Genomic DNA, 452,010 nt, shown 5'->3' with positions numbered 1-452,010 from the left:
GTCCGGAAACCCGTCACGAAGCAGGATTAGAGACAACTCAAGAGAATGGCAAATGTTGGAAGATTTATTTTTGCATCGCGGAAAATGAAAAAGTCCCACGATTCCAATCCATACCGGAGACTGGTTGCTGCGATGCGAAATTTCATCTCTAGGTAGATGAACTCGCCTTTTTGCTGTAGAATAAGAGGTGGCGGGAAGAGGAGGAAGTTATCATGGACTATGTCAACTTCGTTACATCAATCAATCCGGTCATACTTGTCATTCTGCTGGTGGTTCTTCTTGCAGGTGCCTATAGCAACTGGGTTTCGCATTAGATCTTTCGGACGGCATGACCAAATGTGAAGAGGCCCGTTTCCATCTGTGATAGGCATCGGGCCGGAGGAATGGTATCAATCCCGGAGTTGAACAACTTCCGGGAAGCGGCATGTCGAACGAATTCGCATTCACTGATACGTCTGAAAAGCTCAGCACCACGCTTGAAAAGCTGATAGGAAAACTACAGGGCCAGACGATCACATTGCGCGAATTGATGGAAGCGATCGGTGAACAGGGCCTGCTGCTCATCTGTGCCATAGCCTCCCTGCCCTTTCTGATCCCGGTTTCCATTCCCGGAGTCAGCACCGTTTTCGGTGCCGCAATCATTCTCGTCAGTCTCGCGATCACGATGAATCGCCTGCCATGGCTGCCGGCGAAAATTCTCGACCGGCAGATGGAAACGGCAAAGCTGGTCCCGGCGCTGCAAAAGGGTGTGGCGATCGTATCGAGACTGGACCGCTTTATCCGTCCACGCATTCCGGCGCTGACGACGGGCGTCATCGCCAACAGGATAAACGGCCTCGCCCTGATGACGGCGGGCGTGCTTCTGATGATGCCGCTCGGCTTCATTCCCTTTTCCAACACCCTGCCGGGCATTGCGATCCTGCTTTTCTCAGCGGGCATGATCCAGCGGGACGGCGTCACGGTGCTGGGCGGTTACCTCTTTCTAGGGCTGACGACGATTTATTTCGCTGCACTCGCCTATGCCGCCTTCTGGGCAGGCCAGGGCATCAGCAGCTCCATCGGGGCGTAGGAGGACTACTGTCGGTCGCGGGGCTCCCGCCGGTTCCGTCGCGATGCCCACCAGATCACCAGCCTTCGCCGCTGGCGACGAACAGCCGGCAGGTCGTGGGAAAGCACGACAAGGCCGACGGGAACCATCCAGAAACCCAGAATGGGCAAAAAGCCCAGCGTACCGCCCACGACCAGCGCCGAACCCGTTGCGATCCTGCCGACGCGCGAACGCGGCATGGCAAGGCTCCATTTTCCGAGATTGAGACGACCCGTTCTGTGGTCGATTCCGAATTTCATTCCAATCCGCCCTTCAGCATCTGGCCTGTGGATAATTTTTTCAGCGTCGATAAGCCCGGAAAATCGGGACTCCGGAGGGATAAAACAAGAGGAATGCGTTTTTTTTGAAAAAAGCGCTTGGCAAATCGGAAAAGCATTTGTATTACCCCGCTCACACCGCGCCAAGCAGCGCACGTTCCCTGGTAGCTCAGCGGTAGAGCATTCGACTGTTAATCGACAGGTCGCCGGTTCGAATCCGGCCCGGGGAGCCATTTTTCTCAAAAGCGCGTTAGTCGAGCGAAGTGCAGCTGCAATTCGCCCGACGTGACCTGGAAGTTGTCGTGACTTCCTGCTGTGCGGCCGTCAAGCCATCAGCTTTTCTTGACCGCCCGTTTTGTTGCCTTCGTGGCGTTGGTCAATGCCGGTGGATCGCTGGCCGGAAAACTCTCCTCAAGGCTTTCGGTCAAATCGTCTTCCTTGTTCTTGTCCGTGGATTTCTGCTCTTTCTCCAGCGATTTTACCGCAGGAGATTTTGCCTTTGTCGAATTGGCTTTTTTCGTGGGCGACTTTTTTGCAGGCCCCTTCTCCGCTGACGCGGTGGTGGAAGCGGACTTCTTCACGCCATTTCCGCTTTTGGGTTTTGCCGGTTCCGCCTCCGCGGAGATTTCCCGTTCCGCCTCGATCCAGTGTCTTTCATGATGCCCGTCGGGTCTTCCTTCCCTCTCCCATATTGCGCGCGCTTTTTCACGGATTGCGGCTTCGCGGTCGTGGCTCATAACGGACCTCCCTCTTTGCGTTGCACCAGCTTCAATTGTGCCATTGAAAAAACAAAAAAAGCCAGAGTTAGTTCCGCATCGACCTGCGACGAATGAGCATTTTGGCGAGAAAGGGAACCGGCATCGGCTGCCGAGCGTTTGGCCTGCAGAAACCAGCAGGAGATCGCTTCATGAACACCCCGCAGAAGCCGAAAACCGAACCGCTTGATATTGAAGACGACGACGTTGCGCGTTTCGAGACAGACAGCGAGTTGAAAGACAAGGAAGGCGAGATTTATCCGGACGAGAGCATGAACCTACGTGCACGCCGGCAGGCTGCAAGGCAGCACGAGGATGCTTTCATTGTCGCCACCGATCTGGAGGATGACGACCAGCGCGAGGCGGCGCCAGGCACGAGAGAACAGCCTTAAAAGGAAAAGGCGGGTCGAGGCCCGCCTTTATCAAGAGAATGCAGGGAATTTATCGCCGAACCGAAACGATGGCCTTGCGGTTAAAATTCGAGACCTGCACCCTGCCCGATTGGTTGCCGCCCAGGATTTGTGCGGTCTTACCCCTCATGCTCTTTAGAATACCAGCATGATATCCCCGGCCGTTGCGGATGACGACGACATCACCGGGCTTTGCCTGGCCAACTGGGACGGCATAACCGAAGGAACTCCAGGATTTCGCAAATCCGTAGGATTTGGGTGATTGCCGGCCGGCCTTGCTGGCTACGGCATGCAGGAAAAGGCCGCACCACGGCGTACTTCTCGGATTTGCCCCAAGAATGTTCTTCAGGCTTTTGTTGTTCTTGGACTCATGCAGCCCGGTGTATTTCTCAGCCTGGTTCAGCATGCCAGCCGAGGCCGGTGCCACGACTGTAAAAGACAAAGCAACGGATAGAATTAACGCGGATACTCTCAAACGTCTCGCCCTTATGTTAGCGGGCGTTCGTGTATTGTGACAATTTAGCGACAATTTGACGAGAAATGGGCAGAAATCAGACGCCTATTCATGCGGGCTGATCTGTCATTGCTTCAGAACAGGCTGCCCTGCGCATCATCCGCACGGCGGAGAAGCCGCCAAGCCTGCCACCTGCGGCAAGGACCCGGTGACACGGAATGATCAGCGGCACCGGATTTTTCGCCATTGCCTGGCCGACGTCGCGTGCTCTCTCCATGCCAAGACCGAGTGTCTTCACGATGCCGCCATACGTCGTCGTATTGCCCCAGCCGACCTGTCGCGCGACGGCATAGACGTCGAGAAAAAATCGTTCCTGCCCGGCGAGATCAAGGTCCACGTCCTTAAAATCGATTGCCTCACCGCCGAAATAACGGGTGATCATCGCAATCACCTCACGTGTCCGCGTCTCGGGAACGGCGATGGAGGCGGACGGCAGGCGCTTCTGAAGGAGCTTTTCCGTTTCGCCGGCGTCCGCTCCCGGCAATTGCAGACGCACGATACCTCGCCCCGCCCATGCGAGGCCGCAATGGCCAAGCGCCGTTGGAAAAACAATATAGCCGTAGTGGCTGCCCATCACCGTCACTCATTCGCCTTTACGCCTGCACGATGCCATATCCCGCATTCGAAACAACCCGTTTCCTGCCGCACAACAAAAAAGCCACCCGTTTTGGGCGGGTGGCCTTTCACACGTCAGTTCCAAAATCGGCTCAGGATGCGATTTTTTCCGGCTCCTCAACGAGGCAACGCGCCTGCCGGCTGGCGGCGACGAAGGCCGTGCGGGCTATCTCTCCCGCCACATCGCCCATGAGCGAGGCGCGGCACAGGCGAAGCGCCTGTTCGTGCGCCTTGTCTCCCCGCTCGGGCCACTCATGCTGGAGAAAATCGAAGGCTTCGTAAACGCCTGTGAAAATTCGAGGGGCACCGTTTTCAAGGGAGATGGTAACGGGCTTTTCCCACTTAACGTCATTCAGCAACATTGATTGCACTTCCATGCTCTATTAACCCGCGACAAACGCCGGCTCCTCCAGTTGGTTCCCTTCACCTGCGGTTTCAAGAGCGAAAAAATAACCCTCGAGAAACCATGTGCCCCATCTTTCCATTCTAGCCGATTTGCGGAACAAAGCGTTTCAACACTCGTTCAAACGGAAGTGAACCGGGCCCTCCCATGCAGACAAAAGCCTCTCCCGTCATCGTGTGGTTCCGCAAGGACCTGCGCCTTTCGGACAACCTCGCTTTGCTTGCGGCGGCCGACCATAAAGGTCCCGTCATCCCCGTCTACATCAGGGAAAAATGTTGCGGCGCGCTGGGGCGTGCGCAGGAATGGTGGCTTCACCACTCGCTCACTGCGCTTCATGCCGCGCTCAAGAAAACAGGCAGCCGCCTCGTGCTCGCCAGCGGCGACGCCGAGGAGGTTTTGCGCAGGCTGATCGCGGAAACCGGCGCAGACACCGTATTCTGGAACCGCCGCTATGATCCTGAAGGTATTTCGACCGACAAGGCCTTAAAACGCGCGCTCCGGGATGAAGGCCTGACGGTACGAAGCTTTTCCGGACATCTGCTGCATGAGCCATCGAAGCTGCAGACGAAATCCGGTGGTCCCTACCGGGTCTATACACCGTTCTGGCGCGCGCTGGAGGGCGGCGAAGAGCCCCACGCGCCTGCGGATGGGCCAGACAGACTCAACGCGCCCAGGAACTGGCCAAGATCGGAAACGCTCGACGAATGGCAGCTGCTGCCCAAAAGGCCTGACTGGGCAAGGGAGTTTAGCGATATCTGGACGCCTGGCGAAGACGGGGCCCGGGAGAAGCTCTCCGATTTCATAGACGGCGCACTTAAAGGTTATGAAGAGGGCCGCGACCTGCCGGCGAAGGACGCGACTTCCCGGCTTTCACCGCACCTCGCATAGGAGAAATCTCACCCGCCACCGTCTGGCATGCGACGAGGGACTTTCCCGCCACATCGCCTCAAACGATATCAGCCGTTTTCGCAAGGAAATCGTCTGGCGGGAATTCTGCTATCACCTCCTGTTTCATTTTCCCGAGCTGGACGAAAAGAACTGGAACGACAGTTTCGACGCCTTCAGCTGGCGGGACGATGACAAGTCCTTCACGGCCTGGACGCGCGGCATGACCGGCTATCCGATCGTGGATGCCGGGATGCGGCAACTATGGCGCCACGGCACGATGCATAACGCGTCCGCATGATCGTGGCGTCCTTCCTCATCAAGCATCTGCTGATCGATTGGCGCAAGGGTGAGAAATGGTTCCGCGATACGCTCGTGGACGCCGATCCGGCCTCCAATGCCGCCAACTGGCAGTGGGTGGCGGGTTCGGGAGCGGATGCCTCGCCATTTTTCCGCATCTTCAACCCTATCCTGCAAGGCGAAAAATTCGATGGGGACGGCGATTATGTCCGCCGTTTCGTACCGGAGCTTGCAAGGCTAGAGCGCAAATATATTCACCAACCATTCGAGGCCCCGAAAGAGGTGCTGACCAAAGCGGGCATCACGCTCGGGGAAACCTACCCGAACCCCATTGTCGACCATGGCAGGGCGCGGGAGAGAGCACTTGCTGCCTATGCCAGAGTGAAGAAGAAGACATAAAACTGGGTATCGGCAAAATTTTGCGTGGCGAAGCCGAAGCCGGGAAGATAATTTCTTGCCTTGAAGCGGTTGTAACGGGACATAACGGCACCTAATTTCCGCTCAGACAAGAAGGCTCAATCATGACCATTCACCCCTCTGCGCTCAGTGCCATCGGCAATACGCCGCTCATCCGTCTGAAAGCTGCTTCTGAAGCGACGGGGTGCGAAATCCTCGGCAAGGCGGAATTCCTCAATCCTGGCCAGTCCGTAAAGGATCGCGCCGCGCTCTACATCATCCGCGACGCCGAAAGGCGCGGACAATTGCGCCGGGGCGGCACCATCGTGGAAGGCACGGCGGGCAATACCGGCATCGGCCTTTCGCTGGTCGCCAATGCGCTCGGTTACAGGACGGTCATCGTCATTCCCGAAACGCAGAGCCAGGAAAAGAAGGACGCGCTGAAGCTTCTCGGCGCAAAGCTGGTCGAAGTCCCGGCAGCTCCCTACTCCAACCCGAACAATTACGTGAAAGTCTCCGGCCGGCTAGCGAGACAGCTTGCGGCGACGGACGAGAACGGCGCGATCTGGGCTAACCAGTTCGACAATATCGCCAACAGACAGGCTCATATCGAGACCACTGCTCCCGAAATATGGGACCAGACGGATGGCAAGGTCGACGGTTTCATCTGCGCGGTCGGCTCCGGCGGAACGCTGGCGGGTGTGGCGGACGGCCTTCGCGATTTCAATCCCGACATCAAGATCGGCCTTGCCGATCCCGAGGGAGCGGCCCTCTACGAATTCTATAAGAATGGCGTCCTGAAATCGGAAGGCACCTCCATCACGGAAGGCATCGGGCAAGGGCGCATCACCGCCAATCTCGAGGGTTTCACACCGGATTTCTCCTATCGCATTCCGGATGCGGAAGCGTTGCCCATCCTTTTCGATCTGGTAACGAAGGAAGGCCTGTGCCTCGGCGGCTCCACTGGCATCAATATCGCCGGCGCAATCCGGCTTGCCCGTGAGCTTGGTCCGGGGCATACAATCGTGACGATACTTTGCGACTACGGCAATCGTTATCAGTCGAAGCTCTTCAATCCAGAGTTCCTGCGGTCCAAGGGCCTTCCCGTTCCGCAGTGGCTGGCGACGAAAACCGATATTTCGGTTCCGTACGAAACCGTTTGAGGACATGCCGAAATGCCTGTGAATGCCCTGTTCCGTGACGATTTTTATCTTTCCACCGCAGAAGCGATCGTCACGGCGGTGCATGAGGACGGCGGCATCGAGTTCGACCAGACCTGTTTTTATGCCACCTCGGGCGGCCAGCCTGGCGATACCGGCTTTCTCGAGCGCGCTGATGGTTCGCGCATCGCGCTCGGAATTACAAAGCATGGCGCCGACAAGAGCGTCATCATCCATGTCCCGCTTGAGGATCAGCCGTCTCCTGAAGTCGGGGAAAAGCTGACGCTGCATGTGGACTGGCCGCGTCGTTACAAGTTGATGCGCATGCACACGGCCTGCCATCTGCTCTCCGTCGTCTGCCAATGGCCGATCACAGGAGCAGCCGTTGGTGAGGACGAGTCGCGTGTCGATTTCGACATGTCGGAGACTATTGACAAAGACGACGTAACCGCCAGGCTGATGGAACTGGTGAGAGCCAATCATCCCGTTTTCCTGCAATGGATCACGGACGAGGAGCTTCAGGCCAATCCCGGCATTGTCAAATCCAAGAATGTGCGTCCGCCAATGGGCCTCGGTCGGGTCAGCCTCGTCTGCATCGGCGCAAATTCCAGCATAGACAGCCAGCCCTGCGGCGGCACCCATGTATCCGAAACGCAGGAAGTGGGCGATATTCACATTGCCAAGATAGAAAAGAAGGGCAAGGAGAACAGGCGGTTCCGCATTCGTTTCGGCGCGCCTGAAGCTGTTGCCTGAGATCGGGAGAGACATCGTGAGCACGGATAAGAGCCGTTTCGTCGTTTCGGCGGACTGGGTTGAGAAACAGCTCGGCACGCCCGGGTTTCGCATCGTCGATGCCTCCTGGTATCTGCCGGCGCATAAGCGCAACGGCGCAGAAGAATATGCGGCGGGTCACCTTCCTGGCGCCGTGTTCTTCGATCAGGATAAAATCGCCGATCACACGACCGGCCTGCCGCACTCCCTGCCCTCGCCTGAATTTTTCGCGGAACAGGCCGGCGCGCTCGGCCTCAGCGAGACCGATACGATCGTGGTCTATGATGGTCCGGGCTTCTTTTCCGCACCCCGCGTCTGGTGGATGCTGCGGGTAATGGGCGTGCACAAGGCCTATGTGTTGGATGGCGGCCTGGACGGCTGGAAGCGCGAAGGCCGGCCGCTGGAAACCGGCGCGCCGCAAATTGAGCCCACAACCTTCACACCCGATTTCAACGAAAAACGTGTGACCTCGCTTGGCACCATGCGCGGTATTGTCGACAGCGGCGAAAAGCAGATTGCAGATGCTCGCGGTGCCGGCCGCTTTACCGGCGAGGAGGCCGAGCCGCGTGCGGGCATGCGTTCGGGCCATATGCCCGGTGCACGCAGCCTGCCGGCGACAGCCTTTTCCGAAAACGGCCACTTCAAGGACCTTACGGCAATCCGCAAAATGGTGACCGATGCCGGCATCGATCTTACGAAGCCCGTCGTAACGAGCTGCGGTTCGGGTGTGACGGCAGCCGTCATTACCCTGGCGCTGGAATCGCTCGGTCATCAGGACAATTCTCTCTATGACGGCTCATGGTCGGAATGGGGCGGATTACAGGACACGCCGGTGGTTACCGGTCCGGCGGATGCGATCCCCACGCTGTCGCACGGCCCATTGAAGGCGCACGTGACGCAGCTCGAAATGACGGCACCGCCGAAGGTCAGCCTGCCGATCCCCGTCAACATCCAGACGGCGCTGATGCGGGTCAACAATATTCCCCTGCATTTTTACCGCTATCTGTACTGGCGGGTTGGAAAGCGATGGCATTGGCAAAAGCGCATGCGCATGAGCGATACTGAACTTTCCGCCATCCTGCGCGATCCGAAAAACAGCGTTACGGTTCTTTATATGAACGGTGCGCCCGCCGGTTTCTTCGAGCTGAACAAGACAAGCGACGAGGTGACAGAGCTTTCCTATTTCGGGCTGCTCGAAGAAGCGATCGGCGCTGGTGTCGGCAAGTGGTTCCTGTTGCAGGCGCTTTACGCCGCCTGGCAGGACAATCCGCAGCGGGTGACGGTGACGACCAACACGCTCGACCATCCGCGCGCCTTGCAGCTTTACCAGATGATGGGCTTTTCGCCCGTGGGCACCTATGAGGCCTGGGTGGAGCCGTTGGCCGATACGGAGCTCCTGGAGATATCGCTACGCAATTGAGGGGTAGCGGTTTACGCGCCTTATCATCCCGTGTCGTTCACGGGAGGGATGGTAAAAAGGGACGCGGCGCTCACGCTTTGTCGATAATCAGATGTGTCGCGCCCTCGCCCGCCACCGTTCCCGTGCAGCGGTAACCGAGGGCGGGCCAATCCATGCCTTCGAATAATTGCTCGCCGCGACCGAGAAAAACCGGCGCCAGCGCCAGATGCAGCTCATCTATCAGGCGCGCCGCCATATATTGCCGGATAGTGGAAACCCCGCCGCCGATGCGGACATCCCTGCCATTTGCCGCCGCCAGCGCCATGTCGAGCGCCGCCTCGATGCCGTCGGTCACGAAATGGAAGACAGTACCGCCCTGCATCGTGAAGGACGGTCGCGCGTGATGCGTCAGGACGAAGACTGGAACATGATAAGGCGGCTCGTCGCCCCACCAGCCTTTCCAGTTTTCATCCGGCCATGCGCCGCGCACCGGCCCGAACATGTTGCGGCCTAAAATCCATGCTCCGATATTTTCAAAGCTCTTTTCGGAAAAATCCTCGTCGGTGCCGGTCGAGCCGCCGTCTTTACCGAACATGCGGTGAAAGGTGCGGGTCTTGAAGGCCCATTGGTGCAACTCTTCACCCTTCACACCCAGCGGGTTCTGCAGACTTTGATCTGGTCCTGCCCCATATCCGTCAAGCGAGATGGCGAAATTGCGAACGACAACCTTCGGCACGGCACTCTCCTCTATCATGAGGAGGCCAGGCTATCGGCGACTGCAACCCTGGCCTCAGATTTCCCGTTCCAGATTAACCGCGGCAGTCGGGATCTGCCCGCCGGCTGCGCCCTTGTCTTCGGTGACCGTGTTCAATAGATGATCGGCAATGAGTTCCGCCTGGAACTTGCCGAGTTCATAACAATAGGTGATCTCGCGCTTTTCCGCCGACCAGTAGACATCGGGGCGACCGCAGGACTTGGCCGTCAGCTTCACGTCCCCTTTCAGGCCATAACCGCCAAAGCTGCGGCTGATGAGATCGAGGACCTTCGATTCCTTGATCATGATGGCATAGGGTTCAAGTTCCGGATCGCGCGGCGGCACGTAGCTGACGGAGAATCTGGAAGGCGTCTGACTGCGGTGGGGCGCGAGAAAATTCTCCCAGGCCGAAGCGACCGCCGGATAGGCCGCGGCGCATTTGTCAAATTCGGCATTGGGAAGCCCCATCATGGCGGCGAGGTCGCCATAACCGTCCTTGTCGCGGCCCACCATCAGGCAGGCCATGTTGCGGTCGCGGCTCCTGTCGGGCACCAGCGCGGAGAAGACAGGGGCTTCGTGCTCAGGAAGCGTCTCCGCCTCACGTGCGAGATACCAGCTGTCGGTGGCGTTCACGAGCGCGGTGTCAAGCCATTCTTCATTGGCCTGCAGGATCAGCGTTCCTGCCAGTTGGTCGGCCGGGGCCTGCACACTTGCCGTGTCCGCCGTCCCGAAATCCGAGATCAGCATGCGCGCGCCCTCGTGATAGAGCGAAAAAATCGCGTTGCCGATGACGAAATTGACCGCCTGCTGGAGCTGATCGTCGGACAGGCCGTCGATACCGGAGGCGACCTGCGCCTCGGCATCAATCGGAGCCGTCAACGATACGAAAGCCAGCGGAACGGCGGCCAGAAAACGACGGAACATAAAATCAGACCTTCCGGGAACGAGGAGCGTCACTGATTCCCGAACCTAACGAGTCACGCAATGGGCTGGTTGCATCAGCTGTCAAGAATCGGGTGGATAGCAGCGCGTTTCGGGACCATAGCTGCAAAGAAGCAACGCCGATCCCAGCCAGAAGAGGCCGCCATGACCAATATCGTTTTCACCGCAATGCCGGCTAAGGACGCCGAGGATTTCCGCGCGGGCGCCGCCGATGCCTATGGCAATCGACCGGAAACAGCCGTGTCTCCCGGCGGCATGCCGTGTCGCCACTGCCTCGACCAGATCGGCGCGGGTGAAGCCATGCTCGTACTCGCCTACCGGCCGTTTCCCTCGCTGCAGCCCTACGCCGAGACTGGGCCGGTCTTCCTGCATGCCGAAGCCTGCGATCGTTATCCACTGACAGATATCCTTCCGCCGATGCTGGACAGCCCCGATTATATCGTGCGCGGATATGGCGACGATGACCGTATTGTCTATGGCACGGGTGCGGTAACGGCCACCGGCGAGATCGTCTCGCGGGCGCGGGCACTTCTGGGGCGCGAAGACGTCGCCTATGTCCATGTCCGTTCCGCACGAAACAATTGTTACCAATGCCGTATCGCCAAAGCATAATCACAGCATTGTCTAGAATTTTAACCGAACGGCTAAACGGGTTTCAAACTTTTACAGGTTAATCTGCACGCATCGGAAACAATTGATTTGAGTAGAAAAATGACAAACAACCTCAATATGGCGACCCGGACCGCGCCTCGCAGCAAGACAAGGATCTTTGCGACTGTGCATTATTTCAGCCAGTCGACCAGAGGACGTGTCGTCGATCTGTCGGCAACCGGAATGGCGCTCGAGCTGGACGGGCCTTTCGCTGCCGCCAAGGGTAGCCGGGTCAAGGTGCAGAGTGAGGATCTGGGCTTCATCGAGGGCGTCGTGCAGTGGCAGCACATGAACCGTCTTGGTCTGCAGCTCAAGCTTTCCACCAACACGCTGGCGCAGCTCTCTTCCTATTTTCGTTTCTTCCACGAAGACGTGAAACCGACACTGGCCCGCTGATCCGGAGCATTACAATGCGCGGAACAAATGACGCGCATTTTCCAGTGCGGCGGGACCTGCGCCGCACGTTACTGACAAAAAATTTATCAAACGGTTGAAAACCGGCCCATCTGTCATGGGCCTGTCATTTTGGTGATGGACTCCTCTGCGATTGCTTCTACCCTGTCGTCTTTAAAGACAGAGCAAGCTTCATCCGAAGGAGTTCCCATGTCGTCGCTTCTCGCCCTACACCCCATTACCCGGCGCTCACTTCTGGGTGGCATTGCAGCCACTTCGGCGCTCGTGATGTTGCACCCTTTTGCTGCGCGTGCGGCGGCCAACCAGGCGCATCTGCGCATCATGGAAACGACCGACATCCATGTTCACGTCTTTCCCTATGATTATTACGCCGACAAACCGAACGACACGATGGGTCTGGCGCGCACCGCCTCGATCATAGACACCATCCGCGCCGAAGCCGGGAACTCGATGCTGGTGGATAACGGCGACTTCCTGCAGGGCAACCCGCTCGGCGACTATATCGCCTATGAGCGCGGCATGAAGGCCGGCGACAAGCACCCTGTCATCAATGCCATGAACGTCTTGGGCTACGATTGCGGCACGCTCGGCAACCACGAATTCAATTACGGTCTCGACTATATGTCGAACACGCTGGCGGGCGCCGGTTTCCCCTATGTGTGCGCCAACCTCACCAAGGGGCAGCTGGCTTCCGATCCGAAGAACGACGAGCTGTTCTTCAAGCCCTATGTCATTCTGGAAAAACAGATCCGCGATGGCGGCGGCGTCACCAGCCCGGTCAAGGTCGGCATCATCGGTTTCGTGCCGCCTCAGATCATGATGTGGGATTCCAAGAATCTCGAGGGCAAGGCGCAGACGCGTGACATCGTCGAGGCGGCGAAAGCCTGGGTGCCTGTCATGAAGGAGGAAGGCGCGGATATCATCATCGCCCTTTCCCATTCCGGCATCGACGGCAAGGGCCAGACCGAGCGCATGGAAAACGCATCGCTATATCTCGCAGCTGTTGAAGGCATTGATGCGATCTTCACCGGCCACCAGCACCTTGTTTTCCCCGGTCCGAAGACCTGGGACGGCATCGAGGGTGCGGATGCGGTCAAGGGGACGCTGATGGGCAAGCCGGCGGTCATGGCCGGCTTCTGGGGCTCCCATATGGGCCTTATCGACCTGCTGCTTGAAAAGGATGGCAAGAGCTGGAAGATCGTCGACTTCACCTCAGAAGCCCGCCCGATCTACCATCGCGATGAAAATCGCAAGGTCGTTGCTGACTATACCGACAAGCCGGAGGTTCTCGCCGCAGCCAAGGTGGATCACGAAGCGGCCCTTGCCTATGTGCGCCGCCCGGTCGGCAAGACATCCGCGCCGCTCTATTCCTATTTCGCGCTGGTGGCAGACGATCCGTCCGTGCAGATCGTCTCCAACGCCCAGACCTGGTACATCAAGGACATGCTGAAGGAAGGGCAGTATAAGGATCTGCCCGTGCTTTCGGCAGCGGCCCCCTTCAAATCGGGCGGTCGTGGCGGCGCGGATTATTACACCGATGTCCCCGCCGGTGACATCGCCATCAAGAACGTCGCCGATCTCTATCTTTATCCCAACACGGTGCAGGCAGTGCTGATCAACGGGGCGCAGGTGAAGAACTGGCTGGAAATGTCCGCCGGCATGTTCAATACGGTTGAGGCCGGTGCCAAGGATGCGCCACTGCTCAACCCAGACTTCCCGTCCTATAATTTCGACGTGATCGATGGCGTGACTTATCAGATCGACATTTCCAAACCGGCGAAATTTGACAAGGACGGCAAGGCGGTCAACCCGGACAGCAACCGCATCGTCAATCTGCAGTTCAATGGCAAGCCGATCGATCCCGAACAGAAATTCGTGGTTGCGACCAATAATTACCGTGCAAGCGGCGGCGGCAAATTCCCCGATATCGCCGGCGACAAGGTGATCTTTGTGGCGCCCGATACAAACCGCGACGTGATCGTGCGCTATATCATCGATCAGGGCACCATCAACCCGTCCGCGGATGCCAACTGGTCCTTTGCACCGGTGGCAAACACCACCGCCGTCTTCGAGACCGGGCCCAAGGGACGCCATTACGCAGCCGACATCAAGGGCGCCCGGATCGAGGATGCCGGCGACGGCGCGGAAGGTTTCGCGAAGTTCCGCCTGATTCTTTAACGACCGTGCCCTCCCGGCGACCTGTCGCCGGGAGGTATTCTCCTAGTCGCGCCCAGCCAACGCGCGTAACAGCATCGGCAGTTCCTGCGGCGGCTTCTGTTCGATACGCCGATAGTCGCTTCCGTCACGGTTACGGCGGATGAGTCTCAGGCCAACCATGTCGCGCCTCAGCATGGCCGCATCCCCGAACAGGTGCAGGCTATCCAGAAAGCTGCTGAATTCTCGCTCGGAAAAACTCTGCCCCGCGGGAATTTTTGCCCAGAGATACCAGAGGCACAGTTCCTGATGCGACCGGCGGGCCGGCCATTGCATCAGCCGGCCGGCGACATCAAAGACACGAACCGTCTTCAGCACCCTGCCCTCATTGACGGCTGGCAGCAGCTCTGACTTGGAAGGTCCGCTTTCTCCGGACGAGGCCCGGTCAGCGCGCAGATGCTGGAAATTTCGAAAACCGGCAGCCCGGCTCAGAAGATTGAGCATCTCCACATGGCTCGGCTGGCGGTCCAGCCTGCCGATCTGCTCGCGCACGGATTTAGCAAAGGTCGAGAGATCGGCGATATCAATGGAAAGGATCGAACGTGGCATGACTTACCCTCAAGTGCCATTCCGAAAAGGTGTCGCTGATCGCCGGCTTCCGACAAGGCACGGGATAAGTGCTGTCAAACCATACATATGCAGGTTTAGCTTCCCATGCGGGACGGCGATGCCTCGGTGAACTGCAGACCGTGATTAGGTATAGGCAGGCGATCCGCCCACGTCAATTGGTCTCTGCTGGCATAGCGCCGAGGTTGCCGCGCGTTTCCTCTCCCAGCCGGGGCGAAGAAGCAGGCCCGACCGGTCCACATATAATTAGCCAATATCACTCAGCGGCGACAGCAATGGTCCTCTGTTTGCTGGCAGCAAGCATACCGTTGAAATCCTTGTGGTTCGGGCAGGCGGACAGGCGCTGCTGAAAAGCCTCGGCGAGCCATTGCCCCGCCGGACCCGCAGGCGAATCGACCCGTCGCAGTGCAAACAGCGGATATTCCCCCTGCTCATAGGCCTCGAGTTCGAGCGCCTTGAGGCTGCCATTGGTAAGATCGTTGCGGACGATCGATGCGGGCAGACCGCCCCAGCCGAGACCGCCCTTGATGAGCTGGTATTTGGTGGCGATGTCGCTGACCCGCCATGTCTTGTAGGAGAGAACATTGAAATCGCGGCCCTTGGTCAGGCCGGAGGCATCGGTGACGACAAGCTGAACCTCCTCACGCACGTCGGCGAGAACCAGTGGGCGTTCGATCTGCGCCAGCGGGTGATCCGACGCGACGACCGGCAGCATGAAGGAATGGCCCACCTTTTCGACGACGAGCTCATCATCCTGGCGCAGCATCGCCCCGCCAATGCCGATGCCTGCCTTGCGGGAGAGCACCATGTCCATGACCATGCCCAGCTCGCCAACATTGAGAGTGAGGGCTACGGTTGGGAATTGCGTGCGAAAATCCCGCAGCACAGCCACCACGGCCTCCGCCGGCACCATGGTGCTGATAGCTACGGAAAGTTCCGCTTCCAGCCCCTGTTTCAGCCCCTTGGCGCGGGCACGCATTTCCTGCAGGCCAGCGACGATGCGCCTTGCATCCTCCAGCATGGCGCGCCCTTCGTCCGTCAGCTTCGGCTGGCGCACACCGTTGCGCTCAAAAAGCGTAACCTCAAGCTGCGCTTCGAGATTGGCGATGGTGTAACTGACCACCGACTGCGCACGATTGAGCGCTCGCGATGCGGCGGAAAAACTGCCGGTCTCGGCAACCGTCAAGAATACCTGCAATTGATCGAGCGTTGGGTTCGCGTCCATGTCCCATCCATTTCATCGATAGATTGCTTCCACATTATCACAGTTTTCTTGATGGCAGCAATTTTTCATATAGAGCGCAAAGGCAGGGCATCGTGCTCTCCCGCCCTCCCAAGGCGCCCGTCAATTCATCGAATATGCAAGGAAAAGACCATGTCCAACATTCTTCTCATCACTTCCAGCCCGCGCGGCGACGAATCGGTTTCGAACAAGTTCGCCGGTGAGCTCGCCAGCAAGCTGAAGGCCAAGTCGGCTTCCAACACCCTTGTCCACCGCGATCTCGCAGCTGACCCGATCCCGCATCTCGACACCGTCAAGACAGCCGCAATCCGCAAGGCACCCGATCAGCGCACGGCTGAAGAAGCGGTTGCAGCCGATTATTCCGACAAGCTCGTTGCAGAGCTTCTGGCCGCCGACACCGTCGTCATCGGCACCGGCCTCATCAACTTCAACATCTATTCCGGCCTGAAGTCGTGGATCGACAACGTCGCCCGCGCTGGCCAGACCTTCAAATACACCGAAACCGGCCCGGTCGGTCTCGCCACTGGCAAGAAGGTGTACATCGTCCTGGCGGCTGCCGGCGTTTACTCCGAAGGCCCGGCCGTTTCGATGAACCATGCCGTTCCCTATCTGAAGACCGTTCTCGGCTTCATGGGCATGACCGATGTGGAAGTGATCTACGTCGAGGGTCTGGCTTTCGGCCCCGAAGCAGTCGAAAAGGCTGTAGCGGCTGCCGAAGCCAAGGTGGAAGAACTGGCACAGGCCGCCTGAGGCATTCATTCAAAGGCAATCCCGGCATGACCGCCGGGTATTGACCGAACTCCGTACCGTAACGGCCGTGGACCCTGTCCCGGCCGTTATTCTTTGCCACGTAGGTCACGCAACTGATTCAGATAACAAAGCACAGAAATGCTGCCCGTCCCTGAAGGCCGTAGCGTTCAGGCACTCAATGCAGCCGTCATCATTTTCCCGGGAAGAGAGATGAGCCGTTCTGATCGATAATCAGCTTCGCCTTGCGGATGGTGAACTCCACCGCATCATCGAGGCTGGTGAAGACGTCGGCCCGCACGAATTCATGCACCAGCACCTCGTCACCGGCCTTTTTCTCAATACGGCCAGCCAGGCGGAACTGGCCACCTTCCTTGATCGGGGTCGCATAGATCAGATAGTCGCCATGCGCATGCGGTTCTGCCTGCGCCGTCTTCTGCGGGGCGTCGGAAGACGGCTGGCCGGAGCCGAAGGCCGAGAGGATTTTGGAAAAAAACGATGCCATGGCTTGCACTCCCTCAATTCGTGTCACGTTTGAAGGGCGGATGACACCCGCCCTTCCCTGCCTCTTCCGATCAGATGATCAGGTTTGACAGGATGTCATTTTCGGTGATGTCCTCATAACCGAGACCGGCCGCTTCGAAGCGCTCCAGCAGGCCGGCGAAGTTCTCCTTCGCGCTGGTTTCGATGCCGATAAGGATCGAGCCGAAGTTGCGGGCCGATTTCTTCAGATATTCGAAACGGGCGATATCATCATCCGGGCCAAGCAGGTTGAGGAAATCGCGAAGCGCACCGGGACGCTGCGGCAGGCGCAGGATGAAGTATTTCTTCACGCCCGTGTAACGCATGGCGCGCTCCTTCACATCCGGCAGGCGCTCGAAATCGAAATTGCCGCCGGAAACCACGGCGACGACCGTTTTGCCTTCCAGCTTTTCGCGGCCGAGCTTTTCCAGCGCGGCGATCGAGAGCGCGCCTGCGGGCTCCAGCACCACGCCTTCGAGATTCAGCATCTCGATGATCGTCACGCAGATAGCATTTTCCGGGATGAGCTGGACCTGATCGGCCGGGAAATCCTTCAGCGCCTTGAAGTTGAGGTCGCCGATGCGGGCGACGGCGGCGCCATCGACAAAATTATCGATCTTGTTCAGCGTCACCGGTTCGCCACGTTCGAGGCTTTTCTTCAGGCTCGGTGCGCCTTCCGGCTCGCAGAACACGAAGTTTTCCTTGCGGACCGTCCCGGCCAAAAATCCGGACAGGCCAGCCGAAAGACCACCACCGCCGACAGGCATCACGACGATGTCAGGCTTAGTGCCATCCGGGAGCTGGTCCATGATCTCGGCGGCAACCGTCGCCTGGCCCTCGATGATATCCTCATGGTCGAACGGCGGCACCATGTAGCCGTCATTGTCCTGCACGTGCTGGCGGGCAGCAGCGTAACACTGGTCGAATATATCGCCCACCAGACGGATGGAGATGAACTCGCCGCCGAAGATGCGGGTCTTTTCGATCTTCTGCTGCGGTGTGGTCACCGGCATGAACACAACGCCATGAACGCCGAAATGGCGGCAGGCGAAAGCAAAACCCTGGGCGTGGTTGCCAGCCGAAGCACAGACGAAAATCTTGCCCTTGCCGGCCTTGGCCACCGCCTTGCGCAGAAAATTGAATGCGCCTCTAATCTTGTAGGAACGAACCGGGGACAGATCCTCACGCTTCAGCCAAATCGACGCGCCATACCGACGGCTGAGATGTTCATTCAACTGCAGCGGCGTTTCCGGGAATATTTCCCGCACTTCCCGCCGCGCTGCTTCCACAAGCTGCTTGTCCACGATAGTCAATCCATTGAAATTCATAATGGCACCCGCTATGCCATAGGAAGGCGTCCGAGACAAAGACTCATTTCAGCGCGGCCACGAACTCCGGGTTTCATTTCTTGAACAGTAACCTTCTGCGCTCGGTCATATATGTAGCGTCCATCTTCGGGCTTTATCTCGCCACGGCCATGTTCCTGCCCGCACTGACGGATCTTTATTACGGCAATGACGACTGGATGGTATTCGCGCTTTCCGGCTTCATGTGTGGCGGGTTCGCGCTTGCCTGCGCGCTCGCCACGCGCGGGCCGATCGCTTCGTTCAACAAGCGTTTCGGCTTTTTGCTCGTCAACCTGCTCTGGCTGGTGTTTTCCATCGTCGGTGCAGTGCCGCTTTATCTGTCCGAACTCGGCCTGACGCCGGGCCAGGCGCTTTTCGAGTCCGTCTCCGCCATCACGACGACCGGATCCACCGCCATTTCGGGTCTCGACAATGCGCCGCAGGGTATTCTCCTGTGGCGGTCGCTGCTGTGCTGGCTCGGCGGCATCGGTATTGTCGCCCTCGGCCTCTTCATCCTGCCGCTGCTGCGCGTCGGCGGCATGACCTTCTTCCGCATGGAATCCTCCGACACCGGCAACGACCGCCCCTTCGCCCGGCTGGCAAGCTTCACCCGGGCTTTCGTGGCGATCTACATCGTCATGACGCTCGCCTGTACCATCGCTTATGATTTTGCCGGCATGTCGCATTTCGATGCGCTGAACCATGCCATGTCGACGGTTGCGACGGGCGGCTTCTCCACCCATGACGCGTCCTTCGCCTATTTCAACAATACGGCCCTGCTGTGGATCGCCACCATCTTCCTCATCTTCGGCAGCCTGCCGTTCTCGGTCATGATCCTGCTCGCCGTGCGGCGCCGGCTGGAGACGCTGCGCGACCCGCAGATCGCCGTCTTCCTCGGCTACCTCTGCGCGATCTCGGTTGCCGTTGGTGTCTACCACCATTTCAGGAACGGCGTGCCGCTGGATGATGCGCTCAGCCATTCCTTCTTCAACATGACTTCCATCCTGTCGACCGGCGGTTTTGCCAGCGATGACTACACGCTGTGGGGGCCCTTCGTCGTCGTCGTCGCCTTTTTCGCCACTTTCATGGGCGGCTGCTCGGGCTCGACGGCCGGCGGCATCAAGGCCTATCGTTTTCTCATCATCTTCAACGTGGCGCGGGCCGGGCTCAAGAAGCTGATCTATCCGAATGCCGTCTATTCCGTGCGCTACGGCCAGCAGGTGGTCGATCCGGAAACCATCCGCACCATCTTTCTCTTCATCAGCTGTTTCATCGCACTTTGGATTGCCGGCAGCCTGGCCATGAGCCTGATGGGCTATGATTTCCTCACCGCCACCTCGGCTGTGGCGACCTCGCTTGCCAATGTCGGCCCCGGCATCGGTCCGATCATCGGCCCGGCAGGCAATTTCTCCACGATCAGCGAACCGGCGCTCTATCTCCTGTCGATCCTGATGCTGCTGGGGCGTCTGGAAATCCTGACGGTTCTGGTGCTGCTGATGCCGATTTTCTGGAAGAGCTGAAATCACTGGCTTTGGGCGAATAAAGCGCTTGACCTTCCCACGTTGGAATAGTCCAGGCTCTCCCTGTTACGAATTCCCAATCACGGAGAACCGCCTATGTGCACCGCTCACCAGCATCACCCGGAAACCACTGCCGCACCCGTCAATGCCGACCTTTCTTTCCACGTTGAAGACATGACCTGCGGGCACTGCGCCGGTGTGATCAAGGGCGCGATCGAGAAGACCGTTCCCGGCGCTGCCGTATATGCCGATCCGGCAAGCCGCACAGTGGTGGTTGGCGGCATCTCCGATGCGACACGTATCGCAGAAATCATCACCGCGGCTGGATACACGCCGGAAGCACGCGCCTGATCAGACGAGATACCGGCGGCGCTTTCATACAGCCGCCGCCGGATCGCACTGCCTGCCCCGCTTCGCGCTGAATTGTGTGACGGGTTTGGACGGCATCCATCCCTCTCTCCTCCCGGACGGCAAACGCCCTCTCCCTTTCAATCAAGGGTGACGGAGGAGGTTTCCCCAGCTTAATGAATCGAATCCGCCCTCCTCCGTCGTTCCGGCCCTGAACCGGAATCCAGCTGACGTGCGTCTGTACGGCGGGAAGACTCCTTTAAGTCCAAGGACCTGGGCTGGCTGGATTCCGGCACAGGGCCGCAATGACGGCGGAGAGGTTCAGGGGCCTTCTCATAAAAGAGACCCGGCTCTTGCGAACCGGGCCACACCTCGTCAGCAATGTCACATTGGCTATTTCACCGCCAGATCCTTGGTCATGATGAAGTAGTTGATCGGATGCGGCTTGAAGTTCTCGACCTTGTCCGAATAGGCATCGAAAGCCGTCTCGTGGATGAGGTAGACGGTGACCGCTTCATCGTAAACCCTCTTCGCCGCCTCGGCATAGATGGCGTAACGCTTGGCCGGCTCGGCCACCGCATAGGCCGATTTGATCAGCTTGTCCGTCTCTTCGCTGCAATAATGCGAGATGTTGTAACCGCCTGTGCAGGTGTAGTCGGCGTTCAGGAAACCGATCGGCTCTGCAACGTCAGTGGCGTAACCGCGCGACAGAAGAACCATGTCGAAGTTGCCGGACAGGAGATCGGGCTCGATCGCTGTGTAATCGGCAACGCGAACGTCGACCTTGATGCCGATTTCCTGCAACTGGGCCTGGATAACGGCGGCAACATCCTTGAGTTCGGTTCTTTCCGTGTAGGCGAGAAGCGTCAACTTCAGGCTGCCGGGAGCAACTCCGGCCTCTTTCAGCAGAGCCTTTGCCTTCTCCAGGTCATAAGCGGGTGTGACGTCTTGCGGCGCCCACGGCTCACCCGGTGCGAAGGGCATCGTTGCGGGCTTTACCACGCCTTCATAGATGCTGTCCGCAATACCGGCGGTATCGATGGCAGCCCGGATCGCCTGCCGAACCTTGATATCCTTGAAAGGCGCCTTTGAATTATTGAGCAGCATTTCGGTGATCCGCGGCACGGTGATCGGCGCAACCTTGACGCCCTTGGCCGCTTCAACGGTCTTCACCGTCCAGGGCGGGATCATGCGCGAAATCTGCACTTCACCGCTTCTTATCTGGGTGGCGCGCGTATCGGCGTCCGGGATGAAGTTCACGCGGCCGCCCGAAAGCTTCGGCATACCGGCCCAATAGTCATGGTTTGCGGTCAGCTCCATATATTGGTTGGTATCGACCTTGGTAATCTTGAAGGGTCCGGTGCAGGTTCCGATCGGATCGACCTTGCCATCCTTATAGGCTGAAGGCGCGAGGATCGACGTTGCCGGACTTCCCATTTGCGCCGGCAGCAGCACCGATGGCTCGATGGTCGTGATCTTCACGATATCGTCACCATCGGCATCAACAGCGGCGATCAGCTTGGGCGAGAAGGCGCGCGCCGGAACAGGCGCTTTTAGAAGATTGGTGAGTGCATTGACCGCGGCTGCGGCATTGAGCGGCTCACCATTCTGGAATTTCACACCCTTGCGCAGCTTGAATTCCCAGACCTTCGGCGCGGTCTGCGTCCAGGATTCGGCAAGGCCAGGCTCCAGTGTCGCGTCATAACCGACACGAACCAGACTTTCGAAACATCCCGCCCGCGAGCCGAGATAGGCATCGTCGGAAGCCATCTGCCAGCCGGTCTTGACGCCGGTATAATCGTCATAGGTGATCGTTCCGGCTGTCGCCGCATGTGCCCCGAATGAGACAACAACGGCGCACGTCGCCAAAAGTGCGTGCTTCATCATAGAAGATTCCCCTTTTATTTTTGATGACAACGCTCACATCTCTTACATATTCTCGAAAATTCGCTTATTCCATAAAATTACAACAATAATACCCTATGGATATCTTTAGATTATCCATTCGAATATCATCTATTTTACGTTTTATACTCGGAATTTTATTCCGATATTAAGCTTCAAACACACAATTCATCTGTTTTTACAGCATCAGAGAACTGTAGCTGCGTCGTCCTTCAACCCAGTTCCTGCCAGCGGTGGCAACGCGCGAAATGCTCGCCGGAAACGCCTTCCAGAACGGGTTCTACCTCTCCGCATATTGCGGTCGCGTATTTGCAGCGCGTGTGGAATTTGCATCCGTCGGGAGGATTGAGAGGGCTCGGCAGATCACCGTCCAGGAGCATTTCCGGTGCATACAACCCCGTCTCGTCCAGCATCGACGATGCAATGAGGGCCTTGGTGTAGGGATGCGTCGGCGCCCGGAAAAGCTCTTCACGGTCAGCGATTTCAACGACGCGCCCGAGATACATTACCGCGATGCGATCGCACAGATAACGCACCACACGCAGGTCATGGGAAATCATCAGAACCGTCAAACCGTGGCGACGCTTCATGTCCATCAGGAGGTTCAGTATCTGCGTGCGCATGGAGGCGTCGAGCGCCGATGTCGGCTCATCGCAAACGAGGAAACTCGGATTGAGAAGAAGTGCGCGCCCTATGACGACGCGCTGCAATTGCCCGCCGGAACACTGGCTGGGATAACGATCGTAAAATGAGGCATCAAGACCGACCTCTTCCAGCATCCGGAAAACCCGCGTCGCGCGTTCCTCGCGAGAGCCGATGCCGTGCTGGGCAAGCGGTGCTTCCATGCTTTGCCCGATGCGCATACGGGGATCGAGTGCCGAATAGGGATCCTGAAACACCAGTTGCACGACCCGACGCATCCGCCGAAGCTCTTCGCCCTGGATTTGCAGTATATTATGATTACCGATGCTGACCTCGCCTTTCGTCGCGTTCGTCAGCCGCGTTATCAATCCGGCGACGGTGCTTTTGCCGCAGCCGGATTCGCCGACGAGGCCCAGAACCTCGCCTTCGCCGATCGTCAGCGACACGTCGTCAACGGATTTCACCACCCGGTGACCGAAGCCTGATATGGGGTAATATTTGCAAAGATTTTTGGCAATCACATAGGGTCGGCTGTCGCTGCCGACCGATGGCGTGGCCTGTTTCATCGTTGGCGATAACATCGTCACCTCCTTCAGCACATTGCGTGGCCAGCATGATCATGGTTGACCTGCTCGTCACCGACTGCCCAGCACCGGGCCTTGCGTCCTTCCGGCAGGGCATTCAGATTCGGTTCGGCTGCCATGCAGCGGCTGCCCATGCCGGCGGATTTGGCGAGCGAGCAGCGCGGGTGAAACCGGCAGCCGCAGGACATGTCGTGGGCCTGCGAACTGGAGCCGGGGATTGTCAGCAACTGCCCCTCGCCGTCAGTGGTCAGAAGCGAGCAGCTGATGAGCGCCTTGGTATAGGGATGCTGCGGCGCCTTGAGGATCGCCTGGGTGGGCCCTTCCTCCACGATGCGGCCGGCATACATGACCGCGATCCGGTCCGCGAATGCGGCGACAACCGAAAGATCATGGGTGATGAGCAGCGTGGCCAGCCGGCGCTTGCGGCGCTCGTCATCGAGCAGGCGCAATATCTGTGCCTGAACGGTGACATCGAGCGCTGTCGTCGGCTCGTCGGCGATCAGCAGTTGCGGATTGCCCGAGAGTGCTGCGGCGATCATGACACGTTGCGCCATGCCGCCGGAAAGTTCGTGCGCGAAGCATTGCGCCCGTGCAGACGGATCGGGAATACCGACATCGGACAGAAGGCCGACGACCCGATTGAGAGCGGCGTGCCGGCTCATCTTGCGATGGACCCATAGCGGTTCGGCAACCTGCGTCCTCACCCGGCTGGTGGGATCCAGCATGGCCTGTGGCTGCTGAAACAGCATGCCGATATCTGCGCCGCGCAACGCGTCGAGTTCGGCGGATGACAGGGCGAGAATATCACGCCCGGCAAAGGAAATTCGGCCGGAGTTGATTTCCGCACCCTGTGGCAGGAGCCGCATCAGCGATAGCGCCGTCATGCTCTTGCCGGATCCGGACTCGCCGACGAGAGCGACAACTTCCCCGGCATTGACGGAAAGCGTCAGCCCGGAGATGACGAATTTCCGGCCATGTTGCGCCGGCACCGAAACGTGCAGGTCCTCAATTTCCAGAAGCGGTGCGCATTCGGAAGACATGGCCGTGCTGGCATGCGTGTGTCCTTCGATATTCATAAGAGTTCCCCTTATTTTTATTGAATCGGAGGCATTTACGGATTTTCATGCGGCTTCAGACGATATTACTCTCCTTCATTGTCCGTGGCGTCATCTATGTTTGACGGCAGTCAAATCGACCATTGCCCCTTCGCGGGCGTCAATGACCGCTCGTTTTCTTGGTTTCAAGGTTGAGGCCATGGCCGATCCAGGTCACGCTGAGCGCCGCCAGGAAAATCGCCAGACCCGGTGCGATAACCAGAACGGGCATGCGTTCGGCGTAGGCCTGCGCATCGGACAGCATCAGCGCCCAGTCGGCGGCCGGCGGCTGTACGCCGAGCCCCAGAAATGACAGTCCGCCCACCGTGATCAGCTTGTGGCCGAACCGCAGGAACGCGACAGCGGCAATGGGCCAGATCGTGTTGGGAATAATATGCCGGAAGATGATGAAGCTCCGCGTACATCCAAGCACCTCTGCCGCGCGGATATATTCACGGGAATTGATCGAAAGCGTCAGTCCCCGTGCCAGCCGTGCGAAAGGCGTCCAGCCAACGATGGTCAGCGAGGCGATCAGCGTGCCGTATCCGGGCCCGAATATGGCGACGAGGAAAATTGCGATCACGACATCGGGTATGGCTATGAGCAGGTCCACGATGCGCATCAAAATCTGATCGACTATGCCGCGGCTGCGGCCGCTGACGATGCCGATCAAGGCTCCTATCACGACCGAGAGAATGACGGTGATCGCGGCGATGGTAACCGTGAAACGGCCGCCTATGAGCAGACGGCTGAGCACATCACGCCCCAGATGGTCCGTTCCGAGCCAATGGGCGGCGCTCGGCGCGTTCAGCCGCAGGCGAAGGTTCTGCTGCGCCGGATTATAAGGCGAAATCCACGGCGCAATGATGAGCAGCAGGATGATGGCGAGAAAGATCGCCGATCCCGCATAGAAGGTCCAGTGCCGCCGGCGAATGAAATCCGTGAACCGGTTGAGGGTCGAGGGACGTCTGGGCGCGGTCATCGTCATGGCGGCAGCCTGTGGAAAGTGACTAATGGTCATGGCGACCTCGCATTGCCGGATTGATCAGGACATAGAAGCTGTCGGCCAGGGTATTGATCAGGATGGAAAGCGCGACGATGCAGATGAAGCCGCCCTGCAGCATCGGGATGTCGCGGTTGACCACCGCATCGTAGAGAAGCCGACCCATTCCGGGGATGGCGAAGATCACCTCCACCACCACCGATCCGCCCAGCAGGCCCGCAAGCCACAGGGCAAAAAACGTGACTACCGGAAGCGAGCCGTTGCGGATGCCGTGCCGCATGACCGTGCCATGCATGCCCAGCCCGCGGCTGCGCGCCGCCGTGATATAAGGGGCGCGTAAAACTTCGGCCATCGCCGCGCGCGTCACCTGCGTGAAATAGGCGAGCGGTCGCAGGGTCAGCGTCAGCGCAGGAAGGACCAGCGAACGCCAGCTGTCCCATCCCGCGGAGGGCAGCCAGCCAAGATAGAGGGCAAAGACGAGCGCAGACATGGGCGCGAACCAGTATTCGGGCGTGGCGACGAAGGTCTGGATCATCAGCGTCGCGAAATTGTCCAGCCTTCCGCCGGGACGCATTGCGGCAAGCGTGCCGAGCGGCAGGGCAACGGCCACCGCTATTGCCAGCGCCGTCAGCGCCAGTGTCACCGACACGCCGAGGGAACGCAAAAGCTCACCGGCGACGGGTTGGCTGCTGGTGAAGGAGAAGCCAAGGTCACCGCGTAACGCGTTCGACAGCCAGGCGAAATATTGCACATAGAGCGGACGGTCGAGCCCGAGGCTGGTTCTCAGCGCTTCAACGGCGTGTGGATCAAGCGCCGTATCACGCATGCGCGAAAACAGGATGGTACGGGCCGGATCGCCACCGGCCATATAGGGCAAAAGAAACGCGATGACGGAAACGATCGCCAACATCAGGCACAGGATAAGGAAGCGCTGTAATATCTGTATCCACATGGCTGGTCTCCTTCACCGCATTGGCATTTTTACCGCAATCGACGACGTCCGCGATTGGAACGGCCGCTCATTTCGCAAGGCGCTGTAGTTCCGCTACCGCGCCGGACGTGCCCTTCAACATGCCCGACCGTTTCGGCACCACCGCCGCCGGGATGAAATCGGGATCTTCCGATTGCGCCAGATCCTGAATGATCGGACACTCCGGCTCGCCATTATCCGGGCAATAGGTCGCCAGATGGCGGAGCGTATCGGCCATGTCGCGAAGCGTTTGCATCTTGGCTTCGAGATCGACGACGTGTTCCATGACGATGCGTTTGACGTCGCAGGAGGCGCCGCCGGGATCACGCCACAAGGTCATGAGCTGCCTTATCTTTTCGATTGAAAAACCGAGGTCGCGGCTTATAAAGCGCAGTGTTTCCAGATCATTGGCCGTATAGACCCGGTAGCCGGAATCGGTGCGGCTCGCCGATTTGATCAGGCCGATCGTCTCGTAATGTCTGATCATCTTTGCAGAAACGCCGGATGCGGTGGCGGCTGTGCCGATGTTCATGGATCCTGCTCCTATCTTTCCGGGGTGGACAACAGATCTGCATCACTGTCGGAGAGCGCGTCAGCGCCATTCAGCCAGCCGATCACCACGTCGCTTAATGGTATGGCTCGGCATGCAAGCGTCAGGCCATCTGCTTTCTCTTCCTCAGTCAGCGAAAAAGGCGTGTGCTTGAGAAGGTCGACCTCACCGGAGACCAGCCTCGACTTGCGGGCCCCACAGCGGCCCATGCGACAGCCGTGCGGGTAAGCGATGCCTGCTGCCAGGGCGGCCTGAAGGACAGTCTCGCCCTCCGCCACCGCGATGCTGCGATCAATCTGCGGCAAGTGGATGGTCCGGGGGAGTGCCATTGTGTCCCCTCCTATTCCGCTGCTGCGAGCTGCAAGCCCGCGGGTCTGTCCGTGAGCGGCGCACGGAAATTTTTCAGGCGCAGCGCGTTCGTCAGGACGAAGACGCTGGAAAGTGCCATTGCGCCGGCAGCAAGGACGGGTGACAGCAACACGCCGTTGACAGGATACAATATTCCGGCCGCCACGGGAACGAGCGCGGCGTTGTAAGCGAAGGCCCAGAACAGGTTCTGGCCGATATTGCGGATCGTGGCCTTGGACAGGGCGATGGCATTGGCCACACCGCGCAGATCGCCCGACATCAGCACCACATCGGCGCTCTCAATCGCGACATCCGTGCCCGTTCCGATGGCGAGGCCGACATCGGCTGCCGCAAGCGCCGGTGCATCGTTGATGCCATCGCCTACGAAGGCGACCCGGCGCCCACCGGCGGCAAGCCTTTTGACGGCTTCCACCTTGCCGTCCGGCAGCACTTCCGCCACCACCTCGTCAATGCCGAGGCGACGGGCGATGGCCTCTGCGGTGCGGCGATTGTCACCCGTGATCATCGTTACCTTGAGGCCGAGCGCATGCAGCGCCGCGATCGCCTCCGGGGTCGTCTGCTTCACCGGATCGGCCACTGCGATAATCGCGGCCAGCCTGCCGTCGACTGCAGCATAAAGCGGCGACTGCCCTTCCCTGCCCAGCCGGTCTGCTTCATGCGCAAACATCGCGGTATCGTAACCGAGCTTCGCCATGAACCGGTCCGCGCCCGCTTCAACCCTGCGCCCTTCAACCACCGCCGCCACGCCAAAACCCGGCGTTGCCTCAAAACCTTCCGCATCGGCAAGCGCCAGGCCGCCATGTTTCGCGGCTTCGACGATCGCCTCCGCAATCGGGTGTTCGGATCGGCTTTCGAGGGATGCCACAAGGCGCAGCACCTCATCGGCACCGAAGCCCTCGGTCGTTGTAAAATGCACCAGTTTCGGCCTGCCGAGCGTCAACGTGCCGGTCTTGTCGACGGCGATCACCTCGGCATCGCGGAGCGTCTGCAACGCATCGCCGCGCCGGAACAGCACGCCCATCTCGGCGGCGCGGCCAGTGCCGACCATGATCGAGGTAGGCGTGGCAAGGCCCATGGCACAGGGACAGGCGATGATGAGAACCGCAACCGCATTGACGAGCGCGAAGGTCAGAGCCGGATCCGGTCCGAAGAAGAACCAGACGAGGAAGGTGGCGGCTGCGGCCAGCATCACCGCCGGCACGAACCAGTTGGTGACCTTGTCGACCAGCGCCTGAATGGGCAGCTTGTCGGCCTGTGCTTGCTCGACCATGCGGATGATCTGGGCGATCAGCGTATCGGCACCCACCTTGGTGGCGCGGAAGGTGAAAGAGCCGTTGCGGTTCACCGTACCGCCCACGACCTCGGAACCCGCCGTTTTCGTAACCGGCACGGGTTCGCCGGTTATCATCGATTCATCGACATAGGACGAGCCACTGAGGATCACGCCATCGACCGGCACTTTCTCGCCAGGACGGACAATGATCACATCACCGGCGCGCACATCCTGCAACGGCACATCCACGGTTTCGCCGTCGCGCAACACCCGCGCCGACTTGGCCTGCAACCCGAGCAATCGTTTTATCGCCTCGCTGGTGCGGCCTTTGGCGCGCGCTTCAAGGAACCGGCCAAGGAGGATGAGAGTGACGATGACAGCAGCGGCCTCGTAATAGACATTCGCCGTGCCGCGCGGCAATATTTCGGGCAGGAAGGTTGCGACAACCGAAAATCCCCAGGCGGCGGCGGTGCCCAACACGACAAGCGAGTTCATATCCGGCGCGAGCCGCAGAAGTGCGGGTACGCCTTTTTTGAAGAAACGCAGACCCGGTCCAAAGAGTACCAGCGTCGTCAGAACGAATTGCAGATACCAGCTTTCCCGCATGCCAACCGTTTCCATCACGATGTCGTGGATCGCGGGGACAAGATGCGAGCCCATTTCCAGAACGAAGACTGGCAGGGTCAAAGCAGCGGCCACGGCCAGGTTGATTTTCAGGCTGCGCAACTCCACGGCGCGTCGGTCCTGTTCCACGTCGCCGGCCCTGTCGGCGACGATTTCCTTCGCCGTGTAACCCGCCCGTCTGATCGCCTCGCCCAAGGTGGCGGTAGAGGCGGCATTGCCGGCGACGCGGATGGTGGCGCGCTCGCTCGCCAGGTTGACGCTCGCTTCCGAAACACCGGAAACAGCCTTCAGGGCCTTTTCAACACGGCCCACACAGGAGGCGCATGTCATACCCTCAATATCAAGCTCTATGGTTTTTTCTTCGACGCCATAGCCGGCATTCCGCACCGCCGCGATCACGGCCAGCACGTCAGGTGATCCGGAAAAAGAGATGTCAGCGCGTTCCGTCGCAAGATTGACCGAAGCCTTGAGAACCCCGGGCACCCTGGCGATCGCCTTTTCAACGCGGCCGACGCAGGAGGCGCATGTCATGCCATCGATCGCAATCTGATGGCTCGCCCGGATCTCCATTTGTGACATGCGTATGACCCCTCTTTTCTCATTTAAAAAAAAGATAGGGCTTCCCATCGTGGCAAGGTCAATAGGTTCTTTCGGGTGATTTCAACGGAAAAATGCCGCCTGCGTGATCAAGCACACTTTTAAGGCAATCCTGCGGATCTCAGCGCCAACCATGCCGAAAACCTGGAAAATTCGGCATAAAACCCTCCCAGACGCCGGGAAACCGCAGGGAAGCAAAAAAGAAAATTTAATCGGGGTTATGGTGCGGACGGCGGGACTTGAACCCGCAAGACCAATGGTCGGCAGATTTTAAGTCTGCTGCGTCTACCGATTTCGCCACGTCCGCATTGCGGCGCCATGAACCGTTTGGGGTCAAGTCGCTGCAAAAATGCTGTCATCGTTCAGGTGGCCGGCGCAAAGGCCGACCTTAAACACGACCGCGCCTCATCTACACAGTCCGGGCCGTTTCGGTCAACGGGGCCTCAGCCACACCAGGACTGATTTTTTCCCGAGAGCGGATGGGCCAGACCTTCGCGCACGAGCTGATCGGCGAAGGAGACGCCTGAACGCGAAAGGCGTGTCCGTTCCGTAGCTTGCCCGCCCGCAGCACCGGTAGATGCGACATCGAAGGCGCCGGCGTTCAGCATTTCGCGAAGCCTGACTTTCGCAATGAAACCGCGCTGGCGTTCTTCCATGCAGCGCGCCCGGTCGATCTGCGGAACCTCGATGCCGGCGAGCTGCATTTTGACGCCCTTCATCCAGAAGGTGTTGCCATCGGCCACACAATTGTTGAGGCCGGAGCGGCCGCAAAAGGCAAAAGTGCCGCTTTTTTCGCCGAGCGAGACCTTTTCGACTGACGGGCGGGTTTCCGGCAGGATAGCTGCGACCTTGTTCTGAGAGGCCGTGGGTGGCATGGCGATGGAGCGTGGCGGAACCGGTGCGTTGCCGGGCAGGACGGGGGCAGCAGGGCGAATGGCCGCGACTTTCTCGGAGGTAACCGCCTCGCGCTTGGCCGCCGTCGCGACTTTAGGAGCGTTGGCTGCCGAAGACGTCGCCTTCGCAACAGCCCGCTGCGGCAAAAGACTATCGCGATGTTCGTAGGCCTGAATGCCGCCGGCAACCACACCCAGCATCAGCACCCAGGGCCAAACGCTACCGCCACTCGATTTCTTCGCCGTGCGGCGTCGCGCTGTCGATTTTCGGTTGCTCACGGTCGGACTCCTTTTTACGGAGCCGCATTATCGGCCAAAGGGGTTTCTGAAAGGTTGGCGTCCCGAAACAGCTGTGGAAAAGGTTTAGCGAACCTGATCCAGCAGGCGCTTGCATTCGAGCAGATCAAACAGGGCCTCCTGCAAAAGCGCCTGGTCATCCTTGCCAATGCCGGACTTGCCCACCGATATTTCAGCGTCGCTGCCGCCACCGCCAAAACCGAAAAACCGGCCGCTTGGCTTCGCCTTCGGACGGCCGACGACCTCATCGCCATCGGTATCGATAACCCGCGGCTCGTTGACTTCCTTTTCGCCGCTCGCCGCCATGATGGCTTCCATGGTCGCGAGATCACCGGAGGCAATGGCAGCCACGAAGCGGTTGCCATTGGCTTTCAGCAGCTTCTGCACGCCCTTGATAGTGTAGCCATGGTCATAAAGAAGATGACGTATGCCTTTCAGCAGGTCGATATCATCAGGGCGGTAATAACGGCGGCCCCCGCCCCGTTTCATCGGCTTGATCTGCGGAAAGCGCGTTTCCCAGAAACGCAGCACATGCTGCGGCAGGTTTAGCTCATCCGCCACTTCACTGATCGTCCGAAACGCGTCGGGGCTTTTATCCAAATTTCCACTCCCATCCGAACCGGAGCGCCATGCATCCGGCCGGACACTGAACGAGAACGCTTTTCACCCGCCGGCCCGCATATCACGCAAGGTCAGGTCCGACCTTCGCGCCAACACCGGTTGCGGCAGGATACAAATCACTAAAATTGATTATGATGTGAGTCGACCGGATTTCAACGGCTTGCGCGTTGAAATTCAAGCATGTTCACAGGAAGAATGGGAAAAAGGGCTTACGGAGGCGCAAAACCGCGCCATGGCGCTGCTTCGCGCGCAAGCTTACGTACCGGACTTCTGGCCCTTCTGCTTGGCTTTACGAGCGGTATGCGCTTTCAGAATGCGCTGCTTCAACACATTCGAAGCCTTGAAGGTCATGACGCGACGTGGGGAAATCGGAACTTCCTCCCCCGTCTTCGGGTTGCGGCCAATGCGCTCGTTCTTTTCCCTGATCTGAAACGTCGCGAAAGAGGAGAGCTTGACGACTTCGCCGCGGGTGATCGCATTGCATATTTCGTCGATAATCGTTTCGACCAGCTCGGCGGATTCGGTGCGGGACAGCCCGACTTTACGAAACACAGATTCTGCAAGATCTGCGCGTGTCACTGTCTTCCCGGCCATTTTTCCCCACAAACCGTGTCTGAATTCTTCTCTAGGAGACGCCAAGATTATTTCCCTTGTGGCGGCCGGTCAAGGGACTGTTCCAGATTCATTTGCGGCTTTCGGCAATCGCTGCAAGGGCTTAGAGCAACTGATACGGTTTTGACACAGGCCGAGCCGTCAAGGCGCGTCTTATCGGGGCGTGAGCGCGAAAATCACAGCGGATTTCGCTTCACCGCCCCGGCAAACGCTGAAATCGCGCCTTTACCAGCGCAGCAACACCGCACCCCAGGTGAAACCGCCGCCCATGGCCTCCAGCATGACAAGATCGCCCTTCTTGATGCGGCCATCACCTGCGGCAACGGCAAGCGCCAGCGGAATGGAGGCCGCGGAGGTATTGCCATGCTGATCGACGGTAATGACGACCTTTTCCGGGTCGATGTTGAGCTTTTTCGCCGATCCGTCGATGATGCGCTTGTTTGCCTGATGCGGAACGAGCCAGTCCAGATCGTCTGCCGTGGTGCCCGTGGCTTCGAATGCCTGTTCAATCACGTCGGTGATCATGCCGACGGCGTGTTTGAACACTTCACGGCCTTCCATGCGCAGATGACCGACCGTGCCCGTCGTTGAGGGCCCGCCATCGACATAGAGCTTTTCCTTGTGCGAACCGTCGGAACGCAGCTGCGCCGTCAGGATACCGCGATCGGCAGAGGTACCCTCGCCTTCCCCAGCTTCCAGAACAAGCGCGCCGGCGCCATCGCCGAAGAGAACGCAGGTGGTGCGGTCCTTCCAGTCAAGAATGCGCGAAAAGGTCTCGGAGCCGATTACAAGAACGCGCTTGGCCATGCCGCCTCGAATATAGAGGTCGGCGGTAGAGACGGCATAGACAAAGCCCGAGCAGACAGCCTGCATGTCGAAGGCGAAGCCGTGGGTCATGCCGAGGCGGTTCTGGATGTTCACTGCCGTCGCGGGGAAGGTGTTATCCGGCGTCGAGGTGGCGAGGATGATGAGATCGATATCGTCGGGCGCCAGACCGGCATTGTCGAGAGCCGCACGCGCCGCCGCTTCGCCGAGAGACGCGGTGGTTTCACCTTCGCCGGCGATGTAGCGCTGCTTGATGCCGGTTCGCTGCACGATCCATTCGTCTGACGTCTCCACGACGCCTTCGATTTCGCTGTTGGTCATCACACGCTTCGGCAGCGCTGCCCCGAAACCACGAACTATAGAGCGGATCATTCCGTTATTCCTCGTCAGCCACGAGTGCTTCGGGCGCCGGGGGCGGAAGCCGTCTTGCGTGGTAAATCTTGAGATCGTTTTCTATTTTGGCCGTCAGGCCGTTATGAACCATGTCGTAGCCGACATCGACGGCGGAAGCAAAACCGATGGCATCCGTACCGCCATGGCTCTTGATGACAATGCCGTTCAGGCCGAGAAACACGCCGCCATTGACCTTGCGCGGATCCATCTTTTCACGCAGCACGTCGAAGGCGCTCTTTGCGAGAACATAACCGATCTTGGCGAAGAAGCTGCGGGAGATCGCCTCACGCAGCAACGTGCTGATCTGGCGGGCGGTGCCTTCGGCCGCCTTCAGCGCGATATTGCCGGTGAAACCTTCGGTCACCACGACATCAACCGTGCCCTTGCCGATATCGTCACCTTCGACGAAACCGCGATAATCGATGGTGCCGAGATCTGCCTCGCGGATCAGCCGTCCGGCCTCGCGAACCTCTTCCTGACCCTTCACCTCCTCGACGCCAACATTGAGCAGGCCGACCGTCGGACGGTCGATATCGAAGAGCGCGCGCGCCATGGCGCCGCCCATCAGGGCGAAATCCAGAAGCTGCTGGGAGTCGGCGCCGATCGTCGCGCCTATGTCGAGCACGATGCTTTCGCCCTTCAGTGTCGGCCAGATACCGGCGATTGCCGGGCGCTCCACCCGCGCCATGGTGCGCAGACAGAATTTCGCCATGGCCATCAGCGCACCGGTATTGCCGGCGGAAACGGCGACGTCAGCCTCGCCGAGTTTCACGGCCTCAATGGCGCGCCACATGCTGGAGACGTAGCGGCCGCGGCGCAGCGCCTGGCTGGGCTTCTCGTCCATGCTGACAGAGACTTCACAATCGTGAAAGACCGACTTTTCCCGAAGTGCGGGATATTGTGCCAGAATGGGGTCGCATTTGCTCTTCTGCCCGTAGAGCAGAAAAGTTACATCGTTGTGCCGTTCGAGCGCCTTGGCGGCACCCGGGATGGCAACATCTGGGCCGAAATCGCCGCCCATGACGTCAATTGCAATTCTGATCACTCGTCCCTTATCCTTACTTGCCGCCAATCAAGCGGATTTTGCGCGAAAATACCTTTTCCGGCCTTCGTTACAATAAAATTATTTCAGCCCGGCTGGGCCATTCAGTCTTTTTTCCAATCTTTCAGCACGGCAAAGGGCGATGGCCGCTTCTCTTCTTCAGGTTCTTTTTCGGCCGTTTCGGGGAACGCCGCATCCGGTTTGCGCGGATAGGGATCGATGGCAAGGGCGGCAAATTCGGCAACGACAGCGCCGACATCGATGCTGTCGCCGGTGAACTGATCGGGAATGTCGGGACCATCGGGATCGAGCACGATTTCGCCTTCTTCGTTCGTGACCATCCGCGCCAGTTTCGAACCTTCCGGCACGAAAATCTGCTCGACAGTCTCATCGATCTTGCTCGACACCGGCTCCAGCGTCACGACGCAGGACTGGGTCACGGCCGCATGCACCTCGCCTTTTACCTTCACGCCATCCTTCTTCCAGCGGGATACCTGCAGCTCTGCCTTCAGATATTCGACGGAAACCACGTCCCAGAATTTCGCCAGCGCCTTGAGTTCCTCGGCGTCGGCTTCGAGACCAATCCTGACGGGATTGGCGGAAATATGGCCTACCTTCACGGGATAGGAGAAAGGCAGGTCGTCATTTGCGGCGTGTCGCGCGTTCATGTGAACCTCATCGTCCAGGCAAGGGCAGCGTCAGGCTTCCGGTTGCGATTGTTTCTTCGGAACAGGCGGCAAGTGCGGAAGAAGCCTCCATCATCCAGCCCGCCAGCCCATCCAGCGCCGGCGCGTTCTCGTCTGCCTGCGGATATATATTGCGCCGGAGCGCTGCGGCAAGGGCCGCAAGGTCGGACGTATCCAGCGCCGCCGCGTACGATTCGAGACGGCCATAAAACATGCCGGCGAATTTCTTCATGCGTTTTGGCACGCCCTGATCGCCAATGCCAAGCTCACGGATGGAGTGATCAAGGTCCTGAAAGAAGGCGTCGACAATCTCCTGGGCAATCTCCTGCCCGCTGACACCGGAGGATTTGGTGCGGCGGAAATAGAGAATCATCATGACCGACAGCATCTCGAAACGGCCCATTACAGTGTCGGGGACCCCGAGATCGAGATAAAATTCGGGTGTGCGGGCTGCTGCCGTCAAGGTCGCATATTGCCTGTCAACTATGGCGCGATTGTTGTTTTTCTTCTTGAACAGCCCGAATATCATCGTTTTTTTCCGAACGGGACGGGTGAATGCGCTTACCGCCCATCGCACTTGTTGCATGATCGTCAAAGCTGGTTTACCGAAGCATCCACGAATTGCAATGCTGTCGCGGTCACGTTCGTCTTTGCGCTGAAACAGTCGAAGAGAACCGGAGGAGTTCCAAAAGGCCGGGAAAGCATTGAATTTGGGGGGTGATCGGGATTTTCCGTCCCCGGATTGACACAATCATGTGCACAGACACTGTGCACCACGCAATGCCGGAAGGTGCCATTCATGATCGCAGTCGGGGAAAAGCAGTTGAGCAAGCAGAAATCCGCAAGTCACGGCAAAATTCTGAGCAAGACCGCCATCGCAATCGTGCTCGCATCCAGCCTGCTTTCCGCCTGCACCAGCACGACAGATGTATTCCATAACGGCTATGTCATGGACGAGCAGTCGCTCCAGCTGATCCCGGAAGGCTCGAGCCGTGAGCAGGTTCTCCTGACCATGGGCACGCCCTCCACGACCGCGACCTTCGGCAATGAAGTGTTCTATTACATCTCGCAGAAGCGTGTGCGCCGTGCGGCCTTCATGAAGCCGTCGCTGGTCGAACAGAACATTCTCGCCATTTATTTCAACAAGGACGGCGTCATCGAGCGCAAGGCCAACTACACGCTGCAGGACGGCAAGGTCTTCGACACGATTTCGCGCACCACGCCGACAGGCGGCAAGGACCTCACCTTCCTGCAGCAGCTGCTTTCCGGCGGCACCTCGGGCGCCAATATCGCCAAGAGCATTCTCGGCCAGGGTGGCAATACGCCCTGACCTCAGCAGGAACGGAAAATTCAAAGGCCCGGGGATCGCTCCCCGGGCCTTTTCAATTTGTCGAAACGGTAGCCTTCAGTGGGCGAGAACCGCCAGCAGCAGCAGCGCCACGATATTGGTAATCTTGATGGCCGGGTTGACAGCCGGACCCGCGGTATCCTTATAGGGATCGCCAACGGTATCACCCGTCACCGACGCCTTGTGCGCCTCCGAACCCTTGACGTGGCGCACGCCGTCCTTGTCGACGAAACCGTCTTCGAAGCTCTTCTTGGCGTTATCCCACGCACCACCACCAGACGTCATGGAAATCGCCACGAAGAGGCCATTGATGATGACACCGAGCAGTGATGCGCCGAGTGCGGCAAAGGCCGAGGCCTTGGAACCGGAAATCAGCAACACGCCGAAATAGACCACGAGAGGCGCCAGAACCGGCAGAAGCGACGGGATGACCATTTCCCTGATCGCCGCTCTGGTGAGCAGGTCCACGGCCTTGCCGTAGTCAGGCTTTTCCGTGCCGGCCATGATGCCGGGTTTTTCGCGGAACTGGCGGCGGACTTCCTCAACGATGGCGCCTGCCGCCTTGCCCACCGCCGTCATGGCAATGCCGCCGAAGAGATAAGGAATGAGGCCGCCGAACAGCAGGCCGGCAACCACGTAAGGATTGGCGAGGCTGAAGGAAATCTCGCCTATATCCTTGAAATAGGGATAGGTGTCACCGTTGGCTGCGAAATAGGAAAGGTCGTTGGCATAGGCGGCAAACAGAACCAGCGCGCCGAGACCGGCTGAGCCGATAGCATAACCCTTGGTCACGGCTTTCGTGGTATTGCCGACAGCATCCAGCGCGTCGGTCGCCTTGCGAACGTCTGGATCAAGACCAGCCATTTCAGCAATGCCGCCGGCATTGTCCGTGACCGGCCCGAAGGCATCGAGCGCGACGATCATACCGGCGAGACCAAGCATGGCGGTAACGGCAATACCGGTGCCGAACAGGCCACCGAGCTGGTAGGTGCCGATGATGCCGCCGACGATGACGATGGCCGGCAATGCGGTCGATTCGAGCGAAACGGCAAGCCCCTGGATGACGTTGGTGCCGTGGCCCGTCACCGAGGCCTGGGCAATGGAATTGACCGGGCGCTTGTTGGTGCCGGTATAATATTCGGTAATGACGACGATCAGTGCCGTCACGACGAGACCGACAAGGCCGCACAGGAAGAGATTGGTGCCGGTGATTTCCGTGCCGGCCACCGTGCCCACCGTCCCCCAGCCGATCGTCGCATAAGTGGCGACGGCAAGACCCGCGACGGAAAAGATACCGGTGGCGATCAGGCCCTTATAGAGCGCGCCCATGATGGAATTGTTGGTGCCGAGCTTCACGAAGAAGGTGCCGGCAATCGAGGTCAGGATGCAGGCGCCGCAGATCGCCAGCGGATAGACCATTGCGCTTTCGAGTATCGGCGTTCCCGCAAAGAAGATCGCGGCGAGAACCATGGTGGCCACCACCGAAACGGCATAGGTCTCGAAAAGATCGGCCGCCATGCCGGCGCAGTCACCGACGTTGTCGCCGACATTGTCGGCGATGGTTGCGGGGTTGCGCGGGTCATCCTCAGGAATGCCCGCCTCGACCTTGCCGACGAGATCGCCGCCGACATCGGCGCCCTTTGTGAAGATGCCGCCGCCGAGACGCGCGAAGATGGAGATCAGCGAAGCGCCGAATCCCAGCGACACCAGCGCATCAATCACTTCGCGCGAGCCGGGCGCATGGCCCATCACCGAGGTGAGGATGAAATAATAGATGGATACGCCGAGCAGCGCGAGGCCCGCCACCAGCATGCCGGTAATGGCGCCTGATTTGAACGCGATGTCGAGTCCGGCGGACAGGCTGTGCGACGCGGCCTGCGCCGTACGCAGATTGGCCCTGACGGACACATGCATGCCGACGAAACCGGCAACACCTGAAAGGACAGCGCCGATGATGAAACCGATCGCGGCCATGGATGACAGGAGATACCAGGCCAGAACGGCGACGATCAGGCCGACGATGGCGATGGTGAGATATTGGCGGGTGAGATAAGCTTGCGCACCTTCACGGATATAACCTGCTATTTCACGCATGCGCTCGTTGCCCTGATCGGCATCGAGGACGCTCTTGGTTGCCCATACCGCGTAAACCACGGACAGGACACCGCATAAAATGACTATGGGTATTACGGTCATGCGCACTTACCTCCCAAAAGGCCGGGCCTCACTCCCACCCCGGCGTGGCGAAACCATGTGCAGCGGGACGCGGACGGCCTGTCCGAAGTCCCCTATTGGGCATTTGTTCCCCTCCCAAGGAAAAATGTCCTCGACGGGAGATTGCGTTGGCGCGACGTCTCGCGTCAAGCCCACAAATTTGCCTGAAACTTGAAAGGCGTAGCGCCGGCTATGCGACTGAGGCCGCTTTTCTGCGTGCCGTGAAGATGAGCGACAGCACCAGCAGGAGGCAAAGCCCTGAAACGGGCCAGATGACGAGGTTCATGACCGACCAGCCCCATGCCGTGAAGACCTTGCCGGAGGAGAAAGATGACAGGGCAACCGTGCCGAACAGCACGATATCGTGAAATCCCTGCACCTTGTCCGCTTCATGCGGGCGGTAACTTGACGTGATGATGGCGGTCGCACCGATGAAACCGAAATTCCAGCCAAGCCCGAGCAGAATCAGCGCCGTCCAGAAATTCCACAATTCGATGCCCATGTGGGCGACGATGGCACAGGCCATCAGCACGATGAGGCCGGAAGCGACAATCTTTTCCGCGCCGAATCGGGAAATCAGCATCCCGGTGAAGAAACTCGGGCCGAACATGGCAAGGACGTGCCACTGGATGCCGAGCGTGGCGAGTTCGGTCGGGAAACCGCAGCCGACCACCATGGCAAGCGGTGCGCCGGTCATCATGAAGGTCATCAGCGCATAAGAGCCGATGCCGCAGATCATGCCGGTGACGAAACGCTGCGTGCGGACGATTTCAGAAAGCGGCCTTGCCGATTCAACATGGGTGGCGGCCTTGGGATCGGGCAACTTCAAAAACGCCAGAATGGCGATCGAAACGAGCCCCAATGGCACGAGCGCCATGAAAGCGCCGGCAAAGGTGACCGGCGCCAGCAGGTCCTTGCCGAAGATGGCGAGCTGCGGTCCGACAATGGCGGAGATGATACCGCCCGCAAGTATCCAGGAGATAGCCTTGGGTTTGTAGAAGGACGGCGATGCGTCGGCTGCGGCAAATCGGATCTTCTGCGTAAAGCCGCCGGAAATGCCGATCAGCAGCAGGCCGACGGCAAAAAGCCAGAAATCCGACCGGAAGAGCGCGACCGCAGCAACTCCGCCGCCGATCGAGCACATCAGTGCGCCGACCATGAAGCCAGCCTTGCGGCCCAGGAAACGGGATGCGGCCGCCACGCAGATCGCGCCAAGCGCCACACCGATATTAAACCCGGTAAGCGGTGCGGTCGCCAGCGACTTGTCGGCGCCAAGCAGTTGGTACCCTGCGAGCGCGCCGACGGAAAAGCTCATGGGCGCGGCCGATCCCATGATCGCCTGCGCCATGGTGAGGAGGAAGACGTTGCGCTTCGCCTCGTCCAGTTGACCTTCAAGTCCGGGGACGGAAACGGCGCTCATCTCTTCCTCATCTGCTTTTAGTTCAGCGTTTTGCCTCGCCGCGCACCTGCTTGGCAATGCGGTCAAGAACCGCATTCACCAGCTTCGGCTCGTCATGCTCGAAGAAAGCGCGGGCGATTTCAACATATTCCGTGACAATAACGGCGACCGGCACGTCCTTGCGCTCGAGAATCTCGAAAGTTCCTGCACGCAGGATAGCGCGGACGGTGGCATCGAGTCGCGACAGCGGCCAGTCTTCGAGAAGGGCGGAGCGCACCAGCGGGTCGATCTTCGTCTGGTCGCGGACGACGCCCGACACGATCGAACGGAACCACGACGGGTCGGCCTTGAGATAGGTATCGCCATCGACTTCCTGGCCGAGACGATGCGCTTCATATTCAGCGACGACTTCCATAACGCCGGTTCCGCCGACATCCATCTGGTAAAGCGCCTGCACGGCCGCAAGGCGGGCCGCGCCGCGCTGATTGGCGGGCTTTACCGAAGGCTGGCGCGGTTCACCGCCATTTTCCACATTAGACATGCGTTCAGCCACCCAGTTTTTTCTTCAACTCGATCATCGTGAGCGCCGCACGGGCAGCGAAACCACCCTTGTCCTTGTCGGAGCGGCGCACGCGCGCCCAGGCCTGCTCGTCGTTCTCGACGGTGAGGATGCCGTTGCCGATCGGCAGCGATTCGCTGACGGCCAGATCCATCAGGGCGCGGGAAGATTCGTTGGCGACGATATCGAAGTGATAGGTCTCACCACGAATGACCATGCCGAGCGCAACAAAACCGTCATATTCCGTGCCGTCATTGTCGGCGCCATCAAGCGCCATGGCGATGGCGGCGGGGATTTCGAGCGCGCCGGGAACGGTGATGACGTCATAGGTGGCGCCGGCTTCATCAAGCGCGAACTTCGCGCCTTCGAGAAGAGCGTCGGCCATATCATCGTAAAAACGTGCTTCCACGATAAGAAGATGGGGTTTGGACATGTGAGGGTTCCTGGGGATTTTCCCGAAAAGCTTGACGCCGGATCACACCGGCATTTGCGGCGGTCAAACCACGGCTGGCCGTTTTTGGCAAGTAATTTCATGTGTCGGCGGCGCAAGCGGCCGCGTTTGCAGGGCATTTGGCCGGGTTTTGCGCTCCTGGCGCGGCTCCCCGTGAATCAGGTTTTCTGGAAAGCGAGATGGACGCCGAGCCCCATCAGCACCGTTCCGGCAGCGCGGCGGGCAAACACCTGCACCGCGCTAGAACGCTTCAAGCGCCCGACCATTGCGCCTGCCAGAAGCACGCCGACGAGATCGGCGGAGGAGAAAATGAAATTGACGGCGATGCCAAGGATCAGGAACTGCAGCCAGACGGGAAAGGCGGCGGCCGGATCGACGAATTGCGGCAGGAAAGCCAGAAAGAACAGCGCTGTCTTCGGGTTGAGTACATCAACGATGATGCTGTCGATGAAGGCGCGGCGTGCCGATTTCGGCTCGATGGTCAGATTGACCGCCTCGCCTTCCATCTTGCTGCGCAACATCGAGAAGCCGAGCCAGACGAGATAAAGCGCGCCACAGAGCTTCACGGCGAGATAGAGCCACGGAACCGCCTGAAACAACACCGAGAGACCGGCCGTAGAGGCGAAGATGTGGACATAGCAGCCGACATGGATGCCGAGCACTGCCATCAACCCGGCAAACCGGCCGCGCGCCATGGTCTGCGCCGCCGCGTAAAGCATGGCCGGACCGGGGATATAGGCGAACAGGGCGGTGGTTATGAAAAAGGCGGTCAGCAGTTCGAAGGAAGGCATGATGTATTTCCCCTACCCCGTTTGGCTCGCGATCGATTTCAAACGGCCCAAAAGTCCTATAGCGTTTCCAGCTTCATCGGAAGCGGGTGCTTGAGAACAATTGCTATAGGCCGCGATTTCAGGTGTTGGCCACTCCCCTTTCCGTCATTCCGGCCTTGAGCCGGAATCAGTCGACGCGCGTCTGCGCGGCGGGAAAAGTTCTTTCAACCCAAAGACTTGGGCTGACTGGATCCCGGCTCGAGGCCGGAATGACGGAGGAGGCGTCGGTGCGTCCTCCTCTCCAAAGCGTCGTCACATTACGCAGAGGGGAATTCCGCAAGCCGCGCGGCGTAACGCGCCATGGTGTCGACCTCGAAATTGACGAAATCGCCCGGCTGGCGCTCACCCCAAGTGGTGACGGAAAGCGTGTGGCGGATCAGGAGAACGTCGAAATCCGTGCCTTCGACGGCGTTGACGGTGAGCGACGTGCCGTCGAGCGCCACGGAACCCTTGGGCGCCACGAATTTCGCCAGATGTTCCGGCGCGCGCAGGCGGATACGCACCGCCTCGCCTTCCGGCTCGACCGACAGGATTTCCGCCTTGCCGTCCACATGGCCGGAGACGATATGACCGCCAAGCTCATCGCCGATCTTGAGCGCCCGCTCCAGGTTGACGTGCGTGCCCTTCTGCCAGCTGGCGATCGTCGTCAGGCGCAAGGCCTCTTCCCATGCTTCGACCTCGTACCAGCGCTCATTGCTGCCATCATCAGGCAGTCTCGTCACCGTCAGGCAGACGCCGCCATGGGAGATGGACGCGCCCATATCGATGGTCTTGGGATCGTAATTGGTCGCCACGCGCAGGCGGACACCCTCGGCCAAGGCCTCCAGTTCGGAAACGGTTCCGACATCGGTGACAATTCCGGTAAACATCAAATCGGCCTTTCATAATTGAAGCAGCGATCCGGCCCGTAGGCGGTTTCACTGATCAGAGCATAGTCGCCCTTGATGTCGGCACGGCTGAGCGGCGTTTCAATGCCGCCCTTGCCGATCATGACGGGGCTTTCAAACAGCATGATACGATCCACCAATCCAGCTTCAAGGAATGATTTTGCGGCAAAGGCGCCGCCTTCGACCAGAAGTTCCGACATGCCGCTTTCGGCAAGGATGTGGAGGAGGTTTTCGAGCGTGGGGGCTTCGAGGATTTCGACGCCGGCGTTGGTCAGGAGTTGGCGGCGGAGGTCGAGGTTACCCCCCTCTGCCCTGCCGGGCATCTCCCCCTCAAGGAGGGAGATCGGCAAGGGGCTGTCCGCTCGGTCAAATTGCGCCCTAGACGCACCCTCTCCAGCCGTCGATGCAGGGCGGAGCAGCGCTCCATCGATCTCCCCCCTTGAGGGGGAGATGCCCGGCAGGGCAGAGGGGGGTAAGGCGGCAACCACCACCGGAACTTCCCGCGCACTCCGCACCAGTTTCGACGTCAATGGCAATTCAAATTGCCGATCCAGCACGATCCGCACAGGCGAGCGGTTTTCCAGACCGGCAATGCGCACGGTCAGCTCAGGATCATCCGCGATAGCGGTCCTGATACCAACGAGAATGCAGTCGCAGCGCGCCCGAAGTTGGTGCACTGCATGGCGTGACTCAGGGCCAGTAATGGCAATCTGCCCCTCACCTTGCCTGCCGATCATTCCGTCAGCAGAAACCGCAAGCTTCAGAATCACATGCGGGCGTTTTTTTACCTGTCTTGTGAGGTAACCGGCGAGCGCCCGTTGGGCTTCGGCACGCAGCAGACCGGTTTCCACCACGATACCAGCATCGCGCAATATCTGATAACCACGGCCGGAGACGCGCTCATCCGGATCGTCCACCGCCACCACGACTCGGGCAACGCCATATTCCACCAGCGCGTTGGCGCAGGGCGGGGTTTTGCCCCAGTGTGAACAGGGTTCGAGCGTCACGTAGGCGGTCGCGCCGCGTGCGGTCTCTCCGGCCAGTTCCAGCGCCTGGCGTTCGGCATGGGGGCGTCCGCCGATGGCGGTCACGGCTTCGGCGATGATTTGTCCGTCCTTGACGAGAACACAGCCGACCGAGGGGTTGGTCAGCGTCTGGCCCTGGTGGCGAAGCGAAACCTCGATGGCCCGCGCCATGAACCTTTCGTCATCGGCACGGCTCATCACGTCTATGCTCCAGCGTCGGTATCGCGCGCGATCTTGGCGTTGATTTCGGCAATCACGTTCTCGAAATCCTCGGCATGGCTGAAATCGCGATAGACCGAAGCATAACGAACGAAGGCGACGTCATCGAGGCTTTTCAGCGCTTCCAAAACCTGAAGACCGATTTCTTCCGAGGGAATTTCCGTCTCGCCGGAGCTTTCCAGACGACGGGCAATACCTGATACGGCCCGTTCGATCCGGTCTCGATCGACCGGCCGCTTGCGCAGCGCGATCTCGAACGAGCGCACCAGCTTTTCGCGGTCGAAAGGAAGCTTGCGGCCGCTTTTCTTGATGACCATCAGCTCGCGCAGTTGCACGCGCTCATAGGTCGTAAAGCGGCCGCCGCAATCCGGGCAGATGCGCCGCCGGCGGATGGAGGTGTTGTCCTCCGCCGGACGCGAGTCCTTGACCTGTGTGTCTTCGGAACCGCAGAATGGGCAGCGCATCGTCTTCTTTCCTTACATGTACGGATACATCGGGAAACGGTCCGTCAGGCCGACGACCTTTTCACGCACCGCAGCCTCGACGGAGGCATTGCCTTCATCCGAATTGGCGACCTTCAAACCATCGAGAACCTCAACGATCAGCTTGCCGATTTCGCGGAATTCGGCTTCCTTGAAACCGCGCGTCGTGCCGGCCGGCGTGCCGAGACGGACACCCGAGGTAACGAAGGGCTTTTCAGGGTCGAAAGGAATGCCGTTCTTGTTGCAGGTGATGTAGGCGCGGCCGAGTGCTGCTTCCGCGCGCTTGCCTGTCGCGTTCTTCTTGCGAAGGTCGACCAGCATCAGGTGGTTGTCGGTGCCGCCGGAAACGACATCCAGACCGCCTTCGATCAGGGTTTCGGCCAGCGCCTTGGCGTTCTTCACGACCTGTGCGGCATAATCCTTGAACTCGGGCTTCAGCGCTTCACCGAAGGCAACAGCCTTGGCGGCGATGACGTGCATCAGCGGGCCGCCCTGCAGGCCGGGGAAGACGGCGGAGTTGAACTTCTTCGCCAGATCCTCGTCGTTGGTGAGGATCATGCCGCCACGCGGGCCGCGCAGGGACTTGTGCGTCGTCGTGGTTGCGACGTGGCAGTGCGGGAACGGCGACGGGTGCTGGTCACCAGCCACGAGACCGGCGATGTGGGCCATGTCGACCATGAGGTAAGCGCCGACTTCGTCAGCGATTTCGCGGAAGCGCTTCCAGTCCCAGACGCGCGAATAGGCGGTGCCGCCGGCGAGAATGAGCTTCGGCTTATGTTCCTTGGCCTTGCGCTCCACTTCGTCCATATCGAGCAGGTTATCGCCTTCGCGCACACCGTAGGACACGACGTTGAACCACTTGCCGGACATGTTGACCGGGGAACCATGCGTCAGGTGACCTCCCGAGTTCAGATCGAGACCCATGAAGGTGTCGCCCGGCTGCAGCAGCGCGAGGAACACGGCCTGGTTCATCTGCGAGCCGGAATTCGGCTGAACGTTGGCGAAGTTGACGCCGAACAGCTTCTTGGCGCGTTCGATGGCGAGTTCTTCAGCAATGTCGACGAACTGGCAGCCGCCGTAATAACGCTTGCCCGGATAACCTTCCGCATATTTGTTCGTCATGATCGAACCCTGTGCTTCGAGCACGGCACGGGAAACGATGTTTTCCGAGGCAATCAGTTCGATCTCGTGGCGCTGGCGGCCCAGTTCCTTCTCGATCGCGCCGAAAATTTCCGGGTCGACATCGGCAAGCGGACTGGAGAAGAAAGCATCTGTGTTCGACATGGTGAAGGCTCCTGAAACAGTAATGCGATGGCGTCTTAGCGCCCTGCCCGAACAAGAGCAATACGGAGAGCGAGATTTGCCCGTCAAACTGCGACGTCGCGACGAAAAGTGGCAGTTGTTTTTATGAAAGCAGCGATGAGAGGAGAAAAAACCGCACGCAGCGGGAGGATCAGACTTGTGAGGAAAGGCGACAAGCTTTGCTCCCGTCATGCCGGACTAGATCCGGCATCCAGCCACGGCGCGTCTGCGCCGTGAAAGGACTCTCTCGCGATCAAGGACTTGATCGCACTGGACCCCGGATCAGGTCCGGGGTGACGGCGTATGAGGCTACGCCGTACTCGGCGAAGCGCGGCCTTCATTCGTGATAAGAAACTGACAGCAATGCCCGATCAGTTGCGCGGCAGCAGATCGTCGTCCACGGCACCGGCCGGCTGTTCCATGCCCGCCGTCGTGTTCAGCGCCAGTTCGGCATTGCCGTCCTTGCCGTAGATATCGTCGCGGAACTGAACCACGCCGTCCTTCGCCGACCATGCGGTGATGTAGACGAAGTAGACGGGCACTTCTTGTGCGAGCTTGATCGGCGTGTTGACGCGCGAGGCAATGACGCGTTCCATTTCCTGGCGCGACCAGCCGGGCGTATCGCGCAGCAGCCACGACGTCAGGTCGCGCACGTTCTGCACGCGGACGCAACCGGAGGACTCGAAGCGCATCAGCTTGTTGAACAGGCCCTGCTGCGGCGTGTCGTGCATGTATTCGTTGTTCGGATTGTGGAAGTTGATCTTCGTCGAGGACATGGCGTTGATCTTGCCGGGGTCCTGGCGGAACATCAGGTTCGGCGCTTTCGGCGCGAACCAGTCGACCGTGGTCGGCGAGACTTCCTGTCCCTTGCCGTCGATAAGGCGGATGTTGTTCCGCTCCAGATAGGTCGGATCCTTCTGCATCAGCGGCACGATGTCCTTCTCGACGATCGAGCGCGGTGCGGTCCAATAGGGGTTGAGGATGACTTCGTAAATCTTCGAATTGATAACGTGCGTCGGACGGCTGGCGCGGCCGACAACGGCAGTGTTGCGCAGCACGACGCGTTCGTTTTCAACGGCTTCAATGGCGGCGGCCGGAATGTTCACCATCAGGTGACGCTGACCGAGATCGCCGGACATGGACTGGATGCGCACGAGGTTGGTCTGCAGCTGCGCGAGACGGATCTGCGCGGACACATTGAGAGCCTTGGTGGTGTATTCGCCGCTGACGCCGTCAGCCGGAAGGCCATGACGGGCCTGGAAACGCTTCAGCGCGCCATCGACATAGGAGTCGAAGGCGCTGGAAATGCCGGCTTCACGCGGCAGGTCGCCCGATACCATCAGTCGCTGGCGCAGTGCCTGAACGGAGGGATCGGAGACGCCGATCTGCAGACGCTGTTGCGACGCCGGAACTTCCGGCCAGCCGCCATTCTGCACGATCTGCTGATATTGCATGATCGCCTGCTGCATATAGACGGGGGCTTCGCGGCCGAGGACCGGATTGTTGGAAACGACGCCCACAGCCGAACGCGACGTATTGGCGTCGAACTGGTCATCCCAGTTGCCGCGGCGCGAGGAACCCATGAGATCGTTAAACGCGTCCTGCGCCAAGGCCGGCGCAGCGAGCGCGGCGACACCAGCGGAAACGGCCGAGCGCAGAAGCGTGCGGCGCGATACGGAATTGGAAACGGATGTCTTTGTCATTCTACCTACCAGCCACTCTATTCGGCATTCTCTATAATGCCTAAATCAATATGATTAACAAACACGTACAACGTGCCTGCCGGCCTGGAATACTCGACACCCATCGCCTGGGCGCTATTGTCTGGCAGAACGGTCGGGACTTGCCGCGACAGCAGGAGAAACAGCCGGCTCCTCAAGCTTTGCGGGTCCCATATCAATATGGCCAATTCGTGTCACGGGCCATTTCTCACGAAGCTGTGTATGCCCTACAAAACAGGGTTCCTACGAGTTTTGCAGGTTGGGCTTGACATGAAGAAACGGCAGAGATGTAGCCGCCGAATCCGCAGGCCGGGAGCAAGAATGCCCCCGGCCTAAACAGTGAAACCGTCGTGGTATTACAGGCGGTAAGCGATCGAGTCGTTCCAGAAGCGATCGAGGCGCTGCAGCAGCTTGTTCATTTCGGAGAACTCACCGGTGCCGATGCCGCCGACCTTTTCGATCGAGCCGACGTGGCGTTCATAAAGGCGGGCAACCGTTTCGGCGATTTCCTGGCCCTTTTCGGTCAGGCTGATGCGAACCGAGCGGCGATCGACGCGAGAGCGCTGGTGGTTGATGAGACCAAGGTCGACCAGCTTCTTGACGTTGTAGGAAACGTTCGAGCCGAGATAATAACCACGCGAACGAAGCTCGCCGGCGGTCAGTTCAGAATTGCCGATGTTGAACAGCAGCAGGGCCTGAACGGCGTTGACGTCATCGCGACCCTGACGGTCGAACTCATCCTTGATGACATCGAGGAGACGGCGGTGGAGACGTTCCACCAGATGCAGCGACTCCATGTAGAGCGAGCGGATTGTATCTTCATGTGCATCGGCAACAACGGCCTGGGGCTTAACTTTGCTATTGATCATGACTGCCTCACTGTTTTGTTTGGCGGTGTGTTTGTTTGTCTCCCGCCTTGAGTGAGAACCTAATCAATGCGCATAAAATTCTACTTAAAAGCTACGATTAACAAATGGTTACCTGCATTTTGCCTGGAGGCCCCAACTTGTGGCGAAGCGGGAATGCCTGACAGGCAATCGTTATAAATCAATGGGTTAGATATGAAATTCGGCCGCAAATCAGGCCGAATTGCTTTATTCTTATGGTAAATCAATTCTTGCGCGTTCTTCATTCTGGCGCTGATCCAGCCAGAAAGCGACCAGGAATAGTATATAAATGGTTGCCACAAGACCGTGCATGACAGGCACCAGCGTGTTGGCGCCGAAGATGTGCGGCCACACCTTGTACATCGCGATCTGCGTGCCCGCGCCCATCACCCACATGACAGCGCCCCAGGAGGCGCCGAGCCACAGGCCGAGAGCGGCGACCGGGAAAATGACGGCAAGCGCACTTCCGGCCACACGCCAGGGCAGGTTCAGCATATCGAACCTGCCGTGACCGCCCAGAGAATAGCCCGTCAGCATTGCCCAATATTGCAGCCCGAACCAAAAACACGAAACCGCGACCAGCCTCATGAAGACCAGAAACAGGATTTCGGTGAGCGGGCGCTTCGGCAGAGGTTGAGAATCAGGTTCCATGGCCGGAAGATACGGTCTCGACGAACGGGCGACCAGCCCATATTGAATTCCACCGCCTGCCTTGTCAAAGCATCATCGTCATTGCCTGACGGCAATGAGGGAAGATTGTCGCATTCGCATGCGCCGCGCTTCATGGTATGCAGCCTTCCAAATTTGATCGAAGGACATTCTGACATGCAGGACAAAACCCACCTGGTCGACGAGATCACCGGCCATCGCCGCATGCGTCGCAATCGCAAGGCGGATTGGACACGCCGTCTGGTACAGGAAAGCCGCCTCACTGTGGACGACCTGATCTGGCCGGTCTTCATCGTGCCGGGCAGCAATATTCTGGAGCCCATTCCGGCGATGCCTGGCGTCAACCGCATGAGCGTCGACAGACTGGTCGAAGCGGCGAAGGAAGCCGCCGATCTCGGCATTCCGGCAATCGCCACCTTCCCGAATGTCGAGATGGAATTGCGGGACGAGACCGGCTCGAACGCGCTTGAGGCCAATAACCTCATCAATCAGGCGACTGCCGCCGTCAAGAAAGCCGTTCCCAATATTGGCATGATCACCGACGTGGCGCTCGACCCATTCACCAGCCACGGGCATGACGGCATTCTGCGCGGCAACGAGATCGTCAACGACGAGACAGTCGAACAGGTCGTCAAGGCAGCGATCCTGCAGGCGGAAGCCGGATCGGACATTATTTCTCCTTCTGAGATGATGGACGGCCGTATCGGCGCCATCCGCCGCGGCCTTGATGCGGCCGGGCACCAGAATGTCGGGATCATGGCCTATGCGACAAAGTTCTCATCCGGCTATTACGGCCCCTATCGCGAGGCGATTTCCACCGCCGGCCTGCTGAAGGGCGACAAGGCAAGCTATTACATCAGCCCTGCCAACGGCATGGAGGCCATCCGCGACGCGGCGCTCGATGTGGAAGAAGGCGCGGACATGCTGATGGTCAAGCCCGGCCTGCCCTATCTCGACATCTGCTGGCGGCTGAAGGAGAATTTCGGCCTGCCGACCTTCGCCTATCAGGTCTCCGGCGAATATACCCAGATCAAGGCTGCGGCGATGAACGGCTGGATCGACGGCGAGCGGGTGATGATGGAAACGCTTCTCTGTTTCAAGCGTGCAGGTTGCGACGGCATTCTGACTTATTTCGCCATCGAAGCCGCACGCAAACTCAACAGGGGCTAAGGCCAGCGCTTATTGTATTCGGTGGTTCCTTACCCATATTGTTGCTGACACGGCACTCATGCCGAGCTGTCAGTTCTTTCAGGAGAAAACGACCGATGAGCCTCGACCAGAACCCCACCTATGCCGCACCGGATGACTGGCGCGCCTATAGCGGCGTCCTGAGCCGGCGGGTCTTCGCGTTCCTGATCGATTACGCAATCGTTCTCCTCCTGTGCATCCCGGCCGCCGTGATTGTCTTCTTTCTTGGCGTGATCACGCTGGGTCTCGGCTTCTTCCTCTACCCGGCGCTGTTCGTCATTGTGGCGGTACTCTATTTCGGCATGACGCTCGGAGGCCCGTCGCAGGCCACCCCGGGTATGCGGGCGATGGGGATTGCGATGGCGCGCATGGACGGGCGGCGAATCGATTTCCTGCTGTCCACCGTTCACATCGTGCTTTTCTGGATCATCAACTCGGTTTTGACGCCGCTGATCCTACTTGCCGGCCTGTTTACGGAGCGCTCGCGCCTCGTTCACGACTTCCTGCTCGGCACCGTCATCGTCAGAACACGCTAATATTACGGAAAGCCACGGAAACGTGGCTTTCACCCCGCCAAATACCTCATCCCGCAGTTGACGTTTTCCGTCATTTTGCCATTCTGTGACATTATGCATGTCGCTTGAAGCGCCGCCGTCAGCCCCGTGAAATCGCGGCGCGCTTTATAACAGACGCAGGAGGCGATCACGGTTCGATGAACACGCAGGCGACGCCCTCTCCACAATTCTATCTTACGGCGCCGGCCACCTGCCCCTATCTGCCGAACCAGATGGAGCGGAAGGTCTTCACCCATCTGGTTGGCCCGCGCGCCTCGGAAATGAACGACCTTCTGACCCAGGGCGGTTTCAGGCGCTCGCAGAATATCGCTTATCGTCCGGCCTGCGAAAACTGCCGCGCCTGTGTATCCGTACGGATCCTGACCGAGCAGTTTCAACCGACAAAATCGATGCGACGCGTTCTTGCCGCCAACAAGGATGTCGTCGCCACGGTGCATGCGGCCGAACCCTCCACCGAACAGTTTGCCCTGTTTCGCCGCTACCTCGACCACCGGCACCAGTCTGGCGGCATGTCCGACATGTCGGCGCTGGATTATGCGATCATGGTGGAAGACACACATGTGAACACCCGCATCATCGAATACCGCGTCCGCGAGCCCGGCTCCGGCATCGATTCCAGCAAACGCGGCGAGCTTCTGGCCGTGGCGCTCAGCGACGTGATGAGCGACGGCCTGTCGATGGTCTATTCCTTCTTCAACCCGGAACTCGAGAAGCGCTCGCTTGGCACCTACATGATCATCGATCATATCACCCGCACCCGTGCGCTCGGCCTGCCACATGTCTATCTCGGCTATTGGGTCGATGGCTCTGAAAAGATGGGCTATAAGACCCGCTACCACCCGCAGGAGCATCTGACGCCGCGCGGGTGGGAGGTTTACACGCCGGATCCAGTTTGATCGAAATATTGCACTCCGTTGCAACAGAGACTCAGCAATGTTATAACGCGGTTATAACATGGAGTCTCTAGCTATGAACGTGACGGTCCGCAGAATTGGTAATTCCGAAGGCATCATTATCCCCAAGGAAGTTCTGGAACGCATGGGCGTTAAGGCAGGCGACACGCTTGATCTTAACGAAAGCAACGGTGAACTGCGTGTGCGCGTTGCAGACGAAGCCTTCGCACGTCAACTAGAACATGCACGTATCTTCATGGATAAATACAAAGTAGCCTTGAAGAAACTTGCTGAATGACCGAGTTTATTTTCCTAGACGTCAAGACCGTCAAGCAGCTCCACAAAATGCAAATCGACAATTTCGGGGGCATTCATGGACTGCGTGATGAGGGCATGCTGGATTCAGCCTTAAACCGACCCATCAACAAAGCTGGCTATGGCGGCAACCACGTCTGCGATCTCGCGGCGGCCTATCTTTTTGGACTGGCGAGAAATCACGCGTTTCTGGATGGCAATAAGCGGATCGCTATCGTGACCGCCGGTGTTTTCCTGATGGAAAACGGCTTCATGATCCAAACGGAAGAAGCACATCTCTACCAATTCGTTATGGCCGTCGCTTCTGAAGAGATCGATGAGGATGGCGTGAGCCGGTTCCTCAAAGATCATATCGTTCCATACCCGTAACTCTTACCCACCAAACTTCCCGCTGCGCGGAAAGCCCTTCGGCACAATGCGGCCCGCCGTTGCACGGTCGGCCAACCATTCGCGCAGTTCTTCACCCACCTTGTTGAAGAGACGCCCGGCCGTGTCGGACCAGCTGAGGCCGTCGGCCAGCGCGAAACATTTCACATCCACGACGCCGCCGTCCTTGTAACGCTGCAGGCGCACGCCCTTGCCGCGCGACATTTCCGGGATCTGCGCCAGCGGGAACGCCAGGAGCTTGCGGTTTTCGCCGACGACAGCGACGTGGTCGCCTGTAACGGGAACCGCGAGCTTGGCCTCATCGGGCATGGATACGTTCATGATCTGCTTGCCCTTGCGGGTATTCGCGACCATTTCGCTTTCCGCCACGACGAAGCCGTTCCCGGCCGTCGAAACGAGCAGCAGCTTGCGCGACGGATCATGCACGAAGGCGGTGAGGACATCCTGATCGTTTTCCATATCGACCATGATGCGGATCGGCTCGCCATGGCCGCGTCCGCCCGGCAGCTTGTCGGCGCCGAGCGTATAAGCCTTACCGCCCGTCGTCAGCAGCAGCAGCTTGTCGGTCGTCTGCGCCGGGAAGGCAAGCTTTGGACCGTCGCCTTCCTTGAAGGTCAGGGTCGAGGTGTCGGACATGTGACCCTTCAGCGCCCGGATCCAGCCCTTCTGCGAGATAACGATGGTGACCGGTTCCTTTTCGATCATCGCCTGCTGAATGGCCTCGATATCGGCGTCAGGAGCGTCGGCAAACTGCGTGCGACGGCGGCCGAGTTCGGTCGCCTTGGCATATTTCTTTTTGACCTCGTCGATTTCCCAGGCGATGGTTTGCCACTGTTTGTCATCAGAGGCGATCAGCGCTTCGATCTCGGCCTTCTCATTCGTTAGTTCGTCGAATTCCTTGCGGATTTCGAATTCCTCGAGCTTGCGCAGGTTGCGCAGCCGCATGTTGAGGATGGATTCGGCCTGCAGGTCCGTCAGCGACCATTTCGCCATCATCACCTGTTTCGGCTCATCCTCCTCGCGGATGATGCGGATCACCTCATCAAGATTAAGATAAGCGACGAGCAGGCCGCCCAGAATTTCCAGTCTGCGATCAATTGCCGCCAGACGATGGCGCGAGCGGCGGACCAGCACGTCCTTGCGGTGCGCCAGCCACTCCGTCAGCACCTCGTTCAGCGCCATCACCTTCGGCACCTTGCCGAGCGACAGCACGTTCATGTTGAGCGGCAGGCGGCTTTCAAGATCGGAGAGACGGAAGAGCGATTCCATCAACAGCGTCGCATCGACGGTGCGGCTCTTCGGCACCAGAACGATACGCACATCCTCGGCGGATTCGTCTCTGACATCCTCCAGAAGCGGCAGCTTGCGGGCAATCAGCAGCTCGGCGATTTTCTCGATCAGCCGCGATTTCTGCACCTGGAACGGAATTTCGGTAATGACGATCTGATAACCGCCACGGCCCAGATCTTCCGTTTCCCACTTGGCGCGCACGCGGAAACCGCCACGTCCCGTCTTGTAGGCATCGAGAATATTCTCGCGGCTTTCAACAATCACGCCGCCGGTCGGCAGGTCGGGACCGGGAATGAATTCCACCAGCTTTTCAACGGTCGCATCGGGATGCTTGATGAGGTACAGCGCCGCGTCACACAGTTCATGCGCATTGTGCGGCGGGATCGACGTCGCCATGCCCACAGCGATGCCGGAAGCACCGTTCGCCAGCAGATTGGGGAAAGCGCCGGGCAATACCACGGGCTCTGAATTGGATTCGTCATAGGTGTCGCGGAAATCGACCGCGTCTTCCCCGATACCTTCCAGCAGAAGCTCGGCCACCGCCGTCATCTTGCTTTCGGTATAACGCATGGCGGCGGGGCTATCACCGTCAATGTTACCGAAGTTGCCCTGCCCGTCGACCAGCGGATAACGCAGCGAGAAATCCTGCGCCAGACGCGCCAGCGCATCATAGATCGCCTGGTCGCCGTGGGGGTGATAGTTACCCATCACCTCACCGACAATCTTGGCACATTTGCGGAAGGCGGAATTGGGTCTCAGGCCCATTTCGCTCATCGCATAGACAATGCGGCGATGGACCGGCTTCAGGCCGTCGCGAACATCCGGCAGCGCACGATGCATGATCGTGGACAAGGCGTAAGCGAGGTAGCGCTCTTCGAGCGCTGCCTTCAAATCGACCGGATGAATATTATCGTCTCCGCCGGACGGAGGTACAAGATTTTTTCCCATGGTGCTTGACTAGCGGAAATGGCGATTCCCGGCAAGAAACACAGGGGTCGCGGCTGTGGATGAAACCATCCCTTCCATGCGGTTTTTTGTTAACCGCGCTGCAAATGCCGCAATGCCGCCGTCATGGGAATCGATCTAAATACCCTAGACCTTTGATTATCAGCGAATATAAGTATCACCATTAGCATTAAGGCTCGGTTTGCAGCCGTACGTTGAGGGAAGAAACATCATGAGACTGAAATCCACCCGGCAGGTTCTTTTTGCGAGCGCCGCGCTTCTTGCCCTTTCCGCGCCGGCTTTCGCGCTGGATGGTGGGGATGTGCTGAAGAAGATCAATGCGGCCTATGCCGCGCAGGGCGGTCAAATTGATGCAGGCTCCGTCGCCGTCAACGGCTCGACGGTGACGCTGAACGACGTGACCCTCAGCGCCGCTGCCGACCCGGCCAAGAAAATCCCGGTTGGCAATATCACGCTTGATGGCGTCGAGGAAAACAACGGCGGCTACAAGATCAAGAACGCCCGCTTCGACAATATCGACTACAAGCAGGACAAGGTCGAGATCAAGGCCAGCGACATCTACATGTCCGGCCTTGTCATCCCCGCTGATGCCACCACCGGCACGGTCGATGCGCTGATGTTCTACGACGAAGCCCATAGCGGCCCGATTTCCGTGTCCGTCGACGGGAAGCAGGCTTTCTCGCTCGAGGAAACCAGTGCGACGATGTCGGTCAGCGACGACAAGAACTCGATCGGCTTTGACCTCGACGCCTCCGGCTTCAAGGCCGACCTCAGCGACGTCACCGACCCCGCCACCAAGGACGCAATCGAAAAACTGAAGCTGCAGGCGCTTTCCGGCGACATGACCATGAGCGGCAGCTGGGAAGTGGCTTCCGGGACTGTCGATGTCGAGGAATACGCGATCGACCTCGATGATGTCGGCCGCCTGAACATGTCGTTCGGTTTCTCCGGCTACACGCTCGCCTTCATCAAGTCGATGCAGGAAACGGTGAAGGCGCAGGCTGCCAACCCGAACAAGGAACAGGCAGACCAGGCCGCGAGCCTTGCCATGCTCGGCCTGATGCAGCAACTCTCCTTCGTCAACGCCGAGATCAGCTTCGAAGACGCCAGCATCACCAAGCGCGCGATCGATTATGCAGCGAGCCAGCAGGGTATGACGGGCGACCAGCTTGCACAGACCATCAAGGGCATGGCGCCGATCATGATGGCCTCGCTCAACGTTCCAGAATTGCAGAACATGGTGTCGGCGGCGATCAACACCTATATCGACGATCCGAAGAACTTCTCGATCACGGCAGCGCCGGAAAAACCGGTCCCCTTCCCCATGATCATGGGCGCTGCCATGGGCGCGCCGAACACCTTGCCGAAAATGCTCGGCGTCACGGTGACGGCAAACGAATAAGACCACATAAGCAAAACGCAGAGGCCCCGGTCATCGAACCGGGGCTTTTCTTTTGGGCAACTCTCTGCGGTGGAGACGGCGTCATATCTCCTGCACGGGGAGTAGAGTTGACCGGTAAAAGCTAGAGTTTCAGCCGTTCGCGAAAGAAGACCAGCGCTACGGTGACACCGGTCGCGACACCCACGATCACGTCGATGAAGCGGACAAGGCCGGCAACCTGCGGCCCCATGAGGAGCACGAGCATGGCGGAAGCACCAGCCTGTATCGGTACGACTGGCGGCAGGCCGAACATGGAGGCGAGGATCATGGCGATGAAGGTCGCCGAGGCCAGCCTGATTTCGGCGAAATCATGCGGGACCAGGAGGGCTATTTCCCCGACGAGAATGCCGACGGTGACGCCCACCATCAAGCCGAGGCCCTGACGAACATGGCTTGGAATTCCCGGCGCCAGACAGATGAGCGCGCTGATCGCCGCGAAGACGGGTTGCGGGTGGCCTAGCCAGCGATGCGCGACCCAGAACGCAAAAGCGGCCGCAAGTGCGGCCGCCAATGCACGGGTGAAGGCTGCGCGAACACGGTCGAGCAGCGTCTTCAACACGATCAGTCTTTCTTGGATGGAACGACGCGCAGCGCCAGTTCGCGAAGCTGCGTCGGCGTTGCCGGCGACGGCGCGTTCATCAGGAGGTCCTGCGCCTGCTGGTTCATCGGGAACAGCGTGATTTCGCGCAGGTTCTTCGCACCGACCAGCAGCATGACCACACGGTCGATGCCGAATGCGCAACCGCCATGCGGAGGCGCGCCGTACTGGAAGGCGCGGTAGAGACCGCCAAAGCGCTCTTCAACGTCGGTCTGCGACAGGCCAACCTTTTCGAAAGCCTTGACCATCAACTCGGGCGACTGGTTACGGATCGAACCGGAGGCGATTTCGAAGCCGTTGCAGACGGCGTCATACTGGAAGGCCTTGATGGAGAGCGGATCCTGCCCTTCCAGCGCTTCTAGACCACCCTGCGGCATGGAGAAAGGGTTGTGGGCGAAGTCGATCTTCTTTTCTTCTTCGTTGTATTCGAAGAAGGGGAAGTCGACGATCCAGCACATTTCGAAGCGGTCGCGATCGATCAGGTTCAGTTCATCGGCAGCGCGGGTGCGCGCCTCGCCGGCAAACTTGTAGAACTTGGCGGGATCACCGGCAACGAAGAAGCAGGCATCGCCAGCTTCCAGGCCGAGCTGCTGGCGCAGCGCCTCGGTGCGTTCCTCGCCAATGTTCTTGGCGAGCGGACCGGAGCCGCCGACCTTGCCGTCCTCTTCTTTCCAGAAGATGTAACCGAGGCCAGGCTGGCCCTGAGACTGCGCCCAGGCGTTCATGCGGTCGCAGAAGGCGCGCGAACCGCCGGTCTTGGCCGGAATTGCCCAGACCTGAACCTTCGGGTTGGAGGCGATCATGTTCGCGAAGACCTTGAAGCCCGAACCATCGAAATGCTCGGTCACGGCCTGCATGACGATCGGGTTGCGCAGGTCCGGCTTGTCGGAACCGTATTTGCGGATCGCTTCGTCATAGGGAATGCGCGGCCACTCTTTCGTCACCGGCTTGCCTTCTGCAAACTTTTCGAAGACGGCCGTCATCATCGGCTCCATCGTGGTCCAGACATCTTCCTGGGTCACGAAGCTCATTTCGACGTCGAGCTGGTAGAATTCGCCCGGCAGGCGGTCGGCGCGGGGGTCTTCATCGCGGAAGCACGGCGCGATCTGGAAGTAACGGTCGAAACCGGCCACCATCAGAAGCTGCTTGTACTGCTGCGGCGCCTGCGGCAGCGCGAAGAACTTGCCCTCATGAATACGCGACGGCACGAGGAAGTCGCGTGCACCTTCCGGTGAGGAGGCCGTGAGGATCGGCGTCGTATATTCGGCAAAGCCGGCATCGGCCATGCCGGTGCGCATGGCGGAGATGATCTGCGTGCGCTTGACAATGTTCTTGTGCAGCGTTTCGCGGCGCAGGTCGAGGAAGCGGTACTTCAGGCGAACGTCTTCCGGATAGTCAGGCTCACCGAAAACCGGCAGCGGCAGTTCCTTGGCGACGCCGAGAACCTCGATCTCCTGAGCGTAAAGTTCGATCTCGCCGGTCGCCATGCCCTTGTTGACGGTGTCTTCCGAACGCGCCTTGACGAGGCCGTCGATGCGGATGACCCATTCGCCGCGCACGGTTTCCGCAACCTTGAAAGCCGGGCTGTCAGGATCGGCAACCACCTGGGTGATGCCGTAATGGTCGCGAAGGTCGATGAAGAGAACGCCGCCATGATCTCGCACGCGATGAACCCAACCGGAAAGGCGAACGGTTTCGCCGACGTCGGACTTGCGGAGAGCGGCACAGGTGTGGCTGCGGTAACGATGCATTTTTTTATCCTGGAACGTGTCGTGGGCCCGTTGGAGGCCAGATGGGCGGCACTGTCGAAATTTGCCGGAAAAGCGCATGGCCAGCCCGATTTGTCAAGGCAAAGCGCAACAATGTCGCCTTCAGCCTGTCCTTTCCCCCGCCTTGGCTTTAGATAGTGCATATTCAGCCCGCCAAACCGAGTCGGCCCGCAATGAGCCAGATCAGACCCCTCATCCCGCTTCTCGTCACCGCCGGCATCCTGATCGGCGGCAACGGCCTGCAGGGAACCTATATTGCCCTGCGCGGCATCTCCGAAGGTTTTTCCGCCAGCACCATCGGCGTCATCAGCGCCGCCTACAGCATCGGATTCGCACTCGGCTGCATTTCGGTGACGCGGCTTCTGCGAAAGATCGGCCATATCAGAACATTTGCCACCATGGCAGCGGTCGCCTCGGCCGCTTCCATCGCCATGCCGCTCATCATCCACCCGCTATTCTGGATGCTGATGCGTTTCGTCATCGGCATTGCCGTCGCCTGTCTTTTTTTTTGCGGCCATCGAAAGCTGGATCAATGCCCAGGTGACGAATTCCAATCGCGCGCGCACGCTTTCCATCTATCGTTTCGTCGATCTCGGCTCCGTGACGCTGGCGCAATATGTCATTGCCGTGATGGGTGTCGAAGGCCCGGTGGTGTTTTCGCTGATCGCGATAGCGCTGGTGCTGTCTCTGGTGCCGATCTCGCTTGCCGACAAATCCAACCCTGCCCCGCCGAAGCAGATTCCCTTCGACCTTTTCGCCGTCTGGCGCATTTCCCCGCTTGCCGTCGTCGGTTGCGTGGCAGTCGGCCTCAGCATGGCGGCCTTCCGCAACATTGGCCCGATCTATGCCGAACAGATCGGCTTTTCCGTTACCGCCATCGCCACCTTCATGAGTGCGGGCATTATTGGCGGTGTGGTGCTGCAATATCCGCTTGGCGTTTATTCCGACCGTTATGACCGGCGCATCATCATTCTCGCCACCACGGCCGCCTCTGTCATCGTCGGGCTGTTTCTCGCTTTCTTCGCCGGCACGGACGAGTGGAGCAATATCATCGGCGTCTTCATCTTCGGCGCCTTCGCCCTGCCGCTTTATTCGCTGAGTTCGGCGCATGGCAACGACCACGCCAGGGAAGGCGAACATGCGATGATGTCAGCCGGACTGCTGTTCTTCTGGTCGTTGGGCGCAACCGTGGGGCCGCTTCTCGCCTCCGTCCTGATCGATCAGTTCGGTCCGAAGGCGCTGTTCAGCTATACCGCCGCGATCCAGATCGTTTTCATCGCCTACACCATATATCGGCTGCAGGTGCGCGAGGGCGTTCCGCTTGAGGAGAGGAACTGGCGGTTCAGTTCGCTGTTGCGCACCTCGGCCTATTTCCAGAAGCTCGCCGCACCCACACCACCTAAAAAGAATGGGTCGGAGCCCATTCCGCCGGAGAAAAACGATCCTTAGGCCTTCAAAAACGGGCTTTGTATTGACATGCGCCCGGCAAAGGGAAAGTAAGACGGATAATTTTCACGAGTGGCCATTTGCAATGATTGAAACGACTGCCGCCCTCGCCGAGGCCTGCACGGAACTGGCGAAATCGGAATTCATCACCATCGACACCGAATTTTTGCGGGAAACCACCTTCTGGCCTGAACTCTGCCTCGTGCAGATGGCAAGCCCGACTCTCGAGGTGCTGGTCGATCCGCTGGCGAAGGGCCTCGATCTTACGCCGCTTTTCGAGTTGATGGCCAATCCCGACGTCGTGAAGGTTTTCCACGCGGCGCGACAGGACATCGAAATCATCTACCATCTCGGCGGGCTTATTCCGCATCCGATCTTCGACACGCAGGTCGCCGCCATGGTCTGCGGTTTCGGCGATTCGATCTCCTACGACCAGCTGGTGCAGAAGATCAAAAACGTGCAGATCGACAAATCCTCCCGTTTCACCGACTGGAGCCGCCGCCCGCTGACCGAAAAGCAGCTGGATTACGCGCTGGCCGACGTGACCCATCTGCGGGATGTCTATCTCTCGCTGAAAGCCCAGCTCGAGCGCGAAGGCCGCTCGCTGTGGCTGACCGAAGAGATGGATATTCTCGAGTCTCGCGACACCTATGACATGCATCCCGACGATGCCTGGCTGCGGCTGAAATCGCGCCTGCGCAAGCCGACCGAGCTTGCCATCCTCAAATTCATCGCCGCCTGGCGCGAGCGTGAGGCGCGCTCCCGCAACGTGCCGCGTTCGCGCGTGCTGAAGGACGATGCGATCTTCGAAATCGCCCAGCAGCAGCCGAAGGATGCCGAGGCGCTGTCGCGGCTTCGCACCATTCCCAAGGGCTGGGAACGCTCCGCGTCCGGCAACGCCATCGTCGAGACGGTGAATGCGGCGCTGGCGCTGCCGAAAGAAGAAATGCCGAAGGCACCGCGTCACAGCCACGCGCCGGAAGGCTCGGGCGCTGCCGTGGAACTGTTGAAGGTTCTGCTGAAGCTGACGGCTGACAAGCACGGCGTCGCCGCCAAGGTCATCGCCAATAGCGACGATCTGGACAAGATCGCCGCCGAGGGCGAAAAGGCAACGGTGGCAGCACTGACCGGTTGGCGGCGGGAGCTTTTCGGCAATGTGGCGCTGAAGCTCATCAATGGTGAGGTCGCCCTGCGTTTTGCCGGCAAGAAGGTCGAGGCTGTAGAGGTTGCGGCGAACGAGTCGTAACGCTCGCTCTTTCCGCGACCTTCTCATACCGCGTGTCGCCTCATTCGCTAGCGCTGCGCCTGAAGGGCGCTGGCTGAACACCCGAATCGCCCGACAGCGCGTCGGGCGACAAAATCGGTGAAGCCATCGAATACACAATATAAACTTAGGCGGGGTGCGGGCCCCGTCCGTTGCGGCAACCGGGCAACAGGCTTTCCGATCCTTTATGCAACCTTACCGATTGCTCACTTTTTCCAGCGCTTTTTCCACATTAATGTCGCATATGACCTGAACAGAAGCTTTGCCCGCAAGGAGCGACGGGCCTGCCCTTCCCGAGATCAAGAATCGACATGAGAAAATTGCTGCCCATTCTGGATTACGTGGTGCTCTTCGTTGCCGTGGCCGGCAGCGGCGTGGCCTACGCCTTCCTGGAATATGGCGGTGGCGCGCTCATCGGCGCGACCTATGCGCTGTTTGCCTGCGCGCCAATCCTCGCCTTCGAGCGCGGTTACATCATGCCCGGCCTGTCGCGGCAGGTCAGCGCCCTGCCGACACCGGTTTACATTGCCGTCGGTCTTGTCATCTATGCTGTTCTCGTCTTCTGCGGCTTCGGGCTGGGCGGCACGATCCTGTGGCTGAGCGGCATCTTTCCCGGCACCTGGAAACGCGCCGTTCATGCCGAAGTACAGACGCTGGTCTTCACGCTCATCGTCTGCGGCATCATCGTCTTCATCATGCGCGTGCGTGAACTTCTTGGCCGCGATATCTTCATCGACCTCATTCTCGGGCGCTATCGCAGACCGGTGAGCGAAGACCGTGTCTTCATCTTCATAGACCTTGTAGGCTCCACCTCCTTCGCCGAAACTCATGGCGACCTGAAGGCACAGGAGTTTCTCGGCGAAATCTTCGCGAGCTATGCCGCACCGGTCAGGAAACACGGCGGCGTCATCGACGATTACATCGGCGACGCCGCGATCATCACCTGGCCATACCATAGGGCGATACGGCGCGCGGCCTGCGTGCGCTGCGTTTTCGATATTCAGGCGACCATCGAGGAAAAGCGCGACATGTGGCTTTCCCGCTTCGGTGAAGTGCCGCGCCTGCGCTTCGCCATCCATGGCGGACCTGTCATCACTGCGGAAATCGGCGTCGACCATCACAAGATCACCTATTTCGGCGATACGGTGAACACGACCTCCAGACTCGAATCGCTGAGCAAGATGCTTGGCCATCCCGTGCTGATTTCCGCCGACCTCGCCCATCAGCTGGTGCTTCCCAAGGGCGTGCGCAGCGAATATCTCGGCGAGCACGCGGTCAAGGGCCGTGGTCAGACGCTCGGTGTCTGCACGCTCAGCCAGTATCAGGCCCCCGCCGCTTAGGGCGGAGCAACGTCGCCGTCACCTTCGCCAGCAGCGCCGTCATCAAAATTCATCAAAGCTTCAAATGGCAATCACCTCTCTGTCATGTGCTGCCCCTATCGCGTCAATCCTGTCTTCAACAGGTACTGAGAGGGGTCTCAACATGAAGCACGTTCTTTTCGCCTCTTGCGCGGTTCTCGCGCTCGCTTCCGCATCGCTGGCAGCGGAAAAGGAGTTTCCGGCAAAGCTGGTTTCACATGCCATTCTGCCGGCCAACACCATCATCGCCGCGCCTGCCGATGCGCCGGCACATCTCAAGACCTCCGCCAAGTTCACCACAGCCGACCGCAAGCGCGCCGAAGGCCTCGGCACCGTGCCCGGCAAGGACGGCGCGCGCCTGACGGGCCTTTCCATGCCGTTCAACGGCCAGCCCATGCAGGGCTTTTCCGGCATCAAGGCCATGCCGGACGGCAGCTTCTGGAGCCTTTCCGACAACGGTTTCGGCTCCAAGCTCAATTCGAGCGACGCCATGCTGATGCTTCACCATCTGAAGTTCGACTGGGAAGCCGGCAAGGTCAATGCGCTTGAAACCGTGTTTCTCTCCGACCCTGACATGAAATCGCCCTTCCCCATCGTTCTGGAAGGCACGGAAAAGCGCTACCTGACGGGCGCCGATTTCGATGTCGAATCCATTCAGCCTGTTGCCGACGGTTTCTGGGTGGGTGAGGAATTCGGTCCTTACATCCTGAAATTCACCCGCGACGGAAAGCTGACCGATGTGATCTCCACCAAGGTCGGCGATATCGAGGTGAAGTCTCCCGACCATCCGGCTCTCGCACTGCCTGGCAACCCGACTCAGAAAATGCCCGCTTTCAACCTGAAACGCTCCGGCGGTTATGAAGGCATGGCGCTCTCCAAGGACGGCTCAAAGCTCTACGGCCTTCTCGAAGGACCGCTCTATATGGCGGACGGGCAGGTAGAAAAGACCGAAGACGGCGCGACCGCGCTGCGCATCATCGAACTGGACACCGCCAGGAAAGAGTGGACCGGTCGCAGCTGGCTTTATCCGCTGGCGGAAGGCGGCGAGGCGATCGGTGACTTCAACATGCTGGATGAGACCACTGCCCTCGTCATCGAACGCGACAACGGCGCCGGCACGGCCGACAAGGCCTGCGCCGACCCGAAGGCTCCCACTGCGGACTGCTACGCCCGCCCAGCCAAGGTCAAGCGCATCTACAAGATCGAATTCAACGACGCCAATGTCGGCAAGGCCGCCCGCAAGATCGGTTATATCGACCTGATGAAGATCTCCGACCCTGATAACAAGAAGCGCCAGGGCGGCGGCAACGGTTTCTACGACATGCCTTTCGTCACCATCGAGAATGTCGACCGCGTCGATGCCACGCATATCATCGTCGGCAATGACAACAACCTGCCTTTCTCTGCCGGGCGGGCGCTGGACAAGGCTGATGACAACGAATTCGTTCTGCTTGAGGTCAAGGACCTGCTCGAGGCGAAGTGAGGCCACGGCTGCCGTCATTTGCATTGACGGTCACCAATGATCCGGACGGAGCGCTGGCAGACACGAACGTCTGCGCGGCGCTCCTTCCGATTTTCCGGCCGCGACAGAAACATGCTTGCGGAAAAGAAGACGTTTCATGCAGGACCATGCCGAAAGACTGTACTACGCCCTGAAGAGAAGCTGGTCGGGCGAGACCAGCGGCCTCTGGTCGCGCGAAAATCCTGCCAGGGGGCAAGGAAGCGTCACTGCCCTGGTGGTTCAGGACATTTTCGGCGGCGAAATTGCGAAAACCGCTGTCAGCGGCGCGCAACACTTCTACAATATCATTGATGGCGTCCGCTGGGATTTCACCTTCACCCAATTCGATCTGCCGGTGGGTTATCAGGATCATCCCGCCAATCGAACCGAAGTCATGGCGACGATAACGCCGCTGCAATATGCCTATCTCAGCGCCTGCATTCGAAAGGCACTCGGCCATGGCTGAACGGCTTGCAAAAAGGACAGCCCATTGCTGTTCGATCCGCACAGACGGCATGGAGGTCAACCGGCGCGCTACACTTCAAGACCAAGATTTATGTTTCCCGCAAAGCGGACACAATCCACGCGATAATATTGCTTGGCGAAATGGTTGTACCGACAGGAGAGACATTTAATGAGCGAGAGTTGTCCGGTTCTGACACCGGCAGAACGGCAGGTTCAGGATATATTGGAACGCAACGAAGCGGCGATGATGGCGAGTGTTCATGCAGCGGTTGAGCGCGCCAGCAAAGAAGTCGCCGAAGCATTCGAGGCGACCGGGTCAGACATGCAGCCACCACCCCGGGATTATTTTGCCGCGGTCGCGCATCAACAGCTCTTTTTGTTGTTGTGCGGGGCCGATCCGCAGACCTTCGAGGGCGGCGACCCAGAAATCGCCGGTCATATCATTCGGAATGCTCAAAACATAACGGAGCACTACTGGAAACGATAATGCGCCCGAATGTCGCCGGCAGGTGACCCGATCTGGAAGGAGAGAATGTCACACGAAGCAAGAGACGTAATCTGAACTTGACAGGGTATGCCGGTCACGGATGGACTGCTCCGCCGTCTCGCGTCATAGGGCCTTCATCATGCCCGGTTAAGCAGGCGCAAAATCGGGAGACTGCAATGGATTCGACCGCACAGATCAAGCGCCCTAAGCTCGCAGAGACCGTCATTCATGCAACAGCCAGCGTAAGAGACTCGAGCATCGGCAGATGCTGCGAGATTTTGGCCGACACCTCGCTGCATAATGTTGAGCTCGGAGACTACTCTTATCTTGGTCCCCGCTGCATGGTGGGGGATGCGATCATCGGGAAGTTCTGCGCCATCGCCGCGGAGGTCAGGATAGGCGCTCCCAACCATCCGATGGACCGGCCATCCATGCACCGTTTCAGCTACTGCCCGGAATATTACTCTGCCGATGCGGTGCGCGACGATGCCTTTTTCGCGCAGCGGAAGCAGGATCGCGCCGTCATCGGTCACGATGTCTGGATCGGGCACGGGGTCATCGTACTGCCGGGCGTCAAGGTGGGACACGGCGCGGTGCTGGCCGCCGGCGCCGTGGTGACCAGGGACGTACCGCCCTATACGATCGTCGGCGGCGTACCCGCAAAAATCATTCGCGAGCGCTTTTCACGATCGATTGCGCAGAAGCTTACCGCTATTGCCTGGTGGGACTGGCCCTTCGAGACGATCATGGCTCGGCTTGGCGACTTTCAGTCAAACGATATCGAAGCGTTCTGCGAGCGCTGGTCCTAGCACGGGGCCAATGTCGTTTCTGTCGTGAACGGAGACTCCGCCGCTTCTTATTCGAACACGAAGGCCAGCCGCTTGCCCGTCAGCTTCGCCAGTTGCTGCAAACGTCCGTCCAGCCGCTCGCCGGCAAAATCGCAATAATCATGCGGCACCACAAATTCCAGATCGAGATCCGGATTATCTGTCTTGCGGAATTTCAGGTGATCCACGACACCCGGCATGGAGGCTGAAAAAAGATATACGACGCGCAGCAGGCCGCCCAGCAGTTTGGCGAGTTCCTGCAGACGCTCCCCCGCCATCGCGGCAAGCGGCTCGGTGGTGCCGTTGTCGTTCAGGCCTTCAAAGCGGTAATAATTGGCAAGTGCAATATAGGCGCGCCCGGGATGGGTGATCGCCACAAAGGACGAGTGGGCGATGATATTGAGCGCCTGCAGACCGCGGTAATCCGGATGCGCGCGCCAGCTGATGTCGGCCAGCAGGCAGGCGGCCTGCCGATAGCGGCTTTCCTCTTCCGTCTCGTCGATGCCGAAAACCGGGAAGGTGCGACCGCTCCAGTCCGCCAGTTCTCGCGCATGCTCCGGAGAACGGGCGCGCAGAATGGCAAGTTCGTCGGCGGCCACCAGCAGCGGATCGGATTCGCGCTCCGCCTCCGTCAGCAGCGAATAAAGGTAACCCTCGCGTACGCCCTGTGCGGAAAAAGCGATCCTGGCCGGCTTCATCATCTTCAGAACTTCGCGCATGGCGATGGCACCGAATGGCAGGAGCGAGCGGCGGTTCTTGGAGACCGCCTGCCAGGCGGGATCCTTGCTATCCCGGGAGACGATGACCTCCTCGAGGAAATTCAGCATTTCCTCTAGCGGCAATTCATAACCCTGCATCATGTGCAGGGGATAACCGGATATCTCCATGTGCAGCTTGGCGATATTTCGCCAAGTGCCGCCGACGGCGTAAAAGGTGCGCCCCTCACCCGCCGCCAGAAGTTTGGCGAAGGATTTGACGTGCTTTCTGGCAATGGTCGCCGCTTTTTCCAGCGAGCCGTCCGATTGCTCCGAAAGCCGCAAACCGCCAAGCGGCAGGGTGATGCCTTCGCCGCAGCTCTTGCCCTTGATGTCGATCAGTTCCAGCGAGCCGCCCCCGAGGTCGCCGGCGATGCCATCAGGATCATGGAAACCGCTGATCACGCCATAGGCCGAATAAAGCGCTTCCTTCTCACCCGACAGAACCTCGATCTCACAGCCGAGGATGGCTTCGGCCTCACGAATGAAATCGGGACCATTTTCCGCTTCTCGGGCCGCGGCCGTGGCCAGCACATAAAGCTGCTGCGCCTGCGCCTGCTCGGAGAGGGCGTGAAAACGCCTGAGCGCCAGGAGCGCGCGGCTCACACCTTCCTCATGCATGCGCCCCGTCAGCGCCAAACCTTTGCCAAGCCCGCAAAGCACCTTTTCGTTGAACAGCACCGCAGGCGCGCGGGAAAGACCTTCATATACGACAAGACGAACGGAGTTCGAGCCAATATCTATGACGGAAACGGGGGCAAGGCCGGTCAGCCGCCCCTGTGCTTCTGATCGAGTCATTCAGCCTGTTTCTTGCGGGACGAAATCAACCCGGCAATCAATTTGGGCGCACTGGATTTCAGGGCTTCACCACGTCCGGAAAGGCTGGGATTGGTCATGAAATAGTGCTGCGCGTTGAACGGTTCTTCGCCTTTACGCACCTCGATGCGCCTCGACGTTCCGTCCGCAAGTATCTCGTAGCTCTGCTGGTTGTCAATGAGATTGCCCAGCATAATCTGTGAAAGAACCTGCTCATGCACGGTGGGATTGGTCAGCGGCACCAGCGTTTCCACGCGGCGGTCAAGATTGCGCGGCATCATGTCGGCGGAGCCGATATAGACCAGCGCCTTGTCCGACGGCAGGCCGAAACCATTGCCGAAGCAGAAGATGCGGCTGTGCTCCAGGAAGCGGCCGACGATGGATTTGACGCGGATATTGTCCGACAGGCCGGGCACCTGCGGGCGCAGGCAGCAGATGCCGCGCACGACGAGGTCCACCTCAACACCCGCGGCGCTGGCATGGTAGAGCGCATCGATGATCTCTGGATCGACAAGCGAATTCATCTTCATCCAGATCGCCGCCGGCGCGCCGCGCTTGGCGTGCTCGATTTCCTCGTGAATATGCTTGAGGATGCGCGCGCGTAGCGTATAGGGCGAGACGGCCAGCTTCATGCCCTCCTCCGGTTCGCCGTAACCCGTGATGAAGTTGAAGATATTCGCCATGTCGTGGGCGATCTTCGGGTTGCAGGTGAAGAAGGACAGGTCGGTATAGATCTTGGCCGTGATCGGGTGATAGTTGCCCGTGCCAAGGTGGCAATAGGTCCGGAGCTTGCCATCCTCGCGGCGCACCACCATCGACATCTTGGCGTGGGTCTTGAGTTCGATGAAGCCGAACACGACCTGCACGCCGGCGCGTTCCAGATCGCGCGCCCAGCGGATGTTTGCTTCCTCGTCGAAACGCGCTTTGAGCTCGACCAGCGCCGTGACGGATTTACCTGCTTCCGCGGCATCGATCAGCGCGCGAACGATCGGGCTGTCGTTGGAGGTGCGGTAAAGCGTCTGCTTGATGGCAAGTACTTCGGGATCGCGCGCAGCCTGCAGGAGGAACTGCACCACCACGTCGAAGCTTTCATAGGGATGGTGAACCACCATGTCCTTTTCGCGGATAGCAGCGAGGCAATCGCCGGCATGTTCACGAACGCGCTCCGGGAAACGGGCATTGTAGGGCTCGAATTTCAGGTCGTCGCGCGGGGCACGCACGATTTCCGAGATCGTGTTGAGCGCGAGAAGACCGGGCAGAACCGCGACGCGATTATCCGGCACACCGAGTTCGTGCACCACGAACTGCCTCAGCGACTGCGGCATTTCACTGTCGGTCTCGATGCGGATGACGGAACCGCGGCGGCGGCGTTTCAGCGCGCTTTCAAAGAAGCGCACCAGATCTTCGGCCTCTTCCTCCACCTCGATATCGCTATCGCGGATGATGCGGAACGTGCCGGAACCGCGAACGGTATAGCCGGGATAGAGCCGGTGAATGAACAGACCGACCACATCCTCGAGCGTGATGTAGCGGATGGCGTTCTTCTCATCCGGCAGCCGCACGAAGCGGTCGAGCGCCGGCGGCAGGCGCAAAAGCGCCGTCATCGGCTCGCGGCCGTTGACGCTGTCCAGCTGCAGCCCCATGGAAAAGCCGAGATTGGGAATGAAGGGGAACGGGTGCGCCGGATCGATGGAGAGCGGCGTCAGCACCGGGAACATGCGTTCCTCAAACTCGGTCTCCAGCCAGTTGCGATCCTCATCCGAAAGCGCAGCCGGGCGTACGATGTAGATTTCTTCCTTGGCAAGATATTGCTGCAGAACGGCAAGCGAGGCCTGCTGCTCCATCTGCAGGTTGTCGATTTCCTTCAGAATATCTTCGAGCTGTTCTGCCGGGGTCTTGCCGTCCGGGGTCCTGACGGTGATCTTCTGGCGCACCTGGCCTTCGAGGCCGGCGACGCGAACCATGAAGAACTCATCGAGATTGGCCGCCGAGATGGACAGGAAACGCAGCCGCTCCAGCAGCGGGTGATCGGTGTTCAGCGTTTCCTCAAGGACACGGCGGTTGAACTGGAGCCAGGAGAATTCGCGGTTGATGAAACGCGCGGGGCTATCCCAGAGGTTCTCGCCCTCGGTCTGCGGCTGAACCTTGTTGAAATCTTCCTGCGCGACAGCGTCCATGCCCTGTTCCATCCCCTGACCAATTTCCAATCCGTGATCCTGCTGCATCCCGCGATCGTCCTTCTTGCCCGTATAACAGTTTGACGACGGAACTGTGACAGTCAATCGTCGTCCGGTCCGTTATGTCTCTCGGCATTGTCCATCGCGTTGAGGACTTCCGCCACCAGTGGGCGGGTGATCCTCGTTCCGCGCGAAAGCGCCAGCCTGTCGATCCGCTCTACGATCGTCTGCGCCGTATCGAGCGAACGTTCCATTCTGTTGACGATGTAGCCTATGAGTTTGTCATCCATGTAAAGCTGCCGGTCAGCGAAGAGCTTCACCAGCACCTGCGCCAGCAACGCCTCGTCCGGTTCACCCGTTTCCACTACCGTCACGGCCTTGAGGCGCGAGCGCAGATCCGGCAGCGTGACGGGCCAGGCCGACGGCCATTGCCGGCTGGTCATCAGAAGCGTCGTGCCATTCTGGCGTACGCTGTTGATGACATGGAAGAGTTCGGTATCATCAAAACCACGCCGATCGGCATCCTCGAATAGCACCGCCCCCCTTTCGGCCGCGCGCGCGGCATCCGCGCCCGCTTGCGGATGAATCTCGCGGGCCTCGCTGATATTTTTCCAGATATTGGCAAGGTGCGATTTTCCGGAACCGGGCGGCCCTGCCAGCACGACCACCGGCGAGGGCCAGTGCGGCCATGCGTCAACGAGGCTGACGGCGGCCTCCAGCGAAGCCGACACGAGGAGATCGTCCCGGCCGGAGGCGGACGGATGCGAAAATGCGAGCGGCAGCTGCTCGGCCTTCGACCGGGCGTTGTCGGTTTTGATTGGGTCAGTCATTGTCAGCTCTGAGAGTCAACCTTGCCGGAGGACGTTTCCCTTTCTTCCAGGGTGAGGTTGGCTTCCCAGGGAAGGTTGGCGGCGTGCCCGTGGTAAAGATCGCTTTCAAGATACCGCGACAAGGCGAAGCGGACAAGCACGCCGACCGCCGCCGCAGCCGGCACCGCGACGAGAAGCCCGACGAAGCCGAAAAGCGCGCCGAAAGCGAAGAGGGCAAACATCAGCCAGACAGGATGCAGGCCGACGCTGCTGCCGACAAGTTTCGGCTGCAGGATGTTGCCTTCGATGAACTGGCCGGAAAAGAACACGACGAGGGTCAGCACGACATAGAGATAATCCGGCCAGAACTGCACGATGGCGACGCCAACCGCCAGGATCAGGCCGACCATGGAGCCGATATAGGGAATGAAGCTGATGAGGCCCGAAAAAAGGCCGATCAAAAGGCCGAAATTAAGCCCGACCAGCGACAGGCCGACGGCGTAATAAACCCCGAGAATGAGGCAGAGCGAGCCCTGCCCACGCACGAAACCGGCAATGGTCTTGTCCATGTCGCGGGCGATCTGGCGCACCGTGTGCACGTAATCGCGCGGGATCCAGCTGTCGACCTTGTCGATCATCCGGTCCCAGTCAAGCAACAGGTAAAAGGCGACGACGGGGGTGACCACCAGGAGCGACACGACATCGACCAGCGATTTCCCGGAATTCCATATCTGCGTCAGCAATGTGCCGATGAAACCCGCACCTTCGGTGAGGAGTTTCGAGAAGTTCTCCTTTACCGCGTCGATCTGGCTGCTCACCCAGTCCGGCAGGAGATTGGTATCCGCGCCGGCGATCAGCTGCTGCAGCGATGAGATATATTGCGGGATGCGCGTGATGAATTCCGAGGCCTGGGCGGCAATGAGCGGAATGATGATGATGAGCGACAGCGCGAAGACCAGCACGAAGGAGATGAGAATGACGACCGTGGCCATCAGCCGGCTGAGGCCGCGCCTCTCCAGCCAGTCGGCCACCGGATCGAGAAAATACGCAAGCGCCATGCCAGCCACGAAAGGCAGGAGAATGGAGCTGAAGACCATCAGGAAGAGGATAAAGACGGCAAGCACGCCGATCCAGAAAAACACCTGCCGGCGCAGGCTGGTACCGCTTACATGGGGTTGCATCCGTTCATCCTTCTGTCACCGCATCGTCATCCCGCATCATGGAGATAGGATGGGCGTGGGCACATGGTCAAGACTGCGTCGGCAAAGGGATAAGGGGACTGAAAAAGCCGACAACGCAGAATATCCGGTCCCACCTTCGCCGCATTGCGGCAAATGCTGCCGAGAGCGACCATCGCGGAACGTCAAAGCCGTTAAAAACCGGAGGTTTTGCCACGCAAACCCTTGCATCAGGCCCCGTCCCGTGCGAATGGCGACGCCAAAGGAACCAGCGGAGACGAGAGCCATGAGCCAGTCGGGCAAGAACGGTCTTACCTATAGTGACGCAGGGGTGGATATCGACGCCGGCAATCTGATGGTCGAGAAGATCAAACCGGCGGTGCGTTCCACGCGACGTCCCGGCGCGGACGGCGAAATCGGCGGCTTCGGCGGCCTGTTCGATCTGAAAGCCGCTGGCTTCACCGACCCGGTTCTGGTGGCCGCCAATGACGGCGTCGGCACCAAGCTGAAGATCGCCATCGACGCAAACTATCACGACACCGTCGGTATCGATCTCGTCGCCATGTGCGTCAACGATCTCGTGGTTCAGGGTGCAGAACCGCTGTTCTTCCTCGATTATTTTGCCACCGGCAAGCTCGATCCCGACCAGGGCGCTGCGATCGTTTCCGGCATCGCCGCCGGCTGCCGCGAATCCGGTTGTGCGCTGATCGGCGGCGAAACCGCTGAAATGCCGGGAATGTACTCAGATGGTGATTACGACCTCGCGGGCTTTGCCGTGGGCGCGGCCGAACGCGGCCAGCTGCTGCCGGCCGGCGACATTTCCGAGGGCGACGTCATTCTTGGCCTGTCCTCATCCGGCGTCCACTCCAACGGCTTCTCGCTGGTGCGCAAGATCGTATCGATCTCCGGGCTCGAATGGGATGCACCCGCTCCCTTCGCCGATGGCAAGAAGCTGGGCGAAGCGCTACTGACTCCAACCCGCATCTATGTGAAGCCGCTTCTGAAGGCGATCCGAGAGACCGGCGCGCTGAAGGCTTTGGCGCACATTACCGGCGGCGGTTTCCCGGAGAATATTCCGCGCGTTCTGCCCAAACATCTCGCCGCCGAGATCGATCTCGAAGCGATAGAGGTTCCCGCCGTCTTCTCCTGGCTTGCGAAAACCGGTGGTGTCGAAGCAAAGGAAATGCTGCGCACCTTCAATTGCGGCGTCGGCATGATCGTCGTGGTTTCGGCTGAAAATGCCGAAAAGGTCACCGAAGTTCTGACGGCCCAAGGCGAGACCGTCTTCCCGCTCGGCCGCATGGTCGCCCGTGAAGAAGGCGCGCATGGCACGATCTACAAGGGCGCCCTCGCCCTATGATGCCCGCCGCCCTGTCGTCCGGCCGCAAACGTGTCGTCGTTTTCATCTCCGGCAGCGGCTCCAACATGGTGTCGCTGGTAAAGGCCTGCCAGACGGCGGATTTTCCGGCGGAAATCGCCTGCGTGATCTCGGACAAGGCAACTGCCGGCGGGCTGGAAAAGGCACGGGGTTTCGGCATTCCGACCCTCGTCTTCGAACGCAGGACCTATGCGAGCAAGACGGAACATGAGGGCGCCATTCTGGCCGCTCTTGGGGAGATTGCGCCTGACATCATCTGTCTCGCCGGCTATATGCGGCTGATCTCGGGGGATTTCATTGCCCCCTATGAAGGCCGCATCATCAATATCCACCCTTCCCTGCTGCCGCTTTTCCCCGGTTTGCATACGCATCAGCGTGCCATCGACAGCGGCATGAAGATTTCCGGCTGCACGGTCCATTTCGTCACCGAAGGCATGGATGAGGGCCCGACGATTGCGCAGGGGGCTGTGCCGGTTCTTTCCGACGACACGGCAGATACCCTGGCTGCGCGGATCCTCACCGTCGAGCACCAGCTCTACCCGCTGGCGCTGAAATTACTCGCCGAAGGCAAGGTGCGGATGGAAGGCGGAAAAGCCGTTTTCGACAAGAACGAAAGTAAAACCGAGTATTCCATCCTTGTTTCTGCCTCGTGATGTAGTTATTCCTAAAGTACATAGATAAATCAGAATTGGTATCTTCGTTGAAATAAACCGATCATTTACCATAATCGTCTTTAATGACCGCAACGGCCCTTACTTCAGGCCCTCCGGACGCTCAGGAGCGATTATGCGATTTTCGAGATTTCCCCTGCCGCTTTCTGCGGCTTTACTGATGGGTACCTGCCTGCCACTCGCCGCCGAACAAAACGGCATTACGGCTTCACTGGATGCCGGCGTTCTCAATCTCCGGGCGACGGAAACTGTTCATCTCGGTGGCCGCAAGGTGAGCGAACTGGAATGGGAAACGAAGAACGCCGTGGCGTTGCGCGGCTCGCTCGGCCTCGAACTAGCGCCCGGCTGGCGCGTCAAGGCGGAAGGCCGCATCGGTTTTGAAGGCGATGGCTACATGACCGACTACGACTGGGTATGGCCCTTTTCGAAAGACAGCTCCAAGGAGAATTGGAGCGATCGCTCCCAGCATGATGACACACGGCTCGACCATTATTTTTCGGGAGGCCTCGAACTCAATCGCACATTGCTGGAGGATCCGCAGCAATATCTTAGCGCGGGCGTCGGTTTTCGCTACACCGATGTGCAATGGTCGGCCTATGGCGGCAACGCCGTTTACAGTGTTTTCTCCCGCCGCGATTTCTCAGGCAAATTCAAGGATGGCCTCAAGGGAATCACCTATCGCCAACAGATACCGGTTTTCTACGGCAACCTGACGGGCGGCCAGAGATTCGGCAACTGGTCGCTCAATCTCGGTCTCGAAGGTGGCGCCATGGTCTACGCCAAGGCGACTGACGATCACTGGCTGCGCGACATGCGCTTCACTGACAAATTCGACGTTGCCGGCATGTTCGGGGTGAAGGCAGGCGTTGCCTATGACGTGACGGAAAACGCCTCGATCTACCTCGACGGCGCTTACGACTATACCAGCCTCGGGCGCGGGAACACGCATTATAGCGGCGCGGGCGCCGGAAGCCTGTCGTCGGAGAAGAACGCTGGTGGCGGCGACTTACAGTCGATTTTCGTGGGTGCCGGCGTCAGAGGGCGATTTTAGCGTCGATGGCCGTATCCGTGGGTTAGTTCACTGGATATGCTCAAGCCGCCCCGCCTTTAAAGCCGGTCGCGATTAAGCATCGCCCATTGCAGCAGAATGATCGTCTTCGAATCCGTGATTTCACCCGAGGCGATCATTCCGAAAGCTTCGTCGAGACCATAGGTCAGAACCTCGATATCTTCGCCTTCATCCTCCAGTCCGCCACCGCTGCCCGCTTGCACGTCGAGATCGATGCGGGCGACGAAGAGACTGACCTTTTCAGTCAGCGTGCCAGGGCTGGCATACATGTCGAAGAGGTATTCAACCTTTTCGACGGCGTAACCGGATTCCTCCATCGCCTCGCGGCGGATTGCATCAGCGGCATCGTCGCCATCGAGAAGCCCTGCCGGAACTTCGATCATGAAGTTCGGGTCGCCGTTGACGAAGGCGGCGGGGCGAAACTGGCGTACCATTACCACGCTGTCGCGTTTCGGGTCATAAAGGAGAATGGCGGCGGCGAGGCCGTGATCATGGACCTCCCTCACAATACGGATCGTCTTGCCGTCAGGCATGCGCTGGTCAAAAACGAGCTTCTGCAAATGCACGAAGCCCTTCCAGACGGTTTCCTTTTCCACCAGCCGGATCCGGTCAGTCGCGGCAGCGGGCGACTTTAAGAGCGACACGTTCATAAGAGTCTCCGAAAGATGATGAAATCTCAGGCTGTCAGGGAGGCGCGGTTCAAGGCCGCCCATTGCAGCAGCATGATCGTCTTGCCATCGCATATCTCGCCCGTCTCGATCATCTTCATGGCGTCGTCCAGCGGGATTTCCACGACCTCGATATCCTCGTCCTCATGGGCCGCACCGCCGCCTTCTTCGACACGATCCGAAGATTCGACAATCGCGGCGAAGAAATGAATGATCTCGGTGACAGAACCGGGCGACATGAACGATTTGAAGAGGAACCGCACGTCCCTCACGACGTAGCCCGTTTCTTCCGTCACCTCGCGGCGGATGGCTTCGGCCGGATTATCGCCGTCCAGCAGGCCGGCCGGGGCTTCAAGGAGCCAGCCGTGATGACCGTTCACATGGGCCGGCATGCGAAACTGCCGTACCAGAACAATCGTCTGGCGTCGTGGATCAAACAGCAGGATCGTCGCGCCGTTGCCACGGTCATAGGCTTCGCGCCTGATGACTTTCGTTTCGCCACGGGAATTGGTGTAATTGTAGGTTATGTTGCGGAGGTGATACCAGTTCTTTGAAAGCGTTTCGTCTTTCAGAATTTCAATTTTCACGTTGTCGAACTTCGTCATTCAAAATCTTCCGTCAGCTCTTGCGCAGCCAAACCTTGTTGTCGTGAAATGCCGCGCCGCCATAGGGAGCGACGGCGTCGGCACCGGTCAGCACGTTGATGCCCTCGCCGTCCAGATGCGCCTTGTTCGGCCATAGCCCTTCGGCAATGAGCACTCCCGGCCTAGCACCTTCCACGATTTTCGCGTGGAGCCGGACCTCGCCTCGCCCGTTGCCGATGCGGACGATGTCGCCATCAGAAATGCCGTTGATGGCGGCATCCTCAGGACAGATCATCAGTTCCGGGCGACCTTCCTTCTGCACGGAGGTTTTGGTTTCCGCGAAAGTGGAATTCAGGAAGTTGCGCGCGGGCGATGTCGCCAGTCGGAAGGGATGGTCAGCATCCGCAACCTCGATGACATCGACCTGATCCGGGAATTTCGGAAATTCCGACACCGGCCCCATCACGCCGATGTTCTTCGGCGGTTTGTTGGGAGACGGCCCTGTTGCCCAATCGGGGCTGAAACGGAACTTTCCGTCACCGTAACCGAAGCCTTCAAGATAATGCGCGACCTCGAACGGTGGCTGCGCATCGATCCATTTCTCTTCGGCGAGCGTATCGAAGTCGCCCCAGCCACTGACTTTCAGCATATGATCGACATGATCGCGCGCTGAAAGGCCAAAGCCCGGCATGTGGTCGATCCCGAGACGCTTTGCCAGCTCCTCGATGACGAAGAGGTTGGTACGCACCGTTTCGGGCGGCTCCACCAGTTTAGGACCAAGCAAGATGTGATTCTGGCCGCCGGCGCGGTAAATGTCGTCATGTTCGAGGAACATGGTGGCGGGCAGCACGATATCGGCAAGCTCGGCCGTTTCCGTCATGAATTGCTCATGCACGGCGACGAAGAGATCATCGCGCAGGAAGCCCTGCTTCACCAGCCTCTGTTCGGGCGCGACATTGACCGGATTGGTGTTCTGGATGAGCAGCGCCGTCACCGGGCCGCCGTGGCGCAGCGCTTCGGCGTCGCCCGTCAGCACGCGGCCGATCTGCGACTGGTCGAGCTGGCGCACGTCGGGGTCGGCATAGGCCGTGCCCATGAGCTCCGCCTTGTTGAGCCGGAAGATGTCGCCATTATTGTGGAACGCGCCGCCGCCCTCATATTGCCAGGAACCGAGCACCGTGGCGATCGAAAGCGCTGCGTGCATGGCGACCGCGCCGTTGCGCTGTCGGGCAAACCCATATCCGAGCCGGAAGAAGGTCTTCTTCGTGACGCCAACCAGCCTCGCGAAATCCTCGATCTCGTCGACCGAAAGGCCCGTGATCTCTGATGCCCACTGCGGCGTCTTCGTCTTCAAATGCGCCTCGAGCCCGGCTGGGTCGTCGGCGAAGCGCGCCATGTAACCACGGTCGGCGTAACCGTCGCGGAAGGCGATGTGCATCACGGCGCATGCCAGCGCCGCATCCGTGCCGGGTCGGACGACGAGGCGCATATCCGCCTGTTTCATGGTTGGATTGTCATAGATATCGACCACGACGATCTTCGCGCCGCGTTCCTTGCGGGCCTTGACCGCATGGGTCATGACATTGACCTGCGTGGCGACCGCATTGGTGCCCCAGATGACGACGACATCGGCCTTGCCGATCTCGCGCGGATCGGGGCCGCGCAAGGCGCCCGTGCCCATCACATAGCCGGTCCAGGCCATGTTGGTGCAAATCGAGCCGAAGAAGCCCGAATATTTCTTGGCGTGGCGCAGCCGCTCGATGGAGTCGCGCTGCACCTGCCCCATGGTGCCCGCATAGAAATAAGGCCAGATGGCCTCCGCGCCGTGCCGGGCTTCTGCCTTCACAAAAGCGTCGGCGACCTCGTCCAGCGCCGCTTCCCAGGAAATTTCCTGCCAGTCGCCCGCCCCTTTTGCGCCCTTGCGGCGCTTCGGGGTCAGCAGACGACCGGGATGATAGATGCGCTCGGAATACCGCGCCACCTTGGCGCAGATCACGCCGGCGGTATAGGTGTTGGCATTGGCGCCGCGCACACGACCGATGCGGCCATCGGCATTGATATCGACCTCCAGCGCGCACGCGCTCGGACAGTCATGCGGGCAGACCGTGTGTCCGATACGGACTTCGGCCTTCAGGGCGGCTTTTTCAGCGGAAATCGGGGTCGCAACGTTCATGTCTTTTGTATATTGCATCAACGATGCGGCAAAAAGGCCGAAGTGACGTCCATCAAGAATATTCATCCTGACCATTCATCCGGATAAACGGCAAGCGAGACACATCCATGAACTACCGCCACATTTATCACGCCGGCAATTTCGCGGATGTCCTCAAACATGCCGTTCTCGCCCGCCTCGTGCGTTACCTGCAGAACAAGGACAAGGCCTTTCGGGTACTGGACACCCATGCCGGCATCGGTCTTTACGACCTGACGTCTGAAGAGGCGCAGAAAACCGGCGAATGGCAGACCGGCATCGGAAAGCTGATGGAGGGTGATCTGCCCGACCCTATCGCCGAGCTGCTGGAGCCCTATCTTGCCGCCGTGAAGGAACTCAATCCTGAAGGCGGTGTCAAATTCTACCCCGGCTCACCGAAACTCGCGCGTATGCTGTTTCGCCCGCAGGACCGGCTTTCGGCCATGGAACTGCACCCGGATGACAGCCGCGCGCTCGCGCGGCTATTCGAAGGTGACTATCAGGTGCGGGTGACCGAGCTCGATGGCTGGCTGTCGCTTGGCGCGCATCTGCCGCCGAAAGAAAAACGCGGGCTCATCCTCGTTGATCCGCCATTTGAGCTGGAGAATGAATATCAGCGCTTGGCCGATGGCCTGAACAAAGCCTACCGACGTTTTTCCACTGGCACATATTGCCTGTGGTATCCGCTCAAGAAAGGCGCGCCGATCAAGGATTTCCACGAGCGGCTGCAATCCTTCGAGATTCCGAAGATGCTATGCGCGGAACTTTCCGTCAGGAGCGACCGGCTGGATGGGCTGAGCGGCTCCGGCCTCATCATCGTCAATCCGCCCTACACGCTGAAAGAAGAGCTGCACACGCTGCTGCCTTACCTCAAGACAAGGCTGGCGCAGGACAGGTTCGCCTCGCAACGCGCCTTCTGGCTGCGCGGCGAGGAAAAGTCGGAAGACGGCTGACTTACCTCAACCCTTCCCTTTTCTGCGCCGCGGCCAGCTGTGATCGTTCGAAGAAGAGGATCACGAACAGCGCCATGATGAAGGGGATGATGAGATAAAACAGGCGGAAGACCAGGAGCGCTGCGATGACGTCGGCCGGGTTCATGTCCGGCAGGCCGGTGACGAAGACGAGTTCCAGCACGCCCAATCCGCCCGGCGCATGCGAAATGAGCGCTGCGGAAAACGACACCAGAAATATGCCGAGAATGACCATATAGCCGGGATTGCCGGCTTCCGGCAGCGCGAAATAGATGATGCCCGCCGCGCCGATCAGCTCGATGGGGCCAATGACCAGTTGCTGCGCCACAAGCTTCGGCGCCGGGTATGGCAACACGAAGGAGCCGATCTTCAGAGGCTTCAGCCTGAGCAGGCTGCCGAGAACATAAAGGCTGACGAAAAAGAGCAGCACGACGCCTGTCGTGGTTGAGGCTTCGACCGGCAGTATGCCCGTGAACCGTTCAGTGATGTCAGGCTCGTAAAGCAGCACCAGTCCGATCAGCATGATCGTGCCGATGAGAAAGGTGAAAGAGCAGAGGCCGACGAGAACGCCCACTTCCGCCACACTTAGTCCCTTCGACGTATACGCCCGATATCGCACCACGGCGCCCGAAAACACCGACGCGCCGACATTGTGGGACAGCGCATAGGTGGTGAAGGAGGTGAGCGTGATGAAGAGCCAGTTCACCTTGCGGCCAAGATGCTGCAACGCGATGCGGTCATAACCGGCAAGCGCGGCATAGGCCAGCAGGGTGGAGAGACCCGAACACAACCAGTCCCGCACCCGAATGGCCTTCAGGCTGTCCCAGAGATCATCGAGCGACAGGCCGCGCAATTCGTGAAAGAGCAACCAGGCGGAAAAACCGATCGTCGCAAAGCCAACGACGGGCCAGATATATTTCTTGAATTTCATGCGGTCATGCCCGCCTATTTCCTCCAGCTTCACCCCAGCCTGTTCCGTCTTTTGCGGAGATTCGTTCGACTCTATTCGTTATGCGGCGAAGCTTTCAACCTTTTCATCAAAGATTGGCGGTTTGCCCCGTTCACAAGTTGATGTAAGACCGGATCGTCGCCTGCCGGCGATATGAGGTCGTCCATTTTCCGGGGAACGTACACGGAATGAAGCGTTATGCCGGTTTCATCGCCCTGGGCCTTCTGTCGCTCGGCGCCTTATGGTTCGCGCAGCAAAATCCGGCCCCAACCACACCGGCCGACCGGCAGACACAACCCCAATCGCAGACCGCCGGCAATTCCGGGCCGGACGCTCCAGGGCGCGCGGTTTCTCAAGCGAAGCCGGATAAGAGGCCTCCGCCGCGCGGAAGCGGCTTCGATTTTTATGTGCTCTCGCTTTCATGGTCACCGGCATTCTGCGCCAGTTCCGAAGGCTCTGGCAACCGACAGCAGTGCGGCAGCGACAGGCGTTACGGATTCGTGGTGCACGGGCTATGGCCGCAGAACGAAAACGGCTATCCCGAATTCTGCCGAAGCGACGAGCCTGAGCGTGTGCCGGACGCGATCGGCCGCACCATGTTCGACATCATGCCCTCCATGGGCCTGATCGGCCATCAGTGGCGCAAACACGGCTCCTGTTCCGGCCTGTCGCAGCGAGACTATTTCTCGGCGACGCGGGCCGCCTTCGAGGCCATCCGGCTGCCGGAGAGAATCGCTTCCGGCGCCGAAACAGCCACGCTTTCCGCCGATGCGATAGAAACCGCCTTTACCGATGCCAATCCCGGCCTGTCGAAACGCGGCATTTCCATCAGCTGCGATGGCAAGCGCCTCGAAGAAGTGCGCATCTGCCTTAACCGGGACATGACATTCCGCGACTGCCCGGAGCTTGACCGCAAGGGCTGCCGCGCGAGTTCAACCGAAATCATCCCCATTCGCTGATCAACCCACAGGGACCCAACCATGGAACTGCTCTATTCGCCCGCCTCCCCCTACTCCGCCAAGGTGCGCATGGCGGCCCGTCATCTCGACATCGACATAACCTCCGTTCGCGTTGACACCAACGCCGAGCCGGCCACGCTGATGGACAATAATCCGCTGGGAAAGATTCCGGTGCTGCTGCTTGATGATGGCGGATCGGTCTACGACAGCGTGGCCATCATGCATTATCTCGACCGTCTTTCAGGCGGCAAACTCTACCCCAAAAAGAACGGCAAGCGCACGGATGTGGAAATTCTGGAGGCGCTGTGCGACGGCATCATGGATTGCCTGCTGGCCATCGTCTACGAGCGCCGTTTCCGACCGGAAGAGAAAATTCACCAGCCCTGGATCGACAAGCAGTGGAGCAAGGTGGTGCGCGGGCTCGACCATCTCAACGCCAACCTGCCGAAGACCGGCAAGAAGCTGCACGGCGGCCATTTCGCGCTGGCTGCGATGATCGGTTATCTAGACCTTCGTTTTGCGGGCGAGTGGGCCGAAGGGCGCGATGCGCTGGCGGCGTGGCCGGAAACCTTCGGCAAGCGTTTCGACGCCTATACGGAAATGAAGGCCGCCGCCTGACGTGACCGCGCAGAACACCCGGCTTTTGGCCGGGCGTTCAACGGCAAATCACAGACACAAAAAAGCCGGGGCATGACCCCGGCTTTTCTTTGACCGATCCGGAAAGGATCAGAACTTGACGCCGATACCGGCCTTGACCGAGTGGTCGTCATAACCGCGCGAGAAGGCGTCGTTGCCGAGCGTATAGTCCTTTTTCTGGTAATCGCTGTAGCGATATTCCAGACGGGCGGTGATATTGTCGGTCACCATGGCTTCCACACCGGCACCAACCGTGTAACCGAGAGCCGTGGCGCTGTCCTTGTTGACGCCGTCACGAACCTTGTTGTCGGAGACAGCAAGACCGGCCGTACCATAGAGCAGGAACGGGTTCATGTCGTAACCAACGCGGCCACGCAGCGAGCCGTTGACGCCCTGCTTGCCTTCGACCGAGCGACCTGCAACCGTACCGGCGGAACCGCGCTCGTCACCCATGTTGACGTCAGCTTCGGCACCGTAAACGATCTGGCCATTCTGCCAGTTGTAACCGCCGTACAGACCGCCGCCGGCGCCCTTGGCGTCACGGCCGTCGTTGCTGGAGCTGAAACGGCCCCAATCGTAGTTGACGGTACCACCGAGGTAAGCGCCGGACCAGTCCTTGACCGGTGCTGGCTGGTCGTAGGAAACCGGTGCCTGCGGCACTTCGTTTACGGCGTCAGCGGCGTGAGCAGCCGAAAAGCCAGCGGCGGCCATGGTCGAAGCCATAAGGGTTGCTACGAAAATACGCATGTTATTCTCCTTTCAGGACCGCTCTGCACTCAAAACATTGTTTTCAGACGCGGCATAATTCGTCGGGTTGATCGCCCCTCTGGAAACCGAATTTGATGGGAGAATGCGGAGATCAAAGAGCCAAAATGTGAATTGTTTGGGGCAGACGCGTGACTAGAATTAGACGTTGCCTAATTGCCACAAGGGTTTTATTAACCCTAACAGAAGGCTAAACAAAAATAGATCGCCTTTAAACTTCGTTATATTAAAATTAAACCGAAATTGCATTGTGAATAAAAAATCGCCCAATTCTTTTCGGGCCGAGTGACAGCTTGCGATTTGCATTTATATCCAGCAAATAGGGCGTGTAAGAGCAAATGCAGGTCCGCTGTGAAAGAAGATATACCGAAGACAGTCTTGATTACCGGGGCCGCGCGGCGGCTTGGGCGCGCTATCGCCACCGATCTGGCCAGCCACGGCTTTGCGATCGCGGTCCATGCCAATGAATCGATCGCGCAGGCGGAGGAATTCGCTAACGAAATAAGGCAGAAAGGTGGCAGGGCTGCAGCCGTTCAGGCGGACCTGACACAATCAGCCCCGACAGCGGCGCTGATCGAAAAGGCGTCTTCCGCCCTCGGCCCCATCGGCGTCGTCGTCAACAATGCGTCTGTTTTTCTCGGCGACACGGCGGAAGCGCCTGACCCTGATATCTTCGATGCGCATTTTGCCGTGCATGTGCGGGCGCCTTCCCTCATCGCCGCCGCCTTTGTCGAACAGTTGCCCGCCGATAAATCCGGGCTGATCGTCAATATCATCGACCAGCGTGTGCTTGCGCTCACGCCACGCTTTTATTCCTACACCCTTTCGAAATCAGCGCTTTGGACCGCCACACGGACGATGGCGCAGAGCTTCGCGCCGCGCGTCAGGGTGAATGCCATCGGGCCTGGGCCCACCTTCAAAAGCGAAAGACAAGCGCCTGAGGACTTTCAGGCGCAGATCGACGGCCTTATATTAAAGCGTGGTCCTGCGCCGGACGAGTTCGGGCGGACGATTCGCTTTCTTTACGACACGCCGTCGGTCACCGGACAAATGATCGCGCTCGACGGCGGCCAGCACCTTGGCTGGGAAACCCCTGACGTGGCGGAGATACCTGAATGAACGGAAAGAAGCTGCCTGATGGCGGTATTCTCTTCGATGACACCGACGACGAAGATGACGATGCAAGCCTTGCCGCAACGGAAACGGCCGAGGCTCCGCGCGACGTCGCCGGCATGGACTGGAATGCGGGATGGAAGAACGAATCCGGCCTGAAGGGCATGGACCTCATTGGCGAATTCGTCAAACACCTGCCCAATGCGCCGGGTGTCTATCGCATGTTCAACGAGGCGGGCGACGTGCTTTACGTCGGCAAGGCACGCTCGTTGAAGAAGCGCGTCGGCAATTATGCGCAGGGCCGCGTGCATTCCAACCGCATCGCCCAAATGGTGCGTCACACCACGCACATGGAATTCGTCACCACCCGCACGGAGACCGAAGCGCTTCTTCTGGAAGCGAATCTAATCAAGCGCTTGCGGCCGCGATTTAACGTACTTCTGCGCGACGACAAGTCCTTCCCCTATATTCTCATCACCGCCGACAACCGTGCCCCAGCGATCTTCAAGCACCGGGGAGCAAGGGCGCGCAAGGGCGACTATTTCGGACCCTTCGCGTCCGCCGGCGCGGTTGGCCGCACGATCAATTCGCTGCAGCGCGCCTTCCTGATACGCACCTGCACAGACAGTGTGTTCGAAACCCGCACCCGTCCCTGTCTTCTGTACCAGATCAAGCGCTGTTCCGGGCCCTGTACGCATGAGATCAGCGACGAGGGCTACGCGGAGCTGGTCAAGGAAGCCAAGGATTTCCTGTCCGGCAAGAGCCAGAGCGTCAAGACCGCAATTGCCCGACAAATGAACGAGGCTTCCGAAGACCTCGATTTCGAGCGCGCCGCCATCTATCGCGACCGGCTGGCGGCACTTTCGCACGTACAGAGCCACCAGGGCATCAACCCCGCCGGCATTGAAGAGGCGGATGTCTTCGCCATCCACCACGAAGGCGGCATTTCCTGCATTCAGGTGTTCTTTTTCCGCACCGGCCAGAACTGGGGCAACCGCGCCTATTTCCCCAAGGCCGATCCGTCCCTGCCCGGCTCGGAAATTCTCAACGCGTTTCTGGCACAGTTCTACGACGACAAGCCGGTGCCGAAACAGATCCTGCTTTCCGAAACGGTGGAGGAACAGGAACTGCTGGCGGCCGCCCTCGGGGAGAAAGCCGGGCACAAGGTCACGATCAGCGTGCCGCAGCGCGGCGAGAAGAAGGACATTACCGATCACGTGCTTGCCAATGCCCGCGAGGCGCACGGCCGCAAGCTCGCGGAAACATCGTCTCAGGCGCGGCTGCTGAAGGGCTTTGCCGAGACTTTCGGCCTTGCCTACGTGCCTCGGCGGATCGAAATCTACGATAACTCGCACATCATGGGCACTAATGCGGTCGGCGGCATGGTGGTGGCGGGGCCGGAAGGTTTCGTGAAGAACCAGTATCGCAAGTTCAATATCAAATCGACCGACATCACGCCGGGCGACGATTTCGGCATGATGCGGGAGGTGATGACCCGCCGCTTCTCACGCCTGCTGAAAGAAGAAGGAAAGCCGGATCGCGAGCGCATATCGACGGCAGAAGAAGCTGCCGACATGCCCTTCCCCGCCTGGCCGGACGTGATCCTGATCGATGGTGGTCAGGGGCAGATGACGGCGGTGCGGGCCATCCTCGACGAACTCGGCATTCGCGACTGCGTGACCGCCATCGGCGTCGCCAAAGGCGTGGACCGCGAGGCGGGCCGTGAACGTTTCTTCGCGGACGGGCGCAGCGATTTTTCCCTGCCGCCACGTGATCCCGTGCTCTACTTCATTCAGCGCATGCGTGACGAGGCGCACCGTTTCGCGATCGGATCGCACCGGGCCCGGCGCAAGAAGGAAATGGTGCGCAATCCGCTGGACGAAATCTCGGGAATCGGACCGGGGCGCAAACGTTCGTTGCTGCAGCATTTTGGAACCGCCAAGGCGGTTTCCCGCGCGGGCCTCAATGACCTGATGGCCGTCACCGGCATTTCCGAGACGGTGGCGCGGCAAATTTACAATCACTTCCACGAGAGCGGCAGCGATTGACGCAGAACGGCGGGGCTGACCTGCTAAAAAAACATAATCACGTGTTGACGCTATGCCCTAGCGGCGGCATCAAGGCAGCTGATCTCAGACTGACAGGTTTCCCCATGGCTTCGCGCGCATACAGCATTCCCAACCTCCTCACTTATGGCCGGATTCTCGCTGTTCCGGTCATTGTCCTTTGCTTTTACGTTGAAGGAAAACTGGAGAGTTCGGATTTTGCGCGCTGGACGGCACTGTGGCTGTTCATCATCGCCTCGCTGACCGATTTCCTCGACGGTTATCTGGCGCGCATCTGGAACCAGACGTCGAATATCGGCCGCATGCTGGACCCGATCGCTGACAAGCTGCTGGTCGCATCCGTCCTGCTTCTGATGGCGGCCGACGGCACCATTGCCGGCTGGTCGCTCTGGGCGGCCATCACCATTCTCTGCCGTGAAATTCTTGTTTCCGGCCTGCGCGAATATCTGGCGGCGCTGAAGGTCAGCGTTCCCGTCACCCGCATCGCCAAATGGAAGACCACCATCCAGATGGTCGCCATCGCTTTCCTGCTCGCGGGTCCTGCTGGCGACAAGGTTCTGCCATACACGACCGAGATGGGCATCACGCTCCTCTGGCTGGCCGCAGCGCTCACCATGTATACCGGTTATGATTACTTCAAGGCTGGCCTCAAGCACATCGTGGACGAAGAATGATGACACGGATCGTTTATTTCGCCTGGGTTCGCGAGAAGATCGGCACGGATGAAGAGGAGCTGGACCTCCCTTCCTCCATCACTACGGCCGGCGAGCTGATTGCCTGGCTTGCGACACGCGGTGAAAATTACGAGGCTGCCTTCGAATTTCCCAATGTCATCCGCGTTGCGGTCAATCAGGAACACGTCGAGCATGATGAAAGCATCGTCGGCGCGCGCGAGATCGGCATATTCCCACCGATGACGGGGGGATGAGCGAATGCGGCCGACCGTCCGTGTCCAGGCAGAGGATTTCGACGCTGCGGAAGAAACCCGCCGGCTGACGGAAGGTGACAGGAGCATCGGCGCGGTTGTCGCCTTCACCGGGCTCTGCCGGGATGATGGCGGCACGCTCGCGGCGCTGGAACTGGAACATTATCCCGGCATGGCGGAAGCGGAAATGACGCGCATCGCCAAGCTCGCGATGGAACGCTTCGGCCTGCTTGGCCTCACCGCCATCCATCGCCATGGCAAGATCGCCACGGGCGAAAATATCGTCCTCGTCATCGCCGCTTCATCGCATCGACAGGCGGCCTTCGATGGCGCGAATTTCGTGATGGACTACTTGAAGACATCCGCGCCGTTCTGGAAAAAGGAACATGGCAAGGATGGAACGGCGGGCGAGTGGGTTGCGGCAAAGACAACCGACGATACCGCCAGGGAAAAGTGGCGATAACGCCTTGTTCTTCCCGCATGGTCCGGTGGAAGCGGGCACCGCTTTCGTCAATGCCCTAAGGCGCTTCAACCCTGCTGCGCATGATAACCAGCCAGCCGACCAGCATCGCGAGGACCATCGCATCCCGCCAGGCGGCCGGTCCGTAACCGACCCAGAAAGTTTCTGCAAAACCGACAGCGGCGGCTCCCAGCCCACAGATGAGCGGACTGGCATAACCGCCTGCCGCAGAAATCAGCACCACCTTCAGGCCAAAGACCAGACCGGCCCCGAAATCCATGGTGCCGTAATAAAATGTGGCCAGCACGCCCGCGATGGCGGCGACGAGACCCGCCGCGCAATAGGACATGAGAAATATCCGGCCTGCATTTACCCCGCACAAGGCTGCAGCAAAAGCATCGTCCGACACTGCCTTCCAGTGCCTGCCGAAAGCGGAGCGGCCAAGATAAAACGATCCGGCGAAAATGAGCAGGCTGAAGGCCGTCGTATTCAGCATTTGCATCGGCGTCAGCGTCACGGCGAAGCCGCCATCGGCCCAGAAACGTATCGGCTCCGACAAAAGCGGCGGGAGCCATAATTGCCGTGTATCGGCGGCCAGCCTTGCACTTTCCGTCAGCGCTATCAACACCCCGATGGAAGCGACCGTCACCGCGTTGGGAGAGGCTTTCGCTAACGGCCGCATCACCACCCTGCCGATGAAACCCGCCGCCCACAGCCCGCCGAACAGGCCCGCCCCTGCCCCCAGCGCCAATGTCGCCGGCAGAACAAGCCACAGGCGGTTCCAGCCGAAATCGGCAAAAAGCAGGCAGGTCTGGCCAGCAAAGGCGAATATGGCGCCATAGGTGACATCGGCGCGTCTGGTGACTGAAAAGGCGATGGCATAACCAAAGGCCAGAACCGCATAAAGCGCGGCGACCGGCACTGCATTCAGCAATTGTTGCAGGAAATAAGCCAAGCGCGTCCTCCCGCTGTGATTATAACTATTAAAACCAGTTTTGATAGTTATAATGTGCGGCATGACCTTTCGCTGGACAGAACATCGTTTCGCGGGCGGCGCATTGGCGCTGGATGTTGCCAACAGCGTGATCCTGCGTTCAGACGCCGCTAGATCGGTAGACCGCTTCGCCGTGGCCGGGCAGATCGCCACCTTTGCCGAAGCGGCGACACGGCTTGGTGCGGAGCGAGAAAGATTTCCCGCCCTCGTCGCGCCCGACGAAGAGAGACGGCCGGTTCTTTTCGATCTGCGCGAGGCAATCGACGATTATTTTCGCTCGTCCATCGCCGATGGCGGCGAGGACAACGGGAAACTGGCGCAGTTTCTCTTCGCTTGCGGCGCCGCCCTGCGCATGTTCCCGAAGGCAGAACATCTCGCCAATGCCACCGCCCACTCCGCACTGTCGCTGCTTGCGGACGAACCACGGCAGCGGTTGAGGATCTGCGGCAATTGCGGCTGGCTGTTCATCGACCGCAGCAGAAACAGAAGCCGGATCTGGTGCGATATGGCGGTGTGCGGCAACCGGCAGAAAGCCAGCCGGCACTATCACCGCACGAAGGAGACGCGGTCATGAAAAGAACCGGCCTGCCATTGCTGGCAATGGTGGCGATACTCACCCTTTCCGGCTGTCAGCGCGAAGAACCGCGCGAGGTGGCGAAGGTTTCCGGCCGCATGTTCGTCTTCAACTATCGCGTGGCCATTGCCACCTATCTGGTGACGCTGCAGCGTATTGCCCCCATTCGCGACGGCAGCAGCGTTGAAGCAACATTCGAAAACCCTCGCGGAGGGCCCGACCTCACCACCCGCGAGAAGATTTTTCCGAAGGACGAAAAGATCACCGTTCAGAGCCCGCCGGTCGAATGTGTGAAGCAGGATCGGCCCTACAGGGTCACCGTCCGCATCAAAGGGCCGGATGGCGATATTCTGCAGACGATCGAGACCACCATCCGCTCCGATACCGACCAGTCAGCTCTCCCCGCCAAGCCGCTGGTCGTCGGCCCGCTCTATACGCCCAATCCGGAGGTGTTTAAACCTGACGGAACGATTGATATGCGGCCGGCTCAGGGGTGCCCGGTGTCGTAGGGACTGACGGAGCGAGTGCAACCTCTCCTTGTCCCTGTGCTTGTCACAGGAATGATGATGAAGGCGGGTGCGGCGTCCCCTTATCGCAACAAAAAACAAAAAAAACGGAGCCTTTCGGCTCCGCTTCTTCGAGTCTTTTCAGCGGCTTCGAGCAATCGCCTGATAGAGCGATTCAAGCCGTTGAGACTTTGAATCAGCCGACGATTTCGGTTTCGGCGAACCAGTAGGCGATTTCCTGAGCGGCGGTTTCCGGAGCGTCGGAACCGTGAACGGAGTTTTCGCCGATGGAAAGCGCGAAGGTCTTGCGGATGGTGCCTTCAGCGGCCTGGGCCGGGTTGGTGGCGCCCATGATTTCGCGGTTCTTGAGGATGGCGTTTTCGCCTTCCAGAACCTGAACGATGGTCGGGCCGGAAGTCATGCCTTCAACGAGTTCGCCGAAGAAGGGGCGCTCCTTGTGGACGGCGTAGAAGCCTTCGGCTTCGCGCTTGCTCATCCAGACGCGCTTGGAGGCGACGACGCGCAGGCCGTTGTCTTCAAATACCTTGGTGATCGCGCCCGTGAGGTTACGCTTGGTTGCGTCCGGCTTGATCATCGAAAATGTGCGTTCAATCGCCATGTGTCCGTTTCCTTTTCCTTCAGAGAAAGTGGGCGGTCTTTACCCGCCCAAAGGCCCGAAAACAAGGGGGATCAATGAGATTGCGGCACTGACGGCAGACATTTCACGCCGCTGTCACACTGCGGCCCCTTGCATCGTAAAGATCGAGGCACCCTTCGAACCAGTCGCGCACAGGGTCATTATCTGAAAACAGATCAGCACCGGTGGTGATCCTCGCCCATTGCAGCGCGCCGAAAACGATGTAATCCGAAAAAAGCGGCGACGTGCCGCCGATGAAGGGCTGAAAACTCAGCATCCGGCGGATGGGAGCGAGCAAGGCAGGAAAGGCGGCGATCGCGTCTTCGCGGTTGGCGACGACATCCTCGAGCGGGCGGCCAAGCGCCCTTGTCCGGCTTTCGCGGAAATAACGACGATCCGGCTCATCCAGCATATTGTGGATATCCAGCACGGCGATACGGACGATGGCCGGATGCAGCTGGGTTTGGGACCAGCTTTCGACAAAGCGCGCCATGGCCTTGCCGCCTTCCCCATCGAACAACGATGGCCGCTCCGGGTAGGCCTCGTCCAGATAAAGGGCAATCTCGAAACTGTCGCTCACCAGGCGGTCGCCGTCCCGCAGGATCGGCACCGTCTTCGAAAAACCATCCTCCACGGTCGGGATGACGGTGAAGGGCAACGGACGCTCTTCGAAATCCAGTCCCTTATGCGCCAACGAAAACACGGTTTTCCAGCAATGGGGGGAAAATGGCCTGGAGACATCGCTTCCGCAGAGCGAATAGAGGGTTCGGGAATTCGTCATGGGCTGCACCTTCTCTGCAATAACGACCAAGCGATATAAAATCGGCGGGAGCCGGAAATCAAATCAGCATTTGTCATGTTATCAATCAAAGGACGTTTGAAAGGTTCCGTTCGCCAAGGGCCGAAATAAAACCTGGAGGTGATGAATTTCGCTCGCAGGTTTAGCCAATTTTAAGCCGTCTCGCCTATGATTTGGCCATTCAGAAAACGGTTATTTCGTTCGATTGATAAGACCATCGATACTGGAGCTGACAGCGATGACATCTGCTGGCGATAAAAAACGCGAACAGGCGAGAAGTAGTCTTGTCCTTACCAAGGTCGCGCAGTTCATCGCCAGGATGAATATTGCACCCTTGCCGCGCAATTACGAATTGATCTATGAAATATTGTCGGGCCATAACCCGGCCATGGGCCGAGACATCCTGGCGCTCGGTAATGCGCCGCAACAGCACGAGATCGATCTTGTTGGCCAGAGGCACAATTTGCCCGGCTTCTCCCGCATCGAAGCGGAACAGATGGCCAGCGAGGCCTTTGAAACGCTGAAACAGATTTCCGCACGGCTGGAAGCTGGCCAGAGGCGCACGGAAGCCTTCATCGGACGCCTTGGCGAAGACGAAACTGTTGGGTCCCCGGCCACCGACCGCGTCGCCCGATTGCTGGACGACATCCACGAGGAACAGACCAGCTTAAGGCATTTCATCTCCATGGGGCTGATGAAAATACATGACGTCGAAAGGCGGCGCGCCGAACTGCAGGCCGGTTCCCTGCGCGACGTGCTGACGGCGCTGCCCAACCGGGCGGCTTTCCTCGAAAAACTCGGAGAGCTTTTTGCCGGAGACAGGGCCGCCTCCGCGACATCGCTGATGCTCCTCAATATCGACCATTTCCGCGAGATCAACGCCAAATACGGCCCCGCCGCCGGAGACAAGGCCCTGCGGCGGCTTGCTGGGCTCTTTCGCAAGAAGATCAAGAAGGATGATTTTGTCGCCCGCATCGGCGGCAACGAATTTGCTTTCCTGTTTGCAGGCGTTGCGCAAAACACGGCTGAGGCGATCGCTGAACGTCTGCGGCAAAGCGTCGAAGCCTTGCGCTTCGTGACGAGTGAGGGCGGCGGCGAGCATCTGACTGTTTCAATCGGCGTCGCCTCGGTGGACGGCACCGCAACGCCCGCGGAATTCTTCAGCCAGGCTGAATTGGCCCTGCTTTGCGCCCGGTGCGGCACCCGGAACTGCGTCGTCGGTTATTGCAGGGACCTCGCGCAGCATAATCGCGACAGCTATCTCGCGCAGTTGGGTTGCTAGGACATTTCGGCAAGCCTTCAGGATGGGCTTATATCCGGAAAACGAGCTGCCATCCCACGCCTTGTCCCCGTTTGCCGCCTCTTCATTTCCGACCTCATAACTGCCGCGGTGTGGCGTGCCTGCTCTTGCCTTGGTCACACAGTTCGGCCAAAACGACGCCATGATTACGATTACCGATCTTTCGGCCCGCATCGCCGGGCGTCTGCTCCTTGACCACGCCAGCGTGACGCTTCCCGCCGGTGTGAAGGCGGGCCTCGTTGGCCGCAACGGTGCCGGCAAATCCACCCTTTTCCGCATCATCACCGGCGATCTCGCGGCAGAAGGCGGTTCGGTGACCATTCCGAAACAGGCCCGCATCGGCCAGGTGGCACAGGAAGCGCCGGGCACGGAGGAATCTCTCATCTCCATCGTGCTTTCCGCTGACAAGGAGCGCAGCGCGCTTTTGGCGGAGGCGGAGACCGCAACCGATCCGCATCGTATCGCAGAGATCCAGATGCGGCTTGTCGATATCGATGCCCATTCGGCGGAAGCGCGTGCATCGAGCATTCTTGCCGGTCTCGGTTTCGATCATGAAGCGCAGCTCCGCCCCGCCTCCTCCTTTTCAGGCGGCTGGCGCATGCGTGTGGCGCTCGCCTCGGTGCTGTTTGCCGAGCCCGATCTGCTGCTGCTCGATGAGCCGACCAACTATCTCGACCTTGAGGGCACGCTGTGGCTGGAAGAATATATCCGCCGCTATCCGCACACTGTCATTATCATCAGCCATGATCGCGATCTGCTGAACAACGCCGTCAATTCCATCGTGCATCTCGACCAGAAGAAGCTGGCCTTTTATCGCGGCGGCTACGATCAGTTCGAGCGGCAGAAGGCCGAGGCCGACGAATTGCAGATGAAAGCCAAGGCGAAAAACGACGCCGCGCGCAAACACCTGCAGAGCTTCATCGACCGTTTCCGCGCCAAGGCCACCAAGGCCCGTCAGGCGCAGAGCCGCATCAAGGCCCTGGAGCGCATGGGCACCGTCGCCGCCGTGATCGAAGATCATGTGCAGCCGATCACGTTTCCTGAGCCGGAAAAACAGCCGGCCTCGCCGATCGTTGCCATCAATGGCGGCGCGGTCGGCTATGAACCGGGCAAGTCCATTCTGAAACACCTCAACCTGCGCATCGACAATGACGACCGCATTGCGCTGCTCGGCTCCAACGGCAACGGCAAATCCACTTTTGCGAAGTTCATTTCCGGCCGTCTCGCCCCGCAGGCGGGTGATATTCGCGTCGCGCCCGGCCTTAAGATCGGCTTCTTCGCGCAGCATCAGCTCGACGATCTGGTGCCGGATGAAACTCCGGTCGAACATGTGCGCAAGCTGATGCCGCTGGCACCGGAGGCGCAGGTGCGGTCACGCGTGGCGCAGATGGGGCTTGCGACGGAAAAGATGGCGACGGCTGCCAAAGACCTTTCCGGTGGCGAAAAGGCTCGCCTGCTGATGGGCCTTGCTGCCTTCCACGCACCCAACCTCTTGATCCTCGACGAACCGACCAACCATCTCGATATCGACAGCCGCCGGGCGCTGATCGAGGCGCTGAATGATTATAATGGCGCGGTGATCCTCATTTCCCACGACCGCCATCTTATTGAGGCGACCGTTGACCGGCTGTGGTTGGTGGCCGACGGGACGGTCAAGACGTTCGAAGGCGACATGGAGGAATATCGCGATCTCGTCGTTTCCTCCAGTAAAAAGAAGGACGACAAGAGCGACACCGTTGCCGATCAGGCTTCCAAGGCCGATCAGCGCAAGGCAAGCGCGGAAAAGCGTGCCCAACTCGCGCCGTTGAAGAAAAAGATCAACGAAATCGAATCCCTGACGGCAAAACTTGAGAAACTGATTCAGACGCTCGACACCGAACTGGCCGACCCGGCGCTATATGAAAAAGCCCCTGCCAAAGCCGCTCAGAAAGTCAAGGAGCGTGGCGAAGCCGCTGCCAGGCTATCGGATGCAGAAGAGCAATGGCTGATGCTTTCCAGTGAATACGAGGAAGCAATGGCCGGCTGATGCGCAACGGCACAGGAGCGGCGGCCTCTTGCGAAGCCGCCATATCGCATTGACGAAACTTACTTCGCGCCGATCGTGTTCAGACCTTCACGCGCACATTCGGCATCGATTGCACCCGACGGCGCGCCTCCAACGCCAATACCGCCGACGAGCGCGTCGCCGATCTTGATCGGCAGCCCGCCTGCCTGAATGACCATGCGCTCATCCATGTTGCGGAGGCCATCATTGGCGGGCTTGGAGGCGATGAATTCGGCGATCTCGCCGATATCACGGCCGAGCGATGCGGCAGCGAATGCCTTGCCGGTGGCGCTGGAGACCGTGTGCGGACCCGAACCATCTGCTTTCAGGACCGTCTTTACGGCGCCGTCGCGGGCGACGATGGCAACGGTGACAGCGTTGCCCTTGGCCGAGCAGGCCTGAAGTGCCGCACTGGCAGCCTTTTCCGCCAATTCGAGTGGCAGGTAAGGTGCGGTCGGCAGCGTCTGCGCCAGGGCGACCGAAGGAGCGAGCAGAGTGGAAACAACGAGAAGGTTGCGGATCATGAAAAGGTCCTCTTGCTTGATGAGGACTGCAGTTTAAGCGGATGGCGTTGAGCCGCGAATCCGTAAGACTTTCCGGCTGCTCGGTAGTTCTACCGATCCGCACCCGCTTCCAGCCAAAGTCTTGTCATTTCCGCCTGCGAGGTTGTGCCGAGCTTCAGGCCAATGGCGGCGCGATGGCTGTCCACCGTGCGTGGCGACAGACCAAGTCCGTCTGCGATCTGGCGCGAGGTATAACCGAGCGCGATGCGTTCAAGTATCTCCCGCTCCCGCGCGGTCAGCAGCGACAGGAGCGCCAAATTCTCCGCCTGCAGCGCTTTTGCGTCAAGCGTGCGGGCCAATATCCGGTGCGCTTTCTGGATCGCGTCGATGAGATCCTGTTCGTCGACCGGCTTGGAGAGAAAATCCACCGCCCCATTATGGAAGGCTCGGCGGCAGGCTTCGATGTTGCCGTGACCGGAAATGATGATGACCGGCCAGTCTATCCCCTCTTCCGTCAGTTTCTCCTGCAATTTCAATCCGGTTATGGCGGGCATGCGAATATCGAGGATCAGGCAGCCCGGCTCGAGGGCGGCAAGCTGGCTGAGAAACGCCACGGGATCAGCAAAGCCCTTCGCCTTTATGCCGACGGTGGAGAGAAGCAGGATGAGCGCCTTGCGCACGGCGTCATCGTCATCAACCAGATAGACGGGCAGCGTCATGGGTCCCGTGCCTCCGGTGCAAGCGGGAGGACAACCCGGAAATGGGCACCATTCTCACTCGCGACGTATCGGATTTCACCGCTGGCGCGTTCCACCAGCCTCTGGCTGAGGGCAAGCCCCAGCCCCATTCCGTTGTTTTTCGTGGTGGTGAAAGGTGTGAACAACCGGTCGCGCAGCTCGGGCGCTACGCCGGGGCCGTTATCGGCAACATCGAGAACGGCGAAATCACCGTTCCGGCTCAATCTTGCCGTGATCGCACGTCTGCCTTCAATGGCAGTGAGTGCGTCAAGCGCGTTGCGCAGCAAATTGAACATGACCTGTTCTATTTCGACGGGATCGACCCGCACCGGAAGCGGCACTTCCGGCATCGCGATATCAATGCTGGCCTCATGCCGGGCCGCTTCGCCGGCAAGCAGCGCATCGACATTGCGCAGGGCGGCGCGCAGGTCATGCGCCTCGACCGGCTGGCGGTGCGGCAGCGACCAGTTGCGGAACCGGTCGAGCATATTCGCGGCGCACCGCGCCTGATCGATCATATCGTCGAGAGCGCCGGAAAGAGCCGTGACATTCTGACGGGCAAGCAGCCGCCTCCCCGCCTGCGCCTGCGCCAATATCGCCGTCAGGGGCTGCGTAAGCTCGTGGGCAAGGCCGCTCGCCATTTCTCCGAGAGCGTTAACCCGCGAGGCGTGGGTCAGTCTCGCTTCCATGCCGCTCAGTTCGGCCCGTCTTTCGGCGGCGCGCATGCGCGTCCTCTGTCTTGTCATGACGATACAGAGCAAGAAAACGACGCTTGCGCCAGCCACGCCCGCCAGCAGGGCGCGGCCGGGCAAAAGGTCCCACCAGGTGATTGCGAGCGCGACTTCCAGCGTCAGAGGCTGGCTGGCGCTGCTGAGCTGCCGGACATATTGCGGCGCTTCCGGCATCGTGGGTGGGCCGAGAAGGACTGTCCCGCCAGGCATTTTAAGACGGATCACCGCCTGTTTTTCCGACCAGAACGCAGCGTCGGACGCGAGAAGCCGCCCGGCATCGACGGCAAGAAACAACTTGAGAAACGGCCGCCCCGTCAGCGGCCACGGCCCGTCCGCCATGCGCCGGCTGCCTGAAAGGGAATGGGCGGTGGCATCAAGTGAGCGGCCGCCCGCAGCAGCGCCCTTGGCCGCTTCGTTCGGTCGGCGCTCGACCGGCGTTCCGGGCATGTCGTTCCATGCATCGTTTTTTTCAAGCATCGGCTCGCCCGCATGACCGACAGAGCGGATCATGACATTCGTTCAACAGGTGACTTTTCTCAGCACAGACAGTGAGAACATTCAATCCGGCCCCAGCCGAATTTACCCCTGATCATCATTGGCGCGGGAAGATGTGAGCGGCGCCCTTGGCGCTAGGCACACGCCCTGCGGGACTGCAGCCGTGCGAGCGGCACGGCGGGGGAATAAAGATAACCCTGCCCGAAGCGAATGCCCATCTGCATGAGAAGCCTGCTCTGCTCCTCGGTTTCTATACCTTCCGTCACCAGCTTAGCGCCATAACGCTCCGCGCTCTCGAAGGCGAGCGCAATGGCCTCCCGGAACCGCGATTGATCCAGCCTCGACGTCATCCAGTGATCGATCTTGACCTCTTCGAACGGGAACCGCGCCAGCAAAGTGAGCGCGGCATAACCGGTCCCGAAATCATCGAGCGCCAGTCGCACGCCGGCGGCGAACAGCGCATCGAAATTCTGCTGCACGACGTCGTTGGTCGGAATCCTGCTCATCTCCGTCACTTCGATCGCCAGGCGATGCGCCGGCACCGCCATTTCCTGCAGCAGCGACACGACCCGGTCAGCAAAGTGCGCGGTTGCAAAGGACGAAGCGGAAATATTCACCGCGAGATGAAAATCCGCATCGAAATAATGCAGATCGCGAAGGTCGTGCACCACGGCTTCGATCGTCGACCATTCGAATTCCGCCAGCAACCGATGACGTTCGGCGATCTCCAGCACGTAATAGGGCGAAAGCGCCTGCCCCCGCGCATCGACCGCGCGCAGCAACGCCTCAGCACCGATCATGCGGCGATTGCGCATTTCGAATTTCGGCTGATAGCAAATGGGCGGCCTGCCGGATTTGATCCAGTTGACGAGCATCTGCCGCACCGTCTCGTCCAGTGTCGCTTTCTCGGCAAAGGAGAAGGGAAAAATCTGCACCGGATGATCGCTGCCTTTGAGCGCCAGACTGAGGTGCCTGAGGAATGAGGCGACGTTCCCTTGCGAAAGCTTGTCCAGATTTGCCGCGCCGATTTTGAGATGCGGGACCGGCCCTGCCTCCGCCGAGCGACAAAACGTGCTCAAACCGTCATGCAGACGCATTATGAGTTTCGCACTTTCGGACTTTTCAAGTGAAATCCCCTGCATGACGACTGCGAGTGTCGTATCGCCGAACATGAAGCTACAGGGCGCATTCGTGTCGCAAAGGACGCCGTAGTCCCCATTGCATATCTCCCGCGCCAGCCGGGGCCAGAAAAGATCGCTCCAGTCTTCTCCCTCGCAGGCGGCAACATCGGCTATATTGACGATCTCGATCAGAACAAGGGCGTGCGGAACCGCCGGTTCCTGCCGCATGACCTTTTCCATATGGTCCTTAAGCGCCCGCCTATTGGGCAAACCAGTCAACGAATCCGTTCTTGCTGCCTCCTCTCGTTTCCTCACCTCTTCCCGCGCCCGGGCCTCGCTGCGCAAGAGGATGAACAGGCAGACGATCATCGGCAAACCAATGGAGGCGACGCCTATTGTCCGGCGACCGAGTGCGCTTACGTACAGTGCCTGATCGATCAGACCCAGCGCAAACGAAATTGTGATGGCCAGAAGTGCAGTCATAAATCTGGCCGCGCAGATGGTGAGAATATCCCGATTTCCAATATCGGCGAGGCGCCGGTTGCGCATCCAGCCATACATGGCGATGCCGCAGGCCGAAATGACGACCATGTCCTGCAAGGCCGCACCAAACAGCACGGGACCGCCAAAGACGTATCGACCGACCGCAACGAAAACCAGGGTTATCAGCCCGCCCTGCCATGAGCCCAGCACCCCGGCAAGAAACAGCAACTCCGTGCGGATATAGGGCTTGGAGGGAAGTTTGATGAATTCGGAAACGAGCATCGTGAGCAGAAACCCTGCCATGCCGAACACGATGCCATAATAGATCTTATAACGGGGATCCTCGAGGGCGATGTTTCGCCGGAGGAGAATCAGCACGGACACCATGCCGACAACGGCTGCCGCCTGAAGCAGGAGGAAAGGGAGTTCGGCAGCGGATGCTGCCGCTTGTGCGGCGATCAATTCCATCATCTGCATTACCTGTCATCATGTGTTCGGCACCAGAAATTCCGGTTCATGAACCTTGCAAGTCCCGCTCCGTGAAGGAAAAACATCGCTCCGACTTCAACCGCCTATACCGACATTGAGGCTTGGGCGTCATAGAGTCCTGCTGACCCGGCAATCGCTGCCATATGTCCCGAGGCCAGCACCAGCCGGTCTCTTCCCTGGCGCTTGGCCTCGTAAAGCGCGGTATCCGCCCGGTTGACCATGTCGTAGATCACTTCTCCGCCGTCGTCGGAGACTGCGATCCCGAGGCTCACGGTGACGATTTCCCGCCCGTCCGGGCGGTTGAGATGGGGTATTGCCTCGTTGATCACGGCCAATCTCAGTCTTTCACCGATCGCCAGGGCAGCGGAAGTAACGCAATTGTCGAGCAGGACGACAAATTCCTCGCCTCCGTATCGCGCGACGAAACTTCTGTCGCCATCGTCCCTGCGCAGGGCGCTGCGAAGCCTGCCGGCGATCCTGCGCAGGCAGTCATCGCCGGCAATATGGCCCTCGGAATCATTATATTTTTTGAAATAGTCTACATCGAGAAGAATGAGGGCTCGCGGTCCGCCGCTGCCGGCCGAAGCCTCGCTCGCCGCCTCGTCGAAGCTGCGGCGATTGCGGATACCGGTAAGCTGGTCGGTATTGGAGAGCTGCTGAAGTTCGCGGTTTGCACTTTGAATTTGCTTCAGCAACGTTTTTTCGCGCAGCGACGCCAGATAATCGCGCCGTTCCACCTGCTCGATACGATAGGCCGCAAACAGCGAAACGGCGCTGATACCAACGGAGCACATGATTGCCGGCAGCTTGGCAACCTCGCTCGTCACCGTGACATACCGCATGCCGACAATGAAGACCACCATGCACCCGACCGTACCGATGACCGCGAGCGGAAACGGTTTGCGATGGATCGTATTCATGTAAATGACGACGGTGACGATGCCCATGTAATATTCGCTCGCCGATGACGTCCGGGCATTGGCATAGATGAACATGATCGATGCAACGACAAACATGCAGCCCAGCCCGTGAAGCACCTCATGCGCCACCGCGTCCGACCGCAGCCCGATCGCATAATATCGGGCGGGAAAATAAAGAAGCAAAATCGGCGTTACAATTACCAACCGGACGACCAGATCAAGCCAGATGATCTCCGGCACCAGACTGAGATCCACCAATATGTAAAGATTGTACAGGATGACACCAAAAATAAGCCCATACGTATTGAACTGGCGGTTGCTCTCATTGACTTTCTGAACGAAGCCAGACAAGCGGTCATACCTAAACAAAACCACCATTATCCAATCTTATATATATTTATGTTAAATAATTAAAACTCTAATACTTTTAGACTATACATCAAATCCCGCACTAAAACAGTCGTCAAAATTGAAAAAACTCGACTAAAATTGATTATTATCTTCTATATATTCCAGGTCACGCGGAAATTCGCTTTGCCTGCCGGACATTGTCATGACGTCGGGTTCTCGGGAAAGGCCAGTCTCGCCGAAACGATCACCTTGCTCCTGCGGGCGTTTCTGCTAAAAACCTGTAAAAATCACACTTTATCTTAGGCAGCACTCACACACGGGTTCCTCTTCATGTCAGCCACCAACCTTGCCATCGTCGGCGTTGGCAAAATCGTTCGCGACCAGCATCTTCCCGCCATCGCAGGCAATGCGGATTTTGAATTGATCTGCACCGCAAGCCGCCATGGCACGGTGGATGGCGTCGCATCCTACGGCACCATCGAGGCGATGCTCGAGGCCGTACCCGATATCAACGCCGTCTCTCTGTGCATGCCGCCTCAATATCGTTATGAGGCAGCCTATGCGGCACTGAATGCCGGCAAGCACGTCTTCCTCGAAAAGCCGCCGGGCGCGACGCTTTCGGAGGTACAGGATCTCGTCCGCCTCGCGGATTCTAAAGGCCTGTCACTGTTTGCAAGCTGGCATTCGCGTTATGCACCTGGCGTCGAGGCTGCCAAAGCGTTTCTAGCCTCCACGACGATCAACAGCGTCCATGTCATCTGGAAAGAAGATGTGCGCCACTGGCATCCGAACCAGGAATGGATCTGGCAGGCGGGTGGTCTCGGCGTGTTCGATCCCGGCATCAATGCGCTTTCCATCATCACCCATATCCTGCCGCGCGCGCTGTTCCTGACCAGGGCGACGCTTGAATTCCCGGAAAACCGCGACGCGCCGATCGCGGCCGACCTGCATTTCTCCGACGTGACAAAAATGCCCGTCCATGCCGAATTCGACTGGCGTCAGACCGGCAAGCAGAGCTGGGACATCGTGGCCGAGACCGCCGCGGGGCGCATGGTGCTTTCGGAAGGCGGGGCGAAGCTTTCGATCAATGGCGAGGAAAAACTATCCCAGCCGGAACGGGAATATCCCGCCCTTTACGAGCGCTTCGCCGAGATCATCAAGTCAGGCCGCTCGGACGTCGATCTTGCGCCGCTGACTCATGTGGCCGATGCTTTCCTGCTCGGCCGCCACAAATTCGTGGATTCTTTCTACGACTGAGCAGCGAAACGCTTTTCAAGGCAATCTTTCAGAGGGCGCGGCTGACAAACCGGTCGCGCCCCGATTTTTTGGCCTGATACAGGGCTTCATCGACGCTCCGCAGCAGCGTCGCGCGATCCGCGCCTGCCTGCGGCGCGATAGCGCCGCCGATGCTGAGGCGCGCAAGCACGCTCTCACCCTCCACATGAAACGGTTGCCGAAACGCGTGGAGCAGTTTTTCCGCAAGGCCGTTGATGAGCGTGGATGAATCCGGACGCGGCACGAATATTGCGAATTCGTCGCCCCCCATGCGCACCACCACATCATCTTCTCTTACAGCATCGCGGATTCGGGTGGATGCCTCGACCAGCACCCTGTCTCCTGCCGCATGGCCAAGCGTGTCATTGATGGTCTTGAAGCCGTCGAGATCGAGATAGAGAACACCGAAAGTGTCTTTCTCGCAAAGCGCGGCGCCAAGTTCCAGATCAACGATCGCGTCCAGAGCCTTGCGATTATAAAAGCCCGTCAGCGGATCGGTCATGGCCGCATCGCGCAGTTCCCGGGCGGCAAGGCTCATGGTGAAGTTCGCTTTCTGCAATCTCAAAAGCGCGCCCGCGAGTGTCGCAAAATACTGGAGATTATCGACCTCCGCAGCGGTGTACTCCCGAACGTGCGGGTCGAGCAGACAAAAAGTCCCGACCACCAGACCCGGTTCGAGTTCGATCGGGGCGCCAGCGTAGGACCGCAGGTCGGGCGCGCCCTTTACATAAGGCAAAGAGCCGAATTCAGGATGAGCGCTCAGATCCGTAACAGTCAGAATACTCTGCGTGACGACCACACGGTCGCAGATCGCAATGTCACGGGGGCATTCCTGGAACTGCAGCCCTGCCTGCTCGGCAATGTGGAGCCAGTCCTCATCCAGAATATGCACGGCCGCGCGTGCCACCCCGAATACGCCCTGCGCCAGTTGCGAGATCGCCTTCAATTCAGCGGTTTCCGCATTCTTGAAAGCCACAACGGACCGCACTGCTACGAGTCGTTCCAGCTCCAGATCCGGTCGTGGCATCATCTGTCCCATCGCATATCCCCTCTGTCTGCTGATAACGCGTCTGAAAGCGTACATGTTGCATGCGTTCATAAAACAACCGCCACGGGCGACACCACATGCGATTTCTTACCGGCCATTTTCCCGTTGCAAAGGTAGTCAGACGGGGGACGGGTCATGCCTTTTTCTGCCAGCGCCCTTCCGGCGATTGCTGCCAGTAGGTCAGCGAATGCCCCTCCGTTTTCAGCCTTTTCCAGTGGTTTCGCGCCATTTCGGTTTGGTAGGCATCGTATCCGTCGAACATGAAGACGATGCGTTCATAAGTCTCCACTGCCGGGGGCTCGGCGCCATCGACGAGAAAACGAACACTCGCGGCGTTGGCGTTCCCGTCCGATGCCGTCAGGAGAATCGGCTGGTTTTGCGGTACTGGCGAAGTGTCGGTGGCGTGCGGAAGGAAGCTGTCGTCGCGGAACGTCCAGAGATGCGTGTCGAGGAAGTCCCGGCGCTCCTCGCCCACTGTCTGGACCGCGACCTTCCAGCCGCGTTCCAGCGATTTCTCGAGCAGGGGCGGCAGCGCGTCCTCCAGCTTCGATTCCGTCAGGTGATAGAACAGAATTTCAGTCATGCGCTGGCGTGCCGCTCCGCTCGTCTCAATCTTCGTAATGGGCGCGAACGAGTTCGTTCAGAAGACGCACGCCGTAACCCGAGCCCCAGGACTGGTTGATCTCGGTCAGCGGCGAGCCCATGGCTGTCCCGGCGATATCGAGATGCGCCCACGGCGTTTCACCCACGAAGCGCTTGAGGAACTGCGCAGCGGTGACGGAGCCCGCCAGGCGGCCCGAGCTGTTTTTCATGTCGGCAAATTTGGAATCGATGATCTTGTCGTAATCCTTGTGGAGCGGCATGCGCCACAGTTTTTCAGCCGTCACCTCGCCGGCCTGCGAAAGCCGCGTTGCCAGTTCATCGTCGTTGGAGAACAATCCGGCCCGCAGATTGCCGAGCGCCACGGTGATCGCGCCCGTCAGTGTTGCGAGATTGATCATGAATTTCGGATTGAAACGCTCCCTGGTGTACCAGAGCGCATCGGCCAGAACCAGCCGGCCTTCGGCGTCAGTATTGATGATCTCGATGGTCTGGCCGGACATGGAAGTCACGATGTCGCCGGGGCGCTGGGCGTTGCCATCAGGCATGTTCTCGACAAGGCCGATGACACCGATAACGTTTGCCTTGGCCTTGCGGGCCGCAAGTGCATGCATCAAGCCGGTTACGGCTGCAGCACCACCCATGTCACCCTTCATGTCTTCCATGTTGAGGCCGGGCTTCAGCGAAATGCCACCGGTATCGAAAACGACCCCCTTGCCGACAAAGGCAACGGGTTCATCTTTTTTGGAGCCGCCGTTCCATTGCATGACCGCAAGCCGCGGCGGACGGGCCGAACCCTGCGCCACGCCGAGAAGCGCATTCATGCCAAGCTTCTTCAGTTCCTTTTCGCCAAGGACCTCCACCTCGACGCCGAGCTTGCGCAACTCTTCCGCCTTTTCGGCGAATTCGACCGGGCCAAGAACGTTCGGAGGGAGGTTGACGAGATCGCGCGCCAGTATAACGCCGCCCGCAACCGCTTCGGAGACGGCAAAAGCCTTTTCCGCTTCCTGATGGGCGGCTGTGACGATGATGATCTCCACCTTCTTCGGCGTCTTTTCGTCCTCGGACTTTTTCTTTGTCTTGTAGGCATCGAAGCTGTAGGCGCGCAGCAGAACACCAAGCGCGAAATCCGCGGCCGCCTGAGCGCCAACCTCTACGCCCGGCGCATCGAGATAGACAACGACCTTGTCCGCCTTCTTGAAATGGGCAGCCGCCGTACCGCCGGCACGCAGCCAGTCATGGGCGACCAGCTTCGACGGCTTTCCGATTCCGATGACCAGCAGGCGGTCGGCAGCGGAACCCTGCGGCGCGATAACATCGAGCGTCGTCATGGATTTTGCGGAAAAGCCCGCGATCTTCGCCGCCCTTTCGATCACACCACCCGGATCGGCTTCGGAAGCACCGGCGACGGCCTTCGCATCACCCGAGGCCTGCAGCATCACGGCCAGGGCATTTTCCAGCGAGGCGGAATTGGCGAAAGATATATCGAATTTGGCGGACATGTTTTCCTGCTCTTCTTCTACGACTTGCACGATGCGCATGATCATGGCCTTTTCGGCCCGGGCGCAACCCCGCATTCTTTAAAGCCCCACAGCCGTTAAAGGAAATGCATTTTTAGTGAATGCGAACTCCCGTCATGAAACCGACAGCTTGTTCCACAAAAAGACACAGGCGGCGGAAAAATTGTCGCGCAAAACATATTTGTGAGCCTGCCGGAATAGCCAATTGCAAACGATGCGATTAGATAGGCGGAAACTCGGCGAGCGATCGCAGGGAAAAACAATGTCGAACAGGGCCGTATGAAGCTTCTCGAGAACTATATCCTGCGGCGGACAACGCAGATGTTTCTGGTCGCGCTGTTGCCGGTGCTGGCCATCATCTGGACCATCCAGGTTCTCCAGAGAATCAATCTCGTGACCGATACGGGCCAGTCGATGGGTTCCTTCATGGCGCTCGCGACGATGATCCTGCCGACGCTCATTCCCGTCGTGCTGCCTTTCGCGCTCGTCATCGGCATCACCCAGATTTTCACGACGATGAACAATGATTCCGAGCTCGCGATCATCGATGCGGCCGGATCTCCGCGTTCGATCATGTATCGCCCGGTTCTCATTCTGGCCGCCGTCCTGAGCGCGCTTTCCTTCACCATCACCAATTTCGTCGAGCCGCCTGCCCGCAGTTCGGCCCGGCAGATGGTGGCTGCGGCCTATGCCGACCTTCTCTCCTCCGTGATCGAGGAGAAGACGTTCCGTACCATCCAGGACGGCCTTTACGTGCAGATTGCCCAACGGCAGGGCCGTATTCTCAAGGGACTGTTCGTTGCCGACCGCCGCGATCCGAATTTCGATCTCATTTATTATGCCAAGGAAGGCATGATCGACGAAAGCGGTACGTCGCTCACCATGCGCGACGGCGAGGTGCAGCAGAAGACGCCTGACGGCAAGGTCTCGATCGTCAAGTTCCTGTCCTATGCCTTCGACCTTTCGACCATGTCGGAAAAGCAGGATTCGGAGCCTTCGCTCTCTCCGGGCGACGCCAGCCTCGGTTTCCTTCTCTCGCCCGATGAAAACAATGCGAGCTACAAGCGCTCGCCGGAGACGTTCCGCAGCGAATTGCACAAGCGACTGTCGGACTGGATGTTCGCCTTTTCTTTTGCGCTGATATCGCTGGTCATCGCCGCCGACGCCCGTTCGCACCGCGAGGCGCGCATGCATCCGATGGTCGCGGCGCTGGTGACGGCTTTCGTGCTTCGCTGGCTCGGTTTTTACGTCACGAACCAGGTGAAGCAGAGCGCAGCCTTCATTCCTCTGGTCTATGCCGTTCCGGGCCTCAGCGGTGCTGCGGCCGCCTTCGTGCTGATCACCGGCCGTAAACCGAAAATGCCGAGGATGGTAACCGATGCGGCGGGCCGGTTGCGCCGTCTCTTCTCCAGCCGGCTGGCGCGCAATTCGGGGAGCGGCAACGCATGATCTTCAACACGCTCGCCCGGTACTTCCTGAAACGATATCTCATCACGGCCATCTGGTTCGTGATCGGCGTATCCTCGATCATTTACCTTGCCGACTTCAGCGAAACGGCGCGGCGCATGTCCGGCCTGCCCGGCTATTCCGTTCCGGCCGCGCTTGGCCTGACAGCGCTTCGCCTGCCGTTGATCCTGCAGCAGACCATACCATTCATTGCGCTGTTCGTCGGCATGACGACGCTGATCTCGCTCAACCGGCGCTACGAACTGGTCGTGACGCGCGCCGCCGGCATTTCCGCCTGGCAGTTCATTCTCCCCTTCGTGCTCGGCGCGGTCCTCATCGGCATCCTGTCGGTCACTGTCCTGAACCCCATCGCAGCGTGGGGCCAGAACAAGTCGCTCGCCATGGAAGCCGGCCTGCGAAACGAAGCGGGCGGCGGACGCCAGCAGCAGATCATTCCGTGGATGCGCCAGTCGAGCGGCGGCCAGGATACGATCATCGGCGCCAAGAGCTTCGAAGACAACGGAACGATGCTTCTCGACGTGGTTCTCATCGACCTCGACAAGGACGGAAACATCGTCTCGCGGAAGGATGCGAAGTCGGCTAAATTGGAAGATGGTTACTGGCTTCTTAACGGCGTTTCTGAAACGCGGGCCGGACATGTGCCAGTTCGGCAAGAGAGCATGCAGATCAGTACCAATCTGAGACGGGAATTCGTCCAAGAGCGCATGACGCAGACGGAAACCGTTGCTTTCTTTGACCTTTCTCACAAGATCGAAGTTGCAAAGTCCTTTGGACTATCTTCAAAGGCGCTTGAGACGCAGTATCATTTCCTGCTATCGACGCCCCTGCTTCTGGTTGCGATGACCTTGATCGCCGCGACCGTTTCATTAAAGTTCAGCCGCTTCGCCCAGTCGCGCTCTGTGATTCTGGGTGGAATCGTTTCCGGCTTCGTGCTTTATGTAGTAACCGTGCTCGTAAGGGCATTCGGGAGTGGTGGTGTTGTCCCTCCCACCGTCGCGGTCTGGGTTCCAGTCATCGTGGCGTTGGCTTTGGGGGCAACCATTCTGCTTCATCAGGAGGACGGCTAAGTGGCGGTAATTGACCGCGGGAATATCAGGCGGCTTTGGACGGCCCTTCTGACAGGTGCCGCTGTGTGCGCGTATTTGGCATCCAGCCCGGTCGCTTTCGGCCAGGATGGTTTGCTTGCGTCGGCAAGCCAAGACGATTCGAAACTCCTGCTTACAGCAAATGAACTGACCTATAACCGCGATTCCCAGCGCGTCATCGCGAAGGGCGTGGTTCGCATGAAATATTCGGGCTACCGTATGGTGGCCCAGCAAGTGGAATATAACCAGCAGACCGGTCGCGTGGTCGCCCATGGCAACATCGAGCTGATCGAGCCGGGCGGTAACAAGATCTATGCCGACGAGATGGACGTGACCGACGACTTCGGTCAGGGCTTCGTCAACGCATTGCGCGTCGAGACCACGGACAATACCCGTATTGCCGGGGAAAGCGCCGAGCGCCTTGAAGGCGACCTGATGGTCCTCAACAACGGTGTCTACACCGCGTGTCTGCCCTGCGCCGAGCGCCCGGAAAAGGCGCCGCTGTGGCAGGTCAAGGCCGAGCGCGTCATTCAGGACGGCAAGACCCATACGGTGCGGCTGGAAAAAGCACGTCTACAGCTTTTCGGCCATTCGATCGCCTATATCCCGTTCCTGACGGTGCCAGACAATACGGTGAAGCGGAAATCGGGCTTCCTGTTCCCGCAGATGAGCATGACCAACAAGCTCGGCTTCGGTATCGGTGTCCCCTATTTCCAGGTTCTTTCCGATACGTCCGACCTCACGGTCACACCGACCTACTACACAAAACAGGGCCTGCTTCTTCAGGCCGAGTTGCGCCAGCGTTTCGAAACCGGCATGCACACGCTGACGATCGCCGGCATCAGCCAGCAGTCCTCGGATACGTTCATTGCCGGAACGAGTGACGCGCTGAACGATCAGCGCGGCATGGTTGCCAGCAAGGGCGATTTCAGCATCAACCCGCGCTGGGCCTTCGGCTGGGACGCCATGGTGCAGTCGGATAACAATTTTTCGCGTACCTACAGCCTGAAAGGCTACAAGAACGACGTCCAGACCAATCAGATTTATCTGACAGGCACTGGCGAACGTAACAGCTTCGACGCCCGCGGTTATTACTTCAACGTTCAGGACACGGATAATTCCGAGCTCAAGGAACGTAAGCAGGCGATCGTTCATCCGGTCGTTGACTATCGTTACTTCCTGCCGGATCCGATCTATGGCGGCGAGCTCTCGCTGACTACGAACTTCACGAGCATCAGCCGTTCGACGCAGGATTCCTACGCGATGGGCGGCTTCCCGCGCTTCAACGGTCTGGAAGGCTCTTACACGCGCTGGACCACGGAAGCGGAATGGAAGCGCACCATCACGATGGATAGCGGTCTTCAGATCACGCCGATCCTTGCGGCGCGCGGCGACGCGTTGTGGACCGACATGACTGCGGCAAGCTTCACCTCCGGCGGCACATCCTATGCCTATGAAGGCATGATCCATGACGATGCTGCCTTGCGCGGCATGGTCACCGGTGGCCTTGAGGTGCGTTATCCCTGGCTGTTCACGGCTCTCAACAGCAGCCACGTGATCGAACCCATCGCGCAGATTTTCGTGCGGCCGAACGAGCAATATTCCGGTCGTTTCCCGAACGAGGACTCACAAGCCTTTGTGTTCGACGCCACAAACCTGTTTGAGCGCGACAAATTTTCGGGCTTCGACCGGATCGAAGGCGGCACACGAGCCAATCTCGGCTTCCGTTACAACGGTACTTTCGACAATGGTTACGGTGTTCGCGCCATTGCTGGCCAGTCCTTCCATCTCGCTGGCGATAATTCCTTCGCCTCCTATGATCTTCTGAATGTCGGCGCCGATTCCGGCCTCGAATCCGATCGTTCGGATTATGTCGCCATGGCTGCATTCGATGCACCTATCGGTCTTTCGCTGTCCTCGAGCCTGCGTCTCGACAAGGACAATTTCGAAATCAACCGGTCTGAAACGGGCATCAGCTATTCGGATCGCCGCATCAACGGCAGGCTCAGCTATACGCAGGTCAAGGCGCAGCCGAAATACGGCTATAACGAAGACCGCGATATCATCCAGGCATCCGGTTCACTGCGCATGGACGATAACTGGTCGCTGTTCGGCTCGATCAACTACGATCTGAACGGCAAGTTTGCCGCCGAACGCCGGATTGGTATCGCCTATCAGGATGAATGCACGATCTTGACGGTCAGCTATTCCGACGAAGGCAACATCAACTCCAGCCGCCAGGCCGCCAATGACTGGTCGATCAATGCCCGTCTTGCCTTCCGTACCCTTGGCGATATCAGCGTCGGCTCCGCGAACGAAGACTGGAACGACATGGATATTGGCTGGAAGCCGAACAATTACTGAGTTTAAAGGCGGGCCGCACAGCATTGTGGCCTGCCTTTTTGCTATCAGACCAGTAGTAGTCACGGTTTTGCCGCAACAACGCGCCAGTGTCGACCCGGCATGACAGTATCGGGTTTCTTTCAACAAACCGACACATTGCCGTTTTGCGGATCACGATGATATATACGTGGCAAATTCGCGGTGCGGATGCACATGTGCAGGTCTGAAAGGCGGGGGAAGGCAAAATCCCTGTTACCAGACGAACAGATTGGCGGGACAGGGCAACAGGACCCTGCCTGACGAAAGGGAGAAGGATATGATGAATTTCGGAAAGTCGGCTTTGCGTGGCGCTGCTTTTGCCTTTGCGATATTCGCCGTTCCCATGGCCATCGTGCCTTATGCCGGTCAGGCCTTTGCCGATAACACCGTGAAGATCGTCGTCAACAAGACCCCGATCACCAATGACGACATTTCCAAGCGTGTCGCCTTCCTGAAGTTGCAGCGCCAGTCCGGCAACCTCAATGAAAAGGCGCGTGAGCAGCTTGTCGATGAAGCGCTGAAGCGCGAAGAAATCGCCCGCGTCAAAATGTCGGTCAGTACGGAGGATGTCGATGCTGCCTTCGCGCGATTTGCCGGCAACAACAAGATGAAGCCGGAGCAGTTGACGAAGGTGCTGGCGCAGGCGGGCGTTGGCGCGGACCACTTCAAGGCCTTCATCGCTGTTCAGATGAGTTGGCCGCGCCTTGTGAACGCCCGTTATGGCGCGCGCGGCAAGATGTCAACGCAAGATCTGGTCACCCGCCTGAAGGAGCGAGGCGACAAACCGGTCACCACGGAATATTTCCTGCAGCAGGTTATCTTCGTTATCCCGGAAGCAAAGCGCAACGCCATCACCGGCAAGCGCAAGGCTGAGGCTGAAGCCTCGCGCAAACGTTATCCCGGCTGCGACCAGGCGATGAGCTTTGCCGCGACCATGCGCGATGTGGCAATCAAGGACCTCGGCCGCATTCTGGCGCCTGAGTTGCCGGAAGACTGGAAGGCTCTGGTAGAAAAGACCAAGGAAGGCGGCACCACCGGCACACGCGTGACCGAAAAGGGCGTCGAATATCTGGCCATCTGCAAGCAGCGCCAGGTTTCCGACGACTATGCGGCGGAAATGGTGTTCAAGTCCGAAGACCTGATGAAGGCCAAGGAAGGCGAAAACCCGAACGAAAAGAAATACATGGATGAGCTGCGCAAGAAGGCGCAGATCGTCAACACCTGATATTGATACAAGAGCCGGGTCTTTCCGTGACATATGCATCCCTGCCGCTTGCCCTGACACAGGGAGATCCAGCCGGTATCGGCCCCGATATCGCCATTACCGCCTGGGCGAAGCGCCGGGAAAACGGTGTGTCCCCCTTCATCTTCATCGGCGACCCCGATGTGGTGGCAAGCCGCGCGGCGCTGATCGGCGTGCCGCTCAATATCGAGACCTGCGATGCGGACAGTGCCGTTGGCCTTTTCGAAAACGCGTTTCCGATCTTACCTCTTCCCGTCGGCTTCGACGTGCAGGCGGGGCAACCGCATGTCGGCGCTGCCCATGCCACAATCAAGGCCATCGAAACCGCCGTTTCGCTGACGGTCGAGGGCAAGGCTGCGGCCGTTGTCACCAATCCCATCGCAAAATCGGTGCTTTACGAGGCTGGCTTCGGTTTCCCCGGTCATACGGAGTTTCTGGCTGATCTCGCCTTGCGCCAGACCGGTGAACAAGTCACGCCTGTCATGATGATCGCCGGCCCCAAGGTCCGTGTCGTGCCGGTGACGATCCATATTCCCGTGAAAGACGTGCCGGCCGCGCTGACGGAAGAGTTGATCGTCACGACCTGCCGGATCATCGATGCCGATCTGCGACGGAAATTCGGCATTGAGGCTCCGCGTCTGGCGGTTGCCGGGCTGAACCCGCACGCGGGTGAAGACGGCGCACTCGGCACGGAGGATCGCGATATCGTTCACCCCGCGACCATGCGGCTGCGCAAGGACGGGATCGATGCGTTCGGTCCCCTGCCCGCCGACACCATGTTCCACGATGCCGCCCGCAAGCGTTATGACGTGGCAGTGTGCATGTATCACGATCAGGCGCTCATTCCCGCCAAGGCGCTGGGCTTCGACGATTCGGTCAACGTCACACTCGGGCTGCCCTTCATCCGCACCTCGCCAGACCATGGCACTGCCTTTGGTATTGCCGGCCAGGGCATCGCCAATGAGGCGAGCCTCGTGGCGGCACTCAAGATGGCGGCGGACATTTCCCTCCGCAGCCGGGCCGGCGCATAATGGCGGCCATCGACGGACTACCACCGCTACGGGACGTCATCCAGCGTCATGGGCTCGATGCGAAGAAATCGCTCGGACAGAACTTCCTGTTCGACCTCAACCTTACCCAGAAGATCGCCAGAACGGCGGGACCGCTCGAAGGCGTGACTGTCATTGAGGTCGGGCCCGGTCCCGGCGGCCTCACCCGCGCTATTCTTTCGCTCGGGGCGAAAAAGGTCATCGCCGTCGAACGGGACAGTCGCTGCCTGCCAGCGCTCGCGGAAATCGAGGCGCATTATCCCGGACGGCTTGAGGTCATAGAGGGAGACGCCCTGCAGACCGATTTCGAGGCTCTGGTCCCCGTCGGCGAGCCGGTGCGCATCATCGCCAACCTGCCTTACAATGTCGGCACGCAATTGCTGGTCAATTGGCTTCTGCCGAAGCAATGGCCACCCTTCTGGCTCTCCATGACGCTGATGTTCCAGAAGGAAGTCGGGCAGCGCATCGTGGCGGAAGAAGGCGACAACCATTATGGCCGCCTTGGCGTTCTCGCCGGCTGGCGTACGGTTGCCGAAATGGCCTTCGATGTCCCGCCACAGGCCTTCAGCCCGCCACCGAAGGTAACCTCCACCGTCGTGCATCTGCTGCCGAAGGACAAGCCGCTGCCCTGCGACGTCGCCAAGCTCGAAAAAGTGACCGAAGCCGCCTTCGGTCAGCGCCGCAAGATGTTGCGCCAGAGCGTGAAAAGCCTTGGCGGCGAGGCGCTGCTTGAAAAGGCTGGTATCGATCCCACGCGCCGGGCGGAAACGCTCTCAGTGGAGGAATTCGTGACACTGGCGAATTGCCTGTAACATCTGGCAGATGTTCGCCGTTCCGAACGGAAGCAACGGTTCCTGGACACCTGCGAATGGAGGAGCAAGTGCGTGGAGAATGCCGGTTTTCACTATAAGCTTGATATTCCCGCTGAAACGCCGGATTGCGCTGTCATCTTGCTGCATGGATCGGGACGAACGGAAGACGACCTCATTTCTTTTGGCCGCGCCGTCTTTCCCAAGGGTGCGTTATATGCGCCGAGGGGCGCGGTTCCCTGGGAGAATGGTTTCGCATTTTTTCGCAGAAAACCCGACAGAGAACTCGATATCGACGATCTGAAACATCAGGCGACCAGACTGTGCGGCTTCGTTGCCTTTGTATGTCAGCAGACGGCGCAAGAACCCCTTCTCGTCGGATACTCGAACGGCGCGATCATCGCGGCTGAAACCATGTGCCGGGCGCATCATCTGTCGAAAGGCGCCATCCTGCTTCGTCCGTTGTCTCCGAGAAAAGACCAGCCTCTTCCGAACCTCGCGGGGTACCCCGTACTTCTGCTTGCAGGCGTCAACGACGACCGGCGACACCCCTCCGACGCTCCGCATTTGGCCGAGCAACTGGTCTCAGCCGGCGCTGATGCCGTGCTCGAAACGATCAATACAGGTCATGGCTGGGCGGAAGACGCGGCGGACGAGCGATTGTCACGGCGATGGCTGGCGCGCGGACTCATCGCATAAATCAGAGCTTCGGCTCTTCCTCCAGCAAAGCCCGCACGAAATCGAACATGCCATGGCGGCGGTCTCGGCGGACGCGTTCGGCTTTGACGATTGCTTCGACGGCCTCGAAAGCGGCCTGCAGGTCGTCATTGAGAATGACGTAGTCATAGTCGCGCCAGTGCTCGATTTCGGCGCGGGAATTGAGAAGCCGGGTCTTGATCACCTCTTCGGTGTCTTCGGCGCGGCGGTGCAGGCGCGATTGCAGTTCGGTCATGGTCGGCGGCAGGATGAAGATCGAGACCACGTCTGCCTTCATCTTGTCCTGCAACTGCTCGGCACCCTGCCAGTCGATGTCGAACAGCATGTCGCGGCCGGCGGCCATGGCATCTTCCACCGGCTCGCGCGGCGTGCCGTAGAAATTGCCGTGAACCTCGGCCCATTCCAGCAATTCCTCATTATCACGCATGCGCTCGAAATCGCGCTTGGAGATGAAGTGGTAGTGAATGCCCTCGATCTCGCTCTGCCGGCGAGCGCGTGTGGTGACGCTGACGGAAAGGCTGATATTCTTGTCTTTCTCAAGCAGGTTGCGCGCGATCGTGGATTTGCCCGCGCCGGAAGGCGAAGAAATCACCAGCATCAGCCCCCTGCGGGCGATCGTGACGGGAGAAATATTCACCGGGGCCATGGGTCTACTCCAGATTTTGGACCTGCTCGCGGAACTGGTCGATAACCACTTTCAGCTCTATACCTGCTGCGGTTACCGCACTGGCGTTCGATTTGGAACAGATTGTATTCGACTCACGGTTAAATTCCTGTGCAAGAAAATCGAGCTTGCGGCCAGCTGGACCGCCATTGGCCAAAAGCTCCCGAGAGGCCTGCACATGGGCATGCAGCCGATCGATCTCTTCGCGCAGATCCGCCTTGGTGGCGATCAGCGCCGCCTCGGCATGAAGGCGGTCACGATCAAGCCCGTGCATGCCATCGCCAATCAGCGCAATCTGCTGAGCAAGCCTCGCCGCGATCTGCTCCGGGTGACGGGAGGGATCGCTTTCAATGATGTTCACAAGCTGCTCGATCCGGTCGATATGACCGGAAAGGATGGCGAACAGAGATGCCCCTTCCCGCTCGCGCATGTCCTTCAGCTTTTCGACTGCAACAGCGAAGCCAGCCAGCACATCGCCGTTGCGCGCAGCCAGCGCCTCCGCATCGTCTTCCGCCTCGCGAAAATCGACCAGACCGCGCAACGTAAGCAGCGTATCGAAGCTCAATGGCTTGTCGTCGACGACATCGCCCAGTTCCTTCTTGAGCGCCAGAACCGCGGCGAGAGCATCGCGATTGATGACAGCCTCGAGCCGGTTCTCGGCAACTGAGAGCGCCAGTCCCGCCTGGATATTGCCGCGGGAAAGATGCGCCCCCGCGATTTCCCTCAGCCCGGTTTCCAAGGCTTCCAGACCGGCAGGCAGACGCAGGCGCAGATCCAGCCCCTTGCCGTTTACCGAGCGCAATTCCCACGCCCAGCGGTAGCGGCCGGAGGTGCCTTCGCTGCGCGCGAAGCCGGTCATCGATTGCAACGTCATATATGGAATCCCCCCGTCACGCCGCACGAAACCGGGCCTTGTGGTCACAAGGCCCGGCCGTGATTTATCAGTTAGTTATTGGCCGGTTTTTCCGCCTCTGCACCACCGGGCTGACCATCCACGACAACTTCGGGATTCGCTCCGGCAGCCGCCTTTTCTGCCTCGATTTTGCGCCAGCGGCGCACATTGGCATTGTGCTCGTCCAGCGTCTTTGCGAACACATGACCGCCCGTACCATCGGCCACGAAATAAAGATCATCCGTGCGCCATGGGTTGGCAACCGCCTCCAGTGCGGCCCGGCCGGGATTGGCGATGGGCGATGGTGGCAAGCCTTTGATCACGTAAGTGTTGAACGGCGTCTGTTTCTGGAGATCCGATTGATAAATCGGCCTATCCGAAGGTTTACCGTCGCCGCCGAACAGACCATAGATGATCGTCGGGTCGGATTGCAGACGCATGCCCTTTTTCAGGCGGTTGTAGAAGACCGAGGCAACATGGGCGCGCTCGTCATCCTTGCCGGTTTCCTTTTCGACGATCGAGGCCAGCGTCACGAACTCCTCGACGGTCTTGATCGGCAGGTCGGGATCACGCCGTTCCCAGATCATGTCGATCAGCTTGTCCTGCGCCGCGCTCATCTGATTGATGATTTCTTCGCGCTTGGTGCCACGGGTGAAGCGGTAAGTATCCGGACGCAGACTACCCTCCGGTGGCAAGGTGGCGGGAAGTTCACCATCCAGAACCTCGTCGGCAGCAAGGCGGGCGAACATCTGCTTGACCGTCAACCCTTCAGGCAGCGACACGGAATAAAGGATCGACTTGCCCGATTCCAGCAGCATCAGGATGTCCTTCATCGATGCGCCGGCCTTGATCTCATATTCGCCGGTCTTCAACGTCTGGTCCTTTTGCAGATAGCTGCCGGCCATCAGACGGAAAACGCGTGCGTTGGAAATGATGTCGTTGCGCTCGAGATTATTGGCGATCTCAATGAGACCGGCACCATTACGCACGGTGAAATGTGTATTCGTTTCAAGCGGCCCCGGCTCCTGAAACGCATTGATCATGTAATAAAAGGCGGCGATCGCCAGGACGCAAACGGCAACGGCAAGCGTCATCAGGAAGTTCAGGAAGATGACAAGCTGGCCATGGGCCTTGCGGGAGCGCTTCGGCGGCGCCGGCACCTTTTCCGGCCGCAAGGCTTCCGTCGGGGATTTCGGAATGATCGGACCGCGATTGCCTTCGCCCGCGCCGTTTTGTCCGTATGGTCCCTGGCTGTTCTGGTTCGTGTCGCTCACCGTCGGTCCTTTTCAGTTCGGCGTTGTCAGCGCTTTTTGCGCAGGTAATGCGGCAAAAACAGGTTCGGAATGGCTTCCTGCACCACATAAAGACACCGTGAAGCCTTCTTGTTCTGCCTCACGAATATCACCTCGGACAAAGCCGATGGGGGAAAGATACCTGTGGTCCGAAATCGAGCAGACCGGCAAACTCTCCCAATCAATGACTACAATATCGGCGCGAAAACCGGAATGGCTTTCGCAAGCCGAACCACGTTCTTCTAAGGAAAGAACATTCTTTTAAAGCGTCCGGCATTAGAGCGCCGTACCGCCGGGGACGGTATGCGGCGCGGACGCCATCGCGACGGCCACAGCCGCCGCGACTTACGCTTCGTAACGGCGCAGCACGAGGGAGGCGTTTGTGCCACCGAAGCCGAAGGAATTCGAAAGCGCCACATTGACCTGCCGCTTGCGCGCCTTGTGCGGCACAAGATCGATCTTGGTCTCGACATCGGGATTGTCGAGATTCAGCGTCGGCGGAACGATGTTGTCGCGGATTGCAAGCGTAGCGAAGATCGCCTCTATGGCGCCCGCCGCACCGAGCAGATGGCCGGTGGCCGACTTGGTGGAAGACATGGAAATCTTCGAGGCCGATTCGCCGACAAGACGCTCGACAGCTCCAAGCTCGATGGTATCGGCCATGGTGGATGTGCCGTGGGCATTGATATAGTCGATATCGTCAGGCGTCAGGCCCGCCCGCTTCAGCGCCATCGACATGCAGCGGTAGGCGCCTTCGCCATCTTCGGACGGCGCCGTGATGTGATAGGCATCGCCAGAAAGGCCGTAACCGACCACTTCCGCATAGATCTTCGCGCCGCGCGCCTTGGCGTGCTCCAGCTCTTCCAGAACGACGATGCCGGCACCCTCACCCATGACGAAACCATCGCGGTCGCGGTCATAAGGGCGCGAGGCTTTTTCCGGATTGTCATTGTGCTGGGTGGAAAGGGCCTTGCAGGCCGCAAAACCGGCAAGCGCGATGCGGCAGACCGGCGATTCGGCGCCACCGGCGACCATGACATCGGCATCGCCGAGGGCGATCAACCGGGCGGCGTCGCCGATAGCGTGCGCGCCGGTCGAGCAGGCCGTCACCACGGCATGGTTCGGTCCGCGCAGCTTGTGGCGGATGGAAACCTGGCCGGATACGAGATTGATCAGGCGGCCGGGAATGAAAAACGGGGAAATGCGACGCGGGCCCTTGTCGCGCAGCGTATAGCCGGCCTCGACGATGCCTTCCAGACCACCAATGCCGGAGCCGATCAGAACGCCGGTTGCGATCTGGTCTTCGTCGGTTTCAGGATGCCAGTCTGCATCAGCAAGCGCCATGTCGGCGGCAGCCATGCCATACAGGATGAAGGGATCGATCTTGCGCTGTTCCTTGGGTTCCATCCAGTCATCGGCATTGAAGGTGCCGTTGGAACCATCGCCCACGGGAATGCGGCAGGCGATCTTTGCAGGAAGGTCTTCGACTTCGAATTCAGTCACGAGACGGGCGCCGTTCTGGCCGGCCAACAGCCGTTCCCAGGTCACTTCCGTTCCACATCCAAGAGGAGATACCATGCCGGTACCGGTGATAACGACACGCCTCATCGCCAATGCTCCGCCCTTATCCAAATCATCGGTCTTCTGCGACATCGGGCACCACGGGGTGTTCACGCAATGGCGCAGCATTTCAAAATCACGGCATGAGAATCGCGGCTACCGTTCCGGGCCGTAACCTCATGCATCGCCGGGAAACGAGCACCTGTCGGAGCACGTGCCACCGGCCGATAAAACATTGGCCCGGACAAGCCGGGCCAAGACGGGAGGATATTGCACCTCCCCATGCGGGTCGATCAGGCCTGGGCCTTCTCGATGAACTTGACAGCGTCGCCGACGGTCAGGATCGAATCCGCAGCGTCGTCGGGAATTTCAACGCCGAATTCTTCTTCGAAAGCCATGACCAGTTCAACGGTATCGAGCGAATCAGCGCCCAGATCGTCAATGAAGCTGGCGCCTTCAACAACCTTGTCGGCGTCAACGCCAAGATGATCAATTACAATTTTCTTTACGCGTTCTGCGATATCGCTCATGTCGGTTTCCTCGACCTTTATTTTGAAGGGAATGCCTCGCGGCACCCTGCCCTGTTAGAAGCCCTCATGCGCCGTTCAAATCCGGCACTGCGGGCAAACCCGTTCAACCCGGTCCAAGCTAGACATCGTCACGCAAAATCGCAACGGCTTCCTGTCTCTCCGGGACGACTGTTCACAGTCTTGGCCCGCTTAACATGGTTTCAATCGGTCGAAAAGCCTGAAAACGCGCTAAGCACAGCGTATGACAGGCAATTTCGCCGAAAACCGGTCAGCGGGGCCTTGCGGCGCCAGCTACCCAAGAGGGTGCTTAAACAGCGCCGCAATCCTTTTCATGACGGACTTACGTGCCGTCAGATCATCGCCATGCCGCCGTTGACGTGCAGGGTCTGGCCGGTCATGTAGGCCGCTTCGTTGGAAGCGAGATAAAGCACGGCAGAGGCGACTTCGGCACCCGTGCCCATGCGCTTCATGGGAATGGCGCCCATGATGGCGTCTTTCTGCTTGTCGTTGAGCTTGCCGGTCATCGCGCTTTCGATGAAGCCCGGGGCTACGCAGTTGACGGTAACGTTGCGGGTGGCGATTTCCTGCGCCAGCGACTTGGAAAAGCCGATCATGCCGGCCTTGGAGGCGCAATAGTTCGCCTGGCCGGGATTGCCGGTAACGCCGACGATGGAGGTGATGTTGATGATGCGGCCAAAACGGCGGCGCATCATCGGATGCGTCAGCTCGCGCGTCAGGCGGAACATCGCCGTCAGGTTCACTTCGATGACGTTATCCCAATCCTCGTCGCTCATGCGAACGAACAGGCCATCCTTGGTGATGCCGGCGTTGTTGACGAGGATATCGACGCCTTCCAGCTCGGCTTCAGCCTTTTCACCGAGCGCTTTGACTTCAGCGCGGTCGGCAAGGTTGGCCGGGAAAATCTTGACGCGGTCGCCAAGTTCCGTCGCCAGCGCCTCAAGCTTTTCAACGCGGGTGCCGTGCAGGCCGACAGTTGCGCCCTGTTTGTGCAGAAGGCGGGCGATTTCTTCGCCAATGCCGCCGGTCGCGCCGGTTACGAGGGCCTTGCGGCCTGTCAGATCAAACATGTCCTATTCCTTCTTTAGAGCTTCGGACTGAAAATGTTGAGCGTTGTTGCGCCCTGAGGAATGCGGCTGCGGGAGAAATCCCGCCTCAGCCGATAAGCGTGGCGAGAAGCTGATCGATATCGGCAGCACCGTTGACGGCAACGCCATTCACCGTCTTGTCGATACGGCGGGCAAGGCCCGTCAGCACCTTGCCGGAACCGATTTCGTAAAGCTGGGTCACGTTGTTGGCGGCAAACCATTCCACCGTCTCACGCCAGCGCACCTGGCCCGTCACCTGCTCGACCAGCAGGCCGGCGATCTCATTGGCGTCGGAAACGGGGGCGGCACGCACATTGGCGATGACAGGAACGACCGGATTGTGCTTTTCGACTTTGGCCAGCGCCTCGCGCATGGCTTCCGCCGCCGGCGCCATCAGCGCGGAGTGGAAGGGAGCGGAGACCGGCAGCATGATGGCGCGCTTGGCGCCCTTTTCGGAAGCGATTGTCGCTGCCTTTTCGACAGCCGCCTTGCTGCCTGATATAACCAGCTGGCCACCGCCATTGTCGTTGGCGATCTGGCACACGCCGAGAATGCCGGCCTCATCGCAAATGCCGGAAACGGCATCGTGCTCAAGCCCGATGATTGCGGCCATCGCGCCCTCACCCACCGGCACGGCGGCCTGCATGGCATTGCCGCGGATGCGCAGAAGACGGGCGGTATCGGCAACCGAGAAAGTACCGGCGGCACAGAGCGCCGAATATTCGCCGAGGGAGTGGCCCGCGACATAAGAAACAGTATCGGACAGTTTTAATCCACGCGCCTCAAGAACGCGCATGACCGCCATGGAGACGGCCATGAGGGCCGGCTGGGCATTGGCCGTCAGCGTCAGCGTCTCTTCAGGGCCGTTCCACATGATGTCGGAAAGCTTCTGGTCGAGCGCTTCGTCGACTTCCTGAAACACGGCGCGTGCTTCCGGATAGGTATCCGCCAGCTCCTTGCCCATGCCAACAGCCTGGCTTCCCTGACCGGGAAATGTGAATGCAATACCCATGGGATGTCGTCCTTCTTGTCTGGCCTTGCCTTTATTCTTGTCGACTTCCATTCACATTCCCACCAGCGAAGTCAAGGCTTGAGGCCGCCTGCCGGCCCGGTGTGAGGGGTTTTGTCGTGCTGTTTTCCCCTTTCTTTTCATCATATTTTTTCTTGCACTGCGGCAATTCCCCATTACTTTCACACCACCTTCCAAACTATCTGGCCAAGCACCGGGACATTTCCATGAAACAGAGACTATTGGGCCGCACGGATATTTCCGTGTCTGAAATCTGCCTCGGCACCATGACATGGGGCACACAGAATACCGAAGCCGAAGCGCATGCGCAGATGGATTACGCCGTCGAAAACGGTGTGAATTTCTTCGATACGGCAGAGCTTTACCCCACCACGCCCGTTTCCGCGGAGACCCAGGGCCGGACGGAAGATTATATCGGCTCGTGGTTTGAAAAGACCGGAAAGCGCGATCAGGTCGTGCTCGCGACCAAGGTTGCCGGCTCAGGACGCGATTACATTCGTGGCGGTCGCGATATCGACGCAGCCGCAATCCGTGAGGCTGTCGATACCAGCCTCCAGCGCCTGAAGACCGACTATATAGACCTCTACCAAATCCACTGGCCGAATCGCGGCACCTATCATTTCCGCGGCGCATGGAGCTTTGACGCTTCCGGTCAGGACACGGCGCGCACGCTTGCCGAAATCACCGAAAAGCTGGAAACGCTCGGCGAACTGGTAAAGGCCGGAAAAATCCGCGCCATTGGCCTTTCCAACGAAAGCGCCTGGGGCACGCAGAAATATATCGACATCGCCGAAGCCAAGGGCCTGCCGCGAGTCGCCACGATCCAGAACGAATATAATCTGCTCTATCGCAGCTTCGATCTGGACATGGCGGAAGTTGCCCACCATGAAGATGTCGGCCTGCTCGCCTATTCGCCGCTGGCGGCAGGGCTGCTGACCGGCAAATACCAGAACGGCGCCCGTCCCGCCGGTTCACGCGGAACCATCAACAAGGATCTCGGTGGCCGCCTGCAGCCGCTTCAGGAAGCACCGGTCAAGGCCTATCTGGAGCTTGCCGCCGCGCATGGTATCGACCCCGCAAAACTCGCCATTGCCTTCTGCCTGACGCGCCCCTTCATGGCCTCCGTCATCATCGGCGCCACCACGATGGAACAGCTGAAGGTTGATATCGCGGCAGCGGATGTCACTCTTTCCGAGGACGTGCTGAAGGGAATCGCAGCCATTCACCGGCAATATCCAATGCCGATCTGATGATCGAACGGCGCGCTTTTTCGCCTCTGCCCTTGCATTCCGGGCAAAAATCCGTATAAGCGCGCTGTTCACAACACCCGGTCCAATTGGCTGGTGGCTGAACGGAGGGCTGGTTCCGGTGACGGAACAGCAGGAACCATAAGGTTTTTCCGGCCTCCCGTGTCTCCGCTCTCGACCGTCTCGAACAACGCTTTTCTTGCTTTAAGGCTCACGCCTTTTCAGGAGCAGTCGTTGAGGCTTAGCGCCGTTGCCGGGTGAAGGACGAAACGCAAGAAAGGCAAAGCTTAAATGGCTCTTTACGAACACATCTTCCTTGCCCGGCAGGATATTTCTGCCCAGCAGGTCGACGCACTTGTCGAGCAGTACAAGGGCGTTATCGAATCGTTCGGCGGCAAAGTCGGACGCATCGAGAACTGGGGTCTGAAGTCCCTCACCTACCGCATCAAGAAGAACCGCAAGGCTCACTACGCTCTCATGGACATCGACGCACCGGCGGCCGCCATCCATGAAGTCGAGCGTCAGATGCGCATTAACGAAGACGTTCTTCGCTACATGACCATCGCCGTCGAAGCCCACGAAGAAGGCCCGTCCGCGATGATGCAGAAGCGCGACCGTGACGACCGTCCGCGCCGCGATGGCGACCGTCCGGACCGTGGCCCGCGTGAAGATCGTGGTCCCCGCGAAGACCGTCCGCGCCGTCCGCGCGAAGACCGTGCATAAGGAGAATTGACCAATGGCTGACGCATCCTCTTCCCAGGCACGCCGCCCGTTCCACCGCCGTCGCAAGACGTGCCCCTTCTCCGGCGCCAACGCTCCGAAGATCGACTACAAGGACGTACGTCTCCTGCAGCGCTACATTTCCGAGCGCGGCAAGATCGTTCCTTCCCGCATCACGGCCGTTTCCCAGAAGAAGCAGCGCGAACTCGCCCAGGCGATCAAGCGCGCCCGTTTCCTCGGCCTGCTGCCCTACGTTGTAGCGTAATGAATTGAAGCGGGGCTGCGTTTAGCGCGGCCTCGCTTTTCCAGATCCTTCCGCGTTGGGCGCGGATCGATACTCTAAATCCCATGTTGGGGATGAGGCTCTCACGAGCGATCCTCTAACTGCTTAGTTTCAGCAGGACAGCGAAGTGCAAAAGTTGAACCAGACAGTGCTGATCTCCGGCGTTCTCGCCGGCATATGCGCCGCGTTTTTAACGCTTGGCGCAACGGCACAGTCGTCCTTTTCCTTCCTGCTCTATGCCGGTTCCGCCATGCCGATCCTGATCGCAGGCATGGGCTGGGGTAATCGCGCCGCCATCGTCGCCATCATCACCACCGCCATCATCGGTGCGCTGGTCATGTCGCCGCTGTTTGCGCTGACCATCGCGATCTTCACGCTGATCCCGGCGGGCTGGCTTTCGCATCTCGCCAATCTGGCGCGCCCGGCTTCCGAAATCGGCGGCCCGGATGATCTGCTTGCCTGGTATCCGCTCTCCGGTATCGTGCTGCACCTGTGCATTCTGGTTTCGGTCGCCGTCGTCATTCTTGGCTGGATGATCGGTTACGGTCCTGATCTGGTCGCGCGCATGGTCGATATCATGATGACCTCGGTGCAGAACCGCGAACCGCTGTTCGAGCCCAATGCCGAAGCGCTCGCCCAGACGAAATCGCTGCTGGTGCTGATGCTTCCCATTGTTCAGGGTGGTCTCTGGGTCATCCTTCTGTTTGGGGCCTATTATTTCGCGACCCGGCTGGTCGGCTCTTTCGGCAAGGGCCTGCGCCCGCGTGAGGACATTCCCTCGGCACTGCGCATGCATCGCAACGCGATCTTCATTTTCCTGGCCGGCATTCTCGCCATGTTCCTTGGCGGCGTGGCGGCCATGATCGGCGCGGTCATCTGCGGCACATTTGGCGCGGGCTTCCTGATGGCGGGTTATGCCTCGCTGCACAAGCGCGCCCGCGGCAAGGACTGGCGCCTGCCGGTCCTCATTCTCGCATATCTCTCGGCGGTCTTTGTCTTTCCGCTGTTCATCATTCTCGTGTTCGGCCTCAGCGACGTGCGCAGCACGATCTCCCTGACGCCGGCGCGGAAAACCGACACTACGAACGAAACCAAACCATAGAAAGGATCAAGAAGATGGACGTTATTCTTCTCGAACGCATCAACAAGCTCGGCCAGATGGGCGAAACCGTCAAGGTTCGCGACGGCTATGCCCGTAACTTCCTGCTGCCGCAGGGCAAGGCGCTGCGCGCCAACGCCGCCAACAAGACCCGTTTCGAAACCGAGCGCGCAACGCTCGAAGCTCGTAACCTCGAGCGCAAGTCGGAAGCCCAGAAGGTTGCCGAAGCACTCGAAGGCAAGTCCTTCATCGTTGTCCGTTCGGCTGGCGAAACCGGTCAGCTGTACGGTTCTGTTGCTGCCCGCGACGTCGTTGAAATCCTGGCTGCCGAAGGCTTCAACATCGGCCGCAACCAGGTGGAGCTGAACACGCCGATCAAGACCATCGGCCTGCACAACGTTACCCTGCACCTGCACGCCGAAGTCGAGCTGCAGGTCGAGCTGAACGTTGCCCGTTCGGCTGAAGAAGCAGAGCGTCAGGCCAAGGGCGAAAGCCTCACCTCCGCTGACGCCATCTACGGCGTTGACGAAGACGCGCTGCGTCCGGAAGACTTCTTCGATCCGGAAGCTGACCGCGACGGCGACGACGAGTAAGATCTGGCCTAACGGTCAAAGGAAAACCCCGGATGGCGACATCCGGGGTTTTTTGTTTGTTGTGTTGGAGTTTGTGGAGGGCACCCCCCTCTGCCCTGCCGGGCATCTCCCCCACAAGGGGGGAGATCGAATCGTGGCGACCTTCCGGCCATCTTTAACGTAGAAGCTTAGGCGAGGAGCAGGCATCTAGCTGATCTCCCTCCTTGTGGGGGAGATGCCCGGCAGGGCAGAGGGGGGTAAGCCACGCGTACGAGACGTATCGACTACTTCTCCGCCGTCTCCGCCCCATCGGGCGCCTTGCTCTTGTCCACATGCACCACCACGGACATGCCTGGCGAAAGTTCTGCCGCCAGCGGCTGATCCGCGTCGATGGTGATGCGCACACCGAGGCGCTGCGCGATCTTCACGAAATTGCCGGTCGCATTGTCGGGCTTGATGACGGCGAATTCCGAACCGGTGGCGGGCGAAAAACGCTCCACATGGCCGGTCAGCTTGCGGCGATGCAGCGCGTCAACCGAGATCGTCACCGGCTGGCCCACCTTCATCCCGGCAAGCTGGGTTTCCTTGAAATTGGCGATAACCCAGACGTCGTGCGGCACAACGGCCATCAGCTGCGTGCCGGCGGTGACATATTGGCCAGTGCGCACGCCGATTTCGCCGAGCCTGCCATCCACGGGCGCACGGATTTCGGTATTGGCGAGGTCGATCCGGGCAAGCTCGACGGCCGCTTCGGCATTTGCGACCGCAGCCTGCAGCGAACTGCGGTTAACGATGATGGTCTGCAGATCCTGCCGTGAAACCTCAAGGGCGGCTTTCGCCTGCGAGAGCGATGCCCGCGCCTTTTCCAGTGCGGCATGGGCTTCTTCCTGAAGGCTGGAAGTTCCCACGCCGCTTTTTATGAGATTATCCTGCCGGTCGGATGCCAGTTGGGCCTGTTTCAGCGAGGCTTCGGCGCTGTCGACCGCGGCCTGGCTGGAAAGAATATGGGCATTGGCTGCATTTTCCTGCTGGCGGGAATTATCGAGAGCCGCCTTTTGCGTATCGAGCGTTGCTTCCGCCTGCGCCTGTTTCTGGCGATAGATACGGTCATCAATCTTCGCCAGCAAAGCACCCTGCTTCACCTCCTGATAATCCTTCACCGGCACATCCACGACATATCCACTGACCTGCGGGCTCATGGTCGTGACGTAACCGCGCACGAAGGCGTTGTCGGTCATTTCCACGGTGGAGAGAAAGGGCGGCAGACGCCAGGCGTAAAGCACGAGCGCAACACCGGCGAAACCGCCGAGCAGCACGAGAATGGAAACGGGAGTAAAAAACTTCTTCAACATTTTGGCACTCTTGGAAGGTTCAAGACTGGGGGGCCGGTGCGGCATCGATGTCCTCCCGGAAGAGGAAGGGGCGGATGCGCAACCATGCGAGGTGGATCAAAAGCGCGGCCAGCGCCAGCGCGGAAACGACGGAGATGAGCAGGAACGTGTCATTATAGGCAAGCACATAGGCTTCCCGGCTGACCTGCTGGCCAAGCAGCGACAACCCCTCCGCCTTCAGCAATGCCGGATCGGTGATGACATGGCTGTAAGCGCCGGAAAGCTGGGAGACACGCTGGGCAACGAGAGGGTTGGTGAGCAGAATGTTCTCCACCAGCACATTGGAGTGGAATTTCTCCCGCAGCGTTACGAAACTGCCGAGCAGGCCCGTCATCAGCATGGAACCGGTGATCTGCGTAAACAGGAAGATGGTGATGAAGTTCACCAGATAAGGCGCACCCCGGGAGAGTGCTGCGCCGAAACCCTTCGCCATGACAGGCGGCAGGAACATGGCCGCACCGAAGGCGATCATCATCTGGCTGAGATACATCTGTTCGGGGCGGGTGAGGTTCGTCGACTGGCTGTCCATGAAGGAACCAGCCGCGATCAGTGTCAGCGCAATGACATGCGCGGTTTCGACATATTTCGTCAACATCAGCCATGCGCAGGCCGCCCCGCCAAGAATGGTGGCAAGCAGCACGAGGGCATAAAGCATGGTGGTCTGGTCGTTGAGCAAGCCAAGCTGCTGATAGAAGCTGACCGCGGTGGAGGACTGTTCCGACGAGACCGCCCGGTAGACGAGCAGGACGGCAATGGCGTGCAGGTTGGTTTTGGAGAAAATCCAGCGTAGGTCGAGCAACGGGTTCTTACGCGGCAATTCGATGAATGCCATCAGCGTCAGAAGCGCGATGGATGTCGCCAGCAGCGCGCCAAGCCACCAGGTTTCGAACCACCAGTAAAACCGGCCGAGCGTCAGCATGACTGCAAGGCAACCGAGACCGCCCGCAAACAGCAGATAGCTCAGAATATCCATGCGCTCGATGACTTTCGCGCGCGGCGGCGGTGTTACCTTGAGGACGTAGATCATGGCAAGCGAGATCAGCGCAAAACCAACCTCCATCGAATAAAGGGCGTTCCAACCGTCGATCGCCAGCAGCGATGGTGACACCATGCGCGCAAGCGGCGCCGACAACAGCGTACCTGTCAGTGCAATGCTGAATCCCAGCGAGAATTTTCGTGCGGGCGGAAAGGCCTCGAGAATATAGAGAAAGCCGAGCGATGAAATCGGCGCGGCGGCCATGCCGCTGACGAAGCGGATGACGATGGCCGAATGCAGGTCCGTCACGAAGAGGTTGAGGCAGGAAGCAACCACGAAGGCGATGATCGAAAGTTCGGCGAAGGGCCGCAGGCCATATTGCGCGCGCACCTTGAACAAGGCGATGGAAAAGGTGGCATAGGGTGCCATATAGGCAGCGGATAACCAGGCGACCTCGGCCACCGTCGCCGAAAACTCGCCCTGCAGCTGGTAGATATTGGCCATGACGAGGTTCATGCCCAGGCCCTGCGTAATGAAAAACGACAGGCCTGCAAAAATGAAACACAGCCGCAGCCACAATGGCCGCTCCACCGGCTGAGGTGCAGCTGCGGCAGACGGAGCCTGCGTGCCGCTCCCGGCGCCGGCGTCCGGTGATTGAGCCGGGCCCGTCGTCTCTGTGGGGCCATTGGCGGGCCTGTCCTTTTCGGCGGCGTCCGACGCTGCCGTTAGCGGTAAAGAGGTGCTCACGATTGCGCCCTCCCCGCTGCAAGATTTTGCAGATTGGCCGAAAGCCGCCGCATGACATCCAGCGCCATTGCCAGCTCCTGCGAGGAGATATCGGCGGCGATTTCCGAACGCAGCGACTTTGCCATTTCCTGCACCGTCTGCGAGGTTTCTTCGCCCTCCGCCGTCATGTGAATACGTTTGGCACGCCGGTCGTTCTCATCGGATCGGCGTTCGATGAGGTTCTGCTTCTCCATGCCATCAAGCACCCGCACCAGTGTCGGTGTCTCGATTTCCATTTCCTCCGCGAGCTCCGTCTGCGTCAACGGTCCGCGCCGCGAGAGCGCGAAAAGCGCACGCGCACGCGCCAGCGTCAGCCCGCTTTCCCCTACCCGCGCATCGAAAAACGCGCGCAGTTTGCGGGTGAAAGCGGAAACTTCATCGAGAAGCTGTTCCTTGTCGGTCTCGCGGGACATGTCAGCAAGCCTTATAATTAGTACACTACTTATTTTCTGCCTATTTATTCGTAAGGCTGACGATTTTCAAGTTTCTTTCGTGCCGGGTCTGCCATGCGGTAAACTCATGGCGGCGAATCACGTTGCCGGGAAATTTCCCGCTTTGTCCCCATCCCGCCTGTGGATTGCTGGGGACAACTGAAGATGTGATCCGACTTCGCTCAGCGGACGTCGGCCTGCCATGGAGTGTTGCAACAATATCATTGACTGCAATGGCACAGAAAGCCAAACCCGAGGTGTAAGAACAGGCAAAGGGAGATCGCGCAAACCATGAACGACGCTGTGAGAAAGATCACCCCCGCGCAACCGGCGGAACCGCATTACCGCGAAGCGCCGAACAATATCGAGGCCGAACAGGCGCTGCTCGGCGCCATCCTCGTCAATAACGACGCCTATTACCGCGTATCGGACTTCTTGAAGCCCGTGCACCTCTACGAACCGCTGCACCGCAAGATTTTCGAGGTGGCAGGCGATATCATCCGCATGGGCAAGACCGCCAATCCGGTGACGATCAAGACCTTCCTACCGGCCGACGGCAAGATCGGCGACCTGACGGTGGCGCAGTATCTCGCGCGTCTGGCGGCAGAAGCCGTGTCGATCATCAACGCGGAAGATTACGGCCGGGCGATCTATGATCTGGCGCTGCGCCGCGCGCTGATCCAGATCGGCGAGGATGTCGTCAACATCGCCTATGACGCGCCGCTCGACATGCCGCCGCAGGCACAGATCGAAGACACCGAACGGCGCCTGTTCGAACTGGCGGAAACCGGCCGTTACGACGGCGGCTTCCAGTCGTTCAACGACGCGGTGGCGCTGGCGATCGACATGGCGGGCGCGGCCTTCGAGCGCGACGGAAACCTCTCCGGCATCTCCACCGGCATCCACTCGCTTGACGCCCGCATGGGTGGCTTGCAGCGTTCCGACCTTATCGTGCTTGCCGGTCGTCCGGGTATGGGCAAGACCTCGCTTGCGACCAACATCGCCTACAATATCGCCGCTTCCTATGAGCAGGAAGTGCAGCCGGACGGCTCGTTCAAGGCGAAAAATGGCGGCGTTGTCGGTTTCTACTCGCTCGAAATGTCCTCCGAACAGCTGGCAACGCGTATCATTTCAGAGCAGACCGAAGTTTCCTCGTCGAAAATCCGTCGCGGTGACATCACCGAGGCCGATTTCGAAAAACTCGTCGCCTGCTCACAGATGATGCAGAAGGTGCCGCTTTACATCGACCAGACCGGTGGTATCTCGATTGCCCAGCTTTCCGCGCGCGCCCGCCGCCTGAAGCGCCAGCGCGGTCTAGATGTTCTGGTGGTCGACTACGTTCAGCTGATGACCGGCTCCGGCAAGAGCGGCGAAAACCGCGTGCAGGAAATCACCCAGATCACCACTGGCCTGAAGGCGTTGGGCAAGGAACTCAATGTTCCGATCATCGCGCTGTCACAGCTCTCCCGTGCGGTGGAAAGCCGCGAAGACAAGCGCCCGCAGCTTTCCGACCTGCGTGAATCAGGTTCCATCGAGCAGGACGCCGACGTGGTGCTGTTCGTGTTCCGCGAGGAATATTACGTCAAGAACATGGAGCCGCGCGATCCTGCCGATCCGAAATATGCCGAGTGGGAAGCGCTGTTCGACAAGGTAAAAGGCACGGCTGACGTCATCATCGCCAAGCAGCGTCACGGACCGACCGGCACCGTGAAGCTTGCCTTCCAGTCCGAATTCACCCGCTTTACGGACCTGGCCGATCCGAGCTTCAGCCAATACGAAGAACATTGAGGCGGCAATAATGGCCGGGAGGGTATGTTTACCGTCTCGGCTATTTCCCACGTTCCCGAAACAAGGCTCGAGTCCTTTCAAGACGTTTGTGGCTTTTTCTCACAATCCGATTCCACGCAGCAGCGCCACGGCAGCAACACCGAGCGTTGCGGCCGGCAGAAGGCTGAGGCGCAGCGCCGCAACCGCGGTGATTGCGCAGGCGATGGTTTCCGCCGGCCCGCTGGCGAGCGCCGTCGGCGTCACCACGGCCATCAGGACGGCGGGCGGCACCACGCCAAGCGCCTTTTTCAGGCGCGGTGTCAGCGTAAAATGAGTGACCAGCAACAGGCCGCCAAGGCGCGTGGCGACGGTTGCCGCCATCATGGCGAGAATCGTCAGCAGCGTATTGAGGTCGAGGGTCATGCCGGCTGCTCCGCCTGTTCATCATGGCCGAAGGCGGCGACAGCGAGGCCCGCGAGCGCACCGGCGGCGATATACCAGGCTCCGGGTACCAGCGCATGGGTGAGACAGGCGGCGGAAGCGCTTGCCAGAAGCACCAAGCCGGTTTCCCGGCCCTTCCAGAACCCGATGAGCAGCACGATAAACACGGCGGGAAAGGCGAAATCCAGCCCGATGACCGACATGTCGCCCATGACCGAACCCAGCAAAGCACCGGTGAGGGTGGCCAGGTTCCAGACGATATAGATCGACAATGCAGCGCCGGTGAAGAAACCTGCCGTTAGCCTCTTTGCAATGACACGAAACTCCGACAACGCCCAGGATTCATCCGTCAGCACCAGCATGGCCGCATATTTCCGCCAGCCCCGGAAATCGTCCAGCTTGCCGGCGATGGAAGCGCTCATCAGCACGTGGCGCAGATTGACGAGCAGCGCCGCAAAGCCGAGCGCGCTCCAGCTAGCCGGATGGGTCCATAAGTCCATCGCCACGAATTGCGAGCCGCCGGCGAAGACCAGCAGCGACATCAGCGAGGCTTCGAGCGGCGACAGGCCCTTGCCGATGGCGACCGCGCCAAACACGACGCCGATCGGCACCATGGCCACGAGCAATGGCGCGGCGGCCCGTAATCCCGCGACGAATTCCGTCCTTTTGTCCCATATCGACATCGCTTTCTCCCTTTCAGGAGAGCGATTACGCGTAAGACATCCACCGGTCTTGTACGAAAGTGACGTCACACAGGAATGCGTGTGCCGGCATCACCCCATGCGAAACTGGCCCGGGGTAATGCCGGTGCGCGCCTTGAAATGCCGGGTGAAATGCGCCTGGTCCGCAAAACCGCACATCGCCGCCACCTCGGCCGGCATCTCGCCGGCGCGCAGAAGCCGACGCGCCCTGCGGATGCGCACGTCGGTCAGATAGGCGTGCGGGGTGATGTGGAACTCTTTCCTGAAAGCACGGATAAGGTGTGCGCGGCTGAGACCGGCAATGGAAGCCAGTTCCTCAAGGCCGATATCGGTTTCGTAATTGTCGGAAAGATAGTCGCGGGCGGTGTAAACCGCCGTTTTCTCGCGCTTTTCGACCGGCAGGATAATGGCGCTGCCATGCCTGCCGAAAAGGGCGGCGAGAACCGAGAACATGCCCTCATCCGCCTCGAGGGCACCGGATTTCTCCTCCAGACGCCGGTGCGCCATCTGAAAGGCGGCCGCCATCTGCGGATCGCGCGGCAGAAACTTCGGGAATGACGGCGTACCGTGGAAGGCCCTGCCCGTCACATCCTCGATGATATCGCGCAGCAGTGCCGTGTCAGGATAGATCATCCGGTAACGGTAACCGCCGCCGCCTGGTGCACCATCGTGAATCTCGTCGGGATTGATGAGATAGAGATGCCCCGGCCCCGTCTGTTCGGTGGTGCCCTGAATGGTGGAAATCTGCGAGCCGCTTTCGATGGCGCCTATCGAAAACGTGTCATGGGCGTGAGGCGAATATTCATGGGTGAGAAACGTAGCACTCAGGCATTCCATGCCGCCAAAACGTCCGTCCCGCCAGAAACGCGTGGTTTCCGTCGTGGCGACGGGCATGAAATCGAGGGCCTGTTCCTGCGAAACATTGTGCATGAGCGAAGTTTAGAGCATTCGATCCTTACCGTCTTGAACAAAAGTGCTAGGGTCTGGTCGGTTCCAAAATCAACCGGACGCATGGCATGACAGACGACTTCGAGGATACATTCGCTGAAACCGAAACCGACGCTTTCGAACAAGCGCCACTGCGGCTGACCGTCGATCTCGGTGCGCTGGCCGATAATTGGCGGGACATGAGGAGACGCTCCAGCAAGGCGCGGACAGCGGCCGTCGTGAAGGCCGATGCCTATGGCCTCGGCATCGAGGATTGCGGCGCAGCGCTCTACCATGCCGGCGCGCGCGACTTCTTCGTGGCAACGGTTGCCGAGGGTGAGACCCTGCGTTCCTATGCACCTGAAGCACGCATCTTCGTCCTGTCAGGCATCTGGCAGGGCCAGGAACGGCAGGTCTTCGACAATGATCTGGTGCCGGTTCTTGCCTCCGAGGAGCAACTCTCCTTCTGGATGGCGACGGTGGCCGAGCGTGGTGATCACCCCTGCGCACTGCATGTGGACACCGGCTTCAACCGTCTCGGACTGCCGCTCGACGATGCGCTGTTTCTGGCCGACGACGTGACCCGGCCGGCAAGTTTTGACCCGGTTCTGGTGCTGTCCCATCTCGCCTGTGCCGACACGCCCTCCTCGCCGATGAACAGGGCGCAGCTCGAATCATTCCGGACGGTTAGCACTGCTTTCGAAGGTATCGAATCAAGCCTCTCGGCTTCCGCCGGTATCTTTCTCGGCCCGGATTATCATTTCGACCTTACCCGTCCCGGCATAGCGCTCTATGGCGGAGAGGCGGTCAACGACGTTGCAAATCCCATGCGGCCGGTCGCCAAAGCCGAAGCGCGCATCATCCAGATCCGCGATGCGGGCGAAGGCCAGACCGTCAGTTATGGCGGCACCTTTCTGCTGAAACGCGCAAGCCGCCTCGCCATCGCGACTGTCGGTTACGCGGATGGATACCAGCGTTCGCTGTCCGGTTCCGGCATTCCGCTACGCGAAATGGGTCATGGCGGCGCATACGGTGTCGTCAACGGCCACAAGGTGCCGGTTGCTGGCCGCGTCACCATGGACCTTACCATCTTCGACGTGACGGATGTTCCGGCCAATGCCATTCGAACCGGAGACTATGTCGAGCTTTTCGGTCCCAATGTGCCCGTAGACGAGACTGCACGGGCGGCAGGAACGATCGGCTATGAGATGTTGACAGGACTTGGTCTGCGATATGAGCGGCAATATCTGATGGCGGATGACTGAGACGCGCCTTTAGCGCTTGGAAAGCTCACGCGACCTGTGTTAAAAGAGAACAAAAGGAGATCGAAATGCCCGAAATCCATTTGAGCGAGCAGGACGAGAAGTTCATCGAGGAGCAGGTGGCAGCTGGCGTCTATAGCGATGCGGATGCAGTGATTTCTGCTGGACTTCGTTTGCTGGGCAGCGATGAGGGAAAGCTTGTAGAGCTTCAAAGGCTGGTTCAGGAAGGGCTTGACGATGTCGAGGCTGGTCGGGTGATGGAGTTTTCTACGGCGGACGATTTCACAGCGCACATTGTCAAGCTTGCGGAGGAGCGGAATGAAGCGAAGGCGTCTGGTGGTCACCGCTCAGGCGCTGAACGATCTTCTGGCCGACCATGATTATATCTCCCAATTCAATCCTCTTGCTGCCAGACGCTTTTTGGACGACGTCAACGGCAAGATGATCTCGCTGGCGCGAAACGGTATAACCGGTGTTCCTCGGAGCTTCGCGCCGAATTTGCGGGCGTTCCCTTATCGCGAGCGATGCATCTATTTCATCGTCGATGATGATAAAATGTATGTCCTGCGCGTCCTCCACGGCCACCAAGACATCTCCGCAGACCATTTCAAACAAGAAGAAAACTGACATAGATGGCCAAAGCCAAGACTCAATTCGTGTGCCAGAACTGCGGCACGGTTCATAGCCGATGGGCGGGAAAATGCGAAGGCTGCGGCGAGTGGAATACCATCGTCGAGGAAGACCCGATGGGCGGCATCGGATCCGGCCCGGGCAAGGCTCCCAAGAAGGGCCGACCCGTGACGCTCACCTCACTATCAGGTGAAATCGAAGAAGCCCCCCGCATCCCGACCGGCATCAGCGAACTTGATCGGGCGACCGGCGGCGGTTTCGTGCGCGGTTCCGCCGTTCTGATCGGTGGGGATCCCGGTATCGGCAAATCGACGCTTCTCATGCAGGCGGCTGCTGCCCTTTCGCGGCGCGGCCATCGCATCATCTATGTCTCCGGCGAAGAGGCGGTGGCGCAGGTGCGTCTGCGTGCGCAACGTCTGGGGGCTGCGGAAACCGATGTGCTTCTGGCGGCGGAAACCAATGTCGAGGATATTCTGGCGACGATTTCCGAAGGCAAGCGGCCCGATCTCGTCATCATCGATTCCATCCAGACATTGTGGAGCGATATCGCCGATTCCGCCCCCGGCACGGTGACACAGGTGCGCACCGGCGTGCAGGCGATGATCCGTTTCGCCAAGCAGACGGGCGCGACCATGGTGCTTGTCGGCCATGTCACCAAGGAAGGCCAGATCGCTGGCCCGCGCGTGGTGGAGCACATGGTCGATGCCGTCCTTTATTTCGAAGGTGACCGCGGCCACCATTACCGCATTCTTCGAACCGTCAAGAACCGCTTCGGGCCGACCGATGAAATCGGCGTGTTCGAAATGTCGGATCGCGGCCTCAGGGAAGTGTCCAATCCATCCGAACTGTTTCTGGGAGAACGCAACGAAAAATCACCGGGCGCTGCGGTTTTTGCCGGCATCGAGGGGACACGCCCCGTGCTCGTTGAAGTGCAGGCGCTGGTCGCGCCAACCTCGCTCGGCACACCGCGCCGCGCGGTGGTCGGCTGGGATTCGTCGCGACTCGCCATGATTCTCGCGGTACTGGAGGCCCATTGCGGCGTGAAGCTCGGTCAGCACGATGTCTATCTCAACGTCGCCGGAGGCTACCGGATTTCCGAGCCGGCCGCCGATATGGCTATTGCTTCTGCGCTGGTTTCCTCGCTTGCCGGTCTTGCCCTGCCCGCCGATTGCGTCTATTTCGGCGAAATCAGCCTGTCGGGCGCGGTGCGCCCGGTCTCGCATACGGGCCAGCGATTGAAAGAAGCTGAAAAACTCGGCTTTTCCGCCGCACTTCTGCCTTCTGCTTCGGCTGAATTGCCGAAAGGCGGCAAGGGGCGCTGGACGGAAATCGAAAGCCTTCCGGACCTCGTGGCCCGCATCGCCGGCTCCGGCAACCGGTTCAAACAGGTTGAGGACGACGAATATTGATCCTTTCGCCAAAGGAAACAGTGGTGTAAGAGGATCGCAAAATTGGCAAGGCAGCGCCTGACAGGGCGTCGCACCTCCGGAGTTGGTATATGCCCATTACAATTTTCGACGGCATCGTCATCGCCGTTGTTCTTTTCTCCGCCATTCTCGCGATGGTCCGCGGTTTTTCCCGCGAAATCCTGTCGATTGCGAGCTGGGCCGGTTCGGTCGCCGCCGCCTATTATCTTTATCCGGTCCTGCTGCCGTATGCGCGCAACTATACCGATGACGACAAGATCGCCATTGCCGGTTCGGCGGGCGTCGTTTTCCTCGTCTCGCTGATCGTGATTTCCTTCATCACCTCGCGTATTGCCGATTTCATCATCGACAGCCGCATCGGCGCACTGGACCGTACGCTCGGATTCCTGTTCGGCGCGGCGCGCGGCATCCTGCTTCTAGTGGTTGCGGTCGCCTTCTGGAACTGGCTGGTAGATGTGAAGACGCAGCCGGAATGGGTGACCCAGGCCAAGTCCAAGCCCTTCCTCGACGGGCTGGTTGGCAAGCTGGAGGCGGTTCTGCCTGACGATATCGAGCCGCAGATCCGCGCTCGCATCCTTGGAAAACCGCAGGAACAGACGACCACGCAGGCGCCTGCCGAAGATGTGCCAGCAACAAATCCGCCGGCAACGAATAATTGACACAGTGTCGCGTCTTGCAATGCATGCAAGGCGCGCTATTTGTGCTAAATATCAAGCACGACACAGACGGACCGACCGGGAGAGATACTCGCCGGCGAGGTCTTTCTTTTTTCTCGGTAGAGAGCAAGGGCAAGCCGGATGATTGAGCCGCTTTCGCATTCCACATTCCATGGGACCACTTTCAAGGAAGAGATCGACGGCGATACGCTGCATGAAGAATGCGGCGTTTTCGGCATTCTCGGCCATGCCGACGCCTCGGCGCTGACCGCGCTTGGCCTGCATGCCCTGCAGCATCGCGGCCAGGAAGCAGCCGGCATCGTCTCCTTCGATGGCAAGCGCTTTCATCAGGAACGCCATATGGGCCTCGTCGGTGATCATTACACCGATCCGGCAACGCTTGCCCGCCTGCCCGGCTCCATCGCCATCGGCCACACCCGTTATTCCACCACGGGCGAAGTGGCGATGCGCAACGTACAGCCGCTGTTTGCCGAACTGGAAGAAGGCGGTATTTCGATTGCCCATAACGGCAACTTCACCAACGGCCTGACGCTGCGCCGCCAGATCATTGCGACGGGCGCCATCTGTCAGTCGACCTCGGATACCGAAGTCGTTCTTCACCTCATCGCCCGCTCCCGTCATTCCTCCACCGCCGACCGTTTCATCGATGCCATCAGGCAGATGGAAGGCGGTTATTCGATGCTGGCGATGACCCGCACCAAGCTGATTGCCGCGCGTGACCCGATCGGTATCCGCCCGCTGGTCATGGGCGAGCTGGACGGCAAGCCTATCTTCTGCTCGGAGACCTGTGCTCTCGATATCATCGGCGCGAAATTCGTGCGCGACGTTGAAAACGGCGAAGTCATCATCTGCGAGATCCAGCCTGACGGTTCGATCACCATCGATGCGCGCAAGCCCTCGAAACCGCAGCCCGAGCGTCTCTGCCTGTTCGAATATGTCTATTTCGCCCGCCCCGATTCCGTCGTTGGCGGCCGCAACGTCTACACGACGCGCAAGAACATGGGCATGAACCTTGCCAAGGAAGCACCGCTCGAAGCCGACGTCGTGGTTCCGGTTCCCGATGGCGGCACGCCGGCAGCGCTCGGTTTTGCGCAGGAGAGCGGCATTCCCTTCGAATACGGTATCATCCGCAACCATTATGTCGGCCGCACCTTCATCGAGCCGACCCAGCAGATCCGCGCCTTCGGTGTCAAGCTCAAGCATTCCGCCAATCGGGCGATGATCGAAGGCAAGCGCGTGGTGCTGGTGGACGATTCCATCGTGCGCGGCACGACCTCGGTCAAGATCGTGCAGATGATCCGCGAGGCCGGCGCCAAGGAAGTGCATATCCGCGTTGCCAGCCCGATGATCTTCCATCCGGATTTCTACGGCATCGACACACCTGATGCCGACAAGCTGCTGGCGAACCAGTATGCGGATGTCGAGGCGATGGCGAAATATATCGGCGCCGATTCGCTGGCGTTCCTGTCGATCGACGGGCTTTATCGCGCGGTGGGCGGTGAAAACCGCAATCCGGCGCGGCCGCAGTTCACCGACCACTATTTCACCGGCGATTATCCGACCCGCCTCCTCGACAAGAACGGCGAGGCGATGGGCAGCAAGATTTCCATGCTGGCCAGCAACGGCTGATAATCCCGACAGAACAAGCGGCCACCGGTCTCCGGTGGCCGCTTTTTTCTTGCCTTTTATCAGCCCGCGAGCTGCGGCAATTTAATTGCTTGCAGCAGGCGGCTGCGGCTTCGTACAAGGAAGCGCAATCATTTCGGGGGAGACCATGACTATCGATCTCAAGGGCCGCATCGCTCTCGTCACCGGCGCGTCGCGCGGCATCGGCTATTTCACCGCGCTGGAACTCGCCAGGGCCGGCGCGCATGTCATCGCCTGCGCCCGAACGGTGGGCGGCCTTGAGGAACTGGACGACGCCATCAAGGCCGTCGGCGGCACCGCGACGCTGGTTCCCTTCGATCTCTCCGACATGAAAGCCATCGATGCGCTGGGCGCCAATATCTACGAGCGCTGGGGCAAGCTGGATATTCTGGTCGCCAATGCCGGTGTCCTCGGCGTCATCTCGCCGGTCGGCCATATCGAGGCAAAGGTTTTCGAAAGGGTCATGACCATCAACGTCACCGCCACCTGGCGGCTGATCCGCTCGGTCGAGCCGCTGCTTCTCAAATCTGACGCCGGTCGGGCATTGATCCTGTCCTCGGGTGCCGCTCATAGCTGTCGCCCCTTCTGGGGCGTCTACTCCACCTCCAAGGCAGCTGTGGAAGCACTTGCCCGCACCTGGGCGGCGGAGACGCAGAAGAGCGCGCTTCGCGTCAACAGCATCAATCCCGGCGCCACGCGCACGGCAATGCGCGCGCAGGCCATGCCCGGCGAAGATCCCGCCACCGTGCCGCATCCGTCAGAGGTAGCCGCTGCCATCCTGCCGCTTGCTTCGCCCGATCTCAAAGAGACCGGCAAGCTCTTCCTGGTCCGGGAAAACCGGTTCGTGGATTACCGTCCGCCGGAGTGATGCCGGTCGGCGGGTCAGCCAACGTCACGAGAGAAACGCTTGACCGCGCATGACCGCCGCGCCATAACGCAAGTCATGAAAACGACGATCTGCACCTGCTGCTGAAATAATTTTGCTGGTTCGCCACCGGCCGGCTCGTTTTCGTCTCCCGCAAGGTCTTACAGACAAACGGCCCGGTCAGGACAACTGACTGCCTCTAGGGAATTGCCGCATGTCCTTGCGCCTGAAACTTCACAACACGCTGACCCGCGAAAAGGCGGAATTTGCGCCCATCGATCCTGAAAACGTGCGCATGTATGTCTGCGGCCCGACGGTCTATGATTTCGCCCATATCGGCAACGCGCGACCCGTCATCGTGTTCGATGTTCTCTTCCGGCTGCTGCGCCATGTCTATGGCGAAAATCACGTCACCTATGCCCGCAACATCACTGACGTTGATGACAAGATCAATGCGCGGGCGCTGCGGGACTATCCGCATCTGCCGCTCAACGATGCCATCCACGCCGTGACGGAAAAGACGGCTGACCAGTTCCATGCGGACGTCGCGGCACTGGGCTGCCTTCAGCCAAGTGTCGAACCGCGCGCGACTGACAATATCGCACAGATGATCGACATCATCGAGAAACTGATCGCACGCGGCCACGCCTATGCGGCCGGTGGCGAGGTCTTGTTCGACACTCGCTCCATGCCGGATTACGGGCAGCTTTCGAAGCGTCCGCTGGACGAGCAGCAGGCGGGCGCGCGCGTGGCGGTGGATGCCCACAAGAAGAACCCCGGCGATTTCGTGCTGTGGAAGCTTTCCTCCCACAACGAGCCCGGCTGGGAAAGCCCTTGGGGCCGCGGCCGTCCCGGCTGGCATATCGAATGCTCCGCGATGTCCGGCCGCTACCTCGGTGACGTTTTCGACATTCACGGCGGCGGGCTCGACCTCATCTTCCCACATCACGAGAACGAAATTGCCCAGTCCCGTTGCGCGCACGGCACGCATGTCATGGCGAACGTGTGGATGCATAACGGCTTTGTGCAGGTGGAAGGCCGCAAGATGTCGAAGTCCGAGGGCAACTTCGTGACGATCTATGAATTGCTGCACACGGAGAAATTCGGCGGCCGGAAATGGCCGGGCGAGGTTCTGCGTCTTGCGATGCTGATGACGCATTATAGAGAGCCGATCGATTTTTCGGTAAAGCGTCTGGAAGAGGCCGAACGCCTGCTCGCCAAATGGCCGGCGGCGGAAGCCTCCGATGCCGCGCCGGATGAAACCGTGCTCGAGGCGCTTGCCGACGATCTCAACACCGTTGCGGCCGTGCAGGCGCTGCACGCATCGGCACACGCGGCCAATGTGGACCCATCCAAGCTGCCGGCCTTCGCGGCGAGTGCTGCCCTCTTGGGCGTGCTGCCGAAGAAAACTGAAATGGACGAGGCCATCGTTTCGGCGGTCAACGCTCTGGTGGAATTGCGTCTGGAAATGCTGAAGGCGAAGAACTTTGCAGAGGCCGATCGGTTGCGCGATGAGCTTTCGGAGAAGGGCATTCAGTTGAAGGATGGCAAGGACAAGGAGACCGGGGAGCGGACGACGACTTGGGAGTTGAAGCGGTAGGGCTTGCGTCCAGCGCTTGAGGCTGCGGCTTGCGGTTTACCCCCCTCTGCCCTGCCGGGCATCTCCCCCACAGGTGGGGAGATCGACTCGTTGTTAGGCCCCGCATTTCTCTTCGGTCGAAATGGAGCGACGCAGGCGCGTCATGCCGATCTCCCTCCTTGTGGGGGAGATGCCCGGCAGGGCAGAGGGGGGTATCCTCGCCCACCACAATACGCTTGCGATTTTAAGTTCCCTCAACCAATCTAAGGCGAGGCACTAAACGGCGAGCCAGATCATGCCGCATGCAGATGTAGACCCAATGCATCGCAAATACGCGAAGCAGATGCGGAAAGTAATGACGGATGCCGAGCTGAAACTCTGGAACGCAATTCGCGCCCATCGCCTTGAAGGCTTGAGTTTCCGCAGACAAATGCCGATTGCCGGTTTTATTGTCGATTTCGCCTGTTCCGATCATCGACTTATTATCGAGATCGATGGCTCTCAACATATATCCGAGGCAGCATTACACTACGATCATGAAAGAACCGTGCGGCTTGAAAAAGACGGCTGGACCATCCTCCGCTTCTGGAACCACGAGGTCCTCACAGACTTAGATAATGTCTGTTTCCACATTATCAGAACGATCCGGGAGGACCGAAGATGACGACATATACCGGCGGATGCCAATGCGGCGCGGTCCGTTTTCGCGCCACTGGCGACCTGAAAGACAGTTCCATCTGCCATTGCCGCATGTGCCAGAAGGCTTTCGGGGCTTATTACGCGCCACTGGTTTCAGTTCGCAATGTGGAGTTCAAATGGACGCGCGGCGAGCCGAAACGCTTCCAGTCCTCCAGCGTCGTGAAGCGCGGCTTTTGCCCCGAATGCGGCACGCCGCTAACCTATGAGGCCCCGGATGGCATTGCGGTGGCGGCCGGCGCCTTCGACGATCCCGCCGCGCTGCCGCCAACCATCCAGTGGGGCGTGGAACGGAAGATCGATTTTGTCGACAGCCTCCACACCCTGCCCGCCGTTGCGACCGAGGACGACCTGACGCAGGTGGACTACCTTGCCAATCTCGTTTCCTATCAGCACCCCGACCACGACACCGAAAACTGGCCACCGGAGAACAGACAATGAGCGAAACGGGTTTTTCCGGCGGCTGCCAGTGCGGCGCCGTGCGGTTCCATGCGGGTAAGCTCGGCAGGGCCTCCATCTGCCACTGCCGCATGTGCCAGAAACATTTCGGCAATTTCTTTGGCGCACTTGTGACTGCCGATCAGGCACATCTGACCTGGACACGCGGCCAGCCTGCCCTCTTCCGCTCGTCGCAGAAAATCCATCGCGGTTTCTGCAACAAGTGCGGCACACCGCTGACCTATCATTATCCCGGCGGCGTGGAGATCGCGATCGGCGCTTTCGACCATCCCGAGAAGATAGAGCCGCAGGTGCAGGTGAACATCCACAAGCGTATGCCGTGGATCGAGCAACTCTTCGCCAAACCGGCAGTCGAACAGGGCGTCGATGAGGCCGAGATCACCTCCTACCAACACCCGGATCATGACACGGCCGAATGGCCGCCTGAGGAACGATAAAACATGACTGAAGAATTGCGCGGCTTTTATCCAGAGATCGAACCCTTCGAGACCGGCATGCTCGACGTGGGTGACGGCCACACGATCTATTGGGAGCGGGTGGGCACACGTGGCGCTAAGCCGGCGGTCTTCCTGCACGGGGGCCCGGGCGGCGGGGTAAATCCCACCCATCGCCGGGTATTCGATCCCGATCTTTACGATGTCATCCTGTTCGATCAGCGCGGCTGCGGTCGCTCCACGCCACACGCGGAACTCGAAGCCAACACCACATGGCATCTGGTTGCCGATATTGAACGGCTGCGTGAACTCTGCGGCTTTGAGAAATGGCTGGTGTTCGGCGGCTCCTGGGGTTCGACGCTGGCGCTCGCCTATGCCGAAACCCATCCGGACCGCGTCAGCGAACTGGTCCTGCGCGGTATCTACACCGTCACCCGGCCGGAACTCGACTGGTACTACCAGTTCGGCGTCTCTGAAATCTATCCGGATCAATGGGAAAAATTCATCGCACCCATTCCCGAATCCGAACGCGGCGAGATGATGCAGGCCTATAATCGCTATCTCACAGGCACTGACGAAACGAAGAAGCTGGAATGCGCGAAAGCATGGAGCCAATGGGAGGGCGCGACCATTGCACTCGTCACCGATCCCGACCGCGTCGAGGATTTCGGTGAAGACAAATACGCGATTGCCTTCGCCCGCATCGAAAACCACTTCTTCGTTAATGGCGGCTGGCTTGAGGAAGGACAATTGCTGCGCGATGCCGGCAAGCTCAGGAATATTCCCGGTGTCATCGTGCATGGACGTTACGATATGCCCTGCCCGCTGAAATATGCCTGGCAGCTGGCCAAGGCCTGGCCGGACGCGGATTTCCACATTATCGAGGCTGCGGGACATGCGATGAGCGAGCCCGGCATTCTCGATCAACTGATCCGCGCTAACGACCGTTTTGCCGGGAAATAGTATATTTCAGCACGTTGTGGCGGCAGGACAAGATGATGATTCACGCAGGGGTTTCCTGCGGGGATCATCTACCCGGCGCTGATCAGCACGTCTGAAAGGCAAAGCGCCTTTTATTCATGCAGTTTTTCTCATGAACCCTTCACGGAAATGAATTGGCCGCCATTGTGCCGATCCGTTATAAAACGCCATCCGAACAATTGGCGGTACTCCCATGGCACTCGACAAAACGCTTCCAGCCCAAGAGGGCGGCGACAGCGCGCGCGGTTTTGCTTTCGCGCTTTCCGCATATCTTTTGTGGGGTTTCCTGCCCTTCTACATGAAGGCGGTTGCACATATTTCACCGATCGAGGTCATCGTGCATCGCGTCGTCTGGTCGGTGCCGATCGCAGCGGTGGTGCTGATCGTGCTCGGGCGCACGGCTGAAATCCGTACGGCGCTGAGAAGTCCGAAGATGCTTGCGATGGCGAGTCTTACGGCTGCGCTCATCAGTATCAACTGGGGCGTCTACATCTGGTCGATCGGCGCGGGCCGCGCACTTGATGCCGCGCTCGGCTATTTCATCAATCCGCTGTTCAGCATCTTCCTCGGTGCCGTACTGCTGAAGGAAAAACTCTATCCGGCGCAGATCGCCGCCATCAGCCTCGTGGCGGTTGCGGTGGCCATCCTCACCTGGCATGCGGGCAGCCTGCCGTGGGTTTCCATCGCGCTCACCGTTTCCTGGGGCTTTTACGCCTTTTTCCGCAAAACCCTGCCCATAGGCGCGACGCAGGGCTTCCTGCTGGAAGTCATGCTGCTGTCTATTCCCGCCGTGCTGGTCATGATCTGGCTTGCGTTCAGCGGACAGGCGCATTTCATGGGCGGCAATTCCGCCGATACCTGGCTTCTGGCGGCAAGCGGCCTCATCACCGCCGTTCCCCTCATTCTCTATGGCAATGGTGCGAAACTGCTGAAGCTCTCCACCATCGGCATCATGCAATATATCGCGCCGACGATGATCTTCCTGATAGCCATTTTCGTCTTCAAGGAACCGTTCGACATGGTGCGTCTGGCGGCTTTCGCAATGATCTGGGTGGCGCTTGCGATCTACACCGGCTCAAGCCTGCTGCGGCTCAAGCGATGACCAAATCCTTTCTCACTCCTGCTCCCTGAGACAGGAGTGAGGTAGCCAGGCGTCAGTAATCCACCAGCAATTGCGGGTTTCCCTCATAGCCGAAGCGCGGCTTGACACCGAGGAGGCCCGCCGTCTGGGCGATGATCTCGCGCGTCATGGGGGCCGCTGTCGAGGCTGCCGTGCGGCCGCCGTTCACGCCGGTCCTTGGCGCATCGATCATGGTCAGCACGACATATTTCGGCTTGTGCATGGGAAAACCGGCCACGAAGGCGTTGAAATTGATGTCCTTGGCGTAACGGCCATTGATCACCTTGTCTGCCGTCCCCGTCTTGCCGCCGACATGAAACCCCTCCACCTGTGCGCCACGGCCGGAACCCTTGATGCCGTTCCAGTTGAAGAGGTAACGCATGTCGGCGCTCGTCCTGTCGTTGATGACGCTGCGCGCGAGCGATGCCGCAGCCTCTTTCGAACGCGGCAGGAAGGTCGGTGAGATCAGGCTTCCGCCATTGATAAGGGCTGCAGCGGCCACCGCCGTCTGCAACGGAGTGGTAGCAACGCCATGGCCGAAGGAGATGGTGACGGAATTGATCTTCTTCCAGTTTCTCGGCTGGGTCGGCGTGGCAACGCCGGGCATTTCCGTGTCCATTCTGGTCAGCAGACCAAGCTTCGTAAGGAATTGTTGATGGCCCTCGACACCGACCCTGTCAGCCACCGCCGCCGTGCCGATATTCGATGAAAATTGAAACACTTCCGGAATGGAGAGCGGCCGGTTTCTTCCCTTGAAATCCCTGATGGTGAAGCCGCCCATGCGGATCGGCCGCGACGCATCCACCACCGAATTGAGCGTAATCGCCCCGGCATCCAGACCCATGGCGAGCGTGAAGCTCTTGAATGTGGAGCCCATCTCGAAGGTGGCGTTGCTCATCCTGTTGAACCAGCCTTTTTCATACTCCTTGTCGACGCTGCCATCAGCGAGGGTGCGGGAAGGTTCGTTCGGATCGTAATCCGGGACGGAAGCCATGGCCAGCACTTCGCCCGTCTCCACATCGAGGATCACCGAACCGGCGGCTTCGGCCTGATAGGCACTTTTCGCCTTCACGACCACGTCGCGAACGATGTTTTGTACCCTGAGATCGATGGACAGCCGCACCGGTTCCAGTGGCGTGCCGCTGGCAAGACCCACAGCGCGCAGATCGGCCAGCCCCTGCTGGTCCAGGTAACGCTCCATGCCAGCGAGACCCTGATTGTCGACATTGACGTGGCCGATAATATGCGAAGCGGTTGGGCCGCCCGGATAAAACCGCCGTTTTTCCGGGCGGAAACCGATACCCGGTATGCCGAGATTGAGAATATCCGCCTGCTGCCGCGGTGTCAGCTGGCGTCGCAACCACTGGAAGCCTGTATCCGAACGCAATCTACGATGCGTCTCGCGCCAATCCAGATTGGGAATGACGGTCGCGAGTTTTTCCACCACCTCGTCCGGATCGACGATCCTGCGCGGATCCGCATAAAGCGATACCATGTTGAGATCGGTCGCCAGAAGCGTGCCGTTGCGGTCGACGATGTCAGGCCGTGAGGCGATGGCGTTGACGCCGGAATTGATCCATGCGGTGGAAACGGGTTCGGCGAGCCCATATTGAACGAGGCGCGCCGCGGCAACGCCATATATCGTAATGAAGACAGCGATGACGATCGCAAGCCGCGTCTTTGCCTCCGCCCGGCGGCGGGCGACCGAACCGAAGACGACCTCCCTGCCCCGCAGCGGGTTTCTCTTGATAATGAAATGCGTCCGGCTCTTCAGCCGCATCACGAAAGCAATCATTGCCGATGACACCAACCCGAGGCGGCGGAGCAAAATTCCGCGATAACCAACGCCTGGGAAACGGTGACACATGATCAGTCGCCGGGCCACGAAAAGGACGGGCGGAAGGATGCCGCGGTTAAATCTATATTAATATACATTTAAAATTGTAACGAGCCGCCCGAGCGGCCGTTAACAATCGCCGGGCCTACAGGCGCGAAATCACCGAAGGGTCGCCTTCAGGGTTCTGCTGCGCCAGCGCGCGCTCGATGATGGCGGGCACGATGTCCTTCACCTCGTCAATGATGAGCGGGTTGAGAAGATGCGCACGGTGGATGAAGCCCTGGTCGCGCATATGTTGCACGAGTTCCAGCATCGGGTTCCAGAAACCGTTGATATTGGCGAAGACCATTGGCTTCGCGTGACGGCCGAGCTGCGCCCAGGTCATGATCTCGACGATCTCTTCCAGCGTGCCGACACCGCCCGGCAGGGTGACGAAAGCATCCGAGCGCTCGAACATCATGTGTTTGCGCTCGTGCATGTCCTTTGTGATGACAAGCTCGTTCAATTGTCCGAGAGAATGGCGTGTTGCCTCCATGTCAACCAGAAATTCCGGTATGATGCCCGTCACTTCGCCGCCATTGGAAAGAACGCCGCTGGCAACTGCGCCCATGATGCCCTTGGTGCCGCCACCATAAACCAGGCGAATGCCGTTTTCGGCAATGGATTTCCCAAGCGCACGGCCTGCTTCCATGTGGGCGGGATCACGTCCGGGCTGGGAGCCGCAATAAACGCAGATGGATCGAATCGCTGTATTTTTGTCCGTCATGAAGGGAAGGAACTATGTGCGATGCGGCACGTCAAGAAAATTTGGGAAATCCCTTGCAAATATGGCCTTCTGGCCACTCACCGCTTGTCTGGCGCTAGGTAAGACGCTAGCAATCTCAACTCGTGTGAAAAGCTTGAATTATCCGGAGCACCCAGGATGAAAAACAATAAAGCCGGTTTGCTGGCGCTGATCGTGTTGGGGATTGCATCCCTGCTCATGATCTTTTTCGTCCTGCCGCGGATTTCAAACGACGGCAAGCCGATCGGCGACGCCATCAACGAGGCGGGCAACGCCGTGAAGAACAGCGTGGAAATGGGCGCCGACAAGGCGGGCGACATCCTGTCCGATGCGGCAGAAGAAACCGCCAATATCGCCGACAAGGTCGGCCGTCTGGCGGCTTCCGCCACACAGTCGATCAAGGATCTGACCACGCTTTTCGCCGACAGCAAGGTTCCCTCCGACGCCGATTTCGCAGCGGCGCGCAAGAAGGTCGAGACCTCGCTCAAGGAACTGACGAATATCGAAATTCCCGAGTCGCTGGATGAAACAACGTCGCGGCTCATCACCACGGCCCGCACCGCCGCCGAGCGCACCACGGCCTTCCTGCGCGGCCTGCCTGACAATGCGGCGGCAGCGGCGGCGCAGGTGCGTCGTCTCGCGGGCGTCTTCGCCGGCACCGACGATGGCGCGCCCGAAGCGGCGAAGCCGGCGGCGGCGCCAGCCGATGCCACGCAGACCTCTTCCGGCGCGCCGACTTTCGACATCCTGCGCGTCGAGCCTGATGGTTCGGCGGTTGTTGCCGGCAAGGCGCAGCCGGGTGCGAAACTTGAAATCCTGAGCAACGGCAAGGTCGTCGCCCAGACAACGATCGACGGCTCCGGCGATTTCGCAGCCGTTTTCGACAATCCCCTGCCGCCCGGCGACCATGAACTGGTGCTGCGTTCGACCGATACCGCCGGCAAGGCGACGCAGTCTGAGGAAGTGGCGACGGTTTCCGTTCCGGAAGGCAAGGCCGGCGAGCTTCTGGCCATGGTTTCAAAGCCCGGCAAGGCAAGCCGGGTCCTCGCCATGCCGGAGGCGGCCCCTCCGGCGCTTCAGCCGCAAACGCCATCACAACAGCCTGCGGCAACGGCTGCGACCAACGCCAATGCGGCCTCCGTACCGCTTGCCGGCGCGGCCGCTGCCGCCGCTCCGTTGACGTCGAGCGTCCAGGTCACTGCCGTCGAGTTCGAGGGATCGAAGATTTTCGTCGCGGGTTCCGCGCCCGCCGGTTCGACGGTTCGCGCGCTGGTCGATGACAGGGAAATCGGCAAGGCCACGACGGAAGCCTCCGGGCATTTTGTCATCGAAGGCGACGTTGATCTCGCCGTTGGCAGCCACATCATCACCGTCGAGGAGCTGAATGCCGACGGCACCGCGAAAGTGCGCGTGCGCGTTCCGTTCGAAAGGCCGCAGACCGACCAGGCAACCGTCGCGATGCAGACGCCGTCTGGTTCTTCGTCAGCGGCCACGACTGCAGCGCCGGCCGAAAACCAGAGCACGGCAAGCGACCGCGCCGCTTTCGAAAAGCTGCGCACCGATGTCGCCAAGGCCTTCGGCATCCTCTCCAATCTCTATAGGGACCAGGCGACACCGGCGCTCGATCAGGCAATAGCCGGCCGCTCCGCCGTGGTGATTGCGCTGAAATCGCTTTCGGAGTTCCGCACCGCGGCAGCCACCGAGCCGGATTTCACAGCCTTCGCCGGCGACATCGCCGCCAAGGCGCGCCAGCTGCTGACATCGGTCGAAGCCTGGCCGAATGACGTGGCGGCAATCGGCAAGGGGCTGGCTTCGCTGGCCAGCAGGCTTGCCGAACTCCACATCACCGCGCCGCCCGCTCCCACGCCACAGGCGCCAGCCGGTCCGCAGACCTTCGAGCAGGCGCCGCTGGCCGAAAGCCAGAACAGCGTCATCATCCGCCGTGGTGACACGCTGTGGCAGATTTCGCGCCGCGTCTATGGCCAGGGCGTCCGTTATACCACGATCTATCTCGCCAATGAGGACCAGATCAAAAACCCTGACCTGATCGAGCCCGGCCAGATTTTCGGGGTGCCGAAAGAGGCCCTGCCGAATGCGGAAGAACTTCACCGCAAGCGGCTGAAAGGTGGCTCTTGAGCAACTGAACCGTTGCGGTAAATCCGCAACGATCCTATCTGTGACGCGCGCGGCGGCTTGACCAAAGCCGCCGTCATGCTGTCGGCTTCCGGCAGTGACCGGAGAGTATGATGGCCACGAAGAAAAAAACCATTTCTGCGGATTCCAGCAATCCCACCCAGACGTTGATCAATCTCTGGCCCTATATGTGGCCGGAGGGGCGATGGGATCTGAAGATGCGGGTGGTCTGGGCCACCGTATACCTTGTTGTCGCCAAGCTGGTTCTCATCTCCGTCCCCTATTTCTTCAAATGGGCGACGGACGCGCTGAATGGCAAGCTCGATATGGCGGGGCTGGTCCCGGCCTTCCTGCTGGGCGCGGTCGCCCTTGTCATCGCCTATAATCTGACGCGGCTGATACAGGTCGGGCTTAACCAGCTGCGCGATTCGCTTTTTGCCAGCGTCGGTCAGCACGCGGTCCGCCAGCTGGCCTACAGAACATTCGTACACATGCACCGGCTTTCGCTGCGCTTCCATCTGGAGCGCAAGACCGGCGGGCTCTCGCGGGTTATCGAGCGTGGCACCAAGGGCATCGAGACCATTGTCCGCTTCACCATCCTCAACACCGCACCGACCTTCATCGAATTCCTGCTGACGGCAATCATCTTCTGGGCGTCCTACGGCTTTTCCTACGTTCTCGTCACGGTCATCACCGTCTGGGCCTATATCTGGTTCACTGTCCGGGCCAGCAACTGGCGAATCTCTATCCGCCGCGCGATGAACGACAGCGACACCGATGCCAATACCAAGGCAATCGACTCGCTGCTGAATTTCGAGACCGTCAAATATTTCGGCAATGAAGAGATGGAGGCGCAGCGCTTCGATGTCGCAATGGCGCGTTACGAAAAATCGGCGATCTCGATTTGGACCTCGCTCGGCTGGCTGAACTTCGGCCAGGGTGTGATTTTCGGCCTTGGCTCCACCGTCATGATGGTGATGTCGGCGCTTGCCGTGCAGCGCGGCGAACAGACGATCGGTGATTTCGTCTTCATCAATGCACTTTTGCTGCAGCTTTCCGTGCCACTCAATTTCATCGGTTTCGTCTATCGCGAAATCCGTCAGGGCCTCGCCGATATCGAGCAGATGTTCGAGCTTCTGGAAGTGGAAGCCGAGGTTACCGACAGGCCGGGTGCGACGCCGCTCGCCGCCGGTCCCGGCGCGATCTCGTTCCGCGACGTGCATTTTGCCTATGATGCCGAGAGACCGATCCTGAAGGGCATTTCCTTCGACGTGCCGGCGGGCAAGACAATCGCCATTGTCGGGCCTTCGGGTGCAGGAAAATCAACGATCTCGCGGCTGCTCTACCGTTTCTACGATATCCAGGAAGGGGCGATCACGATTGACGGGCAGGATGTCCGCGACGTGACGCAAAAGAGCCTCCGTTCCGTCATCGGCATGGTTCCGCAGGATACGGTGCTGTTCAACGATACACTGGCCTACAATATCCGTTACGGCCGCCCTTCGGCGAATGACGAAGACATCACGGCGGCAGCGGATGCAGCCCAGATCAGCGCCTTCATCGGAAAGCTTCCGGATGGCTACGCCACCATGGTCGGGGAGCGCGGGCTGAAGCTCTCCGGTGGCGAAAAGCAGCGTGTGGCGATTGCCCGGACGATCCTCAAGGCACCGCCGATCCTGATCCTCGACGAGGCGACCTCGGCGCTCGATACGCATACGGAGCAGGAAATCCAGAGCGCGCTTGATATCGTTTCGAAAAACCGCACCACACTGGTCATCGCCCACCGGCTCTCCACGGTGATCGGCGCAGATGAAATCATCGTGCTGAAGGAAGGGCTGATCGCGGAGCGCGGCACGCATACATCCCTGATGGCCCAGAACGGTCTTTACGCCTCGATGTGGAGCCGCCAGCGCGAAGCTACCCGGGCCGAAGAGATGCTGCGACATGTTCGCGAAACCGACGATCTCGGTGTCGTGGACCGCGGCGAACCAGCGCATTGAGGCGCATAAACGCCTGATAACGGCCCCCGCATGGCAAGGGGACCATTGCCGGGCGGTCCGTTTGGCTGTAACCAGCTAGGCAAAATTTGTCGCACGTCCGTATGGATCATGTCGTATCACGACCACATATAGACGCGACAGACAAAACCGGAGCAAGGAACCATATGAATCTGTTCGACACCATTCGCAACACCATCGTACCGATCCACAAGGAAGGTTATGTCTTCGTAGCCGCTTTCTTCGTGGCATCGCTGGTGCTCGGCTGGATCGCCGAACCGCTGTTCTGGGTCGGCCTGGTGCTGACGGCCTGGTGCGCCTATTTCTTCCGCGATCCCGAGCGCGTGACGCCGCAGGATGACGACCTGATCATCAGCCCCGCCGATGGCAGGGTTTCCGCCGTACAGACCGTCATCCCGCCGCTGGAACTGGAGCTGGGCAAGGAGCCGATGGTGCGCATCTCGGTGTTCATGAACGTCTTCAACTGCCACGTGAACCGTTCGCCGGTCCGCGGCCGCATCGTCAATGTTGCCTACCGTCCCGGCCTGTTTCTCAATGCCGAGGTGGACAAGGCTTCCGAAGACAATGAGCGCAACGGCCTCGTCATCGAAACGTCGCATGGCAAGGTCGGCGTGGTGCAGATCGCCGGCATGGTCGCTCGGCGCATCGTCTGCTGGGTCAAGCCAAACGAGCCCGTCGATGCCGGCGAGCGTTTCGGCCTTATCCGCTTCGGCTCGCGCCTTGACATCTTCCTCCCGGAAGGCTTCCAGCCGCGTGTATCCGTGGGTCAGACGGCAATCGCCGGCGAGACCGTGCTGGCAGAGTTTGGTTCCGCCAAGGGTCCGCTCCTCAGCCGCCGCGGCTGATGACGATCAGGAAAGACATGCGCCATGGAAACGCCGATCGCCGAACCGCCGCAGAACGGAAAACATGAGGGCAGAAAGGATAGCGGCCGCGGGCCGCGCCTGAGAGAAATTCCCTTTCGCCTGCTTGTTCCCAATCTCATCACCGTTCTGGCCATCTGCGCCGGCCTCAGCGGCGTGCGGCTGGCCATCGAAGGGCGTTTCGAACTCGCCGTTGGCATGGTGCTGCTCGCGGCCTTCCTCGACGGCATAGACGGGCGCATCGCCCGCATGATGAAAGCGACGTCCAAATTCGGCGAACAGATGGATAGTCTGGCCGATATCGTCAATTTCGGTGTCGCGCCCGCGCTGGTGGTCTATGCCTATCTTCTCGATCAGGCACGGTCGATCGGTTGGATCGCCGCCCTCATCTATGTCATCGCCGCGGGTCTGCGCCTGGCGCGCTTCAACGTGATGATCGAACGGCCGGTCAAGGCGCCATGGCAGAACGAGTTTTTCGTCGGCGTCCCTGCCCCGATGGGTGCCATGCTGGTGCTGCTGCCGGTCTATCTCGGCTTCCTCGGCGTCGAGCCGGACAAGCCATTCGCTTATGTCGCTGCCGCCTATACCGTGCTGATCGGTTATCTCCTCATCAGCCGCCTCCCGGTCTGGTCGGGAAAATCAGGCACAAGCCGTATCCGCCGCGATCTCGTGCTGCCGATGATCCTCGTCGTCGTTCTCTATGTGGCCATGCTGATGAGCTTCACCTGGGAGGTGCTGGTCCTCACCGTTGCCGCCTATCTCGTCTTCATTCCCATCAGCGCGCGGCTCTGGCACCGCCGCTACGGTACGCTGACGATCGAAGAGGACGCGCATGACGACGGAAATGGCGGCAATGGCCTCGATCGCAGCATTTAAAACCGCAGGTATCATTTTTCTTGCTTCACCTATCTGCGCCGTGGCGCAAAATGTCGCACCCTGAACGGCCGGCTTTGCGTTTTCCGCCTCGAATCCGTCAAGATTAGCCGCGAAAGAAGGGGCTCACACGCATCGCAACGGCGTTTGGCGTGAATTGTGGAGAGAGAAAATGACGAACGAGACGAAGGCACAGCCGCAGGCAAAGCCGGACCTCAAAAGCCACTACCGCCCGCTCGGGCTGAAGGCTGTCGCGGCCGCAGCGCTGATGTTGAAGCGCAAGCCCGCAGCCAAAACCGCTTGAAAATAAACGATTTTTCTTAAATCGGACAGGTCGGCGCGTGATAGGTCAGCTGACCGAAGATGGTCAATCCGGGGTAACCGAGCACAACACGGCGCTATGAATGGCGCCGTTTTCTTTTGCTACCGTCATGCGCCATTCCGGCCAGGACCATGGAGCCAATCCGTTATAGTGTAACGTGACTGCAACAAAACCATGCTAAAGTATTCGACTTCCACGAGACGACTGTACGGACAGTCTCGCATCAATTACTGAGAAATTACAGATTTTCTACTTTAGAGATTCATTCCTCTGCGGTTACCAAGATTTCCAATACCGTGACGTGCGGTGGCGAAAGAATGAAGTTTCGTGGAGACATCATGAAAACGGCCATGGGGGGCTTGGGCGGCATGCAGGATAAAATCCTTCTGATTGAAGATTCCGTTGCTCTGTCCATGCTGCTGAAGACGCGCCTTTCGGAAGAGACGCAGGCCGAGGTGATCCATTGCGACAGCATGGCCGCGGCCGATACCCTGCTGCGCGCCCATGATTTCACGCTGGCGCTGACGGGTCTCAATCTTCCCGACGCTCCGAAGGGTGAAATTCTGGCGCTGCTCTCCGAACGCAAAGTGCCCGCCATCGTCTTCACCGCCACAGTGGATGAGGAGGCGCGCAAGCGTTATGCCGAGAAGAAGATCATCGACTATATCGTCAAGGACGGTCACCGCACCGTCGACGCGGTGGTCAAAACCGTCGACAGGATTCTGACCAACAGGCAGTTTTCCGTTCTGGTGGTCGATGATGCGCGGACCGCGCGCTCCGGCCTCGTGGAAATTCTGGAACGGCAGAACTTCAAGGTCAGCGAGGCGCATTCGGGCAATCGCGCGCTGGAAATCCTGGCGCAGGACCCGTCCATCCAGCTCGTCATCACCGATTATCACATGCCCGATATGGACGGCTACGAACTTACGCGCCGCATTCGCGACAGCCGCTCCTCGGAGGATCTGCGCGTGATCGGCATATCATCCTCCACGGACCGGCTGCTTTCTGCAAGCTTCCTGAAAGCGGGCGCGTCGGATTTCGTCTATCGCCCCTTCGTGCCGGAAGAGTTGCAGTGCCGTATCGACAACAACATAGAAACGCTGAAACAGCTCAAGCGCCTGCGCGAACTGGCCGAGCGCGATCATCTGACAGGCTTGCCAAACCGCCGCTCCTTTTTCGAGCGCACCCGTGCGCTCATGGACGTTATCAATGACAATGACGAAAATGGCGCCGTCGCCATCCTCGACATCGATCACTTCAAGAAGATCAACGACACGCTGGGGCACGATGCGGGCGACCGGGCTCTAAAAAAGTTGGCGGAGCTTCTGCATGACAAGTGCGACGCGCACCGCCATATCCCCGCCCGTCTGGGCGGCGAGGAATTCGCGGTCTTCCTGCGTGGCCTGGATGCCCACGCCGCCTATGCGTTCTGCGAAGAATTGCGCGCCCATGTGGAAAAAAGCGGCCGACAATTGAGCGGCAGCAGCCTCGCACTGACGATTTCGCTCGGCGTCGTAGAGATCGAGAAGGGCGAGCCCTTCGACAACCAGTTGAATGCCGCCGATCAGCTGCTCTATCTCGCCAAGGCGAACGGCCGCAACCGCGTCTATTCCGATATCATGATCCAGGAAGGTTTGCAGAAGATCGGGCGGAACGGCTGAGTTTCTTCCGGAACTGAGGCATGGGGAGCCAGCGGATGAGGCTTGTTTCTTCTCCCCGCCGGGGAGAAGCCCGTGGCAGCGGGATGAGGGGGCAAGCCCACCGTATATCTCTGCCGTAGCCCCCTCATCCGACCCTTGCGCCACCTTCTCCCCCTCGGGGAGAAGAATTGGCGGCAATGTCAGAGCTTAGATAACCAGCCTCACACGCTGCGCAAAGACGTCAAAACAGCGACATCTGCCCCTCGTCCTTCGCCGGTTTGATCTTTGCCAGCGGCACGCTTTCCGGCACTGGCTCGATGAGATCGGCGCCGACATTGGCGACCTTGTTGACCTTGTCCGAGACGGGAATCATCTCAAAGAAATCATCCTGAACCGGCCGCATCAGATCGGCGACCTCGCGTGGTTCCTGGGTCTTGCAGTCGAGCCAACGGCTGAAATCCTCAGGCGCGATGACAACGGGCATGCGGTCGTGAATGCGCCCGATGGCGGCATTGGCGGCCGTGGTGAGGATAACGCCGGTATCGACCTCCGAACCATCGGCCGAAGACCATGTCTCCATGAGACCGGCGAAGGCGACGATGCCGCCTTTCTTCGGGCGAATGAAATAGGGCTGCGGTTTGCCGCCCTCTTCCTTCGGCGGACGTCGCCATTCATAAAAGCCGGTCGCAGGCACGAGCACACGGCGATGGCGCATGGCGGCGCGGAAGGAAGCCTTGCCGATTGCCGTTTCCGAACGCGCGTTGATGAGCAGCGGAAAATCCTTCGGGTCCTTGACCCATCCGGGCAGGAAACCCCACCGAACCAGCACTGCCCGGCGATTGGGCAGGTTACTGCCGCGCTCCTGCCGTTCACCCTCCATGACAATCAGTATCGGCTGCGTGGGCGCGATATTGAAGCGGGCGGGGAAATCCTCTAGCCCGATCAGGTCAAGATAATCGGCAATCTCTTCCGGCGTCGCTTTCAGGACGAAACGTCCGCACATATGTTTCTCCTCAACCCCGCGGCCCGAACAGGATGATGGTGGCCCCTGCGAGACAAACGGCGCCGCCGGCGATATCCCATTTGTCCGGCGCGTGGCCCTCGACGCCCCAGAGCCACAAAAGCGAAGCGGCGATATAGATGCCGCCATAAGCGGCATACGCCCTGCCTGCGGCCTCCGCTGGCACCAGCGTCAGGAGCCAGGCAAAGGCGGCCAGCGACAACATGCCCGGCAACAATATCCACGCCGTTCTGCCAAGTTTCAGCCAGGCCCAGAAGGAAAAACAGCCGGCAATTTCGGCAAGAGCCGCCAACGCATAGATAAGATAGATCTTCATTCCACCGTCTTCTGCCTGCACAATCGAACCGATTCTGGACTATAACATCGGCGCAGAAACCGGAATCGATTTTTCCAGACCGTCCGACCGAGACACGCGAAACCTTACATGACCGTACGTATCAAGCCCCGCCTCGCCTCCTCCGCCATCGTCAGAAATGGCGACCGGCTTTTGCTCGTGCGCCGCATCAACCCGCCCTCGAAGGACATGTTCGCCTTTCCCGGCGGCCGGGCCGAGGAAGGCGAAACGCCGGCCGAGACGGCGCTACGTGAACTGCACGAGGAAACCGGCATTGTCGCACGCGATCCGCAACTTTTCGCGACCTACGATCTTCCCTCGCACGATGCAAACGGGACCCTGACGAGCCATTTTTTGCTCTCCGTCTTCACCGTGGAAACGGAGGCCGATCCGCTTGTGACCGTCGGTGATGACGCAGCGGACGCAGGCTGGTACACGCTTGCGGAAATCCGCCGACTGCCGGCCCCAGAAAGCGTGGTGGAATGCGCCGAGCGGCTGCTAGCATGATTGCCAGCAGGGCAGAATCGCGATTATCTAGACCCGTCCGCCCGCCGGATGTTCACGAGTATGTGTGGGGCAGAATAAAATTTTGATACGACCAACCATTTTCCTGTCTCTTTTCCTGACCATGCTGCCGACCGGGCAAAACGGCGCCGTTTACGCGCAGCCTTCCAAGGCAGCATCCGAGGCACGTCCTGCGGAAACGGCGCCTCCCAAACCCGCGCCCTATGACGACAAGCTGGCACGGCTGTCGGAAATATTGGGTGCGGTGCAATATCTGAGAACGCTGTGCCCTTCTTCCGGACCGGAGGACTGGCGCAAATCGATGGGCGACCTTCTGGCTGCGGACACGGCCAACGAACCTGAACGACGTCAGCGCATGACGGCTGCATTCAACCGTGGATACCGCTCCTTTGCGGCCATCCACACCAGTTGCACACGTGCCGCCATCATGGCAGAAGAGAACTACCGTAACGAAGGGGCAACACTCGCTCAGGAAATCGCGTCCAGGTTCGGAAATTAGAGGATTATTAACCTCTTTTCGCCGCAGCCCGTGCCGTTTTGATAAAAGGCTGCTAGTGTTGTTAACAGGGTGGTAAGGACTTGCCCGCCCTGTCGAGGATGAAAAATGCAGACAAGCCGTAACGAAATCGACGATATGATCGTGCATGAAAAGATGCAGGTCGCTCTGGAACACCAGAACGAGGCATGGGCTGACGGCATGGCCGACGGCATCGAGCCGGAGATCATCGCCGATGCTGCAATCGCTCTGGCCATGCGCGAAACCATCCGGATCCACGGCGAGGCTGGCGCGGAAGCAATGCTGGAATCGCTGCGTCAGCGCATGCTTCAAGGCGAATTTTCTCCGCAGCGGGTGATACAGTAAAGCCGGGGTCTATCATGTCTTGCCTGAGCAAGGGGCTTTTGCGCTCTTCCGCCCTGCTATCCATCGTGCTCGCTCTGACCGCCGGGTCGATTGGCCTGCCGGGCCAAGCCTTTGCGCTTTCCGAGCTGAAGCCGGCCCAGAACAACGAAGGCGAGCCACAGGCTCAGAAGGGCGAACAGCCTGAGCAGACCGCGCCCGCCGAGCCGGACGAAATCGAGGGCGATTCGGAAGGCATTCCCCTGCCCGACCCTCTGGTCGACCGATCTGCCGCCCAGACGAACCAGCAATCCTCCAAGCCGGACAATACCCCCGAAATGTCAGTGGTCATCGAGCACGATATTTCCAAGGCACCGGAAGCCGTACGCAAGCTGCGCCAACAGATCATCGACGCGGCAGCGACGGGCGATATTGAAAAGTTGCGGCCATTCATCGCTGCCGGCCAGAAAGAATTCCGCATCGACAGCAATGACGGCGAAGACCCGATCGCAGCACTGAAAAGCTATTCAGGAGATACCGACGGGCTGGAAGTGCTGGCGATCATCATCGACCTCCTGTCGACCGGTTACGCCCATATTGATGCCGGCACGCCGGACGAAGCCTATGTTTTCCCCTATTTCGCCGGAAAGCCGCTCAATACGCTGACACCGCCGGAAAAAGTGGAACTGCTGCGCATCATCACCGCCGGCGACCTTGCGGATATGCAGGAATACGGCAATTACAGCTTCTATCGCATCGGCATCTCGCCTGATGGCAAATGGAAGTTCTTCACCGCCGGCGATTGATCCTATCCCGGCGCTTGCCGTTCTTTTGCAAAAATCCTAACTGTGCGGAATGAGCGTCCGGCACCGGTACATGTGCTGTTGCCCAGACGCATAGTCTCGACGAACCGAACGGTGACGCCATGCCTTCCGCTTTTCTTGCCGACCGCCGCCTGATCCGGGTTTCCGGCACCGGCGCCGAGGAGTTTCTGAACAATCTCATTACCACCGATGTGGAGCATCTGCCTGAAGGGGAAGCCCGCGCCTGCGCCCTTTTGACCCCTCAGGGCAAAATCCTGTTCGATTTCCTCATCGCGCGCGACGGAACGGACTATCTCATCGAGATCACCGCTTCCGAACAGGAAGCGCTGTTGCGCCGCCTGACGATGTACAAGCTGCGCGCTCCCGTCGATCTGAAAGCGGAAGCCGCCGAAGGTGTGAGCGTTTTCTGGGGGGAACAGGCACCTCAGCCGGCGTTAAGGGACGGGCGTTTCGCCAAGGCGGGTCTCGATCTATTCCGCGTTCCGGGCGCAACTGCCGCTGACGACGCAGCCGTCTATGATGTGCTGCGTGTCGAATACGGCATTGCCGAAGCTGGCCGCGACTATGCGCTGCAGGATGCCTTTCCGCATGACGTGCTGATGGATGTGAACGACGGGGTGTCATTCAAGAAGGGCTGCTTTGTCGGCCAGGAAGTTGTATCGCGCATGAAACATCGCGGCACCGCAAGGCGGCGTGTTGTCCTTGTTTCAGCGCAGGACGCCCTCCCCGGCAGCGGCGTGGACATTACCGCACAGGGCAAATCCGTCGGTACGCTCGGCACCGTCTGCGGCAACAAGGCACTCGCCATCGTGCGCATCGACCGCATTGCCGCGGCGCTCGCGTCCGGCACGCCGCTTCTCGCGGAAACTGTTCCCGTCGCCGTTGCCCTGCCCGCCTGGAGCGGTCTTTCCTTCCCGGCGGCCGATCCGGCGACACAGGCGGAGGAATAGAGGTGGCCTCCGTCAAAGGCCCGCGCGCCTGGCAGCGCATGCTGTCCGGACGGCGGCTCGATCTGCTCGACCCTTCGCCGCTCGACGTGGAAATCGCCGATATTGCCCATGGGCTTGCCCGCGTTGCCCGCTGGAACGGCCAGACGCGTGGCGACCACGCCTTTTCAGTCGCTCAGCACTGCCTCATCGTCGAGACGATCTTCTGCCGCATGTGCACGGCCGCGACCCCCGATGAAATGCAGATGGCGCTTCTGCACGATGCGCCGGAATATGTGATCGGCGACATGATCTCTCCGTTCAAATCCGTGGTCGGCGGCGGTTACAAGACGGTAGAAAAGCGGCTTGAGGCCGCCGTGCATCTGCGCTTCGGCCTGCCGCCGCATGCATCGCGCGAGTTGAAGGACCGCATCAAGAAGGCCGACACGGTCGCCGCCTTTTTCGAGGCGACGGAGCTTGCCGGTTTTTCCACGGCCGAGGCGCAAAAATTTTTCGGCCTGCCACGCGGTATTACCCGCGACATGTTCGACATCACGCCGCTTCCCTCCACGGAAGCGCAAAAGTTGTTCATCCAGCGTTTTGAGGCCATCGAGGCCATGCGCGTGACGAACCCTGGGGGTGCCAAATGACGGCCATCGTGGTTTCACCGCTCGGACGGATCGCGGAAATGGCCGTGAAGCACAAGGCCCGGGAAATGGTGACATTGATCGCCAGGGAGCAGACATTTCACCGCCCCGCGGTCATTGCCGCCGAACGGCATCTGACGCTTGCGATGAACGACATCTCCTTCAAGGGCACCGGCAATCTTATCGCCCCTGACGATGCGCATGTGCTGAAGCTCATCGAGTTCGCGCATGAATGGGATCAGACAGCCCCGTTGCTTATCCATTGCTGGATGGGCGTTTCGCGCTCGCCTGCGGCTGCCGTCATCGCCGCGCTCAGTCTTTACCCTGATCAGGATGAGACTGAACTTGCGCTGCGTCTGCGCGCCGCCTCGCCCTATGCCACGCCGAATGCCCGCATCATCGCCATCGGCGACCGGCTGCTCGGCCGGAAGGGTCGTCTGGAGGCGGCTATCAAGGCGATTGGCAGGGGCGCGGACACCGACGGCAATGTGCCTTTCGTGCTGCCACTTCGCAGTTGACAACCGGTTTTTGGCGGAACCCCTTCGGAACGCAGTCGTTACCAACCCTGAACGCAAATAAAATAACGGGACGATTCATGGAACAACAGGCAACGGATATCATTGTCGCATCGCAAGCGGCCGTAAGACAGGCGAGCGCACTGGCGGTGCAATATTCCTTTTCGGTGATCGGTGCACTTCTGCTGTTAATCGTCGGCTGGCTGGCCGCTGCCTTTCTTCAACGCTGGGCCTTTCAGGGCCTGTCGCGCATTCGCGGCTTCGATGCGACGCTCGCCGGATTCTTCGCGGGCGCCATTCGTTATGTCGTCCTCATTCTCGTCATCGTGATGGTGCTGGGCCAATTCGGGGTGCAGACGGCCTCCATTCTGGCGGCCCTCGGCGCCGCCGGTCTTGCCATTGGCCTCGCACTTCAGGGAACGCTGCAGAACATTGCCGCCGGCATCATGCTGCTGGTGCTGCGTCCCTTCCGGGTCGGGGAATATATCGAAACCAGCAGCGTCAGCGGGACGATCATCGAGATCGGACTGTTTGCGACCGAGCTGAAGACCAGCGACGGCCTTTACCGTCTGGCGCCCAACTCGACGCTATGGAACGTGCCGATCACCAATTTCAGCCGCTTTCCTTCTCGCCGTCACGAATTGAGCCTGACGGTGAAAAACGATGAGAATCTCGCCGCCGCGCAGGACATGCTGATGAATGTCGTACGTTCGGAAAGCCGGGTGCTGCTTGACCCAGCCCCTGTCACCTTTGTCGATTCTGTGAGCGCCGACAGCGCCACCGTCAAGTTGCGTTACTGGGTGCGTAGCGACAGCTATTTCGCGACGACCCGCGATGTGACGAAAGCGATGAAACTCGCGTTCGACGAGCGTAAGGCGGAAGTGAGCGCACAGCCGGCCTGAGACGTCACCCCCATTTTTCTGCAAGCGCGATGGCTGCAAGAGCCGTCGCGCTTTTTCGTTGCCTCGCCCTGTACCGCACTTGCATCCGGCTGATGCGATCTCTATAGCTTCATATGTAATGTTATTACGTAACCTGTCTTAGGAGAGACCCGAAACAATGCAGAAGACAATCACCCGCCTCACCGGCGCTGTCGCACTTGGTTCCATGCTGTTGGCGGCGACCACGGCAATGGCTGCCGGTGGCGACAAATCCGCAGCCCACAGCCATGAGCACGGGCACGATCACGGCCATCAGATGACCGAAGCTGAAAAGCAGATCTACAAGGGTTATTTCGAGGATGCCCAGGTGAAACCACGCACACTTTCCGATTGGGAAGGCGACTGGCAATCCGTTTATCCCTACCTGCTGAACGGCTCGCTCGATCCCGTCATGGCGGAAAAGGCGGCTCATGGCGACAAGACGGCCGCCGAATACCGCGCCTATTACGAGGTCGGCTACAAGACTGACGTGAACCGTATCGTCATCAAGAGCGACAGCGTGGCGTTTTATAAAGATGGCAAACCCGCTGAAGGCACCTATGTCAGCGACGGTCACGAAATCCTGACCTACAAGAAGGGCAATCGTGGTGTCCGCTACATCTTCAAGAAAACCGGCGGCGATGAGGCCGCACCGCAATTCATCCAGTTCAGCGATCACTCCATCGCCCCGGTCAAGGCCGGCCATTACCATCTCTATTGGGGCAACGACCGCAAGGCATTGCTGGACGAAGTGACCAATTGGCCAACCTATTATCCGTTCCTGATGGACGGCGCCGATATCGTCAAGGAAATGGCGGCGCATTGAGCTATAGAAGGCTCGCGGCTTTCCGGAGCGTGAGGAATGCCGAGCAAGCACGTCTTTCGCCTTCTCCCCGCCGGGGAGAAGGTCGCGGCAGCGGGTTGAGGGGGCAAGCTCTCCGCATATCTGTGCCGTCGCCCCCTTGATCTGGCCCTTCGGGCCACCGTCTCCCCGGCGGGGAAAAGAAAGACTCACTGCCCCATGGTGGAGCGATGCGCCCAGCCCGTCATGCGCTTTTCGAGCCAGGCCATGATGGCATACATGGCGATGCCTTCCACCGCGAGCATCAGCAGGCCGGCAAAGACCAGCGGCACATTGAACTGGCTCTGCGCCGAACTCATCATGTTGCCGAGGCCATAATTGGAGGCGACGGTTTCCGATACGACCGAGCCGACAAAGGCGAGCGTGATGGCGATTTTGAGCGAGCCGAAGAAATAGGGCATGGACCGCGGAATACCGACCTTCAACATGATGTCCATCTTCTTGGCACCGAGTGCCCGCAGCACGTCTTCGGTTTCCGGCTCAATGGTGGCAAGCCCGGTCGCCACATTAACGACGATCGGGAAGAAGGAGATCAAAAAGGCGGTCAGAACGGCGGGAACCGTGCCGATGCCGAACCAGATGACGAGGATGGGCACCAGCGCCACCTTGGGGATGGCGTTGAAACCGATCATCAGCGGATAAAGCCCGGCATAGATGGTTTTCGACCAGCCAATGAACAGGCCAATAGCAAGACCGGCGACCACGGCAAGGGCAAAGCCCAGTGTCGTCGTATAAAGCGTCTGCAGCGAGTTTTTCCAGATCGGCGACCAATATTGCATGATGGCCTGGCCCACCCTTACCGGGGATGGCAGGATCGTGGGCGGCATTTTCAGCGCATGGACGATCAGTTCCCACACCACGAAGAGCGCCAGCGTATAAAGCCAGGGAGCGGCTTTCACCCAGTTGACGCGGGCAATCAGCGGCTTCGGCGGTTCGGCCGCCACGGTGCTTTCCACGATCGCGCTCATGCCGCCACCCTCGCCTGCGCGATTTCGCCATGCAGTTCCTGCACCATGTCGTTAAAACCCTTGTCATACATGATGTCGAGCTGGCGCGGGCGTGCAAATGGCACGCGGTGTTCGGCGAGCACCCGGCCCGGCCTCGCACTCATCACGAAAATCTTGTCGGCCAGAAATGTCGCCTCGCGCAGATCGTGGGTCACCAGGATGATCGTGACGCGCTGCGCGGCGTGCAGGTCGCGTATGACGCACCACAATTCCTCGCGGGTGAAGGCATCGAGCGCACCGAAAGGTTCGTCCAGCATCAGCAGTTCCGGTTCGTGAATCAGCGCACGGCAAAGATTGGCGCGCTGCTGCATGCCGCCGGAAAGCTGCCACGGATACTTCGAGCCAAAACCTTTGAGGCCGACGATTTCCAGAAGTCGCTCGGCTTTCGCGACATATTCCGCCTTGTGGGCGCGCAGACGACGGCGATGTTTTTCGACGATCTCCAGTGGCAGCAGGATATTTTCGAGCGTCGTGCGCCAGGGCAGCATCGTCGGGTTCTGAAACGCCATGCCGACAATGGAAACCGGCTCCGTGACCTGCCGTCCGGCGACGATGACATTGCCCTTCTGCGGAATATGCAGCCCCGTCACCAGTTTCATCAGGGTCGACTTACCGCAGCCAGACGGGCCGACCACGGCCGCGAATTCACCCTTGTCGACCGTCAGGTTCAAGCCGGAGACGGCCAGCGTGCCGGCCGACCCGCCGTAGCGCATGTCGACATTATCTATTTCCACGAGATGTGACATCGCGATCCCCATTTTCAGGCTGGAACGGGCGCTTATGGCCTTCGTTACTCCCGCCGCAATTCCTTAGGCTGCCGGCTATACCCGGCGTTGCCGCTTGTTTCTTCTCCCCGAGGGGGAGAAGGTGGCCCGAAGGGTCGGATGAGGGGGAAACGTCAGCGGTAGACCGAGAGCTTTACCTCCTCATCCCGCTACCGCGGACTTCTCCCCGGCGGGGAGAAGAAACCTGCGGCACCCACTCATTTTACCCATCAGGGAAGCATGCGTTCTTCCTTGGCCGGCAGGTAGGTCGCGTCGAAGACCTGCTCCGCCTTAACGTTGCCCTTCAGGCCCATGGACACCTTGAGCGTCTCCAGCGAGGCGGCAAGCCGGGTCGGCTCGACGCCGCCCATGCCGTTTTCCACCACATAGGGCGTCTTGATGTTCATACTGTTGGCCATGTTCAGGCGTTCAAGCTCAATGGCGCTGTCGAGTGTCTCGTTGCGCTTGAGGACAGCAGCCACGCCCTCTTCGGGGTTCTTGACGGAATCAGCAAAACCCTTGGCCAGCGCTTTCAGGAAACCTTTCACCGCTTCAGGGTTTTTCTCAGCGAAATCAGTGTTTACCAGCACTGCATTGCCATAGAGATTCAAGCCGTGCTCGGCCATCAGAATGGTCGAGATATCATCGTCACCGATGCCCTGCTTCTTGAGATTGAGGATCACCGAAAAGGCAAAACCGAAAACCGCATCGACATCACCCTTGGCGAGCATCGGCTCACGCACCGGGAAACCGATCGATTCGATCTTGATCTTGCCGTCATCGAGACCGGCGACCTGCTTGAAAGCCGGCCATTGCGCAAAAGCGCCATCCGGCGGCGGCGCGCCGAGCTTCTTGCCTTCCAGCGATTTCGGATCGCCGGTGACGCCAAGCGACTTGCGGCCAACAACGGCAAAAGTGGGCCGCTCATAAACCATATAGACGGCCTTGACCTTCTGGCTAGGATCCTCATCGAGGAACTTCATCACCGAGTTGATGTCGCCGAAACCCATCTGGTAGGCGCCGGTCGCGACACGCGGAATGGCTTCGACCGAGCCGTTGCCGCTGTCGATGGTGACGTCGAGGCCCTCGGCCTTGAAGTACCCCTTGTCGAGCGCCAGCAGGAAACCGGCGGCCGGACCTTCGAACTTCCAGTCGAGCGTGAATTTCACCGGCGTTTCTGCCCGCGCCTCCCCGGCTGGCAGCGAAAAGCCGGCGGATACACCGATGGCGGTAATGGCCAGAGCTCTGGTCAACAACCTGCGCGTTAAAATCATCTGTTCCCCCTGATGGTTTTGTTGGATTGGTTGCATAAGACCCAATTCCGACCTCCAAGGCAAGACAAAATTGCATACAAAATAGCCGTTATTTTGTATGCTTATTTTATATGCACAAATTCTCGCGAGCCAGGCAAAAAGCCGGCATTCTGCCCATCGCGCATGCAACGAAGCGAGAGCAGTATCGTTCACGCAGAGAACACAGCGTTCTCATTTGCCGGGGTTGCGGATCAGGGGCAGCGTGAGACAAATAGGCCACGAACAGCAGGCGGCTACAGCGGGGGCAAGATGAATTCTGCACTGGGCATACACCACATCACGATGATCACCCGAAAGGTGCAGGCGAATGTGGATTTTTACGCCGGCTTTCTGGGCTTGCGGCTGGCCAAACGCACGGCGGGCTTCGAAGACGCCATGCAGCTTCATCTGCTCTATGGCGATGACATCGCCTCGCCCGGTTCCCTGCTGACTTTTCTGGTGTGGGAGGATGGTGGCCAAGGCCGTGTGGGTTATGGCCAGACACTGGAAATTTCCGTGGCGATCGATCCTGCCGCCATCGGCTTCTGGCTGACGCGGGCGCTGAAATTCGGCATCCGGGCGGAAGGTCCCTACGACGAATTCGGCGAGCCCGTCATTCGGCTGAAAGACCCTGACGGGCTGATCGTCAAGCTGGTCGGCACTCAGGCCTTTGACGACGCCACGCCGCACGTGACGAAAGACATTTCCGAAGAGGACGCCATTCGCCGCATCTACGGTGCAACCGTGCTGAGCGAAGTGCCGGAAGAAACCGTGGCTTTTCTCGAAAAGCACTTCGGATATAGGCAGGTAAGCCAGACGGGCGCAATTCGCCGGCTCGTTTCCGATAGCGGCGACATTATCGATGTGCGCGACGCCACAGGCTTCTGGTCCAGCGCGCCGGGCACCGGCACGGTTGATCACATAGCCTTCCGCGCAAAAGACATGGATGAGCTGAACTCGGTTCTAACCGGGCTGAAATCACTGAATTCCAGCACCACCAACGCCCATGACCGTAAATATTTCCATTCGCTCTACGTCCGCGAACCGGGCGGGGTATTGATCGAAATGGCGACCGACGGGCCGGGTATGACGGTGGACGAACCGCTGGAATCGCTCGGCGAAAAACTGTTCATCCCGCCGCTCTTCATGAAGGATGAGGCGGATGTGCGTGTCGCCCTGCCGCAATTTGCGATGCCTGGCGAAGAGCGCATCGTCTATCGCGACCTGCCCTTCGTACACCGTTTCTACACGCCCGAAGAGCCTGATGGCAGCACCATGATTCTGCTGCACGGTTCCGGCGGAAGTGAAACAAGCCTGATGCCGCTGGCGCACCGGGCAGCACCGGGCGCGACGCTTCTCGGCGTCCGCGGCCGCAGTACGGAAGAAGGGATTGCCCGGTGGTTCCGGCGTTATCCCGATTTCAGCTTCGACCAGAAGGATATCGTCTCGGAAGCGGAAGCCTTCGCCGCATTCGTGGAAGGGGCAATCCGCTCCTATGGGCTCGATCGTTCGAAACTGCGGTTTATCGGCCATTCCAATGGGGCAAACTTCTATGCGGCCTTTGCCGCGCTTTATCCGGAGCTTGCCGGGGACGCCCTGCTGTACCGCCCAATGCCTGTTCTCGAAACATGGCCGGAAAGTGATCTTTCCGGCCGCAGCTTCCTGCTTGTTGCGGGAGAACGCGACAAATACCGCGACGGGGCGAGCGTGTTGCGGGACAGGCTTGCGGCAAACGGCGCAAGGGTTGAGGTGGAAACGCTGGAAGATGGGCACGAACTCGGGCTCACGGATATCGAAGTGGCGCGGCGCTGGCTGGCGTATGTTCCCTGATTTTCGGGGGATGCGCATGAGGCGAGCGGATGCCGCCCATTTCTTCTCGCCGAGGGGAGAAAGTGGTCTGAAGGGTCGGTTGAGGGGGCAAGCTCTCAGTTTATTTCTACCCTCGCCCCCTCATCCCACTGCCGCAGACTTCTCCCCTCGGGGAGAAGAAGCGGATGCGAGCGCTCGCTCCCCCGTTACCCACAACCTCATCAACCGGGCCTTGCATAAATTCACCAAAAGGGCTTTAAAAACAGCTTCATAATTGGAGAGTCCGTTTGGAAATCCCGCTGTTTATCCTCGCCCTTGTCGCGGCCTTCATCTACACGCTCGTCGCAAGCATCCGCAATTCAAGCCGCATCAAGTCGCTCGAACGGGAGGTTCACAGCCTCAAGCGGCTGATGGCGGCGGGCGTGGCCGCTCCTGCTGCGGCACTGGCAGAAAACGCGGAAACCGCCGAAAAGACTGATTTCGCAGCAGAGACGGAAGGCCAGACGGCGCTGGAACCAGCGGGCATCCGGGATGAAGACGCCTTCGAGCGTTCAGAAGCCAGCACCGCTGCGGCGGATCAAGACGTGGCGCGCAAAGACGCTCCCGCTGCGCCACTCGCCGATGCCGTATCCGTGGCGGCTTCTGATAACGCGTCTGCCCCGGCAGCGAAAGAAAGCTTCGAAAGCCTGCTCGGCGCGCGCTGGGCGGTTTGGGCGGGCGGGCTGGCGCTGGCGCTCGGCGGCATTTTCCTCGTCAAATATTCGATCGAATCAGGCCTGCTCAGCCCGGCGGTCAGGCTGTCGCTCGCCGCCATTTTCGGCCTCTTTCTCGGGCTTGCCGGTGAAGCGATCCGCCGCAAGGCGGTGCCAGGCATCGCCACCACCTACTCCAATGCCATGATACCGGGTGTGCTCACCGCGGCCGGTGCATTGACGCTGTTCGGTGTGGTTTATGCGGCTTATGGCATCTACGACTATATCGGCCCCGGCACCGCCTTTATCCTGCTTGGCCTCGTCGCCTTCGCCACCATCGGCCTGTCGTTGTTGCACGGACAGGCGCTCGCCGGTCTCGGACTTCTCGGTTCGATGCTGACGCCGGCGCTGATTTCCACCGAAACGCCGAATATCTGGGCGCTCTTCGTCTTCCTCACCGTCTCTTGGCTCGCAACCGCGGCAGCGGCGCGCCGGCAGGGCTGGACGGTGGTCCCGTCGCTTGCCAATGCCGGACTTGGCCTATGGGCTCTCGGATATATCGGCTTTTCGGATGCAATCAGTGCCGAACCGCCGACTCTTGCCCTGCTCATTATGCTCGCTGGCACGATCTTCCTTTGGCCCGGAAAACAGTACGACACCACGCCTCCGGACGCTGCCGAAACGGCAGCTCCCGAGCGGCGCGCGATTCGCATCATGCGGCTTTTGCTGCGCCCGTCGCTCGCCCTCAACCTCACCGTATCGATGGCGGTGATCCTGCCGGCCATCGGCTTCCTCTTTGCCGAAGGCAGCGTCGATACTCACCCGGCGCTCATCGTTTCAGCGCTTATTGCAGCTCTTGCAGCACTCGGCGCTGCCCGTCACTATGCCGTCTGGCCGGCGATCATCGCCGCGCTCGGCGCGCAGTCTGCGGTGTCGCTCATGTCGCGGCGTGGCATCGATTTTATTGGTCTCGTGAATGATACCGGCGTGACGCTTCCGCCCGTGGGCACAGGCTACGCTGCGGAAATTGCCATGGCGCTCGGCCTTGGGGCTATCTTCGTGCTGTGCGCCTTTTCCTTCCTGAAACGCAAGGGCGCAGAAGATGCGGATTTCGCCCAGCTCTGGGCTGGCATTGCCGCCCTGTTCCCTGTCTGGCTCGCGACGGCGAGCTTCGTCGAATATGGCAATCTCGGCCGCGACTGGCTGCACGCGGCCTATGGTCTCGGTCTTGGCTTCGTGCTGCTTGCCGGTGCTGAATGGCTGCACCGGCGCAACAGTGAGGCCTATCGCAAGCCGCTGAACATCCTTGTGCTCGGCTCCTTCGCCGCCTTCGCGCTCTGCCTGCACACGCTGACGGAAGGGCTCGCGACGACAGTGCTGCTGTCCGTCATCGGCTTCCTTTACGTGCTGGCGAGCCGCTACCGCAACTGGGATATACTGCCCTGGGTCATGGCTGTCGCAAGTGTTGCCGTTCTTGGCCGGATCGCCTGGGAGCCGACAATCGTCGGGCCGCAAAATCTCGGCACGACGCCGGTCTTCAACGCGCTGCTGCCGGGCTATGGCATCCCTGCCTTGCTGGCCATCATCTCCGCGTGGCTGTTGCGCGACTGGCCGGGCATGCGGATCAAGAACTTCCTGCAGGCCATCGCCAGCGTCATGGGACTTCTGGCCGTGGCCATCCTCGTTCGCCACGCAATGAATGGCGGTACGCTCGACAGCAATGTGCCGACGCTCGGCGAGCAGTCGATCTACACGCTGCTGACCATCGGCTTCTCCGGTGTCCTGATGACGCTGGATTTGAAAAGCCCCAGCCCCGTCTTCCGTTACGGCTCGATGATCGCCGGCGTCATCGCCGTCATCAACGTGCTGACGATGCATTTCTTCACGCTCAACCCCTATTTCACCGGCGAGAATACCGGCCGCATACCGGTCCTCAACCTGCTGCTGATCGGTTACCTTTTGCCGGCATTCGCTTATGGCGGCCTCGCCTATTACGCGCGCGGAAAACGTCCGCCGCCCTATGTCAGCATGCTGGCGGTGGCGGGAGCAGCGCTCGGTTTTGCCTGGGCCACGCTTTCGGTGCGCCGTTTCTGGCAGGGCGAGAACATTGCTGACTGGAAGGGCTTTATGCAGGGCGAGACCTACAGCTACTCGGTGGTCTGGCTGCTGATCGGCGTCCTGCTGCTCGTGCTTGGCTCGCGCTTTAATGCCCGCAGCCTGCGTCTGGCATCGGCCGCCTTCGTGCTGATCTCGGTTGCCAAAGCCTTCCTGATCGACATGAGCAACCTCGAAGGCGTGCTCCGGGCGCTGTCCTTCATCGGGCTCGGCGCGGTGCTCATCGGCATCGGCCTGTTCTACCAGAAAATCCTCACCCGGAAGCCGCAGGCATGATCGCGGCGGAGGCTTTCGCGCCCCATGCGGCGCTTGCGCAGGATTTGATCCCGCACGCCGCCGATGCGGGCGACGGCTCGCATGATCTGGCCCATATTCACCGCGTCTTCCGCAATGCCATGCGCATCCATGCGGGTGAAGGCGGCGATGGCACCGTGCTGGCGGCCAGCGTGCTGCTGCATGATTGTGTGGCCGTGGAGAAAAACTCGCCCTTGCGGGCACAGGCATCACGGCTGGCGGCAGAAAAGGCTTCAGGCATTCTGGCCGGCCTCGGCTGGAAGAAGCAGGATATCGACGCCGCCACGCATGCGATCATCACCCACAGCTTTTCCGCCAATATCGAGCCGCAGACACTGGAAGCGAAAATCCTTCAGGATGCCGACAGGCTGGACGCCATCGGTATGGTGGGCGCGGCGCGCTGCTTTTATATTGCCGGACGCATGGGCTCCGCACTTTACGATCCGGTCGACCCCTTGGCGAAGGAACGGCCGCTTGATGACCGCGCTTTTGCCATCGACCATTTCGAGACCAAGCTGTTCAAGCTGGCAGATGGTTTTCGCACAGAGACCGGCAGGCAGATGGCCAGAGCCCGCCATGAGCGGCTGAAACAGGTGCTGGACCTGTTTCTCGATGAAATATGAGGAAGCATGATGCGCGTGACAGAGCTTAATATCTACCCGCTGAAAAGCGCGCGCGGCATTTCCCTCCCGGACAGCGCCGTGTCGGCCGAGGGTCTGCCGGGTGACCGTCGCGCCATGCTTGTGGACCCGTCGGGCCACTTCATCACCCAGCGTGAATTGCCTGCCATTGCCACGGTTCTGGCGCGGCACGAGGACGGGGGCATGTTGCTTTCGCGCGACCAGCACGGCGAGATCGTCGCAAGGCCATCCGGCGAGCGCATGGATGTGGCGGTATGGAAATCGATCGTCAGCGCCAATATGGCCGACGCTGTGACCAATGACACGCTCTCGGCATGGCTCGGACGCGAAGTGAAGCTCGCCTTTTTCGATAACGCTTCCAAACGCATCGCGAGCCTCGAGTGGACAGGCAATGAAACGCCCGTCACCTTTGCCGACGGCTACCAGATCCTTGTCACCACCACCGCCTCGCTTGCCGCGCTGAACGGCAACATGCGTGAAAATGGCGAAGACGACGTTGGCATGGAGCGGTTCCGGCCCAATATCGTGCTCGAGACGGACGATCCATGGGCGGAAGACGGGTGGGCGGCCATCGAGATCGGCGGCATTCGCTTCGATCTCGTCAAACCCTGCGCCCGCTGTATCATGACCACGCAGGACCAGACGACCGGCTCCCGCGATGTGCCCTCTCCCATGAAGGCCATGGGCCGCATCCGTATGTCCGCAGACCGGCGCGTGCCCGGCCCGCTGTTCGGCTGGAACGTGACGCCGCGCGGTGAAGGCAGGCTGTCTGTCGGCGACGTCGCAAAGGTGATCGAGGAAAGGCCCGAAGGCTGGGCGATCAAGAGGCGCTAAGTCAGTCCGGTTCAAACGGAATCCTCTGGGCATCAGGCAGCGCTTTAACCTGTCGTCAAACCCTCGCTCCCCTCATCCTGTGCTTGTCACAGGGATCCAGCCGATACGAGTCTGCGCGGCGAAACAATCCCTCAGCCCAAAGACTTGGGCTGGCTGGATCTCTGTGACAAGCACACAGATGAGGAGGGACGGAGCACTATGAACAAGGCAAGCTTCGAGCCTGACGCCCCGATCTCAATCTTTGTGCACCCCGGCGATACAACGCAAGGGTCATGTCACGACTTCTTCACACCGACGATCAAAAAGATCGGGCGGCGGTCTTCATGCTTCAGCTCCGGGCGCTCGGCCATCAAAGCCGGATCCGGACGTGGTTCCGCCAGACGCGTCAGGGTGAAACCAGCGGACAGGAGGCCGTTGACGATAGCTGACACGGTGCGGTGATATTTCACCACATCGTCTGCCATCCAGTTGGAGTGGCGCACGCCCTCGTTCTGGTAGTTGTCGAGTGGCCAGTGCAGGATTTCGCCATCCTCGCCGTAAAACCAGTCCTGTTTTTCCAGCGCCGTAAAAACGGGATGCTCGATGGAAAAAATGAAATCGCCGCCCGCTTTCAGCACGGCGAAAATCCTTGCGAATGCCACGTCGAGATCGCGGACGTAATGCAGGGCAAGGGAACTCAGCACCACATCGAAACTCTGCCGCGGAAAATCGATGTCTTCGATAGCGGCGCGGCGATATTCGATGCCGGGCCCACCATTGATCTCGGCAGCGCGGCGCAACATGTTCTCCGAGAGATCGACGCCGACGACATGGCGTGCGCCCTGCTCCGCGGCAAAGCGGCAATGCCAGCCGAAACCGCAACCGAGGTCGAGAAAGGACTTGTCTTTCAGCGGGGGCAGCATGGCGCGCAATTCGTGCCACTCGCCGGCCTGACGCAGACCTTCCACGGAACGCGGCATGGCGCTGTAGCGCTCGAAAAACCCGGGATCGTCGTAGATATTCTGTTTCATCGTCGCCTCTTAGGCCGCATTCCATCAATCGCATGAATAATGGCCGTCAAGAAAAGTCGCTAGTGGGGCCGGCTGACAAAAGATAATATTCATCCCATCATTGTGGAATCCGCGGCATGCTTTGCGCTTCTTTCAGAGGCGGGCGCTGCGAGGGGGGAATATTCATGTCGCAAGCCACTCGCCAGAGCATGCCCTGGCTGATTATCGCAGCCGGGTCGCTGATTGCGGTCATGACGTTCGGCCCCCGCTCCGCCATGGGCTTTTTCCAGTTGCCGATGCTGGCCGATACCGGCTGGGATCGTTCAACCTTCGGCCTTGCCATGGCGCTGCAGAACCTCTTCTGGGGTCTCGGCCAACCCTTCTTCGGCGCCATCGCCGATAAGTTCGGTACGGGCCGCGTGCTCGTGCTCTCGGGCTTTCTTTATGCGACGGGTCTCATCTGCATGTCCTTCGGCACATCGCCCTTCTGGCTGCATTTCGGTGGCGGCGTTCTCGTGGGGCTTGGCATTGCCGCAGGGTCCTTCAGCGTCATCCTTTCCGCCTTCGCCCGCCATGTCACGCCGCAGCAGCGTTCATTCGCCTTTGGTATCGGCACGGCGGCGGGTTCGGCAGGCATGTTCCTGTTTGCACCTATCAGCCAGGGGTTGATTTCCACCTATGGCTGGTCGGACAGTCTCGTCTGGCTCGCCGCCATGATGATGCTGGTGCCGCTGCTCGCCTTTTTCATGCGCGGAAACTCGTCCTCCGGCACCCAGTCGCAGGCGCAGTTCCAGCAGACCGCGGGCGAAGCGCTGAAGGAAGCGCTTGGCCACAAGAGCTATCTGCTGCTGACGACGGGCTTCTTCGTCTGTGGTTTCCAGGTGGCCTTCATCACCGCGCATTTCCCGGCCTATCTCGGCGATATCGGTATCGAACCACGCTACGCGGTGATTGCCATGGCGCTCATCGGCTTCTTCAACATCATCGGATCGCTGGCCGCCGGCGTCATCGCACAGCGTTATTCCAAGCCCTATTTCCTGGCCTATATCTATATTGCCCGTTCCGTGGTCGTGACTGCCTTTCTGCTTTTGCCGCAATCGCCGCTTTCAGTCATTCTCTTTGCTTCCGTCATGGGCATCCTCTGGCTCTCCACCGTGCCGCCCACAAATGCGCTGGTGGCCATCATGTTCGGCACGCGCCATCTCGGCATGCTCGGCGGCGTCGTGTTCCTCACCCACCAGATTGGCTCGTTCCTTGGCGTCTGGCTGGGCGGCTTTCTTTATGACAGGTTCGGTTCTTACGACCTCGTCTGGTGGCTTGGCGTCGGCATGGGGATTTTTGCGGCCGTCGTGCACTGGCCAATTGAAGAACGCCCCGCCCCACGGCCGGCCTTCGCCCAATAGCGATGGCCCGGAATTAACCGGCCCTGTCCAGTGCGGGCGGCGACCCCCTGCGCTCCAAAGCCTTCAGCGCCGCCTGCACGAAACCGTCGCGGGCGGCGTTTTCATTGAGCCCGCGCGGATCGTAGACATGGCGGTTGAGGAAATGGGCGGTCAGGCGAAAAGCTGCCGCAAGGCTCTCGGGATCAGCGGCTTTCGACTGGCCTTCGCCGAGAAAAGCCGGAAGCGACAGCATCCGGTCCGCATAGGGCGCTCCCGCCGTGCGGCAGACCGCCCTTCCCGTTTTCGGCGAGACATAGATGAGATCGTTGCGCAGCCCCGTCGCCGCACATTCGGTAAGATCAAGCCCGAAACCGAGATCATTCAGCACCGCCAACTCGAAGCGCACGAAAAGTTCGCCTGCATCGGCCGGGTCGTGGAGATTATCGAGAATGATATCGAGCGCCTGATAAAGATGCGGATGCGGATCGCGCTCCGGCAAAAGCCTCAGCAGCGCCCCCATGGCCTGGACGCCGTATACGGCGGTGGCCGTTTCCATCAATTGCGCCGCGCGCAGTTGCAGGGGCTCGATGCGGTATTCTCCGAGATGATCGTCAAGGCGCGCGCGCCAGACGACGTCTACCCGGTTTCCCGCCTGCAGCACCGGCTGCATGCTGCGGGAGCGCCCGGAGCGCACCATGCCGAGATGGCGGCCGCGTGTGCGGGTCATCACCTCGGCGATGACACTCGTCTCGCCATGGCGCTTTACGCCGAGAATGATCGCCTCATCCTGCCACTGCATGAAACCTGTCCGAATTTCGATTCAAGCCCGATCATAACCGATCCGGCGGCGAAACGTTATTCTTTTACGGTAACACGCGCCGCATCGACGAGGCGGAGGACGAAATCGGTGATTTCGTTTTCTCCGAAAGGCTTGCCGAGCAAGGGCGCATGCAGGAGATCTTCGGGGAATCCGGTCGTGTCGCCGTAACCGCTGACAAAACCGAAAGGAATGGACGCAGACCGCAAGTGGCGTGCAAAATCATAGCTTTTACCGTCAGAAAGGCTGACATCGAGAAGCACGCAATCGGCGCCATCCTCTTCGAGAGCCTTCCTCGCCTGCGCAAGCGTCGTGGCGATGATAACGGTCTCCACACCCATCGACTGGAGAACCGCCTCAACATCGAGCGCCACCAGATATTCATCCTCAACGATGATAACCCGTTGTGGCACCATATTTTTCTTCCTAACAAAGAGAGCCGTCAGGCTCGAAGCCGTCGTCTTCGAAACGATTCTCCAGTGAGATATCATGGGAGCAGTCGCAAATTGCGGCTCGCCCGTCATTTAAAAAAGACATGTCGGAAGATCAGATAAACGGTCTCTGCCGCTTGCCGTCGCTTTCCCAGCCCGCAACTTGCGCCAGTCCGGCGTCATCCAGCACCAGACAGCCCTTGTCCGTCCAGCGGATAAGCCCGCGATCGACGAGCTTTCTCAGCGTCTTGTTGGTGTGGACGATGGAGAGGCCGAGCGTATCGGCCACGTGCTGCTGGGTGACAGGGATCGTCGCCTCGCCCTGCAGCAGCGCGACCGCTTTCGCCCTGCTGTAAAGAAAAGCGATAAGGTAGGCCGCGCGCTCAAGCGCCGTGCGCCGGCCGATGCTGAGCAGATGACTGTCGAGCATGCGCTCTTCGCTCGCCGCAATCCATGTCAGATCATAGGCAAGCGTCGGGTGGTCGGTAAAGAGATTGTTGAGGCGCGATCGCTCGAAGACGCACAGCGTAACCGGCGACAAGGCCTCAACCGAGTGCTGCATCTCCCCCATCACCGTGCCCTGCAGGCCAACGAGGTCGCCCGGCATCACGTAATTCAGGATCTGCCGCCGGCCGTCCTCCAAAGTCTTGTAGCGAAAGGCCCAGCCCGCAAGCACCGTGTAGAGGTGAGCGCTGTGCGAGCCTTCCATCAGGATGACGGAGCCGCTCTCCACCGCCAATTCCCCCGTCTTGAAACGGGACACGAAATCCAGTTCCGAAGAAGAAAAGTCCCTGAAATGCGGCAGATCGCGCAGCGGGCATTGCTGGCAGGGGGTGGTGGAAATCCCGTTCGGTTTTTTGGGTGACATGAATATCCATCATGAAAAAAGGTTGCGCCCAATTGTTTTTGGAACAACCCGTTCCAAGGATATTCGGTTCCCTGCCGGGAACAAAGACATCGCGCTCCTCCCACCGCGTTTCTGTATCCTCACAGAAACGCGGGAATGACGCGCTTTCAGCCTCGCGGGAATTCCAGCCCCATTTCGCGGAAACGCTCCGGGTCGTCGCCCCAGTTCTCGCGCACCTTGACGAACAGGAAGAGATGCACCGGCTGTTCGAGGATTTCCGAGAGTTCCTTGCGCGAGGCGGTGGAGATCGCCTTGATGGCATCGCCGTTCTTGCCGAGCGCAATCTTTTTCTGGCTGTCGCGCTCGACATAGATCACCTGCTCGATGCGCACTGAGCCATCCTTGCGCTCTTCCCACTTTTCCGTCTCGACATGCGAGGCATAGGGCAGTTCCTGGTGCAGGCGCAGGAACAGCTTTTCGCGGGTGATTTCGGCGGCAAGCTGGCGCATGGGCAGGTCGGAGATCTGGTCTTCCGGATAATACCATGGGCCTTCCGGCAATTCGGCAGCCAGATAGTTCATCAGGTCTTCACAACCGGAGCCATTGGTCGCCGAGATCATGAAGGTGCGGTCGAAGGCGACCGTCTCATTGGCGGCGGCGGCGAGCTTCAGGAGGTCTTCGCGCTTTACCTGGTCGATCTTGTTGAGGCAGAGGATTTTCTTCTGGGGGACGTCCTTCAGGCCTTCGAGAATCGCCTCAGCGTCGCCCTTCAGGCCGCGCTCGCTGTCGATCAAAAGAAGAATGAGATCGGCGTCCTTCGCGCCGCCCCAGGCGGAGGTGACCATGGCGCGGTCCAGCCGACGGCGCGGCTTGAAGATACCGGGCGTGTCCATGAACACGATCTGCGCGTTGTCGTGAATGGCGATGCCGCGCATGACCGCACGCGTCGTCTGCACCTTGTGGCTGACGATGGAAACCTTGGCGCCCACCAGCCGGTTTACCAGCGTCGACTTACCGGCATTTGTAGGGCCAATGAGGGCAACGAAGCCGGAGCGGGTCGGAAGGGCATTGTCTTCGCCTGTCGAGGCGGGGTTTTCGTGATCGGTCATGATATCCATTCAAGGTCAGAGGTATTCAACATGCGGCCAGAGGGCTCGCCATGCGCTTGATAGTCAGCTGCCGTCGCCGGTCAGCTCAGTTTCAGGTAGAGCTTTTCTGCCAGACGCCTTCGCGTTCCAGCAATCTGGTTGCCGCCACCTGCTCGGCCGCGCGCTTGGAACGCTCGACGCCGGTTTCCGGCTTTACGCCGGGAATTTCGACAGTCACCGTAAAGCGGGGATCGTGATCCGGTCCGGAGCGATCGTCAACCCGGTAAGATGGGGTGACCGCAAACTTTGCGTGCGCCCATTCCTGCAGTTCCGTTTTCGCGTCACGCCGTCCGGCATCCACGCTCGTGGCACGGCCCTGCCAATATTTCAGAATGAATTTGCGCGACGCATCGAGGCCGCCATCCAGATAGATGGTGGCAATCAGGCTTTCGACGACATCGGCGCGCACGTTCAGCATCGCCTTGCCGGTGAGTTTCTTGACGTCGGATCCGGTGCGGATGAAATTGTGCAGGCCCATCTCGTCAGCGATCGACGCGCAGGATTCGGCGCTGACCAGTTGGTTCAGACGCACCGAAAGCTCACCTTCGGACGCATTGCGGAAGATGGAGAACAGAAGCTCTGCAACGCAGAGACCCAGAACGCGGTCGCCCAGAAACTCCAGACGTTCGTAATTGCCCGCCGCGGCGGAGCGGGCACTGGCATGGGTCAAGGCCCGGTCGAGCCGGGCCTTTTCCTTGAACTCATATCCGATCAACGCTTCCAGACGGGAAATCTCGTCCGCGGAAAGCGGCTTGGTCTTGCTCATCCCACAACCTTGAACAGGCGGTCCCAACGCATGTTGGCCGGCCATTCCCAAATGCGGCTGAACGGCGTGTCGTTGCCCAAAGAGAAGAAGATGACGCTGGCGCGGCCAATCAGGTTTTCTTCCGGCACGAAACCGACATCGAAGCGGCTATCCAGCGAATTGTCTCTGTTGTCGCCCATCATGAAATAATGGCCTTCGGGGACCACGAATTCGCGGGTGTTGTCGCCGCGCGAGTCGGGCGACTGATCGAGCGTGTCGTAGGTAACGCCATTGTCAAGCGTTTCGCGGAAAACGGGCACGTTGGCGCCCGGATCGGCGCGATAATCCGACGTGAAGGTGCCGTCGGGCTGCTTGGGCACCGGCTGGCCGTTGATGAACAGCACGCCGTTCGTGACCTGAATTCGGTCGCCCGGCAAGCCGACCAGACGCTTGATGTAATCCACTTCAGGATTGGGCGGCAGGCGGAAGACCACGACATCGCCGCGCTTCGGCTTGCTGAACTCCAGAATGCGGCCCGAAAACAGGTTCGGCGAGAAAGGCAGCGAATATTTAGAATAGCCGTAGGAGAACTTGTTGACGAAAAGATAGTCGCCGACCAGCAGCGTCGGCATCATCGAGCCCGACGGGATGGTGAAGGGCTGAAACAGCACGGTGCGGATGACCATCGCCAGCAGCAGCGCCTGAATGATGACCTTGACGTTCTCCCAAAGGGCGTTCTGCTTCTTTTCCGCTTTTTCCGACACTTAAAGACCTGCCTGATTGTTTCCCGGCTTCTTCGATCCAAGAAGCTGACGGGCCGTTGCTTATCGCGCCTGCGGCGGGTGATGCTGTTTCACGCGGCCCGCAACGCTTTCATATTTCTGCGACTTCTCTAGAACCTTTCCAGCCCGAAGGGAAGCGCTTCTGTGACAGCGGTGCAAATAGAGCGCGCCCAACGGTGCCCCCAGGCCTCAATCGATCACGGGAAGCGCCTCGATGATCACAAATGCCTGAGCGTAAGGGTGGTCATCCGTGATCGTCAGGTGAATATTGGCGCGATGGCCTGCGGGCAGCATGGCCGCCAGTCGCTCCCCTGCCCCGTTTGTCAGCACCATGGTGGGCTTGCCGCCCGGAAGGTTGACGACGCCCATGTCCTTCCAGAAAACGCCGTTCGCAAGGCCGGTGCCAAGCGCCTTGGAACAGGCCTCCTTGGCGGCGAAACGCTTGGCATAGGACGCGGCGCGGTTCTTGCGGCCATCGGATTTGGCGCGCTCGATATCGGTAAAACACCGATGGGTGAAACGCTCGCCGAAGCGCTCGATCGATTTTTCAACGCGCCGGATGTCTATCAGGTCGCTTCCCAATCCAATGATCATTTCAACATCTCCAGAGAAGCATTCTTGTTGGCGGCGCGATGCGCGAGATTTTCCATCTTGCGGCGCTGAAAACCGTTGATGAGCCCATAAACGGCGATATAGGCGATGACCGCGCTGATGATGGCTGGCGGAACCGCACCAATGGTCATGGGTTCTAGTACCGGCGTCCATATCTGCCGGAATTCAAGATGGCTAAACAGCGCCACGAAATCCACATGCGCAGCACTTTCCGACGTCTTTCGCCCGAGAATGACATGTCCCAGCTCCCAGGTGGAGGCCCAGATGAAAGGAAATGTCAGCGGATTGGCGAAAGTCGTACCGAGTGCCGCCGCCACGAGGTTGACGCGCATGAGGAAACCGAGCGCCATGGCAATGATGATGTGAACACCGAGAAACGGCATCCACGCCACACCCACACCGATGGCGACACCGGCGGCAATGGAATGGGGAGAGGCGGAAAGCCTGAGCAGGCGCAACTTCATATAGCGCAACGAACGGGAAAAACCCGTTCGCGGCCAGAAGAGGTCGCGAATCTTCTCTGAAAAACCAAGGGGTTCACGGCGGCGAAACGGCATGGGGGCAGTCTATTTCATCACCCCGGCCGAGCCAAGAGCGTGGTAGGCAACAAAGAACTTTTGCCCGGTTATCCCACGCTGATCATTGCAAATGCAGCATACCCGATCAGTCACACTGGACAGCGGCATGGAGGAGACGCGCTGAGGCGCGTATCTCCTGGGCTTGCGGTGCACAGGAAAACACAGGCCATTACCGCCGCGCTTTCCGTGTCCATACGCATGGCGATTGGCTGCCATGCGCTGAGCGCATTACCGGCGGAACAGGCCGCGGTCGATTTCGCGCTGACGGAACTCGAGGTCGACATTCGATACCGAGCCGCTGAGATATTCGAATTCGCGTTCCTGGGTGGTCTTGCCACGAACGGCGCGAGCGATCTTGCGAAGCGGAGTAAACATGATTTTCGGTCCTTTCGGTTTGGAACGGGCGTTTCTCATCGGTGTTCATCCACCGGCACGCCGCGTTTCCTTCTCTTCAATTTCTGAGAGGAAAATAGTCGCAAACCGCATTAACCACCAGAGACAGGAAAAGGCCGCTGCCATGCACAGAACGCATAACAGCGGCCTTCCGCTATCTCAAAGGCATCAAAAATGCCTCAATCAAAGGCACGCGTGACCGTGGAGACGCAATCCAGATCCTTGAGCTGCGACAGAAGCTGGTTCAGCTGCCTGAGATCCCAGACTTCCACGTCCAGCGCCAACTCGGAGAAGTCAGTACCGATGCGGACCATGTTCAGCCCGCGAATATTGACGTCGAGCGTTGCGATCGACTGCGCCACCGAGGCAAGCGTGCCCGGCTCGTTCAACGCATTGATCATCACCCGCGCCATGAAGCGCGACTTGTTCGCTTCGTCCAGATCCCACCGCACATCGATCCAGCGTTCCGGCTCGTCATCGAAGCGCTGAAGCGCCGGCGCCTGGATTGGATAGATGGTGATGCCCTTGCCCTTTTCCATGATGCCGACGATGCGGTCCCCCGGAACGGCGCCGGCCGGCCCGAAATGCACGTCGACATTGCCGGAAAGGCCACGAATGGGCAGCGGGTCAGGCCCGTCGAGCATTTCGGCCGCACCGTCATCCTCCAGCGCCGAACGGGACTTGCCCGGTATCTTGAAGACCATGCCCGAGGCGCTGCGCATGTTGAACCAGCCGTCGTCACCGGTCATCTTCACCGTCACGCGCTCGTCCTGATAATCCGGGAATACCGCGCGCAGCACATCGAGCGAGGAAACCTCGCCACGGCCGACGGCCGCGATGGCGTCCTCGACATCCTTCTGCGCCAGCCGATGCAGGACCGGCTTCAGTGCCTCCTTGGAGAAGGCCTTGCCGGCGCGTTCGAAGGTGCGCTCGAGAATGCGATAACCAAGGCCGGAATATTGTTTGCGGATGGCCATACGGGTGGCGCGGCGAATGGCCGAGCGGGCCTTGCCCGTCACCACTACCTCTTCCCATGCGGCGGGCGGCACCTGCACGCCGGAGCGGATGATCTCCACCTCGTCGCCATTGTTCAGCCGGGTGACGAGCGGCATGATCCGGCCGTTGATCTTGGCGCCAACGGTGGTGTCGCCGATATTGGTGTGCACCGCATAGGCAAAATCGATGGGCGTCGCGCCGCGCGGCAGGGCAATCAGCTTGCCCTTGGGCGTGAAGCAGAACACCTGATCCTGAAAGAGTTCCAGCTTGGTATGCTCAAGGAATTCTTCCGGGCTGTCGCCTTCCGCCAGCGATTCGATGGTGTGGCGCAGCCAGGAATAGGCGTTGCTTTCCGGCGAAAGCAGATCGCCCTCCCCGTTTTCGCCGTCCTTGTAGAGCGCGTGGGCGGCAATGCCGAATTCGGCGATCTCATGCATGCGCTTGGTGCGGATCTGCAGCTCGATACGCTGACGCGACGGGCCAACGATGGTGGTGTGGATGGACCGATAGTCGTTCTGCTTCGGCGTGGAGATGTAATCCTTGAAGCGGCCCGGCACCACACGCCAGCGTGTGTGCACGATGCCGAGCGCCCGATAGCAGGAGGGAATGTCGTCGACCAGAATGCGGAAACCGTAGACGTCAGACAGCTGCTCGAAAGAGAGCGACTTCGACTGCATCTTGCGAAACACCGAATAAGGCTTTTTCTGCCGACCCTTGACGCCCGCGCCGATGAGGCCGTTCGCCACGAGCAATTCACGCAGCTCGTCCTCGATCTTCTTGATGAGGCCTTCATTGCGCGTTTCCAGTTCCTGCAGACGGTTTGTCACCGTCTCATAGGCTTCCGGATTGAGATAACGGAAGGACAGGTCCTCCAGCTCGTCGCGCATGTCCTGCATGCCCATGCGGCCGGCGAGCGGCGCATAGATTTCCATGGTTTCCTCGGAAATGCGGCTGCGCTTGTCTGCCGGCATGTATTCCATGGTACGCATGTTGTGCAGGCGATCGGCGAGCTTCACCAGGAGGACGCGCACGTCATCGGAAATGGCGAGCAGCAGCTTGCGCAGGTTCTCCGCCTGTTTCGCCTTGCGGGTTACGAGATCAAGCTTTTTGAGCTTGGTAAGCCCTTCCACCAGCCGGCCGATGTCTTCGCCGAATAATTCGTCGATTTCAGCCCGAGTTGCGGTGGTGTCCTCGATCGTATCGTGCAGCAGCGCAACCGCGATGGTCGATTCGTCGAGATGCATTTCAGTGAGGATTGCGGCAACTTCCAGCGGATGCGAGATGTAGGGGTCGCCATTGGCCCGCTTCTGCTGGCCGTGTTTCTGCATCGCGTAAACATAGGCCTTGTTCAGCAGGGCCTCATTCGCATCCGGTTTATATTTTTGAACCCGCTCAACGAGTTCGTATTGCCGCATCATGCGATATTCCACAAAAAGAAAGCGCGCCAACCTTGGGGTCGGCGCACAATGCTGCATCAATAAGGATCAGATTATGACGGCAACTATTGACAGACGGTAACCGCCATCTGCCAAAGGCGCCATAAAACCGGATCAATAATCGTCATTTTTTTCCGGCGGCACAAGGCCTTCGATACCGGCCAGCAGTTCTTCTTCCGACATCTGGTCGAAGGTGACGGTCTCCGGCTGGTCGTCTTCTTCGCTGTCAGCAGCGGCGGCGGCAAGCGTGACCGGATCGGGCTCGGGCTCGTCCACTTCCACGTGCTTCTGCAGCGAATGGATAAGGTCTTCCTTCAGATCATCGGGAGACAGCGTCTCGTCGGCGATTTCACGCAGCGCAACGACGGGGTTCTTGTCATTATCGCGGTCAACCGTGATGGAAGAGCCCTGAGAAATCTGGCGCGCACGGTGGCTGGCGAGAAGCACCAGCTCGAAACGGTTGTCTACTTTATCAATGCAATCTTCAACTGTGACGCGGGCCATTGCCTGTCCTTTGCGGGTCGTAATGTCGTGGATCAGAGCGCCGTGCGGTCTTCAGGATGCACAAGGGTTGCTCTAACCTATTGAATCTGCGCTTCGTGCCTTGCGGAAAACACCTGGAATTTCTCGCGACGAAGCTTTCCAGCTTCCGATACAGCCATTGGCCGCGGAATTCAAGTTTTTCCTGTCTTTGGCGTCTTTTGGCACCTTATCCTCGATGTTTGGCGCCTGATGAACAAAATGTCTGGAAGAATTGTCTTGGAATAAGGGGGAAGGTAGCTTACTTAAAACGCAACGGCGGTACGCAAAGCGCGTTGATACGACATGATATTTAGCGCTATCGACCGGATATAAAAGCCAGATAATGGCCTTTCCAAAAAAAGGAATGGGATGGAATGTTCGATCCACGGGAGAAAATTGCGCTCTTCATAGATGGAGCCAATCTTTATGCAGCATCGAAAAGCCTGGGATTCGATATCGACTACCGCAAGCTTCTGAAGGCGTTTCAAAAGCGCGGCTATCTGCTGCGCGCCTATTATTACACGGCCCTGATCGAAGATCAGGAATATTCCTCGATCCGCCCGCTGATCGACTGGCTAGACTATAACGGTTACAAGGTCGTGACGAAGCCGGCGAAGGAATTTACCGACGCGCTCGGCCGCCGCAAGATCAAGGGTAACATGGATATCGAACTGGCGGTCGACGCCATGGAGCAGTCCGAAACGGTCGATCACCTGGTGCTGTTTTCCGGCGACGGCGATTTCACCACGCTGGTGGACGCGCTGCAGCGCAAGGGCCGCAAGGTTTCCGTGGTTTCCACCATGGCCACCCAGCCAGCGATGATCGCCGACGACCTGCGCCGCCAGGCCGATCACTTCATCGACCTGATGACGCTGAAAGCCGAAATCGGACGCGACCCGAATGAGCGCCCTGCCCGGCACGCGGAAGGCCCCGAGACGGTCTGATCCCGATTTCGCAATCACCGATATTTCAAGAACGCGTCCGTCTCAAAGACTGGCGCGTTTTTGTTGACCCCCCTATCTGCAGGGAAAAAATTCCCCCTGAAATTAACAACCATCAAATCCGGCCGGGGAAAATTATATCTTGGTTAATTTTAGACGTGTCTAAATCAAGTAACGGCACCAACGACATGATTTGGGTGCCAAAGCAGGATGACTAGACATGCATGGCCAAGAAAAAACCGACCGACAGCTCGAAGAAAGACTGAATTTTCTGGGGCTCGGCCACGAGCAGCGACAGAATCTCTCAGACATGAAGGGCGTCATCACCGGCTCTCTCGATGCGTCGCTGGACCGCTTCTATGCGAAAGTGCGCTCGGTGCCGGAGACGGCGAAGTTCTTTGCCAATGACGCACATGTGCAGCACGCCAAGGGCATGCAACTCAAACACTGGACGAGGATCGCCTCCGGTACATTCAACGCGGACTATACAGATGCCGTGACCGCGATCGGCCGCACCCATGCCAGACTGGGGCTGGAGCCGCGATGGTACATTGGCGGTTATGCGCTGATGCTTGACGGCATCGTCAAGGCCCTGATCGAGTCGGAGTTGAAGGGCCTATTCATGGAGAAGAAGGCCAGGAAGGTGAAGGACGCCTTGTCCGCCACCATCAAGGCCGCCCTTCTGGACATGGACTATTCGATTTCCGTCTATCTCGACGTGCTCGCCGCCGAGCGGCATAAGGTAGAGGCCGAACAGGCGCAGATGAAGAAGGAGCAGGACCATATTCTCACGCTCCTCAACAGTGCCCTCGACCGGCTGGCCAACGGCGACCTCACCTCCAGCATCGTTGAAAAGACCGCGCCGCAATTCGAAGGGCTGATCGCCAATTTCAACACCGCCGTCGGCAATCTCGCCGGTGCATTCGCCCAGATCGTGGAGGAAGCGAACAAGATTTCCGGCAATACGCGCGAGCTCACCTCCGCCACCGATGACATGGCCCGCCGGACGGAGCAGCAGGCGGCCGCGCTTGAGGAAACCGCCGCAGCCGTTGAGGAAATCACCACCATTTCCAGATTGTCGGCGCAACGTTCCGAGGAGGCCAAGGCCATCGTCGAAAGTTCGGCCATCGAAGCAGCACGCTCTCGCAATGTGGTGACGGATGCGGTGAAAGCGATGGGCGCCATCGAGGACTCGTCGCAGAAGATCACCCAGATTATTTCCGTCATCGATGAGATTTCGTTCCAGACCAATCTATTGGCGTTGAACGCCGGCGTGGAAGCCGCGCGCGCCGGCGAGGCTGGCAAGGGTTTCGCCGTCGTCGCCCAGGAAGTACGTGAGCTGGCGCAACGCTCCGCCACCGCCGCAAAGGAAATCAAGACACTGATCGCCAAGTCTTCCGAGGATGTGATGCAGGGCGTTTCGCTGGTGAACAAAACGGGTGAATCCCTGAATACGATCGGCAGCAAGGTCGATCACATCAAGGATCACATCACCTCGCTCACCAAGGCGGCGCAGGAACAATCCGTCGGCATTCAGGAAATCAGTGCGGCGATCAACAGCATGGACAATCTGACGCAGAAGAATGCGGCAATGGTGGAAGAGACCAATGCAGCCACGCACAATCTGAGCGATGTCAGCGCCAACCTCGCGGCGCTTGTCAGCCGGTTCAGCGTTTCGACGACGAAGGCGCATGTGGAGCGGACGTACCGGGCGGCGTGACGGGCGCAGCGGACAGTGACACACTCCTGTCATCCGGGCCTTGAGCCGGGATCCAGCCAGCCCAAGTCCTTGGGCTGAAAGGGCTCTTCTCACAGCGCAGACGCGCTGCGACTGGATGCCGGATCAAGTCCGGCATGACGGAGGAGCATGCTGCGAAAGGCGGCGAACTTAGGCCGCCCCACCCTTCAACAACCGCGACTTCTGCCGGTTCCAGTCGCGTTCCTTCTCCGTCTCGCGCTTGTCGTGCAGCTTCTTGCCCTTGGCGAGCGCCAGTTCCAGCTTCGCACGGCCCCTGTCGTTGAAGTAGATCTTGAGCGGCACCAGCGTCATGCCTTCGCGGTTGATGCCGGCGCGCAGGCGGTTGATCTCGCGCTTGCTCAGGAGCAGCTTGCGGCGGCGGCGCGGCTCATGGTTGAAACGGTTGGCCTGCAGATATTCCGGCAGGTGGGAATTAATGAGCCAGATTTCATCGCCCTCGTCCGACGCGTAGGATTCGGCAATGTTCGCCTTGCCTTCGCGCAGCGACTTGACCTCGGTGCCGGTCAGCACCAGTCCTGCCTCATAGGTGTCGACGATTTCGTAGTTGAAACGGGCCTTGCGGTTTTCCGCAACGATCTTGTTCACCACGCGCTGGCTGCCTTTGGGGGCCATGATATTTCAATTCCTTTTTTTTCTTATTGCGCCTTCGGCCTGCCGCCGAGAGCGGTTTTCGAACCTCTATTTAGTATCGTCGCCACGAAAAGAAAAGGCGCGCGGGACGGCTTCTGCTGCGAAGCGGTCCATTGCGCGCCTTCCGGCTTTTCAGACCTGTCTCAGTTCATCAGGCCGGCATGCTTCAGCGCCGCATCGATGGCTGCTTCGGTTGCCGGTTCCAGCGTGCTCATCAAGGGCGAACGCACACGGCGGTTGCCGCCGCGCGTCTTCGACAGCGCATATTTTGTGCCGCAGACGCCTGGCTCCATGAAGATGGCCTTATGCAGCGGCATCAGGCGATCCTGGTACTCCAGCGCCTTGGCATAATCGCCGGCAAGCATCGCCGCCTGGAATTCCGAACAGAGGCGCGGTGCCACGTTGGCCGTGACGGAAATGCAGCCGACACCGCCATGGGCGTTGAAGCCGAGAGCGGTACCGTCTTCACCCGAGAGCTGGACGAAATCCTTGCCGCAGGAAATGCGCTGTTCGGAAACACGGTCGATCTTGCCCGTCGCGTCCTTGACGCCAACGATGTTCTTATGGGCCTTGACCAGGGCGCCCATGGTTTCCGGCAACATATCCACCACCGAGCGCGGCGGAATATTGTAGATGACGATGGGCAGTTTCACCGCTTCCGCGACGGCGGAGAAATGGGCGAACAGGCCCTTCTGGGTCGGCTTGTTGTAATAGGGGGTAACCACCAGCAGCGCATCCGCACCCGCTTCCTGCGCATGCAGGGCCAGCTCGATCGCTTCATCGGTATTGTTGGAGCCTGCACCCGCAATGACCGGAACCCGTTTCGCCGCAACCTCGATGCACAGTTCAACGACACGTTTGTGCTCGTCGTGGGAAAGCGTCGGGGATTCCCCCGTCGTGCCCACCGGCACAACTCCGTTACTGCCTTCGGCGATCTGCCATTCCACATGGGCGGCGAAAGCCTTTTCGTCCACGGCGCCATTGTCCGTGAACGGGGTAATGAGGGCGGGAATTGATCCCTTGAACATGCAAAGCTCCTGGCGCCGAGCCGGTTCATGCTTCGGCCGCATTCGATGGTTAAAACCGGCACACATTAGTGCCAGCCCTTCGCGCCGACAAGCGCAAAGGCAGCGTATTTTGTCCGAAATTGTCGGAAGTGTGACAGTGTTCGGGCCGTGATCTGCAAGCTTTAAATGCACATAGCGAAAAGCGATATTGCTCGCGGGCCGGTGAATAAAAGTTGATTGAATTGCAGGGGCGCGCTTAACATTTCATTAAGCCTGAAATCCCAAGATTTCCGGGCGGGAGATCAGACCTTTTTTCGGCAATCCCGCTGCAATGTAGCGATATTAGAAGAAAGTCGGCAACTCCGTTACACGATGAAGAACGGCATGAAAAAAACAGTCTGGGGATTGATGGCGGCGGGCCTTGCCGCAACCGTGTGGAACGCGCTGGCCGGGCCGCTGCCCGAGGGCGCCGCGCCGCTTCCCTATGTGAAGCCGGATGCGCCCGCTGTTCCCGCTTTCATGCCCGCTTCGCCAGAGGTTACCGGCGCCATTCCCCGCCTTAACCGGCCCGATGATGCGAGCCAGCTGAAGGCAGGCCTCGACGCGCTTTCCGGGCGCGATGCGGCGCGGGCCATCGCGCTGCGCAACGCCATGCCGACCGGCAGTCTGGACCGTCACATCCTCACATGGGCAATCGCCGTTTCGGGCCAGAAGGATGTGCCTTCAGCCGAAATCGCCGCAGCACAGCGGGAACTCGCCGGCTGGCCGGGCGCCGCGACTTTGCGGGCCAATTCCGAAAAAGCGCTTTATCGCGAAGACCCGCCGGCACAGCAGGTGCTTGCTGCGTTCGGCGGCAGCAAGCCGGAAACGGCGGAGGGCACCGTGGTTCTCGCCAAGGCGCTGGCCGCCTCCGGCAAGGTCGTGGATTCGCAGCGCCTCATTCGCCAGCTGTGGGTGAGCGAAGGCATGGACAAGGATATGGAAGACCGCGTGCTGGCCGCCTTCCCTGCCTATCTGACGGCCGCGGACCACAAGGCGCGCATGGATTATCTGATGTATCGCAGCCGCATCAGCCAAGCGAAACGTTTCGGCGAACTCGGCAAGGCGCAGTCCCTTTACAATGCCTGGGCGGCTGTGCTGCAGCGTTCCGCCAATGCCGGCGCCCTGCTCGGCAAGGTGGATGCCGGCTGGCGCGATGATCCCGCATTCCTTTTCGCGCGCGTGGAGAACCTGCGCAACCAGCAGAAATATCCGGAGGCGGCGGCTCTTCTGCGGCAGGCGCCGAAGGATACTGCCAAGCTGGTCAATCCCGGCGAATGGTGGAACGAGCGGCGAATCATCGCGCGCGGTCTCGCCGATCTCGGCGATTTTGCCGAAGCCTATCGTATCGTCGCCAATCACAATGCCACATCAGCGGTGGATGTCGCCGATGCCGAGTTTCATGCCGGCTGGTATGCTCTGCGGGCGATGCGCGACCCGGCCACGGCTTCGCGTCATTTCAATGCCCTGCTCCAGACATCGAACCGGCCACTTTCGGCCTCCCGCGCCTATTACTGGCTCGGAAGGGCGGCCGAAGCCGGAGGACCCGGCGATGCACGCGACTTCTTTGCAAAGGCGGCAGCCCATCCCGGTACGTTTTACGGCCAGCTTGCCGCTGCACGGATCGGCACGAAGACGCTGAACGTGACCTATCCCAGCCCGAGCAATGGCGACCGCGAGCGCTTTGCCGGCCGCGAAGCCGTGCGCGCCATAGACCGCCTGGAGGCGGCAGGTTACGGCTGGCGCGCCGACAGCCTTTACAGGTCGCTAGCCGAACAGCTCGACAGTCCCGGCGAGCTTGCCATTCTGGCGGCGCGGGCTGAGGGCAACGGTAATCATCAGGTCTCGCTGCAGATCGGCAAGACGGCCTTCAGCCGCGGTATCGATGCGGCCGCACTCGCCTATCCGCTCGGCGTCATTCCCGCCAGCGCCAATATTGCCGGCTCCGGAAAGGCGCTTGCCTATGCGATCGCCCGACAGGAAAGCGCCTTCAACCCCGCCGCCGTCTCCGCCGCCAATGCCCGCGGCCTGCTGCAACTGCTGCCGGGAACCGCCAAGGGCGTGGCCGGCCGCCACGGCCTGCCCTACACGCAGGCGATGCTGACCAGCGATGCGGGCTATAACGCTACACTCGGCGCCCATTATCTCGGCGAGCAGATCGACAGCTTCGGCGGCTCCTACATCCTCACCTTCATCGCCTATAATGCCGGCCCGAAACGTGTCCCCGAATGGATCTCGCGATATGGCGACCCGCGCGGTAAGCCGATTGACGAGGTGGTGGACTGGATCGAACGCATCCCCTTCCCCGAAACGCGCAATTATGTGCAGCGGGTGATGGAGAATTATCAGGTCTACAAGACTAGGCTGGGCCAACAGGCGGATATTGTCGATGACCTGCGCCATGGGCGTGCAGGGTAAGAGCGGTATTCATCGGCCAATCGCTGATCATTCCAAAACATTCAAGCATCGGTTCGCCCGGTGCTTTTTTGTTTCGACGTTTGATTAAAGCCTCTTGGCGCTGGAAGCCATCAAACGAAAAACCCCGGCATCTCTGCCGGGGTTTCCATCACTGACAATGTCAGATCAGATTAGAAGTCGCGCTGAAGGCGGACGAAACCAGTGACCTGATCGTCCTGGCCATCTTCGTCGTAGTAGTTTGCCGTGATCTTCGTGCTCAGACCTTCGGTGATCTTGTAGTCGATGGTTGCGCCAGCGGTCCAGGCATCGCGGTTAGACCAATCGTTGGAAACGATGAAGGTAGAGCTACCGAGAGCGACCTTGTCGCCGACATTGCCGAGGTACTGCACTGCAGGGGTGATGGTCAGGCGATCTGTTGCCTTGATGGCGTATTCAGCCGCAACCGTCCACTCGGAAAGAGCGTAATAAGCGTTGGGGCCAGATGCCCAAACACCGGCTAGTCCAAGCGTGCCAGGTCCGAGATCCGCAAATACCATTGCACGGATGGCGCCTTCTTCCTGATCGACGTCATACGAACCAATCAACTGAAGCGTAGCAGCGCCGAACTTTCCGCCAATGCCGGCAGTGATACCGACGTTGTTGTCCACTTCCTGCGAAAGTGTGAACCCGCCACCAACGATGGGATTGACGGTCGCGAACTGCGAGTCAGTGCCCTGAAGCTCGTCAACCGAGATACCTGCCCAGAAAGAACCGGTGTCGTAGGTGTAACGAATGGAGTTGAAGAGGGTGTTCGAGGAGAGCAGGTCTGTCTCGCCGGAGAGATCGTCGTCCCACCAGCTGTAGAACTTACCAACGCGGAGGCCGCCGAGCTCGATGAATGCCTGACGAGCTTCAACGCCGGAAGAAGACGAAGAGCCGCTTTCTGCATCAGCGCGGAATTCGATGAAACCACGCAGAGCGCCGAGTTCGGTGTCGGTACGGGTATCAACGTTGAACTGGGCGCGCGTGAACGAGTTCCAGTCCGAAGTTCCCATCTGATCGCGGCCGAAGCTGGTCTGGAAGCGGACGTAACCGCTGAACTTCAGGCAGGTTTCGGTACCAGGAATGTAGAAGAAGCCCGTACCGAACGCGTCGCAAACGCGAACATATTCCAGGGGCTCAGGCTCAGCAGCGACGATAGCGTCGGCAGCGTGAGCGCCAGATACTGCTGCGAGAGCTGCAGCGGAGCCGATAAGAAGGCTCTTGATGTTCATGATTGACCTCCAGTCAAACGCTAATTTGCGAAAGCAGCGGGTGGGAAGCGCATATCGATGCGTGCTGCTTATGAGTTTGATTAGAGCCAAAACATCGCTTCAGGGCAATCGCAATCGTGACAAAAGGAAGACAGTAAGGTGTCCTTAGTTTTTTATTGTTGCGAAATTGATACATTTGCAATGTCCGGAGCCAATTGTTAAAAATGCATTAATTCTACATATTATTCAAATGGTTAGCGTCGCGCGCAAAAGGACAAGAAAACGTTTCCCGGTGGCCCTGAGAGTAGAGGCGTCATTGAAAAAAGGCAGACTGTCAAAGCGTTGGGCTAGCGCGGGTCGAATCAAGTGTCTCGAGCACAAGCACCTCGAACAGCTGGCAATCACAGATCCCGCTTATGGGGACGTGGCGTCACGCAAGGATGCAAGCGAGAGTGACGCCGGCGTCTGACGACGAAAAATTTTCTTACAAAAAAACCCCGGCATCTCTGCCGGGGCTTTCCGTCACTGACGATGTCAGATCAGATTAGAACGAACGCTGAAGGCGAACGAAACCGTTCCAAGAAGAAGAGCGGTTGTCTTCGTCGTAGTAGTTAACTGCAACCTTCGTGGAGAGACCCTGCGTGATCTTGTAGTCCACGGTCAGGCCAGCCTGCCACGCGTCACGGTCAGACCAGTCGTTGGTGAGGATTGCAAGACCGGTCGGTGCAGCGGCAGTGCCGAGAACAACGCGATCAGCAACGTTACCGAAGTACTGCGCGCCGGGCGTGATCGTCAGACGATCGGTTGCCTTGATTGCGTACTCAGCAGCAACTGCCCACTCGGATTCTGCGTAGTAAGCGTTTGCGCCAGAAGCCCAAACACCAGCCAGGCCGAGCGTGCCCGGGCCGAGGTCAGCAGTTGCGATCAGGCGAACTGCGCCTTCTTCCTGGTCGACGTCGTAGGAGCCGATGAGCTGCAGCGAAGCCGCACCGAGCTTAGCGCCGAGGCCGAGGGTTACGCCAACATTGTTGTCAACTTCAGCCTGAACGACCGGGATGACGCCGCCTACAGCCGGACCAACCTGCGTACGGAACTGACCGTCGATGCCCTGAAGTTCGTCAACCGAGATGCCTGCCCAGAACGAGCCAGCGTCGTAGGTGTAACGAATGGAGTTGAAGAGAGCGTTCGTGGAAAGAACGTCAGCTTCACCGGAGAGACCATCGTCCCACCAGCTGTAGAACTTACCGACCTTCAGGCCGCCGAGTTCGATGAAAGCCTGGTCAACGAATACGGAAGACTGCGAAGACGAACCAGAGTCAGCGTTGCCGCGGAAGCCGATGAAGCCACGCAGAGCGCCGAGTTCGGTGTCCGTGCGGGTGTCGATTTCGAACTGGGCGCGCGTGAACGAGTTCCAGTCAGACGTACGGTTGTTGGTGTTAGGACCAAAGCCCGTGCCGCGGTTGATGTCGGTCTGGAAACGAACGTAACCGCCGAACTTCAGGCAGGTTTCGGTGCCGGGGATGTAGAAGAAGCCGGTGCCGAAAGCGTCGCAAACGCGAACGTATTCCAGGGGCTCGGGCTCAGCAGCGACGATGGCGTCAGCGGCCTGTGCGCCGGATACTGCTGCGAGAGCCGCAGCGGAGCCGATCAGAAGGCTCTTGATGTTCATGGTTGACCTCCAGTCAAAGTTTTTAAAAGGGTCTGGGTACTTTCGCTGAAGGACAGCATTCCCTGCCCCATTCCCGTGTTCTCAGAAGCCAAACGATCCACCGCCTCGCTTCTGGTGGTGAAAATACAAAAGGTTTCGCCGCATGCAATCGCCAACATCCGATAAATAGCATTTACGTATATGCTTCATTTCGGTTTGTTGCGGAAACAACACACACCGCCCCGCGGATGGACAAAAGCTTTTACAATACGTTAAGATTTCTGTTGAGAATCCGTTAGTTAGGGCGGTTAACAAGGTATTTCCAATCCACCGGTGTTTTCCGCGATCCCTTGCTACGCAGGCAGCGCTATAGAGATTTTTTGCCTCCGCTGCACACATCGCAGGTGCGGCCGTCATGCGGGGAATGAGCCGGCTTCGGAAACGAGCGCGAGCGGGGAGCGATTCACTGGCAATGATTCGAAAAGCGATTCACCCGCCCTGGTCGATTGCGTGCGGCGATGGTTGCTGTTCGACCGGGTCATTGCCGGACATGGCGTAAGCGATGACCGCGATGAGGATGGCGGCCGCGAGGATGGAGAGAACGAAGCGCATTGTCAGTTACCTTCCGCTGGAAGGCAGCCGAACAAGGTCGAAACACGAAAGTTCACGCATTTGCGATATTTGCGGATGATTTGTAGATTAATATCCTGATATCGGTCAGCGATGCCAGCCCGGCCAATGTCAATGAAGCCCGCTATCTCACCTTTATGAATCGGAAGATTATCAAGCGAGAAATCGACATAGGTGGCAACCGAATCAGCTGTAAACGTGAACGATAGAGGCGCTAAATTGCATGCCACACCCGTACGGCGGCGCAGGCCTGTTCCGACTGGTATGGATCATTCATCAGTCTCCATACGGTCTTGACGCCTACGACAAGCCTCTCCCCCGCCTGCCGAAGGGATGAATGCCGTCCTCATTGCACGGAACCGGGCCATGAATTCAGTATATGTGGTGTGGGGCTTAAGAAGGGATCAGCGCTTCGACTGCCTGGTGGCGTGCGGTGATCGACAATGAATGGCGGAGAGGATGGGACACTCTCCCCCGCGCCATCTAGCCTGTTGTTCTTATTGACATTCAATCCCTTAGAGGCCATCCGTGGGTCACAAGTCTGGGTCCACACAGGGTTTACCAATGGCGAAACAGTCCGATTACCTACAGTTTCACGGCAACAAATGGCGAGTCCGGGTGCGAGTTCCGAGAAAGCTCCAAGACATCGTAGGCACCACGGTTCTAATCGAACCCCTTGGAACCAGCGACAAGAAGACAGCAGATGTCCTCAAGCATGGAGCCCTGAGCCGTATTAAAGAGAAGCTCCGCATTGCCGAGAAAATATTGGCGACCGAAGACCCTTTGACGGCTGAAGCATTAAAGCATCGCCTCTTCATTGATGAGGACGCAAAGCTGTACCCAAAGAGGCCTCCCAGCGATCAACATGATGACGCTATGTATGGGATCGTCCTCCGGGCCGAACAGATAGAGAGGACTCAAGGTCTATCCCGTGCCCAGACGTTTGCTGCCCTTGCGTCGGGACAAGCCACGCCCATAAAGCACCACAAGACCACCTTTGCGGACTTCAAATCCTATCCCATTGATTCTGTCAGTGAACTGGATAGGGCCTTGGGCTGGATAGAGACGTGGCTCTTGGCGAATCATTTCCCGCAGAGCGTGGAAGCCATCGATAGGACCACTGCCGCAAGGTTTCTGCGAGAATACCTTGTGATAGGCCGAACGAAGAAAACCGCTTCGAAGTCCCTTAGCTTCATCCGCGAATACTGGAAGTGGATGGGCGAAAGCGGGTATGTCTCGGATAACCCTTGGGTTGGTCAAACGCTCCCAAATCCCCCCAGACCCTCGGGGCCCCTTGATGAGGACAATGGGAAGCGACCCTTCACAGACGAAGAGGTAGCTGTACTAATCTATGGACCAGCGAACACCATGCTTGCCGACATTATGCGGATCGCCGCTCTCAGTGGTATGCGCATTGAGGAGATATTCAGGCTCCGGGTAGCGGACTGCAAAGACGGCCTTTTCAGAGTAACAGGCGGCAAGACGGAAAATGCTCGCCGCAAGGTGCCTATCCACCCGCTCCTCCTCGAGATCGTCAAACGAAGAACCGAAAAGAAGCCCCAGACAGCCTTCCTTATAGATGAGTTCCCTGATGGAAACGCCAAAGTCGCATGACAGCCGCTCCCACGCAGCCGTGAAGCGCTTCAGTAGATACCGAAGGAAGCAAAGCGTGGACGAAAGGCCTAACAGAAAAAGGGTGTCTAACGTGGACTTCCATTCCTTCCGTAGATGGTTCATCCGGTCAGTCCGCACATCCATGCTTAATAATGGCAACCCCGGATTTGACGCTTGGACCTTCCCAGCAGTCGTCGGCCATACCGAGGCGGTTGACCGTGCGAAGGCCCTAGACATGAGCCAACAGCACTATGCGGGACAGGACCTGGAGGAGGCCAGAAGGAAGCTAGTTGAGTCCGTAAAGCTCCCTCCCCCGCCGAAGAAAGATTAGCACACGAATTAGTAACAATGTGAGATATATCAAATAATTTCATGCGGTTACATGATTCTCATCTGAAGATATCCATGTATCCTGTTGCGACATCACTTAGCGAAAAGGATCAATGGGAATGGTTACATTTACACTCGGCGGCTCGTTCGAATTTCAACGACTCTACCGGCTTACCTTCTTCCGGCTCGGTCGCAGACACTTTCAGATCGAACGGGACGCTGACCTATGGGATCGGCGTTACTGGGCGTGGGACCTCAGCCGGGACACAGGACATGATGCCACCCGCCGTGTATTCATTGGGCCCTTTGAGATTTCGTGGCATCGCGAACCCTGAGCAATCAATTCCCAGCGTATTGAACGATGTGAGTAGCTGAGGGATAATCTCCCGGCTACACTTTTAGGAGGCTCCCGGATGCCAATACCCCTCGCCACGAAGTCCGACCTCAAGAGAATCAAGGCCCAGATGCTTCTCGCTATTGCCGGAATGATGGCCGGCTCCGTGAGTTTCACCCTGTTCGCCGCTTGGGCCAGCCTCTCAACACGTTGAAATAAATCGTAAATTCAATAGGCGTAGTATTGATATAGCGGGACGACCTACTCGGTCCCGTAATTAGATGCCCTATTGAATAGTTCCACGTCCCGCGAAATAGGCGTCCTAACGATATAAGCGGGTGTGGTCCTGCTCCATCCAAACTCATCATTCAAAGCCATCGACCCGTGAGGAATGCCCTCAGCGGGCGCTTTGTGTTGCCTTCAAGAAAGAACCCCATGCCACCATCCGAGCCGCCTAGGGTTGATCCCATTACGTCAGCCGCGTTGAAAGCTACAGAGTACGAGATCGAGCGCAACCAACTGGCTAGAGAACTCGGGCACCTCCCAGAACTCCATGACCTTTCCCCGGAAGAACAGCAAGAGGCCGAACAGAAGCACGTCCGATTGCGCGAACTGGACCATCTTCTCACTGAGGCACATATAGACATCACGCGGCCACTCGATGAGACCTTTGAGCGGATAAGGCGGGATGGTCGCGAACAGATGGCCCTAGAGCGCCGCAGTCAACTCCGCCTAGTGAGCCCCCAGAACTAACCCACCACCACAATCCACGCCGTTTCCTCCCGGACGTACCCACGTTGCGGGCCTTTCGTCATGTCCGGGAGGCGGCTCAAGGAGACAATGACACATGGCAAGAGAACCAGTCAGGCGCATTCAAGGCGTTAGTGCCATACAGCCGGTAGCCCAGCCCACAGACACTTATGTTCGCCCCGCCGAGCCCTCACCATCACCACTCCGGGAAGTGGCACAGGGCCTTTCCGAACTGGACAGCGGCATGGGAGCCTTTCTCGCAAAGCGGAAGCAGAAGCAAGACGAAGCTGATAAGGTGCAGGGCGAAGCCCTCTTCAATAAGCTGAACGGAGTCGGTTGGGCAGAGGGCACACGGCGCGGCCTAATCCCGCCAAATCAATCCCCGGTCTTCATGAAGGCCTACAAGGCGGCTCAGGGCAATCTCGCAGGCATCCAGCTCCGTGAGAAATTCAACGGGGCGTACCTGAATTGGGATGGCCGTAACAGTAACGATCCTCAGGCCTTCCAGACCTTCCTCGGGGACTTCATCAAGTCCAACGTCCAGACGGACGACCCCGACATGTTGGCCCCGCTCAATGACCACGTTCGGCAGCTCTGGGCGGATGGACACCAGATGTTCACCTCCGAGTCTGCCAAGTCGGTCTACAATGGGAACCTCAATACCCGTGCGGCCATCTCCGGGCGGTCCATTGATGCCGCCAACGACGAGGGCTTGGGGAGCGGCAAGGGGACGGACTACGAGCGTCTTTGGGGCGATCTTATAGCCCAGCGTGAGGAGGCCCTCGGCGCAGGTACTCGACGGGAGGACTATGACAAGACCCTCGTGAGCACCATCGCCGCCAAGGCTCTGGAACATGGTGATCCCGCCATGCTCGACCTTCTGGACAAGATGCTTCCGGGCGATACGGTCAAGATGTCCGACTACCCAGACTACAGGGATGTCAAACAAGACACCATCTCCAAGATCGACACCCTGAACCGCCAACGGATGGTGGATGAGGACGCACTTCGCAAGAAGAAGGACACAGAGCGAGAACGGACCATTGTGGCAACCGTAAGCCGTGTCTTGGCCGAAGACCCTATGGCCGAAGTTCCCGAGGATGTCATGCGGGAGTGGGAACGCCATGACGGCCTAGCCCGCAAGAAGCTCGTGGAAATTCGCAAGACGTTGGCCGACGCGGACAACACCGAGGAAAGGGGCCGCATCAATGACCTCCTCATAGACATCCGAAATGGCCAAGGCTCAGCACGAGTCCTCAAAGCCGCCCAAGATGGTGTCATCCGTAACCCGGCAACACTCAAGGACATGTTGGACCGTGCTGACCGATACGAAAAGGCCCGCAGAGAAGGCACAGGCATCCTCACAGGGCAAACCGCCAAGCGATACCTTGGCGTCATTCGGGATAAAACAACTTCCATGGATGACGGTGCCAACCTTCTCAGCAGTTTACTCAGTGGTGGTACTGGCGGGCTTACTGACGAAGGGCTTGAGGCAACTCAGGACTTCGAGGCCATGCTCATGGAATGGGAGGAGAAAAATCCCACCGCAACGCTAATGGAGCGGGAAAAGGCCATCAACGAAATCGGCCAATTAATCATCCAGCGCATAGACCCCGCCATTGCGGACGTTAAGAGCCCCGACAAGTACCGGAGCCGTGCGCAAATAGAGCGTGACGAAGGAACGGGCATTCTCCATCCCGAGGGTGCCCCTACACCTGTCCCCTCCAATAGTCCGCCTAACGACAATGCGGATCGATGGGAGCAACTTTACAGCGGGGACCAACCGCCATTCCTCGAAAGACTTGATGATGTTGAATTGAAGCGCCTCAAGGACAACCTGCCGGAAGGCATCCCTATTGAGCAATTCAATGCCGATGTCTGGAACGAAGTCCGGGAAATCCTGAAGGAGGAACGCGGCGACAATCCGCCCGGAGTTGATCCCATGAAGACTGACTCCATCACCTTCGACAACGAGGCCGCCAAGCAGACCGCAGACGCCATCGGACAGATGATCGACAATGTGGTGGCCAATGGTGGATACTCCACGAACCTTTCCGACAGTCCCACTCTCCCCATCCTCAATCTCATCGGCCACACCGAGGGCACCGACGAGCGGCGAGGGTATAATGAGACGCTGGGCTACGGAGCCTACACGGGCGGCGACAAGGACCTCACCAAGATGACCTTGGGCGAGATCAAGAAGCTGCAATCCCAGATGTTGGCCCACCCAAACAACAAGTGGAACTCCTCGGCGCTGGGTCGCTACCAGATCGTCGGCAAGACACTTCGTACCCTCCAGCAGCAGATGAAGCTTAGCGACAGCGTTCTCTTCGATGAGAAGACACAGGACGCCATGGCTATGCAGCTCCTCAAGGGCCGAGGCTACGATGACTGGATGGCGGGCAAGATCAGCGATGCCACCTTCATGAACAATCTCGCGAAGGAATGGGCTTCCCTGCCGACGACCGCAGGCAAGGGCTACTATGACGGGCAGAAAGCCCGCGTTGGGACGGACTCTGTTCTGACGGCATTTGCCGCCATGAAGACACCCAAGGAGTCTCCGTTCGATGCGATCCTGACGCCGCAGGCCACGAAGCCGAACCCCGCCGTCTACGCCAAAATCCCCGAGAAGGAAGTCGCGCAGTTCCTCGAATGGAACCCCGATCCCGTGGCGAACCATGAGGCCAACCTCAAGACCCTCAGGCCGAAGCTGGGCGATGTCGTCAGGCGGGCTCAGGAACTCTCTGGGGTCAAGTTTGTGATCGGCGCAGGTGCCCGTACCGAGGAGCTTCAGAAGAAGGCCGTCAAGTGGGGCTGGTCGAAGACGATGGACTCGGACCACCTCGACAAGGACGGTTCCGGCTCCCGCGCAGTGGACCTCTGGCCAGTTGATGACGATGGCGCTGTGGACTTTGACGACGCCAAGCAGATGGCCATTGTCGCCGCCATGAAGCAGGCCGCCAAGGAACTCGGTGTCACCCTCGACATCGGGGCCGAGTGGAAGAAGTTCAAGGACAAGCCCCACTTCGCCATCAAGGCCTGACCTCCTCCACCACCAAATTTAGGAAGACATAATATGGATGACCTTCTTCAAAGGGCCATGGAACGCGCCCGTGCGAAGTACGAACAGCAGCCCTCCCCGGAAGCGGAACCGTAAGACGGAAATCTTATCGACCAAGGTATAGCCAGCCTGAAATCCATGGGACCTGTCGGGGAGTTTGTTGGCAATGGTATCAACCAAGCCCGATCCACTCTTGGCTCTGTCACCACAGGAGCCTTAAAGGCAGGCTTTGAGACAAGCGACTTCCTGCATGAACTGGCGGGCTCTCCCGTCAAGCCAGAAGACCAGACGGACTTCCGTAAGGCCGTAGAGGCTCAGGACAAGTTCTATGGCCAGAACTACCAGCCCGCCGCTGTGGTGTCCGATGTCTCCCAGTTTGTCACGGGGATGATCGGGGCGGGCAAGTTGATGGCTCCAATCAAGATCGCCCAGAAAGCAGAACAAGCCGGGAAGGTCGCCAAGGTTGGCTACGAGATTGGGCGTGGTGCTCTTGCGGGAGGCATCGTGCTTGATCCCCATGAGGAGCGGCTTTCAAACCTCATCCAGCAATATCCTGCCCTTTCCAATCCCATTAACGAGTACCTGTCCGCCGACCCTAACGATAGTTACATGGAGGGTAGACTGAAGAACGCCCTTGAGGGTGCGGGCATGGACCTCGCTCTTACAGGTATCTTTGCGGGTGTCCTCAAGGCGTATCGCTACGCCAAGCTTGGAGATCAAGAGGCGGCCCAAGTGGCCTTAGCGGAGGTGGACACCCCCGACTCCTTGGCGGCACTCACCGAAGCCGAAACCCCGAAGCCCCGCGTAAGGATTAAGGCCGGTAGCGAACGGGTGGATGTGGACGGTAACCCTCTGGTCTCACCTTCGCCAGAGACACTACCGGCACCTGAAGGCAAGCCGAGGGTCCGCGTACAGGCCGGTTCCGAAAGGGTTGACCTCCCTCCTCAAGCCGCTGACGAGATGCCTATCTCTCTGGGTGAGAAGCCGCAGGCTTTGTCTGACGAGTCGGTAACCGTCCCGGTGAAGTCCGAGGCCTCCGATCTTCCCAAGGCCGACGCCGTGAAGCCCTTAGAGACCCCCGAGGTTTCAGAGGGACCGAAAGCCACGACTCCTGAGGTGGACATGGCGCAAGTCCTACGCGGTACAGACTTCGACCTCTCCGCCATCGAGCAAGCAGGTTCCTACAATGAGGCCCTCCTTCAGGGACACAAGTTCTCCGATGGTGGAAGTATCCCGTGGCAGAAGCTCAGCACACCGGAAGACGTGAAGGTTCTCATCGACAATGCCGTGACGGTCTTCAAGCCGGAGCTGGATGCAATGAAGGGCGGCGATGTCCTGAAGGATGCCTCCGTGGATCGATCCATTCGACAGATGGCCCGATACTTTGAGGACGACCCTGCCTCATTGATGAGGGACCTCTCCAAGGCGGGCGATGCTGCCAAGGACATGGTGAAGCAGATGGAGGCGGGCTATCTGGTCTCCAATCAGATGTTCCTTGATACCTTCGATATCGTGAGGAAGATCAGGGCAGGAAACCTTGTAGACTTCGATGGTGACACAGCCGCCGCGATTGCGGAAGCGAAGCGCCGCCTCTCCCTAGCCGTTCAAGCTTATGGAGAATCGCAGAGCATCAGGTCCAATGCAGGCCGAACGCTTCGCCGCCTACAGGGAGGCTTCAAGATCACGCCCGAAGACCTCTCCCGAATCAACACGATGGACAATGGCAAGTTTGTTGACCTTCTGTATGGCACCGAGGGAGACCCCAAGAGGCTCCGGGAGTTCGCCACGCATAGCTTCTGGAAAGGGGTGATAGATGAGGGCCTATTTCAGATGAGGAATGGGCTCCTATGGAATTACAAAACCCACGCCATCAACATCACGGGCAATGCCTTGATGCTTGGTGCCCGATCCCTCGAAAAACAAATCGGTAGCTATTTCGTTAGGGGTGGTTCTGCGATCCGACAGCAGGCCGCCAAAGAGTATTACTACACGATAGCCTCTCTGTCAGACGGGCTCAAAGCCGCCCTTGACGCCTTCGACCGTGGAGATAGCGGTCTAGCCCCCCATGCGACCGAATGGCTTGAGACTGGCACCCAAGCAACCCACCAGCCGCTCAACCTTCGGGATGTCCGATCACCGATGGACCTCTTTGAGAATCTTTGGAAGGCTAATCTCTGGCACACAGCAACCGGCCTCCCGACGCGGGCGCTCGGCGCACAGGATGAGTTTTTCAAGACCGTCCGATATCGTGCTGTTGTGCAGGCCAATGCGATGGTACAGGGCGAAGCTCAGGGGCTGAAAGGCTCGGAACTCCGAGACTACTTGGAGCAACGTCTGGCGTCCGCATTTGACTCAAACGGCAGGGCGACCGACAAGGCCGCGCTTCAGGAGGCCCAGACAACCACGTTCTCACAGGACCTATTGCCGAACACATGGGGAAGCACTCTCCAGACGGTTAGAAATAATCATCCCGCCGTTGGCTTTGTCCTGCCCTTTGTGAAGACTCCTGTAAATGTCCTGAGGATGGCCGTGAAATATACTCCCGGCCTGAACATGGCACAAGCAGAATACCGTGAGATGATTCGGGGAGCGCGTGGGCCCGAGGAACAGGCACGGGCATATGGACAAATGGCTCTCGGCAGCCTCATCCTTGCTAGTTCTACGATGCTGGGCATGTCTGGAAGGATTACGGGTGCTGGCCCCAGCGACCTAAAATCCCGACAAGAACTTGAGGCGACGGGCTGGCGTCCGTACTCCTTGAAGATGGAGAATGCGGATGGCTCCACCACCTATATCCCGCTGGGAAGGCTCGATCCGACAGGTTTTGTCCTAAGCGTCGGCGCGGACCTTGCCGAAATCTTCCAGATCAATCCCAGCGAGGACTCTTACACGGATGCCATAGCGGCTTCTGCCATCGCCATCTCCAAGAATCTAGGAGAGCGGGCCTTCCTACAAAACATCCGGCAGGCCATTGAGGCAGCTTGGAGTCCAGACCAGAGCCTAGGCCGTTTCGCCGGGAATATCGCCGGTAACCTCGTGCCCGCCTCCTCTGCGATTAGTGCATACGGTAACGATGATCCGTATCTAAGGGAAGCTCGTACCTTCATTGATACCGTCAAGCGCCGCCTTCCCGGCTTCTCTGAGACACTGCCGCCAAAGCGAGATGTCTTTGGGGAACCTGTATGGAAGCAAGTAGGCCTTTCCACTGTGTCCTCCCCCGACATCGTACAGGGCGAACATAACCGCATCATCTTGGAGACCGGCAAGGGGCTCAACCTTCCAGACCCCTCCCGAAACGGGGTTGACCTCCGGGATGTCAAGTTGAGCAACGGCAGGAATGCTTATGACCTATTTCAGGAATATTCCGCGATGCCCGCTCCGGGGAAATCCATGAAGGACGCCATCAAGGCAGTCATGGAGGCCCCCGATTATGCGCTACTCCCCGATGGCGATGCAGGCACGCAGGGTACTAAACTTTGGGCCATCTCTGGTACGGTCAGTAAGTACCGAGAGGCGGCCTACAAACGGTTACTCCAAGAGTTCCCAGAGCTTCGCAAGCAGGTAATGCAGCGAAAGGTAGAAGCCGCAGGTGCCTACCTAGACAACAAGGCCGAACGGGATGGCTCCGGGATGACCGGCGCGGAACTTCTCAAGCGTATCGGCTTCTAAGGATCAGCAAAGATGGATGATGTAGTCCTAATCTACCTCTTCACAGCGAGGGGCAGACAGGGAGACGCACGACAAGGCGTGGGCATTGGTGCTCACGTCATGGACGGCCCCGGTGTGCGACTCTTCAAGGGCCATGGCTACGCCTCAGATGGTGAATTTCCACGAGCCTACGCCACCTACCAGCTACTTGACCTGTTTCCCGGCAGAAACTTCAAGCTCTACACCGAGGGCTTCCAGAAGCGCCTACAGGACTTCCACCTAGGCGGCGGAAAGACCACCAAGGGCAAACCGTATGTCGGCAGCGAGTACCTTGCCGAAATCAGCAAGGCCCGCTCACGGCTCACCATCATGAGGCCTCCCAGCGGCTTCTCCCCGGAATACCTCATGGCGAAACATGCGGCGCGGGATGCCCTCAAACAGCTAGAGGAGCGCCCGGAGTCTCGCAACCTCGTACCCGTGGTGCTGAGTAAGAATCATATCCTAGGCTTCAAGGAGGTCCCATGAGCATCGAACGCCGAATGCGCCGAAAGCTGGACATCAAGTGCCGCGCCGGGGAAGCTCCAGAGGAACCAAACGGAAAGTGCATGGCGTGGGGATGCAGGAGGCCAACCCAGCGGGCCTCCAGCAAGGGCCTCTCCGAGATGTACTGTAAGCGTCACATTGAGTTCAAGCGACGGCACGGCTCTGCTTGGCGAAAGAGCTTTTCGGCAACCGAATTGAAACCCGTCCGGGAGGCCGTCAGGCGCTGGATGTCTGCCCACAAAGATGGCAAATGGGTGCTGAGAACGGTTGACCTCCTTGAGAACCGGCTACATGCAGCAGGCCCTTCCAAGGTTACAGCTTGGGGCTGGGCAGGCTCAGGGCTGGACAACCGGAAGCGGGCATTTGAGGTCTTGGCACGGGTGCGGGATGCGGGGGTGTCAGGTAGCTACTTGCTTGAAGCCGTCCTCACAGTGAGGGTAGCGGGAGAAGTTCTTAGTGCCCCCAGAGATGCCGATTTCATGAACACCCAGATTGCCAAGCTCATCCACCGCAAGGCCAGCGGAACCCATTACCCTGTCTCGAAGTACCCACGGGCGGAAGGAGGCTTTATGAGGGTACTTGGCGAGATCATCGCGGCTCTGTGCGTGGACGTGGTGGACAAGGAGACAGTGATGGAAATTGCATCCACCATCTCAGCCGGAAATGCTTGAGGGTCTCCATCCCTTGCGTGGTCAAGTGAGGGTTGGGGGTCCTTCGAGTTCAGCGGGGGAGTTAATAGGCGTGCTATATGTAAGCGAGGCCGCGCTTGAGTGATCCCATCAGTAATGCTCCGCAATCGGTCGAAGACTTGAAGCCCCTCCACTATGACCCTTGGCTCATTCCGCTAGGCCCTCTCGAAGCCCTCTCCAAGCAAATCTTTCAGTCCCTTCCACAGCCGCCGATAACTCCCGGACGCAAGCCCAGAGCCGACGCGATGGCCCGCCGTGAAGCCGCCCTCAAGTCCATCATTGCGAACCTTGCAGCCTTCCACCTGTTCCCGGCTCCCCGATCAGGCGTGGCCATGCGACTCAGGAACTCCAAGAAAACCCGCTATGACATGAAATCCTTTCATGCGGATGTCTTGCGTGGGTGTGTCGGCGGGCTTCATGAGGCTGGGCTTCTGGTCCTTGCACCCGGAGAATACAAGAAGAAGCGCACTATGATAGCGCCGAGTGATGTCCTGAGGGAACGCATGGAAACCGCTGATGTTAGCCTTGAGCATATCGGGAGGATGGAAGGGAAGGAAACCGTTATCCTCAGAACCAGACGGAAGGGTAATCTGGCGTCCGAACCTCTGGACTATGTGGACTCCTCCAAGACGGTCTCAATGCGTCGGGACATGGAGACCATCAATGCCACATTGAATAGTGTCTCCCTTGAGTTCGATGGTGTCCGCCTTCCTCCGCAATGCCTTATGAGAATCTTCACCCAGCCACGCGGACAGGAGGCCCCGGAGTTCGTTCTTCATGGACGACTCTATGACGGCTTCTGGCAGAACCTCCCCGGCTCTCTCCGTTATAGGTTTACCATAGACGGCGAGGAGATTGCCGATCTTGATTACAAGGGCATGTTTCTTCAACTCGCTTACACCTGTCTTGGTGCGGAGATGCCTGATGGAGACCCTTACGCCGTCCCCGGCATCGTTGGACACCGCGACACGATCAAAAGGCTAACTAACTCGTTTTTCTTCCGCGACGGTCTTGCAACACGTTTTCCGCGTGGTGTCGAAAGATTGCCGTCACCTTGGACGATGGAGAAATTCATTGCGGCGATATCAGCACTGCATCCGGCCCTTGTGCCCCTGTTCGGCTCAGAGATCGGCTTTGAGTTGATGTTTCGGGAATCTGAGACGATGGTGGCTGTGCTGCTGGAACTCGCCGCACGGGGCATTGTGGCCTGTCCTATGCATGATGGCCTGCTTTGCAGAAAGACACATCGCTCCGTCGCTGTGGCGGTCATGGAGCAAGTCAGCTTGGAGAAGCTTGGGCGAACGTTTCAGGTGGTCGAAAAGCCAGTCTTGCGGCCTTCAGGGAAATAACTCGCTCCTAAGGATAGGAGTTGCTCCGGGAGTATCTCTTGGAGTGGGGAGGAGGCCTTTATCTCCATCATCGGCCTCTTCTTTGTTTCCTTGCCTTAATGCTCAAAGTCACTGACTTGATATAACCGGGAAGAGTTAGGAGAAGAGGGAGGGATAAACCCGACCTAATCAGGTTACACACAGCCCTCTAAGCCCTCCGCTAAAGCCCATCCCCAAGTCTCTCCTCACACAATCTGGGTGTCTCAGCATCGCGACCAACGCGGGGAGCACGGCCATCAATGTTTTTTCATCAGGAGGACATCAAGTAGAGCCCTCAGCCTCCGTAAGGATCATAGGCTCTCTGCCGACCGTTCCAAGATGATTTGTTTATGCTCCCCAAACGATACTCATGGTCACAGGGAATACACTTGAAGAGTTGCTGTTGGGAGGCAGTGGTTCCCTGATGCTGTAGGATGGACTTCTTGCCAACCTCAAAGCAGGCAGGGCATAGCCTGTGCGTAGGCTCCCCATCAGTTGCATCCGCCTTGAGTTCATACGCAAAGGTCCCCCCGCCGTAGTCCTTCAGGGAGTACCTTGAAGCGGTAGACTTCCAGTCATCCACGGCGGACACTTTGCGCTTCAGTTCGGCGTTCTCCTGAAGGATTTCATAGAGCTGTGTCTGAGCCGCCATGGCTGAGGACTGGGCAGTGAGGATAAGGTCCTGCATCTCGATGACCTTGCCCTTTACGGTGGACATATCGCTAATCTCTTTGGTGGTCTTTGCGATGTCCATAGCGGTCTTCAGGGTGGTGGCGATACCTGAAACCAATGTCAAATCAACCATCATCATTCCTCTTTGTTCGGTCCCTTTAAATGACATTGATTCGAGAAGGCGTCAAAAACAAAACGGGAACACATTTGAGGGTAGCAAAAGATACCGGCAGTAAATTTTTAGGGTGTCGCACGCGAAGGTTTGAACCACGAGGCAAAGGGCAGGCTTTCCCCCCCGTACCCGTCCCCCGATTTTCAGAAAGTCCAACCTTTGCCGGGAGTGGGACGAGACGCACGACTCGAAGGGGTAGGCCTACTAAGACCACACCCCTTCCACGCCTAGTCTCACTCTGCCGCCTTGTCCGTTAGGGCATACCTCAATGGACGTGAAATTTTCGGACTGAAGAGCGTCCACTAGGGTTGACATCCTCCATTCGGACATGCATCTATACGGACATTATCCATTCGGACACTTGGAGGCATACCTCATGGCCACATTCCTTTATGCCCGCGTATCGACCAATGAGCAGACCCTTGAGCACCAACAAGCTCAGGCAGAGGCGGCGGGCTACACCTTTGACCACATCATTGCCGATAAGGGGGCCTCGGGCGTCAGCGTCCCCATGAGGAACCGCCCTGAAGGCAAACGCCTCTTTGATATGCTTAGGGCCGGAGATACTCTGGTTGTCCGCTGGGTTGATCGTTTGGGCCGCAACTACGATGACGTGACGGAGACCATCAAGGCATTCCTCACTAAGGGTGTTATCATTCGCACAGTCATCAATGGCATGGTCTTCGACGGAAGCACCAAGGACCCCATGCAGATGGCCGTGAGGGATGCCCTTATTGCCTTCATGGCGGCAACCGCACAGGCTCAGGCAGAGGCTACCAAAGAGGCACAGCGTGCGGGCATCGCCCATGCCAAGGCCAAAGAGGATGCCTACAGGGGCCGCAAGCCGAGCTTCACGCGGCAACAGGTCGATACCGTGCGGGACTTGCTTTCAAAGGAGACCCAGATTGCAGAGGTGGCGAGGGTCACCGGCCTTTCCCGGCAGACGGTCTATCGCATCAAGGATGACCCTCAGGGAACGGAAAAGGCTTTAGCTATTTGGGGATAGGCGGCAACCTGAGCCCACAGAGCCCGCCAACTGTGGAGTTAACCAAGAAGTGCACAAGTCACGCCCAGCCCTTGCCTTCATCAAAGGTAACACGGGGCTTCGCGAATCGATAACCGTTCCACATGAACTTAATTGCTCCTATGGGGCCAAACTTCGGTACGACCCTATGCAATAGTTTCTCGGGTGTGATGATGGTTACAGGCGTGCCTACCTTCGACTTTGCTACCACTTTCATTAACGAATAATCCATCGTCAAAAAGTAGTCCATTTGTGCCGACTCCGCACACCAAATATGATAGGCGTCCAGCGCTTGATTTAGATTCAATGGACGGTCGTTGCCTTGAAACGCCCCAGTCATCTTTGAAAGCTCCTTGTAGCGTGGATGGGCGATAGCACTCACGAAATCAAGAGCGTGCTCTTTGAATGTCCTGCCGCCGCCAGCTACTACACGTTGCCTCTCAATTGGATCGGGAACTACCTGAATAGGGCAGCCGAAAAAGCGACCAGAAGGGCTAGCCATTCCGGGCAAGCCCCAAGTTTCCAACTCGACTTCCCGGTGTACGTGAAAACTGAGAAAATCTGAAATACCCGCGTAGGCAATCATTGCGAGAAACAACGCGTCCCGCCTCTGTTCATCTTTCTTGATCTTGTTGATTCCATTGAGCGTGTAGGGCTCATGGATTGGGGCTTCAAATGTCGTGCCCCCCCAATTCACCGTCTTTTTTGTTCTACGGTAAACATGCTTCTTTACCGCCGCAAACTTTAAAATATTTGTGTCAATGAATACGCGGGCCACCGGTTTGGATTTGCTCATTATACTTCACTACAATCTTGTCTAAGGGGGAATAATGTGGTGTTATGATAGGTAGATACTGGCCAAGTTGACACCTACCGAGAGTATACATAACAGCGCTGCAAGCCACAGGGTGCGCTTTGAAAACTCGGACGAAAGAAACACGAGGCCATCCAAGCGCCGCTCGATCCGAGATAGACTGGCTTCAGCCCTCTCAATCGCAACAGTCAACTTTTGAAATACAGCATCCATGCACCTCTCCTAAATCGACTGTGCCAGCATAGCGAAGAGAATGACACAGTGCATCCCCATTCTTGGGACACAATCCACCCTTAGCCGTCTCTCCCCTTGCTCCCAGATTCCACGGCTCTTACCTTCTCCCCGATGTTACAACTCAGGGGGACCCTTCATGCAAGCGAATGGTGAGCGCTTTCTCGAAGCGTACATAGAGGCCAACAAACTAATACAGACGGGCAGGCCCGAAATGCCGCTTACAATAGCAAATACTTTCTTGGCCGTTGTCTTGTGGGGAGACGGCGACGACAAAGACCCGCCTTGCCTCCTCAAACTCTCACAGCAACTCGGCATGGCACCTCAGAGCATGAGTAGACACGTTCGGTATCTCAGCGAGTGGGAGCGTAGAAATGTTCCGGGATGTGGGTGGATTAGTATTGAACCGCACCCTCAGGACGCCCGACAGCGAGTCGCACGGCTTACACGCCGGGGCCACCTCATTGCGGATCGAATCAGAAAAGTGCTTGCCGACGCCCGTTGAATGCTTCTCTTAGAAAAATATTGGGTCACAAGTCTGGGACACAATAAAAAATAGAGTGTCCGTAAGCGATTGATTCCATGGGGATAATGTGGGCGCAAATTTGATGGCGGGCCGAAGCCGAAGAAACAGAGAACTACACCTACGCTATAGCCCTCCCAAATGACCCGTGAGGCTTTGGTTGATTGTGTTCCGCGCCCCTTGCTCCCCCCGTTTCACTTTCGGTCACTGTACTTGAGGATCACTTGTGGCTTTTAGCTGATAATTGAGGAACGCCCCAACGCCCTTTAGTGCACGGACGCTATGCCACAGCCAGTCCGAGGGATGCGGTCATGCTCCAGCAGCTTCGTTGCTGGTCTTGATGACACATACTGTATTGAGAGAGGCTCATGAACCGCCTATCCTCGTGCTTCAAGGGGGGGGGTGTCGAATGCAGCTCAAGTCTTTTCGCGTAAGGAATTTTCGATCCATCAACGATAGCGGTGAAGTTGATGTTTCTCGTATCACGGCGTTACTAGGTCGAAACGAGAGCGGCAAGTCGAACGTCTTGCGGGCGCTTCATAGTCTAAACCCAGCAGACGGCTTCAAGGCGCTCAATCCCATCAAGGATTTTCCGAGACATCGGAAGCTTTCAGAATGTAACGACCACACCCCGGTTGTAGACTCCACATGGCAATTGAGCGAGTACGAACAGCGACGCCTAGCTGAGATTTGGCCGGCCGCTGAAGGTGTGTCTGAGGTCACTGTTGGCCGTCGATATGGCGACAAGCGGTATGTTGGCATCGACGCCCCGGAAACCCCTTTCGACCTCGCTGCGATTAAAGCCGAAGCGCGTAAGATTGACGCGGCGGTCAAGGCAAAAGCCTCGAAGTTGACGGGCGAAGCAAAGGCCGAGTTGGAGCGGGCTTCAGACGCATTCGTGGTTGCCATCGGTGCCGGAGTGACTGCCGCGAAATGGGCTGCAACGGCGACCTCGGCGCTTGCCGCGCTTCGGCAGGCGCTTGCAGCAGCGGACATCGAACTTACAGACGCCCAAGACCAAAAAATTGTGTCCTTGGAAGAGATGGCCGAAGCCATCCCGGGAAGCGAAGAAGCACACTCGAAGGCGCGCGGTTGGATTATCGAACGCTTGCCAAAGTTCATGTATCTTGAAGACTACCCCGAAATACGAGGTCATCAAGATATTGCTCGCTTCCTCAAGCGTAAAAATGAAGGGCAGCAGACAGCCGCCGACGTAAATTTTGAAAAGCTTTGTAAGGTTGCCGGGCTTAGCCCTGAAAAGCTCAACGAACTGTCGCAAAGCGATGACCAAGAAACACGTGGGCAATTAGCCAACCGTGCTGGTGCCGTCGTCACGACCGCCATTCGCAAGCGGTGGAAGGACCGCGAACTGAAGGTACGCTTCAACCTCGACGCACACCATTTCGACACGCTGATTTCCGATCCTAACAGTACGTATGACGTTGAAGTGAACCTTGATGAAAGAAGCCGTGGCTTCCAATGGTTTTTCGCGTTCTATGTCGTGTTCGCGGCAGATACCGAAGACGGCGAAGCCGATGGCGCGATTTTGCTGTTGGACGAACCGGGTCTCTATCTCCACGCGCGGTCGCAAGGTGATTTGCTTCGACACCTCGAAGACGATTTCACCAACCAAATCGTCTATACGACACACTCACCGTTCATGGTCCCAACGCACCAATTGGATTGGGTACGAACGGTCAATATTGCCGAAGAAGAAGGCACGACCGTTTCCAACGACCCGAACGGTGACGCCCGCACCCTGTTTCCGTTGCAAGCCGCGCTTGGATACGACCTTGCCCAAAGCCTGTTTATCGGGCCGAACAACCTGGTTGTTGAAGGCGTCACCGACTTTTGGATTCTTTCGGCGGTTTCGGCATATCTGAATGAGCAAGGAAAAGTTGGCCTCGATGACCGGTTGACCATAACGCCAGCCGGCGGCGCGCAAAAAGTTCACTACATGGTAGCGCTGCTAACGTCTGAACAACTGAACGTGCTTGTCCTATTCGATGACGAAAAGGACGCCAAGGCAACGCGCGACGATTTGGTGAAAGGCAAGCTTATCCGGTCGGATAACATCGTTTTCGTAAGCGAAGCATTCGAAGCTCCCCCCACTGAAGCCGACATTGAAGATATACTGGACTCGGCTGTTTACGAAGCACTTGTGCACGAAGCCTACGCCAAGGAACTGAAGGGCAAAACGTTGGAATTGAATGCCCGCATTCCTCGCATAGCCCGCCGCTTCGAGGCGGCGTTTGATGCACTTACTATTGCGTTTCACAAAACACGGCCAACGCGGCTGTTCCTACAAAAAATGGCCAGCGACCCGTCGTCGGTTTTGCCCGCCGCAAGTGAAGGCCGGTTCGAGCGCCTATTCAAGGCAACTAATGCTGCTCTTGAAAAACACCTTTCAGGGTGATCGAGCCTCAGGGCGTGTAGGGTGTGTTCGGGGGAAATATGAATCTTGATGATAAGCATGCGTATCGCGTTGGGAGCCATTCCGAGTCATGGAGCGATCTACCTGCGGATGACGATACGCTAGATAAATTCATCGCGTCAGCGCGAAAGCGGATCGAGCCTTGGCTATCCGCTGTTTTTCAAGCCGAACACTTGAATCTTTTGATAGGTAGCGGCTTCACGACCGCCGTGGGATATATGGCCGGAGCCAATGCTACAGGCATGGGCAAGGTTGTGTTCGGGAGCGAGTTCGACAAGCAGATCGACGACTTCGCTGCGAACGAGGCGGCACGCATGGGGCGTGGTGCGGCCAATATCGAGGATCAGTTCCGGGCAGCCCTTTCGGTTTATGAGGGGTTGAAGATCATTGATATGGCTAAAGCCGCCACCCTTAAATCCGCGATGGATGTACAGCTCCGTGGTTTCCTTGAATCACTTCTCAAAACTGAAGCCGGTCTGATCAGCGGCGATCCGGCAAAGCGAGTCATTGCAGAAGGGGCAGTTCAGTCGTTCCTACTCAGCTTCGCCAGTCGCGCGGCTTCGCGCGAGAGGCTGCATGTCTTCACTACGAACTACGACAGGTTGATTGAGCACGGTTGCGACCTCGCCGGGCTTCGTATTATCGACCGTTTTGTTGGAGCGCTCACGCCTGTTTTCCGGTCAACCCGCGTCGAGGTTGATGTGCATTACAACCCGCCGGGCATTCGCGGGGAACCACGCTTCATGGAAGGCGTCATCCGCCTGACCAAACTTCATGGTTCTCTCGACTGGCTATTCAGCACGACAGATCGGAAGATTTTGCGGAAGGGAATACCCTTCGGTGCCCCCACCGATCACACCGATCTGCCCAAAAAGCCGGTCGATACGGTGATGATCTATCCGAACCCGGCGAAGGATGTCGAAACGACACAGTATCCGTACGCAGAGCTGTTTCGTGATTTTGCCGCCGCAACGTGCAGGCCCAATGCGGTTGTCGTCACTTACGGCTATGGCTTCGGGGACGATCACATCAACCGCGTGTTGCTCGACATGCTGACGATCCCATCAACCCATCTCGTGGTGCTCGCTTACTCGGCGGATGACCGCTTGAAAGGCTTTCTTTCACGGACTCGCGAGGCGCAGGTATCGCTGTTAATCGGTCCCCATTTCGGTGACCTCACAACGTTGATCGAAAACTACCTCCCGAAACCAACGCTTGATTACATCACCGGGCGCATGACCGAACTATTGAAGCACCGCCCGCCAGAGCATCCGTCCGCACCAGACGCTGCTGCTGCGACTACCGATGAGTTCGGCGAATTGTTAGGCGGCGGAACAACAGCATGACCACGCCCATAGAGTCCATTGCTGGCTTGGTTATCGGCGCGGTTGAGTCTGTTTCGCCTGATGAAATCCGCATCCTGCTCGAATTGGATGCACCGCAGGCAACGGCGCTGAACACAGGAACACCTGCCGCATTTCCTCGCCTCAATGGCTATGTCCTTATTCCTAACGAGGCCGGCGCGACGGTCGCCTACATATCATGGATCGGGATAGAGCGGTCGCCCTATCCCAAACGGTCGGGCTTGAAAGATTTCGGTCTGATCGACCTTCCGTTTCCACTGCGAAAGATGTGCGTCTCGCCTGTCGGCACACTCACGTCTCGGCGGGACCGAGCATCGAAGCAGACAGTGTATGAACTGTCGCGCGGCGTAGCCGCGTTTCCGTCAGTGGGCGATCAGGTACTCATGCCGACACCTGAACAGGTCGAGGCTATCGTTGGTGCGAAGGAGTCGGATCGGCGTGTCCGTATCGGGACTTCGGCCCTTGCATCGAGCGCCGAGATCAAGGTCGATCCCGACAAGCTATTCGGCAGACATCTCGCCGTGCTCGGCAATACGGGCAGTGGCAAGTCCTGTACGGTTGCCGGACTGATCCGCTGGTCGCTCGACGCAGGAGCAAAAGCGATGAGTGACGCGGGCCGAAAAGGCCATCCGAACGCGCGCTTCATCGTTCTAGATCCCAATGGCGAATATGCCAAAGCCTTTGCGGATCGAGGAGATCAACTCCGTCTGTTCCGAGTCCCACCAGTCGTTGGAACTGAAAGAGAGCTGGATGTTCCGGCATGGCTTTGGAGCGGCCATGAATGGACTGCCGTTGCCCATGCCCAGCCGGGTGCGCAACGTCCGCTTCTGTTGCGCGGGATACGAGAACTGAAGAGCGGCCATCATGAAGATGTACCGCGAGAAGCCACCATCAAGCGGCATCTGCTTGTTTCAAGTGGTCGCATTACCGCCATGCTCAATATGGGAAGCACCGCCTTCGCCGGAGCGGTCGGCCCCCGGTTTGATTGCGCGCGCTTGCTGGGCGGCATCGCCGAGGATTCCGCTCATTTTGCAGCATCGGTCGATGACCCAGCGACGACGCTATTGCAAACGCTTTCTGCCACAATCACTGAAATTGTTGACTCCCGGCGGTCGGGATTGACCTATTTTAACGACTTCTTGGTCGGCGATCTTGAATCGGCCCGTGACGCCATCGCTGTTGTTACAGATGCCCTACCGGATATTGTCGGCGCGGCCGCCGCAATCAGTGAAGACGCTCCAGTTCCATTCGATGTCACACTGCTTGCCGAACATCTGGATCATCTGGCTGCCGAGCAAGGCGGAAATTTCGCGGCGTTTATTAGCACGCTTGGCCTTCGTATTCGCAGCATGCTCGCGGATCAACGGCTTGGAAGCGTCATTGGAAAGGTACCGCCAACCAGCTTCGAGGAATGGCTAAAAAGTTATATCGGTGATGACGGCGCACGCAATGGCCCGCTAGCTGTCGTCGACCTTTCCTTGGTCCCCTCCGAGGTCGTTCACGTCGTTGTGGCCGTGCTGGCCCGGGTGATTTTTGAATCTCTGCAACGCTATCGGCGGCTCAATGCAGAGGGGCTATCACTGCCCACAGTCCTCGTGCTGGAAGAAGCTCACACCTTCATTCGACGCGGTAAGGACGACGAAGGCCCGGCGTCCAGTCCTAACCAGCTCTGCCGGGAAATTTTCGAGCGCATTGCCCGCGAGGGACGCAAATTCGGCTTAGGTCTGGTGCTGTCGTCGCAGCGACCATCAGAGCTTTCGCCGACCGTTTTGGCTCAGTGCAACACCTTCATTCTCCATCGTATAGTCAACGATTCCGACCAAAACCTTGTCGCGCGTCTTGTACCAGACAACGTGGGTGGGTTGCTGCGCGATCTGCCCAGCTTGCCATCAAAACAGGCGATCCTGTTGGGATGGGCGACGCCTATTCCCGTACTGGTCGAGATCGACGAGTTGGCAAAGGAGCATCAGCCTCAATCCGCCGACCCTGATTTTTGGGATGTTTGGACAGGTGCCAACAAGCGCGAAGTTGATTGGCATCGGATCGCCCGGCACTGGACAGCCCCTATCGCAGTTGACGCTCAAAGCACGGAACCGCCAACGGCATCTAGCGAGGGTGCGGTTCCCATGAACAATTCCACTTCTCCCGATCTGGATGACGAAATTCCTTTCTGAGGATTGAGACTTAGGGCTCTGCCCTCCGCGCACTTCAAGAGGCTTCCGCCCAGCTTCCTACGCGCGTGCCGCGCTCCGTGCAGCCGGTTCCCCGCGAAGCCTCCTTCCGTTTGCACACCCGGTCTCGGCGACGGCCAGAAGGTCAGGCGCGGCGTTCCGCTTCGCTGACCTTCCGACCCGAGGATCAGAGAAATGACCAACGTATCCGACAGCACCCCCCGCATCTATGTCGCCTGCCTTGCCGCCTACAATAACGGCTATTTGCATGGCACTTGGATCGACGCGGATCAGGACGCGGACCAGATCAGGGACGAGATTGCCGCGATGCTTGCCCGTTCCCCCGTCGAGGACGCGGAGGAATACGCCATTCACGACTATGAGGGCTTCGAGGGCGTCAGCATCTCCGAATATGCCGGCATCGACAGCGTGGCGCGGATGGCCGCTTTCATCGCAGAGCATGGCGCACTCGGCGCGGGCTTGCTGGGGCATTTCGGTGGCGACATGGACCAAGCCGAAACCGCCTTTCAAGACTGCTATCATGGTCAGTACGCCAGCCTCGCCGACTATATGGAGGAATTGACCTCAGAGAGCGTCACGATCCCCGAGGCGCTGCGCTACTATGTCGATTGGCAGGCGATGGCGCGCGACGCTGAGATCGGTGGCGACCTGTTCACCATCGAGACGGCGCATGGCGAGGTGCATGTGTTTTCCAGCAGATGAGAACGTGAATGCCTGTCCGTGCTCATAAGGGCAGGCATCTCGAAAGCACCGGCTGTCGCTAAGCTAAAAACACCAAAGAATGATCGGGTTAGCCGCTCAAGGTATCTGCTTTGAGCGGCTTCTCTATTTCCAACGATCCTTGAACCTCTCTTTGCCGGGCGCTGCCCAGCATCCCGGCTTGGGGAGGTGACGCCATGCTCAGCATCGATTGGCGATCTCCGGCGGCATACGGGTACACAAAGCACATCCCTGCCGCTGGTTTCGCTTGGGAATACCTGCGCCGCAACGACGAATATCGTCGGGACTGCCAGACCATCGCATTGACCGGAGGGACAGATGCCCGCGACCTCGAAGAGTTCGCGCATCGCTGGGGTTTGCGATTTCCCGTGCGATCCAGACGCGCCGCATGAGCAGCATTCGCCAATCTGGAGTCCGCGCCTTCAACCGCAAGCCGTAATGTTGTCGCCCGTCAATCACAAGGACGACGACACCGAACCGGTACTGACGTTGGCGCATCTCGACGGCCTCGATATGCGCCGCGCGGCCGATGGCTGGCACGGCATCTGGCAGGTGGATGGCGTCGCGCATCAATTCTGGCTGCCAAAGGCGGTGCCCGACGCGGCAGCGTTCTACGCTGTCACGCTGCCGATGGATTCCTTTCTGGAGCTGCGCGCCCACGCTGCGCGCCGTCTTTGGCGGTCTCTCAACGGTCGCGCGCCCGGTCCCGACTTCCGGGCCGTTCCCGCCCAACTCCGGCAATGGCATATCCTGTCCCTGCGCGCGCTCGACGCCCGACTGCATGGCGAAAGTTATCGCACCATCGCTGAAGTCCTGCTCGGCTTTCGCGGCACCAAGGAGGACTTTGAGAGCGATCCTCGCAAGAACAAGGCCCGCCGCCTGGTCACGCACGGTATCAAGATGATGCGCGGCGGCTATCGCCTTCTGCTTCACTACCCGATCAAGCCCGGCAAGCGTTGATCGGGTGGCGTGACCCTCACGCCTTGTTGGCTGCCGCCTGCTCCAGAATCTTCCGATAGCCCTCACGCGACAGCCATTGCGCGCGTTCGAGATGGCTTCGCCAGCAACGGCGGGTGCGAAGTTCATCGGCGACCGGATCACGGTGCAACACGATCTGCGCGACTTCCTTCCAGTCCGCGCCCTCGGCCTTCGCATCGAGAAGGCGCAGATAGGTAACGTAATGCCGTTTGTCATAGACGGTTATGGTATCGCCGGTCGGCGCTTCATCGTCCACATCGGGATCGAGTTCGACGGGAACCCGCATAGTCACTCCTCCTAGGTTCCAGAGAGCCTTGTTTGCGGTGCGCCCCCGCAACTGGCCCCTCTACCTGGTGATCGGGGAGTTAGTAACCGTGACTAGACGGCCCCATGACCTTTAGGCGAGAAGCCCTGGACATACGCCATGGGCTCCCCGACCATAAGGTTCGAGGATGGTGGTGCCGTCACGGCCGGCACCAACCGCTAGTCAGGGGTTACTACGCCCCAGAGCAGCGCGTCTGCTCCGTCTACGTTTCTATCCGAGCCGGCCGTAAATGTCTTTGCCTATTCGGCGGGGCAGGCAGTGAGACGCTGAATTATCTCATTTATTAGCCCGCATCACCCCAGAGGGGGTGCCGCCAGCGCATAGGCGCAAATGCGGCACGCTACGCGCCGCCGATCCCTCGCCATGGTTCGCCACAGTCCGCTGCCGCCACCGGCAGCCCAATCCTGACTGGAGGTGATCCATGCCCAACCCGCTTGCGGGCCTGCCGCCGCGCCTGCTGCGCACCAAGGAAGCCGCGCGCTTCCTCGGCATATCCATCCGCACCCTTGAGAAGCATCGCACCTACGGGACCGGCCCGACCTATCGCAAGGTCGGCGGTCGCGTCCTCTACACCGTCCGCGATCTGGAAGACTGGAGCGCGGTCGGCGAACGCAAATCCACCCGCGACAAGACCGCCGGCACCGTCTTTCCCGCGCGTCCCCTCACGCCCGAAGAACGGGGCGACTGCTAGATGCTGCGCGAGGACGATCACGACCCCGCGCACCCGACCGAGGATAGCGAGCGCAGCCGTCTAGACCCCTTCGTGGTCGCAACGGGCGACGCGCCGCCGCGCGACCAGCGCGACTTGATGGAACGGCCGTTCTTCTCGCTGGCGAAGACCCCGCGCACCAAGCCGATTCTCTACAAGGCCGCCGACATAGAGGTGCAGGTGTTCGGGATGCCCGAGCATGGCATGGCGACCATATGGGACGCCGATGTGCTGATATGGGCGGCCTCGCAGATCGTTGCGGCCGAGAACAACGGCCTCACCACGTCGCGCTTTGTCCGGTTTACGCCCTACCATCTGTTGCGCGCCATCGGGCGGCCGACCGGCAATCACCAATACCGGCTTCTGAAAGCCGCGCTGGCGCGGCTGCAATCGACCGTCATTGCCACCACCATCCGCAACGGCCCGCATTGGCGTCGCCGGCAATTCTCATGGATCAACGAGTGGGAGGAAATGACGACGCGCGCCGGCCGCGTCGAGGGCATGGAATTTGTCCTGCCCGAATGGTTCTACAATAGCGTCATCGACCGCTCGCTGGTCCTGACCATCGACCCTGCCTATTTCCGGCTGACTGGCGGCATCGAGCGATGGCTTTACCGCGTCGCCAGAAAGCACGCCGGGCACCAGCGCCACGGCTGGATTTTCGAGGTCGCGCACCTTCATCAGAAATCCGGCAGCCTCGCCCGGCCGTCCGACTTCGCGCTCGACCTGCGCCGGATCGCGGCCCGCCAGCAACTCCCCGGCTACCGCCTCCAGATCGAGCGGGAAGACGGCCGCGAGCTGCTGCGCATCCGCCCCGAAAACTCATCAACAGGCACTGTTGATAACCCTGTTGATGCCATCGGCAGATCAGGCGCACGGGGTATCGGCACATCAGGCGCAGCACTATCGGCAGATCAGGCGCACGAACCGCAGCTAACGCTCTGGCGTGAAAAGCGGAATCCGACCGCTAACTTATCTAACAGAGAATCTAACTCTTTTTCTTTGACGCGCGCGCACCCGAAGCGTGGTGCCGGTTCTGCCCGAAGGGGCGAGCCATGACGGCCGCGCTCGACGCGCTGCGCCCGCGCAGCCCCCAGCACATCACCGGAGACAAACAATGACCCGTCGCGCCCACCGCAGCGCGCACGGCCGTCCGCTGCCGGACGGGCCTGCGCCCTTCACAACATTGGTCGAGCTGACCTTCGAGAAACGCAAGGTCGAGCACTGGATACGCTTCGGCCGCAAGAGCTACAAGCAGATCATCGACCGCCGCCGCAGCGTCGTCGGTTTCGCGCCGGGCAGCGTCTTTGCCTTCGTGCGATGGGCGAAGGGCGAGCACGGCACTGTCGTTTCCCGCATCGACATTGTGCGCGCCATCGGCCGGGGCGAGCCGTTCCAGACATTGCCGTTCGTGCGTCCCGGCGGCGAAATCCTGTTGCGCCTCGACGGCTGGCCGAAGGTGCAGCGTGCGCTTGTCGCTATCGACGCCGTGGATGCGCTCGGCCTCGATCCGGCCGACGCCTCACCGGAGCATTGGCGGCACGTCCATAACCGTTTGACCGCCAATCTGGAGCCGCACGCCTACACCCCCGAGCGACATGCCGCTTGGCTTCATCGCCGAAGGATCGACCCATGACGCGCCGCCGCACCCTCACGGTGACGGCGCTCGCCGCCATCGGCATCGCCGCCGCCAGCGCCGTCGATTGGCCCGTGAAACTCATCTGGAACGCGACGGCCAGCGCACCCATCGGCTTCTACACCATCGCACCGGCCGAGCGGATCGAGGTGCCCGAGATGGTCGCCGTCATGCCGCCCGAACCGCTCGCCGCCTTCATGGCCGAGCGCGGCTATATCACGCGCGGCGTCCCGCTGTTGAAGCGCGTCTTGGGCTTGCCGGGACAGCGGGTTTGCCGCACCGGCCGCACGATCACGGTGAACGGGATCGAGATGGGCGAGGCGCTGGAGCGCGACAGCCTCGGCCGTGATCTGCCCGTCTGGCGGGGCTGCCGAGTGATCGGCGACGGCCAGCTTTTCCTCATGAATTGGGAAGTCCGCGACAGCCTCGACGGCCGCTATTTCGGACCCACCCCCGCAGCTTCCGTCATCGGCCGAGCGGTCCCGCTCTGGACCGATGAGGAAGGCGTCGGCCGCTACGAGTGGCGCGCACCGACGCATTGAAACCATCCCCCGAAAGCCAACCGCAGGAGATTTCCCATGGCAGAAATAGGCACCTTCACCCGCACCGAAACCGGCTATGCCGGGGAGCTTCATTCGTTCGGCCTGCACGAAAAGCTGTTCATAGTCCCGGCCAAGCCAAGCGACGTGAAAAACGCGCCCGACTATCGCGTGCGCCTCGATAGCGAGGACGGCCCGGACGCCGGCCCGACATGGAAGGACGCCAGCGAAAATGCCGGCGACTTCGTGTCGATGAGGCTGGAGGGACCGATCTTCCCGTTCCCGATCCGCGCCAAGCTGTTCCAGTCCAACGACGATCCTTCGGTCTGGACGCTGCGTTGGAAGCACCCCCGGAAAGTCGAGGACGAGGAATGACGGCCGCGCGCGTCCGGCCCGCCATCCGGTCCAGGATCGTCATCCCTTTGTTCGCGGAAAAGCCGTCTCATCCCTTCGTCCCGCTCGGCCACCGGACGGCCGGCGCGCACAGCGAAGGTCAGGGGCGGCCATCGGCCGGCGCTAGCGCCTTGCCCTTGACCGCAGCGCGCACGCTGGCAGGCTGGTGTCGAAGCGGAGACAGGACTGCATGGCACTATGCCGTCCTGATACTGGCCGGCGCGCTTTCCGTTTGCGCGGGATCGGGCGTCGCGGTTGCACAATCCGCGCCCGTCGAGCGCCCGGCCGCCGCCCATCCTTATGCGGTCCACATCGCCGAGGCGTCGCAGCGTTTCGGCATCCCCGAGCAATGGATTCGTGCCGTGCTGCGCGCCGAAAGCGCGGGCGACGTGCGTGCGGTTTCGTCGGCCGGCGCGATGGGATTGATGCAGGTGATGCCCGACACATGGACGGGCCTGCGCATCCGCTACGGCCTCGGCCGCGACCCCTACGACTCGCGCGACAACATAATGGCTGGCACGGCCTACCTGCGCGAAATGTGGGATCGCTACGGCAATGTCGCGGCGATGCTCGCGGCATATAACGCCGGCCCCGGCCGCTATGACGAATACCTTGCGACCGGCCGCACCCTGCCGGCCGAAACGCGGGCCTATGTCGCCGCGCTCGCGCCGATCCTCGGCGGCGCGGCTGCAACCGAACCGCCGTCATCGGCACCGCCACCGCCGCCTGATTGGCGCGAGGCACCGCTGTTCGTCATGCGTCCGGGCGACACGCGGGCCGTCGCCGCGCCGCCGTCCGACGCACAATCCGGCGACGCCCGCGCGACCGTTCCGGCGCGCGATCCCGCCGATGCAGAGTCGCAGGGCGACAGCATTTTCGTCGCCGACGCGAGCGGTTCGGGAACGCCATGAGGGCGGCGTTCCCGCGCTCGGCGGCGCTCATTCCGGTGTCCAGTCAGGCAGGTTTTTGCCCGGCTGGATTCCCGGCAGGAGGGGCAGAAAAGGCAGAAAGGGCGGAGGGCAAGATTAAAGAAGACGGCACCATATCGGGCCGCTTCTGGAAATTGTTGTTGTCTGCACACTGGTTAGGTGGCCGGTTCCGGCACCATGGTTTTGAGGGGTCGCGTGCCGCGATTTCGCACAAAGCCTTGGCTTTGCTGGGTTTCGAGCGGCACCATAGGCCCATATCAGCCGTTTTTCGGTGGTTTTATCAGGAGTCGCGCCCATGAGCGCCGACGATGAAAACCGCTTCCGTCCGAAGCCGGGCCGTATCCGATCCGACACACCGAAGGCCGGCAAGACCAAGAGCTTTTTCACGCAGGTCAAGAAGATCACCCGGCAGCATCAGGCAGCAGCCTCCCGCGATCCTTCCATGCCGTCATCCGCTCGCCCGTCATCGCCGGGGCGGTCCCGTGCCGTGGTCGCCAGCGGCAAGGGCGTGAAGCGCGGCCGGGGCGCGAGCTTCGTGCGCGCTCGGAACATCTCCGGCCAATGGCATCATCGCCAGCCCGGCAGCCGCCGCGTGATCGTCAAGCAGCGCAGCGTCCGGGCCGCGTGGAAAGGCGGCCGTGCCCGCGCGCATCTGCGCTATGTCCAGCGCGACGGCACGTCACGCGACGGCGAGCGCGGCCGGCTCTATTCGGCGACCGAGGATCGCGCCGATGGCGACGCCTTTCTCGATCGCGGCAAGGACGACCGCCATCAATTCAGATTCATCGTCTCGCCCGAGGACGGCGCGGAACTGTCGGACCTCACGGCCTACACCCGCGATTTCATGAAACAGGTGGAAGCCGACCTCGGCACGAAACTGGATTGGGTTGCCGTCAACCACTACAACACCGGCCATCCCCATGTGCATGTCATCGTCAACGGCCGCGACGATACGGGCGGGGATCTAGTCATCAACGGCGACTACCTTTCCACTGGCCTGCGAGAACGCGCCAGCGAGCTTGCCAGTCTGGAACTCGGCCCCGTCACCGAGATCGAGCAGACCCGCAAGCTGTCCGCCGAGATCGACCAAGACCGTTTCACCCGGATCGACCGCGCCATGGTCGAGGAAGCCGACGCCCGTTTCCTCGACCTTCGCCATGAACCGGCAGCGCCAAGACGGCAGTTCGAGCGGACGCTACGCCTGCGCAGGCTCGCCAAGCTGGAGAACATGGGGCTGGCGACCGAGCACGCACCCGGCGTTTGGGAATTGAGCAAGGAGATGGAGCCGGCCCTGCGCGAGCTAGGCGAGCGTGGCGACATTATCCGCACCATGCAGAAGGCGCTCGGCCCGCAGGGCGGCGAACGCGATCCCATGAGCTTCCAAATCCATGACGGTGCGCCCGAAACGCCCATCGTCGGCCGCGTCGTGGACAAGCATCTATCCGACGAGCTGGGGGAGAACCTGACCGTAGTGGTGGACGGGATCGACGGCAGGACGCACCACATCGCCGGCATCGCGCCCGAGCGGCTGGAGGAAGCCCGCATCGGCAGCGTCATCCAGATCGGCCCGGCCGAGGTGACGGCCCGGCCGTCCGACCGCACCATCACCGCCATCGCCGAGCACGGCATCTATCGGCCGAGCCGGCATATGGAGCAGGCGAAGTTCGAGGGCCGTGTTCCGGGCGGCGACTATGAGGACTATGTCGATGCCCATGTGCGCCGGCTGGAGGCGCTGCGCCGCGCCGGGATCGTCGAGCGGATCGACGCCGACCAATGGCGCATCCCCGATGATCTGGTCAGCCGTGCGGCCGAATACGACGCCGGCCGCGACCAGCAGGCCAGCGTTCGAGTCCTGTCCCCCGTCGATCTGGACAAGCAGATCGGATCGGACGGCGCGACCTGGCTCGACCAGCGGCTGGTCCATGGCGAAACGGCCGGCCTTGCGCCGACCGGCTTCGGCCAGCAGGTGCGCGAGGCCATGGACCAGCGGCGCGAACATCATATCGAACAGGCCGACGCCACACGGAGCCGGGATGGCCGCATCTTCTATCGGCGCAGCCTTCTCGCCACCTTGCGCGAACGCGAGGTTGCGCGTGTCGGTGCGGAGATGGCCGATAGCAAAGGGCTACCGTTCCGCGCCGCCACGGACGGCGAGAATGTCAGCGGCAAGTTCACCGGCACAATGCAGCTATCCAGCGGCAAGTTCGCCGTGGTGGAAAAGAGCCATGAGTTCACGCTTGTCCCGTGGCGGCCGGTGATCGACCGCCAGCTCGGCCGCGAGATCACTGGCGTCGTGCAGGGCGGATCGGTGTCGTGGCAGTTGGGGCGAAGGCATGACCTTGGCCTTTAGCACATACGCGTGTTTCATCCGGTATCTATCATGCCCCGTGTATCTCACGCTGGATGCCGGCTATTGTAGGGGCCATCATTCAAGCGAGCAGTAGAAAAGAAGATATGCCGAGACCGAAACTTCATAGCGATGAGTTCATTCTAGATACCGCGCTAGGCATCCTTCTTCAGAAAGGTCCATCGGCCTTCACCCTCTCCGATGTTGCGGAAGCGGTCGGCATCTCGCGGGCTGCACTGATCCAGCGGTTCAAAGACAAGGCGACGCTGCATCTAAAGGTCATGGAGCGCAACACGCAGGAGGTGCGCGACTATTTCGCGGGTGCGAGTCCCGAAAAGGGCCTCGATCCGCTGTGGGCGATGCTCAAGGACCTCATCGCCGGTATGGGTGACGGTGCCGGAACGGAAGGCTACCTTCTTCTATTGTGGGGAGACGTTCAGGAGCCGTCGCTTCGCGCCCTTGCGGCGGAGCGGAACAGACTGGTCCTGAAAGCTATCGAGGCACGACTGCCCGCCGGGCCGCGCCCACCCGAGCATACCGCCGGCTTGATTCAGACGGTCATTCAGGGGTCTTGCATGCAATGGCTCGTTGAGCCGGAAGGCGAGCTAGCGGCTTTCATGACCAAGCGCACCCACATGCTTCTGTCCATCCTCTATCCCGACCATGTGTTCGGGTAACACCATCTGGAGGGTTGTTTATAACAGTCGTGTCGGTTATTTATAAGGCATGCGCCACGGTATCGCCGGGCACGGAAACCCGGAACGACTATCATGCCTATACAAGAACCCAGCCCGTTGGGGGCCGAACGACAAAAAGCACTGCCTGCGCCAACCTTGGCGCTGAACCTCATGGCCGACGAGTTCGATGCGTTGAACGCGAGCAGCGGGCCGCAAATCGCCTATCGCGACCTGTTCTGCCCACACATGGACCTGCCGCGCGCCTTGCGGAACTGGTCAGAGGCTCGGGGCGTCCAGTTGCGGAGCCTTCGCAAAATCACGCATGAGCGCGGCGGTCGGTCGCAGAAGGTGCTTTTCGGCCTTCATGACGGTTATGCCGTTGAAAGCGTTCTGATCCGTCGTCACGACGGACACACCGCCTGTATTTCGTCACAGGTTGGATGTGCCTTCGCCTGCCAGTTCTGCGCTTCCGGCCAAGCCGGCCTCAAGCGCAACCTTTCGGCGGGCGAGATTGTCGAACAGGTCGTTCAACTCGGGCCGAAGGTCAACCGGATCGTGTTCATGGGCATCGGCGAGCCTTTGAACAACTACGAGCAGGTGATGAAGGCGATTCGTATCCTGCGCGACCGGCGAGGGATGAATTTTCCCACCACGGGAATCACGCTTTCGACCATCGGCATACCGAAGGCTCTAGCGCAATTGCGAGAAGAGCATCTGGCGATCAATCTGACTATATCGCTGCATGCGACGACGCAGGAAGTTCGCGACCGTCTCATCCCCGGATCGCGTAAGCACGACATCAAGGAGGTCATCGCGCGCGCTTCGTCATGGGCGGAACGGCACAACCGGATCGTCACCTTTGTCTATCTGGTCCTCCCCGGCATCAACGACACGCTTGCTGATGCGAAACGGCTTGCCGGTCTCATGAACAAGCGAAGGGCGCGTGTGAACCTTATGCGCTGGAATCCTGTCGATGGCATCGCGCTTGATCGAACCGGCGACCGCAGCCTCGGACTTTTCCGTGAAGTGCTGGATCGCGCCGGTGTGCCGGTCGTGGTGCGGGATACACAGGGGCGGGATATTTCGGCGGCATGCGGTCAGCTCTGGTTGCGCGATCTGCGCGGAATCCCGGTCGAAAAACGCGGAGCCACAAAAAAGGCCGCCTAGCGGGAGCATAGGATGCGGCGTTCGAAAAGACATGCGAACGATGCCTTCCGATCAAGTGAAACGCTGCTCGGGTCGCGCATACCTCTCTTGTCGCTGATCCAGACGCTTGCGGTCGCTGAATATCTCAACTTCCGCCACGCAGCGAACGCACTCGGGGTTGCACAATCCAGCGTCAGCGCCCGCGTGAAGGCGCTGGAAGAAGACCTTGGCATCCTCCTGTTCGAGCGTCGTGCGCGTGGCGTTCGGTTGACCGAAGCCGGACGCCACTTCGTCGAGCGGATCGCAGCCGGCGTCGATCAACTCGACCATGCGGTGAAGACCGCAGGCATGGCGGCGACGGGGGAATGGGGCCGCCTGCGCATCGGCGTCCATGCCTTGATTCCGCGCAGCTTCCTCGCCGATCTGATCGGGCAGTATCGGGAAAACCATCCCGGCATCGAGGTCGAAATCACCGAAGGCACGGCCCGCGATGCGGTCATGCAGCTTCGTGCCGACCGGCTGGACGTGGCGTTCGTCGCTGGCACACCAGAGCTGCCCGACTGCCATACACGGCCGGTCTGGACTGAATCGCTGGTAGCGGTGCTACCGGATAGGCATCGTCTTGCCGGGCAGCCGGCAATCACTTGGGCCGATCTGGTCGGCGAAACCTTCCTTGTCCGCTATGGTGGCACTGGCCCGCAGGTTCATGACCATATCGTGCTGCGCCTTGCCGGGCGCTGGCCCGCGCCTTCGATACTGCGCTTCGACGTAGGACGTGGCACGCTACTATCCATGGTCGGACAGGGATTCGGCATTACCATCGTCGGGGCAGCGACGGCACTGCTGCCGACTGCCGGCATCACCTTCCTGCCTTTCGCCGATGAGCCAGAGCCGGTTGCCTTTACCGCCGTCTGGTCGCCGTTCAATCGAAGCGCCGCGCTCCGTGATCTGCTCTCTCTCGCAAAAGAAATGGGTCGGCTGATCCGCGTCGACTGAACCTCTGCCGTTCCAGCCAACCGCCAAAGCAAGGCATAGGGGTTTCATACGGCCAAGAATGACGGGAACGTCAACAGCGGGGGATTGGGTGGCTACGAGCCAGCGATACGGCATTGCGAGGCAACAGCTGATCGTATAAGTGATAGCTAGTCAAATTTGTGATCGTGGAGTGGTCAGCATGGGAAATCCAAAGTCAGCAGACAAGTAAGCCGCAACAGCAAAATTGTTGTTGCGGCGCTCTGTGAGACCAATCCCATGTGATTGCTGATGTGCAGACGCCGCCCGAGATTTCTTAATCGAGCGGTTGACTTATCATGACCATCACACGCCCTGCATGGGCCTATACGCTGCCGGCAGCCCTACTGCTGATGGCTCCCTTCGACATCCTCGCTTCACTGGCGATGGATATTTATCTCCCCGTCGTTCCAGCGATGCCCGGCATCCTGAACACGACGCCCGCCATGATCCAACTCACGTTGAGCCTCTATATTGTGATGCTCGGTGTGGGCCAGGTGATTTTTGGTCCGCTCTCAGACCGCATCGGGCGACGGCCAATTCTACTTGCGGGCGCAACGGCTTTCGTCATTGCGTCTCTGGGAGCAGCTTGGTCTTCAACTGCACCAGCCTTTGTCGCTTTCCGTCTGCTTCAAGCAGTCGGCGCATCGGCCATGCTGGTGGCGACGTTCGCGACGGTTCGCGACGTTTATGCCAGTCGTCCTGAGGGTGTCGTCATCTACGGCCTTTTCAGTTCGATGCTGGCGTTCGTACCTGCGCTCGGCCCTATCGCCGGAGCGTTGATCGGCGAGTTCTTGGGATGGCAGGCGATATTCATTGCTTTGGCTATACTGGCGATGCTCGCACTCCTAAATGCGGGTTTCAGGTGGCACGAAACCCGCCCTCTGGATCAAGCGAAGACGCGCCGATCTGTTTTGCCGATCTTCGCGAGTCCGGCTTTTTGGGTTTACACCATCGGCTTTAGCGCCGGTATGGGCACCTTCTTCGTCTTCTTCTCGACGGCTCCCCGTGTGCTCATAGGCCAAGCGGAATATTCCGAGATCGGATTCAGCTTTGCCTTCGCCACTGTCGCGCTTGTAATGATCGTGACAACTCGTTTCGCGAAGTCCTTTGTCACCAGATGGGGCATCGCGGGATGCGTAGCGCGTGGAATGGCGTTGCTCGTTTTCGGGGCGGTCCTGTTGGGGATCGGCGAACTCTTCGGTTCGCCGTCATTCCTCACCTTCATCGTGCCGATGTGGCTCATGGCGGTCGCCATTGTCTTCACTGTGTCCGTTACCGCGAACGGCGCTTTGGCAGAGTTCGACGACATCGCAGGATCAGCGGTCGCGTTCTACTTCTGCGTTCAAAGCCTGATAGTCAGCATTGTCGGGACATTGGCGGTGACGCTGTTAAACGGTGACACAGCGTGGCCGGTGATCTGTTACGCCACGGCGATGGCAGTGCTGGTGTCGTTGGGGCTGGCGCTCCTTCGGCTCCGTGGGACTGCCACCGAGAAGTCGCCAGTCGTCTAACCGACGACTGGTGGCAGGCCCGCTCCGATGCGGCGCACTAACCATCGAAACCTCGTGAATGGCGGTATCCTGTCTGGCAGGATACCGCTCATTTCCCTTGTTCAGTTCATCGCCGTCGCCGAGCATCTGAATTTTCGGCATGCGGCCAAGGCACTCGGCGTCAGCCAGTCGAGCGTCAGCGCGCGTGTGAAAGCGCTGGAGGATAACCTTGGTATCCTGCTGTTTGAGCGCCATGCGCGGGGCGTTCGGCTAACAGACGCAGGCAGGCACTTCATGGAGCGTGTCACGGCGGGTGTCGATCAACTCGATCACGCGGTGAAGACCGCCGGCATGACAGCTCAAGGAGAATGTGGCCGGCTTCGCATCGGCATCCATGCCTTGATCCCACGCAGCTTTCTCACGGAGCTGATCCGTCATTATCGGGAAGCCCATACCGGCATTGAGGTCGAGATAACCGAAGGCACGGCCCGCGATGCGGTGATGCAGCTTCGTGCTGACCAGCTCGACGTGGCGTTCGTCGCGGGCAAGCCCGAGATGCCCGACTGCCATACCCGACCGATCTGGACCGAACCGCTGGTGGTGGTGCTATCGGATGGGCATCGCCTCGCCGGGCAGTCCGCAATCACTTGGTCCGATCTGGTCGGCGAGACTTTCATTGTTCGCTATGGTGGCACCGGCCCGCAGGTCCATGACCATATCGTGCTGCGCCTTGCCGGGCGTTGGCCCGCACCGTCGATCCTGCGCTTTGATGTGGGGCGCGGCACGCTGCTATCTATGGTCGGACAAGGCTTCGGCATCACTATCGTCGGCGAGGCCACGTCATTATTGCCGACGACCGGCATCGTCTTCCTGCCCTTCCTCGATGAACCGGAGCCGGTTGCCTTTACAGCCGTCTGGTCGCCGTTCAATCGCAGCTCCGCACTGAAAAATCTACTCAACCTCGCAGGCAAAATGAAGCGTGACGGCGATTCGCCCAATCGTTTCCTAGATGGCACTCGACCGGCACGATAACGGCAAAGGCGACCCGTCCTATTTGCCGCCGATAGTATCCGGCAGCCCTCCGGCATCCTCTTTCCTGTTGCCCGTCCCGATTTTGCCTACTCTCTGATCGGCTCCGTCTTTTTTTGCCGACTGGAGCCTGTATGCGCGGAGGCCGAATCCTTTGGGGGCAGATTGGTGCCGTCTTCACCATCGTTCTGGTGATGGTGTGGGCAGCGACGCAATGGACGGCGTTCCGCCTCGGCTTCCAGCCGCAGCTTGGAGCACCATGGTTCGAGCTGGCGGGCCTGCCGGTCTATTATCCGCCCGCCTTCTTCTGGTGGTGGTTTTCGTTCGACGCCTACGCGCCCGCGATCTTCGTCGAGGGCGGCATCATCGCGGTATCGGGCGGCTTCCTCGCCATCGCCGCCGCCATCTTCATGTCGATCATCCGGGCGCGGGAAGCGCGCAACGTCGCCACCTATGGATCGGCGCGATGGGCCGAGGGCAAGGAAATCCATGCGGCCGGATTGCTCGGCCCCGATGGCGTCCTGCTCGGCCGATACGACCGGGACTATCTGCGCCATGATGGTCCTGAGCATGTCCTATGCTTCGCCCCGACGCGCAGCGGCAAAGGTGTCGGGCTGGTGGTGCCGACGCTGCTGACATGGCCGGCATCCGCCATCGTTCACGACATAAAGGGCGAGAACTGGACCCTGACAGCGGGCTTTCGCGCGAAGCATGGCCGTGTGCTGCTGTTCGATCCCACGAACGCCAGATCGTCCGCCTACAATCCGTTGCTCGAAGTCCGGCAAGGCGAATGGGAAGTCCGCGACGTGCAGAATATCGCGGATATTCTGGTCGATCCCGAAGGCAGTCTCGACAAGCGCAACCATTGGGAAAAGACCAGCCATAGCTTGCTGGTCGGCGCGATCCTGCATGTTCTCTATGCGGAGAAGGACAAGACCTTGGCGGGCGTCGCCAACTTCCTGTCCGATCCCCGCCGCCCGGTCGAGGCAACCTTGCGCGCGATGATGGACACGCCGCATCTCGGCGAAGCAGGCGCTCATCCCGTCATCGCGTCGTCCGCCCGCGAACTGTTGAACAAATCCGAGAACGAGCGGTCGGGCGTGCTCTCCACCGCCATGTCGTTTCTCGGCCTCTACCGCGATCCCGTGGTGGCGCGGGTGACGGCGCGGTGCGACTGGCGCATTGCCGACCTGGTCGGCAGCCGCCAGCCCGTCACGCTCTATCTGGTCGTGCCGCCATCCGACATAAACCGCACCAAGCCGCTCATTCGCCTGATCCTCAACCAGATCGGCAGGCGGTTGACCGAGGAACTGACCACCTCCGGCAAGCGCCATCGGCTGCTGTTGATGCTGGACGAGTTTCCGGCGCTCGGCCGGCTCGACTTCTTTGAATCGGCGCTCGCCTTCATGGCGGGGTATGGAATCAAAGGCTTCCTGATCGCGCAGAGCCTCAACCAGATCGAGCGCGCCTATGGCCCGAACAACGCGATCCTCGACAACTGCCATGTGCGCGTCAGCTTCGCCACGAACGACGAAAGGACGGCCAAGCGGGTGAGCGACGCACTCGGCACCGCGACCGAACTGCGCGACTCCACCAACTACGCCGGGCACAGATTGGCCCCGTGGCTTGGGCATCTCATGGTTTCACGGCAGGAGACGGCCCGCCCGCTACTCACGCCGGGCGAAATCATGCAGCTTCCGCCCACCGATGAAATCGTGATGGTCGCGGGCACACCGCCGATCCGCGCGACCAAGGCCCGCTATTTCGAGGACGCGCGGTTGCAGGAACGCATCCTGACCCCGCCCGATCTGGTCGCCGCTCCGCTGGCGCCCAGTCCATCCGCCGATGATTGGTCCGGCCGTGTGGTCGCGGCGGAAAGCCATTCCGCGACCGACGCCGCACACGGGGCCGAGGGCGATCCGGCCAATGCTGGCATCCGCCGCGAGCCGGAGCTGCCTGAGCATGAGGAAATCGTCGCCCCGCCGCCATCACCCGAACAGGAGTTCGAGTTTGTGGACGACGAGCCGGACGTTGACGCGGCCAAGGCCCGCGCCATGCGCCAACGTATGAGGATGGTCGCGCGGCAGATCGCATTGAACCCCGATGACGGAATCGACCTTTGAGGACACGACCATGGCAACCAGAACCCGCCTGAATCTCTATTTCGACCCCGCGCTCATTCCGCAGATCGAAGCGATGGCGCTGCGCCGCTCGGTGGCGCTGCGCCGTAATGTCTCAAAATCCGCCATCGTGGAGGCGGCGGTCATATCTTACCTGTCCGGCGATGCCGACGACCAGCTTGAAGCCGCCATGTCGCGCCGCATGGACAAGCTCGGCCGCCAGATCGACACGCTCGACCTGGATCTCGCCGTCCTCGGCGAGACGGTCGCGCAGTTCATCCATTTCTGGATGACCATCACACCGCCGCTTACGGGAGCCGCACAATCCGCTGCCCGAGCGAAAGGCGCGGAGCGGTTCGAGGGCTTCATGCAAAATCTCGGCCGGCGTCTGGCGACGGGCGACAGGTTCCTCAAGGAGCTGTCGCGTGACCTCGACTCACTTCCCGACGATCAGTTGCCGGACGAGTCCGAGAGCAACGGCGATCAAGAATGAGTATTCGGACCCATCCTATTTACCGCCGTTCGCCGCCGATCACCGCCGCCTCATAGATACTTGTTGAACCGGCCGCATTTCGGTCTCTCTTAATCGACCCCGATCTGGGGATTGCCTGTCGCGCCCCATGAAGAAACGGGGCCGACATGACCACCAACCACCAAAAACCGGAATCCATCGCGCGCGGCGCGCGCATGTTGCGCACCGCGCTCGGCCCCGCCATTGCCCGGCTGCTCGAAGACCCGGCCGTCGTCGAGGTGATGCTGAACCCGGACGGTCGCCTTTGGGTGGACCGGCTATCCGAAGGGCTTTCCGACACGGGCGAGCGACTGTCCGCCGCCGATGGCGAACGCATCGTTCGGCTAGTCGCGCATCATGTCGGCGCGGAGGTTCATGCCCGCAGCCCCCGCGTCTCGGCCGAACTGCCCGAGAGCGGGGAGCGGTTTGAAGGGCTATTGCCGCCCGTGGTCGCTGCCCCGACCTTCGCCATCCGCAAGCCCGCCGTCGCGGTGTTCACGCTCGACGACTATGTGGCGGCGGGCATCATGTCCACCGATCAGGCGGAAACGCTGCGCGAAGCCGTCGCATCCCGCGCCAATATCTTGGTAGCGGGCGGCACCAGCACCGGCAAAACCACGCTGACCAATGCGCTGCTCGCCGAGGTGGCGAAGACGGCGGATCGCGTCGTCATCATCGAGGACACGCGCGAGCTGCAATGCGCCGCGCCCAACCTTGTCGCCATGCGGACGAAAGACGGCGTGGCGACGCTTTCCGATCTGGTCCGGTCCTCGCTGCGCCTGCGCCCCGACCGCATCCCTATCGGCGAGGTGCGCGGATCGGAAGCCCTCGACCTGCTCAAAGCATGGGGCACGGGCCATCCGGGCGGGATCGGCACCATTCATGCAGGCACCGGCATCGGCGCGCTGCGCCGCCTTGAACAGCTCATCCAAGAGGCTGTCGTCACCGTCCAGCGCGCCCTGATCGCCGAGACAATCGACCTCGTTGCCGTCCTTTCCGGGCGCGGTTCCGCGCGCCGGCTGGCCGAACTCGCCCGCGTCGAAGGGCTGGGACCGGACGGCGACTACCGCATCACGCATCCCATCCCTTTGGCAATCCCCACCAGCACAGGAGAATCTTCATGATCCGCACGATTTCGCGCGGCTATCGCTTCGCCGCGACCGCCGCATCCACCCTTGTCATCAGCTTCATGCTCGCCCCGGCCGCCCATGCGTCCGGTTCGTCGATGCCGTGGGAAGCACCGCTCCAAAGCATCCTCCAGTCCATCGAAGGGCCGGTTGCCAAGATCATCGCCGTCATCATCATCATCGTGACCGGCCTGACTTTGGCCTTCGGCGATACGGGCGGCGGCTTTCGCAAGCTGATCCAGATCGTGTTCGGCCTGTCCATCGCCTTCGCGGCGTCGAGCTTCTTCCTGTCGTTCTTCTCGTTCGGCGGCGGGGCGCTCCTCTGATGGCGGGCGGCCTCGAACAGCTCGACGCGGTGCCGGGGTTCACGGTCCCGGTCCATCGGGCGCTGACCGAGCATATTTTGCTCGGCGGCGCACCGCGCTCCATCGCGATTCTGAACGGCACGCTGGCCGGGGCCGTGGGCCTCGGCCTGCGCCTCTGGCTGGTCGGCATCGCCATCTGGGCCATCGGTCATTTCGCGGCCGTGTGGGCGGCGAAGCGCGATCCCCAATTCGTCGAGGTCGGGCGGCGGCATCTCCGCATCCCCGCTCATCTGGCGGTTTGAGGGAGGCGCGTCGATGATGAACCTTGCCGAATACCGCCGCACCGCCACCCGGCTCGCCGACTATCTGCCATGGGCCGCGCTGGTCGGCTCCGGCGTCGTCTTGAACAAGGACGGCAGCTTTCAGAGGACGGCGAAGTTTCGCGGTCCCGATCTGGATTCCGCCGTCGCCGCCGAGCTGGTCGCCGTCGCCGGCCGGATCAACAACGCCGTGCGCCGTCTCGGCTACGGCTGGAGCATCTTTGTCGAGGCGCAGCGCAGCGAGGCCGCAACCTATCCCGACAGCATCTTTCCTGATCCCGCGTCGGCGCTGGTCGATGCGGAGCGGAAAGCCGGTTTCAAGGAAGCGGGCGCGCATTTCGTTTCCGGCTATTTCCTCACCTTCCTCTGGCTGCCCCCGGCCGAGGAAGCCGCCCGCACCGAGGCATGGCTCTATGAGGGCCGGGAGAAAGCGGGCGTGGACCCGTGGGAACTGCTGCGCGGCTTCATCGACCGCACCGACCGCGTGCTGGCCTTGCTCGACGGCTTCATGCCCGAGTGCCGTTGGATGGATGACGGCGCGACGCTGACCTATCTCCATTCCACCATCTCGACCAACCGCCATCGCGTGCGCGTGCCCGAGGTGCCCATGCACCTCGACGCGCTGCTCGCCGACCAGCCGTTGACCGGCGGGCTGGAGCCGCGCCTTGGCGACGCGCATCTGCGCGTCCTGACCATCGTGGGATTCCCGACCGCGACGACGCCGGGCCTGCTCGACGAAATGAACCGGCTGCCGTTCCCCTATAGGTGGAGCACGCGCGCGATCCTGCTCGACAAGACCGATGCGACCCGGCTGCTGACCCGCATCCGTCGCCAATGGTTCGCCAAGCGCAAGAGCGTCGCCGCGATTCTCAAAGAGGTGATGACCAACGAGGCGTCCGCCCTTGTGGACACAGACGCCGCGAACAAGGCGCTCGACGCCGACATGGCGTTGCAGGAGCTTGGGGCGGACGTGGCGGGCATGGCCTACGTCACGGCGACCGTCACCGTTTGGGATGCCGACCCGCACATAGCCGACGAGAAGCTGCGCCTGGTCGAGAAGATCGTTCAGGGCCGTGACTTCACCGTCATGCCCGAAACCCTCAACGCGGTTGACGCATGGCTCGGCAGCCTGCCCGGACACGCCTACGCGAATGTCCGCCAGCCGCCCATCAGCACTTTGAATCTCGCCCACATGATCCCGCTTTCGGCGGTGTGGGCGGGGCCGGAACGGGACGAGCATTTCGGCGATGCTCCATTGCTCTACGCTAGGACCGAAGGCTCCACCCCGTTCCGGTTTTCTTTGCATGTCGGCGACGTAGGCCACACCCTTGTCGTCGGCCCCACAGGCGCGGGGAAGTCCGTCCTGCTCGCGCTCATGGCCTTGCAGTTCCGCCGCTATGCAGGATCGCAGGTCTTCGCCTTTGACTTCGGCGGTTCGATCCGGGCCGCGTCGCTCGCCATGGGCGGCGACTGGCACGACCTCGGCGGCGGGCTGACAGAAGGGGCCGAGGCGTCCGTCTCGCTCCAGCCGCTCGCCCGCATCCACGACACCTATGAACGCGCATGGGCGGCGGACTGGATTGCCGCCATCCTCATACGCGCGGGCGTCGCCATCACACCCGAGGTCAAAGAGTATCTTTGGACGGCGCTGACTTCGCTTGCGTCCGCGCCGGTTGAAGAACGCACCATCACCGGCCTTGCCGTGCTGCTCCAGTCGAACGACTTGAAGCAGGCATTGCGCCCGTTCTGCGTCGGAGGTGCCTATGGCCGGCTGCTCGACGCCGAGGCGGAACATCTCGGCTCGGCCGATGTGCAAGCCTTCGAGATCGAGGGCCTTGTCGGGACCGGCGCGGCCCCCGCCGTGCTCGCCTATCTGTTCCATCGCATCGGTGACCGGCTCGACGGGCGGCCCACGCTGCTCATCATCGACGAGGGCTGGCTTGCGCTGGACGATGAGGCATTCGCCGGCCAGCTCCGCGAATGGCTGAAAACGCTCCGCAAGAAAAACGCTAGCGTCATTTTCGCCACGCAAAGCCTGTCCGACATTGATGGGAGCAACATCGCGCCCGCCATCATCGAGAGCTGCCCGACGCGGCTCTTGCTGCCGAACGAGCGCGCCATCGAGCCGCAGATTACAGCCATCTATCGCCGCTTCGGCCTCAATGACCGCCAGATAGAAATCCTCGCAAGGGCCACGCCCAAGCGGGATTATTACTGCCAAAGCCGCAGGGGCAATCGCCTGTTCGAGCTTGGCCTGTCCGAAGTCGGCCTCGCGCTTTGCGCCGCATCCGCCAAATCCGACCAGACGCTCATTGCACAAATCCTCGCCGAGCACGGACGCGACGGCTTCCTCGCCGCATGGCTGCGCGAGCGCGGCGTCGATTGGGCGGCCGACCTGATCCCGAACCTCACCAATCTTGCCGACCGGCCGGAATCCGCCGCGCCGGCCCGGCTCGATACCCACCCCACACAGGAGATTCTTCCATGACCTATCCCAAGATCGTCGGGGCCTCGGCCCTCGCGCTGGCGCTCGCCGTGCCCGTCACGCTTTCGCCCATGCTGGCAAGCCCGGCCCATGCCCAGCTTTTCGGCCGGATCGTCTATGACCCGTCCAACTATGCGCAGAACGTGCTCACGGCCGCGCGCACGCTGGAGCAGATCAACAACCAGATTCAGAGCCTCCAGAACGAGGCGCAGATGCTCATCAATCAGGCCCGCAACCTTGCGAGCCTGCCGCATAGCTCGCTCCAGCAGCTCCAGCAGAACGTCCAGCGCACGCAGCAGCTTCTCGGGCAGGCTCAAAATCTCGCGTTCGAGGTCGGCCAGATCGACCAAGCGTTCCAGAGCCAATACGGCAATGTCTCGCTGTCCGCGACCGACGCCCAGCTTGTCGCCGATGCGCGCGGCCGTTGGGAAAATACGGTTGGCGGTTTGCAGGACGCCATGCGCGTGCAGGCTGGCGTCGTCGGCAACATCGACAGCAATCGCGCCGAGATGGCCGCGCTTGTCGGCCAGAGCCAAGGCGCGACCGGCGCGCTGCAAGCCACGCAGGCCGGCAACCAGCTCCTTGCCCTCCAGTCGCTGCAGCTTTCCGACCTGATCGCGCTCATCTCGGCGAACGGGCGGGCCGACGCGCTGACCGAGGCCGAGCGTGCGACCGCCGCCGAACAAGGCCGCGAGCAGCGCCGTCGCTTCCTCACGCCCGGCACCGGCTACCAGCCGGGCAACGCGCAGATGTTCAACAACGGCAACAACTGACCGGGAGGCTCGCCATGGACGGCAAGATGCTGGCCCGGCTCGGGGCCGTGGTGTTCATCGCCATCGCCGTCACGGCGACCGCAATCGACATGGCGCGGAAGGATGAACCTTCCGCGCCACCCCCTGCGCCGGCCTTCCAGCCCCCGGCCGACCCGTTGCGCGAAACCCTGCGCCACTGCCAGCAGCTCGGCGAGGCGGCGGCAAGTGACGCCGGCTGCCTCGCCGCATGGGCTGAATCCCGCGACCGCTTCCTCGGCCGTGATCGCAGCGAGGCGCGCTGACCATGGGCAACACGGGCGTCATCGACAATTTCCTCGGCGTATTCACCTCCTACATCGACAGCGGTTTCGGCCTGCTCGGCGGCGAGGTCGCCTTCATCGCCACGACGCTCATTGTCATCGACGTGACGCTCGCCGCGCTCTTTTGGGCATGGGGCGCGGATGACGACATCATCGCGCGCTTGGTCAGGAAGACCCTGTTTGTCGGGGTATTCGCCTACATCATTTCCAACTGGAACAATCTCGCGCGCATCGTCTTCGAGAGCTTCGCCGGCCTCGGCCTCCTGGCGTCGGGCACCAGCTTTTCGGTTGCGGACCTGATGCGGCCGGGCCGCGTGGCGCAGACCGGCCTCGACGCCGGCCGCCCGCTGCTCGATTCCATTTCCGACCTGATGGGCTGGATCGCCTTCTTTGAGAACTTCATCCAGATCGCGTGCCTGCTGTTCGCATGGGCGCTCGTGGTGTTGGCCTTCTTCATCCTCGCCATCCAGCTTTTCGTGACCCTCATCGAGTTCAAGCTGACCACGCTTGCCGGCTTCGTCCTCATCCCCTTCGGCCTGTTCGGCAAGACCGCCTTCATGGCCGAGAAGGTCTTGGGCAACGTGGTGTCCTCCGGCATCAAGGTTCTGGTGCTCGCCGTTATCATCGGTATCGGCAGCACCTTGTTTTCGCAGTTCACGGCCGGTTTCGGTGGCCAGACCCCGAGTATCGACGACGCCATGGCGATTGTGCTCGCCGCGCTGTCGCTGCTCGGCCTCGGCATCTTCGGCCCCGGCATCGCCAACGGCATCGTCTCGGGCGGCCCGCAGCTCGGGGCGGGTGCTGCCGTAGGCACGGGCCTCGCTGCCGGCGGCATGGTGCTTGCGGGCGGCGCGGCGGCTGGCGGCGGGGCCATGCTGGCCGCGAAGGGCGGCGCTGCTGCCCTGTCCGGTGGGGCCGCGGCCGTTCGCGGCGGCGCGACGGCCGCGGGAGCGGCGACCGCTGCATATAGCCTAGGCTCACTCGGCCAGACCGGAGCGGCAGGCGTTGCTTCCGGCCTCGGCGGTGTTGCACGCGCCGCAGGCTCGGCCGCCATCTCGCCGCTAAAACGCGCTGCCTCTAATGCAACATCCCAAGTAAGCGAAAGCGTCAAGTCCAGCTTCGCCGATGGCGTGCGCGCCGGTTTCGGTGCGACGGGCGGCGCGTCCTCCATGGGCACGGTAGGCAGCGCCAGCGCCAGCGCCACTGCGGCAGCCGCGCCGCCGACTTCCCCCGCTGGTCCTCCGGCTTGGGCGCAGCGGATGCAGCGCGGGCAGGCCCTCAATCACGGCACCACCATGTCAGCACATGCCGTTCGCTCCGGCGACAGCCACGGCTCCGGTTCCTCCGTCAACCTTTCCGAAAGTGACCGCTCATGAGCATCTTCAAACGACCCGCAACCCATTACGGCAAATCACCCGAACCCGAGACGCCATATCAGAAGGCCGCGCAGGCGTGGGACGAGCGTATCGGCTCGGCCCGCGTGCAGGCGAGGAACTGGCGGCTCATGGCCTTCGGTTCTCTGATCCTTTCCGCCGGCTTCGCCTCGGCGCTGGTCTGGCAATCCGCACGGGGGACCGTGGTGCCTTGGGTGGTGCAGGTCGATAATCTCGGACAGGCGCAGACCGTCGCGCCCGCGAACGCGGATTATCGCCCGACTGACCCGCAGATCGCTTTCCATCTCGGCCGCTTCATCGAGCAGGTCCGCGCGATCCCGGCCGACGCCATCATCGTCCGCCAGAATTGGCTTCGGGCTTATGAGTGGACCACGGATCGCGGCGCGGCTGCCTTGAACGACTACGCCCGCGCCAATGATCCCTTTGCCAAGGTCGGCCGTCAGCAGGTCGCCGTCGAGGTCTCGAGCGTCATCCGCGCATCCCCCAACAGCTTTCGGGTAGCGTGGACCGAACGCCATTTCGAGAGCGGCCAGCTCGCCACGACCGAACGCTGGACCGCGATCCTGACCATCGTGATCCTGTGGGAGGAAAATAAAGTGTCATCCTAACTACAGGACCCTGCAACGTAGCAATTCCTGCAAAAATCCATTTAAAACAATGACTTATTTCAATTCTGCCATCTGCAAGCGTTTTGTGGGGATGGAGGCCGGAATCATTAAAGTATCATCCTAATTTTCGCTCAACCTTGGAAAATGCTGAGAATCGTAAAAATAAAGTTTCATCCTTTCCGCTACTAGTTCAAGGCTTTCTTCCGGCCGCCGGCAACAACGCTGCTTGGCTGAGGCGATCCACTTGCGCTACCGCTCACTGATCAGATCGAACTTGAACTCGACGAGCAGCCAACCATCAGGCCGAGCGTGATCGCCAAAAAAAACGGATCATGCGAAATCCTTCGTTGAGTTTGGCGCGGGTTTTAGCAAATCAGCTGGCCCGCGATCCGGTTGAGAGTGATCCGAAGCGGTCCTTGACGACCGGCACAAATCGGCCGATTCTGTTGAAAAAGTAGCTTTAGCGGCAGCCTGCCGATCAGGTGTGCCTGCTGTCGAAGTGGCTGCAAGCCACTTCAAGTTGCCTTCCGGCGTTTCACTGAGCGTCCTTGCTCAGGTTTAAGGGTTAATTTGAGGGTTTCTGCTCGTAGCAGGCATACCTATCCCGTCAGCGGTGGCCCTTGAGGCAAAAGCTTGGCCATGCGGCGCAGGTTCTGCACCATCGCAGCCAAGGTGAATTCGTCAGTGGCACCCGTTAGGCCACGCAGTCGTAAACGGTCGAGTTTCATGATCCGTTTGAGGTGGGCGAAAAGCATCTCCACCTTCTTTCGTTCGCAGCGAGAGACGAGGTACTCCGGTGTCTTGGCGATGCGTCGAGCCACGTCGCGGGCAGCCTCATGGATGCTGCGGACGATCTTCCGATTCGGCGTGTTGGGGCAGCATTTCGCTTTCAACGGGCAGGTGGCGCAGTCGGTTTGGCTGGAGCGGTAAATGACGGTTTTGGCCTTAGTTACCCGCGACCTTTGCTGGGTGAAGGCGCGCCATTCACTGCGTAGCGGTTTGCCGGCTGGGCAGCGATATTCATTGGCGTCCTGACTCCAGTGAAAGTCGTTACTGGAGAGGCTGTCGTCCTTGCGCTCGGTCTTGTCCCACACCGGCACATGCGGTTCGATGTCCTTTTCTTCGACCATCCAGGCCAGCATCGGGGCGGTGCCATAAGCGGTATCGCCGATAAGGCGTTCCGGTGTGAGATCGAACTGCGCCTCGACACGCTCGACCATCGTCCTAGTCGAATCGACTTCGGCGGTACGGTGCGCCGGGGTAGCTTCCACGTCCATGATCACACCGTGCTCAGTGTCGATCAGGTAATTCGTGGAGTAGGCAAAAAAGGCCGGGCCACCTGGCGCTGCTGTCCAACGGGACTGAGGATCAGTGAGCGAAATTTTCTTGGGAAGAGCCTCAGCCAGCGCCTCTTCATCAAGGGCTTCGAGGTACTCGCGCACTGCGCGGCTGCTGAGCTTTGGATCGTTCCAATCGACCTCATCTCCCGCCACCCCACGTTGCCGGCTGGCATCCGCCTTAATGATGCTGGCGTCGACGGCGAAACCTTCACCCTTGACTAGGCCGGCTGCCATGCAGCGCCGCAGCACCTCATTGAATAACCAGCGGAATAGATCGCTGTCACGAAAACGCCCATGGCGATTCTTCGAGAAGGTCGAGTGATTGGGGACTTCGTCTTCCAGACCCAACCGGCAGAACCAGCGATAGGCCAGGTTCAGGTGCACCTCTTCGCACAATCGCCGCTCGGAACGAATGCCATAGCAGTAGCCGACGACCAGCATGCGCACCATCAACTCCGGGTCAATCGAGGGACGCCCGATGGGGCTATAGAAATCTGCCAGGTAGGCACGTAGATCACTGAGATCCAAGCACTGGTCGATGCTGCGCAGGAGATGTTGGGCCGGGACGTGATCTTCCAGATTGAACGAGTAGAACAGGCGCTGCTGTCCTCCCGGTAACTGTCCCATCATGCTGTTCGCCCCCACGCTCGCTGACAAAGCAATTTTGCCAACGGCATGGGGAGGCCGCTACTTTTTCAACAGAATCGGCCGCACACAGCCATTCGGCTCAACAGAACCCTGCCTTTACCCCACCAAACTCCGGAAACTCGCCCGGTAGTCCGTCGGCTTGAGATGCACATGTTGGCTGAGGTCGCCGGGTAGCGTGAACAGGCGCGGACCGTCCCGAAACTGGAACACGCGATACAGATGGAATTGATCGCCCGCCTCCTTGGAGAATTCGAGTTCGTTGTGGCTGACCAAGAAAGACGAGCCTACCCCGCCATTGGTGGTTTTCACCTCGATGAAGCGCTCATGGGCGTCCTCTTCGAACGACAGGATGTCGAACCCCGCACCGTCTCCCTGGGTGTCGGACACCCAATCCAGCCGCTGAAAAAGCTCTGGGTGGCCGAGCTCGGTCAGGCGTTGCTGTTCGTAGCCAATCACCCACTGCTCCCCTGCCCGGCCCAGCTTGCGGTTGGCTTCATCGCGAGCGGCATAATCGAACTTTCGCGGTAGGCGTTGCCGTAGAGATGCCGGGGTACGCACAAGCACTTCACGGGCGGGTGGTTCTACCAAAGCCGCTCGGTAGGTTTTGTCACCCGGAAGTTTTACCTCCTCCAGGGCATCGACAAGAGCGCCGACCGTCTGCTGATGTTCCAGAACGTAGGCGTGTACGGATTTACGCAGCAGCAGTTGGCTGTTGCCGCGTGGCTTGTAGCCGTTGATATAGGGCAGGCCCAGGGCATCGAGTACGGCGCTAATGTTCTGGTGCTTGAGCTCGACTGAAGACTTGCTGCGACCGTTCAGCAGTTGGCGCAGTGCCTGGTTGTGCTCGGACTTGTTGTACGGCTCCCCAGCCGCCTCGGCACGCAGCATGTCGAAATAGTCTTCGACCGTGGCCAGGACCTCTTCTTCGGACCAGTCTTCGCCGATGCGAATGATGCGAAACCCGAGCCGCGTCAGCGCCGGAACGACGGTCGCCTCGCCACCGGAGAAGCTGTCAGCAGTGAGCGGGCCCTGCTCGGGAAATTGCTTGCCGAAGGCCACACCGGCGATGGCCTTGGAATCGCAATCGGTGCCGGTCTTCGGATCACGTACCAGGAAGTCGCGGGACTTGCCGTAGCCGTGGCGCGCCAGGAATTTCTTGCGGCCCAGTTGCACGAACTCATCGATGGCAGCCTGCACGGCGGCGGGGCTTCGAAGCTGGGAGAGTTGAGACACAGGGTCCTTCCTTACTGTCATGGTGTGCCGGGAACCGCCGAGCCACGAGATTATGAGTAGCCCCTGAACAGAAACGTCACGATAAAAGCCGTGAACGCCACCAGGCCCATTAAATCCCTTGCGTATTTGCAGCCCGTGCTGTCCAAACCTGTACCAGGTCCGATCAACACGCTCCAACCATTGAGGTACGAAAACACCGCCTGACCGAACAAAAAATGCGTGATAGCCGCCGCAGCCATGACGCCGGAATCGTCAGACAGGCTGTAGCTGTTGACCATTGCCCTGTACGCCTGCATCTGAAATGGCTATTGCCCTGATGGGAGCCGGCTTTTCAGCCACCGACACCAGCGATGCCGTCAATATTCTTTACCCGATAACCATGACCGTACAAGCTAACAAGGCCTGGCAAGCCAGCGGACTTAAAAAGTCTTTTTTTCTACCATCCCACAAAAAAGTTCGTGGTGGAGAAAAGATAAGCTATGCAAGGCTTTAGGAGACGTGGTTTTTCAGGATGACGAAGAACGATTCGGCGCTAGGTGCAACATAGGTGCATCGCACGAGCGCTAGGAACGGCGAAAAAAGGCGGACGTGGCGAAATCGGTAGACGCAGCAGACTTTAAAATTGGAGTGCCCGCGGGGAAATCCGCGGAGTAGAACCGCTCAAAGTCGGGGAACGCTAACGGGCAATACCCTAAGCCAATCCCGAGCCAAGCCCCTTCGGGGGAAGGTGTAGAGACTGGACGGGCGGCGCCTAAAGCCTTCGGGCAATGGCGAAGGGACAGTCCAGACCACGAACGTCATCAGACGGCGGCGAAAGTCGAGGTGGTACGAAAATCTGCTTCTCTGTGAGAGTACGGGTTCGAGTCCCGTCGTCCGCACCACAAAGCCAAACATCCCTGCGATGATCGACCTCTGGGCGTTTGGTCGTGAGCCCGCCACCCTCGCGCTACGCTTTGCGCAGGCGTCGAAGGCGATCAGGTGCGCCCATCGATTCCGTCGAGCACCATCGCTGCGAGTTCATCGCTGGTGTGTGCACCACTATCGAGAACACGGGTTGTGCATGGAAGCCGTTCCCTTGCGGCCAAGCATCGGGCGACATTCGCTAATCGCCACTCTCGAATCTCCGCATTTCGATTCGGGTCAGGATGCATGGTCTGGTTCGCGATCCGGTGACGCAATAGGTCCTCGTTGAGCGTCAGAAAGATGTGCAGCAGCTGATCGTCGATCCGCCTTACCCCGTCGAGTATCTCAGTCAGATAGTCCGGGTGCACGAGCGTCATTGGGATGATGATGTCCTGCGAGTAATTCCTTCGAATCTCCCTGACCGCCGCGATCGTAAGTCCCCTCCACAAGGGGAGATCCTGATAGTCTCCGCTCGCTGGCATGGGGACCGTTTCTTTCACCACGAACCCGATTTCCTCGGGGTCAAAGATCAGCGATTTGGAACGCCGATCGCGCAGCCGCTTAGCGAGCGTCGTCTTTCCGGCGCCGAAAGGTCCGTTGATCCAGATTATCATTGTCGACGGCCTCTAACCTGAAGGCTCGCAAGAGCGCTCGACGGCCTCGTGCGGAGGCACGATCGGAGTGGTTCCGAAATGCTTCTCAAGATAGGTGACGCCGAACGTCACGATGTCCTGCGCGTCGAACAGGTAGCACTGAGCAAAGCCCACGACACCTTCTCGATGGCGACCGAGCTTCACGTAAGCATTTGCTATAGTTTCAACCGCATCCGGCTTTCCTTCGATAGCAAAGCAATCGAGAATGCCGTTTGAATCGTAATCCGATGCCGTTTTCCAGGCGACTTCACCGTCTCTTCCAAGCATCGGCATCTCATACGTCACCCACCGTTTGTTGGGGATATCGGCAACCGCCTCGGCGTAGTGCAATGCGGTAACGGAGTTTAGCGGCGCACCCAACAGCAGGGCCTTCCCGCCAAGGCGAACGAACCGCTCGACGGGCGATCCTTCCCCCAAGGCGTGACCGAGTTCGTGAGGCTCCGTCAGCGTTTCAGCCAGCGGACCAACCGCGACCATCGATGCATCGGGGTGCGCGCTGCGCCGCGCGCCGGGGGCTTGAACCAGAAATTGATTCAGCAGGCCGAACCCACGGTAAGTCCCGGCTGTTGCGGGATCGAACGGCAGCCAGGTACGGCGGGCTTCGTCATCCAGCCGAGCGCCATTCAGAGTCTCCTCGTAGGGTGATCGGTCCCACGACGCGTATCCCATCACAGTGCCAGTCGGCCCAACCGCGGAGCGTAACGCGGCAACGACCGTCTCCGCTCCTCCTTCGACCGGACCAATCGCTTTAAGTGAGGCATGCACCATCAAGAGGTCACCGGTTTGGACTCCGAGTTTTTGAAGCGCCTCCGTTATTGCCTTCCGCGTATGCATCGCGATATCTCCTCTAAACTGCAAAACACTATACCTAATGGGCGGCGGTCAGACGGCGCGCCGGTGGCACGGGATGGGCCAGCGTTCGGCCGACGATCACGCCGGCAGCGAAGGCTGCGGGCGGAAACCAGTATCCTCGATAGAAGCGGTAGCCAGGACGCGCGACGACAACACCGCGATATCCATTATAGTAGTTCCAGCCACCGCGCAATGCCGAGCGCCTGCGCGCCAATCCGCTCGGAATCTACGTCAACGCAATTTCATGGTCGCGGGAGATGAGCCAATGAGGACGATCACCCGCACCCCGGCCGTTGCCGCCATGCTGCTTTCGGCCACCATGCTTGCGGGCTGCGCCACCAATCGCGCCCAGCAATGGAGCTATGACGATACCGTGCCGCCACTGCCGACCGTGCAGGCGGCCGTCACCAACGACACGCCCCGGCCGCTGCATGTCCCGCCGGCATGGACCGTGGCGCGGGGCGGCGAGGCTGCCGGCACGCCGACCGGCCGCGTCGAGAATGCCAACGCCGCCGCCCGCGTCGAGCCGCGCCGCGAAGGCTACTACAACGCGATCCAGATTTATCCGTGGAGCGAAGGCGCGCTCTATCAGGTCTATGCCGCAGTTGGGCAGATCACGACCATTGCGCTGGAGCCGGGCGAGAGCCTGACCGGCGCGGGGCCGATCGCGGCCGGCGACACCGCGCGTTGGATCATCGGCGACACCGAGAGCGGCAGCGGTGCGAACCGCCGCGTCCATATCCTTGTGAAGCCGACACGCACGGACATTTCCACCAACCTTGTCGTCACCACCGACCGGCGCACTTACATGATCGAGCTGCGCGCGCGGGAAACGCTCTACATGCCGGCCGTGGCATGGGCCTATCCCACACCGCCAGCAGGCCAGCGCCAGACCGTCCCGGCCGCGCCGATCATCCCGGCCGAGGCTGCGAGGAACTACCGCTACGGCCTGACAGGCGATAGCCCGCCATGGCGACCCATCTCCGTCTTCGACGATGGCCGCCGCGTCTATGTCGTCTTCCCGGCCGGGATCGTGCAGGGCGAGATGCCGCCGATCTTCGTGCTCGGCTCCGATGGCGAGCCGCAGATCGTCAACAGCCGCGTCCATCAGAACATCCTGATCGTGGACCGCCTGTTCGGCGCGGCCGAGCTGCGCCTTGGCAGCGGCAGCCGCCAGCAGACGGTCAGGATCGTCCGCATCAACCCGCCGCAGGCCGCCGCCGCGCAGCCCGCCAGCGCGACCGGAGACTCCCCGTCATGACAGACACCACTATCACCGACACCGCCGCGCCCATGCGGCTACGCGCCGAAACGCCCCGCGTCACCCGCCTGTCCCGCAAGATGCTGGCAGGCGTCGGTGCCGTCGCCTTGCTCGGCATCGGCGGGGCGCTCATCTACGCTCTCCAGACCCGCGATGCAGGACCGGGCGGCGAGGAACTCTATTCTACCGAGAACCGGCCCACGGCGGACGGCCTGTCGGGCTTGCCGCGCGACTATACCGGCCCGGTTCTCGGCCCCGCGCTGCCCGGAGATTTGGGCCGCCCCATCCTCGATGCGCAGAACAGGGGCCAGCCGGTTGCACCGCCCGTCATGGCGACGCCCGCCGTCGATCCAGAGGAAGAACGCCGCCGCGCCGAGGAAGAAGCCGCGCGCTTGAGCAACCTGTTTTTCCAGTCCGGCCCGCGCACGGGAGCACCAGCAGGAACGGCCATGCCCGGCCTTGCCGGTCTTGGCCTTGGTGGACAGCCTGCGACGCAGGATCGGCACACGGCTTTCCTCAATGGACCCGTGGACCGGCAGACCGTCGCGCCGGATCGTGTCGCGCCGCCGGCATCGCCCTATATCCTTCAGGCCGGGGCCCTGATCCCGGCCGCTTTGATAACGGGCATCCGTTCAGACCTTCCCGGCCAGATCACGGCGCAAGTCACCGAGAACGTCTATGACAGCCCGACCGGCTCGCTGCTCCTGATCCCGCAGGGCACGCGCATCATCGGCCAATACGATGACGGCGTGACCTTCGGCCAGCGCCGCGTCCTGCTTGTCTGGAATCGCCTGATCCTGCCGGGCGGCCGTTCCATCGTCCTTGAGCGCCTGCCGGGCGCGGACGCCAGCGGTTACGCCGGCCTTGAGGATGGCGTCGATTATCATTGGTGGGATCTGATGAAGGCGGCCGGACTGTCCACGCTGCTCGCGGTCGGGACGGAGTTGGCGACCAGCGACGAGGACCGGCTTATCCGGGCCATCCGCGACGGTGCGCAGGATACCGTCAATCAGGCGGGCCAGCAGATCGTTCAGCGCCAGTTGCAGGTCGCGCCGACGCTCACCATCCGGCCCGGCTTCCCGGTCAGGATCATCGTCACCCGCGACCTTGTGTTCGAGCCGGCAGGAGGTTGACAATGACCAAGCTGAAACTCGGCCCGCTGCCCGACGACAAGCCCGTCAAGGTGACGGTAGAGCTGCCCGCGCCGCTTCACCGCGATCTGGTCGCCTATGCCGAGGTGCTGGCCCGCGAGAGCGGCCAGTCCGCCGCCGATCCCGTCAGGCTGATCGTGCCCATGCTGGAGCGGTTCATCGCCACGGATCGCGGTTTCGCAAAGGCACGGCGGGAAGCAGGACAGACCATAAAAACATGAGCTTGAGTTGGTATATGTGCGTGGCAAGAGCAAAAAATTGTACGCAGCTACCTGTTTTCCATGACGGGGATATGCTAACCATCAAGCATCCTGCGACGCGGCATGTGCTTCGTCATGCGTCCTTGAAACCATCCGCTACGGAGCATACGTAACACCCATGATGTTCATTTCCACATTCTTCCCGCTGATCTGAACGACTGAAAGTCGTGCCGGCGCACCTGCGCCGTTCAGATTAAGACGGCCCTGCTGACGCGGAGGCCGAACGGAGAATGTGTTTGTAATGCCTAAATCTAAGCATGTCGGCCTGACTTCTGGTCAGGTCCAGAGCTTCATTGACGATGGGTTTGTCAAAATCGAAAATGCCTTCAGCGCCAACCTTGCAAAGCAAGGGAGGGACGAGTTGTGGGCGGATATAGGTCTGTCACCGGACGAACCTGAAAACTGGACTCAACCCGTTGTTCGAGTGGGGTTCAAGTCGTCGCCCCCCTTCATCGAAGCTGCTAACACGCCGCAACTGCACAAAGCCTACGACCAACTCGTTGGGGAAGGCCGATGGCTTGCCCCCAAAGGTGTTGGAACCTTTCCCATCCGCTTTCCGTCACCAGAATCTCCCGGTGACGACGGCTGGCATGTGGACGTGAGCTTTGGCACCGACAATCCAGATTTCATGGAGTGGCGGGCCAACGTTAAGAGTAGCGGACGCGCCTTGTTGATGCTGTTTCTGTTTTCGGATGTTGGTCCCAATGACGCGCCTACGAAAATACGAAAAGGGTCACATGCGGCGATTGCACGTGAGTTGCTGCCCTACGGCAATGCAGGCGCGACACTCAGGCAACTTTCCGAGAATGGCTACGCCTCTACGGAAGGTTGCGATGTTGCGTTGGCAACAGGTGCGGCGGGCACCGTCTACCTATGTCACCCATTCATCGTCCATGCGGCGCAACCTCATCGAGGGGAGCAACCGCGTTTCATGGCACAGCCGCCGCTGCTGCCGAAGGACGAGTTTGATCCGGCGCTACCTCCATCGCCGGTCCAGATCGCCATCCGTCAGGCATGTAGGCTGACGTTCTAAGCCAAGAGGCATCCGGGGCCGCAACGCGGCCCCGGATGTTGCTGGTTATCCGCTAGTGTCTCTGCAACTGGCGCAGGGGTGCCGCCAGCGCATAGGCGCAAATGCGGCACGCTACAGGCCGCCGACTGCCCTCCATGGTTCGCTTAATTCCGGGACCGTGAGTGCCCCGGAATCCACCAGAGCCAAGGAGGATTCCATGTGCGCAGAGCGCCGCCGCGCCCGCAAAGGGCGACCGCGACAGCCGGTTCCCGAGACACTTCCCGACGATCTTTTCGACTATGCCGACGAACCCACGTCGGACGGGCGGGAGCGCCGAAGGTCGCCGCTTCGCATCGTCGATGTGGAGTCGTTGCCTGTCTTCGACGACTGGCCCGAGAAGGTGCCGGTCACCGAGGAAGAACTGCAAATCTTCGAGCGGTATTTCGGCGACGTGCTCGACCGGCTGTTCGGCCCCATCGACGATCCTGACAATCAGGGCTTGAAATCGTTATCCTCTGATGATAACAGTAAGTCATGAGCGAGGATCGTGACCCGAGCCTCGACACGCTTCTGGACCTCGACGGTCAGGTGCTCGTTGTCGATCCCGAGAGCGGCCATTGGGTAAAGTTCGTCGTCACCCGCGTTCCGGTCTCGCCGGAGAAGCCGCACGGCCTCGATTACTCGCTCACGCTTCACGGGCCTTCGGGCGAGCGGCTGGTCGGCTTCGACAACGCCCATCCGGTCGGCCGGGGCAGGCGTGGCGGGCCGATGGACCATCGGCACCGTCTCCAGACCGTGAAGCCTTACGCCTACGAGGATGCGGCCACGCTGCTGGCCGACTTCTGGCAGGCGGTGGACGCGGTGTTGAAGGAGCGAGGCGTGCTATGACCACATTGAAAGTCGGGATTGCCGGCTACGATGAGATGAAGGCCCGCACCATGCGGATCGCGCGCGGCGAAGAAAAGCCGGCGGCCGACGATCCGAAGGTGTGGTTCACATCCATGGAATCCTTCGCGCAGCTCCTTTCCAGCGGGAACCGCGAGCTGCTGCGCGTCATCGACGAGCAGTCGCCCGGCTCGCTGGAGGAACTGTCGCGGATCACGGGGCGGGCGAAGCCCAACCTGTCCCGAACCCTCAAGAAAATGGCGCGCTACGGCCTGATCCGCATGGACCCCGGCGAGGGCCAGAAGCTCGTGCCCAAGGTGCTGCATGATCGCGTGGAGCTGGCGTTGCCCTTGCTCGAACGCCGCGCGGCGAAAGGAGGCCAATGATGAGCATTCAGTCCCCACACGTCGCCCTGCGCGCCGCGCTCTATCTGCGCGTCTCGACCGCCCGGCAGGCCGAGCATGACGTGTCGATCCCCGACCAGCGCAAACAGGGCGAAGCCTATTGCGCTTCGCGCGGCTACCAGCTTGTCGAAACCTTCGTCGAGGCCGGAGCATCGGCGACCAACGACCGTCGCCCCGAGTTCCAACGGATGATCGAGGCCGGCACCAGCAAGCCCGCGCCGTTCGACCTGGTGGTGGTTCACAGCTTCTCGCGTTTCTTCCGCGATCACTTCGAGCTGGAGTTCAACGTCAGGAAGCTCGCCAAGAATGGCGTCCGGCTGGTGTCCATCACACAGGAAATGGGCGACGACCCCATGCACGTCATGATGCGGCAGATCATGGCGCTGTTCGACGAATACCAGTCGAAGGAGAACGCCAAGCACGTCCTGCGCGCCTTGAAGGAGAACGCCCGCCAAGGCTTCTGGAACGGTTCGCTTCCGCCCATCGGCTACCGCGTCGTCGATGCCGAGCAGCGCGGCGCGAAGATGAAGAAGAAGCTGGAAATCGACCCGCTGCACGCCGACACCGTGCGGCTGATCTTCCGCCTTGCAACGGAAGGCGACGGCACGTCCGGCCCCATGGGCGTCAAGAACATCGTCAGCTACCTCAACAGGAACCACATGTTCACCCGCAGCGGCGGGCGTTGGGGCATCGGCCAGCTCCACCGTATCCTGACCCGGCGCACCTATATCGGCGAGCATCGGTTCAATCGCCGTTCCAAAAAGGGTGACGTGAAGCCCGAGGAGGAAATCGTCACCGTCGCGGTGCCACCGCTGATCGACCTTGAGACCTTCGAGGCGGTGCAGAGGCGCTTGCAGGTCAATAATCCGAAGGTGACGCCGCCGCGCGTGGTCAGCGGCCCAAATCTGCTGACCGGCATTTGCCATTGCGGCAATTGCGGAGGTGCGATGACGCTGCGCACCGGCAAGAACGGCCGTTATCGCTATTATGCCTGCTCGATCCGGGCGCGGCAGGGCGAGACCGGCTGCAAAGGCCGCGCGATCCCCATGGACAAGCTCGATCGCATAGTGGTCAGCCATATCGAGGAAAGGGTGCTGGACCCCGAGAGGATCGAAGATGTGCTCGCCTCGCTGCTCGACCGCCGGCAGGAGAGCGTCGAGCGGCGCAGCCAGCACATTGCAGAGCTGAACCAGCGCGCGGCCGAGGCCGACATGCGCCTCAAGCGGCTTTACGACGCTATCGAGGCTGGTTCGCTCGACCCGGCCGAAGCCGCCCTCGGCGAGCGGATAGCGGGCCTTACCGCGCTACGGGATCAGGCACGCGCCGACGCCGAAAGAACCGAGGCCATGCTGAAAAGCTCGGCCCATCAGGGCCTCACAGGGGCAGCCGTGCGGGAACTGGCGAGTGAAGCCCGCACCCGACTCCGGCTTGGAAAGGGCGGCTATCGGCGGGAACACGTCCGGGCCTTCGCCCAGCACGTCGAGGTCGCGGACGACGCAATCTACATCAAAGGCAGCAAAAGCACCCTGTTGAGGACGCTGGTAGCCACTAAGGGAGGGAAAACGGCGGAAATCGGCGTTCCCGGTTTTATACCGAAGTGGCGGAGAGGATGGGATTCGAACCCACGATACGCTTTTGACGTATACTCCCTTAGCAGGGGAGCGCCTTCGACCACTCGGCCACCTCTCCGGTGCGGCCTGATTATTGCGTAAGAAAAATGATTGCAAGGCTTTTTCGCCAAGAAGCCAAAAAACCTGTTGGCCAAATAAACCGCGGGTCAAACTTTACGCCCGGTTGCGGAACTTCTTCAGGGCCCGCACGTTTTCGCCTCGGTAACAAAAGAGGTGTTCTAATGGCTCAGACCAAACTGAATGTTGTCGAAGACACGATCGAAAACCAGATTGCAGAACTGCGTTCGCAGATCGCATCCCTGTCAAAATCCGTTTCTGCCCGTGCGGAAGGTGTTGGAGAGGATGCATCGGAATTTCTGGATGAGGCGCGCGGCCGCGTTCGCAAGGCGGCGCATAATGTCCGGGCGCAGGGCCAGAATGTCGTGGAAGCCGTGAAGGAAAATCCAGGCACCGCCACCTCCCTGCTGACGATCGTCGGCGCACTCGGTTTCGCGATCGGTTATGCGGTGGGCACGAGCACGCAGCAGAGTTCGTCGAACAGCAGCCTTTATCGCTGGCGCTGATGACGAACGGGCATTAAATCAAGGCAAGGCGGGTTTGCCCGCCTTGCCTTTATGCATTGGTGAAAAAAGCAGGAATGAAGGGGGCGAATATGCGGTTCAGCGACGATCTTGAGGCAGCATTGTCTGATTTTGCAAGGGATCACGGCATCGATAGGGACGAGGCAATCCAGCGCATCGTCCGCTCCGCCCTCATCAATGGCGGTTATCTCGCCTCCGGCGAGGAAGGTATTCCGCCGGAGAAGCTGAACGCCAGTAACGACGATTGATCAATATCCTGATCCGGACGGCGTCACTGCCGGCCCACCCTTGTAGCGGGCGGAAAGCGCACGCAGCGTATTGGCGAGTTCCGTGACATCGGCTCCCACGGCGACGAACGACGCGCCGAGTTCAAGATAACGGCGATTATAGGTTTCATTGAAGGTGAGGATGCCGGCGGCCTTGCCAGCCGCGACGATTTTCACGATCGCCGCTTCGATAACCGCCTGCACCGCCGCTTCGTCAATCCTTCCCAGATAACCCATGTCCGCGGCCAGATCCGCCGGGCCGATGAAGACGCCATCCACGCCGTCCACCGCAAGAATATTGTCGAGATCTTCGATTGCCGCGCGGGTTTCCGCCTGCACCAGCAGGCAGACGCTGGCCGAGGCGCTGTCGGCATAATCCGTTATCGTATTAAAAGCGGAAGCGCGGGCGACGGCCGCTCCCATGCCGCGAATGCCGCGCGGCGGGTAATGCATGGCGCTGACGAGAGCTTCCGCCTGTGCCGCTGAATCGACCATGGGCACAAGAAGCGTGCGGGCGCCAGCATCCAGAAGCTGCTTGATCATCCAGCTCTCGCCGACAGGCACACGCACCACCGGCTCGGCGACAGAGGTGGCAAGCGCGCGCAGCTGGTCGATGATGCTGCGCAGGTCGTTCGGCCCGTGCTCACCGTCGATCACCAGCCAGTCGAAGCCAGCCGTTCCGGCGATTTCCGCCGTAATGGCCTCGCCCATGTCGAGCCACAGGCCAATCTGCGGCTTGCCGGCATGAATGGCGGTTTTGAAACGGTTTTCGGCAGCGGGCATGATATCCTCAGGAGAGCAGTAATTTCAGATCGGCGGACGGATCCGCCAGGATTGTGCGGTCGGGTTGGGCGGCTGTATCGAGCAGTTTCTTACCCGCAACATAGGCCTTGGCGTCATTGACGGCATCGACAGCCACGAAGCGGCCATCACGGAAATACCAGATGGACCAGCTGCCTTCCCTTGCGCCGGGCCTCAAAATCGTCTCGTCGTAACCGAGATTGAAGCCGGCGATCTGCAGCTTCACATCGTACTGATCCGACCAGAACCAGGGTTTCGCGTCGTATACCGCTTCCATGCCGGCCAGTACGGCGGCAGCCGCCTCAGCCTGATCGACCGCGTTCTGGACCGATTCGATCCTCACCTGCTGGCCGCGCCAGGGCAGAAGCGCGCAATCGCCCACCGCGTGAATGGCGGGGTCGGATGTCCGGGTATATTCGTCAACCACGATACCGTTACCAACATCGAGACCCGATTCGCGGGCAAGCCGGTCGTTCGGTGTCACGCCGATGCCGACGATGACGAAATCCACGTCGATCGTCGAACCATCCGAAAGTTCTGCCGCGGCAACCCGCCCGTCCATGCCGACGAGGCGCACGAGGCCGGTTTTTTCGCGGATGGAAACGCCCTGGGCCTGATGAATGCCGCGCATGATATCCGCAGTTTCCTTCGCCGCCACGCGCTGGAGAATACGGTCGGCCATTTCGATCAGCGTCACCTCGAGGCCAAGCTTGCGGGCAACGGCGGCAGCTTCAAGGCCAATATAACCGCCACCAATGACCAGCAGCCTGCGGCCCGGCTTCATCTCCTCCGTCAAGCGGTCGGCGTCGCGCCTGTCACGGACGGTAAGCACGCCGTCGAGATCGCCACCGATGCTGGCGGGCAGCAGCCGGGGCGCGGCCCCGGTCGCAAGAACCAGCCGGTCATAAGAAAGCGTACTGCCATCCTGCATGCGCACGGTCTTGCCGGCGCGGTCTATCTCCTCCACCCAGGTGGAAAGCCGGATATCGACATTGTTTTCGGCATACCATTCTTCCGGGCGGAACATCAGCCGGTCAAAACTCATCTCGCCGAGAAGGTATTTTTTGGAGAGCGGCGGCCGCTGATAGGGGTAGGCATCTTCCGAGCCTATGATGGTGATGGCACGCTCGTCCTTCAGCGCCCGGAGCTTCGACGCCAGCGCAAAAGCGGCCTGCCCCGCCCCGACGATTACCAGCCTTCCAGTCACTTTCCACTCCCAGGACAATCACAGCCGGCCGATGATCCCCGAGGCTGCGAAGCGATATTGCGCGATCAGGCGTAACGCCAAGTACGGCCGGCGTCAACCGCACGAGCCTCCAGCCCTGTGCAAGCGTGCCCGATTATCAAAACGGGCGCCCGCCTTCTGCAACCAGTCGAGATAATGTGCGTTTTAAACAGGCGAAACACGGGTTGCGTACAAAGCTGGCCCATGTCGATACGGACTAGAGACAATTGCGGATATTTCCTTCATGCCCTGGCAAGGAAGCCGCGTTAAAATCAGACGGAAGAGGCAATCCGGGAGGTTGTCATGGCTCTACATATGGATATCGGTCAAAACGTCCCGCAGGACGAGATGTATGAGAAATTTCAGATCGACCGGCCCGGCAAGATCACCTTCATCGGGCACCACCTGAGCGCCAAGGACACCATGCGCTGCCTGGTGCGCACCATTTCGCTCTACGGCGCGGAGCTGGATGTCAGTGCCGATCTGGAAATGCCGGTCAACTTCTATCTGGAAATTCTCGGTATCCGCGACGAAATCGGCTGCACGCTGATCCGCCGGGAAGAGGAAAAGGTGACGATCGGCTTCAACATGCTGATCGATGCCGAATTTCTGCACCATGTCCGCCGGCTGAGCTTCGAGACCAGCGTCTGAGCGGCAACCGCGCGTCAGCCCGCCGATCTTTGCGTTGTGCCGTGGGGAACCAAAAATCTGCTGCCAAACACTCATCTAACCCCCGGGCGCGGCTTGCGTCCGGCTTTTTTGCACCTATTGTGAGCCGGGTTTTCAAACACAGGTCCCGGAACTTCTGTCAATGTCCGCTTTTTCACGCCTCACGCCGCTTGCCGCTTCGCTTCCCTCCACCGTTCCCTTCGTCGGCCCGGAGGCCATAGAAAGGAACCGCGGCTTGAAGGTGGAGGCGCGAATCGGTGCAAACGAAAGCGGCTTCGGCCCCGCCCCATCAGTGCTTCTGGCGATGCGCGATGCGGCGGCTGAAACCTGGATGTATAGCGATCCGGAAAATTTCGAGCTGAAGGAAGCGCTTGCCATCCACCACGGGGTTTCGCGCGGCAACATCGCCATAGGCGGCGGAGTGGACGGATTGCTCGGTGAAATCGCCAGGCTGATCGTGGAACCAGGCACGCCTGTTGTCACCTCTTTGGGAGGCTACCCCACCTTCAATTATCACGTGAACGGTTTTGGCGGAAAACTGGCGACCACGCCCTATGTAGACGACCACGAAAACCTCGACGGGCTTCTCGACCTCGTTCACAGGGAAAACGCGCCGCTCGTCTATTTCGCCAATCCGGACAATCCCATGGGAAGCTGGTGGGATGCGAGCGAGGTGGTGGCATTTGCCCGCGCGTTGCCGGAAACCTGCCTGCTCATTCTGGACGAGGCCTATTGCGAAACCGCGCCCGCAAGCGCGGTGCCCGCTATCGACGCGCTGATCGGCCAGCCCAATATCCTGCGCATGCGTACCTTCTCCAAAGCCTACGGGCTCGCCGGCGCCCGCGTGGGTTACGCCATCGGTACGCTTGGCAATGTCGAAGCCTTCGACAAGATCCGCAACCATTTCGGCATGGCGCGTATTTCTATCGCCGGCGCTTTGGCAGCGCTCAAGGACCAGGCCTATCTGCATGAGGTGGTTGGCAAGATTTCCGAGGCACGGGATCGTATTTCCGCTGTCGCCCGCAATAACGGCCTTTCACCGCTGCCCTCCGCTACCAATTTCGTTACCATCGATTGCCACCGCGACGGCGCCTATGCGCGCGCCATCGTTGACGGGCTGATGGACCATGGGGTCTTCATCCGCATGCCGGGCGTGGCCCCGCTTAACCGTTGCATCCGCGTGAGCGTTGGGCCGGGTGACAAGCTCGATCTGTTCGAGCAGGCATTGCCGAAGGTTCTCAAGGCCATCGGGTAAGCTCCCAACCCACCCTCATTCCTGTGTTCGTCACAGGAATGAGGGTGGGAAAGTGCCGCGCGTTACACACATCGAATCAACATCCTCCCGCAAGCCCCTGCGCGAGAATCATTTTCCGGCGAAGACACATTGCCGAACATAAGAAAACCGCGCCGGCCTTGTTCCTGCCGGTCGCGGTTCGATGTGTCAGCGCAAAAGCTTCGTTTCGGAGCCCTCGCCGCGTTCCCCTTCGGGTTTTACTTTCGTTTGGGCCGGTCGTCGGGACTGGAGGGAACCGCGCCGGCAATCTCATGGATCGCGGAGATGGATCAGTGCATCGTCATCCAGTCGCGGGCGGCGCGAAGGGCTTCGGCCAGTTCCGCTTTCGTCATGTTGCGGGCGAGATCCGCACGGAGAGAAGCCGCTCTTTCCGATCCGCGGATCGCGGCGATGTTAAGCCATTTGTGGGCCGCGATCAGGTCCACCTTGCAGCCCCGGCCGGTCGCATAGACCAGGCCGAGATTGCAAAGGGTGTCGGCGCGGGTTTCGCCACCGGCAGCCATTTCGATATCACTGATGTCAAAGCGTGCCATTGTTTTAATCCCTGTCGTTCTGCCTGTTTTCATCGTGCGCCTTCTTGCCGAGGCGTCTTCCGGACTGCCGTCTTTTGCGGCTTTTTTGTCCTTCAGTCTGGCAGGTTTTCCCTGCGCTTTTGATGAGTTCACTATGCCACGAGGCTTTCAACGCTCGCTTAAAAGGCATGATTAATGTGCCGCAAACAAATTCCAAACGATTGGTAAAATTGGTTTTTTGTTAAATATCATTGCCTGCGGAAATTAAGGACTTTCCCGCGAATTTTACGAAAGCTTTACAATTGGATTTAAACCCTTCCTTCACCACGATAAGAACCGCGATTTTTGAAACTGCTCTCCTTCGCCCTCCCCGCGCACGCCGACGCTGCACCGGCACCGCAAATTTATGTTTCCTTTTACGTGAACGTCAAATACTATCCGCCCTGCCCGTCACGAGGATAAAACGGGCACGGAAGAGCGCGGTGGGAGGAGCAATCGTTGCACCGCACGGCGGCCGCCGGCCAGAGATGGTGGAGGCATGCTGAAGGGAGTTTGATCTGCGCATCGCATCCTTGGCCGCTCCGGCCTGGGAAAAGCCTGCGCGAATTTCGGGAGGAATTTCATGAAGCTTATGATGACGATTGCAGCTGCCCTGTTGATGAGCGGCAATATTGCCTTTGCCGCCGAGGCGATCGAAGGCAACTGGAAGACGGCCAGCGGCGAAACCGCCGTGATCGGCCCCTGCGGCGGTGCTTTCTGCGTGACGCTGAAGACCGGCAAGCATGCCGGAAAACAGATCGGCAAGCTTTCGGGAAAGGGAAACAACTACTCGGGTGAGATCACCGATCCCGCCAATGACAAGACCTATAGCGGCTCCGGCACCGTTTCGGGGAATTCGCTAAGCATGAAGGGTTGCGTGCTGAAGGTTCTGTGCAAATCGCAGACCTGGACACGGCTGTAATACAGGGAACGGCAGGCGGGCTTTTGTCCCTCAGCCTGCCGTCTCGCGACGCAGAGCGCGGTGGCTGCCAGGAATCGCGCGCAGGCTGCGAACAGACGTCGCATGGAAACCATATATCCGTTTATTATCGCTGCATCCGATGCCAATGAGAGCAACGATATGCGCCCCACCCTTTCGACAATTCTGATCGCGGGCACCTCGCATGTCGGCAAAAGCACGCTGGCCGGCCTGCTCAGCGAAAGGCTGCGCTGCGAGGCGATATCGACCGACAGTCTCGCCCGCCATCCGGGGAGGCCATGGCCGGGTATTCCGGTGCCGGTTGAGGAATATTACACACAGCTGTCGGCGGATACGATCCACTGGTTTCTCAAGGTCCATCACCAGAACATTTGGCCGCTGATCCGCGCGATGATTGACAGAAGATCCGGCACAGGGACTACGACGATCTTCGAGGGCGCCGCCCTGCGACCGGAGTTCATATCGCCTCTCCTCGACAGCACGGTGGCGGGCGTATTTCTTCATGCCGACAATGATTTTCTTCTCGAAAGAATGCGCTCTGAAGCACGCTACCAAGATGCAACGGCGAAGAGGCAGCGGATCATGGACGCCTTCATCGAACGCTCGCTACGTGAGAACACCGAGATGCTGGCATCCGCGCAGGAGCACCGGGTGCCGATTGTCGACGTGACCCAAGGTGAAGAATTGGAGAAACTGCTAACCGATCTTGCGCCAGGCGCGGACATCCCTCTGTCCTGAAGCTGGGCATGCGCACCACTGCGGCATCAATCCGCCATGTCACCGCCCGTTAACATCCCTGAACACCATATGAACCGGGGCCTCAGGGTCCGTTCAGTCCGACTATGGCAAAACTCTGTCCATCAACTCCGATAAAGGGGAATGGACATGACAAAGCTGATCAGCCGACTGGCAATCTTCGCGTTTCTCATGGCGATCTTCGCCATGTCCTTCGCCTCGCTCGTCGTTAATCCGAACCGCAGTTTTCAGCGCGTGAATGCCGGTGCGGCAATCGCATGCCAGCACGGCTCGGCGCCCGCCGCCAATTGCCCCGTCGTATTGTGAGGACCGGCCAATGACCACCAGTTTTTCCAACGGCCTGTTCTCCGCACTGCGGCTGATGCTGATGGCCTCGATCTTTCTCGGCCCGGTGGCCGGACTTGCGGTTTACAAGGCCGATCCCCGCCCCGCCTCCAAAGGCGCCGGCTTCGTGCTGCTGATGAGCCTGCAGCGCGGCGCACTCGGCTGAGTTTCTGCCGCGCCAGCATTGTCCGGCTGCATTTTCGCGTTTCTTTTCAGTTTCTTCGTATTTCTGTCGCTTGCCTGTCGAAATTGGCCTCTTATAATGGGCCATGACAATAGCAAAACCAACGATTCCGCCCCTTACCTTCATCAGTCCAGAGCCTTTCGCGCCGCAGACATTCACGGACCCGAAAGAAGCTGTTGCGGCTTTGAGCGCGCTTTACGAACGCAACACGGCGTTCCTGATCAAGTCCTTCACAGACCTTGCCAAGGGCGCGCCGATTGCCGGGCGTTACCGCGCCTGCTACCCGCAGGTCAGCCTCGAGACCGCCACTTTCGGCCATGTCGATTCCCGCCTTTCCTATGGCCACGTAACCGCGCCCGGCGTCTATACGACAACGATCACACGGCCTGAGCTTTTCCGCCACTATCTCAAGGAACAGCTGGGGCTTCTTATGAAGAACCACGGCGTTCCGGTCACGGTGTCGGAATCGGCTACGCCCATTCCGCTGCATTTCGCTTTCGGTGAAGGCGCGTATGTCGAGGCAGCGGCGGCTTCGTCGCTGTCAGACGTGCCGCTGCGTGATCTCTTCGATACGCCCGATCTCAACAATACCGACGATCTCATAGCCAATGGCGAATATGATCAGGTGCCGGGCGAGCCGGCGCCGCTTGCGCCCTTTACGGCGCAGCGCATCGATTATTCGCTGGCGCGCCTCAGCCATTATACGGCGACGAGCGCCAGCCATTTCCAGAACTTCGTGCTGTTCACCAACTACCAGTTCTATATCGACGAATTCGCTGCCTGGGCGAGGCAGATGATGAAGAATGGCGGCGAGGGTTACACGGCCTTTGTGGAGCCGGGCAACATCATCACCCATGCGGGTTCCGACAAGCCCGAGACGGACGCGGTGCTGGCCCGACTGCCGCAGATGCCGGCCTATCACCTGAAGAAAAAAGGTCATGCCGGCATTACGCTCGTCAATATCGGCGTCGGCCCCTCCAACGCCAAGACGATCACCGACCACATCGCCGTGCTGCGCCCGCATGCCTGGCTGATGGTTGGTCATTGCGCCGGCCTGCGCAACAGCCAGCGGCTGGGCGACTATGTTCTGGCCCACGCCTATGTGCGCGAGGACCACGTGCTTGACGACGACCTGCCGGTCTGGGTACCCATCCCGGCGCTTGCCGAAGTGCAGCTGGCGCTGGAAGGTGCAGTCGCCGAAGTCACGGGTTACGAGGGCTTCGAACTGAAGCGCATCATGCGCACCGGCACCGTCGCCACCATCGACAACCGCAACTGGGAGCTCCGTGATCAGGCCGGTCCCGTCAAGCGCCTGTCGCAGTCCCGCGCCATCGCGCTTGACATGGAATCCGCTACCATAGCGGCCAACGGCTTCCGCTTCCGTGTGCCCTACGGCACTCTGCTGTGCGTTTCCGACAAGCCACTGCATGGCGAATTGAAGCTGCCAGGCATGGCGACGGAATTTTACCGCACCCAGGTCGCCCAGCATCTGCAGATCGGCATCCGCGCCGTGCAGAAGCTTGCCGCCATGCCGACGGAAACGCTGCACTCGCGCAAGCTCAGAAGCTTCTACGAGACGGCGTTCCAGTAAAAAGAGATATCGCAGAGGCATGCCTTGGTGTATGATTTTGAAAATCGATACACCAAGGATTATCCATGCGTACGAATATTGATCTTGATGACGCCTTGATCGCCGAAGCGATGGAAATTACCGGCCTTTCGACAAAAAAGGCGACGGTGGAGAAGGCGTTGCGCGATCTGGTGCGAATTCACCGCCAGATGCGTGCCCTCGATGCATTGGAGGGCACGGATTGGGAGGGCAATCTGGACGAGATGCGGACGGATTGGGACGCTGAAACGGATTGGGATGTGAAGAAGGGAAAATGATCGTAGCAGATAGCTCTGCCTGGATTTCATTCATTCGAAAAGACACGCCAGCTCTCTCCGCCAAGTTTCGCGCCTTAATGGCGCAGGGCGAAGTTCTGATCGGCGATATCATTCTTCTTGAGGTGCTTAGAGGCGCACGGGACGGTCATCATGCGCGGCATCTTGAACAAATGCTGGGAGAATTTCCCTGCGTCGCGATGATGTCTCCCCAACTCGCCATCAAGGCTGCCGCAAATTATCGCTTTCTACGCAATCACGGCTATACGATTAGAAAAAGCAACGACCTCATCATCGGCACCTACTGTATTGAGCATGGCCATAAGCTGCTGCAAAACGACCGAGACTTTCAGCCGATGGCCGATCATCTCGGTCTGCAACTGGCATGAGCCTCAAACCACCTTCACGGTCACCTCCACCCGCACCGGAAAATTCACCGACCGCGCGATGAAGCACTTGTCGTGCGCGTCATGGTGCAGCGCATCCGCCCGGGCGGAATCGCCCTTGGAGATGGTGATGACCGGTTTCAGCACCACTTCGCTGAACTGCCCGGCTCCATCCTTTTCCATGACGAGCGTGCCTTCGGCGTTGTCGACATAGTCTTCGACGATGATGCCGTTGACCGAGCAGAAATGCAGGTACCAGAGCTTGTGGCAGGCCGAGAGCGAAGCGACCAGCAGGTCTTCAGGGTTCCAGCGGGCGGGATCGCCACGGAAGGCCGGATCGGACGAGCCGGCTATATCAGCCTTTCCCTCGGTGGAAATCGTGTAGTCGCGTTCGTAGTCGCGATAGCCCGACGTGCCCTTGCCACGATTACCCGTCCACGTCACCTTTACGGCGTAATGGTGTTCCTGTCCTGCCATTTCAGTCCTCCCTTGGCATCTCTTTTCGCATTCTTTAACGGAAAACCGGTGTCCACTTTCCCTAGAAATGCTCGCGCGTATCACGCAGGTGGTCGAGCCCCTTGCGCACCGTCTCTATGATCTCATCCACTTCCGAACGGCTGATGGTGAGCGCCGGCGAAGCCAGCATTCGGTCGCCCGTTGCGCGCATGACGAGGCCGTTTGCAAGGCAATGATTGCGCACCGTTATACCAACATCGTCCGGCTTGCCGAAGCGTCTACGGGTCGCCTTGTCCGCCGTGATCTGCAGTCCACCCATCAAGCCTACATTGACGGCTTCGCCCACCAGTTCGTGGTCCTCAAGGCTTTTCCAGCCCTGGGAAAAATAAGGGCCGATATCGTCGCGCACCCGCTCCACCAGACCCTCCGCTTCGATGATGCGAAGGTTTTCCAGCGCGGCGGCGGCGCAGACGGGATGTCCGGAATAGGTGAAGCCGTGGTTGAAATCACCGACCTCGGACAACATCACTTCTGCCACCCGATCCGACACGACCACGCCGCCGATCGGCAGATAACCCGAGGACAGGCCCTTGGCGATGGGGGCAAAGTCCGGCTCCACGCCGAAATACTGGTAGCCGAACCAGGAGCCCAGGCGACCGAAACCGCAGATCACCTCATCGGAGACGAGCAGAATATTGCGCGCTTTGCAGATACGGGCGATTTCCGGCCAGTAGGTCTCCGGCGGTACAATGACGCCACCGGCTCCCTGAATCGGTTCGGCCACGAAAGCAGCAACGTTTTCCTCGCCCAATTCGTCGATTTTCTCATTGAGTTCGCGAGCCACCTTCAGGCCGAATTCGGCCGGAGAAAGATCGCCACCCTCGGCATACCAATAGGGCTGGCCAATATGGGCGACGCCATCGATGGGCAGGCTGCCCTGCTCGTGCATCCACGTCATGCCACCCAGCGAGGCCCCGGCCACCGTCGAGCCGTGGTAGCCGTTGCGGCGGGCGATAACTTTCGTCTTCGCGGGATGGCCGAGGGCCTTCCAGTAGACCCGCGCCATGCGGAACCAGGTATCGGTGGCTTCCGAGCCGGAATTGGTGAAGAACACGTGGTTCATGCCAGGCCCGGCGTGCGAAGCGATCTTCTGCGCCAGCAGCGTCGCGGGCGGCGTGGTGGTGCCGAAAAACGCGTTGTAGTAGGGGAGCTCGTTCATCTGACGCCGTACCACATCGGCGATCTCGCGGCGTCCGTAACCGATATTCACACACCAGAGGCCGGCGAAGGCGTCGAGATATTTCCTGCCGGTGCTGTCGTAGATGAACACCCCTTCCGCGCGCTCGATGATGCGGGTGCCGGCGGCGTTGAGCTTGCCCATGTCTGAAAAGGGATGGAGATGATGGGCGGCATCGATGGCAGCAAGGTTGGAGAGGGGGTTGGAGATTTCATTCATGACAGATCGCACTCCCATAGAAGCGACAGCGCGCACGCCATCGCACCCGCCGACCATGGCCGGGCGGCTTCGATTTGGCAAGACTGGAGGTTTTCAGGGGCTAGGGAGGATACGGCATCGCCGCCTGTTTTTCTCCCCGCCGGCAGAAGAACAGGCGGCGATGGCCTAATTCACAGTCGGTTTGCGCTAAGCGAAGAACGCCCGCCCCACCAGCACCTTCAACTCGCCGGCGTGCACTTCCAGTGCCACGTCGCGTTCCATCGGCAGCAACTCGCCATCGATGACGCAGCGGACATCATGGCGTTTCTTGGGAAAATGCAGCTCCACATTCGTCACGGTCATGGCTGTCACGGCGGCATTCTGCTTGAACTTGCCGCGCAGAATATCCAGGGCGAGTCTGGCGACACCGGACGGCCGTAACGGATCGGTGAGATAAAAACCCAGATGGCCGCCGGAGACGTTATCCGCCACCAGCAGCGAATTCTGGCCGAATTCATTGTTGGAGACGGAAATGGCGGATACCTTTCGATGCTGCGTCCGGCCATCAACGGTGTATTCCACCTCGAAGACAGGCGGGTTGAGGATGACGCTGATGGCGGCGCGGATGCTCGCCTTGATCTTGCCGAGACGGGAGGCAAAGGCGAGATTGTTTCGATAGCGCACCATGCGCGAATGCAGGCCCGCGGAAAACTGGTGGACAAAGAGGCGGCCATTGGCGCTGGCGATGTCGACACTGGCAATCTCGCCATTCGCCAGCGTCTCCAGCGCCTGACGAATGTCGAGCGGCAGCTTCAGCGAGCGGGCGAAGAGGTTCATGGTGCCGGCCGGCACGATGCCGAGCGCGATGCCCTGTTTCCAGGCAATGCCGGCAGCCGCCGAAATGGTGCCATCTCCGCCGCCGGCAATGATGCCTTCAATGCCCGGCTCCTCGGCGGCGCGTGCCATTTCCTCGACGACGTCCTTTCCGGAGACAAGACGGCAATCGATCACGTGTCCGGCGCGGGTGAAGACCTCGCGGGCATGATCACAATAGGCTTCCATGTCGGTGGTGCGAAATGTGCCGCCGTCACGATTGAAAATTGCAATGAGCTTCATGTTTCCAACCCGGTCCCGTAACATTCGCAGCCGCGCGTAAATGCCTGGCCTTATATAGAGTTCCGAACACCATCGCGTGAAGATCGTCTTTTGCCGAGAATCGCTCTACCGCAACGCATCATTTCATGTTAGAGGTCACTTAAGGTCATTTTCATGACCGCGCATCTCCAGTCAGGGCAGACCGCTCCCATACGGTCTTGCCCTTTTTTCTGTGGGCCCTTCCCGCTTTCAGGTCACGATGAGCCACTCGAACATTTCCGAAGCCCGCCCTGGCGGGGAGAATGAAACCGTTTACACGGCTGCGCCTGCCGTGGTCCTCTCCCCACTTGCCATTGCGCTTATAGAGCTGGCGCTGGCTGCCGGCGGTTTTGGCATCGGTACCGGCGAATTCGCCATCATGGGCCTTTTGCCCGACGTCGCCTCGACCTATGGCGTCACGGTGCCGGAAGCGGGTTATGTCATCACCGCCTATGCGCTGGGCGTCGTCATTGGCGCGCCGATCATCGCGGTTCTCGCCGCGCGTATCACGCGCCGCACATTGCTTCTCAGTCTGATGGGACTTTTTGCGGCTGGAAACATCCTGAGCGCCGTCGCGCCGGATTTTGTGAGCTTCACCATTCTGCGCTTCATCACCGGCCTGCCACATGGGGCCTATTTTGGCGTTGCGGCGCTCGTGGCGGCCTCGATGGCGCCAATCCACAAGCGCGCCCGCGCTGTTGGCCGCGTCATGCTCGGCCTCACCATCGCCACCCTGCTCGGCACTCCGCTCGCCACCTTCTTCGGCCAGCTGCTGTCCTGGCGCGCGGCTTTCATGCTTGTCGGCGGCATCGCACTTCTGACGGTGGCCCTGCTTTGGCTGTTCCAGCCGCGTGACAGGGTGGAAGAAGGCGCCAGCGTATGGCGCGAACTCGGCGCCTTCCGCCGCGTACAGGTATGGCTGACGCTCGCCATTGCCGCCGTCGGCTTTGGCGGCATGTTCTCGGTCTTCAGCTATATCGCGAAGACCACGACTGACGTGGCGATGATGCCGGTTTCCACGGTCTCCATGGTGCTGGCGCTGTTCGGCATCGGCATGAATGTCGGTAATGTCGTCGGCTCAAGGCTCGCCGATATCTCGCTCAACGGCACGATTGGTGGCATGCTGGCCTTCAATGTGCTTGTCATGGCTGTTTTCGGCATGACGGCGCAGGATCCCTTCATGCTCTGCCTTTGCGTCTTCCTGATCGGCTGCGGTTTTGCCGCCTGCCCGGCCGTACAGACGCGGCTGATGGATGTGGCGCAGGATGCGCAGACGCTGGCTGCCGCCTCGAACCATTCCGCCTTCAACATCGCCAATGCGCTTGGCGCCTGGCTCGGCGGCCTCGTCATAGCCATGGGCTTCGGTTACGCCTCGACGGGTTATGTGGGCGCCGTTCTTTCCCTTCTCGGGCTTGGCGTTTTTCTTGTTTCCGTCACCGTAGAGCGGCGTCAAAAGGCGGCTTGACCCGGCCCTTTCGAAGCTTACGGAAAATTCACAATCGGGCGCTTGACTCTTTCCGGTTTCAGGCGCAACACGGCCTTACGCGCATGCCTTGGGCACGGCGCGGATTTCAACGGAGCATCATTAGATGTCTAGCGACAGTAGCAGTCGATTGCCTTTGCCGAGACCGGCGAACGTGAACTGATCCGACCGCTGTCGGCTCACCACCGCGTTCGCCGTGATCGGCGAATCGACGGAAAGGTGAGCAATCATGAACTTCCACAACCTCTCCCAGAGGGCCAGCAAGGCCGCACGCCTTCTTCGTAGCGGAAATGCCGGCTCCACCACCATTGCCGAACGCGTCGAGCACCTCAACACGCTGGATGTCGGCGCCGCCGCAGCCGCCCTTCTCACCATGCCGCAGGCAAAGGCCGTCGCCATTCTCGACCGGCCGGAACTGCATGGTGCCGCCGCGATCATAGCCGATATTCCGGTTGAACAGGCCGCGCGCCTCGTCAACCTGATGTCGGACGACCGCGTGGCCGACGTCATGGCGGAAATGGCCGAAGAGCCGCGCGCCAAGCTGTTTGCCCGGCTGGACCGCACCACGGCGCTCTCCATCAAGCACCTGATGGGTTACCCGCCGCGCACGGCCGGCTCGATCATGACCACGGAATTCGTTAGCGTGCCGGACAATTGGACGGTGGAACAGACCCTTTCGCACATCCGCGTCGTCGAGCGGTCGCGTGAAACGGTCTATGCCATCTATGTGCTGGCCGAGGACGGGACGCTAACCACCGTCGTGACGCTGCGCCGCCTTTTGACCGGCGAAGCGGGCGCCTCCATTCTTTCGGTCGCATCGAAGGAAGGCATTGTCTGTGCGAGCCCCCTGATGTCGCAGGAGGATGTCGCCCGGCTGATCCGCAAGCACGACCTTCTGGCGCTGCCCGTCGTGGATGACCGCTCGCATATTCTCGGCATCGTCACCGTTGACGACGTGATCGACACCATGATCGCCGATACCACGGAAGACGCCCACAAGTTCGGTGGTATGGAGGCGCTGGGTAAGCCCTACATGACGATCGGCTTTCCGGACATGATCCGCAAGCGCGCCGGCTGGCTGGCAGCACTGTTCCTCGGAGAAATGCTGACGGCCAGCGCCATGCAGCATTTCGAAGGCGAGCTGGAAAAGGCCGTGGTGCTGACGCTGTTCATACCGCTCATCATGTCTTCGGGCGGCAACTCCGGTTCGCAGGCCACCTCGCTCATCATCCGGGCGCTGGCGCTGGGCGAACTGAAGCTTTCCGACTGGTGGCGGGTGCTGCTTCGGGAAATCCCGACGGGCCTGACGCTCGGCTGCATTCTGGGCGCCATCGGCTTCCTGCGGCTCACGGTCTGGCAGCAGGCTGGCTTCTACGACTACGGTGAGCACTGGCTGCTCGTTGGTGCCACGGTTTTTGCGGCCCTCGTCGGTATCGTCACTTTCGGTTCGCTCGCCGGCTCCATGCTGCCCTTCGTGCTGCAACGTCTGCGGCTTGATCCCGCCAGCGCTTCGGCCCCCTTCGTCGCCACGCTGGTGGATGTCAGCGGGCTCGTCATCTATTTCTCGGTGGCGCTGGTGATCTTGAGCGGCACGTTGCTCTGAAAGACGAAAGGCCCGTTCGAAAGAGCGGGCCTTCTACATTTCGCGGCACGTCATAATCTCTCCTCCGTCATGCCGGACTTGATCCGGCATCCAGCCACGACGCGTCTGCGCCGTGAGAAGAGTCTTTTGCGATCAATGACTCGATCGCGCTGGACCCCGGATCTAGTCCGGGGTGACGGCGTGCGGATGATGCAACTCTGCCAAAAGCATGGTTCCTGGAAAGCCCCTCACCCACCCGCGTTAATCACGCCCGTTCCCAGCAGCCCCAAAAGAATGACGCCGATGACCACGCGGTACCAGACGAAGGGCATGTAGCTTTTGGTCGAAACCAGCTTCAGGAAAACGACGATAACGGCGTAACCGACGATGAAGGCGATCAGGGTCGCGAGGCCTGTCGGACCCCAGCCCACCGGATTGTCTTCGCCAATGCTTTTGAACAGCTGGTAGAAACCGGAGCCGAAGACGGCGGGTACGGCGAGCAGGAAGGAATAACGGGCCGCCGCCTCGCGGGTATAACCCAGAAGAAGGCCGGCGCTGATGGTGCCGCCGGAACGCGAAACGCCGGGAATAAGCGCCATGGCCTGCGCGAAACCGAAGAGGATACCATCACGCCAGATCAGTTGGTTGAGCTTGTAGCGCTTTTTCCCGATCCTGTCGGCGACGCCAAGAACGATACCGAACACGATCAGCATCACGGCAGTAATGTAGAGGTTTCGGAGCGAATGCTCGATGGCGTCCTTGAAGAGAAGGCCGAGCAGCACGATGGGCACGGAGCCGACGATGATCAGCCAGCCGAGACGTGCATCGGCCTTGTCATAGGGGCCGAGACGAAGGTTTTGCCGGAGCCAGGCGGCGGCGATCCGCATGATGTCGGACCAGAAATAGACTAGCACGGCCATTTCCGTGCCGATCTGGGTAATGGCGGTGAAGGCAGCGCCGGGGTCGGCGCCGGAGGGCAGGAACTCCCCGGCGATCCTCAGATGCGCGCTCGACGAAATTGGGAGAAACTCCGTAAGTCCTTGCAAAAGACCGAGAAATCCGGCCTCCATCCAACCCATGCTCATGTGCTTTGATGTCCCTGCTGCGAATCGAGATGGCAGCATTATGCATCAATCGGGGCAAATCCGTGTTGCATCGCACCATGAAAAATGATGTCCACGGCACGTGCTCTTACCCGTGATTTCTTTCAGGCCGCCTTCTCCGCCACCTGCGGAAGCTGCGTGTATTTCGCGCCGTTTTTGCAGACGACGTGCGCATCGCCCCAGCTTTTCAGTGCCGAAATCACCGGTCGCATCGTCTCGCCAAGCGGTGTCAACGCATAATCCACGCGCGGCGGCACGACGGGGAAAACGGTCCGCGAAATCAAACCCGCCTCCTCCAGTTCCCGCAGCTGCTTGGTCAGCATGCGCTGGGTGACACTTGGAATATGGCGGCGCAGTTCGTTGAAGCGCAGTGTCCCCTCATTGATGAGGTGATAGAGGATCACGCCTTTCCATTTGCCATCGAGAAAACTCAGGGCCGATTCCACCGGGCAGCCGGGAAAGTTGCCGGTGAGCTTGGCGCGTGGTCGCGACATCACAGTATCCTTTTTGTATGTATCATCACAAAATGTGCATTCTTGCGATCGTTGTTCATATGTATCAAGTAAGAGGCACGCAAACAAGCAAAGGAGACTTTTCATGCGCGCCATCGGTTACAGGACGAGCCAGCCCATCACCGCCAAGGATGCCCTCATCGACATCGATCTGCCCCAGCCGGAAGCGAAGGGACACGACATTCTGGTGGAGGTGAAAGCCGTTTCGGTAAATCCCGTCGATACCAAGGTACGTCGGAACCAGTCGCCGGAAAACGGCGAGGCCCGTGTGCTCGGCTTCGATGCAGCGGGTGTGGTGAAGGCCGTTGGCGACAAGGTTTCGCTGTTCAAACCGGGTGATGAGGTGTTTTACGCCGGCGTCATCAACCGTCCCGGCTCCAACAGCGAATTCCATCTGGTCGACGAGCGCATCGTCGGTGCCAAGCCGAAGTCCCTGAATTTCGAGGAAGCCGCCGCGCTGCCGCTGACCGCAATCACCGCGTATGAGACCCTATTCGACCGGTTGCGGGTGAATGAGCCGGTTCCGGGTGCAGCCAGCGCCGTTCTCGTCATCGGCGGCGCGGGCGGCGTCGGTTCCATCGCCGTTCAGCTTCTGCGGGCGCTGACCGACCTGACCGTGATCGCGACTGCCTCGCGGCCGGAAACGATCGAATGGGTAAAGGAACTCGGCGCGCATCACGTCGTGGATCACAGCAAGCCCATCGCGCCGCAGGTGGAGGCGCTTGGCCTCGGTGCGCCGGGCTTCGTCTTCTCCACCACCCATAGCGACATCCACGCGGCCGACAGCGTGGCGACCATCGCACCGCAGGGCCGTTTCGCCCTGATCGACGATCCGGCTGGCGGTTTCGACATCATGGCGTTCAAGCGCAAATGCATATCCATCCATTGGGAAATGATGTTCGCCCGCGCCGTTTTCCAGACGCCTGACATGATCGAGCAGCACAAGCTGCTCAACCACGTGGCCGAGCTTGTCGATGCCGGCAAGATCAAGACGACGCTGACCGAGGTTTTCGGCACCATCAATGCCGCAAATCTTATCAAGGCGCATGCACTGATCGAGAGCAACAAGGCCAAGGGCAAGATCGTGCTTTCGGGCTTCTGATCGCCGATGAAGCGTTCGCATGGCGAACGCTTCCCTTCCGCTTACGGAGAGGTTCGGGCCGCGCAAAACCGCGCGGCCTTTTATCACTCGTCGTCGGGATCTTCCGGGCACGGCCAGGAGGCGGGCGCCGTCAGGCCATTCGGCAGTTTGGTCTTGGCGTCGCCGCAGGCGATGTCGATCTGTTTCTGGTCAAGGCCGGTGGCCGTGGAAAGATCGACCCCCTCAATCCGAGTCAGCAGCAGGAAGGCGCTAGTGAAATCGACCGGGCCACCCAGCTTCGCGCCACCGAACCGGGCCCGCGACAGGTTGGTGAGCGAGAATTTCGAGCCGTTCAGCGTTGCGCCCTCGAAATCGGCGCGGCCGAGTTCCGCCTTGGTGAAATCCGTGCCGTCCAGCTTGGTGTTTTCGAATTTGGTTCGCTGCATTTCGGCATTCACGAATTTCGCGTTGGTGGCGTCGGCGGCGGAAAAATCGCTTCGATAGGCTTCCACCTTCGTCAGATTTGCGCCCTGAAGGTTCGCCTCGCCAAGGGCAGCGCGGATGAGCTTGGCCTTCTCAAGGTTAGCGCCCTTCAGCGACGAACCGCGCAGATCCGTATAAGTGAAATCCGTACCGTAGAGCATCGCCGAGTCGAGATTGCTGCCGCCCAGCATCAGGAGGCGCTTGTTGCATTCGCGCCAGTCTATGCCGGCCATGGCATCGGAACGACAGCTCGCGGCAGCCACCGGATTGCCAGTGAAAGAAAAGGCAGCCATCGCAAGCGCCGCGACGCTGCCAGCCAAGCCTGTCTTCCGCACGATATTCAGCCTTTGAAAGCCGGACATTCCTTCACTCCCTGCCGTCTGGCGACGGCACCTAGGACCATATGCACGTTCAAGGCGTTATCGCATTCACTGCCCGCGATCCACAGGCCACATGATGCTACAACACCCCAACATCCTATATGTAAGAAATCGAAGAGCAATCCACAAATACTGACGGGAAAGAGGGCAATGGCGCTGCTCTGGTGCCGTGGCAGACACAATGAACCAGGCGGACCGACGAGCTGCATGACCGCGACGAGCTTTCGCCGACGGAAACGGCGCTCCGCAGAGTATCCGTCCACCTATCGTAAAATCACCGTTGCAGATGCTCGGGACAAGCCCGAGCATCATGAGGCAAGATCGCTTCACCGTCACATGTTGGCGTAAACCGGCCCCTCGCCGCCCTGCGGCGGCACCCAGTTGATGTTCTGGTTCGGATCCTTGATGTCGCAGGTCTTGCAGTGCACGCAGTTCTGGGCGTTGATGACGTAGACTTCCTGGCCGTCCTTCTCCACCCACTCATAAACGCCGGCTGGACAATAACGCGTGGAGGGACCGGCAAAGACGTCGTGTTCGGAGCGCTTCTGCAGCTCCATGTCCTTCACCTGAAGATGGACCGGCTGGTCCTCTTCATGGTTGGTGGACGACAGGAAGACGGAGGACAGGCGGTCGAAGGTCAGAACGCCATCCGGCTTCGGATAGGCGATCGGCTTGTGTTTGGAGGCGGGCTCCAGGCTCTGCGCATCCGTCTTGCCGTGCTTCAGCGTGCCGAAGAAAGAGAAACCGAACAGCTGGTTCGTCCACATGTCGAGACCGCCGAGGCCGACGCCGATGAGCGTGCCGAACTTCGACCAGAGCGGCTTGACGTTGCGGACCCGCTTCAGGTCCTTGCCGATATCGCCTTCACGCCATTCGGCCTCGATCTCGGTAACCTCGTCATGGGCGCGGCCGGCGGAAATCGCCGCAGCGATCTTTTCCGCCGCGAGCATGCCCGAGAGAACCGCATTATGGCTTCCCTTGATGCGTGGCACGTTGACGAAGCCGGCGGAACAGCCGATCAGCGCGCCGCCCGGGAAGGTGAGCTTCGGCACTGACTGGTAACCGCCTTCGGTGATGGCGCGCGCGCCATAGGAAATGCGCTTGCCGCCGTCGAACGTATCGCGGATCGCCGGATGCGTCTTGAACCGCTGGAATTCCTCGAAGGGATAGAGATAGGGGTTCTTGTAATTGAGATGCACCACGAAACCGACGGCAACGAGGTTATCTTCCAGATGATACAGGAAAGAGCCACCGCCGGTCTTGAAACCCAGCGGCCAGCCGAAGGAGTGCTGCACGAGGCCCTGCTTGTGCTTCTCCGGCTTGACCTGCCAGAGCTCCTTGATGCCTATGCCGAATTTCTGCGGCTCGCGATCTTTGGACAGATCGAATCTGGAAATCAGCTGCTTGGCGAGCGATCCGCGCACGCCCTCGCCGATCAACACGTATTTGCCGTGCAGTTCCATGCCGCGGGTGAAGTTCGGGCCCGGCTCGCCATTCTTCTCGATGCCCATATCGCCGGTGGCAACGCCGATGACAGCGCCTTCGTCGTTATAAAGCACTTCCGTGGCGGCAAAGCCCGGATAGATCTCGACGCCGAGCCCTTCCGCCTTTTCCGCCAGCCAGCGACAGACGAGGCCAAGCGAGACGATGTAATTGCCATGATTGTTCATCAATGGCGGCATCATGGCGTTCGGCAGGCGGATGGAGCCCGCCGGCCCCAGGAACAGGAACTGGTCGTCCTTGACCTCGGTCTTGAAGGGATGCCCCTCCTCGGCGCGCCATCCCGGCAGCAGCCTGTCGATGCCGATGGGGTCGACCACGGCGCCGGAGAGGATGTGGGCACCGACTTCCGCGCCCTTTTCCAGCACGACGACCGAGAGCTCCGGCTCCACCTGCTTCAGCCGGATTGCGGCGGCAAGACCGGCCGGACCCGCACCGACGATCACAACGTCGAATTCCATCGCTTCGCGTTCGGGCAGTTCCATCGCTTCCGTCATTTCCATCCTCTCAGATCGCCGGTCCCATCCGGCTGTTGTTATCGTCTTTTCCACACCTGCGACGCACCGCCTGCGCCGGACAAAAAGTCCATCCGCGACACCGTATCCATCAGCATCCGTCTTTGCAAAGCGGCACGCCTTTGTCGAGCTTCTATAGCGGCAAAACATGTCGCACGCCAGTCAATTGTCAGACAACCTGATGATTGTTTATTACTTTTACGTTCACGTAATAATGAAGATATGATCGACGGGGGAATGCGTCAAGGGTTGCGGGCATTGGGCAGGCATAGCCAACCTATAATGAGGCGGCCAAAAGCGATTGATGGGCGGGCCGATCGCATGACAGGGGAGATCGCGACCGCATCTGCGTCAATATGGCCGGTGTCGGACGCAGCGGTTTTGAGCTAATATTCCTAAGAAATATATCGTCACGTCATAGCTGGAATATCTGAAATGTGGGACTTCTTCCCTATCGTCTTCTTGCCGTTCAAAATTCTCGTATTGGGAACGGGCATGTTCTTCGCCATCAAATGGCATCATGATCAGGCGAAGAAGGAAAACGAAACCAAGGGACCGTGAGCGCCGCCAGTTTTAAAGGCGCGGGCCACTTGGCCCACTCCCGGGGACGAAGCAGACCTTGCTTTCCACACCCCGCTCAAACAGCCCATTCTTCATCCGTCGTGAACACGATCGTCAGCCAACGGTCACTCCCCTCGCCGCCTATCGCTTCGCCGATCTCGTCGCGGATCGCATCCCATTCCTCAAGGCGCCGCGGCGGCCAGTTTCTGGGAACAATGAAGAAGAGTTCGATCTGGCGGCCGCGGCCAACCCGGGCCACATAGGAGTAATGCGAGGAAAAGCCGAACTTCGCCACGACCTCCCCCGCCACCCTGTCGACATGCTGTTTGAACTCCAGCGGGGTGACAAGAAGTATGTCGGCCAGCGCCTGTTTCACATTGCCGAGCGGCATGGGAATGATGACGAGGCAGACCAGCGCCAGCACGGCCGGGTCGACATAGGGCGACAGCCATGCCTGCGACGTTCCCGTCAGCCCGTAACCGATGGCGAAAGCGATGAACAGCGCCACGCTCAGCAGCGCGCTCATCAGCCAGCTTTTGGCGTCCAGCGCCACGAAGGCGGATTTCAGCCGTTGGTTCTGCCGTTTGACAAACCATGCCATGGCGAGCGAGACGGCGAAGCTGACGAAGGTGACGATGATGGCGTAATCGAACTCGATCGACCGGCCGCCATCCATCAGGCTGTCGATGGCATTGATGAGCGCGTAAATCGCCGCCCCCATCAGAAGCGTGCCGTTGAGGCCGAGCACCATTGGCTCCAGATGCCAGAAGCCCATGGTGAAGCGCTCCACCAGCCGGCCGCCCGGCCTGGGTGCCGCGGCGGCGGCGATCAGCCGCGCCACGAGCAATGCGAGCATCGTCATGAAAGCATCCGTCAGGGCGTAGACACCGTCGAAGACGACCGCGAAGGAGCCGGAAAACAGGCCCGCCCCGATGCCGAACAACGCCAGCAGAACCGTGACGGCAATCGAGAATTTCAGCAAAGATTGTTCTGTCATGACACTTGTTCGACCTTCAAAACCGGGCCCGCCTTCACAGGGGGATTTTGCTTTTCCTCGAATCGAGAAAACGCCTAACTCTTTGTTTCGGCGCATTTCCAGACGGAAAACCGGGGTCCACTTTTCCTGGAAATGCTCTATAAACACCACATACAGCACTCACAAGACAGGACAAAACCCATGGATTTCGGCATTTCCGGCAAACGCGCCCTCGTTCTCGCCTCTTCACGCGGCCTTGGGCTTGGCATTGCGACGGCGCTGGCAAAGGAGGGTGCAAATGTCCTTCTCGTCGGCAGGAGCGGTGAAAAGCTGGAAGCGAACTGCAAGGCCATCAACGCCCTTAGCAAAGGCAAGGCCGACTGGGTTTGGGGTGATCTTGCCGACGACAATTTTGTCGAGGCCATGGTTCAGGCCGTCAGGGAAAAGCTCGGCGGCATCGACATTCTCGTCAACAATACCGGCGGCCCGACGCCGGGCCTCGCTCAGGAGATGACGGCGGAGAAGCTGGATACGTTCTTCCAGTCGATGGTGCTGCGGGTCATCACGTTGACCAATGCGCTTCTGCCCGGCATGAAGGAGCAGGGTTTCGGCCGCATCCTCACCGTCGCCTCGTCAGGCGTATTCGAACCGATTGCCAATCTCGCCCTTTCCAACACGTTGCGCGGCGCGCTTGTGGGCTGGAGCAAGACGCTGTCCTCCGAAGTGGCCGGTTTCGGCATTACCTCAAACCTGCTTCTGCCCGGCCGCATCCACACCGACCGCATCGATGAGCTCGATGGCGCCAATGCAAAGCGTCTCGGCAAGAGCATCGAGGAAATCCGCGAGGCCTCGGTCAAGAGCATTCCCGCAGGCCGCCTCGGCACGGTGGAGGAGTTCGCTGCCGCCGGCGCTTTCCTCTGCTCGGTGCCCGCAAGCTACATCACCGGCACGATGCTCAGGGTAGATGGCGGCGCGGCAAAGTCGAACTGACGACTGGGTGCTGTCACGACGCCGTTCCGTAAATCACGTAGCGGTTCCGCCCGGTATTCTTGGCTTCATAAAGCGCGGTATCGGCGTGGCGCAAAACGTCGCTTGTACTCTCGCCGGGATTGGCAAAGGCGATCCCGGCGGAGCAGCTGTAGCGAAACTCGGGCATGTCGCGCAGAGGGGCTGCATCGGCCAGTGACGACAGGAGCTGCCGCATCAGGCTTTCGGCGCCGTGCATGCGCGAGCCACTGAGCACCAGCAAAAACTCCTCCCCGCCAATCCTGCCGAGAAGGTCGTCACGCCCGGCAGCGGCGGACAGTCGTCCTGCGAAATCCTTCAGCACGAGATCGCCGTAGGCATGGCCGAAGCGATCGTTGACGCTCTTGAAGTGGTCGATATCCATGATGATGACGGCGAGCGCCTGCGCCTTGTTGGGCCCAAGCAGGTGGTTGAGCGCATCCATGGCGTAACGCCTGTTTCCGAGCCCGGTCAGCTCGTCGCTCAGGGCGGATTTCAGCGCCCTGTCCCGCTCCTGGCGCAGATCGCGCAATTCGATGCCAAGTTCGGAAACATCGGTGACCACGCATAGCATCCAGCCGCCCGGCAGCGTGGTCTCGGTCGTCAGTATCCAGCGCCCGTCATTGAGACTGGTCTCAATGGTCCGGAACGGCAGCTTGCCGCGCCTCGTCTTGGCCGAGCGCAGCCAGAGTTCGAAATCCGATGTCTCGATGGCCGTACCGGTCGCGTTGCGAAAACCACTGCGCATCAGTTCCACCCAGCTCGGAAAATCGCGCTGTCCGATACCGAGCGCGGCGCGGAAGGCACTGTTGGCGAACCGCAACTCATCGCTGCCATCAAACAAAGCGTATCCCTGCTGCGATGCTTCCAGGAGGGCCATAAGCTGCCGGAAGAAAACGCCCATATCGCCGTGAACGACACCGGCATCGTCCGGCGCTGCATCCTCCACTGCATGCTGGCTGATTTTGTGGGGCATATAATTTCCAAAACTAAAAACGACCGAAAACCAAATACAGCATGTCCATATGGACATTCCGAAATTTAATAAATATTTACGCTCGATAGCAAAATGGATACATCTTCAATCCGGTTACTTCGACAAAGCTGACTTTAACAGAATTCCCTTAAAGCCGTCGCCTAGAACTACACTGCTCTTTCTTAAAGGAATTGTAATCCCGTTTACCATGCGTTGCCAGGATTGCCGCAACTTTGCGACTGGCGCGCGGGCACGGGCGTTCGACCGAAAAAAGACCCACGGCGCTTGCCATTCCGCCCGCCCTGTGCAATCAACCGCCCTCCTCTGACATCGGGGTGCCAAGAGCATCCCTTATTTTCACGCCGGGCCATCCAAGGCCGGGCGGGTTCTTCTATCGACACAAGGAATATGGCGATGACGCAAAAGCGGGCTCTCGGCCTCGATTTCGGCACGACAAATACGGTCATGGCTCTTTCCGACAATGGCGGCGCAAGCCATTCCATGCGCTTTACCAGCAGCGCCGGCACGGATGACAGCATGCGCACGGCCCTCTCCTTCATGAAGGACGCCGGCCTCGGCGCGGCCGCCCTGCATGTGGAGGCGGGCCACGCCGCTATCCGCCAGTTCATCGACAATGCCGGCGACTGCCGTTTCCTGCAATCGATCAAGACGTTTGCGGCGTCACCGCTGTTTCAGGGCACGTTGATCTTCGCCAAGCGGCAGAGCTTCGAGGATTTGATGGAAGTGTTCCTGCGCAAGCTGAAGACCTATGCCGGGACGGAATGGCCCGATGATGTATCGACTGTCATTGCCGGCCGGCCGGTGCGTTTTGCCGGCAGCAATCCGGACGAGACGCTGGCGCTTGCCCGATACAACGAGGCGCTGAGCCGGGCCGGTTTCCCCGAAATACACTATGTCTATGAGCCGGTGGCGGCCGCTTATTATTTCGCGCAAAGCCTGAAGAAGGACGCCAATGTGCTGGTGGCGGATTTCGGCGGCGGCACCACCGACTATTCGCTCATCCGTTTCGAAACCCATGCCGGCAAGCTTTCCGCCACCCCCATCGGCCATTCCGGCGTCGGTGTTGCGGGCGATCATTTCGACTTCCGCATGATCGACAATCTGGTGTCGCCGGAGATCGGCAAGGGCAGCAAGTTCAAGAGTTTCGACAAGGTGCTGGATGTGCCCTCCGGCTATTACGTGAATTTCGGCCGCTGGAACCAGCTGTCGATCTTCAAGACCTCGAAGGAATTCACCGATCTGAAGTCGCTGGTGCGCTCGGCGCTGGAGCCGGAAAAGCTGGAAATGTTCATCGACCTCGTTGAGCATGACGAGGGCTACCCGCTCTATCAGGCTATTTCCGCCACCAAGATGGCGCTCTCCTCGGCGGAAGAAGCGGAGTTCAACTTTGCGCCGCTCGGCAAGGCCGGACGCAAGATGGTGAAGCGCAGCGATTTCAACAGCTGGATCGCCGAGGACCTTGCCAAGATAGAAGAAGCGCTCGACGAGGTTCTGGAAAAGACGCAGGTTGCGCCAGATGCGATCGACAAGGTGTTCCTGACCGGCGGAACCTCCTTCGTGCCGGCGGTGCGGGAGCTTTTCACCCGCCGTTTCGACGCCGACCGCATCGAAAGCGGCGGCGAGCTGCTTTCGATTGCCCATGGTCTGGCCATGATCGGCGAAAGCGGCGATATTCAGCGCTGGACAGTGTGATTTGCGGGTTCCCCGGGCGGGGAACATGGGGTAATTTCCGCCCATGATCGCCGCTCAAGACCTCTCCCCGGCCGAACTCGCCGCCCTCCTGCATTTCCATGCGGATGCGGGCGTCGACTGGTTGCTGGAAGAGGCGCCCGTAGACCGTTTTGCCGAATTTGCCGCCGCCCGCCCTGCCCGGTCCGCGCCTGTTCAGGCGGCGGCGACATCTGCACGGCAGACTGAAAGGCCTGCGGATCGCGGCGTCGATGTGCCGCAGCGGCAGGGAGCAACGCGCAGTGCTCCCGCGCGCGGAGCGCCGGCAAGTCCAGCCGTTCCGCAGAATGTCGCCATGCCGGATGAGCAGGCGGTGGCAGCGGCGCGTTTTGCCGCAGAAAGCGCGAGATCGCTTGCCGAACTGAAAACCGCGCTTGAGGGTTTTTCCGGATGCAACCTCAAGAACAGCGCCCGCAATACGATCTTCACCGAAGGTGACGCTTCCTCGGGCATCATGGTCATCGGCCCCATGCCGGATGCGGATGACGATCGCGAGGGCCTGCCCTTTGCCGGCAAGACCGGCCTGCTGCTTGACCGGATGCTGGCGGCCATCGGCCTTGAGCGCAGCACCATCATGCTCGGCAATGTGGTGCCGTGGCGGCCACCGGGCAACCGCCCGCCGACCCAAGCCGAAATGGATATCTGCCGCCCCTTCATCGAGCGCCAGATCGCCCTTGCGGAGCCAAAACACCTGTTGCTTCTGGGCAACTTTACCGCACGTTTCTTCTTTGGCGGCACCGGCACGATCCATACATTGCGCGGACAGTGGCGTGATGTCGCAGCCGGACACCTTGTTTTGCCGGCGCTCGCCAGCCTGCACCCCCAGGAACTATTGAACGCGCCGGCCAGTAAGTCCTTGGCATGGCAGGATTTATTGATGTTTCGGGCAAAGATCGCCGAAGGCTGATTGCCTCATTCCTGCTCAATGTAAATGAATTATGAAAATAGCCATGCGCATTACGCATAACAGCGGCGCATTTGGTCAACTTGCCGAATCCATGCTGCGCTGCGATATACGGCCATGTCTTGGGAGGAATTTCGGTTAAAGGAACCAAGGCAATGACCACTCGCTTCCGTCCGGTGCATTCCGGCTTTGAATCGCTCCGCCTGGCGGGCCTCGGCCCTCGCTCCAGTCAGGGCTACCATCGTTTCGGCGCAGCCGCTAACGAACAGTTGACCGCACGCGCTGCCATGCAGCAGGTCCGCGTGACGCGTCCCTCGGCAGTCTTCGCGGATTTCCGCGAGCGCTGAGAAGCACTCAGGCCGGCTTACACTGGCTTACAGATATGATTGCGCGCTGGCGTCTTTCCTCGGGAAGGCGCCTTTTGCTTTTGTGGGTGTACGATTAAGGGCGGTGAAGTGATGGACACGCCACTTGCTCTGACGCCATCCTCTGGCTTGACCCGAGGATCTAGGCACTTATCCAAAATCGAAACATTTGCAGATCCTTGGGACAGGCCCGAGGATGACGGCGAGAGAAATTTCGCTTCGTCATAAAGGCCGACTCAACACACAGCCGCAGATGCAACATCACCCCTGCGGCGTCGAGGCCTTGCGCGCCGCGCGTCGCGCCAATCCCAGCTGATGTTCACGGAAAATGATGAAGATGCCGGCCAGGATCACGATCGCCGTGCCGATGAGCATCGTCAGCGTGGGTATGTCTCCGAAAAGGACGTAGGAAACCACGATACCGAAGACGATGGAACTGTATTCGAAGGGCGCGATGACCGAGACCTCGGCGTGCCGGTAACTCTCCGTCAGAAAGATTTGCGCGACGCCGCCGCAGATGCCGCTGGTTATCAGAAGCAGGGTCTGCGTCACTGTCAGCACGCTCCAGCCGAAGGGAACGCTGATGAGCGACAGCAGGGTGGCGGTGAGCGAAAAATAAAGCACGATGGTTGGCGTCTTTTCCGTTTCCACCAGTTGCCGCACCTGGATCATCGCCAGCCCGCCAAGGGCGGCACCACACAGCACGGCAATGGCGCCCAGCCCCTCACCCGCGGCAAACCCGCCTTCCCTGAGAAGCGTCATCTTCGGCCAGAGAATGACCAGCACGCCGATCATGCCCACAAAGACTGCACTCCAGCGATAAATACGCACCTTCTCATGCAGGATAAAGGCGGCAAAAACCACCGCGAGAAGTGGCGAGGCATAACCGATGGCGATGAATTCCGGCAGCGGCAGCATGGTCAGCCCGTAAAAGCCGCAGGCCATTGAGAGGATTCCAAGAAAGCCGCGCTTGAAATGGCCGAGGAGATTGTTGGTGTGCAGCGCACTTGCGAGCGCGTGAAGCCAGGCAAGATAAACGACAATCGGAATGATGGCGAAAGCCGAACGAAAGAAGGTGATCTGGCCGGCCGGCACATCCCCCGCGGCCTTTATACAGGTCTGCATGACAAGAAAAAAGCCAACCGAAATCAGCTTCATGCTGATCCCGCGGAAGGGATTCATCGGTTCGGCGTTCATTAGCAGTTACTCATATCGGCTGCGCAGACACGCCATCGGGAAGTTTCATGCGGGGGAGACGACGCGGGGGAATTGGATTTGCGCAAGGCTAGAGCATTCCTCCGGCGCTTTACAACAAAAATTGTGATTTATCCCTGAATTCGGTTGATGGCGTGGAGAAATCGAAGCCTCGCAAGGCAGGCGCGAAGGCAAAAAGTGGCACGCGCTAAAATTTGAAGAAAATAAAATATAATTTCAGCAATCGTTCAACATTTGCTGCGATGGTCCGTTGGTCCGGCAGCGGGGAGGATCATCTGCATGGCCGGCAAAGCCTTCCATGGCGGGACAGAATGTCCTCCGACGCGCACATGAACGTGACGAATATTCTACCCATTTTACATCCGGGCCTTATGACGACATGATGCCGGGACGACCACGCCAAGTTATTCAGGGATAGTCATGCGAACAGACACGGGCCAGATCGTTCACCTGGCAGATTACCGCCCCACCGATTTCGTTCTGGAGCGGGTGGATCTCACCTTCGAACTCGACCCAAAAAATACCAAGGTCGAAGCCCGTCTGATCTTCCACCGGCGCGAAAGCGCCGACCGGCATGCACCGCTGGTTCTTGATGGCGACGAACTGAAGCTTTCCAGCCTGCTGCTCGACCAGGTGGAGCTGCCCGCCGCTCAATACGAGGCCACACCGGACAGCCTGACCATCCGCGACCTTCCCGCTGAATCTCCCTTCGAGATCTGCGTCACCAATTACATCAACCCGCAGGTCAATACGCAGCTGATGGGGCTTTACCGCACCAATGGCGTTTATTGCACCCAATGCGAAGCGGAAGGTTTCCGCCGCATCACCTATTTCCCCGACCGTCCGGATGTTCTGGCGCCTTATACGGTGACGATCATCGCGGCAAAGGAAGGTAATCCGCTGCTGCTCTCGAACGGCAATTTCCTGGGCGGCGGCAATTACGACGAAGGCCGTCACTTCGCGGCCTGGTTCGATCCGCATCCGAAACCGAGCTACCTGTTCGCTCTCGTTGCCGGCGATCTCGGCGTGGTGGAAGATACTTTCACGACCATGTCCGGACGGGACGTGGCGCTGAAGATTTATGTCGAGCACGGCAAGGAGCCGCGCGCTGCCTATGCCATGGATGCGCTGAAGCGTTCGATGAAATGGGACGAAGAGCGCTTCGGCCGCGAATACGACCTCGACATCTTCATGATCGTCGCCGTGTCGGATTTCAACATGGGCGCGATGGAGAACAAGGGTCTCAACGTCTTCAACGACAAATTCGTGCTGGCCGACCCGGAAACCGCCTCGGATGCGGACTATGCCAATATCGAGCGCATCATTGCGCATGAATATTTCCACAACTGGACAGGCAATCGCATCACCTGCCGTGACTGGTTCCAGCTGTGCCTGAAAGAAGGCCTGACGGTCTATCGCGATCAGGAATTTTCTTCCGACATGCGCTCGCGGCCGGTGAAGCGCATTGCCGATGTGCGCCACCTGAAGTCGGAGCAGTTCCCGGAGGATTCCGGTCCGCTGGCGCATCCGCCGCGCCCGGATACCTATCGCGAAATCAACAACTTCTACACGACGACCGTGTATGAAAAGGGTGCCGAAGTCACCCGCATGATCGCCACGATCCTCGGCGCTGAAGACTTCAAAAAGGGCATGGACCTCTATTTTGAACGTCATGACGGCGATGCTGCAACAGTCGAAGATTTCGTCAGGAGCTTTGCCGATGCCAGCGGCCGCGATCTCTCGCAGTTTTCGCTATGGTACACCGAGGCCGGCACGCCGCTAGTCTCCGTTTCGTCCGCTTACGATGCCGGCAAGGCCACTTTCAGCTTGACGCTGGAACAGACGACCGCGCCGACCCCCGGCCAGCCGGTGAAGCAGCCACGCCACATTCCGCTTTCGCTGGCGCTGATCCTCGATAATGGTCAGATCGCCGAACCGCAGGCCGTTGAAGGCGGCGAGTATCGCGACGGCGTACTTCATTTGACCCAGCGCAACCAGACCTTCTCCTTCTCCGGCATTTCCTCGCGGCCGGTGCTATCGATCAACCGCAGCTTCTCCGCGCCGATCAACCTGCATTTCGAGCAGAATGCTGCCGACCTGGTGCAGATTGCCCGGCATGAGACGGATATGTTCGCGCGTTTCCAGGCGCTGACCGATCTCGCCCTGCCCGTGCTGATCGCCGCCACCAAGGCGGTGCAGAAAGGCGAAGACGTCCGCACCGATGCCGACCTGATCGCGACGCTCATCGAAATCATCGGCGACGACGCGCTTGAACCAGCATTCCGGGCGCAGGCACTCGCCCTGCCCAGCGAGACCGATATCGCCCGCGAACTCGGCGGAAACACGGATCCCGATGCCATCCACAAGGCGCGCAACGCCACGATCACGGCGATTGCGACAGCCGGCCAGGACACACTGCGGCGGCTTGCCGACGATGCTGCCAATGGCGAGGCCTACAGCCCCGATGCCGGAAGCGCCGGGCGGCGTTCACTGCGCAACGGTGCGCTGACCTTCCTCGCCTTTGCCGAGGGAACGCCGGAGCGGGCGGCGAAGGCCTATGCCGGCGCCACCAACATGACCGATCTCGCCCATGCACTCAGCGTGCTGACGCAGCGCTTCCCCGACAGCGCGGAAACGAAGGAAGCGCTTGCCGCTTTCGAAAAACGCTTCGCCGACAATGCACTCGTGCTCGACAAGTGGTTTTCGCTGCAGGCCGCCATTCCCGGCGAAGGCGCGCTTGATCGTATCAAGGCACTGATGAAATCGAAACATTTCATCGCCACCAATCCGAACCGGGTGCGTTCGCTCGTCGGCACGCTCGCCTTTTCCAATCCTACCGGCTTTCACCGTGCCGATGGCGCCGCCTATCGGTTCCTCGCAGAGCAGATCATCGCCATCGACAAACGCAATCCGCAGCTTGCCGCCCGCATTCTCACGTCCATGCGCTCCTGGCGCTCACTTGAGGCAAGCCGCGCCGACCATGCGAAAGCAGCGCTTTCCACCATTGCCGAGGCGAAAGGCCTCTCGACGGATGTGAGCGATATCGTCGGGCGTGTCCTGAAGGGCTGACTTTCCGCCGAAGCTCCGACATTCTGACCCATTCCGCGACGCCGTCTTGATTTCCATCAAGGCGGCGTCGTGCATCATGCAGCATCTTTCGTGCGAAGGGCCGCGGTTGGCCCGGGATCAGACAGGAACCTCAGATGACGGATATGTCCAGAACAAGCGCTTCGTTTCAGCGTTTCATCAGCGATGCTCCAGACCATAAGGCGGCGTGGTTTCAGGCCGTGCAGGCTCTCGGGGCCGCGTCCACGCTCGACGTGAAGACACAGAGCCTGATCTACATCGGCATTCTTGCCGCCCTCCGCCTGGAAAGCGGCGTCGGTTTTCATGTGATGGAAGGCAAGGCGCGCGGTGCGAGCCGTGACGATATCATCAGCGCGGTGCTCACCGGTCTCCCTGCCGCCGGAAATGGCGTGATCAGCGCGCTTGGTCCTGCTCTCGATGCCTTCGACGGAGCCTGAAACGTTACACGCGGCATTCCCAAGCAGCCGGAATTGAAGCGCCGCCTCACTGTTATTCTTCATGAATCCCGCTTTTGCCGAAGCGGAAACAGACTGTCCCGAAAAAATACGGAGTCGGTTCAAGGGGTTAAAATTCTTTTAACTTTTGCCTCTGGACAGGGCGAATCGCATTTGATTCATTAGAGATATTCGAGCGGCGGCGCTTCGAATCACGGGGACATCTAAAAGGCGGGACAATGACGAACGTGCGGCGGGCGACTGCGGGCGATGAGCGGCCGTATGCCAAATTTTCTGATCTAGCGGCCTGGGGCGAAAAGCTTTCCAGTGACCTGATGGGTTTGATGAGCGGCGCGGAACGGCCCATGCCGCAGGTCGAGACCCTGCTGAAGCGCCTCATTCCCATTCTGATCCTCGCATTTCTGGTGGTCGTGGCGGCCTCGCGCATGCTGGGCATCGTCGCCGAATACAGCCGCATGGAAGAAGCCGCCCGCCACTCCACGGCTTTGACGGCGCTGACCGCGAAGGCGGCCCTGCTGAACGACGGCACTGTTTTCACCTCGCAGGACCGCACCCGCGCCGAGGCAAGCCTTGTCGCCGCATTGCCGCAGGGCAGTCTTGCCGATGGCACCATGGTGCTGCTGTCGGGCAGCAACGGTCGTATTTTTGCCGGTTCCGGCAAGGAGGCAATGCTTTACATTGGCACCTCCCTGCCTGCCCTGCTGCCGGAAATCGCCATCGTGCAGCGTTTTCCCGGCGCTCCCGGAACCATCGAGACCAATATAGACGGCCAGCAGCATTACGCGACGATGATCCCCTTCGGAAACGATGGTGCCATGGTCATCGCGGCGCGGTCGCTGCAGCCGATCCGCTCGTTCTGGCGCAGCGAAATCGCCATGAATGTCACGCTGTTCGCGGGCATTTCCTCCATCCTGCTCGTGGTGCTCTATGCCTATTACATGCAGGTGAAGCGCGCCCGCGATGCCGACGACATCTTCGCCGAATCCAACCTGCGGGTAGAGACGGCGCTCTCGCGCGGCCGTTGCGGCCTGTGGGATTTCGACCTTTCCACCCGGCGCATGTTCTGGTCCGGTTCGCTTTACGAGATTCTCGGTATGCCGCCCAAGGCGACACCGCTGTCCTTCTCCGATGCGGCGCGAATGATGCATTCCGAAGACGGCAATCTCTATGAGCTTGCCCGGGCTGTCGGCTGCGGCAACCTGCGCCAGATCGACCAGATCTTCCGCATGCGCCACACCAAGGGCCATTATGTCTGGTTGCGTGCCCGCGCCCAGGTCATCCGCACCAATAATGGGCCGCGTGTCATCGGCATTGCCATGGATGTCACCGAACAGCACCGCCTTGCGCAGCGCTATGCCGAGGCCGACCAGCGCCTTGCCGACGCCATCGAATCCACGTCCGAAGCTTTCGTGCTGTGGGACAAGAACGACCGTCTCGTCATGTGCAACACCCATTATCAGAAGGCCTATGGCTTGCCCGACAGCGTGCTGGTGGCAGGCACGGAGAAATCCACGGTTTATGCCGCAGCAGCCCGGCCGGTCGTCGAACGTCGCGTTGCCGATCCCGATCAGTCCGGCCTGTCCCGCACCACGGAGGTGCAGCTTGCCGACGATCGCTGGCTGCAGATCAACGAACGCCGCACCCGCGATGGCGGCCTCGTCTCAGTCGGCACCGACATCACGCTTCTGAAGCGCCACCAGGAACGGCTGCGCGATTCCGAGCGGCGACTGATGGCCACCATCGGCGATCTCTCCGCCTCGCAGCACAAGCTGGAGCGCCAGAAGACCGAGCTTTCTGACGCCAACGCCAACTACCTTGCCGAAAAAGAGCGCGCCCAGGCCGCCAACCGGGCGAAATCGGAATTCCTTGCCAATATGAGCCATGAGCTGCGCACGCCGCTCAACGCCATCCTCGGCTTCTCCGAAATACTGCTGAACGAGATGTTCGGCCCCGTGGGTTCTCCCAAATATTCCGAATATGCGCGCGACATCCATGACAGTGGCAAACATCTGCTCAACGTCATCAACGATATTCTCGACATGTCGAAGATTGAGGCGGGCCATATGCGCATCAACCGCGAGACCATCGATCTCGCGCCGCTGATCGAAGAGACCCTGCGTCTGACTGCCATCCAGGCCGAACAGAAGAACATCACCGTGCAGCAGAAGGTCTGCGCCGGCCTCACCATGCAGGGCGACCGCCGCGCCATGAAGCAGATCATGCTCAACCTGCTCTCCAACGCCGTGAAATTCACCGGCGACGGCGGCAGCATTGCGCTGCGCACCCATGTGCATGAGGCTGCGATGATCCTCACCATCGCCGACACCGGTATCGGCATTCCGACACAGGCGCTGGAAAAGATCGGTCAGCCCTTTGAGCAGGTGCAGAGCCAATATGCCAAGAGCCAGGGCGGCTCCGGTCTCGGGCTTGCGATTTCCCGCTCGCTGGTGAAGCTGCATGGCGGAACGATGAAGATCCGCTCGTGTGAGGGGCGTGGGACGGTGGTGACGATTATTATTCCGCATGCGGCGGGGCGGTGTGGCACGGTGCATTGAGTTGGGCGTCGGACGCGCTGAATGTGCTGCGATACGTTAAGGTCGAATGCGCGACACCCCCCTCTGTCCTGCCGGACATCTCCCCCTCAAGGGGGGAGATCGGCAGGACGCCCTCTCGCCACTTCATCCTTGACCGTTGAGATGGCCGAAAGCTGGCCTCATATCGATCTCCCCCCTTGAGGGGGAGATGTCCGGCAGGACAGAGGGGGGTGAAGCCAGACTCACCAGCGCAAATGGCGCACGCCAAACCCACCAACATCACCCACTCTTCACCACCGCCACAAACGCCTTCCGCACCGCCTTGGATGACCGCTTCACTTCCCCCTCCAGTGTCGGAATGTCAGGGCAATCACCTGCCCGGCACACAAGATCGATCAATCCCGCCGGCGCTTCCTTCGGATTGAACGCCCCATCGATACAAAGCCGAACGATCTGCGATATTTCCGTATAAAGCCCCATCGCCGCCATGCAGTCATCGAAGGCCTGCGGCTCCATCACCGGAGAGGCGAGCGCCTGGAGCGCCTCGGCCGTGTTGCGCCCCGGTTCGTGCGCGGCAAGCCCCTTCGCAGGCCCTACCAGCGCCAGATATTGCGCGATGAATTCGAGGTCGATGAGGCCGCCATTGATGAGTTTGAAGTCCCAATTATTTTCCGGCGGTTTTTCCTGCTCGATGAGGCTGCGCATTTCCAGCACATCGGCCGAGACCTTGGGCACATCCCGCTTTTGCGACAGGACGGAAGCAATGATGCGGCGCGCATCGTCCATCAGCGAGGCATCGCCGCAGATCAGGCGGGCGCGCGACAGCGCCATGTGTTCCCAGGTCCAGGCCTCCTCACGCTGGTATTTTTCGAAGGCGGAAATGCGGGTCGCCACCGGCCCCTTGTTGCCGGAGGGGCGAAGCCGCATGTCGACCTCGTAAAGCACGCCTTCTGCCGTCGGGGCCGACAGGGCGGCAATCAACCGCTGGGTGACGCGGGTGAAATAACGCACCACATCGAGCGGTTTTGCGCCGGTCGATTCATGGGCGGCATCATCATAATCGTAAAGCAGGATGAGATCGACATCCGATCCGGCCGTCAGTTCGAAGGAGCCGAGCTTGCCCATTCCCATCACGGCGACACGGCCGCCGGGATAGGGCCCATGTGCCGCCTCCATCTCCGCCAGCACCGCATCCAACGCCGCCTCGATCACCAGATCGGCAAGATGGGTGAAAGCACGGGCGGCGACTTCGCCACGGATCGCGCCGGTCAGAAGCCTGACGCCGATGAGGAAGCGCTGCTCGGCGGCAAAGATACGCAGCCGGTCGAGAATATCCTCATAATGGCGGGCATTGGAGAGGAAACTGCCCATGCGGTGGGCGAGATAGTCGCGTGTCGGGATGTCGCTCATCAAAGCCGGGTCCAGCATGCCGTCAAAGACATGCGGGCGGGCGGCGATGATTTCGGCCAGACGCGGCGCGGAGGACATGATCGTTACCAGCAGGTCGAGCAGCGCCGGGTTGTTGCCGAGCAGCGAGAAAAGCTGGATGCCTGCCGGCAGGCCGGAGAGGAAATTGTCAAAGCGCAGCAGCGCCTCGTCGGCCCGCTTGCTCTCACCAAAGGCGCGCAGCAGGTCCGGCGTCAATTCCGTCAGCCGCTCGCGGGCCTCGACCGACTGCGTCGCCCGGTAACGGCCATTGTGCCAGGTGCGGATGACGCGGGAGATATCCTCCGGCCGCTCGAAACCGAGGGCGGAGAGCGTCTTTAACGTATCGGGATCGTCCTTCTGACCGGTGAACACCAGATTGCCGGCCTCGCCTGACAGTTTCACTTCCTGTTCGAACAGCGCCGAATAACGCCGCTCCACCAGCCGCAGCACCTCTTCCAGCTTTTCCGAGAAGGCCTTGGTATCCTCGAAACCCAGCATGAAGGCGATGCGCTTCAGTTCGGCTTCGGTATCGGGCAGCACATGGGTCTGCTCATCGCGCACCATCTGGATGCGATGTTCCACCTCGCGCAGGAACCAATAGGCATCCGTCAGGCTGTCACGGGTCTCGGCGTCGATCCATTTCGCCTCGGTCAGCGCCGCCAGCGCCTCCTGCGTTGCGCGCACCCGCAGCGCCGGCATTCGGCCGCCGGCGATCAGCTGCTGCGTCTGGGCGAAAAACTCGATCTCGCGGATGCCGCCGCGCCCGAGCTTGACATTGTGGCCCTTCACCGCAATCGCGCCGTGGCCCTTATGGGCGTGGATCTGCCGCTTGATGGAATGAATATCGGCGATCGCCGCATAATCGAGATATTTGCGGAAGATGAAGGGCGTGAGTTCGCGCAGGAAATTCTCACCCGCCTTGATATCGCCCGCCACCGGCCGTGCCTTGGTATAGGCAGCGCGCTCCCAGTTCTGGCCTCTGCCCTCGTAGTAAAGCAGTGCCGCTTCCACGGGGATGGCGAGCGGTGTGGAGCCCGGGTCTGGCCGCAGCCGCAGATCGGTGCGGAAGACATAACCATCGGCCGTGCGCTCCTGCATGATGCGCACCAGACGGCGCATCATGCGTCCGAAATTCTCCGTCGCGTCGTAGGGGTCGTCCATGATCCCGGCGGAGGGTTCGAAAAACACCACGGCGTCGATATCGGAGGAATAGTTGAGTTCGCGGGCACCGAGCTTACCCATGCCGAGCACGATGAGGCCCGATCCTTCGCTGGGGGCGGCAACATCCTTCAGTTTCAGCTTGCCACTCTCATGGGCCGACAGCAGAAGGTGATCGATGGCGGCAGAGAGTGCCGCATCCGCCATGTCGCTCAGCCAGCGGGTCGTGTCACGCGCAGTGAAGATACGGGCGAGATCGGCAAGTGCCGCGACGAAGGAGAGCCGCCGTTTGGCGATCCGCAGCCTCGACATTACCTCGTTTTCGCTCGGTATGCCGCCGTCCTCTCCCGGTTTCCAGCAATCGCGCGCCTGACGCACGAGATCGGCGAGCAGTGGCTCCAGAGGTTTTGAAATGGCCAGTGACAACAGCCCCTCATCGGCCGCCGCCATGTCGCGCAGGTAGGGGGAGAGCGTGAAGGCCGCGGCAACGAAGTCTTTCAGGGCGCTTTCGTCGGCAAGCAGCGCGGCCACCGCCGGCTCGCTTCTGCCGATGTCTTTCAGAGTGGAGAGCACGGATTTCAGCTCGGTCTGCGTATAGGGGCGGATCACGCCCGCCAGCACGTCGTTCAGCCGCCTTTCGGCGCTTTCCGGTTTCGTCAATGCTTCTCTCCCTCTCCCGAGCCCGATTGTCCGTCGGCCATACCGGATTTTCAGGACGGGCCGCTCTCCCACGGTAACCATCCTGCCGTTGCATCACCGAAGCCTGCAGGCACATATCACCTGCGTTGTAACAAATGCGGCGCGCTTTGCGATCAGGAAAACCGCTTTTGCCGAATTTTCCGAAACCCTGCTGGCGCGACCACGGTTTCGGCGGCGCATCGCAATGCCGCGTAATGTCTCCGCAATTGTGCCCACGTAGCGTTCTCCTCAACGAAACCCGACTCCCCGGTTTTCAAACACGCGGTGCTGCAACGGATATGATCATGAAACAGATTTTTACAATGAAATGGCAAAAGAGCCTGTGCGCCATGGCGCTTTGCCTGACGGCGCTGCCGGTGGCACAAGCGGTCTACGCGCCGGTTTTCGCCGCCGATATCGGCAAATCGGACCGCATGGCCGATCCGCAGGCCGGTTTCGATAATTCCCGCTACAGCAGTTCCAGCGACTGGAAAATCACGCTCGGTGTCGGCGCCGCCTATGCCCCGAAATATGAGGGGTCGGACAAGCTGGAGGCCGGCCCCGTGCCGCTGGTCTCCGTCGCCTATGGGGACATGTTGAGCATCGATTTCAGCGGCGTCACCGTCAACCTGCTGAACAGCAACGGCTTCCGGCTGGGAGTGAAAGGCGGCTGGGAGCCCGGGCGCAAGGAAAAGGACGACAGGAAAAACCTGCGCGGGATGGGCGATATCAAGGCAGGCGGCGTCATTGGCGGCGTTATCGCCTATGACGCTGAACCCTTCGAAATCTACGCCAAGGTCGACAAGACCATCAATGGCAGCGAGGGCCTGACAGCCTCGATCGGCGCCAGCGTTTCCCATAAGGTCGACCAGTTCATCCTCGGAGCGGACCTCTCCGCCACCTGGGCTGACGACAAGCACATGAAATCCTATTTCGGTGTGACCTCGGCGCAATCCGCCCGTTCGGGCCTGCGTCGCTTCGACGCCAAATCCGGCTTCAAGCGCGTCGACGCCAGCGCCTCCGTCACCTACCTGATGACCGAGAACTGGTCGATCACCGGCACCGGAGGCGTCGGTTTCCTGCTGGGCGATGCCAAGGACAGCCCGCTGTCCAAAAAAGATATCCAGCCGTTTGCGATGGTGGGCCTGGCCTACACGTTCTAACGCGAGGATTGTCGTCTGGCGGGGCACAACTCCCCGCCGGAATACACTCGCCGGCTCTCTTCAGCGGCTATTGTCTGGAAAAACCATGGAGACTGTCAGCCCCGGGCAGGCGATGTTGGAGGCGTCGGTGTCCGAAAGCTCCAGCGACCCGCCATGCAGTTCCATCACCGCCTCCACCAGCGACAGGCCAAGGCCCGTGCCGGGCTTGGAGCGGCTTTCATCCAGCCGCACGAAGCGTTTCAGCACCTCGCCGCGCTTGTCGGCAGGAATACCGGGACCATTATCGGCAACGGAAAGCAGGATTGCGCCAGGGGCCTTTGCCAGACGAACGACGAGTTTTTTGTCACCCTCGCCTTCGCAGGCATATTTCATGGCGTTGTCTATCAGGTTCGAAAGCGCCTGGCCGATCAATTCGCGGTTGCCCTTGACGATGAGGCCCTGTTCGATTTCGGTTTCCAGCGCGAGCCCCGCATCCTCGGCCACCGGCTCGTAGAGTTCGGCGCTGTCTTCGGCAATCGCCGAGACGTCCACTTCAGTCATTTCGGCGGCGATGGAACCGGCCTCTACACGGGAAATCATCAGCAGCGCATTGAAAGTGCGGATGAGCTGGTCGGACTCGGCGATAATGCCTTCAAGGGCTGCGCGGCGTTTCGTTTCGTCATCATCGTCCAGTGCCGCGGCGGCCTTGTTGCGCAGGCGCGTCAGCGGCGTCTTCAGGTCATGGGCGATATTGTCGGAAACCTGCCGCAGGCCTTCATTCAGCTTCTCGATGCGGCCCAGCATGGCGTTAAGCGAGCCGGACAGCCTGTCGAACTCATCGCCGGAGCGGCCCTGCGGCAGACGCTGCGAAAGGTCGCCGGCCATGATCTTCTTGGTTGCCGCCGACATGCGGTCGATGCGTTTCAGTGCATTGCGGCCGATGCCGAACCAGATCAGCAGGGCGCCGCCGCTCATGATGGCGAGCGCCACCATCAGGGCATTACGCACCAGGGCGCGGAATTTGGTCGGCTCGCCGAGGTCGCGGCCGATCAGGATGCGCAGCCCGTTGTCCAGAACGAAAACATTGGCCGTGGCAAGATGCTGCACGCTGTCGCCGCTTTCGGAATAACGCTCATAACGGAAGGGAAAGCCGGTCCAGCCTTCCTTGTCGAAAACACCGGGCTGCACGGAGGCGACGTTGCCGGCCAGAATTTCACCATTCGGCCCGGCGATAATGTAAAGGCTCGCTCCCGGCTGACGGGCACGGCGCTCCATCATCCTCAGTAGCGGATTGATACCGCCGCGATTATAGATGCGCTGCACATCCGAGACTTCCTGCAGCACGGCGTCACGCGTCTGCTGGTTCAGCAGCCTTTCGGAAAGCGCAGTGACATAAAAAACAAGGAACGCCGCGCAGAGCGCAAACAGCAGAATATAGAGCGCCGAAAGGCGCACCGCTGTCGACCTGAACAATATTCTGAGGCGGGCCATTTTCGGCAATCAGCCCTCGTCCTTCATCATGTAGCCCGCACCGCGAATGGTCTTCAGCAGCGGCTTCTCGAAGTCCTTCTCGATCTTCGAGCGCAGGCGGGAAACATGCACGTCGATGACATTGGTCTGCGGATCGAAATGATAATCCCAGACATTTTCGAGAAGCATCGTGCGGGTCACCACCTGGCCGGCATTCTTCATGAGATATTCCAGCAGGCGAAATTCGCGCGGCTGAAGGAGGATTTCCTTGCCACCCCGGCGCACATCGTGGGACAGGCGGTCCAACTCGAGATCGCCGACGCGATAGATCATGTCCTGCTCGGGCTTGCCCTTGCGGCGGCCAAGCACTTCGATACGCGCGAGCAGTTCGGAGAAGGCATAGGGTTTCGGCAGATAATCGTCACCGCCGGCGCGCAGGCCGGTCACGCGGTCATCCACCTGCCCCAGCGCCGAAAGGATAAGAACCGGCGTCTCGATGCCGCGGCGGCGCAGTTCGCTGATGACGGAAAGCCCGTCGCGGCGCGGCAACATGCGGTCGATCACCATGACGTCGTAGACATTCTCGCAGCCCATGAACAAACCACTTTCACCATCGCTGGCGTGGTCGGCGACGATCCCGGCTTCGCGGAACGCCTTGGTCATATAGGCTGCAGCCTCGAGGTCGTCTTCAATGACAAGAATCTTCATGTGCGGGACAATAGCGCCCTCGCCCTTTTCCGCACAACCGGAAACAGATGCGACAGACATTTCCTGAACCTTGTTTTCCATGAGGTTTCCTCCGAAGACGTGGCCAATTGCGTTATCTCGCCTCAAGACGGGCAATAACCGATGGAGCGAGTGGTCGCCGCTTGTTTCTTCTCCCCACCGGGGAGAAGTCCGCGGCAGCGGGATGAAGGGGCCAGGGCAGATGGATTCGGCAACGTTGCCCCCTCATCCGGCCCTTCGGGCCACCTTCTCCCCCGGGGGAGAAGAAACGGGCTGCAACGCCCTGCCATACTTAGCCGCCATCTGAAGCGGGATACGACGCCGGCTCCCGAAAGAACCGGCATCGCCTTTCAGCCTATCAACCCTGGTCGATATCCAGAGCGATGAAGCGGCTGCCGTCATCCGTCTGGATCTGGAACAGCGCCTTGGAGCGTCCGTCCTTCTTCGCCTGTTCGAGGATCTTCTCGATATCGGCGGCGGAAGCGACCTGCTGGTTGTTGACTGAGGTGATCTTCTCACCCGTCTTCAGGCCTCGGGCAGCGGCATCGCTGTCAGGGTCGACATCGGTGATGGCAAGCCCGTTGCCGTCATCGGCGGGGGCCACCGTCAGGCCGAGGCTGGACAGCACCTTCTCGCTGGAAGACTGACCGCCCTTGTCGTCGTTCTGGCTCGGGGTCGCCTTGGAGGCATCGTCGCTGGCGAGATCGCCGAGTGTCACCGTGACCGACTGAGACTTGCCACCGCGCCACAGCGAGATTTCCACCTTGCTGTTCGGCGCCATGCCGCCGATGCGGCGCGACAGGTCGCGGGCATCCTTGACGGGTTCGCCATTGACGGCGGTGATGATGTCACCCTGCTTGATGCCTGCCTTGTCGCCCGGCGAGCCGGACTGCGGCGAAACGACCAGAGCGCCCTTGGCTTCGGAAAGGCCGAGCGATTCGGCGATGTCCTTGCTGACGGGCTGGATCTGCACGCCGAGCCAGCCGCGCTCTACCTTGCCGTCCTTCTGCAGGTCGGCGATCACGTCCTTGGCGACCGATGCCGGAATGGCGAAGGCGATGCCGACATTGCCGCCCGAGGGCGAGAAGATGGCGGTGTTGATGCCAACCACTTCACCATTGAGGTTGAAGGCGGGACCGCCCGAGTTGCCGCGGTTCACGGCAGCGTCGATCTGCAGGTAGTCGTCATAGGGGCCGGAGCCGATATCACGGCCACGGGCCGAGATAATGCCTGATGTCACCGTGCCACCAAGGCCGAAGGGGTTGCCAACGGCGACGACCCAGTCACCGACGCGGATCTTGCTGTCATCGGCAAACTGAACGTAGGTGAACTTGCGGTTCACATCGACCTTGAGGAGCGCCAGATCGGTGCGCGGATCGCGGCCGACGAGTTTGGCGTCGAGTTCGGTGCCGTCATTCATCACGATCGTATAGGCGGAGCCGTCATCGACGACGTGGTTGTTGGTGACGATGTAACCATCTTCGGAAATGAAGAAGCCGGAGCCCTGAGCGACGGGGCGCAGCGGACCCTTGCCGTCACGGTGGCGATTGGGGCCGCGGTCGGAGCGATCCTGGTTCGGGCCGCCGAATTCCTTGAAGAAGCGCTTGAGCGGATGGTCATCCGGAAGCTGGTCAAGGCCACGGCCACCGAAATTAAAGGAGAAATTGCTGGAATCATCGGAAGCGGGCTGCACGTTCGACTGAACGCGAACGGAGACGACGGCGGGCGATACCGCATCGACCACATTGGCGAAGCTCGGAACCTGCGGCGCAGTCACCTCGACGGGGGCGGCAAAAGAGTGGAGGATAGGTGCGGCAATGCCGGTGGAAAGCATCAGCGCCGCAAGGCCGCCAACCGTCGTGGCCTTCAGGGCTGTCTTCAGCGAGGAATGGCCGTTTTGCGAATGAGACATGGTGTACCTTCTTTCTTCATTCAGACTGGAACCCGTGTGACCGGGGAAGCGGTGGATGATGAAGATATAGGAGGCGACACCTTACGGCGAAGTGTCTGAGGAATGAAAAATCCGTAATGTTGAAAAAGAACCGTGGGAAAAAATGAAAAACAGTTATTTTTCAATGAGGTTGCGAATTCTTTCTTCTTCATCCGCGCTCAGTTTTTGTGGCTGTTCAAGGGTGGCGCGGCGACGCGAAAAGACGAAGACGGCGAAAATTCCCACAAGGGTGAGGCCGATGGGTGCGCCCCACAAAAGCACGGTGCGCAGGCTGAGGCGTGGTTTGAGAAGCACGAATTCGCCATAGCGCGACACGACATAATCGATGACCGCCTTGTCGCTGTCACCCTCGACCAGCCGTTCGCGCACCAGAACGCGCAGGTCACGCGCCAGTTCGGCGTTGCTGTCATCGATCGACTGGTTCTGGCATACCATGCAGCGAAGCTGGGAGGTGAGGTTGCGGGCTCGCTGTTCGAGCACGGGGTCCTTGAGGACTTCATCCGGGTTGAAGGCGGAAGCGGGAGATGCTGAGACAAGCACAGCGAAGAGAAGCAGAAAACCCACCAGCATCCGAGGCAATCCCGAAAGAGTGCGGCGCATTTCTTCTCCCCGCCGGGGAGAAGGAGGCCCGAAGGGTCGGATGAGGGGGCCCACGCCAGCCATAACTCTCAGTGTATGCGGCTTCCCCCTCATCGCCTCGCTTTGCTCGGCACTTCTCCCCGTGGGGGAGAAGAAACCTGCCGCACGCTCCACACTCATTCCGCCGCCTCCGGCATTGTAGCCCGCACCGGCTTCGCCTTGCGATTCGGCGCCCCCACTCTCAATCGCCTGTCCGAGAGAGAAATGAACCCGCCCGCCATCATGAACAGCGTGCCGCCCCAGATGCACAGGATGAAGGGTTTCCACCAGATGCGCACCACCATGCCGCCATCGGCCATGGGGTCACCAAGCGAGACATAGAGCTGGCTGAGACCGAAGGTCAGGATGCCGGCTTCCGTCGTCGGCATTCGCCGCGCCGTGTAAAGCCGCTTGGACGACCAGACATCCGCAACTTCCACACCTGCCTTGCGCACGGTGAAATGGCCGCGATCCTCGGTGAAGTTGGGTCCGACGGCGTGGCGGATGCCGTCGAAGGTCAGGCTGTAGCCGCCCGCTTCCGCCGCCATGCCCTCTTTCATTTCCAGCACCGTCTCGGTCTCATAGGTGGTGACGATGACGATGCCGAGAACGGTGATTCCAAGACCCATATGCGCCAGCGCCGTGCCGAAGGCCGAGCGCGGCAGGCCTTTGAGGCGGCGAAACGCAATACCGAAAGCGAGCTTGCCGAAATTGGCGCGATACCAGAGATCGGCAAATGCGCCGAGGATCAGCCAGAAACCGGCAGCGATGCCGAGTGCGGCCAGTACCGGGCCGCCATTTTCAATGTACCAGAGCGTCAGTCCCGCCAGAGCGGCAAGCGCTGCCGCCACATAGAGCCGCTGGAATGCGCCCAGGAGATCGCCGCGTTTCCAGGCGAGCATCGGCCCAAACGGGGTGACGATCAGGATCGGGATCATCAGGAGGCCGAAGGTGAGATTGAAGAAAGGCGCGCCGACCGAGATTTTTTCGCCTGTCAGCGTTTCCAGAATGAGCGGATAGAGCGTGCCGATCAGCACGGTCGCGGTGGAGACCGTCAGGATCAGGTTGTTGAGAACCAGCGATCCCTCACGCGAAATCGGCGCAAATAGCCCGCCGGCTTTGAGCGACGGCGCACGCCATGCAAAGAGCGCGAAGGCGCCGCCAATGAAGACGGTCAGAATGCCGAGAATGAAGATGCCGCGGCTCGGATCGGTGGCGAAGGCATGCACGGAGGTGAGAACGCCTGAGCGAACGAGGAAGGTGCCGAGCAGCGACAGCGAAAAGGTCATGATCGCCAGAAGCACGGTCCAGATTTTCAGCGCCTCGCGCTTTTCCATGACCAGCGCCGAATGCACCAGCGCGGTGCCGGCAAGCCACGGCATGAAGGAGGCGTTTTCCACCGGGTCCCAGAACCACCAGCCGCCCCAGCCGAGTTCGTAATAGGCCCAGTAGGAACCCATGGAGATGCCGGCGGTCAGGAAGGTCCAGGCGGCGAGCGTCCATGGCCGCACCCACCGCGCCCAGGCGGCATCGATACGGCCTTCCAGCAATGCGGCAACGGCGAAGGAGAAGCAGACGGAAAAGCCGACATAACCGAGGTAAAGCAGCGGTGGATGAATGGCGAGGCCGAAATCCTGAAGGATGGGGTTCAGATCCTGCCCTTCGGCCGGCACCGGCTCCAGCCGCAGAAACGGATTGGAGGTGAGCAGGATGAACAGCAGGAAGGCGACGGAAATCCATGCCTGCACGGCAAGAACATTGGCTTTGAGCGTTTCCGGCAGGTTGCGGCCGAAGGTGGCGACGAGCGCGCTGAAAAACACGAGGATGAGCAGCCAAAGCAGCATGGAGCCTTCGTGATTGCCCCATACACCGGTCAGCTTATAGATCATCGGCATCAGCGAATGGGAGTTTTCCCAGACGTTGCGCACGGAAAAATCCGAGACGGCATAGGCCCGCGTCAGCGCCGCAAAGGACAAACCAACGAGCAGGAACATCAGCACCGAGCCGAGCGAAGCGATGTCCATCAGCGCCCGGTCGTTGCGGCGCCCGCCGATGACCGGCAGCGTGGACACGATCAGCCCCACGCCAAGCGCCAGGACCAGAACGTAATGGCCGATCTCGTTGATCATTTGGTTGCTCCGGTCTTGTCAGTCGAAGCCGTGCCGGCGGCCGGCGTTGCGGCCGCGGGTTTCTCTCCCTCTGCGCCTTGCTGCCACAGACCCTTGTCCTTCAGCCGGTCGGCAACTTCCTTCGGCATGTAGTTCTCGTCGTGTTTGGCAAGCACGCTGTCGGCCACGAAACCGTGGGTCGCGGCATCGAACATGCCTTCGGTCACCACGCCCTGCCCTTCGCGGAAGAGATCGGGCAGGATGCCGGTATAGCTGACCGGCACGATCGCTTCGCCATCCGTCACCGTGAAGCTCACCGTGCGGCCCTCGCCGCGCTTGATCGACCCTTCCGCCACCAGCCCGCCAAGGCGGATGCGCGTGCCGGGGTTGACGGGCGTTTTTTCCAGATCGGCCGGCATGTAGAAATAGGCGATGGACTGGCCGAAGGCGAACATGACCAGCAGCACGGCCGCCACGATGAAGCTCATGCCGCCGCCGATGATCGCGAGTCGTTTCTGTTTGCGGGTCATTGTGTCACTCCCTGCGGCGCGGCATCGTGTTTCCCGTTCATGCGGATCGGTCCGGCGGAAACGCCGAGTTCCTTCGCCAGCGCCAGAAGCTGCCTGCCCTGCTCACCCTCCGGCGGAAAAGCTTTCAGCCCCGCCCGCAGCGCCTCTCCGGCCTTGGCTTCGTTCTTCAGCACAGAATAGGCACGCACGAGCCGCATCCACCCTTCGAAATCGGCCGGGTTATCCTTCAGCTTGGCGTCGAGGCTCGCCACCATACCTTCAATCATCGCCTGCCGGTCGGTCGCCGTCATGTCTTTTGCCGCCGCCATGTCCTCGGTCGTCGGGCCGGGTGCGGCAGGCTTCGTTTCGCCGCCGGTCCGGGCAATATGCTCGCGCACCAGGGGCAGCCATGGCGCGCCAGCCGGGGCGTCTGCCGCCAGCTGAGTGAAGGCCGCGCGTGCTTCCTCCGCCTTGCCGGCCTGTTCCAGCGACAGCGCGAGATAGAAGCGGGCACGCGGGTTGCCGGGTTTCAGCTTTTCCGCCTCGGCAAATGCATCCCGCGCCGCCTCGATGACGATACCGTCATTGCCGGCCACCAGCGTTTCGCCAAGGCCCGTCAATCGTTCGGCGCTCGGGCCCAGAATGCGAAGCGCATTGCGATAGGCGAGCTCGGCGTCGCCAAGCCGCTGCATCTTGAAATAGATCGGTGCCAGAATGTCCCAGCCCGCGCCATCATCCGGGTTATGCGCCAGATGCCTTTCGGCCCTTGCGACCAGCAGATTCATGTCGTTGCCGGGCTTTTCAAGGCGTGCCTCGAGCGGCATGTCCGGCACCTCCGGACTGCCGTTCCAGATGTAAAGACAGAGACCCAGCGCCGGCAACAGAATGGTGATCAGGCTGGCGGCGAGATTGTGCCGGCGCGGCCGGGTTTCTTTGCCGGGTTGCTCTTCCGCTTCGGCGGCGGCAAGCAGACGGCGGCCGATTTCGGCGCGGGCATAATCCGCCTCGGTCTGCCCGATCAGGCCGGCGGCGCGCTCGCGGTCCAGTTCGGCCAGCTGGTCACGATAAACAGCAACCTCACCGTCACGGCGCGTCTGCGGCGCCTCGGTCTTCCGCATCAGCGGGTACATCAGGACGATGGCAACAGCCGCCGTCAATATCGCAACGACAATCCAGAACATAAGGCTCAATTACTCGAATGCGCGGCACATGGAAACATGAAGCGCAGGGATGACGCGAATTTGAGACATCACGCCGCACCGCAGGCCGTTCCCCCGGCTGCACCGCCATGCCTCTCTTGTCACCGCAAAGGGCCCGTGACCTTGATTTGCGTCAAACCGGTTATGTCAGCGGCGACCAGCTTCCATCGGCATTGCGGCAGGCTGCGCCACGCGCCCGGGTTTCGCGTCCGTCTACCGTCAGGGTGTGCGAATATTGCCGGCAGTTCTGGTTGCCAACCTGATAGGGCGCATTGGCGACCACCTGGCCCCTGGCGTCATCGCCCGTCCAGGTGACAGGCGTGCCGACCGGGGCCGTCTCCAGCGCCTTATATTCGGCCTCCAGCGCCTTTGTCTGGTCACCCCTGTCAAGCTGCACGCCGCTTCGCCCGACAATACCGCCTTCCAGATTGGCAAGGAAGGGCGTGGAGGGCTGTGACGAACGGCCGAAAAGACCGCCGCCTGCCGGGCGGGTGCCCGTGGTGGTGCAGGCGCTCAGCATGGAAACGCACAGGATCGAGAGAAGTGCCGGGCGTGACACCAGCGAACGCATCGTCACGGAGCGGCAGCCATCATACACGTCAACCAAACCCTGTCCTCTTTCCTACCGCATTGCATCAATATACCAGCGTTGAATTTCTTGCCTTTTTTCTCGGCTCACGCAAGCTCTTTCGAAAGGCCGGGCAAAATCAGATCTGCCTTCAACCCGCCGATGGCGCTGCGCGACAGCGAAAAGCGGCCATGGTACTCTGACACCACCTCTGAAACGATCGACAATCCGAGGCCCGTGCCGGGGCGGCTCTCATCCAATCGCCGCCCACGCTTCATCGCTTCGCTGATCTGTTCCGGCTCAAGTCCCGGCCCATCATCCTCCACCGTCAGCTCCACCCAGGCGCGACGGGCGATTTCGGCGTCGGAGGATGGGTGCGTACCGGTCGCCAGCGTAATGACCACACGCGTCTGTGCAAAACGCGCGGCATTTTCGAGAAGGTTGCCGACGACCTCTTCCAGATCCTGCTGCTCCATGCCGAGTACCGCGCCGGGTTGCTCGAAATTCAGCACGAACTGCTTGTCGGGGTTCAGGCGGCGCATGACACGCACCAGCCGTTCCAGCGCCGGTTCGGCCTCCACGCGGGCAAGGATGGAGCCGCGCTGGGCGGCGATGCGGGCGCGGGAGAGATAGGATTGCACCTGCGCCTGCATGGCGTCCGCCTGCGCCCGCACCAGATCGCCGTGCTGCGGATCGAGCGTGCGGGCTTCGTTCAGGAGAACGGCAATCGGCGTCTTCAGCGAATGGGCGAGATTGCCGACCTGCATGCGCGCGCGCTCCACAAGCCTTCGGTTGCTATCGATCAGTGCGTTGACCTCGTTGGCGAGCGGCTGGATTTCGCGCGGGAATTCGCCTTCGAGGCTTTCCGCCTCTCCGCCCCTGATCTTGCCAAGTGCGACGCGAGCCTGATCGAGCGGCCGCAGACTGTAGAGAATGGCAAGACCATTGACGACAAGACTTCCGACACCAAAAACGGCAAGCGCCAGATAGAGGCTGTTGGAGAAGTCCCGCACATCGTCTTCCACGACGTTCAGATTGCCGGAGACACGGAAACGCGCTGCACGCCCCTCGCCATCCAGCACGACTTCGGTTTCCGCCACCCGCACCTGATTGCCGGCCTCGTCGGTGACGGCATAAAAGCGCTCGTAGCGGTTATCGAAGGGGGCATCGAGAATGCTCGGCACCGGAAGGGTGGAAACGCCGAGCGAGGAAGAAACCAGCGGCGCGGTCTGGAAATTGCCGAGCGGTTCCACCACCCAGTACCAACCGGTATCAGGCTGCGAAAACCGGAGATCGCCAAGCTGCGGGCTGCCGGCCAACGTATTTTCGTTGGAAATCGTCACGGAATTGATGACGTTATAGAGCTGTGCCCTGAGAAGATCGGTGAAGCTGCGCTCCACGCCCTGGCGGTAAAGCGTCGAGATCACGACGGCGATCACCACCAGCGCCAGCACCGACCACAGCGAGGCGAGCAGCAGGACGCGGGCGGTGAGAGAATTACTTCGCATCTGCCGGCGCTTGCATCCGGTAACCGAGACCACGGATCGTCTCGATCAGATCAACCCCGAGCTTCTTGCGCAGACGTCCGACAAATACCTCGATCGTGTTGGAATCGCGGTCGAAATCCTGATCGTACATATGCTCGACCAGCTCCGTGCGCGATACGACCTCACCCATGTGATGCATGAGATAGGACAGGAGCCGGAACTCGTGCGAGGTGAGTTTCAGCGTCGTGCCGTTGACGGTCGCCTTGGAGGACTTTGTGTCGAGCCGGACCGGGCCGCAGACGAGTTCGGAAGAAGCGTGGCCGGCCGCGCGGCGGATGAGCGCGCGCACGCGGGCAAGAACTTCCTCGACATGAAAGGGCTTCGTCACATAGTCATCGGCGCCGGCGTCGATGCCCGCCACCTTGTCGCTCCAGCGGTCGCGGGCAGTCAGGATGAGAACAGGCATGGCCTTTCCGGCCGCGCGCCATTTTTCGACGACGGTAATGCCATCGAGTTGCGGCAGGCCGATATCAAGAACGATGGCGTCATAGGGCTCGGTGTCACCGAGATAATGGCCTTCCTCGCCGTCGAATGCCTGATCGACGACATAACCGGCCTCCTTGAGAGCATCGGTCAGCTGACGATTGAGATTGGCATCGTCCTCAACAACGAGAATACGCATTGTCCGCCCTTTCCTGTGTCCCGGCCCGCGCGCGTGGCCGGTCATGCTAGATGTCTCGGATCGTTTTCCGATATTTCGGCGATGCGGGCAAGCTACATCGGCACGCGCATCGTCACCTTGCGCGGGCGCTCGCCATTTCCCTGGACGAGAACGGTGACGACACAGGACTGACCGTCGCCGGAAGGATAGACAGAAAGAAGCTGGCCGCCGGTTTCGCGTACAACGCGGGCCACGGCCGCGCCGCAGTCGCTGGCAGCGAGAATGTAGTGGCCCTGCAAATCAGCCTCGGGCGCCGTGAAACCGGAAAGCCCGGCTGCAAGCGTCGCGATGATGAGAGGTGATGCCATTCTACAAACTTCCACAAAAAAAACGGGTGCGTCTTGAACCGTATTGTGACCGAATATGTAGCGCAAAGCGTCTGAATGGCAAATGAATGCCGCCCCCGCAGCGGGAAGACGGAACGGGAGCGGCGCTTGCGCGAGCTGCGTCAGCGGATGGCACGGGTCGCCGAAAGGCGGCCGTAAAGCGCGATGAGACCGCCAATTCCGCCGGCCACGGTCATCAGGCCGTCGGCCAGCTCACCGTGAAGTCCGGCGGGCAGATCAAAGCCGGCAATGGTGAAAAGCGGGGCGAAGACCGCAATCAGCGCGCCCCATATCGTGCGGGATTGATACCACGGTTTGGTACTGTCCATCTTGTCGTCCTTTGCTTTGTTTTCAGGCATTTATGAAAGCGGGAGAACGGCCTGTGCCGCCACTCCCAGGGGCACCGCGCGGCCGAGCTGGCGGACTCGCACGGAAATGTGATCCCGCAGCGCCGGAAAATCTGTGAGTTCGGCTGTTGCTGGATAAAACCAGAAGGGTTCCGAGACGTCGGCGGTACGCCGCACCTCGTCGCCGTCCAGCACCTCCAACCGATAACGTTCGAAAGCTTCATCCAGCGGAATCTCGCTTGCGTCCCAGCCATCGGCGTCCATCCGCCCCCGGCGTTTCCAGCTGATGAGAACGCCATCCGTTTTTCGCAGCCCGCCAAGATGCACCGGCGCAAGCGGCGTCAGCGCCCGAAATCCGGCCTCGACGGAGAAAGGCCCGACCGGCGCACCGGCCTGTTCCGCTGCCTCGACAATCCAGTTCATTCGCCGGCCACGCTCTCCGGCGAGCAGACCGAGAGGCTGTACCGCGGCATCCAGAACAACCACCGGCGCCCCTGCCGGCGCACCGGTGGCCAACGCGTCTTCCGTGCCGGCAAGGCCGCGCAGGAGAACAGAAAGCCGCCAGCGCGACCGCGCGGTTTCCTCTGCCTTCGCGAAAGCGACGATTTCCCAGACACCATTCGCCGCCCTCACGGCGATGCGGTTCTCGCCGTTCAGCACCGAAAGCGGTTCGGCCGATGCAACTTCGCCGAAAGGCAGATCGAGCACGATGGTATTTGCACGGTCGAAGCGACCGGAGGGTCCAGGCTTCAGCGGCATTGCCAGCGTTGCGATCCTGGCCGGACGGTCTAGCACGACGCGCTGGCCGTATCCTTCCGTGCCTGATGAGGCCGAGACGACGATGTGCCGCCAGGGTTTCGCGAAGGCGGCAACTCGCGCCGACTGCTCGGCCGCCGCACCGTCCTGATACGGCAGATCGAGAAACAGCACTTCCGGCGCGAAACCCTCGCTGCCGCTTGCGCCACGGGCACGTCGCTCGTCCGCCACACCGGCAAAAGTTGACAAGGCCGGGGAAAAGGCCCGCGCTTCCACCTGCCGCACCGCGCCATCCTCGATACGGCTGACCATGAACCGACCTGCGGGCGCCTGCGGAAAGGCGTCCGTTGAGAGACGGATGCAGTCACCCGGTTCCAGCGCAATCTGCCCCGGCGGCAGGGCAAAACGCAGGCTGCGCCGTGCCTGGCGGCTGTCGCGCAAGGCCGCCTCGATCGCCGCTTGCGCCGTTTCCGAAGATAGAGCGGCGTTGAGATCGAGCCGCATGACACGGCTGCCGGCATTCTCCACGCGCCGCGAACGCACGCTCGCCTGCTCGTAGTCCAGCGCCGGGTTGAACGAGGTCAGAACGGCTTCCGCGGGAAAATCGCTGTCGTGGCCGCGATTTTCCGACCACAGCGGTTCACCCTCCAGATCGGCGAGAATGGAAATATCCCGAACGGGCGTGACAGCCCCGTTGCGGGAGCGGAAACGCAGGGTGCCGGCATCCTCCGCCACATCCAGCTGAAATGCCGCGATCAGCGGCTCCAGCAGGCTGCGGGCCGAAGTTACCTCGCCTTGCACATAACCGATGAGATCGCCGCTGATGGCGGAGACGTCGAAAGCGGAAAAGCCGTGATCCGTCAAAATGGCGGCGATGGTGTCGGCAAGCGTCGCCGTTCCCAGCCGGCCGTTAAGCCAGTGGCCCGTGCGCCAGTTACCGCCATCGCTCCACGTTACACCGTTTTGCGGAAAGGCCGGGAAAGGCCGCGCATCCCAGGTCCACAGATAGATCCGGCTCGTATCCACCATCGCGGCATCGCCATTCTCCCAGTGCCCCAGATGCGCCTCCAGAAAACGCCGCTGCTGGCTGTCCGCCCTGCTTTTGCGGGAAAAATGGGGAAAGGCGTTTTCCGCCGATTTCGGATCGGGAAAGACATTGGGGCGTGTCGCGCTCTTGTCCACCGCCGGGCAGCCGAGTTCCGTAAACCAGATGGGCTTCGAGCCCGGCCTCCATGCGGTTGGCGTGGTGCTCTCCTTCCCGCCGGGCCGATCGTAATGGAGATTTTCCCACCAGTTTCGAAGGTCCTTGTAGCGGAATACCCATGGCTTTGCCGTTGTGCCATCGGCAATGGGGGTTCGCCGCCGGGCCGTGCGGTCGGCTTCGCTTGCATAAAACCAGTCGAAACCCTCGCCAGCCGTAACGGCGCGGCGGAAGGCCACAGCGTCATCCGGGCCGGTCATGCCGTCAGGATTGCCGTTTGCGGCATCTTCGTCGCGCCAGTCGGAGAGCGGCATGTAATTGTCGACGCCAATGGCGTCGATGTCTGAACTCGCCCAGAGCGGATCGAGATGGAAGAACACGTCCCCCGAGCCGTCGGCCGGCTGGTGACCGAAATATTCGCTCCAGTCCGCAGCATAGGTTAGTTTCGTCGCCCTTCCGACGACAGCCCGTACATCGCGCGCGAGCCGCACCAGCGCCTCCACGAAGGGAAAGGCGCCGTTGTCATCGCGCAACCCCGTCAGCCCCCGCAGTTCGGAACCGATCAGGAAGGCGTCGACGCCTCCCGCTTTTACCGAGAGGTCGGCGTAATGCAGCACCATGCGTCGATAGCCCTCGGCGCGGGAACAGAAACGATCGATCTCCAGCCGCGCACCCGCGGTACGATCGGCCGATCCGGGCCTCCCGGGTGCGGGAAAGCAGGTGATGCGCCCCCGCCAGGCATAGGCGTCCTGTTCGGCCTTGCCATAGGGATCCGGCAGCCGGTTGCCCGCCGGCACGTCCATCATCACAAAGGGATAAAGGCAGACCTTCAGGCCCCGCGCCTTGAGGTCGGCTATCGCCTGCATCACGCCTTCATCATTCGGCGTGCCGCCATAGGCGGGACCGCCATGATGATGGCTGACCGGATGCGCCCCGGCGCGTGTCAGGCCGGCAACGGACCACGGCGTCGTCTCGCCCTCCCGGTCCCCCACTTCAACACCCGGCAGGATGCGGCATTCGCCCGCCCGCATATCCGTGCCGAACCAGCTCACCACCAGCGCCACGCTTTGAAGAGCGGGGCAAAGCGCCTGCAATTCATCGATGGCAGCGCGCCAGTCCGTCTCGGCCGTCAGCCCGTTACGGTTCATCACGCGGCTTTCACCCATGCCCGTATGCTCGGAAACCGGCACCGTTGCGTAACCATGTTCGGTTGCGCCCGGAATGACGGTCACGGCGCGGATCGACTTCTCCAGCCCGCCGACCGGCCGCACCACCTCGAACTGCATGAGCGGAATGCGGTTGCCATAGGCTTCAAGCGGCAGGCGCTCGATGACGACATAAGCGAGGCCGCGAAAGGCGGGAGCATTGCCGCTCCCCTGTTTCGCCTCGATCAGCGGATCGGGCAATTGCGTTGCGCTGCCGGGATAAAAGCGCATCTCGATGCCGGTCAGGTCAATTTCGCGCCCATCGGCCCAGACGCGCCGCACGAGGGCCGCCTCCCCCTCGCAGAGACCGATGGCGAGATTGGCGAAATATCGATAGGTCTCCGCCCTTGGGCCGCGGTTGCCTTTGCCACCACGTCTCTGCACGACACGGCTTTCTTCGAAACGTGTCGCCCAGATCAGGGTGCCGCCGATCCTCGCCGTACCGTAAAGCCGGTTTATCGCGGCGCCTTCATCCGCACCAGGAATACGCGCGGCCGAGAGCCGTGCCCCGGACACGGTACGACCGTCCGAAAGCAAGGCGCGATCCAAGGCGTTGCCAGCCAGCGCGCCGGCCGCACGCCCGATGATCGCTCCCACGGGCCCGAAAATACCGCCGAGTGCCGCACCTGCTGCCTGAAATAGTATGGTTGCCATGCCTGCCTCAAAAAATCTCAGGGGTCGGGAAATCGGAAAACGCCGGCGATGCGCCGTTTCCAGCATGGCACCAAGGCGGAACGCACCACCGCCGCCTGCTCATAAGCGTGGATGAAATGCCGGGATTCCGCGAGGATGCCGAGATGTTTGGCCGCCGCATCGGCCCGCCAGCGGAACAGCAGCAGGTCTCCGGGCTTTGCCCCGTCCAGGCCCGAAACGCTAGGAAAATGCCGTTGCACGGCCGCCATCAGCCGGTCCTCACCACAGCGCTCGGCCCAGTCAGGCGCATAGGGCGGCGGAAGTTCCGGTTCGCTGCCGTAGAGTTCGCGCCAGACGCCTCGGATCAGGCCGAGACAATCGCAGCCAACGCCCCTTAGCGACGCCTGATGCCGATAGGGTGTGCCGATCCACGGCTCGGCCAGCGCCAGCACCTTGTCTCCCGTCTCGCTCATGGGAACAAGGCCCCGCCGTCGTGGGTGTGACCGCCGCTGGCATAAGAATAGGCGAAATCCGCCCCTGGAAGATGGGGAAAGCCCCTGAAATTCAGCTGATTGGCGAATGTATGCCTGCATGTGGCGAAGCTCTTGTCGCAACCGGCCGTGACGGAAAAGCTGTCTCCCGGCAACGGCGCCTCATCCGGTGGAAGCCAGAAAGAAAGAAGCACGCCGCCATTGCGCTGCTCATGGCCATCGAGATCGAACCCGCGCCCTGCAAGCGGACCGGTGAGAAAACGCACCTTTCCCCCGTTGAAAAAACCATCCGGGAAAGCATCGAGCCCGGTTGCGACGAGATTGCCGGCCGCGTCCACCGCCACCACCCGGGCATTGCCGGTGAACCGCGCCAGAGCAACGCCGCAGCGTGCGTCTCCCAGCGCGGCATCGCAGCGCCGTCCATAAACCCGCCCCTGCGGCTGGTTGAGGCGATGGGCGAAACTGCGCAGCTCGGCGCGAAAGGACCCGCCCGCCCGGGTTACGTCGCCGATCTCGCGCAGGGAGAGAAGCACATGCTCTTCCGGAGCCTGCCAGTTGACGAGGTAAAGCTCCACTCTCGCTCCGTCGAAACGGCCGGCGGCAAGATCCCCTTCTGAAATCGCCTCGCTGGAAAAACCGCCTGCCACTTCACCCGCGCCGGCGCCGAGCCCGGTTTCGCTGTCATTATCGCTGGCCGAAAAACCGCTGGCGGCCAGAAAGGCCGTGCCGGCGAAGAAAAGCGCCTCGTCATGATCGGTGAAGCCGATTTCGGCGCCATCCTTCAACGTCACTTTCCAGCAATGGCAAGTGGTCGTGGCATCGCTTTCAAGATGCCCGGCAAGGGCGGGAGCGATCGTTTTCATGGCAGGATTTCCATCAGCGGAATGGCGGGAATTCGCCCGGCTTCGAAGGCGGTGAGGTTGATGTCGATGCGGTCGGTCGCGAACCGTACCGGTACATCGAATTCATAGCCGGCACGGACCACCGCACCGGCGGGCGGAACCTTTCCGGAACCGAATGTCACCATACCGGTCGCGTAATCGCAGGACATATCCGAAGCGGATACGGGCACACCCTCGACCGATACGAGGACGGAGCCCTCGGCAGGCTTCTGCACCCGGCGGGTGAAGAAGCCACCCGCATCGGCATAGGTCTTGACCAGTTGAAACCGCACCGTGACGCCATCACCCACGCCGATCCTCTGATCGGTCGATGCCGGCGTGTCTCCCGGCGGGCAGGATTTGAAGTCCACGGGATCGCGAAAACGAAAGCCGTAAAGCTCGCCGCGCCGCGCTTCGAAAAAGGCCAGCACCTCATAGAGATCGGTGAGCGAGCGGATGCCCGAGCCGGCGTCATAGGCACGCCTGGCATTTCGCCAGCGCTGATTGCGGCTTTCCCGCCCATTGGAAAGATTGACGATGTCGGTCCGTCTCACCGGCCCGCCGCTCACACCGAGCGCCAGCCGCAGCGGAAACCGCACTTCATGAAATGCCACCATGTCGTTGTTCCTGGATTCATTTCGCTGTTCGGGGTGTGCCGGCCGCAGGCCCTCATCCTTCGCGGTTTGTCCATGCTCGGCAGGCCGGTCGGGACAGGGACAAGGTCTGCATATTACAATCCACGCTGGCCGCGCCCGACGCTGCGCGCCAGCATTGCGGCAATCTGGCCTTCGCTTTTGCGGAAGCTTGCCGCATCCGTCGCCGTGACGTTGAAAATGATCTGGGACCCGCCGCCGGCGGAAGGCGACGCAACACCGAGTGCACCATCCGGGCCGCGCTTCAGAGGCAATATGGCTTCCGCCCCTGCTTCTCCCATCAGGCCAAGCCCGCCGCCCATGGGAAAAAACGCCGGGCTGGAGACGACACCACCCTCGGCGAAAGGCGTAACGCTGCGCCCCGGCATCCCGCCATCGGCGAAAGCGAAGAGCGAGCCGCCGCCGTTCAACAACCCGCCGACGGCATTGCCAATCATGGCCTCAAAGGGTTTGAGCCCGGCGGAAAGCGCGATGCTCGACAGCCGCTGCCCAAGGCCGCGCAGCACATCGTCCAGCCCTTTGCCGCCTGTCGTTGCCGCCTGCAGTGCAGACGTCAGCGCCGCTCCGAACCGTTCGGAGCGGCGTTCGAGATCGCCCATCACTTCGGACAGGGCTTCCGCCTCCTCCCGATTTTCCGCGATCGATCCTTCACCCGCCATCGTACCTGCCTTTCCGATTCAAACTGGAGCTTCAAGTGTTTGAATTAAAAGATTTTCACGAAGCGATGACCGGATGCGTCCCTGTCGGGGAAACGCCGCATCATCGCCTCCATCTCCTGTCGATCCGGGCCGTGTGAACCGGAGCGCACGCCGCCCGTCATGGCGAAAAACTCTCTGGGCGTCAGCCGCCAGAAAACTTCGGAAGAAAGCCGCAGCAGGCAGAAACCCGCATGGAGAACCGCATCCCAGGGAAAGGGGCGCGGCGTCGCATCGCCTGCTGCGGCATTCAGGGGTCCCGCGGCGTCTCCCCTTTCAAACCGCCGAAGGTGGCGGTGAGAAGTTCGGCGACGATGGCGGCATGGCCGGCAATGCCACCCTCCACCGTGGCGCTGGCAACATCCTCATCCGAAAAAACATTGCCGGCGCCGCGCAACCCCGCGCCGATCACCCGGATCATGTCGGTGGCCTTCATGCGTCCGCTCGCAAAACGTTCGGCAAGCGCTGTCAGGTCATCGACTTCGAAGGCGGTTTCGAGCGCGGCAAGCGCGCCGAGCGTCAGGCACAATATGCGCCTCTCGCCGTCGAACAGCGCTTCGATCTCGCCGCGATGGCGGTTCGCCCGCCCATAACGCAACCCTTGCGGCATCACAGCGCTCCAAAGGTCAAAAGACCGGCCGATTCCAGCGCGATCTCAAATTGCACTTCGCCATCGTGACGGCCGGAATACTCCAGCGCCACGATCTGGAACGGCCCGATAATCGTGCCGAAATCGGGTATGACGATCTGCCAGCCGGGAATGGTGCCCGCGAAAAACGCGCCCCGCACGAGCGCATCGCTCGCCGCATCCTTGAATATGCCTGACGCCGTCAGCGCGGCCCTTTGCACGCCGGCACCCGCCAGCAACTCGCGCCAGCGCCCGACGCTTTCCCCATCGGTAACGTCCACCGCCTGGGCGTTAAAGGCCAGCCGCCGCGTTCTGAGCCCGGCAACAGTGACATATGTTCCGGCATTGTTGAATTTCAGCAGAAAATCCTTGCCCTTCTGCGCCACCATCCTGTTTCCTTCCGTTTCGATTGCGGTTGCAGGGTGTTGCGGGCCTGCGACCAAAAGTGTTCCTTGCCCTCGCATTGTGCGATCTTGCCATGTCCGATGCTGCTTCCCCGACGTTCCGTACACGCCTTATCGGCGTGCTGGCGCTTGGGCAGGTCGTCAGCTGGGGTTCCGGTTTCGACATGCTGGCCATTCTCGGTCCACGAATGGGCAGCGAACTCGCCATCGCCAACGAAGTCGTTTTTGCGGGCCTGACCGTGATGATGACCATCAGTGCGCTTTGCGGGCCGCTGCTCGGGCGGATGCTTGTGCGCCACGGCGCAGCGCCGGTGCTGGTCAGCGGCACCCTGCTTTTTGCCTGCGGCTTCGCGCTGCTTGCTTTTGCAGGCGGCGTGACAAGCTATCTGCTGGGCTGGGCGGTGATGGGCTTTGCCGGCGCCTGCGGGCTGACAACGGCGGCACACACCGCCGTGGTGGAGCGCGTCGGGGCGGAAAGCGGTCGATCCCTGACGCTGCTGATGGTCTTTACCGGCCTTTCGGCGGCCGTGTTCCTGCCCGTCACAGCCTGTGCGGAGCAGCATCTCGGCTGGCGCGGCACCCTCATCCTCTACGGCTGTCTGCAGCTGTTCCTGCTTCTGCCGCTTTACCTCTTCGTTCTTCCGAAGAGAAAGGGCGGCAATCCAGGCCAGCGCCCGCATCCTGGCGAAATCCCGGCCTCGCCGGTGGATACGCGGCGCACCTTCCTGCTTCTGGCGGCAATGACCACGCTCAGCGCCTTCACCGCCTTTGGCTTCTCGCCGCTTCTGCCTTTGCTTCTCGTGCATTCAGGCGCATCGCAAGCGCTCGCAATCCAGCTGGCATCGGTGCGCAGCGTGCTGGCGATTACCGCACGCGGGCTAGATTTCCTGCTGGGAAAACGCGGCAATCCCTTCATCACCTGCCTGATCGGCCTCTGTCTTCTGCTGACATCCTTTCTGGTGCTGCTCGTCTTTTCTCCGGCCATACCAGCCTTTGCCGGCTTCATCGCCCTGTTCGGCTTTGGCGCGGGCGTGCTGACGGTCAGCCGCGCCGTTCTGCCGCTTGCAGTGTTTTCTCCGCAGCAATACGGCCTTCAGGCCGCACGGATTTCGCTTCCGCAAAATCTCGCCATCGCCTTTGCACCTGTCATTTTCAGCATGGCGCTCGATCGCGGCGGTGTGGCGGCGATGCTTGGCATCGCTTCCATCCTGATCACCCTTTCGCTGCTGCTGCTGATCCTGCTGTGGAAAACCGTGGCCGGCCAGAAAGCGTAGGGCCCTTCATTCCGTTACCGCCCTGAACCGCATTTCAAGGACGAAGTTCCGTGACTTCGCCTCACGGCGGGAGCGGCTGGACAGCATGTGCATGTTGACGAGCGAAAAGCCGACGAGCGGCAGCGCGGCGTCATCAAGCAGCGCTTTTACCCTTGCGGCGATCTCACCCGTGGATCTGCGGCGATTGGCATCACCCCAGATTTGCAGCGTCAGAAAATGCTCCTCCGCGCTTTCCGTCGCCGTCGAATAATCGCGGGTCTCGACCTCGTCGAAGACAATACATGGCAAAAGGCCACGCGTCAGAAGCCGGTCGACGATGCCGCCGGGGTTGAGGTCTGCCAATTCGGCATCGCCAGCGAGCTTTGCGACGATCGCCTGAAGAAGCGGGTTCGCGGCGCTCATCGGTTTTCCTCTTCGCAACGGCAGACGATGAAGCGGCGGGTTTCGTCGGGATCCATCGCCGTTCGGATGTTGAGGATGCGGGAACCCTTGCGAAAGCGCATCCCGGTGCCGATGTCGATGTCGTTGCGCCAAGTGAGCCAGACACAATGGGTAATCGTCGCCACCTCGGCCGAAGCCCGCTCGTGCGAGGCTTCGGAAACCGGTTCGATGGCGCCCCACAACGCGCGCACGGCGTTCCAGCTTTCGGCGGCGCCGCCCTGTCCATCAGGCGTTTCCGACCGCACTTCCAGTTCCAGTCGCGCCGTCAGCCTGCCGGGATCAAGAAAGACGAGGTTCATGGCCTAAAGCCCCAGACGGCAGAAAGGAGACACCAGCCGCTCATAACCTGCCGGAACTGCGGCCGGCTGGTTTTCCGGCGCGACGGCGCCGCGAAAGGCGAACATCTGCGCCACATGCATCAGCATGGCGCGTTTCAGCGTATCGGGCACATCCGTCGCGGCCTCGCCATGACCGGCGGTGAAATCGATCTCGATGCCATTCAGCTCCCGTTCCGGGGCCGGCGGTTCGCGCAGCCAGAGCCGTGCCGGCCGCGCCGCGCCGTCGAGCAGCTTTTCGGTGGCGGTGATGTCTGCCGCGTGCCCCTGCCCGTCGAAAACCAGAATCGTTTCGATGGCTTGCACCGGCGTCTTGCCAATCAGAATCACGCCCGTTTCGGGCCACCGATCGAGATAAAGCCGCCAGGTCTGGCGCAGGAGGCACAGCCCGGTGGTGCGTTCCAGATGCTCGCGGGCCGCGCGTATCAACGTGGCAAGCAAGGTGTCCTCGTCACCGCTGTCGAGACGCAGATGCGCCTTGACGTCGGCAAGGGTCAACGGCTCCGCCTGCGGCGGATGGATGAGGGCATAGGTCATGGGGTCTCCGGAGATTAGGGCGAGCGGCTGCGTCTTTCGCCTTCTTCCCGCCGGGAGAAGGTCGCGGCAGCGGGTTGAGGGGGCAAGGGTCGGGGTAAACCGAGAGCTTGCCCCCTCATCTGCCCTGTCGGGCATCGGCGGGGGAAGAAACGCGCGGCACCGTCGAGGTTCAATTCACCCCGAACTTCACCAGCTTGATCGCCTCGAAATTCTGCACGCCGCCGCCCACGCGTTTGGTGGTGTAGAAAAGCACATAGGGTTTGGCCGAATAGGGATCGCGCAGGATGCGGACGCCGGTTCGATCAACAACGAGGTAACCGGCGCGGAAATCCCCGAAGGCGATGGCGAAGCTGTTGGCCGCCACATTGGGCATGTCCTCGGCTTCCGTCACCGGAAAGCCCATCAGCGAGGCCGGCTGACCGACGGCAGCCGGCGGATGCCAAAGATAGGCGCCGGTCGTGTCCTTGAAGCGTCGAAGCGCACCCTGCGTCTTGCGGTTCATCAGGAAGGTGCCGTTCTGGCGATGGCCGGCCTTCAACGCATAGATGGCATCGAGCAGCACGTCCATGGGACCGGCGGAGGAAAAGCCCGCCGATACGCCGGTCGCGACATAACCGATATTGCCCCAGCTCCAGTCGTTATTGGCAACGGTCGTATAGGCGAGGAACCCCCTGGGCTTGTTGATGCCGTCGCCGCCAACGAAAGCCGCCGCCTCCTGTTCGGCGAATGCGATGTCCACCTCGGATGCGATCCACGCCTCGATATCGACCGCCGCGTCGTCCAGCAGGCCCTGGGTGGCGGCAGGCATGGCATAAAGCTCCATGGTCGGGAAAGAAAGCTCCGACAGTTTCGGCGTCGCCGTTTCCGGCCGCGCCGCCGTTTCCGAAACCCAGCCGGTGGCGAGCCCGCCGGTGGCGAAGGGTTTTTTAAGCACGGCAGCGGAAACCTGTCGCACCGTGGCGAGCGCCCGGACAGGCGAAATCGCCGTCATGCGCCGGCCGATCTCGCCATCCGTCTCGGTCGGAAGAAGAAAGCCGCCGTCCGCCCCGGCCGAGCCGGCAAAGGCCTTTGCCTCGAGATCGCGCAGCGCGGCTTCCTCGCCCCGGCGGATATAGGCCTCGAAAGCGGTCTTGTGCTCTTCGGCATCCTGCGACAGCGTGTCCTTCCGGCCGAGCGCAGGCCGCGCCTTCTTCAAAGCCAGATCGTCCATGAGCCTGCGGTTGTCGTCGAGCGCCCTGTCGATGCGATCGAGCTTGTCGCGGGTCAGGACATCAGCCACCATCTTGCGCTCGATATCGGCAAGCCGCTGATCGTTGGTCTCACGGAAGGCTTCGAAGGCCTCCATGAACTCGTCGAAGGCGGCCGTCATCGTATCGGGGACGGCCTTCAGCTGCGGCGCAACCGTCATCGGGGCCGGTGTCGTTGTCTGCTCTGTCATGTGGTTTTCCTTGTTGCGGTTTGTCCGGAAATCAGCGTTTGAAGGCGGTATCGAAAAGCGAACGGGCGGCGCGGCGCATGCTGCGCACCAGTTCGGTGTCGCGGTCGCGGAAGAAGCGGGCATGCTTGACATCGGAGACGCGAGCCGAGGGAAGCATTGGGAAAGTCACGACGGAGATCTCCCAGAGATCGGCCTCCAGAATGCGCCGGACACCGGCGCGGGCCGCCTTGCCGGAACGCCCTTCCCTACTTGAACGAACCGTGCGGAACCCGATGGACAGCCCGTCCAGAGCGCCGGTCTTCATCAGCGAATGGACTTCCCTCGACCGGGCGACGCCGGGCGTGAGGATACCCTCGACATAAAGGCCACGCTCATCCTCGCGGATGGTGCGCCAGACGCCGATAGGCTGGGCCGGATCGTGCTGGTAGAGCATGCGGATACCGGACGCACCGCGCTCCTCGATGGAGCGGCGGAAGGCGCCGCGCTCGATCACATCGCGGCCAAGATCGATCTCGCCAAAGACGCTGGCGTAACCGGAAAAAGTGCCGTCGCCGGCAATGCCGCGCAGTTCCAGATTGGCGAATTTACGCGTGGCGGGACGCGGCCCGCGATAGGCGTGCATGGGTAACTCCTGCGATGTGAGGGGAATATCAGGCGCGCGGGCGGGCGCTGTAACGGTCGGCGATGCGCACCAGCACGCCCAACCCCCACCAGGCCCCCATGCTGGCGGCGGCGGAACCCGCCACCATGATTTCGCGACCGGAGAGCGCACCGGCAATATCAAGCTGCTGCACGATCCACAGGCCGATAGGCCCGCCGAAGATCATGCCGCAGGAGACCCCGGTGATAAAACGGCTCGCGGCCTCGCGTTTGCTTTTCGGCAGGAGATAAACGAGCGATACACCCGCGCCCGCCACGGCGCCGGTGATGCGGGCGGCCCAGATGCCGGCCTCATTGGCGAATTCAGACATGGGTAATCATTCCGTTCTAGGATGTTGTCATCGGGCGGACGCGCCGCGTCGCACGCAGCCGCTTCCTGCGCGCCTGCACCGGGTGATTTTACGAATCTTCGGAATCGCTTGGACGGATGAGCTCACAAAGAGAATCCGCTTCTTCAGACAATGCTTGAACCGTCAAAGCGAAAGCAAACGCCGTCCGTTCAATAACCGACGGCCTCGCGTTTTTCCTCGTCGCTCAGGAACGAGGCTGCGCCGATGCGTGTCCAGAGCGCGTCCCGCTCGCCCGCGAGCCCGGCAATCCGATCGAGATCGGCTTCCAGTCGCAGCCCCACGCCGAAGATCGGCGCAAGCCAACCGCAAAGCCTCGCCGCCGTGCGGTTGACGAGCGGCAGCACGGTGAGGCGATAGAAGGCGCGGTTTGCTTCCTGGTAATTCGCATAGGTATTGTCGCCGGGAATGCCGATCAGCATTGGCGGTACTCCGAGTGAGAGCGCGATATCGCGGGCCGCGCCGTTGCGGGCTTCCAGAAAGTCCATGTCGCGCGGAGATAGTCCCATCGCCTTCCAGTCCAGCCCGCCCTCCAGAAGCAGCGGCCGGCCGGCATTCATGGCGCCCTGATAGCCCTCCTCCAGCTCGCGCTTCAGCCGTTCATATTGTTCGGCGGAAAGATTGCCGCCTTCCCGCGGCTGATAGACCAGCGCGCCGGAAGGCCGGGCGGAATTATCGAGCAGGCGCTTGTTCCACTGGCTGGCCGCGTTGTGGAGATCAAGCGCCGCGCCGGCGGAGGCGAGCGGCGCGAACCCCACCCGGTCATCCAGCGGATGGAACAGTTTGAGATGCAGCAGCCCCAGCCCGTCCCGCTCGGCGGCGATGCACCGCGTGGCCCGGCCTTCGGCGCGGTAATCATAAGCCGCCGGCCAGCCATCCGGCCCTTCGACAATGCTGACCCGGTCAGGCCGGAGAAGATGCAGTTCACGCAGCTGCCCGCCGATCACAAGCGGCTCGACATAGGCGTTTCCGGCCAGCATGAGGTGGCCATAAAGCGCCTCGAAGAAATCCGGCCCGCCCATGTGGGCGCCCGGCCTCGCCAGAAGCGCCAGCAGCGGATGATCGCCTATCTCGTCATCGCCGTCGTAAAGCAGCCAGTTCACCGACGCGGCCGCTTCCGCCACCATGCGGGCAGCCCGGTGGGCTACGGGATTCTTCATGAAACCCTCACGGGCAAGCGCGGCATAGGACCGGCCGGACCAGAAGGCCTGCCCGCCCTGCATGGCCACGGCCATGAAGCCGCCAGCCATTTTCCGGTTTTCGGGCATGGCGTTGCCATCCGCCGGGCGCTTGCGCGGCAGGGAAAAGGGAAATCGCATGACGGTGTCCTTGTTTGTGATGTTCCTCATCCCTGGCTTGTCACAGGGAACCAGCCAGCCCAGCTCTTTGGGCCGAAGAGAGTCTTGTCGTCGCGCAGACACGCGTCGGCTGGTTTCCTGCGACAGGCACAGAAATAAGGGATACCGGGACTCAAAGCCCAAACGGAAAAAGATTTTTTTCGCCGGCTCTCGGCAGACGACGGGCAGATGCCCGTCACTTGCGCAGCTGAACCGAACCGTTACCGGATCGGTGCTTTTACTGCCGTATCGCTGTCGAAATCGGCGGCGACGCGGGTTTCCCGCAGCGGCTTCACCGTGCGGGTGGAAAGATCATAGGCGGGATCGGCCTTGTAGGCCGCCAGCGCCGTCTCGTTTTCGAATTCGCCATAGACGATGAAATCGACGGAATTGCCCCATTGGTCCTTCTTCACATTCTCGCCGATTTCCAGCTTCAGCGCATGCGGAATCGCGGTAAGGCCGGAAAGGCCCTTGCGGACGGCGTCGCGGTTTTCCTCGGGAACGGTGAAAAAGACGATATGGCGGATCACGGTGTCACCTGTCATGCGAAATTCGAAGGCGGCCTTCTCGGCGCTGCGTAACGGGTTATCACCTGGGCCGCGCCGGTTCAATCCGCGCCGCAAGAAGGGCCCGATGAAATGCGCGCCCATAATTGCCCACCAGGCTGGCCCGGTCGCTGCCATTGATGATGGCGCGCGCCGCATCCCAGTCTTCGCGCTCTGCATCGAAGAAATCCGCAAGACGTCTGCCGGTGAAGCTGCCGGCCACCATGCCCTGGATCAGGATAGTCGTCGCCACGTCCGCTTCCATGGCGCGCTCGGGGCGGTCGGTTAGATCCACCCCGGTCAGCACTGACATGGTCTCATAATTGCGGCGATGGGTCAGCTGAACGAAGCCACGTCCCAGCCAGCTTTTCCCTTCCGCATCACGCCGCCAGTAGGGTCTGCGGACCATCGGCAGGCCGCCGGCGGCAAAGGCGCGGTCGAGCCGTGCGATCGCTTCGGCATCGGTTGTCGCCAAAGTCTCGCGCACCGGCTGCATGGTTGCCGCCGTCTCGTGGAAAGCAGTCGCCAGCATATAAGCCAGCCACCGGGGATCGCCGCCGGGCAGCGCCGTCGCAAAGCCCGACAGGATCGTCTTCATCCCGGCAAGCTGCGCCGTCTGCAGCCGCCCGCCGAACAGGGATTTCCGCACCGACGCGACGAATCGCGCCTCGTCAAACACCATGGCCTGCTCCTGATATGACACTTGATATAACTTGGGGTTCATGACCCCTGACGTCCGTCAGGACTAAATCGATTTGAAAAAACCTTAATCGATTTTAATCCTCGGACCGGGGTTTTGGAGTAAAAAATTCCTTGAATTCCGGAACCTTAGCGCGCTAACTCCATTTACCGCGCAATCCTGCAGCGTTAACCATTCAAGGAGGAATGCCACCATGACAGCGACAATCCCCCAGACCGTTTATGACCGTCTCGAAAACGAGTGGCGCCAGATGCGTGAAACCGGCTCCCAGCCGAAGCCGGCGCAATCTCCGAAGAAATAATATTTGCCCGACGCCCGAAATCGGGCGGGTCCTTCACTTTTTCTTCTCCCCGCTGGGGAGAAGATGGCCCCAAGGGTCAGATGACGGGCAAGCTCCTGACATCCATGCTCTCGCGGCACATCTTGACCGTTGCCTCTTCATCCCGCGTTGCGGTCCTTCTGCCCAACGGGAGAAGAAACAGGCGGCACGCTTGAGGCGTTATTGGCTCTAGGTCCCTGGAGCCACTAAATCACCATCTCACATCCCCCGCACCTTCGGTTCGCTGGTCACCATCGTCGTCAGCGCAGTGATCGCCCAGACGAGTGCGTCCAGCCTGTCCGGCGAGCGCCCGGTCGACAGGCCTTCCGGTCCGAAATCCGTCATCTGGTCCTCAAGCTTTTCAAATCGCGCGGCGTGGCGCACCCTTCCCTGCTCATAGAGCGCGGCGACCGGTTCGGCGCGGGCGAACTTTCCGCGGCTTGCCCGCACCAGCGTCAGCGGCAGGTTGGCCTCTACGCTCTGCAGCATGGCGCGCACCATCTCGCCGCCTTGATTGACCTCTGCCACGACGCGGTCAGCCTCGTGGCGGCGGAAGGCGGCGACGACGGCGCGAGCCCAGCCGGCCGGCGTCTCGCCTTCCACCGAACAATCCGCAAGCACCGTGAGACGCCCGGCCATGCCCAGTCCCGCCACGACGATGCCGCAGCAGGAATTTTCACCACTGCCGGCCGGCGGATCGACCGACACCACGATCCGCGAAAGCGGCGCAGCCGCAACCTCAACGATCGCTTCCAGATCGGCGCGTTTCCATAACGCGCCCTCGCGCTCATCGATCAGTTCGCCGCCAATTTCCTGACGGCCGAGCCGCGTGCCCCCGTAGCGGTCCTGCATGGCTTTCAGAAAACCGGGAGAAAGGTTCCGCGCGTTCATGGCCGTCGGCATCCGGGCCACCCGGCTCGAAGGATCGGCCAGAAGCGCCTTCAGCAATGGAATGGGCCGTGGCGTGGTCGTCACCAGCTGTCGTGGCAATTCACCCAGACGCAGGCCGAACTGCAGCATGTCCCAGGTTTCCTGTGGATATTTCCATTTGCCCAGCTCGTCCGCCCAAGCCATGTGGAACTGCGGCCCGCGCAGGCTTTCCGGGTCTTCCGATGAGAACACCTGCGCCATCGCCCCGTTGGGCCAAAGCAGCCGCCGACGCGACACCTCGAAGGCGGGACGATGGCGGCGGGCAATACGGCAAATGCCGGAAATGCCGTCGATCATCACCTCCCGGGCATCACCCAGCGTTTCGGCAACCAGCGCGATGCGCAAATCCGATTGCCTGCCGGCGGACGCGACGGCGTGAACCCACTCCGCCCCGGCGCGGGTCTTGCCGGATCCGCGTCCACCGATCAGAAGCCATGTCCGCCAGTCGCCCTCCGGCGGTTGCTGCGGCAGGTTGCCGATGAAACGCCAGTCGCGCAGAAGATTGAAGACCTGCGCCGTCAGATGGGGTCCGGTCGACATATCCGTCATGTGTCGGTTTCTGCGAAGGGGCTGCAAGCGGGATCGGTTGCCATCTTTGCGCGGCATTTCTGTTCAGCCAGTTCATCGATGCGATTGAGGAAATGCGCCACCGCCGCTTCGTAGTCCCCGACCTCGGTTTCGTCTTCGCTGAAAAGAGCTTCCCTTTCTTCCGCCAGCACCCGTTGCAACGCGTCGATCCGCTCCAGCGTGCGGACGATCAGCGAAAGCTGGTCCGTCGCAGCCTTCACATCGGCGCGCGCCAGCTTGCCCGAAGCATCCTCCGCCGTCGCCAGAAAGGCCGCTTCGCTCACTTGGCGGAGATTGCGGTACAGGCAGAACTGCTCGCGCATCTCCTCCGTCAGCTCATTCAGCAATTGCCGCAGGCTGCCGTTGCGCGCCGCATCTTCGGCGGCCAGCCTGTCGGCCCGCGACTTCGTCTCGGGCGCGGCTTCCGGCATGTCGTCAGCCGCATAGGCGGGCGTTTCCGGCCAGACGCTGTAGAGCGCCGGATCGCAATTGCTGGACGTTGTCATGGGATTGGCCTGCGAGAGAAAGAACAAATAAAGAGGAGCCCGCGAACAAGGCAAGTTTGCTTGCACCTCACTCACCCTCATTCCTGTGACAAGCACAGGAACGCGGTGGTGAAGAAAGCGCTACGGGCAGTCCCAAAGACAACCATTGCCGTTCAGCCGCAAATCTCCGACTATAGCCAAACACTATCAAACCACCGTCACGGTGTAAAGGATTATTTTCCTATTTCTGTGATTTTTATCCTGATCACGGGATTTGCACCCTCGTCCGTCACATATTACACTTAGCATCAGGCGGTGAGTAGAAGGGACAAGTCAAGTTGGTAAAACAATGGGTTGAGCGGTTGTTTGCGGGTCTTTCAGCAACCGGCATCGTCTTTGGCACGGTTCTCTTCTGCGCTTCTCTCACACCATCGCTCCTGCCGCGAACATGGCTGATGCAAGGTGTGCTGTGCGGGTTTTCTTTCGCGATCGGTTACATGATCGGCGTCGCCCTTCATGCGATCTGGGCTTATCTGGAGCTGCCTGAACCCTCGCGTCATAATGTCCGCGGCGTTCGGTTTCTCATTGCGCTTGCCGCCGCGATTACGGCGATTGCGTTTCTGTGGCAGGCGAAAGACTGGCAGAACTCCATTCGCGTGCTGATGGAGCTCGATCCGCTCCCCAGCGCGCACCCCACCAAGACAGGCGCCATCGCCATACTGGTGGCTGCCATTCTCATCGGCGCCGGCCGGCTGTTCCAGCTGATCCGCCGTTTCTTTGCGACGCGCAGCCGGCATTTCCTGCCGCGCCGGCTGGCCAATGTGCTCGGCATCGCCGCGGCCATCATTCTGTCCTGGATGCTGCTCAACGGGCTGATCTTCGACATCGGCTTAAGATTTGCCGATTCCTCGCTGAAACAGGTGGATGCGCTGATCGAACCCGATGTGCCGCGCCCGTCCGATTCGCTCAAGACCGGCAGCAGCGCCTCGCTGATGACATGGGAATCGCTCGGCCGTCGCGGCCGCGAATTTGTCGCTGAAGGCCCTCGTAGCGCTGACATCTCCGCCTTCACCCACCGCCCGTCCAAGGAGCCGCTCCGGGTCTATGCAGGCCTGAACTCCGCCTCGACCCCGGATGAAAGGGCATCCCTAGCGCTTGAGGAACTGAAACGTGTCGGCGGCTTCGAACGCAAGGTGCTCCTGGTGGTCATCCCCACCGGCACCGGCTGGATCGATCCGGAAGCGCTCGATACCGTCGAGTATCTGCATGACGGCGATATCGCCAGCGTTGCCGTGCAATATTCCTATCTCTCAAGCTGGATAGCCTTGCTGACGGAGCCGGATTACGGCGTCGAGACGGCGCGCGCTCTGTTTGAAGCCGTTTATGGCTACTGGACCACCTTGCCGAAGGAAAAGCGGCCGAGGCTTTATCTGCACGGCTTGAGCCTCGGTTCGCTCAACTCGCAGAAGTCCTCCGATCTTTACGATGTGCTCTCCGATCCCTTCCAGGGCGCGCTGTGGAGCGGCCCTCCTTTCTCCAGCCCGACATGGCGCATGGCCACCAATGGCCGGGTGAAGGGTACGCCGGAATGGCTGCCGCGTTTCCGCGATTCCTCCGTCATCCGCTTCGCCAACCAATATACCACCGCGCATACGCCTGATGCGACCTGGGGGCCGATGCGGATCGTTTATCTGCAATATGCCAGCGACCCCATCACCTTCTTCGAAGCCGCCTCGCTTTACCGGCGGCCGCAATGGATGGTGCACCACGGGCCAGACGTTTCCACATCCTTCCGCTGGTTCCCGGTCGTCACCCTGCTACAGCTCGGCCTCGATGTTGCTGCCGCCACCACGGCGCCGATCGGATATGGCCATGTCTATGCGCCGGAACATTACATCGATGCCTGGACGGAGGTGACGGCGCCGCAGGGCTGGAATGCCGAGGATATCCAGCGGCTGAAGATGTTCTTCAAGGCCCGCCGCGGCTCCACCGATCCGGCTTAAGCGCGGCGGGCTCTCGTTGAGTCTCAGCCTTTAAGCCGGTCCAGATTGTCGGCGATATAGGTCTCCAGCGAACGCGGCGCATGGCCGGTCAGCGTTTCCACGTCGCCGGTCACCACCGCGGTCCAGCCCTCACGAACGGGATGGAAGATCGAGGCGAGGAAGGACGCGTAGTCCTGCGGCACACCTGCACCCGTGAGGATGCCGATAAAGACCTCGTCCGAAACGGCGGCATAAGACACTGGCTTGCCGATAGCCTGCGAAATCAGTGCTGCCGCTTCGCCGTAGCCAACTGCCCTTGGTCCGGTCAGATTGAAGGCCTTGCCGTCAAAGGCCGTGGATGTCAGAGCGGCGGCGGCGCTATCGGCGATATCGCGCACATCGATGAAGCTTGACTTGCCCTCGCCCGCCGGAACGGCGATCTGGCCGTGGTCGATGCCGGCTTTCCAGTAGCTGTGGAAATTATCGGCAAACCAGTTGGGACGCAGGATGACGTAAGGCGTGTCTGACGCGATGATCTTCAGCTCGATCTGGCGATAGGGAATGGAATCGTCGGCATCGACGCCGAGAACGCTGAGGAACACGATCTTCACCTTCCGGCGTGCGGCCTCCTCGACAACGGGCGTCAGCGCGTCGATGGCATCCAGACGCCCGCCGGAAAGAAGCAGGAACAGGCGGTCAACACCGTCGAAGGCATCCGCATAAGTCGATGCGTCGGTATAATCAAAACGCACCCCTTCCGCGCCGTCCGACGCCCTGCCGCTGCGCGATGCCGCCTTCACGTTTTCGCCCTTGGCCACCAGTGCCCTGACCAGCGGCGTGCCGATGGTGCCGGTTGAACCGATTACGAGTATCTTGCCTGCCATCTCAAATCTCCTTAGTATCTAATGGAAACCATGTTTCGAAAACACAGATACTGCGTTAGAGAAATCATGAAAAGAGAGCACTTTTCGGTTAGCTGGTTTCCTCGCGGAAACCGGCATAGCCTTGAAACAACAGGGTGAAATCGATGGCAAATATCTATGACGTTTATGAGGACCGCTGCCCGACACGCATGGTGCTCGACAGGATCGCCGACAAATGGGCGCTGCTGATCCTCGACAAGCTGCGGCGTGATGCCGTTCGCTTCAACCTGTTACGGCGCGAGATCAAGGGCATATCGCAGAAGGTGCTGTCGCAGACGCTGAAGAAGCTGGAGCGTGACGGGCTGATTTCACGGCAGGCCTTTCCAACGGTTCCTGTCACCGTCGAATATTCACTGACGCCGCTGGGGCGCACGCTGACGGACACCGTGGCGGCGCTTGCCCATTGGGCGGAGGGCAATATGGACGCGGTGATGGCGGCACAGAAGGCTTATGATGAGCGGACGGTGGTTTAGACGGCTTCGCTTTCGCGTAGCGAGAGAAACATAGGAGTGGCAAGCTCCTTTGTTGTTTCGTTTTGCAGACCATCGCTTCCGTCATACCGGACTTGATCCGGTATCCAGCCAGCCCAAGTCCATGGGCTGAAAAGACTCTGTTCCCCGCGCAGACGCGCAGCGACTGGATGCCGGATCAAGTCTGGCATGACGGAAGTGGGTTTCGCTTATCTTCCACTCTTTCAAACGCTTCTTACCGCGAGATCCGCGTCGACAGAATGATCGATGACAGCGTGCGCTCCACGCCGTCCAAGGCGCCAATGCGGTCGATCAGCCGGTCAAGCTCCAGGATCGATGGCGCGGCCAGAATGGCGATCAGGTCAAATGCGCCGCTCACCGAATGCAGCGTCGTCACTTCCTTGATGGCGGCAAGCGCCGCCGTCACCGCCGGCAGCGCCTTGGGCCCGATGGTGATAAGCACATGCGCGCGCACCAACCCGGAAAGATAGCTTTCCGAAAGCCTGAGGCCATAACCCGCGATCACGCCGTCAGCCTCCAGACGCTCGATGCGGGCCTGCACCGTAGTGCGCGAAAGGCCGAGCCTGCGCGCCAGTTCCGCCACCGGCATGCGGGCATTTTCGGAAAGCAGCGCCAGCAGCGCCCGGTCCTTCTCAGTGATCGTCATAATGATCAATCCTGTCGTCTTATCGTTCAATAATAACGAGCGATCTGCACATAGTGAAGCTCCGAATCGCAGTTAAACCGCAATATGATTGTGCCCTACGAATTTTTCTGCGGGGAACAAAAATATGAAAAACATCGTCGTCATAGGCGCAGGCAATATCGGTTCGGCCATCGCCTGGATGCTGGCCGCAACGGGCGATTATCGTATCACGGTTGCCGATCGCTCGGCCGACCAGCTGGCCAATGTGCCTGCTCACGATCGCGTCGACACCGAGATCGTCGACATCACCGACCGACCGGCGCTTGAAGCACTGCTGAAGGGCAAATTCGCCGTGCTGTCCGCCGCCCCCTTCCACCTGACGGCGGGCATTGCCGAAGCGGCCGTTGCCGTCGGCACGCATTATCTCGATCTGACCGAAGACGTGGAATCCACCCGCAAGGTCAAGGCATTGGCGGAAACGGCGGAGACGGCGCTCATCCCGCAATGCGGCCTCGCGCCCGGCTTCATTTCCATCGTCGCCGCCGATCTTGCCGGCAAGTTCGACAAGCTGGACAGCGTGCGTATGCGCGTCGGCGCTCTGCCGCAATATCCGTCCAATGCGCTCAACTATAACCTCACCTGGAGCACGGACGGGCTGATCAACGAATATATCGAGCCCTGCGAAGCGATCGTCGAAGGCCGCCTCACCGCCGTTCCGGCGCTTGAGGAGCGTGAAGAATTCTCGCTCGATGGCGTCACCTATGAGGCTTTCAACACGTCAGGCGGTCTCGGCACGCTTTGCGCCACGCTGGAAGGCAAGGTGCGGACGATGAATTACCGCACCATCCGTTATCCCGGCCATGTCGCGATCATGAAGGCGCTGCTGAACGATCTCAACCTGCGCAATCGCCGTGATGTTCTAAAGGACCTGTTCGAGAACGCCCTTCCCGGCACCATGCAGGATGTGGTCATCGTCTTCGTCACCGTCTGCGGCACCCGCAACGGCCGCTTCCTGCAGGAAACCTACGCCAACAAGGTCTATGCCGGTCCCGTTTCCGGCCGGATGATGAGCGCCATCCAGATCACAACCGCCTCAGGCATCTGCACCGTTCTCGATCTGCTTGCCGAAGGCACGCTGCCGCAGAAGGGCTTCGTGCGGCAGGAGGAAGTGGACCTGCCCAAGTTCCTCGATAACCGGTTCGGCCGGTATTATGGCGCCCATGAGCCACTGGCTCGGGTGGGGTGAGCTACCGGTCTCAGTTCATTCCGTCAACCGGCCTTGAGCCGGTATCCAGCCAGCCCAAGTCCTTGGGCTGGAAATACTCTATTCGCCGCGCAGACGCGCGTCGGCTGGATGCCGGATCAAGTCCGGCATGACGGTGAGGTCGTCACGTCCCGCAAAACGTCCGAAATACCCGCTCATGGCTCATCGGCGGCTGCATATAGACGAAATTGTCCGGCCGCTCCTCGAAGGGCGTCGCAATCGCCTTCAGCATGGCGTGAAAGGGCTCGAAATCATCCTCCTCCACTGCCGCCTCGATCAGTTCCTCGATGCGGTGGTTGCGTGGGATGATCGCCGGATTAACTGACAGCATCGCCGTCGATCTTTCGGAATCGGAAATCCCCTCCCGACCGGCTCTTTCCCGCCAACGGGCGAGAAATTCGTCCGCGCCCGCAATATCGATGAACATGCCGCGGAATGGCTCGGCGTCGCCATTGACGGCATGCGAAAGACGACGGAAGGTCAGCGTATAGTCCGCTTCCGATGCCTGCATCAGCGCCAGCAGCCCCTGCACCAGATTCATATCGCCCTCTTCCTCCGCCGTCAGACCAAGTTTTGCGCGCATGCCGGCAAGCCAGCGTTTGGGAAAGGCGGCAGCGAAATCGGCGAGAACCCCATTGGCGAGTTCAGCGGCCTTTTCCACCTGCGGATCGAGCAGCGGCAGCAGGCATTCCGCCAGCCTTGCGATGTTCCACTGGGCGATGCCGGGCTGGTTGTTATAGGCGTAACGGCCCTGCGCATCGATGGAGGAAAAAACCTTGTTGGGATGATATTCATCAAGGAAGGCGCAGGGGCCGAAATCGATGGTCTCCCCGGAGACCGCCATATTGTCGGTATTCATCACGCCATGGATGAAGCCTACCATCATCCAGCGGGCGATGAGGTCGCATTGCCGTTGCGCTATGCCTTTCAGCAGGGCGAGATAAGGATTGTCTGCCTCTTTCGCCTCGGGATAATGACGGTCGATCACATAGTCCGCGAGGTTCCTGATTGCCTCGTCATCCTCGCGCGCGGCGAAAAACTGGAACGTGCCGACACGGATGTGGCTTGCCGCGACACGGGTGAAGACGCCGCCCGGCAGGCCGACTTCACGCTGCACCCTTTCGCCGGAGAGAACAGCCGCCAGGGCCCGGGTGGCGGGAATGCCCAGCGCAAACATCGCTTCCGATACGATATATTCGCGCAGCACAGGGCCAAGCGCGGCGCGCCCGTCACCCCTGCGCGAGAACGGCGTCGGGCCGGAGCCTTTCAGCTGGATATCACGCCGTTTGCCGTTCCTGTCGATCACCTCGCCCAGAAGAATCGCGCGGCCATCGCCCAGCTGCGGCACGAAACCGCCGAACTGGTGGCCGGCATAGGCCATGGCCAGCGGTTCGGCTCCCTGAGGCACGACATTGCCCGAAAAGATCGCCGCCAGTCTTTCATCGTCAAGGCCGGTGACGTCGAGACGAAGCTCGTCGGCAAGCCCACGGTTGAAGGCGATGAGGAGCGGTGCCTTTACCGGCGTCGGCAGCACCGCGGCGCTGAAACGCTCCGGCAGGCGGGCATAGGAATTGTCAAATTTCATCACGGATAAACTCCCTGCTTTGCCTCTATATGGGGCCGGAGGGCGGCGGATGCGAGCGATAAATGCCGGAGCTCCGCTCCTTCGCCTCATTCAATTTTGCGCAATGAACTTTCCATCGCCATCATCGTTCCTATGCTTGACCCGCAGAATGCCGAAAGGAAAGGAAAAGCAATGACCGTCGTTGAAGCCGTAACCGCCGAACCGGAAAGCGCCATCCGTACCATTCACACCGATCTGCCCGTCAACGCCACCTTTCATGTCTGGCTGAAGGCAAAAAAAGCCGGCGAGCCGGGTGCGGTTTCCTTCTCCAATCAAAACGGAAAATTCGCTGAAGTTTCAAGCGTCAACACCGAAGAGTACGGGTTTCGGATCTATCAGGTTTTTGGCGGCGGCCATGTGGAGCTGAGTTACGACACGGTCACCACCGCCGTTTCGGTGATTTATTGGTTCACGGCATCGGATGTACTCGAAACCGGCATCACGGTTGTTCATACCAAGCCTGACAATGCCGCGCCGGAACTTCCCGGGAGCTACCACTTCCGCCCGCCCTTCGGCTGGATGAATGATCCGAACGGCTTTGGCCGCTTCGAGGGCCGTCCGCATCTGTTTTATCAGCATTATTCGCACGGGCTGCGGTGGAACACCATGCATTGGGGGCATGCGGTCTCCTCCGATTATCTTCGCTGGCGGCATCTGCCGATCTTCCTTTTTCCGTCAGAAGACCTGACCACCCGGCCGGACAAGCGCGGCGGCGCCTATTCCGGCTCCACCATTCCGCTGGTGGAAGGCACCGGCATCCGCGTGTTCTTCACCGAGCAGGTGCAGGACCGCATTCCCGAACAGCAGATACAGCTCACCGCCACCTCTTCCGATCTCATCATGGCAGGGCAGGCAGACGTCATTCTGGGCCATCGTCCGGACGGACAGGGGCTGACGCCGGATTTCCGCGATCCTTACGTCTTTCGCGGTCCCGATGGCTTATGGAAAATGGTGCTCGGCAGCCAGAGCGAGGGCGGCGGTGTCATCCTGCTTTACGAAACGCTCGACCCCACGGCTGCTTCCGGCTGGACCTATGTGGGCAAGCTTTGGGTGGAAACGCGTTATAAAACCACAGCCATCGAATGCCCCTGCCTGCTGCCGCTCGATGGCCCCGCCAATGCCCGTTCCACGCGCTGGGTGCTGATCTACGGACTGATGCACTCGGAAGACCCCGAGACAGGCCGCAAGAACCTGACGATGGCCGATGTGGGCTGGTTCGACGGCAAGGTCTTCACCAAGGAATCCGGTCAGGAGCTCGATTTCGGCACCGATAATTATGCCTTTCAGGCCTTTCTGGACGGGGATAGCATCATCGGCATCGGCTGGCTGGCCAATTGGGCCGACGCCAATCCCGAGATCGATTTCCCCACCTCCATGACGTTACCGCGCCGGATCACTTATGTGAATGGCGAGCTTCTGACCCCACCCATCGGCGCGGCCGAAAGCCTGCGCAGCCACATTCTCGACCGCACCCGGCTTGCGGCCGGCGAGCGCGTCACCTTCATCAACGGCGCAGTGGAGATATTGATCGAGCTTGCGTCGCCGGGGGTGCCCTTCGAACTCGCGCTTGATCACCCGACGGTCACGCTCGGTCTCGTCAGCGACGAAACGGGCCTCTGGATCCGCCACGAGGATGGGCGGGAGGGCCCCTCCCCACATTACATTGCCAAAGGCGCAAGGGCCTCGCGCGTCCGTATCTTTCTGGATTACGGCTCCATGGAGGTTTTTGCCAATCGCGGACGGTATGTCGGCACGAAACGCATCGAGGGCTTCGAGCCCGTGCGCGCCGCTCTTTTAAAGGCCGAGCCCGGGGCGGTGGTCCACGCCACGACCTGGGCGCTGCGTCCCTAAGGAACCTTTTGGCGGATTGGGTGGTTGATAGACCAGAAACGCCCGAAAAATTCCGCCGAAAGGAGAAACGGCATGACCAAAATCCGCGACACCAGCGATCCCATCCTGTTTCCGACGGAAGCCAACGAGAACAAGACCGAGAAGAAGCGCGCCGGAAAGGGTATCGTCATCGTCATCGGCGCGATCGCCGTCATGGCCTTTGTGGTCTATCTGACGGCGATCACCATCGCCACTACCCAGTCCTGACCAGGCCGCGGCGGGGGCGCTAGCGCTCGCTGCGCAGCCCCTTTGCCGTGAAGATCGCCAGCAGCGACACCAGGACACCAAGTCCGTAAAGATACATCATCGGCATCGTCACGTCTGCCCGATCGATTTGCGTCACGAGATCGGTTGCAGCGGCCACGGTGCCGCTTGCACCCGCACCGGCGGCGGCTCCCAGTGTCGCGACCGTGGAGAGCAGAGCGCCCGTCATCTTGCGTTCCTCCTCCGGTGCGGCTTCCATGGCCGCCTGGCTGATACCGGCCCATGACATGCCGAAAGCCGATCCTATCAGGATTTGCCCAAGCAGCATTTCGACCGAACTGCCGGTCGAAAGCCCAAGCCCGAGCAAAATGCAGCCCGGCACCATCTGATACGGGCCGTAATGCAGGCAAACCTCGCGCAGGCGATCGGAGCGCAGGCTTCCGATCAGCATTGCCACCAGGCTCCAGGCGAGCGGCATCGTTACCACGATAAAACCGGCGAAGGTGGGTTCATGACGCCAGAGATTGATGGCGACATAGGCCAGATAGACGCTGCCAAGAGCGTGGGCGTAGGACATCAGGAACAGCACCCAGAAGCCGCTGCCGAGCACCGTCTTCAACCGAAACGAATCCTTCGGAAACAATCCAACGGAAGGCCGTGTGCCCGCGCGGAGCGAGGCCCACAGGAGTGCAGCACCCGCCAGCAGGGACAGGGCGCGCAGGCTCGCATCCTCGAAGGCAGAGGGAGCGGAAAACGCCAATGCGCCGACCAGGCATAGCGCCAGCGGCACAAGCGGCCTGCGCGTCGTCACCACCGGTCGCTCGGCGGAGACGGCAATGGCGGTATAGGCCACGAGCAACAGAATCAGGGGGGCCGACAACAGGAAGGTGGCGCGCCAGGAGATATGTTCCGTTGCGAAACCGCCTGTGAGCGGGCCGATGAACGAGGCGACCGCCCAGATCGCCGCCTCTATGGCGAAGACCTTCGGCAACAGGCCAGAGCGGAAACCGGCGGGAATGAGGCTGTAGCACACGGCAACGATCAACCCGTCCGCCAGACCCTGCAAGGCGCGACCGACGACGACCCACAAGAAGTCGTCGGCGATTGCCGAAAGGATGGAACCCAGAGAAAAGATCAGGCAGCACAGCAGCAGGACCGTGCGCGCGCCGAAACGTTCGCGAAACAGCACGGCGGTGACGCCGCCAGCGACGGAACCGACGAAATAGAGACTGTAGGCCCAGCTATAAAAGGCCGCTCCGCCGATTTCATTCACGGCCACCGGCAAAGCCGTGACGACCGCGAACTGGTTGAAAGCGTGCAGGCCGATACCGGAGGAGATGACGGTTAAAAGCGAGAGATTGGTCCCGCTCAACAATTCACCCCAGCCGTTTTTCTCCGTCATTTCCATACTCGTCAAAGCCGCATCCTTTCGATTTTCGCGATACGGCGGGCAAACTAGAACCTCAAGCGCCATTGAGGTCAAGACAGCTTTTTCGCGCCATTCAATCCGAGGGAATTCGCAGGCGACAGGAACCCTGCGCGTTTCCGCTCGTTTGCCGAATAACCGATAGAAAGGATACCGTCATGGACCGCAAAAAAATCCTGCCCTCGAACGAAGACGCCATGGATGAAGACCTGCTCGACCTCGACATCGACGCCCTCCCCGCCAAGGGAGAAATTCCTCAATTCATCGAGCAGGAAATCGAGGAAGAAGAGGCCGAGAGCGAGGACGACCCCTATCAAGAAAGCGACGAGGCCCTGCCCGACGATGCGGAGGAACGGGTGATCAACCGCAATCCCTCGCGCGAGGGCGGGGCGTTCGACGAGGTTTAACCGCTTGTCAGGCCGGATGCGAGGCGTTTCAACATGTGGCGCTGATGATCCTGCCCACCGAAGAAGACGGCGAGAACACGCAATGTCTTCTCGCCGTCATCAACATCGAAATGAAAGATCGCCTGATTTTTCGCGACCCGACGAAGGCCGGGCAAAAGTTCAGGCATCAATGTCCCGCGAAACGGTGCCTTGCCGAGGGTTTGCATATCCGCCTCAATAGCGCCGATGCGCAGGACCGCCCGCTCGAATGCCTCCGGCAGCGTGTCGCCAAGGCCGCGATAGGATTGAATGAGATGGTCGAGACGGACATTGGAGTTCTGCCTTCAAAGGAAAAATGATGCTACTCAGCAGCATATCTTTCCTTTTCATTCCAGGAACGACGTGCGTCAGCCCGCCCGTTCAGGCGAGTAACCGGCCTCGCGGATTGCTTCCTCCGCGGTTGCGGCGTCACCCGTTACCGTGAGCCTATGCGTGGAAAGATCGATATTGACGGCGGCGTCGGGAAGGACGTCCGAAAGTGCGCCGCGCAGGGTCTTTTCGCAATGGCCGCAGGTCATGTCCGGGATGAGGAAGGTGGTTAGGGTCATGATTTCTCCTATTGGTCGGCGCCGATATTTTCGCACCGGCTTTCTTTCAGTGGGTTCTGGCGGGCTTGCTGTCTGTCTTGTCGGCACCCGCGAGATCGTCGAGGATGGGGCAATCGGGCCGGTGGTCGCCGCCGCAGCAATGGGCGAGATGGGAGAGCGTTTTCACCATGCTCTTCATCTCTGCGATCTTCTGTTCGAGATCGGCGATGTGGACGAGCGCGATTTCCTTTACCGCCGAACTCTCACGGCTCTTGTCCTGCCAGAGTTTAAGCAGCGTCTCGGTTTCTTCCAATGAAAAACCGAGCGTTCTCGCACGTTTGATGAAGCGCAGGTTATGGACATCCTGCTCTCCATAGACGCGGTAATTATTACCGGTGCGCGCGGCGGGGGTGATGAGACCGATCTGCTCATAATAACGGATCATCTTGGCGGAAACGCCCGATGCTTCCGACGCCTGGCCGATATTCACGATTTCACCTCCCGATGAGCGACCTTCGCCCGTTTCAACCGCAGTGCATTGGCGAGAACAAAGACGCTGGACAGCGCCATCGCCCCCGCACCGATCATCGGCGACAGCGTGATGCCGAAAGACGGATAAAGCACGCCCGCCGCAACCGGTATCAGCGCCACGTTGTAACCGAAGGCCCAGAACAGGTTTTCCTTGATGTTGCGCATGGTCGCGCGGCTCATCTCGATGGCGTTGACCGCGCCAAGAAGATCGCCGCCAACCAGCACCACATCGGCGCTTTCGATGGCGACATCCGTGCCGGTGCCGACGGCAATGCCGATATCGGCCTCTGCCAGTGCCGGCGCATCATTGATGCCATCGCCGACGAAAGCCAGCACCTTGCCGTCTGCCCGCATCTCATGGATCGCCTTTACCTTGCCATCAGGCAGCACTTCCGCAACCACACGGGAAATACCGACCTGCCGGGCTATGGCGTTTGCCGTACGCTCATTGTCGCCCGTCACCATAGCCACTTCGATGCCCATCGCCTGCAACGCCTTGATGGCGGTGACACTTGACGGTTTCAGCGGATCGGCGACGGCGATTGCAGCCGCCAGCCTGCCGTCGATCGCGGCATAAAGCGGCGTCTTGCCCTCGTCACCCAGCCTTGCGGCAGCTTCGGCGAAGACATCAACCGAATGACCCAGTTTGGCCATGTAACGATCCGCACCGACCTCGACCTTGCGGCCATTGACGGTGGCCGCGATGCCATAACCCGTCACGCTTTCGAAGTTCTCGATAGTTGCAGCTTCGAGTCCTGCATGGGTCGCCACCTTCTTTTCCTCCGCAGCCCGGACGATGGCTTCGGCAATCGGATGTTCCGAGCGGCCCTCGACGGCGGCGACCAGCGCCAGCACGTCGTTATCGACAAATCCTTCCGCAACCACGAGATCGGTCAGTTCCGGGCGGCCCTTGGTGACGGTGCCGGTCTTGTCGACCACGACGATCTCAGCCGAGCGCAGTTCCTGCAGGGCCTGTCCCTTGCGGAACAGCACGCCCAGCTCCGCTGCCCGACCGGTGCCGACCATGATGGAAGTCGGCGTGGCAAGACCCATGGCACATGGGCAGGCGATGATGAGCACCGCGACCGCATTGACCAGCGCGAATGTATAGGCAGGTTCGGGACCGAAAATCGCCCAGACGATAAAGGTCAGCACCGCAATCGCAATGACGACGGGCACGAACAGCGCGGTAACCCGGTCGACAAGCAGCTGGATCGGCAGCTTGGAGCCCTGCGCCTCCTCCACCATACGGATGATCTGCGACAGCATGGTATCGGCGCCCACCTTGGTCGCCTTGAACTTGAAGGCCCCGGTCTTGTTGATGGTGCCGCCAACAACCGCCGCGCCAACCGTCTTTTCCACCGGCACCGGTTCGCCTGATATCATGGATTCATCGACATAGGACGAGCCTTCGACAACTTCGCCATCCACCGCCAGCCTCTCGCCGGGACGGATGACGACGATATCGCCCATCACCAGATCGTCAGGGGAAATATCGATGGTGGCGCCATCGCGCTCTACACGGGCGGTCTTCGCCTGCAGGCTCATCAGCTTGCGGATAGCGTCTCCGGTGCGGCCGCTGGCGCGGGCTTCGAGAAGCCGTCCGGTCAGGATCAGCGTCACGATGACCGTTGCCGCTTCATAATAGACGAACTGCGCCTCTGCCGGCAGCAGGTCGGGCGCGAAGGTCGCCACGACGGAATAGAGATAGGCGGCAGTAACGCCCAACGCCACCAGCGAGTTCATTTCCGGCGCGCCGCGCAGCAGGGCCGGAAAACCGGTCTTGAGGAAGCGCAGACCCGGTCCGAAAATCACCAAAGTCGCCAGCACGAAATAGATATAATAGAGGTTCTGCGTGTCGATGATGCCCATCAGCCAGTGGTGCATCGGCTCATAGAGATGGCCGCCCATTTCCAGCACGAAAAGCGGTGCCGTCAGGATGGCGGCGATCGTCAGGTCGCGTTTCAGCGCGCCCTCTTCGCCCGCATGCTGCATATGATCATGGCCGCCGCTTTCACCGGCCGTCGCCATCTGGCTCTGGCCGTGGTGATGCCCCTCGTGCTTGTTGTGGGATTGATGGGCGGAATGGTCGTGCGGCTTTGGCGTCGCCAATGCAAAGCCGGCAAGTTTTGCCGTTTCCACCAGCGCGTCCCGTTCACGCCGGCCGCCGATCGTCTCCACGGCGGCCTTGCCGGCTGCGGTATCGACAGTGGCGTTAATGGTGGTTGCGACGGCTTCCAGAACCGCCTTCAACCGCGCCGCATCCGCGTCGCTGTGCAGACCTTCGACGGTAAATTCATGCCGATCCGGTGCAATATCGTAACCCACCTTCTTGATCGCAGCGCCAAGCGTTTTGGCCGAGAAACCTTCAGCCGGCTCGACCGTAAGCTTCTTTGTGGCGAAGTTCACGGAACTCGACATGACGCCGGGCACCTTGGCCGCGGCCGTTTCCACCCGCCGCACGCAGGAAGCGCAGGTCATGCCTTCCACGGGAATGGAAACCGGTTGATTTGGATGGGCGTGTCTGACTGTCTCGTTCATGGGAAATCCCCTTTCGAGACCCTATGTAGGGCTTCCCATGATGGGAAGGTCAAGGGAAGAAGAAATTTTTTGCCGCAAACAAAATCGTGAACGACGCCGCCAGCCACAGAGCGATGAATATGGCAGCAGCCACGCGGCTGACGGGACGGGATTGCGCGGCCGCGGCCGTCAATCGATGCTCCGCCAGCAGTGGCGGCGGCACAAGACGCACCGCAAGGAGGATGCCGAGCGGGACGATGACCAGATCGTCGAGATAACCGATGACGGGAATGAAATCCGGGATGAGATCGATCGGTGAAAGCGCATAGGCGGCGACCAGCATCGCCACCACTTTAGCCAAAAGCGGCGTGCGTGGATCGCGTGCGGCAAGATAAAGGGCGTGAACGTCACGCTTGATGGATTTCGCCCATCGCTTGAGCTTTTCGAGCATGGGAAAGTCCCTGAAACATCCGGTCTGTCGATCCTATGCGGGATCCCCGGGGACTATGCAATGGTCTCTATGATACGATCCGCCTGGCGAGATAAATCGTTGCCCCACCGCATTGCGGATCGTTGACGGCGTGATCCAGAAGCCGGAATCCATGCGTGGCCAAAAGGCCTTCGTAATCTTCACGCGCGAGGCTGGCGTGATAAAGTGGCTTGCCCTGGAGGGTACCGATTGCTTCGCCTTGCACTGGCCCGGCAGTGAACATCAGGGCCGCACCTTCATTGGCATGCTGGCGGAAGATACCGAACATCCGGCGCTGATCCTCGGGACACAGGTGAAAAAAGCTGTGCCAGGCAATCAGCCCATCGAAACGGCGGCCGAGGGCCAGTTCGCGCATATCGGCAACCACCCAGAGTTTTTCCGGAAAGCGGCTGCGGCAAAGTTCGATCAGCGGCAGCGAGGCATCCATGCCGGTGACGTCATAACCGTTGGCAATCAAATAGCCAGCGATCGGCTCCCCCGAACCGCAGCCGATATCGAGAATGGAGCCGCCATCGGGCAATAGCGAGGTGAACCTGTCCAGCCAGGGTTTTTCAACAAGGGAGCGGCCGCGCTCCTTGTCGAAATCGGCGCCGTGCTTCGTATAGAGCTTGATGACATCGCGAGAGGCATCCGACATATGCTGATGTCCTTTCCCGTGTGAGGGCCGTCGCCTACCTGTGCACGGCGAGCCGCGGGATATCGCGCAGGAAGGCGTCGCGCACGGCGGGGCCGAGCGGCTCGTTTGACGGCTTGTCGGAAACACGCAGCCTTGCGAAGACGATGTGCTGGCCTTCACGCTCCGCCCAGCCGACGAACCAGCCGAAGGGGCGGTTGCGGTCGGGGTTGCCCTTTTCGTCACGCATGTAGCCGGTTCCGGTCTTGCCGTGCACGGCCCAGCTTTCCGGCGCATCGAAGACCGGTACGATGGCGCGCGTCTTGGCCTGCGCATCGCGGGAGAAAGGCAGATTGCCGGCAAGCAACCGGCGAAGGAAACCGACCTGCTCCACCGGCGAGATGGTGAGCGACGCCCCCAGCCAGGAATGGGTAAGTCCGTTGTTTTTGCCGGGCTCGCCCGATACATCGGCATTACCGTAACCGAGACGCTTCACATAGGCGGCGAATTTTTCCGGGCCGAGGCGGCGGGTGATTTCGCGCGAATACCACAGCACCGAATCCTGCTCCCAGATGGTCGGGTCGACCGTCTTGCGATCCGAGGCGCGCGCCTCCGTGCCAGGTTTCCAATCCCAGGCGGGCGATTTTTCATCCTGGAGAATACCGGCATCGTAACCGATCAGCGCCAGCGGCACCTTGAAGGTGGAGGCTGGCGCCACCCGCTGGTCGCAGGCGCCCTGCTGGTTGATGATGGCGCCGGTCTCGATTGATGTGACCAGCGTGCATTCGAAGGCCTGGGGCTGTTGCTGGGCGTCAGCGGAAAACGGCAGGAGCCCCGGAAGGGCAAGGCATGAAAGAAAGATGGCGGGCAGCCCGTAGCGCATGCGTTTTGATGTCCCTCGTCCGCTTTTGCGGATCAATTGCCGGAATGGCCGGAAGCTGTCTTTGATTTCAGACAAGTCATAGCCCGAAACCGTGACACGTTTTCGGATGACATGCCTTTAGGAGGCTGATGGGGCAGGAATAGGACCAAAACGAAAATTGCCGTTTTTCATCACGTCCGCTCCTTTTCTCCCGCCCTTTCGCCGACCGTCAGCGGCCAGTCGACCACATAATCCTCGAAGTCGTCAACATCCACATCGGCCTCGCTGACAGTGCGGCCGCGCGCGGAAATGCCGGCCTGATGCACCGTTTCGGTATCGCCGGAGACGAGATAATGCCACCAGTAGAGATCCTTGCCATCGCGCACCAGCGCATAGGCGCAGGTGGGCGGCAGCCAGCCGATCTCGTGAACCTTCTTCAGGTCAAGCTGGATACAATCAGGCACGGTGGCACGGCGGTTCTCGTAATCCGAGCATCGACAGCTCTCGCCGTCGAGCAGCACGCAGCGGACGGAGGTGAACACCACTTCGCCGGTGTCCCAGTCCTCCAGCTTGTTGAGACAGCACAATCCGCAGCCGTCGCACAGGCTTTCCCATTCCTCGCCGGTCATCTCGGTCAGCGATTTGGTTTTCCAGAACGGCGCGTCATTCATCGTTAACATTTCCGTTTCATTTTGATCTCTTGGACGGGAGTGTTTAACCGGTCCCTAATCCTTTATATCGTATCGCCAAGGGCTGGTTTGTACGATATTTTAGCATATTGGCAGGCGGCGAAGGGGTCATTGGCCCGCGAAAGGCCGCCACGTCAAGCACTTCCGACATAACCATGCCACGGTTTTGCGTCGGGAATGGGTTGAAGCGCAGAATATCGACGGTCGCATTGCCTTAAACAGGAAATATCGCCAGGTGCAGGAAGAAAAAGACGATAAAAAAGGCCGCAAAAAACGGCATATCCTGCTCCGGATCGATAGCTTCATCGACTCCGGCCTGTGGACGGCTGCGGCAAGGCTGGTGGATTTCTGGGAAGATGTCACCATCGCCTCGCGCAAGCTGCATGTCCGCGGCTGGAAGAAGCTCCTCGTCAATCTCACTTGCGACGCGCTGACCTTTGGAACGGCGGGATCGGTCGTGCTTCTGGCGCTTGCCATGCCCGCTTTCGAGGAAACCAAGAAGGACTGGCGTTATCGCGGTGACTTCGCAGTCACCTTCCTCGACCGATACGGCAACACCATCGGTCATCGCGGCATCATCCATGAAGACAGCGTGCCGATCGACCAGATGCCTGATCATTTCATCAAGGCGGTGCTGGCGACCGAGGACCGGCGCTTTTTCGACCATTTCGGTATCGATTTCATCGGCCTTGCCCGCGCCATGAGCGAAAACGCCCGCGCCGGCGGCGTGGTGCAGGGCGGCTCGACGCTGACGCAGCAGCTCGCCAAGAACCTCTTCCTCACCAATGAACGCTCGCTGGAGCGCAAGATCAAGGAAGCGTTCCTCGCGCTGTGGCTCGAGACCAACATGTCGAAGAAGGAAATTTTGAGCCTTTATCTCGACCGCGCCTATATGGGCGGCGGCACCTTTGGTGCTGCTGCGGCCGCGCAGTTTTATTTCGGCAAGAACCTCACCGACGTGACGCTTTCGGAATCCGCCATTCTGGCCGGGCTTTTCAAGGCGCCGGCGAAATATGCACCGCATGTCAACCTTCCGGCGGCGCGTGCCCGCGCCAACACCGTGCTTTCCAACCTCGTGCAGAGCGGGCTGATGACCGAGGGGCAGGTGGTCGGCGCGCGCCGCAACCCCGCCACCGTCATCGACCGCGAAGACGTGAAGGCGCCGGATTATTTCCTCGACTGGGCTTTTGACGAAGTGCAGCGGCTGGCCGCCGCGGGCAAGTTCAAGGATCACACCGTCGTCGTCCGCACCACCATCGACACCGGCCTGCAACAGGCGGCCGAACAGGCGATGGAAATGGGCCTGCGCGAACTGGGCGAAGGGTATCGCGTCAAGCAGGGCGCGATGGTGATGATCGAAAATGGCGGTGGCGTGCGTGCCATGGTGGGCGGCCGCGACTATGGCGAAAGCCAGTTCAACCGCGCCACGGCGGCACTGCGCCAGCCGGGTTCCTCCTTCAAGGTCTATACCTATTCGGCCGCCATGGAAAAAGGCATGAAGCCGGAAACGCTGATTTCCGACGCGCCGGTAACCTGGCGCGGCTGGTCGCCGCAGAATTACGGCCGCTCCTATGCGGGTAAGGTGACGCTGCAGATGGCGCTCGCCAAGTCCTACAATACCGTGCCGGTCCGCCTCGCCAAGGACGTGCTCGGCACGCAGGTCATCGTCGATACCGCCAAGGCGATGGGTGTCGCCACGCCGCTGCGCAGCGACAAGACCATCCCGCTCGGCACATCGGAAGTGACGGTACTGGATCAGGCCACCGCCTATGCCGTTTTCCCGGCTGACGGCATGCAGTCGCGCCGCCACGGCATCGAGCAGGTGCTGGATTACGAGGGCAATGTTCTCTACGATTTCAGCCATGACGAGCCGCCCGCCAAACGCGTGCTGTCCGTAGACGCCAATTCGAAGATGAACCAGATGCTGGTGACCATTCCCGTGATGGGTACGGCGCGGCGCGGTGCGCTTGACAATGGCATCGTTTCCGGCGGCAAGACCGGCACTTCACAGGCCTATCGCGATGCCTGGTATGTGGGCTTTACCGGCAACTACACCACCGCCGTCTGGTTCGGTAACGACGATTTCACGCCGATGAACAACATGACCGGCGGTGCGCTGCCCGCCATGACCTTCAAGCGGCTGATGGACTATGCCCATCAGGGCATGGAGCTGCGCCCCATCCCCGGCATCCAGAACCCGCTGCCGACCGGCGCCCGACCGCAGCCTTCTGCGGAAGTGGCAGCCGCAGCCAGCAGCACACCCGCCCTGCCGGCCCTCACCCGTCCCCGCTCGCTCTCGGCCGAGGCGACCCGTGTAATCCGCTCCATCGGGCGGAAGATGAAGGAAGCCACGGCGCTGAATGTGACGACGCAGAAGGTGGCGGATGCCGCCATCCGCGATAACAAAGACGAAGCCGCGCGGCGTTAGGGTGTTTCGGGATACTTATAAGGTATCGTGAGACTCTAGAAGGAATAACAGGCGGAATCCTGCACGTTTAAACAATCTCTGGTTGCCTCCACGACCGAGATGATCGATCTGCCATCGAAAAAAATGAGGTGCGAAACCAATCCAGGCTTGTGCCTGCGAATAATATAATAGTATTTTACGGCAGCTCCTACGCAAATCGTCTTTATCCGAGCCTTTCAAGACGTAATATTCCGCAATATTGTTTTTACACTTCAAGATTGAATGGACCTAGCCAGTTAATTCATGTCTAAGTGGATGCGGTTATCTCTTGTGCGATAACAGCGCGCCCGGAGGACGGCATGAATGATGCGGCGGAAACGCGCGCGGCGGCGGTTGCTCTCCTCGCCGGACTGTGGTTTGCAGCGGATGCGGCACATGCGCAGGACCCCATGCTGCTGATCGACGAGCCGGGTTTTGAATTGCGCCTGTATTTTCAAGCCGGCATCAATGCCGTTGCCGAACAGAACCTGTTCTGGAACTTTGCCGATCGATTTGCGCCGGACGCCGGCTTCGACAGCGACACGCGCTGGCTTGAGGGCTATTTGATGCCCGGCATCGGTTTTACCGCCGACGCCGGCGACCGGCTTCAGGTCTATGGAAAAATCTCGGCCGTTGCCTCCGGCACGCTCGGCACCGACGCCTTCGATGCCGGTGGCACGGGCGCCGTGACACTCGAAGACGGCTATCTCGGCCTGCGCTCGAAGGCGGAGAGCGGCCCGTCCTTCGATATCTCCCTGGGGCCGCGTCCGTTCAAGACGGGAACGGGCATGCTGATTGCCAATGGCGGATCAAGCGGTTTTGAGCGTGGCGCGTTGAAACTAGGGCCGAGAAAGGCTTGGGAGCAGGCAGCGATCCTCCGGTTCGGCAAGGATGACCTGACGGCCACGGCCTTTTTCATCGACGCGAATGAATTATCCGACAAGGACAGCGGAACGAAGATCGTGGGAACGGATCTGCGGTATGAACCGCAAGAGGGTCGATATTTCGGCGTTACATTCGGCCATGTGCCGGAATCCGGCTCGCCTTACCCCCGGGCCGCGCTTGGCGGCCGCGGCGCGCCGGTCATCATGCCGGGTGCGCGCGAGGGCTTGAGCTTCATCAACGCCTATACCCGTACCAATCCGTTCGACGCGTCATTGCCGGGATTTTTCATCGGCGGCGATATCGCCTATCAATGGAATCCCGACATCGACCTTGCAGCCTGGGGCGGCCGCGCCCAGATCGGCTATGCTTTCGAAGATGTTTCATGGATGCCGACGATCGCCTACAGCTTTCAGACCTTCTCCGGCGACGATCCTTCAACCTCGCGTCTCGAACGCTTCGATCCGCTGTATTACGAGGGCAATCCGAGTGCATGGTCGACGGGCACGAAATCTTCCATGATGTTCCTGAATTCGAACGTCAATGCGCATCAGATCAGCCTGCAAGTAAGACCGACGCTGGCCGATACATGGACGCTGCGTTACGCGCATATCCGCGCCAACGAGTTGGATAGCCCTATCCAGTTTGGACAGGGCACGCGGCTCGACGACATCGACGGCACGCCCACCCCCGTTGCGGGCGTCGGCAACCGCCATCTCGCCGATGATCTCTATCTGCAATATTCGCGCATCATCAATGCCAATACCTATCTCACCGCCGGCGTCAGCATTTCATTCCCTGGCAAGGGCATGGATTCCCTGACGGCAGAGCATTCGCCAAACTGGCTTGGAGGTTTCGTCAATGTCATCGTCAATTTCTAGAACCCTGCCCGTCCTTCTTGCAGCCATGGTGCCTGTTCTGGCTTACCCCTATGCCGCTGCCAGTCAGCAAGCCGCGCCGCTTTCAGCGGAGCAGTCGGACCCGCTGAAGCTCGGCTGGATGCAGGGCTTTCCGCCGCCGGAAGACAAGATCATCCGCTTTTCGGACAGCGACTATTTCAACTTTCCGAAATTGCGCTGGACAGTGTGTCACTTCCGCCAGCTGATGCCGACGGTCAATGTCAGCCGTGGGCTCGGCGCGCCAGCGGCCCTTGAGCGCAAGCCCGACCCCGCCATCGAAGCCGTGACCTTCCGCCCGACCGGCGGTGAGCAGGACATGACCTGGCTGCAATCGCTTTCGGCCAACTATACCGATGGCATCGTCGTGCTGCACAAGGGAGTGCTTGTCTATGAGCGCTACTCCGGCTGCCTCAACGATACGGGGCAGCACGGGGCGATGTCGGTAACGAAATCGCTGACAGGGCTTCTGGGCGAGATGCTGGTTGCCGAAGGGACGCTGGACGAGAATGCCAAAGTCGCGACCGTCGTTCCAGAACTTGAAAAAAGCGCGTTCGGCGATGCGACGATCCGGCAGGTGCTGGATATGACGACCGGCCTGCGTTACAGCGAGGACTACGCCGATCCCAATGCCGACGTATGGATATATTCCGCCGCTGGCAATCCGCTTCCCAAGCCCGAGGGTTACGAAGGCCCTCGCAGCTATTTCGATTATCTGAAGACGGTGGTGAAGCAGGGAGAACACGGTTCCGCCTTCGGGTACAAGACGATCAACAGCGATGCGCTTGGCTGGATCATTGCCCGCGCCTCGGGAAAATCGGTGGCAAAGCTGCTTTCCGAGCGCATCTGGAGCCGGATGGGCGCCGAGCAGGACGCCTATTACACCGTCGATTCCACCGGCACGCCTTTTGCCGGCGGCGGGCTGAATGCCGGCCTGCGCGACATGGCGCGCATCGGCCAGCTTTTGCTCGACGGCGGGATGGCGGGCGGCGAGCGCCTGATCCCGCAAAAGGCAATCGACGCCATTCGCCACGGCGGCGACAAGGCGGCTTTTGCGAAGGGCGGATATCCGGCGTTGCAGGGCTGGAGCTATCGCGCCATGTGGTGGGTCACCCACAATGGCAAAGGCGCTTTCATGGCGCGTGGGGTGCACGGCCAGGCGATCTATGTCGATCCCGCCGCCGACATGGTCATCGCACGGTTCTCGTCGCATCCTGTTGCCAGCAACGCCGCCAACGATGCGACCTCCTTGCCAGCTTATGAGGCTGTGGCCCGTTATTTGATGGAAAGGGCGGGGAAGCAGTGAGGGCTGCGGATAGCCAAAATTCTGTCGGAGCTGGTGGCTCACCCCCCTCTGTCCTGCCGGACATCTCCCCCTCAAGGGGGGAGATCGATACGAGGCGACGTCTCGCATATCTCGACGCTTGCAAATGAAGTGGTGGTAGCGCCCCTTGCTGATCTCCCCCCTTGAGGGGGAGATGTCCGGCAGGACAGAGGGGGGTAAGCCGCAAGCTCCATGCTCCGCGATGCCTCACACCAACAACGTCGCTCTCGCTGTCCCCACCACCATATCTGTCAACCCCGCCAGCCTTTCCGCCGCAAGCCGGTTGACCTGCCAATAGAGCGGGATATCGAGCGGCGTGCCGGGAACGACCTCCATCAGCCGCCCTGCCTGCAAATGCTCCCCCACTAATTGAACCGGATTGAGCCCCCAGCCCATGCCGGCAAGGCTCGCCTTCACAAATCCATCGGTCGAAGGCAACCAGTGCGTCGGGTAGGCAATGTCTTCACCCAGCACCTCCCTTACCCAGCTCGCCTGTAGCCGGTCCTTCTGGTTGAAGGTCAAGCCCGGCGCGCAAGCGAGCGTTGCTGATGTTACCCCTTCGGCAAAATGGCGGGTCATGAAATCCGGGCTGGCGGTCGCGTGATATCTGAGTACACCGAGCGGCGTTACCCGGCACCCCTGCACCGGCTTGTCATGGGCGGTCACGGCGGCGAGCACCCTGCCCGCGCGCAGCCATTCCACCGTGTGATCCTGATCGTCGACGGCGATATTAACGAGATAATCGCTGCTACCGGTGAATTTCGACACCGCATCCAGAAACCATGTGCCCAGGCTGTCGGCATTGGTGGCGATGTTGAGCGTCACCCGCTCCTGCGCCGCTCCCGCTTCCGCCAAGGCCGGTAGCTGGCGGAACAATTCGCTTTCCAGCATGCCGACGTGATCCATGTGACGGCAGAGCCACTCACCCTTTTCCGTTGCAACGCAGGGGTTACCGCGCACGATCAACACCACGCCCAGCCGCTCCTCCAGTTGCTTGACACGCTGGGAAACGGCCGATGGCGTGACATGCAGTGCCTGCGCCGCCTTTTCAAAGCTGCCGGTCTGAACAACCAGCGCCGCAGCGCGCATTGCGGGATAGTCCAGCATTAGTAGTTCTTATCCTGACTGAGATCGTTTAATTTGATTAATCCGTCATGGAGAAATATCCAAGCCCTGCTTCATATTATTTCGACAAAGAGCGGTAGCGGGCGTGGACATCCAGATCTTCTTTACCGGCCTCACCATGGGCCTCAGTCTCATCGTCGCCATCGGCGCGCAGAATGCCTTTGTGCTGAAACAGGGGCTGGCGCGCTCGCATGTTTTTGCCGTCTGCGCCACCTGTGCGATATTGGATGCGCTGCTGATCACCGTCGGCGTGTTCGGTTTCCAGCGGATCAGCGCCATCATGCCGGCGCTTGATCCCATCATGCGTTATGCCGGCGCCGCCTTCCTCATCTGGTATGGTGCCAAAAGCCTGCACTCGGCTTTGCGTTCGTCGGAAGCGCTGTCAGTGGCCGAGCGACGGGAAGCGAGCCTGTGGCAGACGCTGGCCATCTGCCTGGCCCTCACCTTCCTCAATCCGCACGTCTATCTTGACACGGTCGTGCTGCTCGGCACGATTTCCACGCAGTTTCCCGGCTTTGAAAAGACCTTTGCCGCAGGGGCGGCCACCGGCTCGCTGCTGTTCTTCTTTTCGCTGGGCTACGGAGCGCGCTGGCTGCGACCGATCTTCGAAAAACCTTCCGCCTGGCGCATCCTCGAAGGCATCATCGCCATCACCATGTGGGCCATCGCCTTCAAGCTCGTCATGGGCGCATAGTCCAGGAATTTCGCGCTCCAGTCACTTTCACGAGGACTAAACAAGCCGCGCCATTTTCCAAACAGGGAATCAGTGATAGTCCTCGACCTGTTCATAAACGGGAAAACAGCGTGTTCCGAGTTCCATTCCTTGTCGGCATCGCCCTTCTGATCGCCTTTGGCGGCGGTATTGCCGCAACGCTCGCGGCGCTTGAAGCGACCTCCGGTTTCGGTTCGATCCGTATCGGTTCCTGGGACGCGTTTCCGGAAGCGCAGACGATCGAGGCCGATCCTTATGCCAAGTCGCACCGCGCTGACGCCGGCAAGCTGCTTTACGGAACGGCGGAGGGGCTGGCCTTCACCGCGTCCGTCGACAGCGAGGGCCAGCGCCTGAGCGGCGAATGCCGCTACCGGCTGGCCGGGGCTGTGCCACCAGCACGTTTCTGGACGCTTTACACCGCCGATCAACAGGGCAATGTGCTGGCTGAGGATGCCGGACGGCCATTCGCGCTCAATTCCCGCACGCTTCTGCGCAGCGCCGATGGCGGCATAGACATCACCATTGCTCCGGATGCCCAGACCTATAACTGGCTCGCGGTGCCTCAGGGACAGACCTTCAAGCTCGTCCTGACCCTGCTCGACACGCCTGTGGCCGGCAGTTCCGGCCTGATCGACATTTCCATGCCGCAGATCCGCAAGCTGGGGTGTGGCAATGCTTAGGGTCCTGCTCGCCATCGTCACCGGTCTCGTCGGCGCGGCCGTGCTGCATGTCATCATTCTCCTGGCGATACCGCACTTCAGCAATCGCGACGCCTATACGCGGGCAGTGGCGGAAGGAAAACCGCACCTGTTCCATCTGCTTGAAGAAACGACGGAAAAAAAGACGCTGGGCAGCGGCGATCCCTTCATGCGGGTGGCCGTATGCACCTTCAATATTGAGGAACAGCCGATCCGGCTGACCGCCATCGGGGCCGTGCCCTTCTGGTCCGTGGCGGTTTACGACAAGGCCTCGAACGAGGTGTTCAGCATGAATGACCGCACATCCGCCGCCGGCGTCATGGATATTCTGGTGGCAGATGCGGTGCAGATCGCCGCCATTCGCAAGGCGCAACCGCCCGCGCTTTCACAGGCAATTCTGGCGGAATCGGATCAGACGGAAGGATATGTGGTTTTGAGGACCCTCGTACCGCAGCCGAGTTTCGGCGAAGAGGCGGAACGGTTCCTGAACGAGGCAAAGTGCCAGCCGACGCCGTGGAAATAACGGCGGCTTATTTTTATTAATCAGGATTTCAAGGCGGTTTCCGGTGCGGATTTGCCCTTGCGCGCAACCTTGCCTGCCGGCTCGCTGTCGCGTTTCTCATAACGAACGCCGGTGAACAGAACCACTTTCGCGGGGCCGATCATCGTGCTGACCACGCCTGCGGGACGCAGGCTTCGTCGGGCGTCAACAAGTGGAATAATGTCTGCCATGCTCTTCTCCTCTTCGGGAGTCAATGTTGCCCATGGGAACCGCGCAAGCCTCGTCTTGCGTCGGGAATTTCATCACCATCACATTGCGCATAATCCAGCCCACAGGCTGGTTTTCGCATATCCCTGAAAACCATCGCGGGTTTTAACGCTGGGCTATGCGGACATTTAGGCATCAGACGCCGGTTCGGCTCTTATTCCGGATTTCAGAATAACACGGAATCCTAATACTGCCCATGAAATTACAAACAGACAGAGGTTAATGATCCGTTAACCCTAATGACCGGGTGGCGTTTTCTCCTTTGCCGAGCCACACCCGTTGAAAACAAAGGCGAGGCCGCAAAGTTCCGCGGCATTTTCCCCACCACACGATTTTAAAATTTGCCTGTTGATATTGGCGGTTTCTCTCTTGGCGGCACCCATAGTTAACAGGACGTCAACGGATTTGCTCTAAATTGAACCGATATTGTGTTTGCGTTTGTTGGGTAGTGCGTTGACCGACCGGTTTCGAGAACTTGAGAGGCCAAGAGCCGTGAGGAAGAAAGATGTGGTGCTGATGGCCACCGTGACGAATTTCGAGAATGTTCCCCTTCCGTCAAAAACGGATCTCCGGCAATTCGCCGAACTTTTCATGCCGCTTTTTAATGCCTCCACCGATGAAGCCAAGCGGGAGGCAATTGCCGCCCTTTCGCAGCACCCGAACGTGCCTTCCGCGGTTGCCTTCTTCATTGCCTGCCAGCCGATTTCGCTTGCGGCTCCTTTCCTCATTGCCTCGAAGTGCCTCGACGACGACACGCTCATCACCATTGCCCGCACGCAAGGGGCCGCCCACGCACGCGCCATCGTCCGGCGGGAGGACCTCTCCCCCACCGTCATCGACGCGCTCGTGGGCCTGCGGCACATCGAAGACCTCAAGCGACCGCAAGAGGAAACGCCTGCCACTGAGCCGCCGGCAGCGGTGAGCATCGAAGCGCCGAAGGCGGAAGTGAAGACGGACAACATCGCCGCGGCTTCCGCGCTCGAAGAGGAAATGCGCCAGCGGATCAAGCAGATGGCGCGCCATCTCAACCGCCCGGAAAGCGATGTCCTCGGCCTTCGCCGCCTCAGCGAGGTACAGGACGCGCTGCTGGTACGTTTTGCCCGCGAACGCAATGCGCGGCAGTTCGCGGTGGCGCTGGCAGATTCCCTCTCCTCCAGCTACTGGCTGTCGGAGCGCATCATGCTCGATATATCGGGCGCGCAGCTTGCCACCACGCTGACCGGCCTTGGCATGGAATTTTCCGAGGCCGCCTTCGTCTTGCAGTGCTTCTATCCGCATCTTTCCGCCGCGGAAGGCGATATGAGCCGGGCGGAAGCCCTGCTTGACCGTCTCAACACCGTGGAATGCGAAGAGCGGCTGGAACGCTGGCGGCGCGCCGACAGCTACACCCATGGCCGCGAGCGGCCGAGCCGTAGCGCACCGGCTGCGCAGAGAACCGGGACGCAGGGTTAAGCGGGCTGGCCTTGCATCTTCAGTAGTGCGAGGTCATTCGCGGATGGAGAACCGGATTCCACTTTCCCTGGTTCTAGGCTTTGGGCTGATCCACCAGCGTCAGCAACGTTCCGATGTCATCGGTTTCGATCTCCACGACCCACAGGTCGCTGTCGAACCGCCGTTCCCTTTCCAGCAGGGCAGCACTTTCCTCGCCCTCGACACCGGCCAGACGCGTTTCGAAACGGCGCTCGGCGCGGATGATGTCCTCGTCCTCAGCGAGACTTTGCGGGGCGGGTCCATAGAGGTTCTCGCGGCCGTCACGCAGCCGCTGGCGAACGAAGATAGCGCCCGCCTCCTCCGCACCCTTCTTTTCGACAGCGGCAAATCCACCGGCAGCGAAGACGCGGCGGATGAGGGCTGAGACGAACATTTCGGATTTGAGGCGCATGGGTTTGCTTTCGATTTTTGCGCTGCCTAGGTGGGTGGGGTTTCGATGTTGATTTTTAAGCTGACGAAGGTGTGCGTGGCTTTACCCCCCTCTGCCCTGCCGGGCATCTCCCCCTCAAGGGGGGAGATCGGCAAGCGGATAAGTCTCGCCCATCTCAACACTTGCGAATGAAGTGGTGGTAGCGCCTCCTGCCGATCTCCCCCCTTGAGGGGGAGATGCCCGGCAGGGCAGAGGGGGGTAGAGCCACACACGCCCCACGCCGCCGTCAAACCTAAAGCGCCCCGATCGACTTCAACTTCTTCAGCACGGCCTCACTCGGCTCGCCGGTTTCCGGCAGACGGTAGTGTTTTTCGAACGCCCTGATGGCATTGCGGGTCTGCTGGCCAGCCACGCCGTCCACCTTCACGTCGGCATAGGCGATATTGATCAGCCCCTGCTGGATCTTGGCGATGAGATCGCGGCTTGCGGGTTTCGCGGCGCTGTTGAGGGAGACCGGTTCGGCCTTGGGATGCGGCGCTTCCGCCTTGCGAATGGCGGCGGCAACGGGGTCGATTTCGACACCACCGCTGCTATCGGCAGGCCGGTCCTTCGGGATCGCGGCAACCGTTGCGCCATCGATCCTGAGCGCCGCCAGCACCCGGCTTGTCGGCTCGCCGGTCTGTTCCATGCCGAGCGTTTCTTCAAAGAACATAATGGCGGCGGCCGTCTTCGGTCCCATGCGACCGTCCGCCTCGCCCTCATAAAGCCCGCGCTTCTTCAGTTCGCCCTGAATGTCGGCGACGATCTGCTGCGGTTTCTGGCTTTCGGCGACGGGTTGCGCCGGCGTTTCGGCCGCAGGCTGCTGTTGTGCCGTTTCCGTTTCTGCCGGGCGCTCTATGCGGAATGTGGTGACGTTGCCATGGGTGCCGAGTGGTTCGGCCGGGCGGTAACCGGCGATGCCGTTCGGGTTTTCCGCATCGCGCGTGCGCAGGAAGGGCGACGGGTGCACACCAGGCTGGTACCAGAGAGCATTGGCGGCGACAAAACCGAAGACGACCGCGAAGGCACCGCAGCCGCCCACCAGTTTCGGATGGCGCAGGATTTCGCGCCCGATGGCCGAAACCACCAAGGAAACAATCCCGGCGCCAATCTGGGCCGTTGTTTTCTTAGGCGATTTTCGCTTTCGCGGGGCCATCGTCACCGTCCTTTCTCATTTTCGCGGCCATGTCGCCAAGCTGCCGTATGCGCGGTGGGAACTCCACCATGCTTTCGGCGTCAGCGCTTTCGCCGCCACCCGCCATGCCGGAACCATCGGCAGGCAAAGTGATCGTTACGACCGTCCCCTCGCCGGGCTTGCTGGCGATGGCGAATGTGCCGCCATGCAGAGCCACGAGCCCCTTGACCAGGGACAATCCCAGACCCGTGCCTTCATAGCGACGGGTATATTCATTCTGTACCTGCATGAAGGGCTGGCCCAGCAGTTCAATCTTGTCAGACGCGATGCCGATGCCGGTGTCGCTCACCGTCAATTTCAGCATTGCGCCTTCGCGCGCAGCGTCGATCGATACCACACCACCGGCATCGGTGAATTTTATGGCATTGCCGGCGAGGTTAATGAGAACCTGACGGATGGCGCGCTGATCGGCCGAGATTTCACCGATGCCGCGCTGGATGCGGCTGGTCAGGGTCAGGCCCTTTTCTTTCGCCTGAAGGCCGAGCATCGCTTCGCAGGACGAGATGGTTTCCGCAATCGGGAAGCTTTCCATCATCAGCTCGTAACGGCCGGCCTCCAGCTTGCTCATGTCGAGCATGGTGTTGACGACGGACAGAAGATGGGCGCCAGACTGGCGGATGAGGCCGACATATTCCCGCTGACGGTCGTTCTCCAGCCGTCCGAAATACTCGCCGGCGAGAATATCGGAGAAACCGAGGACGGCATTGAGCGGCGTGCGCAGTTCATGGCTGACGGCAGCGAGGAAACGCGACTTGGCGTCATTGGCGGATTCCGCCTCGGCTGCCTTGCGGGCGACATCGCGGCGCAGACGCTCCATCTCGGTAATATCGGTGAGCTGGGCGACGATGCGGCGCAGGCGACCTGTCGCGCCGCGAATGGCGGTCATCTCGATACGGGCGTGCATGAATTGCGCCTGGCGCGATTTCGCACCGGTCTCGAAGCGGAGTTCGGCGGTTGCCCTGTCCTCACCCTGCCGCAGGACGTCGAAAGCCTGCATCAGTTCGATACGATCGGAGACATAGACATATTCAACGAGGATATGTCCTTTGCTGGCTTGAAGGTCGGCCGGGAATGCCGCGCAATCGCGACCGGACACGTGTTCGACGAAGCCGGTTTCACCGATCACCAGCACCAGGCCCGGCACCTGCGATGCCGCGATCAGATCGTCGTTCACCGAGGAAACCGAATGAGCGGATGCGCCGTGCGCAGAATGAGAGAAGGCGATCAGCAGGGCGGCGGCGGCCAGAAACAGCGCCAGCACCAGGGCCGCACCGATGGGTAGCGCGATGGCGGGGCTGACGACGAGGCTGAAAATGGCTGGTACAACCACAAGGCCGACGGCGCTGAAGGCAATCAGCCAGCGCAGGCGCGCAACGGTCCCGGCGCGCCTTTCGGCGTCCTCTTCCATGCGCGCAAGCCATCTGCCCGCTGCATGGTCGACCAGTGCGACCGCTTTTTCTCTCATATTACGCAATACCAAACCCGAATCCTGAAGGCGGTTCCAACGGCTCCGACAATAGAAGGCGGCGGCTTAAGGAATGGATAAAAAGAATGGGCTGAAAAGCCCGTCAAATGCGTGACAGTCCCATTACGGGGCATTTCCAGGAAGCTTTGCCAATCATGGTTAATGACGGGTAAGCGACGGATTTCGCTTCATTTTTGCCATCGCGTTAACTTTTGCGGCAGAGCTTTTCGCCGCTTTCGCCCGGAACGCGCGGCCTCTGTCGCAATTATGCTTAACATGGACCGTTAAAATGCGAGTGAATTGATGGCCGCCGTCCCGATCCGAGGAGAATAGATACAATTTGAATTAAATTGCGCCGCTTTTTGCAATCGGCTGTTCGCCGGTCGTCTGTAGGTTGTTCACAAGCCCGAAAAACGGGACAAAGGCCGATGACCCGAAACCGGGCGGGGCTTTCGAAAACAAAGATCATCTGGCAGGGTGTCTGACAATGTGGTTTCTGATCAAAGGAACATTCTGGTTTTCGCTGGTACTGGTGGCGCTGTCCTATTTCGGCAGCAGCAACGATCCGGCCAAGGAACCTTCGGCCTTCGATATTCCCAGCGCCGTTTCGGCTGCCGGCGAGGCCTATCGTTATGTCAGCGCCATCTGCATCGAAAAGCCCGATGTCTGCATCAAGGGCGCCGAAACCTTCCATGCGCTGGGCGAAAGGGCAAAGGAAGGGGCAAAGGTTGCCTATGAACTGCTGGACAAGCAGCTTGCCTCCGGGGACAAGCCCGCCGATGTTGCCGACGTTGCGGCAGAAGCCGAAAAGCTTGCAGCGGCACCCGTTGTCAGCGTCGAGTTTCCCGCAGATGCCGACATGCTGAAGACCGGCACCGTCATTCCCCTGCCGCAGAAGCGCCCTGCTCCCTGATCCTGCCGGCCACCGCGCCCGCCTTTATTGCGGAAGGAGATTTCCTTCCGCCACTGCCTGCCAAACTTGCCCACGGAACCTGTTTTCCGTGGGCTTTTTCGTGGGCTATGGTTCAAAACCGACCGCACTTCACCTATATCGTGACGAAGACCTGCAATAACGGATGATACGGCGCACAAATGGCCTCTCTCGAAACGATCCTTGACGACTTCGCTTTCCTCGATGACTGGGAGGATCGCTATCGTTATGTCATCGAACTCGGCAAGGCGCTGCCCGATCTGCCGGAAGACAAGCGCACGGCTGAAAACAAGGTTCAGGGGTGCGCCAGCCAGGTCTGGCTCGTCAGCCATAGCGACGGCGCCGAAGACCCTCTCCTGACCTTCGAGGGCGATTCGGATGCGCATATCGTGCGCGGCCTCGTCGCCATCGTGCTTGCGGTCTATTCCGGCAAAAGGGCCTCCGAAATCGCCGGTCTCGACGCGATCGAGGTATTCGACAAAATAGGGCTCGTGGAACATCTGTCGTCGCAGCGCGCCAACGGCCTGCGCTCGATGATCAAGCGTATCCGCGAGGAAGCCCGGCTGCTTACCGCCTGAGATTTATCGCGTCATCGATGGGCGATAATCAGCATCGCCCCAATGGTGTTCTTTCCTGCCTGCACGGGTTGCAGGCGGCGCGTAGTGGCGCGCCAGCGCCAGCAATGCGGCACGCAGCAGCAATTTTGCCGAACGCGCCGGCCATTGCCTCTCGCGTTCCACCGTCTCCAATCCCTTTTCGAAACAGCAGATATCGATAGCCACGCCGGATAATTCAGGCCCCATCGCCTCGGCTGCGCGGGAAAACCGTGTTCTTGCGGCCATTGCTGCCTCGGTGAGTTCGAGCGCGCCTCCCCCTTCACCCTTTGTGCGGCTCGCCGTTCTGGGTTCCCATGTTGCCGTCACCCTGGGATTGAGGTGGCCGCGATGAAAATCGGCGGCCAGTCGCTCCCCAGCCTCCAGCGCATCCGGTGGAAAGAATGCCGCGCCGTCGCGCTCCTTCAGCCTTGAAAGGCTGATCAGCTGCGAGGTGTTGAGGTTACGCCTGGCCGACTGCTTCGCATCGCCGATATCCACGACAACCGTCTGCATATCGCGATGCTGCTCCTGAAAAATCTCGTCGCGGTCTTTTGCCATTGCGCGTTTCAGGTAGGAGGCGAGCGGCGGCGCCGCATGAAGGGTGTTTTCCCGCTGCTCGACCAGCCCGGACGAAACGGCAAGCCGCACCGTCGCGGCCGGAAGTCGTAGCGCGGGATGCCCTGCCCGCCTCCGGCGCAGCACAATGTCGCCCCCCTCCGGGGACATCTCGGCTGCGCCGGCGGCGATGCACCGCAGCAGCCGCAATAGATGAGGATCGGAGGAGGCAGCCGGCATAGGTTTCGTCTCAGTCATCCCGGCCCGCTGTCATCACGTTGACGATACTGCCGGTAAGCCGCTCGAGCGTGGCGACAAACTCGTCAAATGCCGGTTCGTCCCGTCGGTCCTCGACCACCTGGCAGGCATGGCCGACCGTCGTCCTGTCCCGGCCGAAGCAGGGTCCGATATCCGACATGGGAATGCCGAGCTGCACATGGCACACATACATGGCGATCTGGCGGACGTGGCACTCCATGCGCCTGATGTCGCGGCGCACCGGCGTTCGCTCACCCGTCAATCGCACCATCTCCCCGGTGAGTTGCCGCACCAGACGGCAAAGACGGGAAATGTCATCCCGCCCGCCCGCAGACGGCCACGAACGAATGGGACGATCACGCACCCGCAGGCAAGGCCGCGCGGCAGCAGACAGAAACACGGTATCCGACGGCATATGCAACTCCTCTACGAATAGGAATTAATTCATACACCTGAGGAGAAGCCAGGGGAAGCGCAAATTTTGCGATGGAGTTCAGGCCATTGACATGCCTTGATTTTCTCGAAAGTGATGGACGTAATTGAGGATTTTTTTCCTCATCCGATATTGCGCGAGACGATAAAAAGCCGATCTCCACGCTGGCTGGCCGGTGATGATTTTCCCTGGAGACTGGATGATGGCTAGCAGCGGCGCCCGCAGGCTTTCGCCGCGTAGCATCCGGCGTGCAGCGCAATAAGGTTCCCTATCGCGAAAGGGTTGTTTCTCACGGCGCGGACACGACGTTGATGGCGGCCTTATGATACTCGGCTTCGTTCCGGGGAACGGCACGCCAAGGCATGGTCTTCAATCCCGAAAACAAAATCGGCCGGTCTAAGGACCGGCCGTATTAACTTGCGACTTCCGGCTTTCACTGCAAGCCGGACCGTCTTCGAAAATCAGCGGTTGGCCTTGCGGCGCTGACCGAGACCCATTTCCTTGGCGAGCCGCGAGCGGGCTTCGGCATAGGCGGGCGCAACCATCGGATAATCGACCTGCAGGTCCCATTTTTCGCGGTATTCTTCCGGCGTCATGCTGTGATGCGTCGTGAGATGGCGCTTGAGCGACTTGAAGGAGCCGCCGCATTCCAAACAGACGATATGATCGTCCTGAACCGACTTGCGGACAGAGACGGCCGGCTTCTGCTTTTCAACATTGACCGCTACCGATGCCGGCGCGGACGTTCCGCTGAGCGCCGTGTGAACATCCGAAATAAGGCCGGGAAGCTCCGTTACCGGGACGACGTGGTTGCTAACATAGGCAGCCACAATATCCGCCGTCAGTTCGACCAGCAGATCCTGGGCGTTACCGTATGCAGTTTCCGTCATTTAAGTATCTCCTGTTAGTGATCCCCTGACGCGGGCGAACGCCGCATCGAGCGATGTGAAGTTACCGGTGCCCCCACCTTCGCCCTGTTGAAACCAACGTGAAATCTACCCCTAGATTTCAAGCGAAAACCGGAAACGTATTGGTCCGAGATTCAACTTATGACCCGCGACATGGGCAGCAATGGTCCTGAGACCCGTAGATTAGACATTAATAAAATGCCTATGCCGACTATGAAGAGGCTAGATGCAAATCGCGATTAGCAACTTTACACTTAATTTGGATAACAGCAAAACAGCAAAAGTCAAATTCCTGCTGTGAATTTTTTAGTTCAAAACAGTCTAATCGGAATACAAAAAATTACGGGTAATAAAATACTATGCCTAGTAGTAATTGAAAACGCGCACCCCCCATTATTAGGGGGTAATTCAACTTCAAATTTTCTTGAGGTCATCAACTACCGATTTAACGGAAAGCGGATAACCTGCCTTGTGCGCAGCCATTGCAAGAAGATGCGCGGAAACCGGCGCCGTCAGAACGAAAAAGAAGAAACCGGCGAGCGCCCGAGCCAGCGTCGATATATCCATAGAGTGGATGCCCACCGCCAGAAGCAGCAGGCCGGAGCCGACCGTCCCCGCCTTGGATGCGGCATGCATGCGGGTGTAAACATCAGGCAGGCGATTGAGCCCGATTGCGGCGATCAGTGAAAAGGCGGCACCCGAGATCATCAGCGCCGCAACCAGGATAGCAACGATCCAACCCATTACCGCCTTCCCTTTTCTTTTCCGCTATTCACCTGAATTTTCGAGGGGTTCTCAGCGAATTCAGACCGGCGTGCGCCATCCAGAACCCCTTTCGGGCCGCGCCCGCCATCCGGTCCGCGCGACAGCACGAAGCGCGCGAACGCCACCGTGGCCAGAAAACCGACGAGCCCGAGGGCAATGGCAATGTCGACATAGAGATTGAAGCCGGTGCGGATGGCAATGACCGCAATGAAGCCGATGGCGATGCCGACCAGCATGTCAAGCGCGACGATACGGTCCGGCAAGGTGGGACCAACGACAACGCGGTAGACTGTCAGCAAAAAGGCCACCGAGAGAACAACCAGCGCAAGTATATTTGCAAATGAAACTATCTGTTCCGGAGTCATTGCTGAAACGCCTCCATGATCTTCTTTTCGAAGCCGTTCTTAATGTCGTTTTTTGCGGTTTCGATATCGCTGCAATCGATTGCGTGCACGTAGAGCACCTTTCTGTCAGGGGAAACATCGACGGAAAGCGTGCCGGGCGTGAGCGTGATGAGATTGGCGAGCAGCGTGATTTCGAAATCCGTGGTTACGGTCAGCGGATAGGCAAAAATGCCGGGTTGAACGTCCAGTTTCGGGCGTGTCACCATCACGGCAACCTTCCAGGCGGAAAGCGCAAGCTCCTTGAAGAACAACAGCACCAGCGACAACACGCGGCCAAGACGCAGCCAGTGATTGCGCCCGACGGGAAGCTGGTGGCGGATAAGCCAGAGCGCCAGCGTGGAGACGATGAGGGCGAAGATGATGTTTGCCAGCGTCAGGCTGCCCGTTACCGCAAGCCATACCGCCACGAACAGCAGTTGCACGACATAGAGGCTCATGGCTTGCCTCCTTCTGGAAAGACCGAATGGATATAGGCTTGCGGGTTCCCGAGCCCGGCTGCGGCATCCTGGCTGAGATCAAGCAGGCTTTCGGGAAACAGGCCGAAGAACACGACCAGCAGCGTCAGCGCGACCAGCGGAGCGACGGAGGGCGCCGCGGCGGGCAAGGAGGGTTGCGGCAATGGCGTTGCCGCCGGACGCCAGAAACACAGAAGGAAGACCCGTCCGAAGGCGATGGTGGCGATGAAACCGGAGAGGAGAATGGCGGCGGCCAGCCACCATGCGCCGATATCGATCGCCGATTTGACCAGGACCGCCTTCGGCCAGAAGCCGGAAAAGGGTGGCAGGCCGGAACCGGCGAAAAACAGCGCGAGCGCAAGCGCCGAAAACCACGGAGCCTGTCGGTAAAGGCCGCCAAGCACCGTGAGGCTGAAACCGCCGCCGAGACGGGCGGCGTGACCTGCGGCAAGGTAGAGCGCCGTCATCAGCACCATGGAATGCAGTGCGTAGAAGATCGCGCCCGAGACGCCTGACGGCGTGCCGATGGCGATGCCCGCCATCATGTAGCCGATGCCGGATATGACGATATAGCCGAGCATCCGGCGAATATCGTTCTGGGCGAGCGCACCCACGGCGCCGAGCACCATTGTCAGCGCGGCGGAAGCGGCGATGACGATGCTGAGTTCCTCCCGCTCGACCGGGAACAGCATGACCATGACGCGCAGCAGCGAATAGATGCCGACCTTGGTGAGCAGTCCACCGAACAGGGCGGAGACGACGATGCGCGGCGTGTGATAGGAAGCGGGAAGCCAGAAATTCACCGGAAAGGCCGCCGCCTTCATGGCGAAGGCAAGCGTGAAGAGGCTGGCAAGCGTCATCAGCGGCGCGGTTTCGCGCAGTCCGTTTGCCTTCAACGCGATATCGGCCATGTTGAGCGTGCCGAAGATGGCGTAGAGATAACCCACCGTGATCAGGAAAAGCGTCGTGCCGATGAGGTTCAGGACGGCATATTTCAACGCGCCGTCGATCTGCTCCCGCGTCGAGCCGAGCACGATGAGGCCGAAGGACGAGATCAGCAGCACTTCGAACCAGACATAGAGGTTGAAGATGTCTCCGGTCAGGAACGCGCCGGTAACGCCGGCCATCAGCAGCATCAGGAAGGGATAGAAGCCGTAACGTCTGCCGCTGGCGTCAATATCGCTGCCGGCGTGAATGGCGCCGGCCAGCGCGACGATGGCGGCCGCGAGTGACAGCAACGCGCCGGTGAGATCGGCCGTGAAGGCGATGCCGAAGGGCGGCAGCCAGCGGCCCATGACCATGGTGAACGGCCCCTGCGTGGCAACCTTCCATAAGAGCGCGGCATCGAGAACCACGAGGAGGGCCAGTGCGGCGATGGCGACCGGCGCATGGTAGCGAATGGCGTGGCGCATCATCATCAGCACCGCGCCCGCGCCGATGCACAGCGCGATCGGAAGAATGATCAGCCAGTCCGGCAGCGGCACGGGCGCCATGACGAGCGCGGCGGAAAGATCGGTAACAGCGGAAGTGGGGGATGAAGCCATGTCGTTTCAGCCTCCCCGCTCAATAACCGAGCGGCGGCAGGGGCTCGCCTGCCGGTTCTGCGGTGCGCATTTCATCGGTATCGTCGGTCTGCAACTCCTGAAACGCGCGCCATGTCAGGACCAGCAGGAAACAGAAGAATGAAAAGGAAATCACGATCGCCGTCAGGATGAGCGCCTGCGGCAGCGGATTGGCAACCCCTGCGGGCAGCGTGTCCATGCCCGCCGGAATGATCGGCGGCACCTCCCGGGTGAGCCGCCCCGCCGTGAAGAGCAGCAGGTTGACCGCATTGCCGAGAATGGCGATGCCCAGCAGCACGCGGATGCTGTGACGTGACAGCATGAGGTAGATCGCGACCGAGAAGAAGATGCCGACGAGAATGGAGAAGATCGCTTCCATCAGTCGCTTTCCCTTTCTTCCAGCGCCAGCGCAATGGATGTGATGGCACCGACCACGACCAGATAGACACCGATATCGAAGGACATGACGGTGGAGAGCGCCAGTTCGACGCCGAAGAGGTTCGGATAGACCCAAAGCCCGGTCATGAAGGGCACGCCGGCGACAATGGAAACGAGGCCGGAGACCATCGAAAGCAGGAGCCCTGCCCCGGCAATCGCCAGCGGGTGAAAGAAGATTGCGCGCCGCACCGCCGCCACGCCATAGGCGATGCCGTAGATCGCCAGCGCCGAGACCGCGATCAGGCCGCCGATGAAGCCGCCGCCCGGCTCGTTATGGCCGCGCAGCAGGACGAAGATGGAAAACAGCACCATCAGGCTGGTGACGACGGGCGCCACGGTGCGCAGAATAAGCGTGTTCATGCCCGCGCCCCCTTCTTTTTGAACCTTTTCGCCGGCTCCTTGACCGCGGCAGGGCGGATACGGATCAGCGCCAGGATGGCAAGGCCCGTTATCATCACGACAGCGATTTCTCCCAGCGTATCCGTGCCGCGGAAATCGACGATGATGACGTTGACGACGTTCGCTCCATGGGCGATGACCTTGGAATAGCTGTTGTAGAAATCGGTCAGGCGATTGTCGAAGCTCACCTGCGTCGCGCGCATCAGGTAAAGCGCAAAGCCAGTCCCGCAGGCGATTGCAATGCTGCTGTCCAAGAGCTTCTGGCCAAGGCCGCGATGGTCGGATGGCGATAGGCGCAACCGGGTCATCACCAGCGTCAATATGACGACGGACAGCGTTTCCACCATGAACTGCGTGAAGGACAGGTCCGGGGCGCCGAACAGCAGGAAGATGACTGCCACCGCGAAGCCCTGGATGCCGAGCGCGATGATCGCCGTCAGGCGGCTCGACGCCGTCAGCACAGCGATGAGCCCCGCCACGGCAATGGCGATGAAGGTCAGTTCATGGATCGGCGCATCCCGCGGCCATGACGGCATGGACGGCAATTCGCCATAAAGAAACAGCGGCACGAGCAGCACGGCGGCGATGACAGCGAAAGTGGCGGTAACGTAAAATTCGAGACGGCCCGGCTGGATCAGCCGGGTGATGTGGAACGACATTTTCACCAGCATTTCGATGAAGACGTCAAAGCCTCGGTCCGGCCCTGCCCCCAGCGCCCTGAAGGTGCGGTCGATCAGGCCACGGACAGCGGAAAGCTGCGTATAAAGGACGATACCGAGTGCGATGGTGAGCAGCGACAGGCCGAGCGGCACGCCGATATGCGGAATGAGCGAGATTTCCACCGGTCGCGCCTCACCGGCAATGGCGCTTGCCATGGGTGTCGAGATGTAGAAATGCGCGATGCCGGAGAACAGAGCGATGGTGAGCCCCTTCAGCGCCAGAAGCGCCGGGCCAAACCAGAGCAGCAGCGGGCCTTCATGTGCATGTTTCGGGGTCTTTACCGGCTTGCCGAGAAAGGGTTTCAGCGCCACTGCAAAGGCGACGGCAAACATCAGCCCGTTGCCGAGAATGGCAATGCCGGTGAACAGCACGGCACGCGGATTGCCATGCGCGAGCGCATAATAAATCTCTTCCTTGGCAAGAAAACCAAAGAAGGGCGGCAGGCCGGCCATGGAAATCGCGGCCGCCAGCGCCGCCGCAAAGGTGACGGGCATGGCTCTTCGCAGGCCGCCAAGCTTCGTCACGTCGCGTGTGCCGGTCTCATGGTCGATGATACCGGCGACCATGAACAGTGCGCCCTTGAACAGGGAATGCGCCACCAGATAGAGCACCGCCGCCTCGATGGCATGGTCGGAGCCGAAACCCGTCAGCATGACCAGCAGGCCGAGCGACGACACCGTGGTATAGGCGAGCATCAGCTTGAGATCGGTCTGGCGTATGGCAAGCAGCGCGCCGGTGAGCATGGTCAGCCCGCCGAAGAAGGGCAGCAGTATCTGCCAGGCGGCGGTATCGCCCAGAACCGGATTGAGCCGCATCAGCAGATAGACGCCGGCCTTCACCATGGTCGCGGAGTGCAGATAGGCCGAAACGGGGGTAGGCGCCTCCATGGCGTTGGGCAGCCAGAAATGAAAGGGAAACTGCGCCGATTTGGTGAAGGCACCGCCGAGCACCAGCAGCAGCGCGGCCAGATAAAACGGGCTGTCACGCAGGATGTCGCCGCTGCGCACCAGCATCGACAGCTGCGTCATCCCGCTCATGTCCCAGATGAAGATCAGCCCGGCAAGCAGCAGCAGTCCGCCGCCGCCGGTCACCACCAGTGCCTGCAACGCGGCGCGGCGCGAGGCGGCACGTTCATGGTCGAAACCGATCAGCAGGAAGGAGGTGATGGAGGTCAGCTCCCAGTAGACGAACAGCATCAGCAGACTGTCCGAGACGACGACGCCCAGCATCGCGCCCATGAACAGCAGCAGGAAAGACAGAAATCGGCCCTGCTGCGGATGCCCCTTCATGTAGCCGCCGGCATAAAGCACGATCAGCAGGCCGATGCCGGTGATCAGCAGCGCAAATGTCAGCGACAGGCCGTCGATGAACCAGGAAAAGCTGAGATTGAAACTTGGGACCCAGGCATAACCGCCCGTCACCACGCCGCCAGCCGCCACCTGCGGCAACATCAGTGCGAAATGGACAAAGGAAAGCGCCGGCGCAATCGCCAGTATCCAGGCGGCATTGTGCCCGAATCTCTTCACCAGCGCCGGTGCGGCGAGCGCCGCGAGAAACGGCAGAAATAGCGACAGAAATGTCATCGGCGTGACATCGGACGTCATTCATATCTCCCGGGGTGTCCCCCACCCCTGCGCGCCATGGCTGGCGTTCTTGTTTCAAATCGGATTTTTCAGTTAAGGCATAGGCAATGCCTTCTCAACCCAAATCGACTCCCGGTCCCGCATCATAACGGAGTCGTTATGGGATATGTCCTCTTTCAATCCGTCATGGCGATGATTATCTGAGGCATGAACAGAAAGGATCATTCCATGAGCGATCTGACATCCCCAAAAGTGAAGAAGACCGACGCCGAATGGCGTGAGCAGCTGACGCCGGAGCAATATCGCATCCTGCGCGAGCACGGCACCGAGCGCGCCTTTACCGGGCCCTATTGGGACACATTCCAAAAAGGCCTCTACCGCTGTGCGGCGTGCGACGAGCCGCTGTTCCTCTCCGACACGAAATTCGACGCCGGCTGCGGCTGGCCAAGCTATTTCGAACCGGTGAAGCCCGGCGCAGTGACGGAACATCGCGACGCCAGCCATGGCATGGTGCGCACTGAAATCCGCTGCGCCAATTGCGGCGGTCATCTCGGCCACGTCTTCCCCGATGGCCCGCCGCCCACCGGTCTGCGTTATTGCATCAACGGCCATTCGATGGTGTTCGAGCCGGTCTGAGCCATGCCGCGTATTTCTTCTCCCCGGCGGGGAGAAGGTGGCCCGAAGGGTCGGATGAGGGGCTACGTTAGCAATATTCGGAGAGCTTGCCCCTCATCCCGCTGCCGCGGACTTCTCCCCCTCGGGGAGAAGAGACTCGTGACACTCGACCGATCAAAAGATGGCTTAAGCTTCTTGGCTTAACCTAATTTCAGTTCCATACACGTCAGATCCAGCCAGCGCCCGAACTTGGTGCCGACTTCCGAGAACCGGCCCGCGACCGTGAAACCAAGGCTTTCATGCAGGCGGATGGAAGCGGTGTTTTCCGACTCGATGGCGGCGATCAGTACGTGCACGTCGTTGACGGCGGCATGATCGATGAGCGCCTGCATCAGTTTCTTGCCGATGCCGTGGCCGCGGGCGTCCTTATGCACATAGACGGAATGTTCGCGCGTATGGCGATAACCGTCAAAAGCGCGCCAGTCACCATAGGAAGCGTAGCCCGCGACCTTGCCGTCCAGAACCGCGACGATGACGGGAAAGCCGCGCGACTTGCGGGCGGCGAACCAGTCCTTGCGATTGTCGAGATCGACCACCACCTCGTTCCAGATCGCCGTCGTGTTCACGACAGCGTCATTGTATATCTCCATGATGCCGGAGAGGTCATCAACGGTCGCGTCGCGCAGTTCCACGGTCATTTTCTCAGCTCCGTCTGGTTTGCGAATACGCGGCTTTGCCGCGCCTGCGCCGAGCCTTAAGCGATGAGACGGAGACATGTCCAGCGCCGCGCTCTCACGATCTTTACGAAGCCAGGGGAACGAGGCTGAAGGCGGTGACCACGGCAAAATAGTGGACCGCAGCGGCTGCGACCACAAAACCGTGCCAGATCGCATTCTGGAAGCGCAGCTTTTCCCACACATGGAAGATGACGCCGAGCGAATATATGACGCCGCCGGCGACGATCAGCCAGAGCGTGACCGGCGCGAGATGCGACGACAGCGGCTCGACCACCATGACGCCGCTCCAGCCCATGGCGAGATAAAGGCCGATGGCGACCCGGTCGTAACGGCCGGGAAACAGGCATTTGAGAAGGATGCCGCAAATCGCGGCGAGCCAGATCAGCCCCAGCATGACCGCGATCATGGGATCGTGGATACCCCGCATCAGAAACGGCGTATAGGTGGCTGCGATGAGAATGAAGATCGCCGAGTGATCCAGCCGGCGCAGGAACCATTTCACGTTCGAGTGCGGCCAGATATTATAGGTGAAGGAGACGGATAGGCAGACGACGAGACCGAGGCCGTAAATCCACGCCGCTGCAATGGCGCTGAGCGTACCCCATACCATCGCGTAGAAAATCAGCGCCGTGGCGCCGATAAGCGCCAGCACGATGCCGACCCCGTGGACGATGCCATCGGCGACAATCTCGTGAAAATCATACTGGCGTCCGAACCGCCACAAATCACTCATAGTCCAATCCTGTCTGCGTGCTTTCACCAAAGCATGAAGACAATATTAGACAGGAACAAGACAGCAGCCGGTTAATGGCGATCAAATTGCGTTCGGTGCTGTTGCGAAAGGAGAGGTCCTGGGTTGCCCTGCGGCCAGACCAATTGCCTGTGAAGCGAGCGGTATACACTTGTTTCTTCTCCCCGCCGGGGAGAAGTCCGCGGCAGCGGGATGAGAGGGCAAGGGTAGATGTGGTCGGAGAGCTTGCCCCCTCGTCCGGCCCTTCGGGCCACCTTCTCCCCAGCGGGAAAAAAACCCAGTCACGCTTTCCCGGCCATCACAACGCCGCAGCACATTCCTGACAAAACGGCGTATAGGGAACAGCCTTCAACCGATCCTCCGAAATCTCGCTTCCGCATTTGACGCAGGTGCCGAAAGTGCCCTTGGCGATACGCTCGAGGGCGGCGTCGATAGCGCGCAACTCATCCTGTCCCACCTGCCCCAGCTCGTCCAGCACCTCGTCATTGCTGCGTTCGGTGGCCCTGTCATCGTCATCAGGATTGCGCGGCTCTTCGAAGTCGGCCTCGATCTTATGCAGGCGGCGATAAAGCTCGCGCTGCCGGTCACGCAGGATTTTCTCGTAACTTTCTGTATTCATTTACTTTTCCTCCAGCCGATCTTCTTGTTTTGTCGCATTTCCGGATGGAAAACCGGATTCCACTTTTCCTGAAAATGCTTGGAGGGGCGGGAAACCCGCCCGCAACCCTAAAGCGTCAAACCTTAGCGATCCACCAGCACAGAGCATTTGGCGTGGCGCACCACGCGGTCGGCGGTGGCGCCGATGAAATAGTTGCTGAAGTCAGGCGTGTGCGACGCGATGATGATGAGATCAGCCTTGTGTTCCTCTGCCGCAGCGATGATTTCCCGCGCCGGCGCGCCGCTTCTGATTTCATGGCTGCCGTTGAAACCGACCCTGGCCTTGAGGTCCGAGAGTTTTGCCTTGGCGTCCTTGATGGCATTTTCGATGAGGTCGACAGGAAGGTCGATCGCCATATAGCCCGGCAGTTCCTCGACAACGTTTATGAGAACGATCTCGCCGTCGGGGTCCAGCAGTGCCTTGGCCTTTTCGAGAATCTTTTCTCCCTTGTCAGTGGCGCTGAGGTCTACCGGTACGATGATCTTCTTGTACATGGCTGTCTCCTTTGACGTGATCCGCCGTTGTGTCGGGCTCAAGCTCATATTTGCCGGCCGGCGCAGCCTTCACCTTGATCGAAGTCAAAGCCGAAGCCATGCCGGAACCGGACATTGTCAACGAATAGTGGACAGTCAATCGCCAGCTGGTGATCTTTGCTGAACGACGAAACCAGCCCATATTCGTCTTCGACAAACGCCGCAAAGCGGCGAAGCCGATCTCGTCGGCAACCGGCCCACCCCTTGGCGCGTCGGAATCAATATGGAGATGATGATGAGTGAAATCAAACAATTCGCCCTGACGCGGCCGGCCTATGTCGGCCAGGCCCATCTCGTCGTTCACGATCTGCCGCGCGTTTCGGATTTCTATCAAAAGATCATCGGTCTTTCCGTTCTTGAAAAGAACCCGAGCGGCGAGGTGCTTGGCGTCGGAGGCCAGCCGCTGCTCACACTTTCCACCTCCAGCACGGCGGAACGCGCGCCGCGCAATGCCGCAGGTCTGTTCCACACCGCATTCCTGATGCCGAGCCGCGATGACCTCGCGCACTGGCTGGCACATGCCGCTCAGAAAAATGTTCAGCTTCAGGGTGCGTCTGACCATCTGGTCAGCGAGGCCATCTATCTCGCAGATCCGGAAGGCAACGGCATAGAGGTCTATCGCGACCGGTTGCCGGAAGAATGGACCTACCAGCCGGATGGCACGGTGGAGATGGCGACAATCGGCCTCAATCTTCAGGCGCTTTACGACAGCGCTCCGAAAGCGGCCTTCACCGGTGCAGCGGAGGGAACCGCCATCGGCCACATTCACCTGCAGGTCGGCAATATTCCGCAGGCGGATGAGTTTTATCAGGATGTGCTGGGGCTTAAGATCATGGCGCGATATCCCGGAGCAAGCTTCTTCGGATCGGGCGCGTATCACCACCACGTGGCCGCCAATATCTGGAACAGCCGTGGCGCCGTGGCCCGCAGGGAGAACATGACGGGGCTTTCCGGTTACTCGCTGAAATTCAACGAGCCGGCCGCGCTTGAGACGGCTCTTGCCGCACTCGACCGGCTGGAAATCTCCACCGAAAGGCAAAGTGACGGCATCTTTTTGAAGGATCCGTGGGGCATAGGGCTAAAGCTTTCCGCATAAACGCTGAACGGGGCGGCAGAAATTTCAGCCGCCCCGGAACCGCCGGATTTGTCGGACGTTAACCTCGTTATTGGGGGATAGTCCGATGAATGAGAATGCCAAGCCGGATCTTTCCGGCACTGCGGCCTTGCCAGTAGACAAGGCCGATCCGCTTGCGACACCCGCCTCTGTTTCACAGCGGGATGACGCGCGCAGTCAGCAGCCGCTGGGGCGGGAGGCGCTTGACGTTTTCGTTGCCTGGTCGGTCATCGGCATTTTCCTGATCATGTCCATGGCGGTGATCCACGAATTATCGATGATTCTGATGCCCGTCGTCATGGCTGTCGTTGTTGGCATGATCCTGGGCATCTCCGCCGAAAAACTGGCCTCCTACGGCATTCCGGGTGCCGGTGTCGCCATCATCCTGTCCACACTCGTCGCTGCGGTCATTTTTTTCGTGGTCAATTCCCTGATCGACCCGGTCTCACAGCTGGCATCGGAAGGCCCTGCCCTGATCGAGCGCAGCATCGACCGCTTCCTTCCTTACCTCGAAAATCTGCGGTGGCTGAATATTTCCGCGGCCACGTTCAGCATGGGCTCCATGTCGATGGAATCGCTGCTGTCGCGTAGCGGCGAAATCATTTCCCTGCTTGGCGCGAATGTGACGCCGGCCATCGTTCAGGGACTGATCTTCCTGGCGGCTCTTCTAATGTTTCTCTACAGCCGGCTGCGACTGCGCAAGGCTCTCATCATGGCCTTTCCGGCGCGCCATCAAAGGCTCAGAACCATTCGCATCATCGGCTCGGTGGAGAAGGTGCTGGGCACCTATTTTGCCACGGCAAGCCTCATCTACGCCGCGCTGGGTGTGACGATGATCGTGATCGCCTATCTCGGTGGCCTCGCCATGCCGCTTCTTTGGGGGCTTTTTGCCTTTCTTTCGAGCTTCATTCCGTTTCTCGGCATCACGTTGATGACAATATCGCTGACCGTCGCCGGTATCATCACGCATGACAACATGATCCTCGCGCTGCTGCCGGCGGGAGTGTTCTTCACCATCCACCTCTTGATGGAAAACCTCGCCTTTCCGGCGGTGGTGGGCCGCAACATGGAGATCAACCCCTTCCTCGTCTTTGTGATGATTATCTTCTGGACGTGGATGTGGGGCGCGGCCGGCGCCATGCTGGCCCTGCCGTTGTCGCTCATCGTCATGACGGTGACGCGCGAACTCTTCCCCTCCCGCCGGGTCGTGCCGAACCTGCCGGATTGAACGGCGGATACAGAGGCGGAGGGCGCGACGCGCCTCCGCCAACGGAAAATCTCCTGAAACCCCACAACGAGGCCGCTCAGGAAGCGAGCGGCATCTCGCGCACCTGCCCTTGCGCCATGCGACGCTCATGCTCGATCAGCCATTTCTTGCGCCACAGGCCGCCGCCATAACCGGTCAGACTGCCATCCGCACCGAGCACCCGGTGGCACGGCACGACGATGGCGATCTGGTTGGCACCGTTGGCGCGCGCCACCGCGCGCACGGCGGATGGCCTTTCCATGGCGGTTGCGAGTGCCGAATAGCTGACGATTTCGCCCACCGGGATTTGCCGCAGGCTGCGCCAGACATCGCGCTCGAAGGGCGTGCCGTGGCCGGCAAGGCGGGTTTCGAAGGAGGCTGACTGCCCGGCGAAATAGGCCTTGAGCTCGGCTTCGATCTGACCTGTTACCGCCGTTCGGCCGAGCACCATGTCCGCGCCGGTGCGGCTCTTCAGCCGCTTCAGTTCGGCCGGAAGCGCCGGCCGGTCCGCGAATTCTAGCAGATGCAGGGCATGATCGTCGGCAATGGCGAGCATCGGACCAATCGGCGTATCGATCCAGTCACCCTTCAGGAACCCCCTGCCCTTCATGGCGGCGGGAGAGGAGCCGAAGAACTGGTTGATCGCGGCGCGGAAGCCGCTGCCGGAGTCGTAACCGGCGTCGATCTGCGCGCCGATTACCGCTTCGCCGGAAGCGATGCTTTCCACCGCATCGCCCAAGCGGCGCAATCTGGCGATTTCCAGAAAGCTCATGCCGAAACGGCGCTTGAAGGTGCGCCGCACGGTGGAGGGATCATGGCCAAGCGCCACCACATCCTCCTCACGCCAGCGCCGCGCCGGTTCGTTTTCCAGCACCGTCAGCAGTTGCGTTACCGTTTCATCGGCCGTGCCATAGGAGAGCATCGGTTTGCAGCGCTTGCAGGGGCGGAACCCGGCCTCCAGGCATTCGGCGATGGTCTCGCGGAACCGGCAGTTTTCGACCTTCGGTTTGCGCGCCGTGCAGGTGAAGCGGCAGAAGATTTTGGTCGAGGTCACGCACACATAGGCCACGCCTTCATAGGCGGGGTCCTTGTTCACAAGGGCGGAATAAAGGGTTTCGGTGTCGGGGCGTTTGAACAACATCATGACGAAGATGCTAGCGCAATTTCGAACGGCACGCCGCCGAAAAACGGGCGTAGATGTGGGGGATGTTGTCAGCTCTTTTCTTCCGCGCCGTTTGAAGGAAAAGTCTGCGGCATATTTCTTCTCCCCGCCGGGGAGAAGGTGGCGCGCAGCGCCGGATGAGGGGGCAAGGGCAGAGATATGCGGAAAGCTTGCCCCCTCATCTGCCCTTCGGGCATCTTCTCCCCGGCGGGGAGAAGAAACGGGCGGCAACCTTGGAGATCAATTCCCCGGCGGCGCGAAGGATGGGTCGTCCAGCCGCGTGAAAATCACACCGCGGGCTTTAAGCGCTAGAAGGCCCTTCACCACGCCTTCGCCCGCCTCGTGGGTGGGCTGGTTGATGTGGGAGATGATGACATCGCCATTCTTCGCCGCAGCGATATGCTTGGCCGTCGCGGCAGCGCCCAGCAGCGAGCCGCCATCGCCATTGACGGAGTAACCCGCCACGCGCATGCCGAGCCGGTTGATGGTGGCCATGGACGAGCTTGTATATTTGGCCGTCGCACCCCGAAACCATTGCGGCTGGATGCCTGTGGCGGCGACGATGGCCTGACGACCGCCTTCCACTTCCTGCACGACCGCAGCTTCCGATCCCGCAGCAGCGATGCCGTAAATCGAAACGGGCTTGTCCACTGCCGGCACATGGTTTTCGCCGTGGTTTTCGATCTCGAACAGGTCGGGATTTGCCATAAGCACCGCGAGTGCCTCGCTGTTATGCTTCAGCCAGCGGGCAGTGACGAAGATTGTTGCGGGAATGCGCTCGCGCACCAGCATATCGAGAATGCGGTGGTCGGTCTTGCCCATGCAGGCGTCCAGCGTCATCGCCACCCGCACCTTGCCGTCATGCTGCGGCGACATTTTCAGCGACGGCTCGACAAGGCCGTTCGCCGCAAAGGCGGCGGAGGCGGCAGAGGCAAACAGGGCAGCAATAATGAGGCGACGCAGCATTTTCATTTTCCGCAATGTGGCAGAGTGTATTCCCGTGGCAATCCGCCCGCAAAGCGCCCGAATTATGGCGCGGTTTCCAGCGCGGATAGCGCCTCCAGCGCTTCTTCCACCCGCTGGCGTTCCGCGCTGGTAAGCGGCAGGATCGGCCGGGGCGGTTCGCTTACCGTCAGCGACAGGATATTGGCGGCGGCATAAACAACCCGGATGCTGCCAAATTCCTTGAACAGCGCCCAAAGCGGCTGGAAGGCCGCATCGAGCCTTTTTGCCTCCTCCGCATTGCCGGTCTGTGCCGCCCGCATCAATTGCAGCGCCGGAACCGGCAGCAGGCCGCCAATAACACTGTACCAGGTGTCACCGCCGGCGAGTGTGGCCTCGGCGCAGCCCCAGTCACCGCTATAGCCGATGGCGAAATCCTCCGACAGTTTGGGCCTGAGCCGCGCAAGCTCGCCCGCATAATCGGAATCAGCGGGCAGCGGCATCTTGATGGCGCGGATATTAGGAATATAGGCGAGCCGCACCAGAAGTTCGTCGCTGAAGGTGAAGCGGGTGGTCGTCGGGTTATTATAGATGGCGAGCGGCAGGGCCGTCGCACCCGCCACGGCGGCGAAATGGTGATAGGCCTCTTCCTGCGTCAGCGGCGTGTAGGAGACCGGCGCGAGCAGCAGCGCACCGGCACCGGCCGCTTCCGCATCCCTTGCCAGCGCCACGGCTTCATCGGTGCGCAAGGCGCCGACGCCCGCCATCAATATGCGCCTGCCCTTGAGGATGGCGGCGGCTGCCTCGATGGCGCGGCGTCTCTCCTCGCGAGTGAGATACATATAGATGCCGGTGCTGCCGAGAATGCCGACCGAATCAACTGCCGCGACATCCAGCCGCTCGATCAGGGCGGAGAAGGCTTCAACATCGACCCGCCCTGCCTCATCTGCCGGCGTTATCGGAAAAGCAGAAAGTCCCTTGAATCGTCTCGCCATGTCTGTGCCCCTCACTTCGATCAGATGTCAGGGTTACAGAGCCGGTTGCGACGGGGCAACAAAGCGGCGGCTAAACGCCGGTTCGAAACCGAAAAATTCCGTGATCAGTCATAAAGATACAACTTCTTCCACTGCTCCTCGGGAATTTTGTCGCCCACACGGTAGTCGAAGGACTGGATGCTGAGACTATCGCTCTTCAGCTGACACTTGTATCTGAGCTTGTACCATTCGCCCGAACTTCTGAAGACCGCGCCCGGCGCCTTGATGGAGTTCTTTCCCACTTCCGGATCACCGAACGTATAAGCGATCACCTTGTCCGGCTTCATGCCCTTCTGCTCGGTCGCTATCCGCTCCATCGCCTCGATATCACAGCGCTGTTCCAGACGCTCCTCGGGAGCAAGCGCGTTCAACTGCCGCATGACGCTGGCATCAATCGCAAAAGCGGGGGTGAGGGTCTGCAAGCCAAGGAAAAAGGCAGAAAGGGCAGCGGGAAGAAGCTTTCGCATGGGGTCCTGTCAGTTTTTTCGTTTGTTCTTGACGATGGATGGCGTGCCAGCGGGCGGCACGCGTCATCGCTGATTTGCCGGATATTGCCAAAATGTGATCGAAAGCTGACGAAATTGTGCCGAGGCCTCATTTCCTCTGTGGAGATTTTGAAACTTGATCGGCCGCAGGCCGCACTCTACATCTTGGTGCCGCCCAGGAATTTTTACAGGAAAGCGAGTTTCCATTGCCGATTTTCAAGAACCTGCCCGCCGCCCCGACCGCCGAAAAACGGCCCGTTCAGGATACGCATCACGGCATTACCCGCACCGACGATTACGCATGGTTCCGGGCCGATAACTGGCAGGCCATGTTCAAGGACACCTCCATTCTCGACCCGGCGATCCGCGCCCATCTGGAGGCGGAAAACGCCTATATGGAAGCGGCCATGGGCGACACCAAGGCGCTTCAGGAGAAGCTTTTCGAGGAGATGAAGGGCCGCATCAAGCAGGATGATTCCTCCGTGCCGGTCAATGACGGGCCTTATGCCTATGGCACGCTTTTCGTGACCGGCGGCGAGCAGCCGCATTATTTCCGCACCCCGCGCGGCGGCGGTGAGAAACAGGTGCTTTTGAACGGCGACAAAGAAGCCGAGGGCAAGGATTATTTCCGTCTTGCCGGTCTCGACCAGTCTTCCGATCACACACATGGCATCTGGGGTTATGACGACAAGGGCTCGGAATATTTCACCCTGCGCATCCGTAACCTCGAAACCGGCGAGGACCTTGCCGATATCGTCGAAAACACCGGTGGCGGCGGCGCATGGGCGCCTGACGGCAAGAGCTTCTTCTATACGCTGCAGGACGAGAACCACCGCCCTTCCAAGGTCTTCCACCATATTATCGGTGAGCCGCAATCGGCCGACCGGCTGGTCTATGAGGAGAAGGATCCCGGTTTCTTCATGGGCGTCGGCGCGTCCGTTCTCGATGATTTCATCTTCATCGACATTCACGACCACGAGACCAGCGAATATCGCATTCTCTCCACGAAAGACCTGACCGCCGAACCGGCTATCGTGGCAGAGCGTGAGGAAGGCATCGAATATTCGATGTGCGAAGGCGGCGATGTCTTCTTCATCCTCACCAATGATGGCGATGCCAAGGATTTCCGCATTGTGGAAGCCCCGGTCACGGCGCCCGGCAAGGAAAACTGGAAAGAGGTGGTGCCGCATGAGCCGGGCCGGCTGATCCTCTCCGTCGATGCCTATGCCCGCCATCTGATATGGCTGGAGCGCCGTGACGGCCTGCCGCGCATCGTCATCCGCGACCGCCGCACCGGCGAGGAACATTCCATCGCTTTTGCCGAAGAGGCCTATTCGCTCGGCCTGCATGGCGCGGCGGAATATGACACCGACGTCATCCGTTTCTCCTATTCCTCGATGACGACGCCGAGCCAACTGTTCGATTACGACATGGTGACGCGCGAACGCACGCTTCTGAAGACGCAGGAAGTGCCATCGGGCCACAATCCTGATGATTACATCACCCGCCGCATCATGGCCCCTGCGCATGATGGTGAGCTGGTGCCGGTCTCCCTGCTTTACCGCAAGGACGTGGCGCTCGACGGTTCCGCTCCCTGCCTGCTCTATGGCTACGGCGCTTACGGCATCACCATTCCCGCTTCCTTCTCCACCACGACGCTGTCTCTGGCGGACCGTGGTTTCATCTATGCCATCGCCCATATTCGCGGCGGCAAGGACAAGGGTTTCGAATGGTACGAAACCGGCAAGATGGAGCACAAGCAGAACACGTTCAAAGACTTCATTGCCGCTGCCGATCATCTCGTTCAGGAAGGCTTCACGTCTTACGAGCGCATCATCGCCGAGGGTGGTTCTGCCGGCGGCATGTTGATGGGCGCCGTCGCCAATATGGCGCCGGAGAAGTTTGCCGGCATCATCGCCGCCGTTCCCTTCGTGGACGTGCTGACAACGATGCTGGACGACACGCTGCCGCTGACGCCGCCGGAATGGCCGGAATGGGGCAATCCGCTGGAATCGGCAGAGGAATATGGCTGGATCGCCGCCTACAGCCCCTATGACAATGTCGGTGCGAAGCCTTACCCGCCGATTCTGGCGCTTTCCGGCCTCACCGATCCGCGTGTGACCTATTGGGAGCCGACCAAATGGGTGGCGAAGCTGCGCGAAAAGACCACGGGTGAAGCGCCGATCCTGCTCAAGACCAACATGGCGGCAGGCCATGGTGGCAAGTCGGGCCGCTTCCAGCGGCTGGAGGAAATAGCCTTCGAATACGCCTTCGCGCTGAAGGTAGCCGGCAAGGACGCCGTCTGATGCCCGATGCGGGCGGCGTAGGCTGCCGCCCGCATCGTTTCGCACAAAAATACCTCGCGAAAAAAGATTTCAGATTGTTTTTTCCACAAATTGCGGCACAAATTTCTTATTTAAACAAAACTTGAAATCATTGAGAATTTTTATTTCGATCTACTGTATAGTCGATATTTTCTACTGAATAATAAAATACACGCCATGTATTACCCGAACAGGAAAATCGCTCCATAGATCACCTGCATGGCTGCCCTGCGCATTGCCGCGTTGCAATATCACTTTTTGGCCGTATTATGCACGGCGTTGACATATTCATGCGCCTTTTCGCCGCAGTTTCCGCGGCAATCTCGCGGCTTGTTCTGCGGATATTCTCTCGCCGGATTTTCGGCATCTCCACGCGCCATGTCAGTTCGCCCTTGGCAATCCGGGCTTTGCAGTGCTCCCGCTTTGCCAAATGAAAACACTGCATTAGACTTGGAGGTCTCCTCATGAAGAAACTCCTGGCCTCGACCATTCTCGTAACGGGCTTTACCATCGCTGCCGGTGCAGCATCTTCCGCCAATGCCGCAGACAGCTGTGGCAGCATCACCATCGCCGAAATGAACTGGGCATCCGCCGGTGTCGCGGCCTACGTCGACAAGTTCATCATGGAAAACGGCTATGACTGCACGGTCAATGTCGTCAGCGGCGACACCACCCCCACTTTCACCTCCATGAACGAGAAGGGCCAGCCCGACATGGCGCCCGAAATGTGGGTGAACACACTTGGCACCCCCTACGAGGAAGCCGTCAAGAGCGGCAATCTCATTCAGGAAGTCAAAATCCTGAGCGAAGGCGGCGTTGAAGGCTGGTGGATTCCGAAATATCTCGCCGACGAACATCCAGAGATCAAGACCGTCGAGGATGCGCTGAAGCATCCCGAACTGTTTCCCGCGCCTGAAGACGCCAGCAAGGGCGCCGTGTTCGGCTGCCCGCCCGGCTGGGGCTGCCAGCCAACCACCGCCAACCTGTTCAAGGCCCGCAAGGCTGATGAAAAGGGCTTTGCGTTGATCGATACCGGCTCCGCGGCCGGTCTGGATGGCTCTATTTCCAATGCCTACGAAAAGAAGCAGGGCTGGCTCGGCTATTATTGGGCTCCGACGGCCATTCTCGGCAAATACGATATGGTGAAGCTGGACGATGGCGTTCCGCTTGACCGGGCGGCTTACGACAATTGCATCGCCAAGCCCGATTGCGCCGATCCCAAGCCAAATGCCTATCCGGTGGCGGAGGTCTTCACCGTCGTGACCAAGGATTTCGCCGAAAAGGCGGGCCCTTCCATCGACTACATCCGCAAGCGGCAGTGGGACAACGACACCGTCGCCAAGGTTCTGGCGTGGATGGATGAAAATCAGGGCACCAATGAAGATGGGGCCGAGTATTTTCTCGAGAACCATGAGGAACTCTGGACGAAGTGGGTTTCGCCCGAGGTGGCTGAGAAGATCAAGGCTTCGATGTGACGGGAGGCGGGGTTGGCGCAAGCCGCTTACCCCCCTCTGCCCTGCCGGGCATCTCCCCCTCAAGGGGGGAGATCGACCTGCGGCGGGGGTCTCGCCCATCGCTTACGTTGAGATTTTGGAAAGGGTGCGCCCTGCCGATCTCCCCTCTTGAGGGGGAGATGTCCGGCAGGACAGAGGGGGGTGACCCAGCCTCCGCCCACCCCAACAACCCAAAGGGAAAACAACAATAATGGCCCTCTGCACCTACCTGCCGGACCTGCTCTGCAAGTTCCCGGCAATCGACAACTCCACCATGCGCGTGGCTCGCAAAACCATCGATGACGGGTTTCGCGATATCGTGCGCAATTACGGCGATGCGATCGACGTCGTCGTTCACCCGCTGCAGCTTTTCCTCAATTCCTCGGAGCGTCTGTTCATCCAGACGCCGTGGATCATCACCATGCTGGTCATTCTCGCCATCGTGCATCTGGCCGGACGCAGCTTCAAGATCACAGGCGGCACCGCCATTTCCCTGCTGATGATCGGCGCGGTCGGCCTCTGGCGCGATGCCATGACGACGCTCTCCATCGTCGCCATCGCTACCCTGATCGCCATCGTCATCGGCCTGCCGCTCGGCATTCTGATGGGTCGTTCCGAACGCCTGCAACGCCTCATCAATCCCGTGCTCGACGTGATGCAGACCCTGCCAAGTTTCGTTTATCTCATCCCCGTGGTGGTGATTTTCGGCATCGGCAAGGTTCCGGGCCTGATAGCAGTGGTGATCTATGCCATTCCACCCGTCATTCGCCTGACCAGCCTCGGCATCCGCCTCGTTGATCGCGAAGTGCTGGAAGCGGCAGACGCCTTCGGCTCCTCCAACGGTCAGAAGCTGTTCAACGTGCAGCTGCCGCTGGCGCTGCCGACCATCATGACCGGCATCAACCAGACCATCATGATGGCGCTCGCCATGGTCGTCGTTGCCTCCATGGTCGGTGTCGGCGGGCTTGGCAAGAATGTGCTGCAGGCCATCAACAACCAGTTCTTCACGGTGGGCTTCCTGAACGGTTTCGCTCTGGTCGCCATCGCCATCATGTTCGACCGGGCGAGCCAGGCTTTCGGCAAGCGCCTGCAGAAATACCGCGAGGTCTCCCATGGCTAAAAGCATCGAAATCAGGAATCTTTACAAGATCTTCGGCAAGCATCCCGAGAAGTACCTCGAAGCGGTGCGTAAAGGCATGGACAAGGTCGAGCTGAACGACAGGCACAACCACGTTCTCGGCCTCAACAACATCAACATCACCATGCCGGGCGGCAAGATCACCGTCGTCATGGGGCTGTCAGGCTCCGGCAAATCGACACTGATCCGCCACATCAACCGGCTGATCGACCCGACCGCCGGCGAAGTTCTTTATGACGGCGAGGATATCTGCGGCATGAGCGCCTCGGCGCTCAGGCAATTCCGCCGCCACAAGACGGCGATGGTGTTCCAGAAATTCGGCCTTCTGCCGCATCGCACGGTACTCGAAAACAGCGTCTACGGCCTCGATATCCAGGGCGTACCGCGCAAGCAAAGCGAGGAAAAGGGCCGTTACTGGCTGGAGCGTGTCGGCCTTGCCGGTTACGAGGATTATTATCCGAACCAGCTTTCCGGCGGCATGCAGCAGCGCGTCGGCCTTGCCCGGGCGCTTGCCAATGACGCCGATATTCTCCTGATGGATGAGGCCTATTCGGCGCTCGATCCGCTCATCCGTGTGGATATGCAGACCATGCTGCTCGATCTGCAACAGGAGCTGAAGAAGACCGTTGTGTTCATCACCCATGATCTCGACGAGGCTTTGCGGCTTGGCGACCATATAGCCATCCTGAAAGACGGCGAAGTGGTGCAACAGGGCGACGGCCAGAGCATCATCCTCTCGCCAGCCGATGGTTACGTCACCGACTTCGTGCGCGACGTCAATCGTGGCCGCGTGTTGCAGGCAAACACTGTCATGGAGCCGCTGGAGAGCAAGCCCGAGGGCATGCCGGTCCCAGAGACCGCAACGCTCGAAACCATCGCCCGCGACATGTCGGAAGCCAACGAAACGACCGCCCATGTGGTGGACGAGGACGGCAAGCCGGTCGGCAGCATCGGGCTCGATACGCTGGTGGCTGCGATGGTGACGCCCGCGCCGCAGGAAGCGGCGGTGACGGTCGACGTTGAGGAAAAGGAGCTGGAGGCCGTGCGGCAAGCGGCGGCACCTGCGGCGAAGGAGACGGCGTGAGCCTGTTGGCCGCGCCTCTCTAGCCCGAAAACTATCCGTCGTCATCCTCGCCCTTGAGGCGAGGATCCATGACCCAAGGTCGGCGCGTGGAAAATGGATCCTCGCCTCAAGGGCGAGGATGACGCGGAATGTGAGGAGACCTACCGGCATTGATGCCGTCCCGCTTCTTCTTGCGCGTAAAACGGGTGCAATCCCCTTGCTCGTCCACTCTCGATGCCAAAACGAAGCACTACTTCGCCGGCTGTCAACCCTCGACAGTCGCTGCAGCGCAGCAAGCGCAAGTTTCGGACAAGTCGCCGCCGTTAACCATTCGTTAACTTTTGAACGCGGAATCACCGACATGCAGATCGAAAGCAATATTGGCGGATATAACTATCAGGGTCGCATCCGTGACATCGAAAAAGCTGGCAGCGCCCAAAGCGCGCCGGAGGAGCAGGCGGTAAAACGCGGCCCCGGCAACCCCACCGTTTCCAGCACCATTCTTTCCCAGTCGCTGGCCAATGTTCTATGGGCCGTAGGCAACGGCAGCGCGCCGGCCTATCAGGATGCGGCCACCGCCTCCCCCGAGGACAAGGCGGAAGCGCAGGCTGAATGGGTACGCAGCGCCTATTCGGAATATACCGAATAGGCGATTCCAATCAGCCTCTTGCCGGGCTGACTTCCACCGTCACATGCGAGAGTTCATGTATGGCGGCAAGTTTCTGCTTATAAAATGCCGGTGCTTTGGGCGCCTGCGAAAGGATCGCCACGATGGCGGCGTGATGCCCCGGCCCCACCTGCCAGACATGCAGATCGGTAATGCGATCCTCTTCCGTTTCCACGCTTTCACGGATTTCCTGCGGCAGATCCTCAGCCGGCGGCAGCGCGTCAAGCAGGGTTGTCGCCGTGGAGCGGATCAGGCCCCATGACCAGCGGGCAATCACCAGACCGCCAACGATACCCATCAACGGATCAAGGAACGACCAGCCGTTCCACTTGCCGAGCAGCAGCGCGACGATTGCCAGAACCGAGGTCAGCGCATCCGCCAGCACATGCAGATAGGCAGCGCGCAGATTATTGTCCCGGCCGCCCTTTGCGCCGTGCCCGGCATGGTGCCCGGCATGGGACCCGTGATCATGGTGGGCGTGGCTGCCGTGCCCATGGTGGGCATGTGAGCCGTGGGCATGACCGTGGCCGTGGCCGTGGCCATGATCGTGGTGATGGTCATCCTTCAAAAGCACGGCGCTGAGAAGATTGACGGCAAGGCCGATGATGGCGACGAGGATGGCCTGGTTGAAATCGATCTCGACGGGACTGACGAGGCGCATCCCGCTTTCCACGGCAATCAGCAACGCCACCACCGCCAGCACGATGGCGCTGGCAAAACCCGCGAGATCGCCGAACTTGCCGGTGCCGAAGGTGAAGCGTGGGTTGCGGGCCTCGCGGCGGGCATAGAGATAAGCGAGTGCCGAAATCAGCATCGCGCCCGCATGGGTGGACATGTGCCAGCCATCCGCCGTTAGCGCCATGGAGCCGTACCAGTGACCGGCGACGATTTCCGCCACCATCATCGCCGCGGTCAGCGCGATGACCATCCAGACGCGCCTTTCATTACGCTCGTGGTTCTGGCCAAGGAAAACATGGTCGTGACCGGCTGCTGCGCGGTATTCGGATGTCGTCGTCATGTCGCTTAATCCTGTCGGTTTTACCGGATGTAGGTCTTCAGCACCTGGGCCAGCTCTTCCGCCGCCCGCGCCCGTTCGTCTTCATTTTCGGCATGCACCACGTGCTCGTGCAGATGCTCCTGCATTACCTCCCCCGTCAGGCCCGAAAGCGCGCCGCGTACCGAAGCGAGCAGCTGCAGCACCTCGCCGCAGGGCTTGGCATCATCGAGCGCACGTTCGACCGCTTCCATCTGCCCTTTCAGGCGGCGGATGCGGGCGAGAAGCTTTTCCTTGTTGCGGATGGTATGGGACATGGCCGACCTCATATACTATAGGGGGGTATAGTATATTGCGGTTATTTTTTGCACAAGACGTGCATGACGCAATCTTCGGGAATGTTTCGGACCTTAAAAATACCCCATCAAAACTAGGGGACTCACAGTCATGACGACTATCGCAGCAACCAGCAGCATCAATTTCGCCTCTCCGGTCCGCGGCATCGCGCCTGCGCATAACCGGGAGAGCCAGTCCACCACCGAGGCGGTGCAGGAGCTCACGCGGGCGGCCCATCGCGCCATTTCGGTGGCGGGCAATGTCGCCACCACCGTCGCCCCGCTGGCCGGTGCCTCCGCGAGCCTGGCTGCGGCTCTCTGGAACATGGACAGCAGCGCTTCGGCCTCCACTGGCGCCAATGCTGAGGTGGCCGCTTCCGCCCAGCCGGATATGGCAAGCCTCGAATCGCAGATTCTGAAGGCACTGGCCCAGGCGCTTGGCGTCAACGAGGCCGCTTGAGGCCATTGAACCGGGGACGGAAAAGCCATATCTCTAGAGACTGGAGATATGGAGAAAGCCATGCTGTCCATCGGTGAACTGTCCAAACGCACCGGCGTCAAGGTGCCCACGATCCGCTATTACGAGCAGATGGGCCTCATCCGCGAGGCGGATCGTTCGGAGGGCAACCAGCGCCGCTACGAAAAATCCGATCTCGAACGGCTGGCCTTCATCCGCCACGCGCGCGATCTCGGCCTGAACATAGACGCCATTCGCGAGTTGATCGCGCTCAGCCAGCACCGGGAAATGCCGTGCGAGGGTGCAGACCGCATCGCCGCCGAACATCTTGCCGATGTGCGGGAAAAAATCGCCAGCCTGAAGAAGCTGGAACACGAACTGGAGCGGATCGTCTCCCATTGCCACGGCCATTCCATCGAGGATTGTTATGTCATCCGCGCGCTTTCCGATCATGGCATGTGCGAGGGGGAGCATTGAGCCGAGAAGAGGCTGACATTCGAATGTCACGTGCACCCGGTAATCGCCTCTTGCCCGCCTGAAAAAAGGACGTCAGATGGCCGAGCTCTTTCCTGAAATCACGCCATCAGACACGATTTTCCTTGATGTTTCCGAGGGCCATCGGCTGCACGTGACGATTGCCGGCAATCCGGCGGGGCGACCTGCAATCCTGCTGCATGGAGGGCCTGGTTCAGGATTGTCATCGACAGCGCGACGCTATTTCGATCCTGCCATTTTCCGCATCGTCCAGTTCGACCAGCGCGGCTGCGGTCAAAGCACGCCAAACGCCGCTGATAGTCTTGAGCATAACACTACGCATCATCTGATCGATGACATTGAGGCCATTCGCTGTGCCCTCGCGGTGGAAGACTGGCTGATCTACGGCAGTTCATGGGGCTCCACGCTGGCCCTCGCTTACGCACAGCGCCATGCAGACCATGTTCGCGGCATGGTTCTGGCCGGCGTCACCACCACCCGGCAGAGGGAAATCGACTGGCTGTACAGGGGGCTGGCAATGTTTCTGCCGCAGCAGTGGCAGCGTTTCATCGCCGCGATCCCCGATGACGTGTCCAGGCAAGATCCGGTCGGCGCCTATCGCCGGCTTCTGAATGATCCCGATCCCGCCGTGCGCGCAAAGGCCGCCCTAGAGTGGCACCTGTGGGAGGCGGGCTCGATCAGCGCGGAGGGCATTTCGGCCTTTCCGGAGAAATGGCGCGACAGCGCGTACATTCTCGCCCGCGCCCGCCTCTGCGCCCATTATTTCCACCATGCGGCCTGGCTGGATGATGGCGCGCTCCTGCGCAACGCCGGAGACCTCGCCGGTATTCCCGGGATACTCGTTCAGGGCATGCGCGACTTGCAGGGGCCGCCCGTCACCGCTTTCGAACTTGCCGAGGCGTGGCCGGGAAGCGAGCTTGTTACCATCGATGGCGCTGGCCATTCGACGGGCGATGCGGGCATGGAAGACGCAATCCTGTCGGCAATTGCGCGATTTGCGAATTGACCCGCTTGACAGACGGCGGATTCGGGCGCATTTCATTTTCCATGATCAACGAACGCGCACCCATCTCCTGCTCGTATTTTTGGGCCTTCCTCTAAGGGCGGCTCGACAGATCATATTGTCAACAAGCCGCCGTCAGGCGGCTTTGTTGTTTTCAAACGTCCTGACGGCACCGATAAGACCAAAGGACCGAAAAAATGACCGAAGATAGCTCCCTGACACTGGAAAGACCGCCCGTCGTCATCATCCGAGGCGCGCGCAAGACGGATCTGCCCGAACTCAACGAGATGATCACGCTGCTGGCCTCCTACCACGGCGATGCGGCGGCGATCACGCCGGCGAAACTGGAGCGCGACCTGTTCGGCCCGCTGCCCTGGGTGCATGGTCTCGTGGCCGAGGCTGATGGCGCGTTGATCGGTTACGCCCTGCTTCTGCCGCTCTACAGGGCGCAGGAGGGCCGCCGCGGGCTCGAACTGCATCACCTCTTCGTGCGTGACGGCCATCGTGGCCATGGCACCGGCCAGCATCTGGTTTCCCGGGCCCGCGATATCGCCAAGCGTCTCGGCTGCGACTATCTTTCCGTCAGCGCCACAACCGGCAATGTGGCGGCGCATCGTTTCTACGAAAACATGGATTTCGCGCCCCGCCCGGTGACCGGCATGCGCTATATGCAGTCCATCGCCTGATTAAAAAACACGGAGACGACCATGACACGGATCGCCATTGCGCTCGCCCAGGATTTTGCGGACTGGGAGCCGGCGCTGCTTGCCGCCGCGGCGCGCAGCTATCTCGGTGTCGAAATCGTCTATGCCACGCCGGACGGACGGCCGGTAACCTCCATGGGCGGGCTGAAGGTGACGCCGGATACATCCTATGACGCGCTCGATGCCGTTGACATCGATGCGCTCGTCATTCCCGGAGGCCTGAGCTGGGAAAAGGGAACAGCTGCCGATCTCGGCGAACTGGTGCGCCGGTTTCGCGAGAAGAACCGACTGGTGGCCGGCATCTGCGCGGCGGCAAGTGCGCTGGCAGGCACGGGCGTTCTGAACGCCGTTGCCCATACCGGCAATTCGCTGGCTTCGCACAGGGCCTATTCGGCCTATAGCGGCGAGACGCTTTACCGCGACCAGCCGAAAGCGGTCAACGATGGCGGGATCATTACCGCGGCCGGCAGCGCGCCGGTCAGTTTCGCGGTGGAAATTCTGAAAAGCCTCGGCCTCTTTGGTCCGGAAGCCGAGGCCGAACTTCAGGTTTTTGCGGCGGAGCATCGCTGAGGCATAGCCGCCTCGGTTGTTTGCACTCCCCTACTCCCCGTCATTCCGGCCTTGAGCCGGAATCCAGCCGACGCGCATCTGCGCGGCGAGATGACTTCTTTCAGCCCAAGGACTTGGGCTGGATGGATTTCGGCTCAGGGCCGGGATGACGGAGGTGAGAACAGCGATGATTATCGCTGATCCAGCACCCGGCACACACGTGCTGTGTGATCGCCGCCCTCCCCGGCAATCGCCCGGCGAATATCGCGGCTGTTCAGATGCAGGCTGCGGCCGGCGGGTAAATTTGCACGTTTGATCTTGGCGAGTGCCGCCGCCACAAAGGCGGCCTGATGGTGTTGGAAAAAGGCAAGAGCCGCCTCATCCGCCGGGCTCGGGCCCAGTACCGCCTTGAAGGCGAGACGATGCACGGCGCAGTAAGCGCCGTGACCGGGAACTGCAAAACGCAGCGCATCGAGTTCCTCACTCCAATCCGCTGCGTCCTCCATGACTTAGGCCGACTGGAAGCGGTTGAGGAAAAACGTGCTCAATGTTCCGAGCAAAGCCCAGAAGACGAAGCTCGTAACCGTAGCGGCGACGATGAACTGACGCTCCAGCGGCAGCGGTGCCAGTGCATGTTCGCCTTCCGGCGGCAGGGGCGCACCCACCACATGCGGCGCGACGATCAGCACCAGCGCCAGGACGATGGCCCAGGGTTCGCGACGGAAGGCGATCAGCGCGATGCCGCCGGCTGTTGCGGCAACGGTTGCGAGCCACCAGATCTGCCGTGCCTCAAGTGCTGCGGCGGGGCTGCCCGGCAGTTCCGGCGGCAGGCCGATCATCGGGGCGAGCATGACGGCGGCAAATCCGGCAACGCCCCACAAAAGCCCCTCACGCCAGGCGCCATTGGTGCCGCGCAGCGAAATCAGTCCGGTCAGCACCAGCGCATAACCGATCGCGGTCAGGACATTGGCGGCAACCGTATAGGCAGTGCGTTCGAAACCATCGGCCGGAGCCCAGGCCTTTTCATTGTGCTCGTGGGCGGGAACCACAGCACCGGGCGCCGTGGCCTCGTGGCTGTGGGCAGCTTCACCGCCCGCGCCCTCATAGGTCTCTGCCTGAAGGATGAGCGGCGTGGTGCCGAAGGCCTGCATGGCTGAAACGGCTAAGCCGCCGAGGATGCCGACGAGAACGGCGGTAAAGACGATATTGCGAAAAGACGACATGACATTCCCCTCAATGGCAGGGGAAGGCATTGGCATGACGCGTGTCATGGGCGGCATTGTGAACGGCTTCCACATGCGAGAAACCGACAAAACCGACAACGAACAGGCCAAGCACGATCGCCGTCAGCGATTGCGCGAAGCTGCCCGTTTTTGCTGAAACGGCTGAATTGGCCGTATTCTGGTGGATGGACATGGTGACCCCTCTCCGGCGCGACCCCGCGCCTCTGGATGCGGTCGAACGGCAAAGCCATGCGACCGCCTGCGATACACTTCACCACGGGGATACGAGACTGACACAGGGGGCATCGATCTTGCCACCCTGACATTCCGCTCTTCCGGACACCCCGCCGGCATGGACATTTCCGTGATGGCAGGTCTCCTGGCTTACGGGTCAAAACCTGAAACACCTTCCCGGCATCACCTCGCCTCAACCGGAAACGCCGGTTCGGTCGAAGGGTCTGCCAGTGGCATTTCGTTTCAGGCTCTCCGCTCACAGTTGCGGGGGCAGCCACGAATGAGGATTTCTCCCTATCGTGTTCCCTTTTCACCTTCCGGAACGCCCGGAAGGAACCATCACAGGGTTGTTATCCGCCGAGTCGGGACGGGAGTCAATGGGCACGCATGCCAACGGGACCCTCAGCGCGCCGGGATCGCCTTCAGATAGGCGGCGATCGCGTCGCGGTCCTCGGCTGTCAGATGCGCCATGTTCTGCTGCACCTTCACCATGGAACCGCCGACACTGTCGAATTCCGGGGTGAAGCCGGTTTCGAGATAGCTCGAAATATCGGCCTCGGCCCAGCTTCCGATGCTTTGCGAGCCGGGGGTAATGTCCGGAATGCGGCCTTCGCCTTCCGGATTGGGGCCGCCGGCCAGCCACTTGCCCTTCAGGAAGCCACCGAGCGCATTGCGCGGCGTGTGGCATTCGCCGCAATGGCCCGGACCTTCCACCAGATATTGGCCACGCAGAAGTTCGGCATTGGCATTGGCCAGCTCGACGCGCGGCGGTGCCGAAGGGTCGAAATACAGGAACTTCCAGCCGCCGAGCGCCATGCGCATGTTGAAGGGGAACGGCAGATCGTGGGCGGGCGCATCGTTCTGGCTCGCAGGCAGGGCCTTCAGATAACCGAAGAGGTCATTGATGTCCTTCTGCGTCATCCGGGCATAAGAGGCATAGGGGAAGGAGGGATAGAGATGTTCGCCGTTCTTTCCCACACCACGCGTCATGGCATCGCCAAATTCCGCCAGCGTCCAGCCGCCGATGCCGTGCTGCGGATCAGACGAAATATTTGGAACATGAAAGGTGCCGAAGGGGCTTTTCAGTGCCTGCCCGCCTGAAAGCGTCAACAGCGCTTCACCCTTAGCATCCGGCGCGGCATGACAGCTTGCGCAGCCGCCCGCCCAGAACAGCGTCTCGCCATTGGCGAGATCCGGCTCACCGAGGCTCACCCAATGGCTGGGCGCCTGGCGCTGCGGCGCGGTCACCCATGCGAAAATCCCGTAGCCCGCAACGGCCGCGACCACGATCCCGCCCACAAGCTTCGTCCAAATGGAAGACATGCCCCTCTCCCCATTCTCCCCTGACAAGGTCAGGTGTCTTTCGTGACGGAAAAACGCCGCCCGGGAGCGGCGTTTCAAACTCGTTCGATTATTTCTTCAGGCGATAGGTCTGGTGGCAGGTGCCGCAATCGGCGCCCAACGTCTGCATGGCGGTGGTTACACCCGCCTGATCGGTGGGGAGATTGGCGAGAATCTTATCCGCATCTGCGCCGAGCTTGGCGGACTTGGCCTTGAAGTCCTCGAAGTTTTCCCAGATCGCGGGCGCTGCCGCGCTGCCGGTCTCGGTGCCGGCGGGGAACTGGTCGGGGAAAGCCTTGGCATTGGTGCTGATAGTCGTCACGGCGGCCTTGACGGCTTCGGCGTCGAAAGGCTTCTGGCCCTTGGAGATGGCGGCGAGCGCTCCCATGGAGCCACCGATCTGCTTCATCATGCCTTCACGTTTTTCGACTTCGCCGGCAGCATAGACCGCTCCGGCGCAAAGACAGCCGAACAGCGTGGCCGCTGCGATTGTTTTCAGTTTCATACACTCTCTCCTTGATTCCGGCGGGCGCCGGACGCTTGATGGAACGCCGCGAGGATGCCCTTTCCACATGGCGAAAAGAAGTCACATTGCGGTGAATTCCATCGTGAAAACAGAAGCCTAAGACAAGGCTTCCCACAATGTGAGAAGTGCTGCGGCGATCAGCATGAAACCGGCGATGCGGCCGATGACGATCGTAGCCGCGGGAGAGGAAACGAGCCATGCGCGGCTTCTATCCGCCGTCAGCGCCAGCGCGCCATAAACGGTGAACTGCGTTACCGCCACCATCGCACCCAGCACCAGCCCCTGCATCCAGATCGGTCCATAGGCGGGTTTGAGAAACTGTGGGTAGACGGCCATCATGAACAGGTAGGCCTTCGGGTTTGACAGGCGGGTCAACACCGCCCGCCAGAATGCCTTTTTCACCGAAGCGCTTGCCTCAGCCTCATCGCCGTTCACGACAATCGCACTGCGCACCAGGCCGATACCGATCCAGACCATGTAAGCCGCGCCGACGACAAGCAGCGGCAGGAACAGCGACGGCATCCATGCGGCAAGCATGCCGACACCCAGCGCGCCATACAGCGAATGCACGATGCCGCCGGCGCTCATGCCCACGGCGGCGGAAAGGCCGGTTCTCCTGCCACCTGTCAGCGCGCTTGCCAGCACGAAGAGCATGTCCATGCCCGGCAGGATGATGATGCCGAAGAGGACAACAAAGAAAAGCCAGAGATTTTCGGCATAAGTCATGTCAGTATCTTTCATACCGGATAGAGGTGCATTCGAGAAACCCCATGTTTCTCAATGTATTTTTCCGTTTATAGGGAACGCCAACTGACAGCGTTGTGTCAGTTGCGTGGGAAAATCCATCGGGAAGACGGCAATGCGCAAGGCCTCAAGACTGTTCGAGATCATCCAGATTTTGCGGCTGGCGCGCCGCCCGGTGACCGCGCAGACGATTGCCGACATGCTGGAGACAACAGTGCGCTCGGTCTATCGCGATATGGCAGCGCTTCAGACCATGCGTGTGCCCATCGCAGGGGAACGCGGCGTGGGGTATATTCTCCGGCCCGGTTTCAACCTGCCGCCACTGATGTTTTCCATCGAGGAAACCGAGGCAATCGTGCTGGCGCTCGCCATGGTCGACCGCACCGGCGATATGGAATTGCGCCGGGCCGCGAAGAAGGCGAGCGACAAGATTGCCGCGTCTCTGCCCGAACCGCTGTCAAAGACCCTTTCCGCCAATGCCCTCCACGCCTGGGGCAGCATCGCGCCGGCACCGGCAGGACTTGATCTCTCGACGGTCAGGCGTGCGGTGCGCGACGAGGAGACGCTGGAAATCATCTATCGCGATGAAGCCGGCGCGGAAACGCGGCGGCGGGTTCGGCCAATCGCGGTGATCTACTATTCCGAAACAGTGAATATTGTCGCCTGGTGCGAGCTGCGGCAGGCGATCCGCAATTTCCGCTCGGACCGGGTGCAGAGCTGCCGGGCGACCGGCAGTTTCTTCAAGCTCGAAGGCGAGAAGCTGCGGCAATTGTGGATGGCCGGCTGGCAGAGCAACCAGCCGGCCATCCCTTACTCACAGCCATAAGAGGCGATCCTCCTCCCGCCCGAAACCGCGAATGGCGATTCGGTCGGCAAAGACATCGGCGATGGCGAAGGTGTTCTGGTCGGGCGTGTCGACCATGCCCTTGAAATTCACGAAATGTGTATTGCCCGATACGCCGTAATTGCCCTCATGGTTATGGCCGTTGAACCATGCGATGGCGCAAGTATGGGCGTTGAGAAGATCAAGGATGCGCGGCGCGTCCCACATGTTATGAGCGTTTTCCGGATAGACAGGGTAGTGGCACAGCACGATGACTCTTTCGCCCGCCGCATCCGCCTTTTGCAGAACCGCCCGCAGCCAGTCGAACTGCTCGTCGCCAAGCGAGGCGTTCCAGTCCTGCGCGTTGATGGCGCCTACTTCCGAGAGGCGCTTCAGCCGCTCGGCAGCAAGGGTGCGACGCGGATCCCCAACCGGTGGGGCGAAAAGGCTGACGTCGTTGCCATCAAGCACGGCGAAGCGAATGCCGCCGACGGTAAAATCATGCCAGGCGGCGGCCATGCCGAGGCGGGCGTGGACGCCAGGCAAATGCTCGGCGGCAACGGCGAAATCGTGATTGCCCGGCAGCAGGAGCGAGCGGTGGCGAAGCCGGTCGTAAACGGCAAGAATCGCATCGAAATTTTCAAAACCGCGATCGATGATGTCGCCCAGCGTCACGACGAAGGCCAGATCTTCGCGATTGAAGGCATCCACCGCCTCCGCGAGCTTTTTGGGACTTTCGCGATAATGACGGCCCATCTCGGGACGCGGATCGATATCGGCATATTGGGGATCGGCGACTATGCCGAAGGAGAAGAGAGGAGTTGTTTTTTCAGTCATGATGCGCCGCGATAAACCCGGCGGATGACAGGCTTGTGACACGAGCAGAATATGCTCCAAAGCAAAACACCCGGCCTGAGAGCCGGGTGTTCAATAGGTGGTTCCGCAAGCTTTCCGTCGCCATGCTCGGGCCTGTCCCGGCGCATCTGCTGACATCCCGTTTCAGGGAACATCCGCGGATCCTCGGCACAAGGCCGAGGATGACGTCGCGCAAGAGGTGGCTGCCTCGATCAGCAACCACGCTTGTCGCAAGCCTTACTTGGCAGCTGCTTCGTAACGCTCCAGGACGTAGTCCCAGTTGATGAGGTTATCGACGAAGGCTTCGAGGTACTTCGGACGCAGGTTGCGGTAGTCGATGTAGTAGGAGTGTTCCCATACGTCGACGCCGAGGATCGGTTCTGCACCGTGAACCAGCGGGTTTTCGCCGTTCGGGGTCTTGGAGATTTCTAGCTTGCCGTTCTTGACGGACAGCCACGCCCAGCCGGAGCCGAACTGCGTGGTGCCGGCTGCGATGAAATCGGCCTTGAACTTGTCGTAACCGCCGAGATCGGAGGCAATTGCCTGCTCAAGCTTGCCCGGCAGCTTGTTGCCGCCGCCGCCCTTCTTCATCCACTTCCAGAAATGAACGTGGTTGTAGTGCTGGGCCGCATTGTTGAAGAGACCGGCATTGGTGCCAAAGGACTTCTTCACGACTTCTTCGAGCGACAGGTCGGAAAGACCGGCTTCAGCTGCAAGCTTGTTGCCGTTGTCGACATATGCCTTGTGGTGCTTGTCGTGATGGAACTCGAGCGTCTCGCGCGACATGTAAGGTGCAAGCGCGTCGTAGTCGTAGGGGAGTTCGGGAAGTTCGAAGGCCATGGTTTTTACTCCTTTTTGCAGCGCGTTACCGCTCCTAGAAACCGTGTGAGCGGACCATAGGAGCGAAGCTCTGTTTGGGCAACCTGTGAATTATCAAAATGTTCCGCCAAAAGAGAAAATTCCTCTCGCGCCGGCCGCCACCATATTTGTTTCACACCGCTGGCGTACCGTTTTCCACCCTATCGGTTCGCTTTTGATCGAGATTGTAGGAAGGAAATTCCATGATACGCCCGATGATCCACACAGCCGCCCTTCTTGTTGCCGTCTCGTCGGCTGTCCTGCCTGCGTCCGCATCTTCGGACGATGCGTGGAAGGAATTCGTGGCGGATGTGCAGACTGCCTGTCTTGCCGCAGCCGGAGACATGATCGACGACGCCAAGGCGGTCGTCGATCCCGTTGGCAGCGAGAATTACGGTCTTGCCATCCTGACCGGCAGGGCAAAGGGCGCGGATGTGACGGTCAGCCATATCTGCGTCTATGACAAGAAGACAAAGGCCGTGGAACTCGGCAGCGAACTTGCCGGCGATACGCTGAAGGTGGAAATTCCCGGCTCCACCAAGCCCTGACGCGGGTCAAAAACGCGGCGTGGTATCGCCTTCGCCCAGTGCGCGCTGCATCAGCACCGTGTCCAGCCATTGACCGTGTTTCCAGCCGATGGATTTGAAGGTTCCGACGTGCTCGAAACCGGCGGCGCGATGCACGCCGACCGAAGCCGCATTTGCGCTGTCACCGATGACGGCGATCATCTGCCGGAAGCCGCGCACGGTCGCCTCCTTGATGAGCGCGTCGAGCAGCTTGCGGCCAATACCCATGCCTTTCATCGAAGGGTCGATGTAAACGGAATCCTCAACCGTCGCGCCATAGGCCGGGCGGGCGCGATAAGCCCCGGCATAGGCATATCCCGCCACCTTGCCGTCACGCTCAGCGACGAGATAGGGGAAATTGCCCTCCACCAGAAGGCGGCGGCGCTCAGCCATCGTTTCCGCCGTTGGCGGATCGATCTCGAAGCTGGCGCGGCCATGCAAAACGGCGTCCCGGTAAATTTCGGTAATGGCTGGGATATCCGCCTCTTCACAGGGGCGGATCAGAAGGCTGGAAACGGTGGAAAGGGTCATTCTCTTGTCCTGCGGATCATTCACGCCGTCATTGTGCATTGCGGCGCAGCCAAAATAAAGATTATCTGACTTATACAATCGATAAGGTTTTCTTTGATGATGGATCTCGACCTTCGGCAAGTGCGAAGTTTCATGGATGTGGCCGATCTCGGCAGCTTTTCCGCCGCCGCCGACAAGGCCGGAGTGACGCAGCCGGCCATCAGCCTGCACATAAGGCTGCTTGAAAAACAGCTGGGCGTGCGGCTGATCGAGAGGGTAGGCAGGCGCGCCCAGCCGACGGCGGCGGGCCGCGACTTCCTCATTCATGCAAGGCGGATTGCAGAAGAGGTGGCGCACGCCATCGATACGGTCGCGCCGCATCGCAGCGGGGTGACGGGACGCCTGCGCATCGGCACGGGCGCCACCGCCTGCATCTATCTCCTGCCGCCGGTTCTGGGGCGTATTCGCGCAGCCATGCCCGGCATCGAGATCGTGGTGCAGACGGGCAATACCCACGATATCCTGCGGCTTCTGGAGGCCAACACGATCGACGCCGCCGTGGTGGCCCTGCCCGCCAGCGGCCGCAGCCTCGATATCAGCGATATCCATTTCGATGAGCTGGTCGCCGTCTTCCCGAAAGATATGATCGCGGACACAGGGCTGCTCACCGCAGATGTGCTCTCGACCAAGCCGCTGTTGCTCTACGAGGGCGGCAATACGCGCAGGCTGGTGGATCAATGGTTCGCTGCAAGCGGTCGTGCCGTGCAGCCGACGATGGAACTCGGCAGCGTGGAAGCCATCAAGAAACTTGCAGGCGCCGGGCTTGGCCTTGCCATCGTTCCACGCATGGCAGTGGAACAGGACGCCACTCCATCGGGGCTGCAATGGCGCTCACTCAATCCGCCGCTCGAACGCCGGATCGCTCTCGCGATGCGGCGCGACAAACACATGACTGCGCCGCTGCGGGCGCTTGCCGCAGCACTGCCGGATGTGCGGAAAAGGTGAAGTCCGCGCCGGTTGCGAGGGCCGGCTTCGACCTGTTGACGACATGGAACCGTACTCTCTCATCCGTCATGCCGGACTGGATCCGGCATCCAGCCACGGCGCGTCTGCGCCGTGAAGAGAGTTTTTCGCGATCAAGGACTTGATCGCGCTGGACCCCGGATCCAGTCCGGGGTGACGGAGCCCATAACCAAGCCTCCACCCACACATTCGGTCCACGAGTTTCGTTCTCAGAACTCCGTCCAGTCGTCACCCTTCACGGCCAGTGCCGCATTGCCACGTGCAGCGATCGGGCGGGCTTTCGGGGCGGAGGTGACCGGCGCAGGGGCCGGGCTTGCAGCGCGCTGCATCTGTCTCGCCGTCTCCCGCAGGGCCGAGGTCTGGTGGCCGAGCTGGAACTGCGCCAGCAGCGCCTGGAGGTTGGCGCATTCCTGTGCGAGCCCCGCACCGGCCGCATTCATTTCCTCGACCATGGCGGCATTCTGCTGCGTGGCCTGATCCATGTGGTTGACGGCGGTGTTGACCTCGGAAAGGCCGGCCGACTGTTCCTGCGCCGCCGTGGCGATGGCGTCCATGTGGCTGTTGACGGAGAGCACCAGCTGCTCGATCTCGGAAAGCCCGACGCCGGTATCGGCCACCAGCTTCACGCCTTCGCCCACCGCAACGGCTGACGTATTGATGAGCTGCTTGATTTCCTTGGCCGCATTGGCCGAGCGCTGCGCCAGTTCGCGCACCTCCTGTGCAACGACGGCAAAGCCCTTGCCGGCATCGCCCGCCCTCGCCGCTTCAACGCCGGCATTCAGCGCCAGAAGGTTGGTCTGGAAGGCGATCTCATCGATCACGCCGATGATCTGACCGATCTGACGCGAGGAATGTTCGATGCGTTCCATGGCGGCAACGGCATCGCGCACCACCTTGCCGGAAAGATCGGCCTTCGTCCGCGCTTCCCGTACCGTGTCGCGCGCTTCGCCGGCGCGTTTGGACGTGGCGGACACGTTGGCGGTGATCTCTTCCAGCGCGGCGGCTGTCTCTTCCAGGGAGGCGGCCTGCTGTTCGGTGCGGCGGGAAAGATCGTCGGATGCCGACGACACCTCGTGTGCGCCGCCATTCACCGTTTGCACGGACTGGCCGACGCTGGTCAGCGCTTCGCGAAGCTGGTGCACGGAGCTGTTGAAATCGTGCCGTAGCGCCTCGAACTGCGGCGCGAATGGCGTGGCGATCTCGCAGAGCATATCGCCCGAGGCGAGGCGGCGCAGGCCTCCTGCCAGCGAACCCGTCGCCTGGTTGAGCCGTGCTTCGGCTTCGGCCTCGGCACGCTGCTGCAGCTCGATGCGGTCGCGTTCGGCCTGTTCCCGGTTTGCGACGGCATCCGCCTCCAGCTGCCGATTGCGGATGGCGGCCTCACGGAAAACTTCCACGGCCCGGGCCATCTCGCCGATCTCGTCACCGCGTTTTGCGCCAGCGATATCGATTGCGAGATTGCCGCCCGACAGTGCCATCATGGCATTGGTCAGCCGGCTGATCGGCCGGGTGACGCGGCCGACGATGACGGCGAGCGAGACAATGCAGAGGGCGAGCGTGACCACGAAGACCGCGAGAAAGATCACCGCATCGGTGAAGGCTTCCTGTTTCGCCTTCTCGGCGTTGGCATCCAGCACGTCCATGGCGGCAGAAGCGATCTTGGCAATCGTGCCGAGATTTTCCGTGACGGTGGTGCGCCAGCTATCCATGGTAAAGGACGGCGTGCGGCCATTGTTCAGATCTTCGATGAGCTTGGTTCGCTGGGCGTTGAAATCGCCCTTGAAATAGGTCTTGTCCGCAGTGGCGTAGATGTCCTTGAGCGATTGCGGCGCCGATTCATGCGCCACGAGATCGCCCGTTGCTTTCCACGCGAAAGCCGCGCCGGCATCGAAGGCGCCGAGCTGCTGCATTTCCTGGGCGGTAAGAGGACGGTTCTGCGCCACAGCAGCGTTGAGGACAACGGTGGCGCTGCCACCAAGCGCGCGGGCGGACCAGCCGTAGGATCGCAGCTGAATGAGGCCTGTCTGGCCCTGATCCAGCGAACGGACGGCGCCTTCCAGCGCAGTCGAGCCGGCTTCGAGAGACGCAAGGAAATCGGCGCCCAGCGTCATCACGGTCTTGTCGAGGCCGTTTTCGCGCCGATCAAGCGGCTGGGAAATATTGGCGTCCACCTTCTTTCGCAGGTCGACGAACTGTGCGTAGACATCGCTCACGCGCTTGAGCGGCCCCTGGAGCTTCGCATCTGCAATCGACGGAGACTGCGCGATAAAGGCCGTCATGGCGGCATCCACCTTCTGACGCGCCGCCTGCACGCTGGCGACGCTGCCCGCGGATTTCGAAGGATCGACGGTGAGCGCGGTGGCGCTGTCGCCACGCTCACTGCGGAAATTCAGAAGCGCGTTGAAGAGAAGCTTGTCGAGCGCGACAAGCTGCGCAACCTCAGAAAAGGCGCTGGCACGATTGACCGAGCGCCAGGCTTCGTTGCCGACCAAACCGGCAAGTGCAAGGCTGATGGTGAGAAAAAAACCTACAAGTACATTTCGAATGCTGAAAGACATCTGGCGGCCCCCGCTGCCCGGAAGTGAAGATGTCGCAAGCTACAATTCTGTTTTCTAAAATTGGATTAAATTACCCCCTGTTTTCAGGGTTTTTTTGCATCGCAAAAAAATGGCCATGACCGAACGAATGTCTGTCATGGCCGTTTCACGCGAATAGATGCAGAATTCAGACGTCTGCGCCGAGACGTGCCCATTCCATGTAAAGATCAAGCGCCTTGCGGGCGACCGGGCCGGCCTGCAGCTCGCGGTCGTCGAGCTTCACGACAGGCGAAACCTTGGAATAGTTGCCGGAGCAGAAGATTTCGTCGGCCTCACGGAAATCCTCAACCGAAAGCGTCGCTTCCCGCACGTCAAAACCGGCCTGGCGCAGAAGACCGATCACGCGTGAACGGGTGATGCCGGCAAGGAAGGTACGGTTCGGGACCGGCGTGAGAACGACGCCGTCCTTGACCATGAAGATGTTGGCGGAGGCTGATTCCGCGACATTGCCGTTCATGTCCCGCATCAGGGCGTTGTCGAAACCGCGTGAGCGCGCTTCCAGAATCGCGCGGCCGCTATTCGGATAAAGGCTGCCTGCCTTCGCGTCCGTCATTGCCGTTTCCGGCGAGGGGCGGCGCAGCGGCGAGACGGTGAGCGTCAGCGGCTTGCCGGCGTCCATCGGCGCTTCAAAAAGGCAGAGCGCAAACCGGGTGGAACTGGCATCCGGTGCAACGACGCTGCCGGGCATGCCGTGTTCGGCCCAGTACATAGGCTTGATGTAGATCGCCATCTTGCCGTCGAATTTCTTCACGCCTTCGAGCGCCAGGGCCTCGATTTCCTCGGCGGTCATGGTCGGCTTCATGCCCATGTTGACGGCAGAGCGATTGACGCGCTGGCAGTGCAGATCAAGATCAGGCGCGACGCCATCGAACCAGCGTGCACCATCGAATACCGTAGAGGCCAGCCACATGGCATGCGAGGTTGGCCCGATGAGCGGCGGATTGCCAGGCAGCCATTGACCGTCAACATAGGTCCAGGTGGTTGATCGGGGTGCGGTATCGACGCTCATGATGGTCTCCTGTCTCGAGCGTTTCCGTTCGGTAAAAAACGCTCCGTCTTTTTGTTCTGATGCATTGCCGGATGAGGAACGCTGTGCGCGCGCAACCTGGCATGTGCGGGAAATCGGCCGGAGTGAATGCCTCTCCCTCAATGAGGTCAAGTTTTAATTGCCGCGATTTCTGATTTTGATGGAAAATAACAAAGCAGCGGCCCCGGCAGGATGTTTTATGAGGCGAAACAAAAGGTTGGTGAATAGATTCATCACAATAATTCATCGATTGAATGATGGCGGGGCGATTTCGCCCATGCGATGCTGACGATCTGACGGCAGTCCGCAGGAGAAAAATCATGGCATGGTCCGCACAGCAATATCTGAAATTCGAAGACGAGCGGACGCGCCCGGCGCGGGATCTCCTGGCCCAGGTGCCGCTGGAGCGGGTGCTGAACGGCTATGACCTCGGTTGCGGTCCCGGCAATTCGACCGAGCTTCTGACCGACCGTTACGGCGTCAATGTCATCACCGGTATTGATAGCGATGATGATATGCTGGCGAAGGCAGCAGACCGGCTGCCGACCACCCGCTTCGGCAAGGCCGACCTCGCGCATTGGAAACCTGCGCAGAAGGCAGACCTGCTTTACGCCAATGCCGTTTTCCAGTGGGTGCCGGATCATCTCGCCATTCTTTCGCAGCTGATGGACCAGCTGGAAAGCGGCGGCGTTCTGGCCGTGCAGATGCCTGACAATCTGCAGGAGCCGACGCATATCGCGATGCATGAGACAGGTGACGAAGGCCCATGGAAGCAGACTTTTTCCGATGGCCGGTTGCGGCGCAAACCCCTGCCCGCACCTTCGGATTATTTCAACGCGCTTTCACCGAAATCCGTGCGGGTGGATGTGTGGCACACGATCTATAATCACCCGATGAAAGATGCGGATAGCATCGTCGAATGGGTGAAGGGCACGGGGCTGCGCCCCTATCTCGCCGCCGCCGGCGAGGAGAACCGCGAAGCCTTCCTCGCCGACTATACGCGGCGTATCAGGGAGGCCTATCCGCCGATGGCGGATGGCCGGTTGCTTCTGCGGTTTCCCCGCCTTTTTGTCGTGGCGGTCAAGACGTAGGGCATCAGATGCGACGTGCGATTGTCACACGCGGACGCCTCCCCACCGCCCTCATTCCTGTGCCTGTCCCAGGAATCCAGCCAGCCCAAGTCCTTGGGCTGACAGGGCTCTCCCCGCCGCGCAGACGCGCGTCGACTGGATTCCTGTGACAAGCACAGGGATGAGGAGAGTGCGGAGCAGGAGCGTGCGGAATACCGCGTGCATGGACGAGGATGGCTTTATTTGACCAACCCGGCCAAACCGCTTGTCATCAGCTCGCAAAGGCATAGACCCGGAGGCGATGGCTGTCCGGGTCGGCGGCCGTGAAGGTATAACCGAACTCCATTTTCGCTGGCTGCTGCAGCATGGCGACGCCTCTTGCCTTCCAGCTCGCGAAAGTCTCTTCCACCTGAAGGTCGTTTTCGACGCGGAAGGCGAGTTCGACGCCGCCGCCCGTAACGGATGCCTTCGGTTCCACCGTGTGCCGCGACCAGAGGCCGAGCTTCATGCCGTTGGCAAGGACGAAGAGGGAAAATGTCGGGGAGGCTTCGACGGGATCGACGCCCAGCAGGGCCTTGTAGAACTCGGTGCTGGCCTGCTGATTATCGACGTAAAGAATGGTGAAATCGGGGTGGGTCATGGTTGTTCTCCTGTGTTGCGGATGAACGGTTTCTAGACCCCGATGCTGTCAGTTTTTGTCAGCATGTTGCCGCCGCCGCTGTTTTTCCCGTTCGCGCCATTCTTTCAGCAGCACCTGGCGGCGGCGCGGATAACGGCCGTCGAGGGGACGAAAGCTTTCGATGCGGTCAGCCCGGAAACTGCGGTAGTCCTGCCGTGTCTCGCACCAGCCCAGCACCACCCGCACCAGATCGAAAAAAGCGAGTGCGAAAGGCCAGATAACCCGCTCCGTCACGTCCCCCTTTTCGTCGCGATAGGTGATGACGACCCTGCTTTCCCTGCGAATCGTATCGCGAATGGCCGCCAGATCGACATGGATGGCCGCAAGCCCCTGCCCCGGACCGACAAGCAGGGTGGAATGATCGAGTTCCTCCCGCAGGGCTTCGGGCAGAACGGCGCCGATCTTGACGAGTGCGGCGCGCGCAGCCTCCGCCAATCCGGCATCGGCGCGGCCCGCCACCCAGCGCGAGCCGAGCACCAGCGCCTCGATTTCGTGCTGGGAAAACATCAACGGCGGCAGCAGGAAACCGGGACGCAGCACATAACCCACGCCCGCTTCGCCCTCGATATCGGCGCCCTGCGCCTGAAGCGTTGCTATATCACGGTAGAGCGTGCGCAGGCTGACGCCGGTCTTCGCGGCAAGGGCTGCACCACTCACCGGCATGCGGTGGGAACGAAGAATCTGCAACAGATCAAGAAGCCGTTGTGAACGTGACACGCGACATTTCCTTCCACCCCGCACGGTCGGATCATCTATTGACGATGCCCGCGATAGACGCGTAGCGCTGCCAGCGGCCGTGCGCAACCACGCAAAAAAGGGTGGACAAGGCCGCGTAGCCAGCATGTAGATAAGGGTAGGGATTTTCACGCGCCCCCACCCGCCACAGGCATTTCGAGTTTCCACCATGATCGTTCGTCCAAAACCGAACCTGCTGCAGCTTTTCCTCATCGTGCGCGGCTCCATCATCGTCCGCATCTTTCCGCAGGTGCTTGCGGTTTTCCTGCTGTCGACGCTGGTGGTCTGGGCGCACAAGGATCGCCCGGATCTGGTGCCGGCGCTAAATGGAGCGCCGTTCTCGCTGCTCGGCATCGCGCTTTCGGTGTTTCTCGGTTTTCGCGCCAATGCCTGTTACGATCGCTGGTGGGAAGCCCGCAAGCAGTGGGGCGCGCTGATTACCGTGGCCCGCACGCTCTCGCGCCAGACCGTGATGCTGGAAGGCCGGCAGGATGTGGCCGATCCCGTCACCCGCAGACGGATCACCGATCTTGTCATCGCCTTCTGTCACGCGCTGGTCTCACATCTGCGTCCGGCGAATGCGACGGTCACCACCGACCTCATTCCGGAGGACCTTTCGCAGACCTATGCCCGCAGCCGCAACAGGCCGGACATGCTGCTGCGCGAAATCTCCGGCGCCATCGTCTCCGCTCATGGCAAAGGCCAGATCAGCGATATACAGTTGCAGATGCTGGATGCGACCGTGCAGCAGATGGGCGCCGCACAGGCTTCGTGCGAGCGCATTCGCCACACGCCGGTTCCTTTCGGTTATTCGCTGCTGCTGCACCGGACCGCGCATCTTTTCTGCCTTCTCCTGCCGTTCGGTTTCACCGATCTGCTCGGCTGGGCGACGCCTTTCACGAGTACGTTGATCGCCTATACGTTTTTCGGCCTCGATGCGCTGTCCGACGAGCTGGAGGACCCCTTCGGCACCGGCCTCAACGCGCTGCCGATCAATGCCCTTGCCACCACAATCGAGATCAATCTGCGCGAGGCGATCGGCGATACCGACCTGCCGGCCGATCCGCGTCCGGTGGATTACGTGCTGATGTGACTGGCGTCGCCGGGTTGAAACCGATCGTGCGGATACCAGTTAATGAAAGACGGCTTCCCTGCCCGGCGTCCCGCGCCGGCCATGTTTCAGCAAACAGGAGAGACATCCCATGTATGACGTCAGCGCAAATGGCGCGAACATTCCCGCCCTCGGTTTCGGCACCTTCCGCATTCCGGAAGACGATGTCAGGCGCATTCTGCCGGAGGCGCTGAAGCTCGGTTTCCGCCATGTCGATACCGCGCAGATCTACAAGAACGAAGGGGCCGTGGGCGAAGTCATCGCCAAGTCGGGCATTTCCCGGCACGATATATTCCTGACCACAAAGGTCTGGGTGGACCGCTATCGCCACGACGATTTTCTCGCTTCCCTTGATGAGAGTCTTGCAAAGCTGAAGACCGACTATGTTGACCTTTTGCTGCTGCACTGGCCAAAGAGCGATGTGCCGCTTGCCGAGCGCATGGGCGCGCTGAACGCGGTGCGCAAGGCCGGAAAGGCGCGCAATATCGGCATTTCCAACTTTAACGTGGCGCTGACCGAAGAGGCGGTGAAACTGTCCGACACGCCGCTTGCCACCAACCAGATCGAATATCACCCCTATCTCGACCAGACGAAGGTGATTGCGGCTGCGCGCAAGCACGGCATGTCGGTGACAGCCTATTACCTGATGGCCGACGGCAAGGTGCCGAACGACCCTGTTCTGAAGGATATCGGCGCGAAACACGGCAAGACCGCCGCGCAGGTAGCCCTTCGCTGGGCGGTGCAGCAACCGGATATCGTGGCGCTTTCCAAGACGGCGACGGAAAGCCGCCTCAAGGAGAATTTCGATATTTTCGATTTTGCGCTCTCGGAAGAAGAAATGCAGGCAATCCATGCGCTGGCAAAGCCAAATGGCCGCATTGTCAGCCCCGGCCACCTCGCGCCCGACTGGGACAACTGAGGCGACGGGGCCGTTTGGTCCCCCCTTATCGCTCGGTCAAGGCCAGCTTCGCCCCCAGCGCCACGAATGCGGCGGCGAAGCTGCGTCTCAGCCAGGCGAGGACCGCCGGGCGTGACACCACCTGCCACCGGACCGAGGCGGCAAAACAGCCGTAAAGCGCAAAGACCAGAAACGTCATAGCCATGAAGATCAGCCCGAGATCGACCATGCGCCATGTCGGCAAAGCTTCATCCGGCGCGATGAACTGCGGCAGGAAGGCAAAAAAGAAGATCGACAGTTTAGGATTCAGCAAATTGATGAGGATCGCCTCACCGATGACGCGGGCGGCTTTTTGCGGCTGCCTCGTCTCATCGATCTTCAGCGCGCCATTCTCCTGCAGCGTGTTCCACGCCATGTAGAGCAGATAGGCGACCCCCAGATATTTGACCACGCTAAAGGCCAGCGCACTGGTGTGCAGGATGGCGGCAAGACCGGTGATGGCGGCGAGCAGATGCGGCACGGTACCGAGCGTGCAGCCGAAGGCCGCAATGACGCTCGCCCGCGCCCCCTGCGAAAGGCCGGCAGCCAGCGTGTATACCACGCCGGTGCCCGGAGAGGCGGCAACGATGAAGGATGTGATGAGGAATTCGGGTGTCATGGTGGGTCTCTCCTGTGGGTGAAGGGCAGGAGCATGAGGGTGCGTAGGATCGTTGTCTTGGATGAAATTGCAGGGCCAAATCCGCACACCGTCACCCCGGCCCCCGAGCCGGGATCCAGCGTGGTCAAGTCCTTGACCACGAAAGACTTCTTTCACGGCGCGGGCGCGCCATGGCTGGATGCCGGATCTAGTCCGGCATGACGACGGAAGAGAGCGACGATCCGCCGCCCGTCGCCGCCCGGTAAACCGCCGGCGTCACCCCGAACTGGCGCAAGAATACCCGGTTCAGATGGCTCTGGTCGGCAAAACCGGCAAGGAAGGCAACCTCGGCCGGCGGCGTATCTCCGGCCAGCGCGTGCCGGGCCAGATGGACGCGCCGCTGGAGAAGATAGCTGTGCGGCGTCAGGCCGGTTGCTTTTGCGAAGGCGCGCAGGAAACGGAATTGGCTCATGCCGGCTTCCGCGGCCAGATCGGCAAGGCGGAACGGGTGGGCAGGGTCGTCATCGATGCTGCTTTTCGCGCGCCTGATGGTGTCGGGCGAGGTCACCACGGGCGGTTTAGCCGCCGTCTCCATCGCAGCCGCCAGAAGCATCAGCAAGGTCTCGTCGCTGTGCAGGGTTTCGCCCGGTCGTTCATTTGCAGTGACGGCGGAAAAGACAGCGTTGAACCGCTCCGCCAGAGGCCTTGCATCAACAGGATAGGCGAATTCGAAAAAGCCGCGATCCTTCTCACAGACATCGGCAATGACATCGCGCACGATATCGATGTCGAGATAGAGCATCCGCCAGGCGCGGCCGCCCTCCCCGAGCGGGATACCGTCATGTATCTCGCCGGGATTGACGGTGATGACCTGACCGGAGGCCGCTTCCACCATGCCACGGCCGGAAAGCGATTTCTGTGCGCCGCGTTCGATGACGCCGATACCGAATTGATCATGCATATGGCGTGGAAAAGAACGATCGCTATCCGCCACTACGGCGACGACACCGGGCATGCTGGTTTTCGGCATCAGGAACCGGCCTTGGGCCATGAAAGCGCGCACTCCTCAGATAGGAGCGCGACGCTATCACAGGATGTCCCCATGCGACAGACGTTGCCGCTCAAGGATGCATATGGTTGATCATGGCGAAGACCTGATCGAAATTTCCGTTCTGCGCGGCAAACCGCAGCGGCTTGCAGCGTTCCACCACCACTTCCTTCTCGTCCGGACGATTTTCGAGGATATCCATGACCTCGGCAATGAAGGCATCAAGCGGCATGGCTCTTTCATCCTTCGCCTGCCCCTCACCCATCAGCGTCGTCTGCACGTAAGGCGGCACGATTTCGATGACTTCCACCGGCGTCTCTTCAAGCTGCTCGCGCAGAGCGACCGAATAGGCATGAATGGCGGATTTGGTGGCGCTGTAGGTGGGGGTCAGCACCATCGGCACGAAGGCGAGGCCGGAGGAGACCGTCAGCACCGTCGCAGCGGGTTGCTTGAGGAAATGCGGCAAAAGCGCCGCCGTCAGGCGGATGGGTGCAAGAAGATTGGTGGCGATGGTTTCTTCGGCCGTGTCCAGATAATCCGGGGCTGCGGCGATGTCTTCCGGCCGCATGATGCCGGCATTGTTGATAACGGCGTTGAGAGTGGGATGGGCCTCTACGACAGCCTCTGCGAAAGCGCGGATGCCTGCCGCGTCCGTCGCATCCATCACCATCGAGGCCATGCCGGGATTGGCGGCCGTCGCCTCGTCGAGCACGGCCTTGCGCCGGCCGGAAATGATGACCCTGTTGCCGGCCTTGTGAAAGGCCTCCGCCAGAGCACGACCGATGCCGGAACCGCCGCCGGTGATGAGAATGGTATTGCCAGAGATTTTCATGGGAACATCCTTTGCTTGTTGGCTGAAAGGAAGTTAGCTATGATACTCTCCAATCGAAAGTAGGCACCCAAAAGATTTATACTTACCAAATGGAGAGTGTAAGATGAAGCGGCATGCAGCCGACCCGGCCATCGAGAACCGGCGCAAGGTTCCGCCACCGACGGATACAGATCCGGCAATAGAGGCGCTGGTTCAGGACATCATTGCCAAGGTGGCCGACAAATGGACGATGCTCATTCTCGAAGTGCTGGAAGAGCACGGCACGCTGCGCTTTACGCAGATTGGCAAACATGTGGGCAATATCAGCCAGAAGATGCTGACGAAGACGCTGCGGCAGATGGAAAGCGACGGGCTGGTGCGCCGCACGGTGCATCCCGTCATTCCCCCACATGTGGATTATGGCCTGACGAACCTTGGCCGCACGCTGGGCAGCGCTTTTTGCGGGGTGTGGATATGGGCGGAAACGCACCATGCCGAAATAGAAGAGGCGCGGCGCCTGTTCAACGAACAGCCGCCACGCCCCGCGATGGAATAGTCCGGCTCAGGCGAACTGGCTGAGGCCCGGGACCGAGGCGATCACCTGATCGACGGTTTCATCGCCGGCATGCTGGCGGGCAGCGGCGATGGTTTCCTTGGCGAGGGTGGAAATCTCGCTCATGCCAAGGCCCTGGCTCATCAGCTGCTGGCCAAGCCCCATGATGCCGCCGCCGCCGATGGCGCTCATCAGGCCACCGAGCAGACCGCCGCCGCCGGCACCTTCGCCATTATACTGCGCCACCAGCTCGCTCGCGCCGGGAATGGCTTCGATCATCCGCGCGATCGGGCCGTCGGCAGCCTCGCGCTGGAGAAAACCGAGAATCATGCCAATGGCCTTTTCAGCCAGTTCAGGGTCGATCCCCGCCTTTGCGGCGATCTGATCCACGACTTCGTTCATTCTTGCCTCCTGTTGAAAAACGACGTCAACTTCTACGAACTGACGTTAACGTCAACGTAAAACAATCTCATGTGGCATTCAAGCGGCCATGAGCGGTGCGGCAACTTTCATCAAGCGCTTTTTCTTCATCGCCATCAAGCAGTTGTTGCGCCTTGAAACTGTCCTTATAAGATCATCGCAACCAAACTATGAAAGGGCTGCTCCCTGCCGGAGTCTCCCTATCATGCCGGAACACTTTTAATTCGGACATGACTTTTGCAAAATCCGCCGCGATTTTAGGGGTCGTGTTTCAGCCGCAGGAGAAATTGGTCGATGTTGCAGGACGGACAGCTCTATATCGGCACCAGCCGCAATCCGGATGACAGCCTGAACAAGGGCGAATATCTGGAACTGAAATTCGGCAACCGCCACGGCCTCATCACCGGCGCGACAGGCACGGGCAAGACCGTGACGTTGCAGGTTCTGGCAGAAGGTTTTTCGAAGGCCGGCGTTCCGGTCTTCTGCGCCGATATCAAGGGTGACCTTTCCGGAATCGCAGCCGAAGGCGAAGCGAAGGACTGGGTCCAGAAGCGCGCCGAACAGATCGGCTTCACCGATTTCTCCTACGGCAAGTCGCCTGTCATCTTCTGGGATCTCTATGGCGAAAAAGGCCATCGCGTGCGTGCCACCATCGCCGAAATGGGGCCGCTGCTGCTCGCCCGGCTGATGGATGCTTCCGAGGCGCAGGAAGGCGTTCTAAACATCGCCTTCAAGATCGCCGATCAGGGCGGGCTGCCGCTGCTCGATCTGAAAGACCTGCAATCGCTCCTCAACTATATGGGCGAAAACGCAACGCAACTCTCCAACCAGTTCGGGCTGATTTCCAAGGCTTCGGTCGGCTCGCTGCAGCGCGGGCTGCTGGTTCTCGAACAGCAGGGCGCTGCCAATTTCTTCGGCGAGCCGGCGTTGAAGATCGCCGACATCATGCGTGTGGGCACGGATGGGCGCGGCACGGTTTCGGTTCTCGCCGCCGACAAGCTGATGATGAACCCGCGCCTTTACGCCACCTTCCTGCTCTGGATGCTCTCCGAACTCTTCGAAGAGCTTCCCGAGGTCGGCGATCCGGAAAAGCCGCGTCTGGTGTTCTTCTTCGATGAAGCGCATCTGCTGTTCAACGATGCGCCGCGCGTGCTGGTGGAGCGTGTGGAGCAGGTCGTGCGCCTCATCCGCTCCAAGGGCGTTGGCGTTTATTTCGTGACGCAGAACCCGCTCGACGTGCCGGAGACCGTGCTTGCCCAGCTCGGCAACCGCGTGCAGCATGCGCTGCGCGCCTATACGCCGCGCGAACAGAAAGCCGTGCGCACGGCAGCCGATACGTTTCGACAGAACCCGGCCTTCAACACGGCAGATACCATCACCACGCTCGGCACGGGTGAAGCGCTGATTTCCACCCTGCACGACAAGGGTGCGCCCTCCATCGTCGAGCGCACGCTCGTCAGGCCACCATCCGGCCGCGTCGGACCGCTGACGGATGCGGAACGCAAATCGCTGATCGATCTCAGCCCCGTCTCCGGCCAATACGACAAGGATATAGACCGGGAATCGGCTTTCGAGATTCTTGCCGCCCGTGCCCAGAAGGCGGCGGAGGCCGAGGCTGCGAAGCGTGCCGAAGAAGAAAATGCCCAAAACCAGTCCGACAACGCCTCCGGCCGCTGGCGCCTGCCCGGCTTCGGTGATGACGAACCTGCGCAAAATTCCAGCGGCTCACGCAACGGCGGCACGCGCCGTTCCGGCTACCAGCGCGAAACGGTGATCGAGGCCGCGATGAAAAGTGCTGCCCGTTCGGTCGCGACTTCGGTAGGCCGCGCCATCGTGCGCGGGATTTTGGGTAGTTTGAAGCGATAGCAACAAGCGCGCCGCCCGCTCTCGATGGAGCGGGCGGCGCTTGATTGGCGTGGTTATCACTTCTCGCGGTAGAAGATCATGCCGCCGTGGTAGAGAATGTCGTCCACGAATTCGCCATCGGCCGTAAAGCCGGTGTCGTCCCAATAGTCGATGTGGTTTCCCTTTACCTCATATCGTCCCTGATAGGCGCTCTTGCGGTTACCCCGCGCCTCGTCATAGCGGCCATTGGGCAGAAGTTCCTGACGAACGTGGCCATCGCCGGTGACCCACATGCCGACATACGGATGGTTCTGGATCTCCGCGTTTTCGGTCATGTTCACTTCCGTGGCGTTGCTAGATTTGCGGTTCTCCCCTTCGGCGGAAGCCGCCGCAAGCAGAAGCGCAACCGATGTCGATACGATGTTCATTGTCTCTCCACTCCCGTTGCGGCATTGGCGCGGCGCTCCTCGAACAGTTCCGCAAGCGTGCGTGATGCGGCGATGGCTTTTGGGAAACCGGCCGGGACGGTGATCAGATAGATCATCTCCTTCAGCTCCTCGTCGGTTGCGCCCACATTCAGCGCATAGCCGGCATGGACCTTCATCAGATCACGCTCGCCAAGGGCCGCCATGACAGCGACGGCGGCCAGCTGGCGGGTGCGGTTGTCCAGCCCCGGCCGCGACCATACCTCACCCAGGGCATATCCCTCCGTTGCTTCCGCCAGGAACGGAAACTCCTGCCGCATGCGTTCCAGATTGGCTTGCGGCTGGCCATTATTGAGACTGCGGACGACATCATCGCCGCGTTTCAACCGGTCATCCGGATACTGCGTATTTGCGAGCGCGACGGCATTTCCCGCGAGCATTGCAATCGCAAATGCACTTGAAAAAATGGTTTTCATGTCAATCTCCTCAGGCAGCGGTTGGGCGGACGACGATTTCGTTGACGTCCACATCGTCAGGCTGTTCGATGGCGTAGCGCACCGCGCGGCCGATCGCGTCCGGCTTCAGGGCGATGGCCCTGTAGCTCTGCATCAGTTCGGCAGCGGCGGGGTCGGTGATGGTATGGGCGAGTTCGCTTTCCACCACGCCGGGGTGAATGCAGGTGACACGCAGATCGCGGTTTTCCTGACGCAGCCCGTCGGAAATCGCCCGCACGGCAAATTTCGTGGCGCAATAAACGGCCGCCGTTGGCGAAACCGCGAGCGCACCGATGGAGGCGATGTTGATGATGTGGCCGGAGGCACGTGCGGTCATCCCGGGCAGAACGGCCGCGACGCCGTAGAGCACGCCCTTGATGTTGACGTCGATCATGCGGTCCCATTCATCGACCTTGAGCGACGACATCAGCGACAGCGGCATGATGCCGGCATTGTTGACGATGACGTCGATCTCACCGAAAGCCTTGCGGCCTGCCTCTGCGAAGGCCTCGACGCTCTGCCTGTCGGTGACGTCAAGCGCATGGACGACGACGTCGGCGCCCGTGCGGCGCAGTTCTTCGGCCAGCGACTCAAGGCGATCCAGCCGGCGCGCGCCGAGCACCAGTTTTGCGCCGGCGGCGGCCAGCTCTCGCGCAATGCCTTCACCGATCCCGCTCGATGCACCCGTGATGAGAACAACTTTGTTCAATGTCATGGCTATCTCCTTGCTGTTACGGTCGACATTTTCGAAATCGACCGTTGCAGGGAAGATAGCGCTCAGGCATTGTCGCGATAACCGCCTTAATATTTACCTCAATGGATAGAATTTCTAACCAATGAACATTGACCTCAATGCTGTTTCGACGTTCTGTCTTGTTGCCGAGGAACTGAATTTTCGCGCTGTCGCAGACAGGCTGGGCGTCACCCGCTCCGCTGTCAGCCAGACCATCCGCAAGCTTGAGGAGACAATGGGAATTGCGCTGGTCCAACGAACCACCCGCAGCGTGAGCCTGACGGAAGCGGGGCAGCAGCTTTACGCTGATGTCTCGTCTTCCATAGGCGCGATCTCGCAGGCGGCGCAGGCGGCCTCATCGCTTGGCGGCACGGTGCGCGGTCAGCTTCGGCTGGCGGTGTCGTCCATTGCAGAACGTTTCTTGTCGGGACCTCTGCTCGCAAGCTTTGCCGAGGCACATCCCGAAGTGCAGCTCGACATCGTCGTGACGGATGAAGAATTCGATATTGTCGCCGAGCATTACGATGCCGGCGTGCGTTTGGGAGAGCTTATCGAACAGGATATGATTGCCGTTCCGGTATCAGTTCCCCAGCGGCAGCTTGCCGTCTGTTCTCCTGGATACCGTAACAGTTTCGCCCTACCGACGCAGCCACGCGAGCTGATAGAGCACAGGTGCATTGGCTGGCGGCCCCGTCCCGGCGTTGCGCCATACAGATGGGAATTTGCCGAAAACGGCCGGGAGTTTGCGGTGGCGGTGGAGCCTGCTTTCACCACCAACGACATGCACCTGATGATCAAGCTCGCCTGTGCCGGTGCAGGCATTACCTTTGGCATGGAAGAGACATTCCGGCCCTATCTGGAGCGCGGAGAGCTTGTTTCCATGTTGGAAGACTATTCGCCCAGCTTCGCAGGGTTTTATCTCTATTATCCCAGCCGTCGCAACCTTGCGCCGAAGCTGCGGGCCTTTATCGATCATGTTCGCCTGTCGAGAGAGCGATGATCTGCCGGACGTTGCCCCGGCAGATCATCAGCAACAGACTTATTTCTTCTGCGAGACCAGCGAGAAATAGGCACCCTGCGGATCGACGCAGTTAACGATCCAGCTGTCGCCGGGCACTTCCATCGGGCCGTTGACGACCTGTCCGCCGCCGGTGCTGACGCGAGTGATGGCGTCATCGATGCCATCCACATTGAAGTAATAACCCCAATGGCAGACGGGAACCTGCGGCATGCGTTTCATGATGCCGCCAACGGCTTTGCCGTTATGGGCGAAGATGCGGTACGGGCCCATTTCGCCCATGTCGAAATCATGGTCCTTGGTCCAGCCGAAGACATCACCGTAGAAGGCCATCGCTTCATCTACATTGTCGGTGAAAAGTTCGTACCAGCCGACATGGCCCTGTTTCGCCTGCATATCTTCAGGGAAACCGCCGGTTTCCATTGGCTGCGGCGTCATGATGCAGAGCACGGCGCCATAGGGATCGGCCACCACGGCAAAGCGGCCGATTTCCGGGATATCCTGCGGCGGACGTCGGATAGCGCCACCTTTTTCGGCAAAACGTTTTGCCGTCGCGTCCACATCGTCGACATCGACATAGGCCGTCCAGTTCGGCGGAATGTCCTGGCCCTTGTGCTCGTCGGTCAGTTCCATGACGCCGCCCATGCCCTTGCCGTCGGCTTCCAGCACGAGATAGGGCATTTCCGGCGAGCCGAAATCCTTGGTCTGCCAGCCAACGACATGACCATAAAAGCGGGCGGCCGCTTCCATGTCGGGTGTCATCAGCTCGACCCAGATGAATTTTCCATGCGTATCGGACATTGTCGTCTCCTATGGGGGGTTTGGCGGGTGTTTCGGCAAGCGCCCGCCGCAGGGCGCGGCGGCACGTTCGTTCAGATCAAGTCCGGGCGAGCTTTACGACTTGCGCCGGAACTCCGATGTCATGAAGGTCTTGAATGTGCCGTCCGGCTGCCTGACGCTGCCGGAGAAACTGCGGTGATTGTCATCATGCAGCACCAGCACGTCGTGATAGGTCGCGGTGCCGCCGGAACCGTCGAAAGCGGGGCCTTCCGCTTCCAGCGTCAGGGTCTTGCCGTCCTCTTCCAGCCAGCCCTTGTAGACCCAGAGATGCGTCATCATCGACCCTACCCAGGTGCCGACAAAATTGCCCTTGGCCGGATTGAAGCCGACCGTTATGACGGCCGTCATCCGGTCGCCGTCAGGCATCCTGCCGGAGCCTTCGCCGATGATCCATAACCCGCCGATGGAGCGGACGGTCTCCGTAAAACGCTGGTCCGGATCATCAGGATCGTATCCTTCATGGCCGGCAACCATTACCCAGTCGCCGACGAGCCTAGACAGGAATTCGTGTTCCTTCTGCGGCTTGACGCTTTCCATTTCCATTGTCGTCTCCTCCTCTCGTCTTGCCGTTTTCAGTGGCAGCAGGATGCGGCTTTCGGCGCGTCCTCATATTGGTCGTGGCGGCGCACCCAATCCATTACACCCTCTTCATTACGGCCTTTTGGCACCAGATCGAGCAGCATCAATGTGCCGAGCGTCTGCTCCGCGCCGCGGGCATAAGTGGAATAGGTGTGATAAATCTTGCCGTCCTCGCCCCTGGCGAAAACGCTGATGCCGTGCAGGTCCTTCAGGTCGCCATAGGGCGCCATGTCGCGGTAATTATAGGTGATTTCGCCGCTTGCCATGTCCTCGTCGCGAAACGAGGCCTGATAATCGTAATTGAAATCCGTGCCTGCTGCTGAAACCCAGGGGAATTTCCAACCCATGCGGTTTTTGTAGCTTTCGATCTTTTCAAGCGGTGCCCGCGACACCGCGACGAAGCCAGCATCGCCATGCTTGAGATGGATCAGCGCGCCATCGACGTGATCGGCGAAGAAGGAGCAGCCAACGCAGCCCTCCTCCCAGTCCGGCGCCAGCATGAAGTGGTAGACGATCAGCTGACTGCAATCACCGAACAACTCCTGCAGCGATTTGGGGCCGGAAGGCGCGTCGAAGATATAATCCTTCGTCACCTCCTCCCACGGCAATGCGCGACGGGCTTCGTTCAGCCTGTCACGGGCACGGGTCAATTCCTTTTCCTTCACCAGCAGATCGCGGCGGGCCGCAAGCCACTCCTCTTTCGAAACGACGGGATGAGACATGATCTTTCCTCCTTGGATCCGTCCTTCACCTCGGCGCCGCTCCGTCCCAACGGCCGGCACCGCCTATTTCTGTGCTGAAAGGCAACAAACAGTCTGCAGAGCACCAAGTTCCGCTTGACTAATTAGGTTGATATCAACATATTTAGCGCATGTCAAACGTCAGCGTGATTCCTTTTGCGACAACCATTCTCGTGCGTGATTCCTGCCTGTGCCTGCATGCACAGCGTGCGGCACGGGCGCTGGCACGGCTGTTCGACAATGCGTTGAAGCCGGTGGGCATCAACAATGGTCAATTTTCGCTGCTGATGTCGCTGAACCGCCCGGAGCCGCCGCCGATGGGGCCGGTCGCCAATCTTCTGGCGATGGACCGCACGACGTTGACGGCGGCGCTGAAGCCGCTGGAGCGGCGCGGGCTGGTCAGCATCGAACAGGACCCGAAGGACAAGCGCGGCAAGCGGCTGCGGCTGACGGCTGACGGGATGGCCGTACTCGCCGCCGCGTTTCCGATATGGGAGCAGACCCATGCGGAAATCGAAGCAAAGATTGGAAGCGGTGACCCTGAAAGACTGCGCCGCGACCTCATCGATCTTGGCTGACAGGGGCGGAGCGCCCCGGCAAGACTGTCATCCGGTTGTCGCGCCGGAGAGCGAAACTGAACGAAACGCAATCCAGGAGGAATGATCATGCGTGCAATCGTTTTTGTAAAAGCCACAAAAAGCAGCGAAGACGGCGTGATGCCGACGACGGAACTGATGGAGGCAATGGGGAAATTCAACGAAGAACTGGTCAATGCCGGCATCATGCAGTCCGGCGACGGCCTGCACCCCTCCTCCAAGGGTAAGCGCGTGATCTTCGACGGCGACAGCCGCACCGTGATCGACGGTCCCTTCCCGCACACCAACGAGTTGGTCGCCGGTTTCTGGATCTGGAACGTGAAGGACATGGACGAGGCGGTAGAATGGGTAAAACGCTGCCCGAACCCGATGTTGGAGCGCAGCGAAATCGAAATCCGCCCCATGTTTGAAATGGAAGACTTCGGCGACGCGGTGACACCTGAAATCGCCGCTCATGTCGAAGAACTGCGGGCGCGTGTCGGCAACCAATGACGCCAGCGGGCCGAACGAGCCCGGCTGAAAGGATCAGGTGCGGCATCGACTACCTCTCCCACCGGGTAGGCCTTGCCGCATCGCCCCTTCCCACCCTTCTCAAAGTGGGTTGCAACGGATCGCCGCCGCTGTTAATGGTCGGGCGGTTCAACCCGTTTCAAGAAAGGAGGCTTCGCATGGATATTTCCTGCTTCTGGCGCAATCGTCAGCTCTGCCACCTTTTTGCCCTGCGGACACGTTTGCAGGGCTGACCGGAACACCACCCTCTGGTTTGCCTAAAAGGCCGCGCAGGACGCAGTTCGTCTGCCATTGCGCATAGTTTCACGACGGATCACCGATAACCGAAACCCCGTCCTGCACGCGCAGGCAACGGTGCGGGTCCGTCTTCGCCAGAGACGACATCATGACCATCATTACGCTGCGCAACCTCGGTATCATCCTTGGCAAACCGCTTTTTTCCAATCTCAGCCTCACCGTGAATGCGGGCGACCGCATCGGCATCGTCGCCGCCAATGGTTGCGGCAAGTCCACCCTGCTCAATTGCCTGGTGGGCGACATGGAGCCCAGTAGCGGCGACATCACCCGGCTGCGCGGGCTCACCCAGTCCATCGTGCGCCAAAATCCGCCTGCCGCCCTGATGGAGCTGACCATGCGGGATGCTGTGCTCTCCGCCCTGCCGGCGGATACGATCGATAGCGAAAGCTGGCGCGCAGACATCATCTTCGATGACATGCTGGTGCCGGAGCCGTTTCGCGAGCGTCGCCTGAAAGAACTGAGCGGCGGCTGGCAGAGGCTTGCCATGCTGGCCACGGCCTGGATCACAGAGCCTGACGTGCTGCTGCTCGACGAGCCGACCAACCATCTCGACCTTGAAAAGATCAACGTGCTGGAAAGCTGGCTGGGCGCCCTGCCGCGCGACACGGCCGTCATCATCGTCAGCCACGACCGCGCCTTTCTCGACAATGTCACGCGGACGACGCTTTTCCTGCGGCCTGAGAACTCGGCGCTGTTTCGCCTGCCCTATGGACGTGCGCGCGCGGCGCTGGAGGAGGAGGACGCCGCCGATGAGCGGCGTTTCCAGCGCGACATGAAAACCGCACAGCAGTTGCGCCGGCAGGCGGCCAAGCTCAACAATATCGGCATCAATTCCGGCAGCGATCTCCTGACCGTTAAAACCAAGCAATTGCGCGAGCGTGCGGAAAGGATCGAGGAGAAAGCGCGCCCTGCCCATATCGAACGATCCGCCGGCAAAATCCAGCTCGCCAATCGCGGCACCCATGCCAAGGTACTGGTAACGCTGGAGGATGTGGCCGTCTCCACGCCGGACGGAACGGTGCTGTTTCGCACCGGCCGGCAATTCATCCGCCAGGGCGACCGCATCGTCATTCTCGGCCGCAACGGTGTCGGCAAGACACGGCTGATGTCGCTGCTGCAGGCGGCGGTGACGGGTGATGGCCATATTCAGGAGGGCATCAAGGCCACGCCCTCGCTAGTAGCCGGATATGTCGACCAGTCGCTTGCCGACATCGATGACGACAGCACGCCGGCGACGCTTCTCTCGCATCGCTTCGACATCGGCGACCAGCGCATCCACGGCCTGCTCGCCGGCGCCGGCATTGACATGGAAATGCAGAAACGCCGGATCGCCACGCTCTCAGGCGGGCAGAAGGCGCGACTTGCCATGCTGGCGCTCAGGCTGGCGGAGCCGAATTTCTACCTGCTGGACGAGCCGACGAACCATCTGGATATCGAGGGACAGGAAGCGCTGGAGGCGGAAATCATCAGCCGTGAAGCCAGCTGCGTCTTCGTTTCGCATGACAGGAGTTTTGTGCGGACGGTAGGTAACCGCTTCTGGCTGATCGACAAGCGCAGGCTGGTGGAAGTTGACGACCCGGAAGCGTTTTTCGCTTCCGCCTGACATCATCGGCCCACCAAGAGGATGAAACAGAGAACGCCCGTCAGCCCAGCAGGCTGGCGAGGCGTGGATCACCGGCAAAATCCGCGGCCGAAAAACCGGTTCGCCGCATCGGGAATTCGCACAGCGCCTGCACCCCGGTTTTCGAAAGATGGATGCGCCAGCTCATCCGCTCCACCGGCGATTTTTCGGCAAAGGCCTTCGGCGACAGGATGGCAATGTTGAGGCCGCCTGCCGGATCGCGCACCGAGCGGTAGAGGATGGCCTCGATCCGGGCGAGACGCGCCTGATCCGCCAGTGTCTGACAAGCTTCGTAATTCGTGGGATCAGTCCACAGGGCCTCGTCGCGGTTGAGTGCCGGTTCGGTCAGATCCAGCGCGGCATCGGTGGCGACGCGGGCGGCAAAGGCGGAATAATCGGCTGGATTGGCAGGCAGCGGCGTACCGGGCGATTCGGCGTAAAACAGCAGCCGGTAAAAGGCCATTTCAGCAAGCGCCGTTTCCACCTTCGCGGCGGCGTAATAAACGCCTTCGGTATAACCCGCGCGGCGGAACCGCGAGCCATGCGGATAGGCTGCGCCATAACGGAAGGGCGTCGCGAGAAGATAATCAAAACCGGCGCATTCGGGTGGAAACGGCCGCTTGCTCGCCTCCAGAATATCTTCCAGCAGCGATTGCTCTTCCACCGTATCCACCAGCTTCATGGTGGAAACCTGGTGCTGCGCCTCCACCAACCGCCAGTATTTTCCCGCCGCAGCGCGTTTTTCAGACAGGAGCGCGTCGGGCGTCCAGATAGGAGAGGACATCGATCAATCCGGTAATGGTAATCAGCTTGTCGGCAGGTACGGCGCCGAGCGCCGTATTATGATTGCGCAGCCAGCTTTTCGCCACGGCCTCGTCGCCGCCGGCAATCGCATCCAGCGAACGGAAAACCCGGATCAGCAACACAGCCAGTTCAAAGGATTTGGCACCCGGCTCCAGCAGGAAATCAAGCCGCTTCATACGCGACACCGTGGGCGCGGAAACGCCAAGAATATCCGCCGTGCGGGCGGCATTCAGGCCGAGCCGCTCCGCGGCGGCGATGACAGCCTTGGTGACGACCCTGCCTTGCGATGCGGGGTCCGCCGTGGCCTTGGTGTGAATATTCATGGGTCTATCCTTTCCTTGGAAAGAATATAGCACATTTCTTTCTGCAAACAAGAAGGGCGGAATGAACGCAGGAATGACGATCCAGTGCCCAAGCCTGATATTTATCGTGTGCAGGGCGCCCCGCCCCGTCACCCCGGACTAGATCCGGGGTCCAGCGCGATCAAGTCCTTGATCGCGATAGACTCCTTTCAAGGCGCAGACGCGCCGGGGCCTGGATGCCGGATCTAGTCCGGCATGCGGAGGAGACGTCGCGGTCCACTTCAGGCCGGGATGAACCCGCCCCACATTTCAGACCTGAAAAATCAGGCTACCGAGACCGGCACTTCCGTGGAGGTGCGCATGGCGTGGCTGTAGGGGCAGACGATGTGCGCAGCAGCAACCAGTTTTTCAGCAACTTCGCGCTCGACACCAGGAATATTGGCCTTCAGCGAGACTTCGATGCCGAAGCCGCCGCCGTCTTCGCGCGGGCCGATACCGACGGTTGCCGTCACAGTGGTGTCTTCAGGAATCTTTACCTTTTCCTTGCCGGCGACGAATTTCAGGGCGCCGAGGAAGCAGGCGGAATAACCGGCTGCAAAAAGCTGTTCCGGATTGGTGCCGCGGGCGCCATCACCGCCCAGTTCCTTGGGAACAGTGAGCGTGACGTCGAGAACGCCGTCTTCCGACTTGGCGTTACCGGCGCGGCCACCGGTGGCAGATGCTTTGGTCGTGTAGAGAATTGGCATGACATTACTCCTTCGGGTTGGCGTTGAGGCTCTTATAGCGAACAATTGAATTGTGCGCAATATAATTTTGCACATTGAATGCGAATTCGTTTTTTGCGATAATTTTCACGAAATTTCGCCGCGCATCCATGCGGCAGGAACCGAAAGCGGGGGCCGATTGTTCCCTCCCCGGTTGATTTTGGAGCAGGACAATGGGTGCAGAGGGCGACGACAAGAAGATGGAAAGCCTGCTGAGGCTGGACCAGCAGATATGTTTTGCGCTTTACGGCGCGGCGCATGCCTTCACAAGAGCCTACAAACCGCTGCTCGACCCAATCGGGCTGACTTATCCGCAATATCTGGTCATGATGGCGCTATGGGAGAAAGAGACCTCCACCGTCAAGGCGCTCGGCGAAATGCTGGGGCTCGATTCCGGCACCCTTTCCCCGCTCCTGAAAAGGCTGGAGCATGCGGGGTTGATCACCCGCAAGCGCGGGACGGTGGACGAACGACAGGTGCTGGTGGCCCTGACGCCAAAGGGCGCGAACCTTAAAAAAGAGGGCGTGAAGATCATGGCGGCAATCGGCAATGCCACTGGTTGCGGGCTGGAAGAGCTGGTGCAGATCCGCGACCGTGTGAATGCGCTGAAGGACACCCTCTCCCGACCCTGATGTAACAAAAAAGGCGGCACGGAGCCGCCTTTTTTCATATGAAGAAGTCGCGGCTCACTGCCAGACCACGACACGCGCCTTCTGCGGCACGCGGTCGTAGAGATCGATGACGTCCTGGTTCATCAGGCGCACGCAGCCGGAGGAGACCGCCTTGCCGATGGAGTTCCATTCCGGCGAACCGTGCAGGCGGTAAAGTGTGTCCTTGCCATTCTGGAAGATATAGAGCGCGCGGGCGCCGAGCGGGTTCTTCAGGCCCGGCGGCATGCCGCCATTCTTGGAGGAATATTTGGTGAGTTCCGGCTGGCGGGCGACCATTTCGTCCGGCGGTGTCCACTTCGGCCATTTCTGACGCCACTGGATGACGCCCTCGCCCGACCAGGCGAAACCTTCGCGGCCAATGCCGACGCCATAACGCATGGCGCTGCCGCCCGGCTCCACCACGTAAAGGAAGCGCGAACGCGTATCGACGACCACGGTGCCTGGACGTTCGCCCGTCGGATCAACGACCCGCTGGCGGTAATAACGCCGGTCGATTTTCTGATACGGCACGGCAGGAATGACGTAACCGCCATCCTCGACCGAGCCGTACATGACGGCCAGTTCCGCGTCGCTGACGCCGGACGAGAACATCTGGCGGAAATCGCTGCCAATGGCACTTGCCTGCTGGCGGATGGCGTCTCCCGTGCCCGATGAGGCGCAGCCTGCGAGAAGCGAAGCGGAAGAAAGGCCAAGAAGGGAAAGAAAGGTGCGTCTGGAAAGATCTGTGTCGGTGCTTGTCATAAGGCCGGTTTGTCCCACATTTCGAACGGCTAGATCGCCGTTGTACGTCATTTGTTCCGTATCATGCGTATTGCGAAAATAGTTAACCGACCGCTAAAAGCCAGTCACAAGCTGCTGGCGGAATGGGTCCCATATCTCTTTCTTTTAGAACGTGTTCAGATAACCACAATCTGCGCACCCTGGGGCACGCGCTCATAGAGATCGATCACATCCTGATTGAGCATGCGCACGCAGCCAGAGGACGTCGCCTTGCCGACAGACTGCCAGTCCGGCGTACCGTGGACGCGGTACAGCGTGTCCTTGCCATCCTTGAAGATATAAAGCGCGCGTGCGCCGAGCGGATTGTTCAGACCCGGTGTCATGCCGCCATTGGCGGCGGAGATGGAGGCGAGTTCCGGCTGGCGCTTGACCATTTCATCGGGCGGCGTCCAGCGCGGCCACTTGGCCTTCCACTGGATCTTGCCACGGCCCGACCAGGCGTAACCGTCACGTCCCAGCCCGACGCCATAGCGGATGGCCTTGCCGCTGGATTGCACGAGATAAAGGAAATGCTGCTTCGTATCGACCACGATGGTGCCGGGCGCTTCCGCCGTCTGGTAGCTGACTTCCTGCCGGAGATAACGCGGATCGATGCGGCCATAGGGAATGGCCGGCAAGGAGCGATCCTCATCGCGGATTGGGCCATACATGACACGGTGCAGCGGATTGGAGACCGGCAGGCCATAGGCCACCGCCTGGCCTTGGCTCTGACCCTGGGGCACATTATAGCCCTGCACCTGCGGGGCCTGCAGCCCCTGGCCGCGCACCGGCGGGCCATATTCCTGATGGAAGCGGGTTCGGAACAGATCCGGCGGGCGCGTCGAAAGCTGGCCCGGCTGCGGCGGCAGTTCCGGCTGGCGATTGGAGCTGACGGAATTGAAATTGAACACCGGCGCCGTTTCCCTGACGAAGACGTCCGGGTCCATCCGGGTCGTATCCGTCACGAAAAGGCAGCCGCTCATCAGGGGCAGCAGGGCAAGCCCGACCAGAGAGGCCGCCCGGCGACCGTTTTTCAAAAGGAGTGCTATCATCTGAACCGCTTCATGGAATCCAATCTGAGGCCATGATGGACCGCGCGGCTGGCGCGAAGCTGGCGTCGGTTTTTCAAAAAAAATCGAAGAACTGCATTTTTTCTCTTGAAGCTCTAGTTGCTAGAGGTGCCAGATTGGCTGTCGAGTGGAATTCAGGAGCGAAACCATGAATATTTCGACACGCGGCAGTTTGAACGGGGAACCGGAGGCCCTGACCTTTTCGGTCGGTGGCATGGATTGCGGCAGCTGCGCGGCCAAGATCGAAACCGCGCTGTCGCGCCTGCCGGGCGTTGCCGACGTCAAGGTATCGGTGGCCCGCGAGCGACTGAACCTTTCGCTTGCCGAAAACAAAACCCCGGTCGAAAAAATCGAGGATACGTTGCGCAAGCTCGGCTTCAAGCCCGCTCTGCTGCCGCGCGAAAAAGCGCCCGCAGCAAAGGTGGAAGCCGATCATCACGACCATTCCTCCTGCGGCGGTCACCATCATGACACGCCCCAAACGGCTATTGAAAACAACAATGCGCTGACCTTTTCGGTCGGCGGCATGGATTGCGGCAGCTGCGCGGCCGAGATCGAAACCGCACTGTCCCGCCTGCCCGGCGTTGCCGACGTCAAGGTTTCAGTGGCCCGCGAGCGGCTGAACCTTTCGCTTGCCGAAAACAAAACCCCGGTGGAAAAGATCGAGGATACGTTGCGCAAGCTCGGCTTCAAGCCGGCCCTGCTGCCGCAGGAGAAGGCCGCACGCGAAAAAACGCCGGATCAAAAGCACGAACACGATCATGATCACGCGACATGCGGTGGCCATCACGATCATGATCATTCCGGTCATGATCACTCCGGGCATGATCATTCCGGCCACGACCACGCAGCGCATGACCATTCGGGAGACGAGCAGCATTCCTGCAACGGGCATGACCACGATCACTCCGGCCATGATCATTCAGGTCACGATCACGGACACGACCATGCGGGCCATTCCCACGCTGCCGCACCTGCCGCCGCAAACCAGAGCGCCGAGATAGGGCACGCCCATGGCGCGGACGAAAAAGGTGCATGGTGGCGCACCGCCAAGGCGCGCAACACCTTCACCGGCACCATTCTGGTCGCGATTGCCTATGCGGCGGAACTGACCTTCCCGGCCTGGGGTAGTTACGCCTTCATCGTCGCCACGCTGGTCACGCTCTTCCCGATCGCACGCAATGCCTTTAATGCTGCCCGTTTCGGCGCTGTCTTCACCATCGAGATGCTGATGACCATTGCCGCCATCGGCGCGATCATCATTGGCGAGGCGGAAGAGGCGGCTATCGTCGTGCTGCTGTTCTCCGTCGGCGAATTGCTGGAAGGCTTCGCCGCCGCCCGCGCCCGCTCCGGCATCAAGGCGCTCGGTTCGCTCTTGCCGAAAACGGCGATGGTGGAGGAAAACGGCGCGCTTCGGCAGGTCTCCGCCGATCAGGTGCGCATCGGCCAGGTGGTCGTGGCGCGCCCCGGTGACCGCATCGCCGCCGATGGCGTTGTGATGGACGGCCAGTCCAGCGTCGACGAATCGCCGATGACGGGTGAGAGCATTCCCGTCGCCAAGGACAAGGGCGACCGCGTCTTTGCCGGCTCGATCAACCATGACGGTTCGCTGCGCATCCGCGTCGACCGTGCGCCGGAAGACAACACCATCGCCCGCATCATCACGCTGGTCGAAGAAGCACAGGATGCCCGCGCGCCGACCGAGCGCTTCATCCAGAGCTTCTCGCGTTATTACATGCCGCTGATCGTCGCGATCTCGGTGCTGACCATCATCGTGCCGCCGCTCGCCGGTCTCGGCGACTGGGATACCTGGATTTACCGTGGTCTCGCGCTGCTCCTGATCGGTTGCCCCTGCGCGCTGGTCATCTCGGTTCCCGCCGCCATCGCCTCCAGCCTTTCGGCTGCGGCACGCCACGGCATGCTGGTGAAGGGCGGCGCGGTCATCGAAATGCTGGCGCGCACCGAAACCATCGCCTTCGACAAGACCGGCACGCTGACGCTTGGTGAGCCTGTCGTGACGGATGTGATCGCTCTCGACGGCAACGAGGCCGAGCTGATCGCGCAGGCCGCGACCATTGAGAGCGAGTCGAGCCACCCGCTCGCCCGCGCCATCGTCAATCATGCCGAAAAGGCTGGCGTGAGGCCCCTGCCCGGCTCCAACATCAAGGCGATTTCCGGTCGCGGCATGCAGGGCAATGTCGGTGGGAAGGAGCTGTTTATCGGCGCGCCGCGCTTTGCGACGGAGGTCGGCACCCTCTCGAAGGATCTTGCTGACCGCATTTCCGCGCTGGAAAGCGAAGGCAAGACGGTGGCTGTCGTCATGGCCGGCGGCGCGGCAAGCGGCCTCTTCGCCATGCGCGACGAGCCGCGCAAGGACGCGGCCGAAGGCGTCAAGGCGCTGAAGGAAATGGGCATTTCCTCGCTGATGCTGTCGGGTGACAATGCCCGCACCGCGCGTGCCATTGGCAACAAGCTTGGCCTTGAGGCGCGCGGTGAACTCCTGCCGCAGAACAAGGTCGAGGAAATCCGCAAGCTTGCCGAAAAGCAGACCGTTGTCATGGTGGGTGACGGCATCAACGATGCGCCGGCCCTTGCGGCGGCCAGCGTCGGGGTTGCCATCGGCTCGGGCACGGACGTGGCGATGGAAGCCGCGGATGCGGCGCTGATGCGCAACAATGTCGGCGATGCCGCCCGTCTCATCGGCCTTTCGCGCGCCACCATGAGCAATATCCGCCAGAACGTGACGATTGCGCTCGGCCTGAAGGCGGTGTTCCTGGTCACAACAGTGACCGGCCTTTCCGGCCTGTGGCTCGCCGTCTTCGCCGATACGGGCGCCACGGTTCTGGTGACCGCCAATGCCATGCGGCTGCTTGGATATTTTAACCGCAACAAAGCCTGATCGCAGCCCCTCCCAAACCGGCCGAGCCTCGTCAATCCGGGGCTCGGCCGGTCTCATTTTCAGCGTATTGACAAACTAATTGCGTCCAATAAAACCCGCCTACCGCCGCTTCCAGGCGCGTGACAATCGATTCCACACGCAGGAGCGCTGGACTTGGCAAAGCATGACTACAACCCCGTTGCGTACCGCGCGATCAAGATCGGCGGTAACATCGTCAAGGTCATCTTCTCCATCGATCTGTTCCTTCGGCCTGGCAGAAGAAAGACGCTTCCCGCGCATCAACCGGCCCGCCGCCATCCGACATCGGACAAGGCCATTCCCCGTATCATCTGGCAGACGAATTACTCCAATCGGGTCACGACGCCAATCTATGCGAATTTCCTGTTCAACCGTTGGCTGACGCCGGAATTCGAATATCGCTACCATGATGACGAGGCGTGTCAGGCCTATATCGACCGCCATTTTCCCGGACGTTATGCCGACGCCTTCCGTCGACTGCAGGTGGGCGCCGCCAAAGCGGATTTCTGGCGCATTCTCGTTCTTCTGCAGGAAGGCGGCATCTATCTGGATATTGATTCCAATTTTGCGGCCCGGCCCGAAGATGTGATCGATACGGATGAAGAAGCCGTTTTCATTGCCATGAAGGACGGCGAGATCACCAACTATTTCATGGCGTCGAAACCCGGCCACCCGGCGCTCAGGCTGATAGCCGATCGTATTGCCCATAATATCGAAGAAGGGACGCTCGTCAGCGTCTATGACATGACGGGCCCAACCGTGGTGCATGCCGTCGTCAAGGAACTCGGGCTGCCGGTCCGCAACTACCGGGAAATTTGCACCCAGGGCCAATTCACCAACAAGCGCGCCCAATATGCCGACAAAAAAGACGGCGCATGGTGGGCAGAGCAGGCCAAGACGTCCATCGTCAAGACGTAGGACACCACACGCCTACGGACGGTGCAACATCGCGTTTACGCGAAGCCGTTGAAAAAACGGATGCTTTCCGCCACTGCACCGGGGACGACACCATTATGGGTTCCCGCCAGCAGTTTTTTGTCGACCCTGAAACCCGAGGTCAGGGCGCGGTCCACAAAAAGCTGGTGATCGGCGTCGAAAGGTCGTTCCTCCGTGCCGCGCAACAGCAGTGCCGGACATTTGAGGCTGGGGCCGAAACAGACGGAGGAGCGCATGATGAATTCGCGTTCGTCGGTTTCGTCGAAACAGATCTCCTCGCTATAGCGGTTGAAATAGCGCCATGAATTGACGCCAGCGGATATGGGGGCCGCAGCACGGAATTTACGGCTCATGGCTGCCAGAAGCGTGAGCGTGCCGCCATTGGAATGGCCGGCGATGAAGAAGCGAGCTCTGTCAATGCCGGGAAGATTTTCAAGATAGGTGGCCGCCGCCAGCGCATCCGAGGTTTCGTCGTAGAAGCCTGAATAATTGCCGTTCTGGCCGTTTTCGCCACGAAAGGACGGTAGCAGCACAACGAAGCCCGCTTCCCAATATGGCTTCATCAGCGCCCAATGGCCATCCCCGGTGGCGTTGCCGCCATGCAGGAAGAGGACGGCCGGTTTCAGTGTTTTTGACGGCTGGTAGTGGGACAGCCAGGCGACAAGTTCGATCGAGCCATCCGGCCCGCCACGATAGGTGACACGCTCCGCCCCGGGCGGTGTGCCAAGCGCCGAGGATTTCTCCGGCGCCGCCATCTTGCGCAGCAGGTGGGTGTGGAAACGTCGGCGAGCCTCCGCATAATCCTGCCGTTCCAGCGGCAAGACTTCAGGTGTCGGAATGCCCGCTTTCACGGCGGGCGGCAGGATAAGCGCTGCTGACAGCCCCATTGCGCCAGCGAGCAATCCGCGCCGCGTCATGCCCGGCGAGATCGTGCCGCTCTCTTCCTGTCCGAAGGGTGAGGAAAGAAAGCGCTTGTCTGCCATATGGTCACCTGACGAGGATGGTTGCATTAGCAGTTCAGCACTGCGGCGGGAGGCTGTCCAATCACGGATTCGCGAATGACAACAATGTATTCGCAGCCATCATGGCAATTTCTGGACGTCGCCTCGTCCCGTCTGTGACGCCCAGGGAAATAAACAGGCGATCGTGCCACCCTAGCCTTCCACACCGTCGATCATCGCCACCAGTGTTGAAAGCCTGTCGGCTTCGGCCGGCAACTTGTCGGCGCGCAGCCGGGCAATGCGGGGGAACCGCATGGCGACTCCGGATTTGTGGCGGGTAGAGCGGTTGATGCCTTCGAAGGCAACTTCAAGCACGAAACCGAAATCCGGCGTGGCGCGCACCGCCCGCACCGGGCCGAAACGCTCGACGGTATTGTCGCGCACGAACTTGTCCAGCACCTCCAGTTCCGCATCGGTGAAACCGAAATAAGCCTTTCCGACAGGCACGAGCTGTTCGCCGTCCTCCCCCTCCGCCCAGACACCGAAGGTGAAATCGGAGTAATAGCTCGATCTTTTGCCGTGGCCACGCTGGGCATACATCATGACGGCGTCGATATTGTAAGGATCGCGTTTCCACTTGAACCAGGGGCCTTTAGCGCGCCCGGCCTGATAGGTGCTGTCGCGGCGCTTGATCATGACGCCCTCGATGACCGGATCGGGCGGTGCGGCGCGTAGCGTATCGAGTTCCTGCCAGCTGGAAAAGCCGATCAGCGGCGAGAGGTCGAAGCGGTCATGCGGTGCATGTTCGATAATGTCAGACAGCCGGCCGCGACGCTGCAGATAGGTCTGCGCGCGGATATCGCTCTCGCCGTCGAACAGCAGGTCATAGGCGCGGATAAAGGCGGGATAGTCGTCCAGCATCTTCGCCGTCACCGTCTTGCGGTTCAGTCGCTGCTGCAGGTCGGAAAAGGTTCGGGTGAGATTGTTGGACCGTGCCGTGCCGCCAATCAGCAGCTCACCATCCATCACACCTTCGAAATCGATCGCGTCAAGAACGTCAGGGAAGGCGCCTGAAATATCGTCGCCTGAACGGGAATAGAGTTTCCGTGTCCCACCGGCGCCGGACAATTGCACACGAATACCGTCCCATTTCCATTCGGCGGCGTAGTCGGCGGGGTCCAGCCCATCGAGGTCGCCATCCGCCACCGGCGTCGCCAGCATCACCGAATGGAAGATGGCGGGCGTTGCCAGCACCGGCCGATCGGACTTGCCCTCAAGCCAGGCGAAAAGCGGCGTATAGGGCGGCGCCAGCCCGTGCCAGAGGGTTTCGATCTCGATGATGTCTTTCCCCGCAAAATCCGCCAGCGCCTGACGCGCCAGCCGGGCCGAAACACCGATGCGCAGGCTGCCGGTGGCAAGTTTGAGGAAAGCGAAACGAGAGGAGGTATCGAGCCGATCCAGGAGATCACGCACCGCACCGCGCACCTCCGTACGGCCGAGCGAATTCATCAGAGTGACGACATCCCCAAGGCGCGGATCCTGTGCCTCGGAGTCGTCCGCGCCGCCGATATTGCCCCAGACCAGCGAGATGGTCTCGGCGAGATCGCCCACATAATCATAGGAATAGCGGAACAACACCTCGTCCATGCGTTCCAGCACCAGCTCGCGCAGCAGGGCTGGTTTGACGCTTTTGAGGTCCAGCGTGCCGGCAATGGCCGCCAGCCCGTAACCCCGGTCGGGATCGGGCGTATCGCGGAAATAATCGGTCAGCAGCTTCAGCTTGCCATTGCGCGACGGGGTGAGAACCAGGCGGTCAAGAAGAGTGGCGAAGGCTTTCATCTCAATCCCCCTCGTCCTCGTAACCAACGAGATGCAGAGGCTTGGCGGCGATGCCCTGCAATTCGCACCAGCGCACCAGCGCCTCCTCCCGGCCATGGGTGACCCAGACGGCCTGCGGGGAAATTTCCTTGATCGTCTCCAGCAGTTCCGGCCAGTCGCAATGGTCCGAGATCACCAGCGGCAATTCCACACCGCCCTGCTTTGCCCTCTGCCGCACCATCATCCAGCCGGACGCGAAGGCAATCAGTGGTTCGTTGAAGCGGCGGGCCCAGCGCTCCTGAAACGCCGAGGGCGGGCCAACGACGATCGCTCCCTTGAAGGCGGAAGGATCGCTTTTTTCCAGTGTTGCGGGCCTGAGATCACCGAGATCGATACCCTGCGAGACGTAATAATCGCAGAGCCGCGCCAGCGCACCGTGGATATAGATCGGCTCGGCATAACCATTATCGCGCAGGAGCCGGATGACCCGCTGCGCCTTGCCCAAAGAATAGGCCCCGACGAGATGGGTACGTTCGGGAAACTGTTTGATGGAGGTGAGCAGTTTGGCCGTTTCCACACGCGGCAGCGGATGATGAAACACCGGGAGGCCGAAGGTGGCTTCGGTGATGAAGACATCGCAGGGCACCGTCTCGAAGGGGGCGCAGGTGGGGTCGATGCCACGCTTGTAATCGCCGGACGCCACGATGCGCAGACCGTTCATTTCCACGGAAATCTGCGCCGAACCCAGGACATGGCCCGCCGGATGGAAACCGACGGTGACGCCGTTTACCTCCACCCTCTCGCCGAATGCGACCGCCTGCTCGCTGCCGCAGAAATCCTCACCATAACGGATGCGCATGATATCCAGCGTCTGGCGCGTGGCCAGCACCGCGCCATGGCCAGCGCGGGCGTGATCGGAATGACCATGGGTGATGAGCGCCCGCGCCACGGGCCGCACGGGATCGATATAAAAATCACCCACCGGGCAATAAAGGCCATTGGGCGTGGAATTCAGGAGCTGTTCCGGCTTCATGTTCATTGAGATAGGGCCGCCCGCGCGAATCTTAAGTGCTGCGAGCATAACGCGGAACGCGCGTTAAATTTCCAATGGGCGCGTTTTTGTTTTGTGGAGACATCCCGTCATTCCGGCCTTGAGCCGGAATCCAGGAGCCGCGCGTCCGCGCGGCGAAAGAGTTATTTCAGCCCAAGGACTTGGGCTGGCTGGATACCGGCTCAAGGCCGGTATGACGGATGAGAGGTTTCAGCGAGAACCAAAGGTGACAACTGTCGGCCGCCCCTACTCCCCCGCCACTTCCGCGGGCTTCGCCTCAACCGCCGCCGGTAGCCGCACCGGTTTCAGCATCAGCGCCGCGGCAAGGCCGATGGCAGCGGTTGCGGCGGCCGCGAAGAACAGCGGCGTAAACGCATCCGAGTAAAGCGAGGCGACGGCGGCCTGGGAGGCTGCGGGCAGTTCCGAGAGGATTTTCGGCGTCAGTTCCTCGATTTTGCCGACGCCGGGAATATCCACCGCCACACCCTTGAGGCTTGTGGATACGATGGCGCCATAGACCGAGATGGCGATGGCAGCACCACCCATGCGGGTCAGCGTTACCGCTCCGCTTGCCGCACCGATGTCAGCCTTGGGGGCCGAGTTCTGCACGCCGATGATCGGAGCCTGCTGGCCGAGGCCGACTGCGAAACCCTGCGCCAGCATCAGCACCGCGATCAGCCAAAGCGGCGTTCCCGCATGCATCTGCGTGAAGAGCAGCATGGCGATGACGTTGATTGTCAGGCCCGCAACCGAGAAGGGCTTGTAGACGCCGGTGATCGAAATCAGCCGTCCGGCCGAAAGCGAACCCATGACGATGCCGCCGGTGACCGCGATGAAGAACAGGCCGGCATGGGAGGGGGAAAGGCCGGTGGTCGTCTGCAGGAACAGGGCATAATAATTGACCATGCCGATGCCGATGCCGCCGCTGGTCAGCGAAACGATCATCAACAGCGGAAAGGTGCTGTCCTTGAAGAGACGCAGCGGCACCACCGGTTCCGGCGCGCGCCGCTCCACCTGCACCCAGAGGAACGCGGCGATGACGGCGAAGGCGATGATGCCGAGGCTGGGGGCCGCGATGAGCGAGCCGAACAATTCGCTGCTGTCCGCCCAGAAGACCACGCTGGCAATGGTGGCCGCCAAGAGGACCGCACCGAGATAATCGATCTTCGGCTGGCGCGCCGGGCGTCGGTAAGGCAGCATCAGCGCCAGACCGGCAATAACGATGATGCCGAGCGGCAGATTGATCAGGAAAATCGACCGCCAGCCAAAGAGATCACTCATCGTGCCGCCGAGGATCGGGCCGACACTGCCCGATGCCATGATGGTGAGGCTGGAATAGCTCTGGTAACGGGCGCGTTCACGCGGTTCGAACAGATCCGCATTGACGGAAAAGATCGACACCATGATGCCGCCGCCGCCAAGGCCCTGCAACACGCGGGCAGCAATCAGACTGTCCATCGACCATGCCAGCCCGCAGGCGAGCGAGCCGAGCGTGAAGATGACGACCGCCGCGATCATCACATATTTCCGGCCGAACAGATCGCCGAGCTTACCATAGACGGGCATGACCGCGCTGGTCGCCAGCAGATAGGCAGAGCCGATCCAGCCGAAACGCTCCAGCGCGCCGAATTCACCGACGATGGTGGGCAGTGCCGTCGACACGATCTGGTTATCGAGGGTCGCCATGAACATGGCCAGCATCAGAAACAGAAAGACGATGAGCCTGCGGCGATGATCCGACACAAGCGGCGCCACGGGGGCGGTGGACATATCCATGAAAAATCTCGTTGGCTTCAGGCAGATTTGCTGTGACAATTTGTGTGCTATCAGCATATATATGTCAATGGCAAGTTTTTGACATCTGTGCTATTGCCGCTAAACGTGATCGGAAAACAGCATCGAAAGGGACGATGAAGCGTGGCGACTGAGGAAAACTGGAACGAGGATCTGCCCGAGGACATCAAGCGGATCGGCAATACGATGACGCGCATGCGCATCATGATCGGCCGCCGCATCATCGGCCGCATGGCGCTTGCCAGGCTCGCTCCAGGTCTCGAACTTTCCCATATCGACGTGCTCGACATTCTGCGCCGGGCGGAGGGCGATGTGACCGTGGGCGCGATTGCCGAGGGTATGCGCATCGATCCCTCACGCGGCAGCCGTGTGGTGGCGGATATGGTGGGACGCGGCCTGCTGAAACGCGGCGTTTCCCAGCAAGACGCCCGCCGCAGCATCGTAGAGATCACCCCGCTCGGCACCAGTCTCTTGCAGGAAATGCGTCGGACCAAGATGAGCGTCATCGAGGACGTGATGGATGGATGGCCCGCGGAGGATGTGGAGACATTCGCACGCCTGTTCGAACGCTTCATCGACCGTTTCGAATGCCGGCTCTCGCCCGATACAGACCTCCTCCCGGATCAGAAAAAATCATAGTTGGCGCTGCGATCCACAGCTTCACTTTAGGAGGGCTAGACCGTAACTTGCCGCCATCTGACAGGTTGAAGGGGTAATTTCGATGTTGACGATTTACGGTGTCTACCGTTCCCGCGCCACACGCACATTATGGCTGGCGGGCGAACTCGGCATAGAATTCAAGCACGTGCCTGTGATACAGGCCCGCCGTCTTGCCGATCCGCTGGCTGCGGATGCGCCGCTCAACACGCTTTCTCCGCACTTCCTGGCGGTCAACCCGATGGGCACCATTCCCTGCATCGAGGATGACGGCATGGTGCTTTACGAATCCATGGCCATCAATCTCTACCTCGCCCGCAAATATGGCGGACCGCTTGCGCCGATCGATCTGAAGGAAGATGCGGCGATGCTGCAATGGTCCTTCTTTGCCGCGACCGAAGTCGAGACGAATTCGCTGAAGATTTCCTCCGCCATCGCCGAAGGCCTGTCGGAAAGTGATAGCGGCAAGGCCGTGATCGATGTTGCCAGCCGCCTGCTGAAACGCCCCTTCCGGGTGCTGGAGCAGCATCTGTCCAGTCATGATTATCTGGTGGGCGATCGCTTTACCGTCGCCGATCTCAACGCGGCGGAAATCGTTCGTTACGCACAGGGCCACAAGCCGCTGTTCGACGCCCATCCAGCTCTGAAGGCCTGGCTGGATCGTTGCCAGGCCCGCACGGCGTTCAAGACGATGTGGGATACGCGCGCGGCCGAGGCGGCCTGAGCGGTTAAGCCCCTTACCCCTGATGCCAGACCTGATCCGGCATCCAGCCAGCCCAAGTCCTTGGGCTGAAAGGACCCTTCTCGCCGCGCAGACGCGCGTCGGCTGGATGCCGGCTCAGGGCCGGAATGACGGAAATACTAAGCCTTTCAGCCCCTCTCCCCCGCGAGCGCGCGCTGGACCGCCGGCCGGTCGTTCATGCGGCGGAAGTGGTCGTGCACCTTGGGGAAACGGGCAATATCCACGCCGTCGCTTTCCAGCCATCCGGACATGACGAAAAGATAGGGATCGGCCACGGAATAGGCAGTGCCGAGAACCCATGGGCCACGCAGCATGCCGTGCTCGATCAGTTCGAAGCATTCACCCATGGTCTGCGGCACCTTGGCCTTCATATCCTCAAGCGAGCTATCCTTGCTCGCCCAGCGACTGCCGCGACGGCCGTGGGCATGGGCGACATGCACCGTCGAAGAAATGAAGGCGTTGAAGGACTGCATCAACGCGAATTCGAAGGGATCGTCCAACGGCGCGAGTTTCTTCTCAGGCACCATCTGGGCGATAAAGGCGAGGATGGCCGGCGTCTCCGTCAGCACGCCGCTTTCCGTCGCCAGCGCCGGCACGCGGCCCTTGGGATTGATCTTTAAAAATGCCTCGGAGCGTTGCTCGCCTTCCGCGAAATTGACGCGGTGGGCCTTGTAAGGCAGGCCGGATTCCTCAAGCACGATATGGCTGGCGCGGGAGCAGGAACCGGGGGAGAAAAACAATGTGAACATGGATATGCGACCTCCAAAGCAATGAAGCGCCCGCTTCTTCCTCATGCGGGCGCCGCCCCGCGAGGGCCATGGGGTGGCCATCACGCGCGGGGCGCGTCATCATCGTGCCGGCAAACGGCCGCGTCAAAGGTTATTTAGAGACCGACGACCCTGATATCGCCGACATGGATGCCGTTCCAGTTGCGCATCTGTTTGTTTGCCATGCCGCTCAGCGCCTGTTGTTCGGCACTGCCTTCGTCGAAATAGCGGGCGAGCAATGCAGAAACCATGGCTTCCGCCGCACGCGTCGTGCCGTCTTCGCATTTCACCGCCATGGCGATGCCCTTTTCCGGCATGGCGGCGACGAAGACGCCCTCCGCGCCGGTCTTGGCGAAAATCTTGCCCGGCGCGATCTGCATCAGCTTCGTGCAGGCGCGGCCGGTGCCTGCCACATAGAAGGGTTCTGCCATGCACGCCTCCATGAGCCGGCGCGAGGCGCTCGCCCGGCCGGCTTCCAGCCCCCTGCCCGTCGCCATCTTTGCGAAACCATGTGCCAGCCCTTTGAGCGGCACCGCATAGGTCGGGATGGAGCAGCCGTCCACGCCGCAATTGTCGTGACCCAGCGCAGCACCCGTCAGGCTCTCCATCGTCGCGCGGATTTCCTGCTGCAGCGGGTGGTCATAACCGACATAGCCCTTGGGGTCCGTTCCGGTATGACAGCAGGCGCAGATGAAGCCTGAATGTTTACCGGAGCAATTATTGTGAAGCGCCGTCGGCTTTTCCAGCGTGCGGGCCTGATGGATGATGGTTTTCTGGTCGGAGGACCAGTGCGCGCCGCATTCCAGCGTATCCACATCCCTGCCCGCCTTGGCGAGCATAGAAGCGGCAAGTTCCGCATGTGCGTCCTCGCCGGAATGGGACGAACAGGCAAGCGCCAGCTCGCGGCTGCCGAAACCATAGGCGTCCGCGGCACCGCTTTCCACCAGCGGCAGGGCCTGCATGGCCTTGCAGGCCGAACGCGGGAAGATGCCACGTTCCAGATCTCCCGTGGAAAACAGCACGCCGCCATCGCCATCCACCACCACCGCAAGGCCCCTGTGGCGGCTTTCCACGAGATTGCCCCTGACGACTTCGACGGTAACGGAATTGTTCATTCTCTCAGCCTCAAAAAATTCTGATTTCATGTGGTTGATAGCGCAATTGATTTTTCGATGCACGGGGCTGCCGGTGAAATTTGCAAAACGTCTGTTACTGGCGATTGCCATCATCTACCTGCTGCCGGCACTGGCATCGGCCGGACTGTGGGCCATTAAGGACCACCCGCGCGGCTGGAATGCCGCCAGATGGTCATCGTCAGGCATGCTGCCGGCGGCTTCGAGCGACGGGCAAGCCGCCGTCTACGTCTTTTCCGCCATGACCGGCGGCTTCAAGGGCTCGGTCGCCAGCCATGCCTGGGTCGTGTTGAAAAAGCCGGGCGCTACGAGCTATGACCGTTATGACAAGGTGGGCTGGGGCACGCCGATCCGCCATAATGGATATGCGGCGGACGCCTATTGGTATTCCAACATGCCGCGCCAGGTGGTGGCCATTCACGGCGCAGAGGCGGAAAAGCTGATCCCCAAGATCGAAAAGGCGATTGCCGATTATCCCTATGGCAAGCCGGGCGGCTATCGCATCTATCCCGGGCCGAACTCCAATACCTTCGTCGCCCATGTGCTGCGCAGCGTGCCCGAACTCGGCGTCGTGCTGCCGCCGGACGCGGTCGGCCGCGACTATCTGCCGGACGGTGCATTTTACCACGTCGCCGACGATTGGAAGGATGCGAGCGTTTCGCTCGGCGGCCTGTTCGGCATTTCGGCGGGTGCGCGCAGCGGCTTCGAGATCAACTTCCTCGGTCTCGTGGCCGGCATCGATTTCGCCCGGCCGGGCGTGAAGATACCGGGGCTCGGTTATTTCGGCGTGGCGGGCATCCGCGCTTAAGCCGTCACGTTTCGTTAACCTGAGCGGCGCGTCTGGCGCGGATGCTCTGGGCGATGAAGACCCGTGAGAGGCCGTGATAAAGCGGTTCGCGAGAGAAAAGCCGAGACGTCAGATATCCCAGCATCGATGCGGCCATGATGGGTATGACGCCTTCATGATTACCGGTCATTTCGAGGATGATGACGAAGGCTGTCATCGGCGCCTGCACAACGCCGGCAAAATAACCCGCCATGCCGACGATGGCGCCAAGGCCGATGCTGGTGCCGAGCAAGCTCGCCATGGTGCTGCCGAAACCCGCACCGACCGACAGAGACGGCGCGAAAATGCCGCCGGGGATGCCGGACATCATGGCAAGGAAGGTCGACGCCAGCTTTTCAATGAAGAAGAATGTGGGCGCGGCCTCGCCTTCAATGGCGGCGCGCGCCTGTTCGTAACCGGTGCCGAAGGTTGCCCCGCCTGTCGCGATGCCGATGATGGCAGAGGCAAGGCCGCAGGCGGCGGCAACCGCCAGCATCCGCTTAAGCGGCATCGTCTGGGCGAAACGACGGATACGCGCGGAGAGCCGCAGCGCCCCGGCACTGAACAGCGCGCCAAATGCACCACCGCCGACACCGCAGACAAGCACCAGCAGCCAGTCCATCGTCGTTTTTGCCATGACCGAGCTGGTGCCGAAGTAAGTATAGCTGCCGACCAGAGCCAGCGAGGCGAGGCCCGACAGGATAACGGCGGTGAGCACGAGACCGTTGGCGCGGGATTCATAAGTCTTGCTCATTTCCTCGATGGCGAAGACGATGCCTGCGAGCGGCGTGTTGAAGGCCGCCGCAATGCCCGCCGCAGAACCGGCGAGGATGAGGCCCTTGGCCTGCGCCATGCCGCCCCAGCGGGCGGCCTGCAGCATGATCGAGGCCCCCACCTGAACCGTCGGCCCCTCACGGCCAATGGACGCGCCGGAGAGCAGACCGGCGACGGTGAGAACCACCTTGCCGAAAGCAAGCTTCAGCGACAGAAGCCGCGAACGATTCGCATCATCCCGCAGGTGCCGGGCGGCGATGGCCTGCGGAATGCCGCTGCCGCCGGCATTGGGGAAAACCGTGATCGCGAGCCATGCGCAGAGCGTAAACCCAAGCGGCGTGATGATGAGCGGCAGCAGAAACGCCCATTCGCCTGAGGACGTGGCCGCGAAGAAGAGGTGCTGGGCGCGATCCGCTGCCCAAGCGAAACCGACGCTGATAAGGCCGACGGCAATCGCGCCAATCCAGAAAACCGCCCTTGGCTTCCAAATCCGCCATGAACCCCAGACAACACGGGAACGGCGGAGCATTTTCAGCTTCTTGTAATCGACAGGCATGGCGGTCCAGATCGGTGATTTCAGTCATTGTCGGGCGGAAGCCTTTTATCGGCCTGCCAGCCGGCGATTGCAAGTTTTGCATTTGACTCGTTGCAATAGATGGCCGATGCTGCGCGTCGCAAATGCAACGCATGGAGAGACAAGATGAAAACCGCAACTTTGCCTTCGCTGCGTGTCACGGCAGATTTCCGCGAGGCGGCAGAAAGCGTTCTGAAGGACGGCGAGACGCTGTCGTCATTTGTCGAGGATTCGGTCCGCAGGCAGGTGCAAATCCGCAAATCGCAGGCGGAGTTCATTGCGCGGGGGCTGGCGTCGCTTGAGGAATCCAGACGCACAGGAATCTTTTATTCAGCTGAGGAAGTGCATGCGGAACTACGCGCTATGCTGGCGGCCAAAAAAGCCGAGCGTAACAAATGACATTCAAGCTCCGGTACACAATTGCAGCCAGAGCGGATATAACGAGACTATACAATTTTCTACTGGAGAAGGATTTTTCGACGGCGGAGAAAGCTATTGATCGGATTATTGCCACCGTCGATGGACTGAGCGAGTTTCCCTTCGCCACACGCAAAGCACCGGGAGAGAACGCGCTCTTAAGGGAACTGCTCATTCCGTTTGGGTCCTCTGGTTACATCGCCCTCATTCAAATCGAAGATGCCGAAACGGTCTCCATCCTCGCGATCCGCCACCAGCGCGAGGACGATTACTATTGACCTTCACCGGTCGCTGACTGCCGCTCGCGGGTTTACCCACGGCTCCTGATTGGAGCGCGGCAGCGGGGTTTTGCCGAGAATGTGGTCCGCGGCCTTTTCGCCCGTCATGATCGAGGGGCCGTTGAGGTTACCATAGGTCACGTGCGGGAAGATCGAGCTGTCTGCGACGCGCAGGCCGTCGACACCGATCACGCGGCATTCGGGATCGACAACCGCCATCGGGTCGTTTCTGTCGCCCATGCGGCAGGTGCCGCAGGGGTGGTAAGCGCTTTCCAGATGCTCGCGCAGGAAGGCATCGATCTGCTCATCGGTCTCGATATTTTCACCGGGCTGGATTTCCGGGCCACGGAATTCGTCGAATGCTTTCTGGCCAAAAATTTCGCGCGTGAGGCGCACGCAGTGGCGGAATTTCTCCCAATCCTCGGGGTGGCTCATATAGTTGAAACGAATGACCGGCTCATCTGAGGGATCCGCGGAGCGCAAGGTGACGTTGCCGCGCGATTTCGACAGGTTGTAGCCGACATGCGCCTGAAAACCATGGCTTTTCGCCGCCGCCTTGCCGTCATAGGAGATGGCGACGGGCAAGAAATGATACTGGATGTCAGGTTGCTTGAGCCCGGGGGCGGAGCGCAGGAAGGCGCAGGCCTCGAACTGGTTGGAAGCACCGAGGCCGCCTTTCGACAGCAGCCATTGCGCACCGGCCACACCCTGCCAGAACCACGGAAGCCACGAATAAAGCGAGACCGGCTTGGTGGAGACCTGCTGGAAATAAAACTCCATATGGTCCTGGAGATTGGCGCCGACGCCGGGGCGATCCGCCTTCACCTCGATGCCCATGTCTTTCAGATGGGCGGCGGGGCCGATGCCCGAGAGCATCAGCAGCTTCGGCGAATTGAAGGAGGAGGCCGAAACGATGACCTCGCGACCGGCCTTGATGGTTTCCACCACGCCCCTGCGCTCGATTTCGACTCCCACGGCGCGGCCGTTCTCGATGACCACCTTGCGGGCAAAACCGTTGACCAGCGTGACATTGCCGCGCTTCAGCGCCGGTTTGAGATAGGCATTGGCGGCGGACCAGCGACGGCCATCGTGAATGGTCTGCTCCATCAGGCCGAAACCTTCCTGTTTGGAGCCGTTATAGTCATCCGTCAGTTCAAACCCCGCTTGGGCGCCGGCCTGAATGAAGGCGTGAAAGAGGGGGTTATTGACCGGCCCGCGCTGTACATGCAGCGGCCCATCCGTGCCACGCCAGCCTTCCTCGCCGCCATGGCTGTGTTCCATGCGCTTGAAGTAAGGCAGCACATCCGCATAGGCCCAGCCCTGCGCGCCAAGCTCCTCCCAGCGATTGAAATCCTCTGCATGGCCGCGCACGTAAACGAGGCCGTTGATGGAGGACGAACCGCCGATGACCTTGCCTCGCGGGGCAGTGATGCGGCGATTATTGAGGTTCGGTTCGGGCTCGGAGAGGTAACCCCAATTGTAGCGCTTCATGCTCATCGGCCAGGCGAGAGCCGCCGGCATCTGGATGAACGGGCCGAAATCGGAACCGCCGGCCTCTATGACGATGACGGAATAGCGACCATCTTCCGACAGGCGGTAGGCGATGGCGGAACCTGCGGAGCCGGAGCCGACGATGACGTAATCTGCTTGCATTGTTTGCTCCACTTGGGGCTTTGGTTCCGATGAATGTATTGGGGTGGGTTCACCCCCCTCTGCCCTGCCGGGCATCTCCCCCTCAAGGGGGGAGATCGACTCGTGGTTGGGTTCAGCCCATCTCAACGTTTGCGAATGGAGCGGTGGTAGCGCCGCTTGCCGATCTCCCCCCTTGAGGGGGAGATGTCCGGCAGGACAGAGGGGGGTGAACCCACCCACTGAACCTCAATAAGGCGCTTCCACCTTCCCCGTGCTCACATAAACCGTCTTCAACTCGCTATAATGCTCCAGCGCCGACGCCGAATTCTCGCGGCCGAAGCCGGATTGCTTGGAGCCACCGAAGGGGATTTCCACCGGGCAGAGATTGTACGTATTGATCCACAGCGTGCCCGCCTCCAGCTGATCCACTACGCGGTGGGCGCGGGCGAGATCGGCGGTGAAGACGCCGCCGGCCAGCCCGAATTCGGTGGCGTTGGCGCGGGCGAGAACCTCTTCCTCGTCATCAAAATCCAGCACACACATGACGGGCCCGAAGATTTCCTCGCGGGCGATCGTCATGTCGTCGGTCACGTCGGCGAACACGGTGGGCTGCACATAAGCGCCCTCGCCCGCGACATTGTTGGGGATGCCACCGCCGGTGATGAGCGTCGCACCTTCCGCCTTGCCCTTTTCGATATAACCGAGAACCTTCTCCTGCTGGGCCTTGGAGACCAGCGGGCCGAGATGGGTGGCGTAATCGAGGGGATCGCCGAGGATCATCGCTTCCGTGCGGCTTTTCAGGTTTTCAAGGAAGCGGGCCTTCGCCTTTTTCTGCACGAAGACACGCGTTCCGTTGGAGCACACCTGCCCGGAGGAGTAGAAATTGCCGAGCATCGCACCGCCGACGGCGCTTTCGATATCGGCATCATCGAAGACGATCAGCGGCGACTTGCCGCCCAGTTCCATCGTGACATGCTTCAGATGCCCGGCGGCAGCGGCGGCCACCTTGCGGCCGGTCGGCACCGAGCCAGTAAGCGAGACCTTCGCCACATCCGGGTGATTGACGAGCAGCGGCCCCGTATCACGATCCCCCTGAATGACATTGAACAAGCCTTTGGGCAGACCCGCTTCGATAAGGATTTCAGCAATCTTCAGCGCGCCGAGCGGGGTGTTTTCCGAAGGCTTGAAGACCATGGCATTGCCGGCGACGAGCGCAGGCGCGGCCTTCCAGCAGGCGATCTGCTGCGGATAGTTCCACGCGCCGATACCGACGCAGACGCCGAGCGGCACACGTTTCGTATAGGCGAAATCGCCGCCGAGCGGGATGTAATCGCCATTCAATGCTGATGGCGCGATGCCGCCGAAAAATTCGAAGGCATCCGCACCCGAGGTCGGATCGGCGACGATGGTTTCCTGAATGGGCTTGCCGGTATCCAGCGTTTCCAGCGTCGAAAGCGCCTCATTGCGTTCGCGCATGATATCGGCGGCGCGTTTGAGGATGCGTCCCCGCGCCATGGGGCTCATTGCCGCCCATTCCTTCTGGGCGCGCTTGGCCGAGGCGATGGCACGCTCGACAATCGCCGGCGTTGCGGCGTGAAGCCGGGCGATGATCTCGCCGGTTGCGGGGAAGATGCTGTCGAACGGCGTGCCTGTATTATCCTCGACATAATCGCCGTCGATGAAATGCGAGGCTTTCGGCTGCGCCCTGAGCGGCGTGGCGATGGTCATGTCGAAGTCTCCTAGAGAATGCGGATGGACGGCTTGGCGCGCTGTCCATCGGGAAAGGATCTGAGCTGCATGTCGAAATAGTCTTCGACCAGCGCCGGTGCAGAAGCGAGGCCGAGCGGGGCGGAACGCAGGCTGTGCCTGATATAAAGCCCGTCGATCAGCGCCGCCGCCCCTTCTGCAATGCGTGCGGCATCATCGGGCGGGCAGAGCCGGTTGAGGCTTGCCATGAGGTTGGAGCGCAGGCGGCGGGAATAAATCACCAGCAGCCGGCGGGTTTCTTCCGAGCGCTGCGCCTCAACGTAAAAGGCAAGCCACGCCGCCACTGTCTCCGGCGTGAACTGGTCGCTCTGGAAGGAGACATGAACGATGGCGCTCAGCCTTTCGCGCGGGCCGGAAGCACGGGTCAGCGTCGCCACCGCATCACGCCTGAGATCACGCAGCAGGCTGCGAATGGTCTCCAGCAGGAGCTGCTGCTTGCTGCCGAAATAATGATGCGCAAGCGCCGCCGACACCCCCGCTTCCCGGGCGATGTCAGACATTGTCACATTCAACGAGCCATGGTGGCCTATGGTGCGCAGCGCCGCATCCACAAGCGCTTTTCGGCGCAGAGGCTCCATTCCGACCTTGGGCATGACGATCTCCTTGAGGGCGGCAAAATATTCTTGATTGACTGATCAATCAATAAAAAATGCGCCATTCCGTGTCGCTATTTTGCTGTAAATCAATTCTTTCTCATCGGACGGACCCTGGTTTCGGCAATGGCCGGCGCGTGAGGATCATCTTTCATGCTCCCGGCGCGGTCACGGGGGAAAAACTAAACCGTGATATACTGCGAATTGGGAATGGAACACGTTCCGTGCTAATATCCCAGCTGATACAAATTTCGCTGGAAGCGGCGCCAGACGAAAGACAATAAAAACGCCCGCCCTAGACCACGACGGCAGCCGATACCCATCCGGGCATCGAATGACCGTTCGCAGTGTTTAAAGAAGGGAGTGATATCATGCCAATGGTGACAGTATCGATTTCCCCGGAACAGGCAGCGAGAATGCGCGAAGCCGTCAATTGCGGGGCTTATGCATCCGGTAGCGAGGTCGTCAGGGAAGCGCTGCGATTATGGGCGGCGTCTGGCGCACACGGTATGGGCGCGAAGTCCAGGGAACCCGTGGAAGCCGACCGGGAGCGGGTGAACGTGGCTGATCTCTATGCCGCGCACTCAGGACATGTCCGCCGGGCGTGAGGCCCGGTTACTACCCCATATATCAAGGGGGTTGCAACAAAACGTTCATCAAAGCTTCACAGACGTGAAAGCTTTTGTTGACCTGTAATCTGCGATTGTTCGCCGCAAAAGAGAAAGGCTCTCCTTACCTCAGCCACGGAAGGAAAGCCGTAATAGCGGAGAACAGAAATGCAGGCCGTTACGCTGGAAAACGATGCCGTAAGGCGATTTGCCTCCGGGCACATGTTTCCCATGGCGAAGCTCGTGCTGGAAACCGCGTTTCAGCCGATCGTCGAGGCGACGACGGGCACTATTTTCGGTTATGAATCACTCATGCGCGGCCACGACCGGCTCGGGTTTTCCGATCCGCTGGCGCTTCTCGACCAGGCGGCGCAAGGCGGCGAACTCAAGGCTTTCGAGCAGATGCTGGCGAGCCGCGCGCTGGCGAAATTCTCCACCCTGCCTGACTTCTCCTCCGCCACCCTGTTTCTCAACCTCGATGTGCGGCTGATCGCGCAGGGCGACGCCATTCTCGACAAGCTTGTGGGCCATCTGGCGCGCGCGGGTATTCCCCCCTCCTCCATCTGCTTCGAGCTTTCCGAACGTTTCGACAATACAAGCGTCCCCGAATTCACGACGCTGATTGCCCGCATGCGGAAAGAGGGCTTCAAGCTGGCGATCGACGATTTTGGCGCGGGACACGGCGAGATGAAGCTTCTGTGCGATTTTCCGCTGGACTATCTGAAGATCGACCGTCACTTCATCACCGGCGTCGATCATCTGCCGCGCAAGCAGCATCTTGTCCGCAGCATCGTCAATATTGCCCATGTTCTGGGGGTGCGGGTCATTGCCGAGGGCATTGAAACAGAAGCGGAGTTCCTGACGTGTCGCGAATTCGGCGTCGACCTGGTGCAGGGCTGGCTGATCGCCAGGCCAACGGTCTTCACCAGCGAGTTGCCGGAGAGCTTTCCCCACATCAACCGCATCGGCGTGGCGCGGCGCAACAGCCAGACTCTGGATGAAATCCTGATCCGCCGTGAAATCGAACGACTTCCCACCGTCTTCGAACATGACAGCGTCGACAGCGTCTTCGAGCTCTTCCGGAGAAACCCGCAGCAGGCGTTTTTTCCGGTTCTCAATGCCAACGGCGAACCGCGCGGCGTCATCAACGAATATCACCTCAAGGAATACATCTACCGACCCTTTGGCCGTGACCTGCTCAAGAACAAGATCTATGAGCGCACCATCTCCCATTTCGTCGACGCCGCGCCGATCGTCGGTCTCGATGCCGATGCCGACCAGTTGATGAACATGTTCGCCAGCATGGGCGGCAGCGCCTGCATCATCCTGACCGAAAACATGCGTTACGCCGGCATCGTTTCCGCCGCTTCGCTGATCAAGGTCATCAATGAAAAGCAGCTGAAGATGGCGCAGGACCAGAACCCACTGACGGCATTGCCGGGCAACCGCGCGATTGGCGGCTTCATCGCCGACCGCTGCAGCGACGGCGACGAGACACGTTTCTTCTGCTATTGCGACTTCGACAACTTCAAACCCTTCAATGACAAATACGGCTTCAACGCCGGCGACCACGCCATCACCCTGTTTTCAGCCCTGATGCGCCGTTACTTTTTTGCCGGCGACTGCTTCCTCGGACATATTGGCGGTGATGACTTCTTCATCGGCGTGCGCGACTGGGCGGTGGAAGACCTGACGGAAATACTCGAGCGGCTGCTCAGCGATTTTCACGACGATGTCGCGGAACTGTATTCGGCCGAAGATCGTGAGGCGGGCTGCATGAAGGGCCAGGACCGGCACGGCAATGAGCGGGACTTCGCGCTGCTGCGCTGTTCCATTGGCGTTCTAAGCTTGCCCAAAGGATTGATCATCGCCAATCCCGAGCGCATCGGCAGCGAGATCGCGGGTGTGAAGGCGGCTGCGAAGGAAAATGACAGCGGCCTCGTCATCCGGGTCTTCGGCGAGACAAATTGACACCAGTGACAAACGGCCTTCTTCCCTAAGCGGCGCATCTGACCTACATCTTCAGGCGACGCCGATAGTGAGGAGTTGCCCCTGACCATGCCCGACCCCAAGACCCTGCCCGAAAAAATGCGTTTCATCGACCTTCCCTCGCATGGCGGTCCGGAAGTGATGCGTCTTTCGCAAGCGCCTTTGCCGAAGCCCGCGAAAGGCGAGGTTCTGGTGAAGGTCGAGGCAGCAGGCGTCAACCGGCCGGATGTCGCGCAGCGCCAGGGCACCTATCCGCCACCGAAGGATGCAAGTCCGATCCTCGGCCTTGAAATCGCCGGAGAGGTTGTTGCGCTTGGCGAAGGCGTCGATGAATTCAATCTTGGCGACAGGGTCTGCGCGCTCGCCAATGGCGGCGGTTATGCGCAATATTGCGCCGTTCCCGCGGGGCAGGCCCTGCCCTTCCCCAAAGGCTACGACGCCGTCAAAGCCGCAGCCTTGCCGGAAACCTTCTTCACCGTCTGGGCCAATCTCTTCCAGATGGCGGGCCTGACCGAAGGTGAAACCGTGCTCATCCACGGCGGCACCAGCGGCATCGGCACGACGGCGATCCAGCTTGCCAAAGCATTCGGCGCGGAAGTTTATGCCACGGCGGGCTCTGCGGAAAAATGCGAGGCCTGTGTGAAGCTCGGCGCCAAACGGGCGATCAATTACCGCGACGAGGATTTCGCCGAAGTCGTGAAATCCGAAACCGGCGGCAAGGGCGTCGATGTCGTTCTCGACATGATCGGTGCTGCCTATTTCGAAAAGAACCTTGCGGCGCTGGCCAAGGACGGCTGCCTGTCCATCATCGCCTTCCTGGGGGGCGCCGTGGCCGACAAGGTCAACCTCACGCCGATCATGGTCAAGCGCCTGACCGTCACCGGCTCCACCATGCGCCCGCGCACGGCGGACGAGAAACGCGCCATCCGTGACGATCTCGTGGATCAGGTCTGGCCGCTGATCGAAAGCGGCCAGGTCGCACCGGTCATCAACCGCGTCTTCACACTGGATGAGGTTGCGGAAGCGCACCGGCTGATGGAAAGCAGCAGCCATATCGGCAAGATCGTGATGCGGGTCGACTAGGTGCTGCAGAGTAAGTTCTCAGTTAGCCCTCTTGCATTACTCACGAATCGTACTACCTTCTAGTTATGTTCAACGTATCGGAAGGAGGTGATCCAATGTCTAGTGAGATTTCGGTCTCTGGTGCAGGCAATGGAAAGGGTGTGTTTTCGACGGGGCAGCCCTCGTTGTAAACCTCTTCTGCCTTCGGAACGTTGAGAAACAGTCCCGGGTCTGTAAACAGGACCAAACTCATGGAAGGGTCGCTCAGGCGGCCCTTTTCCGTTTCTGCGTATTGCTTCGACTATCGAGAAATCTGCGCCTCGAGTGCAGGTGCGGTTCTCTCGCGACGAGAAAATCTCCTTAATCAGATTGCAGTTCACCGCCGTTGAAACCATCGACGGTTCTGGGTGTCGTTACCCCCCTCTGTCCTGCCGGACATCTCCCCCTCAAGGGGGGAGATCGTTCCGTGGCGAGGTCTCGCGCATCTCGGCGGTTGGAAATGAAGTGGCAAGAAAGCCTCCTGCCGATCTCCCCCCTTGAGGGGGAGATGTCCGGCAGGACAGAGGGGGGTAACGACACCCAGAACCGTCGATGATTTCAACCGTGGTGTAACGTGGAATCGGAGTAAACGTGGCGCGCGTTAGAAAGCGACAAATCATCGACCGTCAAATGCGGTCACCTCTTCCTTATTTCTTCCCGAACACCTTCCACCGCGTCGGGCGGAACCGCAGTTCGGCACCCACCGCCACGGCGGCGTTGAGCGGCACTTCGATTTCGAGGTGGTAGGGTTCATGGCCGTTATTGGCGATGTCGATTTCGGCGATGCGGGTGCCCGCCAGGCGCCGACAGGTGGTGACCTTGCCGTAAAGCGCGTCCTTTTCGTCCGTCAGCACCACGTCTTCCGGCCGGAAGAACAATTCGCCCTCGCCTGCGCCGCTTTCGTTGACGCCTATGCTTTCGCCCTGGAACAGCACATGGCCATCACGGATGGTGACCGGCAGGCTGGAGGATTCGCCGATGAAAGAGAAGACGAAGGGCGAGTTCGGCGTGTCGTAGACGTCATCGGCGGTGCCGACCTGCTCGATCTTGCCTTGGCTCATGACCACGACGCGGTCCGCCAGTTCCAGCGCCTCTTCCTGATCGTGGGTGACGAAGACGGTGGTGTGGCCGGTGCGGTCGTGGAATTCACGCAGCCAGCGGCGCAACTCCTTGCGCACCTTGGCATCAAGCGCACCAAAGGGTTCATCGAGAAGCAGCACCTTCGGTTCGATGGCGACGGCGCGGGCGAGCGCCACCCGCTGGCGCTGGCCACCCGAGAGCTGCGAGGGGTAGCGTTTTTCAAGCCCGGAAAGGTGCACCATGTCGAGAAGCTCGGACACGCGCTTGCGGATTTCCGCTTTTGGCGGACGCTTGGCGGAGGGTCGCACCTTCAAGCCGAAAGCAATGTTGTCTGCCACCGTCATGTGGCGAAACAGCGCGTAATGCTGGAAAACGAAACCGACATTGCGCTCCTGCACGGTGCGATGCGAGGCGTCTTCGTCGCCGAAGAAAATCTGGCCCGTCGTCGGCTGCTCAAGACCGGCGATGAGACGCAGCAGCGTCGTCTTGCCGGAACCGGAAGGACCAAGCAGCGCGATCAGCTCGCCCGAGCGAATGTTGAGCGATACGTCGTTCAGCGCCGGAAAGCGATCAAACTGCTTGGTGATGCCGGAAACTTTCACTTCCATGAAGATGCCTTTCAATGCTTGCCGGCTGCGTTGCCCGCGCCAAAGCGTATTTCGAGAATGGTTTTGAGAACGAGGGTCACCAGAGCCAGACCGGCAAGCAGAGTCGCAACGGCGAAGGATGCGCCGATATTGTACTCATTATAGAGTATCTCGACATGCAGCGGCATGGTGTTGGTCTCGCCGCGAATATGGCCTGACACCACCGAGACGGCGCCGAACTCGCCCATGGCACGGGCGTTGCAGAGCAGCACGCCATAAAGCAGGCCCCATTTGATGTTCGGCAGCGTGACGTACCAGAAGGTCTGCCAGCCGGATGCGCCAAGCGAAATCGCCGCCTCCTCGTCACCATTGCCCTGATCCTGCATCAGCGGGATCAACTCGCGCGCGACAAAGGGAAAGGTGACGAAGATGGTGGCGAGCACGATGCCCGGCACCGCAAAGAGGATCTCGATGCCGTAACTCTTCAGCCATGGGCCGAGCACGCTGTGCGAGGAAAACAGGATGACGTAGACCAGACCTGATATGACCGGAGAGATCGAGAATGGCAGGTCGATCAGCGTGATCAGGAATGCCTTGCCCTTGAACTCGAATTTCGCGATGGCCCAGGCGGCCGCTACTCCAAAAATGAGGTTGAGCGGCACCGAAATAGCGGCGACGAGCAGCGTCAGGCGAATGGCGGAAAGCGCATCCGGCTCGAAAATCGCCTCCCAGAAGCTTTCCGTGCCCTTTCGGAATGCTTCGAAGAAGACCGAAACCAGGGGCAGGACGAGAAATGCGGCGAGGAAGACGAAGGCGATGGCGATCAGTGCCAGCCGCGCTGGCAGGCTTTCGCTGGCGGGGTCGCGGAACGGACGCGGCATGGTGCGGGAAACAGTCTCAGACATAACCGTACCTCTTGCGGCTCCAGGCCTGAATGAGATTGATGAGGAACAGCATGGCAAAGGAGATGATCAGCATGATGGTGGCAATGCCGGTGGCGGCCGCATAATTGAACTCCTCCAGCCGGATGACGATGAGGAGCGGCGCGATTTCCGAGACGTAGGGAATATTGCCGGCGATGAAGATGACCGAGCCGTATTCTCCGACACCGCGCGCAAAAGCGAGCGCAAACCCCGTCAGGATGGCGGGTGTGAGGCTCGGCAACAGAATGCGGGTTATGGTCTGGAAACGATTGGCACCGAGCGTTGCTGCCACCTCCTCCACCTGCCGGTCGATCTCCTCCATCACCGGCTGCACGGTGCGCACCACGAAGGGCAGGCCGATAAAGATCAACGCGATGACGATGCCGGTCGGCGTGAACGCAATCTTGATGCCATAGGGCTCAAACAGCGAACCGACCCAGCCGCGATTGGCGTAGAGCGCCGTCAACGCAATGCCCGCGACCGCCGTTGGAAGCGCAAAGGGAAGGTCCACGATGGCATCCACGAAGCGGCGACCGGGAAAGCGGTAACGTGTGAGAACCCAGGCGACGATGACGCCGAAGACCACATTGACCAATGCGGCGAGGAACGCCGTGCCAAAACTGACGCGCAACGCATTCAGCGTACGGCTATCCGTGGCAATCGCAATGAAATCTGCAAAACCGAGTTTCGCCGTGGACCAGATAAGGCCGCCAAGCGGAATAAGAATGATGAGAAACAGATAGGTGACGGTGTAACCAAACGTCAGGCCGAAGCCCGGTATGACGCTCGACTGCCGCCACTTCCACCTGCTTCCGGAAATATTATTGCTCATCAAGGCTCCGGATAATCTTAGTTTTTGAACATTTCCGGGACAGTCAACCGAGGTCTGCCTGTCCTGGAGGTGCTCTCTGGGAGCCGGTATTCCCCCGGCGCTTATTATAAAGTATCGACCGGCATGGCGTCCGGTCGATCAGGTTCTGATTTGTCTTGTCCCGTGGGACGGGGTGACTACGTTTCACCCCATCATCCGCTTACTTCGCGGGCTTGTAAATCTGGTCGAAGATGCCGCCGTCACCAAAATGTTCCGGCTGCGCCTTTGCCCAACCGCCGAAGATCGGGTCGTCAATGGTGACGAGCTTGATGTCAGGCAGCTGCTTCAGCAGGTCCTTGGAGACAACGGCCGGGTTGGACGGACGGTAGAAGTGCTTGGCCGCAATATTCTGGCCCTCGTCGGAATAGAGATATTGCAGATAGGCTTCGGCTGCCTTGCGGGTGCCCTTGGCGTCGACATTGGCGTCAACCACGGCAACCGGCGGCTCGGCAAGGATCGAGATCGGCGGCACGACGATATCGAAAGCGTCAGCGCCGAATTCCTGGCCGGCCAGATAGGCTTCGTTTTCCCAGGCGAGCAGCACGTCGCCGATCTGGCGCTGTGCGAAGGTTACCGTGGAACCACGGGCGCCGGTGTCGAGGACCGGAGCGCGCTTGTAGAGCTCGCCGACATAGGCCTTGATCTTGTCCTTGTCGCCCTTGAACTCTTCATTGGCCCAGGCCCAGGCCGCGAGATAGTTCCAGCGCGCACCGCCCGAGGTCTTCGGGTTCGGGGTCACGATCTGTACGTCGCCCTTCACCAGATCGCCCCAGTTATGGATGCCCTTCGGGTTACCCTTGCGAACGAGGAAAACGATGGTGGAGGTGTAAGGGGAGGAATTATGCGGCAGGCGGCCGCGCCAGTCCTTGTTGATCTTGCCGGAATTCTGCACGATGGCGTCGATATCGCTCTGCAGCGCCAACGTCACGACGTCGGCTTCCAGACCGTCGATGACCGAACGGGCCTGCTTGCCGGAGCCGCCATGCGACTGCTGGATGGTGACGTCCTCGCCGGTGTCGGCCTTCCACTTCTTGGCGAAGGCTTCGTTGAAATCCTTGTAGAGTTCACGGGTCGGATCATAGGACACGTTCAGCAGCTTGGTCTGCGCCGCGGCCGAGCCAGCTGCGCCAAGTGCCAGTGAGAGGCTGAGCGCGACAACGCTCAAACCGGACAGAAGCTTGGACATCGGTATTCCCTCCTGATTGCGATGGCTTAACTCTACCGGTTGAGTAGAGTTGGTCAATGAGGCCGAATACGATCGAAAAAGTGTTTCCCTTGAGCGTTTCTCCGGGCAACAAATACAGCGCAGCATAAGCGAAAGGCGCAACAAGCGTCGTGTAAAACTTTGCTGAATGCAAAAGCGTTTCACATTTTTGCCGGTTTTTTGCCGCGATGGCGAAAAATATTGAGGTGTTTTAGACGAATTTTTCGTCAGGCCGTCAAAAGCTCGGGCACTTCGACACCCGCCACCGCATCTGCAACGGTGGTGTTGAACAGGATGTTGCGCGTCGCATCGGCCACACGGGCGAAGACGTGGCGGATCTCGCACTGCTTCTCGCCGTCGCAATCCTCGCAGCGGCGATAGGCGGTCTGGGAGAGGCAAGGCAGAGGAGCAAGGGGGCCATCAATGAGCCGCAGCACCTCGCCGAAAGTAATATCATCCGCCGGGCGTGCTAGAAGATAACCACCCTGCTTGCCACGCCGGCTTTCGACAAGGCGTTCCTTCTTCATTTCGAGAAGGATCTGCTCCAGAAACTTTTTCGGAATGGCCTGTTCGCGGGCAATGTCGGAAATCTGCACAGGACAGCCGCCGTCGGCCTTGGCCAGCGAGAGAAGCGCCCTCAGCGCATATTTTGCCTTCTGCGAAATCATCGTAAAACCAGTAGATCACAAGCCCGGATACCCGGCAATCACGGCTTAGCGCAGAAGTTGTCACAATTCAAATCCAGGCTGCGAACAAGGTGAACGGGCATCTTTTGCTCATACTACGCGCGCGAGAGGCATTTTTGCTCTGAAGTGCAGCGCACAAAGACTGTCATTTCTCGTCCAAAGCGCCGATTTCAACAATAATCGGCCATGGAAATCCCGGACGTGACAATGACCATCAATTCAGCAAATGCCTCTGCCGATGCCGCTTCCCTTGATGCCACGCTTGCCGGGCTCGATCTGGCGGGTCGGCTTTCGTTTATCGCCGGCCTTGGCGGGCGCGCGGTCTTCACCACCAGCCTCGGCATCGAGGATCAGGTCATCACCGCGGCGATCGGCACCCACCGCCTGCCGATTGACGTTGTCACGCTGGAAACTGGCCGTCTTTTCAAGGAAACCGTCGATCTCATCGATGAAACCGAGGAGCGTTTCGGCATCGAAATCCGTCGTTTCCGTCCCGAACAGGACGATATAGACGCCTACGCCGCAAAATACGGCCTCAACGGCTTTTACGAAAGCGTTGAGGCGCGTCATGCCTGCTGTCATGTCAGAAAGCTGATCCCGCTCGGCAAGGCGCTTGATGGTGCCGCCTTCTGGATCACCGGCCTCCGTCGCGGCCAGTCGGGCAATCGCGCCACGACGCCGTTTGCCGAATTCGATGCGGATCGCAATCTCATCAAGATCAACCCTTTGGCTGATTGGGATATCGACCTCATCAAGGCGCATGTCGCCAAGGAAAACATTCCCGTCAATCCGTTGCATCAGCGCGGTTACCCGTCCATCGGCTGCGAGCCGTGTACGCGCGCCATCAAGCCCGGTGAGCCTGAGCGCGCCGGACGATGGTGGTGGGAAAACGACGAGAAGCGCGAATGCGGTCTTCACGTCGCCGGTGCGGAGCAGACCTCCGCCGTGTCCGCCATCCCGCAACGATAATCATTCAGTACATTCCCGGAGTTCACAATGTCCAACGCAGTCCACGAGACGGACAGCAAGAATACTGTCGCATCCAAGCCGCCGCTCGATCCCCATCTGAAGGCGCTTGAAAACGAAGCTATTCATATCTTTCGCGAAGTCGCAGCCGAATTCGACAAGCCCGTGATGCTCTATTCCATCGGCAAGGACTCGTCCGTGCTGCTGCATCTCGCGCGCAAGGCGTTCTTCCCCGGCCGCATTCCCTTCCCGCTGCTGCACGTCAATACCGGCTGGAAGTTCAAGGAGATGATCGAATTCCGCGACAATATCGTCAAGGAATACGATCTGGAGCTGATCTCCCATACCAATCCGCGCGGCGCGGCGGAAAACATCACGCCCTTCACCCACGGATCGGCGCTTTACACCGACATCATGAAGACGGAAGCCCTGCGTCAGGCGCTGGATGCCGGCCAGTTCGACGCCGCCTTCGGTGGTGCGCGCCGCGACGAAGAGGCGAGCCGCGCCAAGGAACGCATCTACTCTTTCCGTACGCCCGACCATAAGTGGGACCCGCGTAACCAGCGGCCGGAACTGTGGAACATCTATAACGGCATGGTCCGCAAGGGCGAAAGCGTGCGCGCCTTCCCGCTCTCCAACTGGACCGAAGTGGATATCTGGCGCTACATCGAGGCGGAAAACATCCCGCTGGTGCCGCTCTATTACGCCGCCGAGCGCCCCTATATCGAGCGCGACGGCATGATAATCCTCGCTGAAGACGAGCGCCTGGAGCTTTTACCCGGCGAAGAAGTCAAGCGTGGCTCGATCCGCTTCCGCACGCTCGGTTGCTTCCCGCTCACCGGTGCAATCCGCTCCGAAGCGACGACCTTGCAGGAGGTGATTGCAGAGCTTGAAATCGCCACCGTTTCTGAACGTCAGGGCCGCGCGATTGACCGCGACCAGTCCGGCTCCATGGAGAAGAAGAAGCGCGAGGGCTATTTCTGATGACCGCTTCTGCCACCACCAACGTTTCCACGGCCACCATTTTGCCCTTTGCTGAACATTCGAAAGCAGCGCGCGACACCCGCCCGCTTCGTCTCATCACATGCGGCAGCGTGGATGACGGCAAGTCGACCCTGATCGGCCGTCTCCTCTGGGACACCAAGGCCGTCAAGGAAGATCAGGCGGCCACCCTGCACCGCGACAGTGGCAAGCAGAACGATCTCGGCCTGCCCGATTTCGCACTGCTGCTGGATGGTCTGCAGGCGGAGCGCGAACAGGGCATCACCATCGATGTCGCCTATCGCTATTTCGCCACCGACCGGCGCGCCTTCATCGTGGCCGACACGCCCGGCCATGAGCAATATACCCGCAACATGGCGACCGGCGCTTCCACGGCCGATCTCGCCGTGCTGCTCGTCGATGCGCGCACCGGCATTCTGGAACAGACCCGCCGCCACGCCACCATCGCGGCGCTGATGGGAATCCGGCAATTCGTGCTGGCCGTCAACAAGATCGACCTGACGCATTACGACAAGGCCGGTTTCGAACTGATCGCCCACGAGTTCCGCGATTTCGCATCCGATCTCGGCATCAAGCAGATAACCGCCATTCCGATGTCGGCGCTGAAAGGTGAAAACGTCGTTCTGTCAGGCAAGGCTTCCATGCCCTGGTATGAAGGCCCGACGCTGGTGGAAACGCTGGAACTGGCGACCGTTCGCTCCGCGCAATCGGGCGGCTTCCGCTTTCCCGTACAACGCGTCTCGCGTCCCGGCGAAAGCTTCCGCGGTTATCAGGGCACGGTTGCCGGCGGTTCGGTGAAGCCGGGCGACAGCGTCGTTATCCTGCCTTCCGGCATGGTCGCCAACGTCAAGCAGATCGTCACTTTCGATCTGGTACGCAATGCCGCCGTGGCGGGTGATGCCGTCACTCTCGTTCTCGATCGTCAGGTGGACGTCTCGCGCGGCGACATGATTGTCTCCATCGAGGCGCAGCCTCAGACTGGCCTTGCCTTCGACGCGCAGATCGTGGCTTTGCAGCCCGGAGGCATCGAGGCCGGCAAGCGCTACTGGTTGAAAAGCGGCAGCCGCCGACAGCGTGTCAGTGTGCAGCCCGTCAGCCAGCTGAACCTCAAGGAAGGCGAATGGCAGGCGCATGAAACGTCGCTGCCGATGAACGCCATCGGCAAGGTCAGGCTTTCCTTCGATGAGACGGCGATCTTCGATCCCTATGAGCAGAACCGCTCGACGGGTTCCTTCATCCTGATCGACCCCGACACCAACAACACGGTGGCGGGCGGCATGATTTCAGGAAAGCGCAATACTGGCGCGACGGAAGAAAAAGGCGACCGGGTCATTCTCTCGCTGCCTGCCGATCTCGCGGAAAAGCTGCTGGCGAGCGAGCTTCTTGCCAAGCACCGCGACGAGATCGACATCCGGCGCACGGATGCGGCAACAGCCTCACGGCTCATCAGCGATCTCGACTGAGAATGCCGGCATGAACGACAAAAGGCGACCACGGTGTGGTCGCCTTTTTGTTTGGGTCCAGTCGTCAGATGCGACTTAAAACACGAACATATAAAGCAGAATGATCACGAAGATCGGAACGCCCATAGCCCACAGTGCAATACCCTTCAGCATGTTATCCTCCATTGTTGTATGTTTGGATAACGGCTGAGGAAGCTTTCCGATCCATCTGCTTTGCGGATTTTTACGGGTTGTTTCTCGGCGGCGCAGAAGGGCGCTCGTTCATTCGGCGTTCATGGGCAAAAGGCGAATTTGCCCTCGGTCGCTCCGCCAAGCGGCCGAACAGAGGCTCGTTGCTTGAAAATGCAGCGGGCCTCTTTTTTGATCGCGATAAGTTGATCACGGCGATGGCCCTGAAACTCAGGGCTCGCGACTGTCACGGGTAACTTCTTGGATTGTGGACCTGAATTGACACTTCTAAGACGGTCCGTGTCGCGCGTCCCCTGAAACAGGCCGCGACATTGGGGCCTGGCGCTTGGCGGAGCGACGGGCCTCTTTTATTCGCGCATACGGAAAAGTGGAAGCGCAGGAAGTTGCGACAGCCTATCCAACTGGGCTCCGAGGCATGGGCGACGAATGCGTTCAAACCGGCTCTGATTCGACCGGCCCGGTTCATGTATGACGATTTGATATGGAGGTTTTCAGCAAGTATCGGGATTTTTTGCAAGCCGCTGATTTATCGGGCTTCTAGCTGGTCGGAGTGAGAGGATTCGAACCTCCGACCCCCACGTCCCGAACGTGGTGCGCTACCAGACTGCGCTACACTCCGTGACCAGCGGCGCTTCTATAGACCAGCCTCTGGCATTCGACAAGCGGCTTATTGCATTTTTTATGACAAGTTTTCCCCACCTGCTGAAACAGCCCCGGCAGGCACCGGCGGCACCGGGCGGAAGGCTTCAAAACGTTACAAAAAAGCAATTGTGGCAGGAAATTTTCATCGGGCCGCACAGCTCCCCTGCCCGCCGCCGCCAAATCTGCTAGGGGAACGGAATGACCGGCGGGATGCCGGACACGGCACAAAGGACATTTCACCATGCTATTTCGCAGCGTAACGCTTGCAGCGTTTGCCATTGCGCTCTCGGCCTGCACCACTTCCACCGATGGCTCCACGCCCTCCTTCACCCAGAAGAGCCCGGTTGAGACCCGTTGGGTCGGCCAGTCCGCAGGTATTTTCTTCGCCAAATTCGGCCCGCCGCTGAGCGACACCGAAAGCGGCAGCTCCACCGTCTACAACTGGCGCGGCGGCTACAAGAAGGCGACGATTCCGGCGAAGTTCGAAGAAGGCAAGGATGGCAAAAAAGGCCGGCAGATTTCGCCCGCCCGCACCGCCTCCCTTTCCTGCACGGTGCAGCTGGTCGTCTCGAGCGATTACAAGATCACCGCCGTGCGCACGATCTCCGATCGCCCGGGCGTCAACGGTCCGAGCTACTGCGCGGAATTCCTCGCCGCCAACTGATCGTCAGCCACAAGCCAAAATGCGCGAAGGCCTGCCCGAACCGGCGGGCCTTTTCACTTTTTCGGGATTTCCGTCATTATTCTGAAAAAAATTGTGCCTGAAGCGGCACCTTGCGGATCGTAACTCAGTGGAAAGGGTGCTGGCGCTGCGTTTTTGGCAAAATCCCGTCAGGGATCGCTTTCAACCGTTTGAAAGCCGCGACTTATCTTAACAATCATCAAAATGATAATCGGCAAAACCGTGAAATCGGCCGTCCGCCACGGCAAAATCCGCACAAAACCGCTTGAACTGGAGTGGATGAGTCCGGGTTGTGCCGGTTTGCGCTTTGCTATAACGGGGCGATCGGGAGGAGTGTTTTTAACACAAAACAAGAATCAGGTATGGCCGTGACTCCCATCGATCAAGACAAATCCCAGCTCACTGATCTCTCCGAGGAAACTTCCCTCTCCCACGCATTGCCGATGAACCGCAGACAGGTTCTTGGTGGTGCTCTCGCCGGACTTGCCGCAGCAGCGCTGCCCTCTTCCGCGCTTCTCGCCAATACGACTGCCAAGAAGGTCGACGTGCTTCTCATCGGTGGCGGCATCATGAGCGCGACGCTCGGTGTGTGGCTGCGCGAGCTGGAGCCCACCTGGTCGATGCAGATGCTGGAGCGGCTGGACGGCGTGGCGCTTGAAAGCTCCAACGGCTGGAACAATGCCGGCACCGGCCATTCCGCGCTTGCCGAGCTGAACTACACGCCTGAAGACGACAAGGGCAACATCAAGATCAGCCAGGCGATCAACATCAACGAATCCTTCCAGATTTCCCGGCAGTTCTGGGCATGGCAGGTGCGCAACGGCGTTTTGAAGAACCCGCGCTCCTTCATCAACCACACGCCGCATATGAGCTTCGTCTGGGGTGACGAGAACGTCGCCTATCTGGAAAAGCGCTATCAGGCGCTGAAGGCGAGCCCGCTTTTCGCGGGCATGGAGTTCTCCACCGATCCCGAGCAGATCAAGAAGTGGGTGCCGCTGATGATGGAAGGCCGCGATCCTTCCCAGAAGATCGGCGCAACCTGGTCGCCGCTCGGCACCGACATGGAATTTGGCGAAATCACCCGCCAATTCGTCTCGCATCTGCAGAGCGACCAGAATTTCGACCTGCAGGTCAATAGCGAGGTTTCCGACATCCAGCGCAATGCCGATGGCAGCTGGCGCGTGACCTATACCAACACCAAGACCGATGCCGAACAGGTGGTGGATGCGAAATTCGTGTTCATCGGCGCCGGCGGCGGCGCGCTGCATCTGCTGCAGATGTCTGGCATTCCGGAAGCGGATGATTATGCCGGTTTCCCTGTCGGCGGCTCGTTCCTCATCAACGAGAACCCCGAGGTGACGATGCAGCATCTGGCCAAGGCCTATGGCAAGGCCTCGGTGGGCTCGCCGCCCATGTCGGTGCCGCACCTCGATACCCGCGTGCTGGGCGGCAAACGCGTCATCCTGTTCGGACCTTTCGCCACCTTCTCGACCAAGTTCCTGAAGGAAGGCTCCTATTTCGATCTCGTCTCCTCCGTAACAACCAGCAATGCCTGGCCGATGGTGCGCGTCGGCATCGATGAATATCCGCTGGTCGAATATCTCGCCGGCCAGCTGATGATGTCGGATGACGACCGTTTTGCTGCGCTGAAGGAATATTTCCCGAATGCCAAGCAGGGCGAATGGCGTCTCTGGCAGGCAGGCCAGCGCGTGCAGATCATCAAGCGCGACGAAGAAAAGGGCGGCGTGCTGCGGCTCGGCACCGAAGTCGTATCCGCACAGGACGGCAGCATCGCCGGCCTGCTCGGCGCTTCGCCGGGCGCTTCCACCGCAGCGCCGATCATGCTCAGCGTTCTGGAAAAAGTCTTCAAGGACAAGGTGGCGACGCCGGAATGGCAGACGAAGCTGCGCCAGATCGTGCCGAGCTACGGCACCAAGCTCAATGACGACCCGGAAAAGGTACGTGAGGAATGGGCCTACACCGCCGAGCACCTGCAGCTGCCGACCCCGCCGCAGATCGATCTTGAGGCGCTGAAGGGCGCCGGTGCGGCGCCTGCGGGTGCACCCGTGAAGAAGGTGCCTGATATCGCGCTTTAAGGTTTAGGTGCGATTTAGGATTGGACGCCGCGTGTCTCTGGATGCGCGGCGTTTTTTGTTGATCTAATTCTTGATACTGAAATATCGCGTCGGCCAATCCTCTTGGTGGTAATAATTGCTACCAATTCGATGGAGAGCTTAGATGGCCAATGTTGAAAAGATCAGCGTCTCGATGACTCCCCAGCACGCCGAAATCTTGCGTGACGCCGTGGAAAGCGGTGCTTATGCCAGCAGCAGCGAAGTCATCCGTGAAGCGATACGAGACTGGTCGGCAAAATGGGTTCAGCGACGCGACGACATTGCCAAGCTGCGCGCATTATGGACCGAAGGCAAAGCCAGTGGCAATTCAACCGAAGTGGATTTCGACGAGGCGCTCAATGAAGCGCGTGCAGAACTGGCCTCGTTGAAAAATCGTGACCATTAAACTTGTCTGGTCGCCCCGCGCGCGCAGCAATGTGAAGAAAAATCTATATCGATATCGGCAAATCACAGCGCCTTGCCGTTCCGTGCCAAAGCGGAGCGCTTGGTCGACCATCCTCACCTCGGCGAGCGCCGCCCGGAAATTTTCCCATCCGCCCGCATGCTGGTTGAAGCGCCTTACATCATTCTCTACGAAACCGTGCCGGATACCGATGGCGGCGAAATATATTCCGTGGAAATCGTTCGCGTGATCGACGGTCGCCGGAACCTGCGAACGTTGTTCTGACTTGGGGATAGATGGCTGGGGCGCCAGGATTCGAACCTGGGAATGCCGGTACCAAAAACCGGTGCCTTACCGCTTGGCGACGCCCCAACAGGGCAGCGAGAGCGAAACGCCGCTGCCTGAACCGCGCCTGATTAGCAAAGCCTGCCCGGCGCGGCAATGACCCGGCGACCAATTTTTTCACAAAATTCAAGCTTTTTGGGTGCCGTGTCTAAGTTGACATGTTAGGGCTTGGCCGTGACGCGGATGAGGCCGCGGCGCAAGCATGCATGGCATTTTTTCAGGAGGTCTCGATGGCGGACCCGGCATTCGATCTCGATTTCCAGCCGGCCTATGGCGAGGCGGTTCCCGTCGCCCCGCTCATCCAGCGCATCACCGTCAACAATCCTTCCGCCTTCACCTTCCATGGCACCAATTCCTATATCGTCGGTGACCGTTCCGTCGCCGTCATCGATCCCGGCCCGGAGGATGAGGCGCATTTTCGGGCGCTGATGGCCGCGCTCGAAGGGCGCGAAGTCACGCACATCTTCGTTAGCCACACCCATCGCGATCATTCGCCGCTTGCCCGCAGGCTGGCGCAGGCGACCGGGGCG

Annotated in this window: 449 protein-coding genes, 5 tRNA genes, 5 pseudogenes and 1 riboswitch (1 of these 460 running past the window's edge); of the genes and pseudogenes, 223 read left to right on the top strand and 236 right to left on the bottom strand. The window is 60.1% G+C overall.

The window, feature by feature from the left end; all coding sequences use genetic code 11:
* Positions 1-424 precede the first annotated feature (424 nt).
* Entirely contained in the window at positions 425-1,069 is a 645-nt protein-coding gene (locus BTN45_RS04435; protein ID WP_035207821.1) for an exopolysaccharide biosynthesis protein, read from the top strand.
* 5 nt (positions 1,070-1,074) lie between these two features.
* Here BTN45_RS04435 and BTN45_RS04430 read toward each other — a convergent pair whose 3' ends face one another.
* Positions 1,075-1,347, bottom strand: a complete 273-nt coding sequence (locus BTN45_RS04430; protein ID WP_035207820.1) for a hypothetical protein — start codon at positions 1,345-1,347, stop codon at positions 1,075-1,077.
* Positions 1,348-1,523: 176 nt separating this feature from the next.
* On the opposite strand from BTN45_RS04430, the gene BTN45_RS04425 reads away from it, so the two are divergent.
* Positions 1,524-1,598: transfer RNA gene (locus tag BTN45_RS04425), tRNA-Asn, on the top strand.
* Between the two features lie 99 nt (positions 1,599-1,697).
* On the opposite strand, the gene BTN45_RS04420 is transcribed toward BTN45_RS04425, so the two are convergent.
* The gene (locus BTN45_RS04420) at positions 1,698-2,102 is read right to left on the bottom strand and encodes a DUF2934 domain-containing protein (protein ID WP_004441244.1); all 405 of its coding nucleotides are present in this window, start codon (positions 2,100-2,102) and stop codon (positions 1,698-1,700) included.
* A gap of 170 nt (positions 2,103-2,272) precedes the next feature.
* Here BTN45_RS04420 and BTN45_RS04415 point away from each other — a divergent pair, with 170 nt between their 5' ends.
* Positions 2,273-2,512, top strand: a complete 240-nt coding sequence (locus BTN45_RS04415; protein ID WP_004441242.1) for a hypothetical protein — start codon at positions 2,273-2,275, stop codon at positions 2,510-2,512.
* A gap of 49 nt (positions 2,513-2,561) precedes the next feature.
* On the opposite strand, the gene BTN45_RS04410 is transcribed toward BTN45_RS04415, so the two are convergent.
* The 3 genes from BTN45_RS04410 to BTN45_RS04400 all read right to left on the bottom strand — a co-directional run bounded on the left by BTN45_RS04410 (position 2,562) and on the right by BTN45_RS04400 (position 4,021).
* On the bottom strand, positions 2,562-3,005 hold the full coding sequence (locus BTN45_RS04410) for a TIGR02594 family protein (RefSeq protein ID WP_207589089.1): 444 nt from the start codon (positions 3,003-3,005) through the stop codon (positions 2,562-2,564).
* 88 nt (positions 3,006-3,093) lie between these two features.
* A complete protein-coding gene (locus BTN45_RS04405) occupies positions 3,094-3,618 on the bottom strand; it encodes a methylated-DNA--[protein]-cysteine S-methyltransferase (protein WP_207589631.1) in 525 nt (174 codons plus the stop codon).
* A gap of 133 nt (positions 3,619-3,751) precedes the next feature.
* A complete protein-coding gene (locus BTN45_RS04400; RefSeq protein WP_006697962.1) occupies positions 3,752-4,021 on the bottom strand; it encodes a DUF982 domain-containing protein in 270 nt (89 codons plus the stop codon).
* A gap of 188 nt (positions 4,022-4,209) precedes the next feature.
* On the opposite strand from BTN45_RS04400, the pseudogene BTN45_RS04395 reads away from it, so the two are divergent.
* The 4 genes and pseudogenes from BTN45_RS04395 (at position 4,210) to sseA (ending at position 8,994) form a co-directional block, all read left to right on the top strand.
* Positions 4,210-5,646 (top strand): annotated as a pseudogene (locus BTN45_RS04395) (deoxyribodipyrimidine photo-lyase).
* Between the two features lie 122 nt (positions 5,647-5,768).
* Positions 5,769-6,806, top strand: coding sequence for a cysteine synthase A (locus BTN45_RS04390; protein WP_006697960.1), 1,038 nt, complete (start codon positions 5,769-5,771; stop codon positions 6,804-6,806).
* Positions 6,807-6,818: 12 nt separating this feature from the next.
* Positions 6,819-7,556 (top strand): alanyl-tRNA editing protein, encoded by a 738-nt coding sequence (locus tag BTN45_RS04385; RefSeq protein ID WP_006697959.1) that lies wholly within the window; start codon positions 6,819-6,821, stop codon positions 7,554-7,556.
* Positions 7,557-7,572: 16 nt separating this feature from the next.
* Complete coding sequence (sseA, locus tag BTN45_RS04380) at positions 7,573-8,994, top strand: 3-mercaptopyruvate sulfurtransferase (RefSeq protein WP_207589088.1); 1,422 nt, start codon at positions 7,573-7,575, stop codon at positions 8,992-8,994.
* A 70-nt stretch (positions 8,995-9,064) separates the two neighbouring features.
* Here sseA and BTN45_RS04375 read toward each other — a convergent pair whose 3' ends face one another.
* Positions 9,065-9,709 carry a dihydrofolate reductase family protein gene (locus tag BTN45_RS04375; protein WP_137068611.1) on the bottom strand — a complete coding sequence of 215 codons (645 nt, stop codon included), beginning with the start codon at positions 9,707-9,709 and terminating at the stop codon, positions 9,065-9,067.
* A 54-nt stretch (positions 9,710-9,763) separates the two neighbouring features.
* Entirely contained in the window at positions 9,764-10,651 is an 888-nt protein-coding gene (locus BTN45_RS04370; protein WP_207589084.1) for a DUF4344 domain-containing metallopeptidase, read from the bottom strand.
* A 162-nt stretch (positions 10,652-10,813) separates the two neighbouring features.
* Here BTN45_RS04370 and BTN45_RS04365 point away from each other — a divergent pair, with 162 nt between their 5' ends.
* From BTN45_RS04365 to BTN45_RS04355, 3 genes are all read left to right on the top strand, one after another.
* Entirely contained in the window at positions 10,814-11,281 is a 468-nt protein-coding gene (locus tag BTN45_RS04365; RefSeq protein ID WP_006697955.1) for a DUF1203 domain-containing protein, read from the top strand.
* Between the two features lie 99 nt (positions 11,282-11,380).
* Complete coding sequence (locus tag BTN45_RS04360) at positions 11,381-11,716, top strand: PilZ domain-containing protein (RefSeq protein ID WP_004441225.1); 336 nt, start codon at positions 11,381-11,383, stop codon at positions 11,714-11,716.
* A gap of 207 nt (positions 11,717-11,923) precedes the next feature.
* Positions 11,924-13,912 (top strand): bifunctional 2',3'-cyclic-nucleotide 2'-phosphodiesterase/3'-nucleotidase, encoded by a 1,989-nt coding sequence (locus BTN45_RS04355; protein WP_207589082.1) that lies wholly within the window; start codon positions 11,924-11,926, stop codon positions 13,910-13,912.
* Between the two features lie 42 nt (positions 13,913-13,954).
* Here the strand turns inward: BTN45_RS04355 and BTN45_RS04350 are convergent, their stop codons facing one another.
* Together BTN45_RS04350 and BTN45_RS04345 are read right to left on the bottom strand one after the other, a co-directional pair.
* Positions 13,955-14,497, bottom strand: coding sequence for a DUF2087 domain-containing protein (locus tag BTN45_RS04350; protein WP_207589080.1), 543 nt, complete (start codon positions 14,495-14,497; stop codon positions 13,955-13,957).
* A 274-nt stretch (positions 14,498-14,771) separates the two neighbouring features.
* The gene (locus tag BTN45_RS04345) at positions 14,772-15,740 is read right to left on the bottom strand and encodes a LysR family transcriptional regulator (RefSeq protein WP_207589078.1); all 969 of its coding nucleotides are present in this window, start codon (positions 15,738-15,740) and stop codon (positions 14,772-14,774) included.
* 150 nt (positions 15,741-15,890) lie between these two features.
* Here BTN45_RS04345 and BTN45_RS04340 point away from each other — a divergent pair, with 150 nt between their 5' ends.
* Positions 15,891-16,508, top strand: coding sequence for an FMN-dependent NADH-azoreductase (locus tag BTN45_RS04340; protein ID WP_006697949.1), 618 nt, complete (start codon positions 15,891-15,893; stop codon positions 16,506-16,508).
* Between the two features lie 190 nt (positions 16,509-16,698).
* Here BTN45_RS04340 and BTN45_RS04335 read toward each other — a convergent pair whose 3' ends face one another.
* Together BTN45_RS04335 and ilvA are read right to left on the bottom strand one after the other, a co-directional pair.
* Positions 16,699-17,010: an HlyU family transcriptional regulator gene (locus BTN45_RS04335; protein WP_004441218.1), complete on the bottom strand. Its 312-nt coding sequence runs from the start codon at positions 17,008-17,010 to the stop codon at positions 16,699-16,701.
* A 70-nt stretch (positions 17,011-17,080) separates the two neighbouring features.
* Positions 17,081-18,355 (bottom strand): threonine ammonia-lyase, encoded by a 1,275-nt coding sequence (gene ilvA, locus BTN45_RS04330; RefSeq protein WP_004441216.1) that lies wholly within the window; start codon positions 18,353-18,355, stop codon positions 17,081-17,083.
* An 80-nt stretch (positions 18,356-18,435) separates the two neighbouring features.
* Between ilvA and BTN45_RS04325 the strand changes: the two genes are divergently transcribed.
* On the top strand, positions 18,436-19,893 hold the full coding sequence (locus tag BTN45_RS04325) for a TrkH family potassium uptake protein (RefSeq protein ID WP_004441214.1): 1,458 nt from the start codon (positions 18,436-18,438) through the stop codon (positions 19,891-19,893).
* A gap of 96 nt (positions 19,894-19,989) precedes the next feature.
* Positions 19,990-20,244: a heavy-metal-associated domain-containing protein gene (locus tag BTN45_RS04320; protein WP_112765720.1), complete on the top strand. Its 255-nt coding sequence runs from the start codon at positions 19,990-19,992 to the stop codon at positions 20,242-20,244.
* A 390-nt stretch (positions 20,245-20,634) separates the two neighbouring features.
* Here BTN45_RS04320 and BTN45_RS04315 read toward each other — a convergent pair whose 3' ends face one another.
* The 16 genes and pseudogenes from BTN45_RS04315 to BTN45_RS04240 all read right to left on the bottom strand — a co-directional run bounded on the left by BTN45_RS04315 (position 20,635) and on the right by BTN45_RS04240 (position 35,750).
* Positions 20,635-22,128 carry an ABC transporter substrate-binding protein gene (locus tag BTN45_RS04315; RefSeq protein ID WP_207589076.1) on the bottom strand — a complete coding sequence of 498 codons (1,494 nt, stop codon included), beginning with the start codon at positions 22,126-22,128 and terminating at the stop codon, positions 20,635-20,637.
* A gap of 230 nt (positions 22,129-22,358) precedes the next feature.
* Complete coding sequence (locus tag BTN45_RS04310) at positions 22,359-23,369, bottom strand: ABC transporter ATP-binding protein (RefSeq protein WP_207589074.1); 1,011 nt, start codon at positions 23,367-23,369, stop codon at positions 22,359-22,361.
* Positions 23,370-23,380: 11 nt separating this feature from the next.
* Positions 23,381-24,448: an ABC transporter ATP-binding protein gene (locus BTN45_RS04305; protein WP_037089019.1), complete on the bottom strand. Its 1,068-nt coding sequence runs from the start codon at positions 24,446-24,448 to the stop codon at positions 23,381-23,383.
* 139 nt (positions 24,449-24,587) lie between these two features.
* On the bottom strand, positions 24,588-25,487 hold the full coding sequence (locus BTN45_RS04300) for an ABC transporter permease (protein WP_022555995.1): 900 nt from the start codon (positions 25,485-25,487) through the stop codon (positions 24,588-24,590).
* Positions 25,477-26,421 (bottom strand): ABC transporter permease, encoded by a 945-nt coding sequence (locus BTN45_RS04295; RefSeq protein WP_004441204.1) that lies wholly within the window; start codon positions 26,419-26,421, stop codon positions 25,477-25,479. The genes BTN45_RS04300 and BTN45_RS04295 overlap by 11 nt, the downstream gene beginning before the upstream one ends.
* 67 nt (positions 26,422-26,488) lie before the next feature.
* Positions 26,489-26,971, bottom strand: coding sequence for a MerR family DNA-binding protein (locus BTN45_RS04290; protein WP_207589072.1), 483 nt, complete (start codon positions 26,969-26,971; stop codon positions 26,489-26,491).
* 65 nt (positions 26,972-27,036) lie between these two features.
* Positions 27,037-27,318, bottom strand: a pseudogene (locus BTN45_RS04285) (2Fe-2S iron-sulfur cluster-binding protein); the annotation flags it as partial.
* An 11-nt stretch (positions 27,319-27,329) separates the two neighbouring features.
* On the bottom strand, positions 27,330-29,834 hold the full coding sequence (locus tag BTN45_RS04280; protein WP_207589070.1) for a heavy metal translocating P-type ATPase: 2,505 nt from the start codon (positions 29,832-29,834) through the stop codon (positions 27,330-27,332).
* Between the two features lie 239 nt (positions 29,835-30,073).
* Positions 30,074-30,159 (bottom strand) — tRNA-Leu (locus BTN45_RS04275).
* A gap of 136 nt (positions 30,160-30,295) precedes the next feature.
* Positions 30,296-31,024, bottom strand: a complete 729-nt coding sequence (locus tag BTN45_RS04270) for a thermonuclease family protein (protein ID WP_207589068.1) — start codon at positions 31,022-31,024, stop codon at positions 30,296-30,298.
* An 84-nt stretch (positions 31,025-31,108) separates the two neighbouring features.
* The gene (locus tag BTN45_RS04265) at positions 31,109-31,642 is read right to left on the bottom strand and encodes a MerR family transcriptional regulator (protein ID WP_004441196.1); all 534 of its coding nucleotides are present in this window, start codon (positions 31,640-31,642) and stop codon (positions 31,109-31,111) included.
* A gap of 276 nt (positions 31,643-31,918) precedes the next feature.
* Positions 31,919-32,257: an integration host factor subunit alpha gene (locus BTN45_RS04260; protein WP_006697942.1), complete on the bottom strand. Its 339-nt coding sequence runs from the start codon at positions 32,255-32,257 to the stop codon at positions 31,919-31,921.
* Between the two features lie 243 nt (positions 32,258-32,500).
* Positions 32,501-33,472 (bottom strand): beta-ketoacyl-ACP synthase III, encoded by a 972-nt coding sequence (locus tag BTN45_RS04255; RefSeq protein WP_207589067.1) that lies wholly within the window; start codon positions 33,470-33,472, stop codon positions 32,501-32,503.
* Between the two features lie 4 nt (positions 33,473-33,476).
* On the bottom strand, positions 33,477-34,538 hold the full coding sequence (gene plsX, locus BTN45_RS04250; protein WP_004441191.1) for a phosphate acyltransferase PlsX: 1,062 nt from the start codon (positions 34,536-34,538) through the stop codon (positions 33,477-33,479).
* 101 nt (positions 34,539-34,639) lie between these two features.
* On the bottom strand, positions 34,640-35,203 hold the full coding sequence (locus BTN45_RS04245; RefSeq protein WP_006697939.1) for a DUF177 domain-containing protein: 564 nt from the start codon (positions 35,201-35,203) through the stop codon (positions 34,640-34,642).
* Positions 35,204-35,210: 7 nt separating this feature from the next.
* Entirely contained in the window at positions 35,211-35,750 is a 540-nt protein-coding gene (locus BTN45_RS04240) for a ubiquinol-cytochrome C chaperone family protein (RefSeq protein WP_022555988.1), read from the bottom strand.
* Between the two features lie 270 nt (positions 35,751-36,020).
* Between BTN45_RS04240 and BTN45_RS04235 the strand changes: the two genes are divergently transcribed.
* Positions 36,021-36,551: an outer membrane protein assembly factor BamE gene (locus BTN45_RS04235; protein ID WP_004441184.1), complete on the top strand. Its 531-nt coding sequence runs from the start codon at positions 36,021-36,023 to the stop codon at positions 36,549-36,551.
* Between the two features lie 75 nt (positions 36,552-36,626).
* On the opposite strand, the gene BTN45_RS04230 is transcribed toward BTN45_RS04235, so the two are convergent.
* From BTN45_RS04230 to BTN45_RS04175, 12 genes are all read right to left on the bottom strand, one after another.
* Entirely contained in the window at positions 36,627-38,765 is a 2,139-nt protein-coding gene (locus BTN45_RS04230; RefSeq protein WP_112555048.1) for a sodium-translocating pyrophosphatase, read from the bottom strand.
* A gap of 208 nt (positions 38,766-38,973) precedes the next feature.
* The gene (locus BTN45_RS04225) at positions 38,974-40,203 is read right to left on the bottom strand and encodes an MFS transporter (protein WP_022555986.1); all 1,230 of its coding nucleotides are present in this window, start codon (positions 40,201-40,203) and stop codon (positions 38,974-38,976) included.
* Between the two features lie 22 nt (positions 40,204-40,225).
* Positions 40,226-40,723: a transcription antitermination factor NusB gene (gene nusB, locus BTN45_RS04220; protein ID WP_004441180.1), complete on the bottom strand. Its 498-nt coding sequence runs from the start codon at positions 40,721-40,723 to the stop codon at positions 40,226-40,228.
* A 4-nt stretch (positions 40,724-40,727) separates the two neighbouring features.
* On the bottom strand, positions 40,728-41,174 hold the full coding sequence (gene ribH, locus BTN45_RS04215; protein ID WP_004441178.1) for a 6,7-dimethyl-8-ribityllumazine synthase: 447 nt from the start codon (positions 41,172-41,174) through the stop codon (positions 40,728-40,730).
* 176 nt (positions 41,175-41,350) lie between these two features.
* Positions 41,351-41,983 carry a LysE family translocator gene (locus BTN45_RS04210; protein ID WP_207589065.1) on the bottom strand — a complete coding sequence of 211 codons (633 nt, stop codon included), beginning with the start codon at positions 41,981-41,983 and terminating at the stop codon, positions 41,351-41,353.
* Between the two features lie 296 nt (positions 41,984-42,279).
* Positions 42,280-42,891 carry a riboflavin synthase gene (locus tag BTN45_RS04205; RefSeq protein WP_006697934.1) on the bottom strand — a complete coding sequence of 204 codons (612 nt, stop codon included), beginning with the start codon at positions 42,889-42,891 and terminating at the stop codon, positions 42,280-42,282.
* The gene (ribD, locus tag BTN45_RS04200; protein WP_207589063.1) at positions 42,891-44,135 is read right to left on the bottom strand and encodes a bifunctional diaminohydroxyphosphoribosylaminopyrimidine deaminase/5-amino-6-(5-phosphoribosylamino)uracil reductase RibD; all 1,245 of its coding nucleotides are present in this window, start codon (positions 44,133-44,135) and stop codon (positions 42,891-42,893) included. Before ribD ends, BTN45_RS04205 begins: the two co-directional genes overlap by 1 nt.
* Before the next feature lie 2 nt (positions 44,136-44,137).
* The gene (nrdR, locus tag BTN45_RS04195) at positions 44,138-44,617 is read right to left on the bottom strand and encodes a transcriptional regulator NrdR (protein WP_003512508.1); all 480 of its coding nucleotides are present in this window, start codon (positions 44,615-44,617) and stop codon (positions 44,138-44,140) included.
* 12 nt (positions 44,618-44,629) lie between these two features.
* Entirely contained in the window at positions 44,630-45,919 is a 1,290-nt protein-coding gene (gene glyA / locus BTN45_RS04190) for a serine hydroxymethyltransferase (RefSeq protein ID WP_207589061.1), read from the bottom strand.
* Positions 45,920-46,308: 389 nt separating this feature from the next.
* Complete coding sequence (locus BTN45_RS04185) at positions 46,309-47,640, bottom strand: murein L,D-transpeptidase (RefSeq protein WP_006700203.1); 1,332 nt, start codon at positions 47,638-47,640, stop codon at positions 46,309-46,311.
* Positions 47,641-48,014: 374 nt separating this feature from the next.
* Complete coding sequence (locus tag BTN45_RS04180; protein WP_026363448.1) at positions 48,015-48,524, bottom strand: MarR family winged helix-turn-helix transcriptional regulator; 510 nt, start codon at positions 48,522-48,524, stop codon at positions 48,015-48,017.
* A gap of 234 nt (positions 48,525-48,758) precedes the next feature.
* A complete protein-coding gene (locus tag BTN45_RS04175) occupies positions 48,759-49,196 on the bottom strand; it encodes a DUF6163 family protein (protein WP_006700200.1) in 438 nt (145 codons plus the stop codon).
* A 174-nt stretch (positions 49,197-49,370) separates the two neighbouring features.
* On the opposite strand from BTN45_RS04175, the gene hemB reads away from it, so the two are divergent.
* From hemB to BTN45_RS04150, 5 genes are all read left to right on the top strand, one after another.
* Positions 49,371-50,384 carry a porphobilinogen synthase gene (gene hemB, locus BTN45_RS04170; protein ID WP_006700199.1) on the top strand — a complete coding sequence of 338 codons (1,014 nt, stop codon included), beginning with the start codon at positions 49,371-49,373 and terminating at the stop codon, positions 50,382-50,384.
* Positions 50,385-50,479: 95 nt separating this feature from the next.
* Complete coding sequence (locus tag BTN45_RS04165) at positions 50,480-50,938, top strand: RDD family protein (RefSeq protein WP_022555979.1); 459 nt, start codon at positions 50,480-50,482, stop codon at positions 50,936-50,938.
* A 176-nt stretch (positions 50,939-51,114) separates the two neighbouring features.
* Positions 51,115-51,873: an arginyltransferase gene (locus tag BTN45_RS04160; protein ID WP_112555059.1), complete on the top strand. Its 759-nt coding sequence runs from the start codon at positions 51,115-51,117 to the stop codon at positions 51,871-51,873.
* Positions 51,874-51,946: 73 nt separating this feature from the next.
* On the top strand, positions 51,947-52,168 hold the full coding sequence (locus tag BTN45_RS04155) for an AbrB/MazE/SpoVT family DNA-binding domain-containing protein (protein WP_022555977.1): 222 nt from the start codon (positions 51,947-51,949) through the stop codon (positions 52,166-52,168).
* Positions 52,165-52,554: a type II toxin-antitoxin system death-on-curing family toxin gene (locus tag BTN45_RS04150; RefSeq protein WP_035207708.1), complete on the top strand. Its 390-nt coding sequence runs from the start codon at positions 52,165-52,167 to the stop codon at positions 52,552-52,554. Before BTN45_RS04155 ends, BTN45_RS04150 begins: the two co-directional genes overlap by 4 nt.
* Before the next feature lie 3 nt (positions 52,555-52,557).
* Here the strand turns inward: BTN45_RS04150 and parC are convergent, their stop codons facing one another.
* Positions 52,558-54,810: a DNA topoisomerase IV subunit A gene (gene parC, locus BTN45_RS04145; protein ID WP_207589059.1), complete on the bottom strand. Its 2,253-nt coding sequence runs from the start codon at positions 54,808-54,810 to the stop codon at positions 52,558-52,560.
* Between the two features lie 229 nt (positions 54,811-55,039).
* Between parC and BTN45_RS04140 the strand changes: the two genes are divergently transcribed.
* Positions 55,040-56,230 (top strand): hypothetical protein, encoded by a 1,191-nt coding sequence (locus tag BTN45_RS04140; RefSeq protein WP_004441154.1) that lies wholly within the window; start codon positions 55,040-55,042, stop codon positions 56,228-56,230.
* A gap of 121 nt (positions 56,231-56,351) precedes the next feature.
* On the opposite strand, the gene BTN45_RS04135 is transcribed toward BTN45_RS04140, so the two are convergent.
* On the bottom strand, positions 56,352-56,828 hold the full coding sequence (locus tag BTN45_RS04135; protein WP_022555974.1) for an FUSC family protein: 477 nt from the start codon (positions 56,826-56,828) through the stop codon (positions 56,352-56,354).
* 2 nt (positions 56,829-56,830) lie between these two features.
* On the bottom strand, positions 56,831-58,618 hold the full coding sequence (aspS, locus tag BTN45_RS04130; protein WP_004441151.1) for an aspartate--tRNA ligase: 1,788 nt from the start codon (positions 58,616-58,618) through the stop codon (positions 56,831-56,833).
* Positions 58,619-58,809: 191 nt separating this feature from the next.
* On the opposite strand from aspS, the pseudogene BTN45_RS04125 reads away from it, so the two are divergent.
* The 7 genes and pseudogenes from BTN45_RS04125 to BTN45_RS04095 all read left to right on the top strand — a co-directional run bounded on the left by BTN45_RS04125 (position 58,810) and on the right by BTN45_RS04095 (position 65,966).
* A pseudogene (locus BTN45_RS04125) lies at positions 58,810-60,085 on the top strand (MFS transporter).
* An 82-nt stretch (positions 60,086-60,167) separates the two neighbouring features.
* A complete protein-coding gene (gene rnd / locus BTN45_RS04120; protein ID WP_037088987.1) occupies positions 60,168-61,328 on the top strand; it encodes a ribonuclease D in 1,161 nt (386 codons plus the stop codon).
* Positions 61,329-61,657: 329 nt separating this feature from the next.
* Entirely contained in the window at positions 61,658-62,686 is a 1,029-nt protein-coding gene (locus BTN45_RS04115; RefSeq protein WP_004441145.1) for an adenylate/guanylate cyclase domain-containing protein, read from the top strand.
* 142 nt (positions 62,687-62,828) lie between these two features.
* Complete coding sequence (locus tag BTN45_RS04110; protein ID WP_207589057.1) at positions 62,829-64,187, top strand: esterase-like activity of phytase family protein; 1,359 nt, start codon at positions 62,829-62,831, stop codon at positions 64,185-64,187.
* Between the two features lie 136 nt (positions 64,188-64,323).
* Positions 64,324-64,671 carry a hypothetical protein gene (locus BTN45_RS04105; RefSeq protein WP_004441141.1) on the top strand — a complete coding sequence of 116 codons (348 nt, stop codon included), beginning with the start codon at positions 64,324-64,326 and terminating at the stop codon, positions 64,669-64,671.
* A gap of 168 nt (positions 64,672-64,839) precedes the next feature.
* Entirely contained in the window at positions 64,840-65,157 is a 318-nt protein-coding gene (locus BTN45_RS04100; RefSeq protein ID WP_072494276.1) for a hypothetical protein, read from the top strand.
* 176 nt (positions 65,158-65,333) lie between these two features.
* A complete protein-coding gene (locus BTN45_RS04095; protein WP_174150843.1) occupies positions 65,334-65,966 on the top strand; it encodes a DapH/DapD/GlmU-related protein in 633 nt (210 codons plus the stop codon).
* A 47-nt stretch (positions 65,967-66,013) separates the two neighbouring features.
* Here the strand turns inward: BTN45_RS04095 and ppx are convergent, their stop codons facing one another.
* From ppx to BTN45_RS04075, 4 genes are read right to left on the bottom strand one after another with little or no spacing between them, the layout of a single operon-like run.
* Entirely contained in the window at positions 66,014-67,537 is a 1,524-nt protein-coding gene (gene ppx, locus BTN45_RS04090) for an exopolyphosphatase (protein WP_004441136.1), read from the bottom strand.
* Complete coding sequence (locus BTN45_RS04085; protein ID WP_004441134.1) at positions 67,534-69,780, bottom strand: RNA degradosome polyphosphate kinase; 2,247 nt, start codon at positions 69,778-69,780, stop codon at positions 67,534-67,536. The genes ppx and BTN45_RS04085 overlap by 4 nt, the downstream gene beginning before the upstream one ends.
* Before the next feature lie 53 nt (positions 69,781-69,833).
* A complete protein-coding gene (gene hdaA, locus BTN45_RS04080; RefSeq protein ID WP_107339793.1) occupies positions 69,834-70,562 on the bottom strand; it encodes a DnaA regulatory inactivator HdaA in 729 nt (242 codons plus the stop codon).
* Positions 70,563-70,564: 2 nt separating this feature from the next.
* A complete protein-coding gene (locus tag BTN45_RS04075; protein ID WP_004441130.1) occupies positions 70,565-71,722 on the bottom strand; it encodes an AI-2E family transporter in 1,158 nt (385 codons plus the stop codon).
* Positions 71,723-72,005: 283 nt separating this feature from the next.
* Here BTN45_RS04075 and purM point away from each other — a divergent pair, with 283 nt between their 5' ends.
* From purM to BTN45_RS04060, 3 genes are all read left to right on the top strand, one after another.
* The gene (gene purM, locus BTN45_RS04070) at positions 72,006-73,079 is read left to right on the top strand and encodes a phosphoribosylformylglycinamidine cyclo-ligase (protein ID WP_142181551.1); all 1,074 of its coding nucleotides are present in this window, start codon (positions 72,006-72,008) and stop codon (positions 73,077-73,079) included.
* Positions 73,076-73,750 (top strand): phosphoribosylglycinamide formyltransferase, encoded by a 675-nt coding sequence (gene purN / locus BTN45_RS04065; RefSeq protein ID WP_207589054.1) that lies wholly within the window; start codon positions 73,076-73,078, stop codon positions 73,748-73,750. Before purM ends, purN begins: the two co-directional genes overlap by 4 nt.
* Before the next feature lie 133 nt (positions 73,751-73,883).
* Positions 73,884-74,819: an omptin family outer membrane protease gene (locus tag BTN45_RS04060; RefSeq protein WP_037088978.1), complete on the top strand. Its 936-nt coding sequence runs from the start codon at positions 73,884-73,886 to the stop codon at positions 74,817-74,819.
* 56 nt (positions 74,820-74,875) lie between these two features.
* Here the strand turns inward: BTN45_RS04060 and BTN45_RS04055 are convergent, their stop codons facing one another.
* From BTN45_RS04055 to BTN45_RS04045, 3 genes are read right to left on the bottom strand one after another with little or no spacing between them, the layout of a single operon-like run.
* Positions 74,876-75,487, bottom strand: a complete 612-nt coding sequence (locus BTN45_RS04055) for an NUDIX domain-containing protein (RefSeq protein ID WP_035207694.1) — start codon at positions 75,485-75,487, stop codon at positions 74,876-74,878.
* A 26-nt stretch (positions 75,488-75,513) separates the two neighbouring features.
* A complete protein-coding gene (locus BTN45_RS04050) occupies positions 75,514-76,110 on the bottom strand; it encodes an NUDIX domain-containing protein (protein ID WP_072494270.1) in 597 nt (198 codons plus the stop codon).
* Positions 76,111-76,123: 13 nt separating this feature from the next.
* Entirely contained in the window at positions 76,124-78,328 is a 2,205-nt protein-coding gene (locus BTN45_RS04045) for a molybdopterin oxidoreductase family protein (protein ID WP_207589052.1), read from the bottom strand.
* A gap of 41 nt (positions 78,329-78,369) precedes the next feature.
* Here BTN45_RS04045 and BTN45_RS04040 point away from each other — a divergent pair, with 41 nt between their 5' ends.
* Positions 78,370-79,233, top strand: coding sequence for a 23S rRNA (adenine(2030)-N(6))-methyltransferase RlmJ (locus tag BTN45_RS04040; RefSeq protein ID WP_207589050.1), 864 nt, complete (start codon positions 78,370-78,372; stop codon positions 79,231-79,233).
* A 1-nt stretch (position 79,234) separates the two neighbouring features.
* Here the strand turns inward: BTN45_RS04040 and BTN45_RS04035 are convergent, their stop codons facing one another.
* The gene (locus BTN45_RS04035) at positions 79,235-80,182 is read right to left on the bottom strand and encodes a lysylphosphatidylglycerol synthase domain-containing protein (RefSeq protein ID WP_004441121.1); all 948 of its coding nucleotides are present in this window, start codon (positions 80,180-80,182) and stop codon (positions 79,235-79,237) included.
* A 206-nt stretch (positions 80,183-80,388) separates the two neighbouring features.
* On the opposite strand from BTN45_RS04035, the gene BTN45_RS04030 reads away from it, so the two are divergent.
* Positions 80,389-81,159 carry a ribonuclease gene (locus tag BTN45_RS04030; protein WP_112555077.1) on the top strand — a complete coding sequence of 257 codons (771 nt, stop codon included), beginning with the start codon at positions 80,389-80,391 and terminating at the stop codon, positions 81,157-81,159.
* A gap of 21 nt (positions 81,160-81,180) precedes the next feature.
* The gene (locus BTN45_RS04025; RefSeq protein WP_004441119.1) at positions 81,181-81,777 is read left to right on the top strand and encodes a glutathione S-transferase; all 597 of its coding nucleotides are present in this window, start codon (positions 81,181-81,183) and stop codon (positions 81,775-81,777) included.
* A 108-nt stretch (positions 81,778-81,885) separates the two neighbouring features.
* On the opposite strand, the gene BTN45_RS04020 is transcribed toward BTN45_RS04025, so the two are convergent.
* Complete coding sequence (locus BTN45_RS04020; RefSeq protein ID WP_004441118.1) at positions 81,886-82,542, bottom strand: outer membrane protein; 657 nt, start codon at positions 82,540-82,542, stop codon at positions 81,886-81,888.
* A 369-nt stretch (positions 82,543-82,911) separates the two neighbouring features.
* Here BTN45_RS04020 and BTN45_RS04015 point away from each other — a divergent pair, with 369 nt between their 5' ends.
* The 5 genes from BTN45_RS04015 (at position 82,912) to BTN45_RS03995 (ending at position 87,127) form a co-directional block, all read left to right on the top strand.
* Positions 82,912-83,679 carry an SDR family oxidoreductase gene (locus tag BTN45_RS04015; protein ID WP_035207878.1) on the top strand — a complete coding sequence of 256 codons (768 nt, stop codon included), beginning with the start codon at positions 82,912-82,914 and terminating at the stop codon, positions 83,677-83,679.
* Positions 83,676-85,721: an excinuclease ABC subunit UvrC gene (uvrC, locus tag BTN45_RS04010; RefSeq protein ID WP_207589048.1), complete on the top strand. Its 2,046-nt coding sequence runs from the start codon at positions 83,676-83,678 to the stop codon at positions 85,719-85,721. The genes BTN45_RS04015 and uvrC overlap by 4 nt, the downstream gene beginning before the upstream one ends.
* Positions 85,722-85,825: 104 nt before the next feature.
* The gene (pgsA, locus tag BTN45_RS04005; protein WP_004441114.1) at positions 85,826-86,413 is read left to right on the top strand and encodes a CDP-diacylglycerol--glycerol-3-phosphate 3-phosphatidyltransferase; all 588 of its coding nucleotides are present in this window, start codon (positions 85,826-85,828) and stop codon (positions 86,411-86,413) included.
* Positions 86,413-86,667, top strand: coding sequence for a molybdopterin converting factor subunit 1 (gene moaD, locus BTN45_RS04000; protein ID WP_006700176.1), 255 nt, complete (start codon positions 86,413-86,415; stop codon positions 86,665-86,667). Before pgsA ends, moaD begins: the two co-directional genes overlap by 1 nt.
* Before the next feature lie 4 nt (positions 86,668-86,671).
* Complete coding sequence (locus BTN45_RS03995; protein ID WP_173614565.1) at positions 86,672-87,127, top strand: molybdenum cofactor biosynthesis protein MoaE; 456 nt, start codon at positions 86,672-86,674, stop codon at positions 87,125-87,127.
* Between the two features lie 55 nt (positions 87,128-87,182).
* Here BTN45_RS03995 and BTN45_RS03990 read toward each other — a convergent pair whose 3' ends face one another.
* On the bottom strand, positions 87,183-88,079 hold the full coding sequence (locus BTN45_RS03990) for a branched-chain amino acid ABC transporter permease (RefSeq protein ID WP_207589042.1): 897 nt from the start codon (positions 88,077-88,079) through the stop codon (positions 87,183-87,185).
* A 52-nt stretch (positions 88,080-88,131) separates the two neighbouring features.
* On the opposite strand from BTN45_RS03990, the gene BTN45_RS03985 reads away from it, so the two are divergent.
* Both BTN45_RS03985 and BTN45_RS03980 read left to right on the top strand, forming a co-directional pair.
* The gene (locus BTN45_RS03985) at positions 88,132-88,692 is read left to right on the top strand and encodes a CGNR zinc finger domain-containing protein (RefSeq protein WP_173614563.1); all 561 of its coding nucleotides are present in this window, start codon (positions 88,132-88,134) and stop codon (positions 88,690-88,692) included.
* Positions 88,689-89,201, top strand: coding sequence for a hypothetical protein (locus BTN45_RS03980; protein WP_037088968.1), 513 nt, complete (start codon positions 88,689-88,691; stop codon positions 89,199-89,201). The genes BTN45_RS03985 and BTN45_RS03980 overlap by 4 nt, the downstream gene beginning before the upstream one ends.
* Before the next feature lie 193 nt (positions 89,202-89,394).
* On the opposite strand, the gene ndk is transcribed toward BTN45_RS03980, so the two are convergent.
* Both ndk and BTN45_RS03970 read right to left on the bottom strand, forming a co-directional pair.
* Positions 89,395-89,817, bottom strand: coding sequence for a nucleoside-diphosphate kinase (gene ndk, locus BTN45_RS03975; RefSeq protein WP_003496769.1), 423 nt, complete (start codon positions 89,815-89,817; stop codon positions 89,395-89,397).
* A 103-nt stretch (positions 89,818-89,920) separates the two neighbouring features.
* Positions 89,921-90,616: a glutathione S-transferase family protein gene (locus tag BTN45_RS03970; RefSeq protein WP_173614562.1), complete on the bottom strand. Its 696-nt coding sequence runs from the start codon at positions 90,614-90,616 to the stop codon at positions 89,921-89,923.
* A gap of 256 nt (positions 90,617-90,872) precedes the next feature.
* Between BTN45_RS03970 and BTN45_RS03965 the strand changes: the two genes are divergently transcribed.
* Positions 90,873-91,916 carry a GGDEF domain-containing protein gene (locus tag BTN45_RS03965; RefSeq protein WP_207589041.1) on the top strand — a complete coding sequence of 348 codons (1,044 nt, stop codon included), beginning with the start codon at positions 90,873-90,875 and terminating at the stop codon, positions 91,914-91,916.
* Positions 91,917-92,076: 160 nt separating this feature from the next.
* A complete protein-coding gene (locus BTN45_RS03960; protein ID WP_207589040.1) occupies positions 92,077-93,960 on the top strand; it encodes an ABC-F family ATP-binding cassette domain-containing protein in 1,884 nt (627 codons plus the stop codon).
* A gap of 59 nt (positions 93,961-94,019) precedes the next feature.
* On the opposite strand, the gene BTN45_RS03955 is transcribed toward BTN45_RS03960, so the two are convergent.
* The 5 genes from BTN45_RS03955 to BTN45_RS03935 form a co-directional block, all read right to left on the bottom strand.
* A complete protein-coding gene (locus tag BTN45_RS03955) occupies positions 94,020-94,502 on the bottom strand; it encodes a heme-binding protein (protein WP_004441094.1) in 483 nt (160 codons plus the stop codon).
* Positions 94,503-94,591: 89 nt separating this feature from the next.
* Positions 94,592-95,200, bottom strand: coding sequence for a response regulator transcription factor (locus BTN45_RS03950; protein ID WP_072494260.1), 609 nt, complete (start codon positions 95,198-95,200; stop codon positions 94,592-94,594).
* Complete coding sequence (locus tag BTN45_RS03945) at positions 95,197-96,459, bottom strand: ATP-binding protein (protein WP_207589039.1); 1,263 nt, start codon at positions 96,457-96,459, stop codon at positions 95,197-95,199. The genes BTN45_RS03950 and BTN45_RS03945 overlap by 4 nt, the downstream gene beginning before the upstream one ends.
* 119 nt (positions 96,460-96,578) lie before the next feature.
* Positions 96,579-98,519 (bottom strand): EAL domain-containing protein, encoded by a 1,941-nt coding sequence (locus BTN45_RS03940; RefSeq protein WP_207589037.1) that lies wholly within the window; start codon positions 98,517-98,519, stop codon positions 96,579-96,581.
* Between the two features lie 101 nt (positions 98,520-98,620).
* On the bottom strand, positions 98,621-99,808 hold the full coding sequence (locus BTN45_RS03935; protein ID WP_207589034.1) for a GGDEF domain-containing protein: 1,188 nt from the start codon (positions 99,806-99,808) through the stop codon (positions 98,621-98,623).
* Between the two features lie 330 nt (positions 99,809-100,138).
* Between BTN45_RS03935 and BTN45_RS03930 the strand changes: the two genes are divergently transcribed.
* A complete protein-coding gene (locus BTN45_RS03930) occupies positions 100,139-101,065 on the top strand; it encodes a Gfo/Idh/MocA family oxidoreductase (protein ID WP_207589032.1) in 927 nt (308 codons plus the stop codon).
* Positions 101,066-101,093: 28 nt separating this feature from the next.
* On the opposite strand, the gene BTN45_RS03925 is transcribed toward BTN45_RS03930, so the two are convergent.
* The 3 genes from BTN45_RS03925 to BTN45_RS03915 form a co-directional block, all read right to left on the bottom strand.
* On the bottom strand, positions 101,094-102,122 hold the full coding sequence (locus tag BTN45_RS03925) for a sensor domain-containing diguanylate cyclase (RefSeq protein ID WP_207589029.1): 1,029 nt from the start codon (positions 102,120-102,122) through the stop codon (positions 101,094-101,096).
* A 142-nt stretch (positions 102,123-102,264) separates the two neighbouring features.
* Positions 102,265-102,714 carry a DNA polymerase III subunit chi gene (locus BTN45_RS03920; protein ID WP_207589027.1) on the bottom strand — a complete coding sequence of 150 codons (450 nt, stop codon included), beginning with the start codon at positions 102,712-102,714 and terminating at the stop codon, positions 102,265-102,267.
* Between the two features lie 25 nt (positions 102,715-102,739).
* Positions 102,740-104,233 carry a leucyl aminopeptidase gene (locus tag BTN45_RS03915; protein WP_207589629.1) on the bottom strand — a complete coding sequence of 498 codons (1,494 nt, stop codon included), beginning with the start codon at positions 104,231-104,233 and terminating at the stop codon, positions 102,740-102,742.
* A gap of 297 nt (positions 104,234-104,530) precedes the next feature.
* On the opposite strand from BTN45_RS03915, the gene BTN45_RS03910 reads away from it, so the two are divergent.
* The 7 genes from BTN45_RS03910 (at position 104,531) to BTN45_RS03880 (ending at position 112,985) form a co-directional block, all read left to right on the top strand.
* Positions 104,531-105,700, top strand: a complete 1,170-nt coding sequence (locus BTN45_RS03910) for an LptF/LptG family permease (RefSeq protein WP_004441075.1) — start codon at positions 104,531-104,533, stop codon at positions 105,698-105,700.
* Positions 105,697-106,785 (top strand): LPS export ABC transporter permease LptG, encoded by a 1,089-nt coding sequence (gene lptG, locus BTN45_RS03905; protein WP_004441073.1) that lies wholly within the window; start codon positions 105,697-105,699, stop codon positions 106,783-106,785. Before BTN45_RS03910 ends, lptG begins: the two co-directional genes overlap by 4 nt.
* Positions 106,786-109,167 carry an LPS assembly protein LptD gene (locus tag BTN45_RS03900; RefSeq protein WP_022555938.1) on the top strand — a complete coding sequence of 794 codons (2,382 nt, stop codon included), beginning with the start codon at positions 106,786-106,788 and terminating at the stop codon, positions 109,165-109,167.
* 295 nt (positions 109,168-109,462) lie between these two features.
* Positions 109,463-110,410, top strand: a complete 948-nt coding sequence (locus tag BTN45_RS03895; RefSeq protein ID WP_006700162.1) for a peptidylprolyl isomerase — start codon at positions 109,463-109,465, stop codon at positions 110,408-110,410.
* Positions 110,411-110,436: 26 nt separating this feature from the next.
* Positions 110,437-111,459, top strand: coding sequence for a 4-hydroxythreonine-4-phosphate dehydrogenase PdxA (pdxA, locus tag BTN45_RS03890; RefSeq protein WP_112555163.1), 1,023 nt, complete (start codon positions 110,437-110,439; stop codon positions 111,457-111,459).
* Positions 111,459-112,289, top strand: coding sequence for a 16S rRNA (adenine(1518)-N(6)/adenine(1519)-N(6))-dimethyltransferase RsmA (gene rsmA, locus BTN45_RS03885; RefSeq protein WP_004441067.1), 831 nt, complete (start codon positions 111,459-111,461; stop codon positions 112,287-112,289). Before pdxA ends, rsmA begins: the two co-directional genes overlap by 1 nt.
* A gap of 72 nt (positions 112,290-112,361) precedes the next feature.
* On the top strand, positions 112,362-112,985 hold the full coding sequence (locus BTN45_RS03880) for an alpha/beta hydrolase (protein WP_184285389.1): 624 nt from the start codon (positions 112,362-112,364) through the stop codon (positions 112,983-112,985).
* A 1-nt stretch (position 112,986) separates the two neighbouring features.
* On the opposite strand, the gene gmk is transcribed toward BTN45_RS03880, so the two are convergent.
* The 7 genes from gmk to fabD all read right to left on the bottom strand — a co-directional run bounded on the left by gmk (position 112,987) and on the right by fabD (position 120,059).
* A complete protein-coding gene (gene gmk, locus BTN45_RS03875; RefSeq protein WP_004441063.1) occupies positions 112,987-113,649 on the bottom strand; it encodes a guanylate kinase in 663 nt (220 codons plus the stop codon).
* 4 nt (positions 113,650-113,653) lie between these two features.
* Positions 113,654-114,541: a YicC/YloC family endoribonuclease gene (locus BTN45_RS03870; protein ID WP_006700159.1), complete on the bottom strand. Its 888-nt coding sequence runs from the start codon at positions 114,539-114,541 to the stop codon at positions 113,654-113,656.
* 71 nt (positions 114,542-114,612) lie between these two features.
* Positions 114,613-115,833 (bottom strand): endolytic transglycosylase MltG, encoded by a 1,221-nt coding sequence (mltG, locus tag BTN45_RS03865; protein ID WP_004441060.1) that lies wholly within the window; start codon positions 115,831-115,833, stop codon positions 114,613-114,615.
* Between the two features lie 363 nt (positions 115,834-116,196).
* A complete protein-coding gene (gene fabF, locus BTN45_RS03860; RefSeq protein ID WP_004441057.1) occupies positions 116,197-117,459 on the bottom strand; it encodes a beta-ketoacyl-ACP synthase II in 1,263 nt (420 codons plus the stop codon).
* 245 nt (positions 117,460-117,704) lie between these two features.
* Positions 117,705-117,941, bottom strand: coding sequence for an acyl carrier protein (locus BTN45_RS03855; RefSeq protein ID WP_003502080.1), 237 nt, complete (start codon positions 117,939-117,941; stop codon positions 117,705-117,707).
* Positions 117,942-118,291: 350 nt separating this feature from the next.
* Complete coding sequence (fabG, locus tag BTN45_RS03850) at positions 118,292-119,029, bottom strand: 3-oxoacyl-[acyl-carrier-protein] reductase (protein WP_037088954.1); 738 nt, start codon at positions 119,027-119,029, stop codon at positions 118,292-118,294.
* 85 nt (positions 119,030-119,114) lie between these two features.
* Positions 119,115-120,059 carry an ACP S-malonyltransferase gene (fabD, locus tag BTN45_RS03845; protein WP_207589025.1) on the bottom strand — a complete coding sequence of 315 codons (945 nt, stop codon included), beginning with the start codon at positions 120,057-120,059 and terminating at the stop codon, positions 119,115-119,117.
* A 224-nt stretch (positions 120,060-120,283) separates the two neighbouring features.
* Here fabD and BTN45_RS03840 point away from each other — a divergent pair, with 224 nt between their 5' ends.
* From BTN45_RS03840 to rplI, 5 genes are all read left to right on the top strand, one after another.
* The gene (locus BTN45_RS03840) at positions 120,284-121,327 is read left to right on the top strand and encodes an aldo/keto reductase (protein ID WP_072494254.1); all 1,044 of its coding nucleotides are present in this window, start codon (positions 120,284-120,286) and stop codon (positions 121,325-121,327) included.
* Positions 121,328-121,615: 288 nt separating this feature from the next.
* Positions 121,616-122,047 carry a 30S ribosomal protein S6 gene (rpsF, locus tag BTN45_RS03835; RefSeq protein WP_004441041.1) on the top strand — a complete coding sequence of 144 codons (432 nt, stop codon included), beginning with the start codon at positions 121,616-121,618 and terminating at the stop codon, positions 122,045-122,047.
* 13 nt (positions 122,048-122,060) lie between these two features.
* A complete protein-coding gene (gene rpsR / locus BTN45_RS03830) occupies positions 122,061-122,309 on the top strand; it encodes a 30S ribosomal protein S18 (protein ID WP_003502063.1) in 249 nt (82 codons plus the stop codon).
* 145 nt (positions 122,310-122,454) lie between these two features.
* Positions 122,455-123,429 carry a membrane protein gene (locus BTN45_RS03825; protein ID WP_037088951.1) on the top strand — a complete coding sequence of 325 codons (975 nt, stop codon included), beginning with the start codon at positions 122,455-122,457 and terminating at the stop codon, positions 123,427-123,429.
* A 14-nt stretch (positions 123,430-123,443) separates the two neighbouring features.
* Positions 123,444-124,019, top strand: a complete 576-nt coding sequence (rplI, locus tag BTN45_RS03820) for a 50S ribosomal protein L9 (protein ID WP_004441037.1) — start codon at positions 123,444-123,446, stop codon at positions 124,017-124,019.
* Between the two features lie 263 nt (positions 124,020-124,282).
* Here rplI and BTN45_RS03815 read toward each other — a convergent pair whose 3' ends face one another.
* Genes BTN45_RS03815 through BTN45_RS03805 form a run of 3 tightly spaced genes read right to left on the bottom strand, consistent with a single transcriptional unit; the run spans position 124,283 to position 127,564 of the window.
* Positions 124,283-125,350, bottom strand: a complete 1,068-nt coding sequence (locus tag BTN45_RS03815; protein ID WP_207589023.1) for an HlyD family secretion protein — start codon at positions 125,348-125,350, stop codon at positions 124,283-124,285.
* 19 nt (positions 125,351-125,369) lie between these two features.
* Positions 125,370-127,112: an MFS transporter gene (locus tag BTN45_RS03810; protein ID WP_207589021.1), complete on the bottom strand. Its 1,743-nt coding sequence runs from the start codon at positions 127,110-127,112 to the stop codon at positions 125,370-125,372.
* The gene (locus BTN45_RS03805; protein WP_004441032.1) at positions 127,109-127,564 is read right to left on the bottom strand and encodes a MarR family transcriptional regulator; all 456 of its coding nucleotides are present in this window, start codon (positions 127,562-127,564) and stop codon (positions 127,109-127,111) included. Before BTN45_RS03805 ends, BTN45_RS03810 begins: the two co-directional genes overlap by 4 nt.
* Before the next feature lie 309 nt (positions 127,565-127,873).
* Between BTN45_RS03805 and BTN45_RS03800 the strand changes: the two genes are divergently transcribed.
* Positions 127,874-129,370 (top strand): replicative DNA helicase, encoded by a 1,497-nt coding sequence (locus BTN45_RS03800; protein WP_207589019.1) that lies wholly within the window; start codon positions 127,874-127,876, stop codon positions 129,368-129,370.
* Positions 129,371-129,469: 99 nt separating this feature from the next.
* Here the strand turns inward: BTN45_RS03800 and BTN45_RS03795 are convergent, their stop codons facing one another.
* The 3 genes from BTN45_RS03795 to BTN45_RS03785 form a co-directional block, all read right to left on the bottom strand.
* Positions 129,470-129,772 carry an AzlD family protein gene (locus BTN45_RS03795; RefSeq protein ID WP_207589016.1) on the bottom strand — a complete coding sequence of 101 codons (303 nt, stop codon included), beginning with the start codon at positions 129,770-129,772 and terminating at the stop codon, positions 129,470-129,472.
* On the bottom strand, positions 129,769-130,473 hold the full coding sequence (locus BTN45_RS03790; RefSeq protein ID WP_207589014.1) for an AzlC family ABC transporter permease: 705 nt from the start codon (positions 130,471-130,473) through the stop codon (positions 129,769-129,771). Before BTN45_RS03790 ends, BTN45_RS03795 begins: the two co-directional genes overlap by 4 nt.
* Before the next feature lie 90 nt (positions 130,474-130,563).
* Positions 130,564-131,421, bottom strand: coding sequence for an AraC family transcriptional regulator (locus tag BTN45_RS03785; protein WP_162699464.1), 858 nt, complete (start codon positions 131,419-131,421; stop codon positions 130,564-130,566).
* 86 nt (positions 131,422-131,507) lie between these two features.
* Between BTN45_RS03785 and alr the strand changes: the two genes are divergently transcribed.
* The 13 genes from alr (at position 131,508) to rarD (ending at position 143,177) form a co-directional block, all read left to right on the top strand.
* Complete coding sequence (gene alr / locus BTN45_RS03780) at positions 131,508-132,683, top strand: alanine racemase (protein ID WP_207589012.1); 1,176 nt, start codon at positions 131,508-131,510, stop codon at positions 132,681-132,683.
* 65 nt (positions 132,684-132,748) lie between these two features.
* On the top strand, positions 132,749-133,060 hold the full coding sequence (locus BTN45_RS03775; RefSeq protein ID WP_207589010.1) for a type II toxin-antitoxin system ParD family antitoxin: 312 nt from the start codon (positions 132,749-132,751) through the stop codon (positions 133,058-133,060).
* The gene (locus BTN45_RS03770; protein ID WP_207589008.1) at positions 133,017-133,307 is read left to right on the top strand and encodes a type II toxin-antitoxin system RelE/ParE family toxin; all 291 of its coding nucleotides are present in this window, start codon (positions 133,017-133,019) and stop codon (positions 133,305-133,307) included. The genes BTN45_RS03775 and BTN45_RS03770 overlap by 44 nt, the downstream gene beginning before the upstream one ends.
* 5 nt (positions 133,308-133,312) lie before the next feature.
* Positions 133,313-134,719 (top strand): DNA repair protein RadA, encoded by a 1,407-nt coding sequence (gene radA, locus BTN45_RS03765; protein ID WP_207589006.1) that lies wholly within the window; start codon positions 133,313-133,315, stop codon positions 134,717-134,719.
* Between the two features lie 89 nt (positions 134,720-134,808).
* Entirely contained in the window at positions 134,809-135,396 is a 588-nt protein-coding gene (locus BTN45_RS03760) for a CvpA family protein (protein ID WP_004441017.1), read from the top strand.
* A gap of 138 nt (positions 135,397-135,534) precedes the next feature.
* Positions 135,535-137,043: an amidophosphoribosyltransferase gene (gene purF, locus BTN45_RS03755; RefSeq protein WP_077982580.1), complete on the top strand. Its 1,509-nt coding sequence runs from the start codon at positions 135,535-135,537 to the stop codon at positions 137,041-137,043.
* A 145-nt stretch (positions 137,044-137,188) separates the two neighbouring features.
* The gene (locus BTN45_RS03750) at positions 137,189-137,929 is read left to right on the top strand and encodes an SDR family NAD(P)-dependent oxidoreductase (RefSeq protein ID WP_006700145.1); all 741 of its coding nucleotides are present in this window, start codon (positions 137,189-137,191) and stop codon (positions 137,927-137,929) included.
* A gap of 211 nt (positions 137,930-138,140) precedes the next feature.
* Positions 138,141-139,526, top strand: a complete 1,386-nt coding sequence (gene cysS / locus BTN45_RS03745; RefSeq protein ID WP_207589004.1) for a cysteine--tRNA ligase — start codon at positions 138,141-138,143, stop codon at positions 139,524-139,526.
* Between the two features lie 274 nt (positions 139,527-139,800).
* A complete protein-coding gene (locus tag BTN45_RS03740; RefSeq protein ID WP_207589002.1) occupies positions 139,801-140,169 on the top strand; it encodes a DUF559 domain-containing protein in 369 nt (122 codons plus the stop codon).
* Positions 140,166-140,642 carry a GFA family protein gene (locus BTN45_RS03735; RefSeq protein ID WP_077987765.1) on the top strand — a complete coding sequence of 159 codons (477 nt, stop codon included), beginning with the start codon at positions 140,166-140,168 and terminating at the stop codon, positions 140,640-140,642. The genes BTN45_RS03740 and BTN45_RS03735 overlap by 4 nt, the downstream gene beginning before the upstream one ends.
* Complete coding sequence (locus BTN45_RS03730) at positions 140,639-141,097, top strand: GFA family protein (protein WP_004441005.1); 459 nt, start codon at positions 140,639-140,641, stop codon at positions 141,095-141,097. The genes BTN45_RS03735 and BTN45_RS03730 overlap by 4 nt, the downstream gene beginning before the upstream one ends.
* Positions 141,098-141,100: 3 nt before the next feature.
* Entirely contained in the window at positions 141,101-142,057 is a 957-nt protein-coding gene (pip, locus tag BTN45_RS03725; protein ID WP_006700141.1) for a prolyl aminopeptidase, read from the top strand.
* A 211-nt stretch (positions 142,058-142,268) separates the two neighbouring features.
* Positions 142,269-143,177 (top strand): EamA family transporter RarD, encoded by a 909-nt coding sequence (gene rarD, locus BTN45_RS03720; RefSeq protein ID WP_034495824.1) that lies wholly within the window; start codon positions 142,269-142,271, stop codon positions 143,175-143,177.
* Between the two features lie 52 nt (positions 143,178-143,229).
* Here rarD and BTN45_RS03715 read toward each other — a convergent pair whose 3' ends face one another.
* Together BTN45_RS03715 and BTN45_RS03710 are read right to left on the bottom strand one after the other, a co-directional pair.
* Positions 143,230-144,990, bottom strand: coding sequence for a penicillin-binding protein 2 (locus BTN45_RS03715; protein ID WP_207589001.1), 1,761 nt, complete (start codon positions 144,988-144,990; stop codon positions 143,230-143,232).
* Between the two features lie 187 nt (positions 144,991-145,177).
* A complete protein-coding gene (locus BTN45_RS03710; protein WP_207589000.1) occupies positions 145,178-145,798 on the bottom strand; it encodes a TIGR00730 family Rossman fold protein in 621 nt (206 codons plus the stop codon).
* Positions 145,799-145,954: 156 nt separating this feature from the next.
* On the opposite strand from BTN45_RS03710, the gene BTN45_RS03705 reads away from it, so the two are divergent.
* The 6 genes from BTN45_RS03705 (at position 145,955) to BTN45_RS03685 (ending at position 153,686) form a co-directional block, all read left to right on the top strand.
* Entirely contained in the window at positions 145,955-147,952 is a 1,998-nt protein-coding gene (locus tag BTN45_RS03705; protein ID WP_207588995.1) for a LysM peptidoglycan-binding domain-containing protein, read from the top strand.
* Positions 147,953-148,062: 110 nt separating this feature from the next.
* Positions 148,063-149,949 carry an ABC transporter ATP-binding protein/permease gene (locus BTN45_RS03700; RefSeq protein ID WP_207588988.1) on the top strand — a complete coding sequence of 629 codons (1,887 nt, stop codon included), beginning with the start codon at positions 148,063-148,065 and terminating at the stop codon, positions 149,947-149,949.
* A gap of 101 nt (positions 149,950-150,050) precedes the next feature.
* Positions 150,051-150,812, top strand: coding sequence for a phosphatidylserine decarboxylase (locus tag BTN45_RS03695; protein ID WP_153775372.1), 762 nt, complete (start codon positions 150,051-150,053; stop codon positions 150,810-150,812).
* 24 nt (positions 150,813-150,836) lie between these two features.
* Positions 150,837-151,706 (top strand): CDP-diacylglycerol--serine O-phosphatidyltransferase, encoded by an 870-nt coding sequence (gene pssA, locus BTN45_RS03690; RefSeq protein ID WP_004440987.1) that lies wholly within the window; start codon positions 150,837-150,839, stop codon positions 151,704-151,706.
* Positions 151,707-151,875: 169 nt separating this feature from the next.
* Positions 151,876-152,007: a hypothetical protein gene (locus BTN45_RS26615; protein ID WP_004440985.1), complete on the top strand. Its 132-nt coding sequence runs from the start codon at positions 151,876-151,878 to the stop codon at positions 152,005-152,007.
* A gap of 386 nt (positions 152,008-152,393) precedes the next feature.
* Complete coding sequence (locus tag BTN45_RS03685; protein WP_034496256.1) at positions 152,394-153,686, top strand: PleD family two-component system response regulator; 1,293 nt, start codon at positions 152,394-152,396, stop codon at positions 153,684-153,686.
* A 220-nt stretch (positions 153,687-153,906) separates the two neighbouring features.
* Here BTN45_RS03685 and BTN45_RS03680 read toward each other — a convergent pair whose 3' ends face one another.
* Positions 153,907-154,668: an SOS response-associated peptidase gene (locus BTN45_RS03680; RefSeq protein ID WP_045534179.1), complete on the bottom strand. Its 762-nt coding sequence runs from the start codon at positions 154,666-154,668 to the stop codon at positions 153,907-153,909.
* Between the two features lie 10 nt (positions 154,669-154,678).
* On the bottom strand, positions 154,679-155,002 hold the full coding sequence (locus BTN45_RS03675) for a YnfA family protein (RefSeq protein WP_006699408.1): 324 nt from the start codon (positions 155,000-155,002) through the stop codon (positions 154,679-154,681).
* A gap of 108 nt (positions 155,003-155,110) precedes the next feature.
* Here BTN45_RS03675 and BTN45_RS03670 point away from each other — a divergent pair, with 108 nt between their 5' ends.
* The 9 genes from BTN45_RS03670 to BTN45_RS03630 all read left to right on the top strand — a co-directional run bounded on the left by BTN45_RS03670 (position 155,111) and on the right by BTN45_RS03630 (position 161,041).
* The gene (locus BTN45_RS03670; RefSeq protein ID WP_207588986.1) at positions 155,111-155,527 is read left to right on the top strand and encodes an NUDIX hydrolase; all 417 of its coding nucleotides are present in this window, start codon (positions 155,111-155,113) and stop codon (positions 155,525-155,527) included.
* A gap of 82 nt (positions 155,528-155,609) precedes the next feature.
* Entirely contained in the window at positions 155,610-156,044 is a 435-nt protein-coding gene (locus tag BTN45_RS03665; protein ID WP_037088929.1) for a TIGR02301 family protein, read from the top strand.
* A gap of 105 nt (positions 156,045-156,149) precedes the next feature.
* A complete protein-coding gene (locus tag BTN45_RS03660) occupies positions 156,150-156,407 on the top strand; it encodes a hypothetical protein (RefSeq protein WP_003501987.1) in 258 nt (85 codons plus the stop codon).
* Positions 156,408-156,421: 14 nt separating this feature from the next.
* A complete protein-coding gene (locus BTN45_RS03655; protein ID WP_207588984.1) occupies positions 156,422-157,189 on the top strand; it encodes a hypothetical protein in 768 nt (255 codons plus the stop codon).
* 119 nt (positions 157,190-157,308) lie between these two features.
* Positions 157,309-158,157: a folate-binding protein YgfZ gene (locus BTN45_RS03650; protein ID WP_207588982.1), complete on the top strand. Its 849-nt coding sequence runs from the start codon at positions 157,309-157,311 to the stop codon at positions 158,155-158,157.
* A 2-nt stretch (positions 158,158-158,159) separates the two neighbouring features.
* The gene (locus tag BTN45_RS03645) at positions 158,160-158,783 is read left to right on the top strand and encodes an HD family hydrolase (RefSeq protein ID WP_162749744.1); all 624 of its coding nucleotides are present in this window, start codon (positions 158,160-158,162) and stop codon (positions 158,781-158,783) included.
* Positions 158,780-159,298: a tyrosine phosphatase family protein gene (locus tag BTN45_RS03640; protein ID WP_004440958.1), complete on the top strand. Its 519-nt coding sequence runs from the start codon at positions 158,780-158,782 to the stop codon at positions 159,296-159,298. The genes BTN45_RS03645 and BTN45_RS03640 overlap by 4 nt, the downstream gene beginning before the upstream one ends.
* A gap of 77 nt (positions 159,299-159,375) precedes the next feature.
* The gene (locus BTN45_RS03635) at positions 159,376-160,197 is read left to right on the top strand and encodes a mechanosensitive ion channel family protein (protein WP_004440955.1); all 822 of its coding nucleotides are present in this window, start codon (positions 159,376-159,378) and stop codon (positions 160,195-160,197) included.
* 157 nt (positions 160,198-160,354) lie between these two features.
* Positions 160,355-161,041 (top strand): metal-binding protein ZinT, encoded by a 687-nt coding sequence (locus BTN45_RS03630; protein ID WP_004440952.1) that lies wholly within the window; start codon positions 160,355-160,357, stop codon positions 161,039-161,041.
* Between the two features lie 185 nt (positions 161,042-161,226).
* Here the strand turns inward: BTN45_RS03630 and BTN45_RS03625 are convergent, their stop codons facing one another.
* The 3 genes from BTN45_RS03625 to BTN45_RS03615 all read right to left on the bottom strand — a co-directional run bounded on the left by BTN45_RS03625 (position 161,227) and on the right by BTN45_RS03615 (position 164,122).
* Positions 161,227-162,045 (bottom strand): ABC transporter permease, encoded by an 819-nt coding sequence (locus tag BTN45_RS03625; RefSeq protein WP_207588980.1) that lies wholly within the window; start codon positions 162,043-162,045, stop codon positions 161,227-161,229.
* Positions 162,042-162,830: an ABC transporter ATP-binding protein gene (locus BTN45_RS03620; protein WP_004440947.1), complete on the bottom strand. Its 789-nt coding sequence runs from the start codon at positions 162,828-162,830 to the stop codon at positions 162,042-162,044. The genes BTN45_RS03625 and BTN45_RS03620 overlap by 4 nt, the downstream gene beginning before the upstream one ends.
* Before the next feature lie 248 nt (positions 162,831-163,078).
* Positions 163,079-164,122: an ABC transporter substrate-binding protein gene (locus BTN45_RS03615; RefSeq protein WP_207588979.1), complete on the bottom strand. Its 1,044-nt coding sequence runs from the start codon at positions 164,120-164,122 to the stop codon at positions 163,079-163,081.
* A gap of 288 nt (positions 164,123-164,410) precedes the next feature.
* Between BTN45_RS03615 and BTN45_RS03610 the strand changes: the two genes are divergently transcribed.
* The 4 genes from BTN45_RS03610 (at position 164,411) to BTN45_RS03595 (ending at position 170,525) form a co-directional block, all read left to right on the top strand.
* On the top strand, positions 164,411-165,970 hold the full coding sequence (locus BTN45_RS03610) for a VOC family protein (RefSeq protein WP_207588978.1): 1,560 nt from the start codon (positions 164,411-164,413) through the stop codon (positions 165,968-165,970).
* Between the two features lie 266 nt (positions 165,971-166,236).
* Positions 166,237-169,032 (top strand): DUF2339 domain-containing protein, encoded by a 2,796-nt coding sequence (locus BTN45_RS03605; RefSeq protein ID WP_207588977.1) that lies wholly within the window; start codon positions 166,237-166,239, stop codon positions 169,030-169,032.
* Entirely contained in the window at positions 169,029-169,673 is a 645-nt protein-coding gene (locus BTN45_RS03600) for an HD domain-containing protein (RefSeq protein WP_022555905.1), read from the top strand. Before BTN45_RS03605 ends, BTN45_RS03600 begins: the two co-directional genes overlap by 4 nt.
* A gap of 9 nt (positions 169,674-169,682) precedes the next feature.
* The gene (locus BTN45_RS03595) at positions 169,683-170,525 is read left to right on the top strand and encodes an MOSC domain-containing protein (protein WP_207589627.1); all 843 of its coding nucleotides are present in this window, start codon (positions 169,683-169,685) and stop codon (positions 170,523-170,525) included.
* A 275-nt stretch (positions 170,526-170,800) separates the two neighbouring features.
* Here the strand turns inward: BTN45_RS03595 and BTN45_RS03590 are convergent, their stop codons facing one another.
* Positions 170,801-171,535, bottom strand: a complete 735-nt coding sequence (locus tag BTN45_RS03590; RefSeq protein ID WP_035210160.1) for a class I SAM-dependent methyltransferase — start codon at positions 171,533-171,535, stop codon at positions 170,801-170,803.
* A 164-nt stretch (positions 171,536-171,699) separates the two neighbouring features.
* Here BTN45_RS03590 and BTN45_RS03585 point away from each other — a divergent pair, with 164 nt between their 5' ends.
* Positions 171,700-172,917, top strand: a complete 1,218-nt coding sequence (locus BTN45_RS03585; RefSeq protein ID WP_004440927.1) for an MFS transporter — start codon at positions 171,700-171,702, stop codon at positions 172,915-172,917.
* A 13-nt stretch (positions 172,918-172,930) separates the two neighbouring features.
* Here the strand turns inward: BTN45_RS03585 and recO are convergent, their stop codons facing one another.
* The 11 genes from recO to rpoZ form a co-directional block, all read right to left on the bottom strand.
* On the bottom strand, positions 172,931-173,695 hold the full coding sequence (gene recO, locus BTN45_RS03580; RefSeq protein ID WP_006699397.1) for a DNA repair protein RecO: 765 nt from the start codon (positions 173,693-173,695) through the stop codon (positions 172,931-172,933).
* Between the two features lie 56 nt (positions 173,696-173,751).
* The gene (locus BTN45_RS03575) at positions 173,752-174,129 is read right to left on the bottom strand and encodes a response regulator (protein WP_004440922.1); all 378 of its coding nucleotides are present in this window, start codon (positions 174,127-174,129) and stop codon (positions 173,752-173,754) included.
* 130 nt (positions 174,130-174,259) lie between these two features.
* Positions 174,260-175,012, bottom strand: a complete 753-nt coding sequence (locus BTN45_RS03570; protein WP_004440919.1) for a Crp/Fnr family transcriptional regulator — start codon at positions 175,010-175,012, stop codon at positions 174,260-174,262.
* A gap of 146 nt (positions 175,013-175,158) precedes the next feature.
* On the bottom strand, positions 175,159-176,109 hold the full coding sequence (gene era / locus BTN45_RS03565) for a GTPase Era (RefSeq protein ID WP_022555902.1): 951 nt from the start codon (positions 176,107-176,109) through the stop codon (positions 175,159-175,161).
* Between the two features lie 82 nt (positions 176,110-176,191).
* Complete coding sequence (rnc, locus tag BTN45_RS03560; RefSeq protein ID WP_004440914.1) at positions 176,192-176,905, bottom strand: ribonuclease III; 714 nt, start codon at positions 176,903-176,905, stop codon at positions 176,192-176,194.
* Positions 176,902-177,648, bottom strand: a complete 747-nt coding sequence (lepB, locus tag BTN45_RS03555; RefSeq protein ID WP_003509951.1) for a signal peptidase I — start codon at positions 177,646-177,648, stop codon at positions 176,902-176,904. Before lepB ends, rnc begins: the two co-directional genes overlap by 4 nt.
* A 207-nt stretch (positions 177,649-177,855) precedes the next feature.
* Positions 177,856-178,260 carry a holo-ACP synthase gene (gene acpS / locus BTN45_RS03550; protein WP_004440912.1) on the bottom strand — a complete coding sequence of 135 codons (405 nt, stop codon included), beginning with the start codon at positions 178,258-178,260 and terminating at the stop codon, positions 177,856-177,858.
* On the bottom strand, positions 178,257-178,835 hold the full coding sequence (locus BTN45_RS03545; RefSeq protein WP_006699396.1) for a DUF2062 domain-containing protein: 579 nt from the start codon (positions 178,833-178,835) through the stop codon (positions 178,257-178,259). The genes acpS and BTN45_RS03545 overlap by 4 nt, the downstream gene beginning before the upstream one ends.
* 249 nt (positions 178,836-179,084) lie before the next feature.
* A complete protein-coding gene (locus BTN45_RS03540) occupies positions 179,085-179,231 on the bottom strand; it encodes a hypothetical protein (protein WP_003496944.1) in 147 nt (48 codons plus the stop codon).
* A gap of 197 nt (positions 179,232-179,428) precedes the next feature.
* Positions 179,429-181,663, bottom strand: coding sequence for a bifunctional (p)ppGpp synthetase/guanosine-3',5'-bis(diphosphate) 3'-pyrophosphohydrolase (locus BTN45_RS03535; protein ID WP_004440906.1), 2,235 nt, complete (start codon positions 181,661-181,663; stop codon positions 179,429-179,431).
* A 132-nt stretch (positions 181,664-181,795) separates the two neighbouring features.
* Positions 181,796-182,185: a DNA-directed RNA polymerase subunit omega gene (gene rpoZ / locus BTN45_RS03530; protein WP_003521126.1), complete on the bottom strand. Its 390-nt coding sequence runs from the start codon at positions 182,183-182,185 to the stop codon at positions 181,796-181,798.
* Between the two features lie 392 nt (positions 182,186-182,577).
* Between rpoZ and BTN45_RS03525 the strand changes: the two genes are divergently transcribed.
* On the top strand, positions 182,578-183,147 hold the full coding sequence (locus BTN45_RS03525) for an NYN domain-containing protein (protein ID WP_004440903.1): 570 nt from the start codon (positions 182,578-182,580) through the stop codon (positions 183,145-183,147).
* Positions 183,148-183,364: 217 nt separating this feature from the next.
* A complete protein-coding gene (locus tag BTN45_RS03520) occupies positions 183,365-184,864 on the top strand; it encodes a globin-coupled sensor protein (protein ID WP_207588976.1) in 1,500 nt (499 codons plus the stop codon).
* A gap of 168 nt (positions 184,865-185,032) precedes the next feature.
* On the opposite strand, the gene smpB is transcribed toward BTN45_RS03520, so the two are convergent.
* The gene (gene smpB, locus BTN45_RS03515; protein WP_004440898.1) at positions 185,033-185,515 is read right to left on the bottom strand and encodes an SsrA-binding protein SmpB; all 483 of its coding nucleotides are present in this window, start codon (positions 185,513-185,515) and stop codon (positions 185,033-185,035) included.
* 161 nt (positions 185,516-185,676) lie between these two features.
* The gene (gene dapA, locus BTN45_RS03510; RefSeq protein ID WP_207588975.1) at positions 185,677-186,561 is read right to left on the bottom strand and encodes a 4-hydroxy-tetrahydrodipicolinate synthase; all 885 of its coding nucleotides are present in this window, start codon (positions 186,559-186,561) and stop codon (positions 185,677-185,679) included.
* A gap of 363 nt (positions 186,562-186,924) precedes the next feature.
* Between dapA and BTN45_RS03505 the strand changes: the two genes are divergently transcribed.
* Complete coding sequence (locus BTN45_RS03505; protein ID WP_207588973.1) at positions 186,925-188,997, top strand: lytic transglycosylase domain-containing protein; 2,073 nt, start codon at positions 186,925-186,927, stop codon at positions 188,995-188,997.
* A 170-nt stretch (positions 188,998-189,167) separates the two neighbouring features.
* Here the strand turns inward: BTN45_RS03505 and BTN45_RS03500 are convergent, their stop codons facing one another.
* The 3 genes from BTN45_RS03500 to BTN45_RS26610 all read right to left on the bottom strand — a co-directional run bounded on the left by BTN45_RS03500 (position 189,168) and on the right by BTN45_RS26610 (position 192,489).
* Positions 189,168-190,250 (bottom strand): porin, encoded by a 1,083-nt coding sequence (locus BTN45_RS03500; RefSeq protein ID WP_112553566.1) that lies wholly within the window; start codon positions 190,248-190,250, stop codon positions 189,168-189,170.
* A gap of 523 nt (positions 190,251-190,773) precedes the next feature.
* Positions 190,774-191,898: a porin gene (locus BTN45_RS03495; RefSeq protein WP_112553564.1), complete on the bottom strand. Its 1,125-nt coding sequence runs from the start codon at positions 191,896-191,898 to the stop codon at positions 190,774-190,776.
* Positions 191,899-192,366: 468 nt separating this feature from the next.
* On the bottom strand, positions 192,367-192,489 hold the full coding sequence (locus BTN45_RS26610; protein WP_022555894.1) for a hypothetical protein: 123 nt from the start codon (positions 192,487-192,489) through the stop codon (positions 192,367-192,369).
* Positions 192,490-193,071: 582 nt separating this feature from the next.
* On the opposite strand from BTN45_RS26610, the gene BTN45_RS03490 reads away from it, so the two are divergent.
* The 7 genes from BTN45_RS03490 (at position 193,072) to BTN45_RS03465 (ending at position 204,825) form a co-directional block, all read left to right on the top strand.
* Positions 193,072-194,121: a site-specific integrase gene (locus BTN45_RS03490; RefSeq protein WP_207588966.1), complete on the top strand. Its 1,050-nt coding sequence runs from the start codon at positions 193,072-193,074 to the stop codon at positions 194,119-194,121.
* Positions 194,122-194,864: 743 nt separating this feature from the next.
* Positions 194,865-194,999, top strand: a complete 135-nt coding sequence (locus BTN45_RS26605) for a hypothetical protein (protein ID WP_281434742.1) — start codon at positions 194,865-194,867, stop codon at positions 194,997-194,999.
* 633 nt (positions 195,000-195,632) lie between these two features.
* On the top strand, positions 195,633-198,578 hold the full coding sequence (locus tag BTN45_RS03485) for a hypothetical protein (RefSeq protein ID WP_207588964.1): 2,946 nt from the start codon (positions 195,633-195,635) through the stop codon (positions 198,576-198,578).
* A gap of 156 nt (positions 198,579-198,734) precedes the next feature.
* The gene (locus tag BTN45_RS03480) at positions 198,735-202,265 is read left to right on the top strand and encodes a hypothetical protein (protein WP_207588963.1); all 3,531 of its coding nucleotides are present in this window, start codon (positions 198,735-198,737) and stop codon (positions 202,263-202,265) included.
* Positions 202,266-202,277: 12 nt separating this feature from the next.
* Complete coding sequence (locus BTN45_RS03475; RefSeq protein WP_207588962.1) at positions 202,278-202,769, top strand: hypothetical protein; 492 nt, start codon at positions 202,278-202,280, stop codon at positions 202,767-202,769.
* A complete protein-coding gene (locus BTN45_RS03470) occupies positions 202,766-203,458 on the top strand; it encodes a hypothetical protein (RefSeq protein WP_207588961.1) in 693 nt (230 codons plus the stop codon). Before BTN45_RS03475 ends, BTN45_RS03470 begins: the two co-directional genes overlap by 4 nt.
* 95 nt (positions 203,459-203,553) lie before the next feature.
* The gene (locus tag BTN45_RS03465; protein WP_207588960.1) at positions 203,554-204,825 is read left to right on the top strand and encodes a hypothetical protein; all 1,272 of its coding nucleotides are present in this window, start codon (positions 203,554-203,556) and stop codon (positions 204,823-204,825) included.
* Between the two features lie 313 nt (positions 204,826-205,138).
* Here BTN45_RS03465 and BTN45_RS03460 read toward each other — a convergent pair whose 3' ends face one another.
* A complete protein-coding gene (locus BTN45_RS03460) occupies positions 205,139-205,648 on the bottom strand; it encodes a hypothetical protein (protein WP_207588959.1) in 510 nt (169 codons plus the stop codon).
* Between the two features lie 415 nt (positions 205,649-206,063).
* Between BTN45_RS03460 and BTN45_RS03455 the strand changes: the two genes are divergently transcribed.
* Positions 206,064-206,693 (top strand): recombinase family protein, encoded by a 630-nt coding sequence (locus BTN45_RS03455; protein ID WP_207588958.1) that lies wholly within the window; start codon positions 206,064-206,066, stop codon positions 206,691-206,693.
* A gap of 58 nt (positions 206,694-206,751) precedes the next feature.
* Here BTN45_RS03455 and BTN45_RS03450 read toward each other — a convergent pair whose 3' ends face one another.
* The gene (locus tag BTN45_RS03450) at positions 206,752-207,507 is read right to left on the bottom strand and encodes a hypothetical protein (protein ID WP_207588956.1); all 756 of its coding nucleotides are present in this window, start codon (positions 207,505-207,507) and stop codon (positions 206,752-206,754) included.
* Between the two features lie 1,181 nt (positions 207,508-208,688).
* Between BTN45_RS03450 and BTN45_RS03445 the strand changes: the two genes are divergently transcribed.
* The 6 genes from BTN45_RS03445 (at position 208,689) to BTN45_RS03420 (ending at position 215,949) form a co-directional block, all read left to right on the top strand.
* Positions 208,689-210,695 (top strand): AAA family ATPase, encoded by a 2,007-nt coding sequence (locus tag BTN45_RS03445; protein ID WP_207588954.1) that lies wholly within the window; start codon positions 208,689-208,691, stop codon positions 210,693-210,695.
* Positions 210,696-210,733: 38 nt separating this feature from the next.
* A complete protein-coding gene (locus BTN45_RS03440) occupies positions 210,734-212,059 on the top strand; it encodes an SIR2 family protein (RefSeq protein WP_207588952.1) in 1,326 nt (441 codons plus the stop codon).
* The gene (locus BTN45_RS03435) at positions 212,056-214,251 is read left to right on the top strand and encodes an ATP-binding protein (protein WP_207588950.1); all 2,196 of its coding nucleotides are present in this window, start codon (positions 212,056-212,058) and stop codon (positions 214,249-214,251) included. The genes BTN45_RS03440 and BTN45_RS03435 overlap by 4 nt, the downstream gene beginning before the upstream one ends.
* Positions 214,252-214,443: 192 nt before the next feature.
* A complete protein-coding gene (locus tag BTN45_RS03430; protein WP_207588948.1) occupies positions 214,444-214,971 on the top strand; it encodes an antirestriction protein ArdA in 528 nt (175 codons plus the stop codon).
* 194 nt (positions 214,972-215,165) lie between these two features.
* Positions 215,166-215,381: a DUF6499 domain-containing protein gene (locus tag BTN45_RS03425; protein WP_207588946.1), complete on the top strand. Its 216-nt coding sequence runs from the start codon at positions 215,166-215,168 to the stop codon at positions 215,379-215,381.
* A 46-nt stretch (positions 215,382-215,427) separates the two neighbouring features.
* A complete protein-coding gene (locus BTN45_RS03420; RefSeq protein ID WP_207588944.1) occupies positions 215,428-215,949 on the top strand; it encodes a DUF2285 domain-containing protein in 522 nt (173 codons plus the stop codon).
* Between the two features lie 16 nt (positions 215,950-215,965).
* Here the strand turns inward: BTN45_RS03420 and BTN45_RS03415 are convergent, their stop codons facing one another.
* Positions 215,966-216,253, bottom strand: a complete 288-nt coding sequence (locus BTN45_RS03415; protein ID WP_207588942.1) for a DUF2285 domain-containing protein — start codon at positions 216,251-216,253, stop codon at positions 215,966-215,968.
* A 460-nt stretch (positions 216,254-216,713) separates the two neighbouring features.
* Between BTN45_RS03415 and BTN45_RS03410 the strand changes: the two genes are divergently transcribed.
* The 22 genes from BTN45_RS03410 (at position 216,714) to trbF (ending at position 238,143) form a co-directional block, all read left to right on the top strand.
* A complete protein-coding gene (locus BTN45_RS03410) occupies positions 216,714-216,983 on the top strand; it encodes a helix-turn-helix domain-containing protein (protein ID WP_024353481.1) in 270 nt (89 codons plus the stop codon).
* Complete coding sequence (locus tag BTN45_RS03405; RefSeq protein ID WP_207588940.1) at positions 216,984-218,060, top strand: replication initiator protein A; 1,077 nt, start codon at positions 216,984-216,986, stop codon at positions 218,058-218,060. It begins immediately after the preceding gene.
* A 58-nt stretch (positions 218,061-218,118) separates the two neighbouring features.
* Positions 218,119-218,637: a DUF2840 domain-containing protein gene (locus BTN45_RS03400; protein WP_207588938.1), complete on the top strand. Its 519-nt coding sequence runs from the start codon at positions 218,119-218,121 to the stop codon at positions 218,635-218,637.
* A complete protein-coding gene (locus BTN45_RS03395; protein ID WP_207588936.1) occupies positions 218,634-219,179 on the top strand; it encodes a S26 family signal peptidase in 546 nt (181 codons plus the stop codon). The genes BTN45_RS03400 and BTN45_RS03395 overlap by 4 nt, the downstream gene beginning before the upstream one ends.
* 36 nt (positions 219,180-219,215) lie before the next feature.
* Positions 219,216-219,551 (top strand): DUF736 domain-containing protein, encoded by a 336-nt coding sequence (locus tag BTN45_RS03390; protein ID WP_207588934.1) that lies wholly within the window; start codon positions 219,216-219,218, stop codon positions 219,549-219,551.
* Complete coding sequence (locus BTN45_RS03385; protein WP_246751659.1) at positions 219,548-220,480, top strand: lytic transglycosylase domain-containing protein; 933 nt, start codon at positions 219,548-219,550, stop codon at positions 220,478-220,480. The genes BTN45_RS03390 and BTN45_RS03385 overlap by 4 nt, the downstream gene beginning before the upstream one ends.
* A 313-nt stretch (positions 220,481-220,793) precedes the next feature.
* Positions 220,794-222,848: a DUF3363 domain-containing protein gene (locus BTN45_RS03380; protein ID WP_207589625.1), complete on the top strand. Its 2,055-nt coding sequence runs from the start codon at positions 220,794-220,796 to the stop codon at positions 222,846-222,848.
* A gap of 104 nt (positions 222,849-222,952) precedes the next feature.
* On the top strand, positions 222,953-223,522 hold the full coding sequence (locus tag BTN45_RS03375; protein WP_246751658.1) for a TetR/AcrR family transcriptional regulator: 570 nt from the start codon (positions 222,953-222,955) through the stop codon (positions 223,520-223,522).
* A gap of 93 nt (positions 223,523-223,615) precedes the next feature.
* A complete protein-coding gene (gene rlmN / locus BTN45_RS03370) occupies positions 223,616-224,689 on the top strand; it encodes a 23S rRNA (adenine(2503)-C(2))-methyltransferase RlmN (RefSeq protein WP_207588930.1) in 1,074 nt (357 codons plus the stop codon).
* Positions 224,690-224,701: 12 nt separating this feature from the next.
* On the top strand, positions 224,702-225,664 hold the full coding sequence (locus tag BTN45_RS03365; RefSeq protein ID WP_029074207.1) for a LysR family transcriptional regulator: 963 nt from the start codon (positions 224,702-224,704) through the stop codon (positions 225,662-225,664).
* 314 nt (positions 225,665-225,978) lie between these two features.
* The gene (gene floR, locus BTN45_RS03360; protein ID WP_099547421.1) at positions 225,979-227,193 is read left to right on the top strand and encodes a chloramphenicol/florfenicol efflux MFS transporter FloR; all 1,215 of its coding nucleotides are present in this window, start codon (positions 225,979-225,981) and stop codon (positions 227,191-227,193) included.
* A gap of 27 nt (positions 227,194-227,220) precedes the next feature.
* A complete protein-coding gene (locus BTN45_RS03355; RefSeq protein ID WP_051231116.1) occupies positions 227,221-228,204 on the top strand; it encodes a LysR family transcriptional regulator in 984 nt (327 codons plus the stop codon).
* Between the two features lie 131 nt (positions 228,205-228,335).
* The gene (locus BTN45_RS03350; protein WP_207588929.1) at positions 228,336-230,324 is read left to right on the top strand and encodes a conjugal transfer protein TraG; all 1,989 of its coding nucleotides are present in this window, start codon (positions 228,336-228,338) and stop codon (positions 230,322-230,324) included.
* A gap of 10 nt (positions 230,325-230,334) precedes the next feature.
* Positions 230,335-230,814, top strand: a complete 480-nt coding sequence (locus BTN45_RS03345; RefSeq protein ID WP_029074210.1) for a hypothetical protein — start codon at positions 230,335-230,337, stop codon at positions 230,812-230,814.
* 146 nt (positions 230,815-230,960) lie between these two features.
* The gene (gene trbB / locus BTN45_RS03340; RefSeq protein ID WP_099547423.1) at positions 230,961-231,956 is read left to right on the top strand and encodes a P-type conjugative transfer ATPase TrbB; all 996 of its coding nucleotides are present in this window, start codon (positions 230,961-230,963) and stop codon (positions 231,954-231,956) included.
* On the top strand, positions 231,953-232,285 hold the full coding sequence (locus BTN45_RS03335) for a TrbC/VirB2 family protein (RefSeq protein WP_207588928.1): 333 nt from the start codon (positions 231,953-231,955) through the stop codon (positions 232,283-232,285). Before trbB ends, BTN45_RS03335 begins: the two co-directional genes overlap by 4 nt.
* Positions 232,285-232,566: a VirB3 family type IV secretion system protein gene (locus BTN45_RS03330; protein WP_207588927.1), complete on the top strand. Its 282-nt coding sequence runs from the start codon at positions 232,285-232,287 to the stop codon at positions 232,564-232,566. The genes BTN45_RS03335 and BTN45_RS03330 overlap by 1 nt, the downstream gene beginning before the upstream one ends.
* A 13-nt stretch (positions 232,567-232,579) precedes the next feature.
* Entirely contained in the window at positions 232,580-235,072 is a 2,493-nt protein-coding gene (gene trbE, locus BTN45_RS03325) for a conjugal transfer protein TrbE (RefSeq protein WP_207588926.1), read from the top strand.
* The gene (trbJ, locus tag BTN45_RS03320) at positions 235,069-235,842 is read left to right on the top strand and encodes a P-type conjugative transfer protein TrbJ (protein ID WP_099547425.1); all 774 of its coding nucleotides are present in this window, start codon (positions 235,069-235,071) and stop codon (positions 235,840-235,842) included. The genes trbE and trbJ overlap by 4 nt, the downstream gene beginning before the upstream one ends.
* Positions 235,843-235,856: 14 nt before the next feature.
* The gene (gene trbK-alt, locus BTN45_RS03315; protein WP_099547426.1) at positions 235,857-236,123 is read left to right on the top strand and encodes a putative entry exclusion protein TrbK-alt; all 267 of its coding nucleotides are present in this window, start codon (positions 235,857-235,859) and stop codon (positions 236,121-236,123) included.
* Between the two features lie 2 nt (positions 236,124-236,125).
* Positions 236,126-237,517 carry a P-type conjugative transfer protein TrbL gene (trbL, locus tag BTN45_RS03310; RefSeq protein WP_207588921.1) on the top strand — a complete coding sequence of 464 codons (1,392 nt, stop codon included), beginning with the start codon at positions 236,126-236,128 and terminating at the stop codon, positions 237,515-237,517.
* The gene (trbF, locus tag BTN45_RS03305) at positions 237,514-238,143 is read left to right on the top strand and encodes a conjugal transfer protein TrbF (protein ID WP_207588913.1); all 630 of its coding nucleotides are present in this window, start codon (positions 237,514-237,516) and stop codon (positions 238,141-238,143) included. The genes trbL and trbF overlap by 4 nt, the downstream gene beginning before the upstream one ends.
* Positions 238,144-238,742: 599 nt before the next feature.
* Here trbF and BTN45_RS03300 read toward each other — a convergent pair.
* The 3 genes from BTN45_RS03300 to BTN45_RS03290 all read right to left on the bottom strand — a co-directional run bounded on the left by BTN45_RS03300 (position 238,743) and on the right by BTN45_RS03290 (position 241,642).
* On the bottom strand, positions 238,743-240,113 hold the full coding sequence (locus BTN45_RS03300) for an IS1182-like element ISCfr1 family transposase (RefSeq protein ID WP_000971921.1): 1,371 nt from the start codon (positions 240,111-240,113) through the stop codon (positions 238,743-238,745).
* 114 nt (positions 240,114-240,227) lie between these two features.
* Positions 240,228-241,364, bottom strand: a complete 1,137-nt coding sequence (locus BTN45_RS03295; RefSeq protein ID WP_207588911.1) for a DUF3883 domain-containing protein — start codon at positions 241,362-241,364, stop codon at positions 240,228-240,230.
* 50 nt (positions 241,365-241,414) lie between these two features.
* Complete coding sequence (locus BTN45_RS03290; protein ID WP_000248278.1) at positions 241,415-241,642, bottom strand: hypothetical protein; 228 nt, start codon at positions 241,640-241,642, stop codon at positions 241,415-241,417.
* 23 nt (positions 241,643-241,665) lie between these two features.
* Between BTN45_RS03290 and BTN45_RS03285 the strand changes: the two genes are divergently transcribed.
* Positions 241,666-241,857, top strand: a complete 192-nt coding sequence (locus tag BTN45_RS03285) for a hypothetical protein (protein WP_000951934.1) — start codon at positions 241,666-241,668, stop codon at positions 241,855-241,857.
* A 481-nt stretch (positions 241,858-242,338) separates the two neighbouring features.
* Here BTN45_RS03285 and BTN45_RS03280 read toward each other — a convergent pair whose 3' ends face one another.
* The 3 genes from BTN45_RS03280 to BTN45_RS03270 are packed head-to-tail and all read right to left on the bottom strand — an operon-like array spanning position 242,339 to position 243,986.
* A complete protein-coding gene (locus BTN45_RS03280; protein WP_000587837.1) occupies positions 242,339-242,881 on the bottom strand; it encodes an AAA family ATPase in 543 nt (180 codons plus the stop codon).
* A gap of 12 nt (positions 242,882-242,893) precedes the next feature.
* Positions 242,894-243,754, bottom strand: a complete 861-nt coding sequence (gene aac(3)-IId, locus BTN45_RS03275; RefSeq protein ID WP_000557454.1) for an aminoglycoside N-acetyltransferase AAC(3)-IId — start codon at positions 243,752-243,754, stop codon at positions 242,894-242,896.
* 34 nt (positions 243,755-243,788) lie between these two features.
* Positions 243,789-243,986 (bottom strand): hypothetical protein, encoded by a 198-nt coding sequence (locus tag BTN45_RS03270; RefSeq protein WP_246751657.1) that lies wholly within the window; start codon positions 243,984-243,986, stop codon positions 243,789-243,791.
* Here BTN45_RS03270 and BTN45_RS03265 point away from each other — a divergent pair.
* From BTN45_RS03265 to BTN45_RS03225, 9 genes and pseudogenes are all read left to right on the top strand, one after another.
* Positions 243,952-244,041: pseudogene (locus tag BTN45_RS03265) on the top strand (VirB8/TrbF family protein); the annotation flags it as partial. The gene BTN45_RS03270 and the pseudogene BTN45_RS03265 overlap by 35 nt on opposite strands.
* A complete protein-coding gene (gene trbG / locus BTN45_RS03260) occupies positions 244,038-245,033 on the top strand; it encodes a P-type conjugative transfer protein TrbG (protein WP_199122726.1) in 996 nt (331 codons plus the stop codon). The pseudogene BTN45_RS03265 and the gene trbG, both read left to right, overlap by 4 nt.
* Positions 245,030-246,166 carry a TrbI/VirB10 family protein gene (locus BTN45_RS03255; protein WP_207588909.1) on the top strand — a complete coding sequence of 379 codons (1,137 nt, stop codon included), beginning with the start codon at positions 245,030-245,032 and terminating at the stop codon, positions 246,164-246,166. Before trbG ends, BTN45_RS03255 begins: the two co-directional genes overlap by 4 nt.
* Positions 246,167-246,168: 2 nt before the next feature.
* The gene (locus tag BTN45_RS03250; protein WP_099547431.1) at positions 246,169-246,405 is read left to right on the top strand and encodes a DUF2274 domain-containing protein; all 237 of its coding nucleotides are present in this window, start codon (positions 246,169-246,171) and stop codon (positions 246,403-246,405) included.
* 280 nt (positions 246,406-246,685) lie between these two features.
* Positions 246,686-247,477, top strand: coding sequence for a phytanoyl-CoA dioxygenase family protein (locus BTN45_RS03245; RefSeq protein ID WP_099547432.1), 792 nt, complete (start codon positions 246,686-246,688; stop codon positions 247,475-247,477).
* A 196-nt stretch (positions 247,478-247,673) separates the two neighbouring features.
* Positions 247,674-247,994, top strand: a complete 321-nt coding sequence (locus BTN45_RS03240; protein ID WP_099547433.1) for a hypothetical protein — start codon at positions 247,674-247,676, stop codon at positions 247,992-247,994.
* Entirely contained in the window at positions 247,991-248,344 is a 354-nt protein-coding gene (locus BTN45_RS03235) for a DUF6516 family protein (RefSeq protein WP_099547434.1), read from the top strand. The genes BTN45_RS03240 and BTN45_RS03235 overlap by 4 nt, the downstream gene beginning before the upstream one ends.
* A complete protein-coding gene (locus tag BTN45_RS03230; RefSeq protein ID WP_099547435.1) occupies positions 248,341-248,727 on the top strand; it encodes a winged helix DNA-binding protein in 387 nt (128 codons plus the stop codon). Before BTN45_RS03235 ends, BTN45_RS03230 begins: the two co-directional genes overlap by 4 nt.
* Positions 248,724-249,767: pseudogene (locus BTN45_RS03225) on the top strand (recombinase family protein); the annotation flags it as partial. The gene BTN45_RS03230 and the pseudogene BTN45_RS03225, both read left to right, overlap by 4 nt.
* A gap of 576 nt (positions 249,768-250,343) precedes the next feature.
* Here the strand turns inward: BTN45_RS03225 and BTN45_RS03220 are convergent.
* Positions 250,344-250,434 (bottom strand) — tRNA-Ser (locus tag BTN45_RS03220).
* Between the two features lie 163 nt (positions 250,435-250,597).
* On the opposite strand from BTN45_RS03220, the gene BTN45_RS03215 reads away from it, so the two are divergent.
* Both BTN45_RS03215 and BTN45_RS03210 read left to right on the top strand, forming a co-directional pair.
* Positions 250,598-250,939 carry a hypothetical protein gene (locus tag BTN45_RS03215; protein ID WP_004440887.1) on the top strand — a complete coding sequence of 114 codons (342 nt, stop codon included), beginning with the start codon at positions 250,598-250,600 and terminating at the stop codon, positions 250,937-250,939.
* An 89-nt stretch (positions 250,940-251,028) separates the two neighbouring features.
* Complete coding sequence (locus BTN45_RS03210; protein ID WP_004440886.1) at positions 251,029-251,205, top strand: hypothetical protein; 177 nt, start codon at positions 251,029-251,031, stop codon at positions 251,203-251,205.
* Here the strand turns inward: BTN45_RS03210 and BTN45_RS03205 are convergent, their stop codons facing one another.
* Together BTN45_RS03205 and BTN45_RS03200 are read right to left on the bottom strand one after the other, a co-directional pair.
* Positions 251,206-252,006, bottom strand: a complete 801-nt coding sequence (locus BTN45_RS03205; protein ID WP_113382144.1) for an HpcH/HpaI aldolase/citrate lyase family protein — start codon at positions 252,004-252,006, stop codon at positions 251,206-251,208.
* Positions 252,007-252,013: 7 nt separating this feature from the next.
* Positions 252,014-253,231 carry an FAD-dependent oxidoreductase gene (locus BTN45_RS03200; protein ID WP_137068510.1) on the bottom strand — a complete coding sequence of 406 codons (1,218 nt, stop codon included), beginning with the start codon at positions 253,229-253,231 and terminating at the stop codon, positions 252,014-252,016.
* Between the two features lie 321 nt (positions 253,232-253,552).
* Between BTN45_RS03200 and BTN45_RS03195 the strand changes: the two genes are divergently transcribed.
* Complete coding sequence (locus tag BTN45_RS03195) at positions 253,553-253,900, top strand: hypothetical protein (RefSeq protein ID WP_004440878.1); 348 nt, start codon at positions 253,553-253,555, stop codon at positions 253,898-253,900.
* 160 nt (positions 253,901-254,060) lie between these two features.
* Positions 254,061-255,173 (top strand): pyridoxal phosphate-dependent aminotransferase, encoded by a 1,113-nt coding sequence (locus BTN45_RS03190; protein WP_207588907.1) that lies wholly within the window; start codon positions 254,061-254,063, stop codon positions 255,171-255,173.
* A 308-nt stretch (positions 255,174-255,481) separates the two neighbouring features.
* Here BTN45_RS03190 and BTN45_RS03185 read toward each other — a convergent pair whose 3' ends face one another.
* Positions 255,482-255,745, bottom strand: coding sequence for a sel1 repeat family protein (locus tag BTN45_RS03185; RefSeq protein ID WP_004440874.1), 264 nt, complete (start codon positions 255,743-255,745; stop codon positions 255,482-255,484).
* A gap of 601 nt (positions 255,746-256,346) precedes the next feature.
* Between BTN45_RS03185 and BTN45_RS03180 the strand changes: the two genes are divergently transcribed.
* The 7 genes from BTN45_RS03180 to BTN45_RS03150 all read left to right on the top strand — a co-directional run bounded on the left by BTN45_RS03180 (position 256,347) and on the right by BTN45_RS03150 (position 260,240).
* Positions 256,347-256,685 (top strand): DUF2147 domain-containing protein, encoded by a 339-nt coding sequence (locus BTN45_RS03180; RefSeq protein WP_207588905.1) that lies wholly within the window; start codon positions 256,347-256,349, stop codon positions 256,683-256,685.
* Between the two features lie 159 nt (positions 256,686-256,844).
* Positions 256,845-257,441: an AAA family ATPase gene (locus tag BTN45_RS03175; protein WP_048902795.1), complete on the top strand. Its 597-nt coding sequence runs from the start codon at positions 256,845-256,847 to the stop codon at positions 257,439-257,441.
* 141 nt (positions 257,442-257,582) lie between these two features.
* A complete protein-coding gene (locus tag BTN45_RS03170) occupies positions 257,583-257,765 on the top strand; it encodes a hypothetical protein (RefSeq protein ID WP_034495855.1) in 183 nt (60 codons plus the stop codon).
* 10 nt (positions 257,766-257,775) lie between these two features.
* Positions 257,776-257,949, top strand: coding sequence for a hypothetical protein (locus BTN45_RS03165; protein ID WP_004440867.1), 174 nt, complete (start codon positions 257,776-257,778; stop codon positions 257,947-257,949).
* 103 nt (positions 257,950-258,052) lie between these two features.
* Positions 258,053-259,558, top strand: coding sequence for an AMP nucleosidase (gene amn / locus BTN45_RS03160; RefSeq protein ID WP_207588903.1), 1,506 nt, complete (start codon positions 258,053-258,055; stop codon positions 259,556-259,558).
* Between the two features lie 65 nt (positions 259,559-259,623).
* The gene (locus BTN45_RS03155) at positions 259,624-259,854 is read left to right on the top strand and encodes a type II toxin-antitoxin system VapB family antitoxin (RefSeq protein WP_006699381.1); all 231 of its coding nucleotides are present in this window, start codon (positions 259,624-259,626) and stop codon (positions 259,852-259,854) included.
* Positions 259,851-260,240, top strand: coding sequence for a PIN domain nuclease (locus tag BTN45_RS03150; protein ID WP_072494219.1), 390 nt, complete (start codon positions 259,851-259,853; stop codon positions 260,238-260,240). The genes BTN45_RS03155 and BTN45_RS03150 overlap by 4 nt, the downstream gene beginning before the upstream one ends.
* 3 nt (positions 260,241-260,243) lie before the next feature.
* Here BTN45_RS03150 and BTN45_RS03145 read toward each other — a convergent pair whose 3' ends face one another.
* The 3 genes from BTN45_RS03145 to BTN45_RS03135 form a co-directional block, all read right to left on the bottom strand.
* Positions 260,244-260,714, bottom strand: a complete 471-nt coding sequence (locus tag BTN45_RS03145; protein ID WP_207588901.1) for an OsmC family protein — start codon at positions 260,712-260,714, stop codon at positions 260,244-260,246.
* 61 nt (positions 260,715-260,775) lie between these two features.
* Positions 260,776-262,149, bottom strand: a complete 1,374-nt coding sequence (locus BTN45_RS03140) for an aspartate aminotransferase family protein (protein WP_207588894.1) — start codon at positions 262,147-262,149, stop codon at positions 260,776-260,778.
* Positions 262,150-262,335: 186 nt separating this feature from the next.
* Positions 262,336-263,244 (bottom strand): diacylglycerol kinase family protein, encoded by a 909-nt coding sequence (locus tag BTN45_RS03135; RefSeq protein WP_207588893.1) that lies wholly within the window; start codon positions 263,242-263,244, stop codon positions 262,336-262,338.
* Positions 263,245-263,482: 238 nt separating this feature from the next.
* Between BTN45_RS03135 and BTN45_RS03130 the strand changes: the two genes are divergently transcribed.
* Both BTN45_RS03130 and mgtE read left to right on the top strand, forming a co-directional pair.
* Positions 263,483-264,727: an MFS transporter gene (locus tag BTN45_RS03130; RefSeq protein WP_037091495.1), complete on the top strand. Its 1,245-nt coding sequence runs from the start codon at positions 263,483-263,485 to the stop codon at positions 264,725-264,727.
* 247 nt (positions 264,728-264,974) lie between these two features.
* Complete coding sequence (gene mgtE, locus BTN45_RS03125) at positions 264,975-266,348, top strand: magnesium transporter (RefSeq protein WP_207588892.1); 1,374 nt, start codon at positions 264,975-264,977, stop codon at positions 266,346-266,348.
* A gap of 227 nt (positions 266,349-266,575) precedes the next feature.
* Here the strand turns inward: mgtE and BTN45_RS03120 are convergent, their stop codons facing one another.
* Both BTN45_RS03120 and BTN45_RS03115 read right to left on the bottom strand, forming a co-directional pair.
* The gene (locus BTN45_RS03120) at positions 266,576-267,412 is read right to left on the bottom strand and encodes an undecaprenyl-diphosphate phosphatase (protein WP_022555883.1); all 837 of its coding nucleotides are present in this window, start codon (positions 267,410-267,412) and stop codon (positions 266,576-266,578) included.
* 122 nt (positions 267,413-267,534) lie between these two features.
* A complete protein-coding gene (locus BTN45_RS03115) occupies positions 267,535-267,924 on the bottom strand; it encodes a helix-turn-helix domain-containing protein (protein WP_004440851.1) in 390 nt (129 codons plus the stop codon).
* A 103-nt stretch (positions 267,925-268,027) separates the two neighbouring features.
* Here BTN45_RS03115 and BTN45_RS03110 point away from each other — a divergent pair, with 103 nt between their 5' ends.
* On the top strand, positions 268,028-269,044 hold the full coding sequence (locus BTN45_RS03110) for a zinc-binding alcohol dehydrogenase family protein (RefSeq protein WP_022555882.1): 1,017 nt from the start codon (positions 268,028-268,030) through the stop codon (positions 269,042-269,044).
* An 83-nt stretch (positions 269,045-269,127) separates the two neighbouring features.
* Here BTN45_RS03110 and BTN45_RS03105 read toward each other — a convergent pair whose 3' ends face one another.
* Together BTN45_RS03105 and BTN45_RS03100 are read right to left on the bottom strand one after the other, a co-directional pair.
* Positions 269,128-269,868 (bottom strand): pentapeptide repeat-containing protein, encoded by a 741-nt coding sequence (locus BTN45_RS03105; protein WP_004440847.1) that lies wholly within the window; start codon positions 269,866-269,868, stop codon positions 269,128-269,130.
* Between the two features lie 350 nt (positions 269,869-270,218).
* A complete protein-coding gene (locus tag BTN45_RS03100) occupies positions 270,219-271,883 on the bottom strand; it encodes an electron transfer flavoprotein-ubiquinone oxidoreductase (RefSeq protein ID WP_207588891.1) in 1,665 nt (554 codons plus the stop codon).
* A 453-nt stretch (positions 271,884-272,336) separates the two neighbouring features.
* Here BTN45_RS03100 and BTN45_RS26600 point away from each other — a divergent pair, with 453 nt between their 5' ends.
* Positions 272,337-272,462, top strand: a complete 126-nt coding sequence (locus BTN45_RS26600) for a hypothetical protein (RefSeq protein ID WP_004440843.1) — start codon at positions 272,337-272,339, stop codon at positions 272,460-272,462.
* 76 nt (positions 272,463-272,538) lie between these two features.
* On the opposite strand, the gene BTN45_RS03095 is transcribed toward BTN45_RS26600, so the two are convergent.
* Complete coding sequence (locus BTN45_RS03095) at positions 272,539-273,459, bottom strand: cation diffusion facilitator family transporter (RefSeq protein WP_112553545.1); 921 nt, start codon at positions 273,457-273,459, stop codon at positions 272,539-272,541.
* A 180-nt stretch (positions 273,460-273,639) separates the two neighbouring features.
* Here BTN45_RS03095 and BTN45_RS03090 point away from each other — a divergent pair, with 180 nt between their 5' ends.
* On the top strand, positions 273,640-274,428 hold the full coding sequence (locus tag BTN45_RS03090) for an SDR family oxidoreductase (protein WP_077986791.1): 789 nt from the start codon (positions 273,640-273,642) through the stop codon (positions 274,426-274,428).
* Positions 274,429-274,441: 13 nt separating this feature from the next.
* On the opposite strand, the gene BTN45_RS03085 is transcribed toward BTN45_RS03090, so the two are convergent.
* Positions 274,442-275,419, bottom strand: coding sequence for a sensor domain-containing diguanylate cyclase (locus tag BTN45_RS03085; protein WP_072494213.1), 978 nt, complete (start codon positions 275,417-275,419; stop codon positions 274,442-274,444).
* A gap of 414 nt (positions 275,420-275,833) precedes the next feature.
* Between BTN45_RS03085 and BTN45_RS03080 the strand changes: the two genes are divergently transcribed.
* The 3 genes from BTN45_RS03080 (at position 275,834) to BTN45_RS03070 (ending at position 278,419) form a co-directional block, all read left to right on the top strand.
* Positions 275,834-277,132 carry an Hsp70 family protein gene (locus BTN45_RS03080; protein ID WP_006699368.1) on the top strand — a complete coding sequence of 433 codons (1,299 nt, stop codon included), beginning with the start codon at positions 275,834-275,836 and terminating at the stop codon, positions 277,130-277,132.
* Positions 277,133-277,175: 43 nt separating this feature from the next.
* Positions 277,176-278,075 carry a uracil-DNA glycosylase gene (locus tag BTN45_RS03075; protein WP_207588890.1) on the top strand — a complete coding sequence of 300 codons (900 nt, stop codon included), beginning with the start codon at positions 277,176-277,178 and terminating at the stop codon, positions 278,073-278,075.
* A 152-nt stretch (positions 278,076-278,227) separates the two neighbouring features.
* A complete protein-coding gene (locus BTN45_RS03070) occupies positions 278,228-278,419 on the top strand; it encodes a hypothetical protein (RefSeq protein WP_004440829.1) in 192 nt (63 codons plus the stop codon).
* Between the two features lie 279 nt (positions 278,420-278,698).
* Here the strand turns inward: BTN45_RS03070 and BTN45_RS03065 are convergent, their stop codons facing one another.
* Positions 278,699-279,634, bottom strand: coding sequence for a DMT family transporter (locus BTN45_RS03065; RefSeq protein ID WP_004440828.1), 936 nt, complete (start codon positions 279,632-279,634; stop codon positions 278,699-278,701).
* A gap of 438 nt (positions 279,635-280,072) precedes the next feature.
* Here BTN45_RS03065 and pepN point away from each other — a divergent pair, with 438 nt between their 5' ends.
* From pepN to BTN45_RS03050, 3 genes are all read left to right on the top strand, one after another.
* Positions 280,073-282,721 (top strand): aminopeptidase N, encoded by a 2,649-nt coding sequence (pepN, locus tag BTN45_RS03060; RefSeq protein ID WP_207588888.1) that lies wholly within the window; start codon positions 280,073-280,075, stop codon positions 282,719-282,721.
* 134 nt (positions 282,722-282,855) lie between these two features.
* On the top strand, positions 282,856-283,176 hold the full coding sequence (locus BTN45_RS03055; RefSeq protein ID WP_207588886.1) for a carboxymuconolactone decarboxylase family protein: 321 nt from the start codon (positions 282,856-282,858) through the stop codon (positions 283,174-283,176).
* A gap of 236 nt (positions 283,177-283,412) precedes the next feature.
* The gene (locus BTN45_RS03050) at positions 283,413-285,749 is read left to right on the top strand and encodes a PAS domain-containing sensor histidine kinase (RefSeq protein ID WP_207588884.1); all 2,337 of its coding nucleotides are present in this window, start codon (positions 283,413-283,415) and stop codon (positions 285,747-285,749) included.
* 258 nt (positions 285,750-286,007) lie between these two features.
* On the opposite strand, the gene BTN45_RS03045 is transcribed toward BTN45_RS03050, so the two are convergent.
* The gene (locus tag BTN45_RS03045; protein ID WP_207588875.1) at positions 286,008-288,974 is read right to left on the bottom strand and encodes a bifunctional [glutamine synthetase] adenylyltransferase/[glutamine synthetase]-adenylyl-L-tyrosine phosphorylase; all 2,967 of its coding nucleotides are present in this window, start codon (positions 288,972-288,974) and stop codon (positions 286,008-286,010) included.
* A 317-nt stretch (positions 288,975-289,291) separates the two neighbouring features.
* Between BTN45_RS03045 and BTN45_RS03040 the strand changes: the two genes are divergently transcribed.
* The gene (locus tag BTN45_RS03040; protein ID WP_207588873.1) at positions 289,292-290,155 is read left to right on the top strand and encodes a MipA/OmpV family protein; all 864 of its coding nucleotides are present in this window, start codon (positions 289,292-289,294) and stop codon (positions 290,153-290,155) included.
* Positions 290,156-290,215: 60 nt separating this feature from the next.
* Here the strand turns inward: BTN45_RS03040 and BTN45_RS03035 are convergent, their stop codons facing one another.
* The 20 genes from BTN45_RS03035 to BTN45_RS02940 form a co-directional block, all read right to left on the bottom strand.
* Positions 290,216-291,625: an ATP-binding protein gene (locus tag BTN45_RS03035; protein WP_207589624.1), complete on the bottom strand. Its 1,410-nt coding sequence runs from the start codon at positions 291,623-291,625 to the stop codon at positions 290,216-290,218.
* Between the two features lie 9 nt (positions 291,626-291,634).
* On the bottom strand, positions 291,635-292,393 hold the full coding sequence (locus BTN45_RS03030) for a response regulator transcription factor (RefSeq protein ID WP_004440811.1): 759 nt from the start codon (positions 292,391-292,393) through the stop codon (positions 291,635-291,637).
* Positions 292,394-292,688: 295 nt separating this feature from the next.
* Positions 292,689-294,242: a Do family serine endopeptidase gene (locus BTN45_RS03025; protein ID WP_022555870.1), complete on the bottom strand. Its 1,554-nt coding sequence runs from the start codon at positions 294,240-294,242 to the stop codon at positions 292,689-292,691.
* Between the two features lie 153 nt (positions 294,243-294,395).
* Positions 294,396-294,881, bottom strand: coding sequence for a cytochrome c-type biogenesis protein CcmH (locus tag BTN45_RS03020; protein WP_207588871.1), 486 nt, complete (start codon positions 294,879-294,881; stop codon positions 294,396-294,398).
* 155 nt (positions 294,882-295,036) lie between these two features.
* Entirely contained in the window at positions 295,037-297,028 is a 1,992-nt protein-coding gene (locus BTN45_RS03015) for a heme lyase CcmF/NrfE family subunit (RefSeq protein WP_207588869.1), read from the bottom strand.
* On the bottom strand, positions 297,025-297,537 hold the full coding sequence (gene ccmE / locus BTN45_RS03010; RefSeq protein ID WP_045532403.1) for a cytochrome c maturation protein CcmE: 513 nt from the start codon (positions 297,535-297,537) through the stop codon (positions 297,025-297,027). Before ccmE ends, BTN45_RS03015 begins: the two co-directional genes overlap by 4 nt.
* On the bottom strand, positions 297,534-298,697 hold the full coding sequence (gene ccmI, locus BTN45_RS03005; protein WP_207589622.1) for a c-type cytochrome biogenesis protein CcmI: 1,164 nt from the start codon (positions 298,695-298,697) through the stop codon (positions 297,534-297,536). The genes ccmE and ccmI overlap by 4 nt, the downstream gene beginning before the upstream one ends.
* Positions 298,698-298,857: 160 nt before the next feature.
* Positions 298,858-299,286: a membrane protein gene (locus BTN45_RS03000; RefSeq protein WP_037091716.1), complete on the bottom strand. Its 429-nt coding sequence runs from the start codon at positions 299,284-299,286 to the stop codon at positions 298,858-298,860.
* A 104-nt stretch (positions 299,287-299,390) separates the two neighbouring features.
* Positions 299,391-300,791 (bottom strand): HAMP domain-containing sensor histidine kinase, encoded by a 1,401-nt coding sequence (locus BTN45_RS02995; RefSeq protein ID WP_004440792.1) that lies wholly within the window; start codon positions 300,789-300,791, stop codon positions 299,391-299,393.
* Complete coding sequence (locus BTN45_RS02990; protein WP_003509815.1) at positions 300,781-301,452, bottom strand: response regulator transcription factor; 672 nt, start codon at positions 301,450-301,452, stop codon at positions 300,781-300,783. The genes BTN45_RS02995 and BTN45_RS02990 overlap by 11 nt, the downstream gene beginning before the upstream one ends.
* A 92-nt stretch (positions 301,453-301,544) precedes the next feature.
* Entirely contained in the window at positions 301,545-301,799 is a 255-nt protein-coding gene (locus BTN45_RS02985) for a hypothetical protein (RefSeq protein ID WP_003497070.1), read from the bottom strand.
* A gap of 140 nt (positions 301,800-301,939) precedes the next feature.
* Positions 301,940-302,146, bottom strand: a complete 207-nt coding sequence (locus BTN45_RS02980) for a hypothetical protein (RefSeq protein WP_004440775.1) — start codon at positions 302,144-302,146, stop codon at positions 301,940-301,942.
* Positions 302,147-302,176: 30 nt separating this feature from the next.
* Positions 302,177-305,980 carry a glycoside hydrolase/phage tail family protein gene (locus BTN45_RS02975; RefSeq protein WP_207588867.1) on the bottom strand — a complete coding sequence of 1,268 codons (3,804 nt, stop codon included), beginning with the start codon at positions 305,978-305,980 and terminating at the stop codon, positions 302,177-302,179.
* A 17-nt stretch (positions 305,981-305,997) separates the two neighbouring features.
* Positions 305,998-306,432 (bottom strand): NlpC/P60 family protein, encoded by a 435-nt coding sequence (locus tag BTN45_RS02970; protein WP_207588866.1) that lies wholly within the window; start codon positions 306,430-306,432, stop codon positions 305,998-306,000.
* Positions 306,429-307,313, bottom strand: a complete 885-nt coding sequence (locus tag BTN45_RS02965; RefSeq protein WP_207588865.1) for a DUF2163 domain-containing protein — start codon at positions 307,311-307,313, stop codon at positions 306,429-306,431. Before BTN45_RS02965 ends, BTN45_RS02970 begins: the two co-directional genes overlap by 4 nt.
* The gene (locus tag BTN45_RS02960; RefSeq protein WP_006700100.1) at positions 307,310-307,948 is read right to left on the bottom strand and encodes a TIGR02217 family protein; all 639 of its coding nucleotides are present in this window, start codon (positions 307,946-307,948) and stop codon (positions 307,310-307,312) included. Before BTN45_RS02960 ends, BTN45_RS02965 begins: the two co-directional genes overlap by 4 nt.
* Before the next feature lie 113 nt (positions 307,949-308,061).
* Complete coding sequence (locus BTN45_RS02955; RefSeq protein WP_207588863.1) at positions 308,062-308,643, bottom strand: phage tail tape measure protein; 582 nt, start codon at positions 308,641-308,643, stop codon at positions 308,062-308,064.
* Between the two features lie 44 nt (positions 308,644-308,687).
* On the bottom strand, positions 308,688-308,933 hold the full coding sequence (locus BTN45_RS02950; protein WP_207589618.1) for a rcc01693 family protein: 246 nt from the start codon (positions 308,931-308,933) through the stop codon (positions 308,688-308,690).
* Positions 308,930-309,289 carry a gene transfer agent family protein gene (locus tag BTN45_RS02945; RefSeq protein WP_207588861.1) on the bottom strand — a complete coding sequence of 120 codons (360 nt, stop codon included), beginning with the start codon at positions 309,287-309,289 and terminating at the stop codon, positions 308,930-308,932. Before BTN45_RS02945 ends, BTN45_RS02950 begins: the two co-directional genes overlap by 4 nt.
* Entirely contained in the window at positions 309,289-309,696 is a 408-nt protein-coding gene (locus BTN45_RS02940; RefSeq protein ID WP_004440755.1) for a phage major tail protein, TP901-1 family, read from the bottom strand. Before BTN45_RS02940 ends, BTN45_RS02945 begins: the two co-directional genes overlap by 1 nt.
* Positions 309,697-309,785: 89 nt before the next feature.
* Between BTN45_RS02940 and BTN45_RS02935 the strand changes: the two genes are divergently transcribed.
* Positions 309,786-310,985: an MFS transporter gene (locus tag BTN45_RS02935; RefSeq protein WP_207588859.1), complete on the top strand. Its 1,200-nt coding sequence runs from the start codon at positions 309,786-309,788 to the stop codon at positions 310,983-310,985.
* A 6-nt stretch (positions 310,986-310,991) separates the two neighbouring features.
* Here BTN45_RS02935 and BTN45_RS02930 read toward each other — a convergent pair whose 3' ends face one another.
* From BTN45_RS02930 to BTN45_RS02880, 11 genes are all read right to left on the bottom strand, one after another.
* On the bottom strand, positions 310,992-311,387 hold the full coding sequence (locus tag BTN45_RS02930; protein WP_004440751.1) for a DUF3168 domain-containing protein: 396 nt from the start codon (positions 311,385-311,387) through the stop codon (positions 310,992-310,994).
* Positions 311,384-311,725 (bottom strand): phage head closure protein, encoded by a 342-nt coding sequence (locus tag BTN45_RS02925; protein ID WP_207588857.1) that lies wholly within the window; start codon positions 311,723-311,725, stop codon positions 311,384-311,386. Before BTN45_RS02925 ends, BTN45_RS02930 begins: the two co-directional genes overlap by 4 nt.
* Positions 311,726-311,728: 3 nt before the next feature.
* Positions 311,729-312,298, bottom strand: a complete 570-nt coding sequence (locus BTN45_RS02920; RefSeq protein WP_207588855.1) for a head-tail connector protein — start codon at positions 312,296-312,298, stop codon at positions 311,729-311,731.
* Between the two features lie 169 nt (positions 312,299-312,467).
* Positions 312,468-313,736, bottom strand: a complete 1,269-nt coding sequence (locus BTN45_RS02915) for a phage major capsid protein (RefSeq protein WP_207588854.1) — start codon at positions 313,734-313,736, stop codon at positions 312,468-312,470.
* A gap of 31 nt (positions 313,737-313,767) precedes the next feature.
* Positions 313,768-314,358 (bottom strand): HK97 family phage prohead protease, encoded by a 591-nt coding sequence (locus tag BTN45_RS02910; protein WP_004440741.1) that lies wholly within the window; start codon positions 314,356-314,358, stop codon positions 313,768-313,770.
* A 28-nt stretch (positions 314,359-314,386) separates the two neighbouring features.
* Positions 314,387-314,707: a DUF6107 family protein gene (locus BTN45_RS02905; protein WP_003509186.1), complete on the bottom strand. Its 321-nt coding sequence runs from the start codon at positions 314,705-314,707 to the stop codon at positions 314,387-314,389.
* A 188-nt stretch (positions 314,708-314,895) separates the two neighbouring features.
* Positions 314,896-316,062 carry a phage portal protein gene (locus tag BTN45_RS02900; protein WP_207588852.1) on the bottom strand — a complete coding sequence of 389 codons (1,167 nt, stop codon included), beginning with the start codon at positions 316,060-316,062 and terminating at the stop codon, positions 314,896-314,898.
* A 239-nt stretch (positions 316,063-316,301) separates the two neighbouring features.
* Complete coding sequence (locus tag BTN45_RS02895) at positions 316,302-316,610, bottom strand: Dabb family protein (protein WP_207589616.1); 309 nt, start codon at positions 316,608-316,610, stop codon at positions 316,302-316,304.
* Between the two features lie 58 nt (positions 316,611-316,668).
* Positions 316,669-317,307 carry a hypothetical protein gene (locus tag BTN45_RS02890; RefSeq protein WP_207588850.1) on the bottom strand — a complete coding sequence of 213 codons (639 nt, stop codon included), beginning with the start codon at positions 317,305-317,307 and terminating at the stop codon, positions 316,669-316,671.
* Positions 317,308-317,863: 556 nt separating this feature from the next.
* Entirely contained in the window at positions 317,864-319,123 is a 1,260-nt protein-coding gene (locus BTN45_RS02885; protein WP_207588848.1) for a DNA-packaging protein, read from the bottom strand.
* The gene (locus BTN45_RS02880; RefSeq protein WP_006700089.1) at positions 319,120-319,647 is read right to left on the bottom strand and encodes a hypothetical protein; all 528 of its coding nucleotides are present in this window, start codon (positions 319,645-319,647) and stop codon (positions 319,120-319,122) included. Before BTN45_RS02880 ends, BTN45_RS02885 begins: the two co-directional genes overlap by 4 nt.
* Positions 319,648-319,988: 341 nt before the next feature.
* Between BTN45_RS02880 and BTN45_RS02875 the strand changes: the two genes are divergently transcribed.
* A complete protein-coding gene (locus BTN45_RS02875; protein ID WP_207589614.1) occupies positions 319,989-321,629 on the top strand; it encodes an alpha/beta-hydrolase family protein in 1,641 nt (546 codons plus the stop codon).
* 23 nt (positions 321,630-321,652) lie between these two features.
* Here the strand turns inward: BTN45_RS02875 and BTN45_RS02870 are convergent, their stop codons facing one another.
* Positions 321,653-322,492, bottom strand: a complete 840-nt coding sequence (locus tag BTN45_RS02870; RefSeq protein WP_207588846.1) for an SDR family oxidoreductase — start codon at positions 322,490-322,492, stop codon at positions 321,653-321,655.
* A gap of 143 nt (positions 322,493-322,635) precedes the next feature.
* On the opposite strand from BTN45_RS02870, the gene BTN45_RS02865 reads away from it, so the two are divergent.
* A complete protein-coding gene (locus BTN45_RS02865; protein WP_004440721.1) occupies positions 322,636-323,004 on the top strand; it encodes a helix-turn-helix domain-containing protein in 369 nt (122 codons plus the stop codon).
* A gap of 232 nt (positions 323,005-323,236) precedes the next feature.
* On the opposite strand, the gene BTN45_RS02860 is transcribed toward BTN45_RS02865, so the two are convergent.
* Complete coding sequence (locus tag BTN45_RS02860) at positions 323,237-323,668, bottom strand: Lrp/AsnC family transcriptional regulator (RefSeq protein ID WP_207588844.1); 432 nt, start codon at positions 323,666-323,668, stop codon at positions 323,237-323,239.
* Between the two features lie 124 nt (positions 323,669-323,792).
* On the opposite strand from BTN45_RS02860, the gene BTN45_RS02855 reads away from it, so the two are divergent.
* Positions 323,793-324,893: a saccharopine dehydrogenase family protein gene (locus tag BTN45_RS02855; RefSeq protein WP_207588841.1), complete on the top strand. Its 1,101-nt coding sequence runs from the start codon at positions 323,793-323,795 to the stop codon at positions 324,891-324,893.
* Between the two features lie 142 nt (positions 324,894-325,035).
* Here BTN45_RS02855 and BTN45_RS02850 read toward each other — a convergent pair whose 3' ends face one another.
* A complete protein-coding gene (locus BTN45_RS02850; protein ID WP_207589612.1) occupies positions 325,036-326,496 on the bottom strand; it encodes a protein adenylyltransferase SelO in 1,461 nt (486 codons plus the stop codon).
* Between the two features lie 171 nt (positions 326,497-326,667).
* Between BTN45_RS02850 and BTN45_RS02845 the strand changes: the two genes are divergently transcribed.
* Both BTN45_RS02845 and BTN45_RS02840 read left to right on the top strand, forming a co-directional pair.
* Positions 326,668-328,386 carry a glycoside hydrolase family 32 protein gene (locus BTN45_RS02845; RefSeq protein WP_004440712.1) on the top strand — a complete coding sequence of 573 codons (1,719 nt, stop codon included), beginning with the start codon at positions 326,668-326,670 and terminating at the stop codon, positions 328,384-328,386.
* A gap of 72 nt (positions 328,387-328,458) precedes the next feature.
* Positions 328,459-328,632 carry a hypothetical protein gene (locus tag BTN45_RS02840; RefSeq protein WP_004440709.1) on the top strand — a complete coding sequence of 58 codons (174 nt, stop codon included), beginning with the start codon at positions 328,459-328,461 and terminating at the stop codon, positions 328,630-328,632.
* Positions 328,633-328,651: 19 nt separating this feature from the next.
* Here BTN45_RS02840 and BTN45_RS02835 read toward each other — a convergent pair whose 3' ends face one another.
* Positions 328,652-330,037 carry an MFS transporter gene (locus BTN45_RS02835; RefSeq protein ID WP_207589610.1) on the bottom strand — a complete coding sequence of 462 codons (1,386 nt, stop codon included), beginning with the start codon at positions 330,035-330,037 and terminating at the stop codon, positions 328,652-328,654.
* Between the two features lie 176 nt (positions 330,038-330,213).
* Here BTN45_RS02835 and BTN45_RS02830 point away from each other — a divergent pair, with 176 nt between their 5' ends.
* Both BTN45_RS02830 and BTN45_RS02825 read left to right on the top strand, forming a co-directional pair.
* Complete coding sequence (locus BTN45_RS02830) at positions 330,214-330,462, top strand: hypothetical protein (RefSeq protein WP_004440706.1); 249 nt, start codon at positions 330,214-330,216, stop codon at positions 330,460-330,462.
* Between the two features lie 35 nt (positions 330,463-330,497).
* Positions 330,498-330,800 (top strand): hypothetical protein, encoded by a 303-nt coding sequence (locus BTN45_RS02825; RefSeq protein WP_207588840.1) that lies wholly within the window; start codon positions 330,498-330,500, stop codon positions 330,798-330,800.
* A 48-nt stretch (positions 330,801-330,848) separates the two neighbouring features.
* Here BTN45_RS02825 and BTN45_RS02820 read toward each other — a convergent pair whose 3' ends face one another.
* From BTN45_RS02820 to BTN45_RS02790, 7 genes are all read right to left on the bottom strand, one after another.
* Positions 330,849-331,049: a heavy-metal-associated domain-containing protein gene (locus BTN45_RS02820; protein WP_207588839.1), complete on the bottom strand. Its 201-nt coding sequence runs from the start codon at positions 331,047-331,049 to the stop codon at positions 330,849-330,851.
* A 46-nt stretch (positions 331,050-331,095) separates the two neighbouring features.
* Positions 331,096-331,518: a Cu(I)-responsive transcriptional regulator gene (cueR, locus tag BTN45_RS02815; protein ID WP_004440702.1), complete on the bottom strand. Its 423-nt coding sequence runs from the start codon at positions 331,516-331,518 to the stop codon at positions 331,096-331,098.
* The gene (locus BTN45_RS02810; protein WP_207588837.1) at positions 331,515-334,100 is read right to left on the bottom strand and encodes a heavy metal translocating P-type ATPase; all 2,586 of its coding nucleotides are present in this window, start codon (positions 334,098-334,100) and stop codon (positions 331,515-331,517) included. Before BTN45_RS02810 ends, cueR begins: the two co-directional genes overlap by 4 nt.
* A 49-nt stretch (positions 334,101-334,149) precedes the next feature.
* Positions 334,150-334,530, bottom strand: a complete 381-nt coding sequence (locus BTN45_RS02805; protein ID WP_004440697.1) for a YkvA family protein — start codon at positions 334,528-334,530, stop codon at positions 334,150-334,152.
* A 67-nt stretch (positions 334,531-334,597) separates the two neighbouring features.
* Entirely contained in the window at positions 334,598-335,206 is a 609-nt protein-coding gene (locus tag BTN45_RS02800) for a class I SAM-dependent methyltransferase (RefSeq protein ID WP_207588835.1), read from the bottom strand.
* A gap of 34 nt (positions 335,207-335,240) precedes the next feature.
* Complete coding sequence (gene blaOXA / locus BTN45_RS02795; RefSeq protein WP_004440693.1) at positions 335,241-336,065, bottom strand: class D beta-lactamase; 825 nt, start codon at positions 336,063-336,065, stop codon at positions 335,241-335,243.
* A gap of 170 nt (positions 336,066-336,235) precedes the next feature.
* The gene (locus BTN45_RS02790; protein ID WP_003497144.1) at positions 336,236-336,715 is read right to left on the bottom strand and encodes a YcgN family cysteine cluster protein; all 480 of its coding nucleotides are present in this window, start codon (positions 336,713-336,715) and stop codon (positions 336,236-336,238) included.
* A 253-nt stretch (positions 336,716-336,968) separates the two neighbouring features.
* Between BTN45_RS02790 and BTN45_RS02785 the strand changes: the two genes are divergently transcribed.
* From BTN45_RS02785 to BTN45_RS02775, 3 genes are all read left to right on the top strand, one after another.
* Positions 336,969-339,161 (top strand): transglycosylase domain-containing protein, encoded by a 2,193-nt coding sequence (locus tag BTN45_RS02785; RefSeq protein ID WP_004440690.1) that lies wholly within the window; start codon positions 336,969-336,971, stop codon positions 339,159-339,161.
* A gap of 338 nt (positions 339,162-339,499) precedes the next feature.
* The gene (locus tag BTN45_RS02780) at positions 339,500-340,942 is read left to right on the top strand and encodes an alginate export family protein (protein ID WP_207588832.1); all 1,443 of its coding nucleotides are present in this window, start codon (positions 339,500-339,502) and stop codon (positions 340,940-340,942) included.
* 25 nt (positions 340,943-340,967) lie between these two features.
* Entirely contained in the window at positions 340,968-342,263 is a 1,296-nt protein-coding gene (locus BTN45_RS02775; RefSeq protein WP_207589609.1) for a serine hydrolase, read from the top strand.
* Positions 342,264-342,488: 225 nt separating this feature from the next.
* Here BTN45_RS02775 and BTN45_RS02770 read toward each other — a convergent pair whose 3' ends face one another.
* On the bottom strand, positions 342,489-343,388 hold the full coding sequence (locus tag BTN45_RS02770; RefSeq protein ID WP_112553488.1) for a LysR family transcriptional regulator ArgP: 900 nt from the start codon (positions 343,386-343,388) through the stop codon (positions 342,489-342,491).
* Between the two features lie 103 nt (positions 343,389-343,491).
* On the opposite strand from BTN45_RS02770, the gene BTN45_RS02765 reads away from it, so the two are divergent.
* The 3 genes from BTN45_RS02765 to BTN45_RS02755 all read left to right on the top strand — a co-directional run bounded on the left by BTN45_RS02765 (position 343,492) and on the right by BTN45_RS02755 (position 345,339).
* Positions 343,492-344,100, top strand: coding sequence for a LysE/ArgO family amino acid transporter (locus tag BTN45_RS02765; protein ID WP_207588830.1), 609 nt, complete (start codon positions 343,492-343,494; stop codon positions 344,098-344,100).
* A 110-nt stretch (positions 344,101-344,210) separates the two neighbouring features.
* The gene (locus tag BTN45_RS02760) at positions 344,211-344,798 is read left to right on the top strand and encodes a DUF1214 domain-containing protein (RefSeq protein WP_004440683.1); all 588 of its coding nucleotides are present in this window, start codon (positions 344,211-344,213) and stop codon (positions 344,796-344,798) included.
* Complete coding sequence (locus BTN45_RS02755; protein WP_004440682.1) at positions 344,791-345,339, top strand: membrane protein; 549 nt, start codon at positions 344,791-344,793, stop codon at positions 345,337-345,339. Before BTN45_RS02760 ends, BTN45_RS02755 begins: the two co-directional genes overlap by 8 nt.
* Positions 345,340-345,359: 20 nt before the next feature.
* Here BTN45_RS02755 and BTN45_RS02750 read toward each other — a convergent pair whose 3' ends face one another.
* Positions 345,360-345,548, bottom strand: a complete 189-nt coding sequence (locus BTN45_RS02750) for a hypothetical protein (RefSeq protein ID WP_004440680.1) — start codon at positions 345,546-345,548, stop codon at positions 345,360-345,362.
* Positions 345,549-346,101: 553 nt separating this feature from the next.
* On the opposite strand from BTN45_RS02750, the gene BTN45_RS02745 reads away from it, so the two are divergent.
* A complete protein-coding gene (locus BTN45_RS02745; protein ID WP_246751681.1) occupies positions 346,102-347,037 on the top strand; it encodes a DUF2336 domain-containing protein in 936 nt (311 codons plus the stop codon).
* Between the two features lie 73 nt (positions 347,038-347,110).
* On the opposite strand, the gene BTN45_RS02740 is transcribed toward BTN45_RS02745, so the two are convergent.
* From BTN45_RS02740 to BTN45_RS02730, 3 genes are all read right to left on the bottom strand, one after another.
* Positions 347,111-347,467 carry a DUF1491 family protein gene (locus tag BTN45_RS02740; protein WP_207588829.1) on the bottom strand — a complete coding sequence of 119 codons (357 nt, stop codon included), beginning with the start codon at positions 347,465-347,467 and terminating at the stop codon, positions 347,111-347,113.
* A 271-nt stretch (positions 347,468-347,738) separates the two neighbouring features.
* The gene (locus tag BTN45_RS02735; RefSeq protein WP_022555835.1) at positions 347,739-348,641 is read right to left on the bottom strand and encodes a peptidoglycan-binding protein; all 903 of its coding nucleotides are present in this window, start codon (positions 348,639-348,641) and stop codon (positions 347,739-347,741) included.
* Positions 348,613-350,145, bottom strand: coding sequence for a HAMP domain-containing sensor histidine kinase (locus BTN45_RS02730; protein ID WP_006700070.1), 1,533 nt, complete (start codon positions 350,143-350,145; stop codon positions 348,613-348,615). The genes BTN45_RS02735 and BTN45_RS02730 overlap by 29 nt, the downstream gene beginning before the upstream one ends.
* Positions 350,146-350,632: 487 nt before the next feature.
* On the opposite strand from BTN45_RS02730, the gene BTN45_RS02725 reads away from it, so the two are divergent.
* Both BTN45_RS02725 and BTN45_RS02720 read left to right on the top strand, forming a co-directional pair.
* Complete coding sequence (locus BTN45_RS02725; RefSeq protein WP_004440675.1) at positions 350,633-351,058, top strand: DUF5330 domain-containing protein; 426 nt, start codon at positions 350,633-350,635, stop codon at positions 351,056-351,058.
* Positions 351,059-351,237: 179 nt separating this feature from the next.
* Entirely contained in the window at positions 351,238-351,654 is a 417-nt protein-coding gene (locus BTN45_RS02720; protein ID WP_004440673.1) for a SufE family protein, read from the top strand.
* 3 nt (positions 351,655-351,657) lie between these two features.
* Here the strand turns inward: BTN45_RS02720 and BTN45_RS02715 are convergent, their stop codons facing one another.
* From BTN45_RS02715 to BTN45_RS02670, 10 genes are all read right to left on the bottom strand, one after another.
* Positions 351,658-352,485: a DUF6456 domain-containing protein gene (locus BTN45_RS02715; RefSeq protein WP_207588828.1), complete on the bottom strand. Its 828-nt coding sequence runs from the start codon at positions 352,483-352,485 to the stop codon at positions 351,658-351,660.
* Positions 352,478-352,900 carry a helix-turn-helix domain-containing protein gene (locus BTN45_RS02710; RefSeq protein WP_207588827.1) on the bottom strand — a complete coding sequence of 141 codons (423 nt, stop codon included), beginning with the start codon at positions 352,898-352,900 and terminating at the stop codon, positions 352,478-352,480. Before BTN45_RS02710 ends, BTN45_RS02715 begins: the two co-directional genes overlap by 8 nt.
* 479 nt (positions 352,901-353,379) lie before the next feature.
* On the bottom strand, positions 353,380-353,808 hold the full coding sequence (gene ros, locus BTN45_RS02705; protein ID WP_004440665.1) for a MucR family transcriptional regulator Ros: 429 nt from the start codon (positions 353,806-353,808) through the stop codon (positions 353,380-353,382).
* A gap of 432 nt (positions 353,809-354,240) precedes the next feature.
* A complete protein-coding gene (gene mnhG / locus BTN45_RS02700; RefSeq protein WP_004440653.1) occupies positions 354,241-354,570 on the bottom strand; it encodes a monovalent cation/H(+) antiporter subunit G in 330 nt (109 codons plus the stop codon).
* Complete coding sequence (locus BTN45_RS02695) at positions 354,570-354,956, bottom strand: cation:proton antiporter (RefSeq protein ID WP_006700067.1); 387 nt, start codon at positions 354,954-354,956, stop codon at positions 354,570-354,572. Before BTN45_RS02695 ends, mnhG begins: the two co-directional genes overlap by 1 nt.
* Positions 354,953-355,432, bottom strand: coding sequence for a Na+/H+ antiporter subunit E (locus BTN45_RS02690; RefSeq protein ID WP_207588826.1), 480 nt, complete (start codon positions 355,430-355,432; stop codon positions 354,953-354,955). The genes BTN45_RS02695 and BTN45_RS02690 overlap by 4 nt, the downstream gene beginning before the upstream one ends.
* Positions 355,429-356,994 carry a Na+/H+ antiporter subunit D gene (locus BTN45_RS02685; RefSeq protein ID WP_207588825.1) on the bottom strand — a complete coding sequence of 522 codons (1,566 nt, stop codon included), beginning with the start codon at positions 356,992-356,994 and terminating at the stop codon, positions 355,429-355,431. The genes BTN45_RS02690 and BTN45_RS02685 overlap by 4 nt, the downstream gene beginning before the upstream one ends.
* Before the next feature lie 19 nt (positions 356,995-357,013).
* Entirely contained in the window at positions 357,014-357,391 is a 378-nt protein-coding gene (locus tag BTN45_RS02680) for a Na+/H+ antiporter subunit C (protein WP_207588824.1), read from the bottom strand.
* Positions 357,391-357,810, bottom strand: a complete 420-nt coding sequence (locus BTN45_RS02675; protein WP_022555830.1) for a Na(+)/H(+) antiporter subunit B — start codon at positions 357,808-357,810, stop codon at positions 357,391-357,393. Before BTN45_RS02675 ends, BTN45_RS02680 begins: the two co-directional genes overlap by 1 nt.
* Positions 357,807-360,173, bottom strand: coding sequence for a putative monovalent cation/H+ antiporter subunit A (locus tag BTN45_RS02670; protein WP_207588823.1), 2,367 nt, complete (start codon positions 360,171-360,173; stop codon positions 357,807-357,809). The genes BTN45_RS02675 and BTN45_RS02670 overlap by 4 nt, the downstream gene beginning before the upstream one ends.
* A gap of 207 nt (positions 360,174-360,380) precedes the next feature.
* Here BTN45_RS02670 and msrB point away from each other — a divergent pair, with 207 nt between their 5' ends.
* Complete coding sequence (gene msrB, locus BTN45_RS02665) at positions 360,381-360,788, top strand: peptide-methionine (R)-S-oxide reductase MsrB (protein WP_004440632.1); 408 nt, start codon at positions 360,381-360,383, stop codon at positions 360,786-360,788.
* A gap of 179 nt (positions 360,789-360,967) precedes the next feature.
* Here msrB and BTN45_RS02660 read toward each other — a convergent pair whose 3' ends face one another.
* From BTN45_RS02660 to BTN45_RS02640, 5 genes are all read right to left on the bottom strand, one after another.
* Positions 360,968-361,465, bottom strand: a complete 498-nt coding sequence (locus tag BTN45_RS02660; protein ID WP_207588821.1) for a GNAT family N-acetyltransferase — start codon at positions 361,463-361,465, stop codon at positions 360,968-360,970.
* Positions 361,466-361,568: 103 nt separating this feature from the next.
* Positions 361,569-362,237 carry a hemolysin III family protein gene (locus BTN45_RS02655; protein WP_004440627.1) on the bottom strand — a complete coding sequence of 223 codons (669 nt, stop codon included), beginning with the start codon at positions 362,235-362,237 and terminating at the stop codon, positions 361,569-361,571.
* Positions 362,238-362,553: 316 nt separating this feature from the next.
* Positions 362,554-362,874 carry a TraR/DksA C4-type zinc finger protein gene (locus BTN45_RS02650; RefSeq protein WP_004440625.1) on the bottom strand — a complete coding sequence of 107 codons (321 nt, stop codon included), beginning with the start codon at positions 362,872-362,874 and terminating at the stop codon, positions 362,554-362,556.
* A gap of 122 nt (positions 362,875-362,996) precedes the next feature.
* Positions 362,997-363,407, bottom strand: a complete 411-nt coding sequence (locus BTN45_RS02645) for a universal stress protein (protein ID WP_004440622.1) — start codon at positions 363,405-363,407, stop codon at positions 362,997-362,999.
* A complete protein-coding gene (locus BTN45_RS02640; protein WP_246751655.1) occupies positions 363,364-363,699 on the bottom strand; it encodes a hypothetical protein in 336 nt (111 codons plus the stop codon). Before BTN45_RS02640 ends, BTN45_RS02645 begins: the two co-directional genes overlap by 44 nt.
* Here BTN45_RS02640 and BTN45_RS02635 point away from each other — a divergent pair.
* Positions 363,682-364,542: a VOC family protein gene (locus tag BTN45_RS02635; protein WP_184285340.1), complete on the top strand. Its 861-nt coding sequence runs from the start codon at positions 363,682-363,684 to the stop codon at positions 364,540-364,542. The two genes, BTN45_RS02640 and BTN45_RS02635, sit on opposite strands and share 18 nt — an antisense overlap.
* A gap of 85 nt (positions 364,543-364,627) precedes the next feature.
* Positions 364,628-365,788 carry an AI-2E family transporter gene (locus BTN45_RS02630; protein ID WP_004440617.1) on the top strand — a complete coding sequence of 387 codons (1,161 nt, stop codon included), beginning with the start codon at positions 364,628-364,630 and terminating at the stop codon, positions 365,786-365,788.
* Between the two features lie 76 nt (positions 365,789-365,864).
* On the opposite strand, the gene BTN45_RS02625 is transcribed toward BTN45_RS02630, so the two are convergent.
* From BTN45_RS02625 to BTN45_RS02610, 4 genes are all read right to left on the bottom strand, one after another.
* Positions 365,865-366,950, bottom strand: coding sequence for a trifunctional transcriptional activator/DNA repair protein Ada/methylated-DNA--[protein]-cysteine S-methyltransferase (locus BTN45_RS02625; protein WP_173614519.1), 1,086 nt, complete (start codon positions 366,948-366,950; stop codon positions 365,865-365,867).
* 258 nt (positions 366,951-367,208) lie between these two features.
* Entirely contained in the window at positions 367,209-367,934 is a 726-nt protein-coding gene (locus BTN45_RS02620; protein WP_207588820.1) for a polysaccharide deacetylase family protein, read from the bottom strand.
* A 62-nt stretch (positions 367,935-367,996) separates the two neighbouring features.
* Entirely contained in the window at positions 367,997-368,905 is a 909-nt protein-coding gene (locus BTN45_RS02615) for a dihydrodipicolinate synthase family protein (RefSeq protein WP_207588819.1), read from the bottom strand.
* A gap of 104 nt (positions 368,906-369,009) precedes the next feature.
* Positions 369,010-369,411 (bottom strand): DUF930 domain-containing protein, encoded by a 402-nt coding sequence (locus BTN45_RS02610; RefSeq protein ID WP_004440606.1) that lies wholly within the window; start codon positions 369,409-369,411, stop codon positions 369,010-369,012.
* 224 nt (positions 369,412-369,635) lie between these two features.
* On the opposite strand from BTN45_RS02610, the gene BTN45_RS02605 reads away from it, so the two are divergent.
* The 6 genes from BTN45_RS02605 to BTN45_RS02585 all read left to right on the top strand — a co-directional run bounded on the left by BTN45_RS02605 (position 369,636) and on the right by BTN45_RS02585 (position 376,096).
* Positions 369,636-371,735, top strand: coding sequence for a S9 family peptidase (locus BTN45_RS02605; RefSeq protein WP_045532483.1), 2,100 nt, complete (start codon positions 369,636-369,638; stop codon positions 371,733-371,735).
* Positions 371,735-371,860 (top strand): hypothetical protein, encoded by a 126-nt coding sequence (locus BTN45_RS26595; RefSeq protein ID WP_272955771.1) that lies wholly within the window; start codon positions 371,735-371,737, stop codon positions 371,858-371,860. Before BTN45_RS02605 ends, BTN45_RS26595 begins: the two co-directional genes overlap by 1 nt.
* Positions 371,861-372,217: 357 nt before the next feature.
* Positions 372,218-373,228 carry an ABC transporter substrate-binding protein gene (locus tag BTN45_RS02600; protein WP_173614517.1) on the top strand — a complete coding sequence of 337 codons (1,011 nt, stop codon included), beginning with the start codon at positions 372,218-372,220 and terminating at the stop codon, positions 373,226-373,228.
* Between the two features lie 229 nt (positions 373,229-373,457).
* Positions 373,458-374,366, top strand: a complete 909-nt coding sequence (locus BTN45_RS02595; protein ID WP_004440601.1) for a proline/glycine betaine ABC transporter permease — start codon at positions 373,458-373,460, stop codon at positions 374,364-374,366.
* On the top strand, positions 374,359-375,468 hold the full coding sequence (locus BTN45_RS02590; protein ID WP_072494155.1) for a glycine betaine/L-proline ABC transporter ATP-binding protein: 1,110 nt from the start codon (positions 374,359-374,361) through the stop codon (positions 375,466-375,468). Before BTN45_RS02595 ends, BTN45_RS02590 begins: the two co-directional genes overlap by 8 nt.
* Positions 375,469-375,808: 340 nt before the next feature.
* Positions 375,809-376,096, top strand: coding sequence for a hypothetical protein (locus tag BTN45_RS02585; RefSeq protein ID WP_004440595.1), 288 nt, complete (start codon positions 375,809-375,811; stop codon positions 376,094-376,096).
* 10 nt (positions 376,097-376,106) lie between these two features.
* Here BTN45_RS02585 and dmeF read toward each other — a convergent pair whose 3' ends face one another.
* Together dmeF and dmeR are read right to left on the bottom strand one after the other, a co-directional pair.
* Positions 376,107-377,132 carry a CDF family Co(II)/Ni(II) efflux transporter DmeF gene (dmeF, locus tag BTN45_RS02580; protein WP_022555819.1) on the bottom strand — a complete coding sequence of 342 codons (1,026 nt, stop codon included), beginning with the start codon at positions 377,130-377,132 and terminating at the stop codon, positions 376,107-376,109.
* Positions 377,133-377,152: 20 nt separating this feature from the next.
* Positions 377,153-377,425, bottom strand: a complete 273-nt coding sequence (gene dmeR, locus BTN45_RS02575) for a Ni(II)/Co(II)-sensing transcriptional repressor DmeR (protein WP_003509296.1) — start codon at positions 377,423-377,425, stop codon at positions 377,153-377,155.
* Between the two features lie 130 nt (positions 377,426-377,555).
* Here dmeR and BTN45_RS02570 point away from each other — a divergent pair, with 130 nt between their 5' ends.
* From BTN45_RS02570 to BTN45_RS02550, 5 genes are all read left to right on the top strand, one after another.
* Complete coding sequence (locus tag BTN45_RS02570; protein ID WP_173614515.1) at positions 377,556-377,903, top strand: hypothetical protein; 348 nt, start codon at positions 377,556-377,558, stop codon at positions 377,901-377,903.
* A gap of 60 nt (positions 377,904-377,963) precedes the next feature.
* The gene (locus BTN45_RS02565) at positions 377,964-378,377 is read left to right on the top strand and encodes a helix-turn-helix domain-containing protein (protein ID WP_004440587.1); all 414 of its coding nucleotides are present in this window, start codon (positions 377,964-377,966) and stop codon (positions 378,375-378,377) included.
* Between the two features lie 76 nt (positions 378,378-378,453).
* Positions 378,454-379,401, top strand: coding sequence for a prolyl aminopeptidase (gene pip / locus BTN45_RS02560; RefSeq protein ID WP_173614514.1), 948 nt, complete (start codon positions 378,454-378,456; stop codon positions 379,399-379,401).
* 194 nt (positions 379,402-379,595) lie between these two features.
* Complete coding sequence (locus tag BTN45_RS02555) at positions 379,596-380,084, top strand: GNAT family N-acetyltransferase (RefSeq protein WP_003509304.1); 489 nt, start codon at positions 379,596-379,598, stop codon at positions 380,082-380,084.
* Positions 380,085-380,105: 21 nt separating this feature from the next.
* Positions 380,106-380,672 (top strand): type 1 glutamine amidotransferase family protein, encoded by a 567-nt coding sequence (locus BTN45_RS02550; RefSeq protein ID WP_022555817.1) that lies wholly within the window; start codon positions 380,106-380,108, stop codon positions 380,670-380,672.
* Positions 380,673-380,842: 170 nt separating this feature from the next.
* Here BTN45_RS02550 and BTN45_RS02545 read toward each other — a convergent pair whose 3' ends face one another.
* The 6 genes from BTN45_RS02545 to BTN45_RS02520 all read right to left on the bottom strand — a co-directional run bounded on the left by BTN45_RS02545 (position 380,843) and on the right by BTN45_RS02520 (position 384,701).
* Entirely contained in the window at positions 380,843-381,157 is a 315-nt protein-coding gene (locus tag BTN45_RS02545; RefSeq protein WP_037091650.1) for a hypothetical protein, read from the bottom strand.
* A 3-nt stretch (positions 381,158-381,160) separates the two neighbouring features.
* On the bottom strand, positions 381,161-381,874 hold the full coding sequence (locus tag BTN45_RS02540) for a CbtA family protein (protein ID WP_173614513.1): 714 nt from the start codon (positions 381,872-381,874) through the stop codon (positions 381,161-381,163).
* A gap of 10 nt (positions 381,875-381,884) precedes the next feature.
* Positions 381,885-382,067 (bottom strand): CbtB domain-containing protein, encoded by a 183-nt coding sequence (locus BTN45_RS02535; protein WP_004440573.1) that lies wholly within the window; start codon positions 382,065-382,067, stop codon positions 381,885-381,887.
* A 158-nt stretch (positions 382,068-382,225) separates the two neighbouring features.
* Positions 382,226-382,464, bottom strand: a riboswitch (cobalamin riboswitch).
* A 46-nt stretch (positions 382,465-382,510) separates the two neighbouring features.
* A complete protein-coding gene (locus tag BTN45_RS02530; RefSeq protein ID WP_006700047.1) occupies positions 382,511-383,431 on the bottom strand; it encodes a cytochrome c in 921 nt (306 codons plus the stop codon).
* 88 nt (positions 383,432-383,519) lie between these two features.
* Positions 383,520-383,954, bottom strand: a complete 435-nt coding sequence (locus BTN45_RS02525; RefSeq protein WP_006700046.1) for a cytochrome c — start codon at positions 383,952-383,954, stop codon at positions 383,520-383,522.
* 117 nt (positions 383,955-384,071) lie between these two features.
* Complete coding sequence (locus BTN45_RS02520) at positions 384,072-384,701, bottom strand: LysE family translocator (RefSeq protein WP_207588818.1); 630 nt, start codon at positions 384,699-384,701, stop codon at positions 384,072-384,074.
* A 133-nt stretch (positions 384,702-384,834) separates the two neighbouring features.
* Here BTN45_RS02520 and BTN45_RS02515 point away from each other — a divergent pair, with 133 nt between their 5' ends.
* Positions 384,835-385,545 carry a YafY family protein gene (locus BTN45_RS02515; RefSeq protein ID WP_207588817.1) on the top strand — a complete coding sequence of 237 codons (711 nt, stop codon included), beginning with the start codon at positions 384,835-384,837 and terminating at the stop codon, positions 385,543-385,545.
* Here the strand turns inward: BTN45_RS02515 and BTN45_RS02510 are convergent.
* Both BTN45_RS02510 and BTN45_RS02505 read right to left on the bottom strand, forming a co-directional pair.
* A complete protein-coding gene (locus BTN45_RS02510; protein WP_207588815.1) occupies positions 385,534-386,379 on the bottom strand; it encodes a metallophosphoesterase in 846 nt (281 codons plus the stop codon). The two genes, BTN45_RS02515 and BTN45_RS02510, sit on opposite strands and share 12 nt — an antisense overlap.
* Before the next feature lie 255 nt (positions 386,380-386,634).
* Positions 386,635-387,237, bottom strand: a complete 603-nt coding sequence (locus BTN45_RS02505) for a superoxide dismutase (RefSeq protein WP_006700042.1) — start codon at positions 387,235-387,237, stop codon at positions 386,635-386,637.
* 221 nt (positions 387,238-387,458) lie between these two features.
* On the opposite strand from BTN45_RS02505, the gene BTN45_RS02500 reads away from it, so the two are divergent.
* On the top strand, positions 387,459-387,803 hold the full coding sequence (locus BTN45_RS02500) for a hypothetical protein (RefSeq protein WP_004440563.1): 345 nt from the start codon (positions 387,459-387,461) through the stop codon (positions 387,801-387,803).
* A gap of 6 nt (positions 387,804-387,809) precedes the next feature.
* On the opposite strand, the gene BTN45_RS02495 is transcribed toward BTN45_RS02500, so the two are convergent.
* The gene (locus tag BTN45_RS02495; protein WP_022555811.1) at positions 387,810-388,352 is read right to left on the bottom strand and encodes a GNAT family N-acetyltransferase; all 543 of its coding nucleotides are present in this window, start codon (positions 388,350-388,352) and stop codon (positions 387,810-387,812) included.
* Positions 388,353-388,448: 96 nt separating this feature from the next.
* Here BTN45_RS02495 and BTN45_RS02490 point away from each other — a divergent pair, with 96 nt between their 5' ends.
* Positions 388,449-389,336, top strand: a complete 888-nt coding sequence (locus tag BTN45_RS02490; RefSeq protein ID WP_153776729.1) for a LysR family transcriptional regulator — start codon at positions 388,449-388,451, stop codon at positions 389,334-389,336.
* A gap of 227 nt (positions 389,337-389,563) precedes the next feature.
* Here BTN45_RS02490 and BTN45_RS02485 read toward each other — a convergent pair whose 3' ends face one another.
* Both BTN45_RS02485 and BTN45_RS02480 read right to left on the bottom strand, forming a co-directional pair.
* The gene (locus BTN45_RS02485) at positions 389,564-391,912 is read right to left on the bottom strand and encodes a methyl-accepting chemotaxis protein (protein WP_034495901.1); all 2,349 of its coding nucleotides are present in this window, start codon (positions 391,910-391,912) and stop codon (positions 389,564-389,566) included.
* Positions 391,913-392,078: 166 nt separating this feature from the next.
* A complete protein-coding gene (locus BTN45_RS02480; protein ID WP_004440555.1) occupies positions 392,079-392,960 on the bottom strand; it encodes a branched-chain amino acid aminotransferase in 882 nt (293 codons plus the stop codon).
* A 338-nt stretch (positions 392,961-393,298) separates the two neighbouring features.
* On the opposite strand from BTN45_RS02480, the gene tam reads away from it, so the two are divergent.
* Positions 393,299-394,069 carry a trans-aconitate 2-methyltransferase gene (tam, locus tag BTN45_RS02475; protein ID WP_004440553.1) on the top strand — a complete coding sequence of 257 codons (771 nt, stop codon included), beginning with the start codon at positions 393,299-393,301 and terminating at the stop codon, positions 394,067-394,069.
* 250 nt (positions 394,070-394,319) lie between these two features.
* Here tam and BTN45_RS02470 read toward each other — a convergent pair whose 3' ends face one another.
* Both BTN45_RS02470 and BTN45_RS02465 read right to left on the bottom strand, forming a co-directional pair.
* The gene (locus tag BTN45_RS02470) at positions 394,320-394,688 is read right to left on the bottom strand and encodes a VOC family protein (protein ID WP_207588813.1); all 369 of its coding nucleotides are present in this window, start codon (positions 394,686-394,688) and stop codon (positions 394,320-394,322) included.
* A 48-nt stretch (positions 394,689-394,736) separates the two neighbouring features.
* Positions 394,737-395,444 carry a YafY family protein gene (locus tag BTN45_RS02465; protein WP_060942517.1) on the bottom strand — a complete coding sequence of 236 codons (708 nt, stop codon included), beginning with the start codon at positions 395,442-395,444 and terminating at the stop codon, positions 394,737-394,739.
* Positions 395,445-395,631: 187 nt separating this feature from the next.
* On the opposite strand from BTN45_RS02465, the gene BTN45_RS02460 reads away from it, so the two are divergent.
* Both BTN45_RS02460 and BTN45_RS02455 read left to right on the top strand, forming a co-directional pair.
* Positions 395,632-396,555 carry a bestrophin family protein gene (locus BTN45_RS02460; RefSeq protein ID WP_207588810.1) on the top strand — a complete coding sequence of 308 codons (924 nt, stop codon included), beginning with the start codon at positions 395,632-395,634 and terminating at the stop codon, positions 396,553-396,555.
* A 109-nt stretch (positions 396,556-396,664) separates the two neighbouring features.
* Positions 396,665-397,492: an aldo/keto reductase gene (locus BTN45_RS02455; RefSeq protein ID WP_207588808.1), complete on the top strand. Its 828-nt coding sequence runs from the start codon at positions 396,665-396,667 to the stop codon at positions 397,490-397,492.
* A 25-nt stretch (positions 397,493-397,517) separates the two neighbouring features.
* Here BTN45_RS02455 and BTN45_RS02450 read toward each other — a convergent pair whose 3' ends face one another.
* The 3 genes from BTN45_RS02450 to BTN45_RS02440 all read right to left on the bottom strand — a co-directional run bounded on the left by BTN45_RS02450 (position 397,518) and on the right by BTN45_RS02440 (position 399,988).
* Complete coding sequence (locus BTN45_RS02450) at positions 397,518-398,129, bottom strand: LysE family translocator (RefSeq protein ID WP_207588806.1); 612 nt, start codon at positions 398,127-398,129, stop codon at positions 397,518-397,520.
* 187 nt (positions 398,130-398,316) lie between these two features.
* A complete protein-coding gene (locus tag BTN45_RS02445) occupies positions 398,317-399,159 on the bottom strand; it encodes an AraC family transcriptional regulator (protein ID WP_207588804.1) in 843 nt (280 codons plus the stop codon).
* A 70-nt stretch (positions 399,160-399,229) separates the two neighbouring features.
* Complete coding sequence (locus BTN45_RS02440; protein WP_207588802.1) at positions 399,230-399,988, bottom strand: SDR family oxidoreductase; 759 nt, start codon at positions 399,986-399,988, stop codon at positions 399,230-399,232.
* A 103-nt stretch (positions 399,989-400,091) separates the two neighbouring features.
* On the opposite strand from BTN45_RS02440, the gene BTN45_RS02435 reads away from it, so the two are divergent.
* Positions 400,092-400,523 carry a helix-turn-helix domain-containing protein gene (locus tag BTN45_RS02435; RefSeq protein WP_006700031.1) on the top strand — a complete coding sequence of 144 codons (432 nt, stop codon included), beginning with the start codon at positions 400,092-400,094 and terminating at the stop codon, positions 400,521-400,523.
* 6 nt (positions 400,524-400,529) lie between these two features.
* Here BTN45_RS02435 and BTN45_RS02430 read toward each other — a convergent pair whose 3' ends face one another.
* Positions 400,530-400,922 (bottom strand): hypothetical protein, encoded by a 393-nt coding sequence (locus BTN45_RS02430; protein ID WP_045532513.1) that lies wholly within the window; start codon positions 400,920-400,922, stop codon positions 400,530-400,532.
* A 312-nt stretch (positions 400,923-401,234) separates the two neighbouring features.
* Between BTN45_RS02430 and BTN45_RS02425 the strand changes: the two genes are divergently transcribed.
* Positions 401,235-402,806, top strand: coding sequence for a helicase HerA-like C-terminal domain-containing protein (locus BTN45_RS02425; protein ID WP_107340988.1), 1,572 nt, complete (start codon positions 401,235-401,237; stop codon positions 402,804-402,806).
* Positions 402,807-402,862: 56 nt separating this feature from the next.
* Here the strand turns inward: BTN45_RS02425 and BTN45_RS02420 are convergent, their stop codons facing one another.
* The 3 genes from BTN45_RS02420 to BTN45_RS02410 are packed head-to-tail and all read right to left on the bottom strand — an operon-like array spanning position 402,863 to position 404,419.
* The gene (locus BTN45_RS02420; protein ID WP_004440535.1) at positions 402,863-403,213 is read right to left on the bottom strand and encodes an Atu4866 domain-containing protein; all 351 of its coding nucleotides are present in this window, start codon (positions 403,211-403,213) and stop codon (positions 402,863-402,865) included.
* A complete protein-coding gene (locus BTN45_RS02415; protein WP_207588800.1) occupies positions 403,210-403,686 on the bottom strand; it encodes a carboxymuconolactone decarboxylase family protein in 477 nt (158 codons plus the stop codon). The genes BTN45_RS02420 and BTN45_RS02415 overlap by 4 nt, the downstream gene beginning before the upstream one ends.
* A gap of 10 nt (positions 403,687-403,696) precedes the next feature.
* Positions 403,697-404,419, bottom strand: coding sequence for an SDR family oxidoreductase (locus BTN45_RS02410; protein WP_207588798.1), 723 nt, complete (start codon positions 404,417-404,419; stop codon positions 403,697-403,699).
* A 121-nt stretch (positions 404,420-404,540) separates the two neighbouring features.
* On the opposite strand from BTN45_RS02410, the gene BTN45_RS02405 reads away from it, so the two are divergent.
* Entirely contained in the window at positions 404,541-405,437 is an 897-nt protein-coding gene (locus BTN45_RS02405) for a LysR family transcriptional regulator (RefSeq protein WP_207588795.1), read from the top strand.
* A 39-nt stretch (positions 405,438-405,476) separates the two neighbouring features.
* Here BTN45_RS02405 and BTN45_RS02400 read toward each other — a convergent pair whose 3' ends face one another.
* The 3 genes from BTN45_RS02400 to BTN45_RS02390 form a co-directional block, all read right to left on the bottom strand.
* On the bottom strand, positions 405,477-406,256 hold the full coding sequence (locus tag BTN45_RS02400; RefSeq protein ID WP_107340984.1) for a VOC family protein: 780 nt from the start codon (positions 406,254-406,256) through the stop codon (positions 405,477-405,479).
* Positions 406,257-406,349: 93 nt separating this feature from the next.
* Positions 406,350-406,838: a DUF1579 domain-containing protein gene (locus tag BTN45_RS02395; RefSeq protein ID WP_207588794.1), complete on the bottom strand. Its 489-nt coding sequence runs from the start codon at positions 406,836-406,838 to the stop codon at positions 406,350-406,352.
* Positions 406,839-406,867: 29 nt separating this feature from the next.
* Complete coding sequence (locus tag BTN45_RS02390) at positions 406,868-407,596, bottom strand: thioredoxin family protein (protein WP_004440526.1); 729 nt, start codon at positions 407,594-407,596, stop codon at positions 406,868-406,870.
* 149 nt (positions 407,597-407,745) lie between these two features.
* On the opposite strand from BTN45_RS02390, the gene BTN45_RS02385 reads away from it, so the two are divergent.
* From BTN45_RS02385 to BTN45_RS02375, 3 genes are all read left to right on the top strand, one after another.
* A complete protein-coding gene (locus tag BTN45_RS02385) occupies positions 407,746-408,192 on the top strand; it encodes a MarR family winged helix-turn-helix transcriptional regulator (protein WP_004440524.1) in 447 nt (148 codons plus the stop codon).
* An 87-nt stretch (positions 408,193-408,279) separates the two neighbouring features.
* Positions 408,280-408,702, top strand: coding sequence for a YciI family protein (locus BTN45_RS02380; protein ID WP_004440523.1), 423 nt, complete (start codon positions 408,280-408,282; stop codon positions 408,700-408,702).
* A gap of 403 nt (positions 408,703-409,105) precedes the next feature.
* Positions 409,106-410,620: an ABC-F family ATP-binding cassette domain-containing protein gene (locus BTN45_RS02375; protein ID WP_112765559.1), complete on the top strand. Its 1,515-nt coding sequence runs from the start codon at positions 409,106-409,108 to the stop codon at positions 410,618-410,620.
* A 40-nt stretch (positions 410,621-410,660) separates the two neighbouring features.
* On the opposite strand, the gene BTN45_RS02370 is transcribed toward BTN45_RS02375, so the two are convergent.
* The 3 genes from BTN45_RS02370 to BTN45_RS02360 all read right to left on the bottom strand — a co-directional run bounded on the left by BTN45_RS02370 (position 410,661) and on the right by BTN45_RS02360 (position 412,490).
* Complete coding sequence (locus BTN45_RS02370) at positions 410,661-411,422, bottom strand: RES family NAD+ phosphorylase (RefSeq protein ID WP_004440518.1); 762 nt, start codon at positions 411,420-411,422, stop codon at positions 410,661-410,663.
* Complete coding sequence (locus BTN45_RS02365; RefSeq protein ID WP_112765558.1) at positions 411,382-411,765, bottom strand: MbcA/ParS/Xre antitoxin family protein; 384 nt, start codon at positions 411,763-411,765, stop codon at positions 411,382-411,384. Before BTN45_RS02365 ends, BTN45_RS02370 begins: the two co-directional genes overlap by 41 nt.
* A gap of 302 nt (positions 411,766-412,067) precedes the next feature.
* On the bottom strand, positions 412,068-412,490 hold the full coding sequence (locus tag BTN45_RS02360; protein ID WP_003509379.1) for an organic hydroperoxide resistance protein: 423 nt from the start codon (positions 412,488-412,490) through the stop codon (positions 412,068-412,070).
* A gap of 191 nt (positions 412,491-412,681) precedes the next feature.
* On the opposite strand from BTN45_RS02360, the gene BTN45_RS02355 reads away from it, so the two are divergent.
* Positions 412,682-413,140: a MarR family transcriptional regulator gene (locus BTN45_RS02355; RefSeq protein WP_112765557.1), complete on the top strand. Its 459-nt coding sequence runs from the start codon at positions 412,682-412,684 to the stop codon at positions 413,138-413,140.
* 54 nt (positions 413,141-413,194) lie between these two features.
* On the opposite strand, the gene BTN45_RS02350 is transcribed toward BTN45_RS02355, so the two are convergent.
* Together BTN45_RS02350 and BTN45_RS02345 are read right to left on the bottom strand one after the other, a co-directional pair.
* On the bottom strand, positions 413,195-413,920 hold the full coding sequence (locus BTN45_RS02350; RefSeq protein WP_004440507.1) for a L,D-transpeptidase: 726 nt from the start codon (positions 413,918-413,920) through the stop codon (positions 413,195-413,197).
* A 155-nt stretch (positions 413,921-414,075) separates the two neighbouring features.
* Positions 414,076-414,990 carry a L,D-transpeptidase gene (locus BTN45_RS02345; RefSeq protein WP_112553426.1) on the bottom strand — a complete coding sequence of 305 codons (915 nt, stop codon included), beginning with the start codon at positions 414,988-414,990 and terminating at the stop codon, positions 414,076-414,078.
* A gap of 166 nt (positions 414,991-415,156) precedes the next feature.
* Here BTN45_RS02345 and BTN45_RS02340 point away from each other — a divergent pair, with 166 nt between their 5' ends.
* Positions 415,157-417,907, top strand: a complete 2,751-nt coding sequence (locus BTN45_RS02340; RefSeq protein WP_207588792.1) for a heavy metal translocating P-type ATPase — start codon at positions 415,157-415,159, stop codon at positions 417,905-417,907.
* A gap of 153 nt (positions 417,908-418,060) precedes the next feature.
* Positions 418,061-418,843 (top strand): glycosyltransferase, encoded by a 783-nt coding sequence (locus BTN45_RS02335; protein WP_207588790.1) that lies wholly within the window; start codon positions 418,061-418,063, stop codon positions 418,841-418,843.
* Positions 418,844-418,878: 35 nt separating this feature from the next.
* Here the strand turns inward: BTN45_RS02335 and BTN45_RS02330 are convergent, their stop codons facing one another.
* From BTN45_RS02330 to BTN45_RS02315, 4 genes are all read right to left on the bottom strand, one after another.
* Positions 418,879-419,844 carry an alpha/beta fold hydrolase gene (locus tag BTN45_RS02330; protein ID WP_035209465.1) on the bottom strand — a complete coding sequence of 322 codons (966 nt, stop codon included), beginning with the start codon at positions 419,842-419,844 and terminating at the stop codon, positions 418,879-418,881.
* Between the two features lie 171 nt (positions 419,845-420,015).
* On the bottom strand, positions 420,016-421,641 hold the full coding sequence (locus BTN45_RS02325) for a cisplatin damage response ATP-dependent DNA ligase (RefSeq protein WP_207588789.1): 1,626 nt from the start codon (positions 421,639-421,641) through the stop codon (positions 420,016-420,018).
* Between the two features lies 1 nt (position 421,642).
* The gene (locus tag BTN45_RS02320) at positions 421,643-422,653 is read right to left on the bottom strand and encodes a ligase-associated DNA damage response exonuclease (protein ID WP_045532770.1); all 1,011 of its coding nucleotides are present in this window, start codon (positions 422,651-422,653) and stop codon (positions 421,643-421,645) included.
* A gap of 264 nt (positions 422,654-422,917) precedes the next feature.
* Complete coding sequence (locus BTN45_RS02315; RefSeq protein ID WP_006700017.1) at positions 422,918-424,447, bottom strand: MDR family MFS transporter; 1,530 nt, start codon at positions 424,445-424,447, stop codon at positions 422,918-422,920.
* Between the two features lie 141 nt (positions 424,448-424,588).
* Between BTN45_RS02315 and BTN45_RS02310 the strand changes: the two genes are divergently transcribed.
* Positions 424,589-425,104, top strand: coding sequence for a MarR family transcriptional regulator (locus BTN45_RS02310; protein WP_004440484.1), 516 nt, complete (start codon positions 424,589-424,591; stop codon positions 425,102-425,104).
* Positions 425,105-425,186: 82 nt separating this feature from the next.
* Positions 425,187-425,846 (top strand): glutathione S-transferase family protein, encoded by a 660-nt coding sequence (locus tag BTN45_RS02305; RefSeq protein ID WP_207588788.1) that lies wholly within the window; start codon positions 425,187-425,189, stop codon positions 425,844-425,846.
* A gap of 146 nt (positions 425,847-425,992) precedes the next feature.
* On the opposite strand, the gene BTN45_RS02300 is transcribed toward BTN45_RS02305, so the two are convergent.
* Together BTN45_RS02300 and BTN45_RS02295 are read right to left on the bottom strand one after the other, a co-directional pair.
* Positions 425,993-426,613, bottom strand: a complete 621-nt coding sequence (locus BTN45_RS02300; protein ID WP_207588787.1) for a glutathione S-transferase family protein — start codon at positions 426,611-426,613, stop codon at positions 425,993-425,995.
* Between the two features lie 134 nt (positions 426,614-426,747).
* Positions 426,748-427,746 (bottom strand): asparaginase, encoded by a 999-nt coding sequence (locus BTN45_RS02295; RefSeq protein WP_207588786.1) that lies wholly within the window; start codon positions 427,744-427,746, stop codon positions 426,748-426,750.
* 73 nt (positions 427,747-427,819) lie between these two features.
* On the opposite strand from BTN45_RS02295, the gene BTN45_RS02290 reads away from it, so the two are divergent.
* On the top strand, positions 427,820-428,572 hold the full coding sequence (locus tag BTN45_RS02290) for a DUF3750 domain-containing protein (RefSeq protein ID WP_207588785.1): 753 nt from the start codon (positions 427,820-427,822) through the stop codon (positions 428,570-428,572).
* A 4-nt stretch (positions 428,573-428,576) separates the two neighbouring features.
* Here BTN45_RS02290 and BTN45_RS02285 read toward each other — a convergent pair whose 3' ends face one another.
* Positions 428,577-429,920 carry a chloride channel protein gene (locus tag BTN45_RS02285; RefSeq protein ID WP_207588784.1) on the bottom strand — a complete coding sequence of 448 codons (1,344 nt, stop codon included), beginning with the start codon at positions 429,918-429,920 and terminating at the stop codon, positions 428,577-428,579.
* 144 nt (positions 429,921-430,064) lie between these two features.
* Between BTN45_RS02285 and BTN45_RS02280 the strand changes: the two genes are divergently transcribed.
* Both BTN45_RS02280 and BTN45_RS02275 read left to right on the top strand, forming a co-directional pair.
* Positions 430,065-430,337 (top strand): YlcI/YnfO family protein, encoded by a 273-nt coding sequence (locus tag BTN45_RS02280; protein ID WP_207588783.1) that lies wholly within the window; start codon positions 430,065-430,067, stop codon positions 430,335-430,337.
* Positions 430,334-430,633 carry a type II toxin-antitoxin system RelE/ParE family toxin gene (locus tag BTN45_RS02275; protein WP_006700010.1) on the top strand — a complete coding sequence of 100 codons (300 nt, stop codon included), beginning with the start codon at positions 430,334-430,336 and terminating at the stop codon, positions 430,631-430,633. Before BTN45_RS02280 ends, BTN45_RS02275 begins: the two co-directional genes overlap by 4 nt.
* Before the next feature lie 3 nt (positions 430,634-430,636).
* On the opposite strand, the gene betA is transcribed toward BTN45_RS02275, so the two are convergent.
* The 3 genes from betA to betI all read right to left on the bottom strand — a co-directional run bounded on the left by betA (position 430,637) and on the right by betI (position 434,625).
* Positions 430,637-432,286, bottom strand: coding sequence for a choline dehydrogenase (betA, locus tag BTN45_RS02270; protein ID WP_207588781.1), 1,650 nt, complete (start codon positions 432,284-432,286; stop codon positions 430,637-430,639).
* A gap of 225 nt (positions 432,287-432,511) precedes the next feature.
* Entirely contained in the window at positions 432,512-433,993 is a 1,482-nt protein-coding gene (gene betB, locus BTN45_RS02265) for a betaine-aldehyde dehydrogenase (RefSeq protein ID WP_207588780.1), read from the bottom strand.
* Between the two features lie 11 nt (positions 433,994-434,004).
* Entirely contained in the window at positions 434,005-434,625 is a 621-nt protein-coding gene (gene betI, locus BTN45_RS02260; RefSeq protein ID WP_207588778.1) for a transcriptional regulator BetI, read from the bottom strand.
* Between the two features lie 371 nt (positions 434,626-434,996).
* On the opposite strand from betI, the gene BTN45_RS02255 reads away from it, so the two are divergent.
* The 3 genes from BTN45_RS02255 (at position 434,997) to BTN45_RS02245 (ending at position 438,305) form a co-directional block, all read left to right on the top strand.
* Complete coding sequence (locus tag BTN45_RS02255) at positions 434,997-435,233, top strand: type II toxin-antitoxin system ParD family antitoxin (RefSeq protein WP_022555776.1); 237 nt, start codon at positions 434,997-434,999, stop codon at positions 435,231-435,233.
* A gap of 168 nt (positions 435,234-435,401) precedes the next feature.
* The gene (locus BTN45_RS02250; RefSeq protein ID WP_004440459.1) at positions 435,402-437,204 is read left to right on the top strand and encodes an EAL domain-containing protein; all 1,803 of its coding nucleotides are present in this window, start codon (positions 435,402-435,404) and stop codon (positions 437,202-437,204) included.
* An 87-nt stretch (positions 437,205-437,291) separates the two neighbouring features.
* The gene (locus BTN45_RS02245; protein ID WP_072494121.1) at positions 437,292-438,305 is read left to right on the top strand and encodes an NAD(P)H-quinone oxidoreductase; all 1,014 of its coding nucleotides are present in this window, start codon (positions 437,292-437,294) and stop codon (positions 438,303-438,305) included.
* Between the two features lie 665 nt (positions 438,306-438,970).
* On the opposite strand, the gene BTN45_RS02240 is transcribed toward BTN45_RS02245, so the two are convergent.
* The 5 genes from BTN45_RS02240 to BTN45_RS02220 form a co-directional block, all read right to left on the bottom strand.
* Positions 438,971-440,011, bottom strand: a complete 1,041-nt coding sequence (locus BTN45_RS02240; protein WP_006700005.1) for a sulfate/molybdate ABC transporter ATP-binding protein — start codon at positions 440,009-440,011, stop codon at positions 438,971-438,973.
* Positions 440,012-440,022: 11 nt separating this feature from the next.
* Positions 440,023-440,895, bottom strand: coding sequence for a sulfate ABC transporter permease subunit CysW (gene cysW / locus BTN45_RS02235; RefSeq protein ID WP_207588776.1), 873 nt, complete (start codon positions 440,893-440,895; stop codon positions 440,023-440,025).
* On the bottom strand, positions 440,888-441,745 hold the full coding sequence (gene cysT, locus BTN45_RS02230) for a sulfate ABC transporter permease subunit CysT (protein ID WP_006700003.1): 858 nt from the start codon (positions 441,743-441,745) through the stop codon (positions 440,888-440,890). Before cysT ends, cysW begins: the two co-directional genes overlap by 8 nt.
* 199 nt (positions 441,746-441,944) lie before the next feature.
* Positions 441,945-442,970 carry a sulfate ABC transporter substrate-binding protein gene (locus tag BTN45_RS02225; RefSeq protein WP_004440447.1) on the bottom strand — a complete coding sequence of 342 codons (1,026 nt, stop codon included), beginning with the start codon at positions 442,968-442,970 and terminating at the stop codon, positions 441,945-441,947.
* Between the two features lie 245 nt (positions 442,971-443,215).
* A complete protein-coding gene (locus BTN45_RS02220; RefSeq protein WP_004440445.1) occupies positions 443,216-443,656 on the bottom strand; it encodes an Rrf2 family transcriptional regulator in 441 nt (146 codons plus the stop codon).
* A gap of 204 nt (positions 443,657-443,860) precedes the next feature.
* On the opposite strand from BTN45_RS02220, the gene BTN45_RS02215 reads away from it, so the two are divergent.
* The 3 genes from BTN45_RS02215 to cysN are packed head-to-tail and all read left to right on the top strand — an operon-like array spanning position 443,861 to position 447,105.
* Complete coding sequence (locus BTN45_RS02215) at positions 443,861-444,643, top strand: phosphoadenylyl-sulfate reductase (protein WP_207588773.1); 783 nt, start codon at positions 443,861-443,863, stop codon at positions 444,641-444,643.
* A gap of 27 nt (positions 444,644-444,670) precedes the next feature.
* Entirely contained in the window at positions 444,671-445,624 is a 954-nt protein-coding gene (cysD, locus tag BTN45_RS02210; RefSeq protein ID WP_207588771.1) for a sulfate adenylyltransferase subunit CysD, read from the top strand.
* Entirely contained in the window at positions 445,624-447,105 is a 1,482-nt protein-coding gene (gene cysN, locus BTN45_RS02205) for a sulfate adenylyltransferase subunit CysN (RefSeq protein ID WP_207588769.1), read from the top strand. The genes cysD and cysN overlap by 1 nt, the downstream gene beginning before the upstream one ends.
* 731 nt (positions 447,106-447,836) lie before the next feature.
* Here cysN and BTN45_RS02200 read toward each other — a convergent pair.
* Positions 447,837-447,913: transfer RNA gene (locus BTN45_RS02200), tRNA-Pro, on the bottom strand.
* A gap of 264 nt (positions 447,914-448,177) precedes the next feature.
* Between BTN45_RS02200 and BTN45_RS02195 the strand changes: the two genes are divergently transcribed.
* From BTN45_RS02195 to BTN45_RS26320, 4 genes are all read left to right on the top strand, one after another.
* A complete protein-coding gene (locus BTN45_RS02195) occupies positions 448,178-448,600 on the top strand; it encodes a hypothetical protein (protein WP_006699999.1) in 423 nt (140 codons plus the stop codon).
* A gap of 380 nt (positions 448,601-448,980) precedes the next feature.
* The gene (gene mqo, locus BTN45_RS02190) at positions 448,981-450,714 is read left to right on the top strand and encodes a malate dehydrogenase (quinone) (RefSeq protein WP_207588767.1); all 1,734 of its coding nucleotides are present in this window, start codon (positions 448,981-448,983) and stop codon (positions 450,712-450,714) included.
* Positions 450,715-450,856: 142 nt separating this feature from the next.
* Entirely contained in the window at positions 450,857-451,138 is a 282-nt protein-coding gene (locus BTN45_RS02185; RefSeq protein WP_004440433.1) for a type II toxin-antitoxin system ParD family antitoxin, read from the top strand.
* 99 nt (positions 451,139-451,237) lie between these two features.
* Positions 451,238-451,420: a hypothetical protein gene (locus BTN45_RS26320; RefSeq protein ID WP_223216926.1), complete on the top strand. Its 183-nt coding sequence runs from the start codon at positions 451,238-451,240 to the stop codon at positions 451,418-451,420.
* Between the two features lie 12 nt (positions 451,421-451,432).
* Here the strand turns inward: BTN45_RS26320 and BTN45_RS02175 are convergent.
* Positions 451,433-451,507: transfer RNA gene (locus BTN45_RS02175), tRNA-Gln, on the bottom strand.
* A 203-nt stretch (positions 451,508-451,710) separates the two neighbouring features.
* On the opposite strand from BTN45_RS02175, the gene BTN45_RS02170 reads away from it, so the two are divergent.
* Positions 451,711-452,010, top strand: partial view of an MBL fold metallo-hydrolase gene (locus BTN45_RS02170; protein ID WP_004440431.1) — the beginning only. The gene runs 609 nt beyond the window's last position; 300 of the gene's 909 nt are visible here — the first part of the coding sequence; its start codon is at positions 451,711-451,713; its stop codon lies beyond the right edge, outside the window.

This window comes from Rhizobium sp. ZX09 (assembly GCF_017357485.1).
GTDB classification, from domain to species: Bacteria; Pseudomonadota; Alphaproteobacteria; order Rhizobiales; family Rhizobiaceae; genus Agrobacterium; species Agrobacterium pusense.
This window is presented reverse-complemented; position numbering and strand designations above follow the sequence as displayed.

Bases quoted from the DNA above. Each gene is read 5' to 3' on its own strand.
- BTN45_RS04435 (WP_035207821.1), top strand. From the start codon at position 425: ATGTCGAACGAATTCGCATTCACTGATACGTCTGAAAAGCTCAGCACC.
- BTN45_RS04430 (WP_035207820.1), bottom strand. From the start codon at position 1,347: ATGAAATTCGGAATCGACCACAGAACGGGTCGTCTCAATCTCGGAAAA.
- BTN45_RS04420 (WP_004441244.1), bottom strand. From the start codon at position 2,102: ATGAGCCACGACCGCGAAGCCGCAATCCGTGAAAAAGCGCGCGCAATA.
- BTN45_RS04415 (WP_004441242.1), top strand. From the start codon at position 2,273: ATGAACACCCCGCAGAAGCCGAAAACCGAACCGCTTGATATTGAAGAC.
- BTN45_RS04405 (WP_207589631.1), bottom strand. From the start codon at position 3,618: ATGGGCAGCCACTACGGCTATATTGTTTTTCCAACGGCGCTTGGCCAT.
- BTN45_RS04400 (WP_006697962.1), bottom strand. From the start codon at position 4,021: ATGTTGCTGAATGACGTTAAGTGGGAAAAGCCCGTTACCATCTCCCTT.
- BTN45_RS04390 (WP_006697960.1), top strand. From the start codon at position 5,769: ATGACCATTCACCCCTCTGCGCTCAGTGCCATCGGCAATACGCCGCTC.
- BTN45_RS04385 (WP_006697959.1), top strand. From the start codon at position 6,819: ATGCCTGTGAATGCCCTGTTCCGTGACGATTTTTATCTTTCCACCGCA.
- BTN45_RS04370 (WP_207589084.1), bottom strand. From the start codon at position 10,651: ATGTTCCGTCGTTTTCTGGCCGCCGTTCCGCTGGCTTTCGTATCGTTG.
- BTN45_RS04365 (WP_006697955.1), top strand. From the start codon at position 10,814: ATGACCAATATCGTTTTCACCGCAATGCCGGCTAAGGACGCCGAGGAT.
- BTN45_RS04360 (WP_004441225.1), top strand. From the start codon at position 11,381: ATGACAAACAACCTCAATATGGCGACCCGGACCGCGCCTCGCAGCAAG.
- BTN45_RS04355 (WP_207589082.1), top strand. From the start codon at position 11,924: ATGTCGTCGCTTCTCGCCCTACACCCCATTACCCGGCGCTCACTTCTG.
- BTN45_RS04350 (WP_207589080.1), bottom strand. From the start codon at position 14,497: ATGCCACGTTCGATCCTTTCCATTGATATCGCCGATCTCTCGACCTTT.
- BTN45_RS04345 (WP_207589078.1), bottom strand. From the start codon at position 15,740: ATGGACGCGAACCCAACGCTCGATCAATTGCAGGTATTCTTGACGGTT.
- BTN45_RS04340 (WP_006697949.1), top strand. From the start codon at position 15,891: ATGTCCAACATTCTTCTCATCACTTCCAGCCCGCGCGGCGACGAATCG.
- BTN45_RS04335 (WP_004441218.1), bottom strand. From the start codon at position 17,010: ATGGCATCGTTTTTTTCCAAAATCCTCTCGGCCTTCGGCTCCGGCCAG.
- ilvA (WP_004441216.1), bottom strand. From the start codon at position 18,355: ATGAATTTCAATGGATTGACTATCGTGGACAAGCAGCTTGTGGAAGCA.
- BTN45_RS04320 (WP_112765720.1), top strand. From the start codon at position 19,990: ATGTGCACCGCTCACCAGCATCACCCGGAAACCACTGCCGCACCCGTC.
- BTN45_RS04315 (WP_207589076.1), bottom strand. From the start codon at position 22,128: ATGATGAAGCACGCACTTTTGGCGACGTGCGCCGTTGTTGTCTCATTC.
- BTN45_RS04310 (WP_207589074.1), bottom strand. From the start codon at position 23,369: ATGTTATCGCCAACGATGAAACAGGCCACGCCATCGGTCGGCAGCGAC.
- BTN45_RS04305 (WP_037089019.1), bottom strand. From the start codon at position 24,448: ATGAATATCGAAGGACACACGCATGCCAGCACGGCCATGTCTTCCGAA.
- BTN45_RS04300 (WP_022555995.1), bottom strand. From the start codon at position 25,487: ATGACCATTAGTCACTTTCCACAGGCTGCCGCCATGACGATGACCGCG.
- BTN45_RS04295 (WP_004441204.1), bottom strand. From the start codon at position 26,421: ATGTGGATACAGATATTACAGCGCTTCCTTATCCTGTGCCTGATGTTG.
- BTN45_RS04290 (WP_207589072.1), bottom strand. From the start codon at position 26,971: ATGAACATCGGCACAGCCGCCACCGCATCCGGCGTTTCTGCAAAGATG.
- BTN45_RS04280 (WP_207589070.1), bottom strand. From the start codon at position 29,834: ATGTCACAAATGGAGATCCGGGCGAGCCATCAGATTGCGATCGATGGC.
- BTN45_RS04260 (WP_006697942.1), bottom strand. From the start codon at position 32,257: ATGGCCGGGAAGACAGTGACACGCGCAGATCTTGCAGAATCTGTGTTT.
- BTN45_RS04255 (WP_207589067.1), bottom strand. From the start codon at position 33,472: ATGATCCGCTCTATAGTTCGTGGTTTCGGGGCAGCGCTGCCGAAGCGT.
- BTN45_RS04245 (WP_006697939.1), bottom strand. From the start codon at position 35,203: ATGAACGCGCGACACGCCGCAAATGACGACCTGCCTTTCTCCTATCCC.
- BTN45_RS04240 (WP_022555988.1), bottom strand. From the start codon at position 35,750: ATGATATTCGGGCTGTTCAAGAAGAAAAACAACAATCGCGCCATAGTT.
- BTN45_RS04235 (WP_004441184.1), top strand. From the start codon at position 36,021: ATGATCGCAGTCGGGGAAAAGCAGTTGAGCAAGCAGAAATCCGCAAGT.
- BTN45_RS04230 (WP_112555048.1), bottom strand. From the start codon at position 38,765: ATGACCGTAATACCCATAGTCATTTTATGCGGTGTCCTGTCCGTGGTT.
- BTN45_RS04225 (WP_022555986.1), bottom strand. From the start codon at position 40,203: ATGAGCGCCGTTTCCGTCCCCGGACTTGAAGGTCAACTGGACGAGGCG.
- nusB (WP_004441180.1), bottom strand. From the start codon at position 40,723: ATGTCTAATGTGGAAAATGGCGGTGAACCGCGCCAGCCTTCGGTAAAG.
- ribH (WP_004441178.1), bottom strand. From the start codon at position 41,174: ATGTCCAAACCCCATCTTCTTATCGTGGAAGCACGTTTTTACGATGAT.
- BTN45_RS04210 (WP_207589065.1), bottom strand. From the start codon at position 41,983: ATGCCTTCCTTCGAACTGCTGACCGCCTTTTTCATAACCACCGCCCTG.
- BTN45_RS04205 (WP_006697934.1), bottom strand. From the start codon at position 42,891: ATGTTTACCGGAATTGTCACCGATGTCGGAACCGTTTCCGAACTGGAG.
- nrdR (WP_003512508.1), bottom strand. From the start codon at position 44,617: ATGCGCTGCCCATTCTGCGGTTCCGAAGACACACAGGTCAAGGACTCG.
- glyA (WP_207589061.1), bottom strand. From the start codon at position 45,919: ATGTCGAACACAGATGCTTTCTTCTCCAGTCCGCTTGCCGATGTCGAC.
- BTN45_RS04185 (WP_006700203.1), bottom strand. From the start codon at position 47,640: ATGACAAAGACATCCGTTTCCAATTCCGTATCGCGCCGCACGCTTCTG.
- BTN45_RS04175 (WP_006700200.1), bottom strand. From the start codon at position 49,196: ATGGAACCTGATTCTCAACCTCTGCCGAAGCGCCCGCTCACCGAAATC.
- hemB (WP_006700199.1), top strand. From the start codon at position 49,371: ATGCAGGACAAAACCCACCTGGTCGACGAGATCACCGGCCATCGCCGC.
- BTN45_RS04165 (WP_022555979.1), top strand. From the start codon at position 50,480: ATGAGCCTCGACCAGAACCCCACCTATGCCGCACCGGATGACTGGCGC.
- BTN45_RS04160 (WP_112555059.1), top strand. From the start codon at position 51,115: ATGAACACGCAGGCGACGCCCTCTCCACAATTCTATCTTACGGCGCCG.
- BTN45_RS04155 (WP_022555977.1), top strand. From the start codon at position 51,947: ATGAACGTGACGGTCCGCAGAATTGGTAATTCCGAAGGCATCATTATC.
- BTN45_RS04150 (WP_035207708.1), top strand. From the start codon at position 52,165: ATGACCGAGTTTATTTTCCTAGACGTCAAGACCGTCAAGCAGCTCCAC.
- parC (WP_207589059.1), bottom strand. From the start codon at position 54,810: ATGGGAAAAAATCTTGTACCTCCGTCCGGCGGAGACGATAATATTCAT.
- BTN45_RS04140 (WP_004441154.1), top strand. From the start codon at position 55,040: ATGAGACTGAAATCCACCCGGCAGGTTCTTTTTGCGAGCGCCGCGCTT.
- aspS (WP_004441151.1), bottom strand. From the start codon at position 58,618: ATGCATCGTTACCGCAGCCACACCTGTGCCGCTCTCCGCAAGTCCGAC.
- rnd (WP_037088987.1), top strand. From the start codon at position 60,168: ATGATTGAAACGACTGCCGCCCTCGCCGAGGCCTGCACGGAACTGGCG.
- BTN45_RS04115 (WP_004441145.1), top strand. From the start codon at position 61,658: ATGAGAAAATTGCTGCCCATTCTGGATTACGTGGTGCTCTTCGTTGCC.
- BTN45_RS04110 (WP_207589057.1), top strand. From the start codon at position 62,829: ATGAAGCACGTTCTTTTCGCCTCTTGCGCGGTTCTCGCGCTCGCTTCC.
- BTN45_RS04105 (WP_004441141.1), top strand. From the start codon at position 64,324: ATGCAGGACCATGCCGAAAGACTGTACTACGCCCTGAAGAGAAGCTGG.
- BTN45_RS04100 (WP_072494276.1), top strand. From the start codon at position 64,840: ATGAGCGAGAGTTGTCCGGTTCTGACACCGGCAGAACGGCAGGTTCAG.
- BTN45_RS04095 (WP_174150843.1), top strand. From the start codon at position 65,334: ATGGATTCGACCGCACAGATCAAGCGCCCTAAGCTCGCAGAGACCGTC.
- ppx (WP_004441136.1), bottom strand. From the start codon at position 67,537: ATGACTCGATCAGAAGCACAGGGGCGGCTGACCGGCCTTGCCCCCGTT.
- BTN45_RS04085 (WP_004441134.1), bottom strand. From the start codon at position 69,780: ATGCAGCAGGATCACGGATTGGAAATTGGTCAGGGGATGGAACAGGGC.
- hdaA (WP_107339793.1), bottom strand. From the start codon at position 70,562: ATGACTGACCCAATCAAAACCGACAACGCCCGGTCGAAGGCCGAGCAG.
- BTN45_RS04075 (WP_004441130.1), bottom strand. From the start codon at position 71,722: ATGCAACCCCATGTAAGCGGTACCAGCCTGCGCCGGCAGGTGTTTTTC.
- purM (WP_142181551.1), top strand. From the start codon at position 72,006: ATGAGCCAGTCGGGCAAGAACGGTCTTACCTATAGTGACGCAGGGGTG.
- purN (WP_207589054.1), top strand. From the start codon at position 73,076: ATGATGCCCGCCGCCCTGTCGTCCGGCCGCAAACGTGTCGTCGTTTTC.
- BTN45_RS04060 (WP_037088978.1), top strand. From the start codon at position 73,884: ATGCGATTTTCGAGATTTCCCCTGCCGCTTTCTGCGGCTTTACTGATG.
- BTN45_RS04055 (WP_035207694.1), bottom strand. From the start codon at position 75,487: ATGAACGTGTCGCTCTTAAAGTCGCCCGCTGCCGCGACTGACCGGATC.
- BTN45_RS04050 (WP_072494270.1), bottom strand. From the start codon at position 76,110: ATGACGAAGTTCGACAACGTGAAAATTGAAATTCTGAAAGACGAAACG.
- BTN45_RS04045 (WP_207589052.1), bottom strand. From the start codon at position 78,328: ATGAATATTCTTGATGGACGTCACTTCGGCCTTTTTGCCGCATCGTTG.
- BTN45_RS04040 (WP_207589050.1), top strand. From the start codon at position 78,370: ATGAACTACCGCCACATTTATCACGCCGGCAATTTCGCGGATGTCCTC.
- BTN45_RS04035 (WP_004441121.1), bottom strand. From the start codon at position 80,182: ATGAAATTCAAGAAATATATCTGGCCCGTCGTTGGCTTTGCGACGATC.
- BTN45_RS04030 (WP_112555077.1), top strand. From the start codon at position 80,389: ATGAAGCGTTATGCCGGTTTCATCGCCCTGGGCCTTCTGTCGCTCGGC.
- BTN45_RS04025 (WP_004441119.1), top strand. From the start codon at position 81,181: ATGGAACTGCTCTATTCGCCCGCCTCCCCCTACTCCGCCAAGGTGCGC.
- BTN45_RS04020 (WP_004441118.1), bottom strand. From the start codon at position 82,542: ATGCGTATTTTCGTAGCAACCCTTATGGCTTCGACCATGGCCGCCGCT.
- uvrC (WP_207589048.1), top strand. From the start codon at position 83,676: ATGAACGGAAAGAAGCTGCCTGATGGCGGTATTCTCTTCGATGACACC.
- pgsA (WP_004441114.1), top strand. From the start codon at position 85,826: ATGGCTTCGCGCGCATACAGCATTCCCAACCTCCTCACTTATGGCCGG.
- moaD (WP_006700176.1), top strand. From the start codon at position 86,413: ATGACACGGATCGTTTATTTCGCCTGGGTTCGCGAGAAGATCGGCACG.
- BTN45_RS03995 (WP_173614565.1), top strand. From the start codon at position 86,672: ATGCGGCCGACCGTCCGTGTCCAGGCAGAGGATTTCGACGCTGCGGAA.
- BTN45_RS03985 (WP_173614563.1), top strand. From the start codon at position 88,132: ATGTGCGGCATGACCTTTCGCTGGACAGAACATCGTTTCGCGGGCGGC.
- BTN45_RS03980 (WP_037088968.1), top strand. From the start codon at position 88,689: ATGAAAAGAACCGGCCTGCCATTGCTGGCAATGGTGGCGATACTCACC.
- ndk (WP_003496769.1), bottom strand. From the start codon at position 89,817: ATGGCGATTGAACGCACATTTTCGATGATCAAGCCGGACGCAACCAAG.
- BTN45_RS03970 (WP_173614562.1), bottom strand. From the start codon at position 90,616: ATGACGAATTCCCGAACCCTCTATTCGCTCTGCGGAAGCGATGTCTCC.
- BTN45_RS03965 (WP_207589041.1), top strand. From the start codon at position 90,873: ATGACATCTGCTGGCGATAAAAAACGCGAACAGGCGAGAAGTAGTCTT.
- BTN45_RS03960 (WP_207589040.1), top strand. From the start codon at position 92,077: ATGATTACGATTACCGATCTTTCGGCCCGCATCGCCGGGCGTCTGCTC.
- BTN45_RS03955 (WP_004441094.1), bottom strand. From the start codon at position 94,502: ATGATCCGCAACCTTCTCGTTGTTTCCACTCTGCTCGCTCCTTCGGTC.
- BTN45_RS03950 (WP_072494260.1), bottom strand. From the start codon at position 95,200: ATGACGCTGCCCGTCTATCTGGTTGATGACGATGACGCCGTGCGCAAG.
- BTN45_RS03945 (WP_207589039.1), bottom strand. From the start codon at position 96,459: ATGATCCGCTCTGTCGGTCATGCGGGCGAGCCGATGCTTGAAAAAAAC.
- BTN45_RS03940 (WP_207589037.1), bottom strand. From the start codon at position 98,519: ATGATGGAATTGATCGCCGCACAAGCGGCAGCATCCGCTGCCGAACTC.
- BTN45_RS03930 (WP_207589032.1), top strand. From the start codon at position 100,139: ATGTCAGCCACCAACCTTGCCATCGTCGGCGTTGGCAAAATCGTTCGC.
- BTN45_RS03925 (WP_207589029.1), bottom strand. From the start codon at position 102,122: ATGGGACAGATGATGCCACGACCGGATCTGGAGCTGGAACGACTCGTA.
- BTN45_RS03920 (WP_207589027.1), bottom strand. From the start codon at position 102,714: ATGACTGAAATTCTGTTCTATCACCTGACGGAATCGAAGCTGGAGGAC.
- BTN45_RS03915 (WP_207589629.1), bottom strand. From the start codon at position 104,233: ATGTCCGCCAAATTCGATATATCTTTCGCCAATTCCGCCTCGCTGGAA.
- BTN45_RS03910 (WP_004441075.1), top strand. From the start codon at position 104,531: ATGAAGCTTCTCGAGAACTATATCCTGCGGCGGACAACGCAGATGTTT.
- lptG (WP_004441073.1), top strand. From the start codon at position 105,697: ATGATCTTCAACACGCTCGCCCGGTACTTCCTGAAACGATATCTCATC.
- BTN45_RS03895 (WP_006700162.1), top strand. From the start codon at position 109,463: ATGATGAATTTCGGAAAGTCGGCTTTGCGTGGCGCTGCTTTTGCCTTT.
- rsmA (WP_004441067.1), top strand. From the start codon at position 111,459: ATGGCGGCCATCGACGGACTACCACCGCTACGGGACGTCATCCAGCGT.
- gmk (WP_004441063.1), bottom strand. From the start codon at position 113,649: ATGGCCCCGGTGAATATTTCTCCCGTCACGATCGCCCGCAGGGGGCTG.
- BTN45_RS03870 (WP_006700159.1), bottom strand. From the start codon at position 114,541: ATGACGTTGCAATCGATGACCGGCTTCGCGCGCAGCGAAGGCACCTCC.
- fabF (WP_004441057.1), bottom strand. From the start codon at position 117,459: ATGAGGCGTGTCGTTATCACCGGTACCGGCATGGTATCTCCTCTTGGA.
- BTN45_RS03855 (WP_003502080.1), bottom strand. From the start codon at position 117,941: ATGAGCGATATCGCAGAACGCGTAAAGAAAATTGTAATTGATCATCTT.
- fabG (WP_037088954.1), bottom strand. From the start codon at position 119,029: ATGTTTGATCTGACAGGCCGCAAGGCCCTCGTAACCGGCGCGACCGGC.
- fabD (WP_207589025.1), bottom strand. From the start codon at position 120,059: ATGGGTATTGCATTCACATTTCCCGGTCAGGGAAGCCAGGCTGTTGGC.
- BTN45_RS03840 (WP_072494254.1), top strand. From the start codon at position 120,284: ATGAAACAGAGACTATTGGGCCGCACGGATATTTCCGTGTCTGAAATC.
- rpsF (WP_004441041.1), top strand. From the start codon at position 121,616: ATGGCTCTTTACGAACACATCTTCCTTGCCCGGCAGGATATTTCTGCC.
- rpsR (WP_003502063.1), top strand. From the start codon at position 122,061: ATGGCTGACGCATCCTCTTCCCAGGCACGCCGCCCGTTCCACCGCCGT.
- rplI (WP_004441037.1), top strand. From the start codon at position 123,444: ATGGACGTTATTCTTCTCGAACGCATCAACAAGCTCGGCCAGATGGGC.
- BTN45_RS03815 (WP_207589023.1), bottom strand. From the start codon at position 125,350: ATGTTGAAGAAGTTTTTTACTCCCGTTTCCATTCTCGTGCTGCTCGGC.
- BTN45_RS03805 (WP_004441032.1), bottom strand. From the start codon at position 127,564: ATGTCCCGCGAGACCGACAAGGAACAGCTTCTCGATGAAGTTTCCGCT.
- BTN45_RS03800 (WP_207589019.1), top strand. From the start codon at position 127,874: ATGAACGACGCTGTGAGAAAGATCACCCCCGCGCAACCGGCGGAACCG.
- BTN45_RS03795 (WP_207589016.1), bottom strand. From the start codon at position 129,772: ATGACCCTCGACCTCAATACGCTGCTGACGATTCTCGCCATGATGGCG.
- BTN45_RS03790 (WP_207589014.1), bottom strand. From the start codon at position 130,473: ATGTCGATATGGGACAAAAGGACGGAATTCGTCGCGGGATTACGGGCC.
- BTN45_RS03785 (WP_162699464.1), bottom strand. From the start codon at position 131,421: ATGCACAATGTTTCGCAGGAACAGGCCCTCGATTTCATGCCCGTCGCC.
- alr (WP_207589012.1), top strand. From the start codon at position 131,508: ATGACAGACGACTTCGAGGATACATTCGCTGAAACCGAAACCGACGCT.
- BTN45_RS03775 (WP_207589010.1), top strand. From the start codon at position 132,749: ATGCCCGAAATCCATTTGAGCGAGCAGGACGAGAAGTTCATCGAGGAG.
- radA (WP_207589006.1), top strand. From the start codon at position 133,313: ATGGCCAAAGCCAAGACTCAATTCGTGTGCCAGAACTGCGGCACGGTT.
- BTN45_RS03760 (WP_004441017.1), top strand. From the start codon at position 134,809: ATGCCCATTACAATTTTCGACGGCATCGTCATCGCCGTTGTTCTTTTC.
- purF (WP_077982580.1), top strand. From the start codon at position 135,535: ATGATTGAGCCGCTTTCGCATTCCACATTCCATGGGACCACTTTCAAG.
- BTN45_RS03750 (WP_006700145.1), top strand. From the start codon at position 137,189: ATGACTATCGATCTCAAGGGCCGCATCGCTCTCGTCACCGGCGCGTCG.
- cysS (WP_207589004.1), top strand. From the start codon at position 138,141: ATGTCCTTGCGCCTGAAACTTCACAACACGCTGACCCGCGAAAAGGCG.
- BTN45_RS03740 (WP_207589002.1), top strand. From the start codon at position 139,801: ATGCCGCATGCAGATGTAGACCCAATGCATCGCAAATACGCGAAGCAG.
- BTN45_RS03735 (WP_077987765.1), top strand. From the start codon at position 140,166: ATGACGACATATACCGGCGGATGCCAATGCGGCGCGGTCCGTTTTCGC.
- BTN45_RS03730 (WP_004441005.1), top strand. From the start codon at position 140,639: ATGAGCGAAACGGGTTTTTCCGGCGGCTGCCAGTGCGGCGCCGTGCGG.
- pip (WP_006700141.1), top strand. From the start codon at position 141,101: ATGACTGAAGAATTGCGCGGCTTTTATCCAGAGATCGAACCCTTCGAG.
- rarD (WP_034495824.1), top strand. From the start codon at position 142,269: ATGGCACTCGACAAAACGCTTCCAGCCCAAGAGGGCGGCGACAGCGCG.
- BTN45_RS03715 (WP_207589001.1), bottom strand. From the start codon at position 144,990: ATGATTGCTTTCGTGATGCGGCTGAAGAGCCGGACGCATTTCATTATC.
- BTN45_RS03710 (WP_207589000.1), bottom strand. From the start codon at position 145,798: ATGACGGACAAAAATACAGCGATTCGATCCATCTGCGTTTATTGCGGC.
- BTN45_RS03705 (WP_207588995.1), top strand. From the start codon at position 145,955: ATGAAAAACAATAAAGCCGGTTTGCTGGCGCTGATCGTGTTGGGGATT.
- BTN45_RS03700 (WP_207588988.1), top strand. From the start codon at position 148,063: ATGGCCACGAAGAAAAAAACCATTTCTGCGGATTCCAGCAATCCCACC.
- BTN45_RS03695 (WP_153775372.1), top strand. From the start codon at position 150,051: ATGGATCATGTCGTATCACGACCACATATAGACGCGACAGACAAAACC.
- pssA (WP_004440987.1), top strand. From the start codon at position 150,837: ATGGAAACGCCGATCGCCGAACCGCCGCAGAACGGAAAACATGAGGGC.
- BTN45_RS26615 (WP_004440985.1), top strand. From the start codon at position 151,876: ATGACGAACGAGACGAAGGCACAGCCGCAGGCAAAGCCGGACCTCAAA.
- BTN45_RS03685 (WP_034496256.1), top strand. From the start codon at position 152,394: ATGCAGGATAAAATCCTTCTGATTGAAGATTCCGTTGCTCTGTCCATG.
- BTN45_RS03680 (WP_045534179.1), bottom strand. From the start codon at position 154,668: ATGTGCGGACGTTTCGTCCTGAAAGCGACGCCGGAAGAGATTGCCGAT.
- BTN45_RS03675 (WP_006699408.1), bottom strand. From the start codon at position 155,002: ATGAAGATCTATCTTATCTATGCGTTGGCGGCTCTTGCCGAAATTGCC.
- BTN45_RS03670 (WP_207588986.1), top strand. From the start codon at position 155,111: ATGACCGTACGTATCAAGCCCCGCCTCGCCTCCTCCGCCATCGTCAGA.
- BTN45_RS03660 (WP_003501987.1), top strand. From the start codon at position 156,150: ATGCAGACAAGCCGTAACGAAATCGACGATATGATCGTGCATGAAAAG.
- BTN45_RS03655 (WP_207588984.1), top strand. From the start codon at position 156,422: ATGTCTTGCCTGAGCAAGGGGCTTTTGCGCTCTTCCGCCCTGCTATCC.
- BTN45_RS03650 (WP_207588982.1), top strand. From the start codon at position 157,309: ATGCCTTCCGCTTTTCTTGCCGACCGCCGCCTGATCCGGGTTTCCGGC.
- BTN45_RS03640 (WP_004440958.1), top strand. From the start codon at position 158,780: ATGACGGCCATCGTGGTTTCACCGCTCGGACGGATCGCGGAAATGGCC.
- BTN45_RS03635 (WP_004440955.1), top strand. From the start codon at position 159,376: ATGGAACAACAGGCAACGGATATCATTGTCGCATCGCAAGCGGCCGTA.
- BTN45_RS03630 (WP_004440952.1), top strand. From the start codon at position 160,355: ATGCAGAAGACAATCACCCGCCTCACCGGCGCTGTCGCACTTGGTTCC.
- BTN45_RS03625 (WP_207588980.1), bottom strand. From the start codon at position 162,045: ATGAGCGCGATCGTGGAAAGCACCGTGGCGGCCGAACCGCCGAAGCCG.
- BTN45_RS03620 (WP_004440947.1), bottom strand. From the start codon at position 162,830: ATGTCACATCTCGTGGAAATAGATAATGTCGACATGCGCTACGGCGGG.
- BTN45_RS03615 (WP_207588979.1), bottom strand. From the start codon at position 164,122: ATGATTTTAACGCGCAGGTTGTTGACCAGAGCTCTGGCCATTACCGCC.
- BTN45_RS03610 (WP_207588978.1), top strand. From the start codon at position 164,411: ATGAATTCTGCACTGGGCATACACCACATCACGATGATCACCCGAAAG.
- BTN45_RS03600 (WP_022555905.1), top strand. From the start codon at position 169,029: ATGATCGCGGCGGAGGCTTTCGCGCCCCATGCGGCGCTTGCGCAGGAT.
- BTN45_RS03595 (WP_207589627.1), top strand. From the start codon at position 169,683: ATGCGCGTGACAGAGCTTAATATCTACCCGCTGAAAAGCGCGCGCGGC.
- BTN45_RS03590 (WP_035210160.1), bottom strand. From the start codon at position 171,535: ATGAAACAGAATATCTACGACGATCCCGGGTTTTTCGAGCGCTACAGC.
- BTN45_RS03585 (WP_004440927.1), top strand. From the start codon at position 171,700: ATGTCGCAAGCCACTCGCCAGAGCATGCCCTGGCTGATTATCGCAGCC.
- recO (WP_006699397.1), bottom strand. From the start codon at position 173,695: ATGCAGTGGCAGGATGAGGCGATCATTCTCGGCGTAAAGCGCCATGGC.
- BTN45_RS03575 (WP_004440922.1), bottom strand. From the start codon at position 174,129: ATGGTGCCACAACGGGTTATCATCGTTGAGGATGAATATCTGGTGGCG.
- BTN45_RS03570 (WP_004440919.1), bottom strand. From the start codon at position 175,012: ATGTCACCCAAAAAACCGAACGGGATTTCCACCACCCCCTGCCAGCAA.
- era (WP_022555902.1), bottom strand. From the start codon at position 176,109: ATGGATATCATGACCGATCACGAAAACCCCGCCTCGACAGGCGAAGAC.
- rnc (WP_004440914.1), bottom strand. From the start codon at position 176,905: ATGAGCAAGACCAAGCCGCTTTCCGCGGACGAGATTTCCCGTCTGGAA.
- acpS (WP_004440912.1), bottom strand. From the start codon at position 178,260: ATGATCATTGGATTGGGAAGCGACCTGATAGACATCCGGCGCGTTGAA.
- BTN45_RS03545 (WP_006699396.1), bottom strand. From the start codon at position 178,835: ATGCCGTTTCGCCGCCGTGAACCCCTTGGTTTTTCAGAGAAGATTCGC.
- BTN45_RS03540 (WP_003496944.1), bottom strand. From the start codon at position 179,231: ATGTTTACTCCGCTTCGCAAGATCGCTCGCGCCGTTCGTGGCAAGACC.
- BTN45_RS03535 (WP_004440906.1), bottom strand. From the start codon at position 181,663: ATGATGCGGCAATACGAACTCGTTGAGCGGGTTCAAAAATATAAACCG.
- rpoZ (WP_003521126.1), bottom strand. From the start codon at position 182,185: ATGGCCCGCGTCACAGTTGAAGATTGCATTGATAAAGTAGACAACCGT.
- BTN45_RS03525 (WP_004440903.1), top strand. From the start codon at position 182,578: ATGTTCGATCCACGGGAGAAAATTGCGCTCTTCATAGATGGAGCCAAT.
- BTN45_RS03520 (WP_207588976.1), top strand. From the start codon at position 183,365: ATGCATGGCCAAGAAAAAACCGACCGACAGCTCGAAGAAAGACTGAAT.
- smpB (WP_004440898.1), bottom strand. From the start codon at position 185,515: ATGGCCCCCAAAGGCAGCCAGCGCGTGGTGAACAAGATCGTTGCGGAA.
- dapA (WP_207588975.1), bottom strand. From the start codon at position 186,561: ATGTTCAAGGGATCAATTCCCGCCCTCATTACCCCGTTCACGGACAAT.
- BTN45_RS03505 (WP_207588973.1), top strand. From the start codon at position 186,925: ATGAAAAAAACAGTCTGGGGATTGATGGCGGCGGGCCTTGCCGCAACC.
- BTN45_RS03500 (WP_112553566.1), bottom strand. From the start codon at position 190,250: ATGAACATCAAGAGCCTTCTTATCGGCTCCGCTGCAGCTCTCGCAGCA.
- BTN45_RS03495 (WP_112553564.1), bottom strand. From the start codon at position 191,898: ATGAACATCAAGAGCCTTCTGATCGGCTCCGCTGCGGCTCTCGCAGCA.
- BTN45_RS26610 (WP_022555894.1), bottom strand. From the start codon at position 192,489: ATGCGCTTCGTTCTCTCCATCCTCGCGGCCGCCATCCTCATCGCGGTC.
- BTN45_RS03490 (WP_207588966.1), top strand. From the start codon at position 193,072: ATGGCGAAACAGTCCGATTACCTACAGTTTCACGGCAACAAATGGCGA.
- BTN45_RS26605 (WP_281434742.1), top strand. From the start codon at position 194,865: ATGCCAATACCCCTCGCCACGAAGTCCGACCTCAAGAGAATCAAGGCC.
- BTN45_RS03485 (WP_207588964.1), top strand. From the start codon at position 195,633: ATGGCAAGAGAACCAGTCAGGCGCATTCAAGGCGTTAGTGCCATACAG.
- BTN45_RS03480 (WP_207588963.1), top strand. From the start codon at position 198,735: ATGGGACCTGTCGGGGAGTTTGTTGGCAATGGTATCAACCAAGCCCGA.
- BTN45_RS03475 (WP_207588962.1), top strand. From the start codon at position 202,278: ATGGATGATGTAGTCCTAATCTACCTCTTCACAGCGAGGGGCAGACAG.
- BTN45_RS03470 (WP_207588961.1), top strand. From the start codon at position 202,766: ATGAGCATCGAACGCCGAATGCGCCGAAAGCTGGACATCAAGTGCCGC.
- BTN45_RS03460 (WP_207588959.1), bottom strand. From the start codon at position 205,648: ATGGTTGATTTGACATTGGTTTCAGGTATCGCCACCACCCTGAAGACC.
- BTN45_RS03455 (WP_207588958.1), top strand. From the start codon at position 206,064: ATGGCCACATTCCTTTATGCCCGCGTATCGACCAATGAGCAGACCCTT.
- BTN45_RS03450 (WP_207588956.1), bottom strand. From the start codon at position 207,507: ATGAGCAAATCCAAACCGGTGGCCCGCGTATTCATTGACACAAATATT.
- BTN45_RS03445 (WP_207588954.1), top strand. From the start codon at position 208,689: ATGCAGCTCAAGTCTTTTCGCGTAAGGAATTTTCGATCCATCAACGAT.
- BTN45_RS03440 (WP_207588952.1), top strand. From the start codon at position 210,734: ATGAATCTTGATGATAAGCATGCGTATCGCGTTGGGAGCCATTCCGAG.
- BTN45_RS03435 (WP_207588950.1), top strand. From the start codon at position 212,056: ATGACCACGCCCATAGAGTCCATTGCTGGCTTGGTTATCGGCGCGGTT.
- BTN45_RS03430 (WP_207588948.1), top strand. From the start codon at position 214,444: ATGACCAACGTATCCGACAGCACCCCCCGCATCTATGTCGCCTGCCTT.
- BTN45_RS03425 (WP_207588946.1), top strand. From the start codon at position 215,166: ATGCTCAGCATCGATTGGCGATCTCCGGCGGCATACGGGTACACAAAG.
- BTN45_RS03420 (WP_207588944.1), top strand. From the start codon at position 215,428: ATGTTGTCGCCCGTCAATCACAAGGACGACGACACCGAACCGGTACTG.
- BTN45_RS03415 (WP_207588942.1), bottom strand. From the start codon at position 216,253: ATGCGGGTTCCCGTCGAACTCGATCCCGATGTGGACGATGAAGCGCCG.
- BTN45_RS03410 (WP_024353481.1), top strand. From the start codon at position 216,714: ATGCCCAACCCGCTTGCGGGCCTGCCGCCGCGCCTGCTGCGCACCAAG.
- BTN45_RS03405 (WP_207588940.1), top strand. From the start codon at position 216,984: ATGCTGCGCGAGGACGATCACGACCCCGCGCACCCGACCGAGGATAGC.
- BTN45_RS03400 (WP_207588938.1), top strand. From the start codon at position 218,119: ATGACCCGTCGCGCCCACCGCAGCGCGCACGGCCGTCCGCTGCCGGAC.
- BTN45_RS03395 (WP_207588936.1), top strand. From the start codon at position 218,634: ATGACGCGCCGCCGCACCCTCACGGTGACGGCGCTCGCCGCCATCGGC.
- BTN45_RS03390 (WP_207588934.1), top strand. From the start codon at position 219,216: ATGGCAGAAATAGGCACCTTCACCCGCACCGAAACCGGCTATGCCGGG.
- BTN45_RS03385 (WP_246751659.1), top strand. From the start codon at position 219,548: ATGACGGCCGCGCGCGTCCGGCCCGCCATCCGGTCCAGGATCGTCATC.
- BTN45_RS03380 (WP_207589625.1), top strand. From the start codon at position 220,794: ATGAGCGCCGACGATGAAAACCGCTTCCGTCCGAAGCCGGGCCGTATC.
- BTN45_RS03375 (WP_246751658.1), top strand. From the start codon at position 222,953: ATGCCGAGACCGAAACTTCATAGCGATGAGTTCATTCTAGATACCGCG.
- rlmN (WP_207588930.1), top strand. From the start codon at position 223,616: ATGCCTATACAAGAACCCAGCCCGTTGGGGGCCGAACGACAAAAAGCA.
- BTN45_RS03365 (WP_029074207.1), top strand. From the start codon at position 224,702: ATGCGGCGTTCGAAAAGACATGCGAACGATGCCTTCCGATCAAGTGAA.
- floR (WP_099547421.1), top strand. From the start codon at position 225,979: ATGACCATCACACGCCCTGCATGGGCCTATACGCTGCCGGCAGCCCTA.
- BTN45_RS03355 (WP_051231116.1), top strand. From the start codon at position 227,221: ATGCGGCGCACTAACCATCGAAACCTCGTGAATGGCGGTATCCTGTCT.
- BTN45_RS03350 (WP_207588929.1), top strand. From the start codon at position 228,336: ATGCGCGGAGGCCGAATCCTTTGGGGGCAGATTGGTGCCGTCTTCACC.
- BTN45_RS03345 (WP_029074210.1), top strand. From the start codon at position 230,335: ATGGCAACCAGAACCCGCCTGAATCTCTATTTCGACCCCGCGCTCATT.
- trbB (WP_099547423.1), top strand. From the start codon at position 230,961: ATGACCACCAACCACCAAAAACCGGAATCCATCGCGCGCGGCGCGCGC.
- BTN45_RS03335 (WP_207588928.1), top strand. From the start codon at position 231,953: ATGATCCGCACGATTTCGCGCGGCTATCGCTTCGCCGCGACCGCCGCA.
- BTN45_RS03330 (WP_207588927.1), top strand. From the start codon at position 232,285: ATGGCGGGCGGCCTCGAACAGCTCGACGCGGTGCCGGGGTTCACGGTC.
- trbE (WP_207588926.1), top strand. From the start codon at position 232,580: ATGATGAACCTTGCCGAATACCGCCGCACCGCCACCCGGCTCGCCGAC.
- trbJ (WP_099547425.1), top strand. From the start codon at position 235,069: ATGACCTATCCCAAGATCGTCGGGGCCTCGGCCCTCGCGCTGGCGCTC.
- trbK-alt (WP_099547426.1), top strand. From the start codon at position 235,857: ATGGACGGCAAGATGCTGGCCCGGCTCGGGGCCGTGGTGTTCATCGCC.
- trbL (WP_207588921.1), top strand. From the start codon at position 236,126: ATGGGCAACACGGGCGTCATCGACAATTTCCTCGGCGTATTCACCTCC.
- trbF (WP_207588913.1), top strand. From the start codon at position 237,514: ATGAGCATCTTCAAACGACCCGCAACCCATTACGGCAAATCACCCGAA.
- BTN45_RS03300 (WP_000971921.1), bottom strand. From the start codon at position 240,113: ATGATGGGACAGTTACCGGGAGGACAGCAGCGCCTGTTCTACTCGTTC.
- BTN45_RS03290 (WP_000248278.1), bottom strand. From the start codon at position 241,642: ATGGTCAACAGCTACAGCCTGTCTGACGATTCCGGCGTCATGGCTGCG.
- BTN45_RS03285 (WP_000951934.1), top strand. From the start codon at position 241,666: ATGGCTATTGCCCTGATGGGAGCCGGCTTTTCAGCCACCGACACCAGC.
- BTN45_RS03280 (WP_000587837.1), bottom strand. From the start codon at position 242,881: ATGATAATCTGGATCAACGGACCTTTCGGCGCCGGAAAGACGACGCTC.
- trbG (WP_199122726.1), top strand. From the start codon at position 244,038: ATGAGGACGATCACCCGCACCCCGGCCGTTGCCGCCATGCTGCTTTCG.
- BTN45_RS03255 (WP_207588909.1), top strand. From the start codon at position 245,030: ATGACAGACACCACTATCACCGACACCGCCGCGCCCATGCGGCTACGC.
- BTN45_RS03250 (WP_099547431.1), top strand. From the start codon at position 246,169: ATGACCAAGCTGAAACTCGGCCCGCTGCCCGACGACAAGCCCGTCAAG.
- BTN45_RS03245 (WP_099547432.1), top strand. From the start codon at position 246,686: ATGCCTAAATCTAAGCATGTCGGCCTGACTTCTGGTCAGGTCCAGAGC.
- BTN45_RS03240 (WP_099547433.1), top strand. From the start codon at position 247,674: ATGTGCGCAGAGCGCCGCCGCGCCCGCAAAGGGCGACCGCGACAGCCG.
- BTN45_RS03235 (WP_099547434.1), top strand. From the start codon at position 247,991: ATGAGCGAGGATCGTGACCCGAGCCTCGACACGCTTCTGGACCTCGAC.
- BTN45_RS03230 (WP_099547435.1), top strand. From the start codon at position 248,341: ATGACCACATTGAAAGTCGGGATTGCCGGCTACGATGAGATGAAGGCC.
- BTN45_RS03215 (WP_004440887.1), top strand. From the start codon at position 250,598: ATGGCTCAGACCAAACTGAATGTTGTCGAAGACACGATCGAAAACCAG.
- BTN45_RS03210 (WP_004440886.1), top strand. From the start codon at position 251,029: ATGCGGTTCAGCGACGATCTTGAGGCAGCATTGTCTGATTTTGCAAGG.
- BTN45_RS03205 (WP_113382144.1), bottom strand. From the start codon at position 252,006: ATGCCCGCTGCCGAAAACCGTTTCAAAACCGCCATTCATGCCGGCAAG.
- BTN45_RS03195 (WP_004440878.1), top strand. From the start codon at position 253,553: ATGGCTCTACATATGGATATCGGTCAAAACGTCCCGCAGGACGAGATG.
- BTN45_RS03190 (WP_207588907.1), top strand. From the start codon at position 254,061: ATGTCCGCTTTTTCACGCCTCACGCCGCTTGCCGCTTCGCTTCCCTCC.
- BTN45_RS03185 (WP_004440874.1), bottom strand. From the start codon at position 255,745: ATGGCACGCTTTGACATCAGTGATATCGAAATGGCTGCCGGTGGCGAA.
- BTN45_RS03180 (WP_207588905.1), top strand. From the start codon at position 256,347: ATGAAGCTTATGATGACGATTGCAGCTGCCCTGTTGATGAGCGGCAAT.
- BTN45_RS03175 (WP_048902795.1), top strand. From the start codon at position 256,845: ATGCGCCCCACCCTTTCGACAATTCTGATCGCGGGCACCTCGCATGTC.
- BTN45_RS03170 (WP_034495855.1), top strand. From the start codon at position 257,583: ATGGACATGACAAAGCTGATCAGCCGACTGGCAATCTTCGCGTTTCTC.
- BTN45_RS03165 (WP_004440867.1), top strand. From the start codon at position 257,776: ATGACCACCAGTTTTTCCAACGGCCTGTTCTCCGCACTGCGGCTGATG.
- amn (WP_207588903.1), top strand. From the start codon at position 258,053: ATGACAATAGCAAAACCAACGATTCCGCCCCTTACCTTCATCAGTCCA.
- BTN45_RS03155 (WP_006699381.1), top strand. From the start codon at position 259,624: ATGCGTACGAATATTGATCTTGATGACGCCTTGATCGCCGAAGCGATG.
- BTN45_RS03150 (WP_072494219.1), top strand. From the start codon at position 259,851: ATGATCGTAGCAGATAGCTCTGCCTGGATTTCATTCATTCGAAAAGAC.
- BTN45_RS03145 (WP_207588901.1), bottom strand. From the start codon at position 260,714: ATGGCAGGACAGGAACACCATTACGCCGTAAAGGTGACGTGGACGGGT.
- BTN45_RS03140 (WP_207588894.1), bottom strand. From the start codon at position 262,149: ATGAATGAAATCTCCAACCCCCTCTCCAACCTTGCTGCCATCGATGCC.
- BTN45_RS03135 (WP_207588893.1), bottom strand. From the start codon at position 263,244: ATGAAGCTCATTGCAATTTTCAATCGTGACGGCGGCACATTTCGCACC.
- BTN45_RS03130 (WP_037091495.1), top strand. From the start codon at position 263,483: ATGAGCCACTCGAACATTTCCGAAGCCCGCCCTGGCGGGGAGAATGAA.
- mgtE (WP_207588892.1), top strand. From the start codon at position 264,975: ATGAACTTCCACAACCTCTCCCAGAGGGCCAGCAAGGCCGCACGCCTT.
- BTN45_RS03120 (WP_022555883.1), bottom strand. From the start codon at position 267,412: ATGAGCATGGGTTGGATGGAGGCCGGATTTCTCGGTCTTTTGCAAGGA.
- BTN45_RS03115 (WP_004440851.1), bottom strand. From the start codon at position 267,924: ATGTCGCGACCACGCGCCAAGCTCACCGGCAACTTTCCCGGCTGCCCG.
- BTN45_RS03110 (WP_022555882.1), top strand. From the start codon at position 268,028: ATGCGCGCCATCGGTTACAGGACGAGCCAGCCCATCACCGCCAAGGAT.
- BTN45_RS03105 (WP_004440847.1), bottom strand. From the start codon at position 269,868: ATGTCCGGCTTTCAAAGGCTGAATATCGTGCGGAAGACAGGCTTGGCT.
- BTN45_RS03100 (WP_207588891.1), bottom strand. From the start codon at position 271,883: ATGACGGAAGCGATGGAACTGCCCGAACGCGAAGCGATGGAATTCGAC.
- BTN45_RS26600 (WP_004440843.1), top strand. From the start codon at position 272,337: ATGTGGGACTTCTTCCCTATCGTCTTCTTGCCGTTCAAAATTCTCGTA.
- BTN45_RS03095 (WP_112553545.1), bottom strand. From the start codon at position 273,459: ATGACAGAACAATCTTTGCTGAAATTCTCGATTGCCGTCACGGTTCTG.
- BTN45_RS03090 (WP_077986791.1), top strand. From the start codon at position 273,640: ATGGATTTCGGCATTTCCGGCAAACGCGCCCTCGTTCTCGCCTCTTCA.
- BTN45_RS03085 (WP_072494213.1), bottom strand. From the start codon at position 275,419: ATGCCCCACAAAATCAGCCAGCATGCAGTGGAGGATGCAGCGCCGGAC.
- BTN45_RS03080 (WP_006699368.1), top strand. From the start codon at position 275,834: ATGACGCAAAAGCGGGCTCTCGGCCTCGATTTCGGCACGACAAATACG.
- BTN45_RS03075 (WP_207588890.1), top strand. From the start codon at position 277,176: ATGATCGCCGCTCAAGACCTCTCCCCGGCCGAACTCGCCGCCCTCCTG.
- BTN45_RS03070 (WP_004440829.1), top strand. From the start codon at position 278,228: ATGACCACTCGCTTCCGTCCGGTGCATTCCGGCTTTGAATCGCTCCGC.
- BTN45_RS03065 (WP_004440828.1), bottom strand. From the start codon at position 279,634: ATGAACGCCGAACCGATGAATCCCTTCCGCGGGATCAGCATGAAGCTG.
- pepN (WP_207588888.1), top strand. From the start codon at position 280,073: ATGCGAACAGACACGGGCCAGATCGTTCACCTGGCAGATTACCGCCCC.
- BTN45_RS03055 (WP_207588886.1), top strand. From the start codon at position 282,856: ATGACGGATATGTCCAGAACAAGCGCTTCGTTTCAGCGTTTCATCAGC.
- BTN45_RS03050 (WP_207588884.1), top strand. From the start codon at position 283,413: ATGACGAACGTGCGGCGGGCGACTGCGGGCGATGAGCGGCCGTATGCC.
- BTN45_RS03040 (WP_207588873.1), top strand. From the start codon at position 289,292: ATGATCATGAAACAGATTTTTACAATGAAATGGCAAAAGAGCCTGTGC.
- BTN45_RS03035 (WP_207589624.1), bottom strand. From the start codon at position 291,625: ATGGCCCGCCTCAGAATATTGTTCAGGTCGACAGCGGTGCGCCTTTCG.
- BTN45_RS03030 (WP_004440811.1), bottom strand. From the start codon at position 292,393: ATGGAAAACAAGGTTCAGGAAATGTCTGTCGCATCTGTTTCCGGTTGT.
- BTN45_RS03025 (WP_022555870.1), bottom strand. From the start codon at position 294,242: ATGTCTCATTCGCAAAACGGCCATTCCTCGCTGAAGACAGCCCTGAAG.
- BTN45_RS03020 (WP_207588871.1), bottom strand. From the start codon at position 294,881: ATGCGCCGCACTCTTTCGGGATTGCCTCGGATGCTGGTGGGTTTTCTG.
- BTN45_RS03015 (WP_207588869.1), bottom strand. From the start codon at position 297,028: ATGATCAACGAGATCGGCCATTACGTTCTGGTCCTGGCGCTTGGCGTG.
- ccmE (WP_045532403.1), bottom strand. From the start codon at position 297,537: ATGACCCGCAAACAGAAACGACTCGCGATCATCGGCGGCGGCATGAGC.
- ccmI (WP_207589622.1), bottom strand. From the start codon at position 298,697: ATGTTCTGGATTGTCGTTGCGATATTGACGGCGGCTGTTGCCATCGTC.
- BTN45_RS03000 (WP_037091716.1), bottom strand. From the start codon at position 299,286: ATGCGTTCGCTGGTGTCACGCCCGGCACTTCTCTCGATCCTGTGCGTT.
- BTN45_RS02995 (WP_004440792.1), bottom strand. From the start codon at position 300,791: ATGCGAAGTAATTCTCTCACCGCCCGCGTCCTGCTGCTCGCCTCGCTG.
- BTN45_RS02990 (WP_003509815.1), bottom strand. From the start codon at position 301,452: ATGCGTATTCTCGTTGTTGAGGACGATGCCAATCTCAATCGTCAGCTG.
- BTN45_RS02985 (WP_003497070.1), bottom strand. From the start codon at position 301,799: ATGGCATCACCTCTCATCATCGCGACGCTTGCAGCCGGGCTTTCCGGT.
- BTN45_RS02980 (WP_004440775.1), bottom strand. From the start codon at position 302,146: ATGGACAGTACCAAACCGTGGTATCAATCCCGCACGATATGGGGCGCG.
- BTN45_RS02975 (WP_207588867.1), bottom strand. From the start codon at position 305,980: ATGGCAACCATACTATTTCAGGCAGCAGGTGCGGCACTCGGCGGTATT.
- BTN45_RS02970 (WP_207588866.1), bottom strand. From the start codon at position 306,432: ATGAGCGAGACGGGAGACAAGGTGCTGGCGCTGGCCGAGCCGTGGATC.
- BTN45_RS02965 (WP_207588865.1), bottom strand. From the start codon at position 307,313: ATGAAAACGATCGCTCCCGCCCTTGCCGGGCATCTTGAAAGCGATGCC.
- BTN45_RS02960 (WP_006700100.1), bottom strand. From the start codon at position 307,948: ATGGTGGCATTTCATGAAGTGCGGTTTCCGCTGCGGCTGGCGCTCGGT.
- BTN45_RS02955 (WP_207588863.1), bottom strand. From the start codon at position 308,643: ATGGCGGGTGAAGGATCGATCGCGGAAAATCGGGAGGAGGCGGAAGCC.
- BTN45_RS02945 (WP_207588861.1), bottom strand. From the start codon at position 309,289: ATGCCGCAAGGGTTGCGTTATGGGCGGGCGAACCGCCATCGCGGCGAG.
- BTN45_RS02940 (WP_004440755.1), bottom strand. From the start codon at position 309,696: ATGGTGGCGCAGAAGGGCAAGGATTTTCTGCTGAAATTCAACAATGCC.
- BTN45_RS02935 (WP_207588859.1), top strand. From the start codon at position 309,786: ATGTCCGATGCTGCTTCCCCGACGTTCCGTACACGCCTTATCGGCGTG.
- BTN45_RS02930 (WP_004440751.1), bottom strand. From the start codon at position 311,387: ATGAGCGCCGCGAACCCGCTTCTTCAGGCGATCGTCGCAAAGCTCGCT.
- BTN45_RS02925 (WP_207588857.1), bottom strand. From the start codon at position 311,725: ATGAACCTCGTCTTTCTTGATCCCGGCAGGCTGACGGCGCGACTGGAA.
- BTN45_RS02920 (WP_207588855.1), bottom strand. From the start codon at position 312,298: ATGACCTATGCCCTCATCCATCCGCCGCAGGCGGAGCCGTTGACCCTT.
- BTN45_RS02915 (WP_207588854.1), bottom strand. From the start codon at position 313,736: ATGACAGAGCAGACAACGACACCGGCCCCGATGACGGTTGCGCCGCAG.
- BTN45_RS02910 (WP_004440741.1), bottom strand. From the start codon at position 314,358: ATGCACGCCTATCGCGGGCCGCGTCCCGCCACGCGTAAATTCGCCAAT.
- BTN45_RS02905 (WP_003509186.1), bottom strand. From the start codon at position 314,707: ATGTCTGAATTCGCCAATGAGGCCGGCATCTGGGCCGCCCGCATCACC.
- BTN45_RS02900 (WP_207588852.1), bottom strand. From the start codon at position 316,062: ATGCGATTTCCCTTTTCCCTGCCGCGCAAGCGCCCGGCGGATGGCAAC.
- BTN45_RS02890 (WP_207588850.1), bottom strand. From the start codon at position 317,307: ATGGTGTTTGACGAGGCGCGATTCGTCGCGTCGGTGCGGAAATCCCTG.
- BTN45_RS02885 (WP_207588848.1), bottom strand. From the start codon at position 319,123: ATGACGGATATGTCGACCGGACCCCATCTGACGGCGCAGGTCTTCAAT.
- BTN45_RS02880 (WP_006700089.1), bottom strand. From the start codon at position 319,647: ATGACAACGTCCAGCAATTGCGATCCGGCGCTCTACAGCGTCTGGCCG.
- BTN45_RS02870 (WP_207588846.1), bottom strand. From the start codon at position 322,492: ATGGCAGGCAAGATACTCGTAATCGGTTCAACCGGCACCATCGGCACG.
- BTN45_RS02865 (WP_004440721.1), top strand. From the start codon at position 322,636: ATGGCAAATATCTATGACGTTTATGAGGACCGCTGCCCGACACGCATG.
- BTN45_RS02860 (WP_207588844.1), bottom strand. From the start codon at position 323,668: ATGACGATCACTGAGAAGGACCGGGCGCTGCTGGCGCTGCTTTCCGAA.
- BTN45_RS02855 (WP_207588841.1), top strand. From the start codon at position 323,793: ATGAAAAACATCGTCGTCATAGGCGCAGGCAATATCGGTTCGGCCATC.
- BTN45_RS02850 (WP_207589612.1), bottom strand. From the start codon at position 326,496: ATGAAATTTGACAATTCCTATGCCCGCCTGCCGGAGCGTTTCAGCGCC.
- BTN45_RS02845 (WP_004440712.1), top strand. From the start codon at position 326,668: ATGACCGTCGTTGAAGCCGTAACCGCCGAACCGGAAAGCGCCATCCGT.
- BTN45_RS02840 (WP_004440709.1), top strand. From the start codon at position 328,459: ATGACCAAAATCCGCGACACCAGCGATCCCATCCTGTTTCCGACGGAA.
- BTN45_RS02835 (WP_207589610.1), bottom strand. From the start codon at position 330,037: ATGGAAATGACGGAGAAAAACGGCTGGGGTGAATTGTTGAGCGGGACC.
- BTN45_RS02830 (WP_004440706.1), top strand. From the start codon at position 330,214: ATGGACCGCAAAAAAATCCTGCCCTCGAACGAAGACGCCATGGATGAA.
- BTN45_RS02820 (WP_207588839.1), bottom strand. From the start codon at position 331,049: ATGACCCTAACCACCTTCCTCATCCCGGACATGACCTGCGGCCATTGC.
- BTN45_RS02810 (WP_207588837.1), bottom strand. From the start codon at position 334,100: ATGAACGAGACAGTCAGACACGCCCATCCAAATCAACCGGTTTCCATT.
- BTN45_RS02805 (WP_004440697.1), bottom strand. From the start codon at position 334,530: ATGCTCGAAAAGCTCAAGCGATGGGCGAAATCCATCAAGCGTGACGTT.
- BTN45_RS02800 (WP_207588835.1), bottom strand. From the start codon at position 335,206: ATGTCGGATGCCTCTCGCGATGTCATCAAGCTCTATACGAAGCACGGC.
- blaOXA (WP_004440693.1), bottom strand. From the start codon at position 336,065: ATGCGCTACGGGCTGCCCGCCATCTTTCTTTCATGCCTTGCCCTTCCG.
- BTN45_RS02790 (WP_003497144.1), bottom strand. From the start codon at position 336,715: ATGAATGACGCGCCGTTCTGGAAAACCAAATCGCTGACCGAGATGACC.
- BTN45_RS02780 (WP_207588832.1), top strand. From the start codon at position 339,500: ATGAATGATGCGGCGGAAACGCGCGCGGCGGCGGTTGCTCTCCTCGCC.
- BTN45_RS02775 (WP_207589609.1), top strand. From the start codon at position 340,968: ATGGTGCCTGTTCTGGCTTACCCCTATGCCGCTGCCAGTCAGCAAGCC.
- BTN45_RS02770 (WP_112553488.1), bottom strand. From the start codon at position 343,388: ATGCTGGACTATCCCGCAATGCGCGCTGCGGCGCTGGTTGTTCAGACC.
- BTN45_RS02755 (WP_004440682.1), top strand. From the start codon at position 344,791: ATGCTTAGGGTCCTGCTCGCCATCGTCACCGGTCTCGTCGGCGCGGCC.
- BTN45_RS02750 (WP_004440680.1), bottom strand. From the start codon at position 345,548: ATGGCAGACATTATTCCACTTGTTGACGCCCGACGAAGCCTGCGTCCC.
- BTN45_RS02745 (WP_246751681.1), top strand. From the start codon at position 346,102: ATGGCCACCGTGACGAATTTCGAGAATGTTCCCCTTCCGTCAAAAACG.
- BTN45_RS02740 (WP_207588829.1), bottom strand. From the start codon at position 347,467: ATGCGCCTCAAATCCGAAATGTTCGTCTCAGCCCTCATCCGCCGCGTC.
- BTN45_RS02735 (WP_022555835.1), bottom strand. From the start codon at position 348,641: ATGGCCCCGCGAAAGCGAAAATCGCCTAAGAAAACAACGGCCCAGATT.
- BTN45_RS02730 (WP_006700070.1), bottom strand. From the start codon at position 350,145: ATGAGAGAAAAAGCGGTCGCACTGGTCGACCATGCAGCGGGCAGATGG.
- BTN45_RS02725 (WP_004440675.1), top strand. From the start codon at position 350,633: ATGTGGTTTCTGATCAAAGGAACATTCTGGTTTTCGCTGGTACTGGTG.
- BTN45_RS02720 (WP_004440673.1), top strand. From the start codon at position 351,238: ATGGCCTCTCTCGAAACGATCCTTGACGACTTCGCTTTCCTCGATGAC.
- BTN45_RS02715 (WP_207588828.1), bottom strand. From the start codon at position 352,485: ATGACTGAGACGAAACCTATGCCGGCTGCCTCCTCCGATCCTCATCTA.
- BTN45_RS02710 (WP_207588827.1), bottom strand. From the start codon at position 352,900: ATGCCGTCGGATACCGTGTTTCTGTCTGCTGCCGCGCGGCCTTGCCTG.
- ros (WP_004440665.1), bottom strand. From the start codon at position 353,808: ATGACGGAAACTGCATACGGTAACGCCCAGGATCTGCTGGTCGAACTG.
- mnhG (WP_004440653.1), bottom strand. From the start codon at position 354,570: ATGGGTTGGATCGTTGCTATCCTGGTTGCGGCGCTGATGATCTCGGGT.
- BTN45_RS02695 (WP_006700067.1), bottom strand. From the start codon at position 354,956: ATGACTCCGGAACAGATAGTTTCATTTGCAAATATACTTGCGCTGGTT.
- BTN45_RS02690 (WP_207588826.1), bottom strand. From the start codon at position 355,432: ATGAGCCTCTATGTCGTGCAACTGCTGTTCGTGGCGGTATGGCTTGCG.
- BTN45_RS02685 (WP_207588825.1), bottom strand. From the start codon at position 356,994: ATGGCTTCATCCCCCACTTCCGCTGTTACCGATCTTTCCGCCGCGCTC.
- BTN45_RS02680 (WP_207588824.1), bottom strand. From the start codon at position 357,391: ATGGAAGCGATCTTCTCCATTCTCGTCGGCATCTTCTTCTCGGTCGCG.
- BTN45_RS02675 (WP_022555830.1), bottom strand. From the start codon at position 357,810: ATGAACACGCTTATTCTGCGCACCGTGGCGCCCGTCGTCACCAGCCTG.
- BTN45_RS02670 (WP_207588823.1), bottom strand. From the start codon at position 360,173: ATGACGTCCGATGTCACGCCGATGACATTTCTGTCGCTATTTCTGCCG.
- msrB (WP_004440632.1), top strand. From the start codon at position 360,381: ATGAGCGATCTGACATCCCCAAAAGTGAAGAAGACCGACGCCGAATGG.
- BTN45_RS02660 (WP_207588821.1), bottom strand. From the start codon at position 361,465: ATGACCGTGGAACTGCGCGACGCGACCGTTGATGACCTCTCCGGCATC.
- BTN45_RS02655 (WP_004440627.1), bottom strand. From the start codon at position 362,237: ATGAGTGATTTGTGGCGGTTCGGACGCCAGTATGATTTTCACGAGATT.
- BTN45_RS02650 (WP_004440625.1), bottom strand. From the start codon at position 362,874: ATGAATACAGAAAGTTACGAGAAAATCCTGCGTGACCGGCAGCGCGAG.
- BTN45_RS02645 (WP_004440622.1), bottom strand. From the start codon at position 363,407: ATGTACAAGAAGATCATCGTACCGGTAGACCTCAGCGCCACTGACAAG.
- BTN45_RS02635 (WP_184285340.1), top strand. From the start codon at position 363,682: ATGAGTGAAATCAAACAATTCGCCCTGACGCGGCCGGCCTATGTCGGC.
- BTN45_RS02630 (WP_004440617.1), top strand. From the start codon at position 364,628: ATGAATGAGAATGCCAAGCCGGATCTTTCCGGCACTGCGGCCTTGCCA.
- BTN45_RS02625 (WP_173614519.1), bottom strand. From the start codon at position 366,950: ATGATGTTGTTCAAACGCCCCGACACCGAAACCCTTTATTCCGCCCTT.
- BTN45_RS02620 (WP_207588820.1), bottom strand. From the start codon at position 367,934: ATGCTGCGTCGCCTCATTATTGCTGCCCTGTTTGCCTCTGCCGCCTCC.
- BTN45_RS02615 (WP_207588819.1), bottom strand. From the start codon at position 368,905: ATGGCGAGACGATTCAAGGGACTTTCTGCTTTTCCGATAACGCCGGCA.
- BTN45_RS02610 (WP_004440606.1), bottom strand. From the start codon at position 369,411: ATGCGAAAGCTTCTTCCCGCTGCCCTTTCTGCCTTTTTCCTTGGCTTG.
- BTN45_RS26595 (WP_272955771.1), top strand. From the start codon at position 371,735: ATGCCCGATGCGGGCGGCGTAGGCTGCCGCCCGCATCGTTTCGCACAA.
- BTN45_RS02600 (WP_173614517.1), top strand. From the start codon at position 372,218: ATGAAGAAACTCCTGGCCTCGACCATTCTCGTAACGGGCTTTACCATC.
- BTN45_RS02595 (WP_004440601.1), top strand. From the start codon at position 373,458: ATGGCCCTCTGCACCTACCTGCCGGACCTGCTCTGCAAGTTCCCGGCA.
- BTN45_RS02590 (WP_072494155.1), top strand. From the start codon at position 374,359: ATGGCTAAAAGCATCGAAATCAGGAATCTTTACAAGATCTTCGGCAAG.
- BTN45_RS02585 (WP_004440595.1), top strand. From the start codon at position 375,809: ATGCAGATCGAAAGCAATATTGGCGGATATAACTATCAGGGTCGCATC.
- dmeF (WP_022555819.1), bottom strand. From the start codon at position 377,132: ATGACGACGACATCCGAATACCGCGCAGCAGCCGGTCACGACCATGTT.
- dmeR (WP_003509296.1), bottom strand. From the start codon at position 377,425: ATGTCCCATACCATCCGCAACAAGGAAAAGCTTCTCGCCCGCATCCGC.
- BTN45_RS02570 (WP_173614515.1), top strand. From the start codon at position 377,556: ATGACGACTATCGCAGCAACCAGCAGCATCAATTTCGCCTCTCCGGTC.
- BTN45_RS02565 (WP_004440587.1), top strand. From the start codon at position 377,964: ATGCTGTCCATCGGTGAACTGTCCAAACGCACCGGCGTCAAGGTGCCC.
- pip (WP_173614514.1), top strand. From the start codon at position 378,454: ATGGCCGAGCTCTTTCCTGAAATCACGCCATCAGACACGATTTTCCTT.
- BTN45_RS02555 (WP_003509304.1), top strand. From the start codon at position 379,596: ATGACCGAAGATAGCTCCCTGACACTGGAAAGACCGCCCGTCGTCATC.
- BTN45_RS02550 (WP_022555817.1), top strand. From the start codon at position 380,106: ATGACACGGATCGCCATTGCGCTCGCCCAGGATTTTGCGGACTGGGAG.
- BTN45_RS02545 (WP_037091650.1), bottom strand. From the start codon at position 381,157: ATGGAGGACGCAGCGGATTGGAGTGAGGAACTCGATGCGCTGCGTTTT.
- BTN45_RS02540 (WP_173614513.1), bottom strand. From the start codon at position 381,874: ATGTCGTCTTTTCGCAATATCGTCTTTACCGCCGTTCTCGTCGGCATC.
- BTN45_RS02535 (WP_004440573.1), bottom strand. From the start codon at position 382,067: ATGTCCATCCACCAGAATACGGCCAATTCAGCCGTTTCAGCAAAAACG.
- BTN45_RS02530 (WP_006700047.1), bottom strand. From the start codon at position 383,431: ATGTCTTCCATTTGGACGAAGCTTGTGGGCGGGATCGTGGTCGCGGCC.
- BTN45_RS02525 (WP_006700046.1), bottom strand. From the start codon at position 383,954: ATGAAACTGAAAACAATCGCAGCGGCCACGCTGTTCGGCTGTCTTTGC.
- BTN45_RS02520 (WP_207588818.1), bottom strand. From the start codon at position 384,701: ATGACTTATGCCGAAAATCTCTGGCTTTTCTTTGTTGTCCTCTTCGGC.
- BTN45_RS02515 (WP_207588817.1), top strand. From the start codon at position 384,835: ATGCGCAAGGCCTCAAGACTGTTCGAGATCATCCAGATTTTGCGGCTG.
- BTN45_RS02510 (WP_207588815.1), bottom strand. From the start codon at position 386,379: ATGACTGAAAAAACAACTCCTCTCTTCTCCTTCGGCATAGTCGCCGAT.
- BTN45_RS02505 (WP_006700042.1), bottom strand. From the start codon at position 387,237: ATGGCCTTCGAACTTCCCGAACTCCCCTACGACTACGACGCGCTTGCA.
- BTN45_RS02500 (WP_004440563.1), top strand. From the start codon at position 387,459: ATGATACGCCCGATGATCCACACAGCCGCCCTTCTTGTTGCCGTCTCG.
- BTN45_RS02495 (WP_022555811.1), bottom strand. From the start codon at position 388,352: ATGACCCTTTCCACCGTTTCCAGCCTTCTGATCCGCCCCTGTGAAGAG.
- BTN45_RS02490 (WP_153776729.1), top strand. From the start codon at position 388,449: ATGATGGATCTCGACCTTCGGCAAGTGCGAAGTTTCATGGATGTGGCC.
- BTN45_RS02485 (WP_034495901.1), bottom strand. From the start codon at position 391,912: ATGTCTTTCAGCATTCGAAATGTACTTGTAGGTTTTTTTCTCACCATC.
- BTN45_RS02480 (WP_004440555.1), bottom strand. From the start codon at position 392,960: ATGAGCGTCGATACCGCACCCCGATCAACCACCTGGACCTATGTTGAC.
- tam (WP_004440553.1), top strand. From the start codon at position 393,299: ATGGCATGGTCCGCACAGCAATATCTGAAATTCGAAGACGAGCGGACG.
- BTN45_RS02470 (WP_207588813.1), bottom strand. From the start codon at position 394,688: ATGACCCACCCCGATTTCACCATTCTTTACGTCGATAATCAGCAGGCC.
- BTN45_RS02460 (WP_207588810.1), top strand. From the start codon at position 395,632: ATGATCGTTCGTCCAAAACCGAACCTGCTGCAGCTTTTCCTCATCGTG.
- BTN45_RS02455 (WP_207588808.1), top strand. From the start codon at position 396,665: ATGTATGACGTCAGCGCAAATGGCGCGAACATTCCCGCCCTCGGTTTC.
- BTN45_RS02450 (WP_207588806.1), bottom strand. From the start codon at position 398,129: ATGACACCCGAATTCCTCATCACATCCTTCATCGTTGCCGCCTCTCCG.
- BTN45_RS02445 (WP_207588804.1), bottom strand. From the start codon at position 399,159: ATGGCCCAAGGCCGGTTCCTGATGCCGAAAACCAGCATGCCCGGTGTC.
- BTN45_RS02440 (WP_207588802.1), bottom strand. From the start codon at position 399,988: ATGAAAATCTCTGGCAATACCATTCTCATCACCGGCGGCGGTTCCGGC.
- BTN45_RS02435 (WP_006700031.1), top strand. From the start codon at position 400,092: ATGAAGCGGCATGCAGCCGACCCGGCCATCGAGAACCGGCGCAAGGTT.
- BTN45_RS02430 (WP_045532513.1), bottom strand. From the start codon at position 400,922: ATGAACGAAGTCGTGGATCAGATCGCCGCAAAGGCGGGGATCGACCCT.
- BTN45_RS02425 (WP_107340988.1), top strand. From the start codon at position 401,235: ATGTTGCAGGACGGACAGCTCTATATCGGCACCAGCCGCAATCCGGAT.
- BTN45_RS02420 (WP_004440535.1), bottom strand. From the start codon at position 403,213: ATGAACATCGTATCGACATCGGTTGCGCTTCTGCTTGCGGCGGCTTCC.
- BTN45_RS02415 (WP_207588800.1), bottom strand. From the start codon at position 403,686: ATGAAAACCATTTTTTCAAGTGCATTTGCGATTGCAATGCTCGCGGGA.
- BTN45_RS02410 (WP_207588798.1), bottom strand. From the start codon at position 404,419: ATGACATTGAACAAAGTTGTTCTCATCACGGGTGCATCGAGCGGGATC.
- BTN45_RS02405 (WP_207588795.1), top strand. From the start codon at position 404,541: ATGAACATTGACCTCAATGCTGTTTCGACGTTCTGTCTTGTTGCCGAG.
- BTN45_RS02400 (WP_107340984.1), bottom strand. From the start codon at position 406,256: ATGTCCGATACGCATGGAAAATTCATCTGGGTCGAGCTGATGACACCC.
- BTN45_RS02395 (WP_207588794.1), bottom strand. From the start codon at position 406,838: ATGGAAATGGAAAGCGTCAAGCCGCAGAAGGAACACGAATTCCTGTCT.
- BTN45_RS02390 (WP_004440526.1), bottom strand. From the start codon at position 407,596: ATGTCTCATCCCGTCGTTTCGAAAGAGGAGTGGCTTGCGGCCCGCCGC.
- BTN45_RS02385 (WP_004440524.1), top strand. From the start codon at position 407,746: ATGTCAAACGTCAGCGTGATTCCTTTTGCGACAACCATTCTCGTGCGT.
- BTN45_RS02380 (WP_004440523.1), top strand. From the start codon at position 408,280: ATGCGTGCAATCGTTTTTGTAAAAGCCACAAAAAGCAGCGAAGACGGC.
- BTN45_RS02375 (WP_112765559.1), top strand. From the start codon at position 409,106: ATGACCATCATTACGCTGCGCAACCTCGGTATCATCCTTGGCAAACCG.
- BTN45_RS02370 (WP_004440518.1), bottom strand. From the start codon at position 411,422: ATGTCCTCTCCTATCTGGACGCCCGACGCGCTCCTGTCTGAAAAACGC.
- BTN45_RS02365 (WP_112765558.1), bottom strand. From the start codon at position 411,765: ATGAATATTCACACCAAGGCCACGGCGGACCCCGCATCGCAAGGCAGG.
- BTN45_RS02360 (WP_003509379.1), bottom strand. From the start codon at position 412,490: ATGCCAATTCTCTACACGACCAAAGCATCTGCCACCGGTGGCCGCGCC.
- BTN45_RS02355 (WP_112765557.1), top strand. From the start codon at position 412,682: ATGGGTGCAGAGGGCGACGACAAGAAGATGGAAAGCCTGCTGAGGCTG.
- BTN45_RS02350 (WP_004440507.1), bottom strand. From the start codon at position 413,920: ATGACAAGCACCGACACAGATCTTTCCAGACGCACCTTTCTTTCCCTT.
- BTN45_RS02345 (WP_112553426.1), bottom strand. From the start codon at position 414,990: ATGATAGCACTCCTTTTGAAAAACGGTCGCCGGGCGGCCTCTCTGGTC.
- BTN45_RS02340 (WP_207588792.1), top strand. From the start codon at position 415,157: ATGAATATTTCGACACGCGGCAGTTTGAACGGGGAACCGGAGGCCCTG.
- BTN45_RS02330 (WP_035209465.1), bottom strand. From the start codon at position 419,844: ATGGCAGACAAGCGCTTTCTTTCCTCACCCTTCGGACAGGAAGAGAGC.
- BTN45_RS02325 (WP_207588789.1), bottom strand. From the start codon at position 421,641: ATGAAAGCCTTCGCCACTCTTCTTGACCGCCTGGTTCTCACCCCGTCG.
- BTN45_RS02320 (WP_045532770.1), bottom strand. From the start codon at position 422,653: ATGAAGCCGGAACAGCTCCTGAATTCCACGCCCAATGGCCTTTATTGC.
- BTN45_RS02315 (WP_006700017.1), bottom strand. From the start codon at position 424,447: ATGGATATGTCCACCGCCCCCGTGGCGCCGCTTGTGTCGGATCATCGC.
- BTN45_RS02305 (WP_207588788.1), top strand. From the start codon at position 425,187: ATGTTGACGATTTACGGTGTCTACCGTTCCCGCGCCACACGCACATTA.
- BTN45_RS02300 (WP_207588787.1), bottom strand. From the start codon at position 426,613: ATGTTCACATTGTTTTTCTCCCCCGGTTCCTGCTCCCGCGCCAGCCAT.
- BTN45_RS02295 (WP_207588786.1), bottom strand. From the start codon at position 427,746: ATGAACAATTCCGTTACCGTCGAAGTCGTCAGGGGCAATCTCGTGGAA.
- BTN45_RS02285 (WP_207588784.1), bottom strand. From the start codon at position 429,920: ATGCCTGTCGATTACAAGAAGCTGAAAATGCTCCGCCGTTCCCGTGTT.
- BTN45_RS02280 (WP_207588783.1), top strand. From the start codon at position 430,065: ATGAAAACCGCAACTTTGCCTTCGCTGCGTGTCACGGCAGATTTCCGC.
- BTN45_RS02275 (WP_006700010.1), top strand. From the start codon at position 430,334: ATGACATTCAAGCTCCGGTACACAATTGCAGCCAGAGCGGATATAACG.
- betA (WP_207588781.1), bottom strand. From the start codon at position 432,286: ATGCAAGCAGATTACGTCATCGTCGGCTCCGGCTCCGCAGGTTCCGCC.
- betB (WP_207588780.1), bottom strand. From the start codon at position 433,993: ATGACCATCGCCACGCCGCTCAGGGCGCAGCCGAAAGCCTCGCATTTC.
- betI (WP_207588778.1), bottom strand. From the start codon at position 434,625: ATGCCCAAGGTCGGAATGGAGCCTCTGCGCCGAAAAGCGCTTGTGGAT.
- BTN45_RS02255 (WP_022555776.1), top strand. From the start codon at position 434,997: ATGCCAATGGTGACAGTATCGATTTCCCCGGAACAGGCAGCGAGAATG.
- BTN45_RS02250 (WP_004440459.1), top strand. From the start codon at position 435,402: ATGCAGGCCGTTACGCTGGAAAACGATGCCGTAAGGCGATTTGCCTCC.
- BTN45_RS02245 (WP_072494121.1), top strand. From the start codon at position 437,292: ATGCCCGACCCCAAGACCCTGCCCGAAAAAATGCGTTTCATCGACCTT.
- BTN45_RS02240 (WP_006700005.1), bottom strand. From the start codon at position 440,011: ATGGAAGTGAAAGTTTCCGGCATCACCAAGCAGTTTGATCGCTTTCCG.
- cysW (WP_207588776.1), bottom strand. From the start codon at position 440,895: ATGTCTGAGACTGTTTCCCGCACCATGCCGCGTCCGTTCCGCGACCCC.
- cysT (WP_006700003.1), bottom strand. From the start codon at position 441,745: ATGAGCAATAATATTTCCGGAAGCAGGTGGAAGTGGCGGCAGTCGAGC.
- BTN45_RS02225 (WP_004440447.1), bottom strand. From the start codon at position 442,970: ATGTCCAAGCTTCTGTCCGGTTTGAGCGTTGTCGCGCTCAGCCTCTCA.
- BTN45_RS02220 (WP_004440445.1), bottom strand. From the start codon at position 443,656: ATGATTTCGCAGAAGGCAAAATATGCGCTGAGGGCGCTTCTCTCGCTG.
- BTN45_RS02215 (WP_207588773.1), top strand. From the start codon at position 443,861: ATGGAAATCCCGGACGTGACAATGACCATCAATTCAGCAAATGCCTCT.
- cysD (WP_207588771.1), top strand. From the start codon at position 444,671: ATGTCCAACGCAGTCCACGAGACGGACAGCAAGAATACTGTCGCATCC.
- cysN (WP_207588769.1), top strand. From the start codon at position 445,624: ATGACCGCTTCTGCCACCACCAACGTTTCCACGGCCACCATTTTGCCC.
- BTN45_RS02195 (WP_006699999.1), top strand. From the start codon at position 448,178: ATGCTATTTCGCAGCGTAACGCTTGCAGCGTTTGCCATTGCGCTCTCG.
- mqo (WP_207588767.1), top strand. From the start codon at position 448,981: ATGGCCGTGACTCCCATCGATCAAGACAAATCCCAGCTCACTGATCTC.
- BTN45_RS02185 (WP_004440433.1), top strand. From the start codon at position 450,857: ATGGCCAATGTTGAAAAGATCAGCGTCTCGATGACTCCCCAGCACGCC.